At 43.3% G+C, this 346,346-nt stretch carries 266 protein-coding genes, 1 tRNA gene and 2 riboswitches (1 of these 269 cut by a window edge); of the genes, 127 read left to right on the forward strand and 140 right to left on the reverse strand.

All coding sequences use genetic code 11. The annotated features are described in order from the left end of the window. Both AC07NA_RS03095 and AC07NA_RS03100 read right to left on the reverse strand, forming a co-directional pair. Positions 1 to 300: the 5' portion of a DUF4142 domain-containing protein gene (locus AC07NA_RS03095; RefSeq protein WP_494895586.1), read on the reverse strand. The gene continues 231 nt to the left of window position 1, outside the view; 300 of the gene's 531 nt are visible here — the first part of the coding sequence; its start codon is at positions 298 to 300; its stop codon lies beyond the left edge, outside the window. 100 nt (positions 301 to 400) lie between these two features. Continuing rightward, on the reverse strand, positions 401 to 2,977 hold the full coding sequence (locus AC07NA_RS03100) for a phosphoenolpyruvate carboxylase (RefSeq protein WP_494895588.1): 2,577 nt from the start codon (positions 2,975 to 2,977) through the stop codon (positions 401 to 403). A gap of 197 nt (positions 2,978 to 3,174) precedes the next feature. Here AC07NA_RS03100 and AC07NA_RS03105 point away from each other — a divergent pair, with 197 nt between their 5' ends. Continuing rightward, positions 3,175 to 5,319 (forward strand): FUSC family protein, encoded by a 2,145-nt coding sequence (locus tag AC07NA_RS03105; RefSeq protein ID WP_494895590.1) that lies wholly within the window; start codon positions 3,175 to 3,177, stop codon positions 5,317 to 5,319. Here the strand turns inward: AC07NA_RS03105 and AC07NA_RS03110 are convergent. Further along, positions 5,311 to 6,660 (reverse strand): PhoH family protein, encoded by a 1,350-nt coding sequence (locus tag AC07NA_RS03110; protein ID WP_494895592.1) that lies wholly within the window; start codon positions 6,658 to 6,660, stop codon positions 5,311 to 5,313. The genes AC07NA_RS03105 and AC07NA_RS03110 overlap by 9 nt on opposite strands. Positions 6,661 to 6,837: 177 nt before the next feature. Here AC07NA_RS03110 and AC07NA_RS03115 point away from each other — a divergent pair, with 177 nt between their 5' ends. Both AC07NA_RS03115 and AC07NA_RS03120 read left to right on the forward strand, forming a co-directional pair. Next, complete coding sequence (locus tag AC07NA_RS03115) at positions 6,838 to 7,941, forward strand: YbjQ family protein (RefSeq protein WP_494895594.1); 1,104 nt, start codon at positions 6,838 to 6,840, stop codon at positions 7,939 to 7,941. Between the two features lie 86 nt (positions 7,942 to 8,027). Then, positions 8,028 to 8,894, forward strand: coding sequence for a 3-keto-disaccharide hydrolase (locus AC07NA_RS03120; RefSeq protein ID WP_494895596.1), 867 nt, complete (start codon positions 8,028 to 8,030; stop codon positions 8,892 to 8,894). A 77-nt stretch (positions 8,895 to 8,971) separates the two neighbouring features. Here the strand turns inward: AC07NA_RS03120 and AC07NA_RS03125 are convergent, their stop codons facing one another. Beyond that, positions 8,972 to 10,096 (reverse strand): M20 family metallo-hydrolase, encoded by a 1,125-nt coding sequence (locus AC07NA_RS03125; RefSeq protein ID WP_494895598.1) that lies wholly within the window; start codon positions 10,094 to 10,096, stop codon positions 8,972 to 8,974. Positions 10,097 to 10,107: 11 nt separating this feature from the next. Continuing rightward, complete coding sequence (locus AC07NA_RS03130) at positions 10,108 to 10,653, reverse strand: GNAT family N-acetyltransferase (RefSeq protein WP_494895600.1); 546 nt, start codon at positions 10,651 to 10,653, stop codon at positions 10,108 to 10,110. 291 nt (positions 10,654 to 10,944) lie between these two features. Between AC07NA_RS03130 and AC07NA_RS03135 the strand changes: the two genes are divergently transcribed. The 4 genes from AC07NA_RS03135 to AC07NA_RS03150 all read left to right on the forward strand — a co-directional run bounded on the left by AC07NA_RS03135 (position 10,945) and on the right by AC07NA_RS03150 (position 13,712). Then, complete coding sequence (locus AC07NA_RS03135) at positions 10,945 to 11,496, forward strand: hypothetical protein (protein ID WP_494895602.1); 552 nt, start codon at positions 10,945 to 10,947, stop codon at positions 11,494 to 11,496. Between the two features lie 256 nt (positions 11,497 to 11,752). Beyond that, a complete protein-coding gene (locus AC07NA_RS03140; RefSeq protein WP_494895603.1) occupies positions 11,753 to 12,145 on the forward strand; it encodes a ribosomal maturation YjgA family protein in 393 nt (130 codons plus the stop codon). Between the two features lie 2 nt (positions 12,146 to 12,147). Continuing rightward, entirely contained in the window at positions 12,148 to 12,906 is a 759-nt protein-coding gene (locus tag AC07NA_RS03145; RefSeq protein ID WP_494895605.1) for an oxygenase MpaB family protein, read from the forward strand. After that, positions 12,903 to 13,712 (forward strand): DUF817 domain-containing protein, encoded by an 810-nt coding sequence (locus tag AC07NA_RS03150; RefSeq protein ID WP_494895607.1) that lies wholly within the window; start codon positions 12,903 to 12,905, stop codon positions 13,710 to 13,712. Before AC07NA_RS03145 ends, AC07NA_RS03150 begins: the two co-directional genes overlap by 4 nt. Before the next feature lie 3 nt (positions 13,713 to 13,715). On the opposite strand, the gene AC07NA_RS03155 is transcribed toward AC07NA_RS03150, so the two are convergent. Next, positions 13,716 to 13,859, reverse strand: coding sequence for a hypothetical protein (locus AC07NA_RS03155; RefSeq protein WP_345209273.1), 144 nt, complete (start codon positions 13,857 to 13,859; stop codon positions 13,716 to 13,718). A gap of 150 nt (positions 13,860 to 14,009) precedes the next feature. On the opposite strand from AC07NA_RS03155, the gene ppnP reads away from it, so the two are divergent. Then, positions 14,010 to 14,291 (forward strand): pyrimidine/purine nucleoside phosphorylase, encoded by a 282-nt coding sequence (gene ppnP / locus AC07NA_RS03160; protein WP_345209274.1) that lies wholly within the window; start codon positions 14,010 to 14,012, stop codon positions 14,289 to 14,291. 55 nt (positions 14,292 to 14,346) lie between these two features. Here the strand turns inward: ppnP and AC07NA_RS03165 are convergent, their stop codons facing one another. Continuing rightward, entirely contained in the window at positions 14,347 to 15,141 is a 795-nt protein-coding gene (locus tag AC07NA_RS03165; protein WP_494895609.1) for an SDR family NAD(P)-dependent oxidoreductase, read from the reverse strand. Between the two features lie 173 nt (positions 15,142 to 15,314). Continuing rightward, positions 15,315 to 15,791 (reverse strand): hypothetical protein, encoded by a 477-nt coding sequence (locus tag AC07NA_RS03170; protein WP_494895611.1) that lies wholly within the window; start codon positions 15,789 to 15,791, stop codon positions 15,315 to 15,317. A 178-nt stretch (positions 15,792 to 15,969) separates the two neighbouring features. Here AC07NA_RS03170 and AC07NA_RS03175 point away from each other — a divergent pair, with 178 nt between their 5' ends. Both AC07NA_RS03175 and AC07NA_RS03180 read left to right on the forward strand, forming a co-directional pair. After that, positions 15,970 to 16,398: a hypothetical protein gene (locus AC07NA_RS03175; protein ID WP_494895613.1), complete on the forward strand. Its 429-nt coding sequence runs from the start codon at positions 15,970 to 15,972 to the stop codon at positions 16,396 to 16,398. Between the two features lie 255 nt (positions 16,399 to 16,653). Continuing rightward, a complete protein-coding gene (locus AC07NA_RS03180; protein ID WP_345209278.1) occupies positions 16,654 to 16,878 on the forward strand; it encodes a hypothetical protein in 225 nt (74 codons plus the stop codon). A gap of 814 nt (positions 16,879 to 17,692) precedes the next feature. On the opposite strand, the gene AC07NA_RS03185 is transcribed toward AC07NA_RS03180, so the two are convergent. The 5 genes from AC07NA_RS03185 to proS form a co-directional block, all read right to left on the reverse strand. Next, positions 17,693 to 18,508, reverse strand: coding sequence for a TIGR02757 family protein (locus AC07NA_RS03185; protein WP_494895614.1), 816 nt, complete (start codon positions 18,506 to 18,508; stop codon positions 17,693 to 17,695). Between the two features lie 3 nt (positions 18,509 to 18,511). Then, positions 18,512 to 18,934 carry an SMI1/KNR4 family protein gene (locus AC07NA_RS03190; protein ID WP_494895615.1) on the reverse strand — a complete coding sequence of 141 codons (423 nt, stop codon included), beginning with the start codon at positions 18,932 to 18,934 and terminating at the stop codon, positions 18,512 to 18,514. A 92-nt stretch (positions 18,935 to 19,026) separates the two neighbouring features. Continuing rightward, positions 19,027 to 20,166 carry a cystathionine gamma-synthase gene (locus AC07NA_RS03195; RefSeq protein WP_494895617.1) on the reverse strand — a complete coding sequence of 380 codons (1,140 nt, stop codon included), beginning with the start codon at positions 20,164 to 20,166 and terminating at the stop codon, positions 19,027 to 19,029. A gap of 38 nt (positions 20,167 to 20,204) precedes the next feature. Next, entirely contained in the window at positions 20,205 to 20,639 is a 435-nt protein-coding gene (locus AC07NA_RS03200) for a hypothetical protein (RefSeq protein ID WP_494895618.1), read from the reverse strand. 66 nt (positions 20,640 to 20,705) lie between these two features. Then, the gene (proS, locus tag AC07NA_RS03205; RefSeq protein WP_494895619.1) at positions 20,706 to 22,178 is read right to left on the reverse strand and encodes a proline--tRNA ligase; all 1,473 of its coding nucleotides are present in this window, start codon (positions 22,176 to 22,178) and stop codon (positions 20,706 to 20,708) included. Positions 22,179 to 22,281: 103 nt separating this feature from the next. Between proS and AC07NA_RS03210 the strand changes: the two genes are divergently transcribed. From AC07NA_RS03210 to AC07NA_RS03265, 12 genes are all read left to right on the forward strand, one after another. Continuing rightward, positions 22,282 to 23,202, forward strand: a complete 921-nt coding sequence (locus AC07NA_RS03210; RefSeq protein WP_345209282.1) for a hypothetical protein — start codon at positions 22,282 to 22,284, stop codon at positions 23,200 to 23,202. A 30-nt stretch (positions 23,203 to 23,232) separates the two neighbouring features. Beyond that, positions 23,233 to 24,711, forward strand: coding sequence for an OmpP1/FadL family transporter (locus tag AC07NA_RS03215; protein WP_494895621.1), 1,479 nt, complete (start codon positions 23,233 to 23,235; stop codon positions 24,709 to 24,711). A gap of 131 nt (positions 24,712 to 24,842) precedes the next feature. Next, positions 24,843 to 25,059: riboswitch (cobalamin riboswitch) on the forward strand. A gap of 174 nt (positions 25,060 to 25,233) precedes the next feature. Then, on the forward strand, positions 25,234 to 27,540 hold the full coding sequence (gene metE, locus AC07NA_RS03220) for a 5-methyltetrahydropteroyltriglutamate--homocysteine S-methyltransferase (RefSeq protein WP_494896002.1): 2,307 nt from the start codon (positions 25,234 to 25,236) through the stop codon (positions 27,538 to 27,540). Between the two features lie 50 nt (positions 27,541 to 27,590). Next, positions 27,591 to 27,974 (forward strand): acyl-CoA thioesterase, encoded by a 384-nt coding sequence (locus AC07NA_RS03225; RefSeq protein WP_494895622.1) that lies wholly within the window; start codon positions 27,591 to 27,593, stop codon positions 27,972 to 27,974. Positions 27,975 to 28,055: 81 nt separating this feature from the next. Further along, a complete protein-coding gene (locus AC07NA_RS03230) occupies positions 28,056 to 28,895 on the forward strand; it encodes an MOSC domain-containing protein (RefSeq protein ID WP_494895624.1) in 840 nt (279 codons plus the stop codon). A gap of 102 nt (positions 28,896 to 28,997) precedes the next feature. After that, positions 28,998 to 29,435: an RrF2 family transcriptional regulator gene (locus AC07NA_RS03235; protein ID WP_345209287.1), complete on the forward strand. Its 438-nt coding sequence runs from the start codon at positions 28,998 to 29,000 to the stop codon at positions 29,433 to 29,435. A 246-nt stretch (positions 29,436 to 29,681) separates the two neighbouring features. Then, positions 29,682 to 31,772 (forward strand): ferredoxin-like domain-containing protein, encoded by a 2,091-nt coding sequence (locus AC07NA_RS03240; RefSeq protein WP_494895626.1) that lies wholly within the window; start codon positions 29,682 to 29,684, stop codon positions 31,770 to 31,772. Further along, positions 31,772 to 32,554: a uroporphyrinogen-III C-methyltransferase gene (cobA, locus tag AC07NA_RS03245; protein WP_494895628.1), complete on the forward strand. Its 783-nt coding sequence runs from the start codon at positions 31,772 to 31,774 to the stop codon at positions 32,552 to 32,554. Before AC07NA_RS03240 ends, cobA begins: the two co-directional genes overlap by 1 nt. Continuing rightward, positions 32,538 to 34,049: a TSUP family transporter gene (locus AC07NA_RS03250; protein ID WP_494895630.1), complete on the forward strand. Its 1,512-nt coding sequence runs from the start codon at positions 32,538 to 32,540 to the stop codon at positions 34,047 to 34,049. The genes cobA and AC07NA_RS03250 overlap by 17 nt, the downstream gene beginning before the upstream one ends. Before the next feature lie 4 nt (positions 34,050 to 34,053). Next, complete coding sequence (locus tag AC07NA_RS03255) at positions 34,054 to 34,758, forward strand: phosphoadenylyl-sulfate reductase (RefSeq protein ID WP_494895632.1); 705 nt, start codon at positions 34,054 to 34,056, stop codon at positions 34,756 to 34,758. Between the two features lie 7 nt (positions 34,759 to 34,765). Then, positions 34,766 to 35,674, forward strand: coding sequence for a sulfate adenylyltransferase subunit CysD (gene cysD, locus AC07NA_RS03260; RefSeq protein ID WP_494895634.1), 909 nt, complete (start codon positions 34,766 to 34,768; stop codon positions 35,672 to 35,674). Positions 35,675 to 35,813: 139 nt separating this feature from the next. Then, positions 35,814 to 37,064: a sulfate adenylyltransferase subunit 1 gene (locus tag AC07NA_RS03265; protein WP_494895636.1), complete on the forward strand. Its 1,251-nt coding sequence runs from the start codon at positions 35,814 to 35,816 to the stop codon at positions 37,062 to 37,064. Positions 37,065 to 37,342: 278 nt separating this feature from the next. On the opposite strand, the gene AC07NA_RS03270 is transcribed toward AC07NA_RS03265, so the two are convergent. From AC07NA_RS03270 to AC07NA_RS03290, 5 genes are all read right to left on the reverse strand, one after another. Beyond that, on the reverse strand, positions 37,343 to 37,801 hold the full coding sequence (locus AC07NA_RS03270; RefSeq protein WP_494895637.1) for a hypothetical protein: 459 nt from the start codon (positions 37,799 to 37,801) through the stop codon (positions 37,343 to 37,345). A 285-nt stretch (positions 37,802 to 38,086) separates the two neighbouring features. Continuing rightward, on the reverse strand, positions 38,087 to 38,836 hold the full coding sequence (locus AC07NA_RS03275; RefSeq protein ID WP_494895638.1) for a menaquinone biosynthetic enzyme MqnA/MqnD family protein: 750 nt from the start codon (positions 38,834 to 38,836) through the stop codon (positions 38,087 to 38,089). A gap of 11 nt (positions 38,837 to 38,847) precedes the next feature. Next, on the reverse strand, positions 38,848 to 39,468 hold the full coding sequence (locus AC07NA_RS03280) for a histidine phosphatase family protein (RefSeq protein ID WP_494895639.1): 621 nt from the start codon (positions 39,466 to 39,468) through the stop codon (positions 38,848 to 38,850). A gap of 124 nt (positions 39,469 to 39,592) precedes the next feature. Beyond that, on the reverse strand, positions 39,593 to 40,786 hold the full coding sequence (mqnE, locus tag AC07NA_RS03285; protein ID WP_494895641.1) for an aminofutalosine synthase MqnE: 1,194 nt from the start codon (positions 40,784 to 40,786) through the stop codon (positions 39,593 to 39,595). 59 nt (positions 40,787 to 40,845) lie between these two features. Continuing rightward, on the reverse strand, positions 40,846 to 41,259 hold the full coding sequence (locus tag AC07NA_RS03290) for a hypothetical protein (protein WP_345209298.1): 414 nt from the start codon (positions 41,257 to 41,259) through the stop codon (positions 40,846 to 40,848). A 110-nt stretch (positions 41,260 to 41,369) separates the two neighbouring features. On the opposite strand from AC07NA_RS03290, the gene AC07NA_RS03295 reads away from it, so the two are divergent. The 4 genes from AC07NA_RS03295 to AC07NA_RS03310 all read left to right on the forward strand — a co-directional run bounded on the left by AC07NA_RS03295 (position 41,370) and on the right by AC07NA_RS03310 (position 46,629). Beyond that, complete coding sequence (locus AC07NA_RS03295; protein ID WP_494895642.1) at positions 41,370 to 42,491, forward strand: trans-sulfuration enzyme family protein; 1,122 nt, start codon at positions 41,370 to 41,372, stop codon at positions 42,489 to 42,491. Between the two features lie 106 nt (positions 42,492 to 42,597). Next, positions 42,598 to 42,708, forward strand: a riboswitch (SAM riboswitch). Between the two features lie 238 nt (positions 42,709 to 42,946). Further along, positions 42,947 to 44,272 carry an O-acetylhomoserine aminocarboxypropyltransferase/cysteine synthase family protein gene (locus AC07NA_RS03300; RefSeq protein ID WP_494895643.1) on the forward strand — a complete coding sequence of 442 codons (1,326 nt, stop codon included), beginning with the start codon at positions 42,947 to 42,949 and terminating at the stop codon, positions 44,270 to 44,272. A gap of 66 nt (positions 44,273 to 44,338) precedes the next feature. Further along, a complete protein-coding gene (locus AC07NA_RS03305; RefSeq protein ID WP_494895645.1) occupies positions 44,339 to 45,394 on the forward strand; it encodes a homoserine O-acetyltransferase family protein in 1,056 nt (351 codons plus the stop codon). Further along, positions 45,394 to 46,629, forward strand: a complete 1,236-nt coding sequence (locus tag AC07NA_RS03310) for a homoserine dehydrogenase (protein ID WP_494895647.1) — start codon at positions 45,394 to 45,396, stop codon at positions 46,627 to 46,629. The genes AC07NA_RS03305 and AC07NA_RS03310 overlap by 1 nt, the downstream gene beginning before the upstream one ends. Positions 46,630 to 46,713: 84 nt before the next feature. Here the strand turns inward: AC07NA_RS03310 and AC07NA_RS03315 are convergent, their stop codons facing one another. The 3 genes from AC07NA_RS03315 to AC07NA_RS03325 are packed head-to-tail and all read right to left on the reverse strand — an operon-like array spanning position 46,714 to position 52,234. Continuing rightward, entirely contained in the window at positions 46,714 to 48,153 is a 1,440-nt protein-coding gene (locus AC07NA_RS03315) for a dihydrolipoamide acetyltransferase family protein (RefSeq protein WP_494895649.1), read from the reverse strand. 52 nt (positions 48,154 to 48,205) lie between these two features. Continuing rightward, positions 48,206 to 49,447, reverse strand: coding sequence for a competence/damage-inducible protein A (locus tag AC07NA_RS03320; protein WP_494895651.1), 1,242 nt, complete (start codon positions 49,445 to 49,447; stop codon positions 48,206 to 48,208). Positions 49,448 to 49,450: 3 nt separating this feature from the next. Then, positions 49,451 to 52,234, reverse strand: a complete 2,784-nt coding sequence (locus tag AC07NA_RS03325) for a putative LPS assembly protein LptD (protein ID WP_345209305.1) — start codon at positions 52,232 to 52,234, stop codon at positions 49,451 to 49,453. 98 nt (positions 52,235 to 52,332) lie between these two features. On the opposite strand from AC07NA_RS03325, the gene AC07NA_RS03330 reads away from it, so the two are divergent. After that, the gene (locus AC07NA_RS03330; RefSeq protein ID WP_345209306.1) at positions 52,333 to 53,235 is read left to right on the forward strand and encodes an N-acetylmuramoyl-L-alanine amidase family protein; all 903 of its coding nucleotides are present in this window, start codon (positions 52,333 to 52,335) and stop codon (positions 53,233 to 53,235) included. 34 nt (positions 53,236 to 53,269) lie between these two features. Next, entirely contained in the window at positions 53,270 to 54,211 is a 942-nt protein-coding gene (locus tag AC07NA_RS03335; protein WP_494895654.1) for an MlaD family protein, read from the forward strand. A gap of 155 nt (positions 54,212 to 54,366) precedes the next feature. Here AC07NA_RS03335 and AC07NA_RS03340 read toward each other — a convergent pair whose 3' ends face one another. From AC07NA_RS03340 to AC07NA_RS03355, 4 genes are all read right to left on the reverse strand, one after another. Beyond that, positions 54,367 to 55,284, reverse strand: a complete 918-nt coding sequence (locus AC07NA_RS03340) for a ribonuclease Z (protein WP_494895656.1) — start codon at positions 55,282 to 55,284, stop codon at positions 54,367 to 54,369. A gap of 21 nt (positions 55,285 to 55,305) precedes the next feature. Further along, entirely contained in the window at positions 55,306 to 55,683 is a 378-nt protein-coding gene (locus AC07NA_RS03345; protein ID WP_345209309.1) for an STAS domain-containing protein, read from the reverse strand. A gap of 52 nt (positions 55,684 to 55,735) precedes the next feature. After that, positions 55,736 to 56,680 (reverse strand): phosphoribosylaminoimidazolesuccinocarboxamide synthase, encoded by a 945-nt coding sequence (locus AC07NA_RS03350; RefSeq protein ID WP_494895658.1) that lies wholly within the window; start codon positions 56,678 to 56,680, stop codon positions 55,736 to 55,738. Between the two features lie 95 nt (positions 56,681 to 56,775). Further along, the gene (locus AC07NA_RS03355) at positions 56,776 to 57,735 is read right to left on the reverse strand and encodes a PhoH family protein (protein WP_345209311.1); all 960 of its coding nucleotides are present in this window, start codon (positions 57,733 to 57,735) and stop codon (positions 56,776 to 56,778) included. A 99-nt stretch (positions 57,736 to 57,834) separates the two neighbouring features. Between AC07NA_RS03355 and AC07NA_RS03360 the strand changes: the two genes are divergently transcribed. Further along, complete coding sequence (locus tag AC07NA_RS03360; protein WP_345209312.1) at positions 57,835 to 58,617, forward strand: SAM hydrolase/SAM-dependent halogenase family protein; 783 nt, start codon at positions 57,835 to 57,837, stop codon at positions 58,615 to 58,617. Between the two features lie 110 nt (positions 58,618 to 58,727). After that, positions 58,728 to 60,125, forward strand: coding sequence for an MBL fold metallo-hydrolase (locus tag AC07NA_RS03365; protein ID WP_494895661.1), 1,398 nt, complete (start codon positions 58,728 to 58,730; stop codon positions 60,123 to 60,125). Positions 60,126 to 60,284: 159 nt separating this feature from the next. Here the strand turns inward: AC07NA_RS03365 and AC07NA_RS03370 are convergent, their stop codons facing one another. From AC07NA_RS03370 to AC07NA_RS03405, 8 genes are all read right to left on the reverse strand, one after another. Beyond that, entirely contained in the window at positions 60,285 to 61,238 is a 954-nt protein-coding gene (locus AC07NA_RS03370; RefSeq protein ID WP_494895663.1) for a D-2-hydroxyacid dehydrogenase, read from the reverse strand. A 72-nt stretch (positions 61,239 to 61,310) separates the two neighbouring features. Then, entirely contained in the window at positions 61,311 to 62,378 is a 1,068-nt protein-coding gene (serC, locus tag AC07NA_RS03375) for a 3-phosphoserine/phosphohydroxythreonine transaminase (protein WP_494895665.1), read from the reverse strand. Between the two features lie 162 nt (positions 62,379 to 62,540). Further along, on the reverse strand, positions 62,541 to 63,209 hold the full coding sequence (rpe, locus tag AC07NA_RS03380; protein WP_494895667.1) for a ribulose-phosphate 3-epimerase: 669 nt from the start codon (positions 63,207 to 63,209) through the stop codon (positions 62,541 to 62,543). A gap of 111 nt (positions 63,210 to 63,320) precedes the next feature. Continuing rightward, on the reverse strand, positions 63,321 to 63,593 hold the full coding sequence (locus AC07NA_RS03385; RefSeq protein WP_345209317.1) for a hypothetical protein: 273 nt from the start codon (positions 63,591 to 63,593) through the stop codon (positions 63,321 to 63,323). A gap of 178 nt (positions 63,594 to 63,771) precedes the next feature. After that, entirely contained in the window at positions 63,772 to 65,898 is a 2,127-nt protein-coding gene (locus tag AC07NA_RS03390; protein ID WP_494895669.1) for a polyribonucleotide nucleotidyltransferase, read from the reverse strand. Between the two features lie 130 nt (positions 65,899 to 66,028). Next, entirely contained in the window at positions 66,029 to 66,307 is a 279-nt protein-coding gene (gene rpsO, locus AC07NA_RS03395) for a 30S ribosomal protein S15 (protein ID WP_345209319.1), read from the reverse strand. Positions 66,308 to 66,435: 128 nt separating this feature from the next. Then, complete coding sequence (locus tag AC07NA_RS03400) at positions 66,436 to 67,839, reverse strand: sulfatase-like hydrolase/transferase (RefSeq protein WP_494895672.1); 1,404 nt, start codon at positions 67,837 to 67,839, stop codon at positions 66,436 to 66,438. A 120-nt stretch (positions 67,840 to 67,959) separates the two neighbouring features. Then, positions 67,960 to 68,913 (reverse strand): adenylyltransferase/cytidyltransferase family protein, encoded by a 954-nt coding sequence (locus tag AC07NA_RS03405; protein ID WP_494895673.1) that lies wholly within the window; start codon positions 68,911 to 68,913, stop codon positions 67,960 to 67,962. A 74-nt stretch (positions 68,914 to 68,987) separates the two neighbouring features. Here AC07NA_RS03405 and AC07NA_RS03410 point away from each other — a divergent pair, with 74 nt between their 5' ends. Beyond that, positions 68,988 to 69,407 carry an acyl-CoA thioesterase gene (locus AC07NA_RS03410; protein ID WP_494895674.1) on the forward strand — a complete coding sequence of 140 codons (420 nt, stop codon included), beginning with the start codon at positions 68,988 to 68,990 and terminating at the stop codon, positions 69,405 to 69,407. 141 nt (positions 69,408 to 69,548) lie between these two features. On the opposite strand, the gene AC07NA_RS03415 is transcribed toward AC07NA_RS03410, so the two are convergent. After that, complete coding sequence (locus AC07NA_RS03415; protein WP_494895675.1) at positions 69,549 to 70,532, reverse strand: D-alanine--D-alanine ligase; 984 nt, start codon at positions 70,530 to 70,532, stop codon at positions 69,549 to 69,551. A 162-nt stretch (positions 70,533 to 70,694) separates the two neighbouring features. Between AC07NA_RS03415 and AC07NA_RS03420 the strand changes: the two genes are divergently transcribed. From AC07NA_RS03420 to AC07NA_RS03445, 6 genes are all read left to right on the forward strand, one after another. Continuing rightward, the gene (locus tag AC07NA_RS03420) at positions 70,695 to 71,492 is read left to right on the forward strand and encodes a PASTA domain-containing protein (RefSeq protein WP_345209324.1); all 798 of its coding nucleotides are present in this window, start codon (positions 70,695 to 70,697) and stop codon (positions 71,490 to 71,492) included. After that, on the forward strand, positions 71,479 to 71,778 hold the full coding sequence (locus AC07NA_RS03425) for a rhodanese-like domain-containing protein (protein WP_494895677.1): 300 nt from the start codon (positions 71,479 to 71,481) through the stop codon (positions 71,776 to 71,778). Before AC07NA_RS03420 ends, AC07NA_RS03425 begins: the two co-directional genes overlap by 14 nt. A gap of 15 nt (positions 71,779 to 71,793) precedes the next feature. Further along, on the forward strand, positions 71,794 to 72,849 hold the full coding sequence (gene mltG, locus AC07NA_RS03430; protein WP_494895678.1) for an endolytic transglycosylase MltG: 1,056 nt from the start codon (positions 71,794 to 71,796) through the stop codon (positions 72,847 to 72,849). Then, a complete protein-coding gene (locus AC07NA_RS03435; RefSeq protein ID WP_345209327.1) occupies positions 72,849 to 73,256 on the forward strand; it encodes an acyl-CoA thioesterase in 408 nt (135 codons plus the stop codon). The genes mltG and AC07NA_RS03435 overlap by 1 nt, the downstream gene beginning before the upstream one ends. A gap of 11 nt (positions 73,257 to 73,267) precedes the next feature. After that, on the forward strand, positions 73,268 to 74,248 hold the full coding sequence (locus AC07NA_RS03440) for a YihY/virulence factor BrkB family protein (RefSeq protein WP_494895679.1): 981 nt from the start codon (positions 73,268 to 73,270) through the stop codon (positions 74,246 to 74,248). Between the two features lie 96 nt (positions 74,249 to 74,344). Next, a tRNA-Ser gene (locus AC07NA_RS03445) sits at positions 74,345 to 74,432 on the forward strand. 242 nt (positions 74,433 to 74,674) lie between these two features. Here AC07NA_RS03445 and AC07NA_RS03450 read toward each other — a convergent pair. The 10 genes from AC07NA_RS03450 to AC07NA_RS03495 form a co-directional block, all read right to left on the reverse strand. Next, positions 74,675 to 76,741 carry a glycoside hydrolase family protein gene (locus tag AC07NA_RS03450; RefSeq protein ID WP_494895680.1) on the reverse strand — a complete coding sequence of 689 codons (2,067 nt, stop codon included), beginning with the start codon at positions 76,739 to 76,741 and terminating at the stop codon, positions 74,675 to 74,677. Positions 76,742 to 76,850: 109 nt separating this feature from the next. Beyond that, on the reverse strand, positions 76,851 to 77,822 hold the full coding sequence (locus AC07NA_RS03455; RefSeq protein WP_494895682.1) for an ROK family protein: 972 nt from the start codon (positions 77,820 to 77,822) through the stop codon (positions 76,851 to 76,853). A 5-nt stretch (positions 77,823 to 77,827) separates the two neighbouring features. Next, positions 77,828 to 79,309 (reverse strand): family 43 glycosylhydrolase, encoded by a 1,482-nt coding sequence (locus tag AC07NA_RS03460; protein WP_494895684.1) that lies wholly within the window; start codon positions 79,307 to 79,309, stop codon positions 77,828 to 77,830. 22 nt (positions 79,310 to 79,331) lie between these two features. Further along, positions 79,332 to 80,705: a sugar porter family MFS transporter gene (locus tag AC07NA_RS03465; protein ID WP_494895685.1), complete on the reverse strand. Its 1,374-nt coding sequence runs from the start codon at positions 80,703 to 80,705 to the stop codon at positions 79,332 to 79,334. Positions 80,706 to 80,952: 247 nt separating this feature from the next. Then, positions 80,953 to 82,665: a RagB/SusD family nutrient uptake outer membrane protein gene (locus AC07NA_RS03470; RefSeq protein WP_494895686.1), complete on the reverse strand. Its 1,713-nt coding sequence runs from the start codon at positions 82,663 to 82,665 to the stop codon at positions 80,953 to 80,955. Between the two features lie 22 nt (positions 82,666 to 82,687). Further along, complete coding sequence (locus AC07NA_RS03475; RefSeq protein ID WP_494895688.1) at positions 82,688 to 85,774, reverse strand: SusC/RagA family TonB-linked outer membrane protein; 3,087 nt, start codon at positions 85,772 to 85,774, stop codon at positions 82,688 to 82,690. Positions 85,775 to 86,012: 238 nt separating this feature from the next. Beyond that, positions 86,013 to 87,029: a LacI family DNA-binding transcriptional regulator gene (locus AC07NA_RS03480; RefSeq protein WP_494895690.1), complete on the reverse strand. Its 1,017-nt coding sequence runs from the start codon at positions 87,027 to 87,029 to the stop codon at positions 86,013 to 86,015. A gap of 171 nt (positions 87,030 to 87,200) precedes the next feature. Continuing rightward, complete coding sequence (locus AC07NA_RS03485; protein ID WP_494895692.1) at positions 87,201 to 87,974, reverse strand: hypothetical protein; 774 nt, start codon at positions 87,972 to 87,974, stop codon at positions 87,201 to 87,203. Positions 87,975 to 88,048: 74 nt separating this feature from the next. Further along, positions 88,049 to 89,563 (reverse strand): cryptochrome/photolyase family protein, encoded by a 1,515-nt coding sequence (locus AC07NA_RS03490; protein WP_494895694.1) that lies wholly within the window; start codon positions 89,561 to 89,563, stop codon positions 88,049 to 88,051. 164 nt (positions 89,564 to 89,727) lie between these two features. Next, positions 89,728 to 91,062 carry a sensor histidine kinase gene (locus tag AC07NA_RS03495; RefSeq protein ID WP_494895696.1) on the reverse strand — a complete coding sequence of 445 codons (1,335 nt, stop codon included), beginning with the start codon at positions 91,060 to 91,062 and terminating at the stop codon, positions 89,728 to 89,730. Positions 91,063 to 91,281: 219 nt separating this feature from the next. Here AC07NA_RS03495 and AC07NA_RS03500 point away from each other — a divergent pair, with 219 nt between their 5' ends. Further along, positions 91,282 to 92,259, forward strand: coding sequence for a 2-hydroxyacid dehydrogenase (locus AC07NA_RS03500; protein WP_494895698.1), 978 nt, complete (start codon positions 91,282 to 91,284; stop codon positions 92,257 to 92,259). Between the two features lie 11 nt (positions 92,260 to 92,270). Here AC07NA_RS03500 and AC07NA_RS03505 read toward each other — a convergent pair whose 3' ends face one another. Further along, positions 92,271 to 92,711, reverse strand: a complete 441-nt coding sequence (locus AC07NA_RS03505) for a DUF6630 family protein (RefSeq protein WP_494895700.1) — start codon at positions 92,709 to 92,711, stop codon at positions 92,271 to 92,273. A gap of 396 nt (positions 92,712 to 93,107) precedes the next feature. Between AC07NA_RS03505 and AC07NA_RS03510 the strand changes: the two genes are divergently transcribed. From AC07NA_RS03510 to AC07NA_RS03520, 3 genes are all read left to right on the forward strand, one after another. Further along, a complete protein-coding gene (locus AC07NA_RS03510; RefSeq protein ID WP_494895702.1) occupies positions 93,108 to 93,503 on the forward strand; it encodes a response regulator in 396 nt (131 codons plus the stop codon). Positions 93,504 to 93,900: 397 nt separating this feature from the next. Beyond that, on the forward strand, positions 93,901 to 94,833 hold the full coding sequence (locus tag AC07NA_RS03515; protein WP_494895704.1) for a transporter: 933 nt from the start codon (positions 93,901 to 93,903) through the stop codon (positions 94,831 to 94,833). A 2-nt stretch (positions 94,834 to 94,835) separates the two neighbouring features. Next, the gene (locus AC07NA_RS03520; protein ID WP_494895706.1) at positions 94,836 to 96,383 is read left to right on the forward strand and encodes a vanadium-dependent haloperoxidase; all 1,548 of its coding nucleotides are present in this window, start codon (positions 94,836 to 94,838) and stop codon (positions 96,381 to 96,383) included. A gap of 97 nt (positions 96,384 to 96,480) precedes the next feature. Here the strand turns inward: AC07NA_RS03520 and AC07NA_RS03525 are convergent, their stop codons facing one another. From AC07NA_RS03525 to AC07NA_RS03535, 3 genes are all read right to left on the reverse strand, one after another. Continuing rightward, positions 96,481 to 97,587 (reverse strand): cellulase family glycosylhydrolase, encoded by a 1,107-nt coding sequence (locus tag AC07NA_RS03525; protein ID WP_494895708.1) that lies wholly within the window; start codon positions 97,585 to 97,587, stop codon positions 96,481 to 96,483. Positions 97,588 to 97,611: 24 nt separating this feature from the next. Then, positions 97,612 to 98,427: a phytanoyl-CoA dioxygenase family protein gene (locus tag AC07NA_RS03530; protein WP_494895710.1), complete on the reverse strand. Its 816-nt coding sequence runs from the start codon at positions 98,425 to 98,427 to the stop codon at positions 97,612 to 97,614. A gap of 223 nt (positions 98,428 to 98,650) precedes the next feature. Continuing rightward, complete coding sequence (locus AC07NA_RS03535) at positions 98,651 to 99,238, reverse strand: RNA polymerase sigma factor (RefSeq protein WP_494895712.1); 588 nt, start codon at positions 99,236 to 99,238, stop codon at positions 98,651 to 98,653. A gap of 132 nt (positions 99,239 to 99,370) precedes the next feature. Between AC07NA_RS03535 and AC07NA_RS03540 the strand changes: the two genes are divergently transcribed. The 8 genes from AC07NA_RS03540 (at position 99,371) to AC07NA_RS03575 (ending at position 110,554) form a co-directional block, all read left to right on the forward strand. Continuing rightward, positions 99,371 to 100,423, forward strand: coding sequence for a FecR family protein (locus AC07NA_RS03540; protein WP_494895714.1), 1,053 nt, complete (start codon positions 99,371 to 99,373; stop codon positions 100,421 to 100,423). Positions 100,424 to 100,464: 41 nt separating this feature from the next. Further along, positions 100,465 to 103,968 carry a SusC/RagA family TonB-linked outer membrane protein gene (locus AC07NA_RS03545; RefSeq protein WP_494895716.1) on the forward strand — a complete coding sequence of 1,168 codons (3,504 nt, stop codon included), beginning with the start codon at positions 100,465 to 100,467 and terminating at the stop codon, positions 103,966 to 103,968. 27 nt (positions 103,969 to 103,995) lie between these two features. Beyond that, entirely contained in the window at positions 103,996 to 105,600 is a 1,605-nt protein-coding gene (locus tag AC07NA_RS03550; RefSeq protein ID WP_494895718.1) for a SusD/RagB family nutrient-binding outer membrane lipoprotein, read from the forward strand. 18 nt (positions 105,601 to 105,618) lie between these two features. Next, positions 105,619 to 106,623, forward strand: a complete 1,005-nt coding sequence (locus tag AC07NA_RS03555; RefSeq protein ID WP_494895720.1) for a glycosyl hydrolase family 18 protein — start codon at positions 105,619 to 105,621, stop codon at positions 106,621 to 106,623. A 34-nt stretch (positions 106,624 to 106,657) separates the two neighbouring features. Further along, positions 106,658 to 108,001: a glycosyl hydrolase family 18 protein gene (locus AC07NA_RS03560; protein ID WP_494895722.1), complete on the forward strand. Its 1,344-nt coding sequence runs from the start codon at positions 106,658 to 106,660 to the stop codon at positions 107,999 to 108,001. Between the two features lie 25 nt (positions 108,002 to 108,026). Then, positions 108,027 to 108,758 (forward strand): glycoside hydrolase family 16 protein, encoded by a 732-nt coding sequence (locus AC07NA_RS03565; protein ID WP_494895724.1) that lies wholly within the window; start codon positions 108,027 to 108,029, stop codon positions 108,756 to 108,758. Positions 108,759 to 109,120: 362 nt separating this feature from the next. Beyond that, entirely contained in the window at positions 109,121 to 109,801 is a 681-nt protein-coding gene (locus AC07NA_RS03570; RefSeq protein ID WP_494895726.1) for a hypothetical protein, read from the forward strand. An 18-nt stretch (positions 109,802 to 109,819) separates the two neighbouring features. Further along, entirely contained in the window at positions 109,820 to 110,554 is a 735-nt protein-coding gene (locus AC07NA_RS03575; RefSeq protein ID WP_494895728.1) for a hypothetical protein, read from the forward strand. Between the two features lie 42 nt (positions 110,555 to 110,596). Here AC07NA_RS03575 and AC07NA_RS03580 read toward each other — a convergent pair whose 3' ends face one another. Then, on the reverse strand, positions 110,597 to 111,844 hold the full coding sequence (locus tag AC07NA_RS03580) for an MFS transporter (RefSeq protein ID WP_494895730.1): 1,248 nt from the start codon (positions 111,842 to 111,844) through the stop codon (positions 110,597 to 110,599). A gap of 142 nt (positions 111,845 to 111,986) precedes the next feature. Between AC07NA_RS03580 and AC07NA_RS03585 the strand changes: the two genes are divergently transcribed. After that, positions 111,987 to 112,880, forward strand: coding sequence for a LysR substrate-binding domain-containing protein (locus tag AC07NA_RS03585; protein ID WP_494895732.1), 894 nt, complete (start codon positions 111,987 to 111,989; stop codon positions 112,878 to 112,880). A 14-nt stretch (positions 112,881 to 112,894) separates the two neighbouring features. On the opposite strand, the gene AC07NA_RS03590 is transcribed toward AC07NA_RS03585, so the two are convergent. The 12 genes from AC07NA_RS03590 to AC07NA_RS03645 form a co-directional block, all read right to left on the reverse strand. Then, complete coding sequence (locus AC07NA_RS03590; protein ID WP_494895734.1) at positions 112,895 to 113,647, reverse strand: LytR/AlgR family response regulator transcription factor; 753 nt, start codon at positions 113,645 to 113,647, stop codon at positions 112,895 to 112,897. Between the two features lie 7 nt (positions 113,648 to 113,654). Then, on the reverse strand, positions 113,655 to 115,097 hold the full coding sequence (locus tag AC07NA_RS03595) for a sensor histidine kinase (RefSeq protein WP_494895736.1): 1,443 nt from the start codon (positions 115,095 to 115,097) through the stop codon (positions 113,655 to 113,657). Between the two features lie 202 nt (positions 115,098 to 115,299). Then, positions 115,300 to 118,590 carry a TonB-dependent receptor gene (locus AC07NA_RS03600; protein ID WP_494895738.1) on the reverse strand — a complete coding sequence of 1,097 codons (3,291 nt, stop codon included), beginning with the start codon at positions 118,588 to 118,590 and terminating at the stop codon, positions 115,300 to 115,302. A gap of 141 nt (positions 118,591 to 118,731) precedes the next feature. After that, the gene (locus tag AC07NA_RS03605; RefSeq protein WP_494895740.1) at positions 118,732 to 120,090 is read right to left on the reverse strand and encodes an alkaline phosphatase family protein; all 1,359 of its coding nucleotides are present in this window, start codon (positions 120,088 to 120,090) and stop codon (positions 118,732 to 118,734) included. 9 nt (positions 120,091 to 120,099) lie between these two features. Next, complete coding sequence (locus AC07NA_RS03610) at positions 120,100 to 123,273, reverse strand: TonB-dependent receptor (protein ID WP_494895742.1); 3,174 nt, start codon at positions 123,271 to 123,273, stop codon at positions 120,100 to 120,102. Between the two features lie 162 nt (positions 123,274 to 123,435). Further along, complete coding sequence (locus tag AC07NA_RS03615) at positions 123,436 to 124,443, reverse strand: FecR family protein (protein WP_494895744.1); 1,008 nt, start codon at positions 124,441 to 124,443, stop codon at positions 123,436 to 123,438. Between the two features lie 56 nt (positions 124,444 to 124,499). After that, positions 124,500 to 125,084: an RNA polymerase sigma factor gene (locus tag AC07NA_RS03620; RefSeq protein WP_494895746.1), complete on the reverse strand. Its 585-nt coding sequence runs from the start codon at positions 125,082 to 125,084 to the stop codon at positions 124,500 to 124,502. A gap of 233 nt (positions 125,085 to 125,317) precedes the next feature. Further along, a complete protein-coding gene (locus AC07NA_RS03625) occupies positions 125,318 to 126,202 on the reverse strand; it encodes a metallophosphoesterase family protein (RefSeq protein ID WP_494895748.1) in 885 nt (294 codons plus the stop codon). Positions 126,203 to 126,220: 18 nt separating this feature from the next. Next, entirely contained in the window at positions 126,221 to 126,499 is a 279-nt protein-coding gene (locus AC07NA_RS03630) for a CBU_0592 family membrane protein (RefSeq protein ID WP_494895750.1), read from the reverse strand. A 13-nt stretch (positions 126,500 to 126,512) separates the two neighbouring features. Then, positions 126,513 to 127,742, reverse strand: coding sequence for an alkaline phosphatase family protein (locus tag AC07NA_RS03635; protein WP_494895752.1), 1,230 nt, complete (start codon positions 127,740 to 127,742; stop codon positions 126,513 to 126,515). 23 nt (positions 127,743 to 127,765) lie between these two features. Beyond that, the gene (locus AC07NA_RS03640) at positions 127,766 to 129,040 is read right to left on the reverse strand and encodes a RagB/SusD family nutrient uptake outer membrane protein (RefSeq protein ID WP_494896004.1); all 1,275 of its coding nucleotides are present in this window, start codon (positions 129,038 to 129,040) and stop codon (positions 127,766 to 127,768) included. A 551-nt stretch (positions 129,041 to 129,591) separates the two neighbouring features. Continuing rightward, positions 129,592 to 132,798, reverse strand: a complete 3,207-nt coding sequence (locus tag AC07NA_RS03645; RefSeq protein ID WP_494895754.1) for a SusC/RagA family TonB-linked outer membrane protein — start codon at positions 132,796 to 132,798, stop codon at positions 129,592 to 129,594. A gap of 136 nt (positions 132,799 to 132,934) precedes the next feature. Between AC07NA_RS03645 and AC07NA_RS03650 the strand changes: the two genes are divergently transcribed. From AC07NA_RS03650 to AC07NA_RS03670, 5 genes are all read left to right on the forward strand, one after another. Further along, positions 132,935 to 133,540 (forward strand): TetR family transcriptional regulator, encoded by a 606-nt coding sequence (locus tag AC07NA_RS03650; protein ID WP_494895756.1) that lies wholly within the window; start codon positions 132,935 to 132,937, stop codon positions 133,538 to 133,540. Between the two features lie 80 nt (positions 133,541 to 133,620). Then, positions 133,621 to 134,223 (forward strand): RNA polymerase sigma factor, encoded by a 603-nt coding sequence (locus AC07NA_RS03655; protein ID WP_494895757.1) that lies wholly within the window; start codon positions 133,621 to 133,623, stop codon positions 134,221 to 134,223. A 70-nt stretch (positions 134,224 to 134,293) separates the two neighbouring features. Continuing rightward, complete coding sequence (locus AC07NA_RS03660) at positions 134,294 to 135,250, forward strand: FecR family protein (RefSeq protein ID WP_494895758.1); 957 nt, start codon at positions 134,294 to 134,296, stop codon at positions 135,248 to 135,250. A gap of 192 nt (positions 135,251 to 135,442) precedes the next feature. Next, positions 135,443 to 138,691, forward strand: coding sequence for a SusC/RagA family TonB-linked outer membrane protein (locus AC07NA_RS03665; RefSeq protein WP_494895759.1), 3,249 nt, complete (start codon positions 135,443 to 135,445; stop codon positions 138,689 to 138,691). A gap of 34 nt (positions 138,692 to 138,725) precedes the next feature. Continuing rightward, complete coding sequence (locus AC07NA_RS03670) at positions 138,726 to 140,348, forward strand: RagB/SusD family nutrient uptake outer membrane protein (RefSeq protein WP_494895760.1); 1,623 nt, start codon at positions 138,726 to 138,728, stop codon at positions 140,346 to 140,348. A gap of 60 nt (positions 140,349 to 140,408) precedes the next feature. Here the strand turns inward: AC07NA_RS03670 and AC07NA_RS03675 are convergent, their stop codons facing one another. The 3 genes from AC07NA_RS03675 to AC07NA_RS03685 all read right to left on the reverse strand — a co-directional run bounded on the left by AC07NA_RS03675 (position 140,409) and on the right by AC07NA_RS03685 (position 149,068). After that, complete coding sequence (locus tag AC07NA_RS03675; protein WP_494895762.1) at positions 140,409 to 142,787, reverse strand: ABC transporter permease; 2,379 nt, start codon at positions 142,785 to 142,787, stop codon at positions 140,409 to 140,411. Positions 142,788 to 143,065: 278 nt separating this feature from the next. After that, positions 143,066 to 145,336, reverse strand: a complete 2,271-nt coding sequence (gene katG / locus AC07NA_RS03680; protein WP_494895763.1) for a catalase/peroxidase HPI — start codon at positions 145,334 to 145,336, stop codon at positions 143,066 to 143,068. A 180-nt stretch (positions 145,337 to 145,516) separates the two neighbouring features. Then, positions 145,517 to 149,068, reverse strand: a complete 3,552-nt coding sequence (locus AC07NA_RS03685) for a non-ribosomal peptide synthetase (RefSeq protein WP_494895765.1) — start codon at positions 149,066 to 149,068, stop codon at positions 145,517 to 145,519. Positions 149,069 to 149,330: 262 nt separating this feature from the next. Between AC07NA_RS03685 and AC07NA_RS03690 the strand changes: the two genes are divergently transcribed. Continuing rightward, entirely contained in the window at positions 149,331 to 151,853 is a 2,523-nt protein-coding gene (locus AC07NA_RS03690; RefSeq protein ID WP_494895767.1) for an ATP-binding protein, read from the forward strand. On the opposite strand, the gene AC07NA_RS03695 is transcribed toward AC07NA_RS03690, so the two are convergent. Beyond that, positions 151,850 to 153,184, reverse strand: coding sequence for a sigma-54-dependent transcriptional regulator (locus AC07NA_RS03695; protein WP_494895769.1), 1,335 nt, complete (start codon positions 153,182 to 153,184; stop codon positions 151,850 to 151,852). The genes AC07NA_RS03690 and AC07NA_RS03695 overlap by 4 nt on opposite strands. 75 nt (positions 153,185 to 153,259) lie before the next feature. Continuing rightward, positions 153,260 to 153,715 carry a hypothetical protein gene (locus AC07NA_RS03700; protein ID WP_345209392.1) on the reverse strand — a complete coding sequence of 152 codons (456 nt, stop codon included), beginning with the start codon at positions 153,713 to 153,715 and terminating at the stop codon, positions 153,260 to 153,262. 278 nt (positions 153,716 to 153,993) lie between these two features. Between AC07NA_RS03700 and AC07NA_RS03705 the strand changes: the two genes are divergently transcribed. The 8 genes from AC07NA_RS03705 (at position 153,994) to AC07NA_RS03740 (ending at position 165,599) form a co-directional block, all read left to right on the forward strand. After that, positions 153,994 to 154,590 carry an HD domain-containing protein gene (locus tag AC07NA_RS03705; RefSeq protein WP_494895771.1) on the forward strand — a complete coding sequence of 199 codons (597 nt, stop codon included), beginning with the start codon at positions 153,994 to 153,996 and terminating at the stop codon, positions 154,588 to 154,590. Between the two features lie 62 nt (positions 154,591 to 154,652). Continuing rightward, positions 154,653 to 155,888: a TolC family protein gene (locus tag AC07NA_RS03710; protein ID WP_494895773.1), complete on the forward strand. Its 1,236-nt coding sequence runs from the start codon at positions 154,653 to 154,655 to the stop codon at positions 155,886 to 155,888. 1 nt (position 155,889) lies between these two features. Next, entirely contained in the window at positions 155,890 to 156,834 is a 945-nt protein-coding gene (locus AC07NA_RS03715; protein WP_494895775.1) for an efflux RND transporter periplasmic adaptor subunit, read from the forward strand. After that, positions 156,834 to 159,920 (forward strand): efflux RND transporter permease subunit, encoded by a 3,087-nt coding sequence (locus AC07NA_RS03720; protein WP_494895777.1) that lies wholly within the window; start codon positions 156,834 to 156,836, stop codon positions 159,918 to 159,920. The genes AC07NA_RS03715 and AC07NA_RS03720 overlap by 1 nt, the downstream gene beginning before the upstream one ends. 51 nt (positions 159,921 to 159,971) lie before the next feature. Then, positions 159,972 to 160,979, forward strand: a complete 1,008-nt coding sequence (locus tag AC07NA_RS03725) for a YncE family protein (RefSeq protein ID WP_494895779.1) — start codon at positions 159,972 to 159,974, stop codon at positions 160,977 to 160,979. A 120-nt stretch (positions 160,980 to 161,099) separates the two neighbouring features. Continuing rightward, a complete protein-coding gene (locus tag AC07NA_RS03730; RefSeq protein WP_494895780.1) occupies positions 161,100 to 161,741 on the forward strand; it encodes a phosphatase PAP2 family protein in 642 nt (213 codons plus the stop codon). 100 nt (positions 161,742 to 161,841) lie between these two features. After that, entirely contained in the window at positions 161,842 to 164,223 is a 2,382-nt protein-coding gene (locus AC07NA_RS03735) for a TonB-dependent receptor domain-containing protein (RefSeq protein ID WP_494895781.1), read from the forward strand. 227 nt (positions 164,224 to 164,450) lie between these two features. Beyond that, entirely contained in the window at positions 164,451 to 165,599 is a 1,149-nt protein-coding gene (locus AC07NA_RS03740; RefSeq protein WP_494895783.1) for a PepSY-associated TM helix domain-containing protein, read from the forward strand. 15 nt (positions 165,600 to 165,614) lie between these two features. Here AC07NA_RS03740 and AC07NA_RS03745 read toward each other — a convergent pair whose 3' ends face one another. Further along, positions 165,615 to 166,337 (reverse strand): hypothetical protein, encoded by a 723-nt coding sequence (locus AC07NA_RS03745; protein ID WP_494895784.1) that lies wholly within the window; start codon positions 166,335 to 166,337, stop codon positions 165,615 to 165,617. Between the two features lie 155 nt (positions 166,338 to 166,492). On the opposite strand from AC07NA_RS03745, the gene AC07NA_RS03750 reads away from it, so the two are divergent. Then, the gene (locus tag AC07NA_RS03750; protein WP_345209402.1) at positions 166,493 to 166,675 is read left to right on the forward strand and encodes a Sec-independent protein translocase subunit TatA/TatB; all 183 of its coding nucleotides are present in this window, start codon (positions 166,493 to 166,495) and stop codon (positions 166,673 to 166,675) included. A gap of 46 nt (positions 166,676 to 166,721) precedes the next feature. On the opposite strand, the gene AC07NA_RS03755 is transcribed toward AC07NA_RS03750, so the two are convergent. From AC07NA_RS03755 to AC07NA_RS03790, 8 genes are all read right to left on the reverse strand, one after another. Next, entirely contained in the window at positions 166,722 to 167,606 is an 885-nt protein-coding gene (locus AC07NA_RS03755) for a hypothetical protein (protein ID WP_494895785.1), read from the reverse strand. 111 nt (positions 167,607 to 167,717) lie between these two features. After that, positions 167,718 to 169,001 carry a S41 family peptidase gene (locus AC07NA_RS03760; RefSeq protein ID WP_494895786.1) on the reverse strand — a complete coding sequence of 428 codons (1,284 nt, stop codon included), beginning with the start codon at positions 168,999 to 169,001 and terminating at the stop codon, positions 167,718 to 167,720. A 24-nt stretch (positions 169,002 to 169,025) separates the two neighbouring features. Further along, the gene (locus AC07NA_RS03765) at positions 169,026 to 169,994 is read right to left on the reverse strand and encodes an SGBP N-terminal domain-containing protein (protein WP_494895788.1); all 969 of its coding nucleotides are present in this window, start codon (positions 169,992 to 169,994) and stop codon (positions 169,026 to 169,028) included. 77 nt (positions 169,995 to 170,071) lie between these two features. Then, positions 170,072 to 170,707, reverse strand: a complete 636-nt coding sequence (locus tag AC07NA_RS03770; protein ID WP_345209406.1) for a hypothetical protein — start codon at positions 170,705 to 170,707, stop codon at positions 170,072 to 170,074. 283 nt (positions 170,708 to 170,990) lie between these two features. After that, positions 170,991 to 171,959, reverse strand: a complete 969-nt coding sequence (locus AC07NA_RS03775; RefSeq protein ID WP_494895790.1) for a hypothetical protein — start codon at positions 171,957 to 171,959, stop codon at positions 170,991 to 170,993. Between the two features lie 471 nt (positions 171,960 to 172,430). Continuing rightward, positions 172,431 to 173,855: a COG3014 family protein gene (locus tag AC07NA_RS03780; RefSeq protein ID WP_494895792.1), complete on the reverse strand. Its 1,425-nt coding sequence runs from the start codon at positions 173,853 to 173,855 to the stop codon at positions 172,431 to 172,433. A gap of 62 nt (positions 173,856 to 173,917) precedes the next feature. Further along, on the reverse strand, positions 173,918 to 174,511 hold the full coding sequence (locus AC07NA_RS03785) for a penicillin-binding protein activator LpoB (protein WP_345209409.1): 594 nt from the start codon (positions 174,509 to 174,511) through the stop codon (positions 173,918 to 173,920). A 49-nt stretch (positions 174,512 to 174,560) separates the two neighbouring features. Beyond that, the gene (locus AC07NA_RS03790; protein ID WP_494895794.1) at positions 174,561 to 174,962 is read right to left on the reverse strand and encodes a hypothetical protein; all 402 of its coding nucleotides are present in this window, start codon (positions 174,960 to 174,962) and stop codon (positions 174,561 to 174,563) included. A 436-nt stretch (positions 174,963 to 175,398) separates the two neighbouring features. Between AC07NA_RS03790 and AC07NA_RS03795 the strand changes: the two genes are divergently transcribed. The 3 genes from AC07NA_RS03795 to AC07NA_RS03805 all read left to right on the forward strand — a co-directional run bounded on the left by AC07NA_RS03795 (position 175,399) and on the right by AC07NA_RS03805 (position 178,870). Beyond that, entirely contained in the window at positions 175,399 to 176,433 is a 1,035-nt protein-coding gene (locus AC07NA_RS03795; RefSeq protein WP_494895796.1) for a hypothetical protein, read from the forward strand. A 31-nt stretch (positions 176,434 to 176,464) separates the two neighbouring features. Then, on the forward strand, positions 176,465 to 177,949 hold the full coding sequence (locus AC07NA_RS03800; protein ID WP_494895798.1) for an MBOAT family O-acyltransferase: 1,485 nt from the start codon (positions 176,465 to 176,467) through the stop codon (positions 177,947 to 177,949). A gap of 96 nt (positions 177,950 to 178,045) precedes the next feature. Beyond that, positions 178,046 to 178,870, forward strand: a complete 825-nt coding sequence (locus AC07NA_RS03805; protein ID WP_494895800.1) for an ion transporter — start codon at positions 178,046 to 178,048, stop codon at positions 178,868 to 178,870. A 76-nt stretch (positions 178,871 to 178,946) separates the two neighbouring features. Here AC07NA_RS03805 and AC07NA_RS03810 read toward each other — a convergent pair whose 3' ends face one another. Continuing rightward, positions 178,947 to 180,311, reverse strand: a complete 1,365-nt coding sequence (locus tag AC07NA_RS03810; RefSeq protein ID WP_494895801.1) for a S41 family peptidase — start codon at positions 180,309 to 180,311, stop codon at positions 178,947 to 178,949. Positions 180,312 to 180,623: 312 nt separating this feature from the next. Here AC07NA_RS03810 and AC07NA_RS03815 point away from each other — a divergent pair, with 312 nt between their 5' ends. The 7 genes from AC07NA_RS03815 (at position 180,624) to AC07NA_RS03845 (ending at position 193,737) form a co-directional block, all read left to right on the forward strand. Next, a complete protein-coding gene (locus AC07NA_RS03815) occupies positions 180,624 to 181,943 on the forward strand; it encodes a serine/threonine protein kinase (RefSeq protein ID WP_494895802.1) in 1,320 nt (439 codons plus the stop codon). Between the two features lie 73 nt (positions 181,944 to 182,016). Continuing rightward, entirely contained in the window at positions 182,017 to 182,976 is a 960-nt protein-coding gene (locus AC07NA_RS03820) for a hypothetical protein (RefSeq protein WP_494895803.1), read from the forward strand. Positions 182,977 to 183,072: 96 nt separating this feature from the next. Next, on the forward strand, positions 183,073 to 184,515 hold the full coding sequence (locus AC07NA_RS03825; protein WP_494895804.1) for a PP2C family protein-serine/threonine phosphatase: 1,443 nt from the start codon (positions 183,073 to 183,075) through the stop codon (positions 184,513 to 184,515). Continuing rightward, positions 184,502 to 188,572: an FtsW/RodA/SpoVE family cell cycle protein gene (locus tag AC07NA_RS03830; RefSeq protein WP_494895806.1), complete on the forward strand. Its 4,071-nt coding sequence runs from the start codon at positions 184,502 to 184,504 to the stop codon at positions 188,570 to 188,572. Before AC07NA_RS03825 ends, AC07NA_RS03830 begins: the two co-directional genes overlap by 14 nt. Before the next feature lie 48 nt (positions 188,573 to 188,620). Further along, positions 188,621 to 189,406: an FHA domain-containing protein gene (locus tag AC07NA_RS03835; protein WP_494895807.1), complete on the forward strand. Its 786-nt coding sequence runs from the start codon at positions 188,621 to 188,623 to the stop codon at positions 189,404 to 189,406. Further along, positions 189,407 to 190,759 (forward strand): serine/threonine protein kinase, encoded by a 1,353-nt coding sequence (locus AC07NA_RS03840; RefSeq protein WP_494895808.1) that lies wholly within the window; start codon positions 189,407 to 189,409, stop codon positions 190,757 to 190,759. 59 nt (positions 190,760 to 190,818) lie between these two features. Next, positions 190,819 to 193,737 (forward strand): FAD-binding and (Fe-S)-binding domain-containing protein, encoded by a 2,919-nt coding sequence (locus AC07NA_RS03845; RefSeq protein ID WP_494895810.1) that lies wholly within the window; start codon positions 190,819 to 190,821, stop codon positions 193,735 to 193,737. A 68-nt stretch (positions 193,738 to 193,805) separates the two neighbouring features. On the opposite strand, the gene AC07NA_RS03850 is transcribed toward AC07NA_RS03845, so the two are convergent. Continuing rightward, on the reverse strand, positions 193,806 to 194,255 hold the full coding sequence (locus AC07NA_RS03850; protein ID WP_494895812.1) for a hypothetical protein: 450 nt from the start codon (positions 194,253 to 194,255) through the stop codon (positions 193,806 to 193,808). Between the two features lie 299 nt (positions 194,256 to 194,554). Here AC07NA_RS03850 and AC07NA_RS03855 point away from each other — a divergent pair, with 299 nt between their 5' ends. Together AC07NA_RS03855 and AC07NA_RS03860 are read left to right on the forward strand one after the other, a co-directional pair. Further along, positions 194,555 to 194,938, forward strand: coding sequence for a response regulator (locus AC07NA_RS03855; protein WP_494895814.1), 384 nt, complete (start codon positions 194,555 to 194,557; stop codon positions 194,936 to 194,938). Positions 194,939 to 195,161: 223 nt separating this feature from the next. Beyond that, positions 195,162 to 195,806: an START domain-containing protein gene (locus AC07NA_RS03860; protein ID WP_494895816.1), complete on the forward strand. Its 645-nt coding sequence runs from the start codon at positions 195,162 to 195,164 to the stop codon at positions 195,804 to 195,806. A gap of 82 nt (positions 195,807 to 195,888) precedes the next feature. Here the strand turns inward: AC07NA_RS03860 and AC07NA_RS03865 are convergent, their stop codons facing one another. From AC07NA_RS03865 to AC07NA_RS03880, 4 genes are all read right to left on the reverse strand, one after another. Beyond that, on the reverse strand, positions 195,889 to 196,983 hold the full coding sequence (locus AC07NA_RS03865) for a phytase (protein ID WP_494895818.1): 1,095 nt from the start codon (positions 196,981 to 196,983) through the stop codon (positions 195,889 to 195,891). Positions 196,984 to 197,052: 69 nt separating this feature from the next. Continuing rightward, a complete protein-coding gene (locus AC07NA_RS03870) occupies positions 197,053 to 198,309 on the reverse strand; it encodes a right-handed parallel beta-helix repeat-containing protein (protein WP_494895820.1) in 1,257 nt (418 codons plus the stop codon). Between the two features lie 21 nt (positions 198,310 to 198,330). Further along, positions 198,331 to 201,090, reverse strand: a complete 2,760-nt coding sequence (locus tag AC07NA_RS03875) for a TonB-dependent receptor (protein ID WP_494895822.1) — start codon at positions 201,088 to 201,090, stop codon at positions 198,331 to 198,333. A gap of 254 nt (positions 201,091 to 201,344) precedes the next feature. Continuing rightward, positions 201,345 to 202,988: a tetratricopeptide repeat protein gene (locus AC07NA_RS03880; RefSeq protein WP_494895824.1), complete on the reverse strand. Its 1,644-nt coding sequence runs from the start codon at positions 202,986 to 202,988 to the stop codon at positions 201,345 to 201,347. A gap of 279 nt (positions 202,989 to 203,267) precedes the next feature. Between AC07NA_RS03880 and AC07NA_RS03885 the strand changes: the two genes are divergently transcribed. Beyond that, positions 203,268 to 204,557, forward strand: a complete 1,290-nt coding sequence (locus AC07NA_RS03885) for a DNA polymerase Y family protein (protein ID WP_494895825.1) — start codon at positions 203,268 to 203,270, stop codon at positions 204,555 to 204,557. 4 nt (positions 204,558 to 204,561) lie between these two features. Here AC07NA_RS03885 and AC07NA_RS03890 read toward each other — a convergent pair whose 3' ends face one another. Then, a complete protein-coding gene (locus AC07NA_RS03890; RefSeq protein ID WP_494895827.1) occupies positions 204,562 to 205,428 on the reverse strand; it encodes a fructosamine kinase family protein in 867 nt (288 codons plus the stop codon). Between the two features lie 118 nt (positions 205,429 to 205,546). Between AC07NA_RS03890 and lepA the strand changes: the two genes are divergently transcribed. The 4 genes from lepA (at position 205,547) to AC07NA_RS03910 (ending at position 210,201) form a co-directional block, all read left to right on the forward strand. Next, a complete protein-coding gene (lepA, locus tag AC07NA_RS03895; RefSeq protein WP_494895829.1) occupies positions 205,547 to 207,334 on the forward strand; it encodes a translation elongation factor 4 in 1,788 nt (595 codons plus the stop codon). A gap of 81 nt (positions 207,335 to 207,415) precedes the next feature. After that, positions 207,416 to 208,600, forward strand: a complete 1,185-nt coding sequence (locus AC07NA_RS03900) for a hypothetical protein (RefSeq protein ID WP_494895831.1) — start codon at positions 207,416 to 207,418, stop codon at positions 208,598 to 208,600. Positions 208,601 to 208,613: 13 nt separating this feature from the next. Then, a complete protein-coding gene (locus AC07NA_RS03905) occupies positions 208,614 to 209,315 on the forward strand; it encodes a hypothetical protein (RefSeq protein WP_494895833.1) in 702 nt (233 codons plus the stop codon). Positions 209,316 to 209,319: 4 nt separating this feature from the next. Continuing rightward, the gene (locus AC07NA_RS03910) at positions 209,320 to 210,201 is read left to right on the forward strand and encodes a bifunctional 5,10-methylenetetrahydrofolate dehydrogenase/5,10-methenyltetrahydrofolate cyclohydrolase (protein ID WP_494895835.1); all 882 of its coding nucleotides are present in this window, start codon (positions 209,320 to 209,322) and stop codon (positions 210,199 to 210,201) included. Positions 210,202 to 210,278: 77 nt separating this feature from the next. Here the strand turns inward: AC07NA_RS03910 and AC07NA_RS03915 are convergent, their stop codons facing one another. Continuing rightward, complete coding sequence (locus AC07NA_RS03915; protein WP_494895837.1) at positions 210,279 to 210,641, reverse strand: Rieske (2Fe-2S) protein; 363 nt, start codon at positions 210,639 to 210,641, stop codon at positions 210,279 to 210,281. A gap of 7 nt (positions 210,642 to 210,648) precedes the next feature. Beyond that, on the reverse strand, positions 210,649 to 211,413 hold the full coding sequence (locus tag AC07NA_RS03920; protein ID WP_494895839.1) for a hypothetical protein: 765 nt from the start codon (positions 211,411 to 211,413) through the stop codon (positions 210,649 to 210,651). Positions 211,414 to 211,508: 95 nt separating this feature from the next. On the opposite strand from AC07NA_RS03920, the gene AC07NA_RS03925 reads away from it, so the two are divergent. Together AC07NA_RS03925 and AC07NA_RS03930 are read left to right on the forward strand one after the other, a co-directional pair. Beyond that, positions 211,509 to 212,132 (forward strand): 7-carboxy-7-deazaguanine synthase QueE, encoded by a 624-nt coding sequence (locus AC07NA_RS03925; protein ID WP_345209500.1) that lies wholly within the window; start codon positions 211,509 to 211,511, stop codon positions 212,130 to 212,132. Between the two features lie 41 nt (positions 212,133 to 212,173). After that, on the forward strand, positions 212,174 to 214,075 hold the full coding sequence (locus tag AC07NA_RS03930; protein ID WP_494895841.1) for an OmpA family protein: 1,902 nt from the start codon (positions 212,174 to 212,176) through the stop codon (positions 214,073 to 214,075). Positions 214,076 to 214,324: 249 nt separating this feature from the next. Here the strand turns inward: AC07NA_RS03930 and AC07NA_RS03935 are convergent, their stop codons facing one another. Together AC07NA_RS03935 and recQ are read right to left on the reverse strand one after the other, a co-directional pair. Then, entirely contained in the window at positions 214,325 to 217,063 is a 2,739-nt protein-coding gene (locus tag AC07NA_RS03935; protein WP_494895843.1) for an outer membrane beta-barrel protein, read from the reverse strand. 152 nt (positions 217,064 to 217,215) lie between these two features. Next, a complete protein-coding gene (recQ, locus tag AC07NA_RS03940) occupies positions 217,216 to 219,408 on the reverse strand; it encodes a DNA helicase RecQ (protein WP_345209593.1) in 2,193 nt (730 codons plus the stop codon). A gap of 233 nt (positions 219,409 to 219,641) precedes the next feature. Between recQ and AC07NA_RS03945 the strand changes: the two genes are divergently transcribed. Then, a complete protein-coding gene (locus tag AC07NA_RS03945) occupies positions 219,642 to 220,727 on the forward strand; it encodes a mannose-1-phosphate guanylyltransferase (RefSeq protein ID WP_494895845.1) in 1,086 nt (361 codons plus the stop codon). A 152-nt stretch (positions 220,728 to 220,879) separates the two neighbouring features. Here AC07NA_RS03945 and rlmB read toward each other — a convergent pair whose 3' ends face one another. Beyond that, positions 220,880 to 221,656 (reverse strand): 23S rRNA (guanosine(2251)-2'-O)-methyltransferase RlmB, encoded by a 777-nt coding sequence (gene rlmB, locus AC07NA_RS03950; RefSeq protein ID WP_494895847.1) that lies wholly within the window; start codon positions 221,654 to 221,656, stop codon positions 220,880 to 220,882. 272 nt (positions 221,657 to 221,928) lie between these two features. Between rlmB and dnaB the strand changes: the two genes are divergently transcribed. Both dnaB and AC07NA_RS03960 read left to right on the forward strand, forming a co-directional pair. Next, on the forward strand, positions 221,929 to 223,488 hold the full coding sequence (gene dnaB, locus AC07NA_RS03955) for a replicative DNA helicase (RefSeq protein WP_494895849.1): 1,560 nt from the start codon (positions 221,929 to 221,931) through the stop codon (positions 223,486 to 223,488). 451 nt (positions 223,489 to 223,939) lie between these two features. Then, positions 223,940 to 225,490 carry a DHA2 family efflux MFS transporter permease subunit gene (locus AC07NA_RS03960; RefSeq protein WP_494895851.1) on the forward strand — a complete coding sequence of 517 codons (1,551 nt, stop codon included), beginning with the start codon at positions 223,940 to 223,942 and terminating at the stop codon, positions 225,488 to 225,490. A 21-nt stretch (positions 225,491 to 225,511) separates the two neighbouring features. On the opposite strand, the gene AC07NA_RS03965 is transcribed toward AC07NA_RS03960, so the two are convergent. From AC07NA_RS03965 to AC07NA_RS03980, 4 genes are all read right to left on the reverse strand, one after another. Beyond that, positions 225,512 to 226,321: a helix-turn-helix domain-containing protein gene (locus AC07NA_RS03965; RefSeq protein ID WP_494895853.1), complete on the reverse strand. Its 810-nt coding sequence runs from the start codon at positions 226,319 to 226,321 to the stop codon at positions 225,512 to 225,514. Positions 226,322 to 226,405: 84 nt separating this feature from the next. Further along, positions 226,406 to 227,245 carry an SDR family oxidoreductase gene (locus tag AC07NA_RS03970; protein WP_494895855.1) on the reverse strand — a complete coding sequence of 280 codons (840 nt, stop codon included), beginning with the start codon at positions 227,243 to 227,245 and terminating at the stop codon, positions 226,406 to 226,408. A 183-nt stretch (positions 227,246 to 227,428) separates the two neighbouring features. Then, positions 227,429 to 229,753 carry a glycoside hydrolase family 2 protein gene (locus tag AC07NA_RS03975; protein WP_494895857.1) on the reverse strand — a complete coding sequence of 775 codons (2,325 nt, stop codon included), beginning with the start codon at positions 229,751 to 229,753 and terminating at the stop codon, positions 227,429 to 227,431. Positions 229,754 to 230,324: 571 nt separating this feature from the next. Beyond that, on the reverse strand, positions 230,325 to 230,666 hold the full coding sequence (locus AC07NA_RS03980) for a tetratricopeptide repeat protein (protein WP_494895859.1): 342 nt from the start codon (positions 230,664 to 230,666) through the stop codon (positions 230,325 to 230,327). 45 nt (positions 230,667 to 230,711) lie between these two features. On the opposite strand from AC07NA_RS03980, the gene AC07NA_RS03985 reads away from it, so the two are divergent. The 4 genes from AC07NA_RS03985 to AC07NA_RS04000 all read left to right on the forward strand — a co-directional run bounded on the left by AC07NA_RS03985 (position 230,712) and on the right by AC07NA_RS04000 (position 234,543). Next, positions 230,712 to 231,449, forward strand: a complete 738-nt coding sequence (locus tag AC07NA_RS03985) for an electron transfer flavoprotein subunit beta/FixA family protein (protein WP_494895861.1) — start codon at positions 230,712 to 230,714, stop codon at positions 231,447 to 231,449. A 38-nt stretch (positions 231,450 to 231,487) separates the two neighbouring features. Beyond that, complete coding sequence (locus AC07NA_RS03990; protein ID WP_494895863.1) at positions 231,488 to 232,465, forward strand: electron transfer flavoprotein subunit alpha/FixB family protein; 978 nt, start codon at positions 231,488 to 231,490, stop codon at positions 232,463 to 232,465. Positions 232,466 to 232,488: 23 nt separating this feature from the next. After that, entirely contained in the window at positions 232,489 to 233,088 is a 600-nt protein-coding gene (locus AC07NA_RS03995) for a bifunctional nuclease family protein (RefSeq protein ID WP_345209512.1), read from the forward strand. A gap of 195 nt (positions 233,089 to 233,283) precedes the next feature. Next, positions 233,284 to 234,543 carry a nucleoside permease gene (locus AC07NA_RS04000; protein ID WP_494895865.1) on the forward strand — a complete coding sequence of 420 codons (1,260 nt, stop codon included), beginning with the start codon at positions 233,284 to 233,286 and terminating at the stop codon, positions 234,541 to 234,543. A gap of 79 nt (positions 234,544 to 234,622) precedes the next feature. On the opposite strand, the gene AC07NA_RS04005 is transcribed toward AC07NA_RS04000, so the two are convergent. The 15 genes from AC07NA_RS04005 to AC07NA_RS04075 form a co-directional block, all read right to left on the reverse strand. Continuing rightward, positions 234,623 to 235,222: a porin family protein gene (locus tag AC07NA_RS04005; RefSeq protein WP_494895867.1), complete on the reverse strand. Its 600-nt coding sequence runs from the start codon at positions 235,220 to 235,222 to the stop codon at positions 234,623 to 234,625. Positions 235,223 to 235,314: 92 nt separating this feature from the next. Continuing rightward, the gene (locus AC07NA_RS04010; RefSeq protein ID WP_494895869.1) at positions 235,315 to 236,730 is read right to left on the reverse strand and encodes a TolC family protein; all 1,416 of its coding nucleotides are present in this window, start codon (positions 236,728 to 236,730) and stop codon (positions 235,315 to 235,317) included. 3 nt (positions 236,731 to 236,733) lie between these two features. After that, a complete protein-coding gene (locus AC07NA_RS04015) occupies positions 236,734 to 237,420 on the reverse strand; it encodes an ABC transporter ATP-binding protein (protein ID WP_345209516.1) in 687 nt (228 codons plus the stop codon). A gap of 360 nt (positions 237,421 to 237,780) precedes the next feature. After that, complete coding sequence (locus AC07NA_RS04020) at positions 237,781 to 240,177, reverse strand: FtsX-like permease family protein (RefSeq protein WP_494895872.1); 2,397 nt, start codon at positions 240,175 to 240,177, stop codon at positions 237,781 to 237,783. Positions 240,178 to 240,332: 155 nt separating this feature from the next. Further along, a complete protein-coding gene (locus AC07NA_RS04025; RefSeq protein WP_494895874.1) occupies positions 240,333 to 242,750 on the reverse strand; it encodes an ABC transporter permease in 2,418 nt (805 codons plus the stop codon). Between the two features lie 298 nt (positions 242,751 to 243,048). After that, positions 243,049 to 245,466: an ABC transporter permease gene (locus AC07NA_RS04030; protein WP_494895876.1), complete on the reverse strand. Its 2,418-nt coding sequence runs from the start codon at positions 245,464 to 245,466 to the stop codon at positions 243,049 to 243,051. 159 nt (positions 245,467 to 245,625) lie between these two features. Beyond that, the gene (locus tag AC07NA_RS04035; protein ID WP_494895878.1) at positions 245,626 to 247,989 is read right to left on the reverse strand and encodes an ABC transporter permease; all 2,364 of its coding nucleotides are present in this window, start codon (positions 247,987 to 247,989) and stop codon (positions 245,626 to 245,628) included. A 173-nt stretch (positions 247,990 to 248,162) separates the two neighbouring features. Beyond that, the gene (locus AC07NA_RS04040; protein WP_494895880.1) at positions 248,163 to 250,520 is read right to left on the reverse strand and encodes an ABC transporter permease; all 2,358 of its coding nucleotides are present in this window, start codon (positions 250,518 to 250,520) and stop codon (positions 248,163 to 248,165) included. 130 nt (positions 250,521 to 250,650) lie between these two features. Next, the gene (locus AC07NA_RS04045; RefSeq protein WP_494895882.1) at positions 250,651 to 253,020 is read right to left on the reverse strand and encodes an ABC transporter permease; all 2,370 of its coding nucleotides are present in this window, start codon (positions 253,018 to 253,020) and stop codon (positions 250,651 to 250,653) included. Between the two features lie 133 nt (positions 253,021 to 253,153). Beyond that, positions 253,154 to 255,622, reverse strand: a complete 2,469-nt coding sequence (locus AC07NA_RS04050; protein WP_494895884.1) for an ABC transporter permease — start codon at positions 255,620 to 255,622, stop codon at positions 253,154 to 253,156. 125 nt (positions 255,623 to 255,747) lie between these two features. Further along, on the reverse strand, positions 255,748 to 258,141 hold the full coding sequence (locus tag AC07NA_RS04055) for an ABC transporter permease (RefSeq protein WP_494895885.1): 2,394 nt from the start codon (positions 258,139 to 258,141) through the stop codon (positions 255,748 to 255,750). A gap of 137 nt (positions 258,142 to 258,278) precedes the next feature. Then, a complete protein-coding gene (locus tag AC07NA_RS04060; protein ID WP_494895886.1) occupies positions 258,279 to 260,708 on the reverse strand; it encodes an ABC transporter permease in 2,430 nt (809 codons plus the stop codon). A gap of 137 nt (positions 260,709 to 260,845) precedes the next feature. Further along, positions 260,846 to 263,200, reverse strand: a complete 2,355-nt coding sequence (locus AC07NA_RS04065; RefSeq protein WP_494895887.1) for an ABC transporter permease — start codon at positions 263,198 to 263,200, stop codon at positions 260,846 to 260,848. A gap of 37 nt (positions 263,201 to 263,237) precedes the next feature. Then, complete coding sequence (locus AC07NA_RS04070) at positions 263,238 to 263,915, reverse strand: ABC transporter ATP-binding protein (RefSeq protein WP_494895889.1); 678 nt, start codon at positions 263,913 to 263,915, stop codon at positions 263,238 to 263,240. 82 nt (positions 263,916 to 263,997) lie between these two features. Then, positions 263,998 to 265,251 carry an efflux RND transporter periplasmic adaptor subunit gene (locus AC07NA_RS04075; RefSeq protein ID WP_494895890.1) on the reverse strand — a complete coding sequence of 418 codons (1,254 nt, stop codon included), beginning with the start codon at positions 265,249 to 265,251 and terminating at the stop codon, positions 263,998 to 264,000. Between the two features lie 314 nt (positions 265,252 to 265,565). Here AC07NA_RS04075 and AC07NA_RS04080 point away from each other — a divergent pair, with 314 nt between their 5' ends. The 5 genes from AC07NA_RS04080 to AC07NA_RS04100 all read left to right on the forward strand — a co-directional run bounded on the left by AC07NA_RS04080 (position 265,566) and on the right by AC07NA_RS04100 (position 272,410). Continuing rightward, positions 265,566 to 266,924 carry a sigma-54-dependent transcriptional regulator gene (locus AC07NA_RS04080; RefSeq protein ID WP_494895891.1) on the forward strand — a complete coding sequence of 453 codons (1,359 nt, stop codon included), beginning with the start codon at positions 265,566 to 265,568 and terminating at the stop codon, positions 266,922 to 266,924. After that, a complete protein-coding gene (locus AC07NA_RS04085) occupies positions 266,914 to 268,254 on the forward strand; it encodes a sensor histidine kinase (protein WP_494895893.1) in 1,341 nt (446 codons plus the stop codon). Before AC07NA_RS04080 ends, AC07NA_RS04085 begins: the two co-directional genes overlap by 11 nt. An 8-nt stretch (positions 268,255 to 268,262) precedes the next feature. Beyond that, a complete protein-coding gene (locus AC07NA_RS04090) occupies positions 268,263 to 268,799 on the forward strand; it encodes an NADPH-dependent FMN reductase (protein WP_494895895.1) in 537 nt (178 codons plus the stop codon). A 97-nt stretch (positions 268,800 to 268,896) separates the two neighbouring features. After that, positions 268,897 to 270,780 carry a molecular chaperone HtpG gene (htpG, locus tag AC07NA_RS04095; protein WP_494895897.1) on the forward strand — a complete coding sequence of 628 codons (1,884 nt, stop codon included), beginning with the start codon at positions 268,897 to 268,899 and terminating at the stop codon, positions 270,778 to 270,780. 145 nt (positions 270,781 to 270,925) lie between these two features. Further along, positions 270,926 to 272,410: a tetratricopeptide repeat protein gene (locus tag AC07NA_RS04100; RefSeq protein WP_494895899.1), complete on the forward strand. Its 1,485-nt coding sequence runs from the start codon at positions 270,926 to 270,928 to the stop codon at positions 272,408 to 272,410. Here the strand turns inward: AC07NA_RS04100 and AC07NA_RS04105 are convergent, their stop codons facing one another. The 9 genes from AC07NA_RS04105 to AC07NA_RS04145 are packed head-to-tail and all read right to left on the reverse strand — an operon-like array spanning position 272,411 to position 278,325. Beyond that, entirely contained in the window at positions 272,411 to 273,067 is a 657-nt protein-coding gene (locus tag AC07NA_RS04105; protein ID WP_494895900.1) for a 1-acyl-sn-glycerol-3-phosphate acyltransferase, read from the reverse strand. Then, on the reverse strand, positions 273,064 to 273,888 hold the full coding sequence (locus AC07NA_RS04110) for an alpha/beta fold hydrolase (protein WP_494895902.1): 825 nt from the start codon (positions 273,886 to 273,888) through the stop codon (positions 273,064 to 273,066). The genes AC07NA_RS04105 and AC07NA_RS04110 overlap by 4 nt, the downstream gene beginning before the upstream one ends. Before the next feature lie 11 nt (positions 273,889 to 273,899). Then, positions 273,900 to 274,298 (reverse strand): holo-ACP synthase, encoded by a 399-nt coding sequence (locus AC07NA_RS04115; RefSeq protein WP_494895904.1) that lies wholly within the window; start codon positions 274,296 to 274,298, stop codon positions 273,900 to 273,902. After that, complete coding sequence (locus tag AC07NA_RS04120) at positions 274,288 to 275,100, reverse strand: enoyl-ACP reductase FabI (RefSeq protein ID WP_494895906.1); 813 nt, start codon at positions 275,098 to 275,100, stop codon at positions 274,288 to 274,290. Before AC07NA_RS04120 ends, AC07NA_RS04115 begins: the two co-directional genes overlap by 11 nt. Beyond that, complete coding sequence (locus tag AC07NA_RS04125; RefSeq protein ID WP_494895908.1) at positions 275,101 to 276,450, reverse strand: beta-ketoacyl-[acyl-carrier-protein] synthase family protein; 1,350 nt, start codon at positions 276,448 to 276,450, stop codon at positions 275,101 to 275,103. A gap of 4 nt (positions 276,451 to 276,454) precedes the next feature. Further along, on the reverse strand, positions 276,455 to 276,715 hold the full coding sequence (locus AC07NA_RS04130) for an acyl carrier protein (RefSeq protein ID WP_345209538.1): 261 nt from the start codon (positions 276,713 to 276,715) through the stop codon (positions 276,455 to 276,457). 11 nt (positions 276,716 to 276,726) lie between these two features. Continuing rightward, the gene (locus tag AC07NA_RS04135) at positions 276,727 to 277,284 is read right to left on the reverse strand and encodes a hypothetical protein (RefSeq protein WP_494895910.1); all 558 of its coding nucleotides are present in this window, start codon (positions 277,282 to 277,284) and stop codon (positions 276,727 to 276,729) included. Then, positions 277,285 to 278,010 carry an SDR family oxidoreductase gene (locus tag AC07NA_RS04140; RefSeq protein WP_494895911.1) on the reverse strand — a complete coding sequence of 242 codons (726 nt, stop codon included), beginning with the start codon at positions 278,008 to 278,010 and terminating at the stop codon, positions 277,285 to 277,287. It abuts the gene before it with no gap. 54 nt (positions 278,011 to 278,064) lie between these two features. After that, positions 278,065 to 278,325 carry a hypothetical protein gene (locus AC07NA_RS04145; protein ID WP_494895912.1) on the reverse strand — a complete coding sequence of 87 codons (261 nt, stop codon included), beginning with the start codon at positions 278,323 to 278,325 and terminating at the stop codon, positions 278,065 to 278,067. Between the two features lie 228 nt (positions 278,326 to 278,553). Here AC07NA_RS04145 and AC07NA_RS04150 point away from each other — a divergent pair, with 228 nt between their 5' ends. Further along, positions 278,554 to 280,632, forward strand: a complete 2,079-nt coding sequence (locus AC07NA_RS04150; protein WP_494895913.1) for a CehA/McbA family metallohydrolase domain-containing protein — start codon at positions 278,554 to 278,556, stop codon at positions 280,630 to 280,632. Between the two features lie 37 nt (positions 280,633 to 280,669). Here the strand turns inward: AC07NA_RS04150 and AC07NA_RS04155 are convergent, their stop codons facing one another. From AC07NA_RS04155 to AC07NA_RS04175, 5 genes are all read right to left on the reverse strand, one after another. Continuing rightward, entirely contained in the window at positions 280,670 to 286,897 is a 6,228-nt protein-coding gene (locus tag AC07NA_RS04155) for an alpha-2-macroglobulin family protein (RefSeq protein ID WP_494895914.1), read from the reverse strand. A 109-nt stretch (positions 286,898 to 287,006) separates the two neighbouring features. Further along, the gene (locus tag AC07NA_RS04160; RefSeq protein WP_494895916.1) at positions 287,007 to 289,382 is read right to left on the reverse strand and encodes a GH92 family glycosyl hydrolase; all 2,376 of its coding nucleotides are present in this window, start codon (positions 289,380 to 289,382) and stop codon (positions 287,007 to 287,009) included. 131 nt (positions 289,383 to 289,513) lie between these two features. Next, a complete protein-coding gene (locus tag AC07NA_RS04165) occupies positions 289,514 to 290,287 on the reverse strand; it encodes an SDR family NAD(P)-dependent oxidoreductase (protein WP_494895917.1) in 774 nt (257 codons plus the stop codon). Positions 290,288 to 290,306: 19 nt separating this feature from the next. After that, positions 290,307 to 292,022: an IlvD/Edd family dehydratase gene (locus AC07NA_RS04170; protein WP_494895918.1), complete on the reverse strand. Its 1,716-nt coding sequence runs from the start codon at positions 292,020 to 292,022 to the stop codon at positions 290,307 to 290,309. 414 nt (positions 292,023 to 292,436) lie between these two features. Further along, a complete protein-coding gene (locus AC07NA_RS04175; RefSeq protein ID WP_494895920.1) occupies positions 292,437 to 293,000 on the reverse strand; it encodes an RNA polymerase sigma-70 factor in 564 nt (187 codons plus the stop codon). Between the two features lie 254 nt (positions 293,001 to 293,254). Here AC07NA_RS04175 and AC07NA_RS04180 point away from each other — a divergent pair, with 254 nt between their 5' ends. The 7 genes from AC07NA_RS04180 to AC07NA_RS04210 all read left to right on the forward strand — a co-directional run bounded on the left by AC07NA_RS04180 (position 293,255) and on the right by AC07NA_RS04210 (position 306,065). After that, positions 293,255 to 294,331 (forward strand): FecR domain-containing protein, encoded by a 1,077-nt coding sequence (locus AC07NA_RS04180; protein WP_494895922.1) that lies wholly within the window; start codon positions 293,255 to 293,257, stop codon positions 294,329 to 294,331. A 195-nt stretch (positions 294,332 to 294,526) separates the two neighbouring features. Next, the gene (locus AC07NA_RS04185) at positions 294,527 to 297,994 is read left to right on the forward strand and encodes a TonB-dependent receptor (RefSeq protein WP_494895924.1); all 3,468 of its coding nucleotides are present in this window, start codon (positions 294,527 to 294,529) and stop codon (positions 297,992 to 297,994) included. 21 nt (positions 297,995 to 298,015) lie between these two features. After that, a complete protein-coding gene (locus AC07NA_RS04190; RefSeq protein WP_494895926.1) occupies positions 298,016 to 299,794 on the forward strand; it encodes a RagB/SusD family nutrient uptake outer membrane protein in 1,779 nt (592 codons plus the stop codon). A 414-nt stretch (positions 299,795 to 300,208) separates the two neighbouring features. Continuing rightward, positions 300,209 to 301,342 (forward strand): acyltransferase family protein, encoded by a 1,134-nt coding sequence (locus AC07NA_RS04195; RefSeq protein ID WP_494895928.1) that lies wholly within the window; start codon positions 300,209 to 300,211, stop codon positions 301,340 to 301,342. 24 nt (positions 301,343 to 301,366) lie between these two features. Beyond that, entirely contained in the window at positions 301,367 to 302,209 is an 843-nt protein-coding gene (locus AC07NA_RS04200) for an N-acetylglucosamine kinase (protein ID WP_494895929.1), read from the forward strand. Between the two features lie 7 nt (positions 302,210 to 302,216). Further along, the gene (locus AC07NA_RS04205) at positions 302,217 to 304,739 is read left to right on the forward strand and encodes a family 20 glycosylhydrolase (RefSeq protein WP_494895931.1); all 2,523 of its coding nucleotides are present in this window, start codon (positions 302,217 to 302,219) and stop codon (positions 304,737 to 304,739) included. 114 nt (positions 304,740 to 304,853) lie between these two features. Beyond that, positions 304,854 to 306,065, forward strand: a complete 1,212-nt coding sequence (locus tag AC07NA_RS04210; protein ID WP_345209554.1) for an ROK family transcriptional regulator — start codon at positions 304,854 to 304,856, stop codon at positions 306,063 to 306,065. A 13-nt stretch (positions 306,066 to 306,078) separates the two neighbouring features. Here AC07NA_RS04210 and AC07NA_RS04215 read toward each other — a convergent pair whose 3' ends face one another. Then, entirely contained in the window at positions 306,079 to 307,440 is a 1,362-nt protein-coding gene (locus AC07NA_RS04215; protein WP_494895933.1) for a M20/M25/M40 family metallo-hydrolase, read from the reverse strand. Positions 307,441 to 307,816: 376 nt separating this feature from the next. Between AC07NA_RS04215 and AC07NA_RS04220 the strand changes: the two genes are divergently transcribed. From AC07NA_RS04220 to AC07NA_RS04235, 4 genes are all read left to right on the forward strand, one after another. Continuing rightward, positions 307,817 to 308,512: a Crp/Fnr family transcriptional regulator gene (locus AC07NA_RS04220; protein WP_494895935.1), complete on the forward strand. Its 696-nt coding sequence runs from the start codon at positions 307,817 to 307,819 to the stop codon at positions 308,510 to 308,512. A gap of 913 nt (positions 308,513 to 309,425) precedes the next feature. Next, entirely contained in the window at positions 309,426 to 311,795 is a 2,370-nt protein-coding gene (locus AC07NA_RS04225; protein ID WP_494895937.1) for an ABC transporter permease, read from the forward strand. 184 nt (positions 311,796 to 311,979) lie between these two features. Further along, positions 311,980 to 312,549 carry a NanQ anomerase/TabA/YiaL family protein gene (locus AC07NA_RS04230; protein ID WP_494895938.1) on the forward strand — a complete coding sequence of 190 codons (570 nt, stop codon included), beginning with the start codon at positions 311,980 to 311,982 and terminating at the stop codon, positions 312,547 to 312,549. Then, entirely contained in the window at positions 312,546 to 313,742 is a 1,197-nt protein-coding gene (locus tag AC07NA_RS04235) for a glycoside hydrolase family 88 protein (protein ID WP_494895939.1), read from the forward strand. Before AC07NA_RS04230 ends, AC07NA_RS04235 begins: the two co-directional genes overlap by 4 nt. 208 nt (positions 313,743 to 313,950) lie before the next feature. Here AC07NA_RS04235 and AC07NA_RS04240 read toward each other — a convergent pair whose 3' ends face one another. Continuing rightward, positions 313,951 to 315,183 (reverse strand): dicarboxylate/amino acid:cation symporter, encoded by a 1,233-nt coding sequence (locus AC07NA_RS04240; RefSeq protein WP_494895940.1) that lies wholly within the window; start codon positions 315,181 to 315,183, stop codon positions 313,951 to 313,953. Between the two features lie 144 nt (positions 315,184 to 315,327). On the opposite strand from AC07NA_RS04240, the gene AC07NA_RS04245 reads away from it, so the two are divergent. From AC07NA_RS04245 to AC07NA_RS04255, 3 genes are all read left to right on the forward strand, one after another. After that, complete coding sequence (locus tag AC07NA_RS04245; protein ID WP_345209561.1) at positions 315,328 to 315,879, forward strand: acyl-CoA thioesterase; 552 nt, start codon at positions 315,328 to 315,330, stop codon at positions 315,877 to 315,879. Positions 315,880 to 315,970: 91 nt separating this feature from the next. Continuing rightward, on the forward strand, positions 315,971 to 317,113 hold the full coding sequence (locus AC07NA_RS04250) for a putative sensor domain DACNV-containing protein (RefSeq protein WP_494895942.1): 1,143 nt from the start codon (positions 315,971 to 315,973) through the stop codon (positions 317,111 to 317,113). A 26-nt stretch (positions 317,114 to 317,139) separates the two neighbouring features. After that, complete coding sequence (locus AC07NA_RS04255; protein ID WP_494895943.1) at positions 317,140 to 317,385, forward strand: hypothetical protein; 246 nt, start codon at positions 317,140 to 317,142, stop codon at positions 317,383 to 317,385. On the opposite strand, the gene AC07NA_RS04260 is transcribed toward AC07NA_RS04255, so the two are convergent. From AC07NA_RS04260 to AC07NA_RS04270, 3 genes are all read right to left on the reverse strand, one after another. Then, on the reverse strand, positions 317,382 to 318,035 hold the full coding sequence (locus tag AC07NA_RS04260) for a YceH family protein (RefSeq protein WP_494895945.1): 654 nt from the start codon (positions 318,033 to 318,035) through the stop codon (positions 317,382 to 317,384). The two genes, AC07NA_RS04255 and AC07NA_RS04260, sit on opposite strands and share 4 nt — an antisense overlap. Positions 318,036 to 318,127: 92 nt before the next feature. Then, positions 318,128 to 319,249 (reverse strand): S1C family serine protease, encoded by a 1,122-nt coding sequence (locus AC07NA_RS04265; RefSeq protein WP_494895947.1) that lies wholly within the window; start codon positions 319,247 to 319,249, stop codon positions 318,128 to 318,130. A gap of 4 nt (positions 319,250 to 319,253) precedes the next feature. Further along, positions 319,254 to 319,826 carry an RNA polymerase sigma factor gene (locus tag AC07NA_RS04270; RefSeq protein ID WP_494895949.1) on the reverse strand — a complete coding sequence of 191 codons (573 nt, stop codon included), beginning with the start codon at positions 319,824 to 319,826 and terminating at the stop codon, positions 319,254 to 319,256. A 235-nt stretch (positions 319,827 to 320,061) separates the two neighbouring features. Between AC07NA_RS04270 and AC07NA_RS04275 the strand changes: the two genes are divergently transcribed. Further along, positions 320,062 to 320,265, forward strand: coding sequence for a hypothetical protein (locus AC07NA_RS04275; RefSeq protein WP_494895951.1), 204 nt, complete (start codon positions 320,062 to 320,064; stop codon positions 320,263 to 320,265). 127 nt (positions 320,266 to 320,392) lie between these two features. Then, positions 320,393 to 320,590, forward strand: a complete 198-nt coding sequence (locus AC07NA_RS04280; protein WP_345209568.1) for a hypothetical protein — start codon at positions 320,393 to 320,395, stop codon at positions 320,588 to 320,590. A gap of 84 nt (positions 320,591 to 320,674) precedes the next feature. On the opposite strand, the gene AC07NA_RS04285 is transcribed toward AC07NA_RS04280, so the two are convergent. Both AC07NA_RS04285 and AC07NA_RS04290 read right to left on the reverse strand, forming a co-directional pair. Then, a complete protein-coding gene (locus AC07NA_RS04285; RefSeq protein WP_345209569.1) occupies positions 320,675 to 321,130 on the reverse strand; it encodes a PA2169 family four-helix-bundle protein in 456 nt (151 codons plus the stop codon). Between the two features lie 24 nt (positions 321,131 to 321,154). Further along, positions 321,155 to 321,397, reverse strand: coding sequence for a hypothetical protein (locus AC07NA_RS04290; RefSeq protein WP_494895954.1), 243 nt, complete (start codon positions 321,395 to 321,397; stop codon positions 321,155 to 321,157). A gap of 285 nt (positions 321,398 to 321,682) precedes the next feature. Between AC07NA_RS04290 and AC07NA_RS04295 the strand changes: the two genes are divergently transcribed. Next, positions 321,683 to 323,182 (forward strand): ATP-binding cassette domain-containing protein, encoded by a 1,500-nt coding sequence (locus tag AC07NA_RS04295; protein ID WP_494895956.1) that lies wholly within the window; start codon positions 321,683 to 321,685, stop codon positions 323,180 to 323,182. Here the strand turns inward: AC07NA_RS04295 and AC07NA_RS04300 are convergent. Continuing rightward, positions 323,179 to 323,829: a hypothetical protein gene (locus AC07NA_RS04300; protein ID WP_494895958.1), complete on the reverse strand. Its 651-nt coding sequence runs from the start codon at positions 323,827 to 323,829 to the stop codon at positions 323,179 to 323,181. The genes AC07NA_RS04295 and AC07NA_RS04300 overlap by 4 nt on opposite strands. Before the next feature lie 108 nt (positions 323,830 to 323,937). Here AC07NA_RS04300 and mqnC point away from each other — a divergent pair, with 108 nt between their 5' ends. Further along, on the forward strand, positions 323,938 to 325,062 hold the full coding sequence (gene mqnC, locus AC07NA_RS04305) for a cyclic dehypoxanthinyl futalosine synthase (RefSeq protein WP_345209574.1): 1,125 nt from the start codon (positions 323,938 to 323,940) through the stop codon (positions 325,060 to 325,062). A 58-nt stretch (positions 325,063 to 325,120) separates the two neighbouring features. Here the strand turns inward: mqnC and AC07NA_RS04310 are convergent, their stop codons facing one another. Next, complete coding sequence (locus AC07NA_RS04310; RefSeq protein WP_494895960.1) at positions 325,121 to 325,966, reverse strand: ferritin-like domain-containing protein; 846 nt, start codon at positions 325,964 to 325,966, stop codon at positions 325,121 to 325,123. 12 nt (positions 325,967 to 325,978) lie between these two features. After that, positions 325,979 to 326,686, reverse strand: a complete 708-nt coding sequence (locus AC07NA_RS04315; protein WP_494895962.1) for a ferritin-like domain-containing protein — start codon at positions 326,684 to 326,686, stop codon at positions 325,979 to 325,981. 137 nt (positions 326,687 to 326,823) lie between these two features. Here AC07NA_RS04315 and scpB point away from each other — a divergent pair, with 137 nt between their 5' ends. The 3 genes from scpB to AC07NA_RS04330 all read left to right on the forward strand — a co-directional run bounded on the left by scpB (position 326,824) and on the right by AC07NA_RS04330 (position 328,909). Further along, a complete protein-coding gene (scpB, locus tag AC07NA_RS04320; protein ID WP_494895964.1) occupies positions 326,824 to 327,387 on the forward strand; it encodes an SMC-Scp complex subunit ScpB in 564 nt (187 codons plus the stop codon). A 136-nt stretch (positions 327,388 to 327,523) separates the two neighbouring features. Next, positions 327,524 to 327,721, forward strand: a complete 198-nt coding sequence (locus AC07NA_RS04325) for a hypothetical protein (RefSeq protein WP_345209578.1) — start codon at positions 327,524 to 327,526, stop codon at positions 327,719 to 327,721. Positions 327,722 to 327,790: 69 nt separating this feature from the next. Further along, entirely contained in the window at positions 327,791 to 328,909 is a 1,119-nt protein-coding gene (locus tag AC07NA_RS04330) for a GNAT family N-acetyltransferase (protein ID WP_494895966.1), read from the forward strand. Between the two features lie 27 nt (positions 328,910 to 328,936). Here AC07NA_RS04330 and AC07NA_RS04335 read toward each other — a convergent pair whose 3' ends face one another. The 8 genes from AC07NA_RS04335 to mce all read right to left on the reverse strand — a co-directional run bounded on the left by AC07NA_RS04335 (position 328,937) and on the right by mce (position 335,399). After that, positions 328,937 to 329,278, reverse strand: a complete 342-nt coding sequence (locus AC07NA_RS04335; protein WP_345209580.1) for a helix-turn-helix domain-containing protein — start codon at positions 329,276 to 329,278, stop codon at positions 328,937 to 328,939. Positions 329,279 to 329,369: 91 nt separating this feature from the next. Then, positions 329,370 to 330,725, reverse strand: a complete 1,356-nt coding sequence (locus tag AC07NA_RS04340; RefSeq protein WP_494895968.1) for a UDP-N-acetylmuramate--L-alanine ligase — start codon at positions 330,723 to 330,725, stop codon at positions 329,370 to 329,372. Positions 330,726 to 330,822: 97 nt separating this feature from the next. Beyond that, positions 330,823 to 331,659 carry a 50S ribosomal protein L11 methyltransferase gene (prmA, locus tag AC07NA_RS04345; RefSeq protein ID WP_494895970.1) on the reverse strand — a complete coding sequence of 279 codons (837 nt, stop codon included), beginning with the start codon at positions 331,657 to 331,659 and terminating at the stop codon, positions 330,823 to 330,825. 119 nt (positions 331,660 to 331,778) lie between these two features. Continuing rightward, positions 331,779 to 332,108, reverse strand: a complete 330-nt coding sequence (locus AC07NA_RS04350; protein WP_494895972.1) for a hypothetical protein — start codon at positions 332,106 to 332,108, stop codon at positions 331,779 to 331,781. Positions 332,109 to 332,302: 194 nt separating this feature from the next. After that, entirely contained in the window at positions 332,303 to 333,067 is a 765-nt protein-coding gene (gene tpiA, locus AC07NA_RS04355) for a triose-phosphate isomerase (RefSeq protein WP_494895974.1), read from the reverse strand. Between the two features lie 49 nt (positions 333,068 to 333,116). Next, positions 333,117 to 334,301 carry a putative sugar nucleotidyl transferase gene (locus AC07NA_RS04360; RefSeq protein ID WP_494895976.1) on the reverse strand — a complete coding sequence of 395 codons (1,185 nt, stop codon included), beginning with the start codon at positions 334,299 to 334,301 and terminating at the stop codon, positions 333,117 to 333,119. A 65-nt stretch (positions 334,302 to 334,366) separates the two neighbouring features. Then, positions 334,367 to 334,615, reverse strand: coding sequence for a type B 50S ribosomal protein L31 (locus AC07NA_RS04365; protein ID WP_345209586.1), 249 nt, complete (start codon positions 334,613 to 334,615; stop codon positions 334,367 to 334,369). Positions 334,616 to 335,000: 385 nt separating this feature from the next. Next, positions 335,001 to 335,399: a methylmalonyl-CoA epimerase gene (gene mce / locus AC07NA_RS04370; protein ID WP_494895978.1), complete on the reverse strand. Its 399-nt coding sequence runs from the start codon at positions 335,397 to 335,399 to the stop codon at positions 335,001 to 335,003. 161 nt (positions 335,400 to 335,560) lie between these two features. Between mce and AC07NA_RS04375 the strand changes: the two genes are divergently transcribed. The 3 genes from AC07NA_RS04375 to AC07NA_RS04385 all read left to right on the forward strand — a co-directional run bounded on the left by AC07NA_RS04375 (position 335,561) and on the right by AC07NA_RS04385 (position 337,743). Beyond that, positions 335,561 to 336,772 carry an IscS subfamily cysteine desulfurase gene (locus AC07NA_RS04375; RefSeq protein WP_494895980.1) on the forward strand — a complete coding sequence of 404 codons (1,212 nt, stop codon included), beginning with the start codon at positions 335,561 to 335,563 and terminating at the stop codon, positions 336,770 to 336,772. A gap of 99 nt (positions 336,773 to 336,871) precedes the next feature. Continuing rightward, complete coding sequence (gene iscU / locus AC07NA_RS04380; RefSeq protein WP_345213037.1) at positions 336,872 to 337,285, forward strand: Fe-S cluster assembly scaffold IscU; 414 nt, start codon at positions 336,872 to 336,874, stop codon at positions 337,283 to 337,285. 131 nt (positions 337,286 to 337,416) lie between these two features. Then, positions 337,417 to 337,743, forward strand: coding sequence for a HesB/IscA family protein (locus AC07NA_RS04385; RefSeq protein ID WP_345213036.1), 327 nt, complete (start codon positions 337,417 to 337,419; stop codon positions 337,741 to 337,743). A 329-nt stretch (positions 337,744 to 338,072) separates the two neighbouring features. Here the strand turns inward: AC07NA_RS04385 and AC07NA_RS04390 are convergent, their stop codons facing one another. Beyond that, entirely contained in the window at positions 338,073 to 338,669 is a 597-nt protein-coding gene (locus AC07NA_RS04390; RefSeq protein ID WP_494895982.1) for a short chain dehydrogenase, read from the reverse strand. Positions 338,670 to 338,817: 148 nt separating this feature from the next. Here AC07NA_RS04390 and AC07NA_RS04395 point away from each other — a divergent pair, with 148 nt between their 5' ends. The 5 genes from AC07NA_RS04395 (at position 338,818) to AC07NA_RS04415 (ending at position 344,711) form a co-directional block, all read left to right on the forward strand. After that, positions 338,818 to 340,743 carry an AMP-dependent synthetase/ligase gene (locus AC07NA_RS04395; RefSeq protein WP_494895983.1) on the forward strand — a complete coding sequence of 642 codons (1,926 nt, stop codon included), beginning with the start codon at positions 338,818 to 338,820 and terminating at the stop codon, positions 340,741 to 340,743. Between the two features lie 19 nt (positions 340,744 to 340,762). Beyond that, positions 340,763 to 341,266: a DUF6438 domain-containing protein gene (locus AC07NA_RS04400; RefSeq protein WP_494895985.1), complete on the forward strand. Its 504-nt coding sequence runs from the start codon at positions 340,763 to 340,765 to the stop codon at positions 341,264 to 341,266. A 100-nt stretch (positions 341,267 to 341,366) separates the two neighbouring features. Next, entirely contained in the window at positions 341,367 to 341,996 is a 630-nt protein-coding gene (locus AC07NA_RS04405) for a CatA-like O-acetyltransferase (RefSeq protein ID WP_494895986.1), read from the forward strand. A gap of 195 nt (positions 341,997 to 342,191) precedes the next feature. Then, on the forward strand, positions 342,192 to 343,913 hold the full coding sequence (lysS, locus tag AC07NA_RS04410; protein WP_494895987.1) for a lysine--tRNA ligase: 1,722 nt from the start codon (positions 342,192 to 342,194) through the stop codon (positions 343,911 to 343,913). A gap of 582 nt (positions 343,914 to 344,495) precedes the next feature. Further along, positions 344,496 to 344,711, forward strand: coding sequence for a hypothetical protein (locus AC07NA_RS04415; RefSeq protein ID WP_494895988.1), 216 nt, complete (start codon positions 344,496 to 344,498; stop codon positions 344,709 to 344,711). Between the two features lie 54 nt (positions 344,712 to 344,765). On the opposite strand, the gene AC07NA_RS04420 is transcribed toward AC07NA_RS04415, so the two are convergent. Further along, entirely contained in the window at positions 344,766 to 345,317 is a 552-nt protein-coding gene (locus AC07NA_RS04420) for a tetratricopeptide repeat protein (protein WP_345213030.1), read from the reverse strand. A gap of 73 nt (positions 345,318 to 345,390) precedes the next feature. Between AC07NA_RS04420 and ung the strand changes: the two genes are divergently transcribed. Further along, positions 345,391 to 346,068, forward strand: a complete 678-nt coding sequence (gene ung, locus AC07NA_RS04425; protein WP_494895990.1) for a uracil-DNA glycosylase — start codon at positions 345,391 to 345,393, stop codon at positions 346,066 to 346,068. Positions 346,069 to 346,346 lie beyond the last annotated feature (278 nt).

Genomic DNA, 346,346 nt, shown 5'->3' on the forward strand with positions numbered 1-346,346 from the left:
ACTGTCAACCGCGGGTGCCTGTAAATCTGATTGTATTTTTTTGAGCTCGTCCCCAGCCTTGGTATGATCGTCGATCATCATTTGGGCAAACTTAATTACCCTCGGGTTTTGTGATTGTTCTTTGGCAACATTGGCGGCTTCAACTTCCGTCATCCCGCTTTCGAGTCCATCTTTTATAAAGGCCGACTCACGACTCCCCAATGTAGTTTGATCGTTATAATTCTTCCCTCTTCTTTCATCGCATGCCTGTAATAACATCAGTGCCGCTATCGCGACCGCCACACAGTTGATCTTTCTCATTTCTTAATCTAAAGCTAATAGTTGGTTAACAAATATAATATTGTACGGTTTATAAAACCATTACAAATTGTAATATTTATTAACCAACTACCAAATTAGATTAGGCCAGGTTACGGCCGGCATTAACAATACCATATACCGTTCTGATCACCAATTTGTTATAAATATCCGTCAGTTCCGGATTGTTGTTCGCGTTTAACAATTGCAGCGCGTAATGCTGTATAATTACCAATGGCAATACAATTTTTTCGCGGATTGCTATTGAACGGCGATCTACAGGGTACTCCTGCATCAACACATCGGTGCCGGTAAGTTCAAGCAACATGGCTTTGGTAAGATCGAACTCGTTTTTAAGTTTTGTCCAAAACTCACCGTATTTTTTATCTTCGGCCAAATAAGCGGTAACCCTGAAATCCGATTTCGACATGGACATCATACAGTTATCCAGCATGGTGCGGAAAAATCCTGAACCTTTGTAAAGCTCTTTAATTTCGTCCCAATTGCCACTATCCTTCATTCCTTTCAACGCTGTACCCACACCATAAAAGCCCGGGATACTTTGTTTTAACTGGCTCCAGGCGGTAACAAAGCTGATAGCGCGTAAATCTTCCAGTTTTAACGGCGCACCGGCATTCCGTTTTGTTGGGCGGCTGCTGATGTTCACCATTGAAAGTAATTTCAGCGGACTAAAATTTTCCAGATATTCAACAAACAATGGGTCTTCGCGAAGCGCCATAAAAGCGCTGTAGCTTTCGTTTGCCATTGTAGATATCATGTCCTTGTGCTTCTTATCCAACAGGTCGTGCTGGTTAGGATGCAGGGCAGATATGATACCCGCGTGGATCAACTGCTCGGTATTGAACCTTGCCGTTTCAACAGAACCGTATTGCGAACTCACGGTTTGCCCCTGTATGGTCAGCTGGATATGATCGTTAGCGATCTCGCTGCCCATTGACGAGTAGAAACGGTGAGTTTTACCACCACCACGTGCCGGCGGGCCGCCACGGCCATCAAAGAACGCCAAACGGATACCGTATTTACGGGCCATGGTAGTTAATTCTACCTTAGCTTTGTATATAGACCAGTTGGCCATTAGATAACCGCCATCTTTAGTACTATCAGAAAAGCCCAGCATAATAGCCTGGAAATTGCCACGCTGTTTCAGGTGCTCTTTGTAGAACGGATGGGTATATAATTTTTCCATTACATCGGCAGCATGCTTTAAATCATTTACTGTTTCAAATAATGGCATAAAATCAACTGTAAGGCTATCCTTCTCCCAACCGCTCCATAAAAACAGATCGATCAGTTGTACAATATCAGATGCCTGCTGGCAGTTACTGATAATAAAACGCTGGCAGGCCTTTTCACCATTGCTATGCTGAATTTTTTTCATCAGCCTGATGGTGTTCAGGGTATCTTTTGTAAGATCATCGGCATTATCGGGGCAAATAAAATCGGCCTCGTTAAATTTGATGCTCTTTAATTTTTTAGCTTCATCCAAATCATGGTAGTCAGCAGCAATGGCAGATTCTTTGATCTGCTCGGATGCAAACTGGAACACGCTGCGTAAAACGCGGCTGTCCTGCCTTATATCCAGCGTAGCAAAGTAGCAACCAAACAAGCGTACCTTACGAATCATCCCCTCTACAATGTCAACAAACAAACTATCATGATCGGTGATCAGGGTTTGATGGATAGATTGCAGCAAGCTCAATAACTCTTCCTGTACATCGTGCGGTTCCCTTTGCGGATTGAAAGCGTTTTGGTACAGCAATTTTTCGAGGTTATCAAGGGTTTTACCAAAGCCCCTGAAGGTGATACGGCGTTTCAGTACCCTGAAATCGCGGTAGTAGCACCTGAACAAGATCTGCCTCAAAAAGCTGGCTACCGATTTGGTGGTTTCGGTAGTTACGTTAGGGTTACCATCGCGGTCGCCGCCCGGCCAAAAACCAAGCTCCAGTATCTGGTGCAGGTTATCAATATCAAACTCTTCTTCAAGCGTGGTTTGTATCCCGGCAAAGGCATGGTAAAATATATTCTCCAAAAACCAAACAAGGCTAACCGCCTCATCTACAGGTGTTGGTGAAGTTTTATTAAAGAAAGGTGTTTTACCTAATTGCTGTAATAATTCATCAATAGTATTGATATCGTTAAGCTTCAGGGCTTCGATCAGGTCCGTCATGATACCTAAAACCGTACCCGGATAAAACTGTGTAGGGTGAGCGGTAAGTACCAGGCGCAACGAAAAATCCTTCAGCTTTTCGCTGATCTCTTTACGGGATTGATCGTTCAGCGTAGCCTGTTGTAACAGGCTTTGCAGCGTACCTGCATCGGCAGCACGACCAATTTTGCCGAATGATGAATCTTCAATGGCATCAAATAAAACTACCTGGCGTTCTATATATTGTATAAAACGGAACATGCGGTTAATTTGCTCCTGGTGATCAATACCCGGAACATGCTTTTTGAAAAAAGTTTCGATAATTTCGGTAGGCGAAAGCTGCTGGGTAGCCCCCTGCTCGCAATGCGACGCGAAGAAAGGCAACAGGATACCTGTATCTTTTACCTGGTAAAACGGGAGTGTTTGAAACAAACTGTTATACAACTCAAATCGGGCAACAACCTCGTTATTAAAGGTTGCTTCTCTTTGGCTGAGCTTTAACGATGCAGACATATTATAGTGGTTGAGGTAAAAATATCGGGGTGTATAATTTACACAACAATAAACGCCGTGAATTTAATTAAAATAAGCACTTATTTGTATAATTATTAATATTAATTGGTTATTAATGCCATTTTTTATTGCAAAACATATCGGCCAATTAAATTGTCTAAATTTGCACAGATAAAATTTCAACCATTTATAAATTAATGATCAGTAATCCACGGGAAATAAAAAGCTTCTTCTACAGCCAGTATTTTTCTGACGGTTTGCGCATTACGGCCGGTATATTATTACCCTCACTTATCGCCGAATACTTTGATAAGTTTGAGATAGGCGTTACCCTATCGCTGGGGGCGCTGTGTATGTGCGTAATAGATAATCCTGGGCCGGTAATACATAAGCGTAACGCCATGGCCGTTGGTAATCTTTGCGTGTTTATTGTAGCTGCCATAACCGGTTTTGCAAGGCTTAATATATTTACCCTCGGGCTCGAAATCACCGTGTTCTCTTTCCTGTTCTCGCTATTTATCGTTTACGGCAACAGGGCGGCATCGGTAGGTACGGCTTCTTTACTTTCCATGATATTTATGATGAGTAAGGAGATAGCCCCCAACGAGGTAATGCTTTTTAGCGGAACCATACTGGCCGGTGGTATATGGTATATGCTGTTTAGCCTTACCTTTTTCGGCATACGCCCTTACCGTGCCGCGCAGCAGATATTGGGTGAAAGCATCACCGAAATAGCGCGTTTTTTACGCATTAAGGCCGATTTTTATAATGTTGATATAGATATTGATAATAACTACCGCAAGCTGGTATCGCAGCAGGTACAGGTAAGTCACCAGCAGGATAATGTAAGGGAGATATTATTTAAAAGCCGCCTGATGGTACGCGAATCAACCAACGCGAGCCGCATACTGGTGCTTACCTTTGTTGATCTGGTGGATATGTTTGAGCAGATCATGGCTACCCATTATGACTATGGCCATATCCGCGAAAAATTCAAGGATACCGGCGTACTAAACGATATTGACAAGCTGTTGCATAAAATGGCCGATGAAGTGGATAATATCGCTTTCATGGTACTATCAAACATTCGTTACAAACAGCTAACGGATTTTAATCCCGACCTTGAAAATCTTAAGTTAAAGATAGACGGGATCAGTACGCATAACCTCGTGCTTAAAAAGATCCTGATCAATCTGCGCGATCTTAACCAAAAGATAGTGAACATCCATAACTATTACATGTCTACCTCATCAAAATTATTGTTTGAGAAACAGGGCAACGTAGAGTATTCAAAGTTTGTAACACATCAGGATTTCGCGGCGCACATCTTCTTCGATAACTTTACCTGGAACTCGGCGGCGTTCCGGCATGCTTTACGGGTGGCTTTGGTATGTTTGGTGGGTTTTATTACAGCTAAATTTATCTCCCTCGGGCACCATAGTTATTGGGTGTTGCTTACTATTATAGTAATATTAAAACCCGGTTTCAGTCTTTCCAAACAGCGCAATTTTCAGCGTTTAATTGGTACTATAGTAGGTGGAGTGATCGGGGTGATTTTATTGATCTTCATCCACAATTCTGTAGCGCTGTTCATCATCATGACGGCCCTGATGATAGGTACCTACAGCTTTGTACGACTCAACTATGTTACCAGTGTAATCTTCATGACACCTTTCGTACTCATTCTGTTTAAGTTTTTAGGAGTAGGCGGATACAACATAGTGCAGGAACGGGTGATAGATACGATCATTGGCTCATCCATCGCCCTGATAGCCAGCTATTTTATATTTCCGTCCTGGGAGTTTGAGCAGATAAAGGAGAACTTACGCAATGTTATTTCCGCCAATACCAATTACCTGATCAAGATCGGCGGAAGCATCGCCGGTAAAATGGTGGACACTACCGAATACAAATTGGCGCGTAAAGAAGTGTTTGTAGAATCGGCCAACTTATCGGCAGCCTTTGAACGCATGACATCCGAGCCGAAAAGCAAACAGCGTAATATAAAGGACGTGCATAAATTTGTGGTGCTCAATCACATCTTGTCGTCATACATCGCTACCATGGCAGCGGCTATTATTGGTAAACGGTTAGATAAACCGCATCCGGATGCTATAAAATCGCTTAAAAAGAGTGTGGCCCTGCTTAACGACAGCAGCAAACGCCTGAACGGCGAAACCGCTGAACTAAAGCTGGAAAAAACCGCCGAAGAACCGGCAACCTTACCTGCAACAGAGAAAGTAGAACTGAATGCCGATGACAAGTTGCTGAAAGAACAGCTCGATTTCATCAACAAAATAAGCAACGATATTGTAAAGGTTACCGAGAATATTTTAAAGTAACTCGGTAGCCAAATTCGCCAATTCGCTTCGCTCCCCTTTTTGCAGCGTGATGTGCGCGTATAACGGATGGTTCTTGGCCTTATCTATCAGGTACGAAAGCCCGTTACTTTCAGCATCGAGGTATGGGGTATCAATCTGGTAAATATCGCCGGTGAACACAAACTTGCTGTTCTCCCCTGCCCGCGATATAATGGTTTTCACCTCGTGCGGGGTAAGATTTTGTGCTTCGTCGACTATAAAGAAGATCTTGCTTAAGGTACGCCCACGTATAAAGGCCAGCGGTGTAATGGTTATTTTATCGTTACTTACCAGTTCGTCTATCTTGGCCTGCATTTTATCGTCGCCAACAAACTGGTCTTTGATGAATTTGAGGTTATCCCATATCGGCGCCATGTATGGGTCTATCTTCGACTTTACATCACCGGGCAAAAAACCGATATCCTTATTACTGAGCGGCACTATTGGGCGGGTAACGAATATCTGGCGGTAGTATTTACGCTGCTCCAGCGCGCTGGCTAAAGCGAGCAGGGTTTTACCGGTACCGGCATTCCCTTGTATGGTAACCAATTTAATATCCGGGTGCAGCAGGGCATGTATAGCAAAAGCCTGTTCGGGGTTTCGTGGTTGAATATTTAGCACCGGCTGATCGATTACCTTTTCCAATTGCGAGGTGTGGCCATTATAAAAAGCCGATACCGACGACTTTTTGCCGTTGAGTATATAAAAGTGATTATTGTTATAATTATGCTGGTCATCTTCAGCCACAGCAACGGCATCCTGCTTGTTAAGCTGACCAATGAACTTTTCGGTGATCTTGTTCAGTTCTGTTTTGCCCGTGTACAGCTCGTCAACGTTTTTAACCTTGCCTGTTTCGTAATCTTCGGCATTGATGCTTAGCGATTTGGCTTTAAGGCGAAGGCAAATATCCTTTGATACCAGGATCACCCTCCTGTCGGGATATTCTTCCTGTAAGCTTATTGCGGCGTTGAGGATGCGGTGGTCGGTTTTGTCCGAATCAAAGATCAGCTCGGCATCGGTACTGATCTTGTTGTACATGATCACCTTAAAACTGCCTTTGCTTTTGCCGTTAAGGGGTGTCCACTTATTGATCAGGTTATTTTTCGACAGATCATCGATAAGGCGCAGAAAGCTTCGGGCCTCAAAATTACGGGTATCGTTCCCCGATTTCTTGTTATCCAGTTCTTCCAATACCTGCACCGGTATAGCCACATCGTGCTCCTGGAAATTTTGAAAAGCGTTATGATCATACAAGATCACGGAAGTATCTAAAACGAATATTTTCTTCTTCCCGTTTCCCTTATTCTTGCCATCCTTACTCATATCCGACTAAATTAATTAATTAACTATCAGAAAAGCAAGTTTTAAATAGTTGATTTTTAGTAAAACAGCGGGGTAAAATATTGATTGAGTATGATGGCAGGCAATATAAATACCAAATAGCACTTTGGTTTATGTTACATACCATTGTATATTTAGGCGACATAACCTTATTAATTTATGATTCAACCTAAGAATATTTTAGTAGTAAACACTCATCAGCTTGATGGTATAAAAATTGAACAATACTTAAAACCTATTTCAGCCCATATCGTTACCGGAACCAATTTATTTAGCGATATGGCCGCTTCTTTAACTGATATTTTTGGAGGCCGCTCTGAATCATACCAAAAACAAATTACCACAATTTATAATGAAGCCATTGAAAAGTTAAAAATGGCAGCTTTTGAAATTGGGGCAAATTGTATTGTGGGATTGCATATTGATATGGATGAGATTGCCGGTAAAGGTAAATCAATGTTTATGTTAACGGCAATTGGTACAGCAGTAATAATCAATGAACAAAACAATCAGGATAAAAATAGAGCCCTTGAGAAAAATGATATCGCGGGCCTTGACAGGATTAAGATATTGCAAAAAAAGCGATCGATTATTTCAAAAGCTAAGTCAGACTCATTAATTTATGATGATGAATTATGGGAGTTTATTACGCAAAATACAATCATCGAACTATATACATATATACTCAACAGATATGTAAAACTATTAAAACCAACCCTGTATGAGATGGACGTTGCACGAAAGTTTCAAAATCAATTGGTATCATTTGTAGATTCTTTTACAGAAGATGAAAAAATAGATCTTATTTACACTTCAATATTCAATGTCGACTATCGTTCGATATCAAATCAATTAATGAATATTATTGAGAGATTACAACTTTTAGATATTGATAAAGTAATTGATTTATTAAATGATGATGTTTTTTTCAATCAAAAGCAAGGATTGCAAATTTTAACATATGATAAACCATTTTATACCGCTGGTGATTTGCCAAAACTTGAAGTTATAAAACAAAAAATAACGGAGAATTTTAAAGAGCGCGGAAAAAGAACAACTAAGAAGCAGATGCTATCATCAAAAGAAAAAGATATTTGGATATGCGAATGCGGGAAAACTAACGATAACGAAGCAAACAGAGAAAGTTATTGCGAAAGTTGCGGCGCTAATATTTATGGTTTCAGACCAAAAGACGTATCAGATATTGCTGCATTACAAATTCTGAATGATAAAATTACCGATATCACAGAACTAACCTCGTAACCCCAATTCCTGTTAAATTAATACAACATTTTGGTAAAATAGCAATACTGCTACGGCGTAATTTACGGGCATCTTAAAGCCCGATCATGAAAGCCATTTTTACCTGTACTTTATGCCTTGTTTGTTTGCTGTGCACTTCGTTTATTACCGATACCGGTTGGACTCCCCTGCTTGATAAAAACCTAAGCAAATGGGGCATGTATCTCTCGTACCGGCACAAATTAGGCTACAAAGGCGAAGTACCTAAAGATGCAAAAGGATCGCCATTAAAACCGATTGGTTACAACAAAAACGAAGCAAAAGTTTTTACCGTAACCGAAGTAAATGGCGAACCTGTTTTGCGCATCAGTGGGGAAATATATGGCTGTGTTTATACTAAACAGGAGTTTTCAAACTATCATCTCAAACTAATGGTAAAGTGGGGCGATAAAAAGTGGGTGCCACGCCTTAATGAACCTAAAGATTCGGGCGTGATATACCACTCGCAGGGCCCGGCCGGTGTTGACTATTGGCATGCCTGGATGCTTGGACAGGAATTACAGGTAATGGAAGCGGGTTGCGGCGATTACTGGTGCATAGCTTCGTCGGCAGCTAAGATAAGAACCTTGAATACAGCAGCAAAAAAAGATACGCTGGTTTACTCGCCCAAGGGTAAAGTAACCGCTATGGGTTCGGGCAATAACTTTGTACAGCAAAACCACAATTACGAAAAGCCATCAGGCCAATGGAATTTGATAGAGCTGATCTGTTTTGGCGATAAAAGCATCCATATTGTTAACGGTCATGTGGTAATGGCCATCAGCGGATCAGCGTACAAAGATGGCAATCAATTAAAGCCGCTGGTTAAGGGAAAGCTACAACTACAGAGCGAAGCCGCAGAAGTATTTTACAAACAGGTAATGATAAAACCTATTGATAAAGTACCGGCCCAATACGCCGCTTACTTTAAATAAGGATACCAGTCGCCCGCGGGTTCCGGGGCGACTGATGGAAAGCATGGTTAACCCTAACTTATCTTTCTGTATCCGTATTATTTTTCGGGGTTATTTACCAGGCAAAGCAGCATCGTTTCCAGCAGGTGGATATAAATTTCTATTCCCTCACGGATCTCATCAATATAAATAAATTCATCGGGTGTATGCGAACGGCACGAATCGCCGGGGCCTATCTTTACCGATGGAACATCCAGCCAGCCCTGATCTGAACTGGTAGGCGACACATAGGTTTTACGCCCCAACAGGATACCGGCCCTCACAATAGGATGCGTTCTGTCGATGTTGCTGGGTTTTAAAATACCCGGTCGTGGTGTAACATCGCAATGCGTATGTTGACGTATGGTAGCCAGCACTTCTTCCACCGTATAGCAATCGCTCAGGCGCACATCCACCGTAAACCTGCATTCGTGCGGAACAATGTTGTGCTGGATACCTGCATGTAATTCGGTAACCGTCATCCGTACCGGCCCCAAAAAGGCTGCCTGTTTCTGAAATTTATAGGTAGAAAACCATTGCACATCGGCCAATGCTTTGTATAACGCATTATCTCCTTCGTTGCGGGCGGCATGCCCGGCTATACCATGTGTGGCGCAATCAAGCACCATACAACCCATTTCGGCAGTGGCGAGGTGCATTTGGGTAGGCTCCCCTACTATGGCAAAATCAATATGGCCAATATGTGGTAAAACAGCTTTTAAACCATTCGTCCCTGAGCTTTCTTCTTCAGCAGTAGCGGCAAAGCACAGGTTATAAGACAGGTGCTCGTGATGATAAAAATGCAGAAATACTGCCATTAACGATACCAGGCAACCACCTGCATCATTACTACCCAGTCCGTACAGTCGGCTATCAATAATTTCGGGCTTAAAAGCATCACGGGTGTATCCTTCATTAGGCATTACGGTATCATGGTGCGAATTAAGCAGAATGGTAGGTTTGGCCGCGTCGTAATGTTCATTATACGCCCATATATTATTGTGCAGGCGAGTGGTCGCTACACCTTTGCTATTCAAGAAGTCACGTATCAGCGCGGCGGTATCATGCTCTTGTCCGCTTAATGATGGTGTGGCTATCAGTTGTTGAAGCAGTTCCAACGCATCGTGGTGTAAAAGCCCGGCATCAGCTATACCGGCAACTTGTTCATCTGTTTGAGTATACATTTTGGTAAGGTTTAGTTATGTGATGGATTAAATAACATGGCGGTGCACAGGCAATTGCATTTATGCTTGCCGGTGAGCACATCGTAGTTTACACAGCTCTTGCAGCCTTCCCAAAAATGTTCGTCGTGGGTTATCTGATCGTAGGTTACAGGTTCAAAGCCGAGGCGGGTATTCATTTTCATAATGGCCAGTCCGGAGGTGATAGAGAAGATATCGGCTGCCGGATATTGCTCGCGCGAAAGTTTAAATACCAAATCTTTAATAGCCGATGCCACACCGTTATTACGGTATTCCGGCGATACGATCAAGCCGCTGTTGGATACGAATTTACCATCATCCCAAACCTCGTAATAGGAAAACCCGGCCCAGCAGCCACTCGTCGATACAGCTATTACAGCCTTACCGGCATCCATTTTTTCGATAATAGAGGCTATTGATCTTTTTGAGATACCCGAACCACGCGCTATTGCCGAACGCTCGGTTTCTTCGGATATAATACCGGCATAAATATGATCTGAAGGGTTGGCCGGCCTTACAATTATCTGTTCATCTTCCATTGCTTTAATAAATTAACCGCTGTTAAATTTTAGCGGCATGGTTTATAGCGCAACAGCTAAAAGAATGCCCTTGTATCAGGCTGCAATGCAACAGGCTATATTACAGCACATAAGCACATAGCGATGGCTTTAGCGACACAATAGCTACCTAAAAACCATATCAAAATGGAAGACTATTTTATCGAAATGAGAGGGATGGAAACCTGTTGCATATTTGCTAATTAATAGGCTCATACAAGATATTGTGAAAACACGGTCAGTGATTATCTTTAAATATTTAAAAGAAATACAATGAAACTATTTAAAAACCTTTTTAAGAAAGAGAAAAATAATACAATTAAAATTATTCAATCGGATCAGGAAATAAGGGATAAAATAAGTTTTGGTAAATTAAAGTTTGATCCGCACACTGGTGTTATAGAATTAAATAAGTTTAATGATTCTGAAATGGAGTTTTTCAAAGTAATATTTATTTTGAAAAAATTGTGGGAAGATGATGAGATTAATGAATTTGAAAAAATGGTTAATAAAATATCGAAATCTACACTGAGTGTACTTATATCCCTTTACTCGGAATTAATAGATGACGAATTTGAGCCTGTGGTACCTATCCAAATGATTCGATTAAAACTTCCGAACATTGATTATATCGAAATGTCGAAAAGATTAAATCAAGATCATGAATTTAGAATACATCTTAGGAAAATCGAGAGTTACATAGTTGAAAAGCAAAAAATATTGGAAAAAAAATCATTTGATAAATGTATTGGCGATTGGGAACAGGCTGAGATGGCTGCCACTAAATCAGCGATGAAAATCATGTATGATATATTAAGTGATTAACAATCTTGCATAAATAATAACCTGTATCTAATCGTTATTAAACATTAGATTTTTGTGGGCGTTTCCCTCCTTCGTCGGGTCAGGCTTTCCGTTGCAAGTCCTCATTTCGCTGCGCTGCATTCCGGGCTTTTCACTTCAATCCTTAACGCGATTGCTGCCTGCACCCATTAAATCATCATTATAAATTACCACTACCCTATTGTACATCTCAATAAAATTCATTTACTTTGAAATACAAAGTACTTTTAATTAAACAATGTTGAAATTCAAACTCAGTTACTTCACCCTCGCATTGCTGCTTTTCGCGGCAGAAGTGCTTATCGCCATTTACGCGCATGATGCCATCATCCGTCCTTATGGCGGTGACCTGCTGGTAGTGATACTCATTTATTGTATTGTTAAGGCTTTTGTAAATGCGCCGGTATGGCACACCGCCCTTGGTACATTGGTATTTGCCTATGCAGTTGAGATTTCACAATATTTTAAACTCGCCGTACACTTGGGGCTTGGGCACTCAAAAACAGCCATACTGCTCATAGGCAGCGCGTTTGCCTGGGGCGATATGCTGGCTTACACGCTGGGCATCATCATAGTTTTACTGGCAGAATATGCTGCAGCTAAATATTCATTAAACTTTAAATCAGCTTAAATATGGACTTTGTAAATAAGGATTCTATCGTACGTAAAATTTGGGGCAACAGCGATACTGTGCTATTCATATTTGCCGGCGCTTCGGCCGAATTCGCGCTGAACAAGGCTGTGGATTGGCTTTATTTTACCGGTCGCCTACCTGCCGATCCTTTGGACAGGCTGTTCTCTACCGTGGTATACTCACAGCAGATCATCTTTTCGGGCGAAAGCGAAGCATTACGGGCCATCGACAAAATAACGGCCATACACAAAGGCGTAGAACAAGCCCGCGGCGCTTCTATACCCGACTGGGCCTATCGCGATGTTTTATTTATGCTGATAGATTACTCTATCAGAGCTTATGAACTACTATACAACAAGCTCGGTACTAACGAGAAGGCTGAAATATTCGACGTTTTTTACCGTGTTGGTCACCGCATGGGTATTAGCGGTTTACCGCAGGATTATGCGCAATGGCTTACCATGCGCCACTACCACTTGCTCGAAAATTTTCAGCAAAGCCATTTCACTACAGATCTTTTCGCGCAGTATAAAAAACACTTGGGTACACCTCGTTACCTCATATTAAAGCAGGTACAACAACTGGTAATACCATCAAAAATAAAAACCCTATTGGGGCAAAAACCGGTATTATGGCTTAAGCCTTTCATTTTCGGTTACAAGCTAACACGCCTGTTCAGGCTCGAACGTATTTTCAAGAACGCCTTGCTGCCATCGGCCTATAAGGTACAAGTACAACAATTAGATATGGCATTATGATCAGTCTGCATTTATCAAACAGAATGGCCGTGAAGGAGTTTGCACGCAAGCTATTTCACTTCGGCTTACAACAGGCGTTGTCTTGCCTGTTCCCGGTATTGGTTTTCGCTATGCTCGCGCTATCGCATTTGTTCACGGGTATTATTCCGCGGTATGATTTTATGCTGATCGCCTGCGTATCCATCCAGTTAGTACTTTACCTCACCAAAATTGAAACACGTGATGAGGTAGTAGTGATCTGTATTTTTCACCTGCTGGGTTTACTGATGGAACTATTTAAGGTACATTATGGCTCATGGCAATACCCAGAACATGCCTATACTAAAATTGCGGGTGTGCCCTTGTACAGTGGCTTTATGTACGCCAGCGTTGCCAGTTATATGTGCCAGGCATGGCGAAGGTTAAAGCTCAATATTCATCACTGGCCAAATCATTACACCGCTATGGTATTGGGCGTGCTTATTTACATCAACTTTTTCACCAATCATTTTATACCCGATGCGCGGTATTTGATAGGTGTATTTATAGTTTATTTTTTCAGGAAAGCGACAGTAAAATTTACGGTAGACGGGCGGCAATTTAGCATGCCGGTGATCGTCTCCTTTTTGCTCATCGGCTTTTTTATTTGGATGGCCGAAAACATGGCTACCCTGCTGGGCGCATGGCAATACGCCTACCAGCACAAAGGCTGGAAAATGGTGAACTACCAAAAGATCAGCTCGTGGGAGTTTTTGGTGATCGTAAGTTTTATTATTGTTGCCGAACTTAAACTGTTTAAGAACACTGCAAAACAGCCGGACAGATAAATACTACTGATATTTGCCGGGTATAATAGTAACCAGTTCAACAAAAATGTAAACACCGCAGGCAACCAGCATTAAGGCAATACCAAGCGGAATGAGTAAATAAAAGTTAAAATCATTAAATGAGTGATGGTGTGAGGCGGCTTTCATGGTGTAAGCGTTTTTGGTTGTACTAATATACGAAATACTGTAAATCAAAACATCCACGCAGTTTGTTCTGTTTATACAGTGATGACGATGGCCGGTTATTTTTAAAGCCGAATAAATTTCACATCTTCACCACCCAAATAAAAAAGAACCATGATAGACGTAAACCAATATTTTGATGGCGCAGTAAAATCACTGGGCTACACATCTGCCGAAGGCAAAACCACTGTAGGCGTAATGGAACCGGGCGAATACGAATTCGGCACATCGCAACACGAAACCATGACTGTGTTAGAAGGTGAATTACACATTTTGCTGCCCCATGGCGAGGCATTCCAATCGTACACTAACGGACAAACTTTTGAGGTAGAAGCTAATGTTACTTTTAAAGTAAAGGCATCTTTACAAACCTCTTACCTGTGTAAATACAGATAATGATATAGCACATCGCCGGATATTTTCAGCAATAAGCCGGCGATATGCTTTTATATTATATGATCAGTTTAACAACACCACCATCGGCACGAAGAGAAGAACCATTGGTAGCTGCCGACACAGGGCTGGCTACATAAACCACCAGGTTAGCTATCTCTTCCACATCGGCAAAGCGCTGTATCAATGATGTTGGCCGCATGGTTTTAAAAAACTCTTCTTCGGCCTGTGCAAAGGTAATACCCTTATCATTTGCCAGCTGACTTACAAATTCATCAACCCCTTCAGATTTTGTTGGCCCCGGCAATACCGAGTTTACAGTTACATTAGTGCCTTTAGTTAGTTCGGCCAAACCACGGCTTATAGCCAATTGTGTGGTTTTGGTAGATCCGTAATGGATCATCTCTTCGGGTATATTGATAGCCGATTCGCTGGAAATAAAAATGATACGGCCCCAGTTTTTAGCCAGCATTTTAGGTAAAAAATGGCGCGATAGGCGTATACCGCTCAATACATTCACCTCGTAAAAACGCAGCCAGTCCTCATCGGTAATATCCACAAATGCTTTAGGCTCAAAAATACCGGCGTTGTTTACCAGTATATCTACTTCGCCCAACTGTTCAGTTAGTTGCTTTACTTCGGCGGCCTTTGAAAAATCGGCCGGAAAGCCACTTACCTGGGCGCCGGGCACTTCTTCCTGTAGCCTGATAACAGCATTGTCAACGCGTTCCTGGCTGCGGCCATTAATAATAACGCTTGCGCCTTCCTGTAATAGTTTTTTTGCTATGGCAAAGCCGATGCCTTGTGTAGAGCCGCTTACAAAAGCGGTTTTTCCGGTGAGTTGTAAATCCATTTTTTTATAAGTGTTAGGATGTTGTTTTTTGTGAACAAATAACGTAATTGTTATAATAGTGTTTGTTCGGCAAAGGTCATAAACGTGTTATGCGAAAGTCATTAACCGTTGCTTACAAAAAGAGGCCTTATCTGAATGTCAAATAAAGCCCCTTTTGTAATATTATGCAATGGTTATTGCTTGCAATTCACTTTTTCAAAGTTAATGCTGTAAGCTGCTTTAGCATCGGTTTGCAGCCTGCCTGTTTTTTTATTAGCTGTAAAAGATTTTTGTACTAACCTGTCGCCCGGAAAATCAAATTCAACGGCCATGGTATCTTTAGTTCCTTCCTGGCTGTAAGTCCATATAGCTTTAATGGTATTACCATCCTGTGTGCCCTCTATGGTGCCTTTACGGCTATCTTTTTCGCTGGGGATCCAGTTCATTTGCCCGGTTATTTTGTCGCCGTCAATTATTAGGTGCACAAAGGTAGTATCCTGCTGCCTTGTTCCCTCGGTATGTAAAAAGCAAATATGCCCCGGAGACGACTTAGTTGCTACACCGGCTTGGCCGCTATCAGCACCGGCGGTATCATTATTATAATTTTTTTGTTTGGATGTACATGCGGCAAAGGCCAGCGCCAGCAATATAAATGATACTTTGGTTTTCATGTTATAAGTTATAATCGTTTGATTGATATACAAAGAAGCGTTAAAAAAGTTTAACGTTAACAATGTTTTTTGAGTACGTTGAATTTGTTACTATGACACATTTTTTAAGGTATTGTTACCGGCATTGGCACGGTTATAGCTTTAGGTTAATTATAATAACAATAAAGAAACAAACACCATGAAAAAAGTAAGTTTAATGATATTAGCAGTGGGTACAGCCTTCGCGTTTGAATATGCAACTGCTAACGGAGCAACAGAAAATAAAGTAAATTTTAACAGAGATAATGTAAGTGCACAGGATACGGTGCCTGCAAAATCAAAAACGAAACAGGTTAAACCTGCTACCAAGGAGACTACTCCTACTACACAACCTGTAACGCCGCCGGTAACACCAACCCCGGCTACCGACCCGATAAACAATCCGGCTACACCAACAACGAGCCCTACAAGCCCGGCTACGTCGCCTGCAACATCGCCGACTACTAACCCGGCAACACCGGCGCCTACAACCAGCCCTACGAGCCCAACCACGCCGCCGTCAACAACACCGACTACGCCTACTACTTCACCTACAACACCAGCCTCTCCAACTACACCAAGAGGGTAATTATATAGCTTATACTAAGACCTGTGTGCTAAGCACAGGTCTTTTAACTGTGCAAAAGTGGGTGATTTAACGGTATGTTAAAGCGTGTTTATCTCATAAATGGAGAAAAAATGTGAAAAATGGTCATTTTGTGCATAAATAATACTGAAATAATAGTGGCTACTATTCGTTAGTTAGCTACAATCGTTTATGTTTGCTAAAACAAACATTGCCCGAAAGGGGTTTACTTAACAAAAACAATACAAAAATCTAATTATGGCAACAGCTAACAAAGAAGAAACAGCGGGAATCACCGCCTATTCTGTAAAAACAAAAACTAAAAATGTACCAATTGTTGATCCGGTAATCGACGTAAAATCGGGCAGGTACATTGCAACAGGTAAAGATAAAGACGGTAACAATCTGGCTGCAATTTTAGGTAAAGCAAAAGCTGAAGAGCATATCAAAAATGGTAACGCTAAAAAAGGTTCAGGCTGGTAAACAAAAGGCCTGATAAAAAAACGCCGGTAAGCAATTACCGGCGTTTTTTTATTTACTATATTTTTTTGAAGTAACTACCTGCCCAGCCTATTTCCGTCCAAACTCATCCTCTTATTACCTATCACTGTAATAAAACATTAATAATCATTAATTAATAAGTAAGCATTATCACGGGCAATAAAGATAATTGCGAAGAGTGAGTACAAAAAATATTTGCTTTTGCTATTTATAAAACGTTTTAGCTATGGCTTAAAAATAAAGACATACTCATTAGAATATGTCTTATTAGGTTTGCAATTGGTATTGTGTTGTAAATATAACTATTTAAGTTTCACAAATACAATAGCTTACAAAAAATATTTTACACTAAGCCAAACATGCGGTTAAACAACTGGTATATACAAATCTCAACTATTCTTTATTTTATTGCGGATTGCTTCCGCTCCTTTTCGTCGAGGCAACTCAATTAGGTAAAAGTTAAATCAGTTTCTTAAATGCTGTTTGTTAATATAGTATCAGCCTGATCATTTTAAATATTAAAAATAAAGGCACATACCGGGGATGGTACATGCCTTATATAGGTTTATTATTGGTTAGATAATATGTAAATATATAAAACTGTTATCATTTTACACAATAACATGACAGTAAATAGTTTTTAACATTATTTAACGTTAATTTAACACATAAAAAACACCTGTAAATAAGTATCAATAAAGTATTATAATAAATACAATTTCAACACTTAATTAATTGAAGGTTAAGGCAGATAATTACAGCCATACAAAGCAGGGTATACAAACCCGGGAGAACGTTAAAACTTTTCCTCTATCCCTAATCCAAACAAAGCGAAATCATACTTTACGGGGTCGGCAGGGTCAAGCTCGCGTAGGCGGGCGGTTAATTCAACGGCGGTTTGCCAGTCGGTTTGTTTGCGGGTGATGAGCATCAGCTTGCGCGCCACCCGGTCTACATGCAGGTCACATGGGCATATCAGCTCCGATGGTTTAATTTGGTTCCATATCCCGAAATCAACACCGTTATCATCCTTACGCACCATCCAACGTAAAAACATATTCAGGCGTTTGCAGGTAGATTTCTGCGAGGGCGACGATACATGCTTTTTAGTACGGTGCGGAAAATCGGGCAGCGAAAAGAAGTACGAGCGAAAATAATTGAGGTAAGCCTCTACTCCCCCATTTACGGAATTAACGACCGTATTATTCGGGCTGGTCAATGACTCCCCCTTCAGCGGAGCGGGGGGTATAAACGCGTCTTCCAGCGAATCATAATTGCTGTAATGATACCTGAAAAATGATATAAAATACAGCGTATCGATATCGTTAAACGTACGATGCTTAAAACTGAGCAGCTTTTTAAGATCGAGATCCTCATGATTCATAATAAAATCATAAGGCGCGCCGTCCATCAGCGCAATCAGCTCCCTGCATTTTTTGATGATAGTAACCCTTTGCCCCCAGGCCAGTGTAGCAGCCCAAAAGCCCATGATCTCGATATCCTGCTTTTTAGTAAATAAATGCGGTATACAAACCGGATCATTAGTAATAAAATCGGGGCGGTTGTATTGCGCTACCTTGGAATCGAGGAATACTTTGAGATTATCTATCATAGATCAGTAAACCGTATCTGAGCCATTGTTGATCATAAATACAAAGTCCTCAAATCCATCAGTGATCTTGTCGGTTTGAATGCCATAACTTTTAAAAATACCGGACTCATCTTTCATAAACCCGATAGAATGGCTGTACATTAGGTAATCGCAAAATACGATGTAAGATTTATCTTCAGATATTTTAAACTCATCTGCAATTCTTTCTAATGGCCACAACGAGAAAAAATGTTCCTGCCAACCCCACTCATTAAAGCCATTAAAAACCGAGTAAAGTTCTTTAAAACTTTTAGGAAATTTAAAGTCTAAAACTGATTCAGCCTTTTCAATAGCAGCAATAGTAGCGGGCGGGTTTAGTTTAACACCTTCATTATTCCATTTAGATACAACTTCCTGAATCCATTTTTCCATTTTATTCCTGATCATTTAAAATATCAAGGGTGCGAAACGAATGATGTTATGCTAAAAAATCGCCTCGTACACCGTAATACTGCGTAATTGTTTCAGCCTTTACGTTCTCAAACCAAAGCTTGTTTTAAATCGTCCAGCAGATCGTCAATATCTTCTACGCCAACGCTTAAGCGCAGCAGGCTATCTACCACGCCGACTTTTTCGCGGACCTCTTTGGGGATAGAACCATGTGTCATGGTGGCCGGGTGATTGATCAGCGATTCTACACCGCCTAATGATTCGGCCAATGAGAATACTTTAAATGAACCGGCTATCCTGAAGGTGTCTTCTAATGTAGCATCTTTAAGGGTGATGGAGATCATGCCGCCAAAATCGCGCATTTGTTTTTTAGCCACTTCGTGTCCCGGAGCATCTTCAAAACCGGGCCAGTATATTTTTGCCACACGCGGATGATCTTTCAAAAACTCGGCAACTTTACGGCCGTTCTCACAATGCGCTTTCATGCGCAGGTGCAGGGTTTTTATGCCGCGCAATACCAAAAAGCTGTCCATAGGGCCGGGTGTAGCGCCACAGGCATTATAAATGAACCATAGTTTTTTATACAGTTCCTCATCGTTCAGCATTAACGCGCCCATTACCACATCACTGTGACCACCGATATATTTGGTCACCGAATGCATTACAATATCAGCGCCAAGGTCGATAGGGTTTTGCAGGTATGGCGATGCGAATGTATTATCAACCACCAGTTTCACATTCTTCTCTTTGGCTATATTGGCTACCGCCTCAATGTCGACGATTTGCATGGTTGGGTTGGTTGGCGTTTCAACCCATATCATTTTGGTATTTTCGTTCACATAGTTCCTTACATTTTCAGGATCAGCAAAGCTGATGAAATGGAACTTGATACCGTAGTTGGCGAATATTTTGGTAAAGATGCGGTACGAACCACCATACAGGTCATCGCCTGTAATTACCTCGTCGCCGGGTTGCAGTAACTTCATTACCGCGTCGGTAGCACCCATACCACTCGAAAATGCCAGACCAAATTTCGCGTTCTCCAACGCTGCAAGACAATCTTCAAGCGCTTTACGGGTAGGATTAGTACCACGCGAGTATTCATATCCCTTATTATCGCCCGGCGTTTTTTGCCAGTAGGTAGATGTTTGGTATATAGGCGTCATGATAGCGCCTGTAGTTGGATCGGGCTCCTGCCCTGCGTGTATTGCTTTAGTTGCGAATTTCATCGGTGAATAGCTGATTAGGTTATTTAATAAGTACAGGATTATTCAATAACGTGGAGATTTTCCTGTAACAGATTTAAGCCCTGATTTAATATACTCTGTAATATTTTTATTTCCATTTCATCAAATGATGGGTTTGGATCGGATGAAATCCATAAACCATTCCCATCAAATAATTTCTCATACAAATTATTTCTCACTGTTTCCTTTTCATCTCCCAAAAAGGCTTGATTTACAGTTTCAGATACATCTGTAAATAAGTTCCATATATTAAGAAACTCGGTATAATCTATCGTCGAAGTTGGTGCCAACAGCCATTGCTGTAATAAATAGAAATTATAAGTAGAATGTTCCTGATCAAGATTTAGCTGATGCTTTTCTGCATAAGATATTAACTCATCTTTGCTTTTAAACGCAATTATCTTATTTTCATTATCAGCCACAAGTCCATCTGTATCACCACTTATCCATATCACATATAATTTGCTGAATTTAAAATCAAGACAAACTATGTAATAATGATCTTTAACCAACTCCACAACTTAATATGCCCTTGCGAAAAGCACCCTTTGCGTTGACGGATTACCTGTTAAGATACACTTTCCGTCTTCCAGTTTATTATCTAAAGGGATACAACGTATAGTAGCCTTGGTTTCGTCTTTTATGCGTTGCTCTGTTTCCGGCGTACCATCCCAGTGCGCCGACAGGAAGCCCGGTTTTTCATCTAATAAGCGTTTAAACTCATCGTAAGTATCAACCTCGGTGATGTTCTCCGCACGGAAATCGAATGCCTTTTTATAGATGTTGGCCTGAATTTCTTCCAGCAGTTGTTCTATATGGCCGGCCAAACCTTCCTGGTTAACCGTTTCTTTGGTTTTGTTATCTCTGCGGGCAAGCTCCACCGTACCGTTCTGCATATCGCGGCTACCGATAGCTACACGCAACGGCACACCCTTTAATTCGTACTCGGCAAACTTTGCACCCGGACGATGGGTATCGCGTTTATCGAACTTAACCGAAATGCCTTTGCTTTTTAATTCTTTACTCAGCGAATCAACATAAGCGGTAATATTTTCCAGTTCTTCGTCGTGCTTATAAATAGGTACAACAACTACCTGTATAGGTGCCAGTTTTGGAGGCAATACTAAACCCGCGTCATCAGAGTGCGCCATGATCAACGCGCCAATTAAACGGGTTGATACCCCCCATGAGGTAGCCCAAACGTAATCGAGCTTATTTTCTTTGCTGGTGAATTTAACATCGAAGGCTTTGGCGAAATTTTGCCCCAAAAAATGCGATGTACCTGCCTGCAATGCTTTACCATCCTGCATTAACGCTTCAATACAATAAGTATCTAAAGCGCCTGCAAAACGTTCGTTAGCAGTTTTGCGGCCTTTAACCACCGGTACTGCCATCCAGTTTTCGGCGAAATCGGCATATACACCCAGCATTTGCTCGGTTTCGGCTATCGCTTCTTCGGCTGTCGCGTGGGCGGTATGCCCTTCCTGCCATAAAAATTCGCTGGTGCGTAAAAACATACGTGTACGCATTTCCCAGCGCATTACGTTGGCCCATTGGTTCACCAAAATAGGCAAATCGCGGTACGATTGTATCCAGCCGCGATAGGTATTCCAGATGATGGTTTCGGATGTTGGGCGAATAATTAATTCTTCTTCCAATTTTGCATCCTCATCTACAACAATTTGTCCGTTCTCATCGTTCTTTAAGCGATAATGAGTAACAACCGCGCATTCCTTGGCAAAGCCCTCTACGTGACTGGCTTCCTTTGAAAAAAACGATTTGGGTATTAATAACGGGAAGTAAGCATTGCTGTGTCCTGTATCTTTGAACATCTTATCCAGTACGGCCTGCATATTTTCCCAAATGGAGTATCCATAAGGTTTAATGATCATACAGCCCCGCACAGGTGAATATTCAGCAAGATCAGCTTTAATTACTAACTCGTTAAACCATTGCGAATAATCTTCGTCTTTACTAATAATACCTTTACTCATTTTTATATTTGGAATAGAATTTGACCTTACTATTATTATATAGTGCCGTCAAATTTATAAATTTATCGGTTATTTGGGTTCGAACATTTTACTAAACATATCAATGAAACGTAATATTACGAGAGGAATCATGTTAATTGGCGCTATAGCGCTGAGTTCCTGTGCTACTACAAAGCTTGCATCAAACCAGAGCGATGGCGACGATGTGTACAATACGCAAGCTAAAGCGGGCAACGCGCCGGTATATGCCGAGCGACCTGTTTATCGTGATGAGGGTGATAACGGCGATGGGGATGGCGTAGGTTACGCTACCGATGGTTACCAGGACGATTATTATGCTACCGACGACGAATATTACTATTACGACGATTACGCGTCGCGTATAAACCGTTTCAACTACTACTCTCCTTTCGGCTATTATGATAACCTGTATTATGGTTATGGACCGTTCAACAGCGCGTTTGGTTACGGCGGTTACGGTTATGGCGGAGGCTTTGGCCTTGGTTATGGCTACGGATACGGCGGCTGGGGATGGAACCTTGGCTTAGGCTACGGTGGTTTTGGTTATGGCGGTTATCCTTATGGATACGGCTATGGCGGTTTAGGGTATTCATATTGGGGTACAGGCTACGGCGGTTATCCATATTGGGGCATCTACTCTGCCTATCGCAATTCGGGTACCCCGCGCCCATCGCGCGGTACAGGCAGACCGGGCACCGCTTTAGCCAATGGCCGGCCAAATGCAGCAGGTTATGGCCGTACCGATAATAACTACTACCCTAACAGGCCAAACAGGCTTAGCGGAACCGGTAGCAATGGTACAGCTACAAGCCGCCCAAGCGCAACCAATGGCAGAAACCCAAATACCGATGCACGTGTAACACGCCCTACCAGGGAAACACCAAGCTATCAACCACAGGTTGAGCGTTCGGCTCCGGCACCATCAAGCAATTCAGGCGGTGGTTCACGAGGCGGCGGTGGCAGCAGTGGCGGTGGTGGCGGCGGACGCCCGGTTAGACCATAATTTAATCTAAAGCTTCTTCACACTATATTTATGAAAATCAGATATATATTAAGCATGATCGCTATAGTAGCGATCTCCAAAAATAGCTATGCCCAATATTCGCAGGATGCTATCCGTTTTTCGCAAACATTAAACGGGTCTACCGCGCGTATAAAGGCAATTGGTGGTGCTGGTACCGCGATAGGCGGCGATTTAAGTTCGGTAAGTGGCAATCCTGCAGGTTTAGGTTTCTTTACCAAATCAGAAATCAGCCTTACGCCTGAATATGATATGCAAAAAACCAAGGCAACTTATTTAGGCAGTAACATGTCGGATAAGAAAAATACAGGGAACCTTAACAATGTTGCCGCGGTATTTTACTCGCGCCTTAATAATAGCAATGCCGATAAAACTAAAGGTTGGCTAAGCGTTAACTTTGGTTTAGGCTACGCCCGTACTAACGATTTTTACGAAAACGTAAGCTACGGTGCCAATAACAACGCCAGCTCAATAAGTGATTATTATGCTAACAGGGCCAATAACAGCGCTGATGACTTGTTAGGCGATTGGGCTTACAGACAAAAACTGATAGATCTTTATTCGGTAGGCGCTAATAGTTCTGAATACCGCAGTAACGTTATTGCCGGTGGCAACAATAATGTAATGCAGAATGGAACGATAACCCGTACGGGCAGTCAATCGGAATTTAACCTGGCTTTGGGTGCTAATTACAGTAACAAGTTATATATTGGTGGCGCTATCGGTATTGCCAGCATCAGGTATAACTCAACCACCAGTTTTATTGAAAACGGTGATGTTTCCTTACTTGAAAACGGCAACGATGTAACCCATAACTTTACTTCGGTATTTACACAAGACCAGTATACTAAAGGAACAGGCGTAAACCTGAAATTAGGTATGATCTATAAGCCGGTTGAAGCTGTAAGGTTAGGTTTTAACTTCACCTCACCAACTTGGTATAACATGCAGGATTCTTACGCCGAGCGTTTAGATACCCGCATAATAGGTTCAAATACTTTCCAGGACGGTGAAAATTATCCTTTAGAATACGATTTCCGTACACCGTTAAAAGTAGCCGGTGGTTTAGCCGTGTTCATCAAACAATTCGGTTTTATATCGGGCGATGTGGAGTATGTTGATTATTCATCGGCCAAGTTGATGAGTAACGACAGCTACAGCAGTACCGATGATAATAATAACATCAAGAGCTTGTATAAAGGTACTGTTAACGCGCACGTTGGTGCTGAAGCACGTTTAAGCAGCTTTGCTTATCTGCGTGGAGGTTATGGCGTACAAGGCAACCCTAACAGGGGCGATTTTGGTTCGTCAATTAAAACTGCTTCAGGCGGTATAGGTTTCCGTTCGGGTCCTTATTCTGTTGATGCCACCTACGCGCATATAACAGGTTCACAAACCATATATCCTTACGAAATTGGCGATGCAAGCCCTGCGTCATTCTTGAAAAAGACTAACGATAATTTATATCTTACTTTATCGTACAGGTTCTAAAATACTTATAACTAAAAATTTAAAGGCTCGCTGTGTACTACAGCGAGCCTTTTTTGTAAGTACTTACCTATTCGCTATTGATTGGTAAAAGCTAAACGGATATATTTGCCACGAAACGTTCTTTACAAGAAAAATCTTCCAGCAACAGAGGTTACCGGTTAATTCCGGTATTAAAAAGGAACCGTGTGTAAATCACGGGCTGTCGCGCAACTGTAAGTTTTAACGGGTTTGGGCTTATATCCTATCCCCGTAATTGTTAAATACTATGTCACTGTTTGCCCCTGCGCAAATGGGAAGGCCTTTAATAATAAAACAAGCCAGGATACTTGCCACTGCTGTAAAAAAGACAATGCTTTCGCGATTGAAGCTTAGTCAACGGACTTACCCGGAACCTTTATGGCGCCCAACAATTGGGGTGCTGTATGCTGCCGTGTAGCCGTTTCTATCCCAAATTACCGAAAGCATACCGAAAACGTAAGGAGCATTAAAATCAATTTAATGTTTAACTAAAGTTTTATGCGTATGCTCAAAAACAACCTCGGCTACCCACGTATGGGCAGCCACCGACAACTCAAAAAAGCCTGCGAGCAGTATTGGTCAGGCAAAATTGATCAGAAAGAACTTAACCTGGTAGCACGCAAAATCAGGGAAGAAAACTGGCAATTACAGCTCAATTCGGGTATCGACCTGGTACCTTGTAACGATTTTAGCTATTACGATCAGGTGCTTGATATGAGCCTGCTGCTTGGAGCGATACCAACACGGTATACACCTGTGCTATCGTCCGTTTCTAACAACAATGAGCTCGACCTGTACTTTGCTATGGCACGTGGTTATCAAAAAGACGGGCTGGATATTACCGCCATGGAAATGACCAAATGGTTTGATACCAATTACCATTACATAGTACCCGAATTTACGGCTGATCAACAATTCAAGGTATTTTCAGAGAAAATTTATGCCGAATACAACCATGCCCGCCAAATTGCAGGCAAGGCGGCTAAACCTGTTCTGTTAGGCCCGGTATCGTACCTGTTGGCGGGTAAAGAAAAAGAAAGCGGCTTTGAAAAGATCGATCTGATTAAAAAACTGGTACCCGTGTATGTTGAGGTAATTAACCAGCTAAAAAGCTATGGCGCTACATGGATACAACTGGATGAACCTTTCCTTTCGTTAGATTTAAGCAAGAAAGAAAAGGAAGCTTACATATACGCCTACAAAGAAATTGCCAAACAATGCAATGGCGTAAAGCTTTTAGTAGCCACTTATTTTGAAGGCCTGCTTGATAATACCCAGCTTGCCGTTAACCTGCCTGTCGATGCCTTGCATATTGACCTGGTAAGGGCTCCGCAACAACTGGAAGAAGTATTAGCCCTGGTACCCGATAAACTCATACTGTCATTAGGTGTGGTTGATGGCCGTAACGTTTGGAAAAACAACTATACTCAATCGCTGGTGCTGATTAATCAAGCTGTTGAAGCCATTGGTGCCGACAGGGTGATGGTAGCGCCATCGTGCTCGTTATTACATACGCCTTTCGATCTTGACCAGGAAACCGAGATCCATCCGCAAATTAAAAACTGGATGGCCTTTGCCAAACAAAAACTGCACGAAGTGCAGGAACTGCACCAGATAGCCAACGGCAATACCGAACTGTTAACTGCTAATCAGCAGGCTATAGCGGCACGTCAAAAATCTACCTTAATACATAAAGCTACCGTGAAAGACCGCGTGGCGGCTATTACCGATAGTGATGCCGAACGTAAAAGCGCGTTCCCGGTACGTCAGCAATTGCAGCAGCAGCGCTTTAAACTCCCACTCTTCCCTACAACTACCATTGGATCGTTTCCCCAAACTGATGATATCCGTCAGTTAAGGGCAAAACTAAAAAAACAGGAGATAACCGCTGAACAATACGATGCTGCTATTGAACAGGCCATTATTGCCGCCATACGCTGGCAGGAAGAAATTGGCCTTGACGTACTGGTGCACGGCGAATTTGAACGTAACGACATGGTAGAATACTTTGGTGAAAGGCTGGATGGTTTTCTGTTTACCAAGAATGGCTGGGTACAAAGCTATGGCAGCAGGTGCGTTAAGCCACCGGTTATTTATGGCGATGTTAGTCGCCCGGAGGATATGACCGTGCGCTGGAGCAGCTTTGCCCAACAACAAACCGACAGATTGATGAAAGGCATGCTTACGGGCCCTATCACCATTTTGCAATGGTCGTTCGTGCGCGATGATCAGCCGCGTTCGGTAACAACCAATCAAATTGCTTTAGCTATCCGCGATGAAGTGGTAGCGCTTGAAAAAGCAGGCATAGGCGTAATACAAATTGACGAACCCGCAGTGCGCGAAGGTTTGCCACTGCGCAAAGCCGACTGGCCTGCTTACCTTGATTGGGCTATCCGCGCGTTCCGCATTTCGGCAAGTGGCGTGCAGGATGAAACGCAGATTCACACCCACATGTGTTACAGCGAGTTTAATGATATTATCACCAACATTGCTGCCATGGATGCCGACGTGATCACGATAGAAACCTCACGCTCGCAAATGGAACTGCTGAACGCTTTTTCAAACTTTGAGTACCCTAACGAAATTGGCCCCGGTGTATATGATATACATTCGCCAAGGGTACCCACAACTGATGAAATGGTAAGCCTGCTTGAAAAAGCGGCTACGCTGTTACCTGTACAAAACCTATGGGTAAACCCCGATTGCGGCCTAAAAACCCGCAAATGGCCCGAAACCCAACAGGCGCTTAAAAACATGGTTGACGCTGCCAAACAGGCCCGCGAAAAAACCACACAGCCCGAAACTGTTTAATTTTACAATACCGTGCACCCCAAGTGCACGGTATTTTTACCTTTGCGCCCATGGATATTGAAGAAAGAATACAACAATCAGAAACAAGAGTTTTTAAAGCAGTTTTCCCTAATACAACCAACCATTACGATACCTTATTTGGCGGCATGGCCATGCAACTGATGGACGAGGTAGCTTTTATAGCCGCAACACGCTTCAGTCGCCGCAGGGTGGTTACCGTATCTTCAGACCGTATCGACTTCAACAAATCCATCCCGGCAGGTACCATTATTGAATTGGTAGCCCGTGTAATACATGTAGGTAATACCAGTTTAAAGGTATCGGTAGATATTTATATTGAAGAAATGTATTCGGAGTTTCGCGAGAAAGCCATCACCGGCACGTTTACCCTTGTGGCGGTTGATGAGCATAAGAATCCGGTAAAGGTGATATAAATTGTCAACTTAAGGCTAATGAACGCTAATAAAAACAATTGTGTTTGATATTTTTACATCTTAAATAATATCAACCCGAACATGCTTAGCATAAGCGCCATATACATCTATCCTATCAAGTCGTTAGGCGGAATTTCACTCAACAGCTCCGTGGTAACAGATCGCGGACTGGAGCATGATCGCCGCTGGATGTTGGTAGATGCCAATAACCGCTTTGTATCGCAACGTGAGTTTCATCAAATGGCTTTATTGGGTGTAAGTATTGAGGATACAGGCTTGCGCGTTACCCACAAAACCACAGGAGAAAACGTTTTTATCCCTTTTGTTCCTGTAGTTAACGAAAGCTGCGAGGTGACTGTTTGGGATGATACCTGTAGCGCTGTTTATGTAAGTGATGAAGTTGACGACTGGTTTAGTAAAGTATTGGAGATAAGCTGCCGCCTGGTGTACATGCCCGATGATAGCCACCGCAAAACCGACGAAAAGTATACCAGCGATGGGGAGATCACTTCTTTTTCAGATGGCTATCCTTTCCTGCTCATCGGCCAGGCATCGCTTGATGACCTGAACAGCCGGATTGATGAAGTATTACCAATGGATCGCTTCCGGCCTAATATCGTATTCACCGGCGGAGCGCCTTACCATGAAGATATATTGAAAAGTTTTAACATTAATGGCATCAACTTTTTTGGTGTAAAGCTTTGTGCCCGCTGCGTAATGACCACCATTGACCAAAACACTGCCGAAAAAGGCAAACAACCGCTAAAGGCATTGGCGGGTTATCGTAATAAAAATAAAAAAATACTCTTCGGCCAAAACATCGTACACAAAGGTAAAGGCGCTATCAGCGTGGGCGATACGCTCGAAAATATCACCCTGCATAATGAAGAACGTTTTTTGGTAAACGTATCCCCGGCATAACCGCGTATAAAACAAACTGACAGGGTATTGAGTTTTCTTTATACTTTTTAGTCTATGTAGTACGTATTCTTTATATATCTTTGCAAATTGTATCTTTAGACGATGCTATCGAAAAAAACAAAGTACGCTATTAAAGCATTAGTTATCCTGGGTAAGAACATGGATAAGCCACCAATGCAAATATCAAAAATTGCAGAGGAGGAAAAAATACCGAAAAAGTTTCTGGAACAAATACTGCTCGACCTGCGCAACGCGGGCTTTTTGTATAGCAAAAAGGGAGCCGGTGGCGGTTATAGTCTTAACAAAGACCCGAAAGACATTTACTTAGTAAGCATAATGCGTATTACCGATGGCCCTATCGCTATGGTACCCTGCGCCAGCCTTAACTTTTATCACAAATGCGATGAATGCCACCAGGAAACTACCTGCGGCATACGCGATGTGTTTATTGAGGTACGCGATGCTACACTGAAAGTACTTTCGGAAACCAGTATTGCCGATGTAATTTCGAGAGAGACAACGCTGATAGACAAGATCTAAGCACAGCTATTGATATGGGACAATCTCATATCAATGCAATTTTGAAATATATACTACAATTTCGGTGTAGTATATATATATTTGTAACATTAGATGGCCTTAAATGAAACAAAATATTGCAATATAATGCTGTGGTGCTGTACTGCACATGGCAATTTATGGCTGTAAGTATATAAGATAATAATATATGCCCCTTCAGCCTTACGCGGAAGGGGCTTTTTTATAATAAATAAAACCACCATTATTATGCAAAGCTTCAGAACAGAACTGGAGAACCCCATTGTTGAAAATGATATTATCGATCTTGAGCGGAAGATAAGGTTGTTCAGGGAGGGTAAGATACATGATGAAAAGTTCAGAAGTTTACGTCTTGCGAGAGGTGTTTACGGCCAGCGGCAGCCCGGCGTGCAAATGGTGCGCATTAAACTGCCTTTTGGTAAAATAACTTTTAAGCAGATATTAACCATCGCCGATATATCCGACGAGTATGGTAGCAGCAACCTGCACCTTACCACACGTCAGGACATCCAGATCCATTACGTTAGCCTCGATCGTACACCCGAGCTTTGGGCACGTTTAGAGCGCGACGATATTACCCTGCGCGAAGCCTGCGGTAATACCGTACGTAACGTAACCTCCTCACCTACTTCAGGCATCGATCCTAACGAACCGTTTGACGTTTCGCCTTACGCGCACGCTACTTTCGAGTATTTTTTGCGTAACCCAATCTGCCAGGAAATGGGGCGTAAATTCAAAATGTCGTTCTCGGCCAATGATGATGATACAGCTTACTCTTACATCCACGATTTAGGTTTCATCCCTAAAATAAACGCTGCCGGCGAAAGAGGCTTTAAAGTAATGTTAGGCGGTGGCTTAGGTGCACAACCCCTGCTGGCTAACATTGTAGAAGAGTTTTTGCCCGAAGATCAGATGATCCCTTATATAGAGTCGATCATCCGTGTATTCGACCGCCATGGTGAGCGTAATAACCGCAACAAGGCCCGTTTAAAATATCTTGTACAAAAAATAGGTTTGGATGAAGTGCTGCGTTTGGCTAAAGAAGAACGCACTGCTTTAAAGGTAAAATCGTATACCGTTAACCGCAACGCGCTTGCTGACCCGGCTTTGCCGGCAACTACCGATTATCCGGAAGTTAGCATCAGCAACCCGCTGCGTTACGAGCAATGGCTGGCTACAAACGTTTTCGAGCAAAAGCAAAAAGGCTTTTATGGTGTATACGTTAAGGTGCCAATCGGTGATATTTCTACAGAGATTGCCCGCAAATTAGTTGATGTGTTGAGGCCGTTGGTTGCCGATGAGATCCGCATCACTCAAAACCAGGGTTTACTATTAAAATATGTACGTAAAGAGGCATTACCTGCGCTTTATGAAGGCTTAACTTCTATTGATCTTTCTGCACCGGGCTTTGATAGTGTGGCTGATGTTACCACCTGCCCCGGTACTGATACCTGTAACTTAGGTATCTCAAACAGTATGACCATGGCTAAAGTACTCGAAAATGTAATTTACACCGAGTATGAAGACCTGATCTACAATCGTGATATCAAAATAAAAATAAGCGGTTGTATGAACTCTTGCGGTCAGCATGGTTTGGCGCATATTGGTTTGCACGGCAGTTCGCTTAAAGCCGGTACACGGGTGTTACCATCAGTACAGGTAATGCTGGGTGGCGGCACGGTAGGTAACGGTGTAGGCCGCGCTGCCGAACGTGTGGTAAAAGTACCTGCAAAAAGGGCTACGCATGTTTTAAGATCGGTATTGGATGATTACAAAACCAACTCCATTGCCGATGAGGTTTTCCATAACTATTATGACAGACAGGGTAAAGACTATTTCTATCGCCTGCTTAAACCACTGGCCGATCTGACTACCCTTACCGATGAGGAATTTGTTGACTGGGGCCACGAAGAAACCTTTGTTACCGCCATTGGCGTGGGCGAGTGTGCCGGTGTGGTGATTGACCTGGTTGCTACCTTGCTATACGAATCTGAAGAAAAGCTGGGCTGGGCTAACGACGCTTACAAACGTGGCGCCTGGGCTGATGCTATTTATCACGGATACAGCGTATTTGTAAGTTCAGCTAAAGCGCTATTGCTTGATAAAGGCGTTAACAGCAGCACACAGGCAGGCGTTATTAAGGAGTTTGACGCGCAATACGTATCAACCGGAGAATTTGAATTGAACGGTTCTTTTACCGATCTTGTATTACAGATCAACAAAAACGAACCTACTGAAGAGTTTGCCACTGAGTACCTGGCTATGGCTACCGAATTTTTAAATACCAGCAAAGAGAAAAGAGAGGCATTGGTAAAATAATGAGCAATACTACTAACCACCAAAATAAGATCAGCAGGATCACCTTAGTTGGCGCAGGCCCCGGCGATACCGATCTGATCACCCTTAAAGGCGTTAAAGCGTTACAAGCAGCTGATGTTGTTTTGTATGATGCCTTAGTCAACGAAGAATTACTGGCCTTTGCCCCTGCCGATGCTGTAAAGGTATACGTAGGCAAACGCTCAGGCGATCATACTTATTCGCAAAGCGCGGTTAATCAGCTGATGGTTGATTACGCTATTAACTACGGCCACGTAGTTCGCCTTAAAGGCGGCGACCCATTTGTATTTGGCCGTGGATTTGAAGAACTGGAATTTGCTGCCGAAAATAATATCCCCGCGCAGGTAATTCCGGGTGTGTCAAGCTCAATTGGCGTACCTGAATTGCAGGGTATCCCGGTTACTCATCGCGGTAAAAGCGAAAGCTTTTGGGTAGTAACAGGTACTACCGCCAATGGTAAAATATCTGCCGACCTGATTGATGCCGCCAAAAGCAAGGCTACTGTGGTAGTGCTGATGGGCATTCATAAACTGGCCGAGATTACCGAAATATTTAAGGCTGAAGGTAAAAACAACCTGCCTGCGGCAGTAATACAAAGCGGAACAACCGTTAACGAAAAAATAGTTGTAGGCGTAGTTGATACCATTGTTGATCTGGCTAAAGAAAACAACATTACCTCACCGGCGCTTATTGTTTTTGGAGAAGTAGTATCCCTGCATCCTCAATTTCAACCTTTCAAAGCATTATATGACACTCTTGCCTAAAGATAATATTAACCCCGTTCAATTGAATGAGGCAGAGGGCAATCAGTTGTTCCCTGTTTTTATCAAGCTGAATAATTTGCATACCGTACTTATTGGTGCCGGTAAGGTTGGTTTAGAAAAACTAACCACCGTACTTAATAACAGTCCGCTTGCAAAGGTTACTGTTATTGCCAAAGAGATATTGCCCGAGGTGCACCAACTGGCTGCCGAATATAGCAAGGTGATCATCATTAATAAAACATTTGACGAGTACGATCTTGACGGCGCCGATATTGTAATAGCGGCCACTAATGATAACGACTTAAATAAATACATCAGGCAGGCAGCGCGTGACCGCAAACTGCTGATCAATATTGCCGATAAACCCGAGTTGTGCGATTTCTATTTAGGATCGGTAGTGAAAAAAGGCGACCTTAAAATTGCCATATCAACCAACGGAAAATCGCCTACGGTAGCCAAGCGAATCAAGGAATATTTGAATAAAGAAATACCTGATGAGATAGATATTACTTTACAGCAAATGAACGAGTTAAGAAATTCACTTAATGGAGATTTTGCATCTAAAGTACAGCAGCTTAATGAAGCAACCGCAGTACTAACCGAAAGAAAAGCACCCGCGCCCAATAAACTATACCTCCGCTGGCTCATCTGGCTAACGTCGGTATCGTGCATCACTATCGCGTTGCTTTCCTTATGGTTTAAAGAGCCTGCGTTTCAATTATATTTACGGGAGCTTGATCCGGTATTTTACTACTTCCTGGTAGCTGGTTTTATATTCTCCATGATCGATGGCGCAATAGGCATGTCGTACGGGGTTACTTCAACTACCTTTTCGTTGTCAATGGGGATACCGCCTGCCTCGGCGAGTATGGCAGTTCACCTGTCCGAAGTGATGAGCAATGGCATAGCCGGCTGGATGCATTACCGCATGGGTAACGTAAACTGGAAACTGTTCAAGCTACTTTTAATACCCGGTATAGTCGGCGCTGTTACAGGCGCTTATCTGCTTTCATCCTTAGAACATTATAGCCAGTATTCTAAACCATTCGTATCATTATATACCCTTATTTTGGGTGGCGTGATATTATCAAAGGCATTTAACAACAAGCCTAAAAAATCGGCGGATAAGATAAAGAAGATCGGCTTGTTGGGTTTAGGCGGTGGATTTATTGACGCGGTTGGCGGCGGTGGCTGGGGCTCTATCGTATTATCAAGCCTTATAGCAGGCGGCCGTAACCCGAGGTTCTCGTTAGGCACAGTAAAGCTATCAAGGTTTTTTATAGCATTGATGAGTTCTTTAACATTCGTTACCATGCTGAAGAACGCGCATTGGGATGCCGTTGCGGGCCTTATTATAGGCAGCGCGCTGGCATCACCTATTGCGGCACGTATCTCAAATAAAATATCTACAAAAGTAATTATGGTTTCAGTTGGTATCATTGTAATATTGATCAGCCTGAAAAGCATTGTTACCTTTATAACAAAAGTGATTTAATACAATGAGTGAATTAGCTCAGGATATAAAACAACAAGTGGGCAACCTTGACCCGGTAGAAGCGTTAAGGCTTTTAGCCGAAAGGTTTCCGGGTGAAATAGTATTTTCAACCAGCTTCGGCTGGGAAGACCAGGTGATCACCCATATGATATTTACCAATAACCTGCCCATTAAAATATTTACGCTTGAAACCGGCAGGCTGTTCCCCGAAACTTATTATGTTTGGAACCGCACCATGGAAATGTATGGCAAACCAATACATGCTTATTACCCTAAGCACGAACTGGTAGAAGAAATGGTAAATACTAAGGGGCCAAACAGCTTTTACGAGTCGGTTGATAACCGTAAGGAATGCTGCGGAATCCGCAAAATTGAACCTTTAAAACGTGCACTGGCCGGTAACAACTGCTGGGTAACCGGGATCCGGGCCGATCAATCGGCAAATCGCCAGTTTATGGATAATGTGGAGTGGGACGAACAGAACCAACTGGTGAAATACCACCCTATTTACAGCTGGACACTTGACGACGTAAAGGAATATATAAAGAAATACAACGTACCATATAATACATTGCATGACAGGGGTTTCCCCAGCATTGGCTGTTTGCCTTGCACCAGGGCAGTACAGGAAGGCGAGGATTTTCGCGCCGGACGCTGGTGGTGGGAAGATCAATCAAAGAAAGAGTGCGGCCTGCATGCAGTAAAATAAAAAACGAATGAGTAATAACAACCACCTTAATTATTTAGACGAACTTGAAGCAGAAGCTATTTACATTCTGCGGGAAGTAGCCGGGCAATTTGAAAAGCCCGCCCTGCTTTTCTCGGGCGGTAAAGATTCTATCACCCTGGTGCGCCTTGCCGAAAAAGCGTTCCGTCCGGGTAAATTCCCTTTTCCGCTGGTACATATTGATACCGGCCACAACTTTATTGAAACTATTGAGTACCGCGACAAAATGGTAGCCCGCCTTGGCGAAAAGCTGCTTGTTGGCCACGTACAGGATTCTATTGATGAAGGCAAAGTAGTTGAACAAAAAGGCAAAAACGCCAGTCGCAACGCTTTGCAAACGGTGACCCTGCTTGATACTATTGCCAAACACCAGTTTGATGCCTGCATTGGCGGTGCACGCCGCGATGAGGAAAAAGCCCGTGCCAAAGAACGTATCTTTTCGGTACGTGATGAATTTGGCCAATGGGACCCGAAACGCCAGCGCCCCGAATTATGGAACCTTTACAACGGTAAAATACATAAAGGCGAAAACGTAAGGGTTTTCCCGATCAGTAACTGGACAGAACTTGATGTGTGGAATTATATCCGCCGCGAAAATATCGAACTCCCTTCTATTTACTTCGCTCATGAACGCGAAACCATTATCCGCAACGGACAACTGATGGCCGCTTCTCCATTTTTAAATATGGATGAAGAGGACATTATTGAGCGCCGCAACGTGCGTTTCCGTACTGTGGGCGATATGACCTGTACTGCCGCTGTTGCTTCACATGCTTATCATATCGACGACATTATCAACGAGATAAGCGAATCAAAAATCAGTGAGCGCGGCGCTCGTATGGACGACAAAGTATCAGAAGCAGCTATGGAAGACCGTAAGAAAGGAGGCTATTTCTAAATTCGAATGTTCAGTTTTATAATGTGCAGATGTGCGAATACACAGATGTGCAGATGATAAGAACAATAAAGGGAAAATTCGAAATCGAACATCCGATATTCGAAATAACAACCACATTCGAAATACGAAATAAAATATTATGGATATACTAAAATTTATAACCGCCGGTAGTGTTGACGATGGCAAGAGCACACTTATTGGTCGTTTACTTTATGATAGCGGCGCTATTTTAGCCGACCAGTTAGAGGCTCTGCATTCATCAAACCGCAAAAATGACGACGGCAGCATTGACTTGGCTATATTAACCGACGGCCTTAAAGCCGAACGTGAGCAAGGCATTACTATCGACGTAGCATACAAATACTTTAATACCGATAAGCGTAAGTTCATCATTGCCGATGCCCCCGGCCACATACAGTATACCCGTAACATGGTTACCGGCGCGTCAAATGCCGATTTGGCAATTATCCTGATCGACGCGCGTAAAGGCGTGATCGAGCAAACTATCCGTCACTCCTACTTGGTATCGCTATTGGGCCTGCCACAAGTTGCCGTAACCATTAATAAAATGGATATGGTTGATTACAGCGAAGAGGTTTACAATGGCATTGTTAAAGATTACCTTGAACTGGCCGCTAAAGTGAACCTTGAAAATGTAAAATTCATCCCGGTAAGCGCGCTTAAAGGCGATAACATAGTAACCAAATCAACCAATATGGATTGGTACGAAGGTGAAAGCCTGCTTGATTACCTGGAAAATGTAGAGATAAAGGTAGATATTACTACATCGCATGCCCGCCTGCCTGTGCAATGGGTTATACGCCCACAAACAGAAGAGCTGCATGATTACCGTGGATATGCCGGCCGCGTGTTAAGCGGCTCATTTCATGTGAATGATAAGGTGACCGTTTTGCCATCGGGCTTTAGCAGTACGATATCTAAAATTGAGGTATTGGACAGCGAACCTGTAGCTGCTACAACAGGTATGTCGGTAACGATACACCTGAATGACGAGATTGACATTAGCCGTGGCGACCTGTTAGTGAACAGCAACCAACAGCCGCAGGTATCTCAATTAATTGAGGCCGACCTTTGTTGGATGGATACCCGCGCGCTTGATACCTCACATACCTACTTTATACAGCACAATAGCAAAGTAACCCGCTGCCGCATACAAGAGGTGTTGCACAAAATAAATATCAATACGCTCGAAAAACAATACGACGAAGATTTTAAGCTGAACGATATCGGCCGAATCATCATCAAAACAGCAGATCCGTTAGCGTTTGATCTTTACCAGGATAACAAAGCCAATGGTGGCGCTATATTGGTAGACAGCCGTACCAACCTAACCGTAGGCGCGCTAATGCTAAGGGCTAACGCTGATTAAGAAATAAACTCACGTCCATTGAGAATTAAAATTCTTTTTGGACTTTGAAGGTAAAATGACGATGGCTCACACCCACTCTCCACTGTCATGCTGAGGAACGAAGCATCTATCGCAAATAAGCATAGCGAAGAAGATTCTTCAAACGTTCAGAATGACAGTTTTTTTAACACGTCATAGGTAGGTATCGCAATTGACGCGCATTTCATTAACCTTCAAAAACAAAAAAGGCTGTCACCAATTGGTGACAGCCTTTTTGCTGTAATTTTATGAGGTTGTTATTATCTTACTTGTTTGAAGAAATAAACTGCTGAAGTTGGGCTAACCCTAACTAACAATTCTTCTTTGTCATTTTTCAGATCAACAAAATGCTCGGTTGATTCGTCGTTGCTCATTTCAATAACTGAACTTACTACGTAACCTTTGTATTTGTTAGCAATTTCTTTTTGTGCCCTTGCAGATACTTTTTTGTACTCAACAGCTTGGGTAGTACCTAAAAAGTCGCCTTGTAAGTTGTAGAAAGCAGTCTTTTTAACGCCATCAACTACAAACTCAGCTTTTTGGCAATTTGAGTTTACAGTCCATTTTACATTTTTAGCATCGCTAAAGTCAGCATTGAACTGGTTTAATACAGCGTAAGAAACTTCGTCTTCTTTGTCTGCTGCTTTTGTTTTATCGGCAGCATATACACCTGTTACTAATAGTCCGATGATTGCTGGTATAATTAATAATTTTTTCATTGTCTTAAATTTTAAATCCATAACAAAGATAAGGCAACGTTATCAATAACGTAAATAAAATTGAATTTTTATAAAAATATCATAACACAATGGGTTTAATTTTCAATTTTGAAAAATATTTCACTTTACATAGTTTATTTTTTACAATATCGTAAAAAAAGAAGGCTTTACTTATTGTATTTTATACACTAAGTAAAGCCTTCTATGTAACAAACTGAATATAAATAACCGTTTTAGCAACATATCTATTGATAATTACAAAAAGTAACTATCAATAGTATCTAATTACTTATCAAGTTGTTTTATATAATTATGGAAAAGGTGCAGTGCCCGCTCCTTATTATCGGTAAGTTCGAAGTCAATCTTGTGCATCAGGTAATCTTCCACATCAAAATCATCACGTTTAGGCATTTGTTTAAATAGTTCGGCCCTGTTATTCAAACCAAGCTTCAGCGCCTGGTTAAATTCGTCCATAAAATCTTTCGGTATGTTTTTGTTGGCAACCCAAGCAGCAAACACAAATGGTAATCCGCTAAAGTTCAGCCACTCTTCGGCAAGGTCATATACATAAGGGTACTGTTCCTTTTTACCAAAGGTTCTGTCCCCTATTTGTACAAAGGCCGTGTTAGCATCGGTTGATGTAGTATAATCCGCGGCATTGGTAACCAGTTCCGGATTTACCTTCCAGTGATTTTTCAAAAGCACACGGGCCAGGTTATTTGATGAACGCGATTCGGGATCAAGCTGTAAGGTTTTAATATCCTTAGCCTCGCAATTGCTGAATATAAATACCGAATTAACGGCTCCGTTAGCGCCAATGCAATAATCGGATACTATATTCCATACAGGCAGGCTTAAAATAGCGGCTACAGGTATAAGGCCAATATCGGCCTCGTCGTCAATAAGCTTTTGGGCACAGTCCGACGGCATATCCAAACTCAGATCAATTTTGTTGATGATGTTGGAATGTTCTATACCGTAAATAAAGGGTTTGGTGTTAGTATAACTAACTGCAGAAATTCTGATCTTTTTCACAAATACTTAGTTCAGGAAGCCTTCAGGTGCTTCGCATTATTAAAATCGACGATCTCATATTTATCGCCGTCAAATACTACCTTATATAATACAAGGTTTTGGTGCGGGAAATTATCCATCTCAGTCAGCGGGCGGCCGGTAAGCAAACACAGCAGCAAACGCATAGCGCGGCCGTGCATACATATCAATACCGTTTTTTCTTCGGGATGGCTCATGATGGTTTTGATGGCTTCCTCCTGGCGTAGCTTAACATCGTTGGGGCTTTCGCCGCCTTCAAACTTCACGTCGAGGTTTCCGTCCATCCAGTTGCGCATCAAATCTAAAAATGCGGCTTTATTTTCGGGAGTGCTGGGTTTACCTTCCAGTACACCCCATGCCAGCTCATCTAAGCCGGAAAGTTTTTCATAAGGCAAACCCAGATCGATAAACTTTTGGATACTTTGCTGGGTACGCTTAAGTTCAGAAATGTAGATCTTATCAAAGGCTACATCTTTATAAGCGTCAAAAAATTGTTCGGCCTGGTGGCGGCCTTCTTCGTTAAGGTCGGTGTTCATACCCCGGCCCTGTACAATTCCCTGTTTATTAAGATCAGTTTGTCCATGGCGGACAATATATAGTGTTTTTAGTATCATTCTTTTTTTAAGCAGAAAGCTGAAAGGTAAAAGCTGAAAGGTTTAAACCTTATATCTCAAGCACCCTTCAAAATCTTCTTACCTTTTAGCTTTCTGCTTTTATCTTTTGGCTTTCAGCTTCCCCCTAATTAACCACCGGTAACTTATAAAACCTCGGCTTGGCTTCTTCGGCAAACTGAAAATCGTTGTAGTCGGTAACTACATTATATAAGGTATCGCGTTCTATAGGGTATCGGCCTACATTCTTTATCAGCTCAACCACTTCTTTGGTACTCATACCCGGGGTTTGTTCCTCGGCACCTGCCATTGAATAGATCTTGGTAGTATCGTCAAGCGTACCATCAATATCATCTACCCCAAAGTTTAACGATAGCTGCGCCGTAGTACGGCTAATCATGGCCCAATAGGCTTTAATATGATCGAAATTATCCAGATAGATGCGCGCGATGGCGTAGTTACGCAAGTCTTCAATCACGGTTGATTCGGGCACATCCGACATCTGGTTATCCTTATTACGGAATTTCAGCGGAATAAAAGTTTGGAAACCACCTGTTCTATCCTGTAACTGGCGCAGGCGTTCCATGTGATCAACCCGGTGCCAGTATTTTTCGATGTGGCCATACAACATGGTAGCATTCGAGCGCATGCCCAGTTTATGCCATTCCTCGTGTATTTGCAGCCATTGGTCGGCAGTACATTTATCTTTAGCTATCTGATCGCGAATTTCTTCGTGGAAAATTTCGGCACCACCACCCGGCATTGATTCCAGCCCGGCACCCTTCATCAGGGCCATCCCAGTGGCGTAGTCAATTTTAGCTTTCTTAAATATATAGTGATATTCAACAGGCGTTAAAGCCTTTACATGCAGATCGGGACGATGTTCTTTTATACGTCTGAATAATTCGGCATAAAAAGGAACATCGTACTGCGGCAATACACCACCTACAATGTGCACCTCGGTAACAGGCTCGTTATCGTATTTTTTTACGATGTCGAGCATCTCTTCCATAGTATATTCCCAACCATCGGCGCGTTGTTTCAACAACCTCGAATACGAGCAGAATTTGCAATCGTACACACAAAGATTGGTTGGCTCGATATGGAAATTACGGTTAAAATATGTTTTATCGCCGTGCTTTTCTTCGCGAATATAGTTGGCGAGGGTACCTAAATAGCCCAATTCGCCTTTTTCATATAATAAAACACCTTCATCAAAGGTGATACGCTGGTGGTTGAGTACCTTTTGAGCAATGTGTTTTAAATCAGCAGATAAGCTTGGGTCCTGTAATAGTACTTGTAAATTATTGTCAGCTGCCATCTAAAAAACTTTACAGCAAAAATACGTAATTGCTGCATCAGAATATCACAGGCGTGTAACTATTTATCCTTTACGTACTGCACAGCGAAGCCGTCATTAACGTTATCGGCCAAAACAAGCGTATCATTTTTAGCTTTTACGATCACCTGGTCTAACCCACCGTTCTGATATTTAATGATATAAGCCGGATCTTCAGAAAAAATGGTTTTATCCTTGCTAAGCGTAAACGCCGATTGGTTTGTAAGCGAATCGTTACGATAAAAAGTAGCCGTATTATTCCGTTTAAACTCAACCGATGAACGGTAACCTTCAGACTGCGGTGTAATAGTTCTACCCGCAAAGCCTCCCGTTGATTGCACCCATTTCCACTTGCCGTACAGCTTATCGGTGCTAATATTGCCTGCTGTTTTTAAATCTTCTTTATTGCATGATACGGCGCAGATCACCAATATGGAGCATACTAAACTTTTCATAAAAATGGGGTTATGACATTGGGGTTTTAAACTTATTACGGTAATATTATTGTGAACGCTACAATCAAATAAATTAATGTTGCTTAATTTGGGGCATAATTTTCTGCCTTATGAATATCGAAACCATAGCCATACACGCCGGCAACCATAACGACCCAACCACGAAAGCGGTGATACAGCCCATCATCATGTCGACCACATTTGAACGTGGCGAAGATGGCAGTTATCCGGGAGGTTATATATACAGTCGTTCATCCAACCCCAACCGGAGCGCTTTAGAGCAGGTACTTGCTCAACTGGAGGGCGGTGTTGAGGCAGCAGCGTTTTCATCGGGCAATGCCGCGGGCATGGCGGTATTTCAATCGTTACCTGCGGGCACACATATTATATTACCCGATGATATGTACCATGGTTTGCGCAACCAGATCAAAAATCTTTTTGCCGGTATACTGGAGTTCGATTTTATTGATGTGAACAATACCGAATTACTACAACAGCATATAAAATCCAATACTGGTGTAATATGGATAGAAACCCCATCGAACCCGTTATTGAAGCTTACCGATATTAGAAAGGTAGTTGCCATAGCCCATTCCAAAGGTATTAAAGTAGTGTGCGATAATACTTTCGCCACACCTGTATGCCAGCAACCTATCGCATTAGGGGCCGACCTGGTGATGCACTCGGCTACAAAATACTTTGGCGGCCACAGCGACCTGATGGGCGGCGCATTAATTGCCGCTGAAAAAAGCGACTGGTGGTTAAAGATCCGCCAGGTACAGGAAATGGGTGGCGCTATCCCCTCGCCTATGGATTGCTATTACTTGGTACGCAGTATTAAAACGCTGCCTTACCGTGTACGTGGTCATGTAAATAACGCGCAGCTATTAGTACAATTTTTGCAAGACCATCCGAAGGTAGAACGTGTAATGTATCCGGGTTTGCCATCGCACCCACAGCATGATATTGCTAAGGCGCAAATGCTGAGCTTTGGCGGAATGCTGTCTTTTTGCATAAAAGGCAGCGAAGATGATACCCGTAAAGTAGTAAATAGTGTAAAGCTGTTTACACAAGCCACCAGCCTGGGTGGTGTTGAAAGCCTGATAGAACACCGTGCATCGGTAGAAGGGCCCGACACCAAAACGCCCCGAAACCTGCTTAGGGTATCAGTAGGTTTAGAGCATATTGATGATCTTATTGCCGACCTTGAAGCGGCTTTTAACAGTTTTTAAGCATAAATAAAAATAAAATTTGGAGATAAGTATTCAATTAACATATCTTTGAAACATTATTTGGTAGCAAATATTAAGATCATTGTTCCGCCAACCGGCGAATTTTGGTTTATAAAGAAGTGGCGAGAGATCAGGCTCAACAACCCACTGGCAACCCTTCAATTTGAAGAAGGTGCCAATTCCTGGCCCGGAGAATGGATCCCGGGGAATATAAATTAACCACCATGAAAAGTTTAGTACAAGTTAAAGAAAGTAAGATACAACAGGTTACCCCAACCGGCAATTCATTTGCTATTTGTATTTGTATGTGTTGCTGCTGTTGATTCAGTAACACGTTCCCATTTTCATTTTCCTGAAAAATACGCGTGTTGCTCCTATCGGGATGCTATTATCCTGCTTTGCGCACACGGTAAAACAAACTGATCATTTACAAACAATTAAAATCTTAACATATCATGTCTACTACAAATTTAAAATTCGAAACACTACAATTACACGCAGGTCAGGAAGCAGATGCAACAACAGGTTCACGCGCTGTACCTTTATATCAAACTACTTCTTATGTTTTTAACAGTGCCGAGCATGGTGCTAACCTATTCGCGCTGAAAGAGTTTGGCAATATCTATTCCCGCATAATGAACCCCACTACCGATGTTTTTGAAAAACGGGTAGCGGCTTTAGAAGGTGGTGTAGCGGCATTAGCAACAGCATCCGGCCAGGCAGCGCAATTTTTGGCCTTAAATAACATTTTACAGCTTGGCGATAACTTTGTTACCTCGCCATTTTTATACGGAGGCACTTACAACCAGTTTAAAGTAGCCTTTAAACGCATTGGTATCGACGCGCGTTTTGCCAAAGACGATACTGCCGAAAACATAGAAGCCCTTATTGACGATAAAACAAAAGCAATTTACCTCGAAACCATAGGTAATCCGGGTTTTAATATCCCTGATTTTGAAAAGATTGCCGCGGTTGCACAAAAACACGACCTTCCTTTAATAGTAGATAATACTTTCGGCGCTGCCGGATATTTGTTCCGCCCGCTGGAGCATGGCGCACATGTTGTAGTACAATCGGCTACCAAATGGATTGGCGGCCATGGTACAAGCATTGGCGGTGTAATAGTTGATGGTGGTAACTACAACTGGGCCAACGGCAAATATCCTCAATTTACCGAACCGGCCGAAGGTTACCATGGTTTAGTATTTGGCGATGTATTCGGTATTGGCGGTCCGTTTGGTAATATTCAGTTTATTATACGTGCCCGTGTGGAAGGCCTGCGCGATTTCGGTCCGTCGCAATCACCATTCAACTCGTGGTTATTGGTTCAGGGATTAGAAACCCTGTCGTTACGTGTACAACGCCATATTGATAACGCGCTCGAACTGGCCAAATGGTTGGAACAGCATCCTTTGGTAGCCAAAGTAAACTATCCGGGTTTGGCATCATCACCGTATAACGCGCTGGCTAAAAAGTATTTAAAAAACGGATTTGGCGCGGTATTGTCATTTGAGGTAAAAGGCGATAAAGAAAACGCGGGTGCAATAATTGACAGCCTTAAACTGGTGAGCCATGTGGCAAACGTGGGCGACGCGAAAACGCTGATCATACAGCCATCTGCTACTACGCATCAGCAATTGAGTGATGAAGAGCAACTTTCTGCCGGTGTTACGCCTACCCTGTTACGTGTAGCCGTTGGTATTGAACATATTGATGATATTAAAGGCGATTTTGAACAAGCCTTCAATAAAATAAAACAACCCGAAGCCGAATTGGTGTAAACCATTTAGCGCGGGCTATACAAATTAAAAAGTCCCTTCCGTTGGGGAGGGACTTAAATAATATATATGAACACAGAAGTATTTAAGTACACTAAAACATTTAAACTTGAGTCGGGCAGCGAGTTGCATGATCTTGAAATAGGTTTTAATACCTACGGCAAGCTGAACAAAAACAAGGATAATGTGGTTTGGGTGTGCCATGCGTTGACCGCCAATTCCGACGTGCTTGATTGGTGGCAGGGTTTATTCGGTACGGATAACTATTTTAATCCCGAAGAACATTTTATTGTGTGTGCCAATATTTTGGGTTCGCCTTATGGTACTACTAATCCGCTAAGTACAAACCCGGTTACCGGGCAGCCTTATTATTTGGCATTCCCGCAATTTACCATAAGGGATATTGTTAAGGCGCATCAGCTACTGGCTGATTATTTGAATATCGAAGATATCCATATCCTTATCGGTGGTTCATTAGGTGGCCAGCAATCGTTAGAATGGTCGATTATTGAGCCGGAGCGTATCAAAAATCTGATACTGATAGCTACCAATGCCCGTCATTCATCATGGGGTATTGCTTTTAATGAGTCGCAAAGATTGGCATTAACTGCCGACCGCACTTTCTATAACAACTCGCCCGATGGCGGCGCTAAAGGTTTAAAAGCAGCGCGCAGCATTGCCTTAATATCTTACCGTGGTTATAAAACCTACAATGTAACCCAGCAGGAAGATGACGATAACAGAACCGACAACTACAAGGCATCAAGCTATCAAAGTTACCAGGGCGAAAAACTGGTGAACCGCTTTAACGCCTACAGCTACTGGTATTTAACCAAGGTGATGGATTCGCATAATGCAGGCCGCGGCCGTAACGGCGTTGAAAAAGCATTGAGCCTTATCAAAGCCAAAACATTAGTGATCGGCATAAAATCAGATGTGCTGTTCCCGGTAGAAGAACAACAATACCTTTTCCAGCATATCCCGAAGGCATCATTCTCTGAATTTGATTCGCTTTATGGGCACGATGGATTTTTAATTGAAACAGAAGCTTTAACAAATATTATCACCTCTTTCTTTAAAACAGATGTTAAGGGAAAGATTATTGAATTGCAACGAATTGCGTAATGAGTAAGAAACTAACTATTGGATTATTTGGATTTGGAGTTGTTGGACAAGGATTGTATGATATCATCAAGACAAAGAATTTAAACCTGGAGATCGTTAAGATCGCTATAAAAAACCCGGACAAGCAACGTTCGCTGCCTTCTACCCTTTTCACTACTGATAAGGATGAACTGCTGAACAATCCGGAAATAAATACCATCATCGAACTGATCAATGATACCGAAGCTGCTTATGAGATTGTATCTACAGCGCTTAAATCGGGCAAAAACGTAGTATCGGCCAGTAAAAAGATGATCGCTACTTATTTGAACGAACTAATTGATCTTCAGCACGAATACGGTACATCATTATTATACGAAGGTTCGGTTTGCGGCAGTATCCCTATCATCCGTAATCTCGAAGAGTATTATGATAACGAATTACTGCACTCGGTAAGCGGTATTTTCAATGGTTCATCGAACTATATCCTGTCAAAAGGTTACTTAGATGGCCTGGATTATGACAGCGCATTAAAACAAGCGCAAGATCTGGGCTTTGCCGAAACCGACCCGACATCAGACGTTGGTGGTTTTGATGCCAAATACAAAGCAGTTATCGCGGCAGCACATGCTTATGGTGTGGTTGTGAACCCCGATGATGTATTGAACATCGGTATACAAACCCTATCGGCCAATGATGTACAGTACACCCGCGAAAAGAGATTAAAAGTAAAACTGGTACCGGTAATTAAAGAGCTTGATAAAGGCCACGTTGCTTTGTTTGTATTGCCGAAATTTGTAGGCGAAAGCGAGTTTTTATACAACGTAGAGTACGAATACAACGGCGTTGTGGTACAGGCGGCCTTTGCAGATCAGCAGTTCTTTTTCGGTAAGGGAGCCGGTGGTCATCCAACCGGTGCCGCCGTGCTATCGGACATTACTGCCTTGCGTTATGATTACCATTACGAATATAAGAAAGCCAAAGAAAAGGGCAACCTTAAATTCACCAATGATATTGAGCTGAATATCTACTTACGTTACGAAAATGATAGTTTGGTAGAAGCGCTGAACTTTGAACACATTCACGAGCGCTATGTATCAGACACTTATAAGTATATTGTAGGAAAAGTTAATTTGCAAAATCTGATCGATAACCAATACCGTATATTGGAAGAGAGGGCATTCGTTGCCTTCGCCGATCAGCTAACAGGGGTCAGCTTAGCTACGGCATCAAAACAAGCAGCCGAATTATTTTAGTAGGTAATACGGTTGTAACTAAAAAAAAGAAAAGCTTCCTCCCGGAAGCTTTTCTTTTTTTATAGCGTTTTATAAATTATCTGTTCACAATTCGCGGTTCACATCCCAGTTTTCCAGGTAATCGGCCACGCGGCGCACAAATGAGCCGCCCAGCATTCCATCAACCACACGGTGATCGTAAGATAATGACAGGAACATCATTTGCCTGATGCCAATGGTATCGCCCTGTGGTGTTTCAATTACAGCAGGTTTCTTTTTAATGGTGCCTACTGCTAAAATAGCTACCTGCGGCTGGTTGATGATAGGTGTGCCCATCACGTTACCAAACGAGCCTACGTTAGTAATGGTAAACGTACCATCCTTAATATCGTCGGGCTGTAGTTTATTAGCACGGGCACGAGCGGCCAAATCATTAACGGCTTTGGTGATGCCTACTAAATTTAAACCGTCGGCTTTTTTAATAACCGGCACAATCAGGTTACCGCTTGGCAGTGCTGTAGCCATACTTATATTGATATCCCGTTTTTTGATGATCTGGTTACCATTTACAGATATATTGATCATCGGGAAATCTTTTATCGCTTTTACCACCGCCTCGATAAATATCGGGGTAAAGGTTATTTTTTCGTTCTCGCGTTTTTCAAACTTGCCCTTTATCCTATCGCGCCATTGAACCAGGTTGGTTACATCGGCCTCAACAAACGAGGTAACATGCGGCGAGGTTTGCACACTCATCACCATGTGATCGGCAATCAGTTTACGCATCCTGTCCATTTCAATGATCTCATCTCCACCGGATAATGATACAGCAGGCGCCGGTGTAGGCTGTGGTATTGAAACCGGTGCAGATGGTGGTGTAACAGGCGGATTAAATTCAGCAACTGGTGTTACCGGCTGAGCCGTTTCCCGTTGAGGTGCTTCGTATACAGGCTGCGCCCTGCGGCCGCTGTTGATATAAGCGATCAGGTCGTCCTTAGTTAAACGTCCGTCGGCACCGTTACCGGGAATACTATCCAGTTCTGCTAAACCAATTCCTTCGGTAGCGGCAATACTTTTCACCAATGGAGAATAGAACCTGGCCGTATCTTTAAAATTCTGTGGAGCAGTAACAGGCGGCGGTGTCAGCAATTCAGTACCCGGAATATTCACTTCAGGTTCAAATTGTTGAGTTATCACCGGTTGTGGTGTTTCAACAACAGGTGCCTGATAAGCGGTATCGTTTGTATAATTGTTATTTATTTGCTCGGGCTGTTGTTGATAATCATTCGATGGTTCATCAGCGCCCTCGGTTTCAATAATGGCTATAGTATCGCCTACCTGCACAACATCGTCCTGCTGAAATAATAGCTCAACCAGTTTGCCTGATACGGGTGATGGCACCTCTGAATCAACCTTATCTGTAGCAATTTCAACTACTGTATCGTCAGCTTCAATAAAATCTCCGGGAGATTTTACCCATTTTATTATAGTTGCCTCCGCAACACTTTCACCCATTTTAGGTAGTAAAAGTTGATATTTCGCCATATATGATATACAGTTGGTAGGTCAAAAATAAGTATTTGCGCAGTATTACGCACTATTTGTTCAGTAAACTATTTAATAAGCCCAGCGCACTTATGGCCGAACGCTCTATTACCTGCTTCCTTTTATTGTTAAAATTGAACAGCTTTACTATAGTTTGTTGTGTTGATGCCACTGCTATCCAAACCGTACCTACAGGTTTTTCAGGCGTACCGCCATCAGGGCCGGCTATACCGGTAACCGCTATGGCATAGTCAGATTTAAAGTTGCGCAATGCGCCTTCAACCATCTCGGTGGCGGTTTCTTTACTTACCGCGCCATATTGTACAATGGTTTGATGCTCAACGCCCAGTATACTTTCTTTCAAATTGTTTGAGTACGAAACAGTACCGCCTAAAAACACCCTCGATGAACCAGGATGCTGTGTAAATAGGTGCGAAATATATCCGCCCGTACAGCTCTCGGCTATTGAAAGTGTAAAGCCTTTAGCGGCCATATGGTTCATGATAGCTTGCTCCAACGTAATATCTTCAGTAGCGGCTACCACATTGCCTACGCGCTCAATTATTTTTGAGGCATATTCTTCTATTTTTTCTCGTAGTAAAGACTCTTCTACCTCGCCATATCCACTTAAACGCAACCTTACCATACCCAATTTAGGTAAATAAGCCAGTTTAATATATGGCGGCAGGGCATCTTCAATATCGGCAATGCGTTCGGCCAAAAAGGACTCGCCCTCGCCTACCGTTAAAATGGTTTTATGGATAATGACCGGTAATTGCGCTACCGACTTTATTTTCGGCAACACCTGCTCTTCCATCATATACATCATCTCGAAGGGTACTCCCGGCATCGATACATATATTTTGCCGTTATGGTTAAACCACATACCCGGCGCGGTACCGTTCTTATTAAGTATTACCTCACAATTTTCGGGCACAAGGGCCTGCTGAATGTTAACCTCCAGTAAAGGGCGGTTATAGCGCTTGAATATATTGGTCACATTTTCCAGCGCCTCAGCATTTTCTACCATGCCTACGCCAAAGTATTCAGCCAGTGTTTTTTTGGTGATATCATCTTTTGTGGGGCCAAGGCCGCCTGTTATAAAAATAATATCGGCCCTGCCCGTTGCTTCTTTTAGCGCGTTGAGGATATGCTGCTTGTCATCCGATACGGACGAGATCTGTTTCACCCTGATGCCAATGGCATTAAGCTCCTGCGCCATCCACGCCGAATTGGTATCAACAATTTGGCCGATAAGTATTTCGTCGCCTATTGTTATAATTTCTGCTAACATAGTTTAATAGCCTCCAAAATACTGGTTAGCGCTGTAGTCGCTGCGCTTAGTCAGTTTGAGGTCCTGCAATATAGATGATTTTACCTTGATAGTTACGTTATACGACTTGAAATACCCAAACGGCAGCCATTGTACCGAAAGATCCCAGCAATGCAGATCGCGGTAAATTGCGAACGATGTGGCACTACTCAGCTTCATGGCATTCAAATCGTAGTTGGTAGAGTATTGTACCTTCCATTTGGGCGTTAAGCTAAAGTCGCCGCTCATTTGAATGGTATTGGTAGTGGTTTTTAATACACCACTGTTCTGATACTGAAAATTGTAGCTGAACGACACATTCCACGGAATATTAAAATCGATATAAGCCGATGGGTCGCTGTTAATATAAGCCAGTTTTTGTGCCTGTTCAGGCGTCATATTCTGTATCGTATTCGCGTCAGTCTGCTTCCTTTTTGGGTTGATGGATGTTGAGTTTAAACTACCACTCATGGAGAAACCAAAGCTTTCCAGTTTCGGGAACTTACCATCCTGCCAGGTAAAGCGGTTACGCTCGCGGGAATAACGAGTAATAGCACCGTTGCTGATAGAATCTCGCACATCCACCACATAAGGGTTAAGCAAACCGTTAAAACTTACGTTCACCTTTTGATTCAGGAAGGCGGTGTGGCCCGAGAAACTGATCTTCGACAAACGCATTGAATCGGCCGCGAAGTTATAAAAGGTAGAGAATGATAAACCTTGTAGTATCTGGATCTTCCGGGGAGTATTCGAAGTATCGGTAGCGCTCGGCCTTAGTTTTGCTTCAATCGTATTATCAACGTTAAAACCTATGCCCGCCTGTCGGCCTGCTGATGGTCCGCCGTAAATAGACTGCTCAAATATAGAGTAGGTTTGCGCCGTAGCCGTATATGGTAACGAAGCGTTACTTACCGCCGTACGATAATAGCCATAGCCCGGTGACGAAAAATCAGGCTTGTAACTGAAACTAAGATTTGGCGTCATTACGTGCCTTATCGCAGATATTTTACCTTTAAAGTTAGCCTGGCTATATACTTTGGTTGAAAAACCAGCGCTCAGGTTATACTCACCCGACCTTGCGAAACCGCTTACCGTATCAATAGTAGCTACGTTTGAACCTACGTTCGTATTATTCCTGTCGTAGCTTTTGCGAATGGTTTGCAGGTACCAGCGCTCGTTATAGTTGGCTGATGTACTAAATTGGAAAAACTTAAGTACGTTCAAACTCAAACCGATAGGTATTTGATGCTGGAAACCATTTTGCAAACGTTTGGTTAATGTTTGCTTGGTGAACAGATCAGCCTCCGGGATATCGTTCAGTTTATTAGTTGCCTGGAAAGAGTAACCTACTGTAATTTTTTGATACCATTTCGCCTCACCCACTCTGTCTTTACTATCCAGCGGACTAAGGGTAGACATGTTGAAGGCTACCGTAGGCAGATCTAACGTTACACGCTTACGGGTAATATCCTGGCTATGGCTTAAGCTCACGTTTAAGTTGAAAGGCGTACCCGCCCATACTTTACCATACGCGATACTCGAACGGAAGTTATTTTGGGTTAACTGCTGTAAGTTATAACCCTGGCTGGCACCATTATTAATAAAGTTACTTGATGTACCCGCGTTTACCGATGCACTGAATGTACTTCCCGGATGCGCATTAGGGTCCTGGCTGTGCGTCCAGGCAATGTTAAAGTCTTTCGCGGCAGGGTCGCCCGGTAAGCCTATATTGTGCGAACCGTAACTCAATGTAAGGTTACCCTGGTATTTATAACGTTTCAGGTAACGGCCTGCACCGCTCAACTCGTATGATCCTCTTGAATAAAATGAACCATTAAAGGTCATGTCCAGATAATCGTTAAAAGCGATGTAATAACCGAGGTTACGCAGGAAGAAGCCGTAACGCTGATCTTCACCAAAAGTTGGCAATATCACACCCGAAGAGCGCGTGTTAGGCTTGGGAAAGAAACCAAACGGGATAGCCAGCGGCAGTGGCACATTCGCTATCTCCAGGTATGCCGGGCCCGATATGATCTTATTTTTTTCGCCGATACCCTTGGTAATTACTATACCGAAGTGTGTTTCGGGATAAGGCAGATCGCAGGTACTGAAAAGTACATTGCGGTAAGCTACTTCAGTTTCGTTCAGCTTTTTTGCCTGCCCGCCCGAAATAAAGTTACCATCCTGCTCTGATGCCGGGTTATAGATCTTCCCCTTTTTGCTTTTCATGTTAAACCGCAACGAATCCGAATACAGGGGCTTATCATTCTTCTGTTTTGATATAGGCCTGCCCTGGTAACGGTGTGTACGCGGGTTAATGCTACCGGCGGCAAAAATGGTATTGTTCTTATTGTCTACACGTATATAATCGGCATCCAGCTCAAAATCTTCATAAGTTACCCGGGCACGGCCATACAGGTACATGATGTTCTTTTCTTTATCAAAAATGGTTGAATCTTCGGCAGTCGCTTTTACTTCCGATTTTAAACCATCGGGGTCGTTTACTGTCGTATCTTCACCACCGGGCTGTAATGTACCTGCACCCGGTATTAAGGTACTTTTTTTAGTGCTATCACGTTTAGTGGTATCCTTCGGGATGGTATCTTTTTTGGTGCCGTTGTTTTTTACAACAGGTTTGGGAGCTGCTTTTTTAATTCCCCGCATCAATTTCCGGTCTTGTGCCGAATTTGGGTCGAGTTTTATAATAGTATCTCTTAATAGTTTATGTTTGCTGTTTCCGCTCTTGTTTCCGGCAGCTATCACATTCACTATTAAAACAATTGCGAGCAGAAAAAATAGACTAACGAATTTCAAAATTGATTATGAATAGTATTTTTGCAGATATAGTTAAACAGCGCTCAAACATAATGAAAAATAAAACATTGAAAAGATTGAATTATTACTTCCCCCTGCTACTTATTTTATTTACACTTTCTTCTTTTCAAAATGATGATGGTAAACCAAAAAGAGACACTGTTCAAACGTCAGGTTTTAAAATAAAAACTATTGTTGTTGATGCCGGCCACGGCGGCCACGATCCCGGCGCCTTTGGTTCCCATTCCAATGAAAAGACTGTAACGCTTGCTTTGGCATTAAAATTACAAAAAGCCATAGAAAAAGATTTAAAAGATGTAAACGTGATCATGACACGTACCGACGACAACTTTATCGAGTTGCACAGACGGTCGGATATCGCCAACAAAAACCAGGGACAGTTATTTATTTCTCTTCACTGTAACTCATTGGCCGGCCGTCGCGTTACTGAAGTAACCGGCTATAAAAAAGGCAAGAAAGGTAAAAAGATACCTATATATAAAACAGTTTCGGTTCCTAACCGTTCAGGAAAAGGAGCTATGATACTGGTTTACGGTTCGCGCAGGGTTGGCGCACAGGAAGAAGCCTTACGTGAAAACGCGGTTATTTATGCGGAAAAGGATTACAAAGATAACTACGCGGGCTACGATCCCGAAAACCCGGCTTCGGTTATCTTGTTGAATACCTTTAGAGATAAATACCGTAAACAAAGTATCCGACTGGCTACTTTAATTGATAATGAGTTTACCGATACTGATGGCCGTGTAAGCGCGGGCGTTAAAGAGCAGGTTGTACTGGTGCTTGACCATACTGCCATGCCGGCCGTACTGGTTGAAACCGGGTTTATCAATAATCCTGACGATGAGGCTTATTTAACTTCAGAAGAAGGACAAAACGAAATTGTAGCATCAGTGCTGCAAGCGATTAAGAACTATAAAAAACAGGTTGAAAATTAAAATTTAACACATATTCATCTAAACATACACTACCTTGAAAATAACTAACGAAACCAAAATAGGCGCCTTTACGGCAATAGGTATCACTATCCTGATATTGGGATACAGCTATCTTAACGGAAACGACGTATTTTCCGGGTCGAACAAATTTTATTCGATATATAAAAGTGTAGAAGGATTAACCGTATCAAAACCGGTACTGGTGAACGGCTACCAGATTGGTCGTGTTTCGGGTATGGAATTGCAGCCAGACGGACGTACCATTGTTGAATTTAAGATTGACCCGAAATATGATATCCCCTCAAATACGCTTGCGCAATTGCAAAGTACCGACCTTTTAGGTGGCAAAGCCATCATATTTGAACTGGGTAACAGCAAAATAATGGCCGAAGATAAAGATACCCTTCGTGCCGATATACAAGGCAGCTTGGCAGAAAGCCTGCAACCTATTCAAAAAAAGGTAGAGCAATTGATCGTAAAGATCGATTCATCATTAGGTTCTATCAACCGTATTATGAACCCTCAGTTTGAAAAAAACGTTGACCGCAGCTTTATGAGCATTGCCAACTCATTGCAAACTTTAGAGGGTACTACTAAAAAGATAGACGCGTTGGTGGGTTCCCAATCTGGCCATATCAATACTGTAATGCTTAATGCTGCTACGGTATCCAGTAATTTAAAAGCTACCGCGGCGCATTTTGATGGCATCGCTACCAATCTCGAAAAATTCAGCGGTGATCTGGCTAATTCAAATATTAAGAATACACTGGCTAATGCCGATAAGATGGTGGCCGACCTGCAAGCTACTACCAGCAGAATTAACAGCCGCCAAGGTTCATTAGGTTTATTACTGAACGACACCACCATGTATAAAAACCTGAGTGATGCATCTTTAAACCTGAACAACCTGTTTATCGATCTTAAGGCCCATCCTAAACGCTACGTAAGCTTCTCGATATTCGGCGGGAAAGATTGATCTGATTTGACTTGATAAAACTAAACGCGTCATTGCGAGGAACGAAGCAATCTCTAAACTATACAGAGCAACTCTGTAGATCGGGGATTGCTTCGTTCCTCGCAGCAATGACGCGTATATAATAAGAATACTTATAGCTTTTTAAAGCCGATACCTTAATCCCCGATAATAAACGTTTTTCCTTCAATAGCCAATTCCGTTTCAGGGAAAACGCTCTGTGCTTCTTCAAGCAACTCATTTAAGCTCTTGTACCTTGCCGAAAAATGCCCGATGAGTAATCGCTGGGCTTGTGTTATTACGGCTATCTCACCGGCCTGTAAGGCGGTGGTGTGGTGTGTTTGTAAAGCCCTGTCGTGCATGTTATGCAAAAAGGTGGCCTCATGGTACAATAATGTCGCGCCTTTTATCTGCTCAAAATAGTTTGAATTATACATTGTATCCGAACAATAAGCATACGTTTTAGGCTCGTCGGGAGCCGTAGTGAGTTCATCGTTGGCATATACCTTTCCATCGGGCGCAGTATAATCGCCGCCTTTTTTGAGCGCGCTAAAATAGGGCACGGGTATTTGCAGCTTGTCTATCCTATCCTTAATAAGCTTGCGCAAACGTTTCTTTTGTCTGAAGATAAAACCGGTGCAAGGTATACGATGATCGAGCGGGATGGTTTCTACAATGATGTCCTGGTTGTCCAGTATAACTTCGGCCTTGGTGGCATCGGTAGCCCTGAAATCAATTTCGTATTGAATAACCGTTTCAGAGTACTTTAATTGCAGGTTGATGATCTCCATCAACGGCGCCGGTCCGTACAGCTTAAGCGGCTTTATACGGCCATTTAAGTGCAATGATGAAAGTAAACCTACTAAACCAAGGTAATGATCGCCATGTAAATGGCTGATGAAAATATGATCGATGCGGCTCGCTTTTACATCAAAGCGTAACATTTGCTGCTGAGTACCCTCGCCGCAGTCAATCAGATAGTAATGATCGTTAATATTTAACGCCTGTGAGGTTGGGTTCCTGTTATATATAGGCGTTGCAGAACTGCTTCCAAGTATCGTTACATCAAATCTCATACCCGGAAAACAGTTACAATATTATTTTAGTTCTCTTTTTAATTCTTTTTCTATTTCTTCCATAAAGATAAGGTCGATAGCTTCTTCGGTTGTAGGTACAACGGTAAGCACATTATCTAATTGCGAAATAGTAACCAGGCGCGAAACCGAATCATTTAAACCGGCAAGAATAAATAAACCCTCGGCGTTTTTGCATAAACGGTGACCAACCAGCAGGCTGCTTAAGCCAGATGAATCGGCAAACTTAACCTGCGAAAGATCGAGCACTATATTTCTCTGGCCTTCGGTATTGATGAGGATCAGCTCTGATTTAAGCTGAGGGGTAACCAATGAATTTAACTTATTTTCATTCAGCTTCACCAATATATACTTCTCGTGTTTGTCAACAGTAAATTTCATTGTTGTATAATTAAAAAGCTAATATAATTTTTTTTTGTGTTTAAAGAGAATTTTATAATTGCTCAAGCGCGGTTTTTACACCCTGCTCTACCCTGTTCAATACATTATCATTTTCTGGCTTTACAAATTTATCGCCGGTGATCTGCTCGTAAAGCTCAATATACCTTTCCGATATCGACAGTACTTTTTCTTCTGTCATCTCCGGTATGGTTTGCCCGTCCTTACCCTGAAAGCCATTTTCTATAAGCCATTTACGCACAAACTCTTTTGAAAGCTGTTTTTGCGGCTCATTATTGTTTTGGCGTTCCTCAAATCCTTCACTATAAAAATATCTCGACGAATCGGGCGTATGGATCTCATCAATCAGGTAAATGGTTCCATCGGCTTTGCCAAATTCATATTTGGTATCCACCAGTATCAGCCCCTGTTTAGCAGCAATTTCCGTACCGCGTTTAAATAATGCCTGGGTATATTTTTCAAGCTGAGCATAATCTTCGGCAGATACGATGCCTTTAGCCAGTATGTCTTCTTTAGAAATATCCTCATCATGGCCTACAGCAGCCTTTGTTGTAGGCGTTATGATAGGCTCGGGCAGTTTATCATTTTCTTTTAAACCCTCGGGCAATGCAACACCACAAACCGAACGCCTGCCTGCACTGTATTCGCGCCACGCGTGTCCTGCTAAGTAGCCACGTATCACCATCTCTACCTTAAACGGCTCGCAAATACGGCCAATGGTAACACTCGGATCGGGCACGGTAACTACCCAGTTAGGTACAATATCGGCAGTTGCCTGCAAAAACTTGGCGGCTATCTGGTTTAAAACTTGTCCTTTATACGGAATTGGCTCCGGCAATACCACATCAAATGCAGAGATGCGGTCGGTAACCACCATGGCCAGATATTTATTATTTATAGTGTAAACGTCACGTACTTTCCCCTTATAAAATGCTGTTTGCCCCGGAAAGTTAAAATGTGTTTCTTTTATCGCGTTCATTTTTTAGTATCAAGTAGTTAGTATCAAGTATCAAGTAATTAGCAAGGTTTTAAGGCAATTCTGTCTTGATACCTGATACTAATTACTCGATACTATTACTGTATATCTCCGTAAGCTTCTAATATGCGTCTTACTAATTTGTGCCTTACCACGTCTTCGCCGCTCAGGTAAATTATGCCGATGCCTTTTATGTCGTTCAATATCCTTAGCGCGGTGTGTAAGCCCGATTGTTGTTTTTTGGGAAGATCTATCTGGGTTACGTCGCCGGTTACTATGAACTTGGCTGTAGGGCCCATACGGGTAAGGAACATCTTCAATTGCATATCGGTAGCGTTTTGGGCCTCATCCAATATCACAAAGCAATTATCCAGCGTACGGCCGCGCATAAATGCCAGCGGGGCAATTTCAATAGTGCGGTTCTCCAGGTATAGTTTCAGCTTTTCGGCCGGTATCATATCGTCGAGCGCGTCGTATAACGGGCGCAGGTACGGGTCTATCTTTTCTTTCAGGTCGCCCGGTAAAAAGCCCAGGTTCTCCCCTGCCTCAACCGCCGGGCGGGTTAGTATGATGCGCTTGATCTCTTTGTTCTTGAGCGCCCTTACCGCCAGTGCAACCGCGGTGTAAGTTTTACCGGTACCGGCGGGGCCAATGGCGAACAGTACGTCGTCTTTAGCGATGCTATCAACCATACGGCGCTGGTTGGCGGTACGCGCCTTCACCATTATACCATTAGGGCCAAACACAATTACCTCTCCCATGTTTCCTTTATCAGGAGACGAATCGGCAGCCGGCGCAGCAGATGCTTTTGCACCCATAATACGCTCAATATCAGTTACGCTAAGGCTTTCGTACTTCTCTAAATGCTGTACTAAAACATTGAACTTATCCTGAAACAGTAATATCTCATGCTCATCGCCCAATACCTTAACCTCACTACCCCGCGCAACAATTTTCAGTTTTGGATACTGCTTTTTAATGATCTCAAAATGATCATTATTAGGCCCCCACAGCACCGCCGGGTTAACATTTTCTATGGATAATTTAAGTTCGTTCAATATAAATTGATTTTTAGTATCCGAAATTTATGAATTAAAAATTGATATTTGTAGCCTTAATAGCTACTACAAGATTAGCAATAAATATTTAAAAAATTAATGGCAATAATAACTTTAACTACTGACTTGGGCGATAAAGACATTTATCAGGCTGCCCTTAAAGGTAGTATATTGAAATTATTACCCACAGTAAATATAGTTGACATCACCAACAGTGTTTCGGCCTTCAATATACAGCAGGCAGCGTTCATTTTAAAAAATAGTTATCACTATTTTCCGGATGAAACAGTGCACCTCATCGGGATTGATACCGTGTACAACACCTTTACAAAATACCTGGCCATTAAATACAAGAACCACTATTTTGTGGGTGCCGATAATGGTATATTCTCGCTGATGTTTGACGAAGAGCCCGAGGATATATTTGAGATCAACATTATGCAGGACCTTAAATTTTTGCATTTCCCGCTGGCGGATATTTTTGTAAAGGCGGCATGCCACCTGGCCAAAGGCGACGATATTGAGGAGATTGGTTTAAGGGTAAGTGGTATTGAAAAGAAAATGAACCTGCAACCCGTGGTTGAAAAAAACCTCATTAAGGGCGCGGTGATCTATGTAGATTCTTTTCAGAATGTGATAACCAATATAACCAAGGACTTTTTTAACCGTATACAGCAAGGAAGGCGGTTTACGTTGTACTTTAAGCGCAACGAAACCATTAACCACCTCAGCTGGCATTACAATGAGGTGCCCGAGGGCGAAAAACTTTGCCTGTTTGGTATAAGCGATCATTTAGAGATTGCCATAAACAAGGGCAATGCCAGCGGCCTGCTGGGATTAAACTTAGGCGACAGTGTGATCATTGACTTTGAAGCACTTTAAACAACAAGTTTTATTTACGCAGTAATACAGCTTAATATGTTTTTACATATATTGAGCTAACATTGCATAACGCTATGGTCTGCTGGACTATGGGCTATAGACGATAAAGAATGAAATTAACTATACATGGAGCAGCCCGGCAAGTAACCGGGAGCATGCATTTGCTGGAGATTGGACAATACAAAATATTAGTTGATTGCGGCCTCGATTACGAAAAAGACCGCAACATTCAAAGCAACGAAAACTTTCCGTTCAGGCCCGAAGAAATTGACGTGGTGATACTTACCCACGCCCATATCGACCATTCGGGCAACTTGCCTACCCTGGTGCGCCTGGGCTTTCAGGGGCAGATATTGTGCACCCCACCGACAGCTGATTTGACCGAATTGTTGTTAATGGATTCGGTAAGTATATTTATGCATAAGGCTAATAAAGGCCGCAAGCATGGTAAAGGCAAAGGGAAATTTAACAGCGGTGCGCAGCCACTATACCTGCAAAAGCATGTAATGGATACTGTTGAGCGTTTTATCACTATTAACTTTAACCGTCCGTTCAGGTTGAATGGCGATATCGAACTGACCTTTGTACCTGTTGGACACCTGTTGGGCGCGGCTGCGGCAGTACTTAAGATCAACGATCACGGCGAGGAAAAAACTATAGCTTTTACAGGCGACATCGGTCGTAAAAATTATCCTGTACTCAATGATCCTGAACAACTTCCGGCGGTTAATTACATCGTTTCTGAAGCTACTTATGGCGGCAGGTACCACACAAAAGATAAAAGCGTTGAGGATACCCTGATTGAAACTATTGAAAAAGCCTGCATTAAAGAACAAGGCCGTTTGATCATCCCGGCGTTTAGCATTGGGCGCACGCAGTCATTAGTATTTGCTCTAAATAAGGTCTTCACCAGTGGTAAACTACCCGCTGTAAAAGTATTTGTTGATAGCCCCATGGCGGTAATGGCAACAGGTATCTTCAGAAAATACCATAACCTCGTAAACGAAGAAGCGCAGGAATTCTACAATAAAAAAGGCGACGAGTTTGATTTTGATAACCTTACTTATGTAGAAACGCTGAAAGACAGCAGGCAGGTATCCAACTATTTCGAGCCTTGCATTATCATCTCATCGGCAGGTATGCTGGAGGGTGGCCGTATACAGGATCACTTATTTTATAATATTCAAAATTATTATTGTACCATCCTGTTCATTGGTTATTGCGCTAAGGGAACACTGGGCCACCGTTTATTGCGCGGTGATCCTATCGTGCATATTAAAGATCGCGAACTTGCCGTTTATGCCACCATTAAACAAACCGACGTGCTCAGCGCGCATGGCGACCATGATGACCTGATCAACAATATCAAACATCAGGATAAATCAATACTGAAAAACGTGTTTTTGGTACATGGCGAAACCGGCAGCATGGAAGCCCTTTCCGAAAGCCTCACAGCAGATGGCTACAATGTTACCATCCCCGAAAAGGATGTGGCTTATGAGCTATAAAATAGACACGAATTTTTAGAATTACGGCGTATTACACAAATTAAAAGGGATTAATTATACGGATTTAAAGCCCGTGTAATTAATCCCTTTCTTAATACACAATTTTCTGGTCTTAGTGCAATTCGCCTAAATTAATTTGCATCTCACAAAGATTCGTGCTTATGCTTTTGTAAAATGATCGATAATCAGGTTGGCAAGCTCCACGCCTATTCTTTCCTGTGCCTCGTTAGTGGCTGCGCCAATATGCGGGGTTAAAGAAATTTTAGGGTGACTTAATATATCCTGACGAGGAGTTGGCTCGTTCTCGAAAACATCCAGTGCAGCGAAAGCCACTTTGCCGCTATCTAAAGCTTCAATTAAAGCGCTTTCGTCGATAAGATTACCACGTGAGCAGTTTACCAAACCAACACCTTTTTTCAACAGTTCAATTTCGGCAGCGCCAATCAATGGTTTGTCAACAAATGGTGTGTGCAATGAAATAAAATCAGATTTTTTTAAAACCTCTTCAAATGATGCGGTTTTAACAGTAACGTTAACTTTGGTACCACCGCCTAATACAATTTCTACTTCGGGGTTGAACGGAAAAAGATCATAAGCGATAACTTCCATACCTACACCAATGGCAATTTTTGCCACCTCACGACCGATACGGCCAAAACCAAGGATACCTAAAGTTTTGCCACGAAGCTCAACACCTTTAGCGTAAGCCTTTTTCAGTCCGTTAAAGTTTGTAGCACCTTCAACCGGAGTTTTACGGTTACTATCGTACAAGAAACGAACACCGCCATATAAATGGCCAAATACCAGTTCGGCAACTGATAATGATGAAGATGCCGGGGTATTATAAACCGCTACACCTTTTTCCTTAGCGTAGTCTACATCAATATTATCAACGCCTACACCACCACGGCCAACCAGTTTAAGGTTTGGTGTAGCGTCAATTAACGCCTTGCGCACTTTGGTGGCGCTGCGTACAGTAATGGCATCGTATTCGTTTAAACGTGCAGGCAGTTCTTCCTGCGGTATGTTGTTGGTATCTACTACAAAACCGGCTGCCTCTAAAAGCGCTTTACCCGCCGGGTCAATACCGTCATTAGCTAATATTTTAATCATGATGTCTTTGGTTATTGGTCAATGGTCATTAGTCAATTAAAACTGACTAATGACCGATGACTACTGACTATATTATTTATTCTTTTCAGCAAATTCCTGCATTGTTTCTATCAGCACATGTACGCTGGTAATTGGCAACGCGTTGTAAATTGAGGCACGGAAACCGCCTACGCTTCTGTGGCCTTTTAAGCCAACGATACCTTTTTCATCGCAAAGTTTAAGGAATGGTTTTTCGTGCTCAGGGTTTTCGGCCACAAAGCAAACATTCATGTGCGAACGATCTTCCGGAACGGCTACTGCTTTAAACAGCGGGTTACGGTCAATCTCGGTATATAATGCTTTTGATTTAGCCAGGTTATCTTTTTCAATAGCCTCAACGCCACCTTTAGCCTTAAGCCAGTTAAGCGTTAACATAGATACGTATATAGCAAACACCGGCGGCGTATTGTACATTGAACCACCTTCAATTTGTGTTTGGTAGTTAAACATAGCCGGTATTTTACGATCAACCTTGCCTAATATATCATCCTTAACAATTACCAGGGTAACACCTGCCGGGCCCATATTTTTTTGAGCGCCCGCGTAAATCAAACCAAAATCGGCCACGTTAACCTTACGGCTGAAAATATCTGACGACATATCGCACACCAACGGTACCGGTGATGCCGGGAACTGTTGTAACTGCGTACCGTAAATGGTATTGTTTGATGTAATGTGTAAGTAAGCTGCATCAGCAGGCACTTCAAAATCTTTGGGGATGTAATTGAAATTGCTCTCTTTTGAGGTAGCAACTACATCAACAGTACCAAAGTATTTAGCTTCTTTTAATGCTTTATTAGCCCATACGCCCGATTCTACATAGGCGGCTTTACCACCTTCAGGCAACAAGTTATAAGGCACCATAGCAAATTGGGTGCTTGCACCACCTTGTAAAAACAATACCGAATAACCCGATGGCACTTCAAACAGTTCTTTCACCAGGCTTACTGCCTCATCTAACACAGCCTCAAATTCAGCCGATCTGTGCGATATTTCAAGTAATGATAGCCCTGTTCCGTTAAAATTAATTACCGCCGCTGCGGCTTGTTTTAAAACTTCCTGTGGTAAAATGCCCGGACCGGCACCGAAATTATGTTTCATATATTTAGCGAGTTGTGACCCTTGGGGATCACCTGTTTACAATTATCTGTTAGACGCGCCGAAGTTAATAAATTTGACAAAGTATGTAGACTTTATTTGCTTTTTTTTGAACTCCCGGCATCTGTTTTAACAGATCAGAATTAATGGTAAGTGTTTGGTCAGTTACGCCTTATACAGGCTGTGTGCGTGCTTTAATGCTGATATCGTTCCGGCCGGGCTGGCCGACGAAAATACTGCACTGCCTGCTACCAGGGCATTAGCACCGGCCTCAATCAACGTTGCTGCGTTGGTTTCATCAACACCACCATCAATTTCAATATATAAATTGGGGTTGCGCTCATTGGCCAGCTGTTTAAGCTGTTTTATTTTTTTATACGTATTCGCAATGAATTTTTGACCGCCAAAGCCGGGATTAACCGACATGATCAATACCAGGTCAAGATCGGTAATAATATCTTCCAGCAAAGCTACCGGCGTATGCGGATTTAACGCCACTCCTGCCCTGCAACCCAGCTCTTTTATCGCCTGTATGGTACGGTGTAAATGCGGGCAAGCTTCGTAATGCACGGTAATGCTATCGGCACCGACTTGTTTAAATGCTTTAAGATAACGGTCAGGATCGGTGATCATCAAGTGCACGTCAAGCGGCTTTTGAGCATGCTTTTTTACCGCGCTGATCACCGGGAAACCAAAGGAAATATTGGGTACAAATAACCCGTCCATCACGTCAACATGAAACCAGTCGGCCTCACTGCTGTTTACCATTTCTATATCCCTTTGCAGGTTAGCAAAATCGGCAGCTAATATTGATGGCGCAATTACGTGATTCATGCCCCAAATATAATAATTACTTAAAACGGATAAGTAAATACTTCAGAAGTATGATAAAAACAAGTATAAAATGAGGAAAAATAACACGTTATTAACAATTGCCGCGCAGTGCTAATCGCAATTGAGCAGCAAATCGTAATATTTTTTCATCAACACGGTATCATAGTTCACGAGGGAGTTGTAAGCCTCTGATACCAGCTCATTAAGAATTGACGAGCCAAGCTGGCCCGCTCCGTTAGGGATGGAGTCGTAATATTTTATTAAATCTTTCACCCTTATTATTTCATAAAGCAACAGTTGCACTAAATCCGTATGTGAGCCGGATTGCAAACCATGCGTATTGCTATTCAAAAAGTCTAAAGGATCAATTGGGGTAGATGTCATTTTTCAATATAGGATCGGACTAAATATATCTATGCTTTACTTACACATACAATCAATTTCATAATAAGTTTAAACAACCATTATTTGTTTCAATTTTGTTACAAAACATGCAAAAAAAGTCATTACAATCAAAAACCCTCTATAGAGAGGGTTTTTGAATTGAAAATAACATGAATGCTTATTTAGCCGCTTCCGGTTTTGGAAGCAATGCTTTGCGCGATAATTTAAGTTTACCTTGTTTATCAATATCAAGCAATTTAACACGCACTTCGTCGCCCACCTGGAATATTCCGTCCATAGTTTCAAAACGTTTGTGGTCAATTTCTGATATGTGCAGCAAACCATCTTTACCCGGCATAATTTCAACAAATGCACCGAAAGGCATAATTGATTTTACTTTACCTTCGTATATTTCACCAACTTCAGGTTTTGAAGCGATATTTTTGATACGGGTTACCGCTTTATCAATCGACTCTTTGTTGTCGGCAAATATTTGAACTACACCCTGGTTGCCAACTTCCTCGATAGAGATAGTAGCACCGGTTTCGCGTTGCATTTCCTGGATGATTTTACCACCGGGACCGATAACCGCGCCAATGTATTCTTTATCTATACGGATAGTGATGATACGCGGAGCGTGTGGTTTGTAATCTTCACGTGGTGCTTCAATGGTTTTCGCCATTTCGCCCAAAATGTGCAAACGGCCTTCTTTTGCCTGGTCTAAAGCTTTTGTTAAAACTTCGTATGAAAGACCATTGATCTTCAAGTCCATTTGGCAGGCAACAATACCGTTAGCGGTACCTGTTACTTTAAAGTCCATATCACCCAGGTGATCTTCATCACCCAAAATATCAGAAAGGATAGCGTATTTAGTACCCATTTCGTTGGTGATCAACCCCATCGCGATACCTGATACCGGCGATTTGATTTTAATACCAGCATCCATCAACGCCAATGTACCGGCACAAACCGTAGCCATTGATGATGAACCGTTTGATTCAAGGATATCAGATACTACACGGATAGTGTAAGGATTTTCGTCTTCGGCAGGTAATACTTGCTTTAATGAACGCATTGCTAAGTTACCATGGCCAATTTCACGACGACCTGCTCCCCTGTTAGGGCGAACCTCTCCGGTTGAGAAACCAGGGAAATTGTAGTGTAATAAGAATTTTTGGTAACCGTTGATGAACGCGCCATCAATCATTTGCTCATCATCTTTAGCACCTAAAGTAACGGTGGTTAATGATTGAGTTTCGCCACGTGTAAACACTGCCGAACCGTGTGCTGATGGCAAGTAACCAACTTCACTCCATATCGGGCGGATCTGCGTAGTGGTACGACCGTCAAGGCGTTTGCCTTCGTCTAATACCAGGTTACGGATCGCGTCGTACTCTACATCGTGGTAGTATTTTTTAGCAAGACCTTTGGTGATATCATCAATTTCGCCTAAAGTAGCAATGTAAGTATCACGAACTTCTTTAAACTTAGCAGAACGCTCATCTTTTGCAGATGCCGAAGAAGCGATAGCGTAAACCTGCTCATAAGTAGCAGCGTAAATAGCTTTCTTTAAATCTTCGTTGCTGTGCTCGTGGCTGTAAGTACGTTTTTCGGTTTTACCTAACTCGATAGCTAATTCTCTTTGCGCGAATACTTGCAGCTTAATAGCTTCGTGAGCAAATTTAATTGCTTCAACCAACTCAGCTTCCTGTATCTCTTTCGCTTCACCTTCAACCATGTTGATGTCAAACTCAGAACCGGCAACGATAAACTCTAACGAAGCGTTAGCTAATTGGCTTAAAGTTGGGTTAATTACTAACTGACCATCAATTTTGGCAACACGTACTTCAGATATTGGTCCGTTGAAAGGAATATCTGAAACAGCTAACGCGGCTGAAGCGGCCAAACCTGCAAGGCAGTCAGGCATAATATCTTTATCGGCAGATATTAAAGAGATCATCACTTGCGTGTCAGCATGATAATCTTCGGGGAATAACGGACGTAAAGCGCGGTCAACCAAACGAGAGATCAAAACCTCATAGTCTGATAAACGTGCCTCGCGGCGTAAAAAGCCACCCGGTATACGACCGGTAGCAGCGTATTTTTCCTGATAGTCAACCGAAAGCGGCAGGAAATCTACCCCTTCTTTTGCTTCAGGCGACGATACTACAGTAGCTAACAACATGGTATCACCCTGTTTAATTACTACCGAGCCATCGGCTTGTTTGGCCAGTTTTCCGGTTTCGATCTCAATGGTGCGGCCGTCACCTAAATCAATAACCTTTTTAATTACGTTGTAACTCATTTTGTTTTTGTTGTGATGCGCTTTTCATCTTTAGAGCGCACCGATTTATATTGTGTATAAAAACTTGTTTACAAAAGTAAAAAAGCCATCCGCCTTTGGCGAACGGCTTTCTATTAAAACCCTTTAATAATTACTTGATGATATCCCTTAGCTGTAAAGCTTTGATGATAGCACGGTATCTTGTAATATCTTTTTTAAACAGGTAAGCCAACAGTGCGCGGCGTTTACCTACTAATTTTTGCAGTGATAACTGGGTTGAAAAATCATGCTTGTTTTTTTTCAGGTGACCGGTTAGGTGTGCAATACGTGTTGTGAACAATGCAACCTGTCCTTCAGCTGAACCGGTATCGGTAGCACCTTTACCGTGCTTTGCGAAAATTTCTTCTTTCGCTTCTTTACTTAAATACATTACTTGAATAATACTAAAGCGTTAACTATTTTTGTTAATTGTGGCGCAAAGATAATGATTAAAACCATCATATCAAATAATTATCAGCGCCGCCACACTTTTAAATCTGCCTTGCAAATAGCCCTTGTTTATTGCTGTTTAGGTAGCGCATTCCACCAGGTGCTTAACTTGGTTTTTAGTTTACCTGCAACTTCGGGTTGGTTTGATATAACGTTATTAGTCTCGTTCTTATCGGCAACAATATCATACAGTTCGGCGCTGCTGCCATCGTGGTTCATCAAAAGCTTCCAACGGCCGGCTCTTATGCCCAATGCCGGGCTTCTGTCCTTACCGTTAGGATACCTGAAGGCAAGTTCGTTACGGCCATACTCCCAATACATATCCTTCGTCCGTGATGACGGTTTACCAAGAAACACCTCGCTCCTGTCCTCGCCGTCACCTTTGTATTGGGCAGGCAGTTTCACATCCGCCATTTTTGTAAGTGAAGGTAATAGATCGGTTGAACTCACTACCGATAGCCCATCGGCAACTCCGGACTTAATATGCCCCGGCCAGTATATGATAAAGGGCATACGCGTACCGCCCTCATATAACGAAAGTTTTGAGCCCCGCAAGCCACCAGCCCTGCTCCCCTTAAAACTCGGCAACGGGCCATTATCACTGGTAAAAATAATGATGGTGTTTTTATCGGCCCCTATTTCCTTCAGCCCATCTATCAACCGGCCAATCTGTACATCATATTCTTTTAATACAAGCTTAAAGGCTGCTTCCTCTTCAGGGTTCATCGGGTATTTGCCGGTGTATTCGGTTTCTTTACGCGGTACCCAGGGGGTATGCACATCATCAGGCCAGAGGTTTACAAAGCAGGGTTGTCCTTTGTGTTTTTGCATAAAGGCCAGTGTTTTATCAACAAAGTATTTGCTGCGGTCCCAGCGTTTAATGCTGTCCTTATCGCTCCAGATCCAGTTAGTAGCCGTTATCAGCGGGTCGGGATCCGGACTTTCGTAAGTACTTGCATGTTCGTCAAAGCCATATTGCTCAAAGCCCGGTGCATCGCGTACATCGCGCCCGCCGCCTAAATGCCATTTACCGAAATGCCCGGTTACATAACCCGCATCTTTAAAGATCCGTGCCATGATGGGCGCCTTCGGATCAAGATAGTCGGCCTGCTGGGCATTTTTATTATGTTTTTTATTGTCGAGATAAGTAGAAAAATTCCAGCGTCCCGGGTACATACCGGTTATCATGGCCGCCCGAGATGGTGAACAGATAGGCGCGGCGCTGTAGTAACTGGTAAGCATCATGCCGCTTTGAGCCAACCGGTTTATATTGGGTGTAGGCACAAATTTACCGCCGAAACAACCTATATCGCTAAAACCCATATCATCGGTTAAAATAATAATGATATTGGGTTTGGTACTTATTGTTGGCGTAACAGCCTTGCTGCCCGATAACAAAACAAATGCAAGGCTACCTATTAATATAAAGGCTACAGCGGAAAGCAACCCGGCAAAACGTGTTTTATTGATCATAGGGTAACTATAATTGATGCAAGGATAAAGTTAGGGATTGAGAACCGCCCCCGCAAACCGTTTCGCGGCAAGGCTGTAAAACAATTCCGTTACAATTACGCAGGCAAGACACCTTAACACTTATAGCAGATACTCACCCGCCTTGCCATATTTTTCGAGCTGGCGTATGCCGGTGCTTGAAATATGCTCAAATTCCATGTCGCAAAATATAGCGGTTACGCTTATTTTATTGCCGCTCAATTCCTGCAAATAGCGGTATTGGTTAAGTTCATATTGAAGATCGGAACCATTGCGCAAACCACGGATCACGGTAACATCGTAAGCCAGCGTGTCGATAAAATCAGTTAGCAAACCTTCGTACGATGCCATTTGCCGGTATTTTAAAGCCTCCGGCAGATCACGCGTAGCAGCATCCTTACCCGGATTAACACCACGTGCTATAATCACTTTATCAAATATGCGCTCGGCCTTTTGCAATATATTATAATGCCCTTTATGAAAAGGATTAAAACTCCCCGGATACACTGCTACAGACGGGCGGAATGCTTTTACATACTCTATCAGGGTATCTAAAGCGGGATTGTTAACCTGCAAGCGTAACTCTTCCAGCACCTCTACCCTCTTTTGCCTGTAAATACTATAGTCAACAAACTGAAACTCTTTAAATATCTGCCGTTCATAAACCATCAGTTTGCTGAATGGCTGCCTTAATATATTCAGATCGGCTTCGCTGAAAATACGCGACAATTCACTTTTGGGCTGATGCGTTTTGGTATCGATAATAATTTCGGTAACGGTATCTTTAAGCGCCTGATCGCCATGGAAAACCTCATTGAATAATTTGGCCGAATCTTCCTCATTTGTTGCCGAACGCGGGTCGTAAATAATATCGTGAAATACTGTAGCCAGCAGCAAGGCATCGTTATCGCCAAGGTTATTGTTTTGCAGCTGCTGATAAATATCATCCAGGTGCACTAATGTATGATAAAAACGGTGCGGTTCGCGGTAGTGATCAAACAAGCCGGCAGATAAGCCTAATTCCTGCAATCGTTCTGTTTTATCAGTAATTATCATAGATGCTTAATTTACGTTGTAATTTTACAAACAAAATCGATACTAAACAGTACGTAGCATAGTAAATATATAAAATGACACAACCCGCCTATAAAACTTTTGAAACCGAGCTCCGTGTTCGTCCGGATGATATAGATATGTTTCAGCACGTGCATAACAGCAAGTACTTTGACTATGTGCTTGCCGCCCGTTACGACCAGATGGACAAGGGTTACGGCATGCCCATGGAAACCTTTATGGCGCAGGGCTACGGCTGGGTAGTGCGCACCGCCCATGTTGATTACAAACGTGCCCTAACCATGGGCGATTACTTTATAGTAAAAACCGGCATCGATACTATTAACGAAAAGTTTTGCCGCGTAAACTTCACCATCACCATAAAAACAACGGGCAAAGTAAGCAGCGATGGCTGGTTTGATTTTGTAATGGTAGATATTAAAAGCGGCAAAGGCGTTGAAATACCCGCCGATGTAGTTACCCACTACCAAATGTAAACACAATATTAAGGCTTACGAAGCAAAACCCGTAAGCCTTAATATTGTGTATTCCCCCCTGACTATTGACTACTCCCAATTAGCCACTCACTCACTCACTCACTCACTCACTCACTCACTCACTCACTCACTAAATGACTATTACATCGCATCATCGATCAGCATACCGTAAAACTCGCCAAGATTCATGCCTATGGCACGCACCTGCTGCGGGATCAAACTATTGGCCGATTGACCCGGTGTGGTGTTCACTTCTATAAAGTAGAAATCTTCGGTACCTTCCAGCAAAATAAAATCAATACGTACCATCCCCTTGCAATTCAGGCGAACAAATACTTCGGTAACAATAGCGGCAATAGTCTCGTTCTTTTCGGCAGAAATATCGGCCGGGGTAACCTCGTTGGTAACGCCGGGCGTGTATTTAGCTTCATAATCAAAAAAGTCTTTCGAGCTGATTATCTCGGTAGCAGGTAATACGGTGATCTTCCCTTTTAATCGCGCTATACCAATGCTGAATTCACGGCCTTTAATAAATTCTTCAACCAGTATCTGGTCATCTTCATGAAAAGCTTTTTCTAAGGCTTCGGGCAAACCGGCCGCATTATAAACTTTACTCATACCTACACTGCTGCCACCATTATTAGGCTTTACAAACAACGGAAACTTAAGCGTTGCGGCAATGGTAGCTACATCGTGCGCGTCGTTTTTAAACAATTTTATTGAGCGCGCGGTATGCAAACCATGTATGCCATTCACAATAGCTTTGGTGTAAGCCTTGTTCATGGAGATGGCAGATGTTGTGGCATCGCAGGTATTATAAGGTATATTGAGCATATCAAAGTAGCCTTGCAGCTTGCCATCTTCGCCCGGAGTACCGTGTATGGTGATGAAAGCGAAGTCGAATTTTATCTTTTCGCCATTAAGCGTGAGGCTAAAATCGTTCTTATCAATATCTACCGGGCCTGTGGCGGTTTCGTATAACCAGCGGTTTTTATCTACCAAAATGGTATAAACCTTATATTTAGTGGCATCCAAACTATCGGCTATGTTTTTAGCGCTGTTTATAGATACCTCATACTCACCGGTGTATCCGCCTGCAAGCAGTGCAATGTTCTTAGTTGTCATATCGGCTCAAATATATTTTTTTGATCTATTAATAGCTAATAAATGGTTTTGTAAGTTTATATAATTGTGCAGAAACCCTGCATGGTGGAAATTTCAATTTCGGAATTTGGAATAATCAACCTATGTTTGATAGCTGATTGCTTTACCCCTGTATAAATAAAGATGAGTAAATTTTGGGCTTACTTAAAATCGAGTTCATTCCGTAATACTATCCTGCTGGCCATTGCTTCGGTACTGGCTGTCACCCTTATAGCGTTTTTTAGCTTAAGTTATTACACACGCCATGGTTCGGGCATACCTGTGCCTAAACTGAAAGGTTTAAAAATAGACCAGGCGATAAACATACTCGAATCGCAGGGTTTTGGTTATAAAATTGATTCGGTTTACATTGCCGATCAACCTCCCGGAACGGTAATAGAGCAAGACCCGGATGCCGAAACCAACGTAAAAGAGAACCGTATCATATACCTTACCGTAGTAACTACGCAAGCACCGACCGTGAGTCTGCCCGATTTGGAGCAGAGCAATTTCCGCGAAGCGGTGGCTACCCTTGGTAACTACGGACTTAAACTGGGCGATACCAGCTACCGATCTGACATTGCGCTCGACCATGTACTTGAAGTACGCATGGGCGGCCGTACCATTACAGCCGGCACCAAAATACCTAAAGGCTCGTTAATTGACCTTGTACTGGGCGATGGCGCGGGCGCGAGCGAAGTTGACATCCCCGACCTGGTTAACCAGGATCTTGACGCGGCACGTTTCGCTATCAAAGGTGCGGGGCTTTCATTAGGTACGGTTACCTACCAGGGTACTATAACCGACTCATCAAACGTTGTAGTAGTTGCACAACAACCCATGAAAACAGACTCAACCAGCAAAACCAGCATTGGTACACGTATAAACGTTACGGTATCGCAAGGCGCTGCTGTACCTGCTACACCCGATGAATCAAATTAATGCTACCGAACTGGTAAGCCGCCTGCAAAAAGGCGAAAGCTTAACTATAATTGATGTTCGCGAGAAAATTGAGTTTCACACCTACAATATTGGCGGTGTAAACATCCCCGTATCGGCTATAGGCGATGAGATTGATGAACTCGGCCTCAACAAAAGCGACGAAATAATTGTTATCTGCAAAGCAGGCATCAGAAGCCGCACCGCGCAGGTGATATTGGAGCAGCAGGGCTATCAGCATGTGCGCAACTTAACCGGCGGATTATTAGCTATTCAAAAATTACAATAATTACTTTACCATAAAATGGATCAGCAGCAAAAACCTACATCAGGCAGATTCAAGAAATTTATTATTGCCCTGGTGGTGATATTTATTTTAGCGCTGGGCGCAACCGGCCTTTTCTACTACCTCAGATTTTTTGGCCCTAACGTAACCGATAAACAGCAATACCTTTACATACGCACCGGTGCCACTTATGAGGATGTGTACCAAACCATACGCGAACAGGGCATTGTTAAAGATACTACCACGTTTAACTGGTCGGCCATAAACATGAAATACATTGGCCGTGTAAAACCGGGCAAGTACCGCTTGCAAAGCGGCATGAGCAACCGCAGGCTGATCAATATGCTGGCATCAGGCTCGCAGGAGCCGGTTGACCTTACCTTTAAAAATCTTCGCTTAAAAGAGCAGTTCGCGGGCTTTGTATCAAAAAAGATAGAGCCCGACTCTTTAAAGATCATCAGTCTGCTTGATTCAACACAGTTTGTAGCGCAGTATGGCTTTACGCCGGAAAATGTTTATACCATGTTTCTGCCGGATTCGTACCAACTATACTGGAATACGTCTGCCGAAAAATTCTTCGACAAGATGCGCCAGCATTACGATAAGTTTTGGACTGCCGAGCGCAAAGCCAAAGCAGCAGCCATTAACCTCAGCCCGATACAGGTATCTATATTGGCCTCAATTGTTGATGCCGAAGCACTGCACGACGATGAAATGCCGGCCATTGCCGGGTTATACCTTAACCGTTTAAGAACGGGCCGTAAATTACAAGCCGACCCAACCGTAATTTTTGCCGTTGGCGATTTTACTATTAAACGGGTACTTAACCGTTATTTGGTTACCAACTCGCCATACAATACTTATTTATACACCGGCCTCCCTCCCGGTCCTATCATGATGCCTTCGGTTAACGCGGTGAAAGCGGTGCTTGATTACCAGAAAAGCGATTATATTTATATGTGTGCCAAAGAAGATTTTTCCGGCTATCATAACTTCGCTGTTACCGAAGCAGAACATTTGGTGAACGCGCACAAATTTCAGCAGGCCCTTAACGAAAGAAACATCAAAAGATAATGTTTGAAAACTCAACCAAAATACGCGTACGTTACGGCGAAACCGACCAAATGGGTTATGTTTATTACGGTAATTACGCTGAGTTTTTTGAAGTAGGCCGGGTTGATATGCTGCGCAGCATAGGCATGACCTATCGCGCTATGGAAGAGTCGGGTATAATGATGCCTGTACTGGAGATGAAGTGCAAATACCTGAAACCTGCCCTGTACGATGAAGAAATTACCATTAAAGTAATTATGGAAAAAATGCCGGGAGTGAAAATCCACTTCAGGTATGAATTGTATAATGAGCAGCAGGAACTTATACATATTGGCGAAACCTTGCTGGCCTTCATCAACATGAAAACCAACCGCCCCTGCCTTGCCCCTAACGAGTTTATAGAAAAGATGAAGCCATTTTTTGAGTAGCTTTGGCTTAAATGAAATGGCTGCACCGCTTCTTATCAAAATTTAAATTCTACCAGTATTTTATCGACTGGACGAAGACCGTGATCATTCCGGGCTTTCGTCCGCTGCCGCTGTACACTGTGGTGGTGTTTTTTATATTGGAGTTGCAGGAACGTTCGTTAGGCAACCGCGCATCGTCATTAGCTTATAGTTTTATGCTGGCCGTATTTCCGGCTATCATCTTCCTGTTTACGCTTATAGCCTATATACCGGTAGAGGGTTTTCAGAAGCAATTCCTGTCATTGGTGATGTTGATATTGCCTCACGATGCCTACATGGCCTTTCGGCATACCATAGATGATATAGTAAAGAACCAAAACGGCAAATTACTATCATTAGGTTTTATATCTGCACTTTATTTTGCCACCAACGGTATTAGTAACCTGATGCGGGCTTTCAACAAATCGTCGCTTATATTAGAAACCCGTACCTGGCTTAAACGTCGCTGGATAGCCCTCCTATTAACCGTAGTTATCAGTTTTGCCATGCTGCTTGCCATTGTGATTATGATGGCTGGGCAAACCGTCATCAGTTTTTTACAAGACCATATTTACAGCAAGAGCCATTTTTGGGTATACGTTATCGCGCTATCCAGGTGGATCATCGTGGTGGTTATCTTCTTTGTTGCGCTATCCATACTATACCGCTACGGGCCTGCCCATAAGCAAAAGTGGAAATTCATCAACCCGGGCTCGGTACTGGCTACCTTTTTGGCGGTGCTTACCTCTATCGGGTTTACGTATTACATTAACAATTTTTCATCGTACAACAAAGTTTACGGCTCGATAGGCACCCTTATTGTGGTGATGTTATGGATGTATATTAACTCGCTTGTTATACTCATCGGTTTTGAATTAAACGCCAGTGTTGACCTTTCCAAGCGGAATATTAAGATAGAAAAACCACGCTTCAACAGCTTCCGTAATCAAACCGCAGGCAAAAGCATAAATTAAATATCTGTTAATCAGAATTTTAAATACGAAAACAATTATTTAAAAAAAGTTAACATCAAATTTGCCAATTCGCCCCGGATTTGTACTTTTGTCCCCGGAGAGTTGGCAGAGTGGTCGATTGCGGCAGTCTTGAAAACTGTTGACTGTAACAGGTCCTGGGGTTCGAATCCCTAACTCTCCGCCAAGTATTTCATTAAATAAAAAAACGTCTTAAATATTCAATTTAAGGCGTTTTTTTATTTTTAGGCACTTTCTATATCACTTTGTTACGATGCCCTGTAGATGATCTTTCCCTTGGTAATTTACCAGGTCACCGGAATGCTTTTAAGTTATTGATTTGTTGGGTATTTAAACATCCTGATAAAAGGAGGATAACTTGCTATTGTGATTGTTCCTTGAAAATAAGGAATGTTGCAATGTGTAAGGTTACAGTTTAAGTGCTGCTATTTTAACATTTTTAATATCTGCCCCATTAATTCTCAATAATAACTTTCTAACTTTCAAATTCGGCCGAAAACTGATCATTGTGCGTTTACCGGCAATTTCTGTATCCACGAGTGAGCCTCCGAACTTATCTCCATATTTAACCAGTACTCGAACAGTAAATAATTTATCGGTACTGAGCAAGTTTTCAATGCCATAGTTACGCGCAGCCTGTGGTGCGCCTCCTTCGCGCAGTGTTTTTTCGGTAGCAGAAAAATCCGCCGATCGTCCCGGCCCATATTGCGCTTTTTTTTCACCCGGTTTAATTTGCAATTCACATGCATGTTCTTCGCCGTCTGCGCCCAAAAAAACTATGCTTGTTTTTCCGGTCAGATCAGTCCCCGGCTCCACGTCAAATGTAAGCAGGAAAGATGATGCCCCCGTTTCAATGGTTGATGGCTTTTGAATAGTTCGAGCTATTAATCTTTCTTTTTTAATAGCCGGAATTATCTCTTCCATCCATTTCGTTCCTATCCGCCCGTTGGGTGATTGGATCATTTCGTGGATGGCCAGTGAACCGCCCCAGCCCGCCATCGGAATCCACCCGGCCAGTAAGAAACGGCCGCCTTTTATTTCGGTTACAGCGGGCACATCCATTCCGTTATAAAAATCCGCGCCTGCTTTAACGCCATCCACAAATTTATCTTCCGGCGCGTTTGCCGGTTTGGTCCAAAATCCGGTGAAACCGCCAATAACATAGTCATAATTACCCCAGCGGAAGAAGAAGGTGCAATCGCCTCCAGGAGGAAAGCCGGGGTTAACAGATCGCCATCCGCCAGTAATTGATTTAGATTCCCAGGTGCCTTTAGCTCCGTAATTGGCTAACATGCGTAAGCGCCCCTCAGGATCGGTGTACACACTTGGGTTTTCGCAGGGATGAAATAAAATTTTTGTTTTTTTGAATTGGTCAATACCATTTTCACTAACGGAATAGGTAGATCCTGCCGGATAACCAAAAAGCGTATCATAGCGGAATGATCTGGTGAAACCGTGTTTATCATAGTAATCCCATAATAGTGGTAAAGTGGTTTTTTCTTTGGGATAAATACGCGTGGTATGCAAGCCATAACTAATACAAAGCTTATTATCAAAGATAAAAGGAGTTCCGGTTCCGAAAGTTTCCCATTGTGCCTCTATAGGCGTAGCGGCGTCATGTTCGGTCCATGTTTTAAAATCTGTAGTGGAGATATGCTCGAAATAATGCGCACCCTTTCCAAATTTACTGGCATGCCCCCTGCGATCAAACAAATAAAAAATATGATAGCGACCCTGGTGATAAAAAGTAGCTACATCACCTACCCAGGCGTTGTGTCCTTGCGGTGTCCAATACTGAATCTCGGGTGAAAAGCGAGGTTTTTTTAAGGCGACTACCTGCGGTTCAATGCCCGGAAAAAATATTTTTGCCTCAGTAACAAGCGCAGGATCTATTTTCCAGGTATTGTGTTTGTTCCATTTTGGATATCCTAAAGCAAAATCATTATCAAGAAGTTCGCCATCTACATACAAAGTCCATCTGACTCCCGAAAAATGAAGCACCACATCATGTTCGCCTTCCGGCTTTTCTAAAATCCCTAAAGGGATCCCGATGGGCATATCCCGGCCTGTAGGTTCGGCAGGCGGATATAACCGTAAAGAAGCTTCCAATACCGGAACCGAGCCATCAGGCATAGGATAGGCGGGATAGTTTTGATATTTCCTGTCTTTTGGATCTGCCTGAAAAACATTTAATTTCAATACTCCCGGTATATCAAGCAGCACCTTTGCGGAATCTTTGGCTTTCAGTTTCAGCTGCATTTTAATGGTAAAACTGGTGCTATCATAAGGTACCGTAAAGGCATCATTCGTTTTCTGAGCATAAAGGTTACTCACAGCTGCCCCCTCGGAAAAATGCCATGGAGAAGATTTTAGCTGTAATTGTACAACCTGCCTCTTCCCGGAACATCCCTGCAAGAACGTGCCCATCAGCATAGCTGCGAATATCAGGTGTACTATATGAAATTGTTTTTTCATTGAATTAAGTTTTCATAGTAATGATTTCTTTCACTACTATTTATGATAATAATGTATTACTAAAAATGACCTGCAACCGGGCCATCCCAAACTTTACAAATGCATATAATTACCTATCTGCACTTAACAATGCAAGGGATAGTGCAGCCATGTCGCCAATATTTTCAGACAGGCCGGCCGGTACTATCCTGCATGCAGCCAAGGTTTCCTTGTAAACTTCGGCACGTATCACGTCCATCATTACGGGGTCTAACAGCTGCTGCGCACGGCCATAAATACTTCCTAAAACTATTAATTCAGGATTGAGGATATCCATTAAAAGGGACAGGCCCCTACCTAAATACTTTGCACAATCATGATATATAGTTATAGCTAATTCATCACCGGCCAGGGCTGCTTCTGCAACTATTTTGGCAGTCAGACCGGGCAGTTCATCAATACTTGAGCAAAACGACACCTTTTCCCCTACCTGTAATTTTTCCCTCACCCGCGTTTGTGCAAGCTGGGCTATGCCCCCGCCACTGCAATAGCCCTCAAACGAACCGGCTTTGCCAAAGCCGACCGGTCCGGTTTCTGACAAACGAAGATGGCCAACTTCACCGGCAAGGTCTGATATTCCCGAATAGAGGCGTCCATCCAATATCAGGCCTGCCCCCATTCCGGTACCAAAGGTGAGGAATATCATGTTGTTAACCCCTTTTCCTGCACCATACTTCCACTCGGCTACGGCACACGCGTTGGCATCATTTTGTAAAAAGGCCTTACGTTTAAATCTCTTTTCGGCCATATCAACTATAGGAATATTATCCCAGCCTAAGAGATTAGGCGGCGACAGAATGGCCCCTCTTTTGCTGCTCAATGGTCCTCCGCAGCTTATACCTATGCCTGCAAGATGTGCTGTAGTAATATTATGCTTATCAAGTAAATCTTCCGCTGTTATAAATAACTGCTCAATCATCTCATAAACAGGTAGGTTGGTAGCCAGAACACGTTTCTCAATAATATCAATTTGCTGTTCATTATTTACCTTGCCAATAATTACCGCGCATTTTGTGCCGCCTATATCAAATCCTAATAGCATATTTTTTATTTATTCTCCGTTAGCGGACTTATGGTTATCGACTTAAATTTAATATTACCGTGTTTGGCATAAAACCACATGGTACTTCCCTTTTGTTCAACTGTGCGGTTAACAACACAGCGCCTGTTATCAATATTCATATCAATAATATCATCATTCAATATCAGGTCTATTTTGATGTTTCCGGCCAGCCCATCTACTGCCTTTATATCGGTATTACCCAAATTCACTATTTTGTTATTTGCAGAGAATGTTACTTTGTAGCCCTTATCACCTTTATCGTCAGATCGTAAAATAAAACCGTAATCTTCAAATGCGCCGGTAGGCTCAATCTCCATAGTTATGCGGCATTTTGCCGGAACATTGTCAACATGAGCGGCACCAACGCCGTTAGGTGCATTTATAATGAGATTGTTGCTACCGTTAAGCGTGGCGTACAGATCGGGGTTTATCTTCAAATCCAGCGGCTGGCCGGTAGCGGGTATCATTTCTTCCGGAAATTTAGTATCCAGCGTGCCGTCAGGCAATTGGATCACTTCCCGAAAAACAGAGTTACCGCCAAAAGCTTCCCAGTTACTGTCCTTATTATCTCTGCGCGATGGTATCCAGGCAGCGGCAATGCGCCTGCCATTTTTAAATGACGCAGTTTTTACCACATTCGCCCACGACTCGTTGAGCGCCTGGTATCGCGGCTCTTCCCAATTGCCATACGGGCTTTTGGATTTAACGTAATAAGTATCGCTTACATCGCTAAAAAACAGGTAATACCAATCGTTCCACTTAAAATAATCAGGACATTCCGGCACTGAAGGCTGCCCCGTTAAAATAGGATCAAGTACTTTCCAATCTTTTAAATCCTTTGAAACAAGGTGTACGAGCGCGCCGCCGGCGTGCTGTAAAACAGGGTTTTGCTGCCAGCTGGAAACAAAGAGGTGAAACTCGCCGGTACTTTCATCTACAAATACCTTCGGGTCCCTGAAATCGCGCTTGCTATATCCCGGTGCCGAAGTGTAGAACGGATTGGGTTTTTGTTTTTTAAAATTGATGCCGTCATTACTTATCGCATAGCTTAACTGTTCGTTTACGTTGCCATTCTGATCGAGCAGCCGGGTAGCGTAAAAGGCATAGAATTTCTTTTTATAATACACCACAGACCCGGTACAAATAGACTTTTCCCAATCTTCATCAATACCCAGCACAACAGGGTGTTGCTTCCAGTTTTTCAGATCGGTAGTGGTGCTTAATGCCCATTGGTGGCCGCCAAGGCCATTTAAGCTGGCATGATGTGCAGAATCTAACAGCCAGTAATAGTAGTAGGTACCGTTATGTTCAAATGGCATACAATCACCCACAAACAAATCGCCTTTGGGGCGGAAGTACTGCATGTTTTTTGTAGTTTGAACATTTGGATCATACTTAACGCCCAACTGGGCATAGCCCACCGACCAACAAATGCATAATAAGTATAGTAATGATATTTTTTTCATTTAAGTTATTGTTTATCGTTAGTTAAAATTTACGTGCGCTATGTCCCTTTCGCCAAAAGCTTTCAATGTCTTCAAGCGATTTCCCCTTTGTTTCAGGTATGTAGTAATAGCCCCAAACCGCGCCAATAATACATATCAGGGCATAACACCAAAAGGTAAAATCAATGCCTAATGAATTTACCAGCTTTAAAAACGTGAATGCGATAACGGCATTAAAGCCCCAGTGAGCCAGCGAGCCTATACTCATCCCTACACCACGGATGTTAAGCGGAAAAACTTCGGAAATAAGCAACCAACCCAAAGGCGCCAGGCTTATGGCGATAAATATGATATAGCAAACGATACTTAATACAGCGAAAACAGGTAGACTCGCGCCAAGCATTTCCTTGTAGTGAAAGCAGGCACCTAATAGCAGCAAAGAGGGAATCATACCCCAGATACCAATAAAGTACAACTTACGGCGCCCCACCTTATCGAGCAGGAATACAGACAGCAGGCAGGTGAGAACATTTACTCCCCCTATAATTATAGCAGGAATAATGGATGCTGTATTGCTCACAATACCAGCTATTTTAAAAATGATAGGTGAATAATATATAATGGTATTAACGCCCGAAAACTGCTGAAAAAAGAATATACCTATAGTAATGATCAGCGGGGTACGAAGCCAGGGCTTAAAAACTTCCCGGGCCGAAACCTCCTGTGTTGATGACATGGCAACCTCTGCTTTAAGATCGGCAATTGTTTTATCCAGAATATCGCTGTCTTCTAATTTTCTAAGCACGGCTACACCTTCGTCCCATCGTTTTTTGCTGATGAGCCATCGTGGTGTTTCCGGTAAAAAGAACATACCTATCAATAATATTAATGCCGGTACAAAGCCAACTAAAAACATCCAACGCCACGATTGCAGATCATTGTCATTTGATAACCAATAATCAGTAACATAGGATAGCAATATGCCAATAGTGATCATGAGTTGGTTAAGGGTAACCAACGCCCCTCTTACCCTTGTGGGCGATATTTCGGAAATATACATGGGTACCACATAGGATGTTATCCCTATGGCAATACCGATGATAATGCGCATGATGATGAGCACCAATACAGTTGGCGCAAACGTGCAGCCTATGGCCCCAATTGCAAATATTACGGCATTAACAATGATCATGCGTTTGCGGCCCATAATATCTGACAGCTTTCCACTACCCAAGGCACCTATTACGGCTCCTATAAGAACAGTGGTGGTTATCCACTCTATATCCGAGTCGCTAAGCCGCCAGTATTGCTTTAAAAAAGGAAGCGCACCGGAAATTACCCCCGTATCGAAACCGAATAACAGGCCGCCTGTCGCCGCTATCATTGCAATTAGTAAAACATTTGGTTTTAGCTTCATATAAATTTGTTGAGTATGAATTTGTAATTAAAGGTTCACTCCGCGCCCGTTCAATCAGGAGCATAACACCCGTATTTAATGATTTATTGATAATGTACTGACAGCGTGGTTAATAATTATCCAATAATAAATACTTTAAACGATTAAATCAATTTTTAATATCTTATATTTTACATTATTTGAATTTATCCCGCCGGATTATTCACGCATAATCTGCGGCAGGATAAATTGCAAGTTGGCTGTGTGATTACCAGCCTACATTTTGTTTATACACCCCTCGGCTGTAATTAAGCTGTGCCAGCGGTATCGGCAAGTACTCGTCGCGGCTTTTAGTAAACCTGGCATCCTTTAAATAAGCCCGTTTCGCTTTTTCTTCGGAAAAGTATTTGTTAAGATAGGTATCGGCAATACCCCAGCGTACAAGGTCAAAAAAACGGTTACCTTCCATGGCAAACTCAAGGCGACGCTCCCAAACCAGGGCCTGCCATGCAAAATCGGCCGTCCAGTTGCAATTCACACCAGGTTTATATACATCCATCTTATAGTTGGAGTAAAAGGTGCCATTTGCATATTTAAGCTTGCCCGTGCTATTAATGGCACGCTGCCTTACCGCGTTAATCAGTGGTAATGCCTCGTTGAATTTGTTAAGCTTTATCAGTGCTTCCGCTTTCCATAATAGTACATCGGCGTATCTAATTACTTCAAAGTTTTTTGAGCTCGACATAAATGGCGGCACCTTTTGGAAAGATGGGTCATCGGGCGCGACGGTTTCCTTTAAAGTTGAAAAATAACCATATATCTGCGGGGCTCTCGCCCACGTTTTTTGATAGATAAAGCTGCTGTATTTGTAAGGATGGCCGGGTATGGCAACAGTATGATCCAGCCTCGGATCGAAGCTGTTATTCTTGAAATCATCACCTTCTGTTGCATCACTGTTATTAAAATTGGTGAACATAGGCAGGCCGGTATTGTCTGTTTTAAAAGCATTTACCAGGTTTTGACTGGGTAAATGAAATCCGCAACAACCAAATTCCGCATTCATGGGATAATTAAGCGCCACACCATAGTTCAACCGGCCTTTGGGTGTGCCATCGTCTTTAGAATATTGCACCGCGAATACCGATTCAACACCATTATCGCCCTGCTGTAAAAAGTTAGTTGCGAAATCAGGAGCCAGCTGGTATTTGCCCGATGCGGTAACCTGATCACACAGGTCAATTACTTCCTGTAGTTTTGCCGCGTCGGTTCCTGTTACGTTATTGTTTTCGTCTTGTATATAGGCCTGGTACAACCGTGTTTTAGCAAGATACGCCTGTGCTGCCGGTTTATTAACCCTACCCACCTCCGGTTGTACAGCAGGCAAGTTGGTAACCCCGAATTCAAAATCAGCTGCAATTTTATCCCAAAGATCATTGTTGGATATCGCGTGGTTTGATACCGTACCATATTCTTTCTCGTCAATGGTTTCATCAATAAATGGCATATACTTATACAATATCTTCAGCATAAAGTAGAAATGGCCGCGTATAAACCTTAGTTCGGCCTGTCTTATCTTTTTATTTGGATAGGCGGCATCGTCAAGCAGGTTAACACGGCGTAAGGCATCGTTAGCACGAGAAATGCCAATGTACAGGTAATACCACATCTGGTCGGTATTGCCCAGCTCGGGGCGATTACCTGAAAAGAGTTCGTAATTATGCCAGTCGGTATTATCGCCGGGGCTGTCGCCACCTTTATAGGCATCTCCGCTGCGCATACTGCCCCATGGCCACAGTGAAAATGAAGTATGGATATTGTCGTTACCCAAGCCCGAATAAGCGGCAATTACCATCTTTTCAACATTCTCAGGTGTGTTCAGCGCATCTCCTGAAATAACTCCCTGTGGAGTTTGATCGAGCGATTTTGAACACGACAGGCTTAACAATATTAAACCTGCCAGTATATATTTAAACTTTTTCATATCTAAGCTTTATTGATAAATATTAAAGGGTAAAATTTAAACCAAGGGTATATATGGCCGGAATTGGGAAGGTGCTGTTAGGCGCTTCGGGATCGGGGCCGGTATATTTGCTGCTTTTTATGGTAAGCAGGTTACTGCCCTGTACAAAAATCCTCGCCCTTTTGATACTTATTTTGTTAACGATACTGCTCAGGTCGTAACCTATTTGTATGTTTCTTAAGCGCAGATATGAACCCGGTTCCAGGTAATAGGTTGAAAAACGGCTCTCATCGTTCCGGTTAACCAGGGTAAGCGCCGGTATGGTTGAACCTGTATTTTGCGGTGTCCAGGCATCTTTGGTACGCGCGCCCCAATTGGTACCCGGCCATATCGATGAAAAATCAGTATAAATCTTTGAACCATTGTTAACTGTTACGCCCTGTACGCCCTGAAAAAACAGCGCTACATCCAGCTTCTTGTAGTTGGCTACGAAGTTAAAACCATAGGTAAAGTCAGGATCGCTGATGCCGATATAATCTCTGTCATTCCCATTAATGACGTTATCGCCATTTAAATCCTTATACCGTATACGACCAACGCCTTTGCCATTTTGGGCCGCGTGCGCATCCACTTCAGCCTGGTTTTGAAATAGCCCATCGGCCACATAACCGTAATAGCTACCCACCGACCGGCCAAGTATCACCTTATCGTTGCCGTTACCCGGGAAAGCGGTTAGTGAGTTGTCGGGTAATTTGGTGATTTTGTTACGATAGGTAGCGATGTTGGCGGATATATTGAAATTGACATCCCGGCCTATTTTACCCTCATAATTGATAATTCCCTCAAAACCCTTATTGCTCATGGATGCGCCGTTCACTGTCGGGTCGCCACCCTCCCCTATAACGGCCAGGCTTGGCGGTGTCAGCAATATATCCGATGTCTTTTTAATAAAGTATTCTACCGATCCCGAGATCTTCTCATTCATGAAACCAAAATCGATACCGATATTTTGCTGGATGGTTGTTTCCCACTTAAGTGTATTATTACCGCGTTGGGTTTTGGTAAACCCGGAAGGTAGCTGCCCGGAATTACCGCCGTTAATGTCATAGGCACTGCCGCGGTCACGGTCAAACGTAGGGTCGGTACCGTATATGGCCGAATAAAGATCGTAAATAGCGTTATTGGCTATGGATTGGTTACCATTGGTACCCCAGCTGTATCGCAGCTTAAGATTGGAGATTATCGGGAAATGTTGTTTAATAAAGCTTTCCTCACTAATGCGCCAGCCGGCCGATGCCGCCGGAAAATAACCATACCGGTTAGCAGAACCAAACCTTGATGAGCCATCGCGGCGTAAGGTACCTTCAATGAGGTAGCGCGATTTGAAAGCGTAATCAACTCTGCCAAAAAATGATAATAATGCATTTCCTCCTCCGCTGCCGCCGTTATCCTTTAAGGTTGAACCGGCATCAAGGTAGGCATAATCAATATTTTCAAGCGCGTAGCCTTGCCTCGAACCAAAAAAGTTTTGTGATATGAATTTGATCTGTTCACTACCTACCTGGGCCTGCAAGGCATGGCTGCCAAAGGTTTTGGTATAGTTCAGCGTGTTTTGCCAAACCCAATTACCGCTGTAATCCTGCGAAGTGGTTACCTTGTTTGAAGGATCGGTAAGAAAGCCCGACACATACGATTTCCTCAGATTGCGCGAGTAATTACCGCTATAGTCTATGCCTAAACTTGTTTTAAGGGTAAGGGCGTCTATTACCTTCAGGCTGGCGTAAACATTACCAAACAAACGGTAAAAACGGTTCTTGTTCTGTCGGTTATCTTCAATCAAGCGTACCGGGTTTTGCCTGTCGGTCATCCCGGCTGCCGGGCCGCCCCACCCTCCGTTAAGGGTATGAACCGGAATAATGGGTTGCGCAAGCAACGATAGGCCTACAATATCCTCTGCCGGCACAGCTGTACCTACGCTGTAGGTAGCAGAAAGATTCTCGCCAATAGTTAACCGGTTATTTAACATCCGGTAGTCGGTATTAACACGCGCGGTTATTCTTTTGAGCGATGAACCCTTAATAATACCGGTATTATCATAGTAGCTTAATGAAAATAATGAACTGCCTTTATCGGTACCATTTGAAATGGTAAGATCATTACTGGATATAACAGATGTTTGCGAGATCTCATCAAACCAGCGCGTATCAGCAGGTTTCATGGTTTTGGCCGCGTCAATAAATTCGGGTAGTATAACCTTATTGAGTACCGGGTTATTGAAATCATTATTCCAGTCAAACTGGTATATCTGGTTGGCATTGGGGTTATTTCCTACACCATCATTCACTGCTGCCTGCCAATAGGCACGGCCCCGTTCTTCGGTGTTTAGCACATCTATTTTTGAACGATATTGCTGTGTAGAAACCGATGAGTTAAAGTCTATTTTGGCAACACCTGTTTTACCCTTTTTAGTGGTTATTATAATTACCCCGTTTGCCGCGCGCGAACCATATATAGAAGCTGATGAGGCGTCTTTTAAAACCTGCATGCTTTCTATATCTGCCTGGTTAATTTCGTTAAGGCCCCGTTCGGTGGGTATGCCGTCAATAACATATAAGGGATTATTATTACCTAATGTGCCTATACCCCTTATGCGCACCGTTGCACCGCCACCCGGTGATCCGTCTGTAGTAACATATACGCCCGGGATACGCCCTTGTAGTGCCTTCATGGGATTACCCAACGGCACATCCTTTATCTCAGCTATCTTTACCACAGAAACCGCACCGGTGAGGTCAGCCTTCTTTTGTGTTTGATAACCGGTTACCACAACTTCATTTAAACTGCCTGATTCGTATTCCATTACGATAGTGAGCGGTTCAGCAGAAGCGCTTACCGATACAGTGACATTTTTCATGCCTATAAATGAAAGAGTAATAATATCGTTAACCCTGGCACTGATGCTGAACTTACCGTTTATATCAGTGGATACAGCCTGAGTGGCTGTTTTAACTGTAACGCCCGCTATAGGGCTTTGAAGGTCTTTTTCAATAACAACACCTGTTATTGTTTTTTGCTGAGCTAATGCCGCCAGGCAAAAAAGCAAAGAGAAAGTAGTTAAAATTAGTTTCATAATTATTGGTTTTAATGGTTGTTTAATAAAAAGTGATCAATAATGCCGCTATGGAGGAAGGCTGCTGAATATTATTCCTTCTTTTTTGGCGCATTCATCATCAATATATAATAGTCTGTAAATCATAATTTTATATTAATTTAAACGTTTAAAGTATTTGATTTCAATATTCCTACAAAAGCTAACAAGTCTTTAATTTTTTACTTTAAACGTTTAAATAAATTTAAAGAAAAAAAAACTAACTGCTTTTGCAAGAACCGCCAATAATTAGGTCGGCCTCCAGGTTAACATGTTTATTTATTTTATTTTGGTTTATAAGTTCAATAAGGGTTTTTACAGCCAGCTCCCCCATTTCCATCAGTGGTTGCCTCGAATGTGTTACCGTTGTATAAAACAATTCAAACGCGTCGGATTCATCAAAGCTAAGTACCGAAATATCGTCGGGTACTTTCAGGTTGTTGCTATTCAAACATTTCAACCCGGTTATCGCCAGTGTATCCGTGGCAAAAAAAACGGCATCGCAAGTTTTACTACCATTAACAATATTCAAAACTGCGTTTTGTACCTCTTCAAACCGGTTGTTACTGCTCACTTCCTGCAACCATTTTTCTTCATGTTTAATCCCCGCGTCTTTTAACGCATCAAAATAGCCCCTGTTTCGTTCCAGCAAGTGATGAAGCGTGGTTTTGTAATTAACAAAGGCAATGCGTTTATGGCCGGTAGATATCAGGTAGTTGGTCGCGTTGTAAGCGGCTTTATAATTATCGAGTGCTATATAATTAGTCTCAATATCCGGAAAGTTACGGTCAACTAATACAAAGGGCACTTCCGAACGCTGAAGCGCGCGTATCTCGTCCTCAGAGTTTTCCACCGGAACGATGATCAGCCCGTCTACCCGGCGGTTAACAAACACATTGATCAGTTCAGAGAACTTTTCCTGGCTTTCATTTGAACTTCCATATATCACCGTATAATTATTCCGTTTTGCTTCTTCTTCTATCGCCCGGGTAATTCCTGTAGTAAAACGGTAGTTAATATCAGCCACTACCAAACCAATGGTGTGTGTTTTTTTAATTTTTAAACTGCGGGCTATTTGGTTTGGCTGGTAATTTAGTTCATTGGCCGCAGCTGTAATGCGTATAGCGGTTTCTTTATTTACTTGTTTCTCCACGGTTTGGCCATTTAAAACATACGACACGAGGGCGACTGATACGCCAACGTGCTCGGCTATTTCTTTAAGGCCTACCTTTTTCATTTAATATCGCTTTTGAAATAATTGGTATGAGAAGCCAATTATAAAAAATTTAAACGATTAAAGCAAATTTTCTATTTTTATTTTGTGACCTGCAAAATTTGATTTTTAAGCTATTTACAATGAAGGAACAATGTGTAATTCGGTAGTTAACGCAAATTTTAAAGAAGTATGCTAATTTACACCACCCGCTTCTTTAGTTACTACAACGCTTGCTACTGTTTGCCAGTTTTGAATAACCTGATCGTAAAATGGCTCATCGGCAGAACCACCTTTCCAAATTCCGTAAATAACTTTGTTATCTGGTCTAACGCTACGCCTGGCATACAATTCCAACATTCTGGCTGTTATTCCTGTTAATGCATTATTGAGGTTAAAGTTAAAAGTGGCCTTATAATTATCTAACCGATTAATTACGATATCGGTAACTTCAAGATTCGCCTCGAACGGGAATGAACTCCCTACTATAACACTGTCAACGCCTCCAGAAGTATTTTTGAATGTCCCCCTAAAGTCAAATGCGAAATCAGATGTTGGCGACTTCCGGCAGTACATTTTTACATTTATATTTTTATAAGCTCCTGCAGGCAACTGAACTACGCCGGCTAATGCATCTGCACTAAAAATATTGAGCTTTTTTTCTACTGCAATAGTGGTATCAAGCTGGTTGCTGCCTTTAGCGGTAAAGGTGATTTTTTCGACCCATACGGTTGCCAAAGCCCAGTTAACCGCGACTGTTTTTGGCTCTGTAGATGAAGAGTCAGAGAGATCAAAGGTTTTTATGCCGGTGCCCAATGCTTTAGCAAAATAGGATATTTTACCATAACCTGATTTATTCTCTTCGGGCTGATTTGTATTTGGAGCCTGATCTTTTTTACATGATGCAATTGTGATTACAATAAGAAGTATGCTGAGCGCATATTTTAGCGACGAGGTTGAGGTTTGCATATGATGTTGGTTCAGATTTTAATTTACATCGAATATATATAAACTTAGTGAATTCAAATTGATTTAATAGTGCTTTAATCATGTTTGTCAGCCTCATCCAACCGATTTAAAAAACTTTCCGCAACGCGTAAATGGCTTTCCCTTTTTTCAGGATCCATTTTATCAAACGTGTTAATCAGTATTCCAAGGCGGGGGTTTTGCAAAAAGAAGTTCCGGTGCACGTGCATAAACCGCCAAAACAAACCATCCCATATTTGCTGCCAGTCGCCTTTTGGCCAGTCGCCCATTTTTAGTAAATAATTGCTGCCGCTGATGTAAGGCTTGGTCATCATCAAACCGCCGTCGGCAAATTGAGTCATGCCATAGGTATTAGGCACCATTACCCAGTCGTAAGCATCAACGTACATTTCCATAAACCAGCGATACACATTGTGCGGATCAAATTCGCACAGCAACATGAAGTTGCCCATAACCATTAACCTTTCAATGTGATGGCTGTAACCGGTAGCCAGTACTCTTTTTATAACCGTATCAACCGGTAAAATACCTGTTTCGCCTTTCCAAAAACTGTATGGAATTTTACGGGAGAAGCTCCAGTAATTTTTAGTACGCTGCTTAGCCCCTTCACGTTCGTACACAATATGGATAAATTCGCGCCAGCCCATCACCTGCCTGATGAAGCCTTCCACCGAATTCAAGGGCACTTCATTTTCTGCCGCATACGTAAGCGCAGCGTTAATAACCTGTTTGGGGTTAAGCAGGCCGATATTTAGCATAGGTGTGAGTACCGAATGATACAGAAAGCTTTCTGTCGATACCATCGCGTCTTCATATACGCCAAACTGATTAAACCGCTGTCGCAAAAAATCAGTCAACCATTGCCGGGCATCTGCAAAATTAATTGGGTAAAAGCCATTACCTTCTTTAAAGGGCGAAGCTGTAGTACCGTAATTATTGGCATAGTGTTCATCAACCCAATTTCGGGCATGTGTTAGATACTCATTTTCGGCAGGAATATCCAAAGCAGGTACAGGTGTATTTTGGGGCATTTTCTTACGGTTTTCAATATCGTATGTCCACTTGTTCCCTAAAGGTTTACCATCGGCATCCAGCAATATTTTGCGTTGCTTACGCTGCTGAATGTAAAAATCTGTTTGAAAGTATGATTGCTTTTCATCAAAAAAATCAGCCACGTCGCTTGCATTGTTGAGCCAGTTGGGGCTCCGGTATTCGGCCAATTGTATATCAAACCTGGCGCATGTTGCATCAAGCCGCTTTTCAAGCCAATCATCGGCCAAATGGGCATAATGTATTTGCCTGATACCTAAATCAGCCAAATGAGGTACCAGTTTCCTTATATCGCAAAACGGATCTGTCGCCTCAATATAATTAACCTCAAAATTTTCACTGCGAAGATGATCTGCATAGCACTGCATTGATGCCCGGTGCAATACAAGCTTTTGTTTATTAAATTTATATTGGTTAAAAAACAATTCTTCCTCTACCAGGTAAACCGGCCTTAACGGCTTTACTGCCGGATGTTCTTCAAATAACTGGTGCGGAAAAATGAGGGTAATGGCAGCGTGCATATTATTGCCAACAGGCAAGCGCAAAAGCTTGTTTGCGCAACGATAGAAAAAGATGCGTACAGTTACCGTTTATTATCAATCGCATATGTAGCCATTGGCACCACTAAAAAATCGCTAATGAAACACGGGGCAATTGCCTATCCATTTTGAGATAATTGCCCCTATCAGTAGCTTCCTGCACCTGCCGGTATAAAAACAAAAAAGCTGGAACCACGACCAAAAACACTTTCGAAGCCTATTCTGCCGCCCTGCCGTTCAATAAACTCTTTACATAATAACAAACCCAGGCCAACACCCTTTTCATTATTTGTACCGAAACCCGGTTCCGTATTAATAGAAAATATTTTCTCCTGTTTGTTATGCTCTATCCCTTTGCCATTATCACTTACCATTATCTTGCACTCATTGTCTACTAATTGCGCATCAATATTAATAATGCCGCCATTAGGAGTAAATTTAATGGCATTGCTAATAAGGTTACGCACTACCAGTTGCAGCATATTTACGTCTGCAATTACTACCAGCGAAGGGCTTATTTTGTAATTTAAGGCGATTTCCTTTTTAGCGGCCTGCGTTTTGCCCATATCTAATGTGCTTTTTAATATATCAAGCAGGTTTGCCTGCACCAAACTTACCACAGGCCCTTCCATTTGCGATTTAGACCATTGCAGTAGATTGGTAAGCATATCCATTGTGCTGTTGGTTGCCGTAAGTAATTCATGCTCTATAACTGTACGCGTTGGGCCTTCCAACTCATTTTCATTGAGTAACTGCAAGTAACCTTGTATATTAATTAGCGGCGTGCGCATATCATGCGATATGATAGACATGAGTTTATTCTTTTCAGTATCGCTTTTTTCAAGCTGTTGTTTTTGAAGTAGTATGTGCCTGTTTTGCTCTTCAATGGCCTTAGCTTTTTCTTCTACGGCTACACGCTCTTTGTCGTAATTTTTGCGGATGTATTTAATAACGATATAAATCGCGATTACCGGCAACGGGAACGCCGTTATCCTGTCGATCAGCTCCCCCTCGCCTGCCTCAAACGGGTGCTTTACCAAGCCGGGATGGTAATAGGCCACCAGGTGCAAAACCCAAAAACATATTACATAAACTATTAACCAGGCAAGGTGCTGCCGGTATGGCGAAATAGCAAATACCAATAACAAGTAAGCAGGCCATATAATATCAGTTGAACCATTGATACCCGAATTGGCAAAATAGTTAACCGAGAAAATAACCAACCCTATTACTCCAAATAAAACAGTGCTATGCGGTTTATTATTAAAGCGGGAATTATAATACTCGTATAAGAAAAACAAGCTCAGCAAAAAGCTGGATACACAAGCCACGTAAAGTCCGGCAAAAAAATTATAGGGCACGTAAAAAATAGCCAATACAATTAAGCCAATGCTAATAGAATGAAAAATCCTGCTTTCTAAAGAAAAATCCGAAGAGTTACCTATTAGCTTAAACCAAACCTTATTCAATTTTTTTAACATACGCTAATAGTAGCTGCTCAATTTTATGGTACAAATAAATCAGTTTGGTTTTTATAGGTTGATTGTGGCGACTTTATTTAAAGTGCTAAAGTTTATAAATAGTTAGTTACAATAAAAGAAATTTAATTAATAAAGTTTAGTCTTGCCAACTGGGGTATCACAGTACCTAATTTAATTGCCGCTTACAGGCTTAATCGCTAAAAAAAGTATTTTTGAAAAATGAATGTTTTCATAACACGGGTTATTCCGCAAAAAGGATTGGAACTGTTAAAGACTGCCGGTTGCACGGTAAAACAACACACTGAGCAGCGAGAATTATCAAAGGAAGAATTAATTGAACAGTGTCGCGATCAGGACGTGTTATTAAGTTCGGGGCCTAACGTGATAGATGCTCATTTTTTGCAATCGTGCAGGCACTTAAAAGGTATAGCGCTTTTGAGCGTTGGCCATGATAATGTTGATCTGGAAGCAGCAACCCGCTTTGGTATACCTGTAAGCAATACACCCGATGTATTGACGCAGGCAACAGCCGATACCGCTTTTTTACTGATGCTGGCTGTATCGCGCAATGCCTTTTATATGAATGAAAGCATTAAACGTGGTGATTGGGGATTTAACGAGCCAACAGCCAATCTTGGGCAGGAACTTTACGGCAAAACACTGGGTGTGTTCGGTTTGGGAAGGATCGGCTCAGATTTGGCGGCAAAATGCAAGGCGGTTTACCGAATGGACATTATATACCATAACCGTAAACCCAACAAAGAGGCCGAACAAATACTCGACGCGCGATATGTATCTTTTGAAACACTGTTACAGCAGAGCGATGTTTTATCGGTACATGCAGGATTATCTCCCGAAACTAAAGGGATTTTTGATATGGCGGCGTTTAAGCAAATGAAGCCTTCTTCTATTTTTGTAAACACGGCACGTGGCGGTTTGCATAATGAAACAGACCTTACCGCTGCTTTACAAAAGCGATTAATTTGGGGTGCAGGACTTGACGTTACCAATCCGGAACCGATGGCGCCGGACAATCCATTGTTGAACATGATGAATGTTTGTGTATTACCGCATATAGGCTCAGCAACGGTTGAAACAAGGGATAAGATGGCGGTAATGGCGGCAGAAAATATAATTGCTGTAGTTGAAAAACGTAAAATGCCCCAAATACTTAACCCTGAGGTTTACAACGGATAAAACTACCGCCGTTACTTTTCATCATATTTATAACCTATCATTTTTATGGCCTGCATTACCTTTTCTTTTTGAGAGGTTTTAAAAACAAGCATCATATATTCATCTGATTCGGTATCTATAAAACCCATCAGGAAACCATGAGATTTTAAGGCTTTCTGATACGTTTCAAATACGCCATCATATGAAACTGATTTATCGCCCCATATAGTTGGTGCGGGTAACGTAAAAGTAGTGTTGTAATTCTTTTTCAGTGCACCAGAAACCCGCCAGTGCAGGGTTGCGATATCTGCCTTCCAATCCATGCTCATTATGAAAGGGATATGATGCTCATCGGCGAAACCGACAATGCTGTATAACAACTCTCCTTTTTCGGTCGCGTTATTTGGGGTACTTAGCTTATCAATAAAGGGTATCAATATTTTATGATAAGCCGGCTTTGTAACTGCACGCATCAATTGTAAATAACCTTTTATTACTTCCGAATTTACCCTTTTCGTTACAGGCTTTTGTATAACCCCAATTGCCGGTTGTGTATTAACGCTGTAAAGGTGTTGTGGAAGAAAATTGCAGATAAAAGCCAACCCAATAAAAATATTGCTTTTCATTACTATCGTTTTCATGGCATCGGTTATGTTATTTATAATAAACCAATTACCTGTACATTGTTTTAATCTTGTGCGCCCTAAATACTATCACACAATATGTGGGGTTATTTTTCTACAAAAAATGCCCTTATCAGTTACCCAAACGGTTTAATTTGTTCAAATTATTCATCAATCACACATAAACCCATGTTTTTACAAATCGGTATCAATATTGTATAGCTTGTATTGCATACATCAGCAATCATGAAAAAAAATATTCTTGTTATAGAAGACGATCCGGCTATGCTGGACGCCATCAGAAGGTTGTTAGCTTTCCGAAAGCTTGGTTTTACGGGTATAGCCGGCACAAATGATATATTGGAAACTGTAGCCAAGCAACAGCCCGACCTAATACTTACCGATTACGTGTTACCCGGCATGAATGGCGGAATGATATGCAAGGCCATTAAGAACACGCCATCGCTTGCCCACATCCCTGTTATTTTAATGACGGCTTATCACAAAGAGGCAATAGCCCTGGGGCATTTTGGTTATGATGGCTACCTGGCAAAACCGTTCGACAATAAAAAGCTTTTAAAAATGATAGATAAGCTTTTGAATTTAGACACCGTTGAAAATGATTTGGTCAGATCGCATTAACATCCCTTCTCCACTTTCTGTAATACAAACATGCCTGCTGTAGCTACATCTGTAGTCCATAACAAGAATCTATACAGATAGATACGTTCCTGTACTTTCCCTCCCTGCTTTGCATTAATACTATTTTATCAATTAATTATACTAAATACGCTTTCGTGCATTGTTTATGCGGCAAAGTATTTATTTAGCTTAACAATTATATGCTTCCGTAAAAATTGCCTTAAAAGCTACTGTAACGCTATTTTTACAAAATTTAAAACTTTTTTAGTATTTTTAAAAAGAAGTACTTACTTTAATATCACTTTTAAAAAGAGTTAAAATACACCTTTAGCATCAGGGAGAACCACCGGAATACCAAATGCTTAATTAACTATATTTTAAAAACCTAAATTAAACTATGAACATCTGGAGCAAGTACATCATTACCAGTTTACTTACCTCGGCATGCTGGCTTCATTCTTTTGCGCAGAATGAGTTGGATGCGGTAATGATGGGTAAAAACAACCTATGCGTAGCAGCAGCATACGGTTACAGCAGTTGGGACAAATACTGGGAGGGCACTTTTAAGCGTGAAAACCTTAACATCGGCACACTCTCAACACAGTCGGTAACCACCATGCTTAATTACGGCATTAAAAACAACCTGAATGTAATGGTATCACTGCCTTATGTTTCAACTAAGGCTTCGGGTGGTACATTGGCCGGTTTAAGCGGCTTTCAGGATATCTCCTTTTATATCAAATACCGTCCGCTCCGCAAAATATCCGGCAGCCAAAAGTTTTCCTTGTTCGCCATTGGCGGTTATGTAGTACCATCGCACAACTACAATATCGACCTGATGCCTATGTCTATAGGGATGGGATCAAATGTAGCTACAGGCCGAATCATTGCCGATTACCAGATCAGCAAGTTATTTCTTTCGGCTTCGGGTACTTATATGTATCGTAATAATGTGGATATCGATCGTCCGTCATATTACACTACCCGGCAAATTAACTCGCACGAGGTAGAAATGCCCAACGCCGGGAGTTACCAGCTGCGTACCGGTTACCGCACAAGCATGATCATAGCCGAGGCCTTTTTTGATCAGACGAGAACCTTTGGTGGTTTCGATATCCGCAAAAACGATATGCCTTTTGTAAGCAACAAAATGAACACCACCAATATTGGTTTTGAAGGCAAGTACTACCTGAAACAGCTGCCCGAATTGGGTATACACGCCATGGCCTGGCGCACGCTGGCCGGCCGTAATGTAGGCCAGGCAAAAGGTTTTATGGCCGGTTTATTATATAATATCAGAATTGCAAAACATCCAATAGTACGCCAATAATTATGAAAAGAAGATATACTTATTTAAGCCTTTCCATTTTTGCATTAACCGTATTTTCGGCATGTAATAAGGATATTGTTGAAGCCGACAGCGCATACCCGGCCCTTGCACCTGCACAGTTGGATGGATCTGCAAAAAATTGGCAGCCCCTCATTATTACGTCGGCAAGTGATTTCGCTTTGCCCGAACCTGCAAGTACCTCGTCAGCCAGTTATAAGAAAGAGATTAGCGACCTCAAAGAGGCTACTAAAAACCTTACTGCCGAGCAAACAAGAATAATAAACTACTGGAAGGTTGGTAGCGTGCTGCGCTGGAACGAAATAATGCGCGAACTGGTGGCCAAACACAACTTGCCACCTTACCAAAATCCGGATGGCACCTACCCTATCCCGAGCGCAGCTAACCCGTTTGCATACCCGTCATTCCCGTTCTCTAATCCACCTTATGCGGCAAGGGCTTACGCTTATGTGAGCGCCGCGCAGTACGACGCATTGATATCGGCCTGGTACTTTAAAGATAAATTCAAAAGACCGGCGCCATATAAGGTTGACGGATCGGTTAATGTATCGGTACCTAAAAGCGACCTCCCTTCTTATCCATCAGAAGACGCGGTAGTGGCGGGAGCTTCGTTTGAAATAATGAAACTGCTTTTCCCTGCCGATGCAAGCTATATTGCCCAAAAGGCCAATGAAGAAAAAAAATACAGGCTTTGGACAGGTGCCAACGTATTAAGCGACATTATAGCCGGCGATTCGCTGGGTAGATGGGTTGCCCGCAAAATAGTAAGCCGCGCCAGAACAGACGGAATGGGTGCCGCCGTTGGAACTCCTGAAATATGGAAAAAACTGGAGGATGACCACAAAGCGCAAGGCTTAACGCCCTGGATTTCGCTTGAATTACCTAAACGGCCGCCAATGCTGCCTGTGTATGGTAATGTAAAACCATTGCTTTTTGCACCGGAAGTAACTGCGACATTAAGGCCGGAAGCCCCGCCGACTGCCGAATCGCCCGAAATGAAAAAAGAAATAGACGAACTGGTGGACCTTACCAAAAGTCCGAGCCGCGAACGGATGCGTATTGTTAATTTTTGGGCCGATGGCGCAGGTACTTATACCCCACCCGGCCACTGGAACGCCATAGCTACCGAAGAATTTGTAACTAAACAATACAGTGAGGTACGCTGGGCGCGGAACTATGCGCTGTTGAATGCTTCGCTGATGGATGCGGCCATTGTATGCTGGAACACTAAGTACTTTTATTTTAACGCGAGGCCATGCCAGTTGGAGCCGAGTATAAAAACATATACAGGCGTACCAAACTTCCCGGCATATATATCGGGGCACTCCACCTTTAGCGGGGCCGCTGCAACCATATTGAGCTACCTGGTACCCGATAAGGCTAACGACTTTAAGGCGATGGCCAACGAAGCATCCATGTCGCGCATGTATGGCGGTATACATTATCGCTCCGATTGCCAGGTAGGATTAACTACCGGCGAAAAGGTTGGTGATTACGCGGTTGCACGTGCTAAAACTGATGGCGCCAATTAAGTAATAAATAAAAAGGATCAATAAGGAATGATTACTCTCTTATTGATCCTTTTTTGCTTTTTATGAATTGATGTTACGGCTACACAACTATCAAAATTTAATTGGCATGCATGTGCTGTTTTACATATTCCTTTGTTTTTGATTGCGAAATCAGTTTAGTGAGCAGGGCTATCTCATTCGCGTCATACGGCCTGAAGTCGCCGTAGTACAGGTCATGCTGCCAAATCTTTTGCTCCGGGTCGCCGGGGCGATGGCCCCAGGGTAGTTCTGTTTGGGTTTTGCCGTTTACCAGCCCCCACAATGTGCAACCAATTTTGTTATCATAAAACACATCCAGCACATCGGGTATGGTCGATTTAAAAGGCCTGTTCATCCACTCGGTATTAATGAGCGGCCGGTTGTATTTCTTATAATGCTCAATCGTTCTCAACAAAATTTCGCGGTTACCATATTCGTGAAAGGTGATCACGTCTGAATGCTCAACAATAATATCATTCAATCTCGGGTTTTGATCGAAAGCCCCTATGGTTAATGGCTGCGAGGGGTTTATCTCACGTCCCCATGCAATCACCTTTTTCAGCAAAGGCAAAGTAGTGCCACCCAAACCACCATTGGTGGGTTCGTTATATAAATCCCACATCAATACACGTTTATCTTCTTTAAAACGGCTCATCACTGCCTTAACATATTTTTCAAGCTTAGGATAAGTGGTGGTATCAGTAACCATGCTATGCCCCGGGCTCGGCGACCATGCCCAGGCATACCAGCCTTTTAATGGCTCGGGCTGTTTACCAACTTTAGGGTCGGGTGTAATACCGAACGAGCAATCATCAAACAAAGCCGGTATAAATTTTATATGCCGCTTATCGCAAAGCTTCATAAAAACATCCAGCGTATTGAGGAAATATTGTGGATCATCTTCATAAACGGCATACTGTAATACCGCACGTAAAGTATTCATACCACTTTTTTCGGCAAGTGTGAGTTCTTTATCAATAGCTGCCGGGTCGAATGTGGTTTTATCCCACATGGCGGTGTAATTGATGGCGTAGGCAGGTATATAATTAAAGCCGCACAGCCAGGGCTGTTTATTATACCAGTCCCAAATACGCTGTTCGCTCCATTTATTTGCAGTGCTTTGGCTGTAGCAGCACAGGGTACTTATCAGCAGCAATGCCAATAACGCTAATTTTCTTCTCGTCATATATAATTTTATAATTGGTTGGGTTTATAGTACCAGTGGATTAAGATTTGAGGCCGCGAGGCTACCCACCTTCAAACCATTCAGCCAGCGCTGACGGTCATTCTCTTGGTGTTTATTTTGAGGTTCGGTTACGTGCGCGCCATCGGCATAAAAAATAATAGTCATCACTTCGCGTGTTATGTCCGAATTGTTTCCCGGCGCTGTATGTAGTGTCCAGCCGTAATGCCAGGTAGCGTCGCCTGCCTTCATAGTGTTCGCTCGGGTTACGGGGTAGCCTTTTTCGCGGATGTACTTTTGCAGAGATGTTTCTGATTCGTCAGAGATGGGGATATTCTCAGCAAAACCTCCCCTATGCGAGCCGGATGCAAAGGTAAGCATGCCCATATCTTCGGTGATGTCAATAAGTGGCATCCACATGGTTACGGTATTGTTGGTATCCAGCGGCCAGTAATATTGATCCTGGTGCCAGGGTGTAAAACCGCCGCCGGGCTCTTTAAACAATGCCTGATCGTGGTAAATACGCACATTTTCAATCCCAAGCAGGTCGGCAGCAATACGGCCGAAGCGCTTCGCCAGGGTAAACTCACGTACAGCTTCATCGTTTTCCCATAGGTTCATAACCTGTAGAAATGCCTTGCCGTAAGTATCTCGCTCTTCAAGTTTCCGTTGTTCGGTATTATACTTGTAGGCAGCATTGTTTATTACTTCGCGATAATGTTTTGCCTCAGCAGGTGAAAGCACACCTTCAATAAGCGTGTGACCAAGTTCCCTGAAACTGCTTGCCTGTTCGGCGCTAACACGTAATGTATCGTCGGGCGATGATGTATTTGATGCTATCATAATATAAATGATTATTCAGATCTGTAACAGCATCAAAAAAAGGGAATATATACTAATCAGCCTATGGCTACATTAGCTAAAAAATGGGATATATTATCCAATACTATTATAAAATATCATTTATATGATTAAATAGTCTTTTAATACCAGGTTATGGAGAGTATTTTACGTTGATAGATATAAGGACTCAGGCCCAAATGGAATTATCCGGCAGACAGACAAACTACTGTAATAACCTAACTATCAACACATAAACAAATACATCCCTTAATACTTTAATAGCATTGTGCAGGGTATTGTAGATGGTTCGTTCGGTAAGGCCGGTTGTATCTGCTATTTCACAAAAACTTTTTTCATCAAAATAGCGCAGCCGCACTATCTCTATTTGGCGAGGTGTTAGCTGGTTCAGCGCTTTTTGCAGTCGTTTTTTGGTAAACTCATCCTGCTGACTGGCAATCAGTATATTTTCGTATGGTTGTTCGGCAGCCGCGGCTGTTATTTCGGCCTCCTCAATTGAGGTAGTAAAGGTATCGCGTGAGTATTGCTGGTAAGTTTTATAAAGTATGCGCTTATATATAGTGAGCACATATTGTTGTATGTTTTGTACGGATGATAACTTATCTTGTATCCGCCATAATTCAATAAACAAATTATTTATACTCTCTTTTACCATCTCCGGATTTTTATACATACAGATACCGAAGCGGTACAGATCATCATAAAACAGCTCAAAACAGGCGTAAAGACCCCTTTTGTCGCCAATGGCAAGCAGCGACCAGTCCTTTTTTATCCGTTCTGTTTTAAGGCTCATTAACTGCGGTTATTTGTAATGTTTGGGGTTTGGAGTAATTTATTGATGAAATTAACAAATTCTTTGTAAATATTTTAAAAAGACTTGGTAAAAAAGAATATTCTATTGCACTTGTGTATAAATACCAACTAAATGGACTATACCAATTTCAACATTGAAGATTTTTTGACTAATGAGAGCTTTGTAAACTATTGCTACGATACAAATGATGACGATAAAAAACATTGGGAAAATGTTATACTCACCCAGCCCTTATTAAAAAAGCAAATTACTGAAGCACGCGAACTATGCCTGCTGCTCGGTATTAAGGTTAGCAAAGCAGAAAAGCAACAGGCGCTTAACAACCTGAAAAAAGCGATTGAGCGCGAACAACTGCAATCAACCAACATAACAAAAGGCAAAGTACGCAGGTTATGGTCTGCGCGTATAGCCGTTGCCGCGGCGCTGCTTGTGTTCGCTATGGTTTACGGTATATATAAATATACCTCTCCCGTATCGGGTGCTGTGTTATACAGCCGGGTTACAGATGCCAGTTACCATATAGTAGCGCGTACCAATTTCAACGGACGCAAAAAGGTTGCCCTGCCCGATGGCACCATTGTAATTTTAAATGGCGCGAGTACCCTAAAAATGGCCAATGATTATAATAATAACAGCAGGCATGTGGTATTAACAGGCGAAGCCTTCTTCGAGGTGCATAAAGATAAGGACAGACCATTTGTTGTACTTACCTCTAAAACGGCTACTACCGCCCTGGGTACCTCTTTTAAGGTGAGCAGTTACTCCACTTTAAAAACCGCCAGTGTAATGCTGGTTACCGGTAAGGTTAAGGTAGAATCAACCCGCCCGCATTCAAATATTAACGACCAGATATTGGTTCCGGGTCAGCAGGTTACATTGACCGATGGCGCAAGCGGCTTCATCAAATCCAACTTTAATACCACCAAATTACAAAACTGGATTGATGGCAGGCTGATATTCTCAAACGCGAACTTTGCCGAAATAGCAGCCAAAATAGCCGACATATATGGCGTACAGGTAGCCGCCAGCAGTAAAGATACCAGCAAAATAAAATTTACCGGTCAGTTTGATAATAAGAGCCTTACCGAGGTGCTGGATGCTATTGGCTTTGTAAACAACTTTACTTACAAGCAAAAAGACGACCGTATTAAAATCGTATTCTAAAAATAACCATACTCATATTTAACCACCTAATCTTTTAAACTATGCTAAAAAAACTACCCCTTTCACGTTTTTTCCCGAAAACGTTATTGAGGATGCTTGGTGCAGTATTCCTGATCATTTATACCAGCGGATATGCCCAATCGTCACCAAACCCGCTTTACTCCTTCAACTGGCAAAATCAGCCTGTAGAAAAAGTGTTTAAGCAAATTGAGGATGCCACCAAAGTGCGTTTCTCATACAACCCGGCCGATGTTGATTTTAAGCGCCGCATCAATCTCAAAATAACCGACAAGCAATTGAACGATGTTATTGATGCTTTGGCGAAACAAATTAATGTGAAGTACAAAATATCGGGCGAAATGGTAATGATACAGGCGTTGAAAACCAACGCGGGAACTGCCATTTTTACATTAAAAGGTAAGGTTTTAGATGCCGATAAGCTTGCCTTGCCGGGTGTAACCGTGGTAAATACCAAAAGCGAAAAATCGGTTGTTACCAACAATTCCGGTGAATTCGCTATTGAGGTGAGTACGGGCGATATCATCACCTTTAGGATGGTTGGTTTCGAGCCATCATCAGTAATAGCGAGTGATGATATAAAGTATGTAACCATTAACCTGAAACTTAGCAGTACCGAACTAAAAACGGTGGTAGTAACGGCCCTCGGTATCAAACGCGAGCAGCGTGCCCTGGGTTATGCCTTTAGCGAAGTGGACGGTAACGACCTGAAGAAAGCCCGCGAAACCAACGTAATGAACTCCCTTGCCGGCAAGGTTGCCGGTTTGGTGATCAACAGTACGGCAGGCGGTCCGGCAGGATCATCGAGGGTAATTATTCGTGGTAATACGACTATTACCGGTAATAACCAGCCGCTGTATGTGGTAGATGGTGTACCTATTGACAATTCAAACTACGGCCAGGTTGGCGGCGGCAAATATTCGGGCGGCCTTGATTTTGGCGACGCGATATCCGCCATTAACCCTGATGACGTAGACAAGATCAGCGTTTTGAAAGGCCCATCGGCATCGGCGCTGTATGGTAGCCGTGCAGGTAACGGCGTTATATTGATCACAACCAAAAAAGGCGGTAACCGTAAAGAACTGGGGATTGAATATAACAGTACCTCATCGTTCGAGAAACAGTTGACCAGCTTAGATGGTAACCAGTTTATTTACGGGCAAGGTAGTTCAGAGCAATTGGTAATAGATGCCGCACAGGCGAAAAATACCTTGTTCAATAACTTTGGGCCAAGGCTTGATCCAAGCTTGCAGGTAATAGGTTTTGATGGTGTGTATCGCCCTTACGCGCTGGTGAAGAACAATATCCAGGATTTCTTCCGCACAGGATCAACGTTTACCAATACGGTTTCGTTAGCTAATTCGGGTGAGAAAGGGAATTTCCGTTTATCCATATCCGATTTGCGCAATAACGACATTGTACCCGGCAGCAATATGCGCCGTAATACATTCAACTTTAATGGAAGTTCAAAGTTCGGCAAAAACCTTACGGTTGAAGCACGTGTAATGTACATGAACGAAAATGTAACCAACCGCCCATCGCTTGCCGATGATCCGGGCAATATTGGTAACAACTTCATCGGTTTAGCCAACAACGTTGATCAGGCTTACTTTAAAACTGGCTACAAGGATGTGGAAGGCAATTACGTAGAATGGGGCGGCGGTCAGTACAGGCTTGATCCATATTGGGTGATCAACGAAATGAACAACCGCACCAAAAAGAACCGCATGATAGGCGGTTTGCAGGCCAATTACGTTTTCACCAGCTGGTTAAACCTGCAAGGCCGGGCATCTACCGACTTTACTTACTTTGATTACGAAAAATTCAGCCCTATATCTACCCCCGGCTCATTAACCGGCCGACTGGAAACTACCAACCAAAAAGTGCAAACCACTGAAGGAGATATGTTGCTGACCGCTCAAAAGCAGGTATCAGCTACATTAAACCTATCGGCCAGGCTTGGTGTAAGTTTATCGCGCAGCCAGGCACCCGGTTACAGTGGCTCATATATTGACATGGTTGCTACCGATGTAGTTAGTTCAAACAGCTTTGCCGACAAAACGATTACCCAGCTCTCGCCAAGAGAAATGCAGACAAGATCTGTATACGGTTTAATTACAGCGGCATATAAAAGTTATTTGTACTTAGACGCGACTGTTCGCCGCGACGCGGTATCAACTTTACCGATGGGCAAAAACGCTTATACCTATCCTTCAGCATCGGCAAGTTTTGTGTTCAGCGATGCCTTCAAAATCCCTAAAACAGTATTGTCTTTTGGTAAAATACGGGTATCAGGCGCCGAAGTTGCCAGCAGTACCGATCCTTACATGCTTAATTTAGTATACGCGCTTAATCCGCAAAACTTTAACGGGCAGGCTTTGGGAGGCATCGGTACAACCATTAAACCTCCGGGTAACGATCTGAAACCTACCCGCACACGCTCTTTTGAGGTAGGTACAGATCTTAAGTTTTTTAACGACAGGATAGGCCTGGATGTTACTTATTACACTTCGAAATCAAGAGATCAGATCAACGTGGTTAACGTGCCCTTGTCGTCGGGTTTCCCGCAGCAATTAATTAACGCGGGCGTGGTTGGCAATAAAGGTGTGGAAATAATGTTAAACACCAAGCCAATTGTAACCAAAGATCTGACCTGGGATTTCAGTGTAAACTTCGCCCGCAACATCAACACGGTACAATCACTTGCTGAAGGCGTACCCTATTTAACCTTATCTGATGCACGCTGGTTAGGTACATCAGTAGTAGCAAGACCAAACACTGCTTACGGCGCTATTTTAGGCTATGGCGGTCAAAGGGACGAACAGGGCAATGCCGTGCTCGATCCGGTTACACTTGCCCCTCTGCAAACTGTTGACCGCGAAGTATTAGGCAAAGGAACCTGGAGCTGGACAGGCGGTTTAAGCAGTGCGGTATACTATAAAAATTTTGGTTTAAGCTTTATTGTGGATGTTAAACATGGTGCAAGCTTATTCTCAATGACTAACCTGTTCAACGTAATACGAGGCTCAAGCGAGGTGACTTTACCGGGCAGGGCCGAGTGGATAGCATCTGAAGAAGCACGCCAAAACGCAGGTCAAACCATTGAGCAATGGCGGGCATCAGGCAATGTAAGGGGTTATGTGCCGCAGGGCGTGGTACAAACCGGTACCGATGCATCAGGCAAGCCTATTTACGCGGCAAATACCCGTGCAGTTGATCCATCCATTTATTGGGCTAATTACTATAGCGATGGCAATGGCGTAGCCACACCATTTATATACGATGCAAGCTATATCAAAATGCGCGAGATAACCTTAAGCTATAATATCCCTACCGCTATTTCATCAAAATGGGGTATTAAAAATATGGCAGTGGCTTTGGTAAGCCGTAACCCTTTCATCATACACAAAAATGTACCCAATGTTGACCCCGACTCCAACTACAACAACGGTAACGGGCAAGGCCTTGAATATGGCTCATTACCATCAAGAAAAAGCTGGGGATTTAACCTGAATGTGAAATTTTAAGATACTGACATTGATAATTGTATAGATATGAAAAGATATATAAACAAAATAATCATCATACTTTTAGCAGTTACCACATTGCTGGTTTCTTGTAAAAAGTTTGAAGATTTTGGCGATACCAATACCGATCCAACCAAATCAAGCAACCTTGATCCGGTTAATCAGCTGGTACTTACGCAGCTGCGTTTCTCGGGCGAGTTAACGATAAACGAGCGTACCAGCATCATCATGACCATGCCGCTGGTGCAGCAAATTGGCGGTGCTTATTACACGCGTTACGGGTTTGAATATGTAAAGAACAGGCAATACATGTCGGAAATGTGGGAGCTTGGTTACCCTAACGATGTATTGAACATTGTTGACGCGGTTGAGCGCTCGGCAAAAGATCCGCTTAAAACCAACCTTAATGCCATGTGCCGCATTATGAAGGTGTATATTTTTGCAAGGATCACCGATCTGTATGGCGACATTCCGTACAAACAAGCAGGCCAGGCATATATATCGGGTATTATACGCCCCGAGTTTGATAGCCAGCAGGATATTTATAACGATTTCTTTAAAGAATTAACCGAGGCTTCGGCACAGCTGGATGCTTCAAAGGATAACGTAGCAGCTGATATATTTTACAAAGGCAATGTAGCAGCCTGGAAAAAATTTGCCAACTCGCTGCACCTCCGTTTAGCCATGAGGTTGAGCAAGGTTGATCCGGATAAGGCTAAAACCGAAGTACAGGCCGCGTATGCTGCCGGTGTATTTACCGATGCTGCCGATAATTGCATAACCAACCATGCCGATGTACAAAACAGCTATGCCGATATACGCGGTAATGGTGTATCGGTGGCTATTAACCAATATCCTGATGAAGGTCGCCCGCGTATTTGCAGCACTTTCATAAAAACAATGACCGATAGCAACGATCCACGCTTGCAGTACATAGCACGCAATTATTGGGTTAACCCTGATAAACCATCGGAACGACTGGATGTTACCGATCAGGTAAAGGCCAAGATAGGAATCATTGGTGTTGGGCCGGGTAAATACAATTACGATGATTTTTTGGGCGCTATCGAGGTTGATCTGGGTAATGGTCGTATAGTACAGGTGCCTAACAACGGCCAAAAAGTACAGCTTGCCAACTGGATGATCACTAATGATGCACCCTACTTTCATATCACTTATGCCGAAACCGAACTTTTACTGGCAGAAGCTACACAACGCTGGGGTTTAAGCCTTGGTGTTAACGCGAAAACCCACTTTGAAAACGGCGTGAGCGCGGCAATGAAACAACTAGCGCTGTTTAAAGGTGGTCCGGTAATTAGCGACACACAAATACAAAATTTTAAAACTGATAATCCGCTGCCTCCGGGTAACGAGGTGCGTGCCATTGATACACAACTGTGGGTTGCCCTGTTGCTAAACGGCCCCGAGGCTTATGCTAACTGGCGCCGTACAGGATTCCCGGTGTTAGAATCGGCCGCCAATGCCGAATCAACCGTGACTACTACACCGCGCAGGTTTGAATATCCGCTTACCGAAACGGAGCAGAACGCCACTAATATTAATAAAGCCATAGCAAAACTTACGGGCGGCCTCGACGATTGGACTGCAAGGGTTTGGTGGGATAAATTGTAACTGATGATATTGACGATAATGAGAAGGAATATTTATTGCGCCATACTAATGGCGGTGTTGATGTGCAGCTGTAAAAAGACCGCCAAGTCTGAAATAAAAACAGACGATGGCGAAAAACCTGTTGCCGCAGCACAGTTCAGGGTGGTGGGGTATTTACGCGAGTTTAATGTTGAGGATGGAAGCGCTATCAAGTTCGACTTTGGTAAAATAACGCATCTTAACATCGCATTCATCAACCCTGATGTAAACGGCGATTTTACTACACTGGCCGGGTTAAAGGAATTGGTTGTTGTGGCGCATGCCAAAAATGTGAAGGTACTGGCATCAATAGGCGGCGGCAATCCGCCGGCTTATTATACAGCTTTGCTGGCCGATAAAACCAGCCGTACCAAATTGGTGAGTAACCTTGCTGGCTTAACCGCACAATATAACCTTGATGGTATTGACGTTGATTTAGAGGGCAGTTTTGTAGATGCTAATTACGAAGCTTTTGTGGTAGAATTGAAAGCCATATTGCAACCGCAAAAAAAGCTGCTTACCACCGCTATAGCTACGGCCTATGCCTCGCAGTATACCGATAAAGCACTGGCGCAATATGACTTTATCAATATCATGTCGTACGATAAAACGGGGCCATGGCGGCCGCAGGATCCGGGTCAGCATTCGCCATATCAAATGGCGGTAGATGACCTGAATTATTGGAGCGGCACGCGAGGTATAGCTAAAGATAAACTGAGCCTTGGCGTTCCGTTTTATGGCTACGGTTTTGGCAGCGGCGTACCCCAGGACATGAGTTTTTCAGATATCATCAAAAAATATCCCGGTTCAGAAAATAAAGACGAAGTGAAGGATGATGCAGGCGGTACCATTTATTATAACGGCATAGCTACCATTAAAAGTAAAACCACACTGGCGCTGCAAAAAGCAGGCGGCATTATGGTATGGCAGTTATTGCAGGATGATACCGGTACGTACTCTTTAATCAATACTATTGATGCTGAAGTAAAAGCAGCTAAAAAATAAAGCGAATAGGTTACTGAATTTTAAATCATAAAAAATGGAAAAGATCTATAAAAAATTATCGTTCCTGCTGGTGCTGGTAGTATTTGCTGTCGCATGTAAAAAAGATATAGCCAAAGAGCAGGAAGCCGCCAACCCGCTGCACCCACGCATATTTGATATATTGAGGGAGTTTTCGGGGGCGCAGATCATTGATGAAGGCGATACCGCCAAGTTTACGGGCATTGAAATAACCCCGGCAGACAAAGCTACCATCAGCTGGATGGTGAACAATGTTGAAGTTTCAAAAGAGAAGAAATTCAGCTTTGCACCCACCAGCGGCGGCGAGTATACTATTAAACTGAAGGTAGCCTACAATGGCGATTCGAGTGTAAGGAGTACTAAGGTACTGGTTAATCCATCCACCTACACCTTTAAGCCATACACGCAAATCAGCATGACCTATTTAACGCAGGATGGCAGCGCCGCTAATATCAATTTCGCTAACGTTACACATGTTGCCTACAAAATTGGTTTGGTATCTCCGGAAGGTGACCTGGATACCTCGCCGGGTGAGGTTGGTCAAAAAGCAAGAGAGATTGTAGCACGGGCGCACATTGCAGGCGTACCTGTTATTATGGGTATAAGCGGCAGGTTATCAGGCATTGATGGCTGGGCCATATACGAAACCAATGATTTTGGCACCGCTATACGCGACGCTGCCAAGCGTACCAAGTTAGTGGGGTTAATTAAAGCCTATGTAGCCGCCAAACATATAGATGGCGTGGATATTATGATGACCGACATTAACTCGGGCAATGCCGATGCTAACATGGCGGCCATTGGCCCTTTTGCTACGGAGTTAAAAGCAGCCCTACCTGCAAACTCAATTTTAACACTTACCGCTACAGTTAACTACATGCACTGGAGTTATCCCGGTGATCTTTCGGCATTTAGCTGGATAAATGTGCATGCTTTTGAAGATAATATCCACATTGGCCCCGATGCTCCTGTCGGTCAGTCTTCAAGCTATGATTTTATGGTGAGCGGTGCCGCTATCTGGACGAACTTTCATTTACCGGCCAATAAACTGGTTATTGGTATACCTGCCTTTGGCTTACGTTACAATGCCTTAAACAGCAGTGGCAATAATGAAAGCTGGGGTTCTTATGATTACATGACCTACAAGGATATTTTAGCTGTAGACCCGACTGCTGCCGGTAAAGAATTTACCGATAAATCAGGCGCCGGCGGCGTATACTATAATGGGATTCCTTTGGTAGAGAAAAAAGCGACCTATATTAAAACAACCGGCTTTAAAGGCGCTTACTTATGGGCCGGCGATTATGATGCAACAGATGCAAATTCGTTGATGCGGGCTATTTATACCAAGCAGCAATAAACAGCTATTTAAACTTGTAAGTAGTATGAAAAAGATAGCTTTTGTTGTTTTCGCGCTGTCGGTATGGTGCAGCCATGTAAATGCGCAGGTTAAAACCATTAAATGGAGCGGCTACACCTGGAATGTAAAAGAACCGGCGGAAGCGACAGGCCCCGGCCCTAATTTTTGGAGCAGCGGTAATGTATGGGTTGATGCCAGCGGCTGGCTGCACCTGAAGGTGAGCAAAAATGCCCATACCGGTAATTGGGAGTGTGCCGAAGTAGCCAGTACCGAAAGCTTTGGTATGGGCACCTATCAATGGCAAATTGATGCCGATATTGATAAGCTTGATAAAAACATTGTATTAGGCTTATTTGATTACTCGGGCACCGACGCGCGCGATGAGATAGATATTGAGTTTGCCCGCTGGGGTAACAGCGAATATCCCAATCTGAACTATACCGTTTACCCTAAAGCCGGTGATCCGCCAAAGCATACCAGTTACGCTACCGAGTTTACATCGCCAAACGGCACTTATACCACCCACCGTTTTATAAGAACCGCCAATAGCGTAACCTTTAAAACACTTTACGGGCATTTGGATAATGAGCCCCGCGATAACCTCTTTATAAGCAAAGAGTTTAAAAGTCCGCAGGTATCTATTAGTAGTATCGCTATGCCGGTGCTCATCAATCTGTGGCTGTTTAAAGGTCTTGCGCCATCTAACGATCAGCCGTTTGAGGTAATCATACACAGCTTTAAATTTATAGCACAATAAAAGGAAAAAACAAGTTAGTATCCTTGTTTGGTTTGGTTAGCCCGGTTGCTTTATGCAGCCGGGCTTTTTTATATAAATTCATTTTTTATAGAGGCTTTCAATAGCATAATATTGTTGTAGAGTTGCTATTAAACACAGCCGTATTCGAAAAAATCCACCTCTCTCCCACGTCACTTTCAAGTCATTCACGCAAATACAGGTGTATTGCAGGCAACCTTTATGTTTTTTCGCCGTACAAACATTATTATCCAATAGTTTATAATATTTATAATAACGAAATAAAAATGCGTTATATCTATAGTAAAAACCAGGCGATAATGTAACCCTGTCACTTAGTACTTATTAAAGCATTTTATTAAACCATGAGGAAAGTACAATTTTTACTGATACTGTGTTCACTGCTTAATATCGGCACTATAAAGGGACAAAAATTTGAGGGCAATTCCATACTGCGCAGCAAGGCTATACATTTTAATTTGGGTACACAGGGCGTTGGTGCGGAGTTCAGCTACGGTATTTTGCCTGCAACGGCTTTACGTTTTGGCGTTAACTATATGCCTGTTAAGGCCAATAATGTAATAGGAATCTCCGGCTTTAATTCTACCTCAAAACTCTCGGCCCATTTTTCGAACATACACCTACTGGCAGATTATATGCCCATAAAAACAGCACCTGCTTTTCATATTGTTGGCGGCGCGGCATATTTTATGCGCGCTAAAGGCGGCTTAGAGGTTGTACCCAGCGATAAATATACCTATGGCGAAATTGTGCTTACTCCGGATGAGGTAGGCCGAATGAACATGAACGTAAACTGGGCAGGGTTTGCGCCTTACCTTGGTATTGGTTTACTGAAGCCCCTGCCCGGCCGCAGTTTTAATATCAACCTTGATTTAGGTACTTACTACCTGCGCAGGCCTTCGGCTCAAATTATCGGGACAGGTTTATTACAAGGCAATGTTTCGCAGCAGGGACAGTTACAAGCCAATGTTAAAAACTACCGTTTTTTACCTGTGGTACAATTAAACTTTAATTTCAAGCTATAACACATCTATCTAAAAAAAATGAACTATCTAAAATCAATATTTTGGGCCTTGCTGATAGCTTCGGTTTGTGCCTGCACAAAACCTACCGAAAATATTAAGGTGGTAGTGGATATGGATATTATTCAATATACCGCGCTTCTTCACGTTACCGATGCCACTAACCCGGCAACAGTTATAAAAAAGCCGGTGGTAACAATAAGCGGCACTGATGCCGATGATATTTATGAAATATCGGGCAAAAAGAAGTTTAAGCTTGTTGATGGCATACTTACCATAGGCCCCGGTCCTGATGCCAAACCCACATACGATAACCCGGTTACCTGCGTAGTGGAGATTAGCGCGCCGGGCTATGTAACCGCTAAAAAAACCATAACCTTTGCCGAGGGCGAAAAGCAACAGGTTATAATGATAAGCCTTACCAAACCCAGCGAACCTGTAAAAGAACCTGAGCCGCCTGCACCGCAAAACTTCACTCCTGTTACACTTAATTTTACAGGTACTTGCAGCAATAATCCGGATATGCAAATACGGCCAAGCGTATATGTGTTTTACCGGGAAGCAGCTTCTGACAATTCATTTGCATACCTGGGTTATCTCGACAAAGGCAATATTGTTACTACCGGTCTTGATATGGGCAAAACTTACGACTTCCAGATCAATTACGGCGGCGAAAATTATGTGGTAAGTCAAATTATACAACAGGATAGCTACAACCTGATACTCGATATGGGCAAAGCTTGTAATAATTTTTAAGCATAATCAAGGTTATCCTTTACTGCTATTAAATTAAGCGGATTATGCCTGCTTTGCCAGCATACCTTTTATACTGAAGGTATGAAAGTCTTTATCCGTACGTTTTTTGTATACTACAAAAGCCGCTGTTGCCAGTACGCCGATAACACCTTCGGTACATACGGCGTTACGCGGGCCAACCTCGTTAGCTAACCAGCCGGCCATCAAACTGCCAATAGGGATCATACCCTGGTAAGCCATTACGTAATAGCTGATAGCCCTGGCCCGCATAGCGGGGATGGCGTGGGTTTGTATATAAGTATTTATGGCCGATGTTTGAGCCATCATACCAATGCCTGTAAATACCATAATTATCAAGGCAATGGGCAGCTTAACGGCATAGGCTATCAATAAAACACTTAGGCCTAAAACTAAACCGGCAACGGCTATGATATTAATAAGGTGCTTATTGTTCTTTAAATTGGCCAGGTAAACCGCGCTGATCACCGACCCCAAACCGGCGGCACTTTCAAACCAGCTAAAAGTTTTGGCATCACCATTAAAAATATCCTTAGCAAATATGGGCATCAGGGTATTAAATGGTATTACAAATAAACTGGTTATGGTAAGCATAAAAATAAGGCTGCTCAAATCACGATCGCCCGAAACATATTTAAATCCGTCCTGTAGTTCGGTCCAGATACTTTTTTCTGACTTGGTTGATACAGGGGTGTTCAGCTTCATCATGAACAAACAGGTTAGTACCGGTATGTAGCTTAGAAAGTTTCCGAAAAAACAGGCATCTTCACCAAACATACCCAGTACAATGCCTGCTATGGCCGGTCCCATAATACGGGCCAGGTTAGTCATGGTTGAGTTAAGCGCTATGGCGTTGGGCAAATCGGCTTTATCGTCAACCATATCTACCATTAGCGATTGGCGGCAGGTAATATCAAACGCGTTGATGATACCCTGTATGAGGCTTAAACCTATAATGGCCGAAATGTTGTAGCACTTAAAGAGGATTATGAAGGCCAATGCGCCGGCTTGCAGCATAGAAACAACCTGCGTAATTACCAGTATGCGGTAACGGTTATGCCTGTCAACAATACTACCGGCGTATGGGGCAAGTATTAATGATGGTATTAAACTTACAAAGCTAACTATGCCAAGTAAAAGAGCGGAACCGGTTAATGTATAAACCAACCAGCTCACTGCTGTTTTTTGCATCCAGGTGCCGATGAGGGAAATGGACTGACCGTAAAAAAACAGCTTGAAATTACGGTACTTTAAAGAGCGAAAAACATTCATTTATATACGTAAAACAAAAGCAAATTCAGGGGAGATCTTAATGCAAGACTATTGAATTGTTTTATGCTACAAATATCGGCAACGGTAATATATTTGTAAAATAGATTGTTTTAATGATATTGATAGATAAAAACGATTGATTATGGAGTTACGACAATTACAATACTTTGTTAAAGCGGCCGAAACTGAAAACTTTACAGAAGCCGCCGCGGCTGTATATATAACCCAAAGCACGCTATCACAGCAGATTAAACAGCTGGAAGAAGAACTGGGGATGCTTTTATTTGACCGGGTGGGCAAACATGTGCGCATTACCGAAGCCGGGAATACGTTTTTGCCCCATGCCCGTAAAATATTGAACGAAGTACAGAAAGGTAAACAAGCCATCACCGAACTGAATAACGTTACCGCCGGGGAATTAAACCTTGGGGTGTCTTATGCTTTCACATCGCTGTTACTACCTGTACTGGCGCCCTTTTCTACTAAATATCCGGGTATCAGGATATTTATAACCTATGGTAACCCCGAAGAACTTGAAAAGAAACTGCGACTGGCAGAGTTGGATATGATATTGGCTTTTCACAATGAATCGAACGATGAAGACCTGGAAATGCAGCTGCTGTTCAGCTCGCGCATTGTGATGGTGGTTGCAAAAACCAATCCGCTGGCAAAGCTCAAAAAAATAACTTTAAGTGAACTGGCTAAACAACAACTGATATTACCCGGCAAGGGCTTTAGCTCACGGGAGTTTGTAAACAACTTATTCGCCGAAAAAAAGATTGTGCCCAATATTAAAATTGAACTGAATGATGTGCATTCGCTGTTATCATTAATACAGGATGGCCCCTGGGCTACCATCCTAAACGAAAAAGCATTAATAGGCTGGGATAAAGTTGCAGCTGTGCCCATAGTTGCCAAGGGGCTTAAACGGCAATCGCATATTTTGTGGCAAAAAGGAGTTTACAGAAAAAAGGCCGCGGTTTTGTTTATTGAAGAACTGCTGGCTGTGATGAGTTCAAGCGGAACGATCTCCTGACGAAGAATGATCGTTTATATTTTAAATAAAGATTTAATGGTACTTTTTCTTTGCCGTGATATCGGAATTTTTTGACTAATGTAGTTCATCACCAGATACCCGGAGTCTTCATTAAGGATACTGGCAACATGCGCCTTATTTACTAGATGCGATTGATGACAGCGTATAAAACCATAAGGGCTCAGCAACTCATCGTATTCATACAAGGGTTTAGAGATAAGATGCTCCGCTCCGTTGGTTAAATAAAACGTGGTGTAGTTATTTGATGATTCGCACCTTACAATGTCTTTCACCGGTACAAGGTAGGTTTCCTTTTGGGTAGGCAAGGCTATCTTCTGGCCTTCATCCGGTGATTTCCTGTCCAATAAATTAAGCAGGTTATTTAATCTTGAATTTTGCTTTCTTATATTCACAGATTGCTCTATCCTACTTACTGTATTTTTTAGTTCGGTGATATTAATAGGTTTCAACAAATAATCAAGTGCAGAAAATTTAATGGCCATTATACCGTAAGTATCATACGCGGTAACAAAAACCACATCAAAATCAGTGTCGTTCAGCGATCGTAAAAGATCAAAGCCATTTTTCCCCGGCATCTCAATGTCCAAGAACACAACATCAGGTTTTAGCTCAATGATATGCTCCCTTGCCTCGTCGGCACCGGTGGCTGTAGCAACCACATCTATTCCCTCACAGTGGCGCAGTAGCAAAGCCCGTAAGTTACTGATATTGATGGGTTCATCATCGACTATTATCGCCCTTATCATTTTATAATTATAACCAGTTATGAAATGTAACTATTGCCTCAGTGCCAAAAAGCTTAATAAACTCCAGCGTGATCGACTGATCTTTTTTGAGTTTATTGATCATCCGGATCCTTTCTTCTGTTAAAGAAAGGCCATACCCCGAACCGTTTCCCTCCACCCAGGTACCGTTATCTTTTACCGCAATTACAAAGGTATCCTTTTCATCACCTTCCTTACATTGTATCACTAATTTTGCCTTATCGCCAAGCCCTTGTAAACCATGTTTAACGGCGTTTTCTATCAGCGGTTGTAAAAGCAGCGTAGGTATTTCTATGGCCGACAAATCAAGGCTTTCATCTACCTCTATATTCCAGGAGAAATTGAAACGCAGCGCTTCTAACCTGATATACATCCGCATCATTTCCAGTTCCTGATCAAGGCTGTTAAAAACATGCTGGCTTTTGGCTAATGTCTTTCTTAATAAAGAGCTGAACTCCTCTAAATATTGGTTTGCCTCCTCAATTCTATCCGTATTGATAAGCCCTTGTATAGAACTAAGCGCGTTGAATGTAAAATGAGGGTTCAACAGCGATTGCAACCTGATTGCCGACGCTTCCATTTTTTTCTGCTTCTTTTCGGACAACTTCAGCTTGTTTTTAAAGAACAACGCCATCAGAACAAAGCCCACAGTTACAAGTAGTACAACAAGCGCGATGTAAGTTTTAGGAGATTGATACCAGTAAGGCTTTACAAACAGGTACATTGATCTCACACTTTCGTTTTGAGCCATGTAGTTAAATCTCAACTCGTAAACCGTGTTCGCTTTAAGGTTTAGCGATCCAAAACCTGTTTCACTTGTTCCCCGCTGCCGCCGCCTGGTTTTTTCATCTATCAAAACATACTCTACCTCTAAGCCCTTAAAGTCTGCATTCTCAGCGAAGCCGATATCAAGCTTGCCCGGTAGCATACTCAGTTTCTCGGGGCGACCTGTTGGGGATAAAACATAAAATGGGGCATTACTTTTTTCTCTACGATAAAACCTGATCCCGGGGATTAGCTTGGGTCTTTTGATGATATACCTGCTTACAAGGCTGTCGGTCTTAAGATCTATTACATCAATAAGTATCTCACTATTAACGGGTATAAAAAGCGGACGGTCATCTATTTGAAAAGCAGTGGTGGTTTGCTGTTCCAAATTAGCATTCGCATTACTAATTTTTAAACCGGCGCGGTAATAAAGCGCCTTAGATGATACTTTGAAGGCATCCGTAATACTGATATGTACCCAGCCACCTGTTGTATACACCTGAACTAACTTCCCCCGAACCTTTTTTATTACCTGATTTTTATCTGCAAATGCAGGCTCTACATTGAGGTACGACTGCTCCGATATGCTATATAGCTCACCATAAACATCCTGAAAACAAGCAATAAGAAATAATATGAGCGCACCATGCAGTTTATGTTTCATTCTTTTTCCGGGAGATCTAAAACGCAATATAATGTTAAAATTTTACAGGCATTTTATTGCTTGCCAATTACAGAGGCTAAAATTAAATGAAGTCGTAAATAAAAAAAACCATACTGTGAGCGTGCGCTGCAAGGATGTGAATTTGGTTAGTTTGAGCTACTTTTAATGCAATGAGCACAATAAAATCCCTCTGTTATATCCCCTACTGAAATAGGTACCTTACCCCAAATTGCATGGCGTAGGTTGAATTGGTACTTACATCATTCCTGAAGGTTTTGTTAACCAGTTCGCCACCGACAGTAGCCAGTTGAAATACCGGTTTTATGTTACCATTGGGCTGTACCTGCGGCAAATTAGCAGGGATAAGGATAGCGCCTGCATTTACCTGCTTTTTCAAGCCCCAATTGGCATTTAGCAAATTACCGAAATTGAAAACGTCCCACGTAAGCTGTAAGGTATGCCGGGAGGTTTTATGGTAAAAGTAAAAATCATGCGTTAGGCGGAGGTCTACCTGGTTGCGCCATGGCAATACCGCACCGTTGCGTTCGGCATAAGTACCTTTATGTTTGCGCAGGTAGTCATCTTGTGCTATATACTTGAAAAAAGCGTCACTTTGCTGCTGCGCCGTGTAAAGTACGGAGCGTGTTTTACCCGATACAATGGGAACAAAGGTTATTTCAGTGGCATCTTTTGGGATATATATCAATGATTTATTGGTACCATCGTGCGTAAAATCCTGCGCGTAAGTATATGAAAAACGGCCATCGATAGCGCCCTGATAAACTAACCCTATACCCAGCTTAAATTTCTTCAGGTAAGGCTTATTATACATCAACGAGGCCACTACCCGTTGCGGACTTACATAACCTGCATAACCCAATGCAAGCTGGTTAATACCATTTACCGAGGGAGTGGCATTCAACGCCGACAGCGTTTGATCGCCATCGCCGTCATTATAATTTTTAGCCATACTGCGGATGTAGGCAGCAGAAACGGTTAAACCGGCAAACTTCTTTTCTAATTGCCCGGTGAGCGACCAATAATACCCCTGCGATGAATTACTCACCAATACCGCGTTAAAAGGCGAGTTCCCTGCGGGATCGGGCATGTTTAAGCCATTAAGCGGATTAATAAACTTTTTACTGTTAGCAGCCGGATAAACCAGCCTGTTATCGGGATAACCTTCAATGTTAAGCCGTTGCGGATTGTTCAGGTTAACATCCTTAAATACAATGGCGTAAATATCTTTATTGTATAACGCGTCGATAGTGCCGGTAATGCCCGCAGGTAATTTCACATCGAGCGCGAGGCTTGTTTTCCAGGTTTGGGGCATCTTAAAATCGCGCGATAACACACTGGTTACCGATGGTATGGCCGTACCGGCGGCAGGCAGGTCTTTGGGCGCGTAAGCTTGCGGATCAGGGTTAAACGGGCCGGGTGTATTGCCTTGCCCCTGCCATGTTTGTGTCACCTGGAAAACTCCTGAATACCGTGCCTGGCTAATAATCCACACAAAAGGGATCCGCCCCGTAAAAATGCCCGAGCCTCCCCTTAACCGCCAGCTATCGTTCAATTGCAGCCCGAACCCAACACGCGGCGAAAACAACACCGATGCCTTGGGTAATTGCGAAGTGTGCAAGCGTTGGCCCCTGGCGAAAGTTAAATTCGCTATCGCCTGATTCTCTGCAAGCGGTTCGGGAAAGAAAGGCAGATCGAGCCTTAAACCGGCTGTAATATTGAGGTTTTTGTTAACGATGATATTATCCTGCGCAAACAAGGCGAGGTTCATGTAATTGAAACTATATGATGGCTGCTGCTTACCGGGCACAATAGAATACGTCATGGCATAATCTACCGGCCTGGCACCGTTAACAAAATCATCCCACGACGCAAAAGTGTAATATCCCGTACCAAAAGGCATATACGAGTTTTTGGTGCGGCTATAATCGGTTTGCAAACCAAACAACCAATTGTTTTTATAGTAGTTCCAGTTGAGGTATGAGGTTAGCGAGGTTAAGTTAACATCGCGACTGTTGGCATAGGTAAAGGGCTCATACCCAAATGAAGTATAAGGCGTGCCATCCTTCAAAATATCTACAAACGGAAAAATGGCGCTCTCTGATTCGCGTGGTTCATATTGCCGGGTATAGGATGCCCTTACAGTAGCCGCCAGTGTTGATTTCAGCTTTACATTCCATTCTGCGGCCAGTGAGTAAAAGTTAGAGAGCGTACTAAAATTGGCATTACTAAAAGTGAGCGCGTTCATATTACGCCTGCCCAATCCTGCCGGGTATGCTGTTAAAGGGCTGCGCGAACCATTCACCAGTTCGGGACGGCTGCTGTTGAGTTGATTATAACGTATACTGAAGGTATTATTTGGCGCGATATTCCAATCGAAACGGGCAAGCAGCCGCATGCTTCGGTTCTCAAAATTATAATCGTTGTAGGGGCCTGCATCGTAATGATAGGTATTTTGCAGATAATCGCGAATAGTGTTCAGATCCGTTTCTGATGGCCGTGCTATGTTGGAGTTGCTACCATAAGGCACACCGGCAGTTGCTGCCACCAATTGCTGCGGGTCGTATACCTCCCGCTCAAATTCGGCGCTTATAAAATAAAATATTTTGTTTTTCACCAATGGCCCACCAAGCCTGAAACCAAACTGGTTATAGTTGATATCGCGCTTTTCAAACCTATCCTTACCTGCTTTATAACCATAGCTATTTTGATTACGAAAGAAAGTGTATACCGATGCTTCGGTACGGTTATTGCCCGACCTAGTGAGGATGTTAATAGTACTGCCGATAAATCCCGATTCCCAAATAGTATTATAGGGAGCTACGTTCACAGATAACTGGTCGATAGCATCAAGTGAAATGGGCTGCGCGCCGTTGCCGGGCAGGTTTTCGCCTACGCCAAAATTATTGTTAAACTCCGACCCATCAATAGTGATAAAGTTTTGTCGGTAGTTACCGCCCGCAACCGCCGGACCAAAAGCCTGCGGCATCAGCCTTACAAATTCGTTAATACTGCGTTTAATAGCAGGCAAGGTTGAGAGCTCTGTTCGCCCGGCTTTAAATTCGGGGCCGGTTTGCCCGGTGCTCAATCTACTGTATTTACCCGGCAGCGCTTTTATCAATACTTCCGACAGGGTATTTTGCGCACCACCAAGCACAATACTCAAAGTTACAGGATCATCCAAATACAGGTACAGCTCCTTTTTTACATAAGGCGAATATCCTGTACCGGTAATGGTAAGCTCGTAAGGGCCGCCCGGTTTTACATCGGGCAGGTAAAAGCGCCCGGCTTTGTTGCTGGCACAACCATATTGCGTATTTCCCGGTTGGTATATCAGCTTTATAGTGGCGCCTTCAACAGGTATTTTATTTTCGTCATAAATAATTCCGGCTATGCTGCTTTTGGTGGCCTGGGCAAATAAAAGGCCGGGCATTAAAAATACCAGGCACAATAGTAATAAGCGAGACTTGAACATGCTTAATTAAACATTAGCAACGGTGATCATTTTCCTACTATTTATTATCCGGTTGTAAAAGTGTTATCATATATCGTTTTTACTTTAAACAAGTAAAACGGACAGCCTGAAACTGCCCGTTCTGTTATTTATTATTGTGCATTATTCTGCCGATTTCTTTTTATCTGCTGATAATATCCCGGGGTAAAGTACACCATCGGGGGCGTTGAAAGTAATACCCAGCAGCTTGGCCGCTACGGGTGCAATATCTTCCAAACCTATCAATGGCAATACCACGTTCTTTTTAACACCTGCCCCGGCTACAATAAAACCGGTTTGGATGTGCTGAAAATCAGGAAAGAAACCATGGGTACCGCCTGACGCTGGTTTAATGGCATCGCCGGTTAAACTGCCGCTCATGGCAATCCCTTCTATCGGAGCTAATGCCAGGGCTACGTTAGGGTCAGTACCTATCCTATCCAGTTCGGCACGGTCAACCACACGGAACAGTTTTTTTTGTGATTCAGGCAAAGCGTTCAGTATCGCTTTAACCTGTGCCAGGGTTTTCTGATCTTTAGCATCTTTCAGCATTAAAAACGCTGCAGCACCCGAGGTGTGGAACTGTGCTTTCCAGGTTGCTTTATCAGCAGTTTTGCTGTACAAACCATTTTGAGCCAGCCATACGTTTGGCGCTATAGCGGTATGTATATTGGCAAAACCATGGTCGCCGGTTACTATTACGGCGGTACTATCTTTAATACCGGCCTGCTCTAAGGCTTCCAGTATGTTGTTCACCGCATGGTCTGCACCTGCTACAGCCTTGCGTACATGTTCGCCATCGCGTCCTTCGCTGTGTTCGGCATGGTCTACCGCGAAAATGTGGAAGGTTAACAAATTCGGTTTGTACTTTTTAATGATGTAGGCTACCATACGGCTACCGTTCTCATCGGCCGACGAAAAATCGCTGCTCAGTTTTTCTTCATCCAGTTTACCGGTAGCGTTCAGCTCAATTTCTTCAAACAGGCCTTTTGGCGTGGCTGCTGCTCTTTGCGGCGAATAACGCTCTACATTTTTATCAAGCGACCAAAATTCAGGAATGTTATAATCAATTTTAGCCCCTACCGATACCGGCCAGTAAACCGACGCGGTTTTCAGGCCTGCCTTACCGGCAGCATCCCAAAGGGTTGGCACTTTGATAAGGCTGGTTTCCCAATACCAGCGCCCCGTTGCGCCATCGGGTTCAAACGGCGAATTGTAATAGATACCGTGTTTTAATGGCTTGGCACCGGTGATAATAGTAGTGTGCGACGGATAAGTTACACTCGGGAACACACCACGTACACCATCGGCAGATACCCCTTCGGTAACCAGTTTATGCAAAGTTGGAGTAGCCCATTTATCCTCGCGGTAAAAATCGGGACGAAAACCATCTATACTGATGATAATTACATGCTTGGCTGCCTGGGCAAAAACCTGTGCCGATGCCGAGGCAAGCAAAATGACAAAAAGGATCTTTTTCATAGTTATATATTAAAATGAGTAGCGTGCACCTAACTGAATTTGATATGGCGTACCACCTGCGGTAGTTACACCCACGTTTTCGTTCACACGGTATGTATATTGTTTGGTAGCCTGGTTAAAGCCGGTTACAGTATACAGCGTTTGCTGGCCCAGGTTATAGTTCACGCCTTTTGTTTTATCAAGCAGGTTGGCAAAGTTGAATACATCTACCGTAAGGGTAAGCGCTTGCTTTTTGTATATCTTGAATATTTTGGCCAGCCTTAAATCAATAGTACCCGAGAATGGGTTGCTGCCGCCATTACGGTTAGCTATTTTACCTATACTGCTTTTTATGTAATCTTTAGCACGGTTATCAGGGTTGCTCAATACTTTTTCCATTGAGGCTTTTACCGCTGCCGGTGTGTTAGGATCGTTAGGGTCAAACACAAAGGCGAGGTCATTATCAGTACTTGGACCGCCCACGAAATCGCCGTTGATATCAGCATCAACAGTTAATGAATAACGCGTACCGCCTGTACCTGTGTAACGACCGCTCAATGAGAAGCCTTTCCAGGTTGGTGTTGAACCGTAAAGTACCAGTTTGCTTCTGAACTGGTTATCAGAATAGTTGTATTCGCTCAGGTCGCGCGGATCTGATTTTATAGGGCGGAAGGTTGACGTGTTTGCTACGTTACCATTGTAAGAGGTATTATCCTTGGTATTGTTCCAGGTATAGCTGAACGAAAGGAAACCATCTCTCCAGTAACGTACTTCGCCATCAAATACAAAAGCTTGCTGGTTAAGTTTGGCACCATTGGTTAACTCCAAAGTACGGCCAACCAATTGCGTTTTACGGCCTTTTACGTTATCAGTAACACCAGATGCGCTGATGCTTTCTGCCGGAACGAATACGCCCCTGTTGGCTTCGTTTGAAAGCGTGAAGTAAGGCTTGTCAACGAGGTTACGATCAAGGTATACATAGTTGTTGCTGGTATGGCTTACCAATATGTTAACACCTAAACGCAGCCAGTCGCCAAATAAGTGGTTATAGCTTAAGTTGGCTTTGTAAATGCTTGGTATTTGCAGGTTAGGGTCGTTCAGGTTGATGGTAGATACCGTCGGCGCGCCTGCTATTAAGCCCGGTACGGTTGAAGGATCATTACGGTAAGCCGGGAAGTTAGGTACCGGTACCAGGTTAGTACCCGATGACGGACGGGTAACATCAATTGAAGCTACTTTGGTACCGCTGTTTTGTATGTTGTTAACCTGCGCGTAGTTGATTGGGTTGGCCGAGAAGATACCACCGCCTAAACGAAGGATATCTTTCTTTTTACCATCAATATCCCATGATAATTGCACACGTGGCTGAAAGTTGTTCCAGTCGGTAGGGTTGTTATCAGTACGTAAACCTAAAGCTTTGTCAACTACCGGATTGTATTCACCCGGAGTTAGGTAGCTGGTTAAATCCCAACGCAAACCAAAAGTAGCGCTCACGTTTTTAACCGGCTCAAACTGTACCTGGCCAAATGCCGAAACGTTTAATACATATTGCTGTACCGATGGTATACCGTTAAGCGGCACCTCCCTTACAAAACGGGTTGGGTTAAGGTTATCAAACTCGTTGATATTGTTGAAAATGAAACGGCCGTTTTGCTCATTTGAGATGTAGGTATTGAGGTAAGTCAACGTGTTATCGGTACCGAAGGTAAAGTTGTATTTACCTTTAGTAAGATAACTGGTATTCACCAATTGTAACTGGTTTTCCAAATCGCTTTCGGGCGTAAAACGCTGACCGCCCAATTGTACCGAGGTGCTGCCCACCGTACCATTTGGCAGGGTTGAACGTACCGTAACTATAGCACGCGGAATGTTAGCCAATGGCAATTCGCTGTTTGGCAGATAATCGCGCTTAGCGGTTTGGAACTGCAATTTCAATTCGTTCAAAAAGTTAGGGCTAAACTGGGTACGTAGTGATGCCAGCGTAGTGTTTTCATGCGATTTAAAATCGCCATATACTTCAAACAGATTGATGTTAGAGTTATCATCAGTGCTGTTAGGGTTAACCCAATCGCTATAGTTATTCCTGATGGTTAACCTGTTTTTGTCGTTAAGCTGCCAGTCGATACGGGCAAAGAAGGTATTAGCTACCGTATTTCTCGGGAACTCACCTACCTGCGGGTTATTGCTCAAACCATATTTTTCGCGGCCAATACGGATCACGCTATCCAACATACCTTTGCTGATGCGCAATGAAATGGCATCGGCATCCGAACGGATATCGGCGATATTGAACGGCGCAGCTTGGTTTTGACGATCGAAAGCGGTAAAGAAAAACACTTTATCTTTAACTATCGGACCACCTAAACTAAACCCATATTGGTTGGTAGTAAAGTTTTGTACACGTTTGTTGCCACGGGTATCATATTTACTGGCCAATTCATCCGAACGGTAATAATCAAACACAGCGCCGGTAAAGGTATTGGTACCCGATTTGGTTACCGCGCTTACTGTACCACCACCTGCACGGCCTTGCGATACATCGTAAATATTGGTTGATACCTCAAACTCCCTTATCGCCTCTAACGATAAAGAGTAAGGACCGCTACCTACAGCGCCCGATGTTAAGTTGCTGCGCGCACTGGTACCATCAATAAGGTAGTTGGTTGATGATGGCAACTGCCCGCTCACCGAACCACCGTTAGCCGTAGGCGCTAATGATAGTAAACTGGTAAAGTTTCTGTTTAGCGCCGGGATTTGTTGTATGGTACGGGCGTTGATAGAGGTGCTACCGCCCAACCTGTCGTTCCTGCTGGTGAGGTTGTTAGCCTTAACGGTTACCTCGCTTAAGTCGGTAGTGGAGTTCGACATGGTGAAATCAGCCACCAAACGATCACCCTGGTTAAGCGCTATTTCGCTTTTGGTTTGCGGTGTGTAGCCAATGTATGATGCTTTTACCGAGTATTGCCTGCCCAACGGTAACTGCCTGAAGGTGAATTTACCCTCTTTATTAGTAATAGTAGTTGAACGGAAACCGTTAGATTCGTTTTGAATGGCGATGGTTACGCCTGGGATAGGTTCGCCTTTACCATCTTTAACCTGACCTGAAATAGAAGCGTCGGTTGATTGGGCATAAAGGTTGCTGTTAGCTATCATTACGATGGCTATAAGTGAAATAGAAACTTTCTTTAAAAAGCTTCTTTCCATTAAATTTTTTAATAATTGAATAAAAAGGTGCATATTTATTTGCATTAATTAATTTTCGCGAGTTAGTTAATCCTGTCGGTGGCTGCTACAGCCCCTGACCTGTAAGCCGGGAGTGGTTCCAACACTTTCGGCTTTTTGCGTTCTGTTAAGTACTCTATTTCATTAAGGGTTGCTTGCGGGGTTAATGGTAAGGTTGTTATTATCTAATTTATAGCTCATGCCGGTTTGCCTGGTTAGCTGTTGCAGCACATTGCCAATATTTTGGTGGGCAATGGTTAATGTATATCGTTTATGGTCGAGCTCGGGGTGATCAATTTTTACCTTCAAATCGAAACTGCGGGCCAACTCTTCTCCTATTTCGGCAAGCGTCATATCATCCAAACCGGTGGCGGTATTGGTTTTCCATAAGCTCATGCGTTCGGTATCGTCTTTAGTGAGGCGCGGGGTTCTCGTTGCCTGGTCGTACTGCAACACCTGCCCTCTTATCAGGCCCTTGTTAAGCATTTGGTAATTACCTTGCCCATCTGCCTTTTCCACACTTACCTTACCTGATGCCACAGCTATTTTATATTGCTTTTGCAAATTGTAAGCTCTGATATTGAACGAGGTACCCAATACACAGGTGCGGAAACCGCCCGATATTACATTGAACGGGCGCGATTCATCGTGCTTTACCTTAAAAAAAGCCTCGCCTTTATCAAGATAAACGATCCTGTTTTTGCCTGCGTTAAACTGTTGGGCAAAGCGTATCCGCGTAGCCGCGTTCAACCAAATTTCGGTGCTGTCGGCAAGGGTTATCTTTTTGATCTGTCCGTTAGCGGTACTCACCACCTCATAACTCTGCGGACTTACCTGCGATGCAGGGCGCAAATAATTATATGCAATTACCGATAGCAACACCAGCACGCCAATACCACATGCCGCCTTAAACCACATTGACGTTGGCCACATACGTTTTACGGGGGTAGGATGCATCGCCTCGTGAATGCGACTGCTTAGTTCGGCATGAATACGTGCAGAAGCTTCCTCGTTGGCTAACGGCCCTTCAACTTGTCCATTCTCGTGTAATTGAAACCATTCGTCAACAGTTTTTTTATCCTGCTCATCAATGGTTCCGTTGAGGTAACGGGCAAACAGTTCATTCAGCTCCTGGTAGTCTTTGCGTTTCATTTAGCTAATAGCGCCCGAAAAGCCAAAAAGTACTTTAAGAAATAGTTAAGCTTATATTAATCTTTAAGGATGGTTTTTATCACCAAAACCGAGAGGTACAGCAGCGAACCCTGCTCTACGGAATTGCGTAACCGGCGCAATGCTTCGGAGATATTATTTTTTACGGTTTGTTCTGACAAGGTAAGCTCGCGGGCTATGTCGCGGATGGATCTGTCCTGGTAGCGGCTCAGTTGAAAACACAGGCGCATATTGAAGGGCATTTTTTCAAGTTCGCTGTCAACCGCGTGCTGTACCTCTTTCATCAGCAGCTGATCGTCGCTTTGGTTAACGCGTTGCAGGTTATTGAGCAGCACATCTGTACCCTGTAGTCTCACCTTCTCTTTACGAAAAGCCGACATTACATTGTTTTTGGCTACAGTGTTTAAATAAGGTAGAAAGGAATCTTGCGCGTAAAGCTTTTCCCGGTTGTTCCATACGTGCATAAACACGTCTTGCAGAATGTCTTTGGTACTGCTTTCGTCCTTAGTGAGGCGGTAAACAAAATTAAATAATGTTTCCCAATGCCGGTTGAACAGTGTATGAAATGCCTGTTCATTGCCTGATGCTATTGCGTTTAACAATTCTTTGTCGGACCTATCCATATCTATTTCTACCGCGACAAATATATACCCGCGTTATTAACATGGCGTTAAGTTAAGGTTGACTAATTTTATGTAACGCGATATTGACAAAAATGTCAAACACCATATCCCTAAACATCTAAAATATTTATAATATTCAGGTATGGATGTAATGTTTAACAAGAAAATCTGAGAGAAACCAGAAGTCCTGATCATCTATTATAAATTGATGATCAGAACAATCCGGCATTATATTATAGGGGAGTATATTCGTTAGTAACTGTGCCGTCTTCAAACAAATGCAGTATGGCATAGCCCGGCGGTGTTTCCTGGTAGTAGTAAGCTCCGGCAGATTCTTTATCGCCTTTGCCCCACCAAAAACCACTCATTGAGCCATTGCAGTAATAAGATACGCCATTGTAAGCAACCGTATCCTGCAAATGCTGATGACCGCTTAAACAAACTTTCACCTTATCTTTATGCTGATAGAAAAGGGCTTTTAACTCTTTATAATCGCCATGCTGACCGCCGCTCCATGCACAGGTTGATGATAATATTGGGTAGTGAGACATTAACAACGTTGGGGTTTTGACAGGCAGCTTTTCAAGATCGGCCTTTAGCCATGCCATTTGCTCAGGATCAAGCTTTGTGCCCGCGTTATTACCATCGAGTATAATAAAATGCCAACCTTTTTTATCAAAGCTGTAATATCTGTTCGGCATTTTTAAACGCTTTGCCGCATAATTTACACCATACATTTCATCATTTGCCGATGGCGCTTTCCACCATGGATCATGATTGCCTATACAGCTGTAAACATCTAAATTGGTTTTGGCAATAAAATGATCCCAAACTGCCCATTGTTCGGTAACCATATCGCGGGTAACGTTATCGTACGAGGCATCAAATATCGAATCGCCGCCGTTCAATATAAAATCGATCGACTTATTTGATAGCGCTTTGGCCAGATAGTTATCAGCACGTGCAGGTATGTCATCTTTACCGTGGATGTGTACATCGGTAATATGAGCAATGGTGAGTGCTGCTTTTTTGTTTGTATCAGGCTGCGCTGCCATTGCAGGCAAAGCCGAAGTTGCACCTATAGCAAGTGAGCTTTGAAGAAACTTTCTTCTTTCCATTTTTAAGGTAGATTGAGGTTAATCCCGGGGTTCGGGTCTTCCTTTTTTAAACTGATCGGTATACATGCCATACATGGCAATGAGCGCCCAGGCAAAATTGATAAACGCTCCCGGGTAAGAAACATCATACAACGCGCTACCGCTAAGCAGCAAGCCGCCCAAAATATTGCATATATGAAAGGCGAACGAGGTAGAACGCCATTTCTTAATAATCAGTAAAAAGTAGGAAACCAGGTAAAATAATGCACCAAACCATCCGATACCATCAAAAAATGTTTTACCGAATAAGTGGTGCATTATTATATTTAGTTTATTTCGTTATCCATCTGTTAAGGGTGTTGTACTTACCTTCCAATACCACTTTATAGAAACCTGTAGCTGTTTCGCCGCTCAAATCTATATCAAATTTAGCTTGTTTCACAGGCACTTCGCCTATTAGTTTGTAATTATCTTGTTGCCCCGTCTTATTAAAATCGTTGGTAGTGGCAAGCCATACCTTTACTGTACCCTCGGTATCTTCAGGTACCCAGGTTAGGTTTATCTTTCCGTCCGCTTTTTTAGCAGTAGGTTTTGCCAGCGATACTTTACCGATAAGCGGTACGCCGTCTATCTCTTTTTGTTCGTCGGCAGATAATTTAACATCCAGGAAACGAGCGATGGTAGGCAGTATATCAACTACACTGGCCTGTGCCTGCTTTGCATATTTGTTTACCGGTTTAGCATTGGTTGCTATCCACGATGCACGCTCGCGGGCTGATTGACCACCATGATCTTTACCTGTTTTGGCATCACGGCCATGATCTGTAGTAACGATGATCAGCCATTCTTCGCCTTTTTCTTTTTCTCTCAGTTTGATGGCATCCCATAGCTGGCCAATTCTTTTATCAGCCAGTTGCACAGCCTCGGTATATTTAGGGCTGTCGCCATACATGTGGCCCATGTCGTCAGTAAATTCCAGGTACACCCATGACAGGTCCGGTCCTTCCTCTTTAATATAACGTGCGGCTTCGTCAGTAACGGCCTGGTCAATATCCGACATGAATTTGCGGGCCTTATCATGCGGAAACTTTTTGGTATCCAGTTCAAGGCCATCAAAATGATAATCCAGCTTCAGGTTACCAGTTTGGGCTAAACCCTCTCCTACCAACTTGGTACGGTTATCTTCCCAACTCGAAAATACTGCTGTTTTTTTATCAGGATACTGGTTTTCAAAGAAGCGAAAAATAGTAGGATAATGATAATTAGGCGCCTTAATATCGTTATCGGGCACGTTATGCTTATTAAACCATACACCGGTTAACACATTGTAATAACCCGGTGCCGAAATGGTTGGCGTTTGGTTATACTCATTCAGTTCGCCGCCCTGGTAGGCTGCAAGCAGCGCGCCCTCTTTTGCAATGGCATGCAAATTAGGTGTAGGCACTTTATCAAGCACATCTTTTGATACACCATCTATAATCACGAACACCGCTTTCTTCTGTTGCGCCATTCCCTGGTATGCAGCAGCCAAAAAAGCTGCTGCTATAAATATTTTTTTCATTGTAGTGTGGTTTATATTTTTAATTACCAGCCAAATATTTGTTTCAGGTTAGGGTTTAATATCACCTGTTGCTGTGGTATAGGGCGATAGTAAAATTTTGGTTCTTCAAAGTTCCTTACAACATTCTCGGTTACAATAACACCTCCATTATTCCCATTTTTCAAATACACAGTAGCGTCACTTCCAATAGTTCCTACACGATAATAAATCAGTGTAACTCCCAGCGAGTTTTTCTCTTTCTTATCTTCTGCCGGTATGGTAGCTGCACCATCAATCAAAATAATATCATCTACCCCATCACCTGTAAGATCATATTTGCCTAATCCACTAAAGTACATTCCTTCCGGGCTTTTTGTCAACAATTTACCAACTTTCCAACGCATAAGGTCATCAAACCTGAAGTTTTCAAATGCAAACTCTACCCTGCGCTCGCGTCTTATTTCAAATATCACGCCCGCGTTGGCAACAACGTTCGGATATTGCTGCTGTAAGATCGGGTCGGCATTTGCATTCGCGATAGCCATGTTAAGGTCTGGCATGCCCACTCTTCTTCTCAATAAATTAACTGACTCATCCAGGTCTGATTGTTTTAGGGTACCAAGCTCAGCCAGTGCCTCCGCGTAAGTTAGCAATACTTCGGCATACCTGTATACCGGAAAATCAACACCGTTCAAGGTAGCATTATCTGTACTATTTACATACCCTTTCAATTGATGGTAACCTGTAAAGTTTTTATTTAAACGCTGAATATATGGCGTTGCATCAGGCACTCTAACCCAACCCGGATACGCTATTGTTTGTGCCATACGCGGATCGCGGTTCTTAAACTCCTCAACAAAACCCAGCTGCGCGTAATTTGCTACATCTGTAAAACGGCTTCCGTCTTTCATCAGGTAAGTTTGCATAAGGTCTTTAGCAGGTGCCTGCTCATAATCGCCAAACACTGTAGAGTTCACGTTTTGGCTTTTGCCTTTACTCAAATCAAAAATATTGGTTAAAATAACTTCTTTATTTGATGTAAGATCCTGGCTCGAAAACAAAGCTGCGTAATCTTGCTCGGGAAGGGCGTTATTGTAAACCGAATATTTTTTTGATGCTATAATTTCACCAGCAACCCTTGCCGCTGTTTGCAGAAAAGTATTTGCGGTAGCGGTTAAGTTCAATTCGGCATGATATTTACGATATGTACCCTCATATAGCGCGGCACGGGCATACAAGGTTGCTACAGCCCATTTACCCGGGGTGCCCACAGGTACGCTTTCCCTTACATTTTTATAAGCGAAGTCAAGATCGGCCATGATGCTATCAGCAATCAGCGCGCGGGAGTCACGTCCTTTATATAAGTCAACATCAGACGGCTCTAAAGTACCTGAATACCATGGCACGTCAGAGAAACGCTTAACCTTATCCAGGTAAAACTCGGCACGGTAATACCTGGCCAGGCCTGCATAATGATTTTTTACCGCGTCGGTAACCTGCGCTTTGTTATAGTTTTCCAAAAGATAATTGACGTTACGCAATCTACTCCAGCTCCAGCCTGTGGTGATGTTTTGGGCGTTGGCATTGCCTGTCATGATGTTTTTAACCTCCACGGCTGCGGTAGTAGCTACGTTATCGGTGCTTTGATCATTTAAATATGTACCACGGTCCGGCTGCGATAACAGGCCATTTACGTACAAAGCAAGGTCTTCTTCTGTATTAAAGAATAAGCCGGGGGTGATCCTGTCCTGAGGGAAACGGTCTAACCCGGTTTTTTTACAAGCTGTAAGTGTGCCCACAGCCGCAATAAACATTATATATATGTACTTTTTCATTTAACTATGATTTGAAATATGATAAAACTTGGGTATTAAAAATCCAGATTTAAACCAAAAGCATACCTGCGCTGAAAAGGGTAAGCCCATGCACTTGGCCCCTGATTAACAGCCTCCGGGTCGATGTATTTTTTGATGGCCGAAAACTCATACAGGTTTTCGCCGGTGGCGAACACACGCAGACGGCTAACATTGAATTTTTTAGTCCATTTGGCCGGAAATGTATACCCGATAGATATGTTTTTAATACGCAGATAAGCACCGTTTAATAAATACTTAGTTTGCGGAATATCCAATCCGCTGCCATAGTTAGCATCGGCGAGCCATGATTGCAGTACAGGATATTCGGAGTTGGTGTTGGCATCGGCAAGTCCGGCAGCTATATATGATGCAGAATGCTTAGCTCTTTGCTCCGGTGAATCGGCAGCGCCACGGTAAAAATTCAGGTTCCATGGATATACGTTAGCATAAGGCTGCTGATAAGGGCCCCAGAACAAATAATGATGCGGGTAAAAATCCCTTTTTAATACACCCTGAAGAAATATGCCTAAATCAAAACCACTCCAGTCCATATTGATATTGGCGCCAATGCTGTAACGATCGGTACTGTTACCAATTATTTTCAAATCTTTAGGATCCTTTGCAGTCAATCCACGTTCTATTTTTTTATTTCCGTCAAGATCCACGTATTTAGGCCAGCCTTCAACAATTGATAAAGCACCCCATGGAATTATTGCAGATTCATCAAGCGCAGCTATTTCTTCTTTACTGCGGAACATGCCGTCATTTACTAACCCCCATATTTCACCTATATCCTGCCCTACACGGAACTGAGATAGCAACTCCTGCTCGTTATTAAACTTTGTAATATGGGTTCTTGAATCGGCTAAGAATACCTTGGCATCGAAATTAAATGATTTTGATGCCACTTCAAACCTGTCTCTGTAGGTTACAGAAAGCTCCCATCCTTTAGTGCGCAAATCGGCCACGTTTTGTGCCGGCGCAGCGGTACCCAATACTCCCGGCAATTCTTGTCCGGCAGTTAACATTCCTTTTGTATTACGAATGTAATAGTCAAAAGTAAAAGACAACTTATCATTCAATAAGCCGATATCAGTACCCATGTTAAGGGTTGAAACCCTCTCCCATGTATAAGTTTGCGGATCAACAAATAATCCCGGAGCGCCGGTTACTACCTGGTTTTGACCCGCACCACCTATCAGATAACCTGATGTTCCTGTGCCCATTGATTGGATGTAGTTAAAATCGCCAACATTCTGGTTACCAAGATCACCATAAGATGTACGTAATTTAAAGGTAGACACCACCGGAGCCAGCGGTTTAAAGAAGTTTTCGGCACTGGCTATCCAGGCAGCAGAAGCCGACGGGAAAAAGCCCCAGCGTCTTTCAACCGGAAAACGCGATGAACCATCGTACCTGCCTGTAGCTTCGAGTATGTACCTATTTTTAAAGGTATAGTTCAACCTTGAAAAAACACTATTCGTCGCATAAGCCGAATAACCTGCATCTGCACTGGCAGCACCGGTAGTAAGGCCTAAATAAGGTAGTGATGAAGAGATCAACACATCTCTTGACGCGTAAGTAGTTGAATAGCTGTAATCTTCGCTATTAAAACCAACCATAGCGCTCATAAAATGATCACCAATAGTTTTTTTGTAGGTGGTATATAAGTTAAAAGCGTTATTAAACAAGTAGTTGTTATTTTCACTTACCGAACCTGTTCCGCCCTCTTCGCGAATATCATTTGGCCCGTAACCAATTTTATATTTCTTTGCATCGGCATGTGTTCTCCATAATTCTCTTTTAAATGAGGCATCACCGTTAACTTGTAAGTCGCCATTTAGGAATGAAGCATTAGCGCTAAAAATATTTTGAAAACCAAACATGTTTTGAGATGACTTGCCACCATCAGTTAGCTTGGCGGCAAGACGGCCTGCGGCTGTATTTGACCATGTACCATCTGGATTTTTAGCTACATCAGTAGGCATCAGGTAATACAAGTCGGTTATGTTGCTATTTGGCAGCGCGCGTTTAGTTTGATAAATATTAAGGTTATTATCTATTTTAAGCCATGAAACAGGCGCAAAACTCATTTTAGACCGCAATCCATAACGATCCCAATAATCATCAGTCAACTTGTTTAAGCCATTGTCTTTAGTATAATCGGCAGAGAGGTAATAAGTAAGCGGCTTATTATTTACTGTGGCGCCGCCCGAAAATGTCAGCGTGTGGCTTTTTGATAAACTTGCATTGTTAAAGAAATACTTGTACCAGTCGTTACTACCCATGTATTGCCATTTTGTTGGGTCTGTAGGGTTTAAACGGGTATCTGCAATGGATGGGTTATCCGATCTTTCTTTTGCCCAACGGTAATATTCGTCAGAATAGTTAACGTAATCCCATGGCGTATTATCGGTAGAGGTTTCGAGTACACGCGAAAAAATGTATGGATCGGTTACCGGTTTAGGCAGTAAAGTTGGTTTAGCCCATGAGCTAAATGTATTATAACTGATAACATTATGGCCGGCAGTACCTTGCTTGGTGGTGATCAATATTACACCAAATGCCGCCCTGGCACCATATATAGCTGCCGACGCGGCATCACGTAAAACTGTAAACGAGGTAATATCCGAAGGTGTTAACCTTAACATATCATCATTACTTGTTGCCGGAATACCATCAATTACAACAAGGGGCGAACCGCCATTGATAGATGTATATCCCCTGATGTTTATTGTGGGTACAGTACCCGGCGCACCGCCCGGATAATTAATATTTAAGCCCGGGCTAATACCCTGCAAACCTTGCAACACGTTCGAAATTGGCCTTGATTCTAATTGTTTACCTGAAATTTGATCAATTGCGCCGGCAATATTGATTTTCTTTTTGGTACCAAAACCAACAACAACAACCTCATCAAGATTGGCAAAATCATCTGCAAGGGTTACATCAACCTTTGCCTTTCCGTTAAGTACCACTTCTGTGGTTTTGTAACCAATGAAAGAGAATGTTAGCGTAGCATCAGGAGTTGATGTCGTAAAGGTGTAATTTCCGCTAATATCGGTTTGGGTACCTGTGTGTTTACCTTTTTCCTGTACGGATACGCCGGTAAGCGTTTCACCCTTACTATCCTTAACTGTTCCGGTAACTTTTTGCTGTGCTAAAAGGTTTTGGGAAAGCAGTAAAAAACAGGTGAATAAACTAATGTAAAGTGTTTTCATGTCAGCTTTTTATTTTCTGCAAAAGAAGTTAGCCCATGTTAAGCCTGCATAAAATGTTCATTAAATAAACTGAACATTCAGTAAATTTATTTTTTTAATGTTTTCTTCGCATCAAAATTCTATTTTTAGAAAAATTATGGGAAGAAAAAGCCTGAAGGAAGATCAGCAGAAAAAGATTGTTGAGGCATTTTATGAAGTGGCAAAAAGAGAGGGTATCGAAAATACCTCTTTCGGTAAGGTTGCCAAAGAACTTGATATGCACCCGAGTTTGGTGGTACATTACTTTTCATCCAAAGAGGAAATGCTGCTGGGGCTCATCGAGTTTATCATGATCAGTTACCGTAATATCTATCAATCGGAAAGCGAAAACCCAAATGCGCTGGAAAAACTGGTAGACGTACTTAATAATATCTTCTCCAGAAAATGGAACAACTATATTGACGATAGTATATTTTACAATTGCTTCGCGCTCATCTTCCGGAACGATCAGATCAAACACCAGTTTCGCGAACTGCACCTTCTGTTACGTACCTGGTTGCAAAACCTCATACAAGCATGTGTAGAGCAAAAGCAACTGGAATGTGATGACCCTGCAATAGCGGCCGACCTGATCTTTGTGGTATCAGATGGCGCGTATTATTATTTAAGTATGATAGATGATGTAGAGGCTTATAATATTCACATGGGCCGCTACAAACGGCAAGCATTTAAACTGCTCGATCTGGAGCATCTGATCGTTTAAAACATATTTCCGTTAAGTTTACATATATATAACATGGCAGTAAGGGGCTAACTGTTTATCTTTGCGCGAAATTTGGATACATGGAGACAGCTTTACCCATTGCAGAAGCCGAGCTGTTAGAGGGGCTGAAGACTGACCGGCCGGGCGCGTTTGAGGATCTGTTTAACAAATATTGGAAAGACCTTTACGAAAGCGCTTATTACCGGCTTAAAGATCAGTCGGAAGCGGAAGATATAGTTCAGGATATTTTTACCAGCGTTTGGCAACGTCGCCACAGCCTTGAAATTACCACTACGTTAAAGGGCTACCTGCATACTGCGCTAAAATACAACATCATTAAACTGGCCAGTTCGGCGAGCCTGCACCAGGAGGCTGTTGAGCACCTATTGCACCGTATGGAGGATATGGAAGGCACCATACTTGATGTGCTGATAGCCGAAGATGTAAAGCTTACCCTTGAAGAAGCCGTGCGATCGTTCCCCGAAAACATGAAAAAAATATTTACCCTGCGTGCAGAAAATTTTTCGGTAGCTGAAATTGCCGAAGCGCTGGGTCTGTCAAAACAAACGGTAAAAAACAATAACACCGAGGCGCTGAGGCGTTTAAAGGTGATCATGATGGAAAAACACCCCGACATCAACAAATCTTTTTATGTGCTTTTGCTCCTGTTAATGAAAAGTTAACACAAACAAAACAATTCCTTGAAGTACTATCAGGCCCTTTGCCGCACTATGCTGGTGTAAAAGGACAATAGTGCAACATTCAGTATTTAAAAAACTTCTAAAAAAATACCACAGCGATACCGCCACTCCGGCCGAACGCTACATTGTAGATACCTGGTATAATTCGTTTGATGAGAACGGCAAAGTACCCGGTACCCTTACCGATGATGAGGCTGAAGCCACACGCTTAAGGCTGTTTCATAAAATAATACCGGTACCGGTATTACGGCCATGGTACAGGCGGGCATGGTTACAGGCTGCCGCTGCCATAATTATAGTGCCGACTTTGGCGGTACTTATTTATATGCAAGGCCGTCAGTCTGCCTTACCAAAGCAAACCGCGTTTGAGGATATTGCTTTTAATACCGATGCCAAACAGGTAAAAAAGATAACGCTGCAAGATAGTACCACCGTATGGCTCAACGCCAATTCCAACCTGCGCATTAAGGGAGATTATGGAAATAAGAGCCGCAGGTTGCAACTGAAAGGTGAGGCCTATTTTGACGTAAAGCACGATACGCTGCGCCCGTTCATTATCAGCGTGGAAGAGCTCAGCATTAAAGACCTTGGCACAACCTTTAACGTAAAGGCTTATAAAAAGCTTAATAACATTAAAGTATCGGTTAATTCAGGTAAGGTGGAGGTAAGTACCCCATCACGCGTTATAGCGCGGTTGATGCCCGGCAAAGCGCTCAGCTACAATTTAAAAACAGGCGCGTTTACTATAACAGATATAAAAATAACCGGTACCAGCTCATGGACCGAAGGAAAAACCGTACTGGCAAGGGCCGGCTTTGACGAATTGCAGCAAGAACTGCTGAACATGTACGGCATCAAGCTTAGCAGTACTGATGAAAAAGTAAAATCATTCAAATACAATCTCACCCTGCGCAGTTCGCAAACCAAAGATGATGTATTGGATATAATTACCACCATGTTAAACAAAAAGCACAAAAAGGAGGGCCCGGATGGCGTAATCATCTATTAAACACAAACACCCGGGTTACTGCACAGAGCAGCTACCAGGGTGTAAAAATTGCCGGTAGTGTAATAGTTTGGTCGCTGTACACTATCCGGTTAGCAAATGATATCAATCTAATTACTAACAATTCAAATTTATGAAAGCCAATGCATTACTGCAACAGGTGGCTGCATATTATTTGAATGAAACAAATTTTAAATGAAACACAAAAAACTGCTATTGCAGAAGTTTATGCGTATAACATTGCTTGTCGGCGTAACTATTATCGCAGCCTCCCAGTTCCTGATGGCGGGAGTATCAAGCGGGCAATTGCTTCAAAAGCGAATTGACCTGTCTTACGATAAAACCAGTTTGTATAACCTGATTGAGGATATACAGCAAAAAAACAATATCGACTTCGCTTTTACCGATCATCTTAATTTAGATAAGATAAAAGTGAGCGACGTACATTTTACAAAAACATCCATACAACAAATATTAACCGAGCTATTGATGCCCCACCGCATCACCTTTCACGAAAAGGCGGGCGTAATTACTCTGGCGGCATTACCTGCGCCGGGCCGCATCACCGGACGTATTGTTGATAATACCGGCGAAACACTCATTGGCGCTACCGTAAAAATTGTGGAGCTTAACCAAAGCGTTAGCACCGATGCACAAGGTGTTTTCAGCATCGCTATCGCGCCGGGCACATACACGGTTGAGGTAAGCTATATATCGTACGCTACCCAACGCAAAGCAAATATTCTGGTAGAAGAAAACGGAACCGCTACAGTAAACTTCACCCTTGAAGCCGAAATGGGCAAACTGAACGAGGTGGTTGTAGTTGGTTACGGTACCCAAAACCGCAGGGAAGTAACATCGGCAATTGCAACCGTAAAGGCCGAAGACTTTAACAAAGGCTCGGCACGTTCACCGCTGGAATTGATACAAGGTAAAGTAGCGGGTTTAAATATCATCAAAACACAAGGTAACAACCCTAACGCGGGTACATCTATTCAATTAAGGGGTGTAACCTCACTTACAGGTACCTCTACCCCACTCATTGTTATTGATGGTATACCAGGTGGTAACCTCGATCTGTTGCAGCAGGATGATATCGAATCGTTCGACGTATTGAAAGATGGTTCGGCAGCGGCTATATATGGTACACGCGGTAACGCCGGTGTTATTTTGATAACTACTAAAAAAGGTACCGCGGGCGCGCCTAAATATGATTACAACACCTATTTCCAGCGTGATTTTGTTGATAAGAAACCCGATTTCCTTTCGGCAGAAACCTTCAGACAGAAAATAGCAGACGGTATAATAGCCCAAACCAATGACTTGGGTGCATCTACCGATATGTACAACGAGCTGATCAATAAAGGCAACCTGAGCCAATACCACAACTTCGCTGCATCGGGTGGTTCTGATAAATCAAACTACAGAACCTCTTTTTACTATAACGATTTTGAAGGTATAGCCAAAAACAATGGCAGGGAGCAATTTGGCGGCAGGTTGAACATCAATCAAAAAGGCCTTAAAGATAAACTGACCATGCAGGTTAACGTTGTTGCCAACTTTAATAAAGCCAACCTGTTAGGTGGCGGTGGCGGCGATTTTGAACAAGCCGTTGCCTGGAACCCTACAGCACCTATCAGAAATGCCGACGGTACCTTTTTTGAATTGCAGGACAGGTACAACCCTATCGCCCGTTTTGCCAACCGTATAGACGAACGTCAGCAGCAAACTTTCTCGGGAGATGCGAGGCTGAACCTCGAACTGATCAAAAACCTGAACATTTCGATGTTTGGTTCATATCTGCGCGATAACTATAACAACCGTTATTACCGCTCGATGAAGGATTTCGACCAGCGCCCGCAAAGCAGCTATATGGGTATGGGTTATGCCAGCAAAGAGAACGTATTATCGTGGACAAAAACTTTTGAACCAACCATCAGCTACAAAAGAGTTATCGGTAACGATCACGTAGTGAGCGGTGTGGCAGGTTACAGTTATCAGTACAGCACCTTCGAACGTTTTAACGTTAATAACAACGGTTTTACTACCGATGGTTTCCTTGACTGGAACTTAGGTGCAGGTAGCGCTATCAACAATACGCTATTGCCAAGGCCGGGTATGGGCAGCTTTAAGGATGATAACACCCTTATCGCTTTCTTTGGTCGTGTTAACTATGCCTTTAAAGACAGGTATTTTGCACAGTTCATTTTACGCCGCGAAGGTTCATCAAGATTTGGCGCCAACAACAAATGGGGTAATTTCCCGGCGGCATCAGTAGGCTGGACAGTGAGCGAAGAGAGTTTCCTGAAAGATATTAAAGCGATTAACAGCTTGAAATTACGTGTTGGTTATGGTATTACCGGTAACCAGGGTATTCCTAACTACCAATCGTTAATTACGTTAAGCACCGGCGGTGTGTATCCGCAAAACGGTGTTTATTACCAAACTTATGGCGCGGCACGTAACCCTAACCCCGATCTGCGTTGGGAAAGAAAAGCAGAATGGAACTTCGGTTTGGATTACGCTTTGTTAGATAACCGCATCAGTGGTGCTATTGATATATACAGCCGTAAAACTACCGACCTTTTATTGAATTACACGGCGCAACAGCCATCGTATGTGTTAAATAGCTTATACACCAATGTGGGTACGTTAAACAATCATGGTATTGAGGTATTGATAAGTGCTGTTGCTGTTAAAAAGAAGGATTTTGAATGGAGTATTGATCTCACAGCCAATACACAGTTCAATAAGCTGACCAAATTATCAAACGACGTATTTAAAGCAACCTTTTTAACCTTTGCTGATATTCCTAACCCTGGGGCAATGGGTCCGGCTATCCGTTTGGAAGAAGGCGGACAGGTTGGTAACTTCTATGGTAAACGTTTTGCCGGTTTCAGTGACGATGGTAAATGGTTGTTTTACAAAGCCGATGGTTCAAAAGCACCTGCTTCGCAGATCAACGAGAACGACAGAAGAATTATTGGTAACGGCGTGCCTAAATACGTAATGGGCTTAAACCAAACTTTCCGTTATAAAAACTTCGATCTGAATATTTTAATGAGGGGTAAATTCGGATTTGATATTCTTAACCTGCAAGAGATCTTCTTTGGCAACAAAAGATACCTGCCTAATAACATCTTCAACAGCGCCTTCGGCAGACATGCGCAGCTGAACGATGATCCGCAATATTCAGATTACTATATTGAAAAAGGTGATTTCGTAAAGCTTGATAACGTAACGCTGGGCTATACTTTCAAATTAAAATCATCGTACCTGCGTAATATGCGCCTGTTTGTTACCGGCCGTAATATCCTTACCGTTACAGGCTACAAAGGCCTTGATCCGGAATTGCAGGATACCGGTTTTGATACCGGTGTAGATTCGAGAGGTTTTTACCCGCGTACCCGTTCATGGACTGCCGGTTTCAGCATCGGTTTTTAATTTTTAACGCATAATTTTTCTCCAAGTAACAATAATGAAACTACATATCAGAAAAACAGGTTATATACTGGGCATGATCACCCTTTTGAGTACAAGCGCTTGTACCAAACTGGATGAAACCGTATACAGCGACTTGTATAAAGACAACTTTTATAAAAGTAAAACAGAAGTAATGCAGGCAGCGTTACGTCCCATGACGCACTTGCAATCTTGGATCGCTCCTATTCGCGGTGATGGGTATTACTACCATGCCGAGCTATCATCAGACCAACTGGCGTGGCCACAAAAAGGCCGCCACGCTTATGATAACGGTGACCACATCAGGCAGCATTACCACAGCTGGACAGATAATGAAGGCCGTATGCGTAATGCATGGGCAGGCATGTGGACCGGCGTAGGCTATTGCAACGCTACCATTGCCGACATCGAAAAGTTGAACTACCAGTCGATAGGAATGACCGAAGCAGAGGTGAAATCTGTATTGGCTGAACTGCATGTATTAAGGGCTTTCCATTATATGAAACTGGTTGACCTTTGGGGTAATATCCCGATCGTTACCAAGGTAGCCGATCCGTTGAACCCGCCTACCGCGCCCCGTAAAGAGGTGTTCGCGTTCATTAAAAGCGAACTGGAAACTTTTGTACCGCAATTGCAGCCTTATGCCGAGCCATTGATTGGCCGTATTGGGCAAACAGGTGGTTATGCTATGATGGCCGATTTGTACCTGAATGCCGAAAAATGGGCAGGTACCCCAATGTGGGACGAGTGTATTGCAGCATGCGATAAAATTATGGGTGGTACTGCCGGTGGTTTAGGCGGCGCGCCAAAGCTTGCACCTAACCTGTTGCAAACATTTGCCAATACCAACCGCACCGCTCCTGAAGCATTATTTCAGTACGCTTACAGTAACAAAGGTGGTTTCGTGTGGGATTGGATCATCCTGATGGGTTTTGCTAACATGAGTGCCGCACTTGATGTGGGTTATGTTGGTAACAACGCCTACGTAGTAACTCCGCCTGCATTTAACGCTTATGCCGAAAACGATCTGCGTAAAAAAGAATGGTTCCTGTTTGGTCCGCAATACAAATACGGCACTACCCAACCTATTTTAGGTACCGAGGAGTACAACGGCAAACCTTTCATCTATGTAAACAGTATCAGACGTGAAAGCGAAGGCGACCTTACCAGCGAAGGCGGCATGACAAAAGGTGAAGAGAACAGCGGCGCCCGTTTCAACAAGTACAAAACCGGTCGTTTAAGTGATCCTAATTATCGCGAAAACCAATTTATGATCTACCGTTTAACCGAGATCTATTTTGATAAAGCCGAAGCCATTATGCGTAAAAATGGTGGCCAGGCAACTGCCGAAGCAGTAGCCTTAATAAATGAAAGCCGCAAAAGGGCATTTACCGATGCCGACTGGACTAACGCCGCTTATACTACCAGCACCCTTACTATGGACGAATTACTGGCCGAACGTGGCCGCGAGTTTATATTTGAAGGTAAACGCCGTACCGATATTATCCGCTTCGGTAAATTCACCAAAGGTACCTGGTGGGATCATACCGCTACTAACGACCCGAATAAGGAAATTTATCCTATCCCGTCGAATCAACTGGCCAACAACCCAAATCTTAAACAAAACCCGGGTTATTGATATAACCGGATAGTTAACGAAAGCCGCCTGTCGTAATTGATCAGGCGGCTTTTTCTGTTATTATATTTTCAATTTAATTGCCGGATTGAACCTTACTGCCCTTATCACCTGCAAGCAAACCGTGACAAAAACTATGGCGACTGAAATGAATAACGCGATTAAAAACGGGCTGACAGAAAGATGCACCCTGTAGGCAAAGGTTGCCAGCCATTTATTAGCGATAAGTAAAGATATAGGCCAGGCTATTGCGTTAGCAATAAGCACAATGTAAAAGAAAGGCTTGCTCAAGGTGGTCATTAGTTGCTCGCCGGTTGCACCGAATACTTTCCTTATTGCTACTTCCTTCATCCGCACACGAATGGAATGTGCCGCCGAAGCGAAAAAGCCTAACGAAGCGATAGAGATAGCCAGTATTGAAAAACAGGTAAGTACCGATTGTAATTGCTCCTGTTTTACAAAAAGTTGCCCGTATAGTTCATCCAAAAAATGATAATTGAAGTTATCGCCGTCGAGTTTGTTAATATCACTCCATTGGCTGTTCAGGCTTTTCAGCATCGCGGGTATGGTATTATTCTCGGCACTTATCATTATTTGTGTTTTTGATGCCGCCCCCTTGTCATTCATTACATAAATAGTTGGCTGTATGTTTTCTTCAAAGCCATAAGCCTTTACATCTTTAATTACCCCGACAATCCGGTAATCGCCGTTACGGCCTTTTACCATTTTACCAAGCGGCTGAGCCAATCCCATTACCTTGGCGGCGGCTTCATTAATTACAGCATTAACAGAATCTGCCGGGAAAATAGCCGAAAAAATATGGCCTTCTTTTACACTGATATTCAGCGTTTCAAAATACTCATAATCAACACTAATGGTATTCATAGCAAGCGCCTTGCTCTGTACAACATAATCAAACGATGCTGGGACTATTCCTCCCGGTACGTTGGAAGCAACGGTAACATTCTTTACACCCGGTATAGCTTTTATGCGGTTACGTACGGATTCAAACTTTTTAGGATCGTTAAACAACGCGAGATTATCAATGTACACAACCTGCTTGGCCGTAAAACCGGTATCCTCGGTTTTCATATACTTAACCTGGCGGTTAATAACAATCAGCGTTATAATAAAAACAATAGCGAATGTGAACTGAAGCACCGTTATGGCGCTGCGTACCCAGGAAAGCTTTCCGCCATTGGTAAGCTGGTTTCCTCGCAGCACATCAGCAGGTTTAAAGCCTGCCATAATCATGGCCGGGTAAACACCCGCAAGCAATGTAAGGGCTATCAATGTGGCTAATAGTTGGGCTATTACCGTATAATTAATGCCCGATAGCAGCAGGTTTACGGCCAGCAACTCATTAAAGTAAGGCAAACCAATTATTACTATGCCGAAAGCTACCGCCAGGGCGATAATACACTGGATAAATATTTCTAACAAAAACTGAAACGCTATTTGTCTTTTTATAATACCATTAACCTTTTTTATGCCCACTTCTTTCGAGCGTTTGTAAGCCTGTGATATATACAGATTAGTGAAATTAACACCGGTTACAATCAATATAACAATGGCCAGTATGATAAGTCCGTTTACAATTTGGTTGTTCACATGCGAGCCATAATGTGGTTTTAGGTGCAGGTTTTTTAAGGGATCCAAATAGATAGCAGCTCCGGGGCGACTTAATGCTTCACGGGCTACCTGGCTGGTATCGGCCATGGCGGCGGTTTTGTATATTTTGTCGATTTTTTTTGAAAGCAGGACAATATCCGTGTTAGGCTTTACCAGTAAATAAGTTTGGTAAATCTGTGTGGCATAGCTTTGATCTTTCCCCTGGGTAATATCCTGCGCGAAACCGATGCAGTCGTAATTAAGATTGGTATTGCCGGGTACATCTTCGGTTACCCCCGCAACAGGCATCGGCATACCCGATTTGGACATCATGTTCACCATTTTATTTTGAATAGCCTTATCACCCGGAAAGAGCGCGGCGGCTGTCTTTTTCGATAACAGAACTGTTGGTGTGGGATTATTGGCATCAAGGTTAAACCCCTTAGGTTTCACGCCCAGTATTTTAGCGATGGAATAATCGGCTCCAAGCCATTTTTTGATCATGAACCTCCCCGACGAGGTATAGAACGGGATCTGGAATAAGGCGGTATTGGTTCTGCCTGTTTCTTCAACCTCCGGGCACTGGTTTTTTATTTCCGCCGCCAAAAGACCCGGCGTATACGGCGATGGCCCGTTTGGCATTTCGCGTTCTACTAAAAAAACACGGTCGGCATTTTTATTCCATTGGTCGTAACCGGTTTCATTATCAACATACAGCGTAACAAAAATAAACGCGGCCAAGCCAAGGGCTAAGCCCGTAATATTTAAAAGATTATACCATTTACCATTCAGAAAAGTACGCAGCGCTATCTTGAAGTCAGTTATATTCATGGTATTGTTTAAGTCAGGTTAGTCGGATAAATGCCCGGTCAGTGTGTTATCATACATTTTCGACATATTTTATGCCACTAATTAAACTATTAACAATCAAATATTTACAAACAGACTTAGTGTTCGGTTATGAACAGCACGTTCGCATTTATTACATTTTTGCTGGGCGAAGTCACTCCCAATTAAAAAGGCACCGAAAAATACGGTGCCTTTTTAATGTTACTGAGTTATATATAACTCAATATATGTAAATAGGGTTAGTAAAGCCCCTCTCCTGCTTAATCAAACCTGTCCAGATTCATCACTTTAGTCCAGGTTGCTACAAAGTCCTTTACAAACTTACCCAGCGCATCGCTGCTTCCGTAAACTTCGGCAACCGCTCTTAGTTCTGAATTAGAGCCCAATGCCAGATCTGCACGGGTAGCCGTCCATTTTACTTCGCCGGTGATGCGGTCGCTGCCTTCGTAAACTTCTTTATCCGCAGATGTGGCTTTCCACGCTGTGCGCATATCTAAAAGGTTTACAAAGAAATCGTTACTAAGCACACCCGGATTGGAAGTAAAAACGCCATGTTTTGAACCATCATAATTGGTATCCAACACGCGCAGACCACCTAATAGCACGGTTAACTCCGGCGCTGTAAGCGTGAGCAAATGGGCCTTATCTACCAGTAACTCTTCGGTAGATACCGGGAATTTAGATTTGCGGTAATTACGGAAACCATCGGCAGCAGGTTCAAGGTAACCGAATGATTCTACATCGGTTTCTTCCTGCGAAGCATCCATACGGCCCGGTGTAAATGGAACAGTTGTTTCTTGTCCGGCTTCTTTAGCGGCCTTTTCAACCGCCGCGCTGCCCGCCAACACGATCAAATCGGCTAACGAAACCTTTTTACCGTCAGCTTGCGCCGCGTTAAACTCTTTCTGAATGCCTTCCAACACACCCAGTACTTTTTGTAATTGCGATGGATTATTTACCTGCCAGTACCTTTGCGGAGCAAGGCGGATACGCGCACCATTGGCACCACCTCGCTTATCAGTACCACGGAAAGATGAAGCCGAAGCCCATGCCGTTGAAACCAGTTCAGGCACACTTAAGCCCGATTCCAATACTTTCGCTTTTAGTGCCGCAACATCATTATCAGTTACAAGCGCGTGATCAACCGCCGGGATAGGATCTTGCCAAAGCAATACTTCCTGCGGAACATCAGGGCCCAGGTAACGTGCGCGCGGACCCATATCACGGTGGGTTAATTTGAACCACGCACGCGCGAAGGCATCTGCAAAAGCGTCGGAATTTTCGAGAAAGCGCCTTGATATTTTTTCGTACGATGGATCGAACCTCAAAGCAAGATCGGTAGTCAGCATGGTTGGCAGGTGCTTTTTGGTGCTATCATAAGCATCCGGAATAAAAGCTTCCGCATCTTTAGCCACCCATTGGTGCGCGCCGGCCGGGCTTTTGGTTAACTGCCACTCAAAACCAAACAGGTTTTCAAAAAAGTTATTGCTCCATTGTGTAGGCGTTTTTGTCCATATCACTTCCAGTCCGCTGGTAATGGTATCGGCACCCTTGCCCGAACCATAGCTGTTGCTCCAGCCGAAACCTTGCAGTTCCACATCTGTGGCTTCAGGTTCCTTGCCCACATGATCGGCCGAAGCCGCGCCATGGGTTTTGCCAAAACTGTGGCCACCGGCTATCAATGCAACCGTTTCTTCATCGTTCATGGCCATGCGGCCGAAAGTATCACGAATATCTTTAGCTGCCGCAACAGGATCTGGGTTACCATCCGGGCCTTCGGGGTTTACATAGATCAAGCCCATTTGCACAGCAGCAAGCGGTTTTTCAAGGTTGCGTGAATGAACGTCGCCATCGGCATCATCGTCAGATACCAGTACGCCATGCCCCTCTTTTACACCGGGCGAACCATGCGCGTAACGCAAATCGCCACCCAGCCAGGTTGTTTCTGAACCCCAGTACACAGATTCATCTGCTTCCCACACATCTTCGCGGCCACCGGCAAAGCCGAAAGTTTTAAAACCCATTGACTCCAGCGCGATATTGCCGGTAAGGATCATCAGATCGGCCCAGGAAATTTTCTTACCGTATTTTTGTTTGATAGGCCAAAGCAACCTGCGTGCCTTATCCAAACTTACGTTATCGGGCCAGCTATTTAACGGAGCGAAACGCTGCAAACCTGCACCTGCACCGCCACGACCATCGCCAACGCGGTAAGTACCCGCGCTATGCCATGCCATACGGATGAACAAGCCACCATAATGCCCAAAATCTGCCGGCCACCAATCCTGCGAGTCAGTCATTAACGCGTGCAGGTCTGCTTTTACCGCTTCCAGGTCAAGACTTTTAAATGCTTCGGCATAATTAAAATCGCCATCCATTGGATTGGATAAGGAAGAGTGCTGACGCAGGATATTCAACTTTAGCTGATTGGGCCACCAGTTGTGGTTACGGGTACCGCCACCGCCTGTGTTATGTTTCATACTGCCGTTATGAAACGGGCATTTACTGATGTCATTCGATTGGTTTTCCATAGTTAGTTATAAGTTTATAAATTGAACACTTATTGTACCTGTTGGTTGTATTACGATATAAAATTATGACATTGGTTATAACAATCACAATCATTTAATTCTATACAGAATAGCTAAAATCTATTTATCAGATATCAAACCATAAATAATTATTATTACCCAATTACGTAAGTTATTAATCTATGCCGGTAAAAACCTTTCCAGTTCTTTAGCCAGGTGTTGTACATAAGGTTCATTCAATATATCCCTCCTGCTTTCGTGCTCGCCGGGTATACTTATTGCTTTTACACCATTAGTAATAAGCGCTTTCCATCCCAAATGTGGCACTGTGTAAATATCCGGCGATCTGAATACTACCATTTTACCATTATAAGTTTTTGGGCGATAGCTACACTGTAATATGTAGAGTGAGTTACCGGTGTATTTTCGTGCCAGTATATCTGGTGCTTTGTGTTTAGTATTTAAATACAACTTAAACAGGGCCCCCGAAACCTTATAGTTTACCACAAATACCGGCCCCATCAATTTACTTTTGGCCTGTACCCAAAATTTTGTAGCTATATAATCGAACTTTCCTTTCCAGCTTAGTTCTTTAATATTATTAAGGTGCCGGGATATTTTATCCAACCGGCTTGGCTGTGGTTTATTTTCATTGGTTACCGAAGCAGGTGCCGGGCGACGGTAGTAAGGTGAAATACCATTAAAGTTTGCCAACAGCGCTACCTCCTGCCCTTGCTGTTGCAGCTGCTGCGCCATCTCAAAAGTGATCATGGCACCTAAGCAATATCCCGCCAGGTAATAAGGACCTTCGGGCTGTACTTTACGGATTTCCTCAATATAATAGGCGGCCATGGCTTCCATGTTGTTAAATGGCAGGTCGGTACCGTCAATCCCTTTGGCCTGTATACCGTAAACAGGCTGATCACTATCTAAATGCAGCGCGAGGTTACCGTAAAACAAAACATGGCCATGCCCCGCATGTACGCAAAACAATGGTGTTTTATTACCATGCGGCTGAATAGGGATCAATGATTTTGAACCGGAAAAGGCCTTCACCGGCTCATCAAGTACTGTAGCCAGCAGATGTATGGTAGGCGCGGTAAATATGGCTGAGAGTGGGAAGTTCCGTCGGAAAGTATCTTTTATCTTTACAAAGATCATGGCGGCAAGGAGTGAATTGCCACCTATTTCGAAAAAATTATCGTGAATGCCGATCTTACCTGTATTTAATACGCTCTCCCATATTTCGGCTAATTTTACTTCGGTAGATGTTACCGGGGCAGCAAACTTCCTTGAAAAATCTGCTAAACCTGCCAGTTGCTTTTTGTCGATCTTACCATGCCTTGTCAATGGTAGGTTTTCCAACTCTATACCGGTGCAGGGCACCATGTAGGCGGGAAGTTTCTGTTTTAAAAATTGTGAAAGGTTATCTTTATTATAGGAACTATTAGGGACAATATATTGCACCAGGCAACTATTGCCCTTGCTACAGGGTAAGGCGAGCACTACTGCGTGGCTAACCATACCGCTTTGCAATAACACACCTTCTATTTCGCCGGGCTCAATACGGTGACCATCTATTTTTATTTGCTCATCTACCCTACCCAAATACTCAATATTGCCATCGGGCAGCCATCTTACCTTATCTCCGGTTTTGTACATCCGGTCGGTTGGCAGATAGGCAAATGGATTAGCTATAAACTTTTCGGCAGTAAGATCGGGGCGGTTTAAATAGCCGCGTGCAAGGCCGTCGCCTGCTATGTAGAGTTCACCTGTTATACCAACAGGCACGGGTTGCAGGCTATCATCCAGGATATAGACTTGCGTATTTGAAAACGGCTTGCCAATCGGCACGGTTTGATAATCGGCATTGAGATCTACCCTATGAATAGTTTTCCCGATGGTAACTTCGGTTGGCCCGTAATGGTTATAAACAGCGCCACGGTAATTTACATTGCGCAGATGATTCAATACGCTCAAAGCAAAGGCTTCGCCGCCGAAGATCATTACCTTTTTTGCCAGTGCTATTTTTTGAAGCCCTGCGTAGGAAAGCCATAAGGAAGGGACTATCTTAATGCCATCGATCTCATTATCGTTCAAATAAGCGACAACCCGCTCGCTATCCATAATTAAGGCCTTTGGTAGCACATGCAGGCACGCTCCCATCGAAAAGCAGGAATGTATTATAGAATGCCCGGCATCAAATACCAGTGGCGAAAACAACGCGAAAGATTTACAGCTTTTCAATCCTGCACTTTCAATAACGCCGTAACAATGGTCAATTAAAGCACAATGCTCAATCATCACTCCTTTGGGCCTGCCTGTAGTGCCCGATGTGTAAATAACGTAAGCAAGATCATTTGATGCGACCACGACATCAGTCAGATTGTTGGTTGAGTAACCATCAAGCTTCAGTTCGTCATCGTCTAACACTAAAATATCGACTGCTTTAAATTCCATCAAAGCGGCTTTACTTTTATGGCTACAAATAACCAGTTGGGCATTGGTATCTTCCAATAAGTAAGCTATCCTGTCGGCCGGGTAATCAGGATCGACAGGTACATATGCGCCGCCTGCTTTCAGTATCCCCAGAATAGCGACAAACATTTCTATAGAGGGATGCATGCAAAGCGGCACGAATATGCCCGGTTTTACGCCTTTTTCTATTAGGTAATGTGCCACCTGATTCGCGCGCCCGTTTAATTCGGCATAGGTTAGATGCTCATTTTCAAATACAAGCGCTTTAGCTTGCGGATCTTCAGCGGCTTGCTGTTCAAATAACCGATGTATACATTTATCAGTAGGGTAATTTACGTGCGAAGTATTCCACCCTGATGTCAGCTGTTGAAATTCGGTCTCGCTTAGCATCGGCAACGTGGCAATGGCAGCCGACGGGTTTAACGTAGCTGCCTCTAACAACGCCTCATAATGTTTGGCAAAACGCTGTATGGTTTCGGCTTCAAACAATTCTGAATTATAAGTTAAGGTGATATTAACCTGGCTGCCGGTGTCTTCTACATACAAGGCCAGGTCTATCCCGTGCCGGGCATTTTCCGGAATGCTCACATTGGCTGTCCAGTCTTCAATTTCCCTGCTGCCAATCAATGTATTTCTGTACGAGTATATAAGGTTATATAAACTCTCCTGCCTGCTTTCGGCCTGATTACCTAAAGCCTCCTGTAACAACTCGTAAGATACATCAGGGTGGCGGGCGTATTCAGAAGTTACCTCATTAACCTTTGTAAGTAATTCAATAAAATTAATATCATCCTGAAATTGAATATGAAAAACTTTTGTGTTATGATGAGTATCGTTGATAGCCCCTTCTTCATCAACCCTGTACTCAATAGCCGGTAAACCGATAAGCATTTCGGTTTGGCCGGTATACCTGTATAAAAGAACGTTATAAACCGTTAATAGAGTTGAATAAGTGTTAGTGCCCAAACGCTCGTTCATTTGCCTGAGCGTTTCGCTAAGCGGATAGCTTATTACAAAAGAAACGTGCGCCGTTTTACACGCCCCGACTGAAGATCGCGGAAAATCAACAGGCATGGCTATTCTCGGTATGCCCGAAATTAACTGGCGTTTCCAAAACTGCACGGCATCTTCAGCGAGATCCATTGTTTCATCGTATTCGGCATCGCGTTTTACGTCGAAATTCTGTAATAAGCCGTCCAAATTCGGGGCTACAGAAAAGGCATTAATATCCTGGTCAAGTTTGTTTAGGTTCATACGATAGGATTTAAAATTGGTTTATAACTTACTGACAGACAGTAGAAATAAATTTACATAAAACCTTTTCAACATAGTAGAGCTATTATGTTTATTTGATAAAATTTTTTCCACATTTTTTATAGGCTGTTGATATGTTTTGAGGCTTCAAACAATGGCTGCGCAAACAAAATCAGTAAATACCGGTTTTAGCTTCACCATTTTGCTCGATAAACGCCCTGCCGGAAATAAAAACACATAAGGCGGCGTTAAAGTTGATATCATGACCCGGGAAAAGCATCATTATACACGGCCATTTATTAAAGGAAAGATCATCATTATATTTTTGCTGGCCTGCTTCGCGTTGTTAACGGCGTGGGGTATCAGCAAAATCGCCTTTCAACAAATGATGGTAGCCGTTGATAATATATCTGAACCTAATAACAGGCTGCGTTTGGTGAATGAGTTATCGGTAAAAATAGGTCAGCTCGATCAAACCCAAAAAGCACGGCTGGCTAGCAACAAGCACAATACCGGTGGTTTTTTCAGCGAAACCAAGCGCATAAACCGCCTGATTGATACCTTACAAAGCCAGTATACTCATAAGGATGAGCAATCGGCACGGCTTAATAAGCTTAAGAAGCTTCTATCCGAACGCGACAGGCTTTTTGTACGTTACATAAAGGTGCGTGAAACTATGATGAACGACCGGCTTTTCACAGCACAAGTGCAATCATTAAACGACCTGCTCGATCAGAATGCTTTGCAGGCCGATAGCGGGGTGATCAGTACCGAAAAGAAAACATCGACCACTATACTCACTCCCGAAGGCGAAGCGCAGAAAGATACCCGCAGTTTTTTTGGTAAACTGTTTGGGAAGAAGAAACCCGAGGAGGCAAAAACCTACAAGGTTGTTGAGCAGGAACTGAATATTGAGCGCGACACCACTGCCCAGGCCATTAAGGATAGTATTTTGCAAAGCATGGGTAATGCCGTAGAGCAGCTCGAAAAAATGCAGCGCAAAAAGAGCGCGCAATTTATTAGCCGCGAAAATATCCTGATCAATGCTAACAATGAGCTCATCAGCCAGATACAATCTATCCTGAAACAGGTTGAGCACGAGGTAATTGCACAAACAACTTACAACAACAAACAGGCGCAAGCCATTGTAACCGGCAGCATTAAAAAAACCGGCTTTATTACGCTGGGTTTTGTGGTGCTTACCGTAATATTATTGTATCTGATACTAACTGATATTACACGAAGCACCCGTTACCGTAAAGAACTGGAAGAAGCGCGTGACGAAGCCGAATACCATAGCCGTGCAAAGCAGCGTTTCCTGTCGAACATGAGCCATGAGATTCGCACTCCCCTGCAATCAATATTTGGTTATGCCGAACTGGCCCGCTTGCAGCAGCAAAGCAACAAGCATCATATTGAGGCCATCTACCAATCGTCGAAACACTTAATGCAGATAGTGAACGAGGTGCTGGATTATAACCGCATCATATCGGGCAAGTTTACTTATACCAATGAGGTATTTGATATGCGCGGGTTACTGCAAGAGGTAGAATCGGTAATGAAACTGCCTGCCGAAAATAAATCGCTTAAGTTCACCGGTAATTATCACCTGCCTACTAACAGCCTTGTAAATGGCGACCCGTTCAGGTTAAAGCAGGTGCTGTATAATTTATTAGGGAACGCCATCAAATTCACGGAGGAAGGCGAGGTATTGTTTACAATATCTTATGTGCAGAACGGCAATGGCATGCATTATACCTTCCGGGTAAAAGATACAGGTGTTGGCCTTTCGGCAAACGATATCGACCGCATATTCAACGAATTTGAACAAGCCGAAACTCCCGGCCAGCGACAGGATAAAGGTACCGGCCTCGGCCTTGCCATTTGTAAAGAGCTGGTTGAATTGCAAGGCGGTAGTATTAATGTAGAAAGCACATCGGGTAAAGGCTCGGAATTTATTGTTCTGCTTACTTTTACACTTGCCAATGAGGTAATTAGCAAAACAGGAACATCTGCTAATCCGCAGCTTAAAACAACAAAACCTGCAAAAGTTTGGGTGGTAGATGATGATCATTTGATACTCGACCTGTGCGAATTATTGTTAGAAAAGAACGGGATACCACATACTTGTTTTAACTCGTCGACCGATTTATTGAGCGCGACATGGGACGATGAGGTACGTGTTATTTTTGCCGACATACGCATGCCGGGCATAGATGGCAAGGAACTTTGCGCGGCCCTGAAAAAGAAAGTACCTGCCGATACTAAAATATACGCGCTTACCGCGCAGGCCTTGCCGCAGGAGCAAACGGCTATACTATCAGCCGGATTTGATGGGATACTTACCAAGCCTTTTTCTGAACATGATATTTTGCAAGTGTTGGGAATCAATACCACACATACCGATGCCGGTAAAGCAGCATCGTCAAACCCCGGCCTGGATATGACCATGCTTAAAAGGATGACCTTTAACGATGAAAAGCAGCTGGCAAATATCCTGCATCGTTTTACGGCTGATACCCGCAGCGACATTGCAGAGCTGGAAGACGCGTTGGCAAATGAGACTGAAACCGAAAAGATAGCCTTACTGGTGCACCGAATGGCTGGCCGCACCGGGCAAATTGGCGCCCGTGATTTGTCGGTTGCGTTAAGGCGGGTTGAGCAGCAGCTTATGGATGATGCTTTATCGGTAAGTGCCGGTGTGCAGTTGCAGGCACTCCTATCTGAAATGCAGGATCTGATTGATTATATAGATGCTGCCTATCCGGCAACTATGGAAGTTTAATCGTCTTTTAAACCGTAGCGCTCCATTTTACTGTACAGCGTTTTACGATCAATATTCAACATTTTTGCCGCTTTTGATTTATTAAACTTAACCTTTTGCAGCGTTTCCTGTATCAGGGTTCGCTCATTGGCTTCGTTCACAGCTTTCAGATCGGTATCATTTGCTTTTGCCTGCTGATGAGTGAACAATAACATTTCGTCAGGTAACGACTCAATCCCTGCTTCGGTTCCCGGGGTTAAAAGCACCATGCGGCGAATCACATTTTTTAATTCGCGCAGGTTACCCGGCCAGTCGTAATTATGCAGCAGAGCGCTGGCTTCGGCAGATAGCGTTTGTACATTACGATCAAGTTCTTTATTGGCACGCTTAATAAAGTGGCTCATAAAGAGCGTTAAGTCGCTGCCGCGCTGGCGCAGGGCAGGCATATTTATTTTGAACTCGTTAATGCGGTGATACAGATCCTGCCTGAAATCGCCGTTGCTTACGCTATTGATCAGGTCCTCATTAGTAGCCGATATCAACCTGATATTGGTATTCAGTTGTTTGGTACTGCCAAGCGGCTGTATCACGTGTTCCTGTAAGGCACGCAGCAATTTTACCTGTACTTCGTAGCTTAAGTTTCCTATCTCATCTAAAAATAAAGTACCGCCCTCGGCTGCTTCAAATAATCCTTTTTTATCGGTAATGGCCCCGGTAAAAGCGCCCTTTACATGGCCGAACAATTCGCTGGCTGCAAGATCTTTAGATAGCGCGCCGCAATCAACCGCTATAAAAGGTTTGCCCGCCCGTTTGCTTTGCAGGTGTATAAATTTGGCGGCATGCTCTTTACCCGTACCGCTTTCGCCCTGTATTACTACCGCCATTTCTGTAGGGGCAACCAGGTCAATATAATCGTACAGTTTTTTTGCTTCGTCGCTGGTACCGCGTATAAAATCGCCTGTTGCCGTTTCTTCTTCGGTATCGATTTCATCTTCACCCTTTAAGGCGCTTTTGATCACCATTAGCAATTCATCGGGGTTAACAGGCTTGGTGATATAATCAAACGCGCCCGAACGCATGGCCTTTACGGCGGTACGTACATCGTTAAAACTCGTCATTACAATGGCGGGCGCATGAATATCCTGTTTACGGGCATTCAGCAAGAGGTCGAGGCCGTTACCATCAGGTAAACGGTAATCGAGCAGGAAAAGATCGTAGGTATGTTTACTTAATAAAGCTGTAGCATTTTTTACGGTATTGGTATCGTCAACCTCATAGCCGTATTTGCTTAAAAACCCCTGAAGGAGTTGAGAGAAAGTGGAATCGTCTTCAACAAGTAGTATTTTAGCCATAACAAGTAACGGCAAAAATAGCGAAAGCCGGGTAAAAAACCCGGCTTTCTTGCTTATTATTGAAACGCTGGTTGTTTATTTAACCGGTCTGCCGTCTTTATCTAAACGAACAAATCTTGCATCGGTACCTTTTTTAAGGTTAACCAGGTAAAATTCGCCGGCAGATGTTTTTACCAAAGAAGCATCGGTTGGAGTCCACTCGCTAACCGGGGCGCTTTTTAAAGTTTTGGTAACTGCTTCAGGCAAATCAGTTAATTTAACCTCTGTTTTAGAAACTTCCTGTGCAGTAGCTACTGATTCAGTAGTAGTGGCAGGCGCAGTAGTTGTAGTAGCCGGTGCTGTTGTAGCAGGCGCAGTGGTTGACTGATCTGTTGTTGCCGGGGTACCTGGTGTGGTAGCCGGTGAAGTAGTTGTACCTGGTGCAGGAGTGGTAGTTGCAGGGGTCGTGGTAGAAGGTGTAGTTTGTGCTTTAACAATTGAAACGCTTCCTAATGCAGCTACAAATGCTGCTGATAAAATGATCTTTTTCATATTAGATGTATATATTATTATTTGTTATTTGATACAGTATAATACACAACCATGCCAAATGGGTCATAATATTCAAAACACTGATAATCAACAAATTAAAAAATAAGCACTAATTAAAAAATGGGGAGTATGGCAACACATTGTTGCAACACTCCCCATTTTTCAGGTTTTATGGTAACTAATAATGGATATACCATAAGTCCATACCCTTTAAATAATAGCCTCCTCCAAATTCCCTACAGAATTGACCCCGAATTTGGCCTGTAAAAAGATTGTGTATGATGTCACCAGATATTATTCAGGACGTATCCTTTTTTGTAAATGGTCTTTTTGACAGGGCCTTGCCAAAGGAGCTTACCTTCCATCAAAAGCGACATACTGAAGAGGTGGTTGAGCAGGTGCTTTTTATTGGTGAACAAAGCATTATTATTGATGAGCAACTGCAAATGCTGGAAATTGCCGCGTGGTTTCATGACAGCGGTTATTGTTATACCTATATAAACCACGAAGTAAAAAGTATTGATATAGCAGTTGATTTTTTAAAAACACGGGACTGCCCTGCCGATTACATTCAAAAAATAGAATACCTCATTACAGCTACCCGTTTACCGCAAAATCCGTTTTCAAGAATAGAAGAAATTATTTGTGATGCCGATATGGCCCACCTCGCCAGCGATAATTATCCATCCTATAGCGAGAGGTTACGTAAAGAATGGGCAATATACCTCAACAAAACATATACCGACGAGGAATGGGATAAACTGAATATCGATTTTTTGAGCAAACACCATTATTTTAGCAAGTACGGACAGCAGGTTCTGGAACCTTTGAAACAGAAACAGTTGCGTAAGATCAAAAGTAAATGGGAACAATAAACATCGTTCATCCACCATATAAAAAATATTAGATAGCTTAGATGAAACTTAACCGATCAACGATGAAATGGCTCCCCGTTTTGTTAGTCTTTATACTTAGCAACAGCCAATTGCGCGCCCAAACCAAAACGCTTGATTATTACCTGGAGCAAGCGGTAAGCAACAGTCCGCTTTTAAAAGACCTTAATAACCAGGTGGCAAGCAGTAAGCTGGATAGCCTTGGTTTACGCGCCAGCTACCGTCCGCAGGTAAATTTAAACACCGCCGGTTACTATGCCCCTGTAATAAAAGGCTATGGCTATGCCGAGGCCATTACCAACAAGCAAACATTTAATGCTTTGCTGGGTGTAAATAAGCAATTGGTGAGCAAGGGCTACATGAACGCGCAAGTAATGGCCATTACCCTACAGCGCGATTCATTGATAAATGCCGGTAAACTAAGCGCGCAGGATTTAAAGCGTACCGTTATAGGCCAGTACATTACCGCTTACGGCAGCCTGCAACAGGTTAAATTTAACATTGAAATTGTTAAACTTCTATCCGGTGAGGAGTTGTTGCTTAAGAAGCTTACCCGCAGTAATGTATACAAGCAAAGCGAGTATCTGGCTTTTTTGGTTACTTTAAAACAACAGCAATTGCAATTATTACAGGCGCAGCTACAGTACAAAAATGATTTTGCCACACTTAATTATATTGCCGGTATTGCAGATACTTCAGCGGTTGAACTAAGCGATCCATCCTTACAAAGGGCGACTTCGGCACAGGTGCACAACAGTATCTTCTTTAAGCAATACCAGCTGGATAGCTTGCGGCTTGCTACCAATAACAGCCTGCTTAACTATAGCTACAGGCCGCAGGCAAACATCTTTGCCGATGGCGGTTATAATTCCGATTTTTTGGTACAGCCGTATAAAAATTTTGGTGCCAGTGTTGGTTTTACCATCACCATGCCTATTTATGATGGTGGACAGCGCAAACTGCAATACAAAAGAATAAAGCTGGAAGAAGAAACCAGGCAAACTTATAAAGCCTTTTTTAATACCCAATACCGCCAGCAGATCAACCAACTGAACCAGCAGATCAGTGAAACAGAAAAGCTGATCAACGAAATAAACGCGCAAACAAAATATTCGGAAAGCCTGATAAAGGTTGATACCCAATTACTGCAAACCGGCGATGTTAAAATTGCCGATCTGATACTGGCCGTTAATAACTATTACTCGGTAAAAAACCTGCTTACGCAAACAAGCGTTAGCCGCCTTCAACTCATCAATCAGTTAAACTACTGGAACAAATAGTATGAAACTAAACCTACGCGCAAAGGCGCACATTAGCCAAATGGGCTTTTTTATATTGGCTGTATTGTTGTTTTCGGCCTGCCAAAGCACGCCCCCTGCCGATGCCACCGCCGAAACGGAAACCGAAACACCGGTAAAAGTTACCTCAGTAGATAACAGCTCGCTTACCGATTATATCGACCTTAACGCTACCGCTACCTTCTTACAAAAAAGTTATGTTAAAGCCACTGCTATAGGTTACCTGCAAAAAGTGAACATTCAGCCGGGGCAATACGTAGGGCAAGGCCAGTTGCTGTTTGTTATTAAAACCAAGGAGGCGCAAAGCATCGGCAATACCATCAACGTGCTCGATACCACTTTTAAATTCTCAGGAGTAAGCCGCATCCGCGCGGCCGAGCATGGCTATATTACCCAGCTAAACCACCAAACCGGCGATTACGTGCAGGACGGCGAGCAACTGGCCGTTATCAGCGACAGGGCGAGCTTCGTTTTTGTAATGCAGCTGCCTTACGAGTACCGCAATTATTTAGCAATAAGTCAGGATGTAGCGTTAACCCTGCCGGGCGGCGAACAGGTTACAGGCAAGGTAAGTTCATTTATGCCCGCTGTAGACAGCCTTTCGCAAACACAGGGCGTAGTGATAAGAACTACCGGCAGCAAAATAATACCCGAAAACCTGGTTGCCAGGGCTCGCATTGTAAAAACTAATAAAACCAATGCGGCTTCACTGCCCAAAAGCGCGGTACTTGCCAACGAAACCCAAACCGATTTTTGGGTAATGAAACTCATTAACGATACCACCGCTGTAAAAATACCTGTAAAAAAAGGGATTGAAACTACCGACAAAATTGAGATCCTGTCACCGGTTTTTTCACCGGGCGATAAGATCATCATTACCGGGAATTACGGACTGGCAGATACCGCCAAAGTTAAGATCATTAAATAATGGAGAAATCAGCCAATACACATATAGAAAAAACGGAGAACTTCTTCATTTTCTATCGTAAACCACTGTTGCTGGTTTTAGCACTGTTGATAACGGGCGGTATTTTCGCCTATACCAAACTGCAAACCTCGCTTTTCCCCGAGATCACTTTCCCTAAGATCAAGATCATTGCCGATGCAGGGCTGCAACCGGTAAACACCATGATGATTACCGTTACCAAGCCTTTGGAAAACGCGGTAAAACAAGTGCCCAACCTGCAACTCGTACGTAGCACAACCAGCCGGGGCAGTGCCGAAATTTCGGCCTATATGGATTGGAATGCCGATATAGATCTGAGCAAACAACAAATAGAATCGCAGATAGCCAAAATACAGAACACGCTGCCTCCCGACGTAAACGTATCGGTAGAGAAAATGAACCCCTCCATACTGCCTGTAAGCGGTTATACCTTAGAAAGCCACGAACGCTCCCCTATTGAGTTGAAACAGCTGGCTACATTTACGGTAAAGCCATTCCTGTCGCAAGTGGCGGGAGTTTCCGAGATCAGGGTAATTGGTGGGAAGAATAAAGAATACTGGCTGGTATTGAAACAGGATAAGATGACAGCGCTCTCACTTACGCCCGATATGATCAGCGCTGCGCTATCGCAAACCAATTTCATTAAATCCGAAGGTTACCTTTCCGATTATAAGATGCTGTACCTCACCGTAACCGATGCTACGGTAAGCGCTAAAGATCAGCTGGAGAATATGGTGATCAGCAATAACAGCAAGCGGGTAATTCAATTAAAGGATATTGCCACCATACAGGTAAGCGAAGGCATTGAATACACCAAGATAAACGCTAACGGCCACGATGGTGTATTGATAGCCGTAATCAAACAGCCCAATGCCAACCTCATTTCCCTATCAACAGATATGGCGACAAAGGTAAGCGCGCTGCAAAAAATACTCCCTAAAGATGTTACCATTAAACCATACTATGTTCAGGCCGATTTTGTAAACGATTCGGTTAAAAGCGTTACCGACAGCGTTTGGATAGGTTTACTGCTGGCCATTGTGGTAGCTATCATATTCCTGCGGTCGTTAAAAGCGAGTGCTACCATCCTCATTACTATCCCGGTAACCCTTGGGCTTACCCTCATAGTGTTGTATGTAATAGGCTATACCTTTAACATCATGACGCTTGGTGCCATAGCCGCCGCTATCGGACTCATTATTGATGATGCCATTGTGGTGGTAGAACAGATACACCGCACCCACGAAGAGCACCCCGAGCAACCTACCAGCAGGCTATTGAAAAAAGCCATCGACTATTTGTTCCCGGCTATGCTGGGTTCATCGGTAAGTACTATCGTTATTTTCTTACCCTTTTTGCTGATGACGGGCGTGGCGGGCGCTTACTTTAAAGTGATGACCAATACCATGATCATTACCCTCGTATGTTCATTTTTTGTTACCTGGATAGGCTTGCCGGTTATTTATTTGTTGCTTACCCGTAACCAATTGGGGCATTCATCAACCAAAAAAGAAGAAGTACACGAGGTAAAAAGGCAAGGCTGGGTATCATTCTTCATTATGAGGCCAATATTGAGCATCCTCATTATAGCAGGTTTGGTAGCGGTGATCGTGCTGGTGCCATCCAACCTGCAAACCGGTTTCCTGCCGGATATGGATGAAGGCAGTATCGTATTGGATTATACCTCGCCGCCGGGAACCTCGCTCGAAGAAACCGACCGAATGCTGCGTGAGGCGGAAAAGATCATCATCAAACACCCCGATGTGGCGGCATATTCGCGCCGTACAGGTACACAAATGGGATTTTTTATTACCGAACCCAATACCGGCGATTACCTGATACAGCTTAAAAAAGGCCATCAAAAAACAACCGAAGAAGTAACCAGCGACTTACGTGCCGAAATTGAACGCACACAACCTGCTCTTAGGGTTGATTTTGGCCAGGTGATCACCGATATGCTGGGCGACCTCATGAGCTCTACGCAACCTATCGAGATAAAGGTATTCGGGAATGATCAGCATGTGCTGCAAAACCTGTCGAGGCAAATAGCCGAGCAAACAACCGCCGTAAAAGGTACGGCCGATGTGTTCGACGGTATTATCATCGCCGGTCCTTCCGTTAACATTGTGCCCGATTATACCAGGCTGGCTCAATATAATATTACCCCTGCCGCGCTGCAATTTCAGGAACAAACCGCGTTAGATGGCAATATTGTAGGCAACCTATACGAATCGCAGCAACTATCGCCCATCCGCATGGTATATCCCGGCAACAGATCGTTAAACATCGCGGCCATTAAAAACCTGAATATCTTTTTGGCCAATGGCAAACTGGTGCCTATTAGTCAGCTGGCCACGGTAGATATTAAAGAAGGTGATGCCGAGATAGAACGGCAGGATCTGCAATCAATGGGTGTTATTACCGCCCGGTTGGATAACAGCGATTTGGGTACGGTTATACCTGCCATTCAAAAAAACATAGCAGCCCATGTTAACCTGCCTAATGGTTACCACGTGGAATACGGCGGCGCTTATGCCGAGCAGCAACAGTCATTTAAAGAGTTGCTGATCATCCTTGTCACCTCTTGTTTACTGGTATTTGGGGTTATCTTGTTCTTGTTTAAAGAGTTCAGGATTGCGTTTTTGATATTGGTGATGGCGGTTTTGGGTATATCGGGCAGCTTTTTAGCATTGTATTTAACCAACACGCCATTGAACGTGGGCAGTTATACCGGGCTTATCATGATAGTAGGTATTATTGGTGAGAACGCCATTTTTACCTTCCTGCAATTCAGGGAAAGCGCAAGGGATAAAACTATCGACGAGGCTATCATCTACTCCATATCTACCCGTTTAAGGCCTAAACTCATGACGGCGTTGGGCGCTATTATAGCACTGATGCCGCTTGCCCTGGGTATTGGCGCGGGCGCTCAATTACACCAGCCATTGGCCATAGCCGTTATCGGGGGCTTCCTGATCGCTTTGCCCCTGCTGCTGATTGTGTTGCCGAGTATGATCAGGATCTTTTACAAGCAGGATAAAAATAATTCGCCGGTGATAACAGCCTGATAAATCCATAATCTCTACAGAATTATTGATCAACTTTCGCAAAAAAACAACATGAAAAAAAATATCTTAGGGTTTGCTATACGGGCTATGTTCAGCCTGGCGCCTTTATGCCTTAAAGCTCAAAATTATGTTCCGCATAATACCATCGCGTTGCCGGGCGACGGCAAATACGATTACCTTTCAATAGACCAGGTTCGCCGTAACCTTTTTATTTCACATGGCAACTCGGTAAACATTGTTAATCTTGATACCGAAAAACCGGTAGGCGTTATTGCTGATTTGCAAGGTATACACGGTATAGCTATTGATAATAAAGCGAACAAAGGTTTTATCAGCGACAGCAAAGCCAATGCCGTGGTAGTGTTCGATCTCGTATCTTTTAAAAAGATAAAATCAATACCCCTTACCGGTGCCGAAGGCTGCGATGCCATTATGTACGATAGCTATTCCGACCGAATCTTCACATTTAACGGCGAAACCAGCAATGCTTCGGTAATTAACCCCGCAACCTTAAAACAAGTTGGTACCGTTAAGTTAAGCGGCGCTCCTGAATTTGCAGTAGCCGATGGCAAAGGGAAAATATATAATAACCTTGAAGATAAAAGCAGTCTTGACGTTATTGACAGCAAAACACTGAAGGTTATCAAAAATATTCCATTAGCACCTTGCGGCGGGCCTACAGGTTTGGCTTTAGACAGCAAAAACCAACGTTTATTTACTGTTTGCAGAGAAAACAAAGGCATGAGCGTGCTCAATATCAGCACCGGTAAAGTAATAGCCACCCTGCCTATTGGCGAAGGTGTAGATGCCGTTACCTATGATGCGGCTACGCGACTGATCTTTTGCTCAAACGGTGATGGCACAACAACTATTATCAAACAAAAATCGGCAGATGAGTACAGCGTTGTACAAACCCTTAAAACACAAGAAAGGGCTAAAACAATGGCACTTGATACAAAAACCCATAAAATTTATTTCACCGTTGCCGAATTTGAAAAGGGTACCCACAATGTAGTTCCCGGTACTTTTAAGCTGATGATATTTAAACAGCAGAATTAATCTTTTAACATAAACTGAGTTTACAAAAGCGGGCAAACATATATATTAGTTTGCCCGCTTTTGTAAACAATACTTTAAAACAAGTGTAAGTACCTTATATTACCATCTTAATTACTGTTAATGGAACCAACTGCCCGCAAAAAGAAAATATTATTGTATGTAATGATTGGCTTGATTGTCGGTTTTTTGTTGATTACCGCTTTTGTAGTATTACTACCCACTACGTTTATCGATATTAAGTTTTCAGAAGAGATACAGGAACATCGTAATCCGTTACTGGATACTATTATGAAAGCGATAAGCTGGCCCGGCACTGTACCGGCCTCTCCCATTATAGTATTTGTTACGGCATTGCTGTTTTACCTTTTCCGGTATAAAAAAGAGGCTTTGTTTGTGTTATTAACCTTATTATCAGGCTTGCTCAGCACTATTATTAAATGGCTTGTTAACAGACCACGCCCATCAGATACATTGGTAATTATAATGGGCAAAAGCAGCCAGCAAAGCTTTCCGAGCGGGCACGTGCTTTTTTATGTGGTCTTTTTCGGTTTCATTACCGTGTTAATGTTCGAGCTAAAATCTATCGCGAAGCCGTTAAGATTAAGTATAGCCGCAGTATGTATTTTCCTTATCTTTTCTATACCTGCATCGCGCATATACCTTGGCGCGCATTGGTTTACCGATGTATTAGGTGGCTTTATATTGGGAATACCATGCCTGTATCTACTGGGTTATCAATACATTAAACGAACCCGCGTATAATTTCCCGGGCTATGTTAAGTTTTCATTTTAATTAGACCAATTATAAACAATGCTATATATTTGCAAGTGTTAACTGTACACTTACTCATATATTTATTTGATGAAACCCCTATTTGCAATTTTACTGGCGTTATTGTCAGTCTTCTCCTTCAATTCAAACGCCCAAACAACAACCGGTAATATCTCCGGTAAATTAACCATGGTTGACGGGCAGCCACTGGCATCGGGTGCTGTAACCCTTGTTGAACTGGCCAAAACAACACTAACTGACGAACAAGGTCAGTATACTTTTAAAAATATAACACCCGGTAACTATACCATCAAAATACAAGTGCTTGGTGCCGCTCAAAAAGATTTGCCGGTTACGGTGATTGCTGGTCAGCAGGCCATTGTTGATTACCAGTTGCCGAAAGAGAACGTTACCGCCTTGCAGGAGGTGACCATACCGGGCAATAAAAACAAATTCTTTAAAAAAGAAAGCGTTTACATAGCCAGGCTTCCTTTAAAAAACTTGGAAAACCCACAGGTTTATAACAGCGTATCAAAAGAGTTGATACAAGAGCAGGTAGCTTTGGATTTGGGAAGCATCTCTAAAAGTGTACCCGGTGCCGGTATCCCGATGATCGCTAACCAGGGCCGAGTAACCTTCCGTTCCCGTGGTTTTGAAACTGAGCCAAACGCGCGTAATGGTGTGGCCGGTGCCGCGTTCTCTTCCATTGATCCGGTAAATCTGGAGCGTATCGAAGCCATCAAAGGCCCGTCTACTACCCTGTTCGGTACAAGTATCTCCAGCAGCTACGGTGGTTTATACAACCGTGTTACCAAAAAACCTTATAATGATTTTGGCGGTGAAGTTGGCTTTAGCGCAGGCAGCTGGAACCTTAATCGCCTTACACTTGATGTAAACTCACCTGTAAATGCCGATAGGACTGCTTTGTTCAGGTTAAACGCTGCTAATACACATCAAAAAACTTTTCAGGATCAAGGTTATACTAACAACCTGACTATTGCACCAAGCTTTTCTTACCAGATAACAGACCGCCTTTCGTTATTACTTGAGTTTGAATTCGGACAAGAAAAAGGAACTTCGGTAGTTCGCTTTAACCCATTCACCGGGAGCGGCTTAACGCAGTCAATTGTTGATATTGGCTTCCCTTACAACAAAACCTTTTTGGGTAACGATTTAACTTACTCAACGCAAATGATGAACATATTTGCGCAAATGAACTATAAAATATCAGAACATTGGACATCACAAACCGTGGTTTCAAGGGCTCGCTCAACCATTAACGGTTACATAACTGCATTAAACGGACGTGCAAACAGCACCCTGCAACCACAGATAATAGTGGGTAATACCAACTTTATAGCTACCGATGTTCAACAGAACTTTATTGGTGATTTCAAGATCGGCCAGTTCAGGAACCGCCTGGTTGCCGGTTTAGATTATTACAATAATTATAATGATTTTGACCGCGTTACCGTTAACCTGCCTGCTATCAGTTTCCTTAACCCACCTACCAACTACAGGGTAACCCGTTTCCGTATCGACTCTATTGCTACCAACGGCGGTACTTTACGTAAAGAAAAGAACCGCGATAATACTTACGCCATCTACGTGTCGGATGTATTTAACATTACCGATAACTTACTGGCCATGGCAAGTTTACGTGTTGATCGTTACCAGTATTTGGGTGTATATAACGTTAATACCGGCCAAACCGCGGGTGGCTTAGGTGCCAATGGTATATCTGCCGGTCCGTATAGCCAAAATACAGTATCACAAAAACTGGGCTTGGTTTACGAAGTGTTTAAAGACCGTTTTTCGGTTTTTGGTAACTACATGGGTGGTTTCTTTAACCGTAGCGGTCAGTCAAAAGACGGTACACCTTTTAAACCAGAACGCGCTAACCAGTTAGAGTTTGGTGTTAAAGGCGATCTGTTCAACCACATTTTGGCGGGTAGCGTGAGTTACTATGATATACGCGTAAAAGACATATTAAGAACCGACATAAGCGATACCAATTATTCATTGCAGGATGGTACACGTACCAGCCGCGGCGTTGAGGTTGACCTTACCGCCAACCCATTTACCGGCTTTAACATTTTGGCCGGTTATACTTATAACTACAGCGTTATTACCAATGCTAACGCAGATGTGAATGGCCTTCGTCCGGATGGATCAGGACCTGATAATATGGTAAACTTTTGGTTGAGCTACCGCTTGCCTGCCGGTAACCTTAAAGGTTTGGGCGCGGGCTTTGGCGGTAACTACGGCAGCCAATCGTACCAGTTAAATACGCAAACAACCAAGGTAATTATACCATCATACACTATGTTTGATGCTACCTTATTTTACGATCAGCCAAAATATCGCGTTAGCTTTAAGGTGAACAACTTAACTAACGAAAAAGCATGGTCGGTACGTTTAACACCACAAGCACCGGCTCAATTTATTGGTAGCCTGAGCTTAAAATTCTAAATAGATAAATGGGGCGCAATGCCGGTATTATTAAGTTTTTAATCAACTCACCCCTACTACGCTACGCTGGTCGCCCCTCTCTGCTTCGCAAATAGGGTGAAAAAGAAAACCTTCTTTGCACTTGCGCAGAGAAGGTGGTCGAGCGAAGCTAAGACCGGATGAGTAAATATAGCAGGAGCTTAACTTGATGATATCAACGCAATGCCCCATTTTTAATTCATTACCAAATGAAAGCATTTAAAAAGATTACCGGTTGGCTGCATTTATGGCTTGGGTTGATATCGGGTATCATCCTTATTGTGGTAGCGCTAACCGGCGCTTTGTTAACTTTTGAAGAAGAGCTCGACCCTATCTTCTTTAAAAAATCGAGGGTGGTTGAAGTAAGCGGCACACGTTTATCTGTTGATAGCCTGGTACAGATAGCCAACACTGCTTTTCCGGGTAAAAAAGCAGCCAGGCTCATTATACCCGAAACTGCCGACCGCAGCATTACTGCCCGCATTGGCGCAAGAGGCAAAGGGCTTAAAATAGCCTATATCAACCCTTACACCGGTGCTATATTATACAAAGGCCCGTACGAAAAGGAGTTTTTTCAGCAGGTGCGTAACCTGCACCGTTATTTACTGATGGAAGAAACCGGCAAAGTGATCACCGGCATTTCTTGTTCTATCTGCTTGTTTTTGGTGATCAGCGGTATTATTATCTGGTGGCCTGCCAATAAAAAAGCCATCAAACAACGCTTTAAAATTAAATGGGATGCATCGGGTAAACGTTTAACCTGGGATCTGCACGCGGTATCGGGTTTCTATATTTCGTTATTTTTATTATTGATCACCCTCACCGGTTTCGTGTGGAGTTATCAGTGGGCCGAAGATTTGATCTATACCCTTGCGGATGGTAAGCAACCCAAAGAAGCCAAGGTTAAAAACCTTGAAAAATTAAAGGTTGCCAAGCCCGGCATTTACCAGGGAATGCTTGACCAAACCAACCAAATTTACACTTATACAGGCACTGTCGCCTTTAACTTACCGGCAAAACCCGCTTTAGCGGTTACAGTGCAAAAAGAGTTGGAAGAAAGCGTGAACAGGCAGGTTGACGCAGCAAGTTTTGACAGCCATACGGGCAAATTCATAAGCAAATTACCTTACGCCAAACTATCCAACGGCACCAAGATCCGCAGGATGATATTACCTATCCATACCGGAAGCCTGCTTGGCTGGCCTACTAAATTGCTTTATCTTATTGTGTGTCTATTCACCGCCAGTTTACCGGTAACGGGCTTGCTGATATGGTTGAACAGAAAAAAGAAGTCGAAGACAAAATCGCCGCGCAGAAGATCAACAGTGGCGAAGCCGAAACTTGTACCTGCTAAATAATAGCTGTCCGAATTATCACTTAACCATCAGGCTATAGTTGCACCTTTGCCTGATGTTTGAGTATGCTATACCTTTGTAATTGCCCGCACCAGCCTCTTCCCAATCCTGCCTGATGATGTATAGGCCCGGCATAGTGGTTTTAAATATAGCCTCTCCCTTTTCGTCAACAGTTAATTCCTTTTCCCAGTTTTCAGGGTTAAACACCCGCAGTTTTGTGCCGTTTAATGCCGGGGTATTATTGTTAAAAGCTTTTACGGTTACTATCCCCTCTTGCACAGTTGTTAAAATATCCAACAATTGAACAGGCTTTAAAACAGGACCGGCTGTGCCCACCAGGTAATCAGCACAGAGGTAGTCAATCGGGCGTACATTTTTACCGCCGGTTTTCGATCTGTCGACAACGGGGTGGCTATCATTGATACCCAATATGCGGTAGCTACCATTGTGTTTTGGCACAAATGTACCTTCCCAGCAATCGGCCTTGCGCAAAATAGGTACGTCAACTTTCTGGCCTTTATCATCAATTACACTCATCTTAAAATCACCTGCAAGGGTTAATTCATTGCCACCATCGCGATGGCGAATGCTGTACTCATCTATATGCCCATAAATAATCCTTATCGTAACCGCGTCGTTTACTTTACCCGAACCACTAACTTCCATCCAATAGGCGCTCGCTTTGCCTAAAGCAGGGAAAAGGATCGTCAACATGGTCATCAAAAAAAGCACTTTCTTCATAGCTGCAAAAATAACAACTACAGGCTGTAAACATGAGTGTTTTGACTGTTCTTTGATCTGCAAAAAATAAAAACATATATATCAGTAAAAACAAAACTATTTATGCTTTATAAACGTAACTACAGCATCGATTATTCATTTAACAACATATCACCATGGGATTAGGCGCACCAGAGATCATTTTAATTATTGTAGCAGTATTACTGTTATTCGGCGGAAAGAAAATACCTGAACTTATGAGAGGTTTAGGCAAAGGCGTAAAAGAGTTTAAAGATTCGCAAAACGGCGTATCTGAAACACTTGCTCCGGCACCTGTAAGAACAGAAGAAAAAATCTAATAAAAGCAAATGCCGCTCTCAAATATGAAGCGGCATTTGTTTTTTATTAGTTTGATTTTGACTGGTACAGCTGATACTTCGACCAAAAATCTTCCGACTTTGATAATGCGGTACGGTCAATACTACTGCCCTCTCCCGCTCCTCCACGTCCCGGGCGACCACCACCGCCACCCATACCACCGCCGCGGCCTCCGCCACCTCCCATTCCACCACGACCACCGCCGCCTATACCTCCGCCTCGCATGCCACCTCTTCCGCCACCACCGGGGCCACCTTCACCATTTGATGGTCGCGTAAATCCGTTGATCTTGATATTAAATGCCCATGTACCTTTAGCAATATCGGCGTCATCAAAAAATTTCACAGGGATAGCAGCTTCGTATACCATATTGCCGTCGGCATCATAATCAAGCGCGGCCCTAAAACCATAAGTATTTTGAATGGAGAGGTAATCGTAATCTATCTCCTTAAAACCCGTCACCTTAATTTTTTGAAGTTTAGTGAGATAAGCTTTGTGTTGTTCTTCACGCGTATCCTCATTGGGTTGCTCGCCGGGTTGGGAAGTTTGTTCGCCGGCCGGCATAGCAGGCGGGCCGCTCTCAGGGTCGCGGGACGGAAATGTAAGTGTGTAAGCCGCTTTCTTTTTGCCTTTAACGTTGATGCCCCAGATAAGGCCGGCCATTAAAACCCGTTGCTGCTCGGTACGGTCGCTAAAACGGATGGCGAGGTATACAAATTTGGCATCGTTGGCTATGGTATAATTCCACTTTTTTTCTTCGTTAAAATACCGCAAACTATCGCTCCAGTCTTTCAGGTTGCCATCTACTATGATAGTTTCCGCAGGCGGAAGTAAAGCTTTATCACTTTGGCTCATCGCGTTATTTGCCAGCAGTACACAAAGGCAAATCGCGATAAAAACAGGTCTGTTCATACAAATATTCAATTACGCGTGCTATGTAATAAAACATTGGCACGCTGTAAAAAAATGTAGACCAAAGCCTGTAATGTGTAGACGAAAACCGTAGTTAATTATTGTAGATTATCATTTCAACAACTTAAAACGGTGCTCAACCATAGGCAACACCATGGTAGCTTGCTGGGTTAGCGAAGTTGTTTTTTTCATGTTGCTATTGGCGGCGACAGGTATCTGCCCTGTATTGATATAATTGATGGTAGCCTTGAGGCAGGTTTCTTCGGGGTTGCCTAATTCATACAGGTTATCGGGCACTATGGGAATATCAATCTGCATCCCAGTAAAATAATCGGCATTGCCGGCAGCGTTCTTTATCAAAAAGTTCGACATAAAAACCGTGTATTCATCAATATTGATACCGATAAACCCAACAGGCTTGCCGTAAGTTGTACTGCCAATCAGTTTCACATTGAGGTAAGGCCTTAAGCAATTGATCAGCAATTCACTTGCTGATGCCGTTTGCCCCGAAACGATGAAGTAGATATTTTTTAAATTGGTAAGATTGCCTTTTTTACTGAAGATATAGGTATTACCCGCTTCCGAATAATCAACATCGGCCATGGTGGCCAGCCTGCCCTGGTAGTTTACAGGTTTTCCGTTTGCATCAAGATATGGCTGATGCTGTAATATTGTAGCCTTACCCTGCTGCATCTGGCTATTGAATAGCTCGCTATACATCACCTTACCGTTAAACGCAGGCGGAATTAACAGATTGGCCACGTATTCGGCAGTTTCGATATAACCGCCGCGGTTGCTACGCAGGTCAATGATAATATCGGCAGAATTAGCTGCGGCTATCTGCGCAAAAGCAGCGTCAATATATGATTTTGCATTAGCCAGCGATGGAAATGATGATAAAGCTATGTAACCCACCTTTGCATCGCCCGCGTTTAGTAAGGCCACAGCCGCTACCGGGTTTCCGCTTACTTCGTTGGTATTGGTAATGGCCAAAGCAAGTCCGGATGGTGTGGAGCCTCTATTTGCCAGATATGAGTATTTGGCAACGTTGGCGGTAAGGGCGTTTTCAAAAGGCAGGCTGTTAGCCGGGTTTATTTTGAGTTGTGTTATATCAAACAGTTCTGTTTCGTAAGCCAGCAATTGTGGATTAACACCTGCATATTTTACCCGCGGATTAAACGTCGCGTAATCGGGAAGCGCATCGTTCCACAAATACATTTGTTTGGCATACAAATAAATAGAATCTAAAGTAAACTGAAACCGGGTACCGCTGGTAGGCGAAACAATGGCATCCGCATCTCCTTTCACCATTGGCTCTTTTGAACAGGAAAGAAGGCCGAATGTTATACAAAGATAAAGCAGGTAGATCCACTGTTTCGCTTGCCCAAATTTCATCTTACTTAAAATATAGCGGTTGTATTATTTAACAAAGTGAACAACATCTCCGGCCTCTACAGAACCCCAGGGCTCTGAACCGTGCGTTTCATCTTTGCTGATTAAAGAGATGGTTCTTGTAAAGCCAACAATTACATCTTCAGGTATTTTAAACTTTACGTTTGTAGCCGTTTGGCTGCTCACCGGTAAAACAAGGTATTGAGAGTCAGAAAAGTCTTCGGCAACAATATCGAGTATGGCATAACCAATTTGATTAGTATAATATTTAGATGTAGGGCCGTCCAGTATATTTATACTTAGCTCATCGCCTGCTTTTAATGATTTTCCGCGATCGAGAAATACTAATTCATTACTACGTAAAATTGGGATACCAACGTGAAAGGGGCCTTTTGTTATAGTTTGCGTTCCGTTGATGAGTTTAATATCGTAACTGCCGGTATCCAGCGTTAACGGCGTAGGATAAATGGAGAGGCTGGCATTTGTAAAGGTATTGAACGATGAACCCCAAAGCCTTGTTGCCTTATTGTCCTTTTTATTAATAACATATAGTTCGGTTACGTTGGTATCGGGTATTATGTATTCGCCGGTAATATTCAATGCACCACCTAAATACTGCTCTAAACTAAAGTTAAGATCCAAAGGTGGTTGGTTAATAGCCGGTGAAAGCGTAAACTGTTGCGTGCTGCCATCCTGTGCTGTTACAGTAAAGGTAACACTGCTGTTAAAAGGAATTTTTTTACCGGACGCGGGCGATATACTTGCATTGGCAGATACGCTTATCTCGGGTGTTATAGAATCGGGCACGGTTTGTAACGGCGGCCAATATACAATAACGCGGTTGTTTACAATTACGGCTTTCAGCGGATCGCCTTTGGCATCTTTAATTGTAAAATTTTCAATAGTGTTATAAGGTGTTTTTACATATTCTTTTTTACAAGAAAATGCAAAAAGTGCGATGATGACTGTTATTAAAAGTAAAATATTCCTGTTCATATAAAAACGTAATTTATAGGATGTTGAAAGAAGCCACCCGGATATTACCCGGATGGCTATTGAGCATGGTATGCAGATTATAAGTTGTTCAATGTACCGTATTGAATAACATAGATACCGCGGTTAGCAGTAGGACCGCCATCGCCTGAAACTGAATTGAATTTAACAGCATAGCTTGGCAATAAACCTGTTTTAGAAACCACGCCGATGAAAAATCCGGCTACCAATATCGGGTGATTAGGATTTGCAACATCATAAGTATACCAGCCATCGTTTGAAGTGCTGGTTGTTGCCTGGCCAATACTTGCTTTTGCAATACCTGAAGTTGTAAAGTCAGTAATTTTTAATGTTGACCATGTTTTTGAAGTATTGTAGTAGTAGTACAGCTTGTATTTGGTAGTATCAACAGCTTGTGCAAATGAGTTATTGTAGCTTACCAATTTTAATACACGTGAGCCTGCTGTTGAAGAGGTATCGGTAGTTGGCGTACCGGTTAAACCAAGGTAAAGCGTAGCATAGCCTGTTGGCGGGAAAACAGTTGGGTTACCATAGTGACCGTAAACAGTACCGGTTACATTGGTTGTAGCGGCGGCTTGCTCGTTAACGGTGTTTAATTTAGCTACGTTAGCATCTTTTTTACAAGACGCCAGTACAAATGATAAGGCTATAACTGCTAATCCTGCTTTTGCTATGTTTTTGAAATTTGAATTCATGGTATTTGTTTTTGAACTTAATTTTTTATTATTTTATTAATTATTTAGCTGAAGGCTGGCTGGGCAACATTTATTGTAATTGCTACTACTAATAGGAATTACTTTATTGCTCATCCGGCTTTCTTTTTACCGGTTATTGGCGAGATTGCACCGGTACACTCGCTTTGTTATTTGGTGTTGTTCTATTTTTTTGCTGATCCTTTCTTCATAGGCGTTTGTTTTAGGTAAATTTTTCGTGTGAACTATATTAATCGCTTACGTACGCTAAGCGGCTTAATGCTTGTTATTTGGCAGTAACCGTCATGGCCTGTGTACCAACATGCGGAGCCCAGCCTTCAAACTCAAATGTTATTCGTGGCCTGTCGGCAAAAGCGGTATAAACCCCAACCGGGAAATCGTCGGGTACTTTTATGGTTACAGACAGGGCGTTAGAACTTACAATAGCGAAATCATACACTTTACCACCAAGTGTTGCCTTTACCGATTTTAAATTGAGTAATAAGCTTTGATAGGCATTATAAGTAAGATTATCGCCCTGTTTTACTGTAACCGAAGGAGTAGTAACATAGGGTTGACGATGTATAATGTGCACAGGCTGACCCAGCTTAACATCGTGCCCTAAAAATTTCACGTTAACATCGAAATAACCTGTATCCGCATCGGCCGGTATATTAATGTACTGCATAGTGTAAAGTCCATCATCAATACTTAAGAAAATTTGAGCGGTTGAATTATCTAAAGGGATAACTTTTGATGAGTTTTTGGCAACGAGCGATACGTTTAGGTTTTGTGGGTTCCGGCTGAATAAATTGCCCCTTATAATTGGCAATGTACCTAAGGGGTAAGTTACCAGGTTAGATGGATCATTGTAAATAAGTTCAAGCGAAGGCGTATTTTGCTCAATAATGATCAGTTTATAAACCTTCTGTGAACCATCGGCACCTATTACGGTATAGGTTTGGGAGGTACTACCCAGTTCAACCGGCAAAATTTCGTCTTTAAGTTTAGCGCCATCTTCAACCTTAATCAATGGGTCGATAATGCTGAGGTTATAATAAAATGGCACATATACGGTAATGGTATTTTGCTGGTTATCGATAGCGCCATAAATAACGGTATCGGTAAGGTTTGATACCTTGTACTCCACCATGTTATTTTTGGCGAGCGGTTCAAAGTCTACCGTTTTTGTACAAGAGGTAATGATGGCGATAACTGCCGTAAAAAGAAGGAGAAGTAAATGTTTCTTATTCATAATAAAATTTCGGAGGATTATTTAATTTGTCAATTCGGTACGGTTGCTTTTATTTTGCAACCTTATCATATTGGTCGGACTTGGTTCATGCTATATAAAGTTTAGTGTAATTTTCAGACTTCTTTATTTTTAATCAGTCTAAATAAACAAAACAAATATAGGCGACTGATTCGATATAATATTTACTAAATCGGGATAATCTTTTCCGAAAATGGGACAGTATTTTATGTTATACGGAAGTTTTTTAAGGAATAATTACGACACAATAACTATTAAGCAATAGTTATTTATTTATTAAAACACTGTATATCAGCATTATGATAAATAACATCATATACCTGCGAACGAAATCCGGTTGCCGGGCGGCTATTCCTGATAACGTAAATGGTTTGGAGATGAATAATTATAGAATGGGGTTGGCAAATAAATGCCGGGGCATTGAGGATGACTAAATGCGAAATATTACACTACCTATTTTAAGGTAGCGTAATTATAAAACTTCAACCTGCCGTTACCTTCAACATTGATGGTTTGGGTTTCAGTTGCACCCTGGGCATTTTTCAGGCTGATGGTGATCTTGTTGTCCCCTTTTTGCAGCGGGATGCGGGCGTAAGAGATGGATGCCGGTAAGCTTTGCCAGTTACGGGTATCGGCTTTTTCGGATAGCAGGCTGTATAGTTGTATACCGTAACCAATACCTTCCAGCAGATCGTTGGTTTTGCCATTACTTTTTGCTGCCGCACGAATAGAGTATTCGGCTATTTTTTTAACCGCCAGGCGCGATAATATCTTACCCATTTCGTTCAGCATGCGCTGTTGCAGGGTTTTAAAGGCCAGTTCATTAATATCTTCGGCTTTAGAAAAAGCTATTTGCTCGTTATTAGTGGTGAGTGTAGCGCTGGTGTAATAGGGTGTTTGGGCAATGTATTTAGGAAATGCCGCCCGCAAACTTTCTACCGATTTGGTGTTCACCTTGCTCCTGTCGCCATCATAATTAAACGGGATCAGTATTCCGCCGCCTGCATCGGTAAAGAAGAGGTCGCCGTTACTGTTCCTGATCAGGCTAAAAAATAGATCAACCTGTGTTTTAACGGGCGCACGTCCGTTCTCCCAAAAAAATATAAGTTCGCCGCCTTCCGATGGTTTGGCAGGTTCATATTTGATCCCGAAGGTACGCTCAAACTCATCGGCCTCCGTATTAAAGCCATTTAATTTAGCCGTGCGGATAACATCCTGCTGCAAACCCAGTGGCATGGTGGTACCATAATAAGTTTTATCCGGACTTTTCAGGTATACCTCCGCCGCGTTACGGTATGAGATGAAGGCGTTATTGATATCATTATTACGCTCATAAAGCATGCCTTGTAAGGTGAGCGAAAAAGCGTCGTTAGAGTACCGGGAATCTTTATTGTTAAACTTATCGCCTTGTGCTTGTGCCTGCAAGGTAATGCGGCGTGCCTCTACAATGGCATCTTCCGTTTTGTTAAGGTACAGGTAGTTGAGCGCTTTATAATAATGGATCATGAATTTCTCAAAATCCTCGCCCTTATATTTCTGCGCGGCCGGGTTAAGCAATACGCCTACCGCGTCGTCGCCTACGCTGGTCAGCCCCTGGTCAAGCAGTTGATCGGCCTCGTTAAAATACTTGTTGCTGGTATCGTACTGCGCGTTGAGATGGCTTATACGGCCTTTTTCCATCAGGTAAAGCAGCTTATTGCGCGACTTTTTTAAAGCGCCGGTATTGCTAAGGTCTTTTTCGGCCTGCTGATAGTTACCTGCCGAAACACTTTTATAATAAGGTGCAATACTTTGATTATAGGTTGAGCAACCCAATAAAAAAAGCATCAGCCCGAAAACAGATGATGCCCGGAAAATATACGTACGTATGTTGATCATTATAAAAGGCATATTGCCCCGAACGTGAGAATACCACGTTCGGGGCAATGTATATTACCGGCTTAGTTTTTTACGTATTTGGCTATTTTTTTCTCGCCAATCCAAACTACCTCGTTGGTTTGGATATTGGTAAGCTCAAGATTTACCTGGTAATAAACCACTTTTTTCTTTTTGTGCGAATCAACAATTGAGTTAATTGAACCTTGCAAAATGTAATCGGCACCATTTTCTAAGCCGAATTTTTTCATGCTTGATACGGTGGCGTTGGTTTGCTGATCGGCTTTTTCGGCACGCAACTCTTCACGTTTTTTACCGCCTTGTACCAAACGTACTTTTTGCGATTTGATGAAAGCGCTTTCAATATCAGCCAGGAAAGTTTCGGCTTCAATATGCTCGTGGCTTTTGTTTTGTACAAAACCTACAATCACTACCGGCTTTTTACCCTGGTGATCGCTGGTATGGGTATCTATCCAGTTGGCGCCTAATATTTGCGTAGTAAGGTCGTTGGCAGCCATCCGCGAATCGCTGTTATTCCAGTTGCCGCTTACATCTATAGTTTCCTCGGTGCTAACACGTGTTACCTGTCTTGAACATGAGGCTATAAATATCCCTGAAACTGCTATAGCAGCAACCGTTAAAATCCTATTAAATTTCATTTGAATTGTTATTAATTATACTATTTTAGATTGAATGCTGCATTATTTGTTACCAGCCAAAACCAACGCCAATGCTGGTGCGGCCTCCCCAGCCACCACGCCCCCAGCCGCTGCCGTAACCCCAGCTGCTAAAAGGTGAGTAATAGCTGCCGCCATATAAACCCCATGACGGTGAATAATCATAATAACCATTCATGCGTTCCTGGTGTCTCCATTCCCGGTTTTGCTGGCGGCGTTCCAGCTTGGCTTCGTACCAGTCGTAAGCCTTGTAGGTATTTTGTACGGTAGTGCCGTGTAAGCTATTAAGGGTATCGGCCATGCGGGTGTATTTCACCTGGCTTACCAAATATCTTGGATTTTGATCGGCTACCAAAGCGGTTTGAGCCTTTGCTATGCCACTATACAGGCCGCATAACAGTACGCAAGCCATCATAATGATATTCCTTTTCATCACTTTTAATTTAATTAAGTAAAGTTACGCAAATTGCAGTTGCAAATATTATAAAGCAAGCCCCTATAAGTTAATTTATGTTAATATGAATATATTTTTACTTAGTGATGAACTGCGCCACTTTATAAACACAATTAATAGCCTCTGCTACGCGTACAATAACGGCATTTTGACCCTGAATCGCCGCTTTTGGTTTAATCAGCCGCGAAATAAACTTACTATCTACATGTACAATTTACCTTACGCCTGCTGTGGCAATACCACACTTTCATAACAATATTGAGAAAAATACCGATATAAAAACATAAGTACCTATATTAGATGCACTTATACCGTATTATCAATTCCTCTGAATAGTGTGAAAGCTATTACTATGAAAAGCGTTTAGCGGAATTCTTGTTGCTACAATTTCACTTTGATCTTTAACTTTCAGGTTATGCAAATTCTTCCGTCTGCGAAATCGGCTGTATTGGCTGTTTCCCTTACCCTCATTTTTTTTATATCGTGGGAGGTTTACCTACGCCAAAAAGGTGTAGCTGCCGATTATGATGATGGCCCCGAACTTTGGGCCGATAAACGCGCCATGGTGTACGAACCATCAGATAAGGCTACCGTTTTTGTAGGCTCATCGCGCATTAAGTACGACCTTGATATACCAACCTGGGAAAAACTTACCGGCACACACGCCATACAACTGGCCATGCCCGGCTCAAACCCAAGGCCAATGTTCGACGACCTCGCTAACGACCCTAAATTTAAAGGCAGGCTGATAGTTGATATAACAGAAATACTCTATTTTAACCCCGCTCCTTTCTTCACCATATCGCCAAACGAGGGTATCAATTATTACAATAGCGAAACGCTGGCCCAAAAGGCAAGCTTTATACTTAATAGGCCGGTTGAAGGTAATCTGGCCTTTTTAAACTCCGATTACCTTTCGCTCAACGGCCAACTAAATCATTTACATATTCCGGACAGGCCGGGTGTTTTTCCGCCGCTTAATTTTCCGTGGCAGTTTGGCCCTACCATGTTCGACAGGCAAAATAAAATGACCGACAGTTTTGTGGCCGATACCAACCTGCAAAACCAGGTTAAAGGTGTATGGGCCATGCTGGGGAAAGACCGTACACCACCCCTTAGCGGCAAACCGCTGGATGAGATTATGCAGACGGCAAAAAGTAATGTAGATAAAATAAAGGCACGTGGCGGCGAAGTCATATTTACACGTACGCCATCAAGCGGCCCTATGTTTATGGGCGAAAGTATGGGTTTCCCGCGTAAATTATATTGGGACAGGCTGCTGAAAACTACCGGTTGCCAGGGAATTTACTTCGCTGATTATCCCGGCACGGCAAAACTGATCTGCCCCGAATGGTCGCACTTAACTCCTAAAGATGCCATTGTGTATACCAACAATTTAGTGGCTATTCTGCAAAAAGAAAAAGGCTGGCAGTTTACCGCAAGTAATTAATAAAACTGATTCATCTTTAACCAAACTAACCATGGTTTTTAATTCCTATACCTTTATTGTATTTTTTGCCATTATGCTGCTTTTGCATAACCTGCCCATATCGTGGAAAGCAAAAAAGACAAACCTGTTACTGGCCAGCTACCTGTTTTACGCCGCCTGGAACCCACCTTTCATCCTCCTGCTCTGGCTCTCAACCGTAGTTGATTTTTTTGTGGGAAGGGCACTTTATACCCAACCTAACAAACATAAACGCCGCGTTTTACTGGTAGTAAGTTTAATTGGCAACCTGGGTATGCTTTGCTTTTTTAAGTACGGTAACTTTTTGCTTGATAACTTTGTACAGTTAAGCAATTTAGTAGGCTTTGATTATCACCCGGCCAAACCGAACATCATATTGCCGGCAGGTATTTCCTTCTATACTTTCACTACGCTTTGTTATACTATTGATATGTACAAGCGCAAGAGCGAACCGGTTAAATCACTACTTGATTTTTCGTTATTCGTTACCTTCTTTCCGCATTTGGTGGCAGGGCCTATTGTACGCCCGCCGCAGTTGGTACCACAGTTTGAAACACCCAGAAAAGCTACTTCAGAACAATTAATGAACGGCTTGTTATTGCTAACCCTTGGTTTGTTTATGAAGGTAGTTTGTGCCGATACCTTGCTATCCGGCGCGGCAGATACCGTTTTTAGCTCTCAGGGAGGTTTGGGGGCATTGGATGCCTGGACGGGCGTACTGGCATTTTCCGGGCAGATCTTTTTTGATTTTGCCGGATACTCCACCTCTGCCATAGGCGTGGCTATGTGCCTGGGCTTTATATTGCCACAAAACTTTTGGTACCCCTACGCGGCCATCGGCTTTTCCGATTTTTGGCGCAGGTGGCATATTACCCTATCGGCATGGCTGCGCGATTACTTGTACATCCCGCTGGGCGGTAACCGTGAAGGTAAGTTCAGAACCTATATCAACGTGATGATCACTATGCTGGTTGGCGGCCTGTGGCACGGTGCCAGCTGGACATTTGTAGCCTGGGGTGGTTTGCATGGTTTGTATTTATGGATAGAACGCGCCATTAACGATAGCCGGGCAAGCACATCCTCACAACCCGAAGGCGGCGAAAACGCACCTATAATTGCTACCGCCTCAATGGGCATTAGCCTGACCGGTAAAAAATCCGCAGGATTTTTATACGCGCTGTTAACCTTTTTACTGGTTTGCATTACCTGGGTATTCTTCAGGTCGAGCACATTTAGCGGGGCATGGCAAATTTTAAGTGCCATGTCGGGCCGTATACCGGCAGCCGGGCCTCCGTTGCTGGCTACCATAACTATTATAAAGGTGGGCGTGGTAATAAGCCTGATGTTAGGTTTCCATTGGTTTATGCGGAACAGCAGTGTTTTAAAAACAACAGCAAAAATGCCCTGGTGGCTTACAGGCGTGGTTTGGTCGCTAATGCTGATATTGATCGTTTTAAGCCAGGGCACCAGTAAATCTTTTATTTACTTCCAGTTTTAAAAATAAACCCGAAGCAATACAGCGCACACAAACAGCTAAAGCTATTGTTATACAAAGGCCGGGCATTTACTAAAAGCCCGGCCTTTTAAGCTTTATATGGCAATACCTCCATCAAACGACTGGCGTTTCAGGCTGCACGAAATTATTTACGAATCAAACACGCGCGCGGGCAAAGCTTTTGACGTAGGCTTGCTGATAGCCATATTTACCAGCATACTCATCGTAATGCTGGATAGCGTAGCAAGTATACATCAAGATTATGGCAAGTTACTGCACACGCTCGAATGGGGATATACCGCGCTCTTCACCATTGAATATATTCTACGGTTAGTAAGTATAAAACGACCAATCCTTTATGTAGTAAGCGTATTAGGTATTATCGACCTGATCGCCCTCATCCCCTCTTATTTAAGCATATTCTTTATCGGCGCGCAATCGTTACTCGTTTTTCGGGCACTGCGATTATTACGGGTATTCAGGATTTTTAAGCTGGGGCATTTCTTAACCGAAATAAACTTTTTAAAAGAAGCGCTGAAAGGCAGCGTACGCAAGATCAGCGTGTTTCTGCTCACGGTACTTACCTTAACCGTTATACTGGGTTCGATCATGTATTTGGTAGAGAAACGCGAAAATGGTTTTTCAAACATTCCGGAAAGTGTTTACTGGGCCATCGTTACCATTACTACCGTTGGTTACGGTGATATTTCGCCGGTAACGCCTATGGGCAAATTTGTAGCATCAGTAGTAATGCTTATTGGTTACGCCATTATAGCGGTGCCCACGGGCATCATCACACATGATATTGCCATGGCTGCCCGTCAAAGAAAAGATCTGCCCGAAGCATGCCCATCCTGCGGTCGTGAAGGCCATGAAGCAGATGCCTTGTTCTGCAAGTATTGTGGCTCGTCCTTATTCAGGTAGATACCATATCCTTTAAACACAAAACCCCGGTAAGATCAAGCCTTACCGGGGTTTCTATTCCATATTTATCAAACTTCTACAGCTTTGTTAACGGCTGCGGACCTACGTAGATACTGCCATTATTCATCATGGTTTTGCGGGTAATGCTGATGAATTTACCTTGCGCGTCGCGGTTAATATAAGCGCGCGAACTGTTAGGGCCAATGTTGCTGTTCAAACCTGTAATCACCAATACATCAGGCTTAAGCTCTTTTATTATAAAACTTTCAGCTGGTTTACCCGGCTCATTGCGGTTCCATGTAAGGTTACCTTTAGCGTAAGTTACGGTTACGTTGTTGGTGTATTTACCTACCAGTTCGCCGTATTTACTTTTCAAATCGATAGCTTTTTTAGTAGCAAAAACGCCATCATCCAATATCCATTGAGCAGCTTCTTTCTGGGTGCTGTCCGAGCCATTGCTTGCCATATTTTGTAAGATCAGCCTGCGGGCAACTGCCAGTGCATCTTCCTTACCGCTTACTACATCGGGGATAACACCTGTACCTTCCCAACCAACATTACTGTTAGGGGCAACCACCATTTTAAATGGCGTAAATACAACCAGATTATTTTTAAGCGCGACGAACGTACCTGCAATGCCTGCACCCGCTGTAGTTTCACCCACTATGGTAGCACGGCGTAATTTCTGCATGGCATAAGCAAAACCTTCAGATGCCGAAGCTGTGCCGGGGCCAACCAATATGTATACCGAAGTATTGGTTAAACGCTTGCCCGGTACGTACGAGTAGGTCCACTCCTGCTCATCCATTTTGCGGTCTTTATAAAAACCGTTCAGGTAAAACTGCTCCTGACCCGGAAAATAAAAGTACGATGCCAAAAAGCGGCCCATTTGCCCTGTACCACCCGGGTTATGGCGGATATCCAATATAATATTTTTACTGTTTGCGGACATGTTCATAGCAGCGGCTGCTGTTTCAAATGCCTCCTGTGAACCATAGAACGGCCCCGGAATATCAACATAAGCAGTTGAGGTAGCGCCATCTATCTGCACACTTTTAAAACCGTAGTTTGATTTACGTTGCGATTCAGCTTCAGAATTTCTGCCGCCACCGCCGCCTTCACGAGGTTCGGTCAGGTTTTTATAAGTATCCACATTACGCATAATACGCAGGTGAACATCTTTATGGGCTTTGCTTAAATCTTCGGTCAGCCTTGAAGCCAGTTCGTCTTCGCTCAGGTTATTATATCTGCCTGCGGCTTCATTTTTGGTAAGCGCGTCTTTATACTGCTTGCTTATTTCGGGGAAAGGATATACTTCAACAAGCTTGTTGCCTAATTTTTCAACTATTTCATGCCTGTCGGCATCGTTTACGGTTTGCGCGTAAGTGCTTACGCCACCCATTAAAAGCAGCGCGGGAATGAGGTAGGTTAATTTTTTCATTTAACGGCAAATATAAGTGTTGAAACGAAGCTGCAAAATGCTTTACGATCAAAATTTGATAAAACGTTATACCAATTGATATACAGGCACTATTGAATTTAATTTCAGTATCCATTTATTTGATGTATTGTGTTACGCGATGCCAGGATCAATCTGCTCAAAAACAGCCTTTCAAACCTTCATCACACGTTTTTTCTTTAATTTTTAAAGCGGCCAAATTATTATAGCTACTTTATCGTTATCATTACCGTTAGATATTATTTTTGAAAAGCCATAACAATTAAAGCTTTTCAGGTGTAACTTACAGCAGCAATGAGTAAAGTATTTACAATAACGGAAGGATTAGAAAATTTGGGTGCACTGCGCACGGGCGGACAAGGCTCGGTATACAAAGGCAGGCGCACCGGCACTATATATTCGGCAGTTAAGCTTATACCTACACCGGTACACACCGAAAGCCTCGACGATAAAAATTACCGCAATTTTCAGAACGAAGTTACCAAGCTGCAAAAGGTAAACGAAAAACCCAACCCCAACGTAGTAAAAATATTAAGCTGGGGTATTACCGAAAGCGGCTCGTTCCCGTTCATCGAGATGGAATATATTGACGGCCCCGATCTGGGTGAGTTGTTACAACCGCCTCACGAGAAAATCTTCACCCTGAAAGAACTCATTAAGGTAGCCGATCAGCTGTCCTGCGCTTTGGTGCACTGCCACATGGTGGGTGTAAAACATGGCGATATAAAAAGCAACAACGTTAAATACAACGTACATACCGGCAACTACGTACTGCTCGATTTTGGCCTGGCCATCATGAGCGAGGAACAACGCCGCAGCAGCATACGCCATGCCGGGGCCATTGAGTTTATGGCACCCGAACAGCACGACGGTAAAATGATGCTGCAAACGGATGTGTATAGTTACGGTGTAATCCTGTACGAATTGCTCACCGGGCAGGTACCTTTCCCGCTGCAATCTGAAAACGATGCCGGGCGCAACGCCGTGATGCTGGGCCACATGGAAAGCCCTGTGCCCGATGCCATGCAATTGCGCAAAGACAACCTGCCCGAAGGCTGGTCGGCACAAAGGAAGGCGCAGGAAATGCAGGTACCGGTTTGGCTGCTGAACCTCATCTACAAATGTTTGCAAAAGAACCCGGAAGACAGGTTCTCCAGCGGCATGTCGTTGCATGATGCTATTGTGAGCGGCAGCCTGGCTAATGTAGCTGCGGGGCAAGCGCCTGCTGTTAATCCGGTTGTTTTACCAGCGGCAAACTCAAATGCGGTAACCGAACCTGTTGCGGATGAATCGAAAATTACGCTATCGAAACCGGTGTTTTACGCCATGATATCAATGCTCATTATTTTTATGGGCTTTTCTATTTATGCTACCTTTTTGAAAAAAGATGCCCGTTTAAAGGACAATAGCACGCAGGATTCGGTACAGATGAAGAAGGATACGCCGAAGGTAGAACCCAAGTATGAAGAACCGGTGAACGAGTATGCCAACCCGATGAGCCAGGATTCGCTTCAGGATAACGGCAACGAGAACAAACAACCCGAAATTTTACAACCCCAAACAAATACGGATAGTGCCGTGGGGAATCAACCCGATACGGCTGCGAACCAATAAACCAGCTGCTGCACAACCAAACAACGTTTGTTGTTTTTACGTTCAGTTAGCATAAAATATTTTTACATCAATAATGGAACCCAAGAATAACTTTTGGCAGCGCTTAGGCATACAGGATTGGTTTTTAACCAATGATGCCCCTACTATTACCGGTAAAGCCCAGCCCCTTACGCCCGATACGGTTTATAATTACATTATTGAAAAATTTGAGGAATCGATAAGGGAACTCTCTTTTGCCGGACGTGTGGTTTTTTACCACGAGTTCATCATCAGCTTTAATACCGAAGATTATAACGAGTTTGTTCAAAACAAACAAGGCATTTTCGGGCTAATAGTGCATGAAAGCGTAAAAAAATTTTACGAGATACTGCGCACCTATCGCGAAGCGGGCAAAACGGTTGAGCCATCAGGCTCAAAATGGGTGTTCAGGCTGGTTACACACCCCAGCTATGTGCGCGGCGATAAAGGCTTTATAGGCAAACTATTACCCGATAACAGCAACAGCACCAAAAAATCGGAGAACCTGCGGGTAACCTTTATCCCGAGGCAAACGGGTATAGCGCAAACTTTTGATGTGAATGATGATATTTTGAAGGGGTTTACCTATTACAGCGATGGTTACATGGAGATTCCCTACGAAGATCACTTGGAAGCGCCTGAAAAAGAAAGCACGAAAAAAGAACAGCCTACCCTTGCCCGTTTAGAAACCATTATACCTGATAAGCAATTCGCGGGTAAAAAGGTGGAGTACCTGATGAAAGACGACGACATCATCGTATCAGGCAATGACGAACCACGCGAAGAAGATAACATTTTCGTTATCCCATCGGAATGGGTCAACTCACCACATTTGCAGATCCGCTTTAATAAAGCCGATGGTAAATTTTACGTGGCATCATTCGGTGAGATCACCACACTCAACGAAAACGTGATCAGCCGCAGTGATGTGAACGCGCCGGTTTGGGTTGAACTGCCTGTTAATTCACGCATATTGCTGAACGGCATTATCGGCTTAAATCTGTTTAAAGGCTAAGTATTATGTCGCAAATATTATCCATTGGTCTGTTAGTAATTGTGGTTTGCCTGCTGGCAACGCACTTTATTGACATTAAAAACTCGGGGAAACAAAATGGCTGAAAACTTTTTTGGACTTACCGATACCGGTAAAATACGCACCAATAACGAGGATACCTTTATTGCCCAAAAGGTAATGAATAACCGCTATGTGCTGGGCTGCGTTATTGATGGCGTAGGCGGATACAACGGCGGCGAAGTAGCCGCTGCCATAGCGCACGACGAGATTGTTGCTGTACTGAAACATGCCGATGATGAGGTTATACCGGCCATGATCAGCGCGTTTAAGCTGGCCAACAGGCGTATCATCGAAAAAAAGGCACAGGATAGTGTGAACGATAGCATGGCCTGCGTATCAACCATGGCACTGGCCGATGTTGCCAATAACCTGTTTTATTATGCCCATGTGGGCGATACGCGTTTGTATTTGCTTCGCGATAATTCGCTGGTGAAAATATCTAAGGACCACTCTTTTGTGGGTTTCCTGGAAGATTCGGGCAGGCTGACGGAGACGGCCGCCATGCAACACCCGAAACGTAACGAGATCAACAAGGCATTGGGTTTTGACATCCAGATGGATACTGACGATACTTATATCGAAACCGGGCAATCGCCATTTTTACCGGGCGATATGCTGCTGCTATGCAGCGATGGGCTGACCGATATGGTAGATAAAACCGAGATAACCGATATTATTACCCAACCCACATCCTTACAACAAAAAGCCAAAAGCCTGATAACTGCTGCCAACAACAACGGCGGCAATGACAATATTACCGTGGTACTGGTGCAAAACGACAAGGCCCCGCAGGTAATTACGGCCACCAAACCAACAAGTACAACCAAGCTTCCGGGCGAAAATGGCAAAGGAGATACAACCGTTCGGGAGCCCAAAGCTACCGGCACACAGGTTCAACCTTCAACGCAGAAAGGCAGTTTTTTCACCAAGTTTTTCGCTGTGCTGGCACTGATATTTTTAATTGCCGCGGTAGGCTTTTACTTTCAATGGAAAAATTCAGAAGTTCCCGAAAAGCAAATTGTCGCGGTTGTTAAACCAGGCCGTAACGCGCAGGAGCTAAAGCTGCAAAAAGCGATCGATAGCTTGAAAGGCAATACCCTCGTACTTTCAGTTGCCGATTATAAAAGCCCGGTGGTATTGAGCGACGCGTTGCGTATTCAAAAGGATAGTCTGTATATTAAAGGCAATGGCATCCTCTTTACAAAAGATACTACTTACAATGGCCCGGCATTGTCGCTTTCTGCCAGGTGCCGTTTAACTGTACTTGATAGCTTACAGTTTAAGGATTTTAAAACCACCGTTTTAATGGTTAACAGCACTCTGGTGCTAAAGCATGTGCAATTTGGCAATAGCCCGTTCCCGGTGCAAAGGGCTTATGTTTTACCCAATGGCAAATATATATCAACCCAATTACCGGCGAATGCCATTAAAGTGGATACGTTGATCAAAAAAACAAGCGCGGCCAATGGAGCAAAGTAAGATCATCCCGTCGGTATCGCGCGGTAAGGAGCGTCTGTTTTTATTACTGATCACTATATTGCTTTCGCTGCTGTTTTACAGGCTGCATACGGTGCTGCAACTACGCTTTGCTGACGTTGACAAACGTTTACAGGATGGCACTATGATCAACCTGAACGATAAAGCGCCGGCCGTAAGCCTGCGCAGGTTATTGCAAAAAGGTTATTACTTTGATGATAAACGCGACATAACGCTTATTGAAGCTACTGTAACCCAAAACATAAACATCGGCGACCAGATAGATAATATTGGCGAACTCAACAAACGCAAATATTACATTGGTGCCGACGAAGCTTTTCGCCGTGGCGGCGAATCGTTTAAAAAGCGGGTGAGCGCGTCGCGCTCGCTATTGGGGTATACCGGTGAAGATTCTTTACGTTTTACGCAGGAACAAACATCGCCCCCTGCCCTGCCTGCCGAAACTAATCTGGGCATAGGCACTTACAGCATCAGCGGCAGCATACAAAACAAGGAGCACTCCGTACCCGGCGTACTGGTAAAACTCGAAATGATATTACCACAGGACAGTCTGCTTACCGACGAACTTGCCGAAGACATTACTACAAGTACCAAACACGGCGACGGCTTTACCGAAACATTTTTACCGGATAGCGCAGGTAAACCACGCCTGCAATCAATAACTGCTTACGCCCGCACAAGTACCGATGGGCACTTCAGTTTTAAAAATCTGCCAAATAATAAAGCATTTAAAGTATTGCCTTTGCAGCCGGGCTTTCAGTTTGGCACCTCGCAGGGTGTGCAAAATTTAGATGAAGACGTATCGCTCACGTTCCATCAGTCGCCGCATACGATCAGGTTATTTTCTACGCGCGATTTTAATATCCTCAAAAAAGAAAAATCGCTCATTATCCGTACACCACAAGAATTTAATGAATGGTTTTGGATCATTGCGGGCAGCTTCGTAGGCGGCTTTGTGATCATCCACATATTATTATCATGGAAATTTAGCCAGGCCGATCAGCTGATACTACCCATAGTAATGTTGTTAACGGGCTTGTCGTTTTTAACGCTGCTTAGTTTGCAGGATCCACTTCGCGACCGCTTTTTAGCGAAGGATACCCTGGTGTATTTGGGTATTGGCATGGCAGCGTTGATAGTGATGCTGAATGTAAAACTTCGCCGTTTCAATACCGATTCGTGGTTATACCGGATGTTGCTATTTAAAAACATACGGTCGGCCGCCAGCGGCTGGCCATGGGCCTTACTGGCAATCACTTTATTGGCCATGACCATCGGTTTCGGTACCGGCCCCGAAGGCAGCGGCGTTAAGGTGAACCTGTTTGGCTTTCAGCCCAGCGAAATTGTTAAATACCTGATCATCTTTTTCCTGGCAGGCTTTTTCGCCGTAAACGAAAAACTGATCAGCGAATACGCGAGCTGGACAAAACGCTGGTCATTCTTTTCAACCGCGCTGATAGCCATTTTGGTAACGCTGATGTTGTTTTTATTATTGGGCGATTTGGGTCCGGCGATGGTGGTATGCTTTACTTTTATCACGCTCTTCTCCTTCTCCCGCGGCGATTTTGCCTTTATGGCGGGCGCGGTAGTTATATACGTAATTGTATCGTGGGTAATAGGCAATGTTTGGCTCTCTGCTGTTATAACCGCCGCCATTGTGGCCTTGCTGATGCTGTTTCAGCGCAGGCAACTGAGCGAATCGGCAGTGATGGTGCTGGTAATTATGGCTGCATTTTTAACTATCGACCAAATACCTTATTTAGGCAAACTGTTTCCCGGTCCGGTTGAGCGCCTTACCGACCGCAAAGCCATTTGGGAAGATGCCTGGAACAATGAAGTTTACGGCGGCGACCAGGTAGCCAACGGCCTTTGGGCGATGTCGAGCGGTGGATTTTCAGGGCAGGGTGTTGGTGAAGGTTTTGCCAAAACCATCCCCGAGGCACATACCGATATGATACTGCCTTCTATGGGCGAAGAATTTGGCTGGACGGGCATTGTATGTATTTTCCTGCTGTTTTTATTGTACCTGCACCGTTCCATTATTATCGGCCGGCGAACGGGTGCGCCCTTCCTGTTTTACCTATGCGCAGGCATCGGTATATCTACATTCGTTCAATTTTTGCTGATCGCGGGCGGCTCTACCGGGGCATTGCCTTTATCGGGTGTATCGTTGCCTTTTCAAAGCTATGGTGGCTCATCATTAGTAGCTAACCTTTTGGCATCGGGTTTTTTACTGTCGGCATCATTGGTTAGGGGCACGCCGGTGCAAATGAGCTATATATCTAAACAACAGGATAAAAATTTGGTACCTGCGCTCATTGCAGCTTGTTTGGGTATTCTGCTGCTTAGCGTAAGTGTATCGCGCTACCTGTTCAACAATAAAAAATGGGTGGTACAACCCGCCTTGGTTGCCGATAGAAGCGGCGCGCGCATGTTCAGTTATAATCCACGCATCGCCATATTAATGAATCGTTTACAGGCCGGGGCATTATATGATTGTAACGGTTTACTACTGGCTACCAGCAACCCTAATCTCATTAAAAAACAACGCCTTAAACTTGCCGCTGCGGGTATTGATTACAATTTGGATTCGGCCGTGCATAAGCGATTAGACCGGTATTACCCGTTTGAAGAACAAATGTTCTTTTGGACGGGCGATGCCAATACAGGTGTATTCAACGGCAGCATCAACGGCTACTTTGCCGAATACGAACACGCCGCCGAACTACGTGGCTTTAAACTGCCTGCTACCAAATTTGATGTAGTGGCCAATCGCTACCGCGAGGATAAGTTTTTAGCCCGTGGCGTAAAGGAAATGACGGTGGTGAAGAAAGACTATGCACAGCTTGCCCCGCTCCTGCTGGCCGGTATCAACAGCCCCGAAGTAGCAGCCTTTAAAAACCGTAACCGCGATGTAAAACTGACGATGGATGCAGGCCTGCAAACAAGCATTCAGCAATCTATAGCTACCGATACTTCCTTGTTTGACAATCGAGTTTCCGTAGTGATCATGAAGGCCGGTACGGGCGATGTGCTTACATCCGCCGTTTACCCCCTGCCGCCTGTGCACGATTGGGAAAAGCTGACCATGACCACTGCCGAGCAGAACCAACTGGCTAACTGGATGACTACATCCGACCTTGGGTTTACCCTATTCACCCAGCCCGGTTCCACGGCAAAGGTATTAACCTCGCTGGCGGCGTTCAACAAACTCGGTTTGGCTGCTGCCGAAAAAACCTACTCCGTAAGTATGAATGAACGTGTACGCACCAAAGGCATCGAACCCGATGAAACCGGTATAATCACTTTGGAACGGGCAGTAGTAAAATCAAACAACGTATACTTTATTAAGCTGGCCAACGAAGAGCATTTGCAGGAGCAAATGGCCGATCTGTATATCAAAACCGGGATGTTTTTGCATGGCGCGGGCGGTTATTATTATAACAAACAAGCCACTAACGAAAAACAGGAAGAAAAATGGCGCGAACTATGGCGCAAAACCGAGTTTAATACCAAACCCCGATACGACCCTAATAACGTGCATAAAACACGCGCCAAGGGTATTTCGGGTATGGCCTGGGGGCAGGGCGAATTGATCGCGAGTCCTGCCGCTGTTGCCCGCATGGTGGCGGGTGTTGCCAATAACGGCAATATGATAGGCAACCGTTTTGTGCTGAAGGTAAGCGATTCATCAACCACGGTAAAACCGGGCATAAAATTGGTGAACAATGCGCAATACGCGCAGCTGATGCGTAAATATATGATTGAGCAAAGCGCGCTTAAAACCTATACCCTCGGTATCTCGGTAGCTGGTAAAACCGGTACGCCAGAACGGATATGGAAAGGTGAACAGATCAACGATGGCTGGTACGTATTTTTCGCGCCGATGGCAAAGGGGAACGATAACGTGGTGGTGTGTATCCGGGTGGAGGCAACCAAAGGCTCGTCTGACGCGGTTAAGCTGGCGGGCAAACACGTTATACCATTTTTGCTAAAAAAGGGTTATATTAAAAGTATTGTACAGCAAACAAATGAATAAGCTGTAAGTTGAACTAAAATTGAGCACTATTAAACTGATAAAGGCAGTATGATATTTAATCTTTTTAAAAGCGATGCAGATGAGCGCCCTACCGATGTGAAAGGTATACGCCATGCTTTGCTGCAATTTATTAAACAGGAACTGCAAAAGGCCGAAGGCGGCGAAGGCAATAATATTAAGGGCGTACTGCTTTACCTGTCGTGCAATTCGGCAGAAAGGCATGTTTACGAAACCGCTTTGTATACCGATGAACCCGGTAAGTTTAAGGATGAGATACAACGTATTGCAGACGATTACGCGCTTGAGTTGCCCCCAAACTGGACATTGGAAGTAATATTTGACGAAGTCATCCCGTCCGAAGCCGTAAAGGCTGCCAATGTGGATGCGGCGTTTTTTGTAAAAACCAGCAAGCATTTCATCAAGCAAACCATTACTGCTTATCTAAGGCCATTAAGCGGCGAAACTACCGAGCAGCAATACCGCATAACGTCCGACGATAGCAAGATCAACATTGGCAGGGATAAACAAGCGCAATCTGATGAGGGCTATTTCCGTATCAATCATATCGCTTTCCCGTCTGATAGCGCTAACGAGAGCAATAAATACATCAGCCGGCAACATGCCCACATTGAGTGGAAAAATGAGGCAGGCAGGTTTATGATATTTGCCGATGAAGGCGGCGTACCGCCACGCAATAAAGTAAAGGTACGGTCGGATGCTACCGAGCAACTTACCAAACTGCATTCTACCGAAATTGGTTATGAGCTGGAAGAAGGCGACCAGATCATACTGGGCGAATCGGTGGTTTTATTATTCAGTTATAAACCATTATAAATGAGTAAAGTATTTACGATAGCTGACGGACTGGAAAATTTAGGGGCTTTGCGTACCGGCGGACAAGGGTCGGTATATAAAGGGCGGCGTACGGGTACTATTTATTCGGCAGTGAAACTGATACCTACCCCTATTTATTTGGAAAGTGCCGACGATAAGAACTACCGCAACTTCCAGAACGAGGTAGCCAAGCTGCAAAAGGTAAATGAAGAGCCCAACCCCAATGTGGTAAAGATATTGAGCTACGGCATTACCGAAAGCGGATCGTTCCCCTACATAGAAATGGAATATGTGGAAGGGCCCGACCTGTGCGAATTACTGCAAGCGCCGCATGATAAGATCTTCACCCTTAAAGAACTCATAAAAGTTGCCGATCAACTGGCCTGCGCCCTGCTGCATTGCCACAATGTTGGGGTAAAGCATGGCGATATTAAAAGTAACAACGTAAAATACAACATCCATACCGGTAACTACGTGTTGCTCGATTTCGGGCTGGCCATCATGAGCGACGAACAACGCCGCAGCAGTGTTCGCCATGCCGGGGCTATCGAGTTTATGGCTCCCGAACAGCACGAGGGTAAAATGCTGCTGCAAACCGATGTATATGGTTACGGGGTGATCTTATTTGAATTACTATCCGGGCAAGTACCCTTCCCGCTGCACGGCGATGGCGATACAGGGCGCAACGCCGTTATGCTGGGCCATATCGAGGGTACAATACCCGATGCCATGTTGCTACGCGAGAATAATTTGCCCGAAACATGGTCGGCAGAAAAGAAAGCGCAGCAGATGCAGGTACCGGCATGGATGTTGGAAATGGTATATACCTGCCTGCAAAAGAACCCTCAAGATCGTTACAGCGATGGTTCGGCATTGCACCAGGCCATTGTAAAAGGCACGCTGGCTACCGCAAACAACCCCGTTACTATCGACCTTAAAAAAGAGAACGAACAGCTACACCAGCAATTGCTGCAATACCAAACAGCGAATACGGCCTCAGTAGTTCCGCAAAACACCGGTACTGATAAGGTGCAGCTCACTAAACGGGCATTCGCGGGTTTGATAGGCGTCGCGGTTTTATTTTTAGGCCTGTTTTTGTACGCTGTGCTGGATAAAAGCAAAGCCGTAACAGCAACTACAACCCCTATAGCGGCAACTAAGCCTTACCGCTCACCTTTTATATTTGTAAAGTATTACAACCACGATAGCGTAATGCGGGCCAAACGCGATAGCATAAAGGCACGGCGTAACGCGCTTATGCGCAGCACTATTGATTCGGTTGCCCAACAGGAGATCTTGAAACAGCAACCTCCCAAAAAGAAAAAGCGAAAAAAGTTTTTAGGCATATTTTAAGCATCGCCATAAACCTAACGCCTATTACTTAAATTTGGCCCTGTTGGGGAATTTTTATAATGATAAGCAAGCTACAGCAACTCGCTAAACAACTCGATGGTGACCTGTATACCGATAAGCAGATGCGCATACTGTATGCTACCGATGCATCGGCCTACCGCGAAATGCCATTGGCTGTAGCAATCCCAAAATCAATAGCCGATATTAAAGCGCTCATCGGCTTTGCCAATCAAGAAAAAACATCGCTAATTCCGCGTACGGCCGGTACTTCGCTGGCTGGTCAGGTAGTGGGCAACGGTATTGTGGTTGATGTATCCAAACACTTTAACCGCATTATTGAAGTTAATGCCGACGAAAAATGGGTACGTTTAGAACCCGGCGTGGTACGTGATGAATTGAACTTGTACCTGCAACCGCATGGTTTGTTCTTTAGTCCCGAAACCTCAACAGCCAACCGGGCTATGATTGGTGGTATGGTGGGTAATAATTCCTGCGGATCAAATTCGGTAACCTATGGCAGCACCCGCGAACATTTGCTCGAAATAAAAGCCATATTATCAGATGGATCTGACGCGGTATTTAAGGCGCTCAACTTTGACGATTTTATAGCCAAATGTTCCGGCGAAACACTTGAAGCCCACATATACCGCCAAATAAGAAGCCTGTTAGGTAATTACGAAAATCAGGAAGAGATCCGCCGGGAGTTCCCGAAGAAAAACATTCACCGCCGTAATACTGGTTACGCGGTAGACGCTTTGCTGGATACCTCGCCGTTTACGGCCGATACTGATGATTTCAATTTTTGCAAACTGATAGCGGGTAGTGAAGGTACGCTGGCTTTCATCACCGAAATTAGGCTGAACCTTACCCCTATACCTAAAGGAATAAGTGGCTTGCTCTGTATCCATTTTAACAGTATGGACGACGCGCTGAATGCCAACCTCATCGCGCTGAAACATAAGCCCATTGTAAGCGAGCTGATAGATCATTACATACTCGATTGTACCAACGGCCATATTGAACACGCGCAGAACCGCTTTTTTGTACAAGGCGACCCGGCAGCGGTATTGGTGGTTGAATACTTTGCCGCTGACGAAGCAGGTGTAAAAAGCATTGCTGCCACGGTAGAAACCGAAATGCGTAATTCCGGGCTTGGCTACCACTTCCCGCTATTGTTTGGGGCTGATACCAAAAGGATATGGGCCTTGCGCAAGGCCGGGCTTGGCCTGTTAAGTAATTTACCCGGCGACGAAAAAGCTGTAGCGGTAATTGAAGACACCGCCGTTGACGTGGCCGACCTCCCCGCCTACATTCGCGATTGTGATAAATTGCTGAAAAGCTACGGACTACATACCGTTTTTTATGCTCATGCAGGTTCGGGTGAAATACATTTACGGCCGCTCATCAACCTGAAAACTAAAGAAGGGAACGCGCTTTTCAGACAGGTAGCGCAGGAAATTGCCGCTTTGGTTAAAAGCTACAAAGGTTCTTTAAGCGGCGAACATGGCGATGGCAGGCTTCGAGGTGAGTTTATAGTGCAAATGATAGGCGCGCACAACTACAACCTGCTAAGGGAGATCAAAAATACCTGGGACCCGAACAATATTTTCAATCCCGGCAAAATTGTGGATACCCCGCCCATGAATACCATGCTGCGGTATACACCCGGCCAACAAAATAAAGAGATAAAAACCACCTTCCGCTTTAACGGGCAAAACATATTGCAACATGCCGAGCAATGCAATGGCTCGGGCGATTGCCGTAAAAGTCATTTGGCGGGCGGTACCATGTGCCCCTCGTTTATGGCTACCCATAACGAAAAGGATACCACCCGTGCACGCGCCAACATGCTTAGGGAAATGCTCACGAGGGGCAATCAAAGCAACCCGTTTAACCATCCCGAACTTAAAGAGGTAATGGATCTTTGCTTAAGCTGTAAGGCTTGCAAATCCGAATGCCCATCCAACGTAGATATGGCCAAGTTAAAGGCCGAATTTTTACAGCAATACCATGATGCTAATGGCATTCCGTTTCGTTCCCGTTTAATTGCAGAATTTAACACCATTAACCGTGTAGCCGCTGTAATGCCGGGCTTTTACAATATATTGGTGAACAACAAAGCCACATCTGGCATCATCAAAAAGCTATCAGGCTTCGCGATAGAACGTTCATTGCCAAATCTGCATAAAACGACATTGAGGCACTGGTTTAATCACCGAAAAGCAGAAACTGTAAATGCCCCCATTGGCACCGTATACTTTTTTTGCGATGAGTTTACCAATTATAACGATACCGAAATAGGCAAAAAGGGTGTCCTCTTACTTGAAAAACTTGGCTATCGTGTATTGATGCCTAATCATTTTGAAAGCGGCAGGGCCGCCTTATCAAAAGGGCTGCTACATAAAGCCCGAAAAATAGCCACACAAAACGTACGGCTGTTAAGCGAACTCATTACCAATGACACCCCGCTTATCGGCGTAGAGCCATCGGCCATACTAACTTTCAGGGATGAATACCCTGACCTGGTACCCGACGAACAATTGGACGCCGCCAAACAGCTTTCACGCAATACCTTTTTAATCGACGAGTTTTTAGCCCGCGAAGCTGCGAAAGGCAATATCAAGCCATCGCAGTTTACCGGTGCCTATCAGCAAATAAAACTACATGGGCACTGCCAGCAAAAGGCATGGGCGGCACAGGGTGCTACAGAGAAAATATTATCGCTGCCGCAAAACTACAAGGTAACAACCATTCCGTCAGGCTGCTGCGGAATGGCGGGTTCTTTCGGCTACGAAAAAGAACATTATGACCTATCCATGCAAATTGGCGAACTGGTTTTATTCCCCGCAGTACGCCAGGCCGATGCCGAAACTATTATTGCGGCAACAGGCACCAGTTGCCGTCACCAGATAAAAGACGGCACTAAGGTTACTGCCTTACACCCTGTAGAGATTCTTTATAACGCATTGATAAAATAGCGGCCAACCTTTTCACTTTTAAAGCGCCCCTATTTTATCAATCCGTTACAAAAAACTTTTAAACCCAGTTAATTCTTCAGGAACTTCAAATTAGTCGGCACCGGCCCATCAGCAGGGTAAGTAACAAAATCAACGTTAAGCAGGTTGTCTTTAAGGGTAAACGTGGCCTTATCAAAAAGTATCTGATCAAGCGTAGTGGTTATGCCGGGTTTGTTGGCTTCCTTTACAAACACTTCTTTAATACTAACAATCAATTTATCACCCTCTATTTTGTAAGTGCCGGTTGACGTTGCAGAGAAAAGAGGTGTAACCAGACCTATGTAGTGCATAGTAAAAGCACTGTCATTGCTAAAGAATAGCTCACGGGTATATTCACCGGCCGGCGGCGTTTCGGTCCAGCTGCCTGCCAAAGAAATTTTCTTTTCGAGCTCAACCGAGCGGCCTTTAACACATGCCGTAAATGTAATAGCGCATACCAAAGCGAAAGTAAGTAATTTAGTAAGGGTATTTGTTTTCATATTATAAGGGTTATTTTATAACCATTACGGCTAAGAAAGCAAATTGCAACAGCACAATTACCATTTAACAAAAATTTAATACTTCAATTATTAAATTAACACATAATTAATCAGCAACAGTGAATCAGTCTAACTCTCCTGCTCCTGTCACCACCCGAAAAAATTTCATAGTTTGATAATATTAGTATAACATGCGTACCCCAAATTGCGTTATTGATTTAAACAATGTTTATTATTAACAGCGGCAAAACAAGTAGCAGGATAGCATTGTTATACCATCACCAATTATCCTATTTTTCATGTTACAAAATATATTGATTGTTGACGATCAGCCGGAGATGCTGGAGTTAATGAAAGACATTCTCGAACCGGAAGGTTTCGCGGTTACCACTTTGGTTTATGTTGATGATATTGTGAGCTGCGTAACCCAGCATCAACCCGATTTGGTGATACTCGACCACCTGCTGGCAGGTGTAAATGGTGGCGAATTATGCCGCGAGATCAAGAATCACCCTTTAACCGCCGCATTACCGGTTATCTTACTATCGGGTTTCCCAAGGCTACGTGAGGCCTTTGGCGATTTTGGTTCGGATGCCTTTATAGCCAAGCCTTTCGATATCAACACGCTTATTAATACGGTAAAAAGCTACCTGGCCGATGGCCATATACTTGCCCACGCTTAATAGTTTTCAACTGAAATGGTTATCAGCCAAGGTGTTTTTGCAGCTTGTTTGATAACCATTTTTGTATACTTACTGCTGTATTCTTATCACATTTCCGTTATCTGCTCGCGCCGTAAAAGGCTATAAATAATTATCCTCAAAAGTTTCTGTTTTGTAAAATTAAGCTAAATACCCACTTTGCAGCCTGCATTGCAGTATTTTTGGGCTTTGGATAATTATAAAAATGTACAAAGCATTAGCACTAACCTGCCTTATTCTACTAAAACTTAACTTCGCATCTGCCCAAACAGATTGGCAGTTAAGTACCGAAAAAGAAGGCATTAAGGTATACACCAGCATAGTTCCCGATTCTAAAATAAAAGCCATTAAAGTTGAATGTTCTTTCACCTCCACCGTATCGCAATTTGTGAGCGTGATACTGGATGTCAAAAACGCCGCCGAATGGGTTTATCATACCAAATCATGTTCGTTGGTTAAACAGGTTTCCCCTTCCGAGTTATATTATTACTCGGAGATCAGCCTGCCCTGGCCTGCCGAGAACCGCGATTTTGTGGCTCACTTAACCGTAACGCAAAACGAAGAAACCAAGGTGACCACTATTGATGGTCCATCAGTAAGCGGTTTTGTTCCGGTTAAAGATGGTATTGTAAGGATAGATCACTCCAAAGGAAAATGGATGATTACCCCGCTAAAAAACGGACAGATAAAGGTAGAATACAGCCTGCATGTTGACCCGGGAGGTGCCTTGCCTGCCTGGCTGGTAAACATGTTCGCTACCGATGGGCCGATGAAGATATTCAGGAACCTGAAGATCCAACTGCAAAAACCCGCTTACAAAAACGCAGATTTAGCTTTCATCAAAAATTAAATTTCTCCCCACATAAAAAAGATCCGGTACATGCGTTTTGCACATACCGGATCTTTTATTTAGAAGAAGAATGGAAAAGCTTTTATTTCACTTTCAGTTCCTTACCTGCAATGTCTTCCCAACGATAGTAATGGAAAGTTTTATCATCGCTCATCACCACAAATAAGCCATGCTTAAAGGTGCTGTTTAGCGGTGTGGTAGTTACATCAGAACCATCGCTTTGGGTAGCCGTAACATTGGCTATTTTCAATAACTGATGTTTAAACGGCTCGGTTTTAGTACCCTCCCGGCTAAAGATCTGGAAACGGTTAGCTCCCTGGTCTGACACCAGAATATAACCTGTAGTATCAGTCAGTTTATAAATAGAGATACCTTCATGGTCAACCGCGAAACCGGTAGTGCCAAATATGGCCAGTTCCTTATCCCCTTTTTCGGGGTCGGCATAATATTGGCGTACACCTGTTTGCTCATCAGAATAGTATACGTAGCCCAGTTCGTTATCAACAGCTATCGATTCTATTTCCTTTTTGCCGCTATACTTACCAAACTTCCGTACCAGCGTAGCTTTTACCTGGCCGGTGCCATCATCCTGCAACAAATACTGCCACAGGTAACCACCTGTAAGCGGCCCGTTTTTGCGGCCAACAATGGCGTACATCTTTTTATCTTTCGCGGTGTAAATGGCAATACCCATCAGGTCGCGGTATTCGTTACCTGTTTCGCCCACAAATACATCTATTCCGCCGTTGTCAACGGGTTTCATATCCGGTAACGAAAATATACGCAATTTGTGCGTTATGCGCTCGGTTGTAATGGCAATATCGGTTGGCTTACCATTTAACATCAGGCCGTAAGCCAAATCGACATTATTAGGGCGTTGCAAGCCTTTTACAACCTTATCCTTTACAATCTTACCATTCAGGTCGAACACATATAAGGCACCGTTAGCGTCTTTATCCGTGCCTATCACGAGGCTCTTTGCCGGATCTGCCGGGTTAATCCATATTGCAGGATCATCAGTATCAAATTGTACAGGCTCGGTAATCACAGCAGGTTTTATCTGCTGTGATGTATCGGCTACACCGGCAACTGTTTTACCTGCCGGGTTTTGACCGCATGCTGTTACGAATAAGCCCAGGGCAAGCGGCGCGAAAGTATATTTACTTAGTTTATTCATTATTAAAAACGCCCTTTTTTTTCAACTACGGTTAAAGGGACCCGCATTACTGAAAACAATTAAAACCAATTAGTTAAGACCAAACGCGCCAATATAGCTGGCCGGTGCAGGTGATACATAAGTGATACCATTAACCAAGATACCGGCAGCATGGTGACGGGTAAAATCTGTTTTACCTTTGCCTAATGCAGGTGAACCAGTTTGCAAGTGGAAATCCCAACTGGTATCAAATGATGGACTCAGCTCTGAATTTGACAATGGATAGTTCACAAACTTCGGATCGTTCTGGCCCGCGCTTGTACCTCTTATTTCGTTAGTGCCACCCAATATATCTGCCGAAACCTGGAACTGGTTTACCGTAGTTTGATCGAAACCATAGTACAGGTTATTGCTAACTACAGAGCGTGAATCTTCAGGCTTTTTGGTATCTCTTTTTATACCGAAACGGGTATTGGCAAACAGGTTGTTATACAGGTCGGCATGTACTGTAGCCTCTACCCATATAGAACCACCTTTAGCCGATGGTCTTCTCCAACCAGTGTTTACCATGGTGTTGTTGTAAGCAATAATATAGGCCTGCGGGGTACGGTCGCCTGAGTTTGATAATTTAAGCGCGTTGGTATTGGCGCTGTATACCAGGTTAAAGCCAACATCGGCCAAACAGCCCGATTTAAAGTTCATGGCTTCGCCGCCGGTTACACCTGTAGTGTAAAAAGTGTTGTTAGCGAAGATGATCTTACCACCTTCTATATAAGTACAATCTTCCTGAAAGTTCCTAATTGTGCTGTTAACCACAATCAGTTTACCGTTTACGTTTGAAAACCAAAGCGCAGGCAGGTTTTCACCGGCTACTGCTTTGTATAAACCCAGTTTCACTGATAGTGAACCATCAGATGTGGTTGAACCGCCGTATTCTAATATGGTATGATCAAGCACCAGTTCGGCACAGGTTGGCGCTGCAAGGATACCACCCCACATTTTACCGAATTTTTTAGCTTCGGTTTTGTAGAAATCGTTTACGGTAAATTTTACCGGGTTTTCGGCAGTACCCAATGAGTACAGGTTACCTTTTACAATAAACTCCGGTTTGGCAACTGTATCCATCAATACGGTTACGCCCTCTTCAATGGTTAATGATTTTCCTTCGGGGATAATTACATCGCCCTCAATTACGTGCGTGCTACCTTTTGCCCACACACCTGATATTTCACCTGTAGCCTTACCGTCATTCGAACTGGTATCTACATCTATATTTGCTTTTTCGCAACCGGTAATTGTTACAGCCAATAATGCTATCGCTGTAAAAAATTGTTTGAAGTTTGCCATGCTGATAATGTTTTTACTTATTTAAAATTTGTATCGTACACCTAAAAGGTAAGTTTGTTTGTAGTAGTCGCTGCGGATAAGGGTATGACCGTTTGATTCATCGGCTATGCCGGCGTTAGCGGCATTGGTGCCTTTTATGTATAATTTGCTTGGGGTGTTAAGCAGGTTACCAGCTTTAGCGAAAATGCTTATACCGCTTTTGAATCTTTTTTCGGCCGAAGCATCCATCTGGATGAAGCCTTGCTGCCACAGGTCGTTATCAAGGAATTGCGATACAGTATTAATACGCGGACCTGTGTACGCACCTGCCAGCTGAACATCCCAGCCTCTTTTAACGTTTTTGTACAGTAACGAAACGTTAGCAATATGCTCCGACTGACCATAAAGAGGCCTTGTTTGCTTTACTGATATTTTATGCGGATCGCCATCGTCGCCAATTATACGTGTATCTTTTGGTGTGGTGATGCGCGAATGCGTGTAGGTATAATTTGCCCTTACACCGAACGAATTAAAGAATTTAACGAAATCCAACTCTAAACCATAGTTATGCGCTGTACCAAAGTTACCCGGGCTATAATATGTATCCTGACCGCGTGTTGCATCAGCCTGGAAAATATATTCGATAGGGTTATTGATCGTTTTGTAGAACGCGCCCGCCAGTAATTGGGTGCTTGCATTAGGGAACAACTCGTAACGCAAGTCGAAGTTATCGGCAATGGCACGTTTCAAGTCAGGGTTACCACGTTCCTGGTATTCTTCGTTAACCACCTTGCTTGGTACAATTTCGTAAAAGCCTGGGCGGTTAAGTGAGCGGAAGTATGAACCATGTAATTGTGAATTCTCTGTTAAAAAGTATTTCAGTGTTAAACTTGGCAATACATCGGTATAAACTTGTTTACCGGTTGGACGTGGTTCGCCTTGCGGAAACAGCAAATTATATCCCTGATTGGTATGCTCTACACGGGCACCACCAATAACCTGTATTTTTTCGGTTTTAAATTTAAACATACCATAACCCGCGCTGATCTTTTCAGATGCATCATAAGTTAAAGGGTTGTTTACCGCGCCTTGCTGATTATTAACGCTAAAATTAAGTTGGGTAAAGTCAGTATAATCGGTACCATACACTAATGATGGATCAGCTGCCGCAAGCGAGTAGTTATTATAGAAACTGCTGCGTTGTTTATCGCGGTATAAACCACCTGCCATGAAATCAACGTTTACACCTGCAACCGGCGCAGTATAAGTAAGATCAAGGTAGCCTGCTTTATCCTCGTCGGTATTACGTTCCCAGCGGTGAGTAAGCGCGGTACCGTTGGCAAGCAGCGTACGCCTGTTTACGTAGTTTTCCTGCACACCGTTAAGGCTGATGGTTGTATTATCGGGCACATCGTTTTCGGCTGATGAATATACGCCCGACCATTGAATCTTAAGCTTATCATTAAGCAACAAGTGATCGCCACGAAGCATGCCATTGTATATTTGTTGTTTTGTTAAACGGCTGCGGGTTGAGTAAGTTAATTTAGCACTACCTATTTCCGGATGGTATTCACTCGAAAAATCTGTAGTAAACTCATCACGCACCTGTATATTATCTAACTTAACGTATGTATTGAATAAGCTTAGTTTGTTACGGTTATCAATCACGTAATCTACTTTCGAGAATAAGCCGTAACGTTTTTGTTGTTCCGAATATTCCCTATCGCTTCTGCTGGTGACAGAAGCAAATTTATCAGTATTAACTACCGCCGAATTGAAGAAAGTACTGTTGCTACCTCTATAGGTATTTTGATAACTACCGGCAACCAATACACCTAATTTATTATCCAGGAAACGCTGGCCTAAAGTTAAACTTCCTACTACGTTAGGTGCAGGGTTTTTACGGCTGTAATCGAGCGTACCTTTAGGGAAATCACTTTGTGTAGCGTTGTAGCTTTTGCCGTTTAACTCGTATGGCGATTTATGGCTGATGCTACCATAATCGTAGCTCATAAATTTACGGTCGAAAAATAACTGGCTGTAACCACCGGCAATGTTAGCGTTAACGGTTAAACGCTGAGGAGCATCTTTCATCACCATGTTTACCGCGCCGCCAACCGCGTCGCCTTCAAGGTTCGGGGTAAGGGTTTTGTATACTTCCAGCCTTTCCAAAAGATCGGAAGGGAAGATATCCAGAGGTACGTAACGGTATTTGTTATCCGGACTTGGTATTTTAACGCCGTTCACCAGGGTATAGTTGTAGCGTTTATCCATACCACGTAATATGGCGTATTGCCCGTCGCCATTGCTGTTACGCTCCACCGATACGCCTGATACACGTGAGATAACGTTAGCCACAGTAAGGTCGGGAGATACCTCGATGGTTTTACCTGATACCACATTCATTACCTGTATTGATTGCTGTTCAAGGCGACGTGCCTCCCTATCGGTTGAGCCATCCCTTTTTGATACTACGGAAACTTCCTGCAAATCTTTACCGGCTTCTTCCATGTATATTTTAACATGCGGGTTATCTTCTTTTTGTATAACTACCTGTTGGGTAACCGTGCGGTATGATACATAAGATACTTTCAGGGTAAATTCGCCTTTTGGAACATCTTTCAGTTCGAAAGATCCGTCGAGCCCGGTTGAAGCCGACCTGTTGGCGTTTTCCAGTACCACGGTAGCGCCAACTAATGGCTCGCCTGTTTTCTGATCGTACACATGGCCTTTCAGTTTTGTAGCGTTTGCGGCCGTTACAAATAAAACCATGTATAACAAGGTTTGTAAAATTTTATTCATTGTTGAAATGATTAATAAAAATTGCTGTTTCGTTTTTGATGGCGCAAAGGTTAGCAACACAAAATGGCTACCGAAATTTTAAGCGTTACAAAAAGGAAACACCGTTACATACACCGTATACACAACGTCAACACATTTTTATAAATAACTGATTATCAATTATATTTATAATAAAATTAACGCCATTACCATTTCATTACCGTTACATTAAGCAATTGTTAACTACTATTTTATCGGCAAAACCGGCCCAATATTTATAGTGCCTGAATAAATGTGGAAAGGTTTTCTCCCTGGTGAATATTTAGCTTTTTACGCAGGCGATAACGGGATACCCGCAAGCTATCCATTGATATGCCCAGCAAACCGGCAATATCCTTTGATTCCATATTTACCTTGATGAGCGCTATCAAACGGATATCGGTTGAGGTAAGATCATTGCTATAATTTTTAAGCTTATCAAAAAATTGCTGGTGCACCTGCTCAAAGGCGGTGGTAAATTCTTTCCAGTGTTGCTCGTGGTTAAAGCTTTGGTTTATCTGGTAAATGATCTGCTGCATTTGTTTCTTTTGGTCGCGCTTATCCTCCTTCACCATTTCCTGTAAGGTATTACGCATTTGTTCCAGCAGCTGATTGTTCTTTATCAAATTGAGGGTATGCCCCGATAGTTCCTTGCTTTTTACTTCGAGCTGCTGCTTCAGACTATCTTCTTCCAGCTGTTTATTCTTTAGTTCGAGCTGCATCAGTTCATTCTGGGCTTCAAAAATAGACCTGTTTTGATCGGCCAATACCCGCTGGTCGCGTAGTTTAAGTCGTTGGCGACTGAATATTACAAAAGCCAGCACTACTATGAGTAACACGATAATACTGCCCCCTATCCCCAAAATGCGGTTGATCTTACGGATACTGTTGAGGCGGGCTATCTCGTCGCTTTTTTTATCCATATCATACAGCACCTGTAAAAAAGCGGTTTGATTGAGGCTTTCCTTCGAGTATACATCTAACGAGTAACGGCGGCTGAGTTCCACATAATGGTACGCGCTATCCAGTTGATGCAATAATTGATAAGCTTTGCCCAGATCACGGCACGAGGACGCTAATTGGTAAAGGTTATTGGTTTCGCGGGCCATGGCCAATGCCTGGCGTGATAGCACGAGGCTTTCTTTATATCGCCCGGTTTTACGCAATACATCACCGAGGTTATTGATTACTTCGATGCTGTTTAAGCGATTATTATCCTCCTTATATAATTGCAGCGATTTATTGAAGCAATAGTATGATGAATCGTATTTGGCCAAATCCTCATAAATACTGCCCAGGTTTTCGTAGATCTTGGCTGTACCGCTTTTATTGTTTATTTTATCATACTGCTGTAAAGCGATGTGCTGGTAATAAAAGGCGCTGTCATACTGTCGGCGCTTTTCATAGAAATGGCCTATCTGCCCGTAAATTTCAGCCTTGCCTGCAATGTTTCCTTTTTGCTCGTACAGGGCAAGCGCCTTGCTATACATCTCACGCGATTTATCGGCCTGTTTGTTATAATAATACAGGTTACCCATTTCGCTCAGGTTTTCGGCGAGCAGATCTTTATTATTCTCTTTTACAAAAATGCTGTCGGCACGCAGGTAAAACTCCAGTGCCTGTGCATAGTGGCCCTGGTTAAAACAGATCTGCCCCATTTGCTGCAAACTGGTGCCCTCAACAATGGGTTTATCATCTTTTTGTGCCTGCGCGTGTATCTTTCTTAGTTCTATCAGCGCTTCGTCGGGGTGTTGCTGACTTAGCGTGCGTACCTGCTGAAACTCCTGCTTGTCATTTACCTGGCCAAGTGCTGTAAAACACGTAGCCAAAAATACAAACAGTATTAAAAAAGGCCCTAACCTTAAAACCTTACGGATCATATTTTTTCTGATGCAATAATTGTGATAACAGCATGTTAAGCGCGGTAACGCACCTACCTATCAAACTGCATACAAATGAAATATTTTAATATGATGTTAATGTTAAGTTATCATTCCATGTTAACAGATGTGATAAAAAAGACTCGGCTGGTCTTAAATTTTGTTTGAGAACCTGTAATGATCAGGATAGTGGGCCACTCTCAAGCTATTGAAACTAATTAGTAAAAAACTTATCCACAACACACATTAAATACTAATATTTTTAGCAATTTTGTTTTTGTGAATCAAAACTCCGTAAATAAAAAAACCGAACCACGGGTACTGTTTGTTGATATGAACAGCTTTTTTGCCCGTTGCGAGCAGCAGGTAAATTACTGGCTGCGGGGCCGGCCTTGCGGGGTTTGTGTGTACACGGGTAAGTTTGGCTGCGTAATTTCATTATCTACCGAAGCCAAAGAACGTGGCTTAAAGGCGGGCATGCGCCTGAATGATGTAATAGAGCAATGCCCCGATTTTATCCCGATTGAAAGTAACCCGGAGCGTTACCGCGAATACCATAAAAGGATAATCAACGTAATTAAGCAGTATTGTAACGATGTGGTACCTAAAAGTATTGACGAAGCGATCATTAACCTCACCAATTATCCTTATGCCGATCCCTTTACGGTGGCCAAGAACATACAACGCGATATTTTACAAAAGGTGGGCGACTGGCTTACCTGTTCTATCGGTATGGCGCCTAATGCCTTTTTGGCCAAACTGGGTTCGGTTTATGGTAAAAAGCGCGGCGGATTAATTATGATCACCGAGCAGAACATTGATGATATATTGAAGACACTGCGGCTTGGCGATCTGCCGGGAATAGGATCGAACATGTCGTATAGGTTGGAACGCAACGGGATTACCACCCCGCTGGAAATGCGGTATGCCACTCCTCAAAAACTGAAGGCTATATTTAAAAGTATAGAGGGCGTTTACTGGCATTACCGGCTCAACTTTATTGAAACCAATATTGTAGCGCACGATTACCGCGGTATGCAGGCTATGCGGCAGATCTCGGCTGAAAAACGCAAGAATATTGACTATATAGATCAACTATTCATGACGCTATGCCTCACCCTCGAAAAGCGGATGGTACACCATAAGTTCTACTGTAAATCAATAGGTTTTACTGCCCGGTACGAGGATAATACCCGCTGGGACGATGCCTTTACCATCAGTACCCCGGTGCAGGATGCCGTAAGCCTGATGCGCATGATCCGTATCCGGATTGATAAATTTGAAGAAGCCACGGGTTCGGCTCCCGTAATGAATACCCAAATTACCCAAATGCGGGTGGCCGTAACCAACTTTATTGGCAACGGCGATAAAATGTACAGCCTGTTTGAAGACATGGACCGCAAGGAAACCGCCCTTAAAGCCATGCATGCCATAAAAGGCAAGTTCGGCAGCGAAAAACTGGTACGCGCCGTTGAACTAACCGATGGTAAAGTGATAAAAGATGTTATTGGCTTTGGTTCAGTAAAAGACCTGACGGATCAGGATTATATGATTACTGATAAACAGTAACGCGTTACACAAACTGCCTTAAAGCATCGCGTGTTTGACCTACATAACTACCGCCGAATATATTTACGTGTACCAGCAACGGGTATAAATTCCAAAGATTGATGCGTTGCTGCCAGTTTTTGGCCAGCGGATAGGCTTCGTTATAACCTATATAAAACTCGTTGGCAAAACCGCCGAATAAGGTGGTCATGGCTATATCGAATTCACGATGCCCGTAGCTCACGGCCGGGTCAATCAGGTAGGGTTTATTATTGGCACCTATAATATAATTGCCGCCCCAAAGATCACCGTGAATAAGCGCGGGCGGTTCTTCGTCGAACAGTTCTGGCAGGTGTTTATATAGCGTGTCGAAGTGTGCAACATCTGCTTGATCGAGCATTTGTAAATCAACTCCCAGTTTTACCATGGGTATCAGTCGTTCATTAACAAAAAAATCGCCCCAGGTATTGTGTTGCTTGTTCGATTGATTTAGTGAGCCCATGTAGTTATCATGATCGAGCCCGAACGAGCGTGAGCTATACCGGTGCATGGCAGCCAGTTGTGTCCCCAATAATTGCGAAGTGTTCTTATCCGGTCGTTTGGTATCTATCCATTCCAATAATAAAAAGTAATCGCTGTCGGTTTCATCCTGCAAAATAACTTCCGGGGTGGCAATAGTTTGGGTATCTGCTATCAGGTGCAATCCTCTTGCTTCTGCTTCAAACATTCCCTTAAAGCGGGGCTTACTGTTCGTTTTTACAAAGTATCTTCCTTTATCGGTAAGCAGGCTATACGTGCTGTTTATACTGCCGCCGCCTACAGGTTCAAACCCTTTAAATTTCACGGCGAGCCGCTCTTCTACTATTTTTACTAAAGCACGCGATATTGGCATCGTTTATAAATATTAACCTTAAAATATCATCAGATATTATTACCGGCAATCAACTAAAAATACTTTAAAAAACAGCATACCGAAATATCCGGTTAAAAAGTTATTTTTGCGGTTCTGTATGGAGCACATTCGTAACTTTTGTATTATAGCACACATTGACCACGGTAAGAGTACACTTGCTGATAGGTTGCTTGAATATACTAACACTATTACCCAACGCGAGTCGCAGGCACAATTGCTTGACGATATGGATCTTGAACGCGAACGCGGTATCACCATTAAAAGCCACGCCATTCAAATGGATTACGTGCTTAATGGTCAAAAATATGTACTGAACCTTATTGATACTCCGGGCCACGTGGATTTCTCGTACGAGGTTTCGCGCTCAATTGCAGCCTGCGAAGGCGCGCTGCTGATTGTTGATGCCGCCCAGGGTATACAGGCGCAAACAATATCAAACCTTTACCTGGCGCTTGAAAACGACCTGGAGATCATCCCGATATTAAACAAAATGGACCTGCCCGGCGCTATGCCCGAGGAAGTTAAAGACCAGATTGTTGAACTGATAGGTTGCAAACGTGAGGAGATCATCGCCGCTTCGGGTAAAACCGGTATGGGTGTGCATGATATACTGGAGGCTATTGTTGCCCGTGTGCCAGCCCCGGTAGGCGATCCAAATGCGCCATTGCAGGCGTTGATCTTCGACTCTGTTTTCAACTCGTTCCGTGGTATTATCGCTTACTTTAAAGTAATAAACGGCGAAATACGCAAAGGCGAAAAGGTAAAGTTTGTGGCTACCGAAAAGCAATATCTTGCTGATGAAGTGGGTACATTGAAGCTACGCCCGTTTGCTAAAGATGTTATAAAAACCGGTGATGTAGGTTACATCATTTCGGGTATAAAAGAATCAAAAGAGGTAAAGGTGGGTGACACCATTACTCACGTTGACCGCCCTTGTGCCGAAGGTATACAAGGTTTTGAGGAAGTAAAACCGATGGTATTCGCGGGTATTTACCCGGTTGATACCGAGGATTACGAGGAACTGCGCGAATCAATGGCCAAGCTGCAACTGAACGATGCATCACTGGTTTTTGAACCGGAATCATCGGCTGCATTAGGCTTCGGTTTCCGTTGCGGTTTCCTGGGCATGCTGCACATGGAGATTATCCAGGAGCGTTTAGAGCGTGAGTTCGATATGACGGTAATCACTACCGTACCCAACGTATCGTACATCGCCTACACTACCAAGGGTGAGAGCATGATCGTTAATAACCCGTCGGATTTACCAGACCCAAGTAAGATTGATTTTGTTGAAGAGCCTTACATCAAGGCTACCATCATCACCAAATCCGACTTTGTTGGCCCGGTAATGTCGTTGTGTATTCAAAAGCGAGGCACTATCACTAACCAGTCGTATTTAACGTCTGATCGTGTGGAACTTACCTTTGAGTTGCCAATGGGCGAAATCGTGTTCGACTTTTACGATAAACTGAAAACTATATCAAAGGGTTACGCCTCGTTTGATTATCACCAGATAGGTTACCGCCAGTCGGACCTGGTACGTTTGGATATCAAACTGAATTCGGAACCGGTGGACGCATTGTCGTCGTTGATCTTCCGTGGTAACTCTTATGATTTTGGTAAAAAGATCTGCGAAAAACTGAAAGAGCTATTGCCCCGTCAGCAATTCGAGATCATTATACAGGCATCTATCGGTGCCAAAATTATCGCCCGCGAAACCGTAAAAGCCTTACGTAAAGACGTTACAGCCAAATGTTATGGTGGTGATATATCGCGTAAGCGTAAACTGTTAGAGAAACAGAAAAAAGGTAAAAAACGCATGCGCCAGGTAGGTAACGTAGAGATACCTCAATCGGCATTTATGGCGGTATTGAAACTGGATTAAATTTTTATTAAAATGTTGAGGTGCCGCTTGGTGCCTCAACATTTTAATTTACACCTAACCTTAACCCTAAATGCATATTAAATGAAACAATACCTTACCTTATTCCTCATCATTTCACTATTTATTTGCTGCAAAAAAAACGGAAGCGATGACAGCAGTAAAAGAGAGCTTAAGCTTGCTAAAGTATTAGATAAACAATATAATATAGGCGGATATAACACTTACGCGAACGACTTTGTTGAACTAAGCGATGGTTCGATAATGATATTAGCATCAACAAAAGATGAAGGTTCTGACAGATCAAAGTTATCACTTATTAAAGTTAACGCCGCAGGAGATGTATTATGGAGAAAACGGCTATTAAGTGGTGATTACTTATTTGATGATCAATTTTATCCATATGTGTTAGGGGCGATAGTAAAAGATAAGAACGATAACGTGATCATAAGTTCAGGCACATCTGAAGCTGTTGATTATGTATTTAAAGCTACAAAAGACGGTGATGTGCTATGGAAAAGAAATATTGGAAGCATTTCGCACGAAGGCGCTTACGGTGGTGGCAACTGTGTTGTTAATGATGCAGGCGATATCACACTGCTTATTAATCCTAACGAAGGTTCGCAGGCTAATTGTACATTGGTTTTCATAAGCTCTGATAATTCTACGTTTAACACTAAGCCAATAGCTGACGTGGTTTATGCCGGCGAACTAAAAATAACTTCAGACAATAACCTTATAATAGCTGGTGTAAAGTTTGATAAAAACCGCAATACTAAAATTTGTTTGTTGAAATTAACGCCAAATGGCCAACAAATTTGGAGAAAGGACATAACAGAAACCCAAGGATATCAGCACACGCACAGCATTGTTGAATTTAACAACAATTTTTATTTAACAGGGCATGCAACCAGTACTTATTATAGAGATTTTCTTTTTGATAAATTTACATTGGATGGTAATTTAATAACTACCAAAAGTTTCGGAAGAGATTATAATGATGTTGGAATAGTAATAGAAGCATTACAACCTAATTATTTGGTTATAGGAGGTTACAGTGTTCCTGAGATAAGCACGATAGATGGAGGCGAATTGTTTTTAAGTATTTTAGATACTGATGGCAACGTATTAAAGCAAGAAAATTTAGGAGGCAATGGAAGAATAACATCCATTAAAAAATCTGCTAACAACACATTTTATGTTTTGGGTAGTTTATATCCTTATAGTGATCGAGGCTTAAATGTAAAACTGTTAAAATATTCTTATTAATATATCTGTATATATGAGTTTAAAACCTTCGCATATACTATCTATCGTTTTAATCATCCTGCTATCGGCATGCAAAAGCAGCACCCCAATAGCTACCGTTTTAAAAACGGATTACTACATGGTGGCTGTTGATGATACTAAAATGTTCAGGCAGAGCAAGGATACGCTGTTGCTTTACAAGGTTTCACCAGATTATAAAACCAACTTTAAGCAGTCGCCGGGGCATTATAAAATATTAAGTACCGAGCAACGGAACAGCTACACTATTCTGAAACTCGAAGCGCTGGATTCTATCCCGCTTACTACAGATCCGCACCCGGCCAAAAGGTATTCGGTTTTGATATTTAAAGATATTAACGATAAAACAGCCGGTCAGTTATGGTTACCTAAAGGGATCAGCAAAGAACAACTGGATAACATCAAAGTTCCGGATGACTTGTCGAACAAATTCTTCGGCACTTTGGTTACCAATGAGCAACTTACCACGCTGGCTAAACTAAAGCCGTTACAAACCCGCAAAGATGCCGAAGCGATCATCGATCCGCTAAAGAAAAACAAATACAAAACATTGATAGATCAATACGAGGCCACTAAATTGAACGATATGTATGGCGCGGCTGTACGTGCCGAATTGACTTACAGGGCCAGTGTTGATAATGGCTTCAACCCTATCGGCGCGAGCCACAAAATAGATTCTTTACTTAAAGCGTTTTAAAAGCATGCAGTTACTCGACGGAAAATACGTATCAGAAAAGTTGAAGGTTGAAATAGCCGAAGAAGCAGCGAAAATATTAGAAAGAACCGGGCGCAAACCACACCTCGTGGCCGTATTGGTTGGACACGACGGCGGCAGCGAAACCTACGTAGCCAGCAAAATGAAAAATTGCGAAAAGGTAGGTTTTAAATCGACCCTGGTGCGTTATGAAGATGATGTAACCGAGGAAGACCTGCTGGTAAAAGTAGCCGAACTAAATGCAGATGAGGATATCGACGGTATTATTGTTCAACTACCGCTCCCTAAACATATCGACCCTGAAAAAGTAACCGAAAAGATAGATCACCGCAAGGATGTGGATGGTTTTCACCCGGTTAACCTGGGCCGTATGCAACGCAACCTGCCATCATTTATACCGGCAACGCCTTATGGCATTACCCTTATGCTAAAGGAATACGGTATTGAAACCGCTGGTAAGCATTGCGTGGTAGTCGGTCGCAGTAATATAGTCGGTTCGCCGATGAGCATTTTGATGGCGCGCAATACCCAACCGGGTAATTGCACCGTAACTATATGCCACAGCCGTACACCCGATATTAAAAAGTTCACCCTTGATGCCGATATACTGATCGTAGCCATTGGTAAAAAGAACTTTATTACTGCCGACATGGTGAAAGAAGGTGTTGTAATTGTTGACGTAGGCATGAACCGCGAAACATCAGCCACTACCAAATCGGGCTATAAATTATACGGCGACGTTGATTTTGATAACGTTGCCCCTAAAACTTCGTGGATTACCCCGGTACCGGGCGGTGTTGGTTTAATGACCATTGTTGGCCTGCTGAAAAATACTTTAGCGTCGGCTAACAAAGAAGTATACATTTAATTAGCGATTTAGTGAATGAGTGGTTAAAGAAGCAATGTTTTTTTATCACTAAATCACTCATTCACTAAATCAATAACTCAATATAGATCGTCTATTTCGTCTCTTTTAAACAAGCTCTTTATCTTCCCCCAAAAGGAGCTTATACCCACATACACTTCGTTATTCTTTATTTTTACGGGATAGGTATTCACGTAATCGTTTTGGCCGGTGCTGCCTCTGCCTGTTTCCAAATCGTACGAGAAACGATGTATTGGGCATACCAGCTTACCTTCTTTACACCAGCCGCGGCTCAGGTCTTCACCGGCATGCGGGCAACGGGCGCTTAACGCGAATATTTCGCCCTCATACCCTACCAGGCAGATATTTTTGCCATCCGGTTTTATTTTTTTAATAAATGGCTGTCCGTTAGGCTCTACATCAGGTACACGGTACCACTTCATAATCAGCTTAAAAATCTATTTGCAAGTTCATTACCGCCGGGTTTCTGATCACCTCGTCCATATCGGTTTCAAGGGTAACACGTTTGCGGTCGGCAGAAAGTACGGCCTTAGGGTTATTAACACGTTTAACAGGCTTGGCGAAGTTGAGCACCAGCTTGTAAGGCATATCTATCAGCATGGCCTTAGCCATTACCAGGGTTGATTGTGTGCGTTTCAAAAAAGCGTTAAACTTTATCTTATCAATGATGCGCGAAAACCGGCTCGGGGTAATTTCATAGGTGTAGTAATCCTGCCCGGTGATCAGTTGCTGTGCATCGTTGGTTTTAGTTTGCCCGGTATTTTTGGTAATAGCCGCCAGCTGACTGTTCATCGATATTTTTGAAATGTTCTTGAGGTAATATTCCAGGTCGGCCGTATTTTTGGCCACATGGTTAACGCTCACCCTCATCAAATTCTTTTTCAGGTCCATTTTAACCGAAAGATCGCTGGTTTTAGCCAGCTTCACCTCGCTGCTATCCATTGTTTGCTGAATGCTGTCGGGCAGGGCACTGTAAAAATTTAGTGTGGTATCTTTTTTGGCGGCAAAATCGGGAGTGGCTTTTATTGAATCGGTCATGAGGTTCATTAAAACCGAAACAGCCCGGCTCATGTCAAATCCGTAAACTACGCTGCATGAGCCATCTACCTTAAAATCATAACGTTCTTCCACATCTACACATGATGTAAACGTAAGCAGAAGAAAAACTATGACAGGCAGATAAAATTTCTTCATTAAAGTAAATTTTAAGTAATAATAGCGAATATACTTTACAAATAGAAGGCCCAAATAAATCTGCATTAATTGAATGCGTATATTTGCAAAATATTATGGCACACCAAATTCCGGACGACGGCACGCTGCTTCCTTTAATGGAAGAATTTTATACGATACAGGGCGAAGGGTACAATACAGGCAAAGCAGCATACTTTATACGTTTAGGTGGATGTGATGTAGGCTGCCACTGGTGCGATGTAAAAGAAAGCTGGGATGCCGAATTACACGCCCTTACCGCTGCCGATACCATTGTTGACCATGCTATTGTACACCCGGCTAAAAACGTGGTGGTAACAGGCGGCGAGCCGTTAATATACAATCTTGATTATCTTACTACGCAACTGCAGCAACGCGGCATCAAAACTTTTATTGAAACATCGGGTGCCTATCCGTTATCGGGTAATTGGGACTGGATATGCCTTTCACCTAAAAAGTTTAAAGCCCCTACCCTTAATGTAGCTGCTGCCGCGCATGAGTTAAAGGTGATCGTTTTCAACAAATCAGACTTTGAATTTGCCGAACAGAATGCTAAACTGGTTGGGCCCGATTGTAAGCTTTTTTTGCAACCGGAATGGTCAAAAGCCAAAGAAATGACCCCGTTGATTGTTGATTATGTGATGAATAACCCGCAATGGGAAATATCTTTACAAACACATAAATATTTGAATATTCCGTAGGTTTTGTAACTTACGGTGAAATTACCGTAATAAACCTAATTATGCGTACTGCTTTACTTTTAGTTTTTATGCTAATGGTGTGCCTCAATAGCAGCGCGCAGAACGGACGGTATAGCACAACCGATAAACAGGCCCTCAAATATTTCACCGCCGCCGGCCAGGATCTCGACAAATCATTGTATGATGAGGCCATGGCCAAGCTAACCAAGGCCATTGAAGAAGATCCGAAATTTATTGAGGCGCATTTTCAACTGGCAGATATATCAAGGCAACGCCGCCTTTACAAACAGGCTGTTGAACATTACCGGCAGGTAGTAGCCATTAACCCCGAATTTACCCGGGTTGTGTACCTTAAACTTGGCGAAGTTGAAATAGGCGACGGCCAGTATGCTCAGGCACAACAGCACCTCGAAAAGTATTTAGCTTATCCGAACAACACACCACAAAATATTGCCTATTCGCAAAAGCTGATAATTGATTGCAAGTTTGGCATACAGGCTTTGCAGCACCCGGTTAAATTTGATCCGCAGAATATTGGGCCGGAAATAAATACGGCGGATGACGAGTATCTGCCGGTTGCTACCGCTGATGAAAGTACGCTGATATTCACCCGTAAGATTAACAACAACGAAGATTTTTACAAGAGCGTTAAGCTTGACAATAAATGGCAAACGGCCACTTATTTAAGTAACCAGATCAACACGCCTACTTATAACGAGGGAGCCCAATCTATTTCGCAGGATGGGCGGTACCTGTTTTTTACCGGCTGTAACCGCCCCGAAGGATTAGGACGTTGCGATATCTACATTGCGCAAAAACGTGGTGACGACTGGGGGAAACCTATAGGACTTAATCCGCCTGTAAATACGGCCGCCTGGGAATCGCAGCCTTCTATCAGTGCCGATGGGCGTACTTTGTATTTTGTGAGCAACAAGGCCGGTGGTTTGGGCGGATACGATATATGGAAGACCGTACTAACCGATAACGGCTGGGCCGAACCTGAAAACCTCGGCCCCAACATCAATACGCCTTATGATGAGCAATCACCATTTATTCATCCTGATGATAATACCCTCTATTTTTGCTCAAACGGATGGCCGGGTATGGGCAATAAAGATCTTTTCATAAGTCGCTTGGGCAAGGATGAAAAGTGGCAGAAGCCCGAGAACCTGGGTTATCCTATCAATTCCGGCGGTGATGAAAACGGGCTTACGCTCACGGCCAATGGCAGGTATGCATTCTTTTCATCAAACAAGCTGAAAGGCTTGGGTGGCTTCGATATTTATACCTTCGAGATGCCACAAAACATAAGGCCTAAGCTGGTAACTTATGTAAAAGGTATAGTTAGAGACGCCCTAAGCAACGAGCCTTTAGAAGCCGACATTGAGATCGTCGACCTTGAACGTAACAAGGCAGCTTATGAAGATTCGAGTTCGCCCGAGAAGGGTGATTTTTTGGCCACGCTGACTTCCGGTAAGAACTATGGCATCAATATATCGAAGAAAGGCTACCTGTTCTATTCCGAAAATTTCTCACTACTTGGCCGCGAACCTAAAGAGCCCTTCATCATTAATGTATCGTTATCGCCTATCGATATCGGTAAAAAGGTGGTATTAAAGAACATCTTTTTCGACACCAATAAATTCGACCTGAAACCCCAATCAAAAACAGAACTGCAAAAACTGATACAGTTTTTGGGCGACAACCCGAACGTGAACATCGAAATATCCGGGCATACGGATAACGTGGGTAACGATCAGCAAAACCAAGCACTATCAGAAAATCGCGCCAAAGCGGTTTACCAATACCTTATCGGCCACAAACTCGAAACCTTCCGCCTGGTATTCAAAGGCTACGGCAAAACCCAACCAATAGCTGATAACGCCACCGAACAAGGCCGCAAACTTAACCGGAGAACGGAGTTTAAGATTATATCGAAGTGATATAAGGTTAGGTATTGAGGACTCACCCCGCCGACGCTGCGCTGGGCGTCCCTCTCTTTGCAAGCAAAAAGAGGGAAAGAGAAAAAGTCATCAAGCAATTTCCGTAATCGCTTGGCTCCAGCCAAGTGATCACTATCCCGCGGCGTCCCGCCGCTCGCCAACATCCGAAATTTCCGCAAGCACTCAAACCCCGAACCCCGCCCCTGAAACCTCTCCTCCCCGTACAACTTACAACGCACAACTTTCAACCTATTTCGTGCTCAACTTATTAAACTTATAAGTATACGTCAGCATGAAATATCTTTTGAGGGTGTTGTTTTGGGTATCGTACACGGAGTTGGTACCAGTGTAGCGATATACGCTTATGTTTTGGTCGAATACGTCGTATACGGTCAGTTTTATTTCGCCGCGGTCTTTAGCCAGCATTTGCAGGGCAAGCGATGAACTAACCACGTTTACGCCTTTGCGGAAACCATCGGTTATTTGCGAGCTATAACTATAATCCTGCTTGGTTTCCCATATTATCTTTTTGGGGAAGCGCACCAGCAGACTGTTGTTCAGATTGAAGTTACGGGTGTATACCTTTTTAAAATCGTCATAATCGTACCTCGTATCAGCCTCCCTAAAGCCCGCGCCAACGTTCAGTTCTACCTTGTCTTTCCAGTTCACATTAAAGTTTTCGCTGATGCCCATGGTGAGGTTCTTCTGCCAGCCCTCTACATCGTTCAGCAGGTTAAGGTTTTGGCCGTAATACGCGTAGGCTGATGTAGAAACACCTGCCTGCCAGTCTTTAGTCTTTTTAAATTGTTTACCTACACTCAAATAACCATTGATATTTGGCCTGCCATCGCGGTTTACCATGGTACTGGTTTGCGCGCCATCGCTTTTGATGGTTTGTTTGCTAACAGTAGTGTTTTTAGCCATAGAGTACGATAGGTAGGCATTAAAGCTAATCTGCTTTTCGTTATTATAAGCCCAGTAACTTAAGCCCGCGTTGGTATTGGTAGTAGGTTTCAAATCGGGGTTACCGGTGTAACTATACAACGGACTATACACGATAGTAACCGGCTGTAAAGCCGAGATCCAGGGCTGCTCTATCCCTTTATCGTAGCTCAAAGAGAAACTTCCGGCCTCTATCCTGAAAGTTGGCAGCAGGAAAAAGTAATGCTGATTGAGCTTGCTGTAACTAAAATTATTCTCTATTTGCTGCCATTGGTGGTTAAGCCCCGCAATTATCGATATCTTTTTGGTAAGCTGATAGGTTATACCCGGTTTAACGCCTTCGTTCCATTGTTTGCGGGTGAGGTCGCTGCTTTGGAGGGGCAGCAAAATATCGTAGCGTTCAGTACTGTCATTACGCTTAAAATTAAGCAGTTGCTCTTTGTTGCGGTTATAGTTTCCCCAGGTAACAATATCAACCGTAAGCTTCTTTGTTATCGGATAACGGTAACTGAGGTTAATACTGGCCGCTATACTATTCCTTTTATTGACCGCCAATTGCCTTTGCGATTCGGATGGCGTGGTTGGCAAATAGGATATTACATCGTTATTATTATAACCCTTATCGTTGCTTGGATTTATTTGCAGGTTGTGCGATACCGTAAAAGATTCTCCCTTATTAGTGCGCGATCTTTTATTGAAGTAAAAATCCTGCGAAAAGCTCTTCGAATTAGTGCTGTTTACATTATTACCCCGGCTTTCGTTTGCCCGTTCGCGCATGCTGGTATCCCTAACAGTAAGATCGGTGCTGCCAAAAGAATCATATATGCTATTGCCCGAATTAAGGGTGAATTTAGGCGTATAACGCAGGCTGCGCAAGGTATCGGGATTCCACTCCACCAACCCGCTAACACTGTGCGAATAGTTCTTATCGCGACTGCTGTAGCGCGACGAAGACAGCAAGGTGGTATCGTTTTTCAGGAACTGCTGCCCGAAGTTTGAAGTTTCGCCCACGCTGCTGCGCTCGGTTATAAAGTAGAGCAGGTTCATCTTTAGCTTTTTGCCGTAGTCGGTATTCAGGTTAAAACCGCCGGAAGTGATCTTCTCGATACCCCCACCCCAGTTTCGCCCGCCTGTATTGACGGATCCGTTATACAACGCGTCGCCGCCGCTGCGGTTAAAGCCGCCTTGTGAGTATAGTTCTTCGTTTGAAAAAGCCGTGCGGTTCAGGTTATTACTAAGCCCTATAACACTCAACTGCAAAGTATCCCGAAACATATTGAATAATCCCCCGGTTTCGTACCTGTCGCGGGTACCGCCGCCGGCGAATACCTTACCGAATATGCTTCGCTTGATGGCTTTTTTCAGTTTGATATTGATGATCTTAGGCACCTTGGTTTCGCTGATCAGGTGATCGGGATCGTTCTGCCTGTCGTCGTACACCTGTATCTGTGCCACCACTTCGGCATCAAGGTTACGGGTAGCCACTTTTGGGTCGTTACCGAAAAACTCCTTACCATCAATCAACAGCTTACTTACCGTTTTGCCGTTAACGGTAATGCTGCCGTCTTTATTTACCTGTACACCGGGCAACTTTTTAAGCAATTCCTCCACCACCGCATTCGGCCGGGTTTTGAAGGCCTCGGCATTAAATTCGATGGTATCCTTATTCATCATTACGGGTGTGCGTTCGCCCTTAATGGTTACTTCGTCCATCATTTTGGTGCTAAGCGCTACATCGCCTAGATCAGTAGTACCGCCCTCTTTAAAATTGAATATTTTACGATAGCTTTTGTAGGATACAAAGGATACCAACAGCTTTATTTCGCGCTGTAAAGGCAAATTATGCAGTTCAAACTCGCCTGTTTTTTTAGTGAGCGTATAAGATATAAGTGAGGAATCGCTAACGTTTAAAACGGCAACGGTTGCAAATTCGAGCGGGGTTTTCTCTACCGAATCAACAATTTTTCCTTTTATGGTTACGCGGTTTTGTGCAAGGCATATTGATATACTGGTGGTAAACAGCATCAATAGTATAAGTTTTTTCATCCAGGCTTTTGTGATAAGAAATTGCAAGTGTTTAAATGTAACACTGACAGCAATTATACAATATTAAACGCTATGTAAATGCTAAAAATTGTTAAATAAAAGCGGCCGGTAAAAATTTTACCGGCCGCTTAATATTATATAATAATATGGGATTAATTACCCAATTCAGACATGAATTTTATGCGCATTAACTGTACCTCTTCGCGGGTATAATCATCAGCACCCAAATCAATTAAAGCCTGGTCTATCGAGTCGTTATCGGCTGTTTTAAAGTAATCGAATACTTCATCCTGCTTATCCTCGTCAATTACCTCGTCAATAAAATAATTAAGGTTAAGCTTAGTACCCGAGTTTACTATCGATTCAACCTCGCGCAGTATTTCTTCGTACGATAAGCCTTTTGAAGCGGCAATATCATCGAGGTTTAAATGCCTGTCGATATTTTGGATAATGTATACCTTAAGGGCCGATTTATTAGCGGCACTTTTGATCACCATATCAATAGGGCGGTCAATATCATTATCCTCTACGTATTTCTTAATTAGCTCGATAAACGGCGCGCCGAATTTCGAAGCTTTACCCGCGCCTACGCCCGATATTTGTTTCAGTTCGTCGGTTGATACCGGGTAATGCGTGCACATTTCTTCGAGCGATGGATCCTGGAAGATTACGAACGGAGGAAGACCTTTTTGCTTGGCTATCTTTTTACGCAGGTCTTTAAGCATTTGCAGCAACTGCGCATCTAAAGCGCCACCGCCTTGTTTAGGGCCATCTTCGCTGTCATCATCATCGGCAGCCTCTATTATTCTGTTCAGGATAAAGCGGATGCTGTATGGGTTCTCAATAAAATCGTTCCCTTTTTCGGTAAGGCGTAACAGTCCGTATTGGTCAATATCCTTCGACAGGAAATTATCCAGCAAGGCTTGTCTTAACAGTGAGTTCCAAAGGTTTTCACCATCTTCTTTGCCCGATGCAAAGTAAGGCAGCGTATCGTGCTCATAATTACGCACCTGCGGATTATCGGCACCAATTAAAATATCGATAATGTAACGGTCGTCAAACTTTTCGCCTATCTGCTTGATCAGGCTTAAAGCCTTGTGCAAATGCGATTCGCCGTCGAAGTAAGTTCTTGGCGCGCTGCAATTATCGCACATGCAGGCACAGGTAGCTTCTTCAAAGTTTTCGCCAAAGTAATGCAATATCTGCTTACGGCGGCATACCGATGACTCGGCGTAATCAATAACTTCTTTTAATATCTGGGTACCAATCTCGCGTTCGGAAACCGGTTTGTCTTTCATGAATTTTTGCAGCTTATCAATATCCTTTTGCGAATAGAAAGCCACACAAACACCCTCGCCACCATCACGACCGGCACGCCCTGTTTCCTGGTAATAACCCTCCATGCTTTTAGGCACATCGTGGTGTATTACGTAACGAACATCGGGTTTATCGATCCCCATACCGAAAGCTATGGTAGCAACAATTACTTCCACATCTTCCATCAGGAACTTGTCCTGCGTATCGGCACGTACTTTAGGGTCTAAACCGGCATGGTAAGGCAGGGCGCGCACACCGTTGAGGTTAAGCGCTTCGGCCACTTCCTCAACCTTTTTACGGCTAAGGCAATAAATAATGCCCGACTTACCCTGGTTTTGTTTTACAAACTTTACAATTTCTTTAATTACCGTACGTTTTGCACGCACCTCGTAAAACAGGTTTGAACGGTTGAACGATGATTTGTACACCGTTGCATTGTTCATTTGTAAGTTCTTTTGAATATCGTGCTGCACTTTTGGTGTAGCAGTTGCGGTAAGCGCTATGATCGGGATATTTTCGCCGATATTGCTGATCACCTGGCGTATCTTACGGTATTCGGGGCGAAAATCATGTCCCCACTCTGATATACAGTGCGCCTCATCCACTGCCACGAACGACACCTGGTTAAGACGTAAAAAGTCGACATTTTCCTGCTTGGTAAGCGACTCGGGCGCTACGTAAAGCAATTTTGTTTTTCCGCTTAAAACATCCTCTTTTACCCTTGCGGCTTCAGATTTTGTTAGCGATGAATTTAAGAAGTGTGCTATGCTGTCAGATCCGCCGAATGCCCTTAACTGGTCAACCTGGTTTTTCATCAAAGCAATAAGAGGAGAAATTACAATGGCGGTACCTTCGCTCATCAGCGCAGGCAGTTGATAACACATGGATTTACCCCCGCCTGTTGGCATGATAACAAAGGTATCATTACCGGCAAGAATATTTGTTATAATCGATTCTTGTTCCCCCTTAAAATTATCAAAACCGAAAAAATTTTGGAGATTATCAAAAAGCGACTTTTTAGTCTCTATCATTACTTAGTGTGTGTGCTTGAAAATTAAAAGTTCAAAGTAACATTTTTTTTTAAATAAACGATATGTTTACATTAAAATTTTATACAAAAATGATTAAATAATGAAAAACAATTTATTGATTTAAACATTATAAATTGCGGTACCATTGCCGGGGCGATTTAATGTGTATTTTACAAATTAATGCACACCTTTGCCGGAGCATACCAGTTTTAAAATATTTCTACTTTTTCATGAATAAAAATTATTACGCCATTATTATGGCAGGTGGTATAGGAAGCCGCTTTTGGCCTATCAGCCGTACGTCGCATCCTAAACAATTTATCGATATACTGGGCACCGGTAAAACCCTCATTCAAAACACTTACGATCGCTTTTTAAAGATCTGTCCGAAAGAAAATATTTTTGTAGTTACCAACGAGAACTATACCCAACTGGTAAAAGCGCAACTGCCCGACATGGCCGATAACCAGATACTTACCGAGCCGGTTATGCGTAATACCGCTCCTTGTGTGGCCTACGGTTGTTTCAAAATTGAAAGCCAAAACCCCGATGCAGCCATTGTGGTAGCACCATCAGATCACCTGATATTGGATGAAGCGGCGTTTGTTACCGCCATTGAAAAATCATTACAAACAGCCACCGAAAATAAGTGCCTCATCACCCTTGGTATAAAGCCTTCGAGGCCTGATACCGGTTATGGTTATATTCAGTATACCGATCAAACCATTAAAGAGGAATTTCATAAAGTAAAAACCTTTACCGAAAAACCCAATATTGAACTGGCGCGCACTTTTATACAAAGCGGCGATTTTTTGTGGAATGCCGGGATATTTGTATGGTCGGCAAGTAACATCGTAAACGCGTTTAGCAATTACCTGCCCGATATGCACGAGATCTTTGCGGATGCCCGTGCCGTTTATAATACCGAAAACGAAAAGAGCCACATACACAAGGCCTACCAGCAATGCACCAATATCTCGATAGATTACGGCATTATGGAGAAGGCCGAAAATGTATACGTGCTACCATCGGAATTTGGATGGTCTGACCTGGGTACCTGGGCCTCTATCTATGACCTTACCGAGAAAGATTACGTAGGTAATGCCGTTATCCCGTCGGAAAAGGTGATCATGTACGATTCATCAAACTGCATGGTAAACGTACCCGAAGACAAGCTGGTGATATTACAAGGCCTGCACGATTTTATCGTGGTAGAATCAAACAACACCCTCCTCATTTGCCCCCGCGACCAGGAGCAGAATGTAAAACAAGTAGTAGCCGATGTTAAACAGAATTTCGGCACGAAGTATATTTAACCCCCCGGCCCCCTGAAGGGGGAGCTTTTGAGAAGCAAGAGTAAAGATTCAGGATACAAGACAAAAGAAGCCGATCAGTAACAAACTGATCGGCTTTCTTTATTTTCTTTCCTGATTCCTGAATCTCAATTCTTGATTCTTTCACTCCCCCTTCAGGGGGCTGGGGGGTAATTTCGCTGCCTCACCGCTTCATACAATATCACGCCTGTTGATACTGATACGTTGAGTGATTCTATTTCGCCGAACATGGGTATTTTGGCCAGGTGATCGGCTATACGGATAATGTCGTTACGGATACCGTCTTCTTCCGAGCCCATGATGATGGCTGTTGGGGCGGTATAGTCGGGCTTGTAGATGTAGTCGTTTGTTTTTTCGGTACAGCAAACCAGTTGCAAACCTGATTCTTGCAGGAATTTCACCGTTTGCATAAAGTTATCGTGCCTGCAAACAGGAATCTTATAAAGCGCACCTGCCGAAGTTTTAATAGCGTCCGGATTGATCTGCGCCGAGCCTTTCGCGGGCACTACAATGGCATGTACGCCTGTACATTCGGCCGTACGGGCAATAGCGCCCATGTTGCGTACGTCGGTGATGCTATCCAATACCAATATCAGCGGCACTTCGCCTTTTTCGAATATTTCGGGGATGATGTTCTCTATTTTTTGGTATACGATAGGCGAAATAAATGCCACCACACCCTGGTGATTTTTCATGGTGAGGCGGTTCAACTTTTCTACCGGCACTTGCTGCGCGGTAATATTGTACTCGCCCAGCAGGCCTTTCAACTCGCTTAGCAAAGCGCCGCCCAGGCCGCGCTGAATATAAAGTGATTCTATTTCTTTGTCTGAGCGGATTGCCTCTATCACCGCGCGGATACCAAAGATCATCTGGTTACTCTCGCCACGTTGAGGTCTGGAATTAAAAGCCATATAACATCTGTTTGAACTGACAAAAGTAGCTATATTTATTGATTAAGCAGTTATTGAACTCAAGTGCCATTTCGGTTTTTTTGAAGTAATTAACACCGGCTTACTTTTATCAACATAGCATGATTTACAGCACTTTAATGCCGTTATTAACAACAGGTGTGGAAAACGTGTTGATTTCTTAAAGCGTTAAGCCTTATATAATCAACGTTTATTTTTAACTGTTTGAACAGGATGTTAGCGAATACGAAATTTTTTTGTATATTTTTGTGGCTATGATTTTCGAGAACGATAACCAGCAGAACAAGCCGAACACTAACGAACGACGAAACCGGTTTCCTACCATCAGTCAGTACAGCGGGGCAGGGAAACTTCCGCCACAAGCTATTGACCTTGAAGAAGCTGTATTGGGTGCATTAATGCTTGAAAAAGACGCGCTATCAACGGTGATAGACATTTTGCAGCCCGATGTATTTTACAAAGAAAATCATAAAAAGATATTCAATGCCATACGCCTGCTGTTTGAAAAAACATCGCCGGTGGATATACTTACCGTAACCGCCCAATTACGCTCGCAAGGCGACCTGGAGATGGTTGGCGGCGCATATTACATTACCGAGCTTACCAACCGTGTGGCTTCGGCAGCTAACATTGAATACCACGCGCGTATCATTATCCAAAAATTCATCCAGCGCGAGCTGATCCGTATATCTACAGAGGTGATCAGCAACGCTTACGAAGATACTACCGACGTATTCGACCTGTTGGACAAGGCCGAGAAAAACCTTTTCGATATAGCACAGAACAACCTTCGCCGCGATTCGCGTAAGATGGACGACCTGATGACCGAGGCTTTACGCGACATTGAATCGCTGAAAGATAAAAAAGACGGTTTAACGGGTGTGGCATCCGGCTTTACCGAGCTGGACCGTATGACCTCGGGCTGGCAAAAATCCGATCTGGTAATTATCGCGGCTCGTCCGGCGATGGGTAAAACGGCATTTGTACTTACCTGCGCCCGTAACGCGGCGGTTGATTTTGCTAAGCCGGTAGTAGTGTTCTCGCTGGAGATGTCGTCGGTTCAGTTGGTTAATCGTTTGATATCCGGTGAGTCGCAAATTGAACAGGAAAAGATCCGTAAGGGTAACCTCGAAGATTGGGAATGGCAACAGATCCACACTAAAATTGGTCGCCTGGAACAAGCGCCGTTAATTATTGACGACACCCCGGCGCTTAATATATTCGAGTTTCGTGCTAAATGCCGGAGGTTAAAATCACAACACGATATCCAACTGATCATAATTGACTACTTGCAGCTGATGCATGGTAAGAGCGATGGTAAAGGCGGTAACCGTGAGCAGGAAATTGGTAGTATATCGCGTGCGTTAAAATCGGTTGCTAAAGAGCTGAACGTACCGGTGATCGCGCTGTCGCAGTTAAGTCGTGCGGTGGAGAGTCGCCCGGGTGGTGCCAAAAGGCCGATGCTATCGGATTTACGTGAATCGGGATCAATTGAGCAGGATGCGGATATGGTATTGTTCCTTTACCGTCCCGAATATTACGGTTTGGAAGTGGATGAGGACAACAACCCTACACAAGGCGTGGGCGAGGTAATTATAGCCAAGCACCGTAACGGTGAAACCGGGCGTGTAAGGCTTAAATTTGTGGGTAAATACGTTAAGTTTACGGACCTGGAGCAAATGGACGACTTCAGTGCCGGCAACAATGCGTTTGCTGGTCTTGCACCGGGCCAGGGCTTTGAAAACCCTAACCCAAGCAACTTCATTATCCGCCCATCGCGTATGGATGATATGGATGATGAGGCACCATTTTAATCAGATTTTATTAATTTATTTAACCGCGGAGTTAGCAGAGTTTTTCGCGGAGTATATGGAGGTTACAGGGAGGTTTGCTCTTTGTAACCTTTTTTATTGGTGGGACTCACCCTGTCATTGCTGCGCTCGACATCCCTCTCTGCTGCGCAAAGAGGGAGTTTTTATGCTGTCTCATTTTTACTTTCGACTTTACATTCGCACTTGAGTACTCACCCTGTCGTCGCTGCGCTCGACTTCCCTCTCTGCTGCGCAAAGAGGGAGCTTTTCTGTTAGTCCTTTTTGCTTTCTCCTTTCCTCCTTTTACCTTTCTCCTTTTACCTTTCATCTCTCCCTCCTTTTATGACATCCAATCTACTTTAATTTAATACCAATTGGTATTTTTGTAAACTTTTAAAGTTTAATGTAAAAGCACAAATAGCTACAATATAAAATATACCGATAAGTATTATTTATGAATCCTGTAAAACGCCAGATCCTGCTCATTACTGTAATTGCCGCCGCTATTATGGAACTGATAGATACCTCTATTGTAAACGTTGCCCTTAATTATATGAGCGGTAATTTGGGTGCCACGCTCGAAGATACTTCGTGGGTGATTACCTCCTACGCCATCGCCAATGTGATCATCATACCTATGACGAGCTTTTTGGTGAATAACCTTGGGCGGCGCAATTATTACATCGGTTCTATCATTTTATTTACCATCTGCTCTTTTATGTGCGGCAACGCCACCAACATTTGGGAACTGGTCGCCTTTCGTTTTATGCAGGGTTTGGGTGGTGGTGCTTTGCTTTCGGTATCGGCAACGGTGGTTTACGAATTATTCCCGAAAGAAAAGCAAGCCACAGCCAGCGCCTTGTTTGGTATAGGCGTATTCATCGGGCCAACAATTGGCCCTACGTTGGGTGGTTACATTACCGAAAACTATTCATGGCCATGGATCTTTTATATCAACGTTCCCATTGGCATTGCTACCGCTATTTTATGCTACTTCCTGCTGTTTGAACCTGCTGTTAAGCCCAAAGCAAACAGTATCGACTGGCTCGGCATCATCCTGCTCACCATAGGCATCGGCTCGTTGCAAACGGTACTGGAACGCGGCGAAACCGACGATTGGTTTGCTGCAGGTTATATCGTATTCCTTTCTATACTGGCAGTTGTATCGCTATCCATATTTGTTTGGTGGGAATTGGTAACGCCCAACCCGGTGGTTAATCTGCGCATATTACGAAGTCGGTCTTTAAGCATAGCGGCTGTGCTCACCTTCATTACCGGGATAGGAATGTATACTTCTATTTACCTCACCCCAGTTGTAGCGCAAAGGCTGCTGGGCTTCACTCCTACGCAATCCGGCGAGTTGCTGTTACCCGGCTCTATTATTGCCGTACTGGCGCTTATTGTTACGGGGAAGCTGTTGCAAAAAGGTGTATCGCCCGCCCTAATTGTGCTGTTTGGCTTTCTGTGTTTTATTTATTTCAATTGGGCCATGTCGGGCATTAATATGGATACACCGGGTTCGTCCATTTCACTTAACCTCATTTTCAGGGCTATTGGCATGGCCTTGCTTACTGTACCGCTGGGTACGCTTGCCGTATCGTCATTGGAACCGAAGGATATGCCGCAGGGAACAGCACTTAATAACATGATGCGGCAATTGGGCGGCTCGTTCGGTATATCGGTAATTAATACCTACGTAGCACGCCGGGTGGCATCGCACCGTACCGATATGATCAGTAATATCTCTGCCTTTAATACCGAAACTACCGACCGTATAAGTGCTTACACGCATGCCTTTCAGCAAAAGGGAGCCAGCTTGCTCGACGCGCACCAAAAAGCGCTGCAATTGCTGGAAAAGGTAGTGGTAAAACAATCCTCCTTTTCCAGTTATCTCGACGCTTATTTACTCATCGGTTTATTTTTTGTAGTGGTGCTGCCGCTGCTGTTATTTGTTGCTAAACGCGATAAAAAACGGGCGTTGGTGATACCATCGTCCGATCATTAATTGGATGGACAAAGCCACCTGTCAGGCGCTTTTTTTAAGCTGACTGGGCGATACGCCGTACTTCTTTTTAAACGCGTACGAAAAATGGGTAATGTCTTCAAAACCGACCTGCAAGTACACTTCTGATGGTTTTTGATGCTCTTCCGTAATAAGGTGGTGCGCTTCAGTCAATCGTTTATCAAGCAGCCACCTGCCGGGCGGGCTATGGAATATCCGCTCAAAATCGCGTTTAAAGGTGGTGAGGCTTCTCCCGGCAAGGTAGCCGAACCGCTCCATGCTTACATTGAACCTGAAATTACGGTTCATGAATTGTTCCAGATCAATTTTCCCCGGGTCGCTAAAATCAAACAGGATGTTTTTTAAAGCCGGGTTTTGCTTCAATAGAATCAGTGTGACCTCACTCATCTTTAGTGAAAGGAAGCTGTTATAATCCTCTCTTTTAAGATGCAGGTATGGTTGTACTGATTGCACAAAGTTAGCCAATAAGGGCTCAGGATTCAGCTTGATAACGGTAGGCTTATCTACCACACCATCGGCTACATAACCATAATCTTTACTAAAACCACGCAGAAATTCCTGGTTCAGAAAAATAGAGATGGTTTTAAAATCGCCGCCGGGCGGCGGTGTTTTTATATAACGGCCAAAACTGTTACGAGTGTAAATAATGTATTCGCCGGCATGTATATCCCACGAGCCATTGCTGTCAAAAACAGTCATGGTGCCCGCTACAAGGTAACTAAAAACATGTTCGGGAATAAACTGCTCTTTAGATATCTGGGGCGATGTATGGCAGGCGTAATTATCGCTGCTGTTGTTTGAATCCATAACCATAAGGCAAATATCGCTGAATGTTAAACAGCTGCAATAATTAAAGTTCATCATTACAACTGTTTAACATGATATTATAATTTAATGTTATTCGGCCTGCATGTATTTCAAGTAGCCATTTTTAACCGAATTGATATAATCCTGATCGGGCATGGTTAGGCGGTTGGCCAGGCGCTGTTTAAAATCAGTGTTACCTACTACATAACGCAGGGTATCGGTACCATCGGTAGCGGCGTTGTAAATTACTTCGGCAACTTCTTCGGTAGTGGCCAATTGCATACCTTTCAGGCTATCAAACATTTGGCCTGCCGCGGCTAAAAAGTTATCGTACTCGCCCAAGCCTTCTTTGCTTGCGAAACGCTGTGCGCTTTCAGCAATAAAATTGGTGCTGGTTCCACCCGGTTCAATAATTTTAACGCCGATATTTAAAGCCGCCAACTCGAATGATAAAGCCTCCGAAAAACCTTCCAACGCGAATTTTGAAGCGCAATACATAGATATGATGGGCAATGTAAAACGCCCTGCGCCCGAACTGATATTTAATATAGTACCGGCTTTACGCTCACGAAAATGAGGCAGCACTTCGCGTATGGTATTCATTACCCCAAACACATTTACATCAAACTGCTCCTGTATAATTGCCGGTGTTAACGATTCAAATACACCGTATTGGCCATAGCCCGCGTTGTTTACCAAGGCATCGATACTGCCAAACCTGGCAATGCCTGCCTCTACTGCTGCCTTAATGGTATCGGGCTTTTGCACATCTAAACGGGTTATCAAAAAGTTATCCTGATCCTTTAGTTCCGTTTCCTCTTCGGGCGAACGCATGGTGGCTATTACATTCCAGCCTTTTTGATGAAAAAATTTGGCTGCCGCCTTACCTATACCTGATGATGATCCTGTTATTAAAACTGTTTTGCTCATTTTATTTGATTTTGTATAGTACAAAGTTGCATGCAAAACAGCCCGGATACTTTGTTGACAAGACCGAATTTACTTTGTTGAAAAGACCATAACATAACCCTTACAATTACATGATAAACCGAACAAGGCCAAGCGATATGATCACTTAGCCTTGTTTTACTCAATATTATAATCGTGTGTATACTATCTGTCCGGCTTATAATTAACCTTGAACAAACCTACATCAATATACTGCCCGCCGCCATTTTGATGGCAGTGTACAGCAATTGTGTTGATGGCATTGGGCTTCAACACTTTTTTAGCATCGGCAGATAATGGCACAGTGGCGTAGTTAGATGTATAACCCTTAGCCGAGGCCACCAAAATGCCATTTAGATAGATCTCATAATCCTCATCGTGATAAATATGGAAGGATATGTTATCCAAATCGCCCGAGGTTAATTTGCCTGCTTTAAACTCTTTGCGAAGCCATATATCGCCTGTATTCCATTCGGTATTTACAATACTGTTAGGCGGCGAACCTGCCCCGAATCCACCCTTACCGCTTTTCCAGCCTGCGGTTTTAAAATCGGGGTTAAACCAGTCGGCCGATGGCTTCGTAACGGTATACTTCCATACTTGCGTGGTAGTTGTAGCATCGGGCAGTAACTGCTCTGTATTAGCGATGGTTTGGTTGATCAGCCGCTCATTCATCGCCTTAATTTTAGGGATGTTCACTTTAGAAACACGATCGTAACTCAAAAAGCCGTTGATCTCCTGTTCCACATCGGCCAGTTGAGTGAACACCGCGCCGCTCATGCCATTTTTTGCCTTAAATTCGGCCAGCATATTGATGTATGTTTCGTAGGTATCTTCCAGTTCTTTAGCGTTTTTCACCATTATGCCGCTTACACCTTTACCGGTCAGCCATTCGTGCCCGTTTAGCACCAAGCCAACGCTGCCGAATTCGCCGCAGGCCGTGGCCATGGTTTTACTATCAACCGCTTTAGGGCCGGGGTATGAATGGTAATCCAGTATATCGCCTATGTAATCTTTATAAATATTATCGCTGGCAGGGTTAACAAGCCGGTTTGGATCTTTCGCTTTTACAACATCGTACATACGCTGTGTTAAGTTGCTGCCATCGCTTGCTTTTTGGCCTTGAGTTTCGTTAAACAGCACCCAGGTAACAATAGCCGGACTGTTAAACCTGCCGTCAACCATACGCTCCAGTTCTTTGCGGTATTGCACGGTATCTACCGGCGGTGGGTTATGCCTGTACGAATTAGCCGACGGCATATCCTGCCAAACCATTAAGCCCAATTTATCGGCCCAGTAATACCAGCGCTGCGGCTCTACCTTTATGTGCTTACGCACCATATTATAGCCAAAATCTTTCTGAATCTGTACATCAAATTTCAACGCTTCATCTGTAGGGGCGGTGTAAATACCATCGGGCCAAAAACCCTGATCTAAAAAGCCAAGATTGTACAACGGTTTATTATTCAGGAAGATCTTTTTTACATTGCCTACCTGCTCAACACTGATCTTGCGCATGCCAAAATAGCTGTCCACTTTATCAACGGTAGTGTTGCCGCTTTTTACCTCCACGGTTAAATCGTACAAAAATGGATTATTAGGCGACCACAATTTGGCATTTTTGATAGGGATAGACAGTTCGGCACCTGCATTACCCGACACCGTCCCGATCACTTTTCCCCCATCTTTCACGGTAGCCACCACTTGGATATTATTACCGGTTCCGGCAGTATCTACCTTTATTTTAAAACGATTTCCATCCACATCGGGCACCAGTTTTAAATGTTTTATGCTGATGTTTTGCACAGGTTCAATCCAAACCGTTTGCCAAATACCGGTTACCGGCGTGTACATAATGAGGTTGCCATGCGGAGGATTTTCCTGCTTGCCACGTGGCTGTCCATAACCTTCGGTTGGGTCATAAACCCTTACGATCACTTCCTGCTCTTTGCTTTTTGTGAGGTAAGGGGTAATATCCAGGCTGATCTCATCATAACCACCCTTGTGTGCGCCCAGGCTCTTGCCGTTGATATATACTTCGGCTTCCCAGTCAATAGCGCCAAAGTGCATCAGCACCCGTTTATTGCCCCACGCTTGCGGAACAATAAATGCGCGGCGGTACCACAGCCTGTCGTGATGCTCCATTACACCCGAAAGCGCCGACTCCACCGGGTATGGCACCAGTATTTTACCAGGTAGTTTATCGCCGGCAGGCACTGCATCATCAGCCTTGCCGCTTTTAAACTCCCAAAGCCCGTTGAGATTCAGCCAGTCTTTACGTACCATTTGTGGACGCGGATATTCGGGCAGCGGATTATTTACATTGATATTGGCCGCCCATTTGGTCATGAGGGGAGCTTTTTTCATGGTCCAGTCCTGCGCGTGCGATACACAACCTGCGAAGAGGCTGGCGAACAGGCAGCAGGTACGAATAATCCGCGATCTGAATTTATTGGTCATGGTGTGGTGGTGATTGGAATGATTTTTCAAGATAACATTTTACAGGTGCAGTTACGCCATCAGCTATATGGCCTTTACAGATAACCACACTATTCATAATAAAGATTTATTTACAATGCCGAAAATAGGCAATAGGCAAAATTTAAGTTCGGCTTAAATTCTCAATTATTCGCTGTATAGTATCAAAATGAAAGGGAGATGAGATGGGTTGTGTTATCGTCAGCAAACAGCTTTAGGCAAAAACAGGCGAAACTGAACGCAAAAGACATGGGCTGTGTTCTCCGTCAGCAAACAGCTTCGGGCGAAAGCGGGCAGAACTGCGGTAGCTACGAGCGCAAAGGCGGGCATAGCGAACTTGTTGCATGTGGGTGGGAAATGAGCGGCGGGGCAAAAGTTCCAGCCCTAAGTTCTGCACGGTTTGCAGGGCAATGGCCTTGTGCGGCAAAGAAGCCTTTTGCTGGACAAGGGTTTTGTTACTTTTGCCCTCAAAAGTAATGGGGCACTGCGCCCAAGAGCAGACTGATGTTAATCACAGCACAAACCAAACCTAAGTAGGGATTGCTTCGTGCCTCGCAATTGACGATAGATGCGTTTCTCTTATCTAATAATCGTCATCATCTTCCTCAATACCCGCAGCCTGTACGTAGGCGGCTTTCAGCTCAGAGAAAGCATGCATATCGCGTTTTTGCTTGGTGACCTCCATACCGGTTTCGTAAGTACGTATAGCGTCATCGGTACGGTTAAGCGCTTCATAGAGCTTACCCAAATGGTAATAAGTACCGGTATAGCCGGGATGATTGGTCACCAGGTCTTCGTAATAAAACAAGGCCTTTTCAATATCGTTTAAATTAAGGTATTCTGTAGCCAGCGCGTATTTCAAAAATTCGTCGTTAGGCTCGTTCTTTATAAATTCTAATAGCTTCTCTAATCTGCTTCCCTGCATTTTAAACTCTGTCTTTTTTAACTAAATTTGCAAAAACCTATTTCTATGAAGATCCTGGTATGTATAAGTAATGTTCCTGATACCACCACAAAAATAACTTTTACTGATAACAACACGCAATTTAATACAAACGGCGTTCAGTTTATTATAAATCCTTACGATGAGATAGCACTTGCATGCGCCATTGAGCTTACCGAAGGTAATGGCGGCACCGTAACCGTTATTAATGTGGGCGAAGCCGGTACCGAACCAACCATACGCAAAGCGCTGGCCATTGGCGCTACCGATGCCGTGCGCGTTAACGCGCAACCGCAGGATGCCTGGTTTGTAGCCAGCCAGATAGCCGAATATGTGAAAGCCAACCCATACGACCTGATACTTACCGGCCGTGAATCGATAGATTATAACGGATCAAAGGTAACTGCCATGCTGGGCGAATTGCTTGATCTGCCATCGGTATCTATCATCAAAAAACTAAACGTTGAGGGCGATAGCGCTACTGTGGAGCGCGAAATTGAAGGCGGTAAAGAAATACTTACCATACCATTACCATTTGTAGCAGGCGCTGCCGAAGGCGTGGCCGAACCTAAAATACCCAATATGCGGGGCATCATGTCGGCACGCACCAAACCGTTGGCTGTTATTGAGCCGGTTAGCGTGCAGGTTACATCAACTATTGTAGGCTATGAAACCCCTGCCCCACGCGGACAGGTTAACCTTATACCTGCCGATAACCCGGGCAAACTTATTGAGCTGTTGCACACCGAAGCCCGTGTGATATAATAAAAACCTTTTGAACTTTTTTTGATTTATACATCAATATGCCAGTTTTAATATATGCCGAAAATGCGGAGGGCAAATTCAAAAAGTCCATTTTTGAAGCTGTAAGCTACGCACGTGCCATTGCCGACCAAAACAATACCTCGTTAACTGCTATATCAATTGGCGATGTAAGCGCTGATGAACTTGCCGCTTTGGGTAAATACGGTGCCGACAAAGTACTCAACGTAACTAACGATAAGCTGAAGAACTTTGTTAACCAGGCCTACGCTTCGGTAATTGCCGAAGCCGCTAAAAAAGAGGGCGCGGCTATTGTAGTACTATCCAATTCATTTTCAGGCCGCGGACTTGCGCCGCGTGTTGCCGTAAAACTGGACGCAGGCCTTATTGACGGCGCGGTTTCGCTACCCGATACCACCGGAGGCAGGTTTGTGGTGAAGAAAACCGCTTTCTCGGGCAAGGCTTTCGCGCTAACCGAATTAACATCAGCCAATAAAGTGATCGCGCTTACACCTAATACGTATAAAGTGGTAGAGACCGGCGCAACCGCTCAAGTAGAAGACTTTACCGTTGAAACTAAAGAAAGTGACTTTAAGGCTTTGCTGAAAGAAATTGTACGTTCAACTGACAAAGTTTCATTACCCGATGCCGAAATTGTGGTATCTGCTGGTCGTGGGTTAAAAGGGCCCGAAAATTGGGGGATGATTGAGGAACTGGCAGCTTTGTTAGGTGCCGCAACAGCCTGCTCAAAACCGGTATCAGATGCGGGCTGGAGGCCCCATAGCGAACATGTTGGCCAAACAGGCATAGCTGTGAGTCCAAATTTGTATATTGCAATTGGAATTTCGGGTGCTATACAACACCTGGCTGGCATCAGCTCGTCGAAGGTGATTGTGGTGATCAACAAGGATGCCGAAGCGCCGTTTTTTAAAGTAGCCGATTACGGCATTGTAGGCGACGCCTTTGAGGTGGTGCCCAAATTAATAGAAGCAATTAAACAACATAAAGCTGTAGCATAAAGATTGTTGCGATGGGTAATAACATGAAAAAAATAAAGCTGGATATTGTAGGTTTGTCTTACAGCCAAACACAATCCGGCGCGTATGCTTTGGTTTTAGGTGAAGTAAGCGGCCGCCGCAGGCTGCCTATTATTATAGGTAGTTTTGAAGCGCAGGCCATAGCCATCGAGATAGAAAAGATGACGCCAAGCCGTCCGCTTACGCACGATTTGTTTAAAAGCTTTGCACAAGCCTATAATATTACCGTACAGGAAATTATTATTTATAACCTTGTTGATGGCATTTTTTACGCCAAGCTCATCTGCTCGGACGGTAAGCGGGTAATGGAAATTGATGCCCGTACATCTGATGCCATAGCGGTATCGGTAAGGTTTGATTGCCCTATCTTCACTTACGAATTTATCCTCTCTACCGCGGGTATTGTAATAGAAGGTAATGATTTTGTATACCTCGAAAACATTAACGAACCTGTAGAAGAAAAAACTTCGGTAGCATCTACCGGCAGCTATACATCACTAAGCGACGAAGAGCTTAAAGCCAAGTTGCAGGAAGCCCTTGCCGAAGAAGCGTATGAAAAAGCCGCTAAAATTCGCGATGAGCTGAATAAACGCAAGGCATCATAATTTCAATAATTTTACAGAAAAAACCCCACCGACGAATGATATAGCGTCAATACCGGCAGTTATATCATTCGTTGGTCAGTTTAAAACATTCCCTTTCCGGTCAAATTCAATTTTTATTGTTTTTTGATTCGCTTAATTTGAGTATTTTCCGCTTTTAATTAACACTGACTACATTTTTTTAAACCAGGGCACCGTATGAATATTAAGTTCCGCTTAATACTGATGAATTTTATGCAGTTTTTTATTTGGGGAGCCTGGCTGCTCACCATTGGTGCATATTGGTTTCAAAATAAACACTGGTCGGGCGCACAATTTGGTGCCATTTTCTCTACTATGGGTATTTCGGCAGTATTTATGCCTGCCCTTACCGGTATCATATCCGACAGGTTTATCAATGCAGAAAAACTATACGGTATTATGCACATCCTGGGTTCGTTGGTACTGTTTAGCCTGCCAATGGTTCAGGACCCTTCCACATTTTTTTGGGTGATATTACTCAACATGGTTTTCTACATGCCAACCCTTTCACTATCTATCACGGTTGCCTATTCGGCACTAAAAGGCAGTAATAAAGATGTGGTAAAAGATTATCCGCCTATCCGTATCTGGGGAACAATCGGATTCATAGCCGCGCTATGGGCTGTGAGTTTAACACACAATGAAACTTCGGCCAACCAATTTTACATAGCAGGGGCTGTCGCTTTAATATTGGGAGTTTACTCATTCACCCTGCCAAAAGCGCCGCCTTTAATGAAAAAAGTGGGCAGCAAATCATTTGTTGATCTTTTGGGCTTAAATGCTTTCGCGTTGTTCAAGAAACCACGTTTCGCTATATTTTTCGCTTTCTCGTTATTACTGGGTGCAGCCTTACAGCTTACCAATGCTTACGGTGATACCTATATTCATGATTTTAGTAAAGTAGCGGCTTACAAGGATACCATAGCGGTGAAATATCCTGCTATCATTATGTCGATATCGCAGATATCTGAAACATTGTTCATCCTCGCTATCCCCTTCTTTTTACGCAGGTTTGGTATTAAGTATGTGATGCTGTTCAGTATGCTGGCCTGGGTATTGCGTTTTGGTCTTTTCGCCTTTGGCGACCCTGCCGATGGCTTATGGATGATCATCGCCTCATGTATTGTATACGGCATGGCTTTCGATTTCTTTAATATCTCGGGGTCATTGTTTGTTGAAACCCAAAGTCCACCCGAAATTCGCGGCAGCGTACAAGGGGTATTTATGATGATGGTAAACGGTTTCGGGGCATTTTTTGGCAGTATCGCCAGCGGTTTCGTAATCGATAAATTCTTCACTCTTGCCGATCAAAGCAAGAACTGGCAAGGCATCTGGCTTACGTTCGCGGGTTATGCCCTGGTAATAGCTGTTGTATTTCCGTTTGTGTTCAGGTATAAACATAACGCCGCGCTTAAAGAAGCTATTGAACACTTTTAGTCCTTCATCAAATATCCAAAGCATAAAAAAGCCCTGCTGTAAAATTTACAGCAGGGCTTTTGTTTTTTATAATTCTCTTTTACAGTGAGAACAATTTATAAGCTACGCTTAAAGTAAACAAACTTACACGGATACTTGAATTACCGTCATTATATTTTTGTTTGGTTAAACCGGCTTCGTAACGAAGGTCAACCGAAAAATCCCTGATATCAACACCTGCACCTACTACAGCCGCAAAGTTTTGGTTTTTATAATCGGTAAAGGTAACGGCCTTACCTGCTGCTTCCCCAACACTTTGATCTTTATTAAGATTAAATGACACCAGCGGACCTGCATAAAAACGACCGCCAAAACCAAAAGCGCCAACTTTAGTACCTAATAATAAAGGCACATCCAAACTGGTGAACTTAGCTTTATTTTCATTAGTACCGTCTTTAATGGTAAGGTTTTTACCTGTAACATAAAGCTCCGGCTGAAAGTTAAAACCCAGGCCGCCGATACGGGCGTATACACCGCCTAAATAGCCTGCGCGTTTATCGCTGCTGAAAGTGCTGTTGGTTGAAAAACTTGATAAGTTAACACCTGCTTTTAAGCCGAATTGCGCGTTCGGGATAAGTTGAGCCGAAGCCAGGTAAGATGTACCTAACAGGATACTTAATGATAGGAGTAATTTTTTCATATAGGTTGTGAATTTGATCGTTTAGCTGCGTGAAATTTTGTACAAATAACGATAATTACATGAAATTATAATGATTTTCAGTACAAAATTTATTACAACGATAATCTCCCCTGGTAATAATCTAATATTTTGGTGCGGATAAAATAGTCGTACCTCGCGGTAATGAGACTGGTGTTTGCCCTGTCGAGGTTATTTTTAGCTACCACATAATCAACCGAGTTCAGCGCGCCCTCATTAAACCTGATCTCCGCTATGCGGAAAGATTCGGCAAATGCTTCTACCTGATCGGTAACTACGCTGTAACGCTCGTAAGCGGCCGTCATGTTCAGGTAGGCCTGTTCTACGTTCTGTTTCAGTTTAATCAGCGTATTCTGCTCAGTGTATTGGGCATCAAGCAGTTGTATTTTAGCCAAAGCTATTTTATTTCTGTTTTGGAAGTAATTCAGTATCGGTATCCGCAGACCTACATTGAACTGGGTATTGTAGCTATTACGCAGCTGATCAAAATAAGCATATTTGGTAGAACCATATTGCACGGCGCTTACCGGTTGCCTCACCCCTGCTGTGGTTACAAATGTACCGGTATTTACAACCGACGAATCACCAAAATTGGTAAGCCTTGCCGCGCTCGAATACCTTGTACCCACACCGCCGCCGATACTAATAGTAGGGAACAGGGAGCCCTTAGCTACCTTCACCCCTTTTTCGGCACTTTGCCTGCGCAGGGTTGCTGCTTTAACCAATGCCAAGTCGCTTAGTGCTTTGTTGTACACCTCATCTTCGGTACTTACATATTTGCCCGGCAGTTGCTCAGCATTTAAACGCTGTAGCTGAATGTTGCTCTTGTAAGGCACATTCATCAGTTGCAGCAGGTTTAGTTTTGATAAAGCCAGCGCGTTTTTAGCATTAATGTAAGTAACCTGATCTGTAGCCAGCTGGCCTTTTACATCGTAATATTCAGATGGTTTAACACCACCTTCTTTATTCATAATGTTTAACCTTTCGGTCTGCTTTTTTGATACATCAACCTGCGCGGTGGCTTGGGTAAGCAGGTCAACATTGTTTTGCACCTGCAAATAAGCGGTAATAACGTTCAGGGTAATATTATCTTTTGCCTGCTGAAAATCCATTTTACCTGCCTGGTACGCCAATGATGTTTGGCGGATGCTGTTTTGCAGTGACAAACCGTTAAACAACACCAAGTCCGAGTTCAGGCTATAATCTGCCGCGGTAGTTGACCCGCTCGACGAACCATTACTAAAAGGGTCGCGGCCGCTGCTGATAGAGTGGTTAACACTACCGTTTAGCGTAGGCAACAGGTTTTCGCGTGCCTGGTTGTAATAAACGCGACTGGTTTGCATATCCAGTTCGCTCCTCTTTACATCAAGGTTGTTTTTTATGGCGATATCAACGCATTGTTGCAGGTTAAGCAGGGAATCTGTTTGGCTGTAGGCCGATACAGACAGCATTAAAGTAAAAGCAGATAAAAGGTATTTTAAATAGCGCATTGTTTATTTATTGTTCAGGTTTTTAGATGATTCCACTTTGCCATCTAAAAGGTTAATGATACGGGTGCCGAACTCGGCATTTTTTTCGGAGTGGGTTACCTGTATAATGGTTACGCCATCCTCCTGGTTCAGTTTACGGAAAAGCTCCATAATTTCTTCGCCCTGTTTTGAATTCAGGTTACCGGTAGGCTCATCGGCAAGTAATAACTTAGGCTTGGCAATAAGCGCGCGGGCTATACCTACCAACTGCTGCTGCCCGCCTGATAACTGCGCCGGGAAAAGGTCTTTTTTACCAACTATCTGAAAGCGGTCCAATATATCGGCCACTAATGCTTTACGCTCCGAACCTTTTATGTTTTGATAGATGAGCGGTGTTTCGATGTTTTCGTAAACGGTAAGCTCATCAATTAAATGGTAAGCCTGAAATACGAAGCCAATGTATTGTTTATATAAAGCCGAACGCTGCTTTTCTTTCAACTGGTGCACGGCCTGCCCGGCAAAGTAATGAAAACCGTCTGTTGGCTCATCAAGCATGCCTATTACGTTTAACAAGGTTGATTTACCCGAACCCGATGGCCCCATGATAGATACAAATTCGCCTTCATCAACTTCGAGGCTGATATTATTAAGCACAAAGGTTTTGCTTGCGCCAGTTTGGTAGTACTTTGAAATGTGTTGAAGTGATAACATTTTTAAACTTTAGTATATGGTTAATGATGCCGGCAAATTAAAAATATAAACCCGATTTACCATTAATGTATCAATAATATACCAAACACATATACAACTGATAATCAATTCAATAAATTAAAAAAGCCATTAATAAAGTGTTCGTTTATGTACAAGATGCGTACGGTTATGATACACCTTATTAATGGTCATTAGGGCATTTGGGCATTAAGTCATTGGGCAATAGTCAATGGTCAGTGGGAATAGTGAATAGGTAGCAGTGAGGAGTCATTATCTTTCTGCTTTGGTCTTTTAGCTTTATCCTTTCCGCTTTTACCTTTCTGCTTTAACCTTTATCCTTTCAGCTTTCCGCTTTTACCCCTATTCGCTTCGCAAGCTCTTTACCGGGTTGGCTATCGCCGCTTTTATTGATTGCAGCGAAACTGTAATAAAGGCTATGACAAGCGTTAAACCACCGGCTACTACAAACACCCACCATTGTATATTTATGCGGTAAGCAAAATCCTGCAGCCATTTATTCATAAAGTACCAGGCGGCGGGCGATGCTATTACAATGGCTATCAGCGTAAGTACTAAAAACTCTTTTGATATCAACCCTACTATACCGCTTACACTTGCGCCAAGTACCTTACGGATACCTATCTCTTTGGTGCGTTGCATAGTAGCGAATGCCGCCAGCGCGAACAAACCAAGGCAGGCCAGTAAAATAGCAAGTGTAGAAAACGTACTGAATATCTGCGCCGTTTTTTGTTCGGTTACGTATAGCTTGTTATAGTTTTCATCTAAAAAGCTGTATTCGAATGGACGATGCGGTACACGCTCCTTCCACATCGCTTTCAGGAAGCTTAACGTGGCCGGAATATTTTTACCATTGGTTTTAATGAAGATATCATTGGTAAATTCCTTATCGAGAAACAACATCAGCGGACCAACATTTTCGTGCAGCGACGCGAAGTTGAAATCTTTTATTACCGCTTTGATCACGCCCGGCGTACCACCTTTTTCGGCACGACGACCGATTGCCTGTTCCGGCGTTAAGCCAAGCGCTTTTACGGCGGTTTCGTTCAGGATAAAGGCGTATTTGAAATTTTTGCCGTGGTTGGTAGTATCCATCTGGGCATAGTCGGCTTCGGTATAATCCATTCCGGCGATGATCTTCATGTTCATGGTTTTGATGAAACCGAGGTCAGACGGCAGGGCGGTAATCTGTAAACTAACGTTCTTTTGTCCGTTATCCACATCGATGCCATCGCCCCAACCCACTGATGTAGGGCTGGCATTGGCACCGCTCACACTGATCACATTAGGGTTTACACTAATAGCCGCTTTAATGGCTTCATAGCTGTTTTGCATTTGCTCGTCAACAGGCAGTACAATTACGTGTTCCCTATCGTAACCCAAATCTTTATTGCGCATAAAGTTGAGCTGCTGTAATATTACAAAGGTGGATACGATAAGGCAAATTGATACCGCGAACTGAAACACAATAAGCGTTTTACGGAAATAACTCCCTGATGAACTAAGGCGCAAACCCGATTTAAGGGTACTGATCAGTTTGGCATTGGCCAGTACAAGCGCCGGGTAACTGCCCGAAGCAAAACCCACCAGTACACATAACAGCACCAGCGCGGCAACAGGCAGTGGCTTAAATAACGAAGCGATGGCAAGTACTTTACCCGTCAAATCATTAAAGTACGGCATTAAAGCAGCAGCCAATACAATAGCCAAAGTAAGCGACAGTAAGGTGATCAAAAATGATTCGCCGATGAACTGGCCAAACAGTTGTCCTTTTTGCGCGCCCAATACCTTACGGATACCGATTTCGGCACTGCGGCCGCTTGATTGTACCGTGGCCAGGTTGGTATAGTTAATACAAGCTATAACCAATATCAGCAAAGCGATAATACTGATCACATAAATAGTTTTGATGCTACCGTTTGCTTCCAATCCGCCCAAATCAGAGTGCAGGTGCACCTCTTTGATAGGTTGAGCGTTATATACCAGTTGAGCCTTGCCCATTTTAAGTTCGTTGGCGCTTACATTGGTCATGTAGGCGTTTATTTGAGTTTGCAACGGAGCTATTGATTCCTTTTTGTCCAGCATCAAATAAGTGATGTAATTGGCTGTCCACCATTCTTCGGTTTTTGATGACGATAGTGTGGAGAAAGAAGCTATAAAATCGTATTTGATCTGCGAGTTTTCGGGCGCATCGGCTACTACGCCGGTTACCTGGTATTCGCGGTCGCTGTTAACGTTGAGCACTTTACCTACCGGATCGGCATTGCCAAAATATTTATGGGCTGTTGAAGCCGATATCACCACTTTTCTCGGGCCATCCAGTGCCGATTTTACATCACCTTCCAATAACGGAAAGCTGAATACATTAAAGAAACCGGCATCGGCAAAAAGAAAACGCGGTTCGGTAAATACCTTATCTTCATACTTTACCACGCTTGAGTAATTGATAACCCTTACGTAAGTTTCAATTTGCGGAAAGGTACGCTGCAATTGCGGACCGGCCTTAGTACCCGTAGTAACCGCCTTATTCATATTACCCGGTTCGCCGTATTCCATTGTTACGCGTACTATCCTATCGGCATTCTTCTGGAACTTATCGTAACCTGTTTCGTTAATGATATATAAGCCAATGAGCAGGCAACTGGTGATACCCACCGTTAAGCCTACTATGTTTACGATAGAATAAAGTTTATTTTTCGACAGTTTGCGTAACGCTATCTTGAAATACGTTTTGAACATAATGTTTTATTTTTAGTCGTTGGTGGATAGTCAATGGTCCATAGTCGATGGTCCATGGTCAATGGCCATTGCCTTTTACCTTTAAGTTTTAACCTTTTTGCTTTCAGCTTTAGCCTTTAAGCTTTTCGCTTTCGTCTTTCAACTTAACCTTCCCCTCATTCCCCTCTCAGGCTTTTAACCGGGTTGATAAGGGCTGTTGTGATGGCTTTGTAGCCAAATGTAAGGCATGCAATTAATACCGATACCACAATAGCCAGTATAAATACACCTGCCCCCAGCTCAATACGGTAAGCAAAGTTTTGCAGCCAGCCGTTCATCATGTACCAGGCCGTTGGCATAGCGATAAGGAACGAGATACCCAACAGCACGATAAACTCTTTGGAGAACAGGAAGATGATACTGGTGATCGACGCGCCAAGTACCTTGCGGATACCCACCTCGCGGGTGCGCTGCACCGCCATATACGATACCAAACCATACAAGCCAAGGCACGATATAAAGATGGCTATGCCTGCAAATATTTTGTATACCAGCGCAAGTTGATTTTCCTGTTTATAAAACTGGGCTATGCGCTCATCCATAAAATAGCCGTTGTAGGCATAATCAGGATATGTACTTTCCCATTGTTGTTTTATATCGGCCACGGTACCGGTAATGTCCGCCACCTGAATTTTTACAGCCAGCTGCGATTCAAACTTTTTAATCGGGGTAATAACAGTTGGTTTAATGGCTTCACGCAGTGAGTTGGTTTTAAAATCTTTTACCACGCCAACAATAGGTATCCAGGGTGTTCTACCACCTATTTTTACCATTTTGCCAATAATATCTTTAGGATTTTTAATGCCTAATTTTTGTACAAAGGTTTCGTTCACCACGGCCTGGTTAGCGGTATCGCTTTGGGTGTAACCGTTACCAGCGGCAAACTGTAAGCCGAAGGTTTTAAAATAATCAACATCGCCCATTTTACGGAACACGGTGAACTCGCCATCTTCGTTTGAGTTATTGAAGTAGAAGTTGCTACCCCAGTTGTTTTCTGACGATGGCACATCTGAAGCAAAAGAAACTGCTTTAACTTTAGGATTTTGCAACAAACGCTGTTTAAAGGCGTCCATCTTTTGCAAAGATAAGCTATCGGTATAACCCGGAATAACCAAAACGGCATCTTTGCTAAAACCCAGGTCGGCATTGTTTACATAGTTCATTTGGTTAATGGCCACAATGGTACCGATGATCAGCAATTGCGATATAGCGAACTGCGCCACTACCAGGCCACGGCGTAAGGATACGCCGCCAACTGATGCCGCTGTGATCTTATTTTTAATAGCCAATACCGGTTTAAAGCCCGATAATATCAATGCCGGGTAAATGCCCGAAAGCAGAATAACCGTTACCACTACCACCACAAAAAACACAATGGTACCGGTATTAAACAGACTCAAATCTTTTGGAACACTCGCTATATTTTGCAGGTAAGGCATGCCTAATTTGGCTATACCAATGGCCAATAAACCTGCGCACATCACTATAATGGCAGTTTCGCCAATAATTTGCATAATGAGTTGTTTACGGTTGCTGCCCAGCACCTTACGTATCCCTACCTCTTTTGAGCGACTAACAGATTGCGCCGTAGTAAGGTTGATAAAGTTGATTGATGCCATTATGATGATGAGCATGCCTATAAATGTTAAAGTGCGCAACGTAGCCTTAGTGGTCACGTGGTCGCCGGTTGAGTTACCGAACTTAACATCAAAGTGCATATCGCTCAAGGGCTGCGATAAGATGAGGTTACTGCGAATACCTTCTTTATAATGTTTGTTTGAAAATGCTTTTAAACGGTTGTTCAGGCTTGCAGCGGTGTAGTTCTTAGGCAACAGCATATATATCTGGTGGTTGCTGCTGATGCTACCCCATTCGCCCGAGTAGTTATAATCTTTACCATAACTTTTCCAGGTGATGTATGATACCATTACCTTGAACGGGAAATCGCTGTTTGATGGCACATCTTCAATTACGCCACCTACCTTAAGGTCTATCAGGTTATCCATTTTCAGGGCCTTGCCTTCGGCGTTTTTCCAATCGCCAAAGTATTTGGTGGCGGTACTTTTATCAAGTACTACGGTATTAGGTTCGCCCAATACGGCTTTGTTACCGGCCAGCCACTTGCCATCGAAAATTTCAAAATATTGCGGCTCAACAAAGGCTACGCCGATATCCTCCAAAAACTTTTTATCGTTGGTGCCGCTTACGCCATCGGTAACGGTAAGCTGACTGCCATAGCTGGTATTAAACGCGGCAACTTTAGCCTCGGGCATATCAACCCGTAAAGCCTCAAGTGCCGGTACTGATACCCCCGGGTTATAGCCCACTTCGTTACCCTGGTACGATTGGGTTACCAGGTGATATATGTTAGTGAAATTCTTATTGTCTTTATTAAAGCTCAGCTCGTATTGTACAACAACAAAAATGAGCAGGCAGGCGGCTATGCCTACCATTAAACCAGATATGTTTATAGCTGAATATGCTTTATGACGTACAATGTTACGCCAGGCTATCTTGAAATAGTTTTTAATCATGATAATTATCGTGTTACTTATTCAACCTAAATCACATACCAAAACAACAAACAACTGTTTATCAGCGCATTAAATCAAACAATCAATAACAACGTGTTCGCAAGCGTAACAGCGGGTGTACGGTTATGATACACAATTGTCAGTGGTGAATAGTCAGTGGTGAATAGTCATTGAGTAATGGTCATTGGGCATTGGGGCATTGGGGCATTAAGTCATTTACTTTCTGCTTTACCTTTACGCTTTTACCTTTCTGCTTTAGTCTTTCCGCTTTAGTCTTTCCGCTTTTAGCTTTTCCGCTTTATTCGCTTCTTAAGCTCTTCACCGGATTTGACAAGGCTGCCCTGACCGATTGGAAGCTTACTGTTATTATGGCTATTAGCATAGCCAATGCACCTGCCAGTACAAATACCCACCATTGGATATGGATGCGGTAGGCAAAATCCTGCAGCCAATGATCCATAGCGTACCAGGTAACAGGTACGGATATCAATACGGCAATCAATACCAATTGTATAAATTCGGCCGAGAGCATTTTGGTGATATTGACAGACGACGCGCCCAGTACCTTACGGATGCCTATTTCTTTTACCCGCAACCTCATCATATAAGCAGCCAATCCGAATAAACCCAGACTTGCTATAATAAGTGCGATTACCGCGAAGGAAGTAAAGATTTTACCGGTACGTAATTCTGCCGAATACAGCGAGGCAAACTGTTCATCTAAAAAAGTATAGCTAAAAGGCGCTGCCGATGTATAGGCGTTCCACTGGGTTTCGAGCTTGCCTATCAATTGTTTAATGTCCTTGGTTTTTACTTTAACAATAAAATTGCCGTAGCTATGACCAGCCAGCAACATAAGCGGGGCTATTTTTTGTTTGGCCGATGTATAGTGGAAGTCTTTGATCACCCCCACTACAGTGAACTGCCTTTGCCCCGATCTCACGATGGTTTTACCAATTGGGTCAGTGCCCGACCAACCCAGATCGCGCACCGCGGCTTCATTGATGATCACTGATGAGGTATCGGCTAAACCGGGATAGAAGTTACGCCCTTTGGCCAGTTGTATTCCCAGCGTAGTAATGTAATCTTCATCCACATGGTAAATATTGGAGTGGATCTCGTTACGGTCGGCATTGCCGGTATGTTCTTTGGCGTATATCTGTGTGCCATCTAAATCGCTGCCACCCGGTACACTGCCCGATATGGTGCTTTTTATCACGCGGTTATCCTGCACCATTTCATTTTTAAAAGCCATAATGTTTTCGCCGAGGGCGTAAGCATCGTTAATTACCATCATCTGGTCGGTATCATACCCCAACTTTTTGTTCTGCATAAAATGCAGTTGCTGGTAAACAATAAAGGTGGCTATAATAAGCCCGGTAGATACCGCGAACTGAAATACCACCAGCCCACTACGCAAGAAATTGCGTTTTAATGGCTGTGTGCTTAAGCTGCCTTTTAATACGCTAATGGTTTGAAACGATGATAATATAAATGCCGGATAGATGCCCGCCAGTACGCCTACACTCAATATAAGCAACGCTTGGGTAAGCAATATCTTGTAATTAAAGAAGAAGCTCATAGGAATATTACGTTGGCACAGCTCGTTAAAATAGGGCAATAACAAATACACCAAGCTTATAGCAAATAGCATGGCAAAGGCCGTAAGCATTACCGATTCAACCAAAAACTGGGTAACCAGTGATCCTTTCAACGAGCCCATTACCTTGCGGATACCTACCTCTTTTGCCCGCTTGGCCGAACTCGCGGTAGACAGGTTTGTAAAGTTGATGCAGGCCAGCAGCAGGATAAAAATAGCAAGTGCACCCAAAATATATACATATTTGATATCGCCGTTAGGCTCTATCTCGTACTTGCTGCTGGAGTGGAGGTGAATGGCCGTAATAGGCTGTAAATAAAAGCGAAAAGTATTGACAGAGTTTTTTGCCTGCGCCAGGCTTACCCCCATGTCGTGCTGCACTTCAGGCACTACATATTTGGCTACCAGTTCGGGAAAGTGGGCTTCTATTTTTTTCGGATCAGCAGTTTTATCAAGCAAAAGGTAGGTAAAGTAACTAACATTGCTCCACGTTTGCTGGGTTGATTGCGTGAGGCTGGCCATGCTGATAAATCCATCGTAATGGAAATGCGAATTATCGGGCACCTTTTCAATGATACCGGTAACCTTTAGCGGATAGTTATCAGGGATCTTCAGCATTTTACCCATAGCGCTGGCATTGCCAAAGTATTTCTTTTCCATCGCCTTGGTGATCACTATACTATGCGGCTCTTTTAAAGCGCTTGCATAGGTACCTTCCAGTAACGGAATACTAAACATTTGCAGAAAATTTGAATCGGCCAATGCGATATGCTGTTCTTTAAACTGGTTGCTGCCATATTTAATATAAACCGCTCCCCTGCCTGCAAGGCGCGCGGAAGCGGCTATACCCGGAATAGCGTTCTTCATGCCCGCGCCAACGGCAACATCCACAAACGGAAAATCGGTAATGGCACCATTCTCGGTTAGGTGCAAACCAACACGATAGATCTGTCCCGACTTTTCGGGATAGGTATCATAATTAAGCTCCTGGTACAGGTACGAACTAATGAGCATACAACACGCCAACCCAACCGACAAACCAAACACATTTATGAACGAGAACACCTTGTTAATTTTAAGCGTTCGCCAGGCGGTTTTTAAATAGTTCTTTATCATTTTATCTGGTCATTTTTTTGTTAGTCATTAGGGGCATTTGGTCATTGGGCAATAGTCATTAAGTCATTGTTTACCTTGTGATTTTACTTTTCGACTTTGGTCTTTTCGCTTTATCCTTTCCGCTTTTACCTTTATCCTTTCAGCTTTCCGCTTTAACCCCTATTCGCTTCTTAAGCTTTTCACGGGGTTGGCCAGCGCTGCTTTTATGGCCTGGAAACTTACTGTTGCCAGGGCTATTACAATGGTGATGAGCCCGGCCATGGCGAGTACCCACCAGCTTAGGTCAACCCGGTACTCGTAGTTTTGCAGCCATTTACCCATAGCCCACAGCGATACCGGCACGGCTATCACAATACCTATGGTGACCAGCTTTAAAAAGTCTTTTGATAGTAGACCTGCCAAACTGGTTACGCTGGCGCCCAACACTTTGCGTACGCCTATCTCTTTGGTACGCTGTTCGGCAGCGTAAGTAGCCAGGCCGAACAAGCCCATACACGATATTACAATTGCCAAACCGCCAAACAGGTTGGCCAGCATACCCAGCATTTTTTCGTTTTGAAACTTCTTTTCAAAGTTGCTATCAACAAAATGTATATCGGCCGGGTAAGATGGATTAATCTCCTTCAGTTGTGCTTCTATCCCCTCGATATTAGCTGTGATGCTTCTTTTACCGTTAAGCCGCATAGCGATCACACCACCCTTAATGTTACAATACGATATCATAGGCGATATTTTTTGGTACGGCGATCCCCATACAAAATCTTTATAAACGCCTACAACCGTAACCGGACCGTCAACTGTAATTTGTGCACCTATCGGATTTTTAAGGTTCATGATCTTGGCGGCAGTTTCGTTAATGATCACGTTTTTGCCCGCGGTATCTGCCGGGTAAGCTTCCGAAAATTCACGACCGGCTATCAGTTTAACGCCTGATGTAGCTACGAAATCGTATCCTACCCTGAACATGTCGAACAATATCTTCTGTTCCGGATTTTTGCCCGGCCAGCTTACGCCCCAGGTATTGCTGCCGTTGCTGGTAATACTTTGCGACAGATGCGTGGCGTTGGTAATGATGTTATTCTTTTTCAGATCGTTGATCAGCACTTCAGCCTTGTTTGGCAAATCGCCTTCGCTATCTATCTCAACCAAATCATTTTTGCTGTAACCTATAGATTTGCTCTGCACAAATTTTATTTGCCTGTAAATACAAATGGTAGCTGTAATTAAAAACACCGCGAAACCAAACTGCACCACCACCAACACCTTACGGATAGATAACGCGCTGCCACCACCCTTAAATAATCCTTTCAATACCTTTATCGGCTGAAAAGATGACAGGTAAAATGCCGGATAACTGCCCGATATAAGCCCTGTGAACAATGCCAGCACAAGCAGCGAAACCCAGGTAAGAGGCTCTTGATATGGTATAGTTAACTGTACTTTTAATAATTGATTAAAGAATGGCAGGCTCAACTGCACCAGTATAACAGCTACCACCAATGAGGCTACCGAAAGTATCAGCGATTCGGTAATGAACTGCCATATCAACGCGCTACGGGTGGAGCCAATGGCTTTGCGAATGCCCACTTCTTTAGCACGCTCTTCTGACCGGGCGGTTGAAAGGTTCATGAAGTTTACACAGGCTATCAGTAATATACAAATAGCCAATATGATGAACAGGTTTATCTGATCTATCAACCCGCCTACCGATTTGCCGTTTTCAAATAGCGAATGCAAGTGCAGCGCGGTAAAAGGGTACAGCATGGCTTCGGCCTCGTACTCCTTTTGGTTGCTCATGATCATTTTACGCGTCATTTTATCGGCGTTGTCAAAAAACTGCGGAGACTTGAGCTTTACCAGTGTTTGCATAAAATTGCTCGACCAGCCCGACGTTTTCACCCAGTCGTACTCGTTCTCGAAAAGAGTCCACGGTATTATATAATCAAACTTGTAGGTAGAGTTGGCAGGTGCATTTTCAATTACGCCGCTTACCATCAGTTGTGTTTTATTGTTACGGGTGATCATCTTATTCATCGGATCATCATTGCCAAACAATGCTTTCGCCAGATCGGCTGTGATAACGATAGAATTTGGCTGCGTTAACGCGCGATTTGGATTACCCTTAATAAACTTGTACGATAGGATACCAAATAGATCATTATCGGCAAAGAGCCCGTCCTTACGTAAGCTATTATCTTTATAACCCAACAAACCGCCTGCATTATAACTGGTTATCCGCGCGGCCTTCTCTACTCCCGGCACGGTATTTTTCAAGGCTCCGGCCATAGGCGCAGGTGTAGCCGGAAAAGTATAGATCTTTCCATCGCCCTTTTGATTATTTTCTACAATGTAGATGCTTTCGCTATCCTTAAATTGCCTGTCGTAACCTAAATGATAGGCCGAATACAATAACAGCAACATACAGCTGGCCATCCCCAGGGCCAGCCCGCCCGCGTTAAGAAACGAAAATCCCTTATGCTTCTTAATATTTCTCCAGGCCGATCTTATATAATTCTTAAACATATTCAGTAAATTGTTAATAGTCATTTCTGTTTAGTCATTAGGCAATGGTCATTTGTCATTGCTTTCAGCTTTACTTTAGTCATTGGGCAATAGTCATTTGTCATTGCTTTTCGCTTTAGTCTTTTTGCTTTCCGCTTTTACCTTTCAGCTTTAACCTTTATCCTTTCACCCCCCTATTCGCTCCTTAAGCTTTTCACCGGGTTGGCCAAGGCCGCTTTTACCGATTGGAAGCCTATGGTGATAAAGGCGATGAGTACAGCCAAAAAGCCCGCGAGTACAAATACCCACCACTCTACCTGTATGCGGTAGGTAAAGTTTTGCAGCCATTGGCTCATGGCGTACCAGGCAATAGGCGTAGCTATTAGTATGGCTATAAATACCAGCTTTATAAAATCTTTAGCCAGCAAGCCTACTATGCCATTCACACTGGCACCTAATATTTTACGTACGCCTATTTCGCGGGTGCGTATTTGCGCGGTGTATGCCGCCAAGCCCAGCAAGCCAAGGCACGAGATAACTATGGCAATGGCCGACAGGTAGTTAAACAAGGTTCCTTGTCGCTGCTCGCCTTTGTACAGGTTATCGAATATTTCATCCATAAAAGCATAGCCAAACGGATACTCGCCATTGTATTGCTTAAACTGGGCCTGTGCCTCGTTGATAGCCTTTGGGGCATCTTTACCGGTAGTTTTTACATAAATAGTGGCGAAAAGATCCGGCCGGTAGCAGAAAATAGCAGGGGCTATCTTTTCGCGCATGGATGCGAAGTGGAAATCTTTTACCACCCCAATGATGGTGCCTTCGGTTTTCCATTGCCTGAAGCGTTTGCCCACAGGGTTCTTCATACCGATCTCTTTGACGGCCGCCTCGTTCAAAATAAAGTGGGTACTATCGCTTACAGCACCTGTAAAGCTACTGCCCTGCACCATCTTCATTTTAAAGAAAGATATAAAATCTTTATCAACCGCCATGGGGTGTACAATAAAGGTTTGTCCGGGTGCTTTGCCATCCCAACTGTTATCGCCGGAAATGTTCCCGAGATTTACAATATTGGAGCTTGAGCGCGTAACGTTTACTACACCCGGCTGCTTCAGCAGTTCGGCCCTTACAGCATCATAATGCTTATCCATATCACGCATCCAAAAACCGAACACATGCGATTTATCATAGCCGAGGTCTTTCGAGTGGATATAGCTTAGCTGGCGGGTGATTACGATTGTCCCGATGATCAGCATTATGGAAAAAGAAAACTGTGTAATCACTAATACTTTGCGGAACAAAGCATCGCCAATACCCGCGGTGATTTTTCCCTTTAAGGCTTTCAGCGGCTCAAAAGACGATAGCAGCAAGGCCGGGTAAATGCTCGATGCAGCCAAAGTACCGCTTATGGTAGCCAGTATGATCATCCAGATATGGTAATCGCGCAGGTTAAACACCAGTTGCTTGCCCGATAGCTGATTGAACACCGGCATCAGCACATAAATTAAACCCAAAGCGCATACTGCGGCTACCGAAAACAGCAAAGCTGTTTCAACAATAAACTGCATAAACAGGTGCCATTTTGATGCGCCTATAATTTTACGCATGCTGATCTCTTTTGAGCGCAGCATTGAACGCGCGGTTGAAAGGTTTACGTAGTTGATACAAGCGATAACCAATATCAGCATCGCCACAATAATAAAAATCCTTACGGTTTGTACGCCGCGGTTTGAACCATCGGCATTGTAGAGATGCATTTTTTCGAGCGGAAGCAACAGGTATTCTACATCGGTATCGTCGGCCTTATGCTTAATATGAATATCGAATAGTTTTTTGGCTAAAGCCGCTGTAGAAACACCCGGTTTAAGCAGAAAATAAGTTTCGTACTCAAAATTGCTAAAATCGTTATTTACATCAACATTACGACTAAGCAAATCCTTCATCTTATGCCCCATAGGCATTATCATATCGCACTGTATGCTTGAGTTTGGCGGGAAATCTTTGATCAGTCCGCTTACCGTAAAGTTCACCTTGTTATCGGCTACTATTACCTTACCTATCGGGTCTTGGTCGCCAAAGTATTTTTTAGCCGTTTTTTGTGTGATGATCACCGAATTATCATCGGTAAAAAGCTGGGCAGCATTCCCCTTTATCAGAGGATAATCAAATACCGAAAAAAAGGAAGCATCAACAAATAAGTTCTGCTGATCGCCGAATACCTTATCCTGGTATTTATACATGGAGTACAGATAATTGCGCGTTATCCGCACCTGTTCCTGCACATCGGGCAGTTGCTGCTTAGCCAACGGCCCTATCGGTGCCACATCAACCGACCAGATCTGCCTACTGGCACCCGTACCGCCGAACAACTCCAAACGGTAAATATTTTTGGTTTGTTTATGAAAACTATCAAAACTCAACTCATCCTGTACCCAAAGCAATATGAGTATCCCAATAGCCAAACCAGCGGTTAAACCCACAATATTTATAGCCGAGTAAAATTTGTTTTTCAACAAGTTACGCCAGGCAGTTTTTAAATAGTTTCTTATCATTTTAATTATTATTAGTCAATGGGTCATTAGTCATTGAGGTCATTTTTTAGCTTTAACCTTTCAGCTTTCTCCTTTCGGCTTCCTCTACCTTTCAGCTTTAACCTTTCTCCTTTAAGCTTTCAGCTCAAATTCATTCGCTTCTCAAACTCTTTATCGGGTTGGCAACTGCTGCCTTAACCGATTGAAAGCTTACCGTGAAAAAGGCGATAGCGAAAGTGATAAGCGCGGCCAATACGAACACGCCTGCATTGAGCGGCGCACGATAGGCAAAATTTTGCAGCCATTTATCCATAGCGTAGTACCCAAGCGGCATGGCTATTACAGTGGCAATCAGAACCGGTTTCAGCATATCTTTTGAAAGCAGCAGTAAAATATTTTGTACCGATGAACCCAGCACCTTGCGCACGCCAATTTCTTTGGTGCGTTTGGCAGCGGTAAACAGCGAGAGGCCGAACAAACCCAAACAGGCGATGAAAATTGCCAGACTCGAAAATATACTCAGGATAGTTTGCTGCCGCAGATCGGTTTTGTAAACGGTATCGAATTTTTGATCGAGAAACGTATATTCAAACGGATAAACCGGCGCGGCCTTGCTGTAGCTGGCTTTAAGAGCAGCCAAAGCATTTTGCAGGTTGCCCGCTTTAAGTTTGATCACGGCTACCCTTCTGTCGTCTGCCGGTGATATTACCAGCGCGTCCATATTTTCTTTTAGCGAGAGGAAGTTATAATCTTCAATTACACCTACTATTCTGCGTCGGTGTTCATCGCGCATGGTGTTCTTTATCCATTTGCCAATGGCCTGCTCCGGCGTAAAGTTCAATTTTGTGGCAGCGGTTCGGTTTATCAATACGGCATCATTGGTGTCGGTAGCAAACTGTGGTGAGAAATCTCTACCCGCAATAATTTTAAGGCCAAGCGTTTTTACATATTCAAAATCGGCAAATTCGGTACGTGATTTAAATACATCATTTTGGCCTTCAACATCAAAGCCATGCATATCGTGAAAACCACCCGGCTCACCCGACATCAGGGATACCGATGCCACATTGCTGTTATTTAACAGATCATTTTTAAAGGCATTCTTATTATTATAAATATCGTCGTTATTTATGGGCACAAGCACGGTTTGCTCCTTCTCATAACCCAGCGATTTGTTTTTTACAAAGCTCATTTGGTTACGGATAATAATGGTACCGATGATAAGCAATACCGATATACTGAACTGCACTACTACCAATACCTGCCTGAACAAGGAGCCGCCTTTGCCTAATTGCAGTTTACCTTTCAGCGCCTGCACCGGCGAAAATGCCGAAAGGAAGAATGCCGGGTAACTGCCCGCCAAAAAGCCCACGAAAAGTATTACTCCTATTAAAAACAGGTAAATAGGTGAAGCACCCCATGGCACAGTTAAATGATAACCCAAAATGTTATTATACCAGGGCATCAGCAGCATTAAAAGCCCTATTGAAAACGCGCATGATATCAGCGTCAGCAATACCGATTCGCCGATAAACTGCCATATCAAATGGTTACGCAAAGCCCCCATCACCTTGCGTAAACCTACCTCTTTTGAGCGCTCAACCGCGCGAATGGTCGACAGGTTCATGAAGTTGATACAGGCAATTACCAGTATTAGCACCGCTATAGAAAGAAAAATGTATACTACGGTTTTATCGCCATGCTTAACGTTATCAAACGTTGATGACGGTTCAAAATAAATATCATTTAAAGGGGTAAGCGCGAGGTTGAACCTGACATGCATTTTCTGCATATCCTTGCCCATATACTTTTCCATAAAAGCCGGAAAACGTTTTTCGAGCTGAGCTTTGTCAACATTATCCGCCAGTTGAACGTAGGTAAACCCGTTGTTGTAGGTCCAGGCTTTAAACCAATCGCGGCTGGTATAGTTTGAGATTGGTATTACCGCATCAAAGTTAAGGTGCGAGTTTGAAGGTACGTCTTTAGCCACGCCGGTCACTTTCAATTGCAATTGCTTATCCAGTTGCACCACCTTACCAATGGGATCTTGATTGCCGAAATATTTTTTGGCGGTGGTTTGGGTAATCACTATGCTGCCGGGTTCTTTCAGGGCAGTCGCTGCGTTACCTTTTACGAGCGGAAAGGTGAATAATGTAAAAAAATCGGAATCGGCTACATAAATGTTTTTTTCGCTGAAAGATTGGTTACCAAAGGAGATCAGGCCCGAGTTAGGCATTACGCGTACAGCCCTTTTTATATCATTAGGATAATCGTTCAACAAAGCCGACGCATAGGGTGCCGACACGTAGGGCACCTTCATTTTATCTACGTCGAAACCACGCATTACCCGGTATATATTCTTGTTTTTATGAAATTTATCAACGCTAAACTCATTGGTAATAAACAAAAAGATCATCAGGCAAACCGTAATACCAATAGTTAACCCAAGAATATGAATAAGCGAAAACGACTTGTTCTTATACAAGTTTCGCCATGATATTTTTATGAAGTTCTTTAACATAATTTTACATTTAGTCAGTGGTCATTAGTCATTAAGGTCATTTTTCAGCGTTGAGCCTTTCCTTTTCCGCTTAGCTATAGCTTTCAGCTTTAGTCTTTCCGCTTTCAGCTCCCCTTTACCTTTCAGCTCAAACTCACTCGCTTCTCAAGCTCTTCACCGGGTTGGCTATAGCTGCCTTAACCGACTGAAAACTTACTGTAAGCAAGGCGATAATTACCGTTGCAAAACCTGCCAGCGCAAACACCCACCAGCTGATGGTGGTACGGTATGCAAAATCCTGCAACCACTTGTTCATAGCGTACCAGGCTATAGGGAAAGCGATTATTGAGGCTATTAAAACCAGCTTCAGAAAATCGGTTGACAGCATAGCCACCACATTTTTTACGGAAGCACCCAGCACCTTGCGGATACCGATCTCTTTGGTGCGCCTTTCGGCAGTATAAATAGCCAAACCAAGCAAGCCCATGCAAGCCACCGTAAGCGATAGCACCGTAAACACGCTGAACACCTGGCTTATTGTTTTATCGGCACGGTACAGGGCATCAAACTCGGCATCTAAAAAGCTGTATTCAAAAGGCGTATCGGGCATAAACTGCTTCCACTTGCTTTGCAGCGCGTTGATGGTTTTATTGTAATCGCCTGGTTTTATGCGTACGGTGATGTATGATGAACCGGTATAATACGATTTAGAGGTGGTGTAAAACAACGCGAATGGCGATACGGTGCTGTGCAATGATTCTACATTAAAATCTTTCACCACGCCTATCACTTTAAACTTTTGGTTTCCGTTACCGGGATATAGGATGCTTTTGCCAATGGCATCTTTCCAGCCTATTTGTTTGGCGGCAGTTTCGTTGAGTATTACCGAAGCCGAATCGGCAAAGTCTTTGGCAAAGGCACGGCCTTTAACCATTTTAAAACCCAGGGTGGGTATAAAATTCTCGTCGACAATAAATGATGACAGCGTGATCTTGGTTTCGTCGCTTTTGGTATTGTTTGCATCGGCCTCGGGCGTATAAAAATCGCCGAAGGAGTTTTTGGTAGGTACACTGGTTGAAATGCTGGCGCTGCTTACCTGCGGCAGCGTAAGCAACTCCTGCCGAAGGCTTTCCTCGCTATCGCCCAACCTATCGGCATTGGAAATAACCACTACATTCTCTTTAGCAAAACCAAGATCTTTAGATTGGCTGTATTTCAGCTGTTTATAAACTACAATGGTGCAAACAATTAATGCGGTTGATACCGTAAACTGAAACACCACCAATGCGTTACGGGTTACAAACTTACCCGCGGTACTGTTAAACAGGTTGCCTTTTAATACGCTGACCGGTTTAAACGAAGTAAGGAAGAATGCCGGGTAACTGCCTGCCAATAAACCTGTAAGCAGTACAAGCCCTACAATGGCCAGCCATGTTCTTATATCTAAAAATGCCGAAAGCGAAAGCGCCTTATTAGCTAATTGATTGAAGTACGGAAGCACCAATACCACCATTACAACTGCGATAACAGCGGCAAACAAACAGTACAGCAATGCCTCTGTAATAAACTGCCCCACCAACTGCTTACGCAGCGAACCAAGCACCTTACGGATACCTATCTCTTTGGCCCTTTTTGCAGATTGCGCGGTAGCCAGGTTCATGAAATTTACACAGGCCAGCAATATGATAAACAGCGCGATGGCCGAAAATATGTACACGTTTTTAATGCTCCCTTGTGTAATAAAAGCAGTAACGATATTACCCGAATACAGGTGAACTTCAGTTAAAGGCTGCAAATGCAGATCCCAGCGGCCGCCGTTCTTTTTAAACTCATCAAAAGGCTGCCCTATGCGCTTAAACGCGCTTGCCGCCTGCTGGCTCACCATTTGCGGAAATTTGTCTTCCAGCTTAGTGATGGCCGCCGCGTCGGTAACATTTTTGAGTTTAACATAAGTGCTCATTTGCAGCCAAACCCAGCTCCACGAAAAGCGCTTTACAGGCGGCATCCCCAGGTTCGATTGCAGCATATCAAACTGCAATGATGACTGCGCCGGAAGATCTTTCAATATTCCCGTTACGGTAAACGGCAGCGAATATTCATCAAATACCAGTGTTTTACCCATTGGGTTGGTATTGCCAAAGTATTTTTTGGCCGCTTTTTGGGTAAGCACCACCGAATTTGTTCCGTTTAAGCAGGTGGCTGCATTGCCCGCCACCAGGGCATAGTGAAAGAACTGCAAAAAGTTAGAATCAACCGATAACAAGTTTTGCTCGTTTAGCGAATTCTTCTGACCATCTTTTTCATAATGGATAATTTCGTTACCCGGTTTATAAATACGGGTATAGCTTTCCACCTCCGGAAAGTTGTTCATTAAAGCGGCTCCGGCTGTAGGCGGCGTATGACCGGCAACAAACTCATCATTGCCCATTTTGCCATCTATATTAACCCGGTAAATGCGGTTGGCATCTTTAAAAAAAGCATCATAACCAAACTCATCATTAACATACATCCCTATCAGTAAAACACAGGCCAAACCGATAGCAAGTCCGCTAATGTTGATGGTGCTGCTAACCTTATTACGGGTAAGGTTGCGCCAAGCTATTTTAAAGTGGTTCTTGATCATATTATTGGGTCATTTGTTTTTCGTCATTGGGTCATTCAGTCATTTACAGTAGTCATTTGTCATTCAGTCAGTGGTCATTTCTTTTCGCTTTCTGCTTTAACCTTTCAGCTTTCCGCCTTTCTAACCTATTCGCTCCGCAAGCTCTTCACCGGATTGATGAGCGCGGCTTTTATCGATTGGAAACTGATGGTTAAAAACGCTACCATTATTGCTGCTCCACCGGCGGCGGCTATTATCCACCACTGAATATTTACACGGTAGGCATAGTCCTGCAACCATTTTTGCATAACCAGCCAGGCCAGTGGCGATGCTATTACAATAGCGATAAACACCAGTTTGATAAAATCTAACGAAAGCATGCCCACTATAGCAGAGATACTTGCACCGAGTACTTTACGTATGCCTATCTCTTTTGAGCGTTGTTCGGCAGCATAAGCCGCCAGGCCGAACAGGCCGAGGCAGGCAATGGCTATAGCCAGCGTGGTAAACGATACAAATATCTTCCCGATGCGCTGTTCTGCCCGGTAAGCAGCATCAAAATCTTCATCCATAAACGAATAAACAAACTGATGATTGGGCGATATGCCTTTCCATTTACTTTCAATTTGAGATAGCAATGCAGGCATATCGGCAGTATGTACACGCACACTCAACGCTCCCCTGTCTTCAGCATAATACAACACCACCGGACTTATATTTTCGCGCAGCGAGTTGAAATGAAAATCTTTCATTACCCCCACTATATGATATTGCTGTATACCGAAGCTGTTGCGATAGATGTTTTTATTCAGCGGATCTTTTTCGCCTAATAACTTGGCGTAGGCTTCGTTTACGATAACGGCAGATGAATCAGTGGCCATCTGATCAGAAAAATTACGACCTGCTATCAGCTTTATATCCATCGTATTGATGTAGCTTTCATCAACCGGCCAAAACTCGGTAAGCACGGCTTGCTTTTGGTCTATCACCTGTTCGGGGAACAGTGCCGTCATATTACGGTCGGTGCCGGTTGGCACAAAGGTGGTCATGGTGGTATTTACCACACCGGGAAGTTGCTTAACTTCCTGCTTTAATATCTTGGCCTGACTGCCCAGGCTTTCCAGATCTTTAATGATCAACACCTGACTGCGGTTATAACCCAGGCTTTTGGTATGTATATAGTTAAGCTGATCATAAATAATCAGTGTACCGATGATCAGAAAAACTGAAACCGAAAATTGGAAAACCACCAGGAAGCTACGCAGAAAGCCGCCTTTAAAACCGGTGGACACCTTTCCCTTCAACACCTCTATCGGTTGAAAAGCCGACAGGAAGAACGCCGGATACGAACCCGCAAGGCTACCGATCACCACAACAATTAGTATAAGCGCCGGCAGCAACCAGTAAAAAGTTTGCAACGTAATGCTCAGCTCCTTACCGGCCATCCGGTTAAAGAAGGGCAGCATAGCCCAGGCTACCAATACCGCTATGATGGTTGATACCAGCGTAACCAGTACAGATTCGGTTAAGAACTGCGCTATAAGGTATTTGCGTGCAGAACCCAACACTTTACGAACACCAACTTCTTTAGCCCTATTAGCAGAACGGGCGGTTGAAAGGTTCATAAAGTTTACGCAGGCGATGAGCAATATAAATATGGCAATGGCCGAAAATATGTATACATACTGTATACTACCATTAGCGCTGAGTTCCTGCTGCATATCGCTGTGCAGGTGAATATTGGTAAGGGCTGTAAGATTGTGGCGGGCATAGTTGCCGTTTCCCTTCACTGTAAAGTGCTTTTCGGCTTCGGCCTGAATGGCTGTTGTTAGTTTCGCTACATTGGCACCCGGCTTTAACAATACATAAGTTTGCCAGCCGCCGCCATTCCAATTAGGCTGACTGCTTTCGGGCAACGTAGCCAATGATAAAAAGATATCATACCTGAAGTGCGATTGCCTTGGCATATTCTGCATTACGCCGGTAATAGTAAAATTACTGGTGTCGTTAAGGGTTAAAGTTTGCCCTACAACATCTGTTCTGTCAAAGTATTTTTGGGCGATGCTTTCGGAAATTACGGCAGTATGCGGGGCTGTTAAACTATTTGCATGCCCGCCATTAAGCAGCGGCAGGGTAAATACATCAAATATGCCCGATTCGGTAAATATTACATTGTTCTCCGTTATGTTTTCGCCATTCTTTTTTACCTGAAATTTATTAGGATAAGTGTATACAAACTTAGGCTGGCGCATTCTTATCGCTTTCTCTACTTCCGGAAAGTCAGTATTCAATGCACCGGCCAGTGCCAATTCAATAGCCGCGTAAGAGTTGGCGTTACCACCAAATTTAACATCAATATTTACACGGTATATTCTTTCGGCCCTGGTATTATAACGATCATAACTTAACTCATCAACCACATAAAAAACAATCAGCAAGCAGGTAGCCAGCCCTAAAGCCAAACCTAAAATATTGATGGCAGTAAAACCCTTATTTTTACTAAGGCTGCGAAATGCTGTTTTTATGTAGTTTCTGATCATATTATTGGGTCATTAGTCGATGGTCATTATTATTCGTCATTTGTTTTTAGTCATCGGTCAATGGTCATTCAGTCATTGTTTTAGCTTTCTCCTTTTCGCTTTCTGCTTTAACCTTTCAGCTTTCCGCCTTTCAACCCCTATTCGCTCCGCAAGCTCTTCACCGGATTGATGAGTGCTGCTTTTATTGATTGGAAACCGATAGTTAAAAACGCTACTATTATGGCTGCTCCACCGGCTGTGGCTATTACCCACCAGTGGATGGTTTCGCGGTAGGCAAAATCCTGCAGCCATTTGTACATCATGTACCAGGCTAAAGGCGTGGCTATCAGTATGGCGATAAATACCAGTTTCAGGAAATCTTTAGATAACATACCCACTATGCCCGATATACTGGCGCCCAATATTTTACGGATACCTATCTCCTTGGTGCGCTGCTCGGCGGCATAGGCAGCCAGGCCAAATAAACCTAAGCAAGCGATGATGATGGCCAGTGTAGTGAAAATCAAAAATATTTGTCCTACACGTTGTTCGGCACGGTACGAGGCATCGAAATCCTGATCCATGAACGAGAAGTCCATTTTTATGCTTGGGGCGATGGTTTTCCACCTGTCCTCAACTTTGGCGATCACATCCTTAATGTTCGCGCTGTTTACTTTAATACTTAAAGCCCCGTTGTTTTTGTCCATCACCATTACCACGGGTGCAATATTTTCGCGCAGCGAGCTAAAGTGAAAATCTTTAACCACGCCTACTATATGATATACTTTAACGTTTTCGGCCGCATGCTTGCCCCCTAACGAACGGTAAAGAACCTTGTTCAATGGCTCTTTCATATCCAGAAACTTGGCAGCGGTTTCATTGATGATAACACCCAATGAATCGGTAGGCATCCGGTTAGAAAAACTACGCCCGGCAACCATTTTCATATTAAGGGTGCTGATGTAGTCGTCATCAATTTGCCAGGTTTCCGGGAATAGAGATTTCTTCGGATCGAGCGTGGCATCTTTATAGAACATAGAAGTATTATGCCAGCGCGACGTAGGTAAAAAGCCGGTAAGTGTAGCATTGCTTACACCGGGCAGCTGTTTTACTTCGTCTTTAAATATCCAGGCCTGGTCGTTCAGTTCAAACGCGTTTTGTACTATAAGCACCTGCTCGCGGTTGTAACCCAGATTTTTGGTTTGAATGTAGTTAAGTTGATTATGAATCACCAGCGTACCTATAATGAGCACGATAGATATGGCAAACTGAAATACAACCAGCGAACTACGCAGCATCCCGTTTTTAAAGCCGTTGGCCAATTTACCTTTTAACACATTGATAGGCTGAAATGCCGACAGGTAAAACGCCGGGTAAGAACCTGCCAATGCCCCTACTATCACTACAATTAAAATTAATGTTGGTACCAGCCATTTTAAGGCTTGCGCACTTACCACAATCTCTTTACCTGCCAGATCGTTAAAATAAGGCAACGACAGCAAGGCCACCACACAGGCAATAAGGGTAGCGGCCAAAGTAACCATTACCGATTCGGTTAAGAACTGGGCTACGAGGTATCCGCGCGACGAACCCAAAACCTTACGTACTCCTACCTCACGTGCCCGGTTTGCAGAGCGGGCGGTCGCCAAATTCATGAAGTTTACGCAGGCGATGATGAGGATAAACAAGGCTATCGCCGAAAATATGTATACATACTGTAAGGTACTGTTAGGACTAAGCTCGCCGGTACGATTAGAGCGCAGGTGAATATCAGTAAGCGGTGTTAAATTCAGCCTGAAATAGTTACCGTTCTTTTCAAAACCATCGATAGACATGTTAAGGTCCGATTGCATTTCGGCGGCGCTGTGCTTATTTAAAAACCCTTGTAAAGCACCCTCAAACTTTTTGGCATCGGCACCTTCGCGAAGTAATACATAGGTATTATAATCGCTGCGCAGCCACTGGTTGGTATGGCTATCGGGCCAGGTGGTCATGGATACAAAAAAATCGAAATTAAAATGCGATTGCTTTGGGATATCTTTTATTACCGCGGTCACCTTAAAGTTGATATGATCGTCTATCAGCAGGGTTTTACCTACTACATTGGTGCTGTTAAAATATTTTTTGGCAGATGTTTCGGTAAGTACAATAGTATTCGGTTCCGAAAGCGCTGTCGCCGCATCGCCATTGATCACCGGCAGGGTAAACACTTTAAATATAGCCGGATCAGCGTAGGCAACCTTGTTCTCTTTAATGTTGATACCATCCTTTTTTATATGATAAGTACCCGCATTCCTGATACGTACCGCGTTCTCTACCTGCGGAAAGTCCGCTTTTAAAGCATCGGCCAGCGGCGGCATAGCTACCGCGTATAAAACGCTGTTATTACCGAATTTTAGGTCTTCGTTTACACGATAGATCCTGTCGGCATTGATATTGTAACGATCGTAACTAAGCTCATCAACCACATAAAAAACGATCAGCAAACACGCGGCAAGCCCCAGCGCCAGGCCACCTATGTTAATAGCTGTAAAGCCCTTATTGCTACGAAGGTTGCGGAATGCTGTTTTTATGTAGTTACGAATCATGTTTATTAGTCATTTAGTCATTAGTCATTGAGCTATGCTGTCATTGGGCATTCAGTCATTGCTTTTCGCTTTTAGCTTTCCGCTTTAACCTTTCTCCTTTTACCTTTCAGCTTTATCCTTTCAGCTTTCAGCTCCCCTTACTCGCTCTTCAGGCTTTTTACAGGGTTGCTTGATGCCGCCCTGAAGGTATTGAGCACTACTACCGTCAGCGTGAGCAGCAGTATGAACAGGCCTACTATGCCGAACATCCAAATGCTTACATTAATGTGGTAGGTGTATTTTTGCAGCCAGTTGTACATTAGCCACCAGGTTAAAGGCACCGCTATTACAAAGGCTACAAATACCAGTTTCATAAATTCTTTTGATATCAGTACCAGCACTTGTTGAATACTGGCACCCAGCACCTTGCGAATACCTATCTCACGGATCCGTTTTTCGATAGTGAACGATGCCAAACCTGCTAAGCCAAGGCAGCAGATAAATATGGCAAGGCCTGCGAAAATGTTGGTCACCCGGCTGATCAGTTCTTCGGTAGCGAATTTTTTGCCGAACTCGGTGTCAACAAACTGGTACTCAAAAAGATCATCGGGGCTGTAGGTTTTATAAATGTTTTCAAAAGCGGCTATCGCTTTTTGAGGCTGCACACCCTGGTTAAGTCTCACATTTACCCAGTTTAAACCACGGCCAAAATAAGTGATCATCGGCCTTACGGTTTCATAGGGCGACGACATGATGATATTATCAGTAACGCCAATTACATGAAGGAGTGTTTTATCGTAGCGCAACGTTGTGCCTAATGGCTGTTTCAGATTCATGGCTTCAACGGCGGCTTTATTGAGCAGCACATTGGCGCTATCGGCAGGACTGCCATCAAAATCGCGTCCTTCCAAAATTTTTACGCCCATTGTTTTGGTAAAATCCCTATCGGCAGACATGCCCGAGAAAATAATGGTTGAACCTGTAGGTCTGCCCGGGTAGTCAGGGCCGGCAGTAGTCCACCATATATCAGTAATGGGCGAAAATGTGCGTGTTACCCCACTAACCAAGCCTGTTTTAAGCATTTCCTGCTTAATCACGTCAAAGTTCTTATTGGCAGCCCCGGTGGCAGGTATCATGATCAGGTTATCAGCATTGTAACCTGTATTTCGGTTTTTTACGTGTTGTATCTGCTGGTAAATAATTATAGTGGCCGATATCAACAGTATCGACATTACAAATTGGCCAACTACCAATATGCGCCTTGGCATAATCGCGCTTTTGCCTACCATTATAGTGCCTTTCAAAACCTTTATCGGGTTGAAAGATGAAAGGTACAGGGCCGGGTAACTACCCGCTGTAATACCTGTAAATACGACTATAATTAATGCCCCTATCCAAAATAAAGGCTCGGCAAAGTTGATGCTTAGCTGTTTATTAACCAACTGGTTGAACATCGGGGTTAATGCCAACACAATTATGACAGAAAGCGCGAAAGCTATCGTTGTCAATATGGTTGATTCGGCAAAAAATTGCAGTATCAGTTGTTTTTTGTTTGAGCCTAATGTTTTGCGGATCCCAACCTCTTTTGCCCTCTTCTCGCTGCGCGCGGTAGACAGGTTCATGAAGTTGACGCAGGCTATCAGCAAAATAACCAGCGCTATAATGGTGAACAGGCGCACATACTCTATCATACCGCCAACATTTTTACCATCTTTAAATTCATGGTAAAGATGCCACTTGCTCATGGGGTAGGTAAAGTAGGTGCTAAACTTTTCGTCGGGCTGGTGCTTTTTCATCTCGCCGTGCACAATTTTATCCAACGCAGCGTTAGTAGTACCCGGTTTGGCTTTGATATAAACGTACCACGATGAGTTTACCCACTCATTCATGTTACGTTTGCTTTCTTCAGTTGAATAATTGAACGGCCTTAATCCGTCAAATTTTATGGTAGAGTTGCCCGGAGGGTCGGCAACTACGCCGGTAATTTTCGCGGTTTCGCCGGTATTTATTTTCAGCGTTTTGTTCATTGGGTCGGCATCCCCAAAAAACGCCTTAGCGAATGATTGTGTGATAACGATAGACGACGGATCGGCAAGCGCGTTTGCCGCGTTCCCCTTGATAAACTTCCAAGAAAAAACATCAAGAAAGCCATTGCTCACAAACAGCAGGTCGCGTTTTAAACGTGTGTTGTTATACTCAATCAGGCTGCCCTGGGTTTGCGATACACAGGTTACATGTTCAATTTGCGGATAATCGTTTTGCAGCGCTGGTGCCAGCGGGAACACCATGTTCTCGTCGGTAAAAATGTTGTTCTTAAAATCGCGGGTGGCTATTGCCTGGTAAATATTATCGTAGTTTTTATGAAACTTATCAAACGACACCTCATCCTTTACCCACAAAAAAATAAACATGGTACAGGTGATACCTATAGTTAACCCCAGCAAATTGGTGAAAGCGAAACCTTTATTACGTAAAAGGTTTCGCCAGGCTATTTTAATGTAATTTTTGAACATGGTTTAAAGGTGATTGGCGGTTTTAATTTTATTATGATCAGATCATGATATTCTCAACAACGGTATTACCATCAAGCAAGCGAATAATACGGTGGCTGTAACGTGCATCGTGCTCGGAGTGCGTTACCATGATAATGGTAGTGCCTTGCTCGTTCAAATCAGTTAAAAGCTCCATTACTTCGTTACCGTTGCTGCTATCCAGGTTACCGGTAGGCTCATCCGCAAGTATCAGTTTTGGTTTGTTTACTACCGCGCGGGCAATGGCCACACGCTGTTGCTGACCACCCGATAACTGTTGCGGGTAGTGGTTGCGGCGGTGCATGATCTGCATTTTTTTCAATACCTCTTCTACCCTTGTTACCCTTTCGGCGGCAGGTACACCGGTATAAATCAGCGGCAGCTCAACGTTTTCAAATACAGTAAGTTCATCAATCAGGTTAAAGCTTTGAAACACGAAACCTATGTTGTGCTTACGCAGATCGGCACGTTTACGCTCGGTAAAGTGGGCTACCTCAATATCGTTAAATACGTAGCTGCCCGCATCCGGATCGTCGAGCATACCCAGTATGTTCAACAGGGTTGATTTACCACAGCCCGATGGGCCCATGATGGCCACAAATTCGCCGGTGTTAACTTCCATTGATAGTTTGTTCAATGCAACCGTTTCAACTTCTTCGGTGCGGTAAAATTTTTCGAGATCAGTAATTTTTATCATTTGGCCCTCCTGAAAACCTGCCCGCCGAAACGGGAAGGCTTTTAAATTTTAATTGTGATTTATGTTTTATAATTAGTTATCGTTATTTTTTCAGTACCAGTTCCTGCATATCGCCGTAGGTTTCGTAGCTCGATGTTACTACTTTATCGCCGGGTTGTAAACCTTGCATTACCTCGTAATAATCAGGATTTTGCCTGCCCAGTTGTATATCAACCCTGTAAGCTGTTTTACCATCGTCGCTTAGTTTAAAGATCCAGCTGCCACCGGTTTGTTGGTAAAAACCACCTTTTGATACCAGTACGGCTTGTGTTTCATCGCTTAATGCCAACCTTATTTGCAGGGTTTGGCCGCGGCGGATCCCCGCAGGCACCTTACCGTCAAAGGTCATATCAACCTGGAAACGGCCATTGGTGATCTGGCTGTATACCTTCTTGATCTTCAGTTTATAAGTTTTATCAGCGAAAGTAAAATCGCCTGCAAGGCCATTGTAAATGCGCGACAGGTAGTGCTCGTCAATATCAACCTTTACCTTAAAGCCCGAAAGCACGTCGATCTGCCCTAAACGCTCACCTTTATTTTTGCTCTGCCCTATTTCGGCATCCATTGAGGTAAGCTGACCATCAACCGGTGCGCGTACTATCAGGTCGCCTACCTTTTTGCGCATCAGCTCTAAAGTAGCCTTCATGTTGGCGTATGATTCGTTTGATTGCTGCAATTGCTTGCTAACCGATATGGTATCTTGTTTTAATATGTCAGATGCCAGTTTTTTACGGCGTAACTGGTAGTTATAAGTATTTTCAGATGATTGAAACTCCTGCAAGCCGATAGCTTTTTGCGCGTATAATTTTTTATTCAGTTTATATATACGGTCTGCTTCTTTAAGAGCATTGTCAACATCGGCCATTTGATTTAGCTTGCCGATGGTATTTTGCTGCGCCTGCGAACGCGAAATTTGCATTTGGGTTAATACATCAAATACCGAAGTTTGCTGATTGGCCAGGCTAAGCTCCAGATCGGTATTGGCCAGTTTAAGTATCGGGTCGCCTTTTTTCATGGTGGCACCGTCTTCTACAAATTTCTTTTCAACCCGGCCGCCTTCAATGGCATCCAGGTAAATAGTAGTAAGCGGCATTACCACGCCATTAACAGGTATAAACTCCTGAAAAGGGCCTTTTTTAATTTCACTGATGGTAATACGTTCAACATCAACATTCAATTTGCTTTTACCGGAGGTGAAAAATATACTGCCCGCAACAAGCGCTACAATAGCGGTAATGCCGGCAATGGTCATTATCTTTTTAGAGTTCCACTTCTTTTTTTCTATAATTCTGTCCACAGTATTTTATTAATATTTGAACAACAGATACAAAAAGATATGCCATAAATTAAAATACTGTTTTTCAGTATTTTACATGAGTATTATTAAATAATACCGTACGCTATTGTTACATCAGGTGTACGGTTATGATACAGTGTATTTTAGGCCTGTTTTAATAATATGCTGTATTTCAATATTTTGGATATTTGGTTACTGTTTTGGGTATTTGAGTACAGTTAAAAAGCGTACAATTGCAGGTCGCTTAAATTTATAAATGCGAAAAAATACCTATTTTAACACCTTAATACGATATAAATAAACCAACAGCACCAATGATACTTAAGAAAGCTACCGTTTTAATTGTTGATGATGACCCCGATGTACTTACCGCGGTAAAGCTGTTGCTTAAACCGGCCGTACAGGAAATTATTACCGAGAAGAATCCGGAAAATATAAACTGGCTGCTGCAACGTAACCAGGTTGATCTGGTGCTGCTTGACATGAATTATAACAGCGCCATTAACACCGGCAATGAGGGTATTTACTGGCTGCGGAAGGTGAAGGAATGGAAACCCAACGTATGCGTTATTATGATAACCGCTTACGGCGATATCGACCTCGCGGTACGTTCGTTAAAAGAGGGCGCTAACGATTTTATTGTTAAGCCATGGCATAACGAAAAACTGATTGATACCATTACCGACCTGCTCGATAAAAAAGAAGGCGGCGCAAAGCCTGCCAAAGCATCGGTAAAAAGCAAAGCCGGCGACCAGGCCATACTGGGCGAGGCCGATGTAATGCAGGATATATTTTACAAGGTAAACAAAATAGCCCCTACCGATGCCAACATATTGATACTGGGCGAAAACGGAACGGGTAAGGATTTGATGGCAAAGGCCATACACGAGCGCTCGTTGCGTGCCGATAAACCCTTTGTTAAGGTAGATGTTGGCGCGTTGACCGACACACTTTTCGAGAGTGAGTTGTTCGGCCACAAGAAAGGCGCGTTTACCGATGCTCGTGAGGATCGCATGGGCCGCTTTGAAGAAGCACAGGGAGGCACCTTGTTTTTAGATGAAATTGGTAACATCAGCCTGCAACAACAGGCTAAGCTGCTCACCGTACTGCAAAACAGGCAGGTAACACGTTTAGGCACCAACCGCCCGGTAGATGTGGACATCAGGTTGATATGCGCAACCAACGTGCCGCTGTATGAGTTGGCTAACGAAAACCATTTCCGTAAGGATTTAATTTACCGCATCAACACCGTTGAAATTACTATGCCACCGCTGCGCCGCCGTAATGAGGATATTGTAATACTGGCCAAGCATTTCGCTAAACTATATGCCAATAAATACCTTAAACCAACTATGGAGTTTGAGGCAGCGGCATTGCAAAAGCTAAAATCGTATAACTATCCGGGTAACGTGCGCGAGTTGCAGTATACCATTGAGCGTGCCGTAATTATGGCCGATGAACATATTTTAAAGGCCGACGACCTGCTATTCTCGGTACTGGAAACCAGCAATGAGATACAGGAAGAGAAAGACAATATTCCGTTAAGCACACTGGAAAAGAACGCCATATTACGTGTTATTGAAAAGCACAACGGCAATATTACCCGCGCCGCCAAAGAGCTGGGTTTAACCCGTACGGCCCTCTATCGCAGATTAAGCAAGTATGATATATAAAAGTTACGAATGGCGGCTGCTGCTTCGTGTGGTGGCCTTGTTTATTGTAGTTACGGCCACCTGCTTAGTTGTTATCAACGGGAAGTACCTGTTTTTAATGATCACCGGGCCGCTGCTGCTGTATATCATATCGCGCATGATCCATTTTCAGAAAAAGGCGCAGGATGAAGTGGAGCAATTTGTTGAGGCCATTCAATACCGCGATTTTTCGAGGCATTTTGATGTACGCAAAGCACCTAACGAACTAAAGCCGCTTCGCCATGGTTTTAATGAGATCAACGCCACCTTTAAGCAAATTACCCGCGAACGCGAAACCCAATACCAATACCTGCAAAAGATACTCGAACTGGTTGATACCGGCATACTATCGTACGAGCAGGACGGCGGCGAAGTGAACTGGACAAACGATTCGTTCAAGAAACTGATTGACGTCCCCTACCTCAAATCGATACAATCACTCGAAAAACGTGACCATGGCTTGTATGATGAGATCACCCAATTAAAACCGGGCGATAACAAAGTACTCACCATTACGCGTGATCAGCAACTGGTAAAAATACTCATCACCGCCAGCCTGATGCGTACTGATAATAAAACGAGCAAGTTATTGGCCTTTCAAAACGTGAGCGAAGCTTTGGACGAAACCGAATCAAAGGCCTGGTCGAAATTACTGAACGTAATGACGCACGAGATCATGAACTCGGTAGCCCCTATTTCGTCACTGGCCGATACCCTGAAGAACCGCCTGCAAAGCCCTGAGATTGCCAATAGCGATATCAGCGACGAACTGGAAGATATTGAGCTGGGTATTGACACCATTAAACGCCGAAGCGAGGGTTTGCTTAAGTTTACCGAAAGCTACCGCAGCCTTAACAAAATTACCAAGCTCGATTTGGACAAGGTAATGGTGCGCGATATGTTTGAGAATATGAACAGCCTCATGCGCCCTACACTGGATAAAAAACGCATAGAGCTCGACATCATCCTCCGCGACCCTGCACTGGCTATTGAGGCCGATATTAATTTGGTGGAACAGGTGCTGATCAACCTGCTGGTAAATGCTATTGAGGCCGTTAAAGACCGCGAGCATCCGCAGATCACCCTATCCGCAGAAATACAAAAAAATAAAACCTTAGTTAAGGTGAGCGACAATGGCTTAGGCATGCCACCTGAACTCTTAGATAAGATATTTATTCCATTTTTCAGTACCCGTAAAACAGGCAGCGGTATTGGTTTAAGCTTGTGTAAACAGATTATGCTGCTGCATAAAGGCAACATACAGGTACAATCAACCGAGGGCAAGGGTTCTTCATTCATCATGCAGTTTTAACCGTATTAATGGCTACCAACCGTTTAAAAATCATAGCCATATCGGGCAGCTTGCGCGATGGTTCAACCAATCATGCTATCCTTAATTTTATCAAAACGCTTTGCCCGGATACTATTGAATATGTTATTTATAACCGGCTAAGAAATATCCCGCCTTTTGATCCGGGCCTGGATAATGATAACCCGCCTGATGAAGTTGTTGACTTGCGCCAATTGCTTACCATGGCCGGCGCGGTACTGATCTGTACGCCTGAATACGCTTTTGGTGTGCCCGGCTCGCTCAAAAACGCTTTGGATTGGCTGGTATCCAGCAGTACACTGGTTGATAAACCTGTGGCTCTAATTACTGCTTCGTCTGTAGGGCACAATGCCCATGCCTCGCTCCTGCTTACGCTTGGCGCGCTATCGGCAAACGTGGTTGAGGGCGCGGCTCTGTGTATCCCCTACATCCGCTCAAAAATGGATAATGATGGCAATGTGACGGATAAAGAAACCGAAGAACACATTGTTGCCTGCTTTAACGCGTTGTTAACCGCGATAAGCTAACCACTTACTGCCAATTTGACAACCTGCTTACATTTGGAACGAGCCTTGATGGTTGCGTGATAACAAATGATCATTTAATTTATAACCATATAGAATTATGCAAGAAAAAGGCACGATCTCGATCCACACCGAGAACATTTTTCCGATAATTAAAAAATTCCTGTACTCTGATAACGAGATATTTTTGCGCGAGCTGGTATCAAACGCGGTTGATGCTACGCAAAAACTGAAAAGACTGGCATCATTAGGTCAGTATTCGGGCGATGCAAGCAACCTGCGCGTTGAAGTTTCGGTTGATAAAGAGGCTAAAACCATCACCATATCTGATAACGGTATCGGTATGACAGCCGAGGAAATCAAGAAATACATCAACCAGATCGCATTTTCGGGCGCTACCGAGTTTATGGAGAAATTTAAGGAAGCCAAAGACGCCAACGAGATCATCGGCCGCTTCGGTTTAGGTTTCTATTCGGCATTTATGGTGGCCGACAGGGTTGAAATTCAAACCTTATCGTACCAGGATGGCGCCGAGCCTGCTTACTGGGTATGCGATGGCAGCACCGAGTTTGAAATTGGCGAAGGTATACTGGAAGAGCGCGGTACCGAAATTACCCTGCATGTAAACGCCGAATCTGAAGAGTTTTTAGAGAAGGGTAAACTACAGCAGATACTGGATAAATACTGTAAATTTTTACCTGTGCCTATTAAATTTGGCGCTAACGAGCAGGAAGAAGAAGACGGTGTTGACGAAGAAGGTAAAACCAAATACAAAACTATTGAGGTTGATAACATCATCAATGATACCAACCCTATCTGGACAAAAGCACCGAACGAATTGAAGGACGAAGATTACCTGAAGTTCTACAAAGAGCTTTATCCTTTCTCTGAAGATCCTTTGTTCTGGATCCACCTGAATGTTGATTACCCTTTCAACCTTACCGGTGTATTGTATTTCCCTAAAATCAAGAACGATTTTGATACCCAACGTAATAAGATCAAATTATTCTCGCGCCAGGTATTCATTACCGACGAGGTAAAAGACATCGTTCCGGAATTTTTAATGCTATTGCATGGCGTTATCGATTCACCGGATATTCCGCTGAACGTATCACGTAGTTTCTTACAGGCCGATAGCAACGTTAAAAAGATCAATACCTACATCACCAAAAAGGTAGCTGATAAATTAGCCGAACTGTTTAAAGCCGACCGCAAAGCCTACGAAGAAAAATGGACCGACATTGGTTTATTCGTGAAGTACGGTTTGGTAAGCGAAGACAAGTTTTATGATAAAGCCAAAGATTTTGTTTTGTTAACCAACACCGCTAAAGAAAACTATACCCTTAACGAGTATAAAGACAAAGTTGAAGCTACACAAACAGATAAAGATGGTCAGCTGATCTATCTGTACACTAATGATCCGGCTAAGCAGGATTCATTCATCCAATCGGCCAATAAAAAGGGTTACGATATTTTGCAGATGGATTCGCCTATCGATAACCACTTCATCAGTCATTTAGAGCAAAAACTGGAGAAAACATCGTTAAAACGTGTTGATGCCGATGTTGCCGATAAACTGATCAAAAAGGACATTACGCTGGAAACTATTTTAACAGAAGAGCAATCAACCAAAGTAAAAGAGATCTTCGATAGCGCTATCAGCAAACCGGCTTACAAAGTTGAGCTGGAAAGCCTTAGCCCCGAAGAACTGCCTGTAACCGTTACCATGGACGAGTTTATGCGCCGCATGAAAGACATGGCAGCTATGGGCGGCGGTATGGGCTTTTACGGCAGCATGCCTGATAACTACAAGGTGATAGTGAACGGTAACCACAAACTGATTACCCGCATACTGGAAACCGAAGATGCAGGTAGACAAGCGCAACTGGCCAAGCAAGCGTTTGACCTGGCCTTGTTATCGCAAGGTTTATTAACCGGTGCCGAGTTAACCGAGTTTGTTAACCGCAGTGTTAACCTGATATAAGGTTAACCGAAACAATATCAAAGCCGCCCGTGTATTATACCGGGCGGCTTTTTTGTTGCAACTTATTGCAAGTATTATCGTTGAATAGTTTAAGCCGCGGGGCTTAATCCCCTAAATCACATTTTTAAATATCTTTGGCCCTATCATGACCAAAAAACATCTGCTACTGTTCTTTTTCTTTTGTGTTTGCAGCGTGAGTACTTACGCCAATTTTAACTTTAATGCCAATTGCGTTAATGCTTACGAAGCCATTATCAGTCTGCGTATTAACGAGGCGAGGCAGCTGATACAGAAAGAAAAACAGCATGACCCTAAAAACGGGATCATTGTAATGCTGGAAAACTATGTGGATTTTTTTAGCCTGATGGCATCAGATAATAAGAACGACTACGAAAGGCTGAAAGATTACCGATCGGACAGGTTATCGGCTTTGGAAGATAACAGCGACGAAAAATCACCCTACTACTTATATACCCAGGCCGAGGTTTACCTGCAATGGGGACTGCTGAAAGGCCGTTTCGGCGACTACCTTTCATCAGCCCGCGATTTGAAGAAAGCGAGCAACCTGCTTAAAGAAAACACCAAAAAGTTCCCTGATTTTACACCCAATAAAAAGGGCATAGCGTTGGTGAACGTCATCTTCGGATCGATACCCTCCAATATGAAAGGCATTACCAGTTTTTTGGGGATGACGGGCAATGCACCAACCGGTATTAAACAGTTAGAAGCGTTGCGTTTGGAGTTACCAAAATCAAAGTATGAGCTGTTTAAAGATGAAGTGATCTTCTTTTTGTGTTACATTAATATTGATGTACTGCATAATAAAAACAGCTACGATAAACTGATCGGCTATGTAGCCGATATGGATAGCAAGAGTCTGCTTAAAAGTTACCTGCAAGGCTACGTGGCCTTCAAAAGCGCGCATAACGAAGAGGCTATCAACTTTTTAAAATCGGCACCTGCATCAACTATTTATATTGACATGCCGCCTATTGATTACTTGCTGGGCAATGCCAAACTTAACCGGCTGGATACCGATGCTTACGTATACTTGAACAATTACCTGCGCAGCTATAAGGGCATCAATTTCATTAAAGACACCTATCTTAAACTGGCTTATTTTTACCTGCTGAAAGGCGACAATGCCAAGTACGATTACTACCTGAAACAGGTACGCGCCAAAGGTTACGCGGTTGACGAGAAAGATAAACAAGCCTTAAAAGAAGCCAACGATGCCCCACCCGATACGGATTTACTGCGTGCCCGTTTCTATTTTGATGGCGGCTATTACAACAAAGCGTTGGCCGAGTTAAAGGACGAAAAGGTAAACACCTTTAAGCTATTAAGGGATAAAATAGAGTTTTACTACCGCCTTGGTCGTGTGTACGACCGAATGGAACATGATAACGAAGCCTTGCAAAACTATCAGCAGGCTATTAACCTGGGTAAAAAAACCAGCTATTATTACGCGGCTAACGCGGCACTAAGTATAGGCTACATATACGAGCGAAAAAAGGATTACCCACGTGCGGCCAGCTTTTACAAGCAGGCCATTGATATGGACGACCATGAATACAAAAGCAGTATTGATAACGAGGCCAAAGACGGACTGAAAAGACTGGGCAAATAATTAAGCTTCGGGTTCATCCGTAAAGCGGATGTTTTTTTGGATGGCTTGCAGATGGTATTGGTTCACTTTGGCTTTCAGTTCATCAAAATCAAAATCGTGGTTGGTACCACAATTGTACATGTTGAAATAGAGCGATGCTTTAAGGCTTTCAAAGTAATCGGTTAGGTTACTGCTCCATATCAGCTGGCAATTGCCTTTAATGCGCTGTACGATCTCCAGTATCCCCTCCTTAAATACGATATGCCTGATATGGCTGGTTTCTAAGTTTCCTTGCGGATAATAGAGTAATACATTGCCGGGGGTACTTAGCACTTCGGCGGCATACTCCAAACTTTGCTGTACCGAACGTTTGCCGGGCTCAATAGAGAATGAACCGATGTACCGCAGCCACCACTTTTTTTCCATTTGTTTTTTAACCGACATTACATATAAAGCCTTAACGTTTTGCTGTTTATGAATGCCATATATAGCCAGGTAAAAGGCGAACAAACCATCCCAAAAACTAAAGTGGTTACACATTAGTATGTACGAATGATCGGGTTTTACATCGGCAGGTCTTACAATAACTTTATTGAAGCGATATTTAAACACCAGCGATAAAAAATAAGCCGCCAGTTTTAACAGGTATAAAGGAAGTGGTTTTGATTTGATGATCATAACAATACAGCCGATAATGCGGATACAAAATTCTGGTTGATCATCTCGTGGTTCTCATCCAGTACAATTACTTCCGCATTTTTAACTTTAGCAATGAATGTCTTGCCCATAGCAGGCGGATACATTTTATCGCGTTTGCCAAATATAAAAATGCTTTTGATGTTTTGCGCATCCAGGGCCTGTATCAATTTAGGCTCGTTGGTTTCAAAAAAGCGTAAATAGGTAAAGCAGGCATAAAAATTAAAGCGAAGTTCGGGCGTATTGATCTCGTTGAAGAGTATTTTGTAGCCTATATCATCTAAAAAGCCAAGTCGCCTGCTAAAGCCCAGCATTTTTATGAGCGCGGTTTCGCTTAAGGCCAGCTTACTTAATATGCGGTTGCCTAACTTGTTCTTACTGAAAAAGGTAACCAATGTCCCCGGGTTAATTGATGATGGCGCTATCGCGATGTATTCATCTATCCTATCGGCCAGTTCTTCAACTACTACTGTAGCGTAATGTGTACCCATAGAGTAGCCGATCACCGAAAAACGGTCTATCTGCTCGTGCCTGCAAAAATCAGTGATCAGGTCGGCCAGTTGTTTTTTGGTGATGCCTTGTTTAACAGTAGCAAGGCTCTGATCTTTCAGTTTGGTTTGCTTATGAAAGAAGAGATCGAAACCGTAAAAGGTGTATTTAGAACTTAACACGGTATCTTCAAAAAGCTTGAATTGCTTCCCGTGCATCCCGTAACCATGAAAACACAGCATTTTTTGTTCGCCATTACCAAATTGGTAATAGTGAAGGTTAACCAGCGCGTTTTCAAAGTAATGATCTGTCATGCGGATGCGGCTTATTTATCGGTGGCTATTAAGGCCACAGCCCATATATAATCGCCATCATGAGTAATGGAGAGGCTTACCTGCGGAGCATTATCACGATGGATAATTACTTCGGGCTTGCCACCCAACTTCCCGCGTATGATCTCAATTTTTTTCCAGCCGATGGGTGAATCGTCCAGTTGTTTCAGGGCTTTGTAAACGGCCTCTTTAGCGGCGAAGGTGGAGGCGTAATGGAGCAGGGCGTCATCGAAGCTATCGCAATAATTTACTTCAGGTAAAGTGTATACTTTATTCTTAAACACATCATTAAATGATTTTTGAAAGTCGGTTAGCAATACCACATCATTGCCAATGGCAAAGCTTTTATCGCCCACTAAATCTTCAACTATTTTTAACAATTTACTCTCCATCAACCCCAAGACCCATTATGTTAAAACCGCCATCAACAAAATGGATATTACCTGTTACTTTTTTCGACAGGCTTGAAAAATAATACAAAGCCGCGTCACCTACATCACCGGCATCAATATTGCCCAGCGGCGCGGTAAACTTGCCTATCTTACGCAGTTTGCGCACACCCAAAATACCGCCTGCGGAAGTAGTCATTACCAACCCGGCAGAAATAGCGTTTACCCGCACGTTCAAATCGCGAAAATAGCTGGCGAGGTACATCACCATATTTTCTAACGCCGCTTTGCAAATACCCATGCCCGCATAACCCGGAAATACCCGCTGCGAAGCATTGTAAGTAAGCGTTAATATCGACGCGTTTTTTGCCAGCAGTGGTTTCGCCACACGGCAGATCCTCAAAAAAGAGTAGGAACTGATATTAAAGGCATCCATCAAATCCTCAAACGGAATATCGATATACTCTGGTGCCGGCTCGTTACTGCCCGGCAAAGTGTAGCACATTACCTGCTGACTGCCGTAGGCCACGCCATGCAATATGTAATCAATAGGCCCTAAACTGTTGTATACATTTTGTAAAAAAGCGGTGATCTGCAATTCGTCGCGCACATCAACATGGGCCGAGTATTGCGGATCCATACCGTTCTTTTCCATCAGGTACAGCACTTCGTCCTTAGTATCGTCAACGTAATTTAAAGCCACCTTACAGCCCGACTGATGCAGCTTTACAGCAATATCATATCCTATAGAACTTTCGTTCCGCACACCAAAAACTACCGCTACTTTATCTTTATTATCAATCATTTATATATCCCTTGAAACTGATATGGCGCTGTTGGTACCGCCAAATCCGTAATTTAAACAGGCTACGCTGTTAATTTCCTTCGCAAAACTTTCCTGCGGTACCAAATGGCGGTATGCCGCCAATGGATTTTTCGGCCCGGTCCAACCTTCAGCTTTCTGGAAGATTTCCAACTCGGGATTAAGCGTAGATGAATTGAGGCATGGCAATACCTTTTGGTTCTCCAGCATCAGTAAAGCGGTAATAAACTCTACCGAACCGGCGCCGCCCAGCATGTGCCCAAACTGCGATTTTGGCGCCGAAATATGGTAACCGCTATCGCCCAATGCATCTACCACGCTTAGCAACTCAATAGCATCACCTGCCGGGGTTGAGGTGCCGTGCACTTTTACCACATCGGGCTTTACGCCTCGATCGTTCAGTAAACCTTTCCACATGCGCTGCTGGCCGGCGAATGACGGATAGAACATATCGCCGTCGCCATCAGAATTATTAAAGTATTCGTCGATAACACCTAAAATATTGGCGCCACGGGCTTTGGCCATTTCGTATTCTTCCAGCGCGACGATACCGGCACCAAACGAGCATACAAAACCGTTACGGTTCAGGTCGAACGGGCGGGAGCTTTCTTCGGGCGTAAAGCCTTTGCTCAACACCATCATGCCGTCGAAACCTACAAAGGTTTCCACCGAACTGCCTTCTACCCCACCTGCAATTACCCTGTCCTGCATGCCGAACTTGATCAACCTGTAGGCATAACCAATGTTACCCAAACCGGTAGCGCATGCCGAACCTATGGCCTCGCAAACACCCTTGGTTTTCAACAGGCATGATATATTGGCCGCGTCACGGTAAAACATGGTACGGTCAATAGTATGCGAACCCGCGATACGGGCTTTACGGCCCTCCTGAAAGAAATGGTGCCAGGCAATGCGCAGTATCAAATTACCCGCGCCGCCCGAACCTACCACTACCCCGGTTTGCTCCGATTCTATTTCACTTTTCGACCATCCGGCAATTTTGGTAGCATCCTGCGCGCCCAGCATGGCCCATATACTGCCCATATCGGCAGTGGCCAGGTTGGCATCGGGTATACGGCCCAGTTTATCAATATAAGTTTCGGGATAATCTTCGGCAATAGGCGCTATAACGGCTTCAAGCCCCATCTCCTCCTCGGTAATATAGCCCGATACGGTTGAACGTATCTGTTTGCCATATTGCGCTACCTTGTCCCACTGCCTGATCAGGCTCTTGTTAGCGAATAACTTCTCGCTAAAATCATTAAGCCCGGTACAGGTAGGGAAAGCCCCGCCCATGCCTACTACAGCCACTTTTCTGCCCGCTACCTGCATCGTATTATCCCCTTGCTTTTACCTTTAAAATCAAATCAACAATATCCTTTACGGTTGAGCCTAAATCGTCAATATCATCATCTTCAAACTCAATACCGAACTTGTGCTCGGCCTTTGCAGCAATATTGATGAGTTCGGTTGATGGTGTGTTAAGGTCGCCACGGAAATCTGTTTCTTCTGTTACGTTCTTCAATCTTTCAGGATCAATTGTTCTAACAGTTTTTAAGATCTCTACTAAACCATCAATAATTTCTTGTCTTTCCATATTGCTTTATGTTATTTTTCAAATAGTTCTTTTTTTATTGCCCTGCCGGTGATGTCAAACAGTTCGGCTACCAGCTTAAATTCGCTGCTGATATCGTAAGCGAGTAAACGCTCATCAGTAAAATCACTAAAATAGGCATTCAGATCAAGCCCCTTGGGCACTTTATAGATACGGCCGTCGCATACCATCTGCCTGAATTTATAAAACTTGATCTGTCCAATATTAATAAAGGTATCCCCTGTTTCCAAATAGTAATGGAAATAAACGGGCCCGGTGCTGATGAACGCGGGGATAAATTTATCGCGCATATCATCTGCCGTGTAACCATGTTTTTTTGATTCGAGGTAGGTTGCCAAAGATACTATAGTCGCCTGCGCGAAGGCCTCAATTTGATCTACCCCGCGAAAAACACCAAAGTGATCTTCCACATCGCGCGGTTTTGGCGTATAGCTTGCCACAATCCCCACCTTGGGCGAGTGGTAATGGTAGTTATCAACCAATCGTTTTGTTGGGCCGTGCAGCAGCATGGTTGCCGGGTCAATCCCTACAAGTATGTCGTTGTTTTCCATTTATATAAGCCCGCCGTTTATATGTATGTTGGTTCCGTTGATGTACGCCGCCTTGTCTGACAGCAGGAAGGCAATGGCATCGGCCACGTCATCAACCTTGCCAAAACGTTTAGCGGGTATCATGCTTAATATTTTCTCTTTTTCAACCTGCGGGATAGCATCCGTCATGTCGGTTTCTATAAAACCCGGCGATACGCTGAACACCCTAATACTATGGCCATCCTCGCTTAATACACCTGCCTCCTGCGCCAACGAGCGTGACAGGGCCACCAAACCCGCCTTTGTAGCCGCGTATACCGATTGAAAGGCATGGCCGCTCTCGCCCACTACCGAACTGATGTTGATGATCACCCCGGTTTTGTTTAAACCAAAGATCTTCATAGCGGTTTTATTGATGAGTATAGGAGCCTTAAGGTTTACGTTGAGCATGGCATCAATTTCGCGCTCGGGCTGAAAAAGCAGCGGTTTATCGTGCGTAAGCCCTGCATTGTTGATCACCGCGTATAACGAATCGCCGTGTTCTTTTTTCAGTTGTTTGCAAAAGGTGGTTAATTGCTCCCCGTCTGAAAGATCGGCGCAAAGTATATGGCTGCCCGGTTCAACATGGGTAAAGCTTTCGGGTTTTGAGGCATGCAATATCAAAGTGTACTCGGCCGATAGCTTTTTTGAGATGGCTAAACCCAATCCCCTGCTTGCTCCGGTTATCAGTACTTTCTTTTTCTCCATAGGTATAAGTAGTGGTGTATTATTCTTTGTTTTTACCGGCGGCAAATATGCAGGTTAATATAGTACTATTTTATTTTTTCTTGCTATTAACAGCGCTATGCCCAAAGTGAACAACAGGCTAACTACTGGCGCCCAAAATGTCCAGAACTGCATATTAAACACCGGGCTATTTAATAACAACACGGGTAAACAAAGCAGCAGGAAAGTTACGAATGCTCCCATGCCTATCAATCCCCATTTAAAATACGACCGGCCCATTTTTTTGCCGATAAAGCCGAATAAAGTAAATACGGCGGGGATGAAAATTAGAGCCATAGCCTGTGTTTTAAGAGTGATTGCCGGCGTATAAAAATATACTGTTGGGTATATATCATAAGCCTGTTCATAAGTTTAGTCAGCATAAACTTAATAAATCAATTGCGTGTTTCATAATTTTAATAGCTAACAGCATATATTTTAACTAATTAAAACTGCACGAAATTTATTTTTATAGCCTTGCAAAAACAATTTACTACTATATTTATGGCCTATCACACCTAACTCATGAGAAAAAACCTGATCCTGATCTTACTCCTTGCCCCTTTCATAGTAAAGGCGCAATCTGTTGTAGATCTTTCAAATTTCACGCGTAACGGCGAGGTAAAAGCCATTGCCAAAGGCAGCCAGTTAAGCATCAGCTGGCCATCGGGCAATAACGAACAAGGCTCGGTAACCTTTAACCTTAAAAACAAGCAGCCGCTGTTTAAAAGCATCGGCATACAAAAAGATAATGCCTACAAGGAGATAGCCACAGAGCTTGATCCGGGGTTTATTTTAACCGTTGGTAAGCGCGACCTGATATCGCAAAACGGCTGGAACATCTTTTTTGATAAGGTGCCTAAAAAGCCCCATCAGTCATACACCATCGACCTAAAAAAGCAGAATGCCAGCGTAGCCACCGATGGTTCACGCACCGTAGTAAAGGTACCGGGTTTATCGGCACCGGGCTTTAGCGGTTATTTAGAAGTTACCTTTTACAATGGTTCGCCGTTGTTTAACGTGGCTGCTGTAATGACCACCCAAAAAGATTCGACCGCTATTTTGTATGACGCGGCGCTCATCAGCAAAAAACCCGTGTGGAGCAGCATTAGCTGGGCTGATACACAAAGCAAGCTGCAAAGCCACACCGTGCAAGCCGCCGATAGCAGCCGTAACCTTGCCGTAAAGTACCGCGCCATTATTGGTGAAGGCGAACATGGCAGCCTCGCTGTTTTCCCGGCTCCACACCAATATTTTTACCCTCTGGATGAAGCCTTCAACCTGAAATTCACGTGGTTTGGCAATAACTACCGCGACCTGCTGAAAGGCTACGGAATAGGCATTCGCCAGGATCTGGAAGGTGACCGCCGTTTTGTGCCCTGGTTTAACTCGCCACCCAATACCCACCAGCGCCTCAACTTTTATTGCTTGCTTGACGATGGCGCGGCCGGTCCGCTGTTGGCTGAAGTAAAAAGATTTACGCATAACGATGTTTACAAGCCTGTATCGGGTTACAAAACCATGGCGAGCCATTTCCATAACGAGTTTATAATGCAGGTGGTAATGGCTAATAAACCTGTGCCCGATAGTCCCAATTTTGTAAAGGTGTTTAAAAACATGGGCGTAAATATTGTACACCTTGCCGAGTTTCATTACACCGCTCACCCAAAAGGACCGGACGAAAAACGCCTTGCCGAGCTAAGCGCGCTGTTTAAGCAGTGCAAAAGGCTATCGGATAAAACCTTCCTGCTGTTACCGGGCGAAGAACCTAACGAGTTTTTTGGCGGTCACTGGCTGGATTTCTTTCCGAAGCCGGTGTACTGGATCATGTCGCGCAAGGCCGATCAGCCTTTTGTTACCGAAGACCCGCAACACGGCAAGGTTTACCATATTGGCGATAAGCAGGATATGCTGAAATTACTGGAAGCCGAAAAAGGCCTGGCCTGGACAGCACATGCGCGTACTAAAGGTTCTACCGGTTTCCCGGACGCTTACAAGAACGAACCTTTCTACCTGTCGGACCGCTTTATGGGAGCCGCCTGGAAACACATCCCGGCCGATCTTTCGTTGCCGAGGATGGGCAAACGTGCTTTAGACCTGCTGGACGATATGAATAACTGGGGACTTAAGAAACACATGATTGGCGAAGCCGACCTGTTTACTATTGAGCCCGAGAATGAAATGTATGCCCACATGAACGTGAACTACCTGCAACTGGCCGACCTACCCGATTACGATGACGGCTGGCAGCCTGTAGTGAACGCCATGCAGCAGGGCAAGTTCTTCACCACTACGGGCGAAGTATTGTTTCCGTCTTTTACCATTAACGATAAAGGCGCGGGCGAAACAGCACAACTGGATAAAAGAGGGAACGCCATTATATCACTATCAGTAAACTGGACATTCCCGCTTAATTTTATTGAGATCATCTCCGGCGATGGTAAAGAAACCTATCGCCAAAAGATTGACATGAACAACACCAAAGCCTTTGGCACCCGCGATTTTACATTTACCACCAACCTCAAAGGCCGCAAATGGGCACGTATTGAGGCCTGGGATGTAGCGGCTAATGGCGCTTATACGCAAACGGTTTATTTGAAGTAGTATTAGTAATAAACTGTCAAATCATCGGCGGTTACATTTATTTCTGCTCGGCTTGCGCTGTTGTAGTTACCTGCATTGCGCTGCTGTAAGCCGCAATTGATGGTTGATACATACACTGCAACGAAACCGGACCTGCGGTGAATTGCCCTTCATGTGCTACTACCAGATCATACGTTATGGTAGAAATACCTCTTGGAATGGCCTCTGTGAAAAATTGCATCCCCGCGTCTCTCACTGATTGGTAGTAGCTTAAACCATCGCCGTACTCGTAGCCACTCTGCAATTGATTTGGCTCAAACGCCGCCGAACGGGGGTCGTTTATATATACGAATTTTAAACGTTTACCTGCATTAATACTCAGCTTAACGGTTACCTTATCTCCGGTTTTTAAAACAGTATTAGGTTGTAGCAATATTTGCTTTCCGCTCTTATCACGTATGTAAAGCTGCCTGCTTATTTTCACCACTTTGTTAAGCGTGTCAGCTCCTGATGGTTCGGCAAAGTAATACCATGTTACCGCGCCGCGCGTGTTTTGATTGTTATCTGTAAAAGCAATATCAGATGGCAAATCGCCTGTACGTGTAAAAGCTGATGGTACACCGTCAAGCAATCCATCAGAAACCGTTACCTGCTTACCCGCTATTGCAGCCGATATGGTTTTTGTTTTGCCCAATACCTCGCCTTGTTGTTTTTGCAGCATAGCAATAGCCGCGGCAGTTCCTTTAGTGGTGCTCCACCGTTCCTCAGTTTTAGCGGTAAGCAGCCATTTGATGATACCAGCGTCAATTTTTTCGTTTTTACCAGCTAAGCCAAACGCTTCAGACAGCATGGCTACTGTTTCTTCTGCCGAGTTATTCAGTTCATCAGCATCGGCCAAAGCCTTCCAGCGCGTTCCGTTCTCGTTATCAACAATGGCCTGTTGCCTTATTGATTCGAGCTGGCCAAGGGCTTTTTTATGCAGTACGGTACCCGCACGGGTATACCTCAGGGTATTAATGATCAGCAACGACAGGCGTTCCAGATCGGTTTGATCAACGCCCCTCCATTCAGAAGTTAGTACTTCGTTCAGCCTGTCGGCAAATAGCACTGTTTGGGCTGATGTTCGCCAATAACCTAAGGCATACAAAAGGTATAATTTATCTTCGCCTTTAAATGGATCATTTGCCTGGGTAAAACGCTGCTGTACATAATCAGTAAGCCGTTTAAGCCATGCCTCATAAGCATTAATCTCACCTGCTTTATAATACCAAACTCTTTGTTTCATTTGCCCCACCCCTGCCAGAACGTAAGCTGAGATATAATCACTGCTCTTACCTCCATCAAACCAGGCGAGGCCACCATCAGCCTGTTGTAGTTTATATAAACGTTCCTGGTGCAGTTTTATACCGGCATTGGTTTTTAAGGTATCAAATAGCAAGAGCAATTGCTTTTGCTGCTTGGCCGTTTGGTTTGCAGCGCCCAGCCATGGCATGGTTTCATCGGCAAGTTCATCTGGCAATATAGCGGTTGCAGTATCGGTTTTTGCAGTCGACGCCGCTCTGCTGTAAGCCGCTTGCAGCGCGGTATCAGTACGCATTAAACTTACCGCAGTGACTTGCGCGCGCAGCTTATTAAAGGTTTGTTCGGCACAGTTATAGGAGTAGTTGGCCAGCCAAGGCAACGCGTTAATTAAAGTAGCCTGCGGCTTTTGCCCAATAGACAGGCCTATCCCAAACAGCGAAGCATTTACCGGCAGTTTTAAAGATGATATGTTTAACTGTGTTTTATTATTAAAATTAAGGGGCAGGCTTTGCCTGATAAATAACCGTGATGATGATACCGGAATAATATGCTCTTCGGCATCGGCCGCGCCTTTTGTTGCCGCGCTTATCACTATTTTAAGCGGATTGGTTTGCGATGCAGGCACGTTCAGCATAAAAGCCCATGAACCACTGCTTTTTTTACCAACGTTAAAGGCTTTATCATTTTCAGCGATCAGTTTGGCAGTAATATCTTCGCCGGTAACGGCATCTTCAATTTTGCAGGTTACCGTTCCGTTAATAGCCGTGGTATCGAGGTTGCTTACCCTGCTTTGCAGTTTTATCTTATCGCCCTGGTATAGCAAGCGGGGTATGTTGGGCTGCACCATCAGGTTTAATTGTGTTTGCAGTTTACGTTCGGCATAAGTGAATTTTGCATTACGGGTATGCGCCAGTATTTTCCAGTTCCACTCGGTGGCACTTTCGGGCATGGTAAAGCTAAAGGTGTAATAACCCTTAGCATCGGCATGCACCTGCGGAAAAAAGAACGCGGTTTCATTGAAATTCTTACGCACCTTTACTACGGGCGGCTCAGGTTGTGGCAAAACAATACGGCCTTTTGTACTTATCACCAATACCCCTTGCGCCGCGCGTGCGCCATATAATGCCGAAGCATCGGCCCCTTTAAGTATAATCGCCTCGGTTATTTTCGAAGCGTCAATATCTTTCAAATCGGTTTCAACCACCACGCCATCAACTATGGTAAGTATCTTACCCATTCCGGCTAAGGAGTTCGTACCTCGTATCCTGATTGCACTTGTAGAAGCCCCCAGTGAATAACTTTTTTGATAAGCAACTACTACCACCTCATTTAACCCCGATGCATTAGACACACTTAAACCGGATACCTTGCCTTGCAAATAAGTAGTTACATCTGTCTTAAAATGGACATCATCTTCATTATTAAATGGTATACGGCTACCCACATCACCGGCTGCAACATTACTTGTCAAAGTACGTTCCCAGTTATTATTCAGGTATAATTGCTCCTTTTCCAGGTTGGGTTTTAACCATTGATGCTGGTTCAATTTATCGAGCGTTGCATCATAAAGCGTTGTAAGTATTTCGGCTGCTACATTCTCGCTTTTAGTTTTAACCGAAAGTGTAATGCTTTCTTTCGCGCCAGGCACCATCACTTTACGATATTTTTCTACAATAATTTCGGGCTCAATCTCCCTGGGTTCCCATAAATACGCTGTTTGCTGAATAGTATATAAATAGTTATCTTTTACATATGCCCTGGCCAACAGCACCTTCCCGGTAGCAGCATCGGCGGGTATGCGGAAACGAAATATCCTTATTCCCTTCTCTTCGGTAATATGCTGATATATAGTGCGTATTTGAGGGATCTTTTTCTTTAGCGCAATATATTGCACCTGGTAAACAGAATACGTTTTACTATCGGCGGCGGTATGCCAGGTAAGCACATCACCCGGTTTTACACTGTTTACCGGCAAAAAATTAAACTCATCAGCATCACCGGCGTATTCTTTTGATCGGCTATTGAATAAACTAAAACCGTATTCCGATTTTCCGCTCAGCTCCCCGCCATCGTTACAGGTAGCAATAAGTTGATATTTGCCCGCGCTAAGCTTACCGGCGGGCAACCGTAGTATATTATCGGCAGCTGTGTTAATGGTGGTTTGCCATACCAATACCGTATCCTTTGGCGCATCTTTCAACTCAATACGCGGGAACCACTTTTGCCAATCTGCCTGTGGGTACAACCATTGATCTACAGTGGTATAATTGTAAACAGCGCCTTTTGAAGATGATAGCTTATATAGTTTTACCTCAACTTTACGATCAACATTACCTTCAAAATTAGCAGTTGCAGTTACATTGAGGCCGGGCATTTTTACAATATCATACAATTTTTCGAGCTTGATATTGATACTTACAGGCAAAACAGGCACCGAAATACTCTCAGATAATTCTATGGTTTCATCTGTAGCATCAGTTGCTGTGGCTTCAATGTTGTATGAAATGTCTGAAGGGCGTTCCGCGAATAGGTATTGCTTTAATAAAGAATCCTTAATGGTTATCGATATATCACCATTTGCATCTGTAATGCCGGTGCTATCGATCAACTTATAGTCGTACGGCAATTGGGCTCTCTTTTTGCTCAGCCTTTCTACCACCATCGAGCCGTAATAGCGTGTGATTTTATACTTTACAGGCAAGTTATTCATATTGGCACCGCTAAACGGGTGTGCCTTTATCTTAATATTAAATGGCTCGCCCATTTTCACCATTTTACGAGGCTTCTCTAAAACCAGCTCAAAGGTTGGCCTCTTATACTCTTCTACTTTAAATTCACCCCTGTTTTGGTAATCCGTATGCAAGTCCCCCACGTTTATCTCCCAATCGCCGGTGGCGGCGGTTTTGGGTATGGTAAATGTGCCCGCGAAACTGCCGAATTCATTTATGGCGATGGCCGCCGAGTCGACTATTTTACTAAAGGGATTTTCGAGCATTACCTTTTCGCCTATATCCTTTATCCACTTATCAAAGTTCTTTTTAGCGTAACCTGGTTTCAGGTTATCGCGGCTAAGCAGCATAGGTTGGCCTGTTTCAGGATTTTTGGTAATAAACAGGGCTTTGTAATGCACCTGCTGCCCCGGGCGGTAAATACTTCTATCGGTAAACAGGTGTACTTTAATATTATCTTCGTAATACTCGGCTAAACCACTATCCTCGTCTTGCTCATTATCGTCTTCATCCTTTTCATAAATATCATCCGGCTCATCGTTTTCACGTGCACTGTATTGATATTCAGTAGTATCCTTATCATTGCTGATCAATAGTTTTTTAGCCCTATTTTCATAAGGAATAATCACTGATCCATCCGCTACCACGGTTTTGTTGCCCAGCAATGAATAAGTATCTGTATAAACATCAGAAGAATATATTTTAACATCCGCGCCCGGTATAGGTACGCCGGTTTCGCGGTTTACTACATATACCCTGTTATCATCATTAAAAGCGGAAATATTGGATATTTCAATTTCAATATGATAAACATATCGCTTATCAGGTCTGAGCTTACTATCACTAAATAATAATAAATAATGCCCCAACTCCAAACCCGGTAATTTCAAAAACGCGCTGTGCGTATTATGATCATCTATTTCGGGTAATGCTACGCTATCTTCAAAAGCAGGCTTTATTTTAAAAAAACGTTCGGGTACGCTTGATTTATATTCTTTAGGTAAAGCACCAATACCTGTTTTTATCAACCTGTAATATAAATGCCCTGTATTTTTATATTTTACATGTGCAACAAAATCTTTGCCTGGCAGTACGTTTGTACGCGTATCAATATTAATATCAGGCGCTAAAATTTGCTGTTTCATTATGTACAGCACTTTATAAAACGGCCGATAATTTGACAAAAGCGCTTCATTATCATTATACAGCTTCAAAGCCTGTTGTAAACTGTTTTTATATTTAGTATTGAATTTAGCGTACCAGGAGTTTCCGGCTCTCCAGCTATAAGATTCATCGTCATTAGAATAGTATTGCTTACCATCCTTATTCCATAATAAACAAAGCTGATATATACCATGTGCCTTAACAGCCGAATACGGCGACTTCAAGCACTCGTTAAGATATCTGGTATAGTGTAACGTGTTTAGCGAATCCTGATCGGTTTTCATCCAGACGTACTTACGCGCCAACGATTCAATAAAGCTTACCTTTTGCTCATCACCTTTGTTGGCCTGCATCCATTGCTGATAACCCGCAAGTACCGGTAGCTTGTTTTTTGCATAGGTCGCAACGCTATCTAAACGTGCACGAAAAGCCGGCGATGGCAACTTGATCCAAAGCTCATCATTAGTATAATTATTTTTAGATGCCATTGCCACCTGTTCGGCATAAATAATATCCTTAAAACCGGCTCCGTCAAATAAAAACACATCCGGGGTTGATGATAGCCATAACAGATCGGCAATTGGGCCTTTGAACGGATTGATCTTTGCGGCGGTTGCTATGTGGCTATAAGCCATGCTATCCAACCGGGCATTACTTAAGGCCGCATAGTTATTTGGTAATTTGGGCGTTTGATAGGTTTCTCTTTTAAACCGCAGATATTTATTGCCAAAACCTGCCAAACGTTGCGCCTGCAATAGGTGTAACATCGTTTTTAATTTTAACGATGCCGACTTACTGTTGAGTATGGTATCAATAAAAGCGCTATTCCTGAAATACAGACTATCTTCGGTAATTTGATCGCTAATTTTGAGGAGGCTGTACAGGCAGCGGGCATGTGTAATATCGTCGTTAGTCTTTATTGCTTTTTGCTGCATGGATAACAACTTTTGCCGGGTATCCTGCAAGTTATTTTTCCACTTGATATCTGATTCGATATTCGGCCAAACATCAGCGCCTGTAGGTATTTGCGCAAAGGCATTGCCCAAAAGAATTATTAACAATACCGGGGTGATAAGCAGGTTTTTAAGCATACAATTTAAATGGTGCCTAAATATAATAAACAAGCTTAATACACATCAAAATAAAACCCGTAATGTATTTACACTACGGGTTTTATTTTTCAACCACTATCAATTACTGCTATTGTGCCGATGGCGGCGGCGTTTTACTGCCCCAGCCGGTGTTGGGTTTATCGCCCATTACAAAGCTAAGTTTGCCGCCCTGCATCAGTTCGTCGCGGTATAGCCAACAGTTGCTTAATGCTTTGCCATTAAATTCGGCCGATTGTATGTAGACGTTTTTTGCCGAATTATTTTTTGTTTCGATGGTGAGATTTTTGCCGTTGCCCAGTTGAATGTCGGCCATGTCAAATGCAGGACTGCCTATCTCGATGATCGGCCGGAGATCTGTAAAGCCCTTTACATCGAACAGCCCCAGCGATGAGATCACGTACCACGAGCCTAATTGCCCCTGATCTTCGTCCTGCCCGTAGCCGTAACCGTGGATACTTTCGATACCATAAAATTCATCGCATATAGCGCGTGTCCATTTTTGGGTAAGCCAGGGTTTGCCCGAAAAGTTGAACAGCCAGCTGATATGCAGATTGGGTTGATTACCGTGGTTGTAGATGGATTTAATACCTGCGAAAGCGTCAATCTCCTTGCCGCCGCCAAAACTGTTCTTTTGCGCTAAGGTGAAGATGCTATCCAAACGATTGTTAAAGGCATCTTTACCTATGGCGCTGACCAAAGCATCCGGGTTTTGCGGCACATAAAAGGTATACTGTATAGCGTTACCCTCCTGAAAACCACGCCATGGCTGGTATGGGTCGAACTGATCTATAAAGCTGCCATTGGCCAATTTAGGGCGTATCAGTTTTTGCTGCGGATCGTACAGCAGTTTCCAGCCGTTAGAGTATTTTATGAGCGATTGATAATCCTGCTCCTTGCCCATAGCCTTTGCCATTTGGGCCGCCGCGAAGGTGCTGAAACTATACTCCAGCGTATGCGATGCCGCGAAATGCGACGAAGTGCTATCCGTTTTATCCTCTTCGGTATAGGGCACATAGCCTTTATCAACAAATACCTTCACATCCATTTTACCCGAACCTACTTTGCGGTTTTGCCAGTTCAATTCGTTCTCCTTAATGGCTTTGTAGGCCAAAACCGTATCATAATCGCGGATGCCGGATTGATAGGCGCCTGCAATGGCCAGTCCGACAAAATTGGTACCCACACCCGATACGAAGTTGCTGTTAGCAATGCCATCGCCGAACCAGCCACGGTCTTTATAAATTTCCAGCTCGGTATGTACATAATCGTTATAATGCTCGGGATATGATAGTGCCCACAACTGGGTAAGATTCCAGAACGCGCCCCATATAGCATCGGTATTGTAAAAGTTATAGCTGAACTTGCCCGATTTATCTTTAGGCAGCTGCCCTATCGCTCCGCCATGTTTGGGGAAGGCGCCGTTCACATCATTAGCTACGCCCCTGCCCAGCAAGGCATGGTAAAGCCCTGTGTAAAACTTGATCTTCTTTTTTTCGTCCGTGCTTTGCACGTAGATCTTGCCCAATTCCTGCTGCCAGATTTCCTGCGCCTGTAACTTGGCCTTTTCAAAGGTTAGGCCTTGTACTTCTGCTTCGTAATTGGCTTTGGCATTTTGGGTAGATGTGTAGGATAGGCCAACTTTCAACTCTATCGCTTCCTTATCCTGTGTTTTGTATTCGAGGGTTAAACCTGCGCCTTTGCCTTTAACGGTATTGTTATGCAGTTGAATACTGCCGGTAGTAAAAGTATTTACATCATCGGGCTTACGACTTACCTCGCCCCAAAAATACATGGATACATGGCCATCGGCATCATAAGTGTGTACGTACTTTGGATAGGTGGTTACAAAGCCTTCGAAATGAGTATCATCTATCATGCGTACTGCGGCATCGGTCACTTCATCACTTTCGCCCTGCTTGTTGCCAATATCCAGTATAATGCGCGATTGATCGCTCTTAGGAAAAGTGTACCGGTGAAAGCCCACATGTTTGGTAGCTGTAAGCTCGGCGGTAACTTTATAATCGTCAAGTAATACTTTGTAGTAACCGGGTTGGGCTATTTCATTTTTACGGTCGAAATGTGAACGATAGCCGTTGCCCGCCTTATCCAGCTCACCGGGAATGGTTTTCAGCGCGCCTGTTGCCGGCATTACGCTTACACCGCCTACCTGCCATTCGTGAAAATGGACAAAGCCCTCGATAGAATTATGCCGGGTATCATACCCTACAGCTTCCCATCCCGAGGGGTTACCATAATGCCCGTTGGTTGACGGTGCCAGTTTGGCCATGCCATAAGGTACAGCGGCCGGGGTATAAAAAAACCACCTGCTATGGGCGGTACCAATGTTAGGGTCAACATATTTTAATACATTCTCGCGCTTTACCGCGCATGAGGCCAGCAACAATGCCGACATAGCAATAAACGATTTAGCACCAAGGACAGAAGATATGAACTTATTGGACATGAAAAATAGGTTTGATGAATAATTGGTTTATAATGTACAAACATAGTAATATATTTTACACTTGCAAATCAATTATTTCTAACACAAACCGTATAATAAACAATTATATGTATGCACAAATAAGATCAACCTTATTTATCATTCGGAGCAGGGCTGATGGATGTCCACCCACCATCAACCACCAGGCTTTGGCCGGTGATGTGCCTTGATGCGGGCAGCAAAAAGAAGAGTACGGCATTGGCGATATCCTGCACGGTTGCAGGTCGGCCAAGCGGTGTTAATGACGACCATGTATCGGCATATCCCGCGAAACTCAGCGTGCGTTCGGTTAAAGTAGCGCCGGGGGCTACCGCGTTAACAGAGATATTGTAGGGAGATAATTCGATTACGAGATTTTTGGCCAGCATTTCTAACCCGGCCTTGGTTACCCCATAAGCACCCAAGTTTTTGTGTGCCTGGTGCCCTGTAACGCTGCTGATAAACACAATGCTACCGCCGCTTTTTTGCGCGATGATCTGCTTGGCTACGGCCTGCGCAAGGTAAAAACTACCGCCCAAATTAAGTTTCATCACCCGGTCGAAATCTTCTTCAGGATATTCCAAAAAATCACCATACAGCGATAAACCCGCGTTGGCCACAGCCAAAGTAACCTTACCAAATTGCTTAACGCCTTCGGCAACCATACTGCGGATGAAAGCAATATCGGAGGCATCGCCCGGCATGGAGTAAGCCAAGCCACCTTCGCTGGTGATAGAAGATACCGCTTTATCACTTAGTTCAGGGTCGGCATCGTTCAATACTACTTTAGCGCCCTGCAATGCCAGTTGCCGGGCTATTTCAAAACCTATACCCTGCCCCGCCCCTGTCACTATCGCAACCTGACCTGTAAATGGACCGTTCGCCATAAATTATATGATACTTTGATTAATGTGAATCTTTACTTACCACGCTGCCCGATGAACCTTTCAGAAAACCCAGATCGGCACCTAAGTGCGCCTGCTCTACCGTGTTTTGATACAGGCCAACATAACCCCTATCAGCTATGGCTACAAACGGAGGCAGTTTGCTTTTACGAACGGCAATTTCTTCATCAGATACCTCTAAATGCAATATCTTATTGAACACATCCAGCTTTATGATATCGCCGTTTTGTACAATGGCGAAAGTACCGCCAATAGCCGATTCCGGCGATACATGCAGCACTACCGTACCAAAACCGGTTCCGCTCATGCGGCCATCGGAGATGCGCACCATATCGGTAACGCCTTTTTCGAGCAGCTTGGTGGGCAGGCCCATATTACCCACCTCGGGCATGCCGGGATAACCTTTGGGGCCAACCTGTTTTAGTACGAGTATGCTATTCTCGTCAACATCCAGATCGGGGTCGTCAATACGGGCCTTGTAATCGTCAATATCTTCAAATACTACCGCCTTGCCGGTATGCTGCAACAGGTGGTCGCTGGCGGCTGATGGTTTGATCACCGCGCCATCTACACATAAATTGCCCTTTAAAACTACCACGCCCGAAATAGGATTTACCGGATTATCTATCGAAGCAATCACTTCGGGATTATAACATTCAGCTCTCGAATAATTTTCCTGTATGGTTTTGCCATTGGCGGTAATGCAATCGTTATGCAAAAACCCGCTTATTTCTTTATGTACCACAGGCAAGCCGCCCGCGTAATACATATCTTCCATAAAGTATTTGCCCGATGGTTCGAGGTTAACAAGCAGTGGCACATCCTTGCCAATATCATTAAACTCATCCAGCGAAAGCGGTACGCCAATACGGCCTGCAATGGCCAACAGATGGATCACAAAATTAGTTGAGCCGCCAATGGCAGCATTGGTGATAATAGCATTTTCAAAAGCCTGCCGAGTAAGAATATCCGATAGCTTTAAGTTCTCTTTTACCATCTCCACAATACGCACACCCGACAGATGCGCCAAAACCTTACGTGCCGAATCGGCCGCGGGAATGGCCGCGTTGCCCGGCAACGATACCCCAAGCGACTCTACCATGCAAGCCATGGTGGATGCCGTGCCCATTACCGCGCAATGCCCATTGCTGCGGCACATGCCTGCCTCAATGGCAAACATTTCCCGTTGCGAAATATCACCGGTACGCTGTTCTTCGCTGAAGCGCCAGAGGTCTGACGTGCCGATACTTTTGCCGCGATATTTACCCGTTAGCATCGGGCCACCGCTTACTACTATAGTAGGCAGGTTTACGCTGGCCGCGCCCATTAATAACGATGGCGTGGTTTTATCGCAACCGCAAAGCAGCACCACCCCATCCAGCGGATTAGCACGGATACTCTCCTCCACATCCATACTTGCCAAATTGCGGTAAAGCATGGCGGTAGGTTTCATCAATGATTCACCGAGCGACATCACCGGGAACTCTACCGGGAAACCGCCCGCTTCCAGTATGCCGTTCTTTACACTTTGCGCCAGTTCGCGAAAGTGCGAATTGCAGGGTGTAAGTTCGCTCCAGGTATTGCAAATGCCTATTACCGGTTTACCGCTAAAAAAATTGGATGGAATGCCCTGTTTTTGGATCCATGAGCGGTAAATGAAACCATCTTTACCGGTACGGCCAAACCAATCGGCACTGCGCAGCTCGTTATTGTCCATGTAGTAGCTTTATAATTTTTTTAGGACCTAAAATTAGTTAATGCAAGTTATGGCATATTATTAAATAATACCCATTGCTAAAAAATTGTTTATGCAAAAAGTGGAAAGCGTGAAATTAAAGGCTGATGGTGTTAAAGGACTGGCTTGAAAAGAATATAAAAGTCATGCTGAATTTATTTCAGCATCTCATGAGCCGGATAAACACTTTGCTTATTTGAGACTTTTCCGGTGGGATGCTGAAATAAATTCAGCATGGCATCTTTTTTAAAAGTACTTGCAAATGGGGCATCCTGAGCTTGTCGAAGGATCGTGCGCAGAGGCCATCACCCACTCATGCTTCGACAAACTCAAGGTGACAAGCCGGGCTTTTAAATATTACGTATCAAACAAAATTGATCATTCCACCTATCGACATTACAGAAACAACATGTAGCTCACATGCTTCAATATTTTACGGAGTTTTTCAAGGGCAATACCCATGTGGCGTTCTACCGTTTTGGGTGAGATGTTGAGCTGATCGGCAATTTCTTTGTAGCGCATATCGCTGAAGCGACTCATTACAAATACTTCGCGGCATTTTTCAGGCAGGGTGCTTATGGCTTGTTTTATTTGCAGGGCGAGTTCTTTTTCTTCGTAACCATTCTCTACAGCGCTCATTACCTCATCAAGCAGTTTGTTCTTCTCTAAATAGTTAACGTAGAGGTTCTCTATTTTTTGATGCTTAAGATGATTTAAGCATCGGTTTTTAACGGTAGTAAACAGGTAGGATTTTAATGAGGTGGTGAAAACTATCTCGTGCCCCCTCTCCCACAATAAGGTAAATACATCGGCTACAATTTCTTCGGCCACAGCCAAATCATTGGTAAAACGATTGGCGAATAAAGTAAGCCTGGTGTAGTATAATTTAAACAGCGCCTCAAATACCTTGGTATCCCCCTGGGCAAACTTGGCTTTAAATATACTGGCTTCTGTATTCATAAAAACCTATGGTTATAAAAGGTAGAGGTACTTAATAAAATTTTTAACAAGTTATTGATTATTTGAACACATTACAAATTAATGTTAAAGAATTTTGAATTAAATAACATCAAATTATCCACACACTCAAAAAGTATAATATTTCGTCACACTTTATTATACAGTTGCAAATAACTGTTTTTAATAAAAATATAAAATTTATTACTACACATTGAGGGTAGGTCAGCTTTTAATTGTCTTAGAGGTATAAGAGCATGAGTAACGAGGATATTAAGACATTATTAGTAAAGTATATTACCGGCGAAGCTACCACAGAGGAAGCCAAACAGGTAACATCATGGGTAAACGCACACCCCGAGAACGAGCAGTACTTTGCCCAGTTATACGAAACCTGGCAAAACATGCTTTACCTGGAGCCGGGTCTTATTGATGAAGACAAGGCTTACGAGCGTTTTGTAGAAAGCCACACACCTGTTAAGGAGGTAAAACCTAAAGGATATGTACGTTGGCTTAAGGTAGCCGCTATTATAACCGTCGCTACTTTTTTAGGCATCAATGTAATTAAGCACTATACCACCAATCAGCAAAACAAACGCTTGGTGGCCGCTAAGAAAGGCAGCATCCGTAAAGTAACATTAACCGATGGTACCATTGTTTGGCTTAACGCCGGCAGCACGCTTAATTACACCGCCGATTTTGGCGTTAGCAACCGTACCGTATACCTTGAAGGTGAAGGCTTTTTTGATATAGCGCCGGGTAAAAAAGATTTGCCTTTCATCGTTAACACTAAAAATTATACCATAAGGGATATCGGTACTAAATTCAACCTGAAGGCCTACCCTGAAGACCCGATATTTGAAGCCGCGGTGGTAAGCGGTGAAGTATCGGTAGAAAACAACGTTAACAGCAACGCCCGCGATAACAGCCGCATTCATATTAAACAACGGCAGGTGCTGCGCATATTAAACAAGCCAAAACCCGAAGGATATGCATACAAGCAGGATGCCACCCAAAATGCCGACCTCAATGATATACAGGTTTTGCAAATAGATTCGGCAAAGCTGAACCGGTACGACGGTTGGAAACAAGACCTGCTGGTGTTTGACGGCAATACCCTTGCCGAGATCACCAATATATTGGAACGCAGGTACGATGTTAAGATAAACATGAAAGATGCCGAACTGCAAAACCTGCGCTATTACGGCAGCTTTAAAAATATAGATAGTATACAAAACGTACTGGAGATTATTAAAGCCAATACGCCTATCAATTACACCATAGATAACAACACTATTAACATTATAAAAACCAACGCTAACAACAAAAAATAAAATATGGAGAAACTTTAAAAGGCCGAAAAACAAAACCCGGAATGCGCTAACACTCCGGGTAATTTAAAATTCTAATAGCTAATACCCTACGCTTGGGGAAGCATCGTATTAACTAATTAAAAAAACAAATTTATGATATTTTTTTACAGAACCTCTGGAAAGGCTACGCATACGTGGCAAAAAATAATCACCATTATGAAGCTTGTAACTATTCTGCTCTTTACAGGTATTTTGCAAATTCACGCAACGGCATTCTCACAGAATGTTTACAGCTTTAACATTAACAACATAACCGTTAAGGAGATGTTTAAACAGATAGAAAAGAGCAGCAACTACACTGTTTTTTATCGTCTCGACCAGGTTAATGTTGATCAAAAGATCCAGCTTACCGTGCAGGATGCTTCTATCGAAACCGTAATGAAGCAAGTGCTTCAAAAACAGCACCTCGCTTTTAAGGTGATCGGCGATATCATTATTATAAAACCCGGCGACGATAAGGATATCTCGGCCTTAACGGTAACGGGCGCGGTAACATCCGAAAGCGGCGAAACCCTGCCCGGCGTAAGTGTATCGCTCAAGGGCAGCGAACTGGGTACCACTACCGATGCCAGCGGCAAGTACAGCATTACCATACCCGACGGCAGCGGCACGCTAATTTTCACTTATATAGGTTACAGCAGTCAGCAAGTAGCGGTGAACGGGCAAACGGTGATTAACGTTAAGCTGAAGGAAGAATCCAAAGCGCTTAATGAAGTGGTTGTGGTGGGTTATTCTACCCAGCGCAAAAAAGACCTTACCGGCGCGGTATCAGTGGTTGATGTAAAAAACTTAAATAAAACGGCCTCATCTTCAGTTAATACACAGTTACAGGGCCAGGCATCAGGTGTGTCGGTAATTGGTTCGGGGCAGCCGGGCGAAGAACCGCAGGTGCGCATCCGTGGATTTAACACCTTTGGTAATAACACACCGCTATACGTGGTTGATGGCGTACCAACGCAGGATGTAAGCACACTGAACCCTAACGATGTAGAAACCTTCCAGATTTTGAAAGATGCCAGTTCGGCCTCTATTTATGGCGCGAGGGCATCAAACGGGGTGATCATTATCACCACCAAAAAAGGTAAAGGCAAGGTAAATGTACAGTACGATGCCTATTACGGCTCGCAGGTGCCCAAAGGCGGCAATGTTTGGAACACTTTAAACCCGCAGGAAATGGCCGACCTTAAACGGGTAGCCAAAACCAACCATGGCGATACCGATTTCAGTGATGACCTTTACGGCAACGGAGCAAAATACGTACTGCCCGACTATATTTTCCCTACCGGGGCAATGGCAGGCGATCCGTCGGTTGATCCGTCAAAATATTATGTAAACCCTTACTACACTTCGCCCGATGATTTGAACAGTTTTTACCGCATTGTAAAAGCCAACAAGGCCGGTACGGATTGGTATCATGCCATATTTAAAACCGCGCCTATCACCAGTCATAACCTAAGTGTAAGCGGCGGCAGCGATCAGGGCAGTTACCTGTTCTCGTTAAACTATTTTAACCAGCGCGGTACATTGATAGAAACTTATCAAAAGCGCTATACCCTGCGTTCCAACTCATCGTATAACATCAGCAAAAACATTCGCATTGGCGAAAACCTGGCTTATTCTATCACCAGTAACCCTAAAGTGGGTGGTAACGATCCGGATGGTGTGATCACCATGGCTATCAGGCAAATGCCTATTATTCCGGTTTATGATATTATGGGTAATTACGCGGGCAGCTACGGCAGTGGTTTGGGCGATGCCAATAACCCGGTAGCCATTCAACAACGTACACGCACCAGCGGCCAAACAGATTACAGGCTTTTCGGTAACATGTTCGCCGAGGCGGATATCATCAAAGGCTTAACCCTTCGTACCTCTTTCGGTGGTGAAACTTCTTCAGGTAACTCGCATTACTTCACCTATCCGTCGTACGAAAACGTGGAAAATCAATCGAGGAACGGTTATAATGAAGACTCGTACAGCAACTACGTTTACAACTGGACCAACACCTTATCGTACCATAAAACCATTGACAAGCACGATATAAAAATATTGGTAGGTACCGAATCGAATCAGGAAAATTACAGCTCATTGGGCGGCAGCAGGCAAAATTATTACACTTTCGACCCTAATTATGTTAACCTTTCTACAGGTGATGCCGCCGGTCAGAACAACTATAGCGGCCGCAGCTCTACCTCGCTTTTCTCGGAATTTGCCCGCTTAGACTATATTTTTAACGACAAATACCTCTTCAATGCCACCATACGTCATGATGGTACATCTAACTTCTCTAAAAACAAACAATACGGTTACTTCCCGGCATTCAGTTTGGGCTGGCGCATATCGCAGGAGAATTTTATGAAGAGCCTAACCTGGCTTAACGACCTGAAGATTCGCGGTGGTTATGGTATAATGGGTAACCAGCTCAACCTTACCAATGCCAACCGGTTTGATACCTTTAGCAGCACCATAGGCCAATCGTACTACGCCATTGGCGGCGATGGTGTAATTACCCCCGGTTACTACCAGGCACATATAGGTAATGCCGATGCCCGTTGGGAAAAGGATGCTAATACCAACATTGGTTTTGATGCTACTATTTTAAATAACGCCTTATCATTCACCATCGATTATTACCGCAAGGATATCCGCGACCTGTTGTTCAATCCCGAGCTACTGGGTACCGCAGGTAACGGCGAAGTGCCTTATCGCAATATAGCCAAAATGAAAACCGACGGTTTGGATGCATCGGTAACGGGTAATTTTAAGATCAGTAAAGATTTCACTTTTAACTCTACCCTTACCCTTACCACCTATAACAATAAGATTATCAAACTGTCGGATAATACAAACAACTTCCCATCAGACATAGCCCGCCGTTTTGGTACCAGCTTTGTACGTAACGAGGTAGGCCATTCGGTAGGTGAGTTTTACGGTTATAAGATAGCCGGTTTTTGGAACAGCCAGGACGAAATTGACGCTGCCGACGCCCATGCTAAAGCGGTAACCGGTAACCCCGACGAGTTTTTTCAGCAGGATGTTAAACCGGGCCGTTTCCGTTATGTGGATGTGAACGGCGATGGGCTGATCACCGATGCCGATAAAACCTTTCTGGGTAACCCCAGCCCTAAATTCAGCGGGGGCTTAAACCTGGGTGGCACCTATAAAAACTTCGATTTTAATATTTTACTGTACGGAACCTTCGGCAACAAGGTATGGAACAATGTGAAGTACTGGCGCGATTTTTACGCCAACTACGAAACTGCCAAAAGTAAAACCGCCCTGTACGATTCATGGACGCCCGACAACCACAATGCCAAAGCCCCTATCCAGGAGTTAGACGCATCGTTTAGCAGTGGCTCGGTGCCTAACTCCTACTTTGTAGAGAACGGCACTTACCTGCGTGCACGTAACGCGCAAATTGGCTACACCTTTGGCGGCGAGTGGTTAAAGAAAGCCAATATTCAAAAGCTGCACGTGTATATATCGGCTACTAACCTGTTCACTATTACGGGCTACAGCGGTATCGATCCCGAACTTAATGGCGGCGTAACCAATTTTGGCATTGACGAAGGCTCTTATGCCACTCCGCGCACCTTCTTATTTGGCGTTAACTTTTCATTATAAATGATATTAAAAAAGATCAAGATGAAAGCAAGAATATATATCACCTTAACGATAGTAACTGCACTGGCATTAGCATCATGTAAAAAATCATATTTAGATAAACCGCTCACCGGCGCGCTCGAAACGCCTTTGCTTGAAACCAAAGAAGGTGTTAAGGGTGTACTCATAGGCGCTTATGCAGCGCTTGACGGGCAGCAGGGCGGCGATGCGGCAATTGGTGGCGGCAGTGCTTGGGAAACCCCACCCGATAACTGGATCTATGGCGGCCTTACCGGCGGCGATGCCTCAAAAGGTAGCAATGCCGGCGATATTACCGAGATCAACTCTATATTAAAATTCACCAGCGATGCCAGCAACGGCTTTTACAACAGTAAATGGAAGGCCGATTATGAAGGCGTATCTCGCGCTAACACGGTTTTAAAGTTGGTAGCCAAGGTAAGCGCATTTACCGATGATGAGAAAAAGAACATTATTGGTCAGGCCCGCTTTCTGCGCGCGCATTATTATTTCGACCTCAAGAAGATGTTTAATAATGTGCCTTACATCGACGAAACCACAACCGACTTTAACCAACCCAATACCGACGATATTTGGCCTAAAATAACCGATGACCTGAAGTATGCCTACGAAAACCTGCCTAATACACAACCTGATGCAGGTCGTGCTAATAAATGGGCGGCAGGCGCTTATTTGGGCAAGGCTTATCTTTACCAAAAGCTATATGTAGAAGCAAGGCCGGTTTTTGATGCGGTGATAGCGCAAGGTGTTACCGCCAACGGTAAAAAGTATGACTTGAACGAGTTGTTCGACGACAATTTCAGGGCGGCTACCAATAACAGTAAAGAATCTGTTTTCGCGGTGCAAACCGCCGCCAATGCCGATCCGGATGGCCCGTCGAACGCCAATAACGGCGATATGCTGAACTTTCCGTATGGCAACAGCAGTCCGTTCAGTTGCTGCGGGTTTTACCAGCCGTCGATTGACCTCGTGAATCATTTCCGCACCGATGCAGCGGGCCTGCCATTTTTAGATGCTTATAACGATAATGCCATCAAGAATGACATGAATTTAGGATCGGACGACAACTTTACACCGGATACCAAAAACATCGACCCAAGGCTCGACTGGACCGTTGGCCGCAGGGGAATCCCTTACCTTGACTGGGGTATACACCCGGGTAACGACTGGATCCGCGATCAGGCTTACGGTGGTCCGTATTCGCCATTGAAAAACGTTTATGGCCAGGAGTTACAGGACACCGAGGGCGATAACCATTCCTGGGCACCGGGCTCGGGCATTAACTATAATATTATCCGCTTTGCCGATGTATTGCTAATGGCGGCAGAAGTAGAAGCTCAGTTGGGTGATTTTGCCAAAGCCGAAAGCTACGTTAACCGGGTGCGCGAACGAGCGGCACTACCCGAGGGCTGGGTGCATAAATACCTCGACGATGAAGACCCAACGGGCGGGTTTAGCGACGAACCTGCGGCTAATTATAAAATAGGCACTTATCCGCTGGGCTATTTTTCATCAAAGGAGCTATCGCTAAAAGCCATCTACTTTGAACGCAAGATAGAACTTGCCATGGAAGGACACCGCTTTTTTGACCTAGTGCGATGGGGCATTGCCGATACCGAACTGAACGCATACTTTACTTACCAGGGTAAACTGACCAATGATGTGCGTGGCGGTCGTTTCACCAAAAACAAGAATGAGTACTACCCTATCCCCCAACGCCAGATTGACCTAAGCGCGGCGGGCGGCGCTGCTAAGCTAAAGCAGAATCCTGGGTATCATTGATTATAAAAACTCGTCATTGGTGATGACGGGAGTGCAATAAGCAAGTGGGGCAATGTGCGATTCCCTCCCCTGGGAGGGTGTAGGGAGGGGATTTATCAGCTATTTTGAAATACTGCATAAACCCCTCCCTGCCACCGCACTTTCCATCACACCCCTCCCCAGGGAGGGATGTGAAAAAAGTTCCGCTACAGCGGACATAATAAAAATTCGTCATTGCGAGGTACGAAGCAATCTCTACATATACAGAGCGGCTCTGCTAATCGGGGATTGCTTCGTTCCTCGCAATGACGTGAGTTAGTGGTGGTGCGGTGATAACACCGACCACAGGCTAAACACCGACCACAGGCTGAAACATTAATGAACAACTTTTCGCCGGCTTAAAACCGGCTTTGTATAACCTATTATAAACTAAATATGACTCAATCCTCATCGCGGTTCTTATCGTTGGATGTGTTTCGCGGAATGACCATTTGTTTTATGATCATCGTGAACACCCCCGGGAGCGGTGCTACGCCTTTTGCTCCGCTGGAGCATGCGGCATGGCATGGCTTTACCCCTACAGATCTTGTGTTTCCATCGTTTCTGTTCGCGGTGGGTAATGCCATGAGCTTTTCTATGAAACGTTACCAGCAAATTGGCAACGCGGCTGTGTTAGGTAAAATATTTAAACGTACCCTGCTTATATTTTTGATAGGCTACCTCATGTACTGGTTCCCCTTCTTTAATTTTGGCGGCGATCACATTACTTTGTCGCCTATAGGCAACACACGTATTATGGGTGTATTACAGCGCATCGCGTTGTGCTATTGCTTCGCTTCGCTCATGATCCATTATTTATCCAAACGCAGTGTTATCATCGCATCGGTATTGTTGTTAGTAGGTTATTGGGTATTGCTGCTTATTTATGGTAGCCCGGTTGATCCGTTGAGCATGACGGGTAACGCGGGCATCTACCTTGATAAATTTATACTCGGCGATAGTCACCTTTACCATGGCGAAGGCATCGCTTTCGATCCGGAAGGGATATTGAGCACCTTGCCTGCAATTGTAAACGTGGTGGTAGGCTATTATGCGGGCAAATTTATTCAGGATAAAGGCAAGGGTTATGATACCATTGCCAAACTATTGCTTGTGGGCTGCCTATTTATCTTTTTAGCCCTATGCTGGAACATGGTATTCCCAATCAACAAAAAGCTATGGTCGAGTTCATTTGTACTGGTTACTACCGGGTTGGACCTGGTTATCCTGTCGACCCTTGTTTACGCCCTTGAAATAAAGGCGTGGAACAAGTATAACTGGACAAGCTTCTTCATCACCTTTGGCAAAAACCCCTTGTTTATTTACCTGCTCTCCGAAATACTGGTGCAATTCTTTTGGATGATCCATGTAAGAAAAGGGCTTAACCTGTACAGCTGGATAAATGACACCATTTACCAGGTAATAGCCCCCGGTGCCATAGGTTCGCTGTTATTTGCTTTAAGCTATATGCTGATATGCTGGCTGGTGGGTTTGGTGCTCGATAAAAAGCACATTTATGTGAGGGTTTAATTTTATACGATAACGATTTACAGCATGAAACTAATAGCTGACAGCGGCTCAACTAAAACCAGCTGGTGCTTAATAAACAATAACCAACCCGAAATTTACTTTGACACAGAGGGCTTTAATCCGTACTATGTAGATAGCGAATACATAAGGGCCGGCATTATTGAAAAGCTCCCGGCTGTTATTGCCGCGAAAGACATAGCCGAAATACACTTTTATGGCGCGGGTTGCAGCGGCGATAAAAACCATATTGTAAGCACAGCCTTAAAAAGCGTATTCCCTGCGGCAGTTATTACGGTGGATCACGACTTGCTGGCTGCCGCAAGAGCTGTGTTGGGCCGCTCACCGGGTTTTGTGGCCATACTGGGCACCGGCATGGCCAGCTGCATTTACAACGGCGAAAAGATTACACACCAGATAGATTCATTAGGTTTTATATTGGGCGATGAAGGCAGCGGTGCCTACATCAGTAAAAAACTGCTGGTTGATTACGGTCGCGACAGGATGCCAAAAGAATTGAAAACCGAGTTTTTTGATACCTACAAACTATCGCCCGATGATATTATTAACGAGGTATACACCAAGCCCATGCCGAACAGGTTTTGCGCAGGATTTTGTCGCTTTATTATACTGCATATCCAGCACCCGTATATGTCGGCCTTAGTGAAAAGCGCTTTTGCCGATTGCTTCAACAACCTGATCAGTTTATACCCGGCTTATAAAACTTATACCTTGAACTGTGTGGGTTCTATAGGTTACAAATTTTCGGACTTATTAAGTACTGTAGCTGCCGGTTACGGCATGCGTACCGGCAATATTATTAAAACACCTATTGAAGGGCTGGTGAAATACCACAGCCAAAACAATTGATAGAACTATGAAAAAAACATTATTATATATCCTGTTGCTGTTATTGTTCGCGGTAAGTGCATCAGCCCAAAACAAAACACCTTTTAATGTTGCCGATCTTAAACTTACCTGGCAATCGGCCGAGGAAAACCATTTGAACAGCGGCGATACCCACGTAATTTTAACCTTGAGTAATAAAGGTAAAAAGTCTATCCCTGTCTCGGGATGGGCAATTTACTTTAACACCGGCGGCGCAAAAAGCGCGGGTATCGATAGCAACATTATTGTAAAGCAGGTAAACGGCGATGTGTTTAAATTATCACCGGGTAAAAGCTTCACGCTACGGGCAGGCGGAGTTTTAAAATCGCATCTGCGGGCAGGCGATATTAAAAACGCCACCGATTTCCCGAAAGGTTTTTACCTTGTTTTTGATAAGCAACCCGGCAAAGGCTTCCCCATAAAAACAGAATTTGACAATACGGCCAATATTGATGAGCGCGAAAAGCAACTGGCCGAAAAGGTATACAATCAAAACCAACTGATTAAAAGCGTGCCTGAAAGTGAGCTGCCACCGGTATTGCCCACCCCTGTAAAATACACCCGCGAACTGGGGGCGTTCAGCCTTACATCAGCTGTTAAGATCAGTACGGCAGCGGTGTTTGTAAAAGAAGCCCGCTATTTGGCAAGCGAATTAAGCAAGGTGTTGGGTAAAGCGCCGGCAGTTGCCACAGGTGATAAATCTGCCGGGATTATGATAGAGCTGGATAAAGCCATTGCGCCGGAAGCTTACGAGTTAAAGGTAACCTCATCGCAAATCACCATTATGGCATCAACTGCTACAGGCGCTTTTTATGGTATTCAATCGTTAAAACTTTTGTTACCGCCAAACGCATGGGCAAGCGTGCAACAGGATATTAAGGTGCCCAACGTAATCATAACGGATGCCCCGCGTTTTGGTCACCGTGCGTTTATGATGGATATAGCCCGTAATTTTCAGCAAAAGCAGGAGGTTTTAAAACTGATAGACCTGCTATCGTTGTATAAGTTCAATGTACTGCATCTCCACTTAAATGATGATGAAGGCTGGCGCATACAGATCCCCGGTTTGCCGGAACTGACCGAAATAGGATCGCAAAGGGGACATACCATAAACGCTAAAAACCGTCTTCACCCATCCTATGGTTCGGGGCCCGATGCCGCCAACAAAGCCGGAAGCGGTTTTTATACCCGTGCCGATTATATCGAGATCTTAAAATACGCCAATGATCGCCATATTAAAGTGATTCCCGAATTTGAAACACCGGGGCATGCACGCGCGGCCATTAAATCCATGGATGTGCGGTATGATCGCCTGATGAAAGCCGGAAAAGCTGCCGAAGCTAATAAATATTTGCTGCGCGATGTAAACGATAAATCAGTATACCGCTCGGTACAGGGCTGGGATGATAACGTGATTAATGTGGCGCTGCCATCGGTATACACCTTTTTAACCAAGGTAACCGACGAAATTATTACCATGCACAAGGAAGCAGGCGTACCGCTGGAAACTATCCACTTTGGCGGCGATGAAGTACCGGCAGGTGTGTGGGAGAAATCGCCCGCTGTGGCCAACGTGCTGAAGCAGGACACTTCCGTAAAAAATGTAGACGAAATGTGGCATTACTATTTTTCAAAGATCAACACCATGCTGAAAGCCCGCAAACTGTATTTATCTGGCTGGGAAGAAGTTGGCCTGCGAAAAGTAACGATCGACGGTAAAAAACAAATGATAGTTGATACCCGCATGGCCGATCAAAATATCCATATAGATGTATGGAACAACCTATCGGGCAATGAAGAGCTGGCTTACAAACTGGCCAATGCCGGGTACAAGGTGGTACTTACCAATGTCACCAACCTGTATCTCGACCTGGCTTATAACGAAAGCATCAGCGAGCGCGGGCAATATTGGGGCGGTTATGTAGATATGAATAAACCATACGCTTTTATCCCCTACAATTACTATAAAAACCAAAAGGAAAACGAAGAGGGCAAACCCATCCCGGCAGGGTATTTTGATAATAAACTGCAATTGACAGATGCTGGGCGTGCCAATATATTGGGTATACAAGCCCCGTTATGGAGCGAAACCCTTATTAGTGCCGATAAGTTTGAATACCTGCTATTGCCCAAGCTATTTGCCGTAGCCGAACGTGCCTGGGCCGTTGACCCTGATTGGGCTACTGAAAAAGACACGGCGCTAAGCGAAAGCATGTATAATACGGCATGGTCGGTATTTGCAAATAAGGTAGCCCGTGAGTTGCCGAGGTTAAACCATTATGCCGGAGGTTTCAACTACCGGGTGCCTACACCGGGCGCTATAATAAAAGACGGAAATATTGAGGCCAATATGCAATTACCGGGCTTTGTTTTACGTTATACCACCAACGGAAGTGTACCCACCAATACCAGTAAAATATTTTCAGGCAAGATACCTGCCGCAGGCGGCACCATTAAGCTAAGAGCTTTTGGCGCCAACGGCAGGAGCAGCAGCGTATTAAAGCTTAATTAAAAACAGGTGATGCTTTTGTTATATAATTTTGTTGATACATAACAAAAGCATCGTTTGTATTATTTAGTTTTGCATCACCACGCCGGATCATTATCCAACAGTACTAAACCCGATATGTTCAATACAAATAAGAAAACCGCGAAGTTGTATGCTGAAATTATTCAGCAATTGTATTATGGTGAACAACTTTCAAGTGTTGAATTAAGCATCAGAATTGATAAAAGCATACCACTGGTAACCAAAGCCATCAATCATCTTATTGAGGCTGGTTTTGTTATTGAGCAGGGTTACGCCCCTTCAAGCGGTGGCCGCAGGCCGCTTATTTATTCGGTAAGGCACGACAGGTTGTACATTGTAACCGTGGCGATGGATCAGCTGAGCACCCGCATAGCCATTGTTGACCTGCTGAACAATTATGTATCCCCGGTAGAGATCATCAACCTTAAATTAAAGGATAATCCTGATGCTTTAAATACGCTTACCGATCTGCTGGTTAAGCACATTGCTAATTCGGGTGTTGATAAAGAGAAAATTATTGGCGTAGGTATTGGTATGCCGGGCTTTGTAAATGTACACGAAGGCATAAACTACACCTACCTTGATGCAGGCGACAAAAGCCTTACCCAGCACATAAGCGATGTTATTGGTTTGCCTGTATATATCGATAACGATTCGAGCTTGATCACCCTATCCGAACTGAAATTTGGCGTGGCTAAATCAATTAAAGATGTAATGGTGATCAATATCGGCTGGGGTATTGGTTTGGGTATGATATTGAACGGGCAGATCTTCCGTGGTGAAAACGGTTTCGCCGGTGAGTTTAGCCATATTCCGATCACCGAGGATGGTACACTTTGCGCCTGCGGTAAACAAGGCTGTTTAGAAGCAGAAGCTTCTTTACTTGCTGTGGCCGAAAAAGCCATTGATGGCGTTAAGAACGGACAAAAAACAAGTCTGCAATTTATATCAGATGACGACTCAAAACTGGCCGTTGGCGATGAGGTAATGGACGCCGCCAACAAAGGCGATCAGTTTGCTATCGAACTACTGTCGGATGCCGCTTATAAAATAGGTCGCGGATTGTCTATCCTTATCCATATTCTTAACCCGAAAGCTATTGTACTAAGCGGCCGTGGTGTTAAAGTTGGTAAATTGTTGCTTGCCCCTATCCAGCAGGCCTTAAATAAATATTGTATCCCCCGTTTAGCAGGCGGTACCGAGATCTTCATTTCAGATATCGGTTTTGATGCCGAACTGATAGGCGCGGCTGTGCTGGTAATGGAAAACTTCAACAACGAACAACAAAACGTTCCCGCTCACGCTTAATTAAACTTCCGTATTACTTAGTTTTACGCACCGCGGATGGTACAACGGGCAAACTCTCGTTACCATCTTCGCTTACAGCTTGTACGGCAAAAAAGTAGTTATCTTTTGAGTATGGCAGCATAATGCTTTTATCCGTAGTAAATATCTTTTTTTGCCAAACCGGGCTGGTGGTTTCGCGCATCATTACATAGTAGCCTTTTACCTTGCCGGTTGCAGGTACTTCCCAGCTTAAAGCGGTAGAATTGCTAAGATTGGCCAGCAGCATATTTACCTGTTGCGGCACAGCAGGGGCTTTGGCCAAATTAGCCAGGTTGCTCAAATTCATGCAGGTATTTTTGCGCAGGTATTCAAAGTCCATAAATTCGGGCAGGTCGCCGTATTGTATGCCATTTTCTTTGCGCACATCCTGGTGCTGATGATAAAAATTCTCGTTCATCTCCGTAATGCGCACCGCGGTAAAACCCTGTTGCTGATAAGGCAGGTGGTCGCCACCGCGTAAAAAACGATCCGGACGATAGATCATCACCACATCCAGGTTATCTACATAACGTTCCCCTATTTCTTTTATATAACGTGCCAGTTGGCGCGATGGCCCGTCGTTCTCTAAACCCAAACTGCGAATTGCTGCCGCTTTCTTTTCATCCAGGCCAAAGGCAGGCAGCCCCTCACTGAATACTCGCACTTTAGTATTTTCAATGATATTGGTTTCGTTGCTGTTATTGCTGCCCATAATATCGTTATTAAGCACAGCGGTAATTTCAACATTGTTCTTTTTAGCGTTAGATGCCATGAACGATGCGCCTAACAAACCCTGCTCCTCGCCGCAAACGGTAACAAAAATTATAGTAGCCGGAAAGCTCTGCTTACTCATGACCCGCACACATTCAATAACAGCTGCACTACCGCTACCATCGTCATTAGCGCCGGGCGCATCGCCGGTTCTGTCCATTACGCTGGTTCTCATGTTGTCTATATGTCCGCTAATAACAAACACACGATGATCTGCCGGGTCGGTACCTTTTAGCGTAGCTACTACATTGGTTAGTACGGTAACGGCATCTATTCGTTTGCCATCGGGCTGATAGGTGCTGGTATCAAACTTAACCGACAAACGGCCATTGCTGCCCGCCACATAACTTTGCATTTTACCAAGCACCCACTGCCTTGCCGCGCCTATGCCCCGCTTTTTATCGGTAACACTGCTTAGCGTATTACGCGTACCAAAGGAAACCAGTTTATTTACATGCGCGTGCAGGGAATCTGCCGATACCTCGCTTACCATTTTTTCAATCACCGGGTCGCGATGTATGGTGGTTTGAGCAAACCCGGCAAAAAATAGTGAAGAAATAAGCGTAGTAAGTAGTAATTTTTTCATGAGGCGGCTTTATGTGCTGATAAAAATAGCTTGAAATGAACTTACATACTCATTTTACATGTAACAATTTAATTATCGGAATTTAAGACGGTATTTTATTAGCTCCAAAATTCAGCTACTACAAATTCACCTATAGATAAACACAGTAACAATTGTGTATTTACAAAATTGTCAAACAAATAAAACAATATCAGTTTTAAATATTCAAAATAGGTTTAAACATGCATAATTCAACTGTTTATGTTTTATATATTTTAGTAATTTTATCAAAAACACTAAAATATATTATCAATACAATAAATTAAATTGTCTTTTTTATAAATTATATTGATTTATGAATAAATAATATCGCTAAATTTGAGCTTTTAACTGACAAATGATCAAAAAAAATTCACCTTGCGATGCAAACAGTTGCTATTTAACAAAAAACTGTTTACCCGAGTGGCTTCCGGCTATTGAAGCACACAAAAAGAACTTTAAAGTAAAAAAGGGAGAAGTAATTTTCAGAGAGGGCGATCCTGTTACAGGTGTATACTTTGTTCATTCGGGCAATTTCAAGGTGTACAAAAAGTGGGATGCCGATAAGGAGCTCATTATCCGTTTCGCCAATGAAGGATCGATATTTGGCCACAGGGGTTTAGGCAGCGATGGTGTTTACGCCATATCTGCATCAGCACTCGAACCCGGTGTAGTCTGCTATATCGACCTCGCTTTTTTTGAAGCCACACTTAAGGTAAACCCCCAGTTTACCTACAATCTGCTGATGTTTTTTGCCAAAGAGCTTGCCCAGTCTGAAAAAAAGATGCGCAACCTCGCCCACATGCCTGTTAAAGGCCGGGTAGCCGAAGCGCTTATATTACTACAAAATCAATTCGGTGTTACTAAAGACGGGCTTATCAATATCGACTTGAGCCGCCAAGACCTGGCCTCCTATTCAGGCGCCACTTACGAAACAGTTTTCAGGGTGATCAACGAACTGGTTAAAGACAAACTGATTAAGTTATCGGGCAAAAGCATCGCCATTGCCAACCAAAAAGGGCTTGAAAAACTGACACAGGAAGCAGGTGCGTAGGGTTTGATGCAAGTTAGGTTGCTTTGGGTAGTGAAACACAGGGAGCTATGGTGGGATGATATATTAATGTTTAAATAAGCAACCTCATGTCATTACTGTACGAAGCAATCTCGAATTAGGTTATGCTTGTGCTGTAATCAATGTCAGCCTGCTCTTGGGCGCAGTGCCCCATTACTTTTGAGGGCAAAAGTAACAAAACCCTTGTCCAGCAAAAGGCTTCTTTGCCGCACAAGGCCATTGCCCCGCAAAGCGAGCAGAACTTCGGGGCTGGAACTTTTGCCCTAACGCTCGTATCCCTCCCCACATGCAACAAGTTCGCTATGCCCGCCTTTGCGCTCATGGCCAACACAGTTCTGCCCGCTTTCACCCGAAGCTGTTTGCTGACGAAAAAGAACAAATATGCCGGTTTCTGTAAACAACATAGACGCCCTTGAAATCCCACACCTGAAAGCTTACTGACTGGATTGATGGTAAAGCGGCCGGAGGCCGCGTAATAGTTGCCACTTGGCTGGAGCCAAGCGGCTGCGGAGTGGGTGTATCGCACAATGCAAAAGCACAAACTCAAATAACCTACAAAATGCGGCATCGTAAGGAACGGATAGCACAAGCCCTGCCCAAGCACAACCTTTAATAGTTCCTTGCGCAGCCGCGACTTTTTTCTTTGGTGACTTTCTTTTTTGAGAGAAAAAAGAAAGTTACATCCACTAACGTTCAATCACAGCACAAACATTCCTAACGAAGAACTAACTAAAAAAATGCCCCCCTAATTGTATCGCTTGCGAACGAATAATTGTTCGATAGCGAACAGTTTTATCATATATTAAAATCACAAAATACTAATTATCAATATTTTACAATTTTGGTATTAATATTATACTCTTCAACATGCAAACCATCACTATCATTGATTACTATGCTGAAGAATTACATTATTATTGCTTGGCGGAACCTGCTTAACAATAAACTATACAGCGCGATAAACATTGGAGGCCTTGCCTTGGGTATGGCCATCAGCTTTATGCTGCTGCTGTATGTGTATAATGAGTTTAGTTACGATAAGTTCCATGCCAATAATGACCGTCTTTACCGCGTAATGAACAACCAACCGGTTGATGGCGAGGTGCGTACCGGTTCTTCAACCCCTAAACCACTTGCCGAAGCTTTACTGAAAGATTACCCCGAGTTTGACAAGGTTGCACGCACTACCGGCCCTTACCCTACCCTTGTAAATTATAAAGAAAAAGCATTAAAGCTGGCCATCATGTCGAGCGATCCATCGTTGTTGGATATGTTCAGTTTTGAGGTTGTAAGCGGGCCAAAAGGCAGCAGCGCGCTGGCCGATATTTCATCAGTAGTGATTACTCAATCCGCAGCGAAATCATTGTTCGGCGATGCCAACCCTTTGGGCCAAACCATAAAAATTGATAACGACCGTACTTATAAAGTAGGCAGTGTAATAAAAGATCAGCCATTAAACTCATCATTCAGGTTCAAGGTTTTAATGTCGTGGAAAGCGCTCGAAGCAAAAATGCCGTGGTTGGTTACTTCAGGCTGGGGCAATTATTCGTTCAGCACGTTTGCCATGCTGAAACCCGGTGTAAGCGCCGATGTGGCAAACAACAAAATAAAAGGCCTGATAGCCAAATACGACCCTAATAACAAGGCCAACAATGTGTCATTATACCCATTCGCGTCACTGCACTTGTATAATGAGTTTAAGAATTACAAGGCTATAGGCGGCCGTATTGAGTATGTGCGCCTATTCCTGATGCTGGCCATTGGCATATTGCTGGTAGCTTGTATCAACTTCATGAACCTTTCTACCGCGCGGTCAGAACGCCGGGCGCGTGAGGTGGGTGTACGCAAGGCCATCGGCGCAGGCAGGTTCTCGCTCATCATCCAATTCATGGGCGAATCTTTAATGATGGCTTTCTTCGCATTAGGCTTATCGCTTATTATTATCAGCCTGCTGCTAACTTCTTTCAGCCAGATAATAGGGATAAAATTAACTATGCCCTACACCAACGTATGGGCTTGGGTTGGCGCGCTTGCGCTTACTTTGGTTACCGGCCTTGTAGCGGGCAGCTACCCTTCACTTTTCCTGTCGTCGTTTAAACCGGTAAAGGTTTTAAAAGGACAACTGGTAAGCACTAAAAGCGCGGTACGCCCAAGGCAGGTTTTGGTTGTGGTGCAGTTCACTTTTGCTATATGCCTCATTCTGTCGAGCATATTTATATATAAACAGATCAGCTTTATAAAAGACAAACCCGTTGGTTACGAACAAAACGGACTGGTAGAAATTGAGGTGGAAGGCAGCATTGATAAAAACTTTGACGCCTTCAGGCGTGATGCCATCAGCAGCGGAGCCATCACCGATGCCGCTTTAACATCGGGCAGTATTACCAATACCAACGGCAACTCCTGGGGCATTGTATGGCCCGGCCAATTGCAGGGCGAGGATAAGATCCCTATTGACCAGATGGTGGTTAACTACAACTTTGTGAGCACTTTTGGTTTGAAACTGGCGCAAGGGCGCGATTTTGATCGCGGTCGCCCGGCAGATAGCCTTGGCCTCATCGTTAATGAGGCCGCGGTGAAACTGATGCGCATGAAAGAGCCGCTGGGCCAAATTGTAAAATGGCAGGGCGAAAATCGCACCATTATTGGTGTAGTAAAAGATTTTGTATGGGGCTCGCCTTTTGAACCTATTAAACCCGCCATGATGGGACAGGTTAAAGGATGGGTTGGCGGTATAACCATGCGCCTAACCCCTAACGCTTCCGTATCAAAAAGCATGGCGACCGTGCAGGCCATCTACAAAAAATATAACCCCGACTACCCATTCGAATATAAATTTACCGATGAGGTATTCGGCGAAAAGCTAAACACCGAGCAACTGCTGGGTAATATGGCAACCGGTTTTACAGCGCTGGCCATTGTCATTTCATGCCTGGGCTTGTTTGGTTTGGCATCATTCTCGGCAGAGCAGCGCAAAAAAGAGATAGGTATACGTAAGGTATTAGGGGCAAGTACGGCCAATATATGGTTCAAGCTATCGCAGGAGTTTGTTAAGCTGGTGCTTATATCTTTTGTTATCGGCGCGTGCATCAGTTACTATAATGTAGATAACTGGTTATCTAAATACACCTATCATACCGAAATAAGTGGCTGGGTATTTGTAGTAACCATGCTATTGAGTGTGGTGATATGCCTGCTTACGGTTAGTTGGCAAGCCATTAAGTCGGCTTGGACCAATCCTGTGAAAAACTTACGCAGCGAATAAAACCATCATCACATATCGTTTAAATCCATTCCGCCTGCGGCTCAACTCCGCAGGCGGTTTTTTATGTGATTATTTATCGCTATCCATTTTCATTTCAGTTAAATACATCGTAATATTGATGTTGTAAACCAATTATACCTGATACAAAATGAGAGCATTTACCTGTATCATAATTTTATTTATCATGAGCTTTAACGCCATCAACCAGGATGCCCTTGCGCAAACACCTGCAAAAGAAACTGCTTTAACATGGGTTAAGGGTAAAACCTGGGCCAACGGGCTTACCATAAAACCTAGCCCCGATGTGGATGCTGTAGCGTTTTATAAACAATATCACGCTAACAAAGCGCTTTGGGATAAAGCATTCGCTTACCTGAAAAATACCGACCTGAATACCATCGCTCCCGGCAAATACCCTATTGATGGCGACGACGTGTACGCTGCAATTACCGAAGGCCCATCGAAAGAACCCGACAGCGCCCGTTGGGAAGCACACCAAAACTACATCGACCTGCAATATGTAATTAAGGGTAAAGAGCAAATTGAGGTGATGCCGCTTAAAAGCGCCACAGTTACCGTGCCTTACGATGCTGTTAAAGATGTAGCCAAATACTCCGGCAACGGCAAATATTACAATGCCGAACCAAGCATATTCTTTTTGTTTTTCCCTAATGATGTGCACCGCCCAAGCATTAAGGTAGAGGGCGTTGATGTGGTGAAGAAACTGGTAATTAAAATAAAAGCCGCGAAATGAGTTACAGAGGTGTAATAACCGGCGTACTGCTTGGCCTCGCCATTGGCGGATATGCCCAAAATCAAACCAAAAACGGTTTAGCCTTTGCCGAAGATCAAACCCGGCTGATGCTGAAAAATATAGACAGCGTGCAGAAGGCCGGTGATAAGAACAGTATCCCGAGGTCGTTAAAAGAAGATGGCAGCCTGAAACTTATACCATCGCCCGATTGGTGCAGCGGCTTTTTCCCCGGCGAACTTTGGTTTTTGTACGACTATACTAAAAATGAACAATGGCTTAAAGAAGCTAAACTATATACAACTATAGTTGAAAAAGAGAAAACCAATGGCGGCACGCACGACCTGGGTTTTATGCTGTATTGCAGCGTGGGCAATGCCTACAAAGCGACTAAAGATCCGCATTATAAAGAGGTAATTATTGAATCGGCCAAAACGCTCATCACCCGCTTTAACCCAAAAGTGGGCTGCATTAAATCGTGGGATGGCAGGCCCGAATGGAAGTATCCGGTCATTATCGACAACATGATGAACCTGGAATTGCTTTTTGAAGCGACCAAACTCACTGGCGATTCTACCTATTACAAAGTGGCCGTTACGCATGCCAATACTACACTTAAAAATCATTTCAGGGCTAATAATAGTTCATACCATGTAATTGATTACGATACCGAAACCGGAAAGGTAGCGCATCGGCAAACGCACCAAGGCTATGCTGATGAATCGGCATGGGCACGCGGACAAGCATGGGGCTTGTATGGCTATACCATGAGTTACCGCGAAACCAAAAATCCGGCTTATTTACAACAGGCTGATAAAATCGCAGCATTCATTTTCAACAATCCATCCGTAACGAAAGACCTTGTACCCTACTGGGATTACAACGCGCCCGATATTCCGAATGCCCCGCGCGATGCTTCTGCGGCAGCCATAGCGGCTTCGGCATTGTATGAGTTATCAACCTACAGCAAAAACGGCAAACAGTACCGCGCCTTAGCGGATAAAATTGTAAAGAACCTGCACGACCATTACCAGGCACAACCCGGAACAAACAAAGGCTTTATTTTACTGCACAGCACCGGCCATAAACCCGCCAAAAGCGAGATAGATGTACCGATAATTTACGCAGATTATTATTATCTGGAGGCGCTGTTACGTCAGCAACGTTTGCAAAAGGGATTGTCGCCTTTGTTGTAGGCAATTGTAGAAAACAGGGCTGTTAATGAAAAAGCGGCTATATCGACTCACCCCGACATCGCTTTGCTCGTCACCCCTCTCTGCTTCGCAAAGAAGGGTTTTGTTTATTAATTTTACTGTTCTATTCAACCCTCTTTGCGAAGCAGAGAGGGTGGTCCAGCGAAGCGTAGACCGGGTGAGTTGACTATACGATTACTAAATAGAAAACTTATACCTCCTGTTGTAATTCTGCATCCATCCAGTTTTTACCATGCGTAAAGCGGGCTACCAGCATGGCAGCTACGGTGTCACCGGTGGCATTCAGCAAGGTTGCCAATGGATCAACCAGCGTGCCGATGATCATGGCCGGAGGTAAGGCTTCGGGTGGGAAACCATAAGCGGAGATGAACAATAGTTCGCCCACATAACCACCGTTGGGGATGCCGCCTTCAACCATACTTACCAGTACCGTCATGGCTAAAGCGATGAGCACAGCTTCGGCACTGTCAAAGCTTTTACCGAACATGGCAAACACCACCGCCATTTTAACGATGGATGAAATACTTGATCCATCCTTATGCAGAGTAGCCCCTAAAGGGATGGTTACATTGGTAATAATATCAGGGATACCAATCTTTCTGGCGGCATCTAAATTAGCCGGGATGGTGGCGATGCTACTGCAAGTTCCTACTGCTGTTGCAGATGGTATAATGTTGTTTCGCCAGTATTTTCTTACACCTTTTACACCGCCTGCAATAAAAGCGTATACGCTGAACAGCGCCACAAAATAAAAGGCGCCCACGCCATAATATAAGCCCATAGCATGCGCGTAAGTACCAAACAATTGCGGACCAAACACGCCTACCTGGTAAGCAAAGTAAGCACCCAAACCTATTGGTCCGAGTTTCATGATCAGCGTAAACAGGTTTTTAAATACCTCGTTACCGCCATTTAAAAAACGAGTGAACGCCGCCCCTTTTTCGCCGGAACGCAACGTAGCGAAACCGATAAGCACCGAGAATACCATCATGGCCATCATGCTTTTGCGCGATAGCAGATCGAAAAATTCACTGGTGGTAAACAGCAACACCAACTGGTCGCCGAAAGGTTTTTTAACTATATTTTCGGTAAGCTGGGTTACCGAAACCTGCTGATGCATCGGGAAAATCCAAACGGCTACGATGGTTAAAAATGCCGATATCAGCACCGTACATAAAAACACCAGCGACATGGCTCCCATAATCCGGCTCAGTTTATTAGAACCGCTTAGATTGGCAATGGCCGATGAAATTGCAAAAAACACTAAAGGAATTACCGCTGTAAACAACAGGTTCAGGAAGATATCGCCGATAGGCTTTAGCACTTCGGCTTGTTTGCCCAGCACAGCGCCGGCAATACTACCTATGATAATACCCGTTATTAACCAAATTATCCCTTTGTAATTTTTAAACCAGCTGTTCATGTATCAGTGTGTAGTAAATGCGATAAACGGTAATAATACGCATAAGTTTATCGCATCGGCGTCATTTAAAACCAATATAACAACATTAAATTTATGGGGTTGCAAAATCTTTCAGTATTATCGTAATATCAACACAAAAGCTTTATGGCCGAACGCACTTTTAAACCCGCTAAAAACTCTGAAACCGTTATAACCGAACTGATGATTCCCTCATACACCAACTTTGGTGGTAAGATACACGGAGGCGTGCTGCTATCTATGATGGATAAGGTGGCTTATGCCTGCGCCATGAAACATACCGGTTATTATTGTGTAACCGCCTCTATTGATGAGGTGAATTTTATTGCCCCGGTGGAAATAGGCCAACTGGTATCGATGCTGGCTTCGGTGAATTACACGGGCAATACCTCGGTGGTGGTGGGTATCAGGGTACAATCTGAAGATGTGCGTACCAATATTATCACCCATACTAACACGAGTTATTTCACCATGGTGGCTATGGACAATAACAAAACTGTACCTGTGCCCGGCCTTATACTGGAAACCCAAACCGAATTGAGACGATACTTTGAGGCGATGCAGCGCAAGGTGCTTAAGAAATACTATCGTGATGAATTTGCCCGCATTAAAACACCTGATGATATTGCCGAATACAAGAACCTGATGGAATCGGAAAATTGCAGGATAAAATTCTGATGCTGAAACTTATTAGGCGCTGTGTAGTTTTACCAAGCGTATACAATTGCAATACCTTTATATAGTACCTTTGCTCATCATTTGATATTACATGCTATCTGAACCTACATACCTGGCTGCGCGAATGGTAGCTTCTACTATTGAGAACCATTTTGCCAAGCATATTACCGCCGCAAGGGTTTTCAGCGACCTTAATTTGTCGCGGGATTTGAGCGCGCGCATTATTGAAGCAGTTATTGATGTAGCATTTTGGGCCAGCCTGCGCCGCGAAGAGGGCAAACCACCTAAAATATCAATGGCACTGCTGCACCCTTCACAATCAGAACAACCGCTTTTATTTGAGAACCGCATCAGGCTAACACCTCAAAACCTAATAAAACTTGCCCCTGCCGTTGAGCAACCGGGCATACATTTAGGCATTTGGCACGAGGAGGATGATATTTACATCTGGGGCACTACCAACTCCATACCGGGTATTTGCTTTGTGCTGGAAGTGGTGGAACCAGGACTGCTGGTTATAAAACATAAACGCATTGATGGCTTTGGCAAGTTTGTGAACATTGCCATTTTAAAAGGCGACGAGATAAAAATTGTTGACGAAGAAACATCCGGCGTAGGCGATTGCCCGAGTTTATTGACTTCGTTACTTGGTTTGCCCCTGCCCTCATCTACCGAAGAAGGTGTAAACGTATTAGTTGAGCTGGCTTCATCTATGCGGAGCCACGGCCGGGGCGGTATATTACTGATAGTACCACAGGGCTCGGCCACCTGGCGCAATTCTATTGTGCAGCCCATGAACTATCCCGTTACGCCTGCTTATACGGTGATCACTAACCTGATGCAGATGGACCTGGAAGAGCGTGACACACTGGAATGGCAGGAGGCTTTACTGGATGCCATAAAGGTGATCGGTGGTTTTACCGCTGTAGATGGCGCTACCGTAATTACCGATCAGCACGAGTTAATGGCTTTTGGTGCCAAAATAGCCCGATCAGAGAACAGCGTGCCGGTAGAACAATTAATTGTTACCGAACCTATTGTAGATGGCAAGGCTACCCGCCGCCACCCCGCGCAAAACGGGGGTACAAGGCATTTGGCCGCGGCACAGTTTGTACACGACCAACACGACGCATTGGCTTTGGTTGCCTCGCAGGACGGGCATTTTACTGTCTTCTCCTGGTCGAACCAATTGAACTTGGTACACGCCCATAAAATTGATATCCTGCTGTTATAAATTTGTCCCCTACTGTTGTTATTATAATGGACGATCACGACCCGCTAAGCGCTTCGCTGTACGAGATGAAGCTTGAAGAAATTTACCACAAGCACGATTGGTTGAGCTACGAAATATCCCTCAAAGGCTTCATCGATCTTTTCCCGGTTTATTACAAAGAGGGCACGCCGCTTAAACCCGAAATGCCAGAAGATTTTGGCTTGGGTAAAAACATTTTCCTTGAAGTGTTGGTCGCTTTTAATCAAACATTCATTCCGTTAACGGGCAATTAGCCCATTAACTCTTTCATCAGTTTGTTAAAGGCTTCTTTCAGCTCCGCCAGTTCCTGCTCCAATATAGCTACTCGGTTTTCCAGTTCACCTGACGATCTGCGTACGGGTTCGGCAAAGCTTTCCTCGTCGTTCACGTCAAACGAACCGCCTAATAAGTGCATGTAACGAGCCTCTTTTTGACCGGGACGTTTAGGCAACTGTTGCAGGTAATGCGGCTCTTCGGTAGCTAATTTATCCAGTATTTCCTGTACTTCGTCCAATGTTTCAAACTCGTATAAACGGCCCGAATTGGTATTCAGTTCGCCGGGTGTTTGCGGTCCGCGAAGTATCAATAAACTGATAATGACCAGTTCGGCAGGCACTACCGGGAATACAATGGCAAAGTTATGCTTATATTTAGTAGCACGGCTTGAACCACCTGTTGCGGTAGAGATCAACCCTTTTCTTTTTAATGTATCAAGCGCCGTTATAACCACCTCATCATCATAATCAACCACCGGCTTGCGGGCAGTTTTTTGGTTGCAGGCAGTGGTTAAACTATTTAAAGTAAGCGGATAATATTCGGGCGTGGTACGCGATTTTTCTATCAGTACGCCTAATACCCTAAGCTCGCTATCATTTAATACAGGTAAGGTTTGTGTTTGATCCATGGTCAAATATAACATTCCGGTTAAATGTGTAACAAAAAAGCCCGGATGAAATTTTTCAACCGGGCCAATATATGTTTGGATTTTTATGGGGCTTAATAAACCTTAACCATGAAAATATACTTTTGCAGCTTTGCAAGCTGTTGCGTGCGGCTTAAACCTGCCAGTGAGCTTTTGGTTTTATTTTTGGTGTTAAGGCTGAGCTTACGTTTCAGCGAGTCAGAAGGAATATCCTGAATAGCTTTCAGCAAATAGTTTGATTTAATGGCGTAAGCAGAACTTTCGTATTGCGTTTGTTTACCGCTGATAATACCAATCAGGTTGCCTTTGCTATCCAGCAATGGACCACCGCTATTACCCGGACGGGCAGCTATAGATACCTCGTAAGCAGTGGTATCGCCGTTAAAGCCTGCTGCCGATGTTAAAAAGCCCGGTCCGAAAGCGATTGCATCACTTGGATAACCTATAGTATATACATCCTCACCTAAATCACTTTTTGATTTTTTGAAGTTGTACGGTACAGCGCCTAAGTTTTTAAATTCCGAATCGTTAATCTCCAGTACAGCAATATCATGTTCCGGCTCGCTGTATACCACTTTTGCATGGTACGAATCGCCGTTTACATTTTGTACGTAAAGCGAATCGGCACCTTTAATTACATGGTAATTGGTAACGATATAACCGTTTGAGGTAAGCGCGAAACCGGTACCGCGAAAATTACCCGGATTAATAACAGGTTTCGGCTTATCCGATTTATTGATATTATTAAGTATGCGGTTATTGGTAGCGTTTATTCTTGCGGTTGAAGTTTGCAAACTACCTATCTTATCGCGCAATTCAAGATATTTTGAATCCTTATTATTGAACTTGCCGGTAAAGAACAAAGTGCTCAGCATAGCAAAAATAGCTATAGACGCCGCTACAGATATTTTTGAGTGATGATGGCGCCATATACTCACAATCCACGACGGATGAACCATCAGTTCTTCCTTCAGTGTATTCACATCAATTTCATCATGAATAGCGTTCAGCCTGGTTTCCAGGTCTAAACGTTCGCCGTAATGTTTTAACAGGCCAACAAAAGCCTGGTGTTCAACAACCTGACTATCGATAACCGCGTTCTCTTTACGCAATTGCTCAAACTGCGCGCGTTCTTCAAGGCTCATTTCGCCGTTGAGGTAGCGTTCAATCTGTTCTAACATTTTAGTATCGCTCATCACTTTAATCTTGCTGAAAAAATAATTTCTTTAACCGTTGTAAACATTTATACTTCTGGGTTTTGGCATTATCGGCATTGGTATAACCAAAGCGTTCGCAAATTTCCTGCATAGACCGGTTATGGATATAAAAATCTTCCATAATGGTTTTGCAGGGCTCGCCCAGCAGTTTTAAGGCATTTTCCATTTTGCTGAACTGTATATCCCTGTCGCTGTGTGCTTCCGCCTCATCTTCCTCAACCGGGGCATACTCCTGAAAATCCTTTATATCGCCTCCGTAACGGCTCATTTGCGTTAGGCGTTTAAGCCATAAGCGCCTGCTTACCGAGTATATATAGGTTTTAAGCTTACTACTCCGCTCAAAATTACCTGCCTTAACCTTATTATAAAGAACGATAATGGCTTCCTGATAAATATCCTTAGCGTCATCAGCGCTGCCATTGTTATTTATGATCAACTGCAACACCATCGGGAAATACGCCAGATACAGCTTTTTTAAAACCGTTTCCGAATTATTAAGGATACCGAGAATTACCTCGCTATCTGTTGGTGTTGAACTGTTTAAATGTTTATTCACTACTTAATACAATTTATATTAAAATGTAACCCATACCCGCAAAAAATATTTTTATTATCGGCGTTACATAATACAGGCAAACATAACGTTCAAAAACACAAGTATAGCATTAAAATATAAATCATTGATTTATAAATGATTGTAATATTTTTCTTATTATTTTCTAATTTATTGGGTTACCTTTTTCATTTACCGGTATAAAAGGCTCACAACTAACAATTAAAAAGATATTAACATGAAAAATGCATTCAAATTCGGTTTCTTAGCTTTAGCTATCTCTGTTTCTTTAGCTGCTTGCGGTGGTAAAGGTGGTGCTTCTACTGATTCTCCTGCTGCTGATTCTCCAGCTGTTGATACTGTAGTTAAAACTGACTCTCCAGCTGTTGATACAACTGTAGTTAAAGTTGACACTGCTAAAGCTGATACAACTAAAAAATAATTATCTCCCTTAGGGGAAATAATCTTAAAAAAGGTAATCTTAATTTTTTTTCAAAAAAATTGGGTTACCTTTTTTAGTTTCCGGTATTAAGGGTGAAAACTATTAAATCACTTAAAAAAAATTCATCATGAAAAATGCATTCAAATTCGGCTTTTTAGCTTTAGCTATCTCTATCTCAGTTGCAGCTTGCAAAGGTTCTGGTTCAGGTTCAACTGATTCAGCTGCTGCTGATTCTCCAGCTGCTGATACTGTTAAAGTTGATTCTCCAGCTGCTGACACTGTTAAAGCTGATTCTCCAGCTGCTGATACTGCTGCTAAAATGTAATTTTTGCGCAAGCAAAATACAAAGCATAAAAAATCCGGTTCAAATATTTGAACCGGATTTTTTTATTGGTACTATTTTTTATTCTTATTGTACATGATCGCGCAGGGCTTTTACCTCATCGTGCGCGGCCTGTAAAATTTCCTGCTGTTTGTATAGTATATCTTTTATATACGCAGGCAGTGCTTCATCTTCAATCGCGCTTCTGTAAGCCAACTTTATGGCATCTTCGCCAAATTCGCATTCTTCTAATACGCTTTTGGTATTATGGCCGGTAAATGTGGCTTTAACACCTAACCATGCACGATGTATTTTACCGCTGGCCGATGTTGTATTGTCAATATCTTTACCTAATACCTGTACCTCGGTACCCAGTTCCAGCTTAAACTGATGGCTCTCGCCTACCAGGTTGGTAAAAAGATACTTGATATCGGCATCTTCTTCTTTCAATTCTTTTAATGCCAGTTCGTAACCGGCAATACGGTCGTTGTTGATCTGGATCAGATCGTTCAATATTTCTATTGTTGCTTGCGTGTTTTCCATTGTAGTAGTTTTAATAGTAAATATTTAGCGCCCTCTAAATAAAGAGAATAGCCATAAAATAATTCCTAATACTATAACTACAACGATGATGCCAACATAATACCCGGCCTTAAATATGTCCACAATAAGCGAACAACTGTTTAAAGTCATCATAGCCAGCGCCAGTAACAATACATTTAACTTTCTCATAATTTTATAAAACGCATACTCATAGCCATTTAACAAAATGCCAATCAGTATAATTACCGGCTTTGCAGCCGTATACATTTAAGCAAACATTAAAAAGCAAGGTATTTAGGTTAATACAACCTGGTGTTGGTACACCGGTAAAAGATTTATTAAAAATACATTTTTTTCAATAAAAAGGCGCAATTATTATAATACATTTATTTATAGCTATAATTTAACTTAAAGTTTTAATGAAATGAAATTTAAGGTTAATTATGGCAAGCGAATTTGCTTCAGGCTGCTATCGCCTATCAGCATAGTTACACAACGCTGCTTTTCAATTTGCCGATAAGTTATGTAGTTTTAGCGGCAACTATTTTAATTATGCTACAGCCCATTCTATCTATAAAAAACGCGTTGGTACGCTCACAAAACAAAACGCTTTTTGGTAATCTTAACTTTAGTGTAAACAAAAACGAACACTGGGCACTGATAGGTAAAAGCGGATCGGGCAAGAGCGTGTTGCTGCAAACCATAGCGGGTAAGTTCAGCGTAAGTGGCGGCGAAGTTCATAATTATTTTTTCGACGATTTTATAACGCAGCATCCACCAAAAAAAGACGGACTGACCACCTTTCATAATTTTATATCATTGGTAGAAGGCAAGCATCATTTCAAAAACAAATCAAACACTACCGATTTTTATTACCAGCAGCGTTATAACTCGTCGGATTCGGAAGACGCGCAAACCGTTGAAGAATACCTGCACGATATTGTATCGTTTACAGGCTTGCAGCATTGGCAATACGAAAACGTTGTTGAGTTGCTTAACCTATCCCAATTAACCGGTAAAGAACTCATCAAACTCTCTAACGGCGAAACCAAACGGGTAAGGCTGGCCTCTGCCCTGCTTAAAAACCCACTGATATTGTTGCTCGATAATCCGCTGACCGGGCTGGATGTACAAACCCGTGCAGAGTTTAACGGCATTATCGGGAAAATCATAGCTTCGGGCATTAACGTAATTATAGCTACCTCTCCCCGCGAAATACCTGATGCCATAACCCACATCGCGGTGATTGATAACGGGGAAATAACCGCGGTGATCGCTAAAAAAGATTTCGACCCGGCAAAATTCGCGTCGAACATTCAGGACGATATTGATGTAACCGAATTACAGGAACTGCTTAACAACACCGAAGCCGTAGTTTATAATGATATAGTGAAGATCAATAAGGCACACATTCGCTATGATAAAAATATCATTCTGGATGATGTTAGCTGGCACATCACACCCGGTGAACGCTGGGCATTGCTGGGTGCTAACGGCGCAGGAAAATCAACCTTGTTAAGTTTAATTAATGGCGATAACCCACAGGCTTATGCAAATGATATAGTATTATTTGATAAAAAACGCGGCACCGGCGAAAGCATTTGGGATATAAAAAAACGCATAGGCTTTGTTTCTCCCGAACTTTACCAGTACTTCCCTACTGATAACAGCTGTTTGCAGGTGATCGAATCGGGGTATTATGATACGTTGGGTTTGTTCAGGCCAAGCGATGCGAAAAGATCTGCGACCGCGTTGCGCTGGATGAAAGCTTTACAAATAGATCAATACGCCCGCACCCTGCTAAAAAACATACCGGCCAGCGCGCAAAGGCTATGTTTACTGGCCCGCGCGTTGATCAAAAATCCGCCCCTGCTCATTTTTGACGAACCTTGCCAGGGCCTGGATGAATTTCAGCAACTGCATTTTAAACACCTCACCGATACCATCTGCAACCTGAGCAATGTTACGCTGATTTATGTAAGCCATTACCAGCATGAAATTCCGGATAGCGTTACCAGGGTTTTAAAGCTGGATAAAGGACGAGTGGTTTAAAATGATGGTATAATTCTTCTTTTAACGTTGAGGATTACTAAGTAAATCATTACAGCCCATAATATTAATATGAGGTAAAATGATTGTGCTACAGGACTGCTCTTTATTAATGTATATACGGCCGATAATGAACTATAATCAGCAGGCTCACTACGTGGAATAAAATTCATACCTGCGCAATGCATCTTCATTCCAACTTCAGACTTTGGGGTATTAATATGTTGTATTAAACACTTGTCATCCTGAAAGGTGCATATTACGTTATTTTCCTTGTAACCGTAGCAAAGGTTAATTACTTCAACCATATCAGCATATTGTGTTTTGCCGCCAAATGTGATTGCTATACCATTAACGGTATCCTTATTTGCTACAAGGTTAAGTATGGCCTTATTAGTTTGTGAAATAACCTGCTCAATGTCTTCGTGCGATAAACCATTGCTAATGACCTTGTAATTGTTTAACAGTTGTGGTTCTTTAGATAACTCATACATTTTCACTGAAACTTTACTTCTGTATGCAACATCAGCACCGTACCATATTTTGCCTGCCTCGTGATATTGAATGTAAATAACACACAGCAACGGCAATACCAGCAGGCTTAATAAACCCGGGTAATATAATTTGGTAAATTTTGGGCGGCTTAACATGGTGGTATAAATATAGTTATCTGTTTTGATGTATTTATGTGTGTACCGCTATTGTCAATTATTTTATAGTAATTTTAAATGAGCATTAAATAGACGTATTTTTGTTATATGAATACAGCCGATCTTTTGCAACGCGCGTTGCAGTTTGATTTTTTGAGTATTGAAGAAGGTGTTTATTTATACAATAACGCCCCTACCGCACAACTGATGCACGTGGCTAACGAGCTGCGCAAAATACAGGTGCCGCACAATAAGGTTACCTGGCAAATAGACCGGAATGTTAACACTACCAACGTATGTATAGCTAACTGTAAGTTCTGTAACTTTTTCAGGCGCCCCGGTCACGAGGACAGCTACATTACTGATATAGAAACTTATAAGCAAAAGATAGAAGAAACCTTCAGGTATGGCGGCGATCAGCTACTGTTACAGGGCGGCCACCACCCCGATCTTGGGCTGGCTTTTTATACCGATCTGTTCAGCAAACTGAAAGAGCTATATCCAAAATTGAAACTGCATTCTTTAGGTCCGCCGGAGATTGCGCACGTAGCCAAATTGGAGGGCATAAGCCATTACGAGGTGCTGAAAGCAATGAAAGAAGCCGGGCTCGACTCCTTACCCGGTGCAGGCGCCGAAATACTGAACGACCGTGTACGCCGACTGATATCAAAAGGTAAATGCGGTGGTAAAGAATGGCTGGATGTAATGCGTGCCGCACACCAGTTGAACCTACCAAGTTCGGCTACCATGATGTTTGGCCATATCGAAACCATTGAAGAACGCTTTGAGCACCTGGTTTGGATACGCGAAGTACAAGCCGAAAAACCGGAAGGGCATTACGGCTTTATCGCCTTTATACCATGGCCTTTTCAGGACGACGGCACCTTGCTGCGCAAAGTACGCGGCATCACCAATAATGTAACCGGCGACGAATATATTCGCATGATAGCCCTGAGCCGTATTATGCTGCCCAATATTAAAAACATACAGGCATCATGGTTAACAGTGGGTAAACAGGTAGCGCAACTATGTTTGCATGCAGGCGCTAACGATTTTGGCTCTATCATGATAGAAGAAAATGTGGTATCTGCCGCGGGCGCGCCGCACAGGTTTACCGCTAAAGGTATACAGCAATCTATTATTGAAGCCGGTTTCGAGCCGCAATTACGCACCCAAAAATATGAGTGGCGCGATATTCCTGTTCAGATAGAAGAACAGGTGATCAACTACTAAAAAACACAAAGGCCGGATGCTTACGCACCCGGCCTTTTAATTTATATTCAACTTTAACTTAAGCTGGTTTAATAAATGAACCTACTAACAGGGCCTCAACTTTGGCTCTTTCCAATGGTTCATCAAACGAAGCGGTAGCTGATTTTTTGCTGTTACTTGAACCTACAGCCGGTAAGCTGGTAAGTGTAACACCACCTTGTACTATATTATCTTCGCCTGCGTAGTTACCGTCAACAGCTGCAATACCGGTATCATTACCTTTAGTATCGCTGGTAATCCAAGGTTTAAGACCAAGGTTAAGCTTTTTGTTGATCAGATAACGTACAGCAGAAGCGTGTCTTGCCTCTACTGCGTGAATTGCTAAAGCAGCACCTAATACCACCTGGTTACCTTTTAGGAAGGGGGCCTGACCTTTGTAAGCACGTACACCGGTATCTTCAAAAGCAACCGATACTTTCAAAAAGGTATCATAGTTGGTTAACACATCGGCAAAAGCACCACCGCCGGTTACATCAAATATGTATGATGACTTTGAAATAGCGGCAGTACCTAATACTTTTTGCAAAAATGCAACGTGGTTATTTTCGTCTCTCGCTATTTTAGTAAAATAGTTAGCTTTATCATTAGCGTTGATAAGGCCACTTGCCGCAACACCTTTATTATAAAACTCAGCCTCTAAAAACTCCAGCAATAAAGCAAAGTTTAATACCGAGTTAACATCAGTACCGGCGGTTTGTCCGTAAGCTTTTTTAAACAGTGTTGCAAAAGCGAAAGGCATTGCTGCAACAGCTACTTTTGAACCAAAGCTCGTTATATTTTTTATCGCGGCACGGCGCGGGTTGATACGATCGTTAAATTCCGGATCGATCTTTTCTATTTCTTCTATTACATTAAATAAATTCATGGCGATGTTTGGTTAAAAGGTGAAACTTTTGGCACTAACTTTAGTTTTCAGGAAAAGATTGGCTGTTGCCAATACTTTAGTAGGTCCGTTTGAAATATTCAAACCATTGGCATCTACCTGATCACTGTCAACAAAACTACCTTCGGTGATCAGGTTACTGATCAAAGCAGCGTGCCTTGCTTCTACCGATACAATTTTACCGGCAAGGGTTAAATAATCGGCATTTTCAATTTTGAAAGCGATACCATCGTACGCGGTTACACCTAAATCTTCAAATGCTTTTGCAGCGCCTAAAACGCTTGTTTTTTTACTGAAATCAATTTTACTGAAATCAGGAGTTAAGCCTTTAATAGCTTTTGCACCTAACGCGGCTTTAAAAAACTCGCGGTGTAACACTTCGTGATCGCGGATGTCAGTAAATAAGGCTCTTTCGTCTGTAGTAAATTCAGATGAGAAAGAGTTTACTACCTGGATGTAAAACGCGGCCTCTAATTGTTCAAGCGCGTAAGCGTAGTTTAATATACCAATGTCGCCTGAGCCTATATCAGTAATATCTGTACCGCCGTTGTTTCCGCCTTCAATTACGGCGTCATTAGCATTGTCCTTTGTGCATGACTGCATGGCCAATGCGCCAACTACTGTAGCCGCCCCTGCGTAGCGCAAAAACGACCTCCGGGCGATGTTCACATTACCCATGTTTTGTTCTGTTTCTGTTTTCATAAATAAGAAGTTGATATTGTTTATAAATTATACCAATAGATACAATATTTTTGAGCCGGCAGTTTCGCAATTACAACAAACTTGTTACAACTTGAAAGAGTAGCTGAATTTGGAGTAAAAAATTATTTTTTGTATACATGGCAGAGAGCATTGAATTATACGTAGAGGCACTGATATTTTCGTCAGAACAAAGCCTTCGGCGCGAAGAGATTAACTATTGTTTGCAGGCCGCTTTTGAACGCGACTTTGATAACCAGGAGATAGAAGCCGCCCTGGCGAATATTAAAACCAAATACCTTGACGATAACTTCGCCATAGAACTGTTGCAACTGAACAACGGCTACCAGTTTCTCACCAAAAAACAATTTCACCCGGTGATAAGCCTGTTGCAGGCACAAAAAGCTAAAAAGAAACTAAGCCAGGCGGCCTTAGAAACCCTCGCTATTATTGCCTACAAGCAGCCAACTACCAAAACAGATATTGAACAAATACGGGGCGTAAACTGCGATTACTCCATTCAAAAGCTGCTGGAGAAGGAATTAATAAGCATTGTAGGCAAGTCGGAAACTATTGGCAAGCCTATACTTTACGGCACAAGCGCGCTTTTTATGGATTACTTTGGCATTAACAGCATACAAGAATTGCCTCATATAAAAGAACTTACTACCGGGGCATCAGCCATTGGCGATGTAACAGAATAATTTTTTAAATGTCTTTTATAAAAAAGCGTTTTTTAATTATTTTTACCAATACAATTAAGCTCATTTAAGAAGGATCAACAACACAAGATTCTTTTAATTTTATATAGCAACTAAGTATTACCATAAAATTTGCAAAATGGGAACTCCTAAAAAACCTGTAAAGAAACCGGCAGCAAAGCCTACGGCCAAAAATACGCCCGACCCTGCTGAAGAAACTAAGCCGAAGAAAAAATTTGTTGATGACGATGATGATTTTGACGAACCGTTAGACGACGCAGGCTACGAGTCGTTCAACGATTATGATGATGACGACGACGACGATTACAAATATTAATTAACCATATAAATGCAAAAAGCACCCGGCAAGAGCACACCGGATGCTTTTTGTGAGGGATACGTGTAAATGATCATTACTGAAGTTACTGATAAAATTACCCGTAATGATTTTTTAAACACAGCCCGCATCATATACCGGCACTATTCAAACTGGGTATGCCCGCTCGATAATGATATTGAGGCTGTTTTTGATCCTGAGAAGAACAGTTTTCACCAGCACGGTAATTGTACCCGCTGGATCCTTAAAAACGATACAGGCCTTCTTATAGGCCGTATAGCAGCATTTATTGATACCAACAAAGCTTACAAACACGAGCAGCCAACCGGCGGCGTGGGCTTTTTTGAGTGTATTGATAACGAAGCCGCCGCTTTCCTTTTATTTGATACCGCAAAACAGTGGCTGGCAAACCAAGGGATGCAAGCAATGGATGGCCCCATCAATTTTGGCGAAAATGATAGCTTTTGGGGATTGCTCACCGAGGGCTTCACCCCGCCATCGTACGGGATGAACTATAATCCGCCATATTATAAAAGCCTATTTGAAAAATATGGCTTTACGGTATTATACGAACAGATCACCAATCATTTCGACCTTCGGAAACCGCTACCTGACAGATTGAGCCGTATAGCCAAACGCACACTTAAAAAGCCGGGCTACAAGTTTGAATATTTAAAGAAAGCACAGATACAACGTTTCGCTGCCGATTTTATGGAAGTGTATAACGATGCCTGGAAAGATTTTGAGAACTTCACCCCTATCAGCTTCGATACCATTTTGCAAACCTTTGAGAAAATGAAAATGGTACTGGATGAGCAATTGATATGGTTTGCATACATAAATGATGAGCCAGTTGCCTTTATAGTAGTATTGCCCGATGCTAACCAGCTAATAAAACCCATGAACGGTAAAATGGACCTGGTAGGTAAGCTGAAATATTTATATCAAAAATGGAAAGGCGCTACCCGCATGCGCGCCATTGTAATGGGCACCAAACAAAAATACCAGAACCACGGTATCGAGTCGGGAATGTTTTATTTGCTTAAGAAATATATATCGACGGTGAAGCAATACGATGAGCTGGAACTATCGTGGGTAGGCGATTTTAATAAGAAAATGCTCGCGTTAAATAAAGCGATAGGTGCTACGTTTGGCAAAAAGCACGCCACTATGCGCTACAAATTTTAATTAACCCGGTACAAGGCCGGGTTAATATTATGCGGTAACTTTCTTTACTCTAAGTTCTTCAAACAGCTCAATTACCTTCTTTTGCAAGTCGATAACTTCCGTTTCGCGTTCGGTTAACTTTTTGTGGATGGTTTCCAACTCGTTAACAAACTTTTGTTCTTCTTCTGTATTGTTGAAAGTAAGCAGTTGCACTACCGACATTTCAAACAAAGTAGCTATTTGTTCAAGCCTTGACAGGTTGATATCGGTAATACCGGTTTCAATCTTAGAAAAAGCGGGAATTGAAATATCCAATTTTTTAGCGACATCTTCCTGGCTCCACCCTTTTTGGTGACGCAGCAGCCTGATCTTTTTTCCCAGTGTTTTCATTTAGTTAAAATTTAATTAAGGATGTTAGGTTTCTCAATAGTTAATAAAGTTATAATTTATTTTTATTAAAAACCAATATTTTTTAAACTACTTACAATAATTTGTTCGTTATTCCCTGCAAATCTATTCCGCCGAAATTTCCGGAGCTCATCATCAATAAGTTACAGTTTTTTAGTTTAATATTTTCTAAATATTTTAATAACAACGCGGGGTCGTTAAAGAAAATAATACTTTCGTCGGCAAAGGCTGTCTTTACAACTTCGGCCGGATATGGCTCCAGTTTCTTTTGCTCAAAGGTTTTCTTATCAATAAAAACAATAGCTTCATCAGCTCCCTGCATGGTGCCGGCATACTCCGCCAAAAAATCTTTATTCAAACTGCTGAACGTGTGCAACTCAATGCAGGCAATTAACTTTCTATCAGTAAATTGTGCCCTTACTGCCTGTATGGTAGCCTTCAACTTTGAGGGCGAATGCGCGAAATCTTTATATACCGCAGCTTCATCATTACGGCCAAGCAGCTCTAACCTGCGGGCCGCGCCTTTAAATGTAGTTATGGCCGAGTAAAAACTTTCGGTTTTGATATCCAAACTTTCACAAACCAGGCGGGCTGCTTCAATATTTAATAAATTATGCTCGCCAAATACTTGCAGCGTATATATTTTATCGCCCGAAATAATATTTGTGATACCTTTATCAATAGTGTATTGCGGCAAAGCGTAAGGCAGCTTATTTACACCGGTATTTGTTTCAGAAACGGCCTTATTTAATACTTCGTCGGTTTTACTATAAATTAATTTACCGCCCGGTTGTATGGTATCAATGAAGATCTTAAACTGATCAATATAATTGTCAAACGTAGGGAAAACGTTAATATGATCCCAGGCGATGCCGCTTATAACGCCTATATCGGCCTTGTAGATATGAAACTTTGGTCGCCTGTCGATAGGTGAAGCAAGGTATTCGTCGCCTTCTATAATAATTACGGGGGCCTCTTCGGTAAGCTTTACCATGGTATCAAAACCGGCCAGTTGCGCCCCTACCAGGTAATCAAAATCTTTACCGGTTTCCTGCAAAACATGCAATATCATAGAGGTTATGGTAGTTTTACCATGACTGCCGCCAATTACAACACGCTTTTTGTTTTTTGATTGCTCGTAAATGTAATCGGGATACGAGTAAATTTTGATACCAAGTTCCTGGGCTTTTAATAATTCGGGATTATCAACACGGGCATGCATGCCTAAAATAACGGCATCAAGCCCGGTGGTCACTTTCTCCGGGAACCAGCCTTCTGTTTGCGGCAGCAAACCATAACGTGCCAGCCGCGATGAGGATGGCTCAAAAATATGGTCGTCAGAGCCGGTAACTATAAACCCTTTTTTATGTAAGGCGATAGCAAGATTATGCATAGCGCTTCCGCCTATCGCTATAAAGTGAACCCTCATTTATATCAAGAAATCATGGTAATTAAGGATTGCAATATAAATAAAAAACGCACTTTTTACAGTACGTTTTTTAACAATTATTTAAAAAGCTGTGCTACTAATTTAAAAATTTTGCAGCAACCCAATCCTTATCTTTCTTATGGCCAACATATTTAAGTCCCAGTTTAACAGCAGCTTCTGTAATTATTTCAAGATCAGGACTTTCATAAAATCCGCTGAAATAAATTTCGCCCCCGGGTTTTAATACTTCCACATAGCGCTCCATTTGATCGAGGAGTATATTACGGTTAATATTAGCCAAAATAGTGTCGTATTGCTCATCAGGGATCACTTCTTTTGAACCGCATATAGCCACTATGTTAGCGGTATTGTTAAGTGCCGAATTTTCTACCGTGCTATCATAACAGATAGGGTCATAATCAATTGCCGTAACAGCACTTGCGCCTAATTTTGAAGCCATTATAGCCAGTATACCGGTACCGCAGCCCATATCCAGTACCTTTTTACCGGCATATTCGTTCTCCAGCATCAGCTCCAGCATCATTGATGTGGTTTGGTGATGCCCTGTACCAAATGCCATTTTAGGGTCTATCACAATTTCATAAGGAAACTCGGGATGAGGCTCGTGGAAAGTAGCGCGCACAAATATCTTATCCTGTATTTGTATCGGGCTAAAGTTACCTTCCCATACCTCGTTCCAGTTTTTTTGCGGGATAATGTTTATCTCGTAATGGAAACTAAACATGGCAGCATAAGGCTCCAGTTGCGTGTCCATTAATTCCTGGTTAAAAACAGATTCGGGAACGTAGGCTTTAAAGCCCAGGTCTGTTTCTTCAAAAGTATCAAACTCCAAAGCCGCCAGTTCGTTAATCAGCAGATCTTTTTGATATTCTTCAACGGTATCAACCGTAAATATTAATTCGCAATAATTCATTTATTTCAGATATGGATTCAGTTTCCTGTGATATTATTTTCTGCAAGAAATCTATCAGCAAAACTATAAAGAATTTCGTTGGCTTCGCTAAACTAAACCTCTTTCTGAATGGTATTCTCTTAGGGCTTTTTCAATCGTGTAGCAAGTAAAAACATTACCGATAAATTCATTACCCAATACGCAAGCTGTATCATAGTTAATTTGCTGAAAAGACTAATGTAACTGTCTAAGCCATCAATTGAATCCCAAATAGCATAAGCGAAAGTGGCGGCGGCAAATAAACATGCCGTGAGTAGATCTGTAATGCCTAACAGCTTAGCGGCTACAGTATCAAATCCGTTAAATAACGGAACAACAATAAGCCACTGGGTAAGTAAGGCCACCACGAAAAAGAGCGGACCGAAGTAATAAAAACAGGCCATAAAACTATGCAGATCGCCTTGGCCCATATCAGCTATTTGATATGGTTGTATAAGGGAACTGCATAATACAATTGCGGTAAAAACAGCAAAAGCGATAATTACCGGCAAAAAAGTTTTCAATGTGCTGTTGATAGATCTGAGGGTTTGAGATGTTAGACTTGCGAGATGTAATTTAGTTACACAGCTCTTTGGCCTAACACCTCAATACTCAAAACCTATGCTTAGTTAAATACCTTAACGATATCAGCGAAATCGCGCGATTTAAGCGACGCGCCACCAATAAGGCCGCCATCGATATCCGGCTGCGCAAAAAGTTCGGCAGCGTTTTTTGGGTTACAGCTACCGCCGTAAAGTATAGTTGTTGCTTCGGCAGTTGCCTCGCCGTATTTAGCCGCGATTTCTTTACGGATAAAAGCATGAATTTCTTGTGCCTGGTCTGATGATGCAGTAACACCTGTACCAATAGCCCAAACCGGCTCGTAAGCAATTACCAATTTAGCAAAATCAGTTTCGCTCAGGTGAAAAACACCTTCTTCCAGTTGTGCTTTGATGATACCGAAATGCTCGTTAGCCTCACGCTCCTGCAAGGTTTCGCCAATACAGAAAATCGGTTTCAGGTCGTTTTTTAAAGCAGTATCAGTTTTTTGAGCCAATAACTGGTTGGTTTCGCCAAAGTACTGGCGACGCTCTGAGTGACCTAATATTACATACTGGGCACCAACTGACTTAATTTGTTTAGCAGAAATTTCGCCTGTATAAGCGCCGCTTTCGGCCTGATGTGCATTTTGTGCACCTACCGATACCTTATCGTATCCTTTTGCCAATTGCACAAGGCTATGTAAGTGGATGAACGGACTGCAAACTACGGCTTCCTGAGTACCGGTAATTTCATCTTTAACGATGTTGATCACTTCAGAAAATAAGCTTAAACCTTCGTTATAGTCCAGGTTCATTTTCCAGTTTCCGGCAACAATTTTTTTTCTCATTGTATTAAGTTATTATTTGATAAATATTTAATTGTTTGGCTGCAAGCTTTTAAAAGGGCCTGTAACCTTCAGTCAGTTCAAATACTTTTTTCAGGATGTCTTTTTCCACCTCATTATAAACGCGGTCATCCTTGCGGGCAAATACTCTTTCGGTGGTTTCTAACGCTTTATCCAGCTGGTAGGTTTGAAAACCCTCTGCCCCTCCCCACGAAAAATCGGCCACGTAGTTAGGCGGATAGCCCGCGCCAAAAACATTAGCGCTTACGCCAACCACGGTACCAGTATTAAACATGGTATTGATACCGCATTTAGCATGATCGGCCATGATTAGACCGCAAAATTGCAGGCCTGTTTTACGGAAACGCTGTGTTGGGTAGTCCCAAAGTTTCACCTCGGCATAGTTGTTTTTAAGGTTGGAGTTGTTGGAGTCGGCGCCGATATTGCACCACTCGCCCAATACCGAATTACCCAAATACCCTTCGTGCCCTTTTGAGGTATACCCCCATATAACGGCATTATTAATTTCGCCGCCCACACGCGAATGAGGGCCTATAGTAGTAGCGCCATATACCTTAGTGCCCATCTTAACCTGCGAATTTTCGCAAAGCGCGAAACCGCCGCGAATGTTGGTACCTTCCCAAACTTCGGTATTGGCAGCCAGGTAGATCGGCCCGTTTAAGGTGCTGAATGTACAGCATTCGGCAACCGCGCCTTCTTCGGCAAAAAACCTGTCGCCAATAATGGTATTGGTACTGCTCATTACCGCACTGGTACGCCCGGTGGTGATCAGGTCAAAATCTTTTTGCAGCTCGATAGCGTTCAGCCTGAAAATATCCTCGGGCTTACGAATATTTACAAAAAGCTTTTCATAGCTGATCACACGATCATAAACCGCGTCCAATTTAAAACCGGCAGCATCGACTTCTGAAAGTTTTACTGCCAATAGTTTATCGCCTGCTTTTAGGGCTTCGCCGGTTTGCAGTTTATCAATTGCTTCCGCAAGGTCTTTATCAGGGCAAATAGCGCCGTTAATAAATATATTTTCGGCCGCGGCAACTAACGGAAACTTAGTTTGCAGGTATGGTTGTGTATGAAAAGAAAAGTCGCTTTTTAACCAACGCCCCCATTTTTCGGCAATGGTTAAAATACCCAGGCGCAGATTGGCCACAGGGCGGGTATAGGTAAGGGGTAATAATGTTTGATGAGCAACGTCGTCAAATAGTATGATTGCCATGGCGCAAAAATAAAAAAAGTCCCGACTGCGAAGTCGGGACTTGTAAATATTTTACTAACACTCGATTACTTTTTGTTGTAACGGGTACGGAATTTATCGATACGACCAGCGGTATCAACCAATTTCATTTTACCAGTGTAAAAAGGGTGTGAAGTGTGAGAAATCTCTAATTTGATCAATGGATACTCATTACCGTCTTCCCACTTTACAGTTTCGCGGCTTTCGATGCATGATTTAGTTATGAAAGAGTAGTCGTTAGACATGTCTTTAAAAACAACTAACCTATAATTTGATGGGTGCAGATCTTTTTTCATTACGTTATACTTTCTTTTCTTATAAAAGAGGCGCAAATATAGTTTTTTATTCGGAAATAGAAAAGTGTTATTTGAAAATTTATTAACAGTGGTAAATGTGGATAAGTGAGGGGCAGTGATTTATTGCTGGCAGGTGCAGTTCTTCGTTAGGAATGGCAGTGCTTTAATCATTGTTAGTGGATGTACTTTTTTCTTTTCTCCCAAAAGAAAAAAGTACCAAAAAAGAAAAGTCGCGGCTGCGCAAGGAACTATGTTTGGGTTGTGCTGTGGCAGGGATAGTGCTACCCGTTCCTTACGATGCCGCATTTTGTCGGCTATGTTAGGCTTGTGCTCTTATTTGGCGATGACAATTCACACTCAGAACACGAACCTCGCCCCTGAAACCTCACACACTCATACACAACTCTATCAAAACCCCGTTAGTTCCCTTTGGGTGAATAAAGCAAACCAGCTTATTATCGGCACCTTTTTTGGGTTTATCGTTCAGTAAAACAAAGCCTTCGTTTTTCAGGCGATCCATTTCGGCTTCAATATCCTCTACCTCGAAAGCGATATGATGGATCCCCTCCCCTTTTTTGTCGATAAATTTAGCGATAGCACTATCGGGCGAGGTGGCTTCAAGCAGTTCTATTTTATTTGGCCCGGTAGCTAAAAAAGCGGTTAGTACACTTTCAGAAGCTACTTCTTCGGTTTTATATATATTTGTATTCAGCAGCTTTTCGTACAGGTTACCAGCTGTAGCCAGGCTTTTTACCGCTATACCGATGTGCTCTATTTTTTGCATGGTTTTTAATGATCGTAAAGCCGGTAAAGTGAGAATATGAGGAAGATAATGTATTGTTTCCTGTTATCGATCTTCAGCCTTTCAAACTACCCCGTTTATGACAGTTTTTGAACAATTTTAAATAAATTATTTGTATATCTTTGTATTGTTAAACATATACGATGAACATTCCTATTTATTTAGATAACAATGCTACAACACCTATGGACCCCAGGGTGCTTGAAGCTATGATACCTTACTTCACCCAAAAATTTGGTAACGCGGCAAGCCGTAACCACCATTTTGGCTGGGTGGCCGAAGAAGCTGTTGACTATGCCCGCGAGCAGGTGGCTAAACTTATTGGCGCATCTGAAAAAGAGATCATCTTTACATCGGGCGCTACCGAATCAGATAACCTTGCTATTAAAGGTGTATTTGAGATGTATAAAGATAAAGGTAACCACATTATAACTGCCGTTACCGAACATAAAGCGATATTGGATGCCTGCAAACACGTTGAAAAACTGGGTGGCAAGGTAACCTACCTGCCGGTTAAAGAAGACGGTTTGGTAGATCTTGAAGTGCTTGAACAAAGCATGACCAATGAAACCATCCTGGTATCTATCATGTATGGTAACAACGAGATCGGCGTTATTCAACCTATAAAAGAAATTGCTGCTATAGCACACAAACATGGCGCTTTGTTCATGACTGATGCTACACAAGCCGTTGGTAAAATACCTGTTGACGTTAATGCCGATGGTATTGACCTGCTGGCTTTATCGGCACATAAAATGTATGGTCCTAAAGGTATTGGTGCTTTATACGTACGCCGTAAAGGTCCGCGTGTTAAGGTAACCGCGCAAATGGACGGTGGTGGTCACGAGCGTGGTATGCGTTCGGGTACGCTTAACGTACCGGGTATTGTTGGCTTGGGTAAAGCTTGTGAAATTGCTTTGCAGGAAATGGATGCTGAAGCTTTACGCTTATCATCACTGCGCGATAAATTAGAATCATCATTAACAGTGCTGGAAGAAAGCTATGTAAACGGTAACGTTAACCATCGCTTACCGCATGTAGCCAACATCTCTTTCAAATATGTTGAGGGTGAAGGTTTAATGATGGCTATGAAAGACTTGGCGGTATCATCAGGTTCGGCTTGTACATCTGCATCGTTAGAGCCATCTTACGTGTTGAAAAGCTTAGGTTTATCAGATGACCTGGCACACTCTTCTATCCGTTTTGGTTTAGGCCGCTTTACTACCGAAGAAGAAGTTGATTACGCAATTGAAGTAACCAAAAAAGCGGTTACCCACCTGCGTGAACTTTCACCACTTTGGGAAATGTTTAAAGAGGGTATCGACCTTGACTCAATTGAGTGGGCAGAACATTAATTTTTGATTTCGGATTTCGGATGTTCAATTTTGAATTTATCAGTTACCCGAAAAAGAAAAATTAGAATTTATTAAATAGAATTTTAAAGAAATAAGAAAATGGCATATTCAGATAAAGTAATTGATCATTACACCAATCCACGTAACGTAGGTACGTTGGATAAAAGCAGCCACAAGGTTGGTACCGGTTTAGTTGGTGCCCCTGAGTGCGGCGACGTAATGCGTTTGCAAATTGAGGTTGATGATAACAACATCATCACCGATGCAAAATTTAAAACATTTGGTTGTGGTTCGGCAATCGCGTCATCATCATTAGCTACTGAGTGGTTAAAAGGTAAAACCATTGATGATGCAATGGCTATCGATAACATGGATATTGTTGAAGAGCTTGCTTTGCCTCCGGTAAAAATTCACTGCTCGGTATTGGCAGAAGATGCCATCAAAGCAGCAATCAACGATTACCGCGTAAAAAACGGCCTGGCTCCTATCGAGTTAGAAAAATCACACCACTAATATTTAGTATCAAGTATAGAGTATCAGGTATCAAGATACCCGGCTTAACTGAATACTAAATTTAAAATACAGTAGTTAATATTAAGTGTAATCTTGATACTTGATACTACTACTCAATACTGATAAAAGAAATGGTAACTGTAACTGATAAAGCAAAAAGTAAGATCGAGAGCCTTGTGAAGGATTCGGGGCTTGATGCTACATATTTTCTTCGGGTTTCTGTACAGGGTGGCGGTTGCTCCGGCTTATCGTACAACCTTGATTTTGATAACGAAGAAAAAAAGGGCGACCAGTTTTTTGAGGATAAAGGCGTTCGTTTTGCACTCGACATGAAATCGTTCCTGTACCTTGCCGGTACCGAGCTTGATTTCAGCGACGGCTTGAACGGTAAAGGCTTTAACTTCCACAACCCGAATGCCTCACGCACCTGCGGTTGCGGCGAAAGCTTCTCGGTATAAACAGAGATTATTACTATATAATATTAAAGGCGCTTAAATTAAGCGCCTTTTTTTGTGACTCCCCCTGTCATCGCTTCGCTCGACATCCCTCTCTGCTGCGCAAAGAGGGAGTTTTGATTTTTTGTTTTTAGCTTTCCTTGATTAGGGATACAACTTCCGCAACTTACTTCCGCAATGATTTAACAAGGACGGCCAGAGGCCGCGTAATAGTGGACACTTGGCCGGAGCCAAGCATCGGCTACTAACTTAAATTTGCGCCTTAGCTTTCACCTTTTTTCATTTCCACCTTTAAGCTTTCACCTTTCCGCTTTTACCTTTCAGCTCTCTACTCAATACACCTTTATTACCTGCCCGGTTCCAGCGCCTAAAACACCTCGGATGTATGCTACTACTACCTTATCCATAGTAACAGGTATATGACCTGGGAAGTATGGGAAATAGCCAGGTGAATCCTCTACCACACCCGGACTTACCGCGTTTATACGCACATCGTTCTCCAGCTCAATTGCCGCGCCTATTACAAAGGAGTTTAAGCCTCCGTTCAGCGTACTTAGGTTTACGCCATTCACTACCGGATCTTCAGACAAGATACCCGATGTAAGTGTGAACGAGCCTTTAGGATTAATACAATGCTGACCGATCAGTACCAGGTTGATCTGCCCCAGCAACTTACCATCTATACCTTTTTTAAAATCGGCGGGTGTGGTACTTTTAAGCGGACCAAAATGGCCAGAACCGGTGGTACTCACCAAGGCGTCGAAATTTCCTGTTTGTTTATAAAAAGCTTCTATTGATTCGGGCGAGGTGATATCTACCTGTAAGTCGCCGCTTTTTGAGCCTGCGGTTATTATCTCATGGTCGCCCTGCAAGGCCTCGGTTACTTTTTTACCGATGGTGCCTGTTGCACCTACAATAATTATTTTCATACTGATGTGAGGTTTATTTATTAAACAATCTTAGTTAATTATGCTTATTAAGTAATCATAAAAAAGTCAGTATTTAATAACGGTACTTTTTAAATGCGCCGTTCTATTTTGTTAAAATAAATTTAGATTTGCTTACGATAAACCAATTATGACTAAATTGACGTTACCCGATAACAAGCTTTATACTGTACCCAGTTTAATACGCAATATTGTTGCTAACATACATCCCGATACCCGCCCCTTTTTATCGCATAAGGTAAAAAACACCTGGGAGGACATTACCTATAAAGAGGCTTTAGAAAAAATTGACGCGGTTTCGGCCTGGCTGTTAAACATCGGTATAAAAAAGGGCGATCACCTGTCGCTGATGATCGAGAACGGTCCGGATTATATCTATTACGACCAGGCGCTGCAACAAATAGGCGCGGTGAATACCTCCATCTACCCCACCCTTAGCGAGGCTGATGTTGAGTACATCCTCAACGATTCGGAAGCGCGTACCATATTGGTAGGTAATCCTTTCCTATTCCGTAAAATATTGAAGGTGGCTAACAATTGCCCGTCATTAATAAGGGTGATACCAGCTTTTGACGAGTTTGAAAAACACATTGGCACTACTAAATTAAATGCCGGCATAGTTGGCTTTAAACAGGTAATTGAAGAAGGTTTACATATAGTAGAACAGTATCGCCACAGTATTAACACCGCGCGTGAAGCCATCTTGCCAAGCGATTTATCGTGCCTCATCTATACATCGGGCACCACGGGTACACCCAAGGGCGTAATGCTTAGTCATTATAACCTTACAGCTAACGTGTGGGCCAGTTTAATTCAGATCACCGTGGTTGATAAGGATGATGTATTCCTGTCCTTTCTGCCATTATCGCACGTGTTTGAGCGTACGGCAACTTATCATATTTGTTTGGCCGTAGGTTGTAAAATAGCATTCGCGCAAAGTTTAGAGCTATTGGCCCGTAACATGGGCGAGGTTAAGCCAACCATTATGAACTGTGTACCCCGCCTGCTGGAACGCATTCACGATAAAGCCATGAAAAGCGGAACCGAGGCAGGTGGCATGAAAGCGAAAATATTTACCTGGGCGTTGGGCATCGGTCGTAAATACCGCGAAAGCAACGAGGCCGGTACATCGGCAGGCATCATATTAAACACGCAGAATAAGCTGGCCGAAAAACTGGTATTCAGCAAGATAAAAGAGAAAACCGGCGGACGCTTAAAATTCATGATCTCCGGTGGCGGCGCGCTGCCTAAAAATATCGGCGAGTTTTTTGGCGACCTGGGTATCAAAATACTGGAAGGTTTCGGCCTTACCGAAACATCGCCTGTAATGGCGGTTACCGAGCAGGACAGGCAGGTTTACGGTACCGTAGGCCGCATTATTCCGGGTATTGAAGTGGCTATACAAAATGTGGATACCAAACAGATCTATACCGTACAAACCCACGACACTTTTAAGCCCGATTTTCAATCGGAAGAAGGTGAAATTATAGTGCGCGGGCATTGTGTAATGAAAGGCTATTGGAACAAACCCGAAGAAACCGCTGTTGCTATTGATACCGATGGATGGTTCCACACGGGTGATATTGGCCGGTACTTTAAAGGTAACCTGCAAATTACCGACAGGCTGAAGAATATGCTGGTAAACGCTTACGGTAAAAACATCTACCCTACACCGGTAGAAAACACCTATCTAAAAAGCCCTAAAATTGAGGGTGTATTTTTACTGGGCGATAAACGCGAATACGTTACGGCCATTATCATTCCGGCGAAAGAAACCATGCAGGAAACCTTTAAACTGGGCGAAGTCTTTTTTACCGAAAGTAATGCCTTTATAGATGAGCCGGAGATAATAAAATGGATCGGTCAGGATATCCGCAAGCTATCTAACGAGCTGGCCAAGTTTGAGCGTATTAAAAATTTCAAGGTAAAACGTAACCCTTTCAGTATGGAAGAAGGCGAAATTACCCCAACCATGAAAGCCAAACGGAAGGTAATAGAAAAGAAATATGCCGATGTGATTGAAGATTTATATAAGGGTGAAGTAGAGACGGATTAGAAAACAAAATATCATCCAAATGAAGATCCGCATCATTTTATCCCTTATAATTGGCACTACAATAATTACGGCCTGCAATCACGAAAATAAGGAAATTGCTAAAGTAGAATTTGCAAAAAGCACTTGCTTTGGTCCATGTGTTCCCTTGGCAATAAGTATCGATAGTTCGCTTAACTATCATTTCTACGCTGATAGTTCTTACAGCTGGCAAAAAGCAAATGGTCGGTTCTATTATATAGGATCAATTCGTCGAGAGTTTTGGAATGAGCTAATAAATAAACTTGAAGATATAGACTATAAACATCCTGACACAGTGGAAAAGTTAAAGCCATCGGATACTCAGGATTTCGAATTAATTATTTATTGGGGTAAACATAAAACAAGACTAAAAGGGTGGGATGAAAAAGAGCAAGAATTGTTTAGGTGGCTTGATAGTAGTTATAAATATGCCAATATAAAACCCGCTAAAGACACTTTACATTTCGGTACAACCTTACAGTTGGATCCTATGTTAGTAAAATAGCACAAAGCCTGCCTTACTATTTACAATGGCAAACAAGGACTATCGGCAAGATATAAAATAGTAAGAGCTGCCATAAAACGTTTAGTAGTATCTTCGAATCATGAAATACATCGACTTAGCCACCTGGAAACGTAAAGAACACTTTGAACTTTTCAGTAATTTTGACGAGCCTTTTTATGGCGTAACAATCGATCTGGACTGTACTGGTGTTTATCGGAGCGCCAAGGAAAACAAACTATCATTCTACCTATTGTATCTGCATAAGATACTTACCGCAGTAAACCAAACCGAAGCCTTTAAGTACCGCATAACTGATGATGGCCGGGTAGCAATTTACGATACTATTAGCGTGAGCCCTACCATTGGCCGTGATGATGGCACCTTTGGTTACAGCAGGTTTAATTACATAGAAGATTTCGACCAATTTGCCGCAGATGCCTCAAAAGAAACGGAACGCATAAAAAGCGTAAGCGGGTTGGGCTACCATTGTGCCGACCGCGATTTAATACACTTTTCGGCTCTGCCGTGGATAAAGTTTACCTCGGTAAGCCATGCCCGCAGTTTTAAATGGCCGGATAGTATGCCCAAAATTTCTGTAGGAAAAGTTACTACCAATGCCGATGGAAACATGCTGATGCCGGTATCAATACACGTACACCATGGCTTGGTTGACGGTTATGACCTGGGCAAATTCATTGAGAACTTGGAGGCCGTGTTTGCGAAAGCTTAATTTTTTTGATTAACGGGTATCTATTTGCAACCAATGCCCGTTAATATATTTTAGTTTTATTTTCAGGCTTGCTGCCATCAAATACGGCATTGCTGCTGCATTTTTTCTTGCAATCTCCAATCTCACGTCTCAAATCTCGCATCTGTAAACAAAAAATCCCTACTTTTGCACACTTATTAAAATACCGTTTTTACTATGAGCATTGCGCTATCCGAACAGGAAATATTACGTCGTAAATCGTTACAGGAATTACGTGCTTTAGGCATCAACCCTTATCCTGCCGAAGAATTTAAAGTTAACGCCTGGGCTAAAGACATCGGCGAAAACTTTAACAGTAACCCTGATGCTTATAAACAGGTGGTTATTGCAGGCCGTATCATGACACGCCGCATTATGGGCAGCGCTTCGTTTGCCGAAATACAGGATACTACAGGCCGTATACAGGTTTACCTGAAACGCGATGACATTTGCCCTGATGAAGATAAAACGCTTTACAATACCGTATTTAAAAAACTGCTGGATATTGGCGATTATATAGGTGTTAAAGGCTATGTGTTTTTAACCCAAACCGGCGAAATATCTATACACGTACAGGAATTTACCGTTCTATCGAAATCATTAAAACCCCTGCCTATTGTAAAACGCGATGAGGAAGGCAATATACACGATGGTTTTACCGACCCGGAGTTACGTTACCGTCAGCGCTATGTTGACTTAACCGTTAACCCCGAGTACAGGCAGATCTTCATCAACCGCTCTAAAGTGATCAGCACTATGCGTAATTACTTTAATACGCAAGGTTGGATGGAAGTTGAAACCCCGATACTGCAATCCATACATGGCGGCGCGGCAGCAAGGCCATTCGCTACCCACCACAACACGCTGGATATGCCGCTATTTTTGCGCATAGCCAACGAGTTATACCTGAAACGCTTAATTGTGGCCGGTTTTGATGGTGTATATGAGTTTGGTAAAATGTTCCGTAACGAGGGTATGGACCGTACTCACAACCCCGAATATACCGCCATGGAAATATATGTAGCTTATAAAGACTATATATGGATGATGGCCATGGTTGAAGAATGTTTGGAGCAGGTGGCATTAGCCGTACACGGTACGCCGGTAGTAAAGGTTGGTCAGCACGAAATTAACTTTGCCGGGCCATACGAAAAACTATCCATGTACGATTCTATATTGAAATATACCGGCATCGATGTATCACAGTTGAACGAAGATGGCTTGCGTAAAGTATGCGCCGACCTGGGTATCGAAGTTGATGCTTCAATGGGTAAAGGTAAACTGATCGACGAAATTTTCGGCGCTAAAGTGGAAGGCAACCTGATACAGCCAACCTACATTACCGACTACCCTATCGAAATGACGCCGCTTGCCAAAAAACACCGCAGCAAAGATGGCTTGGTTGAACGTTTCGAGCTGTTTGTAAACGGTAAGGAAATTGCAAACGCTTACTCCGAACTGAATGATCCTATCGATCAACGTGAGCGTTTTGAAGAGCAATTGTTATTGGCCGGTCGTGGTGATGAAGAAGCCATGGCTATGGACGACGACTTCCTGCGTTCATTGGAATATGGTATGCCGCCAACATCGGGCTTGGGTGTGGGTATCGACCGCCTGGTAATGCTCATGACCAATCAAAGCACCATTCAGGAAGTACTGTTCTTCCCGCAAATGCGCCCCGAGAAAAAAGCGAAAGTAGCAACCGCCGAAGATTTTATTAACATTGGCGTACGTGCCGAATGGGTGCCTGTTTTGAACAAGATGGGTTTTAACACGGTAGAAGAGCTAAAAGCCGCCAACCCAAACAAGATATTTAACGACCTTGGCGGAATGCGTAAAAAAATGAAATTAGATATTACTATGCCTACTAAAGAAGAGGTAATGGCATGGTTTGAATAAACATTCGATAGGTATAAAACACAAAAGGCTTGATAAAATTTATCAGGCCTTTTGTGTTTTATAAGCATTCAGGCGTAATTTCATTTAACTACAGTCGCTACTGCTACAGCCGAGTGACAGCTATTCCGCGGAGTCCCGCCGCACTACGCCAAGTATAATTCGCTAAATTATGTAAGCTGAAAGCTTACACCATGCTGTGTCACGAGTTACGCTATGCTAAACTCACGACAGCAAGATTTTTCAGACCTACGAAGTTTTAAAAACTTCGTAGGTCTTTCTTTTTCCTTGGATAAAAACAACTTCGGGCAAAAGCTGGCTGCTGATAAAGCTAACATTGACAAATTTTAAATTTGTCAATGTTAAAATACGGAGATGGTGATAGTAACGCTCAAACTGCAAATCAAACTCCCCTTTCACCCAAACCCCGAACCTGAAACCCGGAACCTCGACCACGAATCCCCGATTCTCACAATCCACTGACTTGCAATAAGTAACAATTCCTTAACAAAATCATAAAACTTATAAACATTTGGTGTAAAAACAGTTGTTTAATTTTATGGTTATACTATAAATACTAATAGCATGACAAACTCTATTCTTGAAATAACTGAAAACGAGTACCTGATAAAACTGAGCAAACAAACGTTTAACCTGTCACTGATCAGGAATATATTAAAAATGGTTGAGGTTTCTAACCCAACTGAAGATGATTTTGTAGGCATCCCCGAAAGACACTATGCCCCAAATCAAAACCACTCGTCGGAACCAAGCTACTATGGTTCAATAGAAGAAAAATAAAAAGAGCGACACATTTTATTTGTGTCGCTCTTTTTTTATGCTTTTTTGTTTTTATTAAAACTGACGATAACCACCTCTTACCACTTGTTGCTTGTCCATTTGAGCTAATTGCCCTTTCATCATTTTTATCTGTTCGGCAAGCAATTTATTCTTATCCTCTTTAGCGGCTTCCTGCAAGTACATTTGTGCTTCGCGTTTATTGCGTTTAGCCATTGATATACCTGCCAGGCTTAACTTGGCCAATGCCGTATTATGCGACATCTTCATGCCCAATGCTAACGCTTTCTTAAAATATTTCTCTGATTTTAACGGGGCCTTGCGCGATTCTATTAAACCGATGAGCATGTTATAATACCCCCATTGATTTTTGTACAGTTCTTTTTCGTAATCCTTAACCTTTAACAACCACTGCTCGGCTTTTTCCGAATCTTCTTTACGTAAAAAATACTGGGCAAGTATCATATTCTCATTAAAGAAGAAACTCAACAGCACAATACCGCCTAAAAGGAACACCAATATCCCCCAGCCCCAGAAGCCAAAACCGCAAAGGGCTATACCTGCTCCTAACATTACACACGCTATAACTAAGCGAACAATATTTGACATAATTTGTGTTTACTATATAAAGCGCAAATATCCGTTTATTTGTACTCTTAATCAACATCTGCAAACAATATTTATGGCGATAGAATTAGAATCATCATGGCTTAAAGTTTTAGGCGAAGAATTTAATAAAGAATACATGCTGAAGCTTAAACAATTTTTGGCGCAGGAGAAAGAAAGCGGCCAGATTGTATACCCCAAAAACAAGGATATTTTTAACGCTTTTAACACTACCCCATTCGATAAGGTTAAGGTAGTGATACTCGGGCAAGACCCCTACCCCGGCGCTCATCAGGCACACGGTTTATCTTTTTCAGTACAAAAGGGTATCGCTGTCCCCCGTTCGCTTATCAATATTTATAAAGAATTAAAAACAGATATTCCCGGTTTTACCACTCCTGCGCATGGTAACCTGCAGGAATGGGCCGAGCAAGGCGTACTATTGCTTAACGCCACCCTTACGGTAAGGGCAGGCCTATCGGCATCGCACCAAAAAAAGGGATGGGAAACTTTTACCGACCAAGTGATCAGAAAGCTATCAGAAGAACGCGAAGGCCTGGTATTTATACTTTGGGGCAGTTACGCGCAATCAAAAATAGCCCTTATTGATACTACTAAACATCATGTGCTTAAATCGGTCCACCCGTCGCCCCTATCAGTTGAAAGAGGCTTTTGGGGATCAAAACCCTTCTCAAAAACCAACGAAATATTAGTAAAGGAAGGCAAGGCGCCTATTGATTGGCAAATACATTAAGTTTATTGAGTGAGTTGGCGAATGAATGATTTAGTGAATGGTTAGTGGTGAGTAGAAAGTGTAAATGAATGACAAAAACTAATATCTCCTCCTTGGCGGCAAGCAATCGCAGAGCTAACTCACCCGGTCTACGCTTCGCTGGACCGCCCTCTCATATCTTTGTACTATAATAGATCAGAAGAAAAGGAGAAACATAGAGGGCCCTCATGACACGTATTTAAAACGATGTTGACGAAAGAGGCTAATACTCCTTTTTTACTTTTGAAAGTCCGGACAGT

This window comes from Mucilaginibacter sp. GW821-FHT07G05 (genome assembly GCF_059418565.1).

Excerpts from the sequence above, each read along its gene's own strand:
- AC07NA_RS03100 (WP_494895588.1), bottom strand. The coding sequence starts at position 2,977 with ATGTCTGCATCGTTAAAGCTCAGCCAAAGAGAAGCAACCTTTAATAAC.
- AC07NA_RS03105 (WP_494895590.1), top strand. The coding sequence starts at position 3,175 with ATGATCAGTAATCCACGGGAAATAAAAAGCTTCTTCTACAGCCAGTAT.
- AC07NA_RS03110 (WP_494895592.1), bottom strand. The coding sequence starts at position 6,660 with ATGAGTAAGGATGGCAAGAATAAGGGAAACGGGAAGAAGAAAATATTC.
- AC07NA_RS03115 (WP_494895594.1), top strand. The coding sequence starts at position 6,838 with ATGATTCAACCTAAGAATATTTTAGTAGTAAACACTCATCAGCTTGAT.
- AC07NA_RS03120 (WP_494895596.1), top strand. The coding sequence starts at position 8,028 with ATGAAAGCCATTTTTACCTGTACTTTATGCCTTGTTTGTTTGCTGTGC.
- AC07NA_RS03125 (WP_494895598.1), bottom strand. The coding sequence starts at position 10,096 with ATGTATACTCAAACAGATGAACAAGTTGCCGGTATAGCTGATGCCGGG.
- AC07NA_RS03130 (WP_494895600.1), bottom strand. The coding sequence starts at position 10,653 with ATGGAAGATGAACAGATAATTGTAAGGCCGGCCAACCCTTCAGATCAT.
- AC07NA_RS03135 (WP_494895602.1), top strand. The coding sequence starts at position 10,945 with ATGAAACTATTTAAAAACCTTTTTAAGAAAGAGAAAAATAATACAATT.
- AC07NA_RS03140 (WP_494895603.1), top strand. The coding sequence starts at position 11,753 with ATGTTGAAATTCAAACTCAGTTACTTCACCCTCGCATTGCTGCTTTTC.
- AC07NA_RS03145 (WP_494895605.1), top strand. The coding sequence starts at position 12,148 with ATGGACTTTGTAAATAAGGATTCTATCGTACGTAAAATTTGGGGCAAC.
- AC07NA_RS03150 (WP_494895607.1), top strand. The coding sequence starts at position 12,903 with ATGATCAGTCTGCATTTATCAAACAGAATGGCCGTGAAGGAGTTTGCA.
- AC07NA_RS03155 (WP_345209273.1), bottom strand. The coding sequence starts at position 13,859 with ATGAAAGCCGCCTCACACCATCACTCATTTAATGATTTTAACTTTTAT.
- ppnP (WP_345209274.1), top strand. The coding sequence starts at position 14,010 with ATGATAGACGTAAACCAATATTTTGATGGCGCAGTAAAATCACTGGGC.
- AC07NA_RS03165 (WP_494895609.1), bottom strand. The coding sequence starts at position 15,141 with ATGGATTTACAACTCACCGGAAAAACCGCTTTTGTAAGCGGCTCTACA.
- AC07NA_RS03170 (WP_494895611.1), bottom strand. The coding sequence starts at position 15,791 with ATGAAAACCAAAGTATCATTTATATTGCTGGCGCTGGCCTTTGCCGCA.
- AC07NA_RS03175 (WP_494895613.1), top strand. The coding sequence starts at position 15,970 with ATGAAAAAAGTAAGTTTAATGATATTAGCAGTGGGTACAGCCTTCGCG.
- AC07NA_RS03180 (WP_345209278.1), top strand. The coding sequence starts at position 16,654 with ATGGCAACAGCTAACAAAGAAGAAACAGCGGGAATCACCGCCTATTCT.
- AC07NA_RS03185 (WP_494895614.1), bottom strand. The coding sequence starts at position 18,508 with ATGATAGATAATCTCAAAGTATTCCTCGATTCCAAGGTAGCGCAATAC.
- AC07NA_RS03190 (WP_494895615.1), bottom strand. The coding sequence starts at position 18,934 with ATGATCAGGAATAAAATGGAAAAATGGATTCAGGAAGTTGTATCTAAA.
- AC07NA_RS03195 (WP_494895617.1), bottom strand. The coding sequence starts at position 20,166 with ATGAAATTCGCAACTAAAGCAATACACGCAGGGCAGGAGCCCGATCCA.
- proS (WP_494895619.1), bottom strand. The coding sequence starts at position 22,178 with ATGAGTAAAGGTATTATTAGTAAAGACGAAGATTATTCGCAATGGTTT.
- AC07NA_RS03210 (WP_345209282.1), top strand. The coding sequence starts at position 22,282 with ATGAAACGTAATATTACGAGAGGAATCATGTTAATTGGCGCTATAGCG.
- AC07NA_RS03215 (WP_494895621.1), top strand. The coding sequence starts at position 23,233 with ATGAAAATCAGATATATATTAAGCATGATCGCTATAGTAGCGATCTCC.
- metE (WP_494896002.1), top strand. The coding sequence starts at position 25,234 with ATGCTCAAAAACAACCTCGGCTACCCACGTATGGGCAGCCACCGACAA.
- AC07NA_RS03225 (WP_494895622.1), top strand. The coding sequence starts at position 27,591 with ATGGATATTGAAGAAAGAATACAACAATCAGAAACAAGAGTTTTTAAA.
- AC07NA_RS03230 (WP_494895624.1), top strand. The coding sequence starts at position 28,056 with ATGCTTAGCATAAGCGCCATATACATCTATCCTATCAAGTCGTTAGGC.
- AC07NA_RS03235 (WP_345209287.1), top strand. The coding sequence starts at position 28,998 with ATGCTATCGAAAAAAACAAAGTACGCTATTAAAGCATTAGTTATCCTG.
- AC07NA_RS03240 (WP_494895626.1), top strand. The coding sequence starts at position 29,682 with ATGCAAAGCTTCAGAACAGAACTGGAGAACCCCATTGTTGAAAATGAT.
- cobA (WP_494895628.1), top strand. The coding sequence starts at position 31,772 with ATGAGCAATACTACTAACCACCAAAATAAGATCAGCAGGATCACCTTA.
- AC07NA_RS03250 (WP_494895630.1), top strand. The coding sequence starts at position 32,538 with ATGACACTCTTGCCTAAAGATAATATTAACCCCGTTCAATTGAATGAG.
- AC07NA_RS03255 (WP_494895632.1), top strand. The coding sequence starts at position 34,054 with ATGAGTGAATTAGCTCAGGATATAAAACAACAAGTGGGCAACCTTGAC.
- cysD (WP_494895634.1), top strand. The coding sequence starts at position 34,766 with ATGAGTAATAACAACCACCTTAATTATTTAGACGAACTTGAAGCAGAA.
- AC07NA_RS03265 (WP_494895636.1), top strand. The coding sequence starts at position 35,814 with ATGGATATACTAAAATTTATAACCGCCGGTAGTGTTGACGATGGCAAG.
- AC07NA_RS03270 (WP_494895637.1), bottom strand. The coding sequence starts at position 37,801 with ATGAAAAAATTATTAATTATACCAGCAATCATCGGACTATTAGTAACA.
- AC07NA_RS03280 (WP_494895639.1), bottom strand. The coding sequence starts at position 39,468 with ATGATACTAAAAACACTATATATTGTCCGCCATGGACAAACTGATCTT.
- mqnE (WP_494895641.1), bottom strand. The coding sequence starts at position 40,786 with ATGGCAGCTGACAATAATTTACAAGTACTATTACAGGACCCAAGCTTA.
- AC07NA_RS03290 (WP_345209298.1), bottom strand. The coding sequence starts at position 41,259 with ATGAAAAGTTTAGTATGCTCCATATTGGTGATCTGCGCCGTATCATGC.
- AC07NA_RS03295 (WP_494895642.1), top strand. The coding sequence starts at position 41,370 with ATGAATATCGAAACCATAGCCATACACGCCGGCAACCATAACGACCCA.
- AC07NA_RS03300 (WP_494895643.1), top strand. The coding sequence starts at position 42,947 with ATGTCTACTACAAATTTAAAATTCGAAACACTACAATTACACGCAGGT.
- AC07NA_RS03305 (WP_494895645.1), top strand. The coding sequence starts at position 44,339 with ATGAACACAGAAGTATTTAAGTACACTAAAACATTTAAACTTGAGTCG.
- AC07NA_RS03310 (WP_494895647.1), top strand. The coding sequence starts at position 45,394 with ATGAGTAAGAAACTAACTATTGGATTATTTGGATTTGGAGTTGTTGGA.
- AC07NA_RS03315 (WP_494895649.1), bottom strand. The coding sequence starts at position 48,153 with ATGGCGAAATATCAACTTTTACTACCTAAAATGGGTGAAAGTGTTGCG.
- AC07NA_RS03320 (WP_494895651.1), bottom strand. The coding sequence starts at position 49,447 with ATGTTAGCAGAAATTATAACAATAGGCGACGAAATACTTATCGGCCAA.
- AC07NA_RS03330 (WP_345209306.1), top strand. The coding sequence starts at position 52,333 with ATGAAAAATAAAACATTGAAAAGATTGAATTATTACTTCCCCCTGCTA.
- AC07NA_RS03340 (WP_494895656.1), bottom strand. The coding sequence starts at position 55,284 with ATGAGATTTGATGTAACGATACTTGGAAGCAGTTCTGCAACGCCTATA.
- AC07NA_RS03345 (WP_345209309.1), bottom strand. The coding sequence starts at position 55,683 with ATGAAATTTACTGTTGACAAACACGAGAAGTATATATTGGTGAAGCTG.
- AC07NA_RS03350 (WP_494895658.1), bottom strand. The coding sequence starts at position 56,680 with ATGAACGCGATAAAAGAAACACATTTTAACTTTCCGGGGCAAACAGCA.
- AC07NA_RS03360 (WP_345209312.1), top strand. The coding sequence starts at position 57,835 with ATGGCAATAATAACTTTAACTACTGACTTGGGCGATAAAGACATTTAT.
- AC07NA_RS03365 (WP_494895661.1), top strand. The coding sequence starts at position 58,728 with ATGAAATTAACTATACATGGAGCAGCCCGGCAAGTAACCGGGAGCATG.
- AC07NA_RS03370 (WP_494895663.1), bottom strand. The coding sequence starts at position 61,238 with ATGATTAAAATATTAGCTAATGACGGTATTGACCCGGCGGGTAAAGCG.
- serC (WP_494895665.1), bottom strand. The coding sequence starts at position 62,378 with ATGAAACATAATTTCGGTGCCGGTCCGGGCATTTTACCACAGGAAGTT.
- rpe (WP_494895667.1), bottom strand. The coding sequence starts at position 63,209 with ATGAATCACGTAATTGCGCCATCAATATTAGCTGCCGATTTTGCTAAC.
- AC07NA_RS03385 (WP_345209317.1), bottom strand. The coding sequence starts at position 63,593 with ATGACATCTACCCCAATTGATCCTTTAGACTTTTTGAATAGCAATACG.
- AC07NA_RS03390 (WP_494895669.1), bottom strand. The coding sequence starts at position 65,898 with ATGAGTTACAACGTAATTAAAAAGGTTATTGATTTAGGTGACGGCCGC.
- rpsO (WP_345209319.1), bottom strand. The coding sequence starts at position 66,307 with ATGTATTTAAGTAAAGAAGCGAAAGAAGAAATTTTCGCAAAGCACGGT.
- AC07NA_RS03400 (WP_494895672.1), bottom strand. The coding sequence starts at position 67,839 with ATGATCAATAAAACACGTTTTGCCGGGTTGCTTTCCGCTGTAGCCTTT.
- AC07NA_RS03405 (WP_494895673.1), bottom strand. The coding sequence starts at position 68,913 with ATGATAATTACTGATAAAACAGAACGATTGCAGGAATTAGGCTTATCT.
- AC07NA_RS03410 (WP_494895674.1), top strand. The coding sequence starts at position 68,988 with ATGACACAACCCGCCTATAAAACTTTTGAAACCGAGCTCCGTGTTCGT.
- AC07NA_RS03415 (WP_494895675.1), bottom strand. The coding sequence starts at position 70,532 with ATGACAACTAAGAACATTGCACTGCTTGCAGGCGGATACACCGGTGAG.
- AC07NA_RS03420 (WP_345209324.1), top strand. The coding sequence starts at position 70,695 with ATGAGTAAATTTTGGGCTTACTTAAAATCGAGTTCATTCCGTAATACT.
- AC07NA_RS03425 (WP_494895677.1), top strand. The coding sequence starts at position 71,479 with ATGAATCAAATTAATGCTACCGAACTGGTAAGCCGCCTGCAAAAAGGC.
- mltG (WP_494895678.1), top strand. The coding sequence starts at position 71,794 with ATGGATCAGCAGCAAAAACCTACATCAGGCAGATTCAAGAAATTTATT.
- AC07NA_RS03435 (WP_345209327.1), top strand. The coding sequence starts at position 72,849 with ATGTTTGAAAACTCAACCAAAATACGCGTACGTTACGGCGAAACCGAC.
- AC07NA_RS03440 (WP_494895679.1), top strand. The coding sequence starts at position 73,268 with ATGAAATGGCTGCACCGCTTCTTATCAAAATTTAAATTCTACCAGTAT.
- AC07NA_RS03450 (WP_494895680.1), bottom strand. The coding sequence starts at position 76,741 with ATGAAAAAACAATTTCATATAGTACACCTGATATTCGCAGCTATGCTG.
- AC07NA_RS03455 (WP_494895682.1), bottom strand. The coding sequence starts at position 77,822 with ATGCTATTAGGATTTGATATAGGCGGCACAAAATGCGCGGTAATTATT.
- AC07NA_RS03460 (WP_494895684.1), bottom strand. The coding sequence starts at position 79,309 with ATGAAAAAAATATCATTACTATACTTATTATGCATTTGTTGGTCGGTG.
- AC07NA_RS03465 (WP_494895685.1), bottom strand. The coding sequence starts at position 80,705 with ATGAAGCTAAAACCAAATGTTTTACTAATTGCAATGATAGCGGCGACA.
- AC07NA_RS03470 (WP_494895686.1), bottom strand. The coding sequence starts at position 82,665 with ATGAAAAAGTTTAAATATATACTGGCAGGTTTAATATTGTTAAGCCTG.
- AC07NA_RS03475 (WP_494895688.1), bottom strand. The coding sequence starts at position 85,774 with ATGAAACTAATTTTAACTACTTTCTCTTTGCTTTTTTGCCTGGCGGCA.
- AC07NA_RS03480 (WP_494895690.1), bottom strand. The coding sequence starts at position 87,029 with ATGAAAAAGGTAGGCCTTAAAGAAATAGCCGAGCACGTTGGCGTATCA.
- AC07NA_RS03485 (WP_494895692.1), bottom strand. The coding sequence starts at position 87,974 with ATGCAAACCTCAACCTCGTCGCTAAAATATGCGCTCAGCATACTTCTT.
- AC07NA_RS03490 (WP_494895694.1), bottom strand. The coding sequence starts at position 89,563 with ATGCACGCTGCCATTACCCTCATTTTTCCGCACCAGTTATTTGAAGAA.
- AC07NA_RS03495 (WP_494895696.1), bottom strand. The coding sequence starts at position 91,062 with ATGTTAAAAAAATTGAATAAGGTTTGGTTTAAGCTAATAGGTAACTCT.
- AC07NA_RS03500 (WP_494895698.1), top strand. The coding sequence starts at position 91,282 with ATGAATGTTTTCATAACACGGGTTATTCCGCAAAAAGGATTGGAACTG.
- AC07NA_RS03505 (WP_494895700.1), bottom strand. The coding sequence starts at position 92,711 with ATGCGTGCAGTTACAAAGCCGGCTTATCATAAAATATTGATACCCTTT.
- AC07NA_RS03510 (WP_494895702.1), top strand. The coding sequence starts at position 93,108 with ATGAAAAAAAATATTCTTGTTATAGAAGACGATCCGGCTATGCTGGAC.
- AC07NA_RS03515 (WP_494895704.1), top strand. The coding sequence starts at position 93,901 with ATGAACATCTGGAGCAAGTACATCATTACCAGTTTACTTACCTCGGCA.
- AC07NA_RS03520 (WP_494895706.1), top strand. The coding sequence starts at position 94,836 with ATGAAAAGAAGATATACTTATTTAAGCCTTTCCATTTTTGCATTAACC.
- AC07NA_RS03525 (WP_494895708.1), bottom strand. The coding sequence starts at position 97,587 with ATGACGAGAAGAAAATTAGCGTTATTGGCATTGCTGCTGATAAGTACC.
- AC07NA_RS03530 (WP_494895710.1), bottom strand. The coding sequence starts at position 98,427 with ATGATAGCATCAAATACATCATCGCCCGACGATACATTACGTGTTAGC.
- AC07NA_RS03535 (WP_494895712.1), bottom strand. The coding sequence starts at position 99,238 with ATGAGCCTTAAAACAGAACGGATAAAAAAGGACTGGTCGCTGCTTGCC.
- AC07NA_RS03540 (WP_494895714.1), top strand. The coding sequence starts at position 99,371 with ATGGACTATACCAATTTCAACATTGAAGATTTTTTGACTAATGAGAGC.
- AC07NA_RS03545 (WP_494895716.1), top strand. The coding sequence starts at position 100,465 with ATGCTAAAAAAACTACCCCTTTCACGTTTTTTCCCGAAAACGTTATTG.
- AC07NA_RS03550 (WP_494895718.1), top strand. The coding sequence starts at position 103,996 with ATGAAAAGATATATAAACAAAATAATCATCATACTTTTAGCAGTTACC.
- AC07NA_RS03555 (WP_494895720.1), top strand. The coding sequence starts at position 105,619 with ATGAGAAGGAATATTTATTGCGCCATACTAATGGCGGTGTTGATGTGC.
- AC07NA_RS03560 (WP_494895722.1), top strand. The coding sequence starts at position 106,658 with ATGGAAAAGATCTATAAAAAATTATCGTTCCTGCTGGTGCTGGTAGTA.
- AC07NA_RS03565 (WP_494895724.1), top strand. The coding sequence starts at position 108,027 with ATGAAAAAGATAGCTTTTGTTGTTTTCGCGCTGTCGGTATGGTGCAGC.
- AC07NA_RS03570 (WP_494895726.1), top strand. The coding sequence starts at position 109,121 with ATGAGGAAAGTACAATTTTTACTGATACTGTGTTCACTGCTTAATATC.
- AC07NA_RS03575 (WP_494895728.1), top strand. The coding sequence starts at position 109,820 with ATGAACTATCTAAAATCAATATTTTGGGCCTTGCTGATAGCTTCGGTT.
- AC07NA_RS03580 (WP_494895730.1), bottom strand. The coding sequence starts at position 111,844 with ATGAATGTTTTTCGCTCTTTAAAGTACCGTAATTTCAAGCTGTTTTTT.
- AC07NA_RS03585 (WP_494895732.1), top strand. The coding sequence starts at position 111,987 with ATGGAGTTACGACAATTACAATACTTTGTTAAAGCGGCCGAAACTGAA.
- AC07NA_RS03590 (WP_494895734.1), bottom strand. The coding sequence starts at position 113,647 with ATGATAAGGGCGATAATAGTCGATGATGAACCCATCAATATCAGTAAC.
- AC07NA_RS03595 (WP_494895736.1), bottom strand. The coding sequence starts at position 115,097 with ATGAAACATAAACTGCATGGTGCGCTCATATTATTTCTTATTGCTTGT.
- AC07NA_RS03600 (WP_494895738.1), bottom strand. The coding sequence starts at position 118,590 with ATGTTCAAGTCTCGCTTATTACTATTGTGCCTGGTATTTTTAATGCCC.
- AC07NA_RS03605 (WP_494895740.1), bottom strand. The coding sequence starts at position 120,090 with ATGAAAAAGATCCTTTTTGTCATTTTGCTTGCCTCGGCATCGGCACAG.
- AC07NA_RS03610 (WP_494895742.1), bottom strand. The coding sequence starts at position 123,273 with ATGGAAAGAAGCTTTTTAAAGAAAGTTTCTATTTCACTTATAGCCATC.
- AC07NA_RS03615 (WP_494895744.1), bottom strand. The coding sequence starts at position 124,443 with ATGAAACGCAAAGACTACCAGGAGCTGAATGAACTGTTTGCCCGTTAC.
- AC07NA_RS03620 (WP_494895746.1), bottom strand. The coding sequence starts at position 125,084 with ATGGATAGGTCCGACAAAGAATTGTTAAACGCAATAGCATCAGGCAAT.
- AC07NA_RS03625 (WP_494895748.1), bottom strand. The coding sequence starts at position 126,202 with ATGGAAAGAAGAAAGTTTCTTCAAAGCTCACTTGCTATAGGTGCAACT.
- AC07NA_RS03630 (WP_494895750.1), bottom strand. The coding sequence starts at position 126,499 with ATGCACCACTTATTCGGTAAAACATTTTTTGATGGTATCGGATGGTTT.
- AC07NA_RS03635 (WP_494895752.1), bottom strand. The coding sequence starts at position 127,742 with ATGAAAAAAATATTTATAGCAGCAGCTTTTTTGGCTGCTGCATACCAG.
- AC07NA_RS03640 (WP_494896004.1), bottom strand. The coding sequence starts at position 129,040 with ATGGCCGATCTTGACTTCGCTTATAAAAATGTAAGGGAAAGCGTACCT.
- AC07NA_RS03645 (WP_494895754.1), bottom strand. The coding sequence starts at position 132,798 with ATGAAAACACTTTACATTAGTTTATTCACCTGTTTTTTACTGCTTTCC.
- AC07NA_RS03650 (WP_494895756.1), top strand. The coding sequence starts at position 132,935 with ATGGGAAGAAAAAGCCTGAAGGAAGATCAGCAGAAAAAGATTGTTGAG.
- AC07NA_RS03655 (WP_494895757.1), top strand. The coding sequence starts at position 133,621 with ATGGAGACAGCTTTACCCATTGCAGAAGCCGAGCTGTTAGAGGGGCTG.
- AC07NA_RS03665 (WP_494895759.1), top strand. The coding sequence starts at position 135,443 with ATGAAACACAAAAAACTGCTATTGCAGAAGTTTATGCGTATAACATTG.
- AC07NA_RS03670 (WP_494895760.1), top strand. The coding sequence starts at position 138,726 with ATGAAACTACATATCAGAAAAACAGGTTATATACTGGGCATGATCACC.
- AC07NA_RS03675 (WP_494895762.1), bottom strand. The coding sequence starts at position 142,787 with ATGAATATAACTGACTTCAAGATAGCGCTGCGTACTTTTCTGAATGGT.
- katG (WP_494895763.1), bottom strand. The coding sequence starts at position 145,336 with ATGGAAAACCAATCGAATGACATCAGTAAATGCCCGTTTCATAACGGC.
- AC07NA_RS03685 (WP_494895765.1), bottom strand. The coding sequence starts at position 149,068 with ATGAACCTAAACAAACTTGACCAGGATATTAATGCCTTTTCTGTAGCC.
- AC07NA_RS03690 (WP_494895767.1), top strand. The coding sequence starts at position 149,331 with ATGACCCGGGAAAAGCATCATTATACACGGCCATTTATTAAAGGAAAG.
- AC07NA_RS03695 (WP_494895769.1), bottom strand. The coding sequence starts at position 153,184 with ATGGCTAAAATACTACTTGTTGAAGACGATTCCACTTTCTCTCAACTC.
- AC07NA_RS03700 (WP_345209392.1), bottom strand. The coding sequence starts at position 153,715 with ATGAAAAAGATCATTTTATCAGCAGCATTTGTAGCTGCATTAGGAAGC.
- AC07NA_RS03705 (WP_494895771.1), top strand. The coding sequence starts at position 153,994 with ATGATGTCACCAGATATTATTCAGGACGTATCCTTTTTTGTAAATGGT.
- AC07NA_RS03710 (WP_494895773.1), top strand. The coding sequence starts at position 154,653 with ATGAAATGGCTCCCCGTTTTGTTAGTCTTTATACTTAGCAACAGCCAA.
- AC07NA_RS03715 (WP_494895775.1), top strand. The coding sequence starts at position 155,890 with ATGAAACTAAACCTACGCGCAAAGGCGCACATTAGCCAAATGGGCTTT.
- AC07NA_RS03720 (WP_494895777.1), top strand. The coding sequence starts at position 156,834 with ATGGAGAAATCAGCCAATACACATATAGAAAAAACGGAGAACTTCTTC.
- AC07NA_RS03725 (WP_494895779.1), top strand. The coding sequence starts at position 159,972 with ATGAAAAAAAATATCTTAGGGTTTGCTATACGGGCTATGTTCAGCCTG.
- AC07NA_RS03730 (WP_494895780.1), top strand. The coding sequence starts at position 161,100 with ATGGAACCAACTGCCCGCAAAAAGAAAATATTATTGTATGTAATGATT.
- AC07NA_RS03735 (WP_494895781.1), top strand. The coding sequence starts at position 161,842 with ATGAAACCCCTATTTGCAATTTTACTGGCGTTATTGTCAGTCTTCTCC.
- AC07NA_RS03740 (WP_494895783.1), top strand. The coding sequence starts at position 164,451 with ATGAAAGCATTTAAAAAGATTACCGGTTGGCTGCATTTATGGCTTGGG.
- AC07NA_RS03745 (WP_494895784.1), bottom strand. The coding sequence starts at position 166,337 with ATGAAGAAAGTGCTTTTTTTGATGACCATGTTGACGATCCTTTTCCCT.
- AC07NA_RS03750 (WP_345209402.1), top strand. The coding sequence starts at position 166,493 with ATGGGATTAGGCGCACCAGAGATCATTTTAATTATTGTAGCAGTATTA.
- AC07NA_RS03755 (WP_494895785.1), bottom strand. The coding sequence starts at position 167,606 with ATGAACAGACCTGTTTTTATCGCGATTTGCCTTTGTGTACTGCTGGCA.
- AC07NA_RS03760 (WP_494895786.1), bottom strand. The coding sequence starts at position 169,001 with ATGAAATTTGGGCAAGCGAAACAGTGGATCTACCTGCTTTATCTTTGT.
- AC07NA_RS03765 (WP_494895788.1), bottom strand. The coding sequence starts at position 169,994 with ATGAACAGGAATATTTTACTTTTAATAACAGTCATCATCGCACTTTTT.
- AC07NA_RS03770 (WP_345209406.1), bottom strand. The coding sequence starts at position 170,707 with ATGAATTCAAATTTCAAAAACATAGCAAAAGCAGGATTAGCAGTTATA.
- AC07NA_RS03775 (WP_494895790.1), bottom strand. The coding sequence starts at position 171,959 with ATGAATAAGAAACATTTACTTCTCCTTCTTTTTACGGCAGTTATCGCC.
- AC07NA_RS03780 (WP_494895792.1), bottom strand. The coding sequence starts at position 173,855 with ATGATCAACATACGTACGTATATTTTCCGGGCATCATCTGTTTTCGGG.
- AC07NA_RS03785 (WP_345209409.1), bottom strand. The coding sequence starts at position 174,511 with ATGAAATTTAATAGGATTTTAACGGTTGCTGCTATAGCAGTTTCAGGG.
- AC07NA_RS03790 (WP_494895794.1), bottom strand. The coding sequence starts at position 174,962 with ATGAAAAGGAATATCATTATGATGGCTTGCGTACTGTTATGCGGCCTG.
- AC07NA_RS03795 (WP_494895796.1), top strand. The coding sequence starts at position 175,399 with ATGCAAATTCTTCCGTCTGCGAAATCGGCTGTATTGGCTGTTTCCCTT.
- AC07NA_RS03800 (WP_494895798.1), top strand. The coding sequence starts at position 176,465 with ATGGTTTTTAATTCCTATACCTTTATTGTATTTTTTGCCATTATGCTG.
- AC07NA_RS03805 (WP_494895800.1), top strand. The coding sequence starts at position 178,046 with ATGGCAATACCTCCATCAAACGACTGGCGTTTCAGGCTGCACGAAATT.
- AC07NA_RS03810 (WP_494895801.1), bottom strand. The coding sequence starts at position 180,311 with ATGAAAAAATTAACCTACCTCATTCCCGCGCTGCTTTTAATGGGTGGC.
- AC07NA_RS03815 (WP_494895802.1), top strand. The coding sequence starts at position 180,624 with ATGAGTAAAGTATTTACAATAACGGAAGGATTAGAAAATTTGGGTGCA.
- AC07NA_RS03820 (WP_494895803.1), top strand. The coding sequence starts at position 182,017 with ATGGAACCCAAGAATAACTTTTGGCAGCGCTTAGGCATACAGGATTGG.
- AC07NA_RS03825 (WP_494895804.1), top strand. The coding sequence starts at position 183,073 with ATGGCTGAAAACTTTTTTGGACTTACCGATACCGGTAAAATACGCACC.
- AC07NA_RS03830 (WP_494895806.1), top strand. The coding sequence starts at position 184,502 with ATGGAGCAAAGTAAGATCATCCCGTCGGTATCGCGCGGTAAGGAGCGT.
- AC07NA_RS03835 (WP_494895807.1), top strand. The coding sequence starts at position 188,621 with ATGATATTTAATCTTTTTAAAAGCGATGCAGATGAGCGCCCTACCGAT.
- AC07NA_RS03840 (WP_494895808.1), top strand. The coding sequence starts at position 189,407 with ATGAGTAAAGTATTTACGATAGCTGACGGACTGGAAAATTTAGGGGCT.
- AC07NA_RS03845 (WP_494895810.1), top strand. The coding sequence starts at position 190,819 with ATGATAAGCAAGCTACAGCAACTCGCTAAACAACTCGATGGTGACCTG.
- AC07NA_RS03850 (WP_494895812.1), bottom strand. The coding sequence starts at position 194,255 with ATGAAAACAAATACCCTTACTAAATTACTTACTTTCGCTTTGGTATGC.
- AC07NA_RS03855 (WP_494895814.1), top strand. The coding sequence starts at position 194,555 with ATGTTACAAAATATATTGATTGTTGACGATCAGCCGGAGATGCTGGAG.
- AC07NA_RS03860 (WP_494895816.1), top strand. The coding sequence starts at position 195,162 with ATGTACAAAGCATTAGCACTAACCTGCCTTATTCTACTAAAACTTAAC.
- AC07NA_RS03865 (WP_494895818.1), bottom strand. The coding sequence starts at position 196,983 with ATGAATAAACTAAGTAAATATACTTTCGCGCCGCTTGCCCTGGGCTTA.
- AC07NA_RS03870 (WP_494895820.1), bottom strand. The coding sequence starts at position 198,309 with ATGGCAAACTTCAAACAATTTTTTACAGCGATAGCATTATTGGCTGTA.
- AC07NA_RS03875 (WP_494895822.1), bottom strand. The coding sequence starts at position 201,090 with ATGAATAAAATTTTACAAACCTTGTTATACATGGTTTTATTTGTAACG.
- AC07NA_RS03880 (WP_494895824.1), bottom strand. The coding sequence starts at position 202,988 with ATGATCCGTAAGGTTTTAAGGTTAGGGCCTTTTTTAATACTGTTTGTA.
- AC07NA_RS03890 (WP_494895827.1), bottom strand. The coding sequence starts at position 205,428 with ATGCCAATATCGCGTGCTTTAGTAAAAATAGTAGAAGAGCGGCTCGCC.
- lepA (WP_494895829.1), top strand. The coding sequence starts at position 205,547 with ATGGAGCACATTCGTAACTTTTGTATTATAGCACACATTGACCACGGT.
- AC07NA_RS03900 (WP_494895831.1), top strand. The coding sequence starts at position 207,416 with ATGAAACAATACCTTACCTTATTCCTCATCATTTCACTATTTATTTGC.
- AC07NA_RS03905 (WP_494895833.1), top strand. The coding sequence starts at position 208,614 with ATGAGTTTAAAACCTTCGCATATACTATCTATCGTTTTAATCATCCTG.
- AC07NA_RS03910 (WP_494895835.1), top strand. The coding sequence starts at position 209,320 with ATGCAGTTACTCGACGGAAAATACGTATCAGAAAAGTTGAAGGTTGAA.
- AC07NA_RS03915 (WP_494895837.1), bottom strand. The coding sequence starts at position 210,641 with ATGAAGTGGTACCGTGTACCTGATGTAGAGCCTAACGGACAGCCATTT.
- AC07NA_RS03920 (WP_494895839.1), bottom strand. The coding sequence starts at position 211,413 with ATGAAGAAATTTTATCTGCCTGTCATAGTTTTTCTTCTGCTTACGTTT.
- AC07NA_RS03925 (WP_345209500.1), top strand. The coding sequence starts at position 211,509 with ATGGCACACCAAATTCCGGACGACGGCACGCTGCTTCCTTTAATGGAA.
- AC07NA_RS03930 (WP_494895841.1), top strand. The coding sequence starts at position 212,174 with ATGCGTACTGCTTTACTTTTAGTTTTTATGCTAATGGTGTGCCTCAAT.
- AC07NA_RS03935 (WP_494895843.1), bottom strand. The coding sequence starts at position 217,063 with ATGAAAAAACTTATACTATTGATGCTGTTTACCACCAGTATATCAATA.
- AC07NA_RS03945 (WP_494895845.1), top strand. The coding sequence starts at position 219,642 with ATGAATAAAAATTATTACGCCATTATTATGGCAGGTGGTATAGGAAGC.
- rlmB (WP_494895847.1), bottom strand. The coding sequence starts at position 221,656 with ATGGCTTTTAATTCCAGACCTCAACGTGGCGAGAGTAACCAGATGATC.
- dnaB (WP_494895849.1), top strand. The coding sequence starts at position 221,929 with ATGATTTTCGAGAACGATAACCAGCAGAACAAGCCGAACACTAACGAA.
- AC07NA_RS03960 (WP_494895851.1), top strand. The coding sequence starts at position 223,940 with ATGAATCCTGTAAAACGCCAGATCCTGCTCATTACTGTAATTGCCGCC.
- AC07NA_RS03965 (WP_494895853.1), bottom strand. The coding sequence starts at position 226,321 with ATGGTTATGGATTCAAACAACAGCAGCGATAATTACGCCTGCCATACA.
- AC07NA_RS03970 (WP_494895855.1), bottom strand. The coding sequence starts at position 227,245 with ATGAGCAAAACAGTTTTAATAACAGGATCATCATCAGGTATAGGTAAG.
- AC07NA_RS03980 (WP_494895859.1), bottom strand. The coding sequence starts at position 230,666 with ATGCAGGGAAGCAGATTAGAGAAGCTATTAGAATTTATAAAGAACGAG.
- AC07NA_RS03985 (WP_494895861.1), top strand. The coding sequence starts at position 230,712 with ATGAAGATCCTGGTATGTATAAGTAATGTTCCTGATACCACCACAAAA.
- AC07NA_RS03990 (WP_494895863.1), top strand. The coding sequence starts at position 231,488 with ATGCCAGTTTTAATATATGCCGAAAATGCGGAGGGCAAATTCAAAAAG.
- AC07NA_RS03995 (WP_345209512.1), top strand. The coding sequence starts at position 232,489 with ATGAAAAAAATAAAGCTGGATATTGTAGGTTTGTCTTACAGCCAAACA.
- AC07NA_RS04000 (WP_494895865.1), top strand. The coding sequence starts at position 233,284 with ATGAATATTAAGTTCCGCTTAATACTGATGAATTTTATGCAGTTTTTT.
- AC07NA_RS04005 (WP_494895867.1), bottom strand. The coding sequence starts at position 235,222 with ATGAAAAAATTACTCCTATCATTAAGTATCCTGTTAGGTACATCTTAC.
- AC07NA_RS04010 (WP_494895869.1), bottom strand. The coding sequence starts at position 236,730 with ATGCGCTATTTAAAATACCTTTTATCTGCTTTTACTTTAATGCTGTCT.
- AC07NA_RS04015 (WP_345209516.1), bottom strand. The coding sequence starts at position 237,420 with ATGTTATCACTTCAACACATTTCAAAGTACTACCAAACTGGCGCAAGC.
- AC07NA_RS04020 (WP_494895872.1), bottom strand. The coding sequence starts at position 240,177 with ATGTTCAAAACGTATTTCAAGATAGCGTTACGCAAACTGTCGAAAAAT.
- AC07NA_RS04025 (WP_494895874.1), bottom strand. The coding sequence starts at position 242,750 with ATGATTAAAAACTATTTCAAGATAGCCTGGCGTAACATTGTACGTCAT.
- AC07NA_RS04030 (WP_494895876.1), bottom strand. The coding sequence starts at position 245,466 with ATGATAAAGAACTATTTAAAAACCGCCTGGCGAACGCTTAAAATTAAC.
- AC07NA_RS04035 (WP_494895878.1), bottom strand. The coding sequence starts at position 247,989 with ATGTTTAAGAATTATATAAGATCGGCCTGGAGAAATATTAAGAAGCAT.
- AC07NA_RS04040 (WP_494895880.1), bottom strand. The coding sequence starts at position 250,520 with ATGATAAGAAACTATTTAAAAACTGCCTGGCGTAACTTGTTGAAAAAC.
- AC07NA_RS04045 (WP_494895882.1), bottom strand. The coding sequence starts at position 253,020 with ATGTTAAAGAACTTCATAAAAATATCATGGCGAAACTTGTATAAGAAC.
- AC07NA_RS04050 (WP_494895884.1), bottom strand. The coding sequence starts at position 255,622 with ATGATCAAGAACCACTTTAAAATAGCTTGGCGCAACCTTACCCGTAAT.
- AC07NA_RS04055 (WP_494895885.1), bottom strand. The coding sequence starts at position 258,141 with ATGATCAGAAACTACATAAAAACAGCATTTCGCAGCCTTAGTAAAAAT.
- AC07NA_RS04060 (WP_494895886.1), bottom strand. The coding sequence starts at position 260,708 with ATGATTCGTAACTACATAAAAACAGCATTCCGCAACCTTCGTAGCAAT.
- AC07NA_RS04065 (WP_494895887.1), bottom strand. The coding sequence starts at position 263,200 with ATGTTCAAAAATTACATTAAAATAGCCTGGCGAAACCTTTTACGTAAT.
- AC07NA_RS04070 (WP_494895889.1), bottom strand. The coding sequence starts at position 263,915 with ATGATAAAAATTACTGATCTCGAAAAATTTTACCGCACCGAAGAAGTT.
- AC07NA_RS04080 (WP_494895891.1), top strand. The coding sequence starts at position 265,566 with ATGATACTTAAGAAAGCTACCGTTTTAATTGTTGATGATGACCCCGAT.
- AC07NA_RS04085 (WP_494895893.1), top strand. The coding sequence starts at position 266,914 with ATGATATATAAAAGTTACGAATGGCGGCTGCTGCTTCGTGTGGTGGCC.
- AC07NA_RS04090 (WP_494895895.1), top strand. The coding sequence starts at position 268,263 with ATGGCTACCAACCGTTTAAAAATCATAGCCATATCGGGCAGCTTGCGC.
- htpG (WP_494895897.1), top strand. The coding sequence starts at position 268,897 with ATGCAAGAAAAAGGCACGATCTCGATCCACACCGAGAACATTTTTCCG.
- AC07NA_RS04100 (WP_494895899.1), top strand. The coding sequence starts at position 270,926 with ATGACCAAAAAACATCTGCTACTGTTCTTTTTCTTTTGTGTTTGCAGC.
- AC07NA_RS04105 (WP_494895900.1), bottom strand. The coding sequence starts at position 273,067 with ATGATCATCAAATCAAAACCACTTCCTTTATACCTGTTAAAACTGGCG.
- AC07NA_RS04110 (WP_494895902.1), bottom strand. The coding sequence starts at position 273,888 with ATGACAGATCATTACTTTGAAAACGCGCTGGTTAACCTTCACTATTAC.
- AC07NA_RS04115 (WP_494895904.1), bottom strand. The coding sequence starts at position 274,298 with ATGGAGAGTAAATTGTTAAAAATAGTTGAAGATTTAGTGGGCGATAAA.
- AC07NA_RS04120 (WP_494895906.1), bottom strand. The coding sequence starts at position 275,100 with ATGATTGATAATAAAGATAAAGTAGCGGTAGTTTTTGGTGTGCGGAAC.
- AC07NA_RS04125 (WP_494895908.1), bottom strand. The coding sequence starts at position 276,450 with ATGCAGGTAGCGGGCAGAAAAGTGGCTGTAGTAGGCATGGGCGGGGCT.
- AC07NA_RS04130 (WP_345209538.1), bottom strand. The coding sequence starts at position 276,715 with ATGGAAAGACAAGAAATTATTGATGGTTTAGTAGAGATCTTAAAAACT.
- AC07NA_RS04135 (WP_494895910.1), bottom strand. The coding sequence starts at position 277,284 with ATGGAAAACAACGACATACTTGTAGGGATTGACCCGGCAACCATGCTG.
- AC07NA_RS04140 (WP_494895911.1), bottom strand. The coding sequence starts at position 278,010 with ATGGAGAAAAAGAAAGTACTGATAACCGGAGCAAGCAGGGGATTGGGT.
- AC07NA_RS04145 (WP_494895912.1), bottom strand. The coding sequence starts at position 278,325 with ATGGCTCTAATTTTCATCCCCGCCGTATTTACTTTATTCGGCTTTATC.
- AC07NA_RS04150 (WP_494895913.1), top strand. The coding sequence starts at position 278,554 with ATGAGAAAAAACCTGATCCTGATCTTACTCCTTGCCCCTTTCATAGTA.
- AC07NA_RS04155 (WP_494895914.1), bottom strand. The coding sequence starts at position 286,897 with ATGCTTAAAAACCTGCTTATCACCCCGGTATTGTTAATAATTCTTTTG.
- AC07NA_RS04160 (WP_494895916.1), bottom strand. The coding sequence starts at position 289,382 with ATGTCCAATAAGTTCATATCTTCTGTCCTTGGTGCTAAATCGTTTATT.
- AC07NA_RS04165 (WP_494895917.1), bottom strand. The coding sequence starts at position 290,287 with ATGGCGAACGGTCCATTTACAGGTCAGGTTGCGATAGTGACAGGGGCG.
- AC07NA_RS04170 (WP_494895918.1), bottom strand. The coding sequence starts at position 292,022 with ATGGACAATAACGAGCTGCGCAGTGCCGATTGGTTTGGCCGTACCGGT.
- AC07NA_RS04175 (WP_494895920.1), bottom strand. The coding sequence starts at position 293,000 with ATGAATACAGAAGCCAGTATATTTAAAGCCAAGTTTGCCCAGGGGGAT.
- AC07NA_RS04180 (WP_494895922.1), top strand. The coding sequence starts at position 293,255 with ATGAGTAACGAGGATATTAAGACATTATTAGTAAAGTATATTACCGGC.
- AC07NA_RS04185 (WP_494895924.1), top strand. The coding sequence starts at position 294,527 with ATGAAGCTTGTAACTATTCTGCTCTTTACAGGTATTTTGCAAATTCAC.
- AC07NA_RS04190 (WP_494895926.1), top strand. The coding sequence starts at position 298,016 with ATGAAAGCAAGAATATATATCACCTTAACGATAGTAACTGCACTGGCA.
- AC07NA_RS04195 (WP_494895928.1), top strand. The coding sequence starts at position 300,209 with ATGACTCAATCCTCATCGCGGTTCTTATCGTTGGATGTGTTTCGCGGA.
- AC07NA_RS04200 (WP_494895929.1), top strand. The coding sequence starts at position 301,367 with ATGAAACTAATAGCTGACAGCGGCTCAACTAAAACCAGCTGGTGCTTA.
- AC07NA_RS04205 (WP_494895931.1), top strand. The coding sequence starts at position 302,217 with ATGAAAAAAACATTATTATATATCCTGTTGCTGTTATTGTTCGCGGTA.
- AC07NA_RS04210 (WP_345209554.1), top strand. The coding sequence starts at position 304,854 with ATGTTCAATACAAATAAGAAAACCGCGAAGTTGTATGCTGAAATTATT.
- AC07NA_RS04215 (WP_494895933.1), bottom strand. The coding sequence starts at position 307,440 with ATGAAAAAATTACTACTTACTACGCTTATTTCTTCACTATTTTTTGCC.
- AC07NA_RS04220 (WP_494895935.1), top strand. The coding sequence starts at position 307,817 with ATGATCAAAAAAAATTCACCTTGCGATGCAAACAGTTGCTATTTAACA.
- AC07NA_RS04225 (WP_494895937.1), top strand. The coding sequence starts at position 309,426 with ATGCTGAAGAATTACATTATTATTGCTTGGCGGAACCTGCTTAACAAT.
- AC07NA_RS04230 (WP_494895938.1), top strand. The coding sequence starts at position 311,980 with ATGAGCTTTAACGCCATCAACCAGGATGCCCTTGCGCAAACACCTGCA.
- AC07NA_RS04235 (WP_494895939.1), top strand. The coding sequence starts at position 312,546 with ATGAGTTACAGAGGTGTAATAACCGGCGTACTGCTTGGCCTCGCCATT.
- AC07NA_RS04240 (WP_494895940.1), bottom strand. The coding sequence starts at position 315,183 with ATGAACAGCTGGTTTAAAAATTACAAAGGGATAATTTGGTTAATAACG.
- AC07NA_RS04245 (WP_345209561.1), top strand. The coding sequence starts at position 315,328 with ATGGCCGAACGCACTTTTAAACCCGCTAAAAACTCTGAAACCGTTATA.
- AC07NA_RS04250 (WP_494895942.1), top strand. The coding sequence starts at position 315,971 with ATGCTATCTGAACCTACATACCTGGCTGCGCGAATGGTAGCTTCTACT.
- AC07NA_RS04255 (WP_494895943.1), top strand. The coding sequence starts at position 317,140 with ATGGACGATCACGACCCGCTAAGCGCTTCGCTGTACGAGATGAAGCTT.
- AC07NA_RS04260 (WP_494895945.1), bottom strand. The coding sequence starts at position 318,035 with ATGGATCAAACACAAACCTTACCTGTATTAAATGATAGCGAGCTTAGG.
- AC07NA_RS04265 (WP_494895947.1), bottom strand. The coding sequence starts at position 319,249 with ATGAGCGATACTAAAATGTTAGAACAGATTGAACGCTACCTCAACGGC.
- AC07NA_RS04275 (WP_494895951.1), top strand. The coding sequence starts at position 320,062 with ATGAAAAATGCATTCAAATTCGGTTTCTTAGCTTTAGCTATCTCTGTT.
- AC07NA_RS04280 (WP_345209568.1), top strand. The coding sequence starts at position 320,393 with ATGAAAAATGCATTCAAATTCGGCTTTTTAGCTTTAGCTATCTCTATC.
- AC07NA_RS04285 (WP_345209569.1), bottom strand. The coding sequence starts at position 321,130 with ATGGAAAACACGCAAGCAACAATAGAAATATTGAACGATCTGATCCAG.
- AC07NA_RS04290 (WP_494895954.1), bottom strand. The coding sequence starts at position 321,397 with ATGTATACGGCTGCAAAGCCGGTAATTATACTGATTGGCATTTTGTTA.
- AC07NA_RS04295 (WP_494895956.1), top strand. The coding sequence starts at position 321,683 with ATGCTACAGCCCATTCTATCTATAAAAAACGCGTTGGTACGCTCACAA.
- AC07NA_RS04300 (WP_494895958.1), bottom strand. The coding sequence starts at position 323,829 with ATGTTAAGCCGCCCAAAATTTACCAAATTATATTACCCGGGTTTATTA.
- mqnC (WP_345209574.1), top strand. The coding sequence starts at position 323,938 with ATGAATACAGCCGATCTTTTGCAACGCGCGTTGCAGTTTGATTTTTTG.
- AC07NA_RS04310 (WP_494895960.1), bottom strand. The coding sequence starts at position 325,966 with ATGAATTTATTTAATGTAATAGAAGAAATAGAAAAGATCGATCCGGAA.
- AC07NA_RS04315 (WP_494895962.1), bottom strand. The coding sequence starts at position 326,686 with ATGAAAACAGAAACAGAACAAAACATGGGTAATGTGAACATCGCCCGG.
- scpB (WP_494895964.1), top strand. The coding sequence starts at position 326,824 with ATGGCAGAGAGCATTGAATTATACGTAGAGGCACTGATATTTTCGTCA.
- AC07NA_RS04325 (WP_345209578.1), top strand. The coding sequence starts at position 327,524 with ATGGGAACTCCTAAAAAACCTGTAAAGAAACCGGCAGCAAAGCCTACG.
- AC07NA_RS04330 (WP_494895966.1), top strand. The coding sequence starts at position 327,791 with ATGATCATTACTGAAGTTACTGATAAAATTACCCGTAATGATTTTTTA.
- AC07NA_RS04335 (WP_345209580.1), bottom strand. The coding sequence starts at position 329,278 with ATGAAAACACTGGGAAAAAAGATCAGGCTGCTGCGTCACCAAAAAGGG.
- AC07NA_RS04340 (WP_494895968.1), bottom strand. The coding sequence starts at position 330,725 with ATGAGGGTTCACTTTATAGCGATAGGCGGAAGCGCTATGCATAATCTT.
- prmA (WP_494895970.1), bottom strand. The coding sequence starts at position 331,659 with ATGAATTATTGCGAATTAATATTTACGGTTGATACCGTTGAAGAATAT.
- AC07NA_RS04350 (WP_494895972.1), bottom strand. The coding sequence starts at position 332,108 with ATGGGCCAAGGCGATCTGCATAGTTTTATGGCCTGTTTTTATTACTTC.
- tpiA (WP_494895974.1), bottom strand. The coding sequence starts at position 333,067 with ATGAGAAAAAAAATTGTTGCCGGAAACTGGAAAATGAACCTGGACTAT.
- AC07NA_RS04360 (WP_494895976.1), bottom strand. The coding sequence starts at position 334,301 with ATGGCAATCATACTATTTGACGACGTTGCTCATCAAACATTATTACCC.
- AC07NA_RS04365 (WP_345209586.1), bottom strand. The coding sequence starts at position 334,615 with ATGAAAAAAGATCTGCACCCATCAAATTATAGGTTAGTTGTTTTTAAA.
- mce (WP_494895978.1), bottom strand. The coding sequence starts at position 335,399 with ATGCAAAAAATAGAGCACATCGGTATAGCGGTAAAAAGCCTGGCTACA.
- AC07NA_RS04375 (WP_494895980.1), top strand. The coding sequence starts at position 335,561 with ATGAACATTCCTATTTATTTAGATAACAATGCTACAACACCTATGGAC.
- iscU (WP_345213037.1), top strand. The coding sequence starts at position 336,872 with ATGGCATATTCAGATAAAGTAATTGATCATTACACCAATCCACGTAAC.
- AC07NA_RS04385 (WP_345213036.1), top strand. The coding sequence starts at position 337,417 with ATGGTAACTGTAACTGATAAAGCAAAAAGTAAGATCGAGAGCCTTGTG.
- AC07NA_RS04390 (WP_494895982.1), bottom strand. The coding sequence starts at position 338,669 with ATGAAAATAATTATTGTAGGTGCAACAGGCACCATCGGTAAAAAAGTA.
- AC07NA_RS04395 (WP_494895983.1), top strand. The coding sequence starts at position 338,818 with ATGACTAAATTGACGTTACCCGATAACAAGCTTTATACTGTACCCAGT.
- AC07NA_RS04400 (WP_494895985.1), top strand. The coding sequence starts at position 340,763 with ATGAAGATCCGCATCATTTTATCCCTTATAATTGGCACTACAATAATT.
- AC07NA_RS04405 (WP_494895986.1), top strand. The coding sequence starts at position 341,367 with ATGAAATACATCGACTTAGCCACCTGGAAACGTAAAGAACACTTTGAA.
- lysS (WP_494895987.1), top strand. The coding sequence starts at position 342,192 with ATGAGCATTGCGCTATCCGAACAGGAAATATTACGTCGTAAATCGTTA.
- AC07NA_RS04415 (WP_494895988.1), top strand. The coding sequence starts at position 344,496 with ATGACAAACTCTATTCTTGAAATAACTGAAAACGAGTACCTGATAAAA.
- AC07NA_RS04420 (WP_345213030.1), bottom strand. The coding sequence starts at position 345,317 with ATGTCAAATATTGTTCGCTTAGTTATAGCGTGTGTAATGTTAGGAGCA.
- ung (WP_494895990.1), top strand. The coding sequence starts at position 345,391 with ATGGCGATAGAATTAGAATCATCATGGCTTAAAGTTTTAGGCGAAGAA.